Origin of the sequence: Pseudomonas neuropathica (assembly GCF_051174785.1) — a bacterium.
Taxonomy (GTDB): Bacteria; Pseudomonadota; Gammaproteobacteria; order Pseudomonadales; family Pseudomonadaceae; genus Aquipseudomonas; species Aquipseudomonas neuropathica_A.
This window is the reverse complement of the sequence record NZ_CP195111.1, coordinates 113,646-566,956: the sequence shown is the minus strand read 5'-3', so window position 1 is coordinate 566,956 and position 453,311 is coordinate 113,646. Positions and strand designations below refer to the sequence as shown.

Annotated in this window: 427 protein-coding genes, 2 tRNA genes and 7 pseudogenes (2 of these 436 cut by a window edge); 223 read left to right on the top strand and 213 right to left on the bottom strand. The window is 58.7% G+C overall.

Features of this window, described 5'->3' with window-relative positions; genetic code table 11:
• The 4 genes and pseudogenes from ACRRSD_RS02710 to ACRRSD_RS02695 all read right to left on the bottom strand — a co-directional run.
• On the bottom strand, window positions 1-528 hold the 5' portion of the coding sequence (locus ACRRSD_RS02710; RefSeq protein ID WP_435037004.1) for an acyltransferase family protein. It extends 474 nt beyond the left edge of the window; only the first 528 of its 1,002 coding nucleotides appear in the window; the start codon lies at window positions 526-528; its stop codon lies off the left edge, out of view.
• A 182-nt stretch (window positions 529-710) separates the two neighbouring features.
• Window positions 711-833: pseudogene (locus ACRRSD_RS02705) on the bottom strand (nucleotidyltransferase family protein); the annotation flags it as partial.
• Window positions 834-918: 85 nt separating this feature from the next.
• A complete protein-coding gene (locus ACRRSD_RS02700; protein ID WP_435037003.1) occupies window positions 919-2,133 on the bottom strand; it encodes an aldose 1-epimerase family protein in 1,215 nt (404 codons plus the stop codon).
• Window positions 2,134-2,303: 170 nt separating this feature from the next.
• Complete coding sequence (locus tag ACRRSD_RS02695) at window positions 2,304-2,576, bottom strand: DUF3630 family protein (protein WP_435037002.1); 273 nt, start codon at window positions 2,574-2,576, stop codon at window positions 2,304-2,306.
• Window positions 2,577-3,022: 446 nt separating this feature from the next.
• Here ACRRSD_RS02695 and ACRRSD_RS02690 point away from each other — a divergent pair, with 446 nt between their 5' ends.
• The 7 genes from ACRRSD_RS02690 to ACRRSD_RS02660 all read left to right on the top strand — a co-directional run bounded on the left by ACRRSD_RS02690 (window position 3,023) and on the right by ACRRSD_RS02660 (window position 9,590).
• Window positions 3,023-3,493 (top strand): hypothetical protein, encoded by a 471-nt coding sequence (locus ACRRSD_RS02690; RefSeq protein WP_435037001.1) that lies wholly within the window; start codon window positions 3,023-3,025, stop codon window positions 3,491-3,493.
• A 41-nt stretch (window positions 3,494-3,534) separates the two neighbouring features.
• Window positions 3,535-4,215: a hypothetical protein gene (locus ACRRSD_RS02685; RefSeq protein ID WP_435037000.1), complete on the top strand. Its 681-nt coding sequence runs from the start codon at window positions 3,535-3,537 to the stop codon at window positions 4,213-4,215.
• Between the two features lie 14 nt (window positions 4,216-4,229).
• Window positions 4,230-5,081: a hypothetical protein gene (locus ACRRSD_RS02680; RefSeq protein WP_435036999.1), complete on the top strand. Its 852-nt coding sequence runs from the start codon at window positions 4,230-4,232 to the stop codon at window positions 5,079-5,081.
• Complete coding sequence (locus tag ACRRSD_RS02675) at window positions 5,078-7,027, top strand: nitroreductase family protein (RefSeq protein WP_435036998.1); 1,950 nt, start codon at window positions 5,078-5,080, stop codon at window positions 7,025-7,027. Before ACRRSD_RS02680 ends, ACRRSD_RS02675 begins: the two co-directional genes overlap by 4 nt.
• Window positions 7,017-8,279: a hypothetical protein gene (locus ACRRSD_RS02670; protein WP_435036997.1), complete on the top strand. Its 1,263-nt coding sequence runs from the start codon at window positions 7,017-7,019 to the stop codon at window positions 8,277-8,279. The genes ACRRSD_RS02675 and ACRRSD_RS02670 overlap by 11 nt, the downstream gene beginning before the upstream one ends.
• A 10-nt stretch (window positions 8,280-8,289) precedes the next feature.
• Entirely contained in the window at window positions 8,290-8,802 is a 513-nt protein-coding gene (locus ACRRSD_RS02665; protein WP_435036996.1) for a GNAT family N-acetyltransferase, read from the top strand.
• 320 nt (window positions 8,803-9,122) lie between these two features.
• A complete protein-coding gene (locus ACRRSD_RS02660) occupies window positions 9,123-9,590 on the top strand; it encodes a hypothetical protein (RefSeq protein ID WP_435036995.1) in 468 nt (155 codons plus the stop codon).
• A gap of 97 nt (window positions 9,591-9,687) precedes the next feature.
• Here ACRRSD_RS02660 and ACRRSD_RS02655 read toward each other — a convergent pair whose 3' ends face one another.
• The 4 genes from ACRRSD_RS02655 to ACRRSD_RS02640 all read right to left on the bottom strand — a co-directional run bounded on the left by ACRRSD_RS02655 (window position 9,688) and on the right by ACRRSD_RS02640 (window position 12,672).
• Complete coding sequence (locus ACRRSD_RS02655; protein ID WP_435036994.1) at window positions 9,688-10,050, bottom strand: DUF6124 family protein; 363 nt, start codon at window positions 10,048-10,050, stop codon at window positions 9,688-9,690.
• 506 nt (window positions 10,051-10,556) lie between these two features.
• On the bottom strand, window positions 10,557-10,943 hold the full coding sequence (locus tag ACRRSD_RS02650) for a hypothetical protein (RefSeq protein WP_435038571.1): 387 nt from the start codon (window positions 10,941-10,943) through the stop codon (window positions 10,557-10,559).
• On the bottom strand, window positions 10,930-12,063 hold the full coding sequence (locus ACRRSD_RS02645; RefSeq protein ID WP_435036993.1) for a polymorphic toxin type 44 domain-containing protein: 1,134 nt from the start codon (window positions 12,061-12,063) through the stop codon (window positions 10,930-10,932). Before ACRRSD_RS02645 ends, ACRRSD_RS02650 begins: the two co-directional genes overlap by 14 nt.
• A gap of 246 nt (window positions 12,064-12,309) precedes the next feature.
• Entirely contained in the window at window positions 12,310-12,672 is a 363-nt protein-coding gene (locus ACRRSD_RS02640; RefSeq protein WP_435036992.1) for a DUF6124 family protein, read from the bottom strand.
• A gap of 481 nt (window positions 12,673-13,153) precedes the next feature.
• Between ACRRSD_RS02640 and ACRRSD_RS02635 the strand changes: the two genes are divergently transcribed.
• Window positions 13,154-14,161 (top strand): NAD(P)-dependent oxidoreductase, encoded by a 1,008-nt coding sequence (locus ACRRSD_RS02635; RefSeq protein ID WP_435036991.1) that lies wholly within the window; start codon window positions 13,154-13,156, stop codon window positions 14,159-14,161.
• A 79-nt stretch (window positions 14,162-14,240) separates the two neighbouring features.
• Here the strand turns inward: ACRRSD_RS02635 and ACRRSD_RS02630 are convergent, their stop codons facing one another.
• Both ACRRSD_RS02630 and ACRRSD_RS02625 read right to left on the bottom strand, forming a co-directional pair.
• Window positions 14,241-14,633 carry a GFA family protein gene (locus ACRRSD_RS02630; protein WP_435036990.1) on the bottom strand — a complete coding sequence of 131 codons (393 nt, stop codon included), beginning with the start codon at window positions 14,631-14,633 and terminating at the stop codon, window positions 14,241-14,243.
• A 2-nt stretch (window positions 14,634-14,635) separates the two neighbouring features.
• A complete protein-coding gene (locus ACRRSD_RS02625; RefSeq protein ID WP_435036989.1) occupies window positions 14,636-14,884 on the bottom strand; it encodes a DUF6555 family protein in 249 nt (82 codons plus the stop codon).
• Between the two features lie 162 nt (window positions 14,885-15,046).
• On the opposite strand from ACRRSD_RS02625, the gene ACRRSD_RS02620 reads away from it, so the two are divergent.
• Window positions 15,047-15,976 (top strand): ZIP family metal transporter, encoded by a 930-nt coding sequence (locus ACRRSD_RS02620; RefSeq protein WP_435036988.1) that lies wholly within the window; start codon window positions 15,047-15,049, stop codon window positions 15,974-15,976.
• A gap of 30 nt (window positions 15,977-16,006) precedes the next feature.
• On the opposite strand, the gene ACRRSD_RS02615 is transcribed toward ACRRSD_RS02620, so the two are convergent.
• Window positions 16,007-16,564: an ATP-dependent Clp protease proteolytic subunit gene (locus ACRRSD_RS02615; RefSeq protein WP_435036987.1), complete on the bottom strand. Its 558-nt coding sequence runs from the start codon at window positions 16,562-16,564 to the stop codon at window positions 16,007-16,009.
• A gap of 264 nt (window positions 16,565-16,828) precedes the next feature.
• Here ACRRSD_RS02615 and ACRRSD_RS02610 point away from each other — a divergent pair, with 264 nt between their 5' ends.
• The 3 genes from ACRRSD_RS02610 (at window position 16,829) to ACRRSD_RS02600 (ending at window position 17,953) form a co-directional block, all read left to right on the top strand.
• A complete protein-coding gene (locus ACRRSD_RS02610; protein ID WP_435036986.1) occupies window positions 16,829-17,254 on the top strand; it encodes a general stress protein in 426 nt (141 codons plus the stop codon).
• A 99-nt stretch (window positions 17,255-17,353) separates the two neighbouring features.
• Window positions 17,354-17,785: a DNA methylase gene (locus ACRRSD_RS02605; protein ID WP_435036985.1), complete on the top strand. Its 432-nt coding sequence runs from the start codon at window positions 17,354-17,356 to the stop codon at window positions 17,783-17,785.
• Window positions 17,786-17,803: 18 nt separating this feature from the next.
• Window positions 17,804-17,953, top strand: coding sequence for a hypothetical protein (locus ACRRSD_RS02600; RefSeq protein WP_435036984.1), 150 nt, complete (start codon window positions 17,804-17,806; stop codon window positions 17,951-17,953).
• Between the two features lie 78 nt (window positions 17,954-18,031).
• Here ACRRSD_RS02600 and ACRRSD_RS02595 read toward each other — a convergent pair whose 3' ends face one another.
• The 5 genes from ACRRSD_RS02595 to ACRRSD_RS02575 all read right to left on the bottom strand — a co-directional run bounded on the left by ACRRSD_RS02595 (window position 18,032) and on the right by ACRRSD_RS02575 (window position 22,891).
• Window positions 18,032-18,502, bottom strand: a complete 471-nt coding sequence (locus ACRRSD_RS02595; RefSeq protein WP_435036983.1) for a short chain dehydrogenase — start codon at window positions 18,500-18,502, stop codon at window positions 18,032-18,034.
• A 397-nt stretch (window positions 18,503-18,899) separates the two neighbouring features.
• The gene (locus ACRRSD_RS02590; protein WP_435036982.1) at window positions 18,900-19,829 is read right to left on the bottom strand and encodes an MBL fold metallo-hydrolase; all 930 of its coding nucleotides are present in this window, start codon (window positions 19,827-19,829) and stop codon (window positions 18,900-18,902) included.
• 53 nt (window positions 19,830-19,882) lie between these two features.
• Window positions 19,883-21,085, bottom strand: coding sequence for an NAD(P)/FAD-dependent oxidoreductase (locus ACRRSD_RS02585; RefSeq protein WP_435036981.1), 1,203 nt, complete (start codon window positions 21,083-21,085; stop codon window positions 19,883-19,885).
• A gap of 296 nt (window positions 21,086-21,381) precedes the next feature.
• Complete coding sequence (locus ACRRSD_RS02580; RefSeq protein ID WP_435036980.1) at window positions 21,382-21,753, bottom strand: response regulator transcription factor; 372 nt, start codon at window positions 21,751-21,753, stop codon at window positions 21,382-21,384.
• Window positions 21,754-21,874: 121 nt separating this feature from the next.
• A complete protein-coding gene (locus tag ACRRSD_RS02575) occupies window positions 21,875-22,891 on the bottom strand; it encodes a GlxA family transcriptional regulator (RefSeq protein ID WP_435036979.1) in 1,017 nt (338 codons plus the stop codon).
• Window positions 22,892-23,092: 201 nt separating this feature from the next.
• On the opposite strand from ACRRSD_RS02575, the gene ACRRSD_RS02570 reads away from it, so the two are divergent.
• From ACRRSD_RS02570 to ACRRSD_RS02545, 6 genes are all read left to right on the top strand, one after another.
• The gene (locus tag ACRRSD_RS02570) at window positions 23,093-23,764 is read left to right on the top strand and encodes a response regulator transcription factor (RefSeq protein WP_435036978.1); all 672 of its coding nucleotides are present in this window, start codon (window positions 23,093-23,095) and stop codon (window positions 23,762-23,764) included.
• Window positions 23,765-23,810: 46 nt separating this feature from the next.
• Window positions 23,811-29,282, top strand: a complete 5,472-nt coding sequence (locus ACRRSD_RS02565) for a trifunctional serine/threonine-protein kinase/ATP-binding protein/sensor histidine kinase (RefSeq protein WP_435036977.1) — start codon at window positions 23,811-23,813, stop codon at window positions 29,280-29,282.
• A 297-nt stretch (window positions 29,283-29,579) separates the two neighbouring features.
• On the top strand, window positions 29,580-30,980 hold the full coding sequence (gabP, locus tag ACRRSD_RS02560) for a GABA permease (RefSeq protein ID WP_435036976.1): 1,401 nt from the start codon (window positions 29,580-29,582) through the stop codon (window positions 30,978-30,980).
• A 90-nt stretch (window positions 30,981-31,070) separates the two neighbouring features.
• Window positions 31,071-32,171: a GlxA family transcriptional regulator gene (locus tag ACRRSD_RS02555; RefSeq protein ID WP_435036975.1), complete on the top strand. Its 1,101-nt coding sequence runs from the start codon at window positions 31,071-31,073 to the stop codon at window positions 32,169-32,171.
• A gap of 147 nt (window positions 32,172-32,318) precedes the next feature.
• Window positions 32,319-32,732: a PaaI family thioesterase gene (locus tag ACRRSD_RS02550; protein WP_435036974.1), complete on the top strand. Its 414-nt coding sequence runs from the start codon at window positions 32,319-32,321 to the stop codon at window positions 32,730-32,732.
• Window positions 32,733-32,894: 162 nt separating this feature from the next.
• Window positions 32,895-33,899 (top strand): glycosyltransferase family 2 protein, encoded by a 1,005-nt coding sequence (locus ACRRSD_RS02545; protein ID WP_435036973.1) that lies wholly within the window; start codon window positions 32,895-32,897, stop codon window positions 33,897-33,899.
• Between the two features lie 166 nt (window positions 33,900-34,065).
• Here the strand turns inward: ACRRSD_RS02545 and ACRRSD_RS02540 are convergent, their stop codons facing one another.
• Window positions 34,066-35,925 (bottom strand): ABC transporter ATP-binding protein, encoded by a 1,860-nt coding sequence (locus ACRRSD_RS02540; protein ID WP_435036972.1) that lies wholly within the window; start codon window positions 35,923-35,925, stop codon window positions 34,066-34,068.
• A 235-nt stretch (window positions 35,926-36,160) separates the two neighbouring features.
• Between ACRRSD_RS02540 and ACRRSD_RS02535 the strand changes: the two genes are divergently transcribed.
• Window positions 36,161-36,355, top strand: coding sequence for a hypothetical protein (locus tag ACRRSD_RS02535; protein ID WP_435036971.1), 195 nt, complete (start codon window positions 36,161-36,163; stop codon window positions 36,353-36,355).
• 314 nt (window positions 36,356-36,669) lie between these two features.
• Here the strand turns inward: ACRRSD_RS02535 and ACRRSD_RS02530 are convergent, their stop codons facing one another.
• Both ACRRSD_RS02530 and tspO read right to left on the bottom strand, forming a co-directional pair.
• On the bottom strand, window positions 36,670-37,647 hold the full coding sequence (locus ACRRSD_RS02530; protein ID WP_435036970.1) for an alpha/beta hydrolase: 978 nt from the start codon (window positions 37,645-37,647) through the stop codon (window positions 36,670-36,672).
• Window positions 37,647-38,087, bottom strand: a complete 441-nt coding sequence (tspO, locus tag ACRRSD_RS02525; RefSeq protein ID WP_414869412.1) for a tryptophan-rich sensory protein TspO — start codon at window positions 38,085-38,087, stop codon at window positions 37,647-37,649. The genes ACRRSD_RS02530 and tspO overlap by 1 nt, the downstream gene beginning before the upstream one ends.
• Before the next feature lie 142 nt (window positions 38,088-38,229).
• On the opposite strand from tspO, the gene ACRRSD_RS02520 reads away from it, so the two are divergent.
• A complete protein-coding gene (locus tag ACRRSD_RS02520; protein ID WP_435036969.1) occupies window positions 38,230-38,496 on the top strand; it encodes a hypothetical protein in 267 nt (88 codons plus the stop codon).
• Window positions 38,497-38,614: 118 nt separating this feature from the next.
• Here ACRRSD_RS02520 and ACRRSD_RS02515 read toward each other — a convergent pair whose 3' ends face one another.
• Window positions 38,615-39,064 (bottom strand): GNAT family N-acetyltransferase, encoded by a 450-nt coding sequence (locus tag ACRRSD_RS02515; RefSeq protein ID WP_435038570.1) that lies wholly within the window; start codon window positions 39,062-39,064, stop codon window positions 38,615-38,617.
• 160 nt (window positions 39,065-39,224) lie between these two features.
• On the opposite strand from ACRRSD_RS02515, the gene ACRRSD_RS02510 reads away from it, so the two are divergent.
• A complete protein-coding gene (locus tag ACRRSD_RS02510; RefSeq protein ID WP_435036968.1) occupies window positions 39,225-41,144 on the top strand; it encodes a tyrosine-protein phosphatase in 1,920 nt (639 codons plus the stop codon).
• A gap of 831 nt (window positions 41,145-41,975) precedes the next feature.
• Here ACRRSD_RS02510 and ACRRSD_RS02505 read toward each other — a convergent pair.
• Window positions 41,976-42,947 carry an AraC family transcriptional regulator gene (locus ACRRSD_RS02505; RefSeq protein ID WP_435036967.1) on the bottom strand — a complete coding sequence of 324 codons (972 nt, stop codon included), beginning with the start codon at window positions 42,945-42,947 and terminating at the stop codon, window positions 41,976-41,978.
• A gap of 265 nt (window positions 42,948-43,212) precedes the next feature.
• Between ACRRSD_RS02505 and ACRRSD_RS02500 the strand changes: the two genes are divergently transcribed.
• The 3 genes from ACRRSD_RS02500 to ACRRSD_RS02490 all read left to right on the top strand — a co-directional run bounded on the left by ACRRSD_RS02500 (window position 43,213) and on the right by ACRRSD_RS02490 (window position 48,227).
• Window positions 43,213-44,016 carry a 2OG-Fe(II) oxygenase gene (locus ACRRSD_RS02500; RefSeq protein WP_435036966.1) on the top strand — a complete coding sequence of 268 codons (804 nt, stop codon included), beginning with the start codon at window positions 43,213-43,215 and terminating at the stop codon, window positions 44,014-44,016.
• A gap of 265 nt (window positions 44,017-44,281) precedes the next feature.
• The gene (locus ACRRSD_RS02495; RefSeq protein ID WP_435036965.1) at window positions 44,282-46,387 is read left to right on the top strand and encodes an ATP-dependent nuclease; all 2,106 of its coding nucleotides are present in this window, start codon (window positions 44,282-44,284) and stop codon (window positions 46,385-46,387) included.
• Window position 46,388: 1 nt separating this feature from the next.
• The gene (locus ACRRSD_RS02490; RefSeq protein WP_435036964.1) at window positions 46,389-48,227 is read left to right on the top strand and encodes a UvrD-helicase domain-containing protein; all 1,839 of its coding nucleotides are present in this window, start codon (window positions 46,389-46,391) and stop codon (window positions 48,225-48,227) included.
• Between the two features lie 401 nt (window positions 48,228-48,628).
• On the opposite strand, the gene ACRRSD_RS02485 is transcribed toward ACRRSD_RS02490, so the two are convergent.
• From ACRRSD_RS02485 to ACRRSD_RS02470, 4 genes and pseudogenes are all read right to left on the bottom strand, one after another.
• Window positions 48,629-49,357, bottom strand: a complete 729-nt coding sequence (locus tag ACRRSD_RS02485) for an N-acetylmuramoyl-L-alanine amidase (RefSeq protein WP_435036963.1) — start codon at window positions 49,355-49,357, stop codon at window positions 48,629-48,631.
• Window positions 49,357-49,899, bottom strand: a complete 543-nt coding sequence (locus tag ACRRSD_RS02480; protein WP_435036962.1) for a PAAR domain-containing protein — start codon at window positions 49,897-49,899, stop codon at window positions 49,357-49,359. The genes ACRRSD_RS02485 and ACRRSD_RS02480 overlap by 1 nt, the downstream gene beginning before the upstream one ends.
• Window positions 49,900-50,101: 202 nt before the next feature.
• Window positions 50,102-50,464 carry a DUF6124 family protein gene (locus ACRRSD_RS02475; RefSeq protein ID WP_435036961.1) on the bottom strand — a complete coding sequence of 121 codons (363 nt, stop codon included), beginning with the start codon at window positions 50,462-50,464 and terminating at the stop codon, window positions 50,102-50,104.
• 407 nt (window positions 50,465-50,871) lie between these two features.
• Window positions 50,872-51,084 (bottom strand): annotated as a pseudogene (locus ACRRSD_RS02470) (acetoacetate decarboxylase (ADC)); the annotation flags it as partial.
• Window positions 51,085-51,331: 247 nt separating this feature from the next.
• Between ACRRSD_RS02470 and ACRRSD_RS02465 the strand changes: the two are divergent.
• The gene (locus tag ACRRSD_RS02465) at window positions 51,332-51,991 is read left to right on the top strand and encodes a hypothetical protein (protein WP_435036960.1); all 660 of its coding nucleotides are present in this window, start codon (window positions 51,332-51,334) and stop codon (window positions 51,989-51,991) included.
• Between the two features lie 91 nt (window positions 51,992-52,082).
• Entirely contained in the window at window positions 52,083-53,489 is a 1,407-nt protein-coding gene (locus ACRRSD_RS02460; protein WP_435036959.1) for a hypothetical protein, read from the top strand.
• 309 nt (window positions 53,490-53,798) lie between these two features.
• Here ACRRSD_RS02460 and ACRRSD_RS02455 read toward each other — a convergent pair whose 3' ends face one another.
• Window positions 53,799-54,359 carry a hypothetical protein gene (locus tag ACRRSD_RS02455; protein WP_435036958.1) on the bottom strand — a complete coding sequence of 187 codons (561 nt, stop codon included), beginning with the start codon at window positions 54,357-54,359 and terminating at the stop codon, window positions 53,799-53,801.
• Between the two features lie 190 nt (window positions 54,360-54,549).
• On the opposite strand from ACRRSD_RS02455, the gene ACRRSD_RS02450 reads away from it, so the two are divergent.
• Together ACRRSD_RS02450 and ACRRSD_RS02445 are read left to right on the top strand one after the other, a co-directional pair.
• On the top strand, window positions 54,550-54,915 hold the full coding sequence (locus tag ACRRSD_RS02450; protein WP_435036957.1) for a hypothetical protein: 366 nt from the start codon (window positions 54,550-54,552) through the stop codon (window positions 54,913-54,915).
• 63 nt (window positions 54,916-54,978) lie between these two features.
• Window positions 54,979-55,275, top strand: a complete 297-nt coding sequence (locus ACRRSD_RS02445; RefSeq protein ID WP_435036956.1) for a DUF7660 family protein — start codon at window positions 54,979-54,981, stop codon at window positions 55,273-55,275.
• Window positions 55,276-55,411: 136 nt separating this feature from the next.
• Here ACRRSD_RS02445 and ACRRSD_RS02440 read toward each other — a convergent pair whose 3' ends face one another.
• Window positions 55,412-56,026 (bottom strand): TetR/AcrR family transcriptional regulator, encoded by a 615-nt coding sequence (locus ACRRSD_RS02440; RefSeq protein WP_435036955.1) that lies wholly within the window; start codon window positions 56,024-56,026, stop codon window positions 55,412-55,414.
• A 131-nt stretch (window positions 56,027-56,157) separates the two neighbouring features.
• Here ACRRSD_RS02440 and ACRRSD_RS02435 point away from each other — a divergent pair, with 131 nt between their 5' ends.
• The 12 genes and pseudogenes from ACRRSD_RS02435 to msrA all read left to right on the top strand — a co-directional run bounded on the left by ACRRSD_RS02435 (window position 56,158) and on the right by msrA (window position 69,772).
• A complete protein-coding gene (locus tag ACRRSD_RS02435; protein ID WP_435036954.1) occupies window positions 56,158-57,375 on the top strand; it encodes an MFS transporter in 1,218 nt (405 codons plus the stop codon).
• A 321-nt stretch (window positions 57,376-57,696) separates the two neighbouring features.
• Window positions 57,697-58,212, top strand: coding sequence for an Hcp family type VI secretion system effector (locus ACRRSD_RS02430; protein ID WP_008084998.1), 516 nt, complete (start codon window positions 57,697-57,699; stop codon window positions 58,210-58,212).
• A gap of 126 nt (window positions 58,213-58,338) precedes the next feature.
• A complete protein-coding gene (locus ACRRSD_RS02425) occupies window positions 58,339-61,245 on the top strand; it encodes a type VI secretion system tip protein VgrG (protein ID WP_435036953.1) in 2,907 nt (968 codons plus the stop codon).
• A complete protein-coding gene (locus ACRRSD_RS02420) occupies window positions 61,242-65,981 on the top strand; it encodes an RHS repeat-associated core domain-containing protein (RefSeq protein WP_435036952.1) in 4,740 nt (1,579 codons plus the stop codon). Before ACRRSD_RS02425 ends, ACRRSD_RS02420 begins: the two co-directional genes overlap by 4 nt.
• 12 nt (window positions 65,982-65,993) lie before the next feature.
• On the top strand, window positions 65,994-66,422 hold the full coding sequence (locus tag ACRRSD_RS02415; protein ID WP_435036951.1) for an NTF2 fold immunity protein: 429 nt from the start codon (window positions 65,994-65,996) through the stop codon (window positions 66,420-66,422).
• 138 nt (window positions 66,423-66,560) lie between these two features.
• Window positions 66,561-67,067 (top strand): DUF4265 domain-containing protein, encoded by a 507-nt coding sequence (locus ACRRSD_RS02410; RefSeq protein ID WP_435036950.1) that lies wholly within the window; start codon window positions 66,561-66,563, stop codon window positions 67,065-67,067.
• A gap of 104 nt (window positions 67,068-67,171) precedes the next feature.
• Window positions 67,172-67,564: pseudogene (locus tag ACRRSD_RS02405) on the top strand (RHS repeat-associated core domain-containing protein); the annotation flags it as partial.
• A gap of 54 nt (window positions 67,565-67,618) precedes the next feature.
• Window positions 67,619-67,924 (top strand): polymorphic toxin type 8 domain-containing protein, encoded by a 306-nt coding sequence (locus ACRRSD_RS02400; RefSeq protein ID WP_435038569.1) that lies wholly within the window; start codon window positions 67,619-67,621, stop codon window positions 67,922-67,924.
• A gap of 10 nt (window positions 67,925-67,934) precedes the next feature.
• Window positions 67,935-68,363: an SMI1/KNR4 family protein gene (locus ACRRSD_RS02395; protein WP_435036949.1), complete on the top strand. Its 429-nt coding sequence runs from the start codon at window positions 67,935-67,937 to the stop codon at window positions 68,361-68,363.
• Window positions 68,364-68,397: 34 nt separating this feature from the next.
• On the top strand, window positions 68,398-68,661 hold the full coding sequence (locus tag ACRRSD_RS02390) for a PAAR domain-containing protein (protein ID WP_077572604.1): 264 nt from the start codon (window positions 68,398-68,400) through the stop codon (window positions 68,659-68,661).
• Window positions 68,662-68,714: 53 nt separating this feature from the next.
• Window positions 68,715-69,110: a hypothetical protein gene (locus ACRRSD_RS02385; RefSeq protein WP_435036948.1), complete on the top strand. Its 396-nt coding sequence runs from the start codon at window positions 68,715-68,717 to the stop codon at window positions 69,108-69,110.
• A gap of 155 nt (window positions 69,111-69,265) precedes the next feature.
• Complete coding sequence (gene msrA / locus ACRRSD_RS02380; protein ID WP_435036947.1) at window positions 69,266-69,772, top strand: peptide-methionine (S)-S-oxide reductase MsrA; 507 nt, start codon at window positions 69,266-69,268, stop codon at window positions 69,770-69,772.
• Window positions 69,773-69,877: 105 nt separating this feature from the next.
• Here msrA and ACRRSD_RS02375 read toward each other — a convergent pair whose 3' ends face one another.
• The 4 genes from ACRRSD_RS02375 to ACRRSD_RS02360 all read right to left on the bottom strand — a co-directional run bounded on the left by ACRRSD_RS02375 (window position 69,878) and on the right by ACRRSD_RS02360 (window position 74,475).
• Window positions 69,878-70,351 (bottom strand): hypothetical protein, encoded by a 474-nt coding sequence (locus ACRRSD_RS02375; protein ID WP_435036946.1) that lies wholly within the window; start codon window positions 70,349-70,351, stop codon window positions 69,878-69,880.
• Between the two features lie 111 nt (window positions 70,352-70,462).
• On the bottom strand, window positions 70,463-71,113 hold the full coding sequence (locus tag ACRRSD_RS02370) for a hypothetical protein (RefSeq protein ID WP_435036945.1): 651 nt from the start codon (window positions 71,111-71,113) through the stop codon (window positions 70,463-70,465).
• Between the two features lie 215 nt (window positions 71,114-71,328).
• The gene (gene sseB / locus ACRRSD_RS02365) at window positions 71,329-72,120 is read right to left on the bottom strand and encodes an enhanced serine sensitivity protein SseB (protein ID WP_435036944.1); all 792 of its coding nucleotides are present in this window, start codon (window positions 72,118-72,120) and stop codon (window positions 71,329-71,331) included.
• Window positions 72,121-72,348: 228 nt separating this feature from the next.
• Entirely contained in the window at window positions 72,349-74,475 is a 2,127-nt protein-coding gene (locus ACRRSD_RS02360; protein ID WP_435036943.1) for a TonB-dependent receptor family protein, read from the bottom strand.
• A 188-nt stretch (window positions 74,476-74,663) separates the two neighbouring features.
• On the opposite strand from ACRRSD_RS02360, the gene ppk2 reads away from it, so the two are divergent.
• Both ppk2 and ACRRSD_RS02350 read left to right on the top strand, forming a co-directional pair.
• Entirely contained in the window at window positions 74,664-75,479 is an 816-nt protein-coding gene (ppk2, locus tag ACRRSD_RS02355; protein ID WP_435036942.1) for a polyphosphate kinase 2, read from the top strand.
• 186 nt (window positions 75,480-75,665) lie between these two features.
• Complete coding sequence (locus tag ACRRSD_RS02350) at window positions 75,666-75,881, top strand: hypothetical protein (RefSeq protein WP_435036941.1); 216 nt, start codon at window positions 75,666-75,668, stop codon at window positions 75,879-75,881.
• A gap of 44 nt (window positions 75,882-75,925) precedes the next feature.
• Here the strand turns inward: ACRRSD_RS02350 and ACRRSD_RS02345 are convergent, their stop codons facing one another.
• Window positions 75,926-78,538 (bottom strand): bifunctional diguanylate cyclase/phosphodiesterase, encoded by a 2,613-nt coding sequence (locus ACRRSD_RS02345; protein ID WP_435036940.1) that lies wholly within the window; start codon window positions 78,536-78,538, stop codon window positions 75,926-75,928.
• Between the two features lie 221 nt (window positions 78,539-78,759).
• Here ACRRSD_RS02345 and ACRRSD_RS02340 point away from each other — a divergent pair, with 221 nt between their 5' ends.
• The 6 genes from ACRRSD_RS02340 to ACRRSD_RS02315 all read left to right on the top strand — a co-directional run bounded on the left by ACRRSD_RS02340 (window position 78,760) and on the right by ACRRSD_RS02315 (window position 90,438).
• The gene (locus ACRRSD_RS02340; protein ID WP_435036939.1) at window positions 78,760-80,964 is read left to right on the top strand and encodes an OsmC domain/YcaO domain-containing protein; all 2,205 of its coding nucleotides are present in this window, start codon (window positions 78,760-78,762) and stop codon (window positions 80,962-80,964) included.
• Window positions 80,965-81,417: 453 nt separating this feature from the next.
• The gene (locus ACRRSD_RS02335) at window positions 81,418-81,933 is read left to right on the top strand and encodes an Hcp family type VI secretion system effector (RefSeq protein WP_008084998.1); all 516 of its coding nucleotides are present in this window, start codon (window positions 81,418-81,420) and stop codon (window positions 81,931-81,933) included.
• A 127-nt stretch (window positions 81,934-82,060) separates the two neighbouring features.
• Window positions 82,061-84,985 carry a type VI secretion system tip protein VgrG gene (locus ACRRSD_RS02330; protein WP_435036938.1) on the top strand — a complete coding sequence of 975 codons (2,925 nt, stop codon included), beginning with the start codon at window positions 82,061-82,063 and terminating at the stop codon, window positions 84,983-84,985.
• Entirely contained in the window at window positions 84,982-89,709 is a 4,728-nt protein-coding gene (locus tag ACRRSD_RS02325) for an RHS repeat-associated core domain-containing protein (RefSeq protein ID WP_435036937.1), read from the top strand. Before ACRRSD_RS02330 ends, ACRRSD_RS02325 begins: the two co-directional genes overlap by 4 nt.
• 5 nt (window positions 89,710-89,714) lie before the next feature.
• Window positions 89,715-90,122 carry an Imm1 family immunity protein gene (locus tag ACRRSD_RS02320; protein WP_435036936.1) on the top strand — a complete coding sequence of 136 codons (408 nt, stop codon included), beginning with the start codon at window positions 89,715-89,717 and terminating at the stop codon, window positions 90,120-90,122.
• Window positions 90,123-90,174: 52 nt separating this feature from the next.
• Entirely contained in the window at window positions 90,175-90,438 is a 264-nt protein-coding gene (locus ACRRSD_RS02315) for a PAAR domain-containing protein (RefSeq protein ID WP_038369533.1), read from the top strand.
• 42 nt (window positions 90,439-90,480) lie between these two features.
• Here ACRRSD_RS02315 and ACRRSD_RS02310 read toward each other — a convergent pair whose 3' ends face one another.
• The 3 genes from ACRRSD_RS02310 to ACRRSD_RS02300 form a co-directional block, all read right to left on the bottom strand.
• Window positions 90,481-90,975: a PaaI family thioesterase gene (locus ACRRSD_RS02310; RefSeq protein ID WP_435036935.1), complete on the bottom strand. Its 495-nt coding sequence runs from the start codon at window positions 90,973-90,975 to the stop codon at window positions 90,481-90,483.
• An 8-nt stretch (window positions 90,976-90,983) separates the two neighbouring features.
• Window positions 90,984-92,141: a GGDEF domain-containing protein gene (locus ACRRSD_RS02305; protein ID WP_435036934.1), complete on the bottom strand. Its 1,158-nt coding sequence runs from the start codon at window positions 92,139-92,141 to the stop codon at window positions 90,984-90,986.
• 147 nt (window positions 92,142-92,288) lie between these two features.
• Window positions 92,289-92,537 (bottom strand): hypothetical protein, encoded by a 249-nt coding sequence (locus tag ACRRSD_RS02300; RefSeq protein WP_095111980.1) that lies wholly within the window; start codon window positions 92,535-92,537, stop codon window positions 92,289-92,291.
• A 171-nt stretch (window positions 92,538-92,708) separates the two neighbouring features.
• Between ACRRSD_RS02300 and ACRRSD_RS02295 the strand changes: the two genes are divergently transcribed.
• From ACRRSD_RS02295 to ACRRSD_RS02285, 3 genes are all read left to right on the top strand, one after another.
• On the top strand, window positions 92,709-93,353 hold the full coding sequence (locus ACRRSD_RS02295; protein ID WP_435036933.1) for an ATPase: 645 nt from the start codon (window positions 92,709-92,711) through the stop codon (window positions 93,351-93,353).
• 86 nt (window positions 93,354-93,439) lie between these two features.
• Window positions 93,440-93,781, top strand: a complete 342-nt coding sequence (locus ACRRSD_RS02290) for a hypothetical protein (protein WP_435036932.1) — start codon at window positions 93,440-93,442, stop codon at window positions 93,779-93,781.
• 1,112 nt (window positions 93,782-94,893) lie between these two features.
• Complete coding sequence (locus ACRRSD_RS02285; RefSeq protein ID WP_435036931.1) at window positions 94,894-95,535, top strand: LysE family translocator; 642 nt, start codon at window positions 94,894-94,896, stop codon at window positions 95,533-95,535.
• Here the strand turns inward: ACRRSD_RS02285 and ACRRSD_RS02280 are convergent.
• The 7 genes from ACRRSD_RS02280 to ACRRSD_RS02250 form a co-directional block, all read right to left on the bottom strand.
• On the bottom strand, window positions 95,532-96,725 hold the full coding sequence (locus tag ACRRSD_RS02280) for a GAF domain-containing sensor histidine kinase (RefSeq protein ID WP_435036930.1): 1,194 nt from the start codon (window positions 96,723-96,725) through the stop codon (window positions 95,532-95,534). The two genes, ACRRSD_RS02285 and ACRRSD_RS02280, sit on opposite strands and share 4 nt — an antisense overlap.
• 137 nt (window positions 96,726-96,862) lie before the next feature.
• Window positions 96,863-99,028 (bottom strand): TonB-dependent siderophore receptor, encoded by a 2,166-nt coding sequence (locus ACRRSD_RS02275; protein WP_435036929.1) that lies wholly within the window; start codon window positions 99,026-99,028, stop codon window positions 96,863-96,865.
• Window positions 99,029-99,312: 284 nt separating this feature from the next.
• Window positions 99,313-100,152: a glutathione-dependent disulfide-bond oxidoreductase gene (yghU, locus tag ACRRSD_RS02270; RefSeq protein WP_435036928.1), complete on the bottom strand. Its 840-nt coding sequence runs from the start codon at window positions 100,150-100,152 to the stop codon at window positions 99,313-99,315.
• A gap of 354 nt (window positions 100,153-100,506) precedes the next feature.
• A complete protein-coding gene (locus ACRRSD_RS02265; protein WP_435036927.1) occupies window positions 100,507-100,977 on the bottom strand; it encodes a hypothetical protein in 471 nt (156 codons plus the stop codon).
• On the bottom strand, window positions 100,946-101,356 hold the full coding sequence (locus ACRRSD_RS02260) for a GFA family protein (RefSeq protein ID WP_435036926.1): 411 nt from the start codon (window positions 101,354-101,356) through the stop codon (window positions 100,946-100,948). Before ACRRSD_RS02260 ends, ACRRSD_RS02265 begins: the two co-directional genes overlap by 32 nt.
• Before the next feature lie 2 nt (window positions 101,357-101,358).
• Window positions 101,359-102,435, bottom strand: a complete 1,077-nt coding sequence (locus ACRRSD_RS02255) for an alpha/beta hydrolase family protein (RefSeq protein ID WP_435036925.1) — start codon at window positions 102,433-102,435, stop codon at window positions 101,359-101,361.
• 88 nt (window positions 102,436-102,523) lie between these two features.
• Window positions 102,524-103,435 (bottom strand): LysR substrate-binding domain-containing protein, encoded by a 912-nt coding sequence (locus tag ACRRSD_RS02250; RefSeq protein WP_435036924.1) that lies wholly within the window; start codon window positions 103,433-103,435, stop codon window positions 102,524-102,526.
• Window positions 103,436-103,558: 123 nt separating this feature from the next.
• Here ACRRSD_RS02250 and ACRRSD_RS02245 point away from each other — a divergent pair, with 123 nt between their 5' ends.
• Complete coding sequence (locus tag ACRRSD_RS02245) at window positions 103,559-103,834, top strand: DUF2798 domain-containing protein (RefSeq protein WP_435036923.1); 276 nt, start codon at window positions 103,559-103,561, stop codon at window positions 103,832-103,834.
• Window positions 103,835-103,968: 134 nt separating this feature from the next.
• On the opposite strand, the gene ACRRSD_RS02240 is transcribed toward ACRRSD_RS02245, so the two are convergent.
• Window positions 103,969-104,739 carry an APH(3')-II family aminoglycoside O-phosphotransferase gene (locus tag ACRRSD_RS02240; protein ID WP_435036922.1) on the bottom strand — a complete coding sequence of 257 codons (771 nt, stop codon included), beginning with the start codon at window positions 104,737-104,739 and terminating at the stop codon, window positions 103,969-103,971.
• 185 nt (window positions 104,740-104,924) lie between these two features.
• On the opposite strand from ACRRSD_RS02240, the gene ACRRSD_RS02235 reads away from it, so the two are divergent.
• Both ACRRSD_RS02235 and ACRRSD_RS02230 read left to right on the top strand, forming a co-directional pair.
• Window positions 104,925-106,712, top strand: coding sequence for a thiamine pyrophosphate-requiring protein (locus ACRRSD_RS02235; RefSeq protein ID WP_435036921.1), 1,788 nt, complete (start codon window positions 104,925-104,927; stop codon window positions 106,710-106,712).
• Window positions 106,713-106,834: 122 nt separating this feature from the next.
• A complete protein-coding gene (locus ACRRSD_RS02230; protein WP_435036920.1) occupies window positions 106,835-107,605 on the top strand; it encodes a DUF72 domain-containing protein in 771 nt (256 codons plus the stop codon).
• Window positions 107,606-108,125: 520 nt separating this feature from the next.
• Here ACRRSD_RS02230 and ACRRSD_RS02225 read toward each other — a convergent pair.
• From ACRRSD_RS02225 to ACRRSD_RS02185, 9 genes are all read right to left on the bottom strand, one after another.
• A complete protein-coding gene (locus ACRRSD_RS02225) occupies window positions 108,126-108,341 on the bottom strand; it encodes a hypothetical protein (protein ID WP_150774739.1) in 216 nt (71 codons plus the stop codon).
• A 118-nt stretch (window positions 108,342-108,459) separates the two neighbouring features.
• Window positions 108,460-110,139, bottom strand: coding sequence for an MFS transporter (locus ACRRSD_RS02220; RefSeq protein WP_435036919.1), 1,680 nt, complete (start codon window positions 110,137-110,139; stop codon window positions 108,460-108,462).
• A 188-nt stretch (window positions 110,140-110,327) separates the two neighbouring features.
• Window positions 110,328-111,095, bottom strand: coding sequence for a phosphonate ABC transporter, permease protein PhnE (gene phnE / locus ACRRSD_RS02215; RefSeq protein WP_435036918.1), 768 nt, complete (start codon window positions 111,093-111,095; stop codon window positions 110,328-110,330).
• A complete protein-coding gene (locus ACRRSD_RS02210) occupies window positions 111,092-111,916 on the bottom strand; it encodes a PhnE/PtxC family ABC transporter permease (RefSeq protein WP_435036917.1) in 825 nt (274 codons plus the stop codon). The genes phnE and ACRRSD_RS02210 overlap by 4 nt, the downstream gene beginning before the upstream one ends.
• Window positions 111,910-112,707: a phosphonate ABC transporter ATP-binding protein gene (locus tag ACRRSD_RS02205; protein ID WP_435036916.1), complete on the bottom strand. Its 798-nt coding sequence runs from the start codon at window positions 112,705-112,707 to the stop codon at window positions 111,910-111,912. Before ACRRSD_RS02205 ends, ACRRSD_RS02210 begins: the two co-directional genes overlap by 7 nt.
• Window positions 112,704-113,567, bottom strand: coding sequence for a putative selenate ABC transporter substrate-binding protein (locus ACRRSD_RS02200; RefSeq protein WP_435036915.1), 864 nt, complete (start codon window positions 113,565-113,567; stop codon window positions 112,704-112,706). Before ACRRSD_RS02200 ends, ACRRSD_RS02205 begins: the two co-directional genes overlap by 4 nt.
• Window positions 113,568-113,773: 206 nt before the next feature.
• Window positions 113,774-114,346 carry an HD domain-containing protein gene (locus ACRRSD_RS02195; protein ID WP_435036914.1) on the bottom strand — a complete coding sequence of 191 codons (573 nt, stop codon included), beginning with the start codon at window positions 114,344-114,346 and terminating at the stop codon, window positions 113,774-113,776.
• 75 nt (window positions 114,347-114,421) lie between these two features.
• Window positions 114,422-114,979, bottom strand: coding sequence for a helix-turn-helix domain-containing protein (locus tag ACRRSD_RS02190; RefSeq protein ID WP_435036913.1), 558 nt, complete (start codon window positions 114,977-114,979; stop codon window positions 114,422-114,424).
• Window positions 114,980-115,051: 72 nt separating this feature from the next.
• Window positions 115,052-115,453, bottom strand: a complete 402-nt coding sequence (locus ACRRSD_RS02185; RefSeq protein WP_435036912.1) for a RidA family protein — start codon at window positions 115,451-115,453, stop codon at window positions 115,052-115,054.
• Between the two features lie 113 nt (window positions 115,454-115,566).
• Between ACRRSD_RS02185 and ACRRSD_RS02180 the strand changes: the two genes are divergently transcribed.
• The 4 genes from ACRRSD_RS02180 to ACRRSD_RS02165 all read left to right on the top strand — a co-directional run bounded on the left by ACRRSD_RS02180 (window position 115,567) and on the right by ACRRSD_RS02165 (window position 119,029).
• Window positions 115,567-116,511 carry a LysR substrate-binding domain-containing protein gene (locus ACRRSD_RS02180; protein ID WP_435036911.1) on the top strand — a complete coding sequence of 315 codons (945 nt, stop codon included), beginning with the start codon at window positions 115,567-115,569 and terminating at the stop codon, window positions 116,509-116,511.
• 45 nt (window positions 116,512-116,556) lie between these two features.
• Entirely contained in the window at window positions 116,557-117,582 is a 1,026-nt protein-coding gene (locus ACRRSD_RS02175; RefSeq protein ID WP_435036910.1) for a GlxA family transcriptional regulator, read from the top strand.
• 605 nt (window positions 117,583-118,187) lie between these two features.
• Complete coding sequence (locus ACRRSD_RS02170) at window positions 118,188-118,553, top strand: DUF6124 family protein (protein ID WP_137216857.1); 366 nt, start codon at window positions 118,188-118,190, stop codon at window positions 118,551-118,553.
• 119 nt (window positions 118,554-118,672) lie between these two features.
• Window positions 118,673-119,029 carry a DUF6124 family protein gene (locus ACRRSD_RS02165; RefSeq protein WP_435036909.1) on the top strand — a complete coding sequence of 119 codons (357 nt, stop codon included), beginning with the start codon at window positions 118,673-118,675 and terminating at the stop codon, window positions 119,027-119,029.
• A 192-nt stretch (window positions 119,030-119,221) separates the two neighbouring features.
• Here the strand turns inward: ACRRSD_RS02165 and ACRRSD_RS02160 are convergent, their stop codons facing one another.
• Entirely contained in the window at window positions 119,222-120,250 is a 1,029-nt protein-coding gene (locus ACRRSD_RS02160; RefSeq protein ID WP_435036908.1) for an alpha/beta fold hydrolase, read from the bottom strand.
• Between the two features lie 319 nt (window positions 120,251-120,569).
• Here ACRRSD_RS02160 and ACRRSD_RS02155 point away from each other — a divergent pair.
• Window positions 120,570-120,644 (top strand) — tRNA-Gln (locus ACRRSD_RS02155).
• 114 nt (window positions 120,645-120,758) lie between these two features.
• Here the strand turns inward: ACRRSD_RS02155 and ACRRSD_RS02150 are convergent.
• From ACRRSD_RS02150 to gstA, 3 genes are all read right to left on the bottom strand, one after another.
• On the bottom strand, window positions 120,759-122,747 hold the full coding sequence (locus tag ACRRSD_RS02150) for a peptidase U32 family protein (RefSeq protein ID WP_435036907.1): 1,989 nt from the start codon (window positions 122,745-122,747) through the stop codon (window positions 120,759-120,761).
• Window positions 122,748-122,960: 213 nt separating this feature from the next.
• Window positions 122,961-123,341, bottom strand: a complete 381-nt coding sequence (locus ACRRSD_RS02145) for a RidA family protein (protein WP_435036906.1) — start codon at window positions 123,339-123,341, stop codon at window positions 122,961-122,963.
• A gap of 86 nt (window positions 123,342-123,427) precedes the next feature.
• Window positions 123,428-124,039: a glutathione transferase GstA gene (gene gstA, locus ACRRSD_RS02140; protein WP_435036905.1), complete on the bottom strand. Its 612-nt coding sequence runs from the start codon at window positions 124,037-124,039 to the stop codon at window positions 123,428-123,430.
• Between the two features lie 107 nt (window positions 124,040-124,146).
• Here gstA and ACRRSD_RS02135 point away from each other — a divergent pair, with 107 nt between their 5' ends.
• On the top strand, window positions 124,147-125,022 hold the full coding sequence (locus ACRRSD_RS02135; RefSeq protein ID WP_435036904.1) for a transcriptional regulator GcvA: 876 nt from the start codon (window positions 124,147-124,149) through the stop codon (window positions 125,020-125,022).
• Between the two features lie 123 nt (window positions 125,023-125,145).
• A complete protein-coding gene (locus ACRRSD_RS02130; protein WP_435036903.1) occupies window positions 125,146-125,559 on the top strand; it encodes a cupin domain-containing protein in 414 nt (137 codons plus the stop codon).
• Window positions 125,560-125,567: 8 nt separating this feature from the next.
• Here ACRRSD_RS02130 and ACRRSD_RS02125 read toward each other — a convergent pair whose 3' ends face one another.
• Genes ACRRSD_RS02125 through ACRRSD_RS02095 form a run of 7 tightly spaced genes read right to left on the bottom strand, consistent with a single transcriptional unit; the run spans window position 125,568 to window position 131,891 of the window.
• Complete coding sequence (locus ACRRSD_RS02125; protein WP_435036902.1) at window positions 125,568-125,777, bottom strand: hypothetical protein; 210 nt, start codon at window positions 125,775-125,777, stop codon at window positions 125,568-125,570.
• Window positions 125,752-126,963, bottom strand: a complete 1,212-nt coding sequence (locus ACRRSD_RS02120; RefSeq protein WP_435036901.1) for an MFS transporter — start codon at window positions 126,961-126,963, stop codon at window positions 125,752-125,754. Before ACRRSD_RS02120 ends, ACRRSD_RS02125 begins: the two co-directional genes overlap by 26 nt.
• Before the next feature lie 48 nt (window positions 126,964-127,011).
• Window positions 127,012-127,398, bottom strand: coding sequence for an ectoine synthase (locus ACRRSD_RS02115; protein WP_034155877.1), 387 nt, complete (start codon window positions 127,396-127,398; stop codon window positions 127,012-127,014).
• Between the two features lie 35 nt (window positions 127,399-127,433).
• Window positions 127,434-128,594, bottom strand: coding sequence for a hypothetical protein (locus tag ACRRSD_RS02110; protein ID WP_435036900.1), 1,161 nt, complete (start codon window positions 128,592-128,594; stop codon window positions 127,434-127,436).
• Complete coding sequence (locus ACRRSD_RS02105; protein WP_435036899.1) at window positions 128,587-129,621, bottom strand: class I SAM-dependent methyltransferase; 1,035 nt, start codon at window positions 129,619-129,621, stop codon at window positions 128,587-128,589. The genes ACRRSD_RS02110 and ACRRSD_RS02105 overlap by 8 nt, the downstream gene beginning before the upstream one ends.
• 15 nt (window positions 129,622-129,636) lie before the next feature.
• Window positions 129,637-131,178 carry a class I adenylate-forming enzyme family protein gene (locus ACRRSD_RS02100; protein ID WP_435036898.1) on the bottom strand — a complete coding sequence of 514 codons (1,542 nt, stop codon included), beginning with the start codon at window positions 131,176-131,178 and terminating at the stop codon, window positions 129,637-129,639.
• Between the two features lie 32 nt (window positions 131,179-131,210).
• Window positions 131,211-131,891: a class I SAM-dependent methyltransferase gene (locus ACRRSD_RS02095; RefSeq protein WP_435036897.1), complete on the bottom strand. Its 681-nt coding sequence runs from the start codon at window positions 131,889-131,891 to the stop codon at window positions 131,211-131,213.
• Between the two features lie 510 nt (window positions 131,892-132,401).
• On the opposite strand from ACRRSD_RS02095, the gene ACRRSD_RS02090 reads away from it, so the two are divergent.
• On the top strand, window positions 132,402-132,782 hold the full coding sequence (locus ACRRSD_RS02090) for a hypothetical protein (RefSeq protein WP_435036896.1): 381 nt from the start codon (window positions 132,402-132,404) through the stop codon (window positions 132,780-132,782).
• Between the two features lie 335 nt (window positions 132,783-133,117).
• Here the strand turns inward: ACRRSD_RS02090 and ACRRSD_RS02085 are convergent, their stop codons facing one another.
• The 3 genes from ACRRSD_RS02085 to ACRRSD_RS02075 all read right to left on the bottom strand — a co-directional run bounded on the left by ACRRSD_RS02085 (window position 133,118) and on the right by ACRRSD_RS02075 (window position 135,514).
• Window positions 133,118-134,167, bottom strand: a complete 1,050-nt coding sequence (locus tag ACRRSD_RS02085) for a tyrosine-type recombinase/integrase (protein ID WP_435036895.1) — start codon at window positions 134,165-134,167, stop codon at window positions 133,118-133,120.
• 1 nt (window position 134,168) lies between these two features.
• Entirely contained in the window at window positions 134,169-134,411 is a 243-nt protein-coding gene (locus ACRRSD_RS02080; RefSeq protein WP_414892486.1) for a DUF4224 domain-containing protein, read from the bottom strand.
• A gap of 608 nt (window positions 134,412-135,019) precedes the next feature.
• Complete coding sequence (locus tag ACRRSD_RS02075; RefSeq protein ID WP_435036894.1) at window positions 135,020-135,514, bottom strand: hypothetical protein; 495 nt, start codon at window positions 135,512-135,514, stop codon at window positions 135,020-135,022.
• Between the two features lie 468 nt (window positions 135,515-135,982).
• Here ACRRSD_RS02075 and ACRRSD_RS02070 point away from each other — a divergent pair, with 468 nt between their 5' ends.
• On the top strand, window positions 135,983-136,228 hold the full coding sequence (locus ACRRSD_RS02070; protein WP_435036893.1) for a hypothetical protein: 246 nt from the start codon (window positions 135,983-135,985) through the stop codon (window positions 136,226-136,228).
• Between the two features lie 79 nt (window positions 136,229-136,307).
• Here the strand turns inward: ACRRSD_RS02070 and ACRRSD_RS02065 are convergent, their stop codons facing one another.
• A complete protein-coding gene (locus ACRRSD_RS02065; protein ID WP_435036892.1) occupies window positions 136,308-137,006 on the bottom strand; it encodes a hypothetical protein in 699 nt (232 codons plus the stop codon).
• Window positions 137,007-137,181: 175 nt separating this feature from the next.
• Window positions 137,182-138,912, bottom strand: a complete 1,731-nt coding sequence (locus ACRRSD_RS02060; RefSeq protein WP_435036891.1) for a DNA cytosine methyltransferase — start codon at window positions 138,910-138,912, stop codon at window positions 137,182-137,184.
• Between the two features lie 57 nt (window positions 138,913-138,969).
• Between ACRRSD_RS02060 and ACRRSD_RS02055 the strand changes: the two genes are divergently transcribed.
• From ACRRSD_RS02055 to ACRRSD_RS02045, 3 genes are all read left to right on the top strand, one after another.
• Entirely contained in the window at window positions 138,970-139,635 is a 666-nt protein-coding gene (locus ACRRSD_RS02055) for a hypothetical protein (protein WP_435036890.1), read from the top strand.
• A 90-nt stretch (window positions 139,636-139,725) separates the two neighbouring features.
• Window positions 139,726-140,229: a hypothetical protein gene (locus tag ACRRSD_RS02050; protein ID WP_435036889.1), complete on the top strand. Its 504-nt coding sequence runs from the start codon at window positions 139,726-139,728 to the stop codon at window positions 140,227-140,229.
• A gap of 305 nt (window positions 140,230-140,534) precedes the next feature.
• Window positions 140,535-141,182 (top strand): hypothetical protein, encoded by a 648-nt coding sequence (locus ACRRSD_RS02045; protein WP_435036888.1) that lies wholly within the window; start codon window positions 140,535-140,537, stop codon window positions 141,180-141,182.
• A gap of 59 nt (window positions 141,183-141,241) precedes the next feature.
• Here the strand turns inward: ACRRSD_RS02045 and ACRRSD_RS02040 are convergent, their stop codons facing one another.
• The gene (locus ACRRSD_RS02040; protein ID WP_435036887.1) at window positions 141,242-141,475 is read right to left on the bottom strand and encodes a hypothetical protein; all 234 of its coding nucleotides are present in this window, start codon (window positions 141,473-141,475) and stop codon (window positions 141,242-141,244) included.
• An 81-nt stretch (window positions 141,476-141,556) separates the two neighbouring features.
• Between ACRRSD_RS02040 and ACRRSD_RS02035 the strand changes: the two genes are divergently transcribed.
• A complete protein-coding gene (locus ACRRSD_RS02035) occupies window positions 141,557-141,745 on the top strand; it encodes a hypothetical protein (RefSeq protein WP_435036886.1) in 189 nt (62 codons plus the stop codon).
• A gap of 105 nt (window positions 141,746-141,850) precedes the next feature.
• Complete coding sequence (locus ACRRSD_RS02030; protein ID WP_435036885.1) at window positions 141,851-142,411, top strand: papain-like cysteine protease family protein; 561 nt, start codon at window positions 141,851-141,853, stop codon at window positions 142,409-142,411.
• 50 nt (window positions 142,412-142,461) lie between these two features.
• On the opposite strand, the gene ACRRSD_RS02025 is transcribed toward ACRRSD_RS02030, so the two are convergent.
• From ACRRSD_RS02025 to ACRRSD_RS01990, 8 genes are all read right to left on the bottom strand, one after another.
• A complete protein-coding gene (locus ACRRSD_RS02025; protein WP_435036884.1) occupies window positions 142,462-142,788 on the bottom strand; it encodes a hypothetical protein in 327 nt (108 codons plus the stop codon).
• Between the two features lie 75 nt (window positions 142,789-142,863).
• A complete protein-coding gene (locus tag ACRRSD_RS02020; RefSeq protein ID WP_435036883.1) occupies window positions 142,864-143,328 on the bottom strand; it encodes a hypothetical protein in 465 nt (154 codons plus the stop codon).
• Window positions 143,325-143,567, bottom strand: a complete 243-nt coding sequence (locus ACRRSD_RS02015; protein ID WP_435036882.1) for a hypothetical protein — start codon at window positions 143,565-143,567, stop codon at window positions 143,325-143,327. The genes ACRRSD_RS02020 and ACRRSD_RS02015 overlap by 4 nt, the downstream gene beginning before the upstream one ends.
• A 7-nt stretch (window positions 143,568-143,574) precedes the next feature.
• On the bottom strand, window positions 143,575-144,138 hold the full coding sequence (locus tag ACRRSD_RS02010; protein ID WP_435036881.1) for a siphovirus Gp157 family protein: 564 nt from the start codon (window positions 144,136-144,138) through the stop codon (window positions 143,575-143,577).
• Entirely contained in the window at window positions 144,135-144,872 is a 738-nt protein-coding gene (locus ACRRSD_RS02005; RefSeq protein ID WP_435036880.1) for a hypothetical protein, read from the bottom strand. The genes ACRRSD_RS02010 and ACRRSD_RS02005 overlap by 4 nt, the downstream gene beginning before the upstream one ends.
• 153 nt (window positions 144,873-145,025) lie before the next feature.
• Entirely contained in the window at window positions 145,026-145,229 is a 204-nt protein-coding gene (locus ACRRSD_RS02000) for a hypothetical protein (protein ID WP_339494626.1), read from the bottom strand.
• Window positions 145,226-145,417: a hypothetical protein gene (locus ACRRSD_RS01995; RefSeq protein ID WP_258717530.1), complete on the bottom strand. Its 192-nt coding sequence runs from the start codon at window positions 145,415-145,417 to the stop codon at window positions 145,226-145,228. The genes ACRRSD_RS02000 and ACRRSD_RS01995 overlap by 4 nt, the downstream gene beginning before the upstream one ends.
• The gene (locus ACRRSD_RS01990; RefSeq protein ID WP_435036879.1) at window positions 145,414-145,818 is read right to left on the bottom strand and encodes a hypothetical protein; all 405 of its coding nucleotides are present in this window, start codon (window positions 145,816-145,818) and stop codon (window positions 145,414-145,416) included. Before ACRRSD_RS01990 ends, ACRRSD_RS01995 begins: the two co-directional genes overlap by 4 nt.
• A gap of 181 nt (window positions 145,819-145,999) precedes the next feature.
• Here ACRRSD_RS01990 and ACRRSD_RS01985 point away from each other — a divergent pair, with 181 nt between their 5' ends.
• Complete coding sequence (locus ACRRSD_RS01985) at window positions 146,000-146,239, top strand: YceK/YidQ family lipoprotein (RefSeq protein WP_435036878.1); 240 nt, start codon at window positions 146,000-146,002, stop codon at window positions 146,237-146,239.
• Between the two features lie 183 nt (window positions 146,240-146,422).
• On the opposite strand, the gene ACRRSD_RS01980 is transcribed toward ACRRSD_RS01985, so the two are convergent.
• The 3 genes from ACRRSD_RS01980 to ACRRSD_RS01970 all read right to left on the bottom strand — a co-directional run bounded on the left by ACRRSD_RS01980 (window position 146,423) and on the right by ACRRSD_RS01970 (window position 148,936).
• Window positions 146,423-146,695, bottom strand: a complete 273-nt coding sequence (locus ACRRSD_RS01980) for a hypothetical protein (protein ID WP_150596909.1) — start codon at window positions 146,693-146,695, stop codon at window positions 146,423-146,425.
• Window positions 146,696-147,461: 766 nt separating this feature from the next.
• Entirely contained in the window at window positions 147,462-148,127 is a 666-nt protein-coding gene (locus tag ACRRSD_RS01975) for a hypothetical protein (protein WP_435036877.1), read from the bottom strand.
• 20 nt (window positions 148,128-148,147) lie between these two features.
• Entirely contained in the window at window positions 148,148-148,936 is a 789-nt protein-coding gene (locus tag ACRRSD_RS01970; RefSeq protein ID WP_435038568.1) for an XRE family transcriptional regulator, read from the bottom strand.
• Window positions 148,937-149,052: 116 nt separating this feature from the next.
• On the opposite strand from ACRRSD_RS01970, the gene ACRRSD_RS01965 reads away from it, so the two are divergent.
• The 12 genes from ACRRSD_RS01965 to ACRRSD_RS01910 all read left to right on the top strand — a co-directional run bounded on the left by ACRRSD_RS01965 (window position 149,053) and on the right by ACRRSD_RS01910 (window position 155,490).
• On the top strand, window positions 149,053-149,256 hold the full coding sequence (locus tag ACRRSD_RS01965; protein ID WP_025110113.1) for a Cro/CI family transcriptional regulator: 204 nt from the start codon (window positions 149,053-149,055) through the stop codon (window positions 149,254-149,256).
• An 81-nt stretch (window positions 149,257-149,337) separates the two neighbouring features.
• On the top strand, window positions 149,338-149,760 hold the full coding sequence (locus tag ACRRSD_RS01960; RefSeq protein WP_435036876.1) for a phage regulatory CII family protein: 423 nt from the start codon (window positions 149,338-149,340) through the stop codon (window positions 149,758-149,760).
• Between the two features lie 64 nt (window positions 149,761-149,824).
• Complete coding sequence (locus ACRRSD_RS01955; protein WP_435036875.1) at window positions 149,825-150,583, top strand: phage antirepressor KilAC domain-containing protein; 759 nt, start codon at window positions 149,825-149,827, stop codon at window positions 150,581-150,583.
• A 1-nt stretch (window position 150,584) separates the two neighbouring features.
• Window positions 150,585-151,556: a phage replication protein gene (locus tag ACRRSD_RS01950; protein ID WP_435036874.1), complete on the top strand. Its 972-nt coding sequence runs from the start codon at window positions 150,585-150,587 to the stop codon at window positions 151,554-151,556.
• Complete coding sequence (locus ACRRSD_RS01945) at window positions 151,543-152,340, top strand: hypothetical protein (protein ID WP_435036873.1); 798 nt, start codon at window positions 151,543-151,545, stop codon at window positions 152,338-152,340. Before ACRRSD_RS01950 ends, ACRRSD_RS01945 begins: the two co-directional genes overlap by 14 nt.
• The gene (locus ACRRSD_RS01940; protein WP_095118658.1) at window positions 152,337-152,564 is read left to right on the top strand and encodes a hypothetical protein; all 228 of its coding nucleotides are present in this window, start codon (window positions 152,337-152,339) and stop codon (window positions 152,562-152,564) included. Before ACRRSD_RS01945 ends, ACRRSD_RS01940 begins: the two co-directional genes overlap by 4 nt.
• Window positions 152,557-153,027 (top strand): hypothetical protein, encoded by a 471-nt coding sequence (locus ACRRSD_RS01935; RefSeq protein WP_435036872.1) that lies wholly within the window; start codon window positions 152,557-152,559, stop codon window positions 153,025-153,027. The genes ACRRSD_RS01940 and ACRRSD_RS01935 overlap by 8 nt, the downstream gene beginning before the upstream one ends.
• Complete coding sequence (locus ACRRSD_RS01930; protein WP_435036871.1) at window positions 153,024-153,605, top strand: recombination protein NinG; 582 nt, start codon at window positions 153,024-153,026, stop codon at window positions 153,603-153,605. Before ACRRSD_RS01935 ends, ACRRSD_RS01930 begins: the two co-directional genes overlap by 4 nt.
• Window positions 153,602-154,183: a hypothetical protein gene (locus ACRRSD_RS01925; protein ID WP_435036870.1), complete on the top strand. Its 582-nt coding sequence runs from the start codon at window positions 153,602-153,604 to the stop codon at window positions 154,181-154,183. The genes ACRRSD_RS01930 and ACRRSD_RS01925 overlap by 4 nt, the downstream gene beginning before the upstream one ends.
• Window positions 154,184-154,469: 286 nt before the next feature.
• Entirely contained in the window at window positions 154,470-154,652 is a 183-nt protein-coding gene (locus ACRRSD_RS01920; RefSeq protein WP_192560928.1) for a Com family DNA-binding transcriptional regulator, read from the top strand.
• A gap of 10 nt (window positions 154,653-154,662) precedes the next feature.
• Complete coding sequence (locus tag ACRRSD_RS01915) at window positions 154,663-154,983, top strand: hypothetical protein (RefSeq protein WP_435036869.1); 321 nt, start codon at window positions 154,663-154,665, stop codon at window positions 154,981-154,983.
• 189 nt (window positions 154,984-155,172) lie between these two features.
• Window positions 155,173-155,490 carry an FxLYD domain-containing protein gene (locus ACRRSD_RS01910; protein WP_435036868.1) on the top strand — a complete coding sequence of 106 codons (318 nt, stop codon included), beginning with the start codon at window positions 155,173-155,175 and terminating at the stop codon, window positions 155,488-155,490.
• 278 nt (window positions 155,491-155,768) lie between these two features.
• Here ACRRSD_RS01910 and ACRRSD_RS01905 read toward each other — a convergent pair whose 3' ends face one another.
• Window positions 155,769-156,086 (bottom strand): hypothetical protein, encoded by a 318-nt coding sequence (locus ACRRSD_RS01905; protein WP_435036867.1) that lies wholly within the window; start codon window positions 156,084-156,086, stop codon window positions 155,769-155,771.
• A 168-nt stretch (window positions 156,087-156,254) separates the two neighbouring features.
• On the opposite strand from ACRRSD_RS01905, the gene ACRRSD_RS01900 reads away from it, so the two are divergent.
• The 4 genes from ACRRSD_RS01900 to ACRRSD_RS01885 are packed head-to-tail and all read left to right on the top strand — an operon-like array spanning window position 156,255 to window position 157,429.
• Window positions 156,255-156,593, top strand: coding sequence for an MFS transporter (locus ACRRSD_RS01900; protein WP_435036866.1), 339 nt, complete (start codon window positions 156,255-156,257; stop codon window positions 156,591-156,593).
• Window positions 156,590-156,937 carry a hypothetical protein gene (locus tag ACRRSD_RS01895; RefSeq protein WP_435036865.1) on the top strand — a complete coding sequence of 116 codons (348 nt, stop codon included), beginning with the start codon at window positions 156,590-156,592 and terminating at the stop codon, window positions 156,935-156,937. The genes ACRRSD_RS01900 and ACRRSD_RS01895 overlap by 4 nt, the downstream gene beginning before the upstream one ends.
• Window positions 156,938-156,989: 52 nt before the next feature.
• A complete protein-coding gene (locus tag ACRRSD_RS01890) occupies window positions 156,990-157,178 on the top strand; it encodes a hypothetical protein (protein WP_435036864.1) in 189 nt (62 codons plus the stop codon).
• A complete protein-coding gene (locus tag ACRRSD_RS01885; protein WP_060839666.1) occupies window positions 157,175-157,429 on the top strand; it encodes a hypothetical protein in 255 nt (84 codons plus the stop codon). The genes ACRRSD_RS01890 and ACRRSD_RS01885 overlap by 4 nt, the downstream gene beginning before the upstream one ends.
• Window positions 157,430-157,462: 33 nt before the next feature.
• On the opposite strand, the gene ACRRSD_RS01880 is transcribed toward ACRRSD_RS01885, so the two are convergent.
• Window positions 157,463-157,822, bottom strand: a complete 360-nt coding sequence (locus ACRRSD_RS01880) for a hypothetical protein (RefSeq protein ID WP_339474381.1) — start codon at window positions 157,820-157,822, stop codon at window positions 157,463-157,465.
• A gap of 120 nt (window positions 157,823-157,942) precedes the next feature.
• On the opposite strand from ACRRSD_RS01880, the gene ACRRSD_RS01875 reads away from it, so the two are divergent.
• Genes ACRRSD_RS01875 through ACRRSD_RS01855 form a run of 5 tightly spaced genes read left to right on the top strand, consistent with a single transcriptional unit; the run spans window position 157,943 to window position 162,826 of the window.
• The gene (locus ACRRSD_RS01875) at window positions 157,943-158,566 is read left to right on the top strand and encodes a putative metallopeptidase (RefSeq protein WP_435036863.1); all 624 of its coding nucleotides are present in this window, start codon (window positions 157,943-157,945) and stop codon (window positions 158,564-158,566) included.
• Between the two features lie 32 nt (window positions 158,567-158,598).
• A complete protein-coding gene (locus ACRRSD_RS01870) occupies window positions 158,599-159,060 on the top strand; it encodes a DUF2280 domain-containing protein (protein ID WP_099756386.1) in 462 nt (153 codons plus the stop codon).
• Window positions 159,047-160,348, top strand: coding sequence for a terminase large subunit domain-containing protein (locus tag ACRRSD_RS01865; protein WP_435036862.1), 1,302 nt, complete (start codon window positions 159,047-159,049; stop codon window positions 160,346-160,348). The genes ACRRSD_RS01870 and ACRRSD_RS01865 overlap by 14 nt, the downstream gene beginning before the upstream one ends.
• On the top strand, window positions 160,345-161,763 hold the full coding sequence (locus ACRRSD_RS01860; RefSeq protein ID WP_435036861.1) for a DUF4055 domain-containing protein: 1,419 nt from the start codon (window positions 160,345-160,347) through the stop codon (window positions 161,761-161,763). The genes ACRRSD_RS01865 and ACRRSD_RS01860 overlap by 4 nt, the downstream gene beginning before the upstream one ends.
• A complete protein-coding gene (locus ACRRSD_RS01855; RefSeq protein WP_435036860.1) occupies window positions 161,738-162,826 on the top strand; it encodes a minor capsid protein in 1,089 nt (362 codons plus the stop codon). The genes ACRRSD_RS01860 and ACRRSD_RS01855 overlap by 26 nt, the downstream gene beginning before the upstream one ends.
• Window positions 162,827-162,840: 14 nt before the next feature.
• On the opposite strand, the gene ACRRSD_RS01850 is transcribed toward ACRRSD_RS01855, so the two are convergent.
• Window positions 162,841-163,416 carry a hypothetical protein gene (locus ACRRSD_RS01850; RefSeq protein ID WP_122607084.1) on the bottom strand — a complete coding sequence of 192 codons (576 nt, stop codon included), beginning with the start codon at window positions 163,414-163,416 and terminating at the stop codon, window positions 162,841-162,843.
• Window positions 163,417-163,572: 156 nt separating this feature from the next.
• Here ACRRSD_RS01850 and ACRRSD_RS01845 point away from each other — a divergent pair, with 156 nt between their 5' ends.
• The 4 genes from ACRRSD_RS01845 to ACRRSD_RS01830 are packed head-to-tail and all read left to right on the top strand — an operon-like array spanning window position 163,573 to window position 166,473.
• On the top strand, window positions 163,573-164,301 hold the full coding sequence (locus ACRRSD_RS01845; protein WP_435036859.1) for a hypothetical protein: 729 nt from the start codon (window positions 163,573-163,575) through the stop codon (window positions 164,299-164,301).
• A gap of 12 nt (window positions 164,302-164,313) precedes the next feature.
• The gene (locus tag ACRRSD_RS01840) at window positions 164,314-165,276 is read left to right on the top strand and encodes a major capsid protein (protein WP_008076958.1); all 963 of its coding nucleotides are present in this window, start codon (window positions 164,314-164,316) and stop codon (window positions 165,274-165,276) included.
• Between the two features lie 45 nt (window positions 165,277-165,321).
• On the top strand, window positions 165,322-165,912 hold the full coding sequence (locus ACRRSD_RS01835; RefSeq protein ID WP_150729351.1) for a hypothetical protein: 591 nt from the start codon (window positions 165,322-165,324) through the stop codon (window positions 165,910-165,912).
• Between the two features lie 57 nt (window positions 165,913-165,969).
• Window positions 165,970-166,473, top strand: a complete 504-nt coding sequence (locus ACRRSD_RS01830; protein WP_435036858.1) for a DnaT-like ssDNA-binding protein — start codon at window positions 165,970-165,972, stop codon at window positions 166,471-166,473.
• A 2-nt stretch (window positions 166,474-166,475) separates the two neighbouring features.
• Here the strand turns inward: ACRRSD_RS01830 and ACRRSD_RS01825 are convergent, their stop codons facing one another.
• Window positions 166,476-166,781 carry a hypothetical protein gene (locus ACRRSD_RS01825; protein WP_435036857.1) on the bottom strand — a complete coding sequence of 102 codons (306 nt, stop codon included), beginning with the start codon at window positions 166,779-166,781 and terminating at the stop codon, window positions 166,476-166,478.
• A 23-nt stretch (window positions 166,782-166,804) separates the two neighbouring features.
• Here ACRRSD_RS01825 and ACRRSD_RS01820 point away from each other — a divergent pair, with 23 nt between their 5' ends.
• Genes ACRRSD_RS01820 through ACRRSD_RS01775 form a run of 10 tightly spaced genes read left to right on the top strand, consistent with a single transcriptional unit; the run spans window position 166,805 to window position 174,553 of the window.
• A complete protein-coding gene (locus tag ACRRSD_RS01820; RefSeq protein WP_435036856.1) occupies window positions 166,805-167,173 on the top strand; it encodes a hypothetical protein in 369 nt (122 codons plus the stop codon).
• On the top strand, window positions 167,170-167,766 hold the full coding sequence (locus ACRRSD_RS01815; protein WP_435036855.1) for a hypothetical protein: 597 nt from the start codon (window positions 167,170-167,172) through the stop codon (window positions 167,764-167,766). The genes ACRRSD_RS01820 and ACRRSD_RS01815 overlap by 4 nt, the downstream gene beginning before the upstream one ends.
• Entirely contained in the window at window positions 167,763-168,191 is a 429-nt protein-coding gene (locus tag ACRRSD_RS01810; protein ID WP_435036854.1) for a phage tail terminator-like protein, read from the top strand. The genes ACRRSD_RS01815 and ACRRSD_RS01810 overlap by 4 nt, the downstream gene beginning before the upstream one ends.
• A 39-nt stretch (window positions 168,192-168,230) precedes the next feature.
• Window positions 168,231-168,890 carry a phage tail protein gene (locus ACRRSD_RS01805; protein ID WP_435036853.1) on the top strand — a complete coding sequence of 220 codons (660 nt, stop codon included), beginning with the start codon at window positions 168,231-168,233 and terminating at the stop codon, window positions 168,888-168,890.
• Between the two features lie 9 nt (window positions 168,891-168,899).
• A complete protein-coding gene (locus tag ACRRSD_RS01800) occupies window positions 168,900-169,280 on the top strand; it encodes a phage tail assembly chaperone (RefSeq protein WP_064116694.1) in 381 nt (126 codons plus the stop codon).
• A gap of 53 nt (window positions 169,281-169,333) precedes the next feature.
• Entirely contained in the window at window positions 169,334-169,603 is a 270-nt protein-coding gene (locus ACRRSD_RS01795; protein ID WP_180699024.1) for a DUF1799 domain-containing protein, read from the top strand.
• Between the two features lie 27 nt (window positions 169,604-169,630).
• Window positions 169,631-172,681, top strand: coding sequence for a phage tail tape measure protein (locus ACRRSD_RS01790; protein ID WP_435036852.1), 3,051 nt, complete (start codon window positions 169,631-169,633; stop codon window positions 172,679-172,681).
• Window positions 172,681-173,019: a phage tail protein gene (locus tag ACRRSD_RS01785; protein ID WP_435036851.1), complete on the top strand. Its 339-nt coding sequence runs from the start codon at window positions 172,681-172,683 to the stop codon at window positions 173,017-173,019. Before ACRRSD_RS01790 ends, ACRRSD_RS01785 begins: the two co-directional genes overlap by 1 nt.
• Window positions 173,020-173,028: 9 nt before the next feature.
• Window positions 173,029-173,778: a phage minor tail protein L gene (locus ACRRSD_RS01780; protein WP_435036850.1), complete on the top strand. Its 750-nt coding sequence runs from the start codon at window positions 173,029-173,031 to the stop codon at window positions 173,776-173,778.
• Between the two features lies 1 nt (window position 173,779).
• Window positions 173,780-174,553, top strand: coding sequence for a C40 family peptidase (locus ACRRSD_RS01775; protein WP_435036849.1), 774 nt, complete (start codon window positions 173,780-173,782; stop codon window positions 174,551-174,553).
• On the opposite strand, the gene ACRRSD_RS01770 is transcribed toward ACRRSD_RS01775, so the two are convergent.
• The 3 genes from ACRRSD_RS01770 to ACRRSD_RS01760 all read right to left on the bottom strand — a co-directional run bounded on the left by ACRRSD_RS01770 (window position 174,529) and on the right by ACRRSD_RS01760 (window position 177,261).
• The gene (locus tag ACRRSD_RS01770) at window positions 174,529-175,128 is read right to left on the bottom strand and encodes a hypothetical protein (RefSeq protein WP_435036848.1); all 600 of its coding nucleotides are present in this window, start codon (window positions 175,126-175,128) and stop codon (window positions 174,529-174,531) included. The genes ACRRSD_RS01775 and ACRRSD_RS01770 overlap by 25 nt on opposite strands.
• Window positions 175,129-175,232: 104 nt before the next feature.
• Window positions 175,233-175,937, bottom strand: a complete 705-nt coding sequence (locus ACRRSD_RS01765; protein WP_435036847.1) for an endonuclease NucS domain-containing protein — start codon at window positions 175,935-175,937, stop codon at window positions 175,233-175,235.
• Window positions 175,938-176,784: 847 nt separating this feature from the next.
• A complete protein-coding gene (locus tag ACRRSD_RS01760) occupies window positions 176,785-177,261 on the bottom strand; it encodes a hypothetical protein (RefSeq protein WP_435036846.1) in 477 nt (158 codons plus the stop codon).
• Between the two features lie 112 nt (window positions 177,262-177,373).
• On the opposite strand from ACRRSD_RS01760, the gene ACRRSD_RS01755 reads away from it, so the two are divergent.
• From ACRRSD_RS01755 to ACRRSD_RS01730, 6 genes are read left to right on the top strand one after another with little or no spacing between them, the layout of a single operon-like run.
• Entirely contained in the window at window positions 177,374-177,796 is a 423-nt protein-coding gene (locus tag ACRRSD_RS01755; RefSeq protein WP_435036845.1) for a hypothetical protein, read from the top strand.
• Window positions 177,797-177,849: 53 nt separating this feature from the next.
• Window positions 177,850-178,452, top strand: a complete 603-nt coding sequence (locus ACRRSD_RS01750) for a tail assembly protein (protein WP_435036844.1) — start codon at window positions 177,850-177,852, stop codon at window positions 178,450-178,452.
• Window positions 178,453-178,510: 58 nt separating this feature from the next.
• Window positions 178,511-182,077, top strand: coding sequence for a host specificity protein J (locus ACRRSD_RS01745; RefSeq protein WP_435036843.1), 3,567 nt, complete (start codon window positions 178,511-178,513; stop codon window positions 182,075-182,077).
• Window positions 182,078-182,085: 8 nt separating this feature from the next.
• Window positions 182,086-182,394, top strand: a complete 309-nt coding sequence (locus ACRRSD_RS01740; RefSeq protein WP_099759439.1) for a hypothetical protein — start codon at window positions 182,086-182,088, stop codon at window positions 182,392-182,394.
• The gene (locus ACRRSD_RS01735) at window positions 182,394-183,074 is read left to right on the top strand and encodes a hypothetical protein (protein ID WP_258717576.1); all 681 of its coding nucleotides are present in this window, start codon (window positions 182,394-182,396) and stop codon (window positions 183,072-183,074) included. The genes ACRRSD_RS01740 and ACRRSD_RS01735 overlap by 1 nt, the downstream gene beginning before the upstream one ends.
• 21 nt (window positions 183,075-183,095) lie before the next feature.
• Complete coding sequence (locus tag ACRRSD_RS01730; RefSeq protein ID WP_435036842.1) at window positions 183,096-184,319, top strand: tail fiber domain-containing protein; 1,224 nt, start codon at window positions 183,096-183,098, stop codon at window positions 184,317-184,319.
• A gap of 53 nt (window positions 184,320-184,372) precedes the next feature.
• On the opposite strand, the gene ACRRSD_RS01725 is transcribed toward ACRRSD_RS01730, so the two are convergent.
• On the bottom strand, window positions 184,373-185,365 hold the full coding sequence (locus tag ACRRSD_RS01725; protein WP_435036841.1) for an acyltransferase family protein: 993 nt from the start codon (window positions 185,363-185,365) through the stop codon (window positions 184,373-184,375).
• A 107-nt stretch (window positions 185,366-185,472) separates the two neighbouring features.
• Here ACRRSD_RS01725 and ACRRSD_RS01720 point away from each other — a divergent pair, with 107 nt between their 5' ends.
• The 3 genes from ACRRSD_RS01720 (at window position 185,473) to ACRRSD_RS01710 (ending at window position 186,813) form a co-directional block, all read left to right on the top strand.
• Window positions 185,473-185,895: a cell wall hydrolase gene (locus ACRRSD_RS01720; protein WP_435036840.1), complete on the top strand. Its 423-nt coding sequence runs from the start codon at window positions 185,473-185,475 to the stop codon at window positions 185,893-185,895.
• Window positions 185,895-186,401: a lysis protein gene (locus ACRRSD_RS01715; protein ID WP_435036839.1), complete on the top strand. Its 507-nt coding sequence runs from the start codon at window positions 185,895-185,897 to the stop codon at window positions 186,399-186,401. The genes ACRRSD_RS01720 and ACRRSD_RS01715 overlap by 1 nt, the downstream gene beginning before the upstream one ends.
• 181 nt (window positions 186,402-186,582) lie before the next feature.
• Complete coding sequence (locus ACRRSD_RS01710) at window positions 186,583-186,813, top strand: hypothetical protein (protein ID WP_435038567.1); 231 nt, start codon at window positions 186,583-186,585, stop codon at window positions 186,811-186,813.
• Here the strand turns inward: ACRRSD_RS01710 and ACRRSD_RS01705 are convergent, their stop codons facing one another.
• From ACRRSD_RS01705 to ACRRSD_RS01685, 5 genes are all read right to left on the bottom strand, one after another.
• Window positions 186,814-187,494: an SOS response-associated peptidase family protein gene (locus tag ACRRSD_RS01705; protein WP_435036838.1), complete on the bottom strand. Its 681-nt coding sequence runs from the start codon at window positions 187,492-187,494 to the stop codon at window positions 186,814-186,816.
• 23 nt (window positions 187,495-187,517) lie between these two features.
• Window positions 187,518-188,243 carry a hypothetical protein gene (locus ACRRSD_RS01700; protein ID WP_435036837.1) on the bottom strand — a complete coding sequence of 242 codons (726 nt, stop codon included), beginning with the start codon at window positions 188,241-188,243 and terminating at the stop codon, window positions 187,518-187,520.
• A gap of 89 nt (window positions 188,244-188,332) precedes the next feature.
• Window positions 188,333-188,779, bottom strand: coding sequence for a hypothetical protein (locus ACRRSD_RS01695; RefSeq protein WP_435036836.1), 447 nt, complete (start codon window positions 188,777-188,779; stop codon window positions 188,333-188,335).
• 37 nt (window positions 188,780-188,816) lie between these two features.
• A complete protein-coding gene (locus ACRRSD_RS01690) occupies window positions 188,817-189,026 on the bottom strand; it encodes a hypothetical protein (protein ID WP_435036835.1) in 210 nt (69 codons plus the stop codon).
• 211 nt (window positions 189,027-189,237) lie between these two features.
• Window positions 189,238-189,325: transfer RNA gene (locus tag ACRRSD_RS01685), tRNA-Ser, on the bottom strand.
• 122 nt (window positions 189,326-189,447) lie between these two features.
• Between ACRRSD_RS01685 and ACRRSD_RS01680 the strand changes: the two genes are divergently transcribed.
• Window positions 189,448-190,119 carry a Bax inhibitor-1/YccA family protein gene (locus ACRRSD_RS01680; RefSeq protein WP_007915443.1) on the top strand — a complete coding sequence of 224 codons (672 nt, stop codon included), beginning with the start codon at window positions 189,448-189,450 and terminating at the stop codon, window positions 190,117-190,119.
• Between the two features lie 87 nt (window positions 190,120-190,206).
• On the opposite strand, the gene ACRRSD_RS01675 is transcribed toward ACRRSD_RS01680, so the two are convergent.
• Complete coding sequence (locus ACRRSD_RS01675; RefSeq protein ID WP_435036834.1) at window positions 190,207-190,524, bottom strand: YceK/YidQ family lipoprotein; 318 nt, start codon at window positions 190,522-190,524, stop codon at window positions 190,207-190,209.
• 57 nt (window positions 190,525-190,581) lie between these two features.
• On the bottom strand, window positions 190,582-191,019 hold the full coding sequence (locus tag ACRRSD_RS01670) for an Lrp/AsnC family transcriptional regulator (RefSeq protein WP_038368669.1): 438 nt from the start codon (window positions 191,017-191,019) through the stop codon (window positions 190,582-190,584).
• Window positions 191,020-191,169: 150 nt separating this feature from the next.
• Between ACRRSD_RS01670 and ACRRSD_RS01665 the strand changes: the two genes are divergently transcribed.
• Entirely contained in the window at window positions 191,170-192,063 is an 894-nt protein-coding gene (locus tag ACRRSD_RS01665; RefSeq protein WP_435036833.1) for a DMT family transporter, read from the top strand.
• A gap of 3 nt (window positions 192,064-192,066) precedes the next feature.
• On the opposite strand, the gene ACRRSD_RS01660 is transcribed toward ACRRSD_RS01665, so the two are convergent.
• The 4 genes from ACRRSD_RS01660 to ACRRSD_RS01645 form a co-directional block, all read right to left on the bottom strand.
• A complete protein-coding gene (locus ACRRSD_RS01660; RefSeq protein WP_435036832.1) occupies window positions 192,067-193,107 on the bottom strand; it encodes an FUSC family protein in 1,041 nt (346 codons plus the stop codon).
• 61 nt (window positions 193,108-193,168) lie between these two features.
• Entirely contained in the window at window positions 193,169-194,128 is a 960-nt protein-coding gene (locus ACRRSD_RS01655; protein WP_435036831.1) for an HlyD family secretion protein, read from the bottom strand.
• A gap of 5 nt (window positions 194,129-194,133) precedes the next feature.
• Window positions 194,134-194,484 carry a DUF3302 domain-containing protein gene (locus tag ACRRSD_RS01650; protein WP_435036830.1) on the bottom strand — a complete coding sequence of 117 codons (351 nt, stop codon included), beginning with the start codon at window positions 194,482-194,484 and terminating at the stop codon, window positions 194,134-194,136.
• Window positions 194,485-194,613: 129 nt separating this feature from the next.
• Window positions 194,614-196,239 carry an NADP-dependent glyceraldehyde-3-phosphate dehydrogenase gene (locus tag ACRRSD_RS01645; protein ID WP_435036829.1) on the bottom strand — a complete coding sequence of 542 codons (1,626 nt, stop codon included), beginning with the start codon at window positions 196,237-196,239 and terminating at the stop codon, window positions 194,614-194,616.
• Between the two features lie 364 nt (window positions 196,240-196,603).
• Here ACRRSD_RS01645 and ACRRSD_RS01640 point away from each other — a divergent pair, with 364 nt between their 5' ends.
• The 3 genes from ACRRSD_RS01640 to ACRRSD_RS01630 all read left to right on the top strand — a co-directional run bounded on the left by ACRRSD_RS01640 (window position 196,604) and on the right by ACRRSD_RS01630 (window position 199,648).
• Complete coding sequence (locus ACRRSD_RS01640) at window positions 196,604-196,960, top strand: c-type cytochrome (protein ID WP_435036828.1); 357 nt, start codon at window positions 196,604-196,606, stop codon at window positions 196,958-196,960.
• Window positions 196,961-197,036: 76 nt separating this feature from the next.
• Window positions 197,037-198,365: a D-arabinono-1,4-lactone oxidase gene (locus ACRRSD_RS01635; protein WP_435038566.1), complete on the top strand. Its 1,329-nt coding sequence runs from the start codon at window positions 197,037-197,039 to the stop codon at window positions 198,363-198,365.
• Between the two features lie 74 nt (window positions 198,366-198,439).
• Window positions 198,440-199,648: a DSD1 family PLP-dependent enzyme gene (locus ACRRSD_RS01630; RefSeq protein ID WP_435038565.1), complete on the top strand. Its 1,209-nt coding sequence runs from the start codon at window positions 198,440-198,442 to the stop codon at window positions 199,646-199,648.
• Window positions 199,649-199,720: 72 nt separating this feature from the next.
• Here the strand turns inward: ACRRSD_RS01630 and ACRRSD_RS01625 are convergent, their stop codons facing one another.
• Window positions 199,721-200,803, bottom strand: coding sequence for a pentapeptide repeat-containing protein (locus ACRRSD_RS01625; protein ID WP_435036827.1), 1,083 nt, complete (start codon window positions 200,801-200,803; stop codon window positions 199,721-199,723).
• Between the two features lie 416 nt (window positions 200,804-201,219).
• On the opposite strand from ACRRSD_RS01625, the gene ACRRSD_RS01620 reads away from it, so the two are divergent.
• The 10 genes from ACRRSD_RS01620 (at window position 201,220) to ACRRSD_RS01575 (ending at window position 211,420) form a co-directional block, all read left to right on the top strand.
• Entirely contained in the window at window positions 201,220-201,831 is a 612-nt protein-coding gene (locus ACRRSD_RS01620) for a transposase (RefSeq protein ID WP_435036826.1), read from the top strand.
• Window positions 201,832-201,890: 59 nt separating this feature from the next.
• Entirely contained in the window at window positions 201,891-203,489 is a 1,599-nt protein-coding gene (locus ACRRSD_RS01615; RefSeq protein WP_435036825.1) for a ShlB/FhaC/HecB family hemolysin secretion/activation protein, read from the top strand.
• A 14-nt stretch (window positions 203,490-203,503) separates the two neighbouring features.
• A complete protein-coding gene (locus ACRRSD_RS01610) occupies window positions 203,504-205,303 on the top strand; it encodes a DUF2341 domain-containing protein (protein ID WP_435036824.1) in 1,800 nt (599 codons plus the stop codon).
• Between the two features lie 11 nt (window positions 205,304-205,314).
• Window positions 205,315-205,740 (top strand): ExbD/TolR family protein, encoded by a 426-nt coding sequence (locus ACRRSD_RS01605; protein WP_007915482.1) that lies wholly within the window; start codon window positions 205,315-205,317, stop codon window positions 205,738-205,740.
• 3 nt (window positions 205,741-205,743) lie between these two features.
• On the top strand, window positions 205,744-206,448 hold the full coding sequence (locus ACRRSD_RS01600; RefSeq protein WP_435036823.1) for an energy transducer TonB family protein: 705 nt from the start codon (window positions 205,744-205,746) through the stop codon (window positions 206,446-206,448).
• A 39-nt stretch (window positions 206,449-206,487) separates the two neighbouring features.
• A complete protein-coding gene (locus ACRRSD_RS01595; protein ID WP_435036822.1) occupies window positions 206,488-208,185 on the top strand; it encodes a putative porin in 1,698 nt (565 codons plus the stop codon).
• Between the two features lie 17 nt (window positions 208,186-208,202).
• Entirely contained in the window at window positions 208,203-208,832 is a 630-nt protein-coding gene (locus ACRRSD_RS01590; RefSeq protein WP_212621929.1) for a DNA repair protein, read from the top strand.
• Between the two features lie 30 nt (window positions 208,833-208,862).
• A complete protein-coding gene (locus tag ACRRSD_RS01585; protein WP_435036821.1) occupies window positions 208,863-209,333 on the top strand; it encodes a YbjN domain-containing protein in 471 nt (156 codons plus the stop codon).
• Window positions 209,330-210,277 (top strand): peptidylprolyl isomerase, encoded by a 948-nt coding sequence (locus ACRRSD_RS01580; protein WP_435036820.1) that lies wholly within the window; start codon window positions 209,330-209,332, stop codon window positions 210,275-210,277. Before ACRRSD_RS01585 ends, ACRRSD_RS01580 begins: the two co-directional genes overlap by 4 nt.
• Window positions 210,278-210,439: 162 nt before the next feature.
• A complete protein-coding gene (locus ACRRSD_RS01575; protein ID WP_435036819.1) occupies window positions 210,440-211,420 on the top strand; it encodes a LysR family transcriptional regulator in 981 nt (326 codons plus the stop codon).
• Between the two features lie 106 nt (window positions 211,421-211,526).
• Here the strand turns inward: ACRRSD_RS01575 and ACRRSD_RS01570 are convergent, their stop codons facing one another.
• Window positions 211,527-211,793, bottom strand: a complete 267-nt coding sequence (locus tag ACRRSD_RS01570; RefSeq protein ID WP_038363058.1) for a hypothetical protein — start codon at window positions 211,791-211,793, stop codon at window positions 211,527-211,529.
• A complete protein-coding gene (locus tag ACRRSD_RS01565; RefSeq protein WP_242207970.1) occupies window positions 211,790-212,065 on the bottom strand; it encodes a DUF3077 domain-containing protein in 276 nt (91 codons plus the stop codon). Before ACRRSD_RS01565 ends, ACRRSD_RS01570 begins: the two co-directional genes overlap by 4 nt.
• Before the next feature lie 525 nt (window positions 212,066-212,590).
• On the opposite strand from ACRRSD_RS01565, the pseudogene ACRRSD_RS01560 reads away from it, so the two are divergent.
• Window positions 212,591-212,773 (top strand): annotated as a pseudogene (locus ACRRSD_RS01560) (LysR family transcriptional regulator); the annotation flags it as partial.
• Window positions 212,774-212,881: 108 nt separating this feature from the next.
• On the opposite strand, the gene ACRRSD_RS01555 reads toward ACRRSD_RS01560, so the two are convergent.
• A complete protein-coding gene (locus ACRRSD_RS01555; RefSeq protein ID WP_435036818.1) occupies window positions 212,882-214,915 on the bottom strand; it encodes an Ig-like domain-containing protein in 2,034 nt (677 codons plus the stop codon).
• 309 nt (window positions 214,916-215,224) lie between these two features.
• Between ACRRSD_RS01555 and ACRRSD_RS01550 the strand changes: the two genes are divergently transcribed.
• Window positions 215,225-215,743, top strand: coding sequence for a GNAT family N-acetyltransferase (locus ACRRSD_RS01550; RefSeq protein WP_435036817.1), 519 nt, complete (start codon window positions 215,225-215,227; stop codon window positions 215,741-215,743).
• Between the two features lies 1 nt (window position 215,744).
• Here ACRRSD_RS01550 and ACRRSD_RS01545 read toward each other — a convergent pair whose 3' ends face one another.
• On the bottom strand, window positions 215,745-216,437 hold the full coding sequence (locus ACRRSD_RS01545; RefSeq protein ID WP_435036816.1) for an aspartate/glutamate racemase family protein: 693 nt from the start codon (window positions 216,435-216,437) through the stop codon (window positions 215,745-215,747).
• Between the two features lie 212 nt (window positions 216,438-216,649).
• Between ACRRSD_RS01545 and ACRRSD_RS01540 the strand changes: the two genes are divergently transcribed.
• Window positions 216,650-217,141, top strand: a complete 492-nt coding sequence (locus ACRRSD_RS01540) for a hypothetical protein (protein ID WP_435036815.1) — start codon at window positions 216,650-216,652, stop codon at window positions 217,139-217,141.
• 303 nt (window positions 217,142-217,444) lie between these two features.
• On the opposite strand, the gene ACRRSD_RS01535 is transcribed toward ACRRSD_RS01540, so the two are convergent.
• Both ACRRSD_RS01535 and ccoN read right to left on the bottom strand, forming a co-directional pair.
• Window positions 217,445-217,663 carry a hypothetical protein gene (locus ACRRSD_RS01535; protein WP_016983187.1) on the bottom strand — a complete coding sequence of 73 codons (219 nt, stop codon included), beginning with the start codon at window positions 217,661-217,663 and terminating at the stop codon, window positions 217,445-217,447.
• Window positions 217,664-217,681: 18 nt separating this feature from the next.
• Entirely contained in the window at window positions 217,682-219,109 is a 1,428-nt protein-coding gene (gene ccoN, locus ACRRSD_RS01530; RefSeq protein ID WP_435036814.1) for a cytochrome-c oxidase, cbb3-type subunit I, read from the bottom strand.
• A 341-nt stretch (window positions 219,110-219,450) separates the two neighbouring features.
• Here ccoN and ACRRSD_RS01525 point away from each other — a divergent pair, with 341 nt between their 5' ends.
• The 4 genes from ACRRSD_RS01525 to ACRRSD_RS01510 all read left to right on the top strand — a co-directional run bounded on the left by ACRRSD_RS01525 (window position 219,451) and on the right by ACRRSD_RS01510 (window position 224,012).
• A complete protein-coding gene (locus tag ACRRSD_RS01525) occupies window positions 219,451-221,124 on the top strand; it encodes a nitrite/sulfite reductase (protein ID WP_435036813.1) in 1,674 nt (557 codons plus the stop codon).
• Window positions 221,121-221,600 carry a DUF934 domain-containing protein gene (locus ACRRSD_RS01520; protein ID WP_435036812.1) on the top strand — a complete coding sequence of 160 codons (480 nt, stop codon included), beginning with the start codon at window positions 221,121-221,123 and terminating at the stop codon, window positions 221,598-221,600. The genes ACRRSD_RS01525 and ACRRSD_RS01520 overlap by 4 nt, the downstream gene beginning before the upstream one ends.
• Before the next feature lie 234 nt (window positions 221,601-221,834).
• Entirely contained in the window at window positions 221,835-222,809 is a 975-nt protein-coding gene (locus ACRRSD_RS01515) for a hypothetical protein (RefSeq protein ID WP_435036811.1), read from the top strand.
• A 528-nt stretch (window positions 222,810-223,337) separates the two neighbouring features.
• The gene (locus tag ACRRSD_RS01510) at window positions 223,338-224,012 is read left to right on the top strand and encodes a DUF3313 domain-containing protein (RefSeq protein WP_435036810.1); all 675 of its coding nucleotides are present in this window, start codon (window positions 223,338-223,340) and stop codon (window positions 224,010-224,012) included.
• A gap of 48 nt (window positions 224,013-224,060) precedes the next feature.
• On the opposite strand, the gene ACRRSD_RS01505 is transcribed toward ACRRSD_RS01510, so the two are convergent.
• Entirely contained in the window at window positions 224,061-225,056 is a 996-nt protein-coding gene (locus ACRRSD_RS01505) for a DUF3829 domain-containing protein (RefSeq protein ID WP_435036809.1), read from the bottom strand.
• Window positions 225,053-226,681: a J domain-containing protein gene (locus ACRRSD_RS01500; RefSeq protein ID WP_435036808.1), complete on the bottom strand. Its 1,629-nt coding sequence runs from the start codon at window positions 226,679-226,681 to the stop codon at window positions 225,053-225,055. The genes ACRRSD_RS01505 and ACRRSD_RS01500 overlap by 4 nt, the downstream gene beginning before the upstream one ends.
• Window positions 226,682-227,321: 640 nt before the next feature.
• Between ACRRSD_RS01500 and ACRRSD_RS01495 the strand changes: the two genes are divergently transcribed.
• Together ACRRSD_RS01495 and ACRRSD_RS01490 are read left to right on the top strand one after the other, a co-directional pair.
• A complete protein-coding gene (locus tag ACRRSD_RS01495) occupies window positions 227,322-227,690 on the top strand; it encodes a DUF6124 family protein (RefSeq protein WP_435036807.1) in 369 nt (122 codons plus the stop codon).
• Between the two features lie 182 nt (window positions 227,691-227,872).
• The gene (locus ACRRSD_RS01490) at window positions 227,873-228,304 is read left to right on the top strand and encodes a hypothetical protein (RefSeq protein WP_435036806.1); all 432 of its coding nucleotides are present in this window, start codon (window positions 227,873-227,875) and stop codon (window positions 228,302-228,304) included.
• A 103-nt stretch (window positions 228,305-228,407) separates the two neighbouring features.
• Here ACRRSD_RS01490 and ACRRSD_RS01485 read toward each other — a convergent pair whose 3' ends face one another.
• On the bottom strand, window positions 228,408-228,833 hold the full coding sequence (locus tag ACRRSD_RS01485; RefSeq protein WP_435036805.1) for a YciI family protein: 426 nt from the start codon (window positions 228,831-228,833) through the stop codon (window positions 228,408-228,410).
• A gap of 335 nt (window positions 228,834-229,168) precedes the next feature.
• On the opposite strand from ACRRSD_RS01485, the gene tpx reads away from it, so the two are divergent.
• From tpx to ACRRSD_RS01450, 7 genes are all read left to right on the top strand, one after another.
• The gene (gene tpx / locus ACRRSD_RS01480; RefSeq protein WP_008086450.1) at window positions 229,169-229,669 is read left to right on the top strand and encodes a thiol peroxidase; all 501 of its coding nucleotides are present in this window, start codon (window positions 229,169-229,171) and stop codon (window positions 229,667-229,669) included.
• A 186-nt stretch (window positions 229,670-229,855) separates the two neighbouring features.
• Complete coding sequence (locus ACRRSD_RS01475) at window positions 229,856-231,163, top strand: MdtA/MuxA family multidrug efflux RND transporter periplasmic adaptor subunit (RefSeq protein WP_122661331.1); 1,308 nt, start codon at window positions 229,856-229,858, stop codon at window positions 231,161-231,163.
• Entirely contained in the window at window positions 231,160-234,261 is a 3,102-nt protein-coding gene (locus ACRRSD_RS01470; protein ID WP_435036804.1) for an MdtB/MuxB family multidrug efflux RND transporter permease subunit, read from the top strand. Before ACRRSD_RS01475 ends, ACRRSD_RS01470 begins: the two co-directional genes overlap by 4 nt.
• A gap of 145 nt (window positions 234,262-234,406) precedes the next feature.
• Window positions 234,407-237,514, top strand: coding sequence for an efflux RND transporter permease subunit (locus tag ACRRSD_RS01465; RefSeq protein WP_435036803.1), 3,108 nt, complete (start codon window positions 234,407-234,409; stop codon window positions 237,512-237,514).
• The gene (locus ACRRSD_RS01460; protein WP_435036802.1) at window positions 237,511-238,980 is read left to right on the top strand and encodes an efflux transporter outer membrane subunit; all 1,470 of its coding nucleotides are present in this window, start codon (window positions 237,511-237,513) and stop codon (window positions 238,978-238,980) included. Before ACRRSD_RS01465 ends, ACRRSD_RS01460 begins: the two co-directional genes overlap by 4 nt.
• Before the next feature lie 294 nt (window positions 238,981-239,274).
• Window positions 239,275-241,356 (top strand): putative bifunctional diguanylate cyclase/phosphodiesterase, encoded by a 2,082-nt coding sequence (locus tag ACRRSD_RS01455; protein ID WP_435036801.1) that lies wholly within the window; start codon window positions 239,275-239,277, stop codon window positions 241,354-241,356.
• A gap of 182 nt (window positions 241,357-241,538) precedes the next feature.
• A complete protein-coding gene (locus ACRRSD_RS01450; protein WP_003224509.1) occupies window positions 241,539-242,285 on the top strand; it encodes an SDR family oxidoreductase in 747 nt (248 codons plus the stop codon).
• Between the two features lie 130 nt (window positions 242,286-242,415).
• Here the strand turns inward: ACRRSD_RS01450 and mapR are convergent, their stop codons facing one another.
• The 3 genes from mapR to ACRRSD_RS01435 form a co-directional block, all read right to left on the bottom strand.
• On the bottom strand, window positions 242,416-243,825 hold the full coding sequence (gene mapR / locus ACRRSD_RS01445; protein WP_007919188.1) for a GntR family transcriptional regulator MpaR: 1,410 nt from the start codon (window positions 243,823-243,825) through the stop codon (window positions 242,416-242,418).
• A 276-nt stretch (window positions 243,826-244,101) separates the two neighbouring features.
• On the bottom strand, window positions 244,102-245,532 hold the full coding sequence (ccoG, locus tag ACRRSD_RS01440) for a cytochrome c oxidase accessory protein CcoG (protein ID WP_435036800.1): 1,431 nt from the start codon (window positions 245,530-245,532) through the stop codon (window positions 244,102-244,104).
• A 195-nt stretch (window positions 245,533-245,727) separates the two neighbouring features.
• On the bottom strand, window positions 245,728-245,976 hold the full coding sequence (locus ACRRSD_RS01435) for a DUF3203 family protein (RefSeq protein ID WP_435036799.1): 249 nt from the start codon (window positions 245,974-245,976) through the stop codon (window positions 245,728-245,730).
• Between the two features lie 123 nt (window positions 245,977-246,099).
• Between ACRRSD_RS01435 and ACRRSD_RS01430 the strand changes: the two genes are divergently transcribed.
• Window positions 246,100-246,612 carry an MgtC/SapB family protein gene (locus ACRRSD_RS01430; protein WP_077572699.1) on the top strand — a complete coding sequence of 171 codons (513 nt, stop codon included), beginning with the start codon at window positions 246,100-246,102 and terminating at the stop codon, window positions 246,610-246,612.
• A 125-nt stretch (window positions 246,613-246,737) separates the two neighbouring features.
• Here the strand turns inward: ACRRSD_RS01430 and ACRRSD_RS01425 are convergent, their stop codons facing one another.
• Complete coding sequence (locus ACRRSD_RS01425) at window positions 246,738-246,896, bottom strand: hypothetical protein (RefSeq protein ID WP_186630428.1); 159 nt, start codon at window positions 246,894-246,896, stop codon at window positions 246,738-246,740.
• 217 nt (window positions 246,897-247,113) lie between these two features.
• Here ACRRSD_RS01425 and ACRRSD_RS01420 point away from each other — a divergent pair, with 217 nt between their 5' ends.
• The 3 genes from ACRRSD_RS01420 (at window position 247,114) to glgB (ending at window position 254,854) form a co-directional block, all read left to right on the top strand.
• Window positions 247,114-249,108 carry an alpha-1,4-glucan--maltose-1-phosphate maltosyltransferase gene (locus ACRRSD_RS01420; protein WP_435036798.1) on the top strand — a complete coding sequence of 665 codons (1,995 nt, stop codon included), beginning with the start codon at window positions 247,114-247,116 and terminating at the stop codon, window positions 249,106-249,108.
• A gap of 170 nt (window positions 249,109-249,278) precedes the next feature.
• Window positions 249,279-252,620 (top strand): maltose alpha-D-glucosyltransferase, encoded by a 3,342-nt coding sequence (gene treS / locus ACRRSD_RS01415; RefSeq protein WP_435036797.1) that lies wholly within the window; start codon window positions 249,279-249,281, stop codon window positions 252,618-252,620.
• A 2-nt stretch (window positions 252,621-252,622) separates the two neighbouring features.
• Entirely contained in the window at window positions 252,623-254,854 is a 2,232-nt protein-coding gene (glgB, locus tag ACRRSD_RS01410) for a 1,4-alpha-glucan branching protein GlgB (protein WP_435036796.1), read from the top strand.
• 128 nt (window positions 254,855-254,982) lie between these two features.
• Here glgB and ACRRSD_RS01405 read toward each other — a convergent pair whose 3' ends face one another.
• The 19 genes and pseudogenes from ACRRSD_RS01405 to ACRRSD_RS01315 form a co-directional block, all read right to left on the bottom strand.
• On the bottom strand, window positions 254,983-256,050 hold the full coding sequence (locus ACRRSD_RS01405) for an autotransporter domain-containing protein (protein ID WP_435036795.1): 1,068 nt from the start codon (window positions 256,048-256,050) through the stop codon (window positions 254,983-254,985).
• A gap of 390 nt (window positions 256,051-256,440) precedes the next feature.
• Window positions 256,441-257,223: an endonuclease/exonuclease/phosphatase family protein gene (locus ACRRSD_RS01400; protein WP_038368981.1), complete on the bottom strand. Its 783-nt coding sequence runs from the start codon at window positions 257,221-257,223 to the stop codon at window positions 256,441-256,443.
• A 194-nt stretch (window positions 257,224-257,417) separates the two neighbouring features.
• Window positions 257,418-258,176 (bottom strand): PIG-L deacetylase family protein, encoded by a 759-nt coding sequence (locus tag ACRRSD_RS01395; RefSeq protein WP_435036794.1) that lies wholly within the window; start codon window positions 258,174-258,176, stop codon window positions 257,418-257,420.
• 156 nt (window positions 258,177-258,332) lie between these two features.
• The gene (locus ACRRSD_RS01390; protein WP_435036793.1) at window positions 258,333-259,019 is read right to left on the bottom strand and encodes a glycosyltransferase; all 687 of its coding nucleotides are present in this window, start codon (window positions 259,017-259,019) and stop codon (window positions 258,333-258,335) included.
• The gene (locus ACRRSD_RS01385; RefSeq protein ID WP_435036792.1) at window positions 259,016-259,615 is read right to left on the bottom strand and encodes an SAM-dependent methyltransferase; all 600 of its coding nucleotides are present in this window, start codon (window positions 259,613-259,615) and stop codon (window positions 259,016-259,018) included. The genes ACRRSD_RS01390 and ACRRSD_RS01385 overlap by 4 nt, the downstream gene beginning before the upstream one ends.
• A complete protein-coding gene (locus ACRRSD_RS01380; RefSeq protein ID WP_435036791.1) occupies window positions 259,612-260,370 on the bottom strand; it encodes a PIG-L deacetylase family protein in 759 nt (252 codons plus the stop codon). The genes ACRRSD_RS01385 and ACRRSD_RS01380 overlap by 4 nt, the downstream gene beginning before the upstream one ends.
• Window positions 260,367-261,365 (bottom strand): acyl-CoA dehydrogenase, encoded by a 999-nt coding sequence (locus ACRRSD_RS01375; RefSeq protein ID WP_435036790.1) that lies wholly within the window; start codon window positions 261,363-261,365, stop codon window positions 260,367-260,369. The genes ACRRSD_RS01380 and ACRRSD_RS01375 overlap by 4 nt, the downstream gene beginning before the upstream one ends.
• Before the next feature lies 1 nt (window position 261,366).
• Window positions 261,367-263,526, bottom strand: a complete 2,160-nt coding sequence (glgX, locus tag ACRRSD_RS01370) for a glycogen debranching protein GlgX (protein ID WP_435036789.1) — start codon at window positions 263,524-263,526, stop codon at window positions 261,367-261,369.
• Window positions 263,527-263,751: 225 nt separating this feature from the next.
• The gene (locus ACRRSD_RS01365) at window positions 263,752-264,066 is read right to left on the bottom strand and encodes a DUF2934 domain-containing protein (protein WP_435036788.1); all 315 of its coding nucleotides are present in this window, start codon (window positions 264,064-264,066) and stop codon (window positions 263,752-263,754) included.
• A gap of 21 nt (window positions 264,067-264,087) precedes the next feature.
• Window positions 264,088-266,862: a malto-oligosyltrehalose synthase gene (locus tag ACRRSD_RS01360; protein WP_435036787.1), complete on the bottom strand. Its 2,775-nt coding sequence runs from the start codon at window positions 266,860-266,862 to the stop codon at window positions 264,088-264,090.
• Entirely contained in the window at window positions 266,859-268,937 is a 2,079-nt protein-coding gene (malQ, locus tag ACRRSD_RS01355) for a 4-alpha-glucanotransferase (protein ID WP_435036786.1), read from the bottom strand. The genes ACRRSD_RS01360 and malQ overlap by 4 nt, the downstream gene beginning before the upstream one ends.
• Complete coding sequence (gene treZ / locus ACRRSD_RS01350) at window positions 268,934-270,736, bottom strand: malto-oligosyltrehalose trehalohydrolase (RefSeq protein WP_435036785.1); 1,803 nt, start codon at window positions 270,734-270,736, stop codon at window positions 268,934-268,936. Before treZ ends, malQ begins: the two co-directional genes overlap by 4 nt.
• Window positions 270,737-270,754: 18 nt before the next feature.
• The gene (gene glgA / locus ACRRSD_RS01345) at window positions 270,755-272,341 is read right to left on the bottom strand and encodes a glycogen synthase GlgA (protein ID WP_435036784.1); all 1,587 of its coding nucleotides are present in this window, start codon (window positions 272,339-272,341) and stop codon (window positions 270,755-270,757) included.
• 620 nt (window positions 272,342-272,961) lie between these two features.
• Entirely contained in the window at window positions 272,962-273,915 is a 954-nt protein-coding gene (locus ACRRSD_RS01340) for a D-2-hydroxyacid dehydrogenase family protein (protein WP_435036783.1), read from the bottom strand.
• Window positions 273,916-273,928: 13 nt separating this feature from the next.
• Complete coding sequence (locus tag ACRRSD_RS01335) at window positions 273,929-274,978, bottom strand: alpha/beta fold hydrolase (protein WP_435036782.1); 1,050 nt, start codon at window positions 274,976-274,978, stop codon at window positions 273,929-273,931.
• An 87-nt stretch (window positions 274,979-275,065) separates the two neighbouring features.
• Window positions 275,066-275,500 (bottom strand): YqaA family protein, encoded by a 435-nt coding sequence (locus ACRRSD_RS01330; protein ID WP_435038564.1) that lies wholly within the window; start codon window positions 275,498-275,500, stop codon window positions 275,066-275,068.
• Window positions 275,500-275,946 (bottom strand): DUF411 domain-containing protein, encoded by a 447-nt coding sequence (locus tag ACRRSD_RS01325; RefSeq protein ID WP_435036781.1) that lies wholly within the window; start codon window positions 275,944-275,946, stop codon window positions 275,500-275,502. The genes ACRRSD_RS01330 and ACRRSD_RS01325 overlap by 1 nt, the downstream gene beginning before the upstream one ends.
• Window positions 275,947-276,178: 232 nt before the next feature.
• Window positions 276,179-276,706 (bottom strand): annotated as a pseudogene (locus tag ACRRSD_RS01320) (methyl-accepting chemotaxis protein); the annotation flags it as partial.
• A gap of 333 nt (window positions 276,707-277,039) precedes the next feature.
• Window positions 277,040-278,170 (bottom strand): annotated as a pseudogene (locus tag ACRRSD_RS01315) (HAMP domain-containing protein); the annotation flags it as partial.
• Window positions 278,171-278,549: 379 nt separating this feature from the next.
• Here ACRRSD_RS01315 and ACRRSD_RS01310 point away from each other — a divergent pair.
• Window positions 278,550-279,077, top strand: coding sequence for a hypothetical protein (locus ACRRSD_RS01310; protein ID WP_435036780.1), 528 nt, complete (start codon window positions 278,550-278,552; stop codon window positions 279,075-279,077).
• 48 nt (window positions 279,078-279,125) lie between these two features.
• Here ACRRSD_RS01310 and ACRRSD_RS01305 read toward each other — a convergent pair whose 3' ends face one another.
• The 6 genes from ACRRSD_RS01305 to ACRRSD_RS01280 form a co-directional block, all read right to left on the bottom strand.
• The gene (locus ACRRSD_RS01305) at window positions 279,126-280,064 is read right to left on the bottom strand and encodes a GNAT family N-acetyltransferase (RefSeq protein WP_435036779.1); all 939 of its coding nucleotides are present in this window, start codon (window positions 280,062-280,064) and stop codon (window positions 279,126-279,128) included.
• Window positions 280,052-281,353 (bottom strand): phenylacetate--CoA ligase family protein, encoded by a 1,302-nt coding sequence (locus ACRRSD_RS01300; protein ID WP_435036778.1) that lies wholly within the window; start codon window positions 281,351-281,353, stop codon window positions 280,052-280,054. Before ACRRSD_RS01300 ends, ACRRSD_RS01305 begins: the two co-directional genes overlap by 13 nt.
• A 42-nt stretch (window positions 281,354-281,395) precedes the next feature.
• The gene (locus ACRRSD_RS01295) at window positions 281,396-283,792 is read right to left on the bottom strand and encodes an aldehyde dehydrogenase family protein (protein WP_435036777.1); all 2,397 of its coding nucleotides are present in this window, start codon (window positions 283,790-283,792) and stop codon (window positions 281,396-281,398) included.
• Window position 283,793: 1 nt separating this feature from the next.
• The gene (locus ACRRSD_RS01290) at window positions 283,794-284,924 is read right to left on the bottom strand and encodes an acyl-protein synthase (RefSeq protein WP_435036776.1); all 1,131 of its coding nucleotides are present in this window, start codon (window positions 284,922-284,924) and stop codon (window positions 283,794-283,796) included.
• Window positions 284,925-284,938: 14 nt separating this feature from the next.
• Window positions 284,939-286,183: an MFS transporter gene (locus ACRRSD_RS01285; protein ID WP_435036775.1), complete on the bottom strand. Its 1,245-nt coding sequence runs from the start codon at window positions 286,181-286,183 to the stop codon at window positions 284,939-284,941.
• A gap of 275 nt (window positions 286,184-286,458) precedes the next feature.
• Window positions 286,459-286,599 carry a hypothetical protein gene (locus tag ACRRSD_RS01280; RefSeq protein ID WP_008077622.1) on the bottom strand — a complete coding sequence of 47 codons (141 nt, stop codon included), beginning with the start codon at window positions 286,597-286,599 and terminating at the stop codon, window positions 286,459-286,461.
• Window positions 286,600-286,757: 158 nt separating this feature from the next.
• Between ACRRSD_RS01280 and ACRRSD_RS01275 the strand changes: the two genes are divergently transcribed.
• Window positions 286,758-286,946 (top strand): hypothetical protein, encoded by a 189-nt coding sequence (locus tag ACRRSD_RS01275; RefSeq protein ID WP_038363103.1) that lies wholly within the window; start codon window positions 286,758-286,760, stop codon window positions 286,944-286,946.
• A gap of 18 nt (window positions 286,947-286,964) precedes the next feature.
• Here the strand turns inward: ACRRSD_RS01275 and ACRRSD_RS01270 are convergent, their stop codons facing one another.
• Window positions 286,965-287,342 carry a fe2+ zn2+ uptake regulation protein gene (locus ACRRSD_RS01270; RefSeq protein WP_077572726.1) on the bottom strand — a complete coding sequence of 126 codons (378 nt, stop codon included), beginning with the start codon at window positions 287,340-287,342 and terminating at the stop codon, window positions 286,965-286,967.
• A 1,462-nt stretch (window positions 287,343-288,804) separates the two neighbouring features.
• Here ACRRSD_RS01270 and pvdQ point away from each other — a divergent pair.
• Window positions 288,805-291,150, top strand: a complete 2,346-nt coding sequence (gene pvdQ / locus ACRRSD_RS01265) for a bifunctional acylase PvdQ (protein WP_435036774.1) — start codon at window positions 288,805-288,807, stop codon at window positions 291,148-291,150.
• Between the two features lie 56 nt (window positions 291,151-291,206).
• On the opposite strand, the gene ACRRSD_RS01260 is transcribed toward pvdQ, so the two are convergent.
• Entirely contained in the window at window positions 291,207-292,211 is a 1,005-nt protein-coding gene (locus tag ACRRSD_RS01260; RefSeq protein WP_435036773.1) for a FecR family protein, read from the bottom strand.
• A gap of 152 nt (window positions 292,212-292,363) precedes the next feature.
• Between ACRRSD_RS01260 and ACRRSD_RS01255 the strand changes: the two genes are divergently transcribed.
• Window positions 292,364-292,633 (top strand): PepSY domain-containing protein, encoded by a 270-nt coding sequence (locus tag ACRRSD_RS01255; protein WP_435036772.1) that lies wholly within the window; start codon window positions 292,364-292,366, stop codon window positions 292,631-292,633.
• 63 nt (window positions 292,634-292,696) lie between these two features.
• On the opposite strand, the gene ACRRSD_RS01250 is transcribed toward ACRRSD_RS01255, so the two are convergent.
• Window positions 292,697-297,562, bottom strand: a complete 4,866-nt coding sequence (locus ACRRSD_RS01250) for a dermonecrotic toxin domain-containing protein (RefSeq protein ID WP_435036771.1) — start codon at window positions 297,560-297,562, stop codon at window positions 292,697-292,699.
• 232 nt (window positions 297,563-297,794) lie between these two features.
• On the opposite strand from ACRRSD_RS01250, the gene ACRRSD_RS01245 reads away from it, so the two are divergent.
• Window positions 297,795-298,835 carry an Ldh family oxidoreductase gene (locus ACRRSD_RS01245; RefSeq protein WP_435036770.1) on the top strand — a complete coding sequence of 347 codons (1,041 nt, stop codon included), beginning with the start codon at window positions 297,795-297,797 and terminating at the stop codon, window positions 298,833-298,835.
• Between the two features lie 231 nt (window positions 298,836-299,066).
• On the opposite strand, the gene ACRRSD_RS01240 is transcribed toward ACRRSD_RS01245, so the two are convergent.
• Window positions 299,067-299,384 (bottom strand): DUF883 family protein, encoded by a 318-nt coding sequence (locus ACRRSD_RS01240; RefSeq protein ID WP_038363085.1) that lies wholly within the window; start codon window positions 299,382-299,384, stop codon window positions 299,067-299,069.
• A 154-nt stretch (window positions 299,385-299,538) separates the two neighbouring features.
• Between ACRRSD_RS01240 and ACRRSD_RS01235 the strand changes: the two genes are divergently transcribed.
• Complete coding sequence (locus ACRRSD_RS01235; RefSeq protein ID WP_007917411.1) at window positions 299,539-299,793, top strand: hypothetical protein; 255 nt, start codon at window positions 299,539-299,541, stop codon at window positions 299,791-299,793.
• 4 nt (window positions 299,794-299,797) lie between these two features.
• Here the strand turns inward: ACRRSD_RS01235 and ACRRSD_RS01230 are convergent, their stop codons facing one another.
• The gene (locus tag ACRRSD_RS01230) at window positions 299,798-300,706 is read right to left on the bottom strand and encodes a LysR family transcriptional regulator (RefSeq protein ID WP_435036769.1); all 909 of its coding nucleotides are present in this window, start codon (window positions 300,704-300,706) and stop codon (window positions 299,798-299,800) included.
• An 84-nt stretch (window positions 300,707-300,790) separates the two neighbouring features.
• Between ACRRSD_RS01230 and ACRRSD_RS01225 the strand changes: the two genes are divergently transcribed.
• Entirely contained in the window at window positions 300,791-301,714 is a 924-nt protein-coding gene (locus tag ACRRSD_RS01225) for a carbon-nitrogen hydrolase family protein (protein WP_435036768.1), read from the top strand.
• A gap of 117 nt (window positions 301,715-301,831) precedes the next feature.
• Here ACRRSD_RS01225 and ACRRSD_RS01220 read toward each other — a convergent pair whose 3' ends face one another.
• From ACRRSD_RS01220 to ACRRSD_RS01205, 4 genes are all read right to left on the bottom strand, one after another.
• A complete protein-coding gene (locus ACRRSD_RS01220; protein ID WP_435036767.1) occupies window positions 301,832-302,392 on the bottom strand; it encodes a GNAT family N-acetyltransferase in 561 nt (186 codons plus the stop codon).
• A 53-nt stretch (window positions 302,393-302,445) separates the two neighbouring features.
• Window positions 302,446-302,919, bottom strand: a complete 474-nt coding sequence (locus ACRRSD_RS01215) for an LEA type 2 family protein (RefSeq protein ID WP_435036766.1) — start codon at window positions 302,917-302,919, stop codon at window positions 302,446-302,448.
• Window positions 302,920-302,984: 65 nt separating this feature from the next.
• Window positions 302,985-304,451 (bottom strand): nucleobase:cation symporter-2 family protein, encoded by a 1,467-nt coding sequence (locus ACRRSD_RS01210; RefSeq protein ID WP_122609503.1) that lies wholly within the window; start codon window positions 304,449-304,451, stop codon window positions 302,985-302,987.
• A gap of 336 nt (window positions 304,452-304,787) precedes the next feature.
• Window positions 304,788-305,840, bottom strand: coding sequence for an aldo/keto reductase (locus ACRRSD_RS01205; protein WP_435036765.1), 1,053 nt, complete (start codon window positions 305,838-305,840; stop codon window positions 304,788-304,790).
• Between the two features lie 192 nt (window positions 305,841-306,032).
• Between ACRRSD_RS01205 and zapE the strand changes: the two genes are divergently transcribed.
• The 3 genes from zapE to ACRRSD_RS01190 all read left to right on the top strand — a co-directional run bounded on the left by zapE (window position 306,033) and on the right by ACRRSD_RS01190 (window position 308,436).
• Entirely contained in the window at window positions 306,033-307,148 is a 1,116-nt protein-coding gene (zapE, locus tag ACRRSD_RS01200) for a cell division protein ZapE (protein ID WP_435036764.1), read from the top strand.
• 17 nt (window positions 307,149-307,165) lie between these two features.
• Window positions 307,166-307,747, top strand: a complete 582-nt coding sequence (locus ACRRSD_RS01195; protein ID WP_435036763.1) for a DinB family protein — start codon at window positions 307,166-307,168, stop codon at window positions 307,745-307,747.
• Window positions 307,748-307,938: 191 nt separating this feature from the next.
• Window positions 307,939-308,436, top strand: coding sequence for a GNAT family N-acetyltransferase (locus ACRRSD_RS01190; RefSeq protein WP_435038563.1), 498 nt, complete (start codon window positions 307,939-307,941; stop codon window positions 308,434-308,436).
• Window positions 308,437-308,774: 338 nt separating this feature from the next.
• Here the strand turns inward: ACRRSD_RS01190 and ACRRSD_RS01185 are convergent, their stop codons facing one another.
• The 4 genes from ACRRSD_RS01185 to ACRRSD_RS01170 all read right to left on the bottom strand — a co-directional run bounded on the left by ACRRSD_RS01185 (window position 308,775) and on the right by ACRRSD_RS01170 (window position 313,671).
• Entirely contained in the window at window positions 308,775-308,984 is a 210-nt protein-coding gene (locus tag ACRRSD_RS01185) for a hypothetical protein (RefSeq protein ID WP_016983771.1), read from the bottom strand.
• A gap of 185 nt (window positions 308,985-309,169) precedes the next feature.
• The gene (locus tag ACRRSD_RS01180) at window positions 309,170-311,398 is read right to left on the bottom strand and encodes a TonB-dependent siderophore receptor (protein ID WP_435036762.1); all 2,229 of its coding nucleotides are present in this window, start codon (window positions 311,396-311,398) and stop codon (window positions 309,170-309,172) included.
• Between the two features lie 145 nt (window positions 311,399-311,543).
• Window positions 311,544-313,292, bottom strand: coding sequence for a phosphoethanolamine transferase CptA (locus tag ACRRSD_RS01175; protein WP_435036761.1), 1,749 nt, complete (start codon window positions 313,290-313,292; stop codon window positions 311,544-311,546).
• A gap of 196 nt (window positions 313,293-313,488) precedes the next feature.
• On the bottom strand, window positions 313,489-313,671 hold the full coding sequence (locus ACRRSD_RS01170) for a DUF6026 family protein (RefSeq protein ID WP_016983768.1): 183 nt from the start codon (window positions 313,669-313,671) through the stop codon (window positions 313,489-313,491).
• Window positions 313,672-313,943: 272 nt separating this feature from the next.
• Here ACRRSD_RS01170 and gnd point away from each other — a divergent pair, with 272 nt between their 5' ends.
• From gnd to ACRRSD_RS01155, 3 genes are read left to right on the top strand one after another with little or no spacing between them, the layout of a single operon-like run.
• Complete coding sequence (gnd, locus tag ACRRSD_RS01165) at window positions 313,944-314,924, top strand: phosphogluconate dehydrogenase (NAD(+)-dependent, decarboxylating) (protein ID WP_007914838.1); 981 nt, start codon at window positions 313,944-313,946, stop codon at window positions 314,922-314,924.
• Window positions 314,921-316,444, top strand: coding sequence for a glucose-6-phosphate dehydrogenase (gene zwf, locus ACRRSD_RS01160; protein ID WP_435036760.1), 1,524 nt, complete (start codon window positions 314,921-314,923; stop codon window positions 316,442-316,444). Before gnd ends, zwf begins: the two co-directional genes overlap by 4 nt.
• Window positions 316,441-317,262, top strand: a complete 822-nt coding sequence (locus ACRRSD_RS01155) for an HAD family hydrolase (RefSeq protein WP_435036759.1) — start codon at window positions 316,441-316,443, stop codon at window positions 317,260-317,262. The genes zwf and ACRRSD_RS01155 overlap by 4 nt, the downstream gene beginning before the upstream one ends.
• A gap of 122 nt (window positions 317,263-317,384) precedes the next feature.
• Here ACRRSD_RS01155 and nhaB read toward each other — a convergent pair whose 3' ends face one another.
• The 3 genes from nhaB to ACRRSD_RS01140 form a co-directional block, all read right to left on the bottom strand.
• On the bottom strand, window positions 317,385-318,887 hold the full coding sequence (nhaB, locus tag ACRRSD_RS01150; protein ID WP_435036758.1) for a sodium/proton antiporter NhaB: 1,503 nt from the start codon (window positions 318,885-318,887) through the stop codon (window positions 317,385-317,387).
• 74 nt (window positions 318,888-318,961) lie between these two features.
• On the bottom strand, window positions 318,962-320,263 hold the full coding sequence (locus ACRRSD_RS01145) for a hypothetical protein (protein WP_435036757.1): 1,302 nt from the start codon (window positions 320,261-320,263) through the stop codon (window positions 318,962-318,964).
• Between the two features lie 279 nt (window positions 320,264-320,542).
• A complete protein-coding gene (locus ACRRSD_RS01140; protein ID WP_435036756.1) occupies window positions 320,543-320,809 on the bottom strand; it encodes a hypothetical protein in 267 nt (88 codons plus the stop codon).
• A gap of 355 nt (window positions 320,810-321,164) precedes the next feature.
• Here ACRRSD_RS01140 and ACRRSD_RS01135 point away from each other — a divergent pair, with 355 nt between their 5' ends.
• A complete protein-coding gene (locus ACRRSD_RS01135) occupies window positions 321,165-322,490 on the top strand; it encodes a sigma-54 dependent transcriptional regulator (RefSeq protein ID WP_016983762.1) in 1,326 nt (441 codons plus the stop codon).
• A 64-nt stretch (window positions 322,491-322,554) separates the two neighbouring features.
• On the opposite strand, the gene ACRRSD_RS01130 is transcribed toward ACRRSD_RS01135, so the two are convergent.
• The 9 genes from ACRRSD_RS01130 to ACRRSD_RS01090 form a co-directional block, all read right to left on the bottom strand.
• Window positions 322,555-323,859, bottom strand: coding sequence for a hypothetical protein (locus ACRRSD_RS01130; protein ID WP_435036755.1), 1,305 nt, complete (start codon window positions 323,857-323,859; stop codon window positions 322,555-322,557).
• A gap of 45 nt (window positions 323,860-323,904) precedes the next feature.
• The gene (locus ACRRSD_RS01125) at window positions 323,905-324,651 is read right to left on the bottom strand and encodes a hypothetical protein (RefSeq protein WP_435036754.1); all 747 of its coding nucleotides are present in this window, start codon (window positions 324,649-324,651) and stop codon (window positions 323,905-323,907) included.
• Window positions 324,652-324,695: 44 nt separating this feature from the next.
• Entirely contained in the window at window positions 324,696-325,376 is a 681-nt protein-coding gene (locus ACRRSD_RS01120) for a C39 family peptidase (RefSeq protein ID WP_122598135.1), read from the bottom strand.
• Between the two features lie 63 nt (window positions 325,377-325,439).
• Window positions 325,440-326,441: a heme utilization protein gene (locus ACRRSD_RS01115; RefSeq protein WP_435036753.1), complete on the bottom strand. Its 1,002-nt coding sequence runs from the start codon at window positions 326,439-326,441 to the stop codon at window positions 325,440-325,442.
• Window positions 326,442-326,514: 73 nt separating this feature from the next.
• The gene (locus tag ACRRSD_RS01110) at window positions 326,515-327,090 is read right to left on the bottom strand and encodes an adhesin (RefSeq protein ID WP_435036752.1); all 576 of its coding nucleotides are present in this window, start codon (window positions 327,088-327,090) and stop codon (window positions 326,515-326,517) included.
• Window position 327,091: 1 nt separating this feature from the next.
• The gene (locus ACRRSD_RS01105) at window positions 327,092-327,544 is read right to left on the bottom strand and encodes a hypothetical protein (protein ID WP_435036751.1); all 453 of its coding nucleotides are present in this window, start codon (window positions 327,542-327,544) and stop codon (window positions 327,092-327,094) included.
• 356 nt (window positions 327,545-327,900) lie between these two features.
• Window positions 327,901-328,425 (bottom strand): AAA family ATPase, encoded by a 525-nt coding sequence (locus ACRRSD_RS01100; RefSeq protein ID WP_435036750.1) that lies wholly within the window; start codon window positions 328,423-328,425, stop codon window positions 327,901-327,903.
• Entirely contained in the window at window positions 328,422-328,985 is a 564-nt protein-coding gene (gene pnuC, locus ACRRSD_RS01095) for a nicotinamide riboside transporter PnuC (RefSeq protein WP_435036749.1), read from the bottom strand. The genes ACRRSD_RS01100 and pnuC overlap by 4 nt, the downstream gene beginning before the upstream one ends.
• A gap of 269 nt (window positions 328,986-329,254) precedes the next feature.
• Window positions 329,255-330,889 (bottom strand): methyl-accepting chemotaxis protein, encoded by a 1,635-nt coding sequence (locus ACRRSD_RS01090; protein WP_435036748.1) that lies wholly within the window; start codon window positions 330,887-330,889, stop codon window positions 329,255-329,257.
• A gap of 305 nt (window positions 330,890-331,194) precedes the next feature.
• Here ACRRSD_RS01090 and ACRRSD_RS01085 point away from each other — a divergent pair, with 305 nt between their 5' ends.
• On the top strand, window positions 331,195-332,025 hold the full coding sequence (locus ACRRSD_RS01085) for an undecaprenyl-diphosphate phosphatase (protein WP_042705049.1): 831 nt from the start codon (window positions 331,195-331,197) through the stop codon (window positions 332,023-332,025).
• Complete coding sequence (locus ACRRSD_RS01080) at window positions 332,022-332,453, top strand: DUF1294 domain-containing protein (protein WP_435036747.1); 432 nt, start codon at window positions 332,022-332,024, stop codon at window positions 332,451-332,453. The genes ACRRSD_RS01085 and ACRRSD_RS01080 overlap by 4 nt, the downstream gene beginning before the upstream one ends.
• Before the next feature lie 118 nt (window positions 332,454-332,571).
• Here ACRRSD_RS01080 and ACRRSD_RS01075 read toward each other — a convergent pair whose 3' ends face one another.
• On the bottom strand, window positions 332,572-332,931 hold the full coding sequence (locus ACRRSD_RS01075) for an MmcQ/YjbR family DNA-binding protein (protein ID WP_435036746.1): 360 nt from the start codon (window positions 332,929-332,931) through the stop codon (window positions 332,572-332,574).
• A complete protein-coding gene (locus ACRRSD_RS01070; protein ID WP_150692585.1) occupies window positions 332,928-333,836 on the bottom strand; it encodes a LysR substrate-binding domain-containing protein in 909 nt (302 codons plus the stop codon). Before ACRRSD_RS01070 ends, ACRRSD_RS01075 begins: the two co-directional genes overlap by 4 nt.
• A gap of 127 nt (window positions 333,837-333,963) precedes the next feature.
• Between ACRRSD_RS01070 and ACRRSD_RS01065 the strand changes: the two genes are divergently transcribed.
• Window positions 333,964-334,575 (top strand): FMN-dependent NADH-azoreductase, encoded by a 612-nt coding sequence (locus ACRRSD_RS01065; protein WP_435036745.1) that lies wholly within the window; start codon window positions 333,964-333,966, stop codon window positions 334,573-334,575.
• Window positions 334,576-334,803: 228 nt separating this feature from the next.
• Complete coding sequence (locus ACRRSD_RS01060; protein WP_435036744.1) at window positions 334,804-335,841, top strand: alpha/beta hydrolase family protein; 1,038 nt, start codon at window positions 334,804-334,806, stop codon at window positions 335,839-335,841.
• Between the two features lie 125 nt (window positions 335,842-335,966).
• Here ACRRSD_RS01060 and ACRRSD_RS01055 read toward each other — a convergent pair whose 3' ends face one another.
• Together ACRRSD_RS01055 and ACRRSD_RS01050 are read right to left on the bottom strand one after the other, a co-directional pair.
• On the bottom strand, window positions 335,967-337,154 hold the full coding sequence (locus ACRRSD_RS01055; RefSeq protein WP_435036743.1) for an MFS transporter: 1,188 nt from the start codon (window positions 337,152-337,154) through the stop codon (window positions 335,967-335,969).
• Between the two features lie 261 nt (window positions 337,155-337,415).
• Complete coding sequence (locus tag ACRRSD_RS01050; RefSeq protein WP_435036742.1) at window positions 337,416-339,002, bottom strand: ABC-F family ATPase; 1,587 nt, start codon at window positions 339,000-339,002, stop codon at window positions 337,416-337,418.
• Window positions 339,003-339,380: 378 nt separating this feature from the next.
• On the opposite strand from ACRRSD_RS01050, the gene lpxO reads away from it, so the two are divergent.
• A complete protein-coding gene (gene lpxO, locus ACRRSD_RS01045; RefSeq protein WP_122598150.1) occupies window positions 339,381-340,280 on the top strand; it encodes a lipid A hydroxylase LpxO in 900 nt (299 codons plus the stop codon).
• A 162-nt stretch (window positions 340,281-340,442) separates the two neighbouring features.
• On the opposite strand, the gene ACRRSD_RS01040 is transcribed toward lpxO, so the two are convergent.
• The gene (locus ACRRSD_RS01040; protein WP_435036741.1) at window positions 340,443-341,309 is read right to left on the bottom strand and encodes a Ku protein; all 867 of its coding nucleotides are present in this window, start codon (window positions 341,307-341,309) and stop codon (window positions 340,443-340,445) included.
• 189 nt (window positions 341,310-341,498) lie between these two features.
• Here ACRRSD_RS01040 and ACRRSD_RS01035 point away from each other — a divergent pair, with 189 nt between their 5' ends.
• Both ACRRSD_RS01035 and ACRRSD_RS01030 read left to right on the top strand, forming a co-directional pair.
• Window positions 341,499-341,819, top strand: coding sequence for a hypothetical protein (locus tag ACRRSD_RS01035; RefSeq protein ID WP_435036740.1), 321 nt, complete (start codon window positions 341,499-341,501; stop codon window positions 341,817-341,819).
• 52 nt (window positions 341,820-341,871) lie between these two features.
• Entirely contained in the window at window positions 341,872-343,026 is a 1,155-nt protein-coding gene (locus ACRRSD_RS01030; RefSeq protein ID WP_435036739.1) for a PQQ-dependent sugar dehydrogenase, read from the top strand.
• Window positions 343,027-343,134: 108 nt separating this feature from the next.
• Here the strand turns inward: ACRRSD_RS01030 and ACRRSD_RS01025 are convergent, their stop codons facing one another.
• A complete protein-coding gene (locus tag ACRRSD_RS01025; protein ID WP_435036738.1) occupies window positions 343,135-344,235 on the bottom strand; it encodes a peptidase C39 family protein in 1,101 nt (366 codons plus the stop codon).
• Window positions 344,236-344,327: 92 nt separating this feature from the next.
• On the opposite strand from ACRRSD_RS01025, the gene ACRRSD_RS01020 reads away from it, so the two are divergent.
• The 4 genes from ACRRSD_RS01020 to nudC all read left to right on the top strand — a co-directional run bounded on the left by ACRRSD_RS01020 (window position 344,328) and on the right by nudC (window position 348,702).
• Window positions 344,328-345,902, top strand: a complete 1,575-nt coding sequence (locus ACRRSD_RS01020; protein WP_435036737.1) for a RimK family protein — start codon at window positions 344,328-344,330, stop codon at window positions 345,900-345,902.
• Between the two features lie 7 nt (window positions 345,903-345,909).
• Window positions 345,910-346,833: a magnesium transporter CorA family protein gene (locus ACRRSD_RS01015; RefSeq protein WP_123449992.1), complete on the top strand. Its 924-nt coding sequence runs from the start codon at window positions 345,910-345,912 to the stop codon at window positions 346,831-346,833.
• A 219-nt stretch (window positions 346,834-347,052) separates the two neighbouring features.
• Window positions 347,053-347,865 carry a crotonase/enoyl-CoA hydratase family protein gene (locus ACRRSD_RS01010; RefSeq protein ID WP_435036736.1) on the top strand — a complete coding sequence of 271 codons (813 nt, stop codon included), beginning with the start codon at window positions 347,053-347,055 and terminating at the stop codon, window positions 347,863-347,865.
• 6 nt (window positions 347,866-347,871) lie between these two features.
• The gene (nudC, locus tag ACRRSD_RS01005; protein ID WP_108224693.1) at window positions 347,872-348,702 is read left to right on the top strand and encodes an NAD(+) diphosphatase; all 831 of its coding nucleotides are present in this window, start codon (window positions 347,872-347,874) and stop codon (window positions 348,700-348,702) included.
• Here the strand turns inward: nudC and ACRRSD_RS01000 are convergent.
• The gene (locus ACRRSD_RS01000; RefSeq protein WP_007914752.1) at window positions 348,670-349,449 is read right to left on the bottom strand and encodes a TSUP family transporter; all 780 of its coding nucleotides are present in this window, start codon (window positions 349,447-349,449) and stop codon (window positions 348,670-348,672) included. The genes nudC and ACRRSD_RS01000 overlap by 33 nt on opposite strands.
• 359 nt (window positions 349,450-349,808) lie before the next feature.
• Here ACRRSD_RS01000 and sfnG point away from each other — a divergent pair, with 359 nt between their 5' ends.
• Window positions 349,809-350,891 carry a dimethylsulfone monooxygenase SfnG gene (gene sfnG, locus ACRRSD_RS00995; protein WP_435036735.1) on the top strand — a complete coding sequence of 361 codons (1,083 nt, stop codon included), beginning with the start codon at window positions 349,809-349,811 and terminating at the stop codon, window positions 350,889-350,891.
• Between the two features lie 122 nt (window positions 350,892-351,013).
• Here the strand turns inward: sfnG and ACRRSD_RS00990 are convergent, their stop codons facing one another.
• Together ACRRSD_RS00990 and ACRRSD_RS00985 are read right to left on the bottom strand one after the other, a co-directional pair.
• A complete protein-coding gene (locus tag ACRRSD_RS00990; protein ID WP_038361256.1) occupies window positions 351,014-351,493 on the bottom strand; it encodes a DUF1348 family protein in 480 nt (159 codons plus the stop codon).
• A 55-nt stretch (window positions 351,494-351,548) separates the two neighbouring features.
• Window positions 351,549-352,112 carry a TetR/AcrR family transcriptional regulator gene (locus ACRRSD_RS00985; RefSeq protein ID WP_150792674.1) on the bottom strand — a complete coding sequence of 188 codons (564 nt, stop codon included), beginning with the start codon at window positions 352,110-352,112 and terminating at the stop codon, window positions 351,549-351,551.
• Window positions 352,113-352,328: 216 nt separating this feature from the next.
• Between ACRRSD_RS00985 and pssA the strand changes: the two genes are divergently transcribed.
• Window positions 352,329-353,672 (top strand): CDP-diacylglycerol--serine O-phosphatidyltransferase, encoded by a 1,344-nt coding sequence (gene pssA / locus ACRRSD_RS00980; protein WP_435036734.1) that lies wholly within the window; start codon window positions 352,329-352,331, stop codon window positions 353,670-353,672.
• Between the two features lie 167 nt (window positions 353,673-353,839).
• Here the strand turns inward: pssA and efeO (ACRRSD_RS00975) are convergent, their stop codons facing one another.
• From efeO (ACRRSD_RS00975) to efeU, 4 genes are read right to left on the bottom strand one after another with little or no spacing between them, the layout of a single operon-like run.
• Complete coding sequence (gene efeO / locus ACRRSD_RS00975; RefSeq protein WP_435036733.1) at window positions 353,840-354,664, bottom strand: iron uptake system protein EfeO; 825 nt, start codon at window positions 354,662-354,664, stop codon at window positions 353,840-353,842.
• Window positions 354,665-354,691: 27 nt separating this feature from the next.
• Window positions 354,692-355,990 (bottom strand): iron uptake transporter deferrochelatase/peroxidase subunit, encoded by a 1,299-nt coding sequence (gene efeB, locus ACRRSD_RS00970; protein WP_435036732.1) that lies wholly within the window; start codon window positions 355,988-355,990, stop codon window positions 354,692-354,694.
• Between the two features lie 18 nt (window positions 355,991-356,008).
• Window positions 356,009-357,208 (bottom strand): iron uptake system protein EfeO, encoded by a 1,200-nt coding sequence (efeO, locus tag ACRRSD_RS00965; RefSeq protein WP_435036731.1) that lies wholly within the window; start codon window positions 357,206-357,208, stop codon window positions 356,009-356,011.
• A gap of 8 nt (window positions 357,209-357,216) precedes the next feature.
• Complete coding sequence (gene efeU, locus ACRRSD_RS00960; RefSeq protein ID WP_435036730.1) at window positions 357,217-358,062, bottom strand: iron uptake transporter permease EfeU; 846 nt, start codon at window positions 358,060-358,062, stop codon at window positions 357,217-357,219.
• A 300-nt stretch (window positions 358,063-358,362) separates the two neighbouring features.
• On the opposite strand from efeU, the gene ACRRSD_RS00955 reads away from it, so the two are divergent.
• The 6 genes from ACRRSD_RS00955 (at window position 358,363) to ACRRSD_RS00930 (ending at window position 365,312) form a co-directional block, all read left to right on the top strand.
• Window positions 358,363-359,379, top strand: a complete 1,017-nt coding sequence (locus ACRRSD_RS00955; protein WP_435036729.1) for an AraC family transcriptional regulator — start codon at window positions 358,363-358,365, stop codon at window positions 359,377-359,379.
• 226 nt (window positions 359,380-359,605) lie between these two features.
• Window positions 359,606-361,270 carry an AMP-binding protein gene (locus tag ACRRSD_RS00950; protein ID WP_435036728.1) on the top strand — a complete coding sequence of 555 codons (1,665 nt, stop codon included), beginning with the start codon at window positions 359,606-359,608 and terminating at the stop codon, window positions 361,268-361,270.
• Window positions 361,271-361,286: 16 nt separating this feature from the next.
• Complete coding sequence (locus ACRRSD_RS00945; protein ID WP_007918867.1) at window positions 361,287-362,048, top strand: SDR family NAD(P)-dependent oxidoreductase; 762 nt, start codon at window positions 361,287-361,289, stop codon at window positions 362,046-362,048.
• A gap of 12 nt (window positions 362,049-362,060) precedes the next feature.
• Window positions 362,061-363,254, top strand: coding sequence for an acetyl-CoA C-acyltransferase (locus ACRRSD_RS00940; protein WP_435036727.1), 1,194 nt, complete (start codon window positions 362,061-362,063; stop codon window positions 363,252-363,254).
• A gap of 141 nt (window positions 363,255-363,395) precedes the next feature.
• On the top strand, window positions 363,396-364,523 hold the full coding sequence (locus tag ACRRSD_RS00935) for an acyl-CoA dehydrogenase (RefSeq protein WP_435036726.1): 1,128 nt from the start codon (window positions 363,396-363,398) through the stop codon (window positions 364,521-364,523).
• A gap of 15 nt (window positions 364,524-364,538) precedes the next feature.
• Complete coding sequence (locus tag ACRRSD_RS00930) at window positions 364,539-365,312, top strand: enoyl-CoA hydratase (RefSeq protein WP_401041941.1); 774 nt, start codon at window positions 364,539-364,541, stop codon at window positions 365,310-365,312.
• Window positions 365,313-365,666: 354 nt separating this feature from the next.
• Here ACRRSD_RS00930 and ACRRSD_RS00925 read toward each other — a convergent pair whose 3' ends face one another.
• From ACRRSD_RS00925 to arnB, 13 genes are all read right to left on the bottom strand, one after another.
• Window positions 365,667-366,818, bottom strand: a complete 1,152-nt coding sequence (locus ACRRSD_RS00925; protein ID WP_435036725.1) for an acyl-CoA dehydrogenase family protein — start codon at window positions 366,816-366,818, stop codon at window positions 365,667-365,669.
• A gap of 3 nt (window positions 366,819-366,821) precedes the next feature.
• A complete protein-coding gene (locus ACRRSD_RS00920) occupies window positions 366,822-367,928 on the bottom strand; it encodes an enoyl-CoA hydratase/isomerase family protein (RefSeq protein ID WP_435036724.1) in 1,107 nt (368 codons plus the stop codon).
• A 250-nt stretch (window positions 367,929-368,178) separates the two neighbouring features.
• Window positions 368,179-368,865, bottom strand: coding sequence for an HPP family protein (locus ACRRSD_RS00915; RefSeq protein WP_435036723.1), 687 nt, complete (start codon window positions 368,863-368,865; stop codon window positions 368,179-368,181).
• A gap of 157 nt (window positions 368,866-369,022) precedes the next feature.
• Complete coding sequence (locus tag ACRRSD_RS00910; protein ID WP_435036722.1) at window positions 369,023-370,201, bottom strand: MFS transporter; 1,179 nt, start codon at window positions 370,199-370,201, stop codon at window positions 369,023-369,025.
• A gap of 199 nt (window positions 370,202-370,400) precedes the next feature.
• Window positions 370,401-370,913 (bottom strand): GNAT family N-acetyltransferase, encoded by a 513-nt coding sequence (locus tag ACRRSD_RS00905; RefSeq protein ID WP_435036721.1) that lies wholly within the window; start codon window positions 370,911-370,913, stop codon window positions 370,401-370,403.
• 114 nt (window positions 370,914-371,027) lie between these two features.
• Window positions 371,028-372,407, bottom strand: coding sequence for a UDP-glucose dehydrogenase family protein (locus ACRRSD_RS00900; RefSeq protein WP_435036720.1), 1,380 nt, complete (start codon window positions 372,405-372,407; stop codon window positions 371,028-371,030).
• Window positions 372,404-372,808, bottom strand: coding sequence for a 4-amino-4-deoxy-L-arabinose-phosphoundecaprenol flippase subunit ArnF (gene arnF / locus ACRRSD_RS00895; protein ID WP_435036719.1), 405 nt, complete (start codon window positions 372,806-372,808; stop codon window positions 372,404-372,406). Before arnF ends, ACRRSD_RS00900 begins: the two co-directional genes overlap by 4 nt.
• Window positions 372,805-373,149, bottom strand: a complete 345-nt coding sequence (arnE, locus tag ACRRSD_RS00890) for a 4-amino-4-deoxy-L-arabinose-phosphoundecaprenol flippase subunit ArnE (RefSeq protein ID WP_435036718.1) — start codon at window positions 373,147-373,149, stop codon at window positions 372,805-372,807. The genes arnF and arnE overlap by 4 nt, the downstream gene beginning before the upstream one ends.
• Window positions 373,146-374,798 carry a lipid IV(A) 4-amino-4-deoxy-L-arabinosyltransferase gene (gene arnT, locus ACRRSD_RS00885; protein ID WP_435036717.1) on the bottom strand — a complete coding sequence of 551 codons (1,653 nt, stop codon included), beginning with the start codon at window positions 374,796-374,798 and terminating at the stop codon, window positions 373,146-373,148. The genes arnE and arnT overlap by 4 nt, the downstream gene beginning before the upstream one ends.
• A complete protein-coding gene (gene arnD, locus ACRRSD_RS00880) occupies window positions 374,795-375,679 on the bottom strand; it encodes a 4-deoxy-4-formamido-L-arabinose-phosphoundecaprenol deformylase (protein WP_435036716.1) in 885 nt (294 codons plus the stop codon). Before arnD ends, arnT begins: the two co-directional genes overlap by 4 nt.
• Window positions 375,679-377,670 carry a bifunctional UDP-4-amino-4-deoxy-L-arabinose formyltransferase/UDP-glucuronic acid oxidase ArnA gene (arnA, locus tag ACRRSD_RS00875; RefSeq protein ID WP_435036715.1) on the bottom strand — a complete coding sequence of 664 codons (1,992 nt, stop codon included), beginning with the start codon at window positions 377,668-377,670 and terminating at the stop codon, window positions 375,679-375,681. Before arnA ends, arnD begins: the two co-directional genes overlap by 1 nt.
• Window positions 377,667-378,683, bottom strand: a complete 1,017-nt coding sequence (gene arnC, locus ACRRSD_RS00870; RefSeq protein WP_435036714.1) for an undecaprenyl-phosphate 4-deoxy-4-formamido-L-arabinose transferase — start codon at window positions 378,681-378,683, stop codon at window positions 377,667-377,669. The genes arnA and arnC overlap by 4 nt, the downstream gene beginning before the upstream one ends.
• Complete coding sequence (gene arnB / locus ACRRSD_RS00865; RefSeq protein WP_435036713.1) at window positions 378,680-379,828, bottom strand: UDP-4-amino-4-deoxy-L-arabinose aminotransferase; 1,149 nt, start codon at window positions 379,826-379,828, stop codon at window positions 378,680-378,682. Before arnB ends, arnC begins: the two co-directional genes overlap by 4 nt.
• Before the next feature lie 447 nt (window positions 379,829-380,275).
• On the opposite strand from arnB, the gene ACRRSD_RS00860 reads away from it, so the two are divergent.
• Complete coding sequence (locus ACRRSD_RS00860; protein ID WP_238704415.1) at window positions 380,276-381,121, top strand: site-specific integrase; 846 nt, start codon at window positions 380,276-380,278, stop codon at window positions 381,119-381,121.
• Window positions 381,122-381,127: 6 nt separating this feature from the next.
• On the opposite strand, the gene ACRRSD_RS00855 is transcribed toward ACRRSD_RS00860, so the two are convergent.
• The 5 genes from ACRRSD_RS00855 to ACRRSD_RS00835 all read right to left on the bottom strand — a co-directional run bounded on the left by ACRRSD_RS00855 (window position 381,128) and on the right by ACRRSD_RS00835 (window position 387,489).
• Window positions 381,128-381,682 carry a PqiC family protein gene (locus ACRRSD_RS00855; RefSeq protein WP_435036712.1) on the bottom strand — a complete coding sequence of 185 codons (555 nt, stop codon included), beginning with the start codon at window positions 381,680-381,682 and terminating at the stop codon, window positions 381,128-381,130.
• A 16-nt stretch (window positions 381,683-381,698) separates the two neighbouring features.
• Window positions 381,699-383,354 (bottom strand): intermembrane transport protein PqiB, encoded by a 1,656-nt coding sequence (locus ACRRSD_RS00850; protein WP_435036711.1) that lies wholly within the window; start codon window positions 383,352-383,354, stop codon window positions 381,699-381,701.
• 231 nt (window positions 383,355-383,585) lie between these two features.
• Window positions 383,586-384,887 (bottom strand): NAD(P)/FAD-dependent oxidoreductase, encoded by a 1,302-nt coding sequence (locus ACRRSD_RS00845; RefSeq protein ID WP_435036710.1) that lies wholly within the window; start codon window positions 384,885-384,887, stop codon window positions 383,586-383,588.
• On the bottom strand, window positions 384,884-385,972 hold the full coding sequence (locus tag ACRRSD_RS00840) for a polyamine ABC transporter substrate-binding protein (protein WP_435036709.1): 1,089 nt from the start codon (window positions 385,970-385,972) through the stop codon (window positions 384,884-384,886). Before ACRRSD_RS00840 ends, ACRRSD_RS00845 begins: the two co-directional genes overlap by 4 nt.
• A 158-nt stretch (window positions 385,973-386,130) precedes the next feature.
• Entirely contained in the window at window positions 386,131-387,489 is a 1,359-nt protein-coding gene (locus tag ACRRSD_RS00835) for a glutamine synthetase family protein (protein ID WP_435036708.1), read from the bottom strand.
• Between the two features lie 162 nt (window positions 387,490-387,651).
• On the opposite strand from ACRRSD_RS00835, the gene ACRRSD_RS00830 reads away from it, so the two are divergent.
• The 4 genes from ACRRSD_RS00830 (at window position 387,652) to ACRRSD_RS00815 (ending at window position 392,568) form a co-directional block, all read left to right on the top strand.
• Window positions 387,652-388,551, top strand: a complete 900-nt coding sequence (locus ACRRSD_RS00830; protein WP_435036707.1) for a helix-turn-helix domain-containing protein — start codon at window positions 387,652-387,654, stop codon at window positions 388,549-388,551.
• A gap of 90 nt (window positions 388,552-388,641) precedes the next feature.
• Entirely contained in the window at window positions 388,642-389,151 is a 510-nt protein-coding gene (locus tag ACRRSD_RS00825; protein WP_435036706.1) for a sigma-70 family RNA polymerase sigma factor, read from the top strand.
• The gene (locus ACRRSD_RS00820) at window positions 389,148-390,098 is read left to right on the top strand and encodes a FecR domain-containing protein (RefSeq protein ID WP_435036705.1); all 951 of its coding nucleotides are present in this window, start codon (window positions 389,148-389,150) and stop codon (window positions 390,096-390,098) included. Before ACRRSD_RS00825 ends, ACRRSD_RS00820 begins: the two co-directional genes overlap by 4 nt.
• A gap of 67 nt (window positions 390,099-390,165) precedes the next feature.
• Complete coding sequence (locus ACRRSD_RS00815; protein WP_435036704.1) at window positions 390,166-392,568, top strand: TonB-dependent receptor; 2,403 nt, start codon at window positions 390,166-390,168, stop codon at window positions 392,566-392,568.
• Between the two features lie 55 nt (window positions 392,569-392,623).
• Here ACRRSD_RS00815 and ACRRSD_RS00810 read toward each other — a convergent pair whose 3' ends face one another.
• The 6 genes from ACRRSD_RS00810 to ACRRSD_RS00785 all read right to left on the bottom strand — a co-directional run bounded on the left by ACRRSD_RS00810 (window position 392,624) and on the right by ACRRSD_RS00785 (window position 399,461).
• Entirely contained in the window at window positions 392,624-393,616 is a 993-nt protein-coding gene (locus ACRRSD_RS00810) for a LacI family DNA-binding transcriptional regulator (protein ID WP_435036703.1), read from the bottom strand.
• Between the two features lie 75 nt (window positions 393,617-393,691).
• The gene (locus ACRRSD_RS00805; RefSeq protein WP_435036702.1) at window positions 393,692-395,194 is read right to left on the bottom strand and encodes a glycoside hydrolase family 32 protein; all 1,503 of its coding nucleotides are present in this window, start codon (window positions 395,192-395,194) and stop codon (window positions 393,692-393,694) included.
• A complete protein-coding gene (locus tag ACRRSD_RS00800; RefSeq protein ID WP_435036701.1) occupies window positions 395,191-396,336 on the bottom strand; it encodes an ABC transporter ATP-binding protein in 1,146 nt (381 codons plus the stop codon). The genes ACRRSD_RS00805 and ACRRSD_RS00800 overlap by 4 nt, the downstream gene beginning before the upstream one ends.
• Before the next feature lie 27 nt (window positions 396,337-396,363).
• On the bottom strand, window positions 396,364-397,206 hold the full coding sequence (locus ACRRSD_RS00795) for a carbohydrate ABC transporter permease (RefSeq protein WP_095118847.1): 843 nt from the start codon (window positions 397,204-397,206) through the stop codon (window positions 396,364-396,366).
• Window positions 397,203-398,165 carry a carbohydrate ABC transporter permease gene (locus ACRRSD_RS00790; protein ID WP_435036700.1) on the bottom strand — a complete coding sequence of 321 codons (963 nt, stop codon included), beginning with the start codon at window positions 398,163-398,165 and terminating at the stop codon, window positions 397,203-397,205. The genes ACRRSD_RS00795 and ACRRSD_RS00790 overlap by 4 nt, the downstream gene beginning before the upstream one ends.
• 21 nt (window positions 398,166-398,186) lie before the next feature.
• On the bottom strand, window positions 398,187-399,461 hold the full coding sequence (locus tag ACRRSD_RS00785; RefSeq protein WP_435036699.1) for an ABC transporter substrate-binding protein: 1,275 nt from the start codon (window positions 399,459-399,461) through the stop codon (window positions 398,187-398,189).
• Between the two features lie 166 nt (window positions 399,462-399,627).
• On the opposite strand from ACRRSD_RS00785, the gene ACRRSD_RS00780 reads away from it, so the two are divergent.
• Window positions 399,628-401,193 carry a carbohydrate porin gene (locus ACRRSD_RS00780; protein ID WP_435036698.1) on the top strand — a complete coding sequence of 522 codons (1,566 nt, stop codon included), beginning with the start codon at window positions 399,628-399,630 and terminating at the stop codon, window positions 401,191-401,193.
• A 93-nt stretch (window positions 401,194-401,286) separates the two neighbouring features.
• Window positions 401,287-402,060 (top strand): hydroxypyruvate isomerase family protein, encoded by a 774-nt coding sequence (locus ACRRSD_RS00775; RefSeq protein WP_435036697.1) that lies wholly within the window; start codon window positions 401,287-401,289, stop codon window positions 402,058-402,060.
• Between the two features lie 113 nt (window positions 402,061-402,173).
• Here the strand turns inward: ACRRSD_RS00775 and ACRRSD_RS00770 are convergent, their stop codons facing one another.
• Both ACRRSD_RS00770 and ACRRSD_RS00765 read right to left on the bottom strand, forming a co-directional pair.
• On the bottom strand, window positions 402,174-403,331 hold the full coding sequence (locus ACRRSD_RS00770; protein WP_435036696.1) for an alpha/beta hydrolase family protein: 1,158 nt from the start codon (window positions 403,329-403,331) through the stop codon (window positions 402,174-402,176).
• 59 nt (window positions 403,332-403,390) lie between these two features.
• Window positions 403,391-404,353, bottom strand: coding sequence for a LysR family transcriptional regulator (locus tag ACRRSD_RS00765; protein ID WP_405123749.1), 963 nt, complete (start codon window positions 404,351-404,353; stop codon window positions 403,391-403,393).
• 257 nt (window positions 404,354-404,610) lie between these two features.
• Here ACRRSD_RS00765 and ACRRSD_RS00760 point away from each other — a divergent pair, with 257 nt between their 5' ends.
• The 13 genes from ACRRSD_RS00760 to ACRRSD_RS00700 all read left to right on the top strand — a co-directional run bounded on the left by ACRRSD_RS00760 (window position 404,611) and on the right by ACRRSD_RS00700 (window position 419,142).
• Window positions 404,611-405,552, top strand: a complete 942-nt coding sequence (locus ACRRSD_RS00760) for a VOC family protein (protein WP_435036695.1) — start codon at window positions 404,611-404,613, stop codon at window positions 405,550-405,552.
• A gap of 14 nt (window positions 405,553-405,566) precedes the next feature.
• On the top strand, window positions 405,567-405,929 hold the full coding sequence (locus ACRRSD_RS00755; RefSeq protein ID WP_435036694.1) for a Rieske (2Fe-2S) protein: 363 nt from the start codon (window positions 405,567-405,569) through the stop codon (window positions 405,927-405,929).
• A gap of 134 nt (window positions 405,930-406,063) precedes the next feature.
• The gene (locus ACRRSD_RS00750) at window positions 406,064-407,200 is read left to right on the top strand and encodes an FAD-dependent oxidoreductase (protein WP_435036693.1); all 1,137 of its coding nucleotides are present in this window, start codon (window positions 406,064-406,066) and stop codon (window positions 407,198-407,200) included.
• A 57-nt stretch (window positions 407,201-407,257) separates the two neighbouring features.
• Entirely contained in the window at window positions 407,258-408,955 is a 1,698-nt protein-coding gene (locus tag ACRRSD_RS00745; RefSeq protein WP_435036692.1) for a DUF1302 domain-containing protein, read from the top strand.
• Window positions 408,956-408,967: 12 nt separating this feature from the next.
• A complete protein-coding gene (locus ACRRSD_RS00740; protein ID WP_435036691.1) occupies window positions 408,968-410,356 on the top strand; it encodes a DUF1329 domain-containing protein in 1,389 nt (462 codons plus the stop codon).
• A 59-nt stretch (window positions 410,357-410,415) separates the two neighbouring features.
• The gene (locus tag ACRRSD_RS00735; protein ID WP_435036690.1) at window positions 410,416-411,519 is read left to right on the top strand and encodes a WD40/YVTN/BNR-like repeat-containing protein; all 1,104 of its coding nucleotides are present in this window, start codon (window positions 410,416-410,418) and stop codon (window positions 411,517-411,519) included.
• A 4-nt stretch (window positions 411,520-411,523) separates the two neighbouring features.
• On the top strand, window positions 411,524-413,998 hold the full coding sequence (locus ACRRSD_RS00730) for an efflux RND transporter permease subunit (protein ID WP_435036689.1): 2,475 nt from the start codon (window positions 411,524-411,526) through the stop codon (window positions 413,996-413,998).
• Window positions 413,988-415,235: an MFS transporter gene (locus ACRRSD_RS00725; RefSeq protein ID WP_435036688.1), complete on the top strand. Its 1,248-nt coding sequence runs from the start codon at window positions 413,988-413,990 to the stop codon at window positions 415,233-415,235. The genes ACRRSD_RS00730 and ACRRSD_RS00725 overlap by 11 nt, the downstream gene beginning before the upstream one ends.
• Before the next feature lie 13 nt (window positions 415,236-415,248).
• Window positions 415,249-415,830, top strand: coding sequence for a cupin domain-containing protein (locus ACRRSD_RS00720; protein ID WP_435036687.1), 582 nt, complete (start codon window positions 415,249-415,251; stop codon window positions 415,828-415,830).
• Complete coding sequence (locus ACRRSD_RS00715; RefSeq protein WP_435036686.1) at window positions 415,827-416,810, top strand: fumarylacetoacetate hydrolase family protein; 984 nt, start codon at window positions 415,827-415,829, stop codon at window positions 416,808-416,810. Before ACRRSD_RS00720 ends, ACRRSD_RS00715 begins: the two co-directional genes overlap by 4 nt.
• A gap of 9 nt (window positions 416,811-416,819) precedes the next feature.
• Window positions 416,820-417,821: an NAD-dependent epimerase/dehydratase family protein gene (locus tag ACRRSD_RS00710; RefSeq protein ID WP_435036685.1), complete on the top strand. Its 1,002-nt coding sequence runs from the start codon at window positions 416,820-416,822 to the stop codon at window positions 417,819-417,821.
• Window positions 417,799-418,593 (top strand): cyclase family protein, encoded by a 795-nt coding sequence (locus ACRRSD_RS00705; RefSeq protein WP_435036684.1) that lies wholly within the window; start codon window positions 417,799-417,801, stop codon window positions 418,591-418,593. The genes ACRRSD_RS00710 and ACRRSD_RS00705 overlap by 23 nt, the downstream gene beginning before the upstream one ends.
• A gap of 171 nt (window positions 418,594-418,764) precedes the next feature.
• On the top strand, window positions 418,765-419,142 hold the full coding sequence (locus tag ACRRSD_RS00700) for a hypothetical protein (RefSeq protein ID WP_435036683.1): 378 nt from the start codon (window positions 418,765-418,767) through the stop codon (window positions 419,140-419,142).
• 57 nt (window positions 419,143-419,199) lie between these two features.
• On the opposite strand, the gene ACRRSD_RS00695 is transcribed toward ACRRSD_RS00700, so the two are convergent.
• Window positions 419,200-420,273, bottom strand: coding sequence for a Rieske 2Fe-2S domain-containing protein (locus tag ACRRSD_RS00695; protein WP_435036682.1), 1,074 nt, complete (start codon window positions 420,271-420,273; stop codon window positions 419,200-419,202).
• 36 nt (window positions 420,274-420,309) lie between these two features.
• Entirely contained in the window at window positions 420,310-421,263 is a 954-nt protein-coding gene (locus ACRRSD_RS00690) for a PDR/VanB family oxidoreductase (RefSeq protein WP_435036681.1), read from the bottom strand.
• A gap of 285 nt (window positions 421,264-421,548) precedes the next feature.
• Here ACRRSD_RS00690 and ACRRSD_RS00685 point away from each other — a divergent pair, with 285 nt between their 5' ends.
• Window positions 421,549-422,019 (top strand): MarR family winged helix-turn-helix transcriptional regulator, encoded by a 471-nt coding sequence (locus ACRRSD_RS00685; RefSeq protein WP_435036680.1) that lies wholly within the window; start codon window positions 421,549-421,551, stop codon window positions 422,017-422,019.
• Between the two features lie 152 nt (window positions 422,020-422,171).
• The gene (locus ACRRSD_RS00680; RefSeq protein ID WP_435036679.1) at window positions 422,172-422,912 is read left to right on the top strand and encodes an NAD-dependent epimerase/dehydratase family protein; all 741 of its coding nucleotides are present in this window, start codon (window positions 422,172-422,174) and stop codon (window positions 422,910-422,912) included.
• Between the two features lie 53 nt (window positions 422,913-422,965).
• Here the strand turns inward: ACRRSD_RS00680 and ACRRSD_RS00675 are convergent, their stop codons facing one another.
• Entirely contained in the window at window positions 422,966-423,358 is a 393-nt protein-coding gene (locus ACRRSD_RS00675; RefSeq protein ID WP_150751392.1) for a MerR family transcriptional regulator, read from the bottom strand.
• A 73-nt stretch (window positions 423,359-423,431) separates the two neighbouring features.
• On the opposite strand from ACRRSD_RS00675, the gene ACRRSD_RS00670 reads away from it, so the two are divergent.
• Window positions 423,432-424,511, top strand: a complete 1,080-nt coding sequence (locus ACRRSD_RS00670) for an SDR family oxidoreductase (protein ID WP_435036678.1) — start codon at window positions 423,432-423,434, stop codon at window positions 424,509-424,511.
• A gap of 128 nt (window positions 424,512-424,639) precedes the next feature.
• The gene (locus ACRRSD_RS00665; protein ID WP_435036677.1) at window positions 424,640-425,539 is read left to right on the top strand and encodes a DMT family transporter; all 900 of its coding nucleotides are present in this window, start codon (window positions 424,640-424,642) and stop codon (window positions 425,537-425,539) included.
• Between the two features lie 147 nt (window positions 425,540-425,686).
• Here the strand turns inward: ACRRSD_RS00665 and ACRRSD_RS00660 are convergent, their stop codons facing one another.
• Window positions 425,687-426,079 (bottom strand): tautomerase family protein, encoded by a 393-nt coding sequence (locus ACRRSD_RS00660; RefSeq protein WP_435036676.1) that lies wholly within the window; start codon window positions 426,077-426,079, stop codon window positions 425,687-425,689.
• Window positions 426,080-426,187: 108 nt separating this feature from the next.
• On the opposite strand from ACRRSD_RS00660, the gene ACRRSD_RS00655 reads away from it, so the two are divergent.
• From ACRRSD_RS00655 to ACRRSD_RS00640, 4 genes are all read left to right on the top strand, one after another.
• Complete coding sequence (locus ACRRSD_RS00655) at window positions 426,188-427,075, top strand: LysR family transcriptional regulator (protein WP_435036675.1); 888 nt, start codon at window positions 426,188-426,190, stop codon at window positions 427,073-427,075.
• 98 nt (window positions 427,076-427,173) lie between these two features.
• On the top strand, window positions 427,174-428,190 hold the full coding sequence (locus tag ACRRSD_RS00650; protein ID WP_435036674.1) for an alpha/beta hydrolase: 1,017 nt from the start codon (window positions 427,174-427,176) through the stop codon (window positions 428,188-428,190).
• A gap of 52 nt (window positions 428,191-428,242) precedes the next feature.
• Entirely contained in the window at window positions 428,243-428,959 is a 717-nt protein-coding gene (locus ACRRSD_RS00645) for an SDR family oxidoreductase (protein ID WP_435036673.1), read from the top strand.
• A 170-nt stretch (window positions 428,960-429,129) separates the two neighbouring features.
• On the top strand, window positions 429,130-430,041 hold the full coding sequence (locus ACRRSD_RS00640; RefSeq protein WP_435036672.1) for a LysR family transcriptional regulator: 912 nt from the start codon (window positions 429,130-429,132) through the stop codon (window positions 430,039-430,041).
• Window positions 430,042-430,047: 6 nt separating this feature from the next.
• On the opposite strand, the gene ACRRSD_RS00635 is transcribed toward ACRRSD_RS00640, so the two are convergent.
• A complete protein-coding gene (locus ACRRSD_RS00635) occupies window positions 430,048-430,539 on the bottom strand; it encodes a (R)-mandelonitrile lyase (protein ID WP_435036671.1) in 492 nt (163 codons plus the stop codon).
• Between the two features lie 393 nt (window positions 430,540-430,932).
• On the opposite strand from ACRRSD_RS00635, the gene ACRRSD_RS00630 reads away from it, so the two are divergent.
• The 4 genes from ACRRSD_RS00630 to ACRRSD_RS00615 all read left to right on the top strand — a co-directional run bounded on the left by ACRRSD_RS00630 (window position 430,933) and on the right by ACRRSD_RS00615 (window position 434,938).
• A complete protein-coding gene (locus tag ACRRSD_RS00630; RefSeq protein WP_435036670.1) occupies window positions 430,933-433,311 on the top strand; it encodes a membrane-bound PQQ-dependent dehydrogenase, glucose/quinate/shikimate family in 2,379 nt (792 codons plus the stop codon).
• A 12-nt stretch (window positions 433,312-433,323) separates the two neighbouring features.
• The gene (locus ACRRSD_RS00625) at window positions 433,324-433,713 is read left to right on the top strand and encodes a putative quinol monooxygenase (protein WP_435036669.1); all 390 of its coding nucleotides are present in this window, start codon (window positions 433,324-433,326) and stop codon (window positions 433,711-433,713) included.
• A gap of 61 nt (window positions 433,714-433,774) precedes the next feature.
• Window positions 433,775-434,164: a DUF1330 domain-containing protein gene (locus ACRRSD_RS00620; protein WP_435036668.1), complete on the top strand. Its 390-nt coding sequence runs from the start codon at window positions 433,775-433,777 to the stop codon at window positions 434,162-434,164.
• A 264-nt stretch (window positions 434,165-434,428) separates the two neighbouring features.
• A complete protein-coding gene (locus tag ACRRSD_RS00615; protein ID WP_435036667.1) occupies window positions 434,429-434,938 on the top strand; it encodes a cupin domain-containing protein in 510 nt (169 codons plus the stop codon).
• A gap of 174 nt (window positions 434,939-435,112) precedes the next feature.
• On the opposite strand, the pseudogene ACRRSD_RS00610 reads toward ACRRSD_RS00615, so the two are convergent.
• Together ACRRSD_RS00610 and ACRRSD_RS00605 are read right to left on the bottom strand one after the other, a co-directional pair.
• A pseudogene (locus ACRRSD_RS00610) lies at window positions 435,113-435,220 on the bottom strand (thymidylate kinase); the annotation flags it as partial.
• The gene (locus ACRRSD_RS00605; RefSeq protein ID WP_435036666.1) at window positions 435,216-436,403 is read right to left on the bottom strand and encodes a XylR family transcriptional regulator; all 1,188 of its coding nucleotides are present in this window, start codon (window positions 436,401-436,403) and stop codon (window positions 435,216-435,218) included. The pseudogene ACRRSD_RS00610 and the gene ACRRSD_RS00605, both read right to left, overlap by 5 nt.
• 175 nt (window positions 436,404-436,578) lie before the next feature.
• On the opposite strand from ACRRSD_RS00605, the gene xylA reads away from it, so the two are divergent.
• From xylA to ACRRSD_RS00585, 4 genes are all read left to right on the top strand, one after another.
• On the top strand, window positions 436,579-437,895 hold the full coding sequence (gene xylA / locus ACRRSD_RS00600) for a xylose isomerase (RefSeq protein ID WP_435036665.1): 1,317 nt from the start codon (window positions 436,579-436,581) through the stop codon (window positions 437,893-437,895).
• 149 nt (window positions 437,896-438,044) lie between these two features.
• The gene (gene xylF / locus ACRRSD_RS00595; RefSeq protein ID WP_435036664.1) at window positions 438,045-439,046 is read left to right on the top strand and encodes a D-xylose ABC transporter substrate-binding protein; all 1,002 of its coding nucleotides are present in this window, start codon (window positions 438,045-438,047) and stop codon (window positions 439,044-439,046) included.
• 154 nt (window positions 439,047-439,200) lie between these two features.
• The gene (xylG, locus tag ACRRSD_RS00590) at window positions 439,201-440,757 is read left to right on the top strand and encodes a D-xylose ABC transporter ATP-binding protein (RefSeq protein ID WP_435036663.1); all 1,557 of its coding nucleotides are present in this window, start codon (window positions 439,201-439,203) and stop codon (window positions 440,755-440,757) included.
• Complete coding sequence (locus ACRRSD_RS00585) at window positions 440,758-441,894, top strand: sugar ABC transporter permease (RefSeq protein ID WP_016986081.1); 1,137 nt, start codon at window positions 440,758-440,760, stop codon at window positions 441,892-441,894.
• Window positions 441,895-441,904: 10 nt separating this feature from the next.
• On the opposite strand, the gene ACRRSD_RS00580 is transcribed toward ACRRSD_RS00585, so the two are convergent.
• Together ACRRSD_RS00580 and ACRRSD_RS00575 are read right to left on the bottom strand one after the other, a co-directional pair.
• The gene (locus ACRRSD_RS00580; RefSeq protein ID WP_435036662.1) at window positions 441,905-442,828 is read right to left on the bottom strand and encodes a LysR family transcriptional regulator; all 924 of its coding nucleotides are present in this window, start codon (window positions 442,826-442,828) and stop codon (window positions 441,905-441,907) included.
• Window positions 442,829-442,922: 94 nt separating this feature from the next.
• Window positions 442,923-444,122, bottom strand: coding sequence for an MFS transporter (locus ACRRSD_RS00575; RefSeq protein ID WP_064390038.1), 1,200 nt, complete (start codon window positions 444,120-444,122; stop codon window positions 442,923-442,925).
• Between the two features lie 337 nt (window positions 444,123-444,459).
• Here ACRRSD_RS00575 and ACRRSD_RS00570 point away from each other — a divergent pair, with 337 nt between their 5' ends.
• From ACRRSD_RS00570 to ACRRSD_RS00550, 5 genes are all read left to right on the top strand, one after another.
• The gene (locus ACRRSD_RS00570) at window positions 444,460-445,698 is read left to right on the top strand and encodes a c-type cytochrome (RefSeq protein WP_435036661.1); all 1,239 of its coding nucleotides are present in this window, start codon (window positions 444,460-444,462) and stop codon (window positions 445,696-445,698) included.
• Entirely contained in the window at window positions 445,695-446,168 is a 474-nt protein-coding gene (locus ACRRSD_RS00565; RefSeq protein WP_435036660.1) for a (2Fe-2S)-binding protein, read from the top strand. The genes ACRRSD_RS00570 and ACRRSD_RS00565 overlap by 4 nt, the downstream gene beginning before the upstream one ends.
• On the top strand, window positions 446,165-448,399 hold the full coding sequence (locus ACRRSD_RS00560) for a molybdopterin cofactor-binding domain-containing protein (protein ID WP_435036659.1): 2,235 nt from the start codon (window positions 446,165-446,167) through the stop codon (window positions 448,397-448,399). Before ACRRSD_RS00565 ends, ACRRSD_RS00560 begins: the two co-directional genes overlap by 4 nt.
• A 170-nt stretch (window positions 448,400-448,569) precedes the next feature.
• On the top strand, window positions 448,570-449,682 hold the full coding sequence (locus tag ACRRSD_RS00555; protein ID WP_435036658.1) for an alkene reductase: 1,113 nt from the start codon (window positions 448,570-448,572) through the stop codon (window positions 449,680-449,682).
• A gap of 256 nt (window positions 449,683-449,938) precedes the next feature.
• A complete protein-coding gene (locus ACRRSD_RS00550; protein WP_435036657.1) occupies window positions 449,939-450,898 on the top strand; it encodes an EamA family transporter in 960 nt (319 codons plus the stop codon).
• 90 nt (window positions 450,899-450,988) lie between these two features.
• Here the strand turns inward: ACRRSD_RS00550 and ACRRSD_RS00545 are convergent, their stop codons facing one another.
• On the bottom strand, window positions 450,989-451,906 hold the full coding sequence (locus ACRRSD_RS00545; RefSeq protein WP_435036656.1) for a LysR family transcriptional regulator: 918 nt from the start codon (window positions 451,904-451,906) through the stop codon (window positions 450,989-450,991).
• A 154-nt stretch (window positions 451,907-452,060) separates the two neighbouring features.
• On the opposite strand from ACRRSD_RS00545, the gene ACRRSD_RS00540 reads away from it, so the two are divergent.
• Complete coding sequence (locus ACRRSD_RS00540) at window positions 452,061-453,071, top strand: zinc-dependent alcohol dehydrogenase family protein (protein ID WP_435036655.1); 1,011 nt, start codon at window positions 452,061-452,063, stop codon at window positions 453,069-453,071.
• Between the two features lie 87 nt (window positions 453,072-453,158).
• Here the strand turns inward: ACRRSD_RS00540 and ACRRSD_RS00535 are convergent, their stop codons facing one another.
• On the bottom strand, window positions 453,159-453,311 hold the final stretch of the coding sequence (locus ACRRSD_RS00535) for a ferritin-like domain-containing protein (protein ID WP_435036654.1). The gene runs 348 nt beyond the window's last position; 153 of the gene's 501 nt are visible here — the last part of the coding sequence; the start codon falls outside the window, past its right edge; the stop codon is at window positions 453,159-453,161.

Here is a 453,311-nt window from a genome sequence, read left to right as displayed (position 1 = left end):
CAACAGACGGTAGCCGTAGTAATCGGTGTTGATCAATCCGAGGCAGGCGGGGATGAAAACCGCAACGGACAAGACGAATGCCACGCCCCGTAGTCTGTAGATGATCAGGAACGGGATTACCAGGTAGAAGCACATTTCCAGTCCGAGCGACCACGCCGGAGGCACAATCCACGTTCCGGTCGCGCCAAACATATAGAAACCGAGGGGCACGATGGCCAGGCTCGCGGCGATGTTGCTGACGGTCAGTTCGGCCCATTGTGGTGTGCCGGGCAACAGCAAATAGATCACCACACAAGAGACGACAAAGTAGAACAGGAATTGCGGATAAAGGCGCAACGCGCGGTCGAGGTAGAACCGGCCGACTTTCTCGGGCGCCTTGTAGTTGCGTTCGATCAGTGAGGTCATCACGAAACCACTGATGAGCAGGAAGGAAATCACAGCAACCACGCCAGGGTTGAAGCCCATGAACGTCTTGCCCATATGCGAAACGGCGACCAGCACGGCCAACAGCAGACGATAGGCTCCCACGTGTATCCCCAAACGACCTTGTAGTTATGGCGGATAAATTACGATGCTTCGTGGGCGGATAACAGGTTTTTCTCTGTGCTCGGGTTTAAAGGATTTCAGCGATGGATCAGGTCTGGAAACGAGGCTAGTCGCCATGGACCTTATAGTTGCGTGACGAATGTCAGCTCAGGCCAAGTCTCACGCCACGCTTGGTCGAGCAGCGCCGAAGGCTCGCGTTGATGCAGGTGATCCCATACCAGGCTGCGCACGAAGCCGGCGGCAATCCAGCATTCAGGCAGGTTCAGATTGCGAGCCAGCAAGGGCATTGGCCATGGCCTGCTTTTTTCGGCCAAGAGCCGACAGTCGCTGTCGTATCGAGTAGTCCATCGGCTACCAATGCCCTGGCCGGTGTCAGCCCTTGGTCAGATCAACCAGCGGCGTCTGACGAACCTCAGTCTCGCGCCCACCCTGAATCTCGCTCACCTGCTTCAAGGCTTTATCCACTGCCGGCTTATCCGCCAACAAGCTGTAGCTGATGCGGAACTGCTTGTGTTCCTTCGGCCCGATTGTCGGCACCAGGTTCAGTGGCCGCTGATAACGGCGGTTGTAGGAAAAACTTGTCCCCGGCTCCAGCCCCGTGACATATCCCTGGCCTTGGGTATCGGTGTTCTTCCACAGGGAAAACACCGGCAGTGTCTGCGTATTGAAGCCAACCGAAACGCCCAGGCTGCCAGCCTTGTTATGCAACACGGTCAACGTATCGCCCTTGGCATCGGCATACGGCACCACGTTGTAAACCGTTTCGTCGTAGTCCTTGGTCGGTGCGCGGTAGGTTTGCCATTCGGGCAGATCGCCCTTGGCCTTGTCGTTGAACGGCGACACTTGCTTCACCGGCGCGGCGAAACGAGCGCCCTGTTCCAGGAACGGGGTGCTGAAGTTACTGTGATACAGCGCTTGGTATTCCTTCGCATAGTCGCCGTTGTTGGTCAGGGTGTCGTTGAGGGCGAACACTACGCTGCCGGCTTCGGTGACCAGTTCCGTCGCGACGGAGAAGTCGACCTTCTTGAACGCCTGCTCTTTCAGTTCGCCGCGCAGGGTGATGGCGTACGGTGGTGTTTCATCGATGTGCAGGGTGACTTTGTTTGCAGGAATGTTGGCGGCTCGACCGTGCAGGGTTAGCAATTCGCCGTTGTCGACGCCGGGGTGGCCGACCCATTCGTACCCGCAGCGGGTGACCAGCTCATTGAAACCTTCCAGCCAGCCCAGACCACCGCGGCCATTGAGTTCGATGAAGGACGGATTGACCACTTCCTTTACCGGCGAATCCCAGCCCATGCGCACATTGCCGACCGAGGCCTGCAAGACATTCATTCCCCGTGTCGGCACTACCGAGAGTTTCATCGTACCGTTATCGATGTCGACAATGCTGACGCCTTCCTGCCGACCGCCATGCAAGGTGCGCAGGCTAACGCTGAAGGGTTTATCGGTTTTTATGCCGAGTTGCTGGCTGGTGATCTGCCAGTTCTGGGCGGCTTTGTCGGTGTCGAGCAGAACGTAATCCCAAGCCATGGCGTGGGACGCAGCGGACAGTGCGCTGAGGGCAACAACGAGTTTGAGCGGGGTCATGGCAGCAGCCTTTCTTGGAGTTGTGCGCTTTTTATAAACGTGATGAAACGTTTCAGCAAGCTTAAATGGCGACGCTATACTGGTGTATGCCAAGGAGGATTCTGGATAACCTGGAAAATCGAGTAGACACTTGGCGCAAATTCGCCGCTAGCTTTTACAGCGCCTGGCAGTTACCGCCACCGGGCTGTTCGCGCACTGTTAGCAGATAGTGGCCGCTCAGGGACGTCCGCTTTCGGCCAGAAGCTGACGGGAATGACCACTGAAATGCCTGAATAGTGTTCAAGGTGTAGGGTAAGCGTGTGTTCATCCACCAACAGATCCCAATAGCGCTGGTCCAGGCCATCGAGCCTCTCTTTCCAGCAACCGCCCAGCCCTTGCTCAATAACCCCGGCCACGTCCTCGAAAAGCTTCCAGTCGGCTTCTTCTGAAACTTCAATCCTCACTATGCGTCACCTCACCACCAACATTCCTCCGATTCTGGTGGCTCCTGCGAATGGCCGCAATGGGTCGACACCTAAGGGAGGAGGATAACGAACGTCGTTTTTTGCTGCGGTGAGTTTCTTGTTGGTGCAACGGCTTCGTGCGGGAATGAGGCATTGCCGGTCCAGTACCCCACCTTACAGTGCAACAAGTTTCAGGAACGCGCCTGAGTTGTACCACCCGCTGTCGCACTGTTCATCCTATTGCAATGCTGAGCTTGTACTGAATAGTTACTTGTCGGATGCGCGGATATTCCCGATATTTGTGCGAGTAATGCCTGAAGTTATTGGTTATAACGAAAATACAGGCTGGCAGCTGAAAATGATTTAAGTCGCACCGTTGACAGTCATGAATAAACTAAGTGATATTTCAAATGCTTTCAAACCCAGGAAATGGAGACAACGGAAAAATGTCATTCAATTATCAGGAAGTCCCTAGCGTACTTATTCAGGATCCGCTGGCTGGGCATGCGTACGTCATCAGCAGCGATGAGCTCAAAGAGTTTGAACTTACACCGGCCAGCCTGAAAAGCATCAATGACGGAGTTGTAACGTTTGTCGTTCCTGATGACGAGTTCATCGAAACGACGCCAGCGTTCAACGCCAGCGGCAGTAAAACTCCTAGCGTTATTATTCAGGTGCTTTCTGTAAACAAGTCCTTTCTGCTCAGCTATGAGCAACTTCAGTTATTCCGGGTGCAGCAGCCAAACGATTACGGTGGTTACGGTATTTCCTTCGTCATTCCTTCCGGCAACGAATTCCTCGAAGACCTTTCACCTGTCCAGCAGGCGATGTTGCAAAGCGGAGAGGTCTGCGACGCGGGTACGTCCAGTCGCAAGATCTGCTCGCTGCCGGCACAGAACGAGCAGCACGCTCAATAGTCAATCGGGCCCGGCGCGTTGTGCCCGGGCCATTCAGCAGAATGGATGCTCGCAGCAATGGAACGGTTTTCCCTTTCAAAAAAAAACTTGCCCTCGATCCGTCAGATGATATTCGCTATTTAGTCATTGATGATTTTCTTGAAAATGAAACCTGTAATGCCCTGCACGTAGAGCTTTTGGCAAATCAGATGTGGCGTCAGAAAAATCCGTTATCAAAACACCTGCACAACGCTCGTCCTAAAAGCGCCCTGATTGTCTCTGTGGTTAACGCAATAACTGCGCAAGTAAGGCAGGATGCACTTGAGGATATAGATCTTATAGATTATTGGGCGTTGTTATATTCGCTCAATACCGATGGCAATGTACACGCCGATTTTGGCCAGCTCACACTGACGTATTGGTTGACGCCGGAACATTACAATCTTGATCCGGCAACGGGTGGGCTTTTGTTATATGACGTGCGGCGCGACCCTGGACAGGGTGCCAATATATATTTGGCGGCGGGAAAGGAATCCGAAGACTATGTTAATAAAAGTACGCGAAGGAAAGTGGTTATACCCTATCGATACAATCGGGCTGTGCTGTTTGATTCCAGCCACTATCATAAAACCCATTCGCCGAACTTCGATAACTCTCGCCCTGAGGGTATGAGAATGAATTTGACGTTGGCCTATGCCAGCGCCGCACATGTTGAACAACAGTTCAAACTCATCGAAAGCTGATCCGGGCGATCCTCATGCAAGGCATTACTTATAAGCTTTTCAACGAACATTATCGACTGCTCACCGACAGCGCCGAAATGTACGCCTTTCTTCTCGATGTGCTGGAAAAGCACGTTGTTGTCGACGCTCGGGTCAGGCCGAAGTACGACATTCATATTCCATGGCTGAGCCCCGAGAGAAGGCGTTATCTGACGCGCACGGCTCCCTCGTCGGATCATGCCTTGACGGAGGTTTCCATTCGCGAAGGGGCGACATCGTTCTCGGCATGGTCCAGTACCGCGCCGCCGCTCGTTCCATTCAACCTGGACGTGATAGACGGTCGTTACTTCGCTTTCCATGCGGCGGCTGTCGAAGTTCCCCGTTACGGCGCAATCATCCTGCTTGGCAACAAGGGAGCAGGTAAAAGCACCAACTCGCTGGCCTTGTGCAAGGAGCAGGGCTGGTCATTGCTCACCGATGAAACCTGTGTGATTGACGCTCATGACCTGAGTATTCACGCCTTGCTGCGCCAACCGCATGGTTATGAAGTCGATGAACAGCGCGTCGCGCGCAAAAGCGTACTGCGCTATGCCGACAACCCGTGGCTGGTCACGGCCAGCGTGGCGACCCCGCGGCTGGCTTTCGAACTCGTGCACATTCAGGGGTTGTCGATACCGCACGTTCAGCCGATCAGCGACCTGAAGATTGCGACTCAGATATTGCTCAGGCATCAGTTGCAATTCGGCAGTTCGCCCGGTGCTGCCTTGTCGTGCACGAAAGCATTGGCGGCCAACGTGCAATTGAGTCAGGTACATCACGGTGGTTATGAAAGCTTTGCACTGACCCGTGAAACCATTTTGAGCAGCGTTAACAGGATGTTCGCATGACTGCGCTTTTTACTAATCCCTCGCTTTACATACTGCAGACCAAATTGGTTTCCCCGAACAGCCAGGGCAATAGCCGCTGGACGGTCATCAACCCGGATACCACTGCACTTTACGGGGCCGTCGGCAAAGATGTTTACCCCAGACTGCTGCAGATTCTGAAGCGTGCAGGCACGCGGTCCGACGTGGATCTGGCGGATGTTGCAAGCCTGGTGGAGAAGGGGCTGCTTATCGAAGACCAAGACCGCCGGATACGCGCTGAGGGCCGAAGGTTTCTCGATCACTACCATGAGTTTGTCCATGACTACCGCTTCCATAACTACGCTTCGGTGGAACGCTTCAGAAAAGATCGAGAACAAATGGCCGAATATGGCAAGATCCAGACGCCGCCATCGGTCTATACGCAACGCGACCAGCGTTCTGAAGCCTTCTTGCTTGCACCGCCTCGAATGGACCTCGATGAGGTAGAGGACGAGCTGCAACTAGTCAGCAATATTCTATCGGGTACGTTTCTCGCTGTAGGGCAAATCGAGGGCGGAGATTTCGGGCCGTGGCTCCGCAAGGCCAGCCCCTCGGGCGGCGCACGCCATCCGACCGAGGCGTGGGTGATGGTGTACGGCAAGCGTGACATCGCGGACGGCATCTATTATTTCGACGCACCCTCCAATAAGTTGTTTTGGAAAGGCCCTTACCGATCGGCTGACGATAGCGAGCAGTTAGCGCTCATCATTACCGCTCACGTAGAGCGACCAATGTGGCGCTACCGTGAAAGCAGAAGTTTTCGCGCCGTACTTCTGGATGCCGGGCACTGCATAGAAACGCTCAACCAACTGAGCGGAGCGTTTGGCTGGACGCTGAAGGGGCGTGATATCCCGCAAGCCGTTCTGCAGAGCCTGGACCTTCAGGATATCGCGCTGTGCGCCCTGGACATCTGTCGAGGGACCGGCGAAGAATCGGCTGTCGGGATCGATCAACCGACGCCTTGCACCCCTCAAAAGGTGCCGCGCGTAGAGCGAGATACCGAATACCGGACCAATCCTTTTCTGTGGGGCTCGTTCACGGGGGAGGAACTGACCGGCACGATTGCCTACCCGCAGAGCACTAGCCTCACGCTGAGCGACGATATGCTGCGCATACTGAGTTATGCCCAGGTATCCCGACGCGGTGATCGTCCCTCGACGCCGGGAGCTATCAGCGCCAATCTTGGCGTTCCAGAGGCGTTGGTCCGAGTCCTTATCGAGTCGGGACTGCTGCTCGAGCAGGAGCGCGTCAAGGCGCTCTATGCCGAGGGCGCTCACTGGATCGCTCACGGTTGGTATCAAAACCTCTTGCTATACCTGGAATACCGATCGACCAAGATCCACGCATCACGCCAGCAAAACCTTACGCTTCTTGCGCCACCCAGACCTGAACACCCTGCCATTCTCTGGCGTGCGCTTTCGCGCCATCGAAAAACCACCCGGTCCTTTACCAATGACACACTTTCGGCAGAGCACTTGAGCCAAGTACTGGCACCTTGTCTGGAACTGCTGCAGAGCCACGCCTCGCTGGAGCTGTTTCATTTGAAAAGGCATGCCAACGGTCATTTCGAGAGAGAAAAGTGGAATAAGGCATCAGCGAGTTTCGTTACCCAGGCATCGGTTGCCGCCGCCGCGCTGGAAAGTGCGGTCATCGGTCAAAGCCCGATCATTCAGGCATCGAACGTGCTTTGGCTTTCCATCTCGGTACGGGATCTGACAGCGGAAGGTTATTTCAACGCCCTGATGGTACTGGGTATCGCCGCGCAGAAACTTTGCATCCAGTGTGCATTGCTGGGGTTGGGTATATTCGTGACCCCTGCATCAAACGATGGCGAGGCCGCGACGATCAGCCATTTTGACTCGCTGCATAACATCAATTACTTCGCAGCCATCGGGCATGGGGCAGGAGCTGTCAAACGTGAAGACTGAAAATGGATCTTTGGCCTACAGCGATCAGCGGCGTCTGCTGAGAAACATCAACCACTCGACACTTGTGCAGTTCGCGACGCTGGCGATGTCGCTGCTCTTCGGCGCCTACATGATCAGGCGCGTCGGTGCCGACTATTTTGGACACATCACGTCGGCCAATGCGGTCATTTCCATCTGCATCATCTTTACCACTTTCGGCTGGCCGGTCCTGCTGACCAAAATCTTCGCCAACGGGCATCGAGCAACAGCGTTGCGGGCACTGCGAAAATCCGTCGGCGATGCATGTGTCATCACAGTCCTGACCGGGGCGGTGCTTTACGTGCTGATTCTGCTCGGCGTTCTGAAAGAGCCGGCGTACCCCTTTGCCTTTTTGCCCTTGCTGATCTTTCTGCGATCGCTGGCAGCCTTGGCAAAGGCGGTGCTTGATGGGCTCGGCAAGGTCGTCGTCGAGCAATATGCACTGGGAATCGTTCTGCCTCTGCTGACCATCCTGTGTTTCATATTCGCCGGCACACTGGACAGCGTTGACAGTCTGTTCGTCATTTACAGTCTGTCAGCGCTGATCGGCCTGGCCGTGCTGGCGGGCATCGCCACTACGGCTGCCGGCCCGGGGCTCGACGCTAGCCAGGCACCACCTGCGGAAAAGCGCTCACACAACTGGTGGCTGATGTCCGCAGGCTTGTCGAACGTCGTGCTGCTGAACACCGACATTATCATCATGGGCCACTACGTCGCAGAAGGGGTGATCGCCGTCTACGGGATCATTAGTGTGGTCGTGGCAGTGATGACCATGGCAATCTCGGCCGGAAACGCAATCTACGCTCCAGTCATCGTCAAGCACTATCAGAACAATGACTATAGGGCTGCGCGCATTATCTTCCGCAGCGTGCAGAAACGGGTATTGATCTGGTCACTGCCGTTCTTCCTGATCGTGTCTCTGTTCCCGGGCGAAATTATCGGCGCCCTGACTGGAAACGCGACCGCCCCGGATCTCGCCGGATGCCTGATTATTCTCGCCGTCGCTCAACTGGTGAATGCAGCGACTGGCCCCGTGGCCACTTCGCTTTACATGAAGGGCGAGATTGCGTTCTTCGCCAGCAGCATGATGATCGCAGTCGTGTTGAATATCGCCGGTAACCTGTGGCTGGTCCCAGAGTTTGGCGTGCTGGGGGCAGCCGTTTCCACTGCCGTCGTCATCGCTCTGGCTAACGTCGCCCAGTACCTCAGGGCCCGTCAGTTGCACATCGTCTAGGAGACACGAAATGAGCATCCGCCGTGCCACCCCCGAGGACGCAGTTCAGATCGCCCGGATTCACTGGGCGTCATGGCAGAGTACCTACCGCAACATCATTCCCGAGGCCTATCTTGCGCGGATCACGGTCGAGTCGCGGCTGGCTCACTGGGAACGCCAGATCGCCAGCGCAGAACTGGACATACAGGTCTGGACCAATGATGCAGGGGACGTCTCGGGCTGGATCGCGACCGGTCCCGATCGCGAGAATCCGGGCGACCCGAACATCGCCGAAATACATGCGCTCTACATCGCCCCGCAACACACGGGTAAAGGAATCGGGCGTCGGTTACTCAGCCATACAATGGCGCAGCAGAAGAACGCCGGACGATCGCGGATCGTGCTCTGGGTCTTGGAAAGAAACGAATCGGCCGTGATTTTTTATCGCCAATCCGGCTTTGGCAAAGACCCCGTCAAGACTCAGCTCATCGAGCGCGGCGGGGCTGCACTGATTGAGTTGAAACTGCAGAGAGTCATTGCCTGAAGCATTGTTGGGGCTGTTCGGATAGCGCGCTGCGGTTGCCGCAGAGACGCAACGGCGCAATCCATCTGAACACTGACTTTCCGAATACCTGACACGACGATCAGACCTTTTTGCGCAAGCATCCCGCATTGAGTACGTGCGCCGAATAAATCGTGTGGGCAACTGCATCGATGCTCAACTTGATCAACTTTTGGATGGCGCCCATCTGGACGGCAGACGTTCGGGAGCGGCCGCTTATGCCCCCTTGCGGCAACGGAACGAAGACCTCGCCGTCAGCTAATCTATTTCAGCAATAACGACGTTGAACGCGAGGCAAGGGAATGAAAATGGGGTTTAGGGATGATCTAAGCTGTTCGATGGTTTTGATTATTTTCGTTCTCGGTTACGCATCCACTGGTGGCAACACGCTTTACTTAGGCTTTTGGTATCTCATCGGAGTGCCAGTGGTAATGTTGCTTCCAGGCTTGATTTTACGTTCTCGGGCCCTGTTTCTAACTGGAACAACAGCTGCAGCGGTTGTCACTCTTCTGGTCTACATGGCGATCGTATCCAGCTCGGGTCGTGATGGCGGTCTAGTTGGGTTGGGTCATTTATTTTCTGTCCCGGGGATGGTCATCGGTACAAGTGTTTCGGCTTGGTTGTTGAGGTTCCGTGTAAATGCGAGGTTGCCATGGATTGTCGCGGGCTTTGCGTTTCTGGGAGCCGGCTTCGGTTTCATGATTGCCCAGGTTATCGTGTGCACCACCGCTATGTACTGCGGCGCACTATCGATGGGTGTCTGGAATTAACTGAACAAGTGTCCACTTCTGGCCGTTACCAGACGCATCAGGTGTTCTTAATCCCTCTGTGACGGATACCTGACGACCGCCACAAAGGGATCACCCCTCAATCCACCGGCACAACATTATCCAGCGCTTGATTCACCGCCAATTCCCCCAGCATCACCACTTGCGCAATGCCCTGAAGGGTCTTGCGCGCCGGGCCTTCCACCGTTCCGATCACATTGCCCAGCATCACCGCAGCAGAGCCCAGCGATTCACTGGCGTTGACCAGTAATTCCTCTGTCGCGGTTTTCGGGTTGGCCTGAAACATGCTACTGGGTCGGTACGGCGTGGCCATTATCTGGTCGGCCGGTTTGAGGTAGTGATCGAGGGCGCGCTCTGCGGCTTCGTGGAATTTCTTTGAGTCGGGTGATTCATACGGGGATACCGGATCTGTTTCCGGCGGGTTTGGCGTGATCTTGAACATATCTTCTTTTTCCTGTTGGGTGGCCGCCGCACCGAGCTACTAAACAGGGGGTGGCAGCTGTACGCAGGTTAGTAGACCGGGGAAAAGAAGAAAGCCGGCGCGCCCGAGGGCGCCCTACGCACAGCCGCCATTGAGTGCAGGTACGCAAATACCTTGTGATGGACGCTTGTGCACTTTCATTTACCACGGGCTACTAAACCCGATCACTGGGAATCAGTGACGCGAACCAAGTTACCGGTGGCCCTTGAGGCGCACAAGCCGGCGGATTCTGGCGCAGTCGTAGGCAATGGCGCAAGACGTTGTAGCCTCAAGCAGGTAACGCGACGTGTCTTTTAAACAATGGCGGAAAACGCCTAAACACGCCTCATCGACACGCCGTTCAAAATGCCGCTCGTCAGTTGTCCTGCAGCAAAGAACAGCGGGTTTGATCTCTTGAACATGGGTAAGGATTTGAGGCAGACCACGTCTAGATGAGTGGTCTGGTCCCACTGATCTCTCGACCCTTTCTATTCTGGAAATGGCCCACAGGTTTCAATCGCGCTGTCATCAGTTCGGCTATCGATGGCACCATCCTTTCCGATGTACACATCAGTGTTCGGCCATTTGGGCTTGACCCGGATGCAGTGCGATTTTCCGCCGTTGTTCCAGTCGAACTCCATAAAAAACTGGCTGTTCGGGAAAATATGGCCTGCACCCCCAGTGACTTCCCCCGGGTAGATCTCGCCCTTTGAGATGTCGTGTTGAACATTCAAAATGTAACCGAGGCGCCCCTGTCCCTTGTCAGAGAAGTGGAAGCTTACTTGAGGTGTGGCGACATACCAAAAGACGATGGGGGCGAGTAACAACGCCACCACCCAGCGCCAGACATGCCGTTTCGTTTTATTTGCAGACATGGTCACGTGTGCCATCCCCCCAGCTTGAACGTGGCAGTGCTAAAACTTCGTTCATGACCATCTTTGCGGTAATCCCTCCGTTGGGGTGTTGTGTGTAGAGTTTGACGCCAATGCTGATCGAGACTCGGTCGCCTATGTCGTCCCAAGCCCGCATGCCTCCGATATCTGCTGAGCGGTGAGGTCCTTTTCGTTCGCTCCACTTCTGAATTTTTCGAAGGGAGTCTGATGCCACCTGCTCAAGCCCGGCGCCGTCCAGAAGCATCTCTTCAGAAAGACCTCCGAAGCGCCCCACGTAGCCATAGTGGATGTTCGACCAGATGTCATAGAAGTAATCGACCTGACCTTGCTTCTGCCAAGGTCCACCGAACCGTTGCCCAATTGTCACTTTGTGATCCCAAGGCCGATTTTGACCGACCCGCTCAGCCCAAAGGGCCATTGCGGCGACGGTGTTACCAAGTGCCATCGCTTGGAAATTAGGGGGGGCAAGGCGTGCATACAAAGGTAGCTTTTGAAATTCTGCGTTTTCGGCTGCTGCGTCGAAGCTCAACAGCTTTTTCATTTTGAGCACGGAGGGATGGGTGATGTTTCGGTTCATTTCCCCGGCGATATAACTGGCTACCTGTTCCATCATGTCAGGGTCTTTGCACGTGACGGCAGCTTTCGGTTCAGGTTTTGCCACTGGCTTTTTCGGGGCGGGTTTGGGTGTTACCAGCGCGTTTGCGGCTACTGCTTTCTCTTTCAACTTCGGATCAGCGAGCAGCGTGGCCATTTTCTCATCATCCACAGAGCCATCCGGACGAAATGCTCCGAGTGCCATGAAGTTAATGATCGTGGCACCACCCGAGTCACCCATGACAAAACCACCACCAACATCACCTGATCCGGAAATGATCGTTCCGCCGTGGCTGGTTGGACTCCCCAAGTGGGCCATGGGCCGCCCGTTCACTTGAATAGATGGGAACCCTGTAGTGATTACGGCTCCACAGCCACAGGTGTCGCCAACGCGAGCAGAGCCCATAGAGTTAATGTTTACGTCGCCACTGGCGGAAGCAATCGGTGTAGTGGCGTGACCGGGCAATGGGCAGACATGCTTGTCACCCAATCGAGCGGAGGGGGTCATACGGCATCCTTGTCGTGCAATGAAAATGTCAAAGCGTGAGGCTGAAAAGTGTTTTTCACGCTTTGGGAGATTACCGCACTGGCTGAGGCGAGTCTTTAGGAAGGATCTGAGTTTGTGTTTTTGACCAACTGGTTTTATCGGAAAGGTACCTGCCAGAAGTCGCAGTTCTTGGCCGATAGCAGGCGCGTTAAAATATTTGTCCCCTTTGTGGCGGCAACCTGACCACCGCCACAAAGGGATCACCCCTCAATCCACCGGCACAACATTATCCAGCGCTTGATTCACCGCCAATTCCCCCAACATCACCACTTGCGCAATGCCCAGCGCAGTTTTGCGGTGGCCTGGGTCAAGGATAGCGGCGAAGTTGCAGAGCATTTCGGTGGCTGAGCTGAGGGACTCGCTGGCGTTAACGAGCAGGGACTCGCTGTCGTAGTCGGCGTTTGCCAGAAACATGGGGGCGTGTTTCTGGTCGCTGCCCATGATGCGTTGGGCTGGCGTGAGGTAGTAATCGAGGGCGCGTTCGGCTGCGTCGTTGAGTGTTCGCGAGTCTGGGAATTTGTAGGGTGAGACTGGATCGTTTTCTGGGGGATTCGGCGTTGGAAACTCCATATGGGACTTAAGGAGCCATCACCTTCGCTACCAAACGAAAGGTGGTGGCCATACGAAGGTTGGTAGACCGGCCCATATGGAAAATCCGGCGCGCCCGAGGGCGCCCTGCGCATGGCCACCATAAGACAAATGCTGAAAAAGCATCTGCGCACAGTGACGTTATGCGTCATATGAGAGCGGGCTACCAAACCCCATCACTGTTTTTCAGTGACCCGGAAACGATAAAACCTGCATCCCAGACGCACAAGCCGGCGGATTCTGGCGTAGTCGTAGGCAACGGCGCAAGGTGTTGTAGCCTTAAGCAGGTAACGCGACGTGTCTTTTAAACAACCGCGAAAAACTCCTAAACATACCTAATCAACACGCCGTTCAAAATGACGCTCGTCGGCCCGTCTTACATCCCAGGCAATGGTCTGGAACCCTCACGCCAAGGCGCGCACCAACACTAAGTTGCAACCCAAAAAGACGAGGAGGGATACCGATGTCAGTTCATCCGATTCTGTTTCTAGGCGGTTCCGGCGCCATTGGCCACCGTTCTGCTGAAGCGTTGCGTGCCGCCCATCCCGAGGTCCCTTTGCTGATCGGCGGCCGCGACCTGGCCAAGGCGCAACAAGCCGCCGAGGAAATGGGCGGGGCGCAGGGCGTGGTCATTGATTCTGCTGCCGATGACCTGGGGCTGGGCGATCGCCCGGTCAGTGCCGTTGCGGTTTTCTATATGGATCATTCCCTTGCCGGCCTGCGTTTCGCGCAGCAGCGCAAGGTGCCGCACCTGAGCATTTCTTCCGGCGTGTTCGAGATCGCGCCGCAGATCGCCAGTTTCATCCATCGCCCTGATGCCGCGCCGATCGTGTTGGGTTACGAATGGATGGTGGGCGCGACAACGGTGGCGACGCTGCATCTTGCCGAGGCCTTTGCCCGGGTGCGCGACATCCGCATCGATGCGTTGGTCGACGAGCAGGATGGCGGCGGGCCGACAGTGGCCAAGGATTTCGAACACCTGAACAAGATGCTGCCCGCCGCCCTGACTCGGCGCGATGGCAATTACGTCTGGCGTGAGGGCGAGGATTTGAATGTCAGCTTCCGCGCGGTGGACGGTACAAAGATGCAGGCGACCGGTTTCTCGTCCATCGATGTCACTGGGCTGGCGGCCGCCACCGATGCGCCGAATGTGCAGTTCAATCTCGCCAGTGGGATCAGTTCTTCGCGGCGCGCGGGTCGGCCGATGTCGACCGAAATTCTTATCGAAATGCTTGGCGAAGATCGCAACGGGCGACAGTTGCACACCCGGCATGCCCTCGTGCATTCGGCGGGCGCCGCAGCGCTCACGGGATTGAGTATCGCGATGCTGCTGGAGCGATTGCTCGGGCTCGATGGTCGAGCGCCGACGCCGGCAGGTCTTTACTTCCCTTATCAGTTGCTCGAGGCCGGTGCGTATCTGGAGCGTCTGAGCAAGGAGGGCGGTGAGTTGCTTGAGCTGAAAGTGCAATAAGGCAGGTTTCTTTCGCTAATGCCGGTTTTGCTCATTGAACCGCTGGCGAGCCTTGATCTACTCGCCAGCGGACATTGCTTCACGGCGACTGCCAAGGCCCGCCATCCGCCACAGGCACCTCGCCCAGATCATACGGGTTGACCCCTTCAAGGCAGCCAACATTGAAGCCGAACTCTTGCGGGTTGGTGCTGCGTCGGTGATGGGTGTAGATGCCGCAGTTGCCGCAGAAAAAATGCTCGGCCACTTGCTGGCCAAAGCTGTACTGCAACAAGGCGGATTTCCCTCGGATAACCTTCAGGTCAGCCGCCGGCACCGCCGCAACGATCGCGCCCCGGCGTTTGCAGAAGGAGCAGTCGCAGCGGTGCGGCGTGGGCAGGCCATCGGGCAGGTGGATTTCGAGGATCACGGCGCCGCAATGGCAACTCGCGCGATGGTCACGGCGGATCTGCGTGTTACCGATCTGTTTGAGCATGACTAAGCCTCCATCCAGTCCACCGTTGCCGTCTCACGCCATTTCACCTCGGTGATGCCGAACCGCTCGGCCTGGGGTTTGGAGATGACTTTCAACGGTGGTTTGCCGGGCTTGGGAATCGGCGCAATACCGGCATCGCAGCTCGCCCAATGCCATGCGTCAGCGTTGCGCATGCTTTTTGCGCGGATGACGAATGATTTTGGCTGGCCGTGAAGTTTGTATTCGATGACGAAGATGTCGACGTTACTCATGCGTTCCTCCTTACGCTCATACGCAAATGAGTTTTGCCGACGAAAAAAATTCAAAGGATTTTCACAGTGGGTTTCAGGCCTCGCGCAGTTGTTTTGTTTTGAACACTCAGAGCGCTCGTGAGCCTAACGATCAACCGCTCGCCGAGTCGATAAGAGGCCCTTATGTCACTACCTTCAACGTCAATGACCGCACCCTTGCGTGCCTGGCTTGTGCAAATGACTCGTTCCGGTTGGGGCGCTCGGGTGTTCTGGCTGGTTTTGGTGTGCGTGACGGCATTGCTGATGGTGAGCGGCTATGGCGCTTTCGTCGGCGACAACAGGGACAACCTGCGCCTGGCGTTGCTCGGCGGTTTGTCTGGTTTTGCCGCGACAGCGGTGGGGGCGCTGGCGGCCATTGTGCTGCGCAACATTGCGGCGCGCACGCAAGACATCATGCTCGGTTTTGCCGCCGGGATGATGCTGGCTGCCAGTTCGTTTTCGCTGATCCTGCCCGGTATCGAAGCGGCGCGGGCGCTGAGTGGCAGCAGCGTGCTGGCGGCCGGCATCGTGGTGCTGGGCCTGGCGCTAGGCGTGGCATTGATGATCGGCCTTGATCGTTTCGTTCCGCATGAACATGAGAAGAGCGGCCGGCGGGGGCCCGAAGCCAAACGCATCAATCGGGTATGGCTGTTCGTGCTGGCGATAACCCTGCATAACCTGCCGGAAGGAATGGCCATCGGGGTCAGCTTTGCGACAGGCGATATGCAGGTCGGCATACCGCTGACCACGGCGATTGCCATCCAGGACATACCCGAAGGGCTGGCCGTTGCGTTGGCGTTGCGAGTAACCGGTATTTCGGCAATGCGCGCGGCACTGATTGCCGTTGGCTCCGGTTTGATGGAGCCGTTTGGTGCGCTGGTCGGCCTGGGGATTTCCAGCGCTTTTGCGTTGGGTTATCCCATTGCCCTGGGCCTTGCTGCCGGCGCGATGATCTTTGTGGTGTCCCACGAGGTCATTCCCGAAACACATCGCAACGGCCATGAAACGCCCGCCACCCTGGGCCTGATGCTGGGGTTCGGGGTCATGATGTTTCTCGACACTGCGTTGGGATAGAGCTGCCTTGGCGCCGGTCAGCTGGCAGACTCAACTGCCTCTGACCTTCCAGTGCTTTACGTCATCGGCAAACATCATTTGCTTCATCTCGTGGGCAATTCCATAGGCGATCGATTCGTGCGCAGCGATGACTTTTTCCTCTGCCGACAGGCAGTGAAAAATATCCAGTTGAGTAGGCGCCGCCGCGGTTTCCAGCGCATAGATCTGCACATAACGGGCGAGGTCGTTATCGAGGCTCGACAGGTACTCTCGCAAGCGCTGATGGTCGACCGATTTCTGGCTGAAGTACCAGTTCATCGGATGAATCAGAAATCTGGAATGGGGCGAGGTGATACGCCTGCCTGCAGCGAGAAACATGATGATGCCCATCGACTCGATGTTACCGGCATTGATCGCGCACAGTGGCACCGGCAACGACTTGAGAAAGGTATACAGCGTAAAGCCGAAATTGGTGCTGCCGCCGCTGGTCGAGAGATTCAACAGCAGTGACGTGGCGCCTTCATCGATCGCTTCCAGGCAGCAATCCCTGAAGCGTTCAGTGGTGGCCTGATCAATCTGGCAGTGAAAATGGATGATGTGTTCGGTCATCGACTGACCTCGCCTGTCCCGGTGCCCGCTAGCCTTGAGGTGAGATTTAGAGTCTAGGCAAGGATCCTGCTTTCTTAAAGAAATGGCTGAAACGCACTGGCTGGCCGGGTTTTGCCGTCAGTCGTCTGTGCGCATTTTATTTGGAACCTATAGTCCGGTTCCGCTCGTCGCGAGCCAGGGCACTTTGTTCAAACTTTCCAGGTCTGTCCGCCCTCCGAATTAAACGAGCCAATGCTCGTGCAAACCATGTAGAGGTGAACAGAAATGGCCAATACAGGAAATAAGAATCCCGGCAACTTCAGTAATGACCGGGAAAAGGCATCTGACGCCGGCAAGAAGGGCGGAGAAGCCTCTGGCGGCAATTTTGCCAATGATCCACAACGTGCTGCCGAGGCCGGCCAGAAAGGCGGACAGGCTTCAGGTGGGCAACAGTCGCAAGGTTCCGATCGGATGTCCGGAGGTGGACAAGCCAACCGAGGCGGTGAATTCGCTGACGATGACGAACAGGGTGCAAGCACTGGACAAAAGGGCGGCCAGGCTTCTGGCGGACGTCAGTCGAATGGTGCCAGTCAGTCGATGGGCGGGCAGGGAAGCGGCAAGGGTGGCAACTTTGCCGATGATCGGGAGAAAGCCTCCGAAGCCGGTCGCAAAGGTGGCGAGCATAGCGGCGGTGGGCAGCGTAAATCTTGATGCTCATCGGTCTCAACAAGCCCCGATGTTTGTTCGGGGCTTGTTTTGCCCGACGAATAGCCCAGACCAACGCCAACGACTCAGCCGGGGAGAGGCGCGGTGAACAAGACGATCAGCGCAACGGACCTCAACATCCGTCTTGAGCGCAATGATGACGGTGCACTGTTCAAATGGTTGCTGGCCAGTTTCCTGATGGGCAAGCGCATCCAGGCCGAGATCGCTGCGCAAGCCTATCGGGTGATCGTCGACACCCACGGCCGCGATACGCCTCGCAAGCTCGCTCATTGCACCCACCGTGAATTGGTCACGATGCTCGGGCAAGCGCATTACGTGCGTTATGACGAGACCACCGCCGAGCGTCTGCGGGCGCTGGCACGCAAACTTAATGACGATTACGCCGGTAAGGTCAGCCATATGGTCGAGGCCAGCACCGATCGCCGAGCCTTCGAGCAACGTCTGGCGGAGTTTGACGGCATCGGTCCGAAAACCGTGGAAATCTTCATGCGCGATGCCGGTGCTGTGCTTTTTTGAAAGCAAAAGGAGAACGTCATGAAAACGCTATGCGCCTGTCTGGGGCTGTGCTCGATGTTGCTGTTGCAGGGCTGTTTTGAAAGCTCTCACGATGCCCCCAACAAGGACGGTGACAAGAGCAAAGCCTCGTTGCAGATGCAGCAAGGCAAAACGGACGAAAACAAATAGTTCGTGATTGTTTACCTTGTTCTGTCGCTAATCGCGGGCAGTGAGCCTGGTACGGTCACTGCCGCGCGTCGTGCAAGATTACCTGGCTCGACCGCGAGCACGATTGAGCGCCAACAGGCAAACCCCCACCAGCAATGCTGCACCTGCGACCAGTAGCGCAGAAGGCTGTATCGGCTGGCCCATTTTTTTACGGCGCAGGGGTTTCGCCGTGGATGGGGTGAGAGTGGTCACATAGTCCAGCGGTGCGGATGGCGTATCCATTTCTGCCTGGTAGGGCAACTCTTCGATGCTCAGACGCAGACCATCGCCCAGCTCCAGGGTCAGTCCGACGATGGTCCCGACGATTCTGTGTGGATAAACCGGATCGCCATTGGGATCGAGTTGGTCATACACGAACTTTTGCCCTTCGAGCCAGCCGACGGCCGTTTGCAATTCGGGGCCCAGGTAATATTTGCCGTCGAGAAAAAATCCTGGAAATTGCGGCGCGCGCTCAACGCTTTCAATGCGATAACGCTCACCCGCTTTCATACCGGTTTCAGGGGCAATCATGGTCAATCCCTCCGTTGTAGGTTCAGCGGTAGAGAACAAGGATCGAGCGTCGTTCCATGTAAAAGAGGAAAGGTAGCTGTTGTCTGAATCATCAGCCCGGATCACTCAGGAGAGCAAACGCACACTGAGCGAATCAGGCCCTTTACCGTCAATTGCCGAATCTTTTCTCGCAATACTTCGCGCTCGCCTGTCGCACCACGATTCGATTTGGCCGATCCAGTGATTGTTTACGCAAAAACCACCAGCCGACGCGACAGCTGGCCGTAGACAAAATATCTTCGCTGCCATCCGGCTAATGCGATGGGCCACGATTCACCGCAATAATCCCGGATTGTCTATGGCCCAGACGCAACTTCGCCCGGCAAAGGCCGGGCGAAGGTGTCCAGAGCAATCGCGATCAGTAATCCCAGATCGCCGGAATCCAGCGAAACGCCTCGCCATTGACGGCAACGCGGCCGACCGACGGGAAGGGCAGGTGCGTGGCGACAAACAGTTCGCCACTGGCGGCGGCCTCCTGCAGCAGTCGCACGCGCACGCGCACTGCTTCATCGGGATCGTGCTCGAAGCCGTTGTGCCAGTCCGGGTGGTCGAAGGCCACCGGGAACAGGGCGTCGCCGGCGAAAGTCAGGCGTTCGGTGCCGGAGGTGACGTAGACCACGCAGTGGCCCGGAGTATGGCCGCCGGTGAGTCTGGCGACCACGCCGGGCGCGACTTCGAGCTCATCTTCGAAGATGCGCAGCTTGTTTTGGTACTGCTGAATAAACGCATTGGCGGTGGAGCGCAGCACGTCCGGCACGGGGGCAGGCATGTCGGTGCAGGTGAAGTCCGGCGAGGTCCAGAAGTCGACTTCGGTGGCGGTGACGTGGATGCGTACGTCGTCGCGCAGACGGTCTTTCACCGAGTCGACGAGCAGGCCGCCGATGTGGTCCATGTGCATGTGGGTGATGACGATATCGGTGACGTCGGCGAGGTCGATCCCGGCGGCCGCGAGGCGCTTGGGAAACTGCCCGGCACGGGGGAAACCGGGGAACTGGCCGCCGAGGCCGGCGTCGACGAGGATGACCTGCTCGGCGCTGCGCACCACCAGCACATTGAGTGCCCAGTCGAACGCGTCCGGGCCCAGGTACATCTCTTTGAACCACGCAGCGCGGTCGGCGGGATCGGCGTTGGTCGACATGGTCTGGGTCGGCAGCGGCAGGACGCCGTCGCTGATCACCATCACGTCGATGTCACCGAGGCGCAGCGCATAGCGCGACGGCACCAGCTCTTCGGTCGGGGTTTGCAGGGTGGCGCTGTTGGCGGTGAAGGAATCCAGATGCATGGTCATGGTGTTCTCCTTTTTATCAGGCAAGACATTGGTTCTTGGGCGCGCGGGGCAGATCAGGCCACCGGAATCGCCGGGTCGGCAGCGGCCAGAGCGGCGCTACGCTCGGCGACCGGCGGGTAGATCCACACGCTGTTGATTTGCGTCTTCAGTTCCTTGGCTTCGTCTTTCACCAGTTTCAGCTGGCGATCCCAGCCCTCGGTGTACACCGCGCCCCAGTTACCCAGGTCCAGGCAGGTCACGTACTTCGGCTGACGGTAGGTGGTCGGCGGTACGCCAAGCAGATCGGCAATGGCGTTGTTGCCGGCATGACGACCGAGGCTGATCGCGTGCTGGCAGGACATCACCGAGAAATTGCCAACGTCGTCGGTGGCGGCGCGGGCGACATCACCGGCGGCGAATACGTGCTCGAGACCTTGCACTTTGAGGTTGCCATCGACGTGCAGACGTCCCTGACCATCGCGCTCGGCATTGAGCTGTTCGGTCAGCGGGCTGGCGCGGAAACCGACGGTCCAGATCACCGTGTTGCTCTCGATGTGGCGGCCGTCGGCAAGGGTGACGCCGTTGGCATCCACGGCGGCGACCGTGGCGTCGACGATCCACTCGATGCCCAGTTCTTCTGACGCTTCGATGATGGACGGGCGGATGCCGTCGCCCATGGTCGCGGCGATGTCTTTGCTACGGTCAACGATGATCACCCGGACGTCTTGCTCCTCGCCGAGAATGGCGCGCAGACGGCTGGGCATTTCGGTCGCGGTTTCGATTCCGGTGAAGCCACCCCCGGCGATGACCACGGTGTTGCGGGCTTTGCTGGCCGGCTGACTCGCCAGCGAGATCAGGTGGCGTTCCAGGCGTGCCGAGGATTCGATCTGGTCGACATCGAACGCATGTTCTTTAAGACCGGGTACCGGCGGACGCGCCAGTTGACTGCCGCTGGCCAGCACCAGGCGATCGTAAGTCAGCTCGCCGGGACGACCGGCCTCATCGCGATAACCGACACGCCGCGCCTGGCCGTCGATGCTGTCGGCGGTGCCTTTGACGAAGCGCACACCCACGGCAGCGAACAGCGTATCGAGCGGCGCGTACATGTTGTGAACTTCGGGTTCGTAGAAACGCGGACGGATGCGCAGTTCGGCTTGCGGGGCGAGCAGTGTGATCTCCACATCGTGGCGGTCATGCATATCCAGCAAACGCGCGGCGCTCAACGTGCTCCATAGCCCGCCGAACCCCGCACCGATCACCAATAATTGCTGTTTCATAATGTGCTCCCTGACGCTGATGGATGGATATATCCGAGTCGATTTCGACTCTGGCGAGACGATCACTGGCCGCTGCAAAACTGCTTGCCGAACTGTCTGGCGCTTAATCGTCCGCTGTCGAAAGCAATGCTATGGCGTGGGAGGCGCGGGCGCAGTTGTCCATCGGTGTGTGCGGATTACGCATGGGTCGAAGGGAGGTATACGAAGGTATCGGGCCGGTACGCCGAACTGTAGGAGTTGCCGAAGGCTGCGATCTTTTAAAAGCAAGATCAAAAGATCGCAGCCTTCGGCAGCTCCTACAGAGGAAGTGTCCGGTTCAGGGCAATGTCGATTTGGCTGAGGAGGATGTCGGGCGCGAAGGGTTTGGGCAGGCAAGCGATAACACCGGGCGCGCGGGTGTGGAATTCATCGGGATGGGCGGTGACGAAAATCAGTGGAATGCGCCAGCCTTGCGCGCGCAAGGCTTCATGCAGTTGCGGGCCGCTGATGCCGGGCATCTGGATGTCGGAGATCAGGCAATGCGTCTGCGCCGGACCGTCTGAATCAAGGAACGCCTGCGCGCCCGGATAGCTGAGCACCCGATAACTATTGGCGCGCAACAAGCTCTCCAGCGCACTGCGAATGCCCTCGTCGTCGTCAACCACGGCAATGACAACCTTATGCTGCATAGGACTCCCTGGCCGGATGGGCATGCATGGCGACTCCTGTCGTTCTTGCACCATACGCCGTCGGCAGCGGCGCAAAACTATACCTAGGTATAGCTTGCCGAGACCCATTGATAGTCGGCGATCAGCCTTCGCGGCTGAAGCGGCTGCGATAGTCACGCGGTGAAATCGACAGGTGACGCTGGAAGCAGGCGCGCAGTCGCTCTTCATTACCGAAACCGCAGAGGCGCGCGACCTTGTCGATGTTGTGCGCCGAGTTCTCCAGCAAACGTTTGGCCGCTTCGAGGCGGAACAGCTCGATGGCTTTGGACGGCGTGCGGCCGGTGCTCTGTTTGTAGACACGGGTGAAATTGCGCAGGCTCATTTTGGCCTGTTCGGCAAGACGCTCCACGGTCAGCTTCGGATCGTTGAGGTGATCGATCAGCCACAGGTGCAACGGCTCGAACTGCGGGCTGTCCTGCACCTGCGATTGCAGCAGCGTGCTGTATTGCGCCTGTCCACCGGGACGCTTGAGGTACACCACCAGCTCGCGGGCAACCTGCAACGCCACCTCGCGGCCGTAATCGGCCTCGACCAGCGCCAGAGCCAGATCGATACCGGCCGTGACACCTGCGGATGTCCAGACTGCGCCCTGCTGGATGAAGATCGCATCGGCATCCACTTCGATCGCCGGAAAGCGCTCGCGCAACGTGTCGCACATGGCCCAATGCGTCGCCGCACGGCAGCCGTCGAGCAAACCGGCCTGGGCCAGCAGGAAAGCGCCGCTGCACACCGACACCACGCGCCGGGCGCTCGGGGCTTGGTGATGGAGCCAATCGGTGAGCCGGACATGCTCGCCGAGCGTCTGGCAGATGTCCGGTGCACCGGGCACGACGAGGGTGTCCAGTGCGGTGATGTCCAGTTCACGCAGCGCGCGGGTATCCACGGCCAAACCTTCAACGCTGTTGACCAAGCCGCCTTCAAGGCTGGCGGTGTGTAGTTGATAGCCGGGTTGGCCACGCTCGGCCAGGGCTTTGCTCGCTGCCCAGAACACCGTTTGCGCGCCACTGAGGTCGAGCAGGCTCATTCGCGGGTAAGCGAGGAACACCACGTCACGTGATTTTGAGGGAAAAGTGCGAGGGGCGGCGGATACGCTGGACATCGAAATCGTGCCTGTTCAAACGGCTGCAGAGGGGCGGTAGTGGCATGGCCGATTTTCAGGGTTTTCTGTCCTGTCGGCAATGCACACCGACTGCTAGCCTGCTGCGCGACCGTTTGGCCGGCATCTGGCTGCGTTGGCCATCATGGACTAGATTTATTCACCTGCACATCGCACGCGTTGCGATCTCGCCGAGGACACACGATGACTCTGTGGTCGCATTCCAGCCCCAGCGCAACCCCGCCCGTGTTGAGAGAGCCGGTGGTTTATGTGGTCGACGACGACGCCTCCATGCGTCAAGCCCTCGACGGTTTGCTGCGTTCGATCGGGCTGCAGGTGCAGACGTTCGAAACCTCTCAGGACTTCCTCGCTTCAGCCAAACGTGACGTGCCCGGTTGCCTGGTGCTCGATGTGCGCCTGCGCGGTGAAAGCGGCCTGACCTTTCAGGAGCAGATGGAAAAAACCGGCCTGCGCATTCCCGTAGTGTTCATGACCGGTCACGGCGATATCGCCATGACCGTCAAAGCGATGAAGGCCGGGGCGGTGGATTTTCTGGCCAAGCCTTTTCGTGATCAGGACATGCTCGACGCGGTGGCCAGTGCCTTGGCTCGCGACAGTGCGCGACTGCTCGCCGAACAGTCCGGCGCGGCCCTGCGCCTGGCTTACGAAACGCTTACCGTGCGTGAGCGCGAGGTGCTCGGGTTTGTCATCGGCGGGCTGATGAACAAGCAGATCGCCGCGCAACTCAACCTCAGCGAAGTGACGGTGAAAGTCCATCGCGCCCAGGTCATGCGGAAACTGGCGGCACGTTCGGTCGCCGATCTGGTGCGTACCGCCGAAGCGCTGGGCATCGAGCCTGCGCGGCGGCCCCGTTGAGCTGATATTCAGCGCGTGGCAAAACCCTTTGACGGTATCGACACACATGGCCAGCAAAAAGCAGATTTTGTGGGACGACGGCGAGCGGGTGTTCACCCGCGAACGCGGTAAAGTCGAGGGCAGTCCCGGCGTGCTGATGGTACGCCCGACACTTGATCAACCGTTGCCCGCAACCCTCGACCGACTGGCTCACGAATACAGCCTCAAGAACGATCTCGGCCATCAATGGGCGTTGCAACCGCAAGCCCTTGAGCGTGCCGGCGGGACAACGCGTCTGCTGTTCGACGATCCCGGCGGCGAGCCGCTGTCACGCTTGCTGGTCGCGCCGCTGGACACTGAAACCTGCCTGTTGCACGCCATCAACATTGCCCTGGCGCTCGGCCGTTTGCACCAAGGCGGGCTGGTGCACAAGGATCTCAAACCGCAACACATCCTCGTCAATTGCCACGATGGCCAGGCCCGCCTCACGGGTTTCGGTCTGGCCTCGTGTCTGCCGCGCGAACGTCAGGCACCCACGCCTCCGGAAACTATCGCCGGCACTCTGGCCTACATGGCGCCCGAACAAACCGGGCGGATGAACCGCTCGATCGATTCGCGCAGCGATTTGTATTCCTTCGGCGTGACGCTGTATCAGATGCTCACCGGCTCACTGCCGTTCAGTGCCAGCGATCCGATGGAGTGGGTGCATTGCCACATCGCGCGGCTGCCGATGCCGGCGTGCGAACGGGTGGCCACGGTGCCGGTGATGCTCTCGCGCGTGGTCATGAAACTGTTGGCCAAGACGGCCGAAGAGCGCTACCAAACGGCCGCTGGTGTCGAACATGACCTTCGCCGCTGTCTCGACGATTGGCAGCGAACGCGGCAGATTAACGTGTTCACGTTGAACGAGCAGGGCGCGATCGATCGCTTGCTGATCCCGGAGAAACTCTACGGTCGTGAGCGCGAAGTGCAAACGCTGATCGACGCCTTCGCCCAGGTAGTACAGACCCCTTCGCCGAAGCTAGTGCTGGTGTCCGGTTACTCCGGCATTGGCAAGTCTTCAGTGGTCAATGAGCTGCACAAAGTGCTGGTGCCGTCGCGGGGATTGTTCGCCGCCGGCAAGTTCGATCAGTACAAGCGCGACATTCCCTACGCAACGCTGGTCCAGGCGTTTCAGGGCCTGGTGCGCACGCTGCTGGGCAAGCGCCGTGAGGTGCTCGCTGACTGGCGCGCGGCGCTGTTGCAGGCACTGTCGCCAAACGCACGGTTGATGACCGAGCTGATCCCGGAACTCAAGTTGATCATTGGTGAGCCGCCACCAGTGCCGGAGCTGGAACCGCAACAGGCGCAGCAGCGCTTCATGCGGGTGTTGCAGGGGTTCATCGGCGTGTTTGCCCGGCCCGAGCACCCGTTGGCGCTGTTCCTTGATGACCTGCAATGGCTGGATGCGGCGACCCTCGATCTGCTGGAAGATCTGCTGACCCGCGCCGAGCTTGGGCATCTGTTGCTGGTGGGGGCGTACCGCAACAATGAGGTTGATGGCGACCACCCGCTCAGCTGCAAACTCAAAGCCATTCGCGATGCCGGCGTACACATCGACGAAATCCGCCTGGCCTCGCTCGCCAGCGTGCACATCGAACAACTGATCGCCGAAACCCTGCGCTGCCCACCCGCGAGCATCGTGGCGCTGGCGCGACTAGTGCTGGACAAGACCGGTGGCAATCCATTTTTCGTCATCCAGTTTCTGCACGCTCTGGCCGAGGAAGAGCTGCTGGTTTACGAGCATCAGTCCAGCCGCTGGCGCTGGGATCTGCAATTGATCAACGCCAAAGGCTACACCGACAACGTCGTCGATCTGATGGTCGGCAAACTGGCGCGCCTGCCGCTGGACACGCGTCAGGCCCTGCAACAACTGGCCTGTCTGGGCAACGTCGCGCGGATCGATACCCTGGCCACCGTGCTCGACCTGTCGACGGCGCGCGTGCATGCGGCGCTGTGGCCGGCGGTGCGCCAGGAAGTGGTGGAGTTGCACGAAGGCGCTTGTGCGTTTGCCCACGACCGCATTCATGAAGCGGCCTATTCGCTGATCGCCGAAGGCTTGCGTGCGCAGACTCACCTGCGCATCGGGCGTTTGCTCGCGCTGCAAACGTCGGTGGAAGGGCGCGAAGACGCGATCTTTGAAATCGTCGGCCAGCTCAATCGCGGCGCCAGCCTGATCAGCGCCCGTGCCGAACGTGAACAACTGGCCGAGTTCAACCTGCTCGCCGGCCAGCGCGCCAAGGCTTCGACCGCTTACACTTCAGCGCTGAGCTACTTGGGCGCGGGTGCTGCGCTGTTGGCCGAACACGGCGATGACAGTCGCCATGAACTGGGCTTTGCCTTGGAGCTGAACCGCGCCGAGTGCGAATTCCTTACCGGGCAACTGGCACTGGCCAACACGCGTCTGAGCACACTGGCCGAGCGCGCCATGAACACGGTAGAACGGGCGGCGGTCACGTGTTTGCAGATGGACGTTTACCTGCTGCTTGATCGCAGTGACCGCGCGGTGGGTGTGTGCCTGACGTATTTGCGTCAGGTCGGCATCGACTGGCCGGCGCACCCGAGCGATCAGCAAGTGCGCCAGGAGTACGAGCAGATCTGGACGCAACTGGGTGAGCGCAGCATCGAACAGTTGATCGACCTGCCACTGATGCAGGATCGCGCTTCGCTGGCCACGCTGGATGCGTTGAGCAAACTCTTCGCCCCAGCGTTGCAGTCCGATGCGAACCTCGCCTGCCTGACCATTTGCAAGGCTGTCAGCTTGAGTCTGCAACATGGCAACTGCGACGCCTCTTGCATGCTCTACGCCAACGTTGTGCGCGTCGCCGGCCGACGTTTCGGCGACTATGCCGCCGGTTACCGCTTTGGCCGTCTGGGCTGCGATCTGGTCGACCGCCGTGGCCTGACGCGATACGAAGCGCGTACCTACCTGTGCTTCTCGATTTTTGTGGTGCGCTGGATGCGCCCGGTGCGCGAGTGCCGCGAATGGCTGCGGCGTGCGCTCAGCGCCGGCAACCGCCTCGGCGATTTGCCCTATGCGGCGTATGCCGGCAACAGCCTGATTTCCGACTTGCTGTTTATTGGCGAACCGCTGGCGGAAGTGCAGGTTCAGGCCGAGGCGGGGCTGGCCTATGCGCAGAGGATCCGCTTCGGTCTGGTGGTGAGCTTCATGAGTTGCCAACGGGCGCTGATCCGTATGTTGCGCGGGCAGACGCCGGTCTTCGGCAGTTTCAACGATGAACAATTCGATGAGGCTAGCTTCGAGGCGAATCTTGCCGCCCCGGATCTGGCGTTGGCTCGCGGCAAGTATTGGGTGCGCAAGTTGCAGGCGCGCTATATGGCGGGGGATTACCCGGCGGCCGCTGACTGCGCGGCTCAGGCCAAGGAATTGTTGTGGGTGATTTCGTCGTTTTTCGAGGAGGCCGAATATCACTTCTACGCGGCGTTAACCCTGGCCGCTCGCGCCGAGGTGGATGCTGATCAGTTGCAACGTCTGAATGAACACCATGAGCAACTGCAAATCTGGGCGCAACAGTGTGCGGAAACCTTTGCCAGTCAGACGGCGCTGGTCGCTGCCGAAATCGCTCGGGTCGCCGGGCAATTGATCGAAGCCGAGTCGCTGTACGAGCAGGCGATTCAACTGGCCCAGGACAACGGCTTCGTGCACGTCGAAGCCTTGGCCAACGAACTCGCCGCGCGGTTCTACAGTGCCCGCGGTCTCGGCAAAATCGCCCGCATGTACCTGCAAGATGCGCGTTACGGATACCTGCGCTGGGGCGCCGAGGGCAAGGTGCGGCAACTGGAACGACATCACCGTTATCTGCGCAATGAAGAGCCAGCACCTGGCCCGACCGCGACCATCGCCACCCCGGTCGAGCAACTGGATCTGGCCACTGTGCTCAAGGTTTCCCAAGCGGTCTCAGGCGAAATCGTCCTCGATCGACTGATTGAAATGATCATGCGCACCGCCGTCGAACAGGCCGGCGCCGAGCACGGCCTGCTGATTCTGACGCAAGGTGAGGCGGCCTGTATCGCCGCACGAAGCAGTGTCGACGACGACTGCACGTTGTTGTGCAATGAGCCAGTGAGTGCGGCGGTGCTGGCCGAATCGGTGCTCTACCAGAGCCTGCGCACGGGCGAAAATCTGTGCCTGGACGATGCCGTCGCCGATCCGGCATTTGCCGCTGACCCGTACATTCACCAGCGCGGTAGCCGCTCGATCCTCTGTCTGCCGTTGATGAATCAGGCGCGGGTGGCCGGGGCGTTGTACCTGGAAAATAACCTGTCTGCCGGTGTGTTCAGCCCGGCGCGCATCGCCGTGCTGCGGCTGGTGGCTTCGCAGGCGGCGATCTCGCTGGATAACGCGAGGCTGTATCGCGACGTCGCCGAGCGCGAGGCGAAGATTCGGCGGCTGGTCGATGCCAACATCATCGGCATCATCGTCTGGAGCATCGAAGGTGAAATCATCGAGGCCAATGACGCCTTTCTGCGTATGGTCGGTTACGAGCGCGACGATCTGCTGTCGGGCAGCGTGCACTGGCGCGACATGACACCGCCGCCACTGCGCACGCAAAGCGAAACGGCGCTGGCGACTGCGATTCGCACCGGGCGCGCTCAGCCGTTCGAAAAGGAATACATCCGCAAAGACGGCAGTCGTCTGCCGGTGATTGTCGGTCTGGCCGCGTTCGAGGCCAGTCAGCAACAGGGCGTGGCGTTCGTCCTCGACCTGAGCGAACGCAAGCAGGCCGAGGAACAAGTGCGCGAGGGTGAGCGCCGCTATCGCCAAGTGCAGACGGAACTGGCCCACGCCAACCGTGTGGCGACCATGGGCCAGTTGGCGGCGTCCATCGCCCACGAAGTCAATCAGCCCATCGCGGCTACCGTGACCAATGCCAACGCGGCGTTGCGCTGGCTCGGCGCGCAACCGCCGAACACCAATGAAGTCGAACAGGGCCTCAGACGCATCATCAACGATGGCAACCGCGCGGCCGACGTGCTCGGACGCATCCGCGCGCTGATCCGCAAGGCGCCACCGCAACGTCACGCGGTGGACCTCAATGCGCTGGTGAACGAGATGGTCGGGTTCACGCGCGGTGAAGCAGCCCGCTATGGGGCGGTGGTCAACACCCGACTCGTCAACGACTTGCCCGCCGTACTGGCCGACCGTGTCGAGCTGCAGCAGGTTCTACTCAATCTGATCATCAACGGTCTCGAGGCCATGGCGGTAATGGCGGAGGGCGAGCGTCGGCTATCAATCACCAGTGAATCGGTCGATGAAGACGTGCAGATTGTGGTCAGCGACTCCGGGCCGGGATTTGCCTGCGAGCACGCCGAAGAAGTCTTTACCGCGTTTTACACCACCAAAGCCACCGGGCTGGGCATGGGGCTGTCGATCTGCCGCACGATCATTGAAGCCCATGGCGGGCGTTTGTGGGCGGAGGCAAACACGCCGCGTGGGGCGCGGGTGATGTTTACGTTGCCTGGGTGTGCGGGAAGGTGAGGGCGAGATGGGGAATCCGTCGTCAGATACTTTGTGACTTATCGGTGTTAATTGCGACCTATTGGTTTCGGTATGTCGATATCAGACACAACCATGGCGCAATCAGGCTACTGAGTCGCCAGACAAGCCGGGTAAGGTGACGCGTCTTCACATCAAAATAATCCCATTCAGATCATGGGGTTGATAAGAACTGCGGCGGTTGAACGGACTTCTTTCGGGAGGTTCAGCAGGCAACGATCGTGCTCGTTTGCTCAGTCAACTTGCTTAAATGTCGTTCAGCAGAGAATAAAAAAACCAATGATCAGCCCGAACTCCATGGATTCGAGTAGCCAATTGGCGCAGGGCTTCAAGCCTCGTCACGTCACCATGCTATCCATCGCCGGGATTATCGGCGCCGGATTGTTCGTCGGCTCGGGGCATGCCATTGCGGCGGCGGGGCCGGCGGTTCTTCTGGCCTATCTGTTCTCCGGTTTGCTGGTGGTGCTGGTCATGCGCATGCTCGGTGAGATGGCGGTGGCCAATCCGGACACCGGCTCGTTCTCGACCTACGCCGACCAGGCCATCGGGCGCTGGGCTGGCTTCACCATCGGTTGGCTGTACTGGTGGTTCTGGGTTCTGGTGATTCCTATCGAAGCGCTGGCCGCCGGGCATGTGTTGAACCAATGGTTTCCTCAGGTTGATGCCTGGCTGTTCGCGTTGGGCTCGATCATTGCGCTGGTGGTGACCAACCTGTTCAGCGTGTCCAAATACGGTGAGTTCGAATTCTGGTTCGCCATGGCCAAGGTCGTGGCGATCATCGGTTTTATCGGTGTCGGGTTTGCCGTGCTGATGGGCTGGATTCCCGACAGGGAAGTCAGCGGGTTGAGCGGGTTGATGGCCGACCACGGCGGATTTGCGCCCAACGGTTTGTCGGCGGTTGTCGGCGCTTTCATCACCATCATGTTCAGCTTCATCGGTACCGAAGCAGTGACCATTGCTGCGGCTGAATCGAACGATCCGTCGCGAAATATCGCCAAAGCCACGCGCTCGGTGATCTGGCGCATTGGCGTGTTTTACCTGCTGTCGATCTTCGTCGTGATCTCCGTGGTGCCGTGGAATGATCCGTTGCTGGCTTCGGTCGGGTCTTATCAGCGGGCCCTGGAAATCATGAACATTCCCCACGCCAAGTTCATGGTCGACGTCGTCGTGCTGATCGCCGTGGCCAGTTGCATGAACTCCTCGATCTACATTGCCTCGCGGATGCTGTACTCGCTGGGCCGGCGTGGCGATGCGCCGAAAATGCTGAAGGCGACCTCCTCGGAAGGTGTGCCGCGCGCCGCGGTCATCGCCAGCACCGTAATCGGTGCGTCAATCACCGTATGGAGCTATTTCATGCCTGCCGGGTTGTTTCAGTTCCTGCTGGCCAGCTCCGGGGCGATTGCCTTGCTGGTGTATCTGGCGATTGCGGTGTCGCAGCTGCGTATGCGGCGGATATTGCAACAACGCAACGTCGAGCTGACCTTTCGCATGTGGCTGTTTCCCTGGCTGACATGGCTGGTGATCGTGTTCATCTGCGCAGCGCTGGCGGTGATGATGATCACCCCGCAACACCGCACCGAAGTCACCACAACCATCGGCCTGGCGCTGGCGATTTCCTTTATCGGCCTGGTGACGTCGCGTCATCCTGCGCCGGCGGCGAGGGTCTCGTCGGCGGGGTAGGCGTTGCGCCGAACCTGATAATCCCCTCGCGAAAAGCGCCGGGGGGAATGACAGACGCCTGTGCCGCACACCGATGCTTACGAGGACATGATGTCATCGACCCCTACCGTGGCCGACGCTACCACTCAATCCGTTGGTTTCCTGTTGTTGGACAAATTCACGCTTATTTCCTTGGCGTCCGCCGTGGAACCATTGCGCATGGCCAATCAACTGACGGGACGAACGCTGTATCGCTGGCAGACATTCAGCCCCGGTGGGGTACCGGTCTGGGCCAGCGACGGTGTGCCGATCACGCCGGATGGATCGTGGAGCAATCCCGCTGTGGCGGACACGGTCATTGTGTGCGGCGGTGTCGGTATCCAGAGCGTGATTACCCGCGAGCACACGACCTGGCTGCAAGCTCTGGCGCGTCAATCGAAGCGCTTGGGCGGGATCTGCACCGGCAGTTGGGCGCTCGCCAAGGCCGGACTGCTCGACGGCTATGAGTGCAGCGTACATTGGGAATTTCTGGCGGCGATGCAGGAAGCTTTCCCGCGTGTCAGCGTCAGTACCAGTCTGTTTACCCTCGACCGAAACCGTTTCACCAGCTCCGGCGGCACCGCGCCGCTGGACATGATGCTGCATCTGATTGCCCGCGATCATGGCCGTGAGTTAACCGCCGCCATTTCCGAGATGTTTGTCTATGAGCGCATCCGCAACGAGCAGGACCATCAGCGTGTGCCGCTCAAGCATGTAGTCGGTACGCATCAGCCCAAGCTGCAAGAAGTGGTGGCGTTGATGGAGGCCAATCTCGAAGAGCCGATCGACCTGGATAATCTGGCCGAATACGTCGACCTGTCACGGCGGCAGCTGGAGCGACTGTTTCAGAAGTACCTGCAATGCACGCCGTCGCGCTACTACTTGAGGTTGCGGCTGATTCGAGCACGCCAACTGCTCAAGCAAACCAACTTGTCGATTGTTGAGCTAGCGTATGTCTGCGGTTTCGTCTCCACGCCGCATTTCTCCAAATGCTATCGCGAGCACTTTGGCGTGCCACCGAGTGACGAGCGATCAGGTTCTGAGACGAGCCGTAAACCGGTAACGCAGCCGTCAACGATCAAACCGCTGACAACGCTGGACCAGGCTCGCAACGAATCGACGTTTGCCAGTGTTCGGATGATGGAGGGGGCGGATCTTGCGTCAACGGGCTGACCGATGGGACGGCTGCTTCGACGGGTTATCACTGCAGATTCCGCATCCGTATAGTGCTTCCCCCGTTACATGATTCCCCATAAACCTTCCAGCTGAATCGAAGTATTCAGGTCAATCGCCGGTGAGTCGCCGGCACACGGAGGGATCATGGACGTCAACGCAATTCCCGAGGGATTCACCCCATTCAACCGCAGCAGTCCGTTACTGGATTTGCTGGGACCGATCTACGCGCGTGGCAGTGGGCTGCAATTGGAACTGGGCTTATTGACTGACTCACGCCATGCCAATGGCCGGGGCACCTTGCATGGCGGTGTATTGGCAACATTGGCCGATGTCGGTATGGGTTACGCCATGGCCTTTTCCAGCGACCCTCCGCTGCCATTGATCACGGCCAGCATGACCCTGGATTATCTCGGCGCCGTACACATGAACGAGTGGCTGGAAGTGCGACTGGAGTACTCAAAAAAAGGACGTCAACTGGCGTTTGCCGCGGTTAGTTTGCAAGTGGGTGAGCGTACGGTTGCGCGGGCCAGTGCGGTGTTTGCGGTGCCAATGAGTTGACAGGTGCGTTGCGCAGCGAGGATGAGAGCGCATCTTGATGCCTGCAGGCCTTGACCACAGCGGTAGGAGCGGCGCTGCCCAAGTGTAATCCATGTATCACCATGCTATGATTTGCGAGTTATTGTCCTGCTTTTATTTTATTGGTTTTAAAGAGCATATTTAATGTTGGATTTAAAGGTCTCCGTTATTGTTGCTGCATATAATGTAGAAAATTATATAGTCGAGACGATGGAGTCGCTCCTGGGGCAAACTGTTCAACCATCGGAAATCGTGATTATTAACGATGGATCGACAGATGGAACGCTAGAGTTAATTAATTCCAAGTATGGCGATGACAGCAGGATAAGAATCATCACCCAGGAAAATATGGGCGTCGGCGGGGCCCGCGTGACGGGATTCAATGCCGCTACAGGGGATTACTTGTTTTTTTGCGACCCGGATGATGTGGTCAGTCTCGATCTTTTTGCAGGCTTCAATAAAGCAGTAAATGAAAACAGTGATTTAGAACTTTATTATTTCTCGAAACGTTCTTTTGTTGATTCGAATGGCGAGCGTAATTACTTGAGACGCGACACCGCACCTTCCCGCGAGGGTTGGTTCACTAAGGGCGTGGATCTGTTCGAAGATCTGATGCTCAGTAATAAATACAAGGCCACGACGTGGCAGTACATTTTCAAAAAAACCGTGACCGAACGCTTCGACGTGACCTTCAAGGGGCGTGCGCACGAGGATCAGTTGTTCAGCATGAACATCTATCTTCATAGCAAGCTCTGCTACGCAACGCAGGCCGACCGATATTTTCAAAGGGTGCGTCAAGGGTCGCTGACCAATAGCGTCAAGGACGAGCACCATGTCCTGACAAGCTACGACGCTTACCGGGACACCCTGGCAGCGCTCAAGCCTCATCTTCATCTCTTTAACCGCAAGCGTCAGGTAGCAACGGCTTATATGAGGCGAGGTGTCACCTGGACGATCAAGGGATGCATTCGAAACCGTGTGAGGTTGCCACACCGGTTTTTCAAGCTGACACGCAAAGATTCCCGCGAGTGTGGCGTGGGGTGCGAGGGCGGCCTGCTATTGGCTCTGCCGGAATGGCATTTTTTCGCGAAGAAAGTCAGCTTCGAGTTGAAGAGCCGTTTGCGCCGGGGCCGCCCCGGCGCTGTCTGACTGCGGGCTTGTTCGTGAACGCCTACCGATGAGTTTTGCTGCGCGACCGCAAGGTAGCGCCTGTCGACTAAAGTGCAAGGCGCGCTGGCGAGTTTGTATCGACCACGACTGACCGGATCTGGCCGAAAGCAGTCGCTCATCAGCGGCTGCTTCCAATCCCGTCCCCTCAAGCCTGATCCATCGCCGCCGCCACGCCCTGATCTTCCCCGAGAAACCCGCCACTCTGATGCTGCCAGAGCCGCGCATAAATCCCGTTTCTGCTGAGCAATTCAGCGTGCGTCCCTTGCTCGATAATCCGCCCCTCATCCATGACGATCAGTCGATCCATGGCGGCAATCGTCGACAGCCGATGGGCGATGGCGATGACGGTTTTGCCCTGCATCATTTCATCGAGGCTTTCCTGAATGGCCACTTCGACTTCGGAGTCGAGGGCACTGGTGGCTTCGTCGAGCAGCAGGATCGGCGCGTTCTTCAGCATCACGCGGGCGATGGCGATGCGTTGACGCTGACCGCCGGACAGCTTGATGCCGCGCTCACCGACCAGTGTGTCGTAGCCGCTGTGGCCTTGCTTGTCGCTGAGCTGGCTGATGAAACCGTCGGCCTGGGCATTGGCGGCGGCGCGGCGGATATCTTCGTCGGTGGCGTCCGGGCGGCCGTAGGCGATGTTGTCGCGAATCGAGCGGTGCAGCAGCGACGTGTCCTGCGTGACCATGCCGATCGCGCTGCGCAGACTGTCTTGACTGACCTTCGCGATGTTCTGGCCGTCGATGCGAATCTCACCACTGTCGACATCGTAAAAGCGCAGCAGCAGGTTGATCAGCGTCGATTTGCCCGCACCGGAGCGGCCAACCAGACCGATTTTTTCGCCGGCGCGGATGTTCAGGCTCAGGTTGTCGAGGACCTGGCGTTCGCCGTTGTAGTTGAAGTTCACCTTGTCGAACGTCACCGCGCCGCCCGCCGGCACCAGCACGCTGGCGTTCGGTGCATCCTGAACCTTGGGGCCACGGGTGAGGGTGGCCATGCCGTCCTGCACGGTGCCGATGTTTTCGAACAGCGAGGTCATTTGCCACATGATCCAGTGCGACATGCCGTTGATGCGCAACGCCATGGCGGTAATCGCCGCCACCGCGCCGGTGCCGACCTGGCCCAGATGCCACAGCCACAGGGCATAGCCGCCGGCGCCGATAATCAGCCCGACCACCAGTGCCTGATTGACGATTTCGAACTGGCTGACCAGCCGCATCTGGCGGAAACCGGTGAGCTTGAAATCCTCCATCGCCGCGCGGGCGAAGTGCGCTTCGCGCTTGGAGTGCGAGAACAGTTTTACCGTGGTGATGTTGGTGTAGGCATCGGCAATGCGCCCGGTCATCGACGAGCGCGCATCGGCCTGTTCCTGACCGACTTGCCCCAGGCGCGGCACAAAATAAACCATCGCCAGCCCGAACAACGCGACCCAGATAATGAACGGCAGCATCAGTTTCAGGGCAAAGCCGCCGGCCAACGCGATGATCGCAATGAAGTAAACGCCGATGCCCGGCGCGATTTCGATGAGTGTGAACAACACTTCGCGCACGGCCAAAGCGGTCTGCATGACTTTGGTCGTGACCCGCCCGGAAAACTCATCGGAAAAGAACGAAAGGCTTTGCCGCAGCATCAGTCGGTGGAAGTCCCAGCGCAGCCGCAACGGCAAATTGATCGCCAGCACCTGATGCTGAACCATGGTGCGCAGCGCCACCAGGCCAATGCTGATGAACAACACGATGCCGATGCCCCACAGCACGCGACTTTCCTGCGCGTTGACACCACCACCGGCCTGCCACGTCGAGAGCAGATCCACGACCTGGCCGAGAAAGGAAAACAGCCAGGCTTCATAGATCGACACACCTGCGCTGAGCAGCGCCAACGCGAGGATATAACCGCGTGCGCCACGGGTGCAGGCCCACAGGAACCGCATCAGGCCGACGGGCGGGGGTGGTGCTTCGTCGGGCGGGAAGGGGTCGAGTCGTTGTTCAAACACGCGAAGCATTGTGGTCTCCGAAATGATCAGGGTCTGGGGATTCTGCCATTGAATGACGGCGTTGAGGGGTTGCACGTCAACGGCTTGTCCCCGTCAAGTGTCATTGCCCGGGATCACTGCAGTGCAGAACCCCACGGATTCCGGGCGCATGCCGATCAGCTAAGCTGTTTGCTCAGATGACTTGAGCAGCGAACGATGCAGCGAACAAATCCGGTTTCATGTTGGGAGTCGATGGACAAGGGAAATGTTTAATTTCTTTTTGACGTTTCTGTTCGTGCTGATCCCCACGGCGTCCCTTTCGCTCGACAGCTACCTGCGCTATCGAGTCGCCAAAAACCGACCGGTGAGTAAAGCGTGGAGGGGGTGCAATCACCTCCTTTCAATTTTGCTGCTGATGCAGTTGCTGGGCTTGGCGCTGTATTTCTTTTACATCGCCTGAATCAGGCACGTTTCGATAGAGGAGGCGATATGGTGAGTTTCGCTTGCGCACTGTTGGTGCTAGGCCTGGGGCTGATTGTGTATGTGTCCGATATGTTCGGCTATTCAAAGTCTGTAAAGGCAGAGCGGTCTCGGCTGATGTCCGCTGAGGAACTCACAAAGGAGCAGAGAGATAAGCTCCGGTATTACCAATGGGCAGGCGCAGCGAGAGTTGGCGGTTGGGTTGCGATAGCCGTGGGCCTTTTGCTGTTGATGCTCCGGTAGCGCAGAACAGTGTGGGACAACGTTTCAGCTGCTGGTCGGGACTGCCGGTTTTCAACCTCGTGGCGTGCCAGCCGCCAAGCGCGCCGAAATCCACTTGCGACTGTACGCCAGCACACCCTCGGCGATGGCCGTGGGAAAGTGAATAAAACCGTGGGGCGACGAGGGCAGCAGGTACATCTCGACCGGTGCCGATTGCGCCCAGCGCCTGGCGATGTCGAGCGTGTCGTCGCGCAGCGGATCGAGTTCGCCGGCAAACAGCAGCGCTGGCGGGAAGCCGCTGAAGTCGCCGTACAGCGGAGAGAGCGGTGGCTGACGGCGCTGTTCGTCGGTCAGCTCCGGCGTGAGCAAGCGCAACGCCTCGACCATGCCGGGGCCGTCCAGCACCAGCGTGTCTGCTGGCGCGTTGCGCACGCTTGGCGTTCCGGTCAGGTCGTAGACGCCGTAATACAGCAATGCGCCGCTGATTCTTTGCAGCAGATCGGGCCATTGTTTCAGCGCCAGCAAGGTCGCCGCCGCCAGATGACCGCCCGCCGACTCACCGACCACCACGACGGGCAGGTCGGCGAACTCAGCCTTTTGTAACAACCAACGAGTGGCGTTGAGGCAATCCTCCAACAGGCCTTCGATGGGCGTGGACACGGCCAGTCGATAGTCCACCGAGACCACGGTTACTTGGCAGCTTTCGACGATGGCCGCGTTGAAGTTATCGTCCATCTGCGCATTGCCGATCACCCAGCCGCCACCGTGAAAATCCAGCACCACGCCTTTCGCCGGGCCTTTGGGGCGGATGATTCGCACTGGCACGTTATCAATCAGCTTGCGCTCAGCCGTCAGGCCAAACTTGCGCAACACGCCGGAGCCGCCGATCTGGCTGACGCGCAACAGCGCCTGAATCAAGCGTGGTGTCAAGCGATTGCGGATTTTGAAGCGCGGCAGCCAGGCAAGTTTTTTGTTGAAGGCGCGTACTTGCGCCAACTCGCGCTCGCCCTGCGGCCACGGTGTTGCACCACCCCAATTGGCATTGCTCATCAGCGGTTCTTGATCAGGATGGAAAAATTCAACGCCGCCGCCACGCACAGCCACGCCAGATAAGGAAACAGGATCAAACCCGTAATCAGGTCCAGTTGTATCGCCAGCACCACCATCGCCGCGACCACCAGCCACAACACGGTGAGAATCACCATCGCCGCCAACACCTGATGCGCGCCGAAGAACACCGGCGTCCACAGCGTGTTCAGCGCAATCTGCGCCGCCCACAACGCCAGCACGGTCTGGCTGCCGGGCATCAGGCTCAAGCGATAACCGGCCCAGGCCAACAACAGGTAGATAATCGTCCAGGCCACCGGGAACGCCCAATTGGGCGGGGTGAACCCGGGTTTGTTCAGCCCTTCGTACCACGGCCCCGGTTTGAACATCACGCCGGTGGTTGCCGCTGCTGCGCAGGCCAGAAGAAAAATGAAGAAGGTCATTGCCAGTCCTTGGCTGAAATCAGCCGGTAAGGGGTTTAAGAAAAGGACGCCCCGGCGAGCGAAAAGTTTGCCATGAATTCCAGATTGGTCTGAGGGCGATTCAATTTGAACTAAAAACTGACCATCGCGTCAGGATAGTCAGTTGCCTTTTCCCACTGACGCGGATGACATCATGTACACCTATCACATCGAATATCGATTCAACGGCGAGCCTCGTACTTTTCCGCTTGAGCTCAAGGAGCAGCAGTTGGCCGCCCACGAAGCCGCGATGCATCTGCTGGAGTTACATCTGGGCGATGCGGAAAACGGCCTGCTCATGCCAACCGCCGATTCGACCCCCGAGCAGATTCTTGAACATGCCGAGCGAGTCGGGATAACGGACATCAAGGTAGTCAGCCAACCCAACTGACACCGGTCATTGTGGGAGCGAGCCTGCTCGCGAACGCGCCGTGTCATCCTGCATATCGGTTGGCAGACACACCGCTATCGCGAGCAGGCTCACTCCTACAGAGGTTCTGCCGCTGCGGTCACAACAGCTTTTGCATGATGATCGTGCGCTCGGTGCCGTGATACTCATCCCGAACCCTATCGAAGCCAAGCGACTGATAAAAACCTTCAGCCGTGATCGAAGAGGGCACGTGCAGCTTTTTAAAACCCTGGCTGACGGCAACAGACTGAAGCTTTTCCATCAGTTGCTTACCCAGCCCTTTGCCCTGCCACGCAGGCTCGACAAACACGCTGCGCACAACGTCATGATCAAGACTGGCGGTTGCCACGACGCGTTGATTGAAGGTCGCCACATAAACCTGACGGCTGACCATCAATGCCAGAATCGCCTGCGGAGAAAAGTTGCGTTGCACCTGCTCAATGATTTGCGCCGAATAGTCGCGTCCATTGGACTCACGCAAGGTGTTCACGATGAGTTCACTGATCACCGCCGCATCGTCGCGGGTTGCCGTTCTAATCTGAAAGTCCATTTTCGTTAATCCCTGAGACATTACCTTCTGGCGGATGGACAGATCACGCACGCCACGGCCCGATCGCGCAGCCATTTCCATTCAAACCGAAACTGTCATATTCAGTATCACTTGCCTACCCATAGTGACCAGCCCAACGCTTAAACAATGAGGCTGCACTGTGTTTCAACGTCTTCTGTGTTCGCTGTCCGTACTGAGCCTGTCCATCGCCGCCGCCCATGCTGCCGAGCCCATGCTGCTCGACACGCCGCGCCTGCAGGGCATGGACAATTTCCGTGATGTCGCCGGCACCACCACCGCGTACTCCACCGCTCACGACGGCACCATGCGCGCTGGCGTGTTCTACCGCGCCAACGCGGTAACTCCAACGGCCTCTGACCTGGCGACCCTCAACAGCCTCGGCATCAAAGCCGTCTACGACCTGCGCACACCCAGCGAAATCGCCGCCACTCCCGACACGCTGCTGAGCGGCGCCACCTACCAGAACATCGACATCATCGGCAGTACCACCTCCGGCGCGAACATCACCAATATCTCCTTCAAAAGCGCCGCCGAGGCCATCGCCATGATGGAACAGACCAACCGCGCCTTCGTCAGCGACGCCGGCATGCGTGGCCAGTTCGGCGTGCTGTTCAATGAACTGGCCAGTGTCGATGCCGCGCAACTGTTCCACTGCACCGCCGGCAAGGATCGCACCGGCTGGACCGCCGCCGTGTTGCAGAGCATTGCCGGTGTCGACAACGCGACCATCATGGCCAACTACCTGGCCACCAATGACTACACTGCCGCCCGCGTCGCCGCCACGCTGAAAGCCCTGCCGCCAAGCATGGCCGCCATCTACGAGCCGCTGCTCGGTGTGCAGGCCAGCTACCTTCAGGCCGGCCTCGATGAAGTCACCGCGCAATACGGCAGCATGGACAACTACCTCAAACAAGGCCTCGGCCTGTCGCAAGAAACCATTTACGTTCTGCGCGGCAAACTCGTCGAATACAACAGCCTGCCGGGTCAGGCCGGGCTGATCGGCAACGCCGCCGCTGGCGCCGATTTGCTTCGCCAATTGCAGAACACCAATCTGTCCGGCACCTACAGCGCCTACAACTACTACCTGCAATCGGCCATCGACGCCGGCACCCTCGGCGGTGTCGAATCTCAGGTCGGCGGCCAGGTCCACGCCGACGCCGCCAGCTACCTGCTACGACAGAACGCGATGATCGAACAAGCCGCCGCACCGTTCGCCAGCGGCAGCGACCTCAAAGTCGGCCAATACCGCCTCTGGTCCACTGCGCTCGCTGGCTACCTCGGCACCGACGGCTCGGCCCACGCCGAGAGCAGCAACGAACACAGCCAAGGCCTGATGGTCGGCATCACCCAGCGCTTCAGCGAACAACTCAGCGCACGCGGCGGTTTCGGCTACAGCAAAGGCACGGTCGGCGGCGCAGGTGGCGAAGCCGACACCGACTTCACCTTCCTCAACGTCGGCGCCCGCTACGGCTTCACCAGCCTCGAACAAGGCATGTTCCTCGACGCCAACGCCAGCGCCGGCTACATCGACTACGACAGCAAACGCGACCTCGGCGGCGGCCTCGGCACGGCGAAGGGCGACACCCACGGCAACCTCAGCGGTGCCACGCTTGCGTTGGGCTACCGCGCTCCAGTCAACGGCATGACGTTCGAACCGAGCCTCGGTTTCCGAGTCAGCCACCTCGACCTCAACAGCTTCAAAGAGAGGGGCAGCGAACTGGCGCTCGACGTCCACGACAACAGCGCCACCCGCCGCAGCGCCGTCGCCAACCTCAACGTAGGTTTTGCCCCGGTGGCGATGGGCGCGTGGCAACTGGTGCCCGGCGTACAAGTCGGTTACGAACGCACACTCGGCGACAACCAGGTCGACAGCCAAAGCCACCTGCTGGGCCTCGATATCGAACAACGTGCGGCTTTTGATAATCGCGATCAATTCAGCGGCGGCGTTAACGTCATGGCCAGCCTCGGCGCCCTGAGTCTTGGCGCAGAAATCGGCGCTAATGGCGGCGGCGACAGCCACGGCTTCAACGGCGGCCTCAAGGCCAGTTACGCGTTCTAAAACAAGTGGTGGTCAAGGACGACCCCAATCCAACAAACACCATAGATCCCTGTGGGAGCTGGCTTGCCAGCGATTTGGCCAGCACAGCCAACCTCTTCATTGCCTGACCCACCGCCATCGCTGGCAAGCCAGCTCCCACAGGTTTTGTGGGATGCCATCAATTCCAAAGACACCCCATAAACCAATGTGGGAGCGAGCCTGCTCGCGAAAGCGCCAGATCAGCCAACACCAACATCGCCTGACCCACCGCATTCGCGAGCAAGCCCGCTCCCACAAATTTGATTCCATCCAATAGCAGCCAATCAAAAGCCCCTCTCCCGAAGGAAGAGGGGACTGACCGCGTGGATTGGAAGAGTTACACCGACGTGGCATACCGAGTCGAGCTCAAATTTTGAAAAGTCCACCAATCGGCTCCCTCTCCCTCGGGAGAGGGCTGGGCGGGCGGCGTTCCGATGAGGGGCAGCCCCACCACAAAACCTGCGAGTGTCCCTTGCGCTGGTATATGAAGTTGTGGGAGAGGGGACTGACCGAGGCGTCTTGCGTCATGCATCGACCTGAAAGATCGAGGCGATTATGGATTCAAAGCAAGACTCTCAGGTCGGTGTAGATCTTCAATATCCCCGGCTCGGTTCCCTCTCCTTGGGGAGAGGGCTAGGGTGAGGGGAAAGCAGTTACCGCAAAATCACCTGGTCAACTCGGTCAAACGCCTCCGCGCCCACTCCTCGATCAACCGCGCCGGCGTGCCATCCCCACGCTTAGCGACCCATCGGCGCGGTGCGACGTTTAGCTAAATCTTCTCACCACAAGTTACCTTGCAAACCTGTTACCCAATTATTCCCGAGCCCGAAACTCCGCCGGACTCACCCCATAAGCCCCCTGAAAATACCGACAAAACCGCCCCACATTACTAAACCCGAACCGCAACGCCACCTCCGTCACCGACCCCGAACCCCGCCGTTTCAAAACCTCATAAGCCCGCTCCAGCCGCACCTGCCGCTGATACGCCACAATCGACATCCCGACAAACCGCCGAAACCCCTCCTGCAACGCGCGCTGACTGACATGACTCAACCGCGCCAGATCCACACCACTGACCAACTGCTCCGGATGCTCCTGAATAAACTCCACCGCCAACTTCACATGTCGCGGCGCAACCATCGCCGTAGGCCGCCGCAATGCCTCGGAATAGTTATGCGGCCACGCCTCCAACACCGCATCAATCAACATCTCGCGCAACCGCGACGGCATCAACGTCCCGCTGTTGATCAACGCATCAAACTCAGTCCCCGTCGCCAGATCGATCAACGCCTTGATCCCCTGAAACGCTGCCGAATTCAGATCCACGCTGGGTTGAAAAACAATCTTCTGCAGAATCGGTTTATCCAGCAGCGTCGACAGCCGCTCGGTGAGCTGATGCCGATTGATCGACATCCCGTGATGCGCGTGATCATCACAGAAACGCATCGAACGGATGTCAGCCTTATCGATCGCCAGCCCAACATGGGAAGCACCAATGGATTCGGTAGCGTGGTTGAACACGATCTTGCCGGCAGTGGGGATGACGAAGGTGATCTCGTCCTGTGGGTCGGGAAAGGCAACGGTGAAATCGCCGTGGTAATGCATCCGCCGAAAACTCACGCCCTCATGCCGCCCGTAAACGCCGCCAATAATGATGTTCGACGGCAGCGGCGGATTGTCCGCATAACGATTGCCAAACAATCGGGAAAACAGTGCACCGAAGTCGTCCGAACGGAGATTGTCGGAGCGCAGGATGATTTGCTGGCGAACGGGAGTCGGAAACACCTTGGCGGCACCTTCGGTTGGGGGCTCTAGGACAGGGGTGAAGGGTAGGGCGCCGAGGAGGTTAGCAGAGGAAATATGACCGGTTTGTGACAGCCGGAAACATGCCGTAACACCGCCGCGCCACGTTTAAGCAAAGGACACTCGGCAGCCAATCGCCGACATGGCAACCTGCTAGCCACTCTACTCAGCAAGCAAACACAGGCACCGCGCCAAGCCCCAGCCCCTGTTTGCCCAGCCCTGAAAGCCCAAAATCATCGGAGCGGCAATGCAAGCCAACACGCAAACACTCCCCATCACCCTGACCCCAGAACTCGACTTCGACCAAACCGCCGCCAGCGCTTTCGGCGAATCGCTGACCAGCGAATACACCCAAGCCACACCATTCCCGCACATCGTCATCGACAACTTCCTGCAAGCAGACGTCATCGCCAGCATCCGCGAACACTTCCCGGTCGAACCGACCAACAACGAACAAATCTACGAGCGCGGCTACAAAGGCCAACTCAAACGCCAGATCAGCCCCAACGCCTGCAGCCCGTACCTGAAGAACGTATTCAACATTTTCAACTCCGCACCCATGCTGCAATTCCTCGAAAAACTCACCGGCATTCCAGGGCTGATTCCTGATCCTTATTTCGCGGGTGGCGGATTACACGAAACCAGAACCGGGGGCTTCCTCGGCGTGCACTCGGATTTTCGGTTGAACAAAAAGCTAAACGTTGAGCGGCGCCTGAACGTGATCATCTACCTGACCGAGGACTGGCAGGAGGCGTACGGCGGCAACCTGGAGCTTTGGGATGTGGGGATGAAGAAGTGCCTGAAGAAGGTGCTACCGGTTTATAACCGGTGTGTGATTTTCAATACGGATAAGGACAGTAACCATGGGCATCCGGAGCCGTTGACTACGCCGGAGCACATCACTCGGCGGTCGATTGCGCTTTATTACTACACGGCGAGTGGGGTGGGCGGGGAGCCGGGGCAGAGGAATAAAACGCACTATAAGCCTCGGCCGAAGGATCGGTGGAGTTTGAGGTATTACGCCAATAAATTGTTTAAAAAGAAGGACTGAGGGGCGGCGGCCCGCTCAGGGAGGCAACCTTTTTTTTGCGCAATGGTCGGGGAGTAAACTATGTTCAAATTGCTTTCCACCAAGAAATACCGTTCCAAAGTAACGGCTCTCGCACTACTGAAACCCTCGTGGAGCGCAGCAAGATGCAATCCAAATATATGAATTAAAAAAGGTCTTAGAAGCCAATTGATAGGCTAAGATTTCTGACGGAGTGAGACCACTAGGATTCTGAATGCTTTCTTAATGTGTCAGGGAGGAGGATTTTATGAGAGTAAGCGGTGTTGCAATTCGAAATTTCCGGCGATTGGAAAATGTTCAGATTGACATTGAAGATAGGGAATCCATTTTTGTTGGCCCCAACAACAGTGGCAAAACTTCTGCCACCGCAATTTTCCGCTGTTTTCTTGGTGGACGCGATTTCAAGATTCACGATTTCTCGGTGGCACGAATGGCGGATTTCGACTCCTTTGCTAGCACTGGAGATGCAAAACTTCTCCCTAAAATTAGTCTTGATCTTTGGTTTACCATCGACCCAGAAAGTATCGCATTCGGTAGAGTGTTCACGCTGCTGCCGAAACTTTCGGACTTTACGCGCGTAGGCATTCGCCTGTCGTATGAGGTCTCTGAAGCAAAGAAGTTACTCGAGCATTACGACGCCGCCTATCCATTAGAAGACGATGGAACGCGCCCCAAGGCGCTGTCGCAATATCTGGCGCTGGACGGAAATCTTGGCCGACATTTTGCGATTTGCTATTCGTCACTCGACGAGAAGCTTCAAGACGAAATGCCACCTGAGATTTTGACGAGTCACCTTGATCCAGACGAAGGCAAGCGTCTTCTTAAACATCTAATACGGGTAGAATTTGTAGACGCGCAGCGCAACATTAATGATGACGACAGTAGCCGCAGTAACCGGCTCTCGTCGGCATTCGCGGCTTTCTACCGAAAGAATCTTGAGCAGGCTGGTCATGCCGCCGACGCTCATAGCGTGATCGATGAGAACAACAAACAACTGACCGATCATTATGCAAGGGAATTTGCCCCGCTGATCAACCTCATCAAGCACCTTGGCGTTCCATCGATTAACGATCGGGAATTACAGATTATTTCCTCGCTTAGTCCTGAAACTGCTCTGCGCGGGAATACCGAGTTGCTTTACATTGATCCCAGCCGTAAGCATGAACTGCCTGAGCTCTATAACGGGCTTGGCTTCAAAAATCTAATTTATATGGCTATTCAGGCCCGGCATTTCCATTCTCAGTGGGTGATGACCGCCGAAAACAGGCCTTTGTGCCTGATGATCTTTATTGAGGAGCCCGAGGTTCACCTTCACGCACAGGTGCAACAGACGTTCATCTCCAATATTTGGGAGGTAATCAACCAATCCGCTGAGGCGGCTGGCGAACCTAATCTAGTACCGCAACTTGTAGTAACTACACATTCCTCCCATATTATGGAAGCGGTGGATTTCGAGAAAGTTCGATATTTCCAACGATGCCATACCGATGGTGAGACAGCCGCTACGGGTATTCGTAACGCATCAATGGTTCGAAGTCTTCGGGCATTCCAGCCGGAAGTTGAGACGATTGATGGTAAGTTGGTTTCACCGTCGGAATCACTGGCCTTTCTCAAACGCTATCTACGGCTAACACACTGCGACCTATTTTTCGCTGATGCTGCAATCCTTGTTGAGGGTGCCGTTGAGAAGCTGCTAATGCCGTCCATGATTGAACGCGCCGCTCGGCGATTGCGGACTGTGTATCTGACAATTTTGGAGGTGGGAGGGGCCTATGCCCACCGCTTTGAGGGGCTGCTCAGCTTCCTTCATATTCCCTACCTTGTTATCACTGACCTCGACTCCGTTGTACCGACCGGATACCCCAGCGCCTGTCGTGCGGATGTGGTCGGTGCAAGAACCTCCAACGCGTCTCTAAAAAAACTTTGCGGACAGACAACCGTCGCCGATCTGATCGCATTGACTTCCGCAGAGAAGCAGCACGGTGACAAAGATCGTTGCATTGCCTTCCAGACGGATATTCTGGTCGCGGATGGCGCGGCCAACGAGACATTGCGCCCACGAACTTTGGAAGAAGCAATCGTCTATGAAAATTTCGGTCTGCTTCGGGCCGGCGCGTTGTCTATCGGTATCACTCTCCCGGCGCTTCTCAACGACGCTTACCAGGCGGTTTACGACCGAGTTCGATCGGATAATTTTAAAAAGACCGACTTTGCCATGGACATTTTGGCATGCACCGAGGAATGGATTGTTCCTAGATACATTGCCGAGGGATTGAGTTGGCTTGAGTTGCGCCTAACTCCCCCGCTAGCTGCGGTGCAGGAGATAGAAGTCGCTGTCGTGGTGGAGATATAACATGGGGGCGTGGGTAGAAAGTGAAGCGGATATTCTTGTCCGTAAATGCATAGATGGCCGTCGCAGCTTCGCGATGATAGCCGGCGCGGGGGCAGGTAAGACCAGTTCGTTGGGCGATGCTCTTAACCGGGTGCGGGATAATGAGGGCAGTGCCCTTAGGAAGAACGGTCAGCGCATTGCCTGTATTACCTTTACTAAGCGTGCGGTTGAAGTAATCAAGACAAAGTTGGGGTTTGACGAGCTATACCTAGTTTCAACTCTTCATGGATTTCTTTGGAGCCAGATTGGCCGCTTCCATGAGGATATTCGGCAAGCGCTGTGCGAAAGTCGAATTCCGATTCTTATAGAAAAGGCCAAGGGCGATGATAATGGAGGTAAGAGTAAAAAGGCACTAAAAGCCCGTGCAAAAATAGATCGACTGACAGAACAGCTTGTCCTTCTCGAATCAGTCAAACGCTTTGACTATGCCGACACGAACTTCAGTGATTACGGAAAAGGACAGATAGGCCACGACGACGTTATAGAGATTGCAACGTACTTGCTTGCAAATAGTGCAACTCTTCGGCGGATTATCGGCCTGCGCTTTCCATATATCTTCGTCGATGAAGCGCAAGACACATTTGAGGGCATCGTCTCAGGACTCAATCTCGTGTGCGCAGGCGCTGAACTTCCTGTGGTCGGTTATTTCGGTGACCCCTGGCAGCAGATTTATGACCGGAGTGCTGGTGATTTTGCGCCGCCTGTCAACGGGGAGATCATCAAGAAAGCTGAGAATTTTCGCAGTTCCAAGAGTGTTATCCGGCTTCTAAATGCCTATCGTGGAGATATCGAGCAGTATGCCGCAGGCGAAAATTCGACATGTGAAGGTAGCGTCGAATTCCTGCTGATCAAAGCAGAAGATCCAACGGAGCCGCGTAGACGCTACTCAGAGGAGCAGATTGAACGGGCGCTGGCGCGTATGGATACTGCAGTTGAAGACTGGGGGTGGGAAGGGCGCAACGATGTCATGAAGCTATTCCTCGCACGTCAAATGATCGCGCGGCGGCTTGGTTTTGCTGACCTCAATCGTCTCTTCACTGGCGATTATGCGTCGTCTCGCGCACAAGACGCCTTTGAAGAAGGTGCGCATTTCCTGCTCCAGCCATTTCTTTCGACGATTTGTCCACTGATTACCGCTCATAATCAAGGTGATGAACGAAAAATTATCGATTTGCTTCGTCGCGGTAGCCCGGCTTTCGCGATCGATGGATTAAATGCGCAAAAATCACTGAAACTGATGATTGAAACTTCTAAGGCTCTTGTTCGTGAGTTGCAGCTTTTGTGGGATACCGAGACGATCGGAGCGATCCTTCGTTTTTGTGCTGAAAAGCAGATCATTCAGTCATCCGAAAGACTTAGTGAACATCTTGATCGTGCCCCTAGGGCTGAGCCGTTTGATGAGGATCTTCATAGCCTCGACAAAGGAGATTGGCTTGCAGACACTCTGTTCAAAATGACTCCTGTAACGGTCTCCTGTTATGCCGATTATCTTAACAACAATACCGCCTACAGCACCCAGCATGGCGTAAAGGGCGAGGAGTATCCAAAAGTTTTGGTCGTCTACGATGATGTCGAGGCCGCATGGAACCAATACAGCTTTGGTAAGACTCTAACGCCGCTAACTGCCGGCGAACCTTCTGATCGGCAACGTTCCGTAACTCAGAAACTCGCGTATGTCTCGTTCTCCCGTGCGATGGAGGATCTGCGTGTCGTACTGTTCACCGCTGATCCGGAGGGAGCACGAAAAGAACTCATAGCCAATAAGCTACTAGAGCCTGATCAAATCCGAATAGTTAACTAAGAGTTGTTCCTGTCTTTTTATTTAGGGATTAGCAATTGAGCAAAAGCGGGGAGAGACCACCATCAATCTGAAGTGGCTTCTCCCCAGATAATCCCTTCATCATCAACTTTTTGAGTGCTACCTCTTCGCGCACATTTCAATATCGTCTTGGGTCGTAACCTCTGAATCGATACCCAACCTGTATTTACAATAGTCGATTATGTCCTGTCTCTGCTCGCTCGTTAGTTTTTCTATGCGTCGATGATTGCCATCATTGGCGTGAATGTTAAAAAACTGCACTCGAAACGTTGGATGCTTTTTAATGAAAAATATTCTATTAACCTCGGCATCAGAAACTTCGTTGTAGAAGCCAATATTCAGAATGAGTAGCAGCGACGTTAAAGTAGCGAGTACGAAATATTTCATTCCGCACCTGGCTTCGGTGGCGGTAATAGTCCGGTCTTGGTACGGATGTTTCTGACAAGCTCCATACCAATATTGCCGGGGCAGATTTTCCCTTCGCTCACTTGGCCAGGGTACTCACGATGGCCACCAAAATTCTTAATGACAAAAACCCCCTTTAAAACGTCGATCAAACGCAGCAACGAATCAATTTGTGTCGCAGGAATGACGTTTGTTGTGCTGACCCCGAAGTACTCCAGTGTTTCCCTACCTTTCGCTACTATGTCTCCGCCTTCCTCTGCGGTGGTCAAGTTCTCCAGGAGCACAATACCTATTACGCCTGTATTGAAGAGGTGAACGTTTGATCCTAAAAATCTAATGTCCCGCCCTTCAAGAACCGTTCCGTCACAAGCAATCGCGTAGTGATAGCCAATGTCATCAAATCCGTTGCCCATGTGATGAGATTGAACACCCTTCATTTGCTTGACGCCGCCCGGGGTGCATTCGTATGAGCGGCCTGCGTGATGCAGAGCAATCATTGAATAATCCCAATCCATCTCCATGTCAGGCTTGGCTTTGGCTGCTCCCCAGCTTGAGCGTTCAGTAAAGGTGCCTCCCGATGAGCGGATGTTTTTAATTATGGCTTCCCGTGTCGCCGCTCGATCATCCACTTTCACGGGGATGGGGCACATGAACTCACCGGGCTTTATTTTTTGAGCAGTTGCTTTCGTTGAAAAATTTTCGGCCATTACTGCCCCTCCGATAGTTCGTCAAGCGTTCTTGCTGGCGCACTGAACTTGATATGCAGTGAGATTTTTGAGTCTTTCGATGGGGCTTTTATATGAGCTACGCCACTCGCGTCCGTCATGCCCGTAATCGTCACTCCGTCGACGGTGGCAACATAATCCCTAAGTGCCAACGGCTCGCCCGTTTCGCTGTTAAGGACGCTGAATGATTGACCGAAGGTATTTGGCAGGACTAATGGCAGTGGTGGTGTAAATGGAGCGGGCGTGTGGGAGTTGCCGATTATGATTGTGCCGGAACCGCCGATGACATTGTTGCCGTGGGCGCCGGTGCTACCCAAGGTTGCGGCAGGCAAGCCATTGATGAGAACCGTAGAGGCGACGTCGCCGACAATTGCGCTTCCGCATGCGCTTTTGTCTGTTTGTCGTGCGGCGGCTAAGCCGTCGAAGAAAACATCTGGAGATCCAGAGGCTATTGGATTGACCCCATGCCCAGGCAGAGGGCAGGAAGTAGGATCGGTAATACGAGCTGCAGGTTTTCCCGACATATTAAACATCCTTGTAGAAATTACGTCAGTCGAAGTTTGGCATAAAAGACTGGGCACGGACCATACGGAATGAAGGGGCGAGCTAGCAGGACGAGGTAAAGGAGGTATGAAAACTCGCTAGAAAGCAGGAGCGTCCCCCTTTGGTTTTTTCGGCTGATCCCTCCATGGCGACAGATCAACCGCCGCAATGGAGGGGACTTCGTTACTCCGTCGGCACTACGTTATCCAACGCCCGATTCACTGCCAACTCCCCAAGCATCACCACCTGTGCAATGCCTTGCAGCGTCTTGCGTGCCGGTCCGTGCACCAGCCCGATCACATCCCCAAGCATCACCGAGGCCGAGCCGAGTGATTCACTGGCATTCACCAGCAATTCCTCAGTCTTGGTTTTCGGGTTGGCGATAAACATCGTGTTGGTTTGGTACGGGGTGAGCATGATGTCCGGGGCAGGACCGAGGTAATGGGAGAGGGCGCGGTCGACGGCAGCGTTGAATTTCTTGGCGTCTGGGGATTCGCCGCCCGCGATCGGATCAATTTCTGGCGGATTTGGCGTAATTTTGAACATAGATGAAACTCCTGGGAAACGATTAAGGAGCCATCACACTTCGCTACCAAACGAGGGGTGGCGGCCATGCACAGGTTGGTAGACCGGCCCAGGAGCCCGGCGCGTCCGAGGACGCCCTACGCATGGCCACCATAAAGCGGAGATCAAAAAAGCGATCTCTGCGAAAGGTGCGCAATGCGCCTGGGAAAGTCGGGCTACCAAACCCGATCACTGCTATTCAGTGACCGATCCACAATAGAACCCGCATCCAAGGCGCACAAGCCGGCGGATTCTGGCGTAGTCGTAGGCAACGGCGCAAGGCGTTGTAGCCTCTTGGAAGTATTTAGGAACGCTTTTAAACAGGTCGTTTGAAATGCCAGAAGTCCGAGGCCTGACAACCGTAAAAACGCTTCAACTCCTCCACAAAATCAACGCATTCCCACCAATGTCACCATAGGCTTCAGTGCATACAGTGCGCTCTGAAACACCAGCACGTATTCATACTTCATCATTTTTCCGAGCCCCAACGCCCTCAGTTCATTCGACAAGATGCCATCGCCCAATGTGAGCGTCACCGCGTCTGCATTTCTGCTGAAGGCGTGGCGGGTTTGCCGGAACATCGCGTATCCATAAGCGTATTGATGATTTTGACCGGAACGTGATCAGGCAGTTTTTCAGGTGCGAGCTAATATCAAAGTGCAATTATTGAGAGCGCCACGACCGCCGCTAGTGGAACCCACTGAGATAGCGAGTCCGGGCTAATTCTGATGTGCATCATGGAGGACAGCGCATGAGCCTGTTACTCGGTCCCGTCCAGCATGCTGCCGACCTGATTCAGCTAGTTACCGCAAACAAGTAGCGCAGGTTTCCACCATCGAGGTTCTCTGAATGGTCACTCTATTGACGAGTCTTCGCTTCGCCTGCCAAGTCATGCTGATGGTGCTGGTGCCAATCACATTGGTCCTGGCAGCTGATGTGACGCCCGAGGAAAGGACATTCCTGCCCGTAGCGCTAAAGGACTGGATTGTCATCGGCAGTACCGTCGTGAGCATATTCATCGCCTTTTGGGGTGTGAAGAACGGTCTTCAATCCGCTAGAAAAGCCATTGACGAAAAACAGAACGAGCACCGTCAAAAGCAACTGGCTGCGGCGCGCGACATGATAAAGGAGATATTCAGCGACCCGCTGGCGCGCTCGGCAATGCGAATGATGGACTGGTCAGGCCGAAACTTTACCTACGAGAACCAGTGTTTGACGGTGCATTGGAGAGATTTGAAACCGGCGCTTGTTGTGCACCAGCAGGGTATGGGATTTGACAAACAGCAGGAGTTCATCCGCGACTGTTTCGAGTCCTTCTTTGACCACATGCTCGTGCTTGAGCACTTCATCGAGCAACGCTATTTGAACGAGGCCGATATAGCAGTCCCTCTCGAGTATTACGCGGGACAGGTCATGAATTTCCCTCAAACCTACGATGGATTCCTGCTCGCGTATGGCTATGGTGAAGCCCGTGACTTGTTGCAGCGTCTGGCACTGCGCCGTAAGTAACACATGCTTGTTAAATGAACGGAAGAAACCGCTCGATCGGTGTTGGAGCGCAAAGTCCGCAGACATCAACAGAAGGACAGAGGGATCAATCATGGGCATCGTCCGCGTGGCAGCAGTCATGCTGGTTTTATTGTTTATTTCGGGCTGCACCTTTCATCAACAATGGAGAGACGAAAAGCAGGTCTGTGTAATAGATCAATCGGAGGAAGGGAGCGACCAGTGCGAACGGGCGCAACTGCAGAAACGGCAAGGTCCCGGGGAATATACGATCGGATACGTCGAGTTCAACGATCAAGGAGAACTGTTCAGTAGGCAGCAGATGAATGACGTGCTGGGCGCCTTGCAAGAGAAGGCCGGTAGGGGAGATGTGCTCACAATTGTCTTCGCACATGGATGGAATCACCGGGCAAAAGAAGGCGATGGAAACATCAATACATTCAGGAAAGTATTGGAAAACGTATCGCTCACCGAGGCCAAAGACGCCAATGAAAAACAGAGGCCGCGCAGGGAGGTGTTTGGCGTTTACCTTGGCTGGAGAGGGCTGTCTCTAAGGGTTCCGGTGCTGGAGTTTCTGACGTTTTGGGACCGCAAGAATACTGCCGCCAAAGTGGGGGCAGGGGATGTGACCGAACTGCTCAGCCGTATCGAATTGGTGAAGCGCACGCGTGATGCGATCAACGCTCAGGATGCAACGGAGTCAGTCATCGCCTCGTGCAAAGACCGCCCATGTATTGACGAGCTTGATAAGGCAAAAGCAGCCAAAAGTGATACTCGACTAGTAGTCATTGGCCACAGCTTCGGTGGTTTGGTGGTGCAGTCGGCAATAGACCGAGTCCTTATTGATAGAGCGATCAGGACGGGCGGAGCCGGCGCGGGCTATCAGGGCACTATAGAAGGCTTCGGAAATCTGGTGATTCTGATCAACCCGGCATTTGAGGCTCAACGGTTCAACTCCATGTTCAAACTGCAAGACGAGCGCAAGACTTACTTTGACGACCAGCTGCCCGTCGAGTTGGTCCTGACGTCGCGTCGTGACTACGCAACGAAATTCGCATTTCCAGTCGGTAGGGCATTTTCCAGCGCCTTTGAGAAGAAGGGCTGGGCTTCGAAGAATCTGCAAACCATCGGGCATTACGAGTCCTTCGTAACACATACTCTAAATACGCCTGCGCCGGAGTTGCTGAAGTCTCCTCAATATGCGGATTGCTTTAATGACCCTGCAACAATCGCTCATTCTTGGTATTCGGGAGATCGCAAAGGTAACAGACATATTTTTGGTGGGCTTATTCTGGAAAGGGATAAGTTGTCCGAACGTTCACCCTTTCTCAACGTCAGCGTGTCGGGAGATCTGATTACAGGTCATAACGACGTGGACGAAGATTTGATTATCAAGTTCGCTTCAAGAATGATCAGTTTGTCTTCAATCACCGAGCGTCAGAAGAAATCAGCTGCGGAAAAAGTCGTCAATCTGAAGTCTTGCGATCTGGCGTTGCAGTGAAACCAGACGGTCGGCATGCGTGTGATAAATGCTGCTCCTGAAGACATGGAAAAACGTATGAAAAGGGGCGTTCGCTGAACGCCCCTTTATTCGCGCGAGTTCCCTGTGCGCAACTCATTGGAATCAGGCCACACGCCTACATAACAATACATACACCCAATCCTCCGAAAGGAACCCCAAGCCATGACCACTCAAGCCGAAACCGCCATCCTCGCCGGCTGCTGCTTCTGGGACATGTACAAAAAGAACGGGGATAGATTCATGTTCCAAGAATGCCGCTGTCCCCAATTTCGTTTGCATGTGGCATCGTCAGGTCCCCAGCGAAATCAGCGTGTCAATCACATTAATCGGCACATAAATCAACGTAACCACCGCATACGCTTTACGCGACCGTGCCACAAACGCGCCAATCGGCAACACAATCATGATCACGTCCAGTAATCCCCAAAGCGCCACCGGCGATGCCTCAAACAACGTGACATTAACGATCAGCCCCAAGCACAGATACGTGGACAGCGACAGCAATGCATAGCGTCCATCCTGTTCGAAATACACGCGCAACCCGTGCTGCTCATCCTCACTGCGGCTCGGCAGCAGCAATGCCGCCGTGACGAACAGCGACAGTGCCAGCATCACCAGCAGTAGAAATTCGAGAAACGAGAAGGTCTGTTTCACCGCCGACAGTGCGTTGACGGCCCACCAGAATTGCAGCTGCATGGTAAACAGCATCACCGCCCAGACCAGCGCCACCCAATCTGGCTTAGCCACTCGGCGGATGCGGAATACCGTTAATGCGCCGAGCAGCAGGCGGGTGACGGAGAGTCCGAGGATCATTGAGAGGACGGTGGCGACGATTGGGAAGTTGCTCATCTTGCCTCTCGTGAACTCGGTTTTGGCTGTCAGGGTGTTTTGGGCAGACTAGGTGGGGCGGGTAAGACCGTCAAACGTGGCTGTGCAGTTGGGTTGGCAGAAAACGCCTGTAGAGCCTTGCTGCGCGGAGCTAATGGATTAGGATGCCCGCAGGCTGGAATGGATCTTCTCGACTTAGGATGTGTGGTTTATGGAATCTGCTTTTTCGCAAGTCACCGAGCGTTTGCACAACCGCCGGTTTTCCGTGGCGAACAATGCTCAGGGGTTGTCCGATGCACGCACGGTGTTTCACTACTTCGTCGAAGGCGCGGCGGTTTGGGGAACTTATGCGGGGGGGCATATTCGCCTGGGCAACCAGGTCGGGCGGGTGACCGGGCCTGACAGTATCGAGCTGCTTTATCAGTGCATCACCAACGATGGCGAGATTCGCGCGGGTTGGTCGCGGGGCGTGGTGGGGGTTGATGAAGCGGGGCGGACGACGTTGCGGTTTGTGTGGGGGTGGTTGTCGGGGGCCGAGGGTGGCGGGGAGTCGAGTTATGTTGAGGTGGTCGCTTAGCGATGGGGCATCTTGTGATTATCGCGTGCTGTTCGGCACTAACCTTTCAACGCAAGGATGGCTATGTCTGTAGATCTTGATGAGTTGCTGGAACGTGTCAACGATGAGCAATCTTTCATCGATTTCGTTGCGGCGCTGGGTTCTGATTTCTCCCGTGAGCGGGCACTGGAGAAGGCGACACCATCGTCTGCTTATCAGGCGGGTGCGTTAGGCTGGGAAAATGGATCGGTCGATACGTTTCTTGATGCTGCGGCTGCTTGGGCGATGGCTACTTCGAGGAATGCTCAGGCGGATGCTGCCGTTTCTAATGTCTGGCAACGGTGCGCGGAGATTTTGTTGGCTGGGAAGTTTTACGAGTGAGGCTCGCAGATCATCCGCTTTAGGCCTGCATTTTTTTGATAAGAAAACGCCCAAGGGTTTGGCGTGTCCTGGATGGTTAGGACGGCGTACTGCCTTGGGCGAGATGGGAGCAGATTAAGTGGGGGCAATGTAGACGTCAACTCTTCGCCATCACATCCCAAGTCCGCATCACCTGCGTAATCGCCGCATCAATACTCTCAATCGGCGTGTCATCCCGAGCAAGGATGGAAATCCCCTGCAGGAAACTGTCGAACACCGTCGCCATGGCGGCTGCGTTCGTGTCGTTTAATAAAAGTCCCTCACTCACACCACGCTCGACACACGCCACAATCCCCGCGCGGGTTCGGGCACGGGAGTGGGTGAGGGCTTGAGCGACGTGGGCGTTTTCCGGACTCGGTGCGCTCATGACGCCGAGGGTAACCATGCAGCCTTTGGGGTGGCTGTCGTCGCATTGCATGCGTGCCGACTGGCGGAGTGCGGTTTCGATGGCTTGGCGTGGCGGCAGGTTTTCGTCCCACAGGCATTCGGTGACTTGGGCGAAGGTCGTCAGGTAACGCTGCACGCATTCGTCGAACAAGTCTTCTTTGGAGCCGAACGCGGCGTAGAAGCTCGGTGCGGAAATGCCGCCGCCCAGTTCGGCCTTCAACAGTGAAAGGGATGTCGAGTCGTAGCCGTGTTGCCAGAACAATTGCATGGCCTGGTCGACGGCGTCGTCGCGATCGAATGCGCGGGGGCGGCCGGTTCTGGCCATAGCTGAAACTCCTCTGAAAGTGATTTGGATACTAGTCGATACATAAGTCGTTGACAACGTGCGACGGATACCGCCAGTATTTTATATCGATCGGTACGCAAGTCTGAATTTCCAAACTCAAGGAGTTTCCCGTGACACCCTCAATGACTCTATCGGCAGCGCCCAAACGCCTGCCCATCGGCGCGCTGTTGGCGCTGGCCATGACCGGTTTTATCTGCATCGTCACCGAAACCCTGCCCGCCGGGCTGTTGCCGCTGATCAGCGACGGCTTGGCGATTTCACCTTCGATGGCCGGGCAGATGGTCACCGCTTACGCGCTGGGCTCGGTGCTGGCGGTGATCCCGATGACCATCGCCACGCGCGGCTGGCGTCGGCGCAATGTGTTGTTGCTGACCATCGTGGGTTTTCTGCTGTTCAACTCGATCACGGCGCTGTCGTCGCACTATGGCGTGACGCTGGTGGCGCGTTTCTTTGCGGGGGTGGCGGCAGGGTTGGCGTGGAGTCTGTTGGCTGGTTATGCGCGGCGGATGGTCGAGCCGGATCAACAGGGTAAGGCGTTGGCACTGGCGATGGTTGGTACGCCGATTGCCCTGTCACTGGGCGTGCCGCTCGGCACTTGGCTGGGTGGCCTCGTCGGGTGGCGCACGACGTTCGGCATAATGTCCGGGCTGACTTTGATTTTGATTGTATGGGTGCTGGTGAAGGTCCCCGACTATCCACCACAGCCTGCGCATCAGCGCCTGTCACTGCGCGATGTGCTGACGACACCGGGCGTCCGACCTGTACTGGCGGTGGTGATCAGCTGGATGCTGGCGCACAACATTCTTTACACCTACATCGCACCGTTTGTTGCGCCGGCGGGGCTGGCGGATCGCGTGGATCTGGTGTTGTTGGTGTTTGGTCTCGCGGCGTTGGCAGGGATCTGGCTGACGGCCAAATTGGTTGAGCCGCTGTTGCGCAAGACTGTGCTGGTGAGCCTGGCGACGTTTGCATTGGTCTGCGTGGTGTTTGGCTTTTTCGGGCGTGTGCCGCTGGTGATATACCTCGGCGTGGCGGTGTGGGGATTGAGTTTTGGCGGCGCGGCGACCTTGTTGCAGACGGCGTTGGCGGATGCCGCCGGTGACGGCGCGGACGTGGCGTTGTCGTTGAATGTGGTGGCGTGGAATAGCGCGATTGCCGGCAGCGGCGTGGTCGGCGGGGTGCTGCTGGATCGATGGGGGGTTGCCTCTTTCCCATGGGCGATGGTGGTGTTGGTGGCGGTCGGGTTTGTGATTGCCTGGAGTGCTCGGGCGCATGGGTTCAGAGCGGGACCGCGTGGGGCGGGAGCGGCGGCCGTGGTTGGGCACTGAAGGTTTTTCAACGCAGCTCATTTTTTGAAGTGCGCAAGAAGTTGCGCAGTAACTTTCTTTTTTTCTCGGGTGAATGCTCTGTAGCCCTTTAACTACGTGGCCTCCAGCCAAGTGCGCAACTTCTTGCACACCACTGCGCAAGAAGTTGCGCACTTTTCTATGTTTTGTTCGGCTTAAACATCAGAGCAATTGAAACGGCGCGTTTAAATCATTGAACGCTAATGGCTTTGTGATAGCTGGCATGGAGTTTGATTGCTCAACGCCACCCGGACAGGCAATGGTGCCTCTCGGGCACGTCATTTTGAGCAAGGAGAGCATCCCATGGCAACACCAGCGTACATGTCCGTTACTGGCGAAAAACAAGGCCTGATCACTGCCGGCGCCTTCACCGCCGACTCCGTTGGCAACACCTTTCAGGAAGGCCACGAAGACCAGGTCATGGTGCAGGCTTTCACCCACGACGTGATCATTCCGCGTGACCCGCAATCCGGTCAGCCAACCGGTCAGCGCGTGCACAAGCCAGTAGTGATCACCAAGGTCTACGACAAGGCTTCGCCGCTGCTGCAAGCGGCGCTGACTTCCGGCGAGCGCATGAGCGAAATCGTTATCCAGTGGTACCGCACTTCGGCGCAAGGCACCCAAGAGCACTACTACACCACCAAACTGGAAGACGCGATCATCGTCGCCATCAACAACAAAATGCACAACTGCCAGGATCCAGGCAACGCGCACTTCACCCACCTGGAAGAAGTGCAGTTCACCTACCGCAAAATCACCTGGACCCACGAAGTTTCCGGTACTTCGGGTTCCGATGACTGGCGTGCTCCAGTCGTTTAATCGCGGCTGATAGTGATACCGACTCGACCAGTCTGACTGGTCGAGTTCACTGTTCGATCAAGGAATTCTTCGCCTCAGGCTCTTGCACCCTGAGGCGCGTCGCAGCACTGCGCGAGGGACAAGGGAATGTTCTCACCGGCCAATCAGCCTCATTTCAATTTGACCGTCGATGGTATCGACAGCGATTTTCAGGTGCTGTCGTTTACCGGTCGTGAGGCCCTCAACACGCCGTTCGAATTCGAGCTGGAACTGGTCAGCGAAAAGGCCTCGGTCAACCTCGAAAGCGTGCTGCACAAACTGGCGTTTCTTCAGCTGTCGCCGAGCGGCACTGGCATTCACGGGCTGGTCTACAGCATTGCCCAAGGCGAGGCGGGCAAACGCCTGACGCGTTACAAGATCTCCCTGCGCCCGCAGCTGTCGTACCTCGCGCATCGGGTCAACCAGCGCATCTTCCAGCAGATGACCGTGCAACAGATCATCAGCCAGGTCCTGGAAGAACACGGCATCCTTGCCAGCGATTACCACTTCCAGCTCAGCGCGATTTATCCCGAGCGCATTTACTGCGTGCAGTACGACGAGTCGGACCTCGATTTCATCCAGCGCCTGTGCGAGGAGGAGGGGATTCACTACCACTTCCAGCACACGTCCAGCGGCCACAAACTGACCTTCGGCGATGACCAGACGGTGTTCCCGAAACTCGCGCCAGTGGCCTATCAGCAGGATTCCGGACTGGTCGCCGACAAACCGGTGGTCAAGCGTTTTGGTTTGCGTCTGGCCACCCGCACCAGCCGCACCACGCGCCGTGATTATGACTTCGTCAAACCGAAGATCGAGCTGGAAAGCGATGCCAAAAGCAGCGCCCAGCCAGACCTCGAAGACTACGATTACCCGGGCCGTTTCGTTGATCGCGAGCGTGGCAAACACTTGGCCAATCGCGCGCTGGAACGTCATCGCAGCGACTATCGTCTGGCCGAGGGCAACAGCGATCAGCCGATTCTGGTCAGCGGGCATTTCCTCGCCCTGACCGAACACGCCAATCCGACGTGGAACGATCTTTGGCTGCTCACTGAAATCTTCCACGAAGGTAAACAGCCTCAGGTGCTCGAAGAGTCGGTGACCAGCGATACCACCGACAATAAAGACGATTTCCACCAGGGCTACCGCAACCGCTTCAGCGCCATCCCGTGGGACGTGCCGTACCGCCCGCCGCTCGATCACCCGAAACCAAAAGTACTCGGCACACAAAGCGCGGTGGTCTGCGGCCCTGAAGGTGAAGAGATCTACTGCGACCAGTACGGCCGGGTGAAGGTGCAGTTCTTCTGGGACCGCGAAGGCAAGCACGACGACATGACCAGTTGCTGGATGCGCGTCGCGTCGAGCTGGGCAGCCGAGACCTTTGGCTCGATCAACATTCCGCGGGTCGGCATGGAGGTGTTGATCACCTTCCTCGAAGGCGATCCCGATCAGCCGCTGATCACCGGTTGCCTGTACCACGGCGCGAACCTGCCGCCGTACAAACTGCCGGATTTCAAGACCCTGGCCACGGTCAAGAGCAAGGAATACAAGGGCAGCCGCGCCAACGAACTGCGCATCGACGACACCACCAGCGAGATCAGCATCGCGCTGCGCAGCGACCACGGCGCGAGTGCGATCAACCTCGGTTATCTGACGCATCCACGCCCGAGCGGTGGCCAGCCGCGTGGTGAAGGTTTCGAGTTAAGAACTGATCGCCACGGTGCGGTGCGTGCGGCTGCCGGTCTGTTGATCACCACCGAGCCGCGCCCGAACGAATCCAAGCACCACAAGGACTTGCCGGAAACCGCCGAGCGCCTCGCCACTGCCAGCGATCAGCAGGACGGATTCGCCGTGCAAGCCAAAGAGCTGCAAGCCCAGGAAGCCGGCGATCAGGACGACGTCGCCAAAGCGCTGCACGCCCAGCATCAAGGCGTGCTCGGCTCGGGTCCGGCGAACCTCACCGCCAACGAATTCCCCGAGTTCACCGAGCCGCATCTGGTCCTCGCCAGCCCGGCCGGCATCGCTCTGACCACACCACGCTCCAGCCACATCGCCACTGGCGAACACTTGGCATTGAGCAGCACCGGCCACACCAGTCTCTCCATCGGCAAACGCCTGCTGGCCAGCGCCAGTCGTGGCATGCGCCTTTTCGTGCAAAGCATGGGCTGGCGGCTGGTCGCGGCGTCCGGCGACATCGACGTGCGCGCGCTGAAGGACAGCATCAACCTGCTGGCCAAACTCAATATCACCGCCAACGCCGACCGCATCACCATCACCGCGAAAACCGAACTGGTGATTCAGGGCGGCGGCAGCGCCACCACCTACAACGCCGGCGGCATCACCCACGCCACCAGCGGCCCGTACACCGCGCACGCGGCGAACTTCGCCTACACCGGGGCGAAATCTTTGGCCGGGGTATTCCCGGAACCGCCGAAACCGGGCAAGGGCAATCTGGAACTGTTCAATCAGTACGCCGGGCGTCAGGGCATCAAGGAAGGCGATTACGAAGTCATCGATGCGCTGGGCAAAAGCATCAAGGGCAAGCTCGACGGCAAGGGTTTCGCCAGCGTCGCCGGTGCTGCACCGGGGCCGGCACGTGTGCTGTTCGGCAAGGATCCGGCGGACACCTGGAGCGATGGCAGTTACATCGGCAAGCCGGAATGGCCGTTGAATCCACCGGGGGCCGAGGATGTGCCGAGCCAAGTGCAGGCGATGGTCGCACAGGTGTTACCGAGCAAGAGTTGGGACATGTTGGAGAAGGGCAAGGACATGGCGCAAACAGGGATGAGTGCGATGCAGACGGCGCAAGGTGCGATGCAAACAGCGCAGCAAGTGAAGGGTGTGGTGCAGGGCGGGGTAGCCGGGTTGCCGAAACTGGCGAGTGCGGCCATGCCGAGTGCGTCGGGGATTCTTGGGGCGGCGAGCAAGGCGGGCAAGTTGCCGAACCTGCCCGCACCGAGTCTGCCGAAACCTTCCTTGAAAACCCCGGGCCTGTTGGCGGGTGAGATGCTGTCATGACCATTGAAATCGTAAAACGTGAGCCTCAGGTTGCTATCGTTCCACTCAATGCCATCGACATCCAGGACGTTGCCAGCAGCGCAGCAACCTTCGATGCCTGGCTGCAATCAGCCACGGATGGCGTGGTCACGCTTGATCGCATCAAGAACTACGCCGGCTTCTTGCCGGTGGTGGGCAACATCATGGCGCTGGTCGATGCGCTGGGTGACATCGTCACCTTGTCCAACGCCAAGCAGCGCGACTTGCTCGCGTGGGCCAGCCTGGGCATCAACCTGATCGGCGTATTGCCGTTGCCGCCGGCAATGGCCGCTGCGCGCATGACCCTGCGCCCGACGCTGTTTCTGGTACGCCAGGAGATGAAGGCCAGCAGCAAATTGTTGCTCAGCACCTCCGTGATCGAGGTGCTGGTCGGGCACCTGAACGCTTCTATTGTCGGCACGCTGGATGATTTTGTTGAACAGGCCAAAGGCAAATTGCCCGGCATCCTGGCGGACGCTGGCAAGCTCGGCGAAGACGTCATCAACGAGATTGCCAAAGGCATCGAAGCGGTGGCTTTCGGCAATCTGGATGCCAAAGGTGATCTGAATGCGGCCAGCGCACAGGCAAGCGCTGCAGTCGATCAATTCAAGAATGATCCGCTGGCCTCATTCAGCAATGTGTTCGGGGCTGCCGCGAGTGCTTATAAAGCGGCTGGCAAGGGCCTGGCCAACAGCGTGGCACAAAATCTGGTGCCCGATGACTTCAAAAAAACCGTCTCCGACGAAACCAAAAAACTGCGCGCAATGGGCCCGGAGCTGCGCACTCAGTTGAGCAAGCTCGATGATGAATCGGTGCAGAACTCCATCGGCTGGTTGCTGTTTATCCTCTCCAGTGCCGTGACACTGTGGCGCAAGCGCAATGCTCATGGCCAGAGCACCGCAGTCCATCCAGACAAGACCGGTCAGGCAAAGCACACGGCGTCCGATGGTCAATTGGGATCCAGTGGTCAACAGGCTCCTGCGAAAGGCGCGCCCGAGCCGAAGAAAAACGGCGCCTGCACGGGCACATGCAACAGCATCAGTTTTGCCTTGGGTTCTGAAAGACTCAGTCATACTGATTTCAGCTTGCCGGGGCCTTTCCCTGTCGAGTGGACGCGCATATACAACTCACGCCTCGACGCCTACGATCACAGCGAACTCGGCGCTCGCTGGATTTCTGAGTTCACCACACGCTTTGACTGCGTTGACGATGGCCTGATGTTCTATGGCGCCGATGGCCGCGATCACAGCTATCCGTTGCCTAAGGTCGGCCTGTTCCACTACGACGCCATCGAAAACATCACACTGGTCCGCAACAGCGAAGATCAACTGTTGCTGTGCCGTGGTTTCGAACGCAAGGAAACCTACGTCCGCCGTGGCCAGCGTTTTGTGCTGACTAATATCTCGCTGCGTAACGGCGCCGGGATCATGCTGCATTACGAGCACCGTCATGGCGAACACTCGCTGCTCTCCGACCTGATCACCTATCAGGAAAACGACTTCACCAAAGTCCATTTGCACCTCGGCACGATGATCGACGAGCACGGCCGGTTTATCGGCCTCTGGCAGATCGTTGACGGCGAACCGCTGCGCCAGCTCTGCGCCTATCAGTACGACGCCTATGGCGACCTGATTCAGGCGCAGGACGAGAACGGTGCAGTCTGGTCGTATCAGTTCCAGCATCACCTGATCACCCGCTACACCGACCGCACCGGGCGCGGCATGAACCTGCAATGGGACGGTTCAAGCGCCAAGGCCAAAGCCGTGCGCGAATGGGCCGATGACGGCAGCTTCGACACGCATCTGGAGTGGGACGAAAACATTCGCCTGACGTACGTCACCGATGCTCTAGGCAATGAGACCTGGCACTACTACGACATCCTTGGCTACACCTATCGCATCCGCTACGCGGACGAGCGTTCGGAATGGTTCTTCCGCGACAAGGCGAAGAACATCGTGCGCCGCGTCAATGCTGACGGCAGCACCGATCGCTACAGCTACGATGAGCGCAGCAACCTGCTCGAACACATCCGCGCCGACCATACCGTGATGCATTACGCCTACGACGATCAGGACCTGCTGATCAAGATCAGCGATGCCGAGGGCGGTCAGTGGCAGCGCGCCTATGACGACCAAGGCAATCTGGTCGAAGCGCTCGATCCGCTGGGCAACAAAACCGAATACGCCTACAACAAATCCGGCCTGCCCACCACGATCAAGGACGCCAACGGCAACGAAAAAACCCTCGATTACAACGATGCTGGGCAACTGGTCGAGTACGTCGATTGCTCGGGCAAAACCAGCGCCTGGGAATACAACGAACTGGGGCAGATGACCTGCTTCACCGACGCAGCCGGCAACGCCACCGAATACGAATACAAGGCCGGCCAATTGGTGTTGATCAAGCACCCGGACAAGACCGAAGAGCGCTTTGAGCGAGACGCCGAAGGTCGGCTGTTGGCGCATGTCGACGCTCTCGATCGCTGCACCACGTGGAGCTACAGCGCTGCCGGTTTGATCGCCGAACGCGTCGATGCCGCAGAGCAAACCCTGCGCTACCGCTGGGACCGTCTCGGACGGTTAACGGTGCTGGAAAACGAAAACGAACAACGCGCGCACTTTCACTACGACCCGGTCGGACGCCTGCTCGAAGAGCGCGGTTTCGATGGACGCAGCACGCGTTATCAGTACGACCCGCTCACTGGACGCCTCGCGCAATCGATCAATGGCCAACGCGTCATCTCGTTGAGCTTCGACCCGATGGGCCGTTTGACCGAGCGTCGCGCCACCTTGGGCGAGCAGTCGCAAAGCGAAACTTTCGCCTATGACGGCAACGGCAACCTGGTGCTGGCCGACAACGCCGACAGCCGCCTGCAATGGTTCCACGACCCGGCCGGTAATCTGCTGCGCGAACACCAACATTATCTCGGCCTGGAAAAACCCACCGTCGCGATCTGGCAGCACGAGTACGACGTGCTCAACCAACGAGTCGCCACCGTGCGCCCCGACGGCCACCGCGTCAGTTGGCTGACGTACGGCAGCGGTCACCTGCTAGGCCTGCGCCTGGACGAGCACGAACTGATCGGCTACGAACGCGACGACCTGCACCGCGAAGTCGCCCGCCATCAAGGCAATCACCTGCTGCAAACCCAAAGCTGGGACCCGGCCGGCCGTTTGCAGGAACAACTGCTGGGACGCAGCGACGACAAATCCACACTGCTCAAACGCGAATACAGCTACGACGCCGCCGGCCAACTGACCGACATCAACGACAGCCGTCGTGGCCCGCTCGCCTATCGTTACGATCCCGTCGGCCGACTGCTCAGCGCTACCACACGTCAAGGCGTGGAAACCTTCGCCTTCGACCCGGCCGGCAACCTGCTCGACGACAAGGCGACAGAGATTCGCCGCCCACTGGACCTGACCCCACCGCGCAGCAAACTGGTCGACAACCTGCTGCGCGAATACGCCGGCACGCACTACGACTACGACGAACGCGGCAACCAGATCCAGCGCTGGCACAACGGCCAACGCAGCGACCTGCAGTGGGATTTGTTTGATCGACTGGTGCATTTCGAAGACCCGCGCCTCAGTGTGGATTTCGCCTACGACGCACTGGGACGACGCCTGCACAAAAACTCGCGTGCGCACTACAAGCAGCGGCCTGAAGCAGGCTCTCTCTGGAACAGAAACGAACACGCGCGCAAACAGCGCGAGCTGGGCTGCGGCTTCACCTTGTACGGCTGGGACGGCGACAACCTCGCCTGGGAAAGCAGCCCGGCACAAAGCGATGGCGAGCCCGGCCGCACGGTGCACTACGTCTTCGAACCGGGGACTTTTGTCCCTGTTGCACAGGCTGTACGGCACGCGCCGATCGATCTGATTGGGCTGCCGGATTACAGCGGTGAATACAGCCTGGACGAGGACCCGTTGTGGAATCACAAGGCCACAGCATTACCGTTTGACGCGTTGGCCTGGTATCAGTGCGATCACCTCGGCACCCCGCAAGAGCTGACTGATTCACAAGGCAACATGGCGTGGACCGCGCAGTACAAGGCGTGGGGGCAGGTGACGGAACAGCGTTCGGAATGGGCGCGGCAGCATGGGGTGGTGAACCCGATCAGATTCCAAGGGCAGTATCACGATCATGAGACAGGGCTGCATTACAACCGGTATCGGTACTATGATCCGGGGGTTGGTCGGTTCATAAGCAAAGATCCGATAAGTTATACCGGAGGCATTAACCTTTATGCCTATGCAGCGAATCCGGTTGAGTGGGTGGATCCATTGGGCCTTTGGGGCTCAAACCCGATAACAAAATATCGTCACAATGAGAACGGATCGCTGAAGAGCGTAACCGCGAAAATTCGACCGGAAGATTTGGGAACTGGGACAAATACCAACACCAGTTCACGGGGGTTTGCGCGTAACTTGGGCTGTAATACGGACGACGCTGGCCATGCCATCGGAAATCGACTGGGTGGAAGCGGTGGTAAGGGGAACATTTTTCCTCAAGCCCCTAGTGTTAACCGTGGTGAGTTCCGTGACTTTGAGGGAGATATTGCCGAAGCTGTTAAAGGCGGTAGTAACGTAATAGTACGTGTCACCCCTCAGTACGATGAAGGTGCCACTCGACCTCATTCTGTTCTGTACCAGGCGAGAGTTGACGGGAATACTGAAAGTCGGCTATTCCACAACCCTTGTTCGTGCGATTGTTGATAGGAGTGTTTTATGTCACCTAGTGAGCGATTACAAAATTTTCTTTCGCAGATGCATGAGTGGGAGGTGGGATTTCATGCCGAGAAGCGATGCGACGCATATAAGACGGATTCGGTGTATCGGACTAAGGCGAATGAAGCAGCAAAATCAAGGTTGGAAGCGATATTCTCTGAAAATCTGAGTGTGAAAGCTTCAATTGCCCTTGGATCAGCAAGGCTCGATACATTAGGTACTGGACAGCCTCCGGAGTATGAACAGACCATTTTGACTGATACCGAAGAACAGCTAGATAAGGAAACGAATATTCAGGCAGTCAGAAAAAAAGGGCTGAAACAACGTTATCGATACACCGTGATCGTAGAGCGTGATGAACCAAAAATTGATGGGGTTAGCGTTTGGCGCGCTAGCAGTGAGAAATGGGAGCGTCGTCATGCGATTTAGCCCTAAACCGGTCTCTGAAGAAAATCACCTGTGCACGAGTTGATGAAAACTGCTCTGGGACAGACCACGTTTCTGAAGGTTTTTTAAACGTGGTTTGCCTAATAAAGTCTAGTCGGCTTATCACCCTGAGTGTATAGAATGAAAGGTACCTTTCACAAGATTGTCTTTGAGTTGACGCCTGACGAGGATGATTATCCTCCTGTATCTGCTGAGTCGATCTGGGGCATCTATGCCGGTGATGGCACCTATACCTTAGACAATACTCCCTATTACGTTTATGGCGTGAGTAAGGGAGATTCCGTGCAGGTAAAGTCCAGTGGCGATGAGATGATAGCTGTGCGTGTCGCAAAACAGGGCGGCCATTCGACTGTCAGAGTTTTTGCCAGTGATACTGAAGAGAAAAGTAAAATAATCGCTCATCTTCATCAGTTAGGTGCCTCGTGCTCAGTTAGTCAGGAAATGTCGCTGTTTACAGTGGATATTCCCTCAGATTGTGATTTTTTCGCAATCGACAGATATTTGTCTGATATTGCTGATGGGGAAAATATTGCATATGAGGATGCTTGTCTGCAGCACTCAGATATCGAGTCATTTCGTCTAGGGGAGTGCCTGTCATTGGCTTCTTTACCACTACTAGCTCATTGATTGAGTAAGCCCTAAGGGGGGCATGGAGACAGGCCGTGATCTGGAGTTTATTAATCGTAGTCTGTTCCTATTAATACGCTGGAGCACCTGGCTACAGTGGTTAATTCAGTCTGGACGATGATCCGTTATGGCACCAGAAGGTTGCCATCCAGCCTGTCGATGTATTGAGTTGGTATCAATGCGACCAACTCGGAACGCCGCGGGAGTTGATGGATGCGCAGGGAGATATCGCCTGGAGCGCCGACTACAAAGCCTGGGGCTCGGTTCAAGAACAACGCTCTCCGGTGGCACGGCAACAGGGCGTGACCAATCCGATTCGGTTTCAGGGGCAGTACCATGACCACGAAACCGGACTTCATTACAATCGACACCGCTATTACGATCCTGATACCGGTCGTTTCATCGGGCAAGACCCGATCAGTTATGCCGGTGGATTGAATCTTTACACTTATGCACCCAATCCTACCGGTTGGATCGATCCGCTTGGGCTGGCTAAAACGTGCTGCTGTGGTGAGCCCTATGTGAACCCGGATGCACGCTGGCGCCAAGTGATGGAAGATCCGAATACACCGTCGTCAATGCGCGGCTGGATCAAAAATCAGGCAAGCCGTGTGGATGCTGGCAAGCAAGCCAATATCAAGGCACCGCCGGGTTATGAGCTGGCACACCGTCCACGGTTCGAGAATGATTCAGGGTATGACTATTCTCATGCTGATCCGATGCTTGCCGCTGATCACCGGGGAATTCAACACCGCTATTGGCGGAAACGAGGCGGATGCTGGACTGCACAAATGCCCAAGTCCGGCTACCCGGGAACGGGTAAGTTAAGTCTGCCTAAACGAGGGGCGCTGCCGTAACGGAGAATTTATGTCTAAGACACGTGTAATCGGTACATCGACAGACGCTATTCAAGCGGCAGAAAAGGAACTCGGCCGAACACTGCCAAAATCCTTTTCGGATTGGCTTTTGGCAAATAACGGAAAGTCCTTGGGGGCGTTAACGATATTTCCTGTGCTTGACGCTCGTGACCCACGGAAGACGTGGGAGTCGATCGTTCACCACTTTAAAAAAGACTGGCAGGAGTGGTTGGAGAATTTTTCCGATACCTCCACCGATTTCTCGGCACTTCTACCGTTCGCCGAATTTGGCACAGGGGACTATTACTGCTTCAACTATGCGGTAAAAGGGCAAACCGGAGAGCCTGTCGTTGTGATGTGGTCCCATGAAACGGGTGAGATTGATCAAGTGGCGGAAAGTTTTGCAGCGTTTCTTGCGATGCCGGGACGGCCGGGCTGATTGATTCCGGACCACAAGTCGAAGGAGTGACAACATGAAAGACGCCATTCGCTTGGGCGACTCCACCACCCACGGTGGCAAGGTGCTCGAAGCCTTCTCTCAGACCGACCTCAACGGCAAGCCGATTGCCGGTGTCGGTCACAAGGTCAGTTGCCCATTGTGCAAAGGCATATTCCCGATCGCCGAGGGCAGCAGCACCTACACCGTCGACGGCACGCCAATCGCCCTCGACGGCATGAAAACCGCCTGCGGCGCTGCGTTGATTGCGAGTGGTCCGAAAGGTGCCGTGATCAGCTAGGCACTCAATCATTCTGGATTCAATCAACTGCTGTAAACCTTAAAGGACTAAACATGAAATACACCGCTTTGATCCTCGCCATGACCGCAGCCTTGGGCACCGCCAGTTTCGCCCATGCGGAGGAGATGGATCCTGCAGCGCTGAAAAATGCCTACGACATGGGGCGCAACTCGGTTGGTTTGATCAACCACTGCGTCGACAAGGGATTCTTGAAAGCTGACAGTACTGAGAACGCCAAGAAGATGAGCGACTTTATTAAGGGCATGCCTGGACCAGTGGACAAAAGTGACGGCGACAAAATCGAAGCTCAGGGACGCAAGGGTGAGATGTTTATGAACGGTGAATACCAAAAGCTCGAGGGTAACCTGCCGCCGACGCTCAGTCTCAAGCAGTGGTGCGAACAGGCGGATCAAGGCATGCGTAATGGTTTGAAGCAAGTAGGTTTGTAAGTGAGTCCGACCTTGTGGCCAAGCTTGAAAAACGCTCGCTGATTGCGAGCGTTTTTTATTCCGCTGCAGGTGCTTGATGTAGTACCCCTTGGAATCCGCCAACCCGCCCTCATAATCATCGCTATACCCAACACCCCGAAGAGGAACGACACGCCATGACCACTCAAACGGAAACCGCCATTCTCGCCGGCGGCTGCTTCTGGGGCATGCAGGATCTGCTGCGGCGCTATCCCGGCGTGTTGCAGACTCGCGTCGGTTACACCGGCGGCGACGTGCCGAACGCTACTTATCGCAACCATGGCGACCACGCCGAGGCCATCGAAATCACCTTCGATCCGGCGGTGATCAGCTATCGACAGATCCTTGAATTCTTCTTCCAGATCCACGACCCGAGCACGCCCAACCGTCAGGGCAATGACCTCGGTCGCAGCTATCGTTCGGCGATTTACTACCTCAGCGACGAACAGCGCGATGTCGCTGAAGACACGGCTGCCGATGTTGATGCTTCAAAACTATGGCCGGGTCGCGTGGTGACCGAGATCGAACCGGCGGGGCCGTTCTGGGAAGCGGAGCCGGAGCATCAGGATTACCTCGAGCGTATTCCGAATGGCTACACCTGCCATTTCATTCGGCCGAACTGGAAGCTGCCGAAGCGCGGGTGAGGGGCACGCGCCGTTCTTTCAGCGACACTTCAGTGGTTTTAAGGCTGAATGAGTTTCCGACTTCGCGGGCAAGCCCGCGAAGAGGCGAGCGCTCATGGCGCCTTTTTAACCCTGCGCTTGATCCTTCAAATCATCCAGAGCATCGATGATCGCCTCATCGCTGTCGGCCATTGCATCTCGCATATCTTTAGCGAGGGTGCTCTGGACGGCCATGAATTTTTCGGCCAGATCGCGGCCCTTTTCCGAACTCAGGATGATCGTCATCGCCTGCTCGGGATGTTGGTTGGCGCGAGTCAGCAGGTCAAGCTCCTCGTTGTTGAAGTGATTGGCATAGATTTCTACGACCATGCCCTTCAGGTCGTCAGGATCGATGTTCTCTCGCACAACGTTGCGAATTTGCTCGTGTTCGAGCATCGGGTAGCGGGAGGCATAACCGCTGGACGCGGTCTCGACCATGCTGGCGTATTGTTTGGTCATGCCACTGGACTCGACGAACGCCTGCGCCTTGTCCTGGTTACCCCCACAACCTGCCAGTGCCGCTGCGACCAATACAGCAAGCATAATTTTTTTCATGCTCATGAGCATTTTTCCTTGAATGATCTGTAAGTGCGGAGAGCGCCACAAGTGTCCCTGTCTCTCACTCCAAACAGTGTTTAGGGGTAATGTGGAAGTGATCGAACAGTGTCGGCATTAATGCCGACTGACCTGCTTGAGCCAGTTCCAGAAGGGGTCGTTCGATTCGCTCACATCCATGCACTCTGTACCGCGGACCAGTTCCGCTGCGCGCGCCGGTACGCTCAGCCCGAGCGTTCGCTCGACGTGGCTTCGCAACAGAAGAGGCGGAGGAGGGTAATCGTCTTCGGCGTATTCTTTTTCGCGTACTTCATTCGGAGTCAGTTGAAACTGCTCCGGCCAGCAGAGCTCGTCGTAACCGATAGCCAACAGCCTCAACAAGTCTTCAGTCGTGTCGGTCAGGACGCAAAGCATCGTTGACCCGGACCCTGATCCCAGATGGACGAATCGCTGTTGCCCGCTGTTGTCCAGCCACAGCCCGGCCCACGAGCCATCCCCACCGGTTCTGAGGAATAGGGTCAGGCGCTGGTTTACGTCAGGATCATCGCTGTTAGTCCAGCGGGCGGTGTCGGCAGGTACTGGCAGGTAAAAAGCGGTTGTCGCCACATCGCTGTGTGCAGGGTCCGGATGCAGCGTCATGTAGCGCGTGCCATCGCGGTGACTGCGCACGCAGCCATGTTCTTCCAACAACTCAAGCGCTTGGCGAAGGCGTGCGGGCATTGGATTGCCAGCAGGGAAAGCGGCCGCCATTTCATCGGTGAAGTTCATTCATTTCCTGACTCGGTGGGCATTGGAGAGAGTGGCGTTGCGGTTCAAACGTCATCTTTTTTTCAAATCATCGACTTTTTGAAATCACACGACTCATGGATAGATTCGAGTCGCGAAAGTCCGCACAACTCATGAGCCGATCGAAAGGTCCAAGCTGTCCGGACTCGTAACCTCGACGGTCTCGTCCAGAACTCAAGGTCCCGGTGCATGTTCAATCACGCGTTACCAAACCCCAGAAAAGAACGCAGTTTATTACCCCACTTGCGCTCATAGAAGGGCGTGGTTTCCCTGAGAAAGTAATCACTCAGGCCAGCTTCACCTTGGGACACCCGGCACAAATCAACCGGCTCGCCCTGCGGCGCGGTATCCCCGGCAACGTTTCCCGCCTCACGCATAACACGGTCAATATCGCCGTCCGCCTCGATACCCACGATCAAGTGTGGTTTTTCATCGACCGAGGTGTCATGCATCAATGCCAGAAACGCGCGCTTCACATTGGAATGTTTGGCTAGCAATTGCGCGAGCGAATGGACCATTTGGGATGGGTATTCGGTGGGCTGGCCGAGCAACACGTTGGTTTCTTTCTCGACCGTGCGTTGCGTGGCGGTCTGGCCAACGGCATCGGCGAGCAAATTGTGCACCTCTTGCGGGAAAAACTCTTTGCCGTACGGCGACTTCGGATTCAGACAGAGCAGGGCACCCAGTGTGATTTCGAATAACGATCGGGCGGGTATTTCGAGGTAGGACTGCTCGCTGTCGATGGACTGTTGCAGTGTTTGCAGTGACGAAAAAAACGGGATGACCGGTGTGCCGTCCGGTTTTTGCCAATGGGCGATGCTGATGTTGCTGCCGGCTTGGAGATTGACGTGGCCGTCTGTCTCTCCGGCGGTGCCGAGAATGTAAACGTTCGAATTCAACAGGGTGTTGAAAAACTCGGGACGATGTGCCGGTTCGTCGGCGGCCAGTTTGAGGCTTTTTTCCAGCAGGTTTTCTGGTTGGGTATCCATGGTGTTCATCCGTGACTCGGTCTAAAACAGAGCAAAGCGTCGATCAGTTACATCGACGCTGGTTCGACTGACGCCTTCGCGGGCAAGCCCGCTCCCACAGGTTTCCGGATCGCTCACAAGGTCGCGGTAAAGCGCAGCTCATTGTGAGAGCTGGCTTGCCAGCGATTGCGGTGGGTCAGTCAACTTCCTTGGCACAGCCTATCCGCCATCGCCAGCAGGAGGAAGGCTTCAGAGCAAACTCCACGAAACCCCGACATAAACCCCCATCCCTTCACCCGGCGTAGACCGCGCGGCATCCAGTCCTTTGTCGTCATACCCCGGCGTCACCGTGGCGGCGTAGTGCTTGTTGGTCAAATTACGCATATCCACCCAACCCTGCCAGTCACCTTTCGGCGCGTTGTAACCCAGCGTCGCGCCGAACAGTGCGTAAGGATCGGCGTAGTAACTGTTGGCGTAATCCACCGCAACTTTGGACACCAGTTGCGTATTCACCGCCGCAAAGAAGCCCTGCGGCCAGTCGTAGCGCAATTCGCCCTGGTAGTAATGCATCGGCAACCCCGGCAAGCGGTTGCCACCAAAACGATCATCATCGCGATAGTGGAAGTCGCTGAAGGTATACGCCTGACGCAAGCTCAACTGACGGCCATCGGCGGCCGACCAGAGTTTGCTGTTGAGGCTTGCCTCGATGCCTTGGTGCACGGTCGGGCTGGCGTTGAGCTCATACGGTGTGACAGCGTTGGGATCCGGCAACACCGACAACAATTCATGCCGTACTTGCGCGTAGTACCACGCCAGGCTCCATTCGCCGACGGCGCTGTCACCCCGGCCGCCCAGTTCCAGTGTGGTTGCGGTCTGGTTCTGCAGTTTGATCGGGTCTTTTTGCGTGCCGGTCGCAGCGCCGTTGCCCGCCGGGAAACGCACGTTGGAGCTGTAAATCAACGACCACGGATGCGGCGCTTCAACCGAGCGGCTGAGGTTGCCGAACACTTGCAGGTCCGGGGTGATCTGGTAGCGCAGGCCGAGACGCGGCGCGTAGTCCCAGTCGCTCATGCTGGTTTTGCCGCCGCTTTGCGGGTAGGTGACATCACTTTCGCGTCGGGTGTAGATGGCGGCGAGGCCGGTGGTCAGCCACAGGTCGTCGGCGATTTCCAGGTCGTTGCCCAAGTGCAGCACGGTGTCCGAACCCTGATACGTGAAGTTGCGCATGCGCGTGCCTGACGCATAGCTGGCGGTGTTGCCGGTGGGGATGCGCACGAACTCGCTGGCGCCGTCGTTGGGCAGGTGTTTGGTCACGCGCAGGCCGACGTTGCTGCGGCTTTCCATGCCGAAAATCGTGTCGCGGCGTTTGTAGTCAAACGTGCCGCTGACGTCGGTGTAGGCGACCTTCAAGCGGTTCGGGCCTTCGCGCAGGTCCATCGGATAGTCGTGATAAACGAAGCCGGTCTGGATGCTCGAATCGTCATCGATGTAATAAGTGGTCTTGTTGCCGATGAAGGTGCTGCCCGGCTGTTTGCGGCTGTCATCGCGCGCCACGTAGGACGGATTGGCCGCGCGAGGCGAGTGTTCGATGGAGTGCTTGGTCACACGCCCGGCGAGGTCGTTGTCGGTTTCGCGGTAGCGAATGTAGAAGCGCGTTTCCAGATTCGGGTTGAAGCGATAGCCGAAATTGGCGATCACGCCTTTGCTCTCGCTGGCGGTGTGATCCTGATAGCCGTCGGCGTTGGAATCGGTCAGCGACACGTAGTAGTCGAAATCGCCGAGCACTTGCCCGGAACTGACCTGGCGCTGCTGATAGCCGTGGCTGCCGGTGGCGTAGCGCACTTGCAGTTTCGGCGCGTTGTAGCCGGTGTGACTGACGTAATCGATGGCGCCGCCCAGCGCCAGCGAACCGCGATCAAAACCGTTGGCGCCGCGCAGTACTTCAACGTGATCGACCCACAGCGGCTCGAGCAATTCATACGGCGTGCCACCCGGGCCGGTCAGCGGCAGGCCGTCGAGCATCGTGTACAACCCCGACGCATGGGCGCCCGGCGCACGGTTGATGCCCGAGCCACGGACCGAGATTTTCACGCCTTCGTTGCCCGCCGACTGCGCATAAACCCCGGGCTGATACGCCAGCACATCCTGATTGCTCGCCACGCGGCCCTGCAACGGCTGACGGATGTCGACCACGTTGGTACCGCCGGGCACCTGATCGAGGCGGGCCTTGGCGTCCTCAACAGAGACATCACTGCCGTTGCGATCCTCGGCCGAAATCAGCACTTGCCCCAGTTCCAGACCTTGAGTCTCGGCCATTGCCGGGCAAGCAAGGGCCAAGCCGAGCAGGGCGGTGGGCAGGGATTTGGACGCGGGCATCGAGAAAACTCCAGGCAGACAAGGGCAGGGCAATGAACAGTGCGACGCCATAAAGAACGAAGGAAACACATGGCAATTTGGCTTTTTGCCCGGCCATGGCAATCAGCACGGCATGAACTAACCTCACGTGTCTGGGTTTTCCCGTCAATCAACATTATGTTGCCGCATTCATTGGAGAGGGCTTGGTCATGGCAAAAGACAAAAAGAAGGTCGCCAAGGCGCCCGAACGTCCGAAGCTGAAAAACAAGGATTACCTCGAGCAGTTGCGCAAGCTGCACGTCGAGCTGGTCAAGTTGCAGGAGTGGGTGATTGCCAAAGGCGTCAAGGTCTGCATCGTTTTCGAAGGCCGCGATGGCGCTGGCAAGGGCGGCACGATCAAGGCGCTGACCGAACGCGTCAGCCCGCGTGTCTTCCGCGTAGTGGCGTTGCCGGCACCGACCGATCGCGAGAAAAGCCAGATGCATGTGCAGCGTTATTTGCCTCATCTACCGGCGGCGGGCGAAGTGGTGATCTTCGATCGCAGTTGGTACAACCGCGCCGGTGTTGAACGGGTGATGGGCTTTTGCACCGACGAACAGGCAGACAAATTCCTCAAATCGATTCCCTGGGTTGAAAACGCGATCGTCGAGTCCGGGGTAATCCTGCTCAAGTACTGGCTGGAAGTCAGCCCCGAAGAGCAGACCCGCCGGCTTGAAGCGCGCATCAATGACGGTCGCAAGACCTGGAAACTGACACCCATGGACCTTAAGTCCTACAGCCGCTGGTACGACTACTCACGGGCGCGGGATGAAATGTTCAAACATTCCGACACCGAACACGCGCCGTGGCTGGTGGCCGACTCCAACGACAAGCGCCGTGCGCGGCTGAATATCATCTCCGATGTGCTCAACCGCATTCCGTATAAGGAGGTGACGCGCGAAAACATCGAGCTGCCCAAACGGCAGAAACCCGGCAAGTACCGCGATCCGGATTATCCGTATAAACGCGTAGCGGAAAAGTTCTGAACAGTTGCACCAGACACAATGGGGGGCCGGCCAGCACAAATCCCTGCAGGTGTCGGTGATTATCCAATATTGCGGATCCCCTTTAGTCCAGAGCCTTTAGAAGTCAGCAGTCCATCCGTCGACTGCGCTGAACCACCGCGATCTCGTTTCTTTCTATCAAGGGAGTCCTTCACGAGGTCATTCCCGATGTTCGATCAGCGCAAACAACAAAAACTGGCGGCATGGCGAAAACTGGCGACGCAATCGCAGATGCGTCTGGACCCGGAGCAGCAGTACGACGAACTGCTCAAGGCAGCCGATGAAATGGAGGAGGAGGGGCTGATCACCAGCGCCGAGTGGCGGCAGCTGGTGCGGGATGCGGGCAATGTGTTTACCAATGACTCAGGTTCAACACACGGTTGAAGGTGCCGCGAACGGCTATTGCGGTTGCTCCGCCGCTTAGCCGTTCAAGTCACACGACCCTTTTTCGACTTCAGCTGTGCACCTCTGGAATCGTGCAGCAACCGCGCAAACGCTGCTTTGTCGATCGGCCGACTCATGAAGTAACCCTGCACCTCATTGCATTGATCGACCCCGAGAATGTCCAGCTGCTCTTCGGTCTCGACGCCTTCGGCGGTCACGGTCAGGCCCATGGCCTTGCCCAGGCCGATGATCGCCTGTACCACCGCGCGATCATTGGTGCCGCTGCTGATCGAGGCGATGAAGCGCTTGTCGATCTTGATCCCGTCGAACGGATAAGCACGCAAGTAACCGAGCGACGAGTAACCGGTGCCGAAGTCGTCCATGTTAAGGCGTACACCCAATTCCTTGAGGGCGTTCATGGTGGTCAGCGCGCCGTCGGTGTCGTTGAGCATCACGTTTTCGGTGATCTCCAGTTCCAGGCGACTGGCCGGCAGACGGGTTTGCACCAGCACTTCACGAACATCCTCGACTACATCGCTGAGGGCAAACTGCGCGGGCGACAGATTGACCGAGAGCAGAATGTCCTCCGGCCAGCCCAGCGCGGTTTCACAGGCTTCGCGCAGCACCCAGCGACCGAGCGGGACGATCAGGTCAGTCTGCTCCGCCAATGGAATGAACAAGTCAGGCCCCAGCAAGCCCTTGGTCGGGTGTTGCCAGCGCACCAGCGCTTCGACCGAAACGATGTGCTTGCCATCGACCTTGTAGCGCGGCTGATAGTGCAGGACGAACTCGTTGTGCTTGAGCGCATGACGCAGGTCGTCTTCCATCTGTCGGCGCGTCTGGATCTGGTCGCTCATGTGCGCTTCGAAATAGCACCAGGTGTTCTTGCCCTCGGACTTGGCCTGATACAGCGCGATGTCGGCATAGCGGATCAGATCGCTGGCGACGAAACCGTGGCGACGGCTGAGCGCTATGCCGAGACTGGCACCGATGTGCAGCGGATGCTGTTCGTAAAGAATCGGTTGATGCAGGCTGCCGATCAACCGCGTGCAGAATTTATCGATTTCGTTGTGACTGTCCATGCCATTGAGCACCACGACGAATTCATCACCACCGAGGCGGGCGACGATGTCGTGTTCGCGGGTGCATTCACGCAGACGGGCGGCGACTTCCTGCAGCACCGCGTCGCCGGCCGGGTGGCCGAGGGAATCGTTGATCGGTTTGAAATTGTCCAGATCAATCATCAACAGCGACAGCGGTGGCGCGTGTTCCTTCAGCAGCAGTACTTCATCCAGGTAACGGGCCAGTTTGTTGCGGTTGGGCAGGCCGGTCAGAGCGTCGTGCATCGACAGGTGCTGGATCTGCGCATGGGCGGCGACCTCGTCGGTGATGTCGCTGGCGGTGCCGCGATAACCGACGACGCTGTCCTTGGCGAAAATCGGGCGCGCGGAGAGCCGGCAGTGACGCGGCTGCCCGGAGTGGTCGCGGTAAGTGCAGCGCAAATCGCCGGCGCTGTTTTCGTCGCTGAGTTTGCGCAGCCACAGCTCCAGCGGAGTGGTGTCGCACGTCAGTAACTCACCGATGTTCTGGCCCAGCCACAGGGCTTGCGGGTAGCCGGTGACTTCGCTGAAACGGGCCGACAGGTAGGTTAGCGACAGTTGCCCGTCAACTTCCCAAATCCAGTCCGACGCGGCCTCGGCGACCGCGCGAAAGCGTTCCTCGCTGGCTTCAAGCGCATGGTTGGCCGCTTCGAGTGCCAGATTCGAGGCCTGCATCGCGTCAATGCTGTTGTCGACGTATTGCGACGAGCGTAGCGCGTGGCGGAAAAAGTAAGCCGTGAGCAACATCAACACCAGGAACGTCGCGCCGAGCGGCGGCACCAACGACCATAACAGTTGCTGGCCGGGGCGCTGCAGGTCGGCGACCAGGCTGTAGCCGGTGCTGTCGAGTGGCACGCGGGGCTGACCTGTTTCGATGGTGGCATCCGGCGCCAGGGTCAGGTTTGTCAGGCCATAGCCGCTGCCGATCTTGCGCAGTTTGGTCGGGGTCAGCTTGTCGACAAACACCAGCACCGAGGTGTTTTTCAGCTCGTCGAGTGGACGTTCATCATTGGGAATGATTGCGGCAGCGGTGACCAGTGCCGGCCAGCCTTCGAACAGCGAATAGCTGCTGACCGGTTTGGTCAGGTCGGGCTGAGCCAGTACCTGCTCGACCAGCGCCGAGGCGGACGCTTGCAGCACTGTGGACACGTTGGTGTCGACCATTTGCCCGCGAATGACCGCGTATTTGCTGCGGTTGCGATCCAGCACGAACACGCCGTCATAACCGTCGCTGGTGAACAGGGTCTTGCCCATGTTCTGCTCGGTGTAGGCCCAGTTGATATCGACCGGCCCGCTCAAGGCTTCATAGGCTGTGGTCCAGTAGGCGTAACTGGTGATGTAGTTTTTTGACGTGGTGATGCGGTTTTCCACGGCTCGCGCGGAATAGAACTGGTTCTGCTCAAGATCCTTGGCATCGAGGGAATTGGCGATACCAAGCAGGGTGCTGATCGCGGCGACAACCCCCGCGACAAACAGCGCACCGATGGCAATCGCCAAACGGCGGGTCACAGCGCGTTGCGGAGTAGGAATTGGCGGCGCAGCGAGATTAACGGCCATGTGCTCGTCCTTGATCCGGTGTCTTCTGAATCTAGAACAATGGGGCGGCCACAATGTTCAGATTGTTGTTATATGGCATTGCCTGGATTTGTTGAAAGTGTAGCGAATCTGGCGGAATTTCCAGCATGGCCGGCCAGCGGCGAATCCCGAAAGGGCAAGACTTCCCGCGCAAAAACCGGATAATGGCCGCCATTCGTTTAGCCGTATTCTGGTAATCCCGCATGGAAATCAAGGTCAACTTTCTCGACAACCTTCGACTTGAAGCCAAGTTCGACGACTTCACGGTGATCGCCGATCAGCCCATCCGCTACAAAGGTGATGGCTCGGCACCGGGGCCGTTCGACTACTTTCTGGCGTCGTCAGCGTTGTGCGCGGCGTACTTTGTGAAGCTGTACTGCGACACGCGCAACATCCCCACGGAAAACATTCGCCTGTCGCAAAACAACATCGTCGACCCGGAAAACCGCTACAACCAGATCTTCAAGATCCAGGTGGAATTGCCGGCGGACATCTCCGAGAAAGATCGTTTGGGCATCTTGCGTTCCATCGACCGTTGCACGGTGAAGAAAGTCGTGCAGACCGGCCCTGAATTCATCATCGAAGAAGTCGAGAACCTCGATGCCGATGCCCAAGCGCTGTTGATGCCGGTGGCCGGTTCGGACGCAGGTACTTTCATCGCCGGCAAGGACCTGCCGCTGGAACAGACCATCGCCAATATGTCGGGCATCCTCGCCGACCTCGGGATGAAGATCGAAATCGCATCATGGCGCAACATCGTGCCCAACGTCTGGTCGCTGCACATTCGCGATGCGCACTCGCCAATGTGTTTCACCAACGGCAAGGGCGCGACCAAAGAAGGCGCACTGGCGTCGGCGCTGGGCGAGTTCATCGAGCGCCTGAACTGCAACTTCTTCTACAACGACCAGTTCTGGGGCGAAGAAATCGCCAATGCCGAGTTCGTGCATTACCCGGACGAGAAGTGGTTCAAGCCTGGGCCCAAAGACGAGCTGCCGAGCGAAATTCTCGACGAATACACCCTGAAGATTTACAACCGTGACGGCGAGTTGCGCGGCTCGAACCTGTTCGACACCAACTCCGGCAACACCCAGCGCGGCATCTGCTCGCTGCCGTTCGTGCGCCAGTCGGACAACGAAGTGGTGTACTTCCCGTCCAACCTGATCGAAAACCTCTACCTCAGTAACGGCATGAGCGCCGGCAACACCCTCGCCGAAGCGCAGGTGCAGTGCCTGTCGGAAATCTTCGAGCGCGCGGTCAAACGCGAGATCCTCGAAGGCGAAATGGCCCTGCCGGACGTGCCGCAAGAAGTGTTGGAGAAGTACCCGAGCATCCTCGCTGGCATCAAAGGCCTGGAAGAGCAGGGCTTCCCGGTGCTGGTCAAGGATGCGTCGCTGGGCGGTGAATTTCCGGTGATGTGCGTGACCCTGATGAACCCGCGCACCGGCGGCGTGTTCGCCTCGTTCGGTGCTCACCCGAGCCTGGAAGTGGCACTGGAACGCAGCCTCACCGAACTGTTGCAGGGCCGCAGTTTCGAAGGCCTCAATGACTTGCCGCAACCAACGTTCTCCGGTCAGGCCGTCACTGAACCGAACAACTTTGTTGAGCACTTCATCGATTCCAGCGGTGTGGTGTCGTGGCGTTTCTTCAGCGCTAAGGCAGATTTCGAATTCGTCGAGTGGGACTTCTCAGGCGCTGGCGAAAACTCCAACGCCGAAGAAGCTGCGACGCTGTTCGGCATCCTCGAAGACATGGGCAAAGAAGTCTACATGGCGGTCTATGAGCACATCGGTGCCAAGGCCTGCCGCATTCTGGTGCCGGACTACTCAGAGATCTATCCGGTCGAAGACCTGATCTGGGACAACACCAACAAAGCCCTGCAATTCCGCGCCGACATCCTCAACCTGCACAACCTCAGCAAAGTCGGCCTGCGTAACCTCGCCCAAGGTCTGGAAAACAGCGAGCAGGACGATTACACCGAGATCACCACGCTGATCGGCGTCGAGTTCGACGACAACACGCCGTGGGGCAAGCTGACCATTCTGGAACTGCGCCTGCTGATCTGCCTCGCCCTGCAGAAGTACGAGCAGGCCAAGGATCTGGTCGAAGCTTTCCTGCAATACAACGACAACACCGTTGAGCGCGGTTTGTTCTATCAAGCGGTCAACGTGGTGCTGGAGATGGAACTCGATGAAGACCTCGAGCTGGAAGACTACGAAGCCAACTTCCGCCGGATGTTCGGTGACGAGCGTATGGATGCAGCGATTGGCTCGGTCAACGGCAGCGTGCGCTTCTATGGCCTGACGCCGACGAGCATGAAGCTGGAAGGGCTGGATCGGCATTTGCGCTTGATCGAGAGCTATAAAAAGCTGCACACGGCGCGGGCGAATGTGACGGCTTCCTCACACTGATTACATTATTTCCGCTGACCAGAAAAGCCAGGCAGTTGCCTGGCTTTTCTTTACGCGCGATGTTTTGCGTATTCTGCAAAAACGCGTTGATACGACCTCAACGGGAGTAAGGCTATCTGGAGGTTTTTCGTCGAATGACGATAAAAACGCTTTTTGGCAACTGCGCAAGAAGTTGCGCAGTTGTTTCCAGAAAACATCCCTGAAAACCGCTACAGGCCACGCCGTTCAAGGCGTGCAGCCAAGTGCGCAACTTCTTGCGCAGTACTGCGCAAGAAGTTGCGCACTTACGACGACTCTTCCTGGCTGCAATAGCTACTTCTGTTGAAGTTGTTTACACAAGTTGTTGATGAACAATGGCAATGTAATGACTGGCATGAAAGTTGATATCTCCAGACTCGCACCGACAGGCAATGGTGCCTGTCGCTTGTGTCTTTTGAGCAAGGAGAGCATTCCATGGCAACCCCCGCGTATATGTCCGTCACTGGCGAAAAACAAGGTCTGATCACTGCCGGCGCATTCACCGCCGACTCCGTTGGCAACACCTTTCAAGAAGGCCACGAAGACCAGGTCATGGTGCAGGCTTTCACCCACGACGTGATCATCCCGCGTGACCCGCAATCCGGTCAGCCAACCGGTCAGCGCGTGCACAAGCCAGTAGTGATCACCAAGGTCTACGACAAGGCTTCGCCGCTGCTGCAAGCGGCGCTGACTTCCGGCGAGCGCATGAGTGAAATCGTTATCCAGTGGTACCGCACTTCGGCGCAAGGCACCCAGGAGCACTACTACACCACCAAACTGGAAGACGCGATCATCGTCGCCATCAACAACAAAATGCACAACTGCCAGGATCCAGGCAACGCGCATTTCACCCACCTGGAAGAAGTGCAGTTCACCTACCGCAAAATCACCTGGACCCACGAAGTTTCCGGTACTTCGGGTTCCGATGACTGGCGTGCTCCAGTCGTTTAATTACGGCTGATGGTTGTACCGCCTCGACCGGTTATGCCGGTCGAGGCATCTTCATTACTTAAAGAATTTACGTTGCCAGCTCCTTTAAGCGCTGGCGACCGTCGCAGCACTGCGCGAGGAACAAGGGATGTTCTCACCGGCCAACCAGCCTCATTTCAATTTGACCGTCGATGGTATCGACAGCGATTTTCAGGTGCTGTCGTTTACCGGTCGTGAGGCCCTCAACACGCCGTTCGAATTCGAGCTGGAACTGGTCAGCGAAAAGGCCTCGATCAACCTCGAAAGCGTGCTGCACAAACTGGCGTTTCTTCAGCTGTCGCCGAGCGGAACCGGCATTCACGGGCTGGTCTACAGCATTGCCCAAGGCGAGGCGGGCAAACGCCTGACGCGTTACAAGATCTCCCTGCGCCCGCAACTGGCGTACCTCGCGCACCGGGTCAATCAGCGCATCTTCCAGCAGATGACCGTGCAGCAGATCATTAGTCAAGTGCTGGAAGAACACGGCATCCTTGCCAGCGATTACCACTTCCAGCTCAGCGCGATTTACCCTGAGCGCATCTACTGCGTGCAGTACGACGAGTCGGACCTCGATTTCATCCAGCGCTTGTGTGAAGAAGAGGGGATTCACTACCACTTCCAGCACACGTCCAGCGGCCACAAGCTGACATTCGGCGATGACCAGACGGTATTCCCGAAACTGGCGCCAGTGGCCTATCAGCAGGACTCGGGACTGGTCGCCGACAAACCGGTGGTCAAGCGTTTTGGTTTGCGTCTGGCCACCCGCACCAGCCGCACCACGCGGCGCGATTACGACTTCGTCAAACCGAAGATCGAGCTGGAAAGCGACGCCAAGAGTTCGGCTCAGCCGGACCTTGAAGACTACGATTACCCGGGCCGTTTCGTTGATCGCGAGCGTGGCAAACACTTGGCCAATCGCGCGCTGGAACGTCATCGCAGCGACTATCGTCTGGCCGAGGGCAACAGCGATCAGCCGATTCTGGTCAGCGGGCATTTCCTCGCCCTGACCGAACACGCCAATCCGACGTGGAACGATCTTTGGCTGCTCACTGAAATCTTCCACGAAGGTAAACAGCCTCAGGTGCTCGAAGAGTCGGTGACCAGCGATACCACCGACAATAAAGACGATTTCCACCAGGGCTACCGCAACCGCTTCAGCGCCATCCCGTGGGACGTGCCGTACCGTCCGCCGCTCGATCACCCGAAACCGAAAGTCCTCGGCACGCAAAGTGCGGTGGTCTGCGGCCCTGAAGGCGAAGAGATCTACTGCGACCAATACGGCCGGGTGAAGGTGCAGTTCTTCTGGGACCGCGAAGGCAAGCACGACGACATGACCAGTTGCTGGATGCGCGTCGCATCGAGCTGGGCGGCCGAGACCTTTGGTTCGATCAATATTCCACGGGTCGGCATGGAGGTGTTGATCACCTTTCTGGAGGGCGATCCTGATCAGCCGCTGATCACCGGTTGCCTGTACCACGGCGCCAATCTGCCGCCGTACAAGCTGCCGGATTTCAAGACGCTGGCCACGGTCAAGAGCAAGGAATACAAGGGCAGCCGCGCCAACGAACTGCGCATCGACGACACCACCAGCGAGATCAGCATCGCGCTGCGCAGCGACCACGGTGCGAGTGCGATCAACCTCGGTTACCTGACCCATCCGCGCCCTAGCGGTGGCCAGCCGCGCGGTGAAGGTTTCGAACTGAGAACCGATCGCCACGGTGCGGTGCGTGCCGCCGCCGGTTTGCTGATCACCACTGAGCCGCGTCCGAACGAATCCAAACACCACAAGGATCTGCCGGAAACCGCTGAACGCCTCGCCACCGCCAGCGATCAGCAAGACGGTTTCGCGGTGCAAGCCAAAGAGTTGCAAGCCCAAGAGGCGGGCGATCAGGACGACGTCGCCAAAGCGCTGCACGCCCAGCATCAAGGCGTGCTCGGCTCGGGTCCCGCCAACCTTACCGCCAACGAATTCCCGGAATTCACCGAGCCGCATCTGGTCCTCGCCAGCCCGGCCGGCATCGCCCTGACCACGCCGCGCTCCAGCCACATCGCCACCGGCGAACACCTGGCGCTGAGCAGCACCGGCCACACCAGTCTGTCGATCGGCAAACGCCTGCTCGCCAGTGCCAGTCGCGGCATGCGCCTGTTCGTGCAGAGCATGGGCTGGCGGCTGGTCGCAGCGTCCGGCGACATCGACGTGCGTGCGCTGAAGGACAGCATCAACCTGCTGGCCAAACTCAACATCACCGCCAACGCCGACCGCATCACCATCACCGCAAAAACCGAACTGGTGATCCAGGGCGGCGGCAGCGCCACCACCTACAACGCCGGCGGCATCACCCACGCCACCAGCGGCCCGTACACCGCGCACGCGGCGAACTTCGCCTACACCGGCGCGAAAAGTCTCGCCGGGGTATTCCCGGAACCGCCGAAACCGGGCAAGGGCAATCTGGAATTGTTCAACCAGTACGCCGGGCGCCAAGGCATCAAAGAGGGCGATTACGAAGTCATCGATGCCCTGGGCAAAAGCATCAAGGGCAAGCTCGACGGCAAGGGTTTCGCCAGCGTCGCCGGTGCTGCACCGGGGCCGGCGCGTGTGTTGTTCGGCAAGGATCCGGCGGACACCTGGAGCGATGGCAGTTACATCGGCAAACCTGAGTGGCCGTTGAATCCACCGGGGCCTGAAGAAGTGCCGAGCCAGGTGCAGGCGATGGTCGCGCAGGTCTTGCCGAGCAAGAGTTGGGACATGCTGGAGAAGGGCAAGGACATGGCGCAAACAGGGATGAGTGCGATGCAGACCGCGCAAGGCGCGATGCAAACAGCGCAGCAAGTGAAAGGCGTGGTGCAGGGCGGTGCAGCCGGGTTGCCGAAATTGGCGAGTGCGGCGTTGCCGAGTGCGTCGAGCATCCTCGGCGCCGCGAGCAAGAACGGCAAGTTGCCGAGTTTGCCTGCCGTTTCGTTGCCCAAAAACGCGATTCAAACGCCCGGCCTGAGTCCGGCCTCAAGCTTGCTGCCAGATGAGTTCATGTCATGACTACTCCGACTCCTGCGCCCGATAAAAAACGTGAACCCCAGGTTGCTGTCGTTCCGCTCAATACCATCGATATTCAAGACGTCGGTCGCGGCGCCGCCAAATTCGATGCCTGGCTGCAGTCGATCAGTGGCGGGGTTGTCACGCTCGACCGGGTGAAGAACGTTGCCGGCGCCTTGCCGGTGGTGGGTAACATCATGGCGCTGGTCGACGCCCTTGGCGACATCGTGACCCTGGCCAAAAGCAAGCAGCGCCAAGTGCTGGACTGGGTCAGCCTGGGGATCAACCTGATTGGCGTACTGCCGGCTCCTCCAACCATGGCATCGGCACGCATGACGCTGCGTCCGACATTGGGCCTGGTGCGCCAGGAACTGCGTAACAGCGCGAAGATGCTTCTGGGTGATTCGCTGATCGAAGTGTTGATCGGGCATTTGAACGCGACCATTGTCGGCACGATCGATGACTTCGTAAAACAGGCGCAGCCCAAACTCGCTGGCATTCTCGACGACGCTGGCAAACTGGGCCAGAGCGCGGTGAACGAGATTGCCAAGGGGCTGGAAACCGTCGTCAATGGCAAACTCGATGCCAAGGGCGACCTCAACGCTGCGGGTTCAAAGATCACGGCGGCGCGCAGCCAGTTACTGCATGACCCCAAAGCGGCCATCGGCAACATCTTCGGTGCAGCGTTCAGTGCCTACAAGGCCGCCGGCAAAGGCGTGGCCAACAGCGCAGCGAAAAACCTGCTGCCGGAAAAAGCCAAGGCATTGGTGCTCAGCAATACGTCCATGCTGCGGACTTTGGGCGTAGAGCTGCGAACACAATTGAAGAAGCTCAGCGATCCGGGTGTTCAACACTCCATCGGCTGGCTGTTGCAGATGCTCGGTGGCGCTGTGGTCACCTGGCGTAAGCGCAAGGCGCATGGTCAGAGTACGAACGTCAAACCCGGCACCACCACCCAGGCCAAGCGCAAGGCCGGGGAAGGTCAGCTTGAGATGCAGTCCAAGCAAGCCGGGGCGAAAGCCGACCCTAATTGCAGAAAAAACGTGGTGTGCCCGATTACCGCGCACAGCATCAGTTTCTCGATGGGCTCGGAGACTTTCCGTCACACTGATTTCAGCCTGCCGGGCCCGTTCCCGATCAACTGGACGCGCACGTATTACTCGCGCCTGGAGGCCTATGACAAAGGGGTCATGGGCGCTCGCTGGATTACCGAATTCACCACCCGTTTCGATCGCGTCGATGACGGCCTGGTGTTTCACGCGGCGGATGGACGTAGCCACAATTACCCACTGCCCAAAGTCGGTGAGGCTCATTACGACCCGGTTGAAAGCCTGACGCTGGTGCGGGTCGACGAAAACCGGCTGGTGCTGTGCAGCGGTGTCGAGCGCAAGGAAACCTACGTGCGCCGTGGTCAGCGTTACGTGCTGAGCGGTATCGTCCTGCGCAGCGGTGCCGGGGTCATGCTTCACTACGAACACCGTCATGACGACGAGGCGGTGTTGTCGGATCTGATTACCTACGAAGGCGATATCAGCAATGTCCACTTGCAGCTCGGCACCCTGCTCGACGCGCAAGGGCACCTGATCGGTCTCTGGGAAATTCGCGACGGTGCACCCAAGCGTCAATTGTGTGCCTATCGCTACGACGCCAGCGGTGATCTGATCCAGGCTCAGGATGAAAACGGCGCGGCCTGGAATTATCAATACCAGCACCATCTGGTCACGCGTTACACCGATCGCACCGGGCGCGGGATGAACCTGCAATGGCAAGGTCAGGGCGCCGATGCCAAAGCCGTCCGCGAATGGGCGGATGACGGCAGTTTCGATACCCGGCTGGAGTGGGACGAAAACATCCGTCTGACGTATGTCACCGATGCCCATGGCAACGAGACCTGGCACTACTACGACATCCTTGGCTACACCTATCGCATTCGGCACCCGGATGAACGCTCGGAATGGCTGTTTCGCGATGAGGCGAAAAACGTCGTGCGCCATGTGCACACCGACGGCAGCATCGACCGCTTCAGCTATGACGAACGGGGCAATGTGCTTGAGCATATTCGTGCCGACGACACCGTCGTGCATTTTGCGTATGACGATCAAGATCAGTTGATCAAGATCAGCGACGCCGAAGGCGGGCTCTGGCTGCGCGACTATGATGCTCACGGCAATCTGGAGAAAGCCATTGACCCATTGGGCAACCAGACCGAATACGCCTACACCTCGGCAGGCCTGCTCAAAGCGATCAAGGACGCCAACGGCGCCGAGAAGAAACTTGAATACAACGATGCCGGTCAACTGACGAAATATACCGACTGCTCCGGCAAGGCCAGTACCTGGGAGTACAACAGTCTTGGGCAGTTGATTTGCTTCACCGACGCGGCCGGGCAAAGCACCGAGTACCAATACCGTGCCGGCCAGCGTGTGCTGATCAGGCATCCGGATAAAACCGAAGAACGTTTCACTTACGATGCTGAAGGTCGTTTGCTGGCCCATGTCGACGGGCTGGACCGCTGCACCTCCTGGCGTTACACGGCTGCGGGGCTGGTGGCCGAGCGAGTGGATGCCACGGAGCAGACGTTGCGCTATCGCTGGGACCGACTGGGGCGGCTGACCGCCCTGGAAAACGAGAACCAGCAGCGGGTGCAGTTCGAGTACGATCCGGTGGGGCGCTTGCTCCATGAAACCGGCTTCGATGGGCGCAGCAAACACTATCGTTATGACACCGAGACCGGGCGATTAGCCTCCATTCGCGACGGCGAGCGTCTCACCGAATTCCAGTTCGACCCGATGAACCGGATGATCAGCCGTTTGGCGACGCTGGGCAGCGAGTCGCAAGCGGAAACCTTCGCCTACGATGGTAACGGCAACCTGGTGCTGGCCAGTAACGATCAGAGCCGCTTGCAGTGGTTCCATGACCCGGCTGGCAACCTGCTGCGCGAACATCAGCATTTTCTGGGGTTGGAAAAACCCGCGGTCGCGATCTGGCGACATGAATACGATGCGCTCAATCAGCGAGTGGCCACGCTGCGTCCGGACGGTCATCGGGTCAGTTGGCTGACTTACGGCAGCGGTCATCTGTTGGGCATGCGCCTCGATGAACATGACCTTATCGGTTTCGAGCGCGACGACCTGCATCGTGAAGTTGCGCGGCATCAGGGCAATCATCTGTTGCAAACCCAGCAGTGGGACCCCGCCGGACGTTTGCAGGAACAACTGCTGGGACGCGCCGACGATAAGCGCACTGTGCTCAAACGCGAGTATCAGTACGATGCGGCAGGTCAGTTGCGCGGTATTGACGACACCCGCCGAGGGACGTTGGCTTATCAATACGATCCGGTCGGTCGTCTGCTTCAGGCGAGCAGTCGCCTGGGTGTGGAAACCTTTGCCTTCGACCCGGCTGGCAATCTGCTCGACGATACGGCCCGGCAAACCCGACGCCCGCTGGATCAGGATCCGACCCGCAGCAAGCTTCTGGATAACCTGCTGCGCGAGTACGCCGGCACTCATTATGAGTATGACGAGCGGGGCAACCTGATCCAGCGCTGGCATAACGGCAGTTACAGCCGGCTGCGCTGGGATCTGTTCGACCGTCTGGTGCATTTTGACGACGCCCGTCTGGAGGTCGATTACGCCTACGATGCGCTGGGCCGCAGGGTTTACAAACACTCCCGTGCGCACTTTAAACAGCACCCTGAAGCCGGCTCTCAATGGAACCATCACGAATATGCACGCAAGCAGCGCGAGTCGGGTTGCGGCTTCACGTTGTATGGTTGGGACGGCGACGCTCTAGCCTGGGAGAGTAGCCTGGCACAGGTGGATGGTGACTATGGTCGTACCGTGCATTACGTGTACGAGCCTGGCACCTTTGTGCCTGTCGCTCAGGCGCTGCGGCATCAGGCAATCAAACTGTCGGAGCAGCCCGACTACAGCGACGAATATCGGCTGGACGATGATCCGTTGTGGAGTTACGCACCCAAGGCCCAACCGATCGATGAGTTGAGCTGGTATCAGTGCGATCACTTGGGCACGCCACAGGAACTGACTGACCAGCGCGGTGAAATCGTCTGGAGTGCGCAATACAAGGCGTGGGGCCAGGTTCAGGAACAGCGTTCAGATCGGGCCAGGCAACAAGGGCTGACGAATCCACTGCGTTTTCAGGGGCAGTACCATGACCATGAGACGGGCCTGCATTACAACCGCTACAGGTACTACGATCCGCAGGTCGGTCGTTTCATCAGCAAAGACCCGATCAGCTATGCCGGTGGCTTGAATCTTTATGCCTATGCACCAAACCCGACGGGCTGGATCGATCCGCTGGGCCTGGAAACCTGTGATCCACGGCAGCGACTGGCAGACCGCAGGAAAGCCTTGGGTCTACCCGTCGCAGGTTCTGCCAATGACACATCGACATTGTCTTTATTGAGGGTCAATGGTCAGAGTTTCGAGGGTATAAACTCAGGTGACCAGAATCCCAAGACGGCGATTACCCTCGACCGGGTAAATGCGCAAACCAAAACCCACGCGGAGGCTGAAGCGGTGCAACATGCCGTGAATGCGGGCATGGCAGGTAAAGCCGAAAGTGCCGAAATGTGGGTCGACCGCGATCCGTGCAAGGCTTGCGGGTTGCCGGGCGCAGGGGGCATTCGTTCACTGGCTCGAAATCTGGGATGTAATATTACCGTGCATTCACCCAGTGGCAGCCGAACTTACACACCAACGAAGTAGTGATCATGAAGCTGGAAAAAATCATAGAAGACGAAGCAAACGGCGCGGCTTTCAAAGAGCGAGAGCACTTGAGTCCCGACCGCGCAAAGGTACTCGCAACTCTGGATCGACTGGATGGAAAGGCGTTCAGTTCGACACTGTTTTTGCTCGATGACGAAAACTACATGAGCGTGGGCGGGGGGAACGACCATCGCTATGTTGTGTTTATCGCGGTAAACGTCGACGAGAAGCTTTACACACTGACCATTCCTGATGCATCAAGCGATGAGACGGTTGATGTCGTCGTCGGTGGGCAGTCCGGGAGTTACCCGAAAAACCAGGTTGTCGACAAAGAAAGTGCCCGGAAAGCGTTGCTGTATTTTTGCGAACACGGCACAGCGGACCCGGGATTGGCGTGGGAGATTGAAGACTGAGAGGGCGAAGGTCAGACCTTCGGGCCTGATTGAACGGCAAAGGAGTGATGCTGTGAAAGACGCGATTCGCTTGGGTGACTCCACCACACATGGTGGCACGGTCCTTGAGGCATTCTCTCGAACCGATCTCAATGGCAAGCCCATTGCCGGTGTCGGACACAAGGTAAGCTGCCCTCTGTGCAAAGGGGTTTTCCCCATCGCTGAGGGCAGTAGCACTTACACCGTTGATGGCACGCCTGTGGCGTTGGACGGCATGAAAACCGCTTGTGGCGCCGCCCTGATTGCCAGCGGCCCCAAAGGGGCTGTGGTCAGTTGAACAGTCGCCAGGGCCTGCCGGTAACGGTTCGACAAGCCAGGTTTATCGCCCGTGTGCCGCGTCGGCCAATTGCCCGGTATCGACCCGCACAAACACCGAATCGCCCACCGCCGTCAGCACTTCCCCGGCAAACACCTCGCAGATCACCCGGGTCTTGCGCCCGACGTCACCCTCGACTTTCGCGCGCAGCGTCAGCGTCACGCCCATCGGTGTCGGCTTGATGAATTTGATGCCGAGGTTGCCGGTGACGCAGTCGATGCGCGGCAGGCTGTCGGGCTCGCGGTTTTCTGCGCGGTAGTGGTACGCCATCGCCGTCCAGTTGGAGTGGCAGTCGACCAGCATTGCGATCAGGCCGCCGTAGACCAGATCCGGCCAGCCGCAGTATTTGGCCTCCGGCAGATGCTCGGCGATAACGTGCACACCGTCTTCATGCCAGTGGCTTTTGACGTGCAGGCCGTGCGGGTTGCGGCCGCCGCAGCCGTAGCAGATGCCTTCGGGGGCGGCGCGGTCTTGCAGGGGCGTATCGAGGCTGGACATGGTTTTTATTATCCTGGTGTGGTGAGTCCGGTCAGGCGCAGTCGATTGCGACCGCCGCGTTTCGATTCGTAGAGTGCCGCATCGCCTTGTTCAATCAGTGCCGTCAGGTTGGCGGGCGGGTAGTCGAACAGGCTGGCGCCGATGCTCAGGGTCACGGCGGCGGTGGTGGGGAATGTCTGTGAGGTGGTGCTCAGAAACTGCTCGCGCAGTGTGTTGCCCAGTTCCATGACGCGCTCACTCGATGCGCTGCTGAGCAGGATGACAAACTCGTCGCCGCCCAGGCGCGCCGTCAGTGCATTGCGCGGCAGGACCGAGCGGATCATTTCGCTCAAGGCGATGAGCAAGCGGTCACCGGCGGTGTGGCCGTACTGGTCGTTGACCAGTTTGAAGTTGTCGATGTCGATCAGCAGCAAGGCGCCGGGATGCTCGGGCGATACGTGTTCGAGCAGGCGCGGCGCACGCTTTTCCAGGGCGCGGCGGTTGTACAGGGCGGTCAGCGGATCACGCTCGGCGAGGCGGGCGATCTGTTTTTCCCGGCGGTAACGTTCGGTGCCGGTCATCGACAGGGCGATCAACATGATCGCCATCGCGCCTTCGACCAGGGAAATCTGAATGATCTCGCCACGAAACGCCGCCAGATCGATCAGCGTGCCGGGGATCACCACGGTCAAGGCTTTGGCCACATAGAAGATCCCGTGACCGAGCAAAACGTAACGCAACTGCACCGCGCCCACGCTCAGCGACTTGCCGTGGGGGCGCAGCAGTGAGCTGGCCTTGAGCGTTGCCAGCGCCACCAGCAGAGAATTGGCGGCGAGCATGACTTTCGACCACAGCGGCCCGTCCGGCAACAACAGCATGACCAGCCAGGTGGCGAAGATCAGATACCAGGCCGGCGACAGCCGTATCTGGGTAAAGCGTGCCACGCCAAGCAGGAACAGGAAGTGTGCGGTCACCAGCAAGCCGTTGGCGAACCAGATGCCGATCAGCAGAAAACCGCTGCTGCGCAGCAGAGCCAGGGTGGAACCGACGGTAATGGTGGCGAAACCGGCGCTCCAGAACAGTAGCGAAGGCTCACGAATGCTGCGCCATTCGATCGCCAGATACAGCGCGGCGGCGGCTGCGAGGGCGATGGAAATGGTCAACATCGTAGGTGGGTCGAGCGGCATTTCTGGATGAGCCTGTCTGATTGGCGGTTAGACCGGCGATTGTAAGCGTTCGGGCGGTTTTTTCGCAGAGGTCGTGTTGCCGCGCAGACCACTGGCAGCGGGGAGGGCGCGGTTGCTGGCCGCCGCCCTGATCATCGCGCCGATCGGTCATTGCTCGGGCGTGAGCCAGGTGTCGACGACCCGACGGTCCAGCTCTTCCCAGTAGGCCATGCCCAGCACGCGGGTGGTGTTGAGCCCGCGCAGGTAGCCGCGCAGCTGGTTGGCGGTGTCGGTGATGATCTGCGGGTCGGTCGCGTCTTTGTTCAGCAATACGCTTTCGTACTGAACCAGATACTCGGCCACGCGCTCGCGGAAATCGGGCAAAACGGCGTCTCGGATCAGGTCAAACGTTCTCAAGGCGAACTCCTCATTTCATGTTTTTCTCGTTGTGATTGAGTGTGTATCAGTCTGCACGTCGCGCAACTATTGCTAGAAGTAATAGTGACCATCACGAAACGCAAGTTCTGCTTTGTCGGCAATCGGCGGAAAATTGCCTCCATCGAACACGCCGCTCAAGGAATCTGCGCGATGAAGACAATGACCCGACTGGCTTTGGTCGCCCTGCTGGCAGGCGGCGCACTGTTCACAGCACCGACTTATGCAGCCGACACCGGGTCGTGTCACTTCCAGACCCTCACCGGCAGCAGTGCGACGTTGCAGCATTCGCAAACCGTCGGCGTGTTGCTCAGCGAGAACACCCTCGACAACCTGCAATACCTTGAGCGTTACCACGACATGGCGGTCAACGGCGCGAAAGATGCGCTCGACTCGCGAATTCGTGAAGCCTTTGTCAGCAGTTCCGATCCGGAACTGGCCATCGACTGGCTGGTGAGTTCATTGCAGCAGCAGTTCTTGTCGGTGACCGTTTACGACAACCTCGATGCCTTGGTGCAGGCGCATCCGGACGTGGTGGTGAAACTCGACACGTTCAATCGGCTGCTGACCCAACGTAACAGCCTGGTCGAAGCGCGGTTCACCGCACGTTTCTACGACGCCGACCTGCAATACATCGGCAAGGCAGAAGGCGCGGTTGAGAAACAGTTGCCTTCGGTGTGGGTGCATAACCAGGCGCCGCCGGCCATTGCTGCACAAATCGACAAGCAGCGTGACTTGCAACTCAACGCCTTGAAGCAATTCGATGTGTCGCTCAAGGCGCTGGTGGCGTCGAGCTGAACACTCAAAACATAAATGGCGACGGCGGCTCCGTGAGGCTGAACCGTTGCCGGTTGAACCGAACCTTTATTTTCAGGATTTTACCGATGCGTGTTTTATTCGTGCCTGCCATGGCTGTCGCTTCTTTGTTGCTCGCCGGTTGCGCTTCGGCGCCGAACAATCCGAGCCTTACTTTGCAGACCAGCAAGACGCCTGCGCAGTACGCCGATTGTGTGGTGCCGAAGTTGCAGGGCAGTGCGTTGAACCCGACTGTTTCGCAGACTCAGCGTAGTTATCGGATTGTGGTGCCGAGCAAGGTTTCGGCTGACAACGTGCTTGAGGCGTACAAGGCGGGTAATGGCGGCAAGGTGTTTATCTACGAGCGGCATTTGTTGGCTTCGAACCTTTTGCCTTCGAGTTTTGAGCGGGCTGCGCAGGATTGCATCTGATTTGGCTTTTGTACGTATTTGACTGAGCTCCTTTGGTTGGCCGCAACCAACCAATTTTTTGCCTCGCGCCTTCATGTGGTTGCGGGGCTTTTTTTTGTTTGGGCTTGGCGGCCTTTGGGCCGACCATGCTTGGGGTGTTCTTTGTGAATATCCGTTGCTGTGGTGATGGCTTATTACGGTTTCGCCCTTACAGCGACTCACTTTTTTTCAGACGCCAAAAAAAGTAAGCAAAAAACGCTTGCTCCTGCGTGCGGCCCGCTCGCTGGGGCTCGGGGTTCCTTCGCTGCGGGATCGATCCGGGCGCAGCGCCTACGGTTTGCTTCGCTGCACCTCCTCTCGCTGTGTTTGGCTGCGCCAAACGGTCGCTGCGCTCCCACGCCCGGATCAATCCCTCCACTCAGCCTTCCGACGTCGCCCGTGGATCAAGATCAAGAGCTGCAGCCGAGCTAACGCTCATCCTGTTGAGTGGTGAGAAGCGGGGCGGGGGGGCGGTTTTTTATTTGTTTTTTTTTGAGTACGGCTCGGTATTTCACGTCGGCGTAACTCTGGTAGTCACCTCGGTCAGTCCCCTCTCCCTTTGGGAGAGGGCTAGGGTGAGGGGCTTTTGATTCGTTTCAGAATTTGAGCCCGGCTCGGTATTTCACGTCGGCGTAACTCTGGTAGTCACCACGCTCAGTCCCCTCTCCCTTTGGGAGAGGGCTAGGGTGAGGGGCTTTTGATCTGTTTGAGAATTTGAGTTCGACTCGGTATTTCACGTCGGCGTAACTCTGGTAGTCACCACGCTCAGTTCCCTCTCCCTCTGGGAGAGGGCTAGGGTGAGGGGCTTTTGATTCGTTTCAGAATTTGAGCCCGGCTCGGTATTTCACGTCGGCGTAACTCTGGTAGTCACCACGCTCAGTTCCCTCTCCCTCCGGGAGAGGGCTAGGGTGAGGGGCTTTTGATTCGTTTCAGAATTTGAGCCCGGCTCGGTATTTCACGTCGGCGTAACTCTGGTAGTCACCACGCTCAGTTCCCTCTCCCTCCGGGAGAGGGCTAGGGTGAGGGGCTTTTGATCTGGGCTATGCAGCCGGTTGCTGTAACATGTGGCGTCTTCACTCTGGCGAGCAATGAAAATGGATTCTCACTCGATACTGACGTTCACTCTGGTCGCGGCAATTGCCATCGCCAGCCCGGGGCCGGCGACTTTGATGGCGATCAATAACAGCCTCGCTCATGGGCAGCGCAGCACGATCTGGTCGTCGTTGGGTAACGCCAGTGGTTTGTTCTGTCTGTCGGCGGCGGCGATGTTGGGGTTGGGGGCGTTGTTGGCCAGTTCGGAACTGCTGTTCAATGCGGTGAAGATCATCGGGGCCGGGTATCTGTTCTACCTCGGCGTCAAGCAGCTGTTCAAAAAAGGGCCGATGCTCCCGGAGGGTATCGAGGGGGAGGCGAGCAAGGTTCGGCCGACTCGAGGCAAGCTGTACAAGTCGGCGTTTCTGACGGCGGTGACCAACCCCAAGGCGACGATGTTTTTTACCGCGTTGTTTCCGCAGTTCATTGATCAGGGCGCCGCGCTGTTGCCGCAGTTTTTGATCCTGACCTCGATCTTCATGGCGTTGTCGGTGTCGTCACTGAGCGTTTATGCCGCGCTGGCCTCGCGGGCCAAGGGCGTGTTGACCCGTCCGGCGTTGTCCCGTTGGGTCAGCCGGGTGGTAGGGTCTACGTTTATCGGGTTTGGCGCGGCGATTCTGACGATGCGTCGGCAGGCGGCTTAAACCCATTTGAACCGGGCCGGGAATCTCGCCACGAAGCAGGTTCCCGACTCGGCGCTTGAGGTCACGCTCAACGTGCCGTTGTGTGCCATCGCTATCTGCGAGGCGATGTAGAGCCCCAGTCCCAAGCCCTCGCAACGTTGCCCGGCTTCGGCGCGGGAGAAGGGTTCGAACAGCAAGGGCATCAGTTGCGCTGAAATCGGCGTGCCCTGGTTGGTCAGGGAAATCACGATCTCGTCGTTTTCTGCACAGGCTTTGAGGACGATCGGTGTTCTGTTCAAGCCGTGGGTAACCGCATTCCCCAGCAGATTGGAAAGCAACTGGCTGATGCGCAACGCATCGCAATAGACGCCTGCCGGCACGTCCAGCTCATCGATGAAAATCGCTTGCGGGTGCGAGGCTTTAACCTCAGCGAGCGTCAATTGCAGGGTCTGCTGCAAGTCATCCACCAGCTTGCGCTGCACCGGAATTCCGCCGCCCAGTCGTCCTCGGGCAAAGTCGAGGATGTTTTCGATCAACACGCCCATGCGCACCGAGCTGTTGCGAATTGCCGCAATCAGGTTGAGCGAACGTTTGTCTTCGGTTCTGCTTTCCAGCAAGTCGGCGCTCATGCGCACTGCGCTCAGTGGTGTGCGCAAATCATGGCCGAGTACGGCGATGAATTGCTCGCGCAGGCGTCCGAGTTCATTGGCGTTGTTCAGCTCGATCTGGGTCGCTTCCAGATGGCGTTGCGTGTCCAGGTTCATCGCGATCAATTGAGCGAACAGGGTCAGTGTTTTGATAATGGCCGGTTCATCGATATTGGCCGGGACCGAGTCGATGGCGCACAGCGTGCCGAAGAAGTCGCCGTTGGCTTTGACGATGGGAATGGAAATGTAGCTTTCCAGCCCATAGGTTTTCGGCGTGTGGTGAAGCGAGAAGACCGGGTGGGCGCTGGCATGACCGAATATCACCGGCTGCTGGTGCTGGCGGATCTCGTGGCAGATGGTTGATTCGAGCACCAGTTCGCCACCGGGTTTTAGCCCGAAATCAATCGAGTCATCGACAGCGCACGCCACCCAGTTTCGCTCGGTGACCCTTGCCACCGCGGCGAACCGCATGCCAGTGAGGTGTTTGACCATGCTCAGGATGACCGGCACCGAGTCAATACTGCGGATGGCTTCGATGTCGGGTGCAAAGTCCGGGTTGGTCATGGGGGCGATGCTTTGTGATGAGTTCGCTCAGAGCCTATATCGTATTGCCGGTCATGACCAATGCGGTGGGCAGAAAATACAAGGGCGCCGCGGATTTCCCGGGCGCCCTTGTTTTGTTACGCAAGATCGTCAGCGACTCAGAACTTGTATTTGGCGGTCAGCATGTAACTACGCGGGTTGCCATAGTTGTCGGTGGAGCCCCAGGTGACATCGGAGCCGATGGCGGAGTAGTAGACACGGTCGAAGATATTGTTCGCGTTGACTTGCAGATCCAGGTGTTCGTTGACTTCGTACCCGGCCATCAGGTCGGTGACCGCATAACCGCCCTGTTCGAGGCGGTAGCTTCCGTTATTGGCCAGGGTGATGTCGTTGTACATGCGGCTCTGCCAGTAGACGTTGCCGCCCACGCGCAGATTCTGCAGCGGCCCCTGGAAGCGGTACACGGTGGACACCTTGAACAGATGCTCGGGTGTGTCGGTATCGAAACGCTGATTGTTGTTCGCCGGGTTTTCGTCCTTGATGTAGTGCGCGCGGGTGTAGGTGTAGCCGGCGCCGACCTGCCAGTTTTCGGTCAGCGCGCCTTGCAGTTCCATGTCCACGCCTTGGCTGCGCACTTTGCCTGATGTGTTGTAGCAGGTCATGACCGGGCAGCCGAACTGGTTGTCGGCGAGGGTGGCGCGGCCGGTCTGGTCCATCTGGAACACCGCCAGGCTGGCGTTGAGGGCGCCGTTGAAGTACTCGCCCTTGATGCCCACTTCGTAGTTTTCACCGACGATCGGCTCGAGCACTTTGCCGCCGAGGTCTTTCTGGGTCTGCGGGGTGAAGATGTCGGTGTAGCTGGCGTACACCGAGTGATGGTCGTCCAGTTTGTAGATCAGGCCGGCGTAACGGGTGAGGTTGCGGGTGACCTTGTAGTCGCCGTCGGCCGTGCGGTCATCGTAGTCGTACCAGTCGAGGCGGCCGCCGAGGATCAGCGTCAGCGGATCGGCCAGGCTCAGGCGGGTGGTCAGGTACACGGCGTCCTGGGTGGTGACGCTGCGGGTTTTGCCATCACGGACGAAGTCGGGCTTTGGCGCGCCGATCGGCCAGGCGGTGGTGTACGGGTCGTACTCCCTGGTCGTCGCGTCATACACACGGTTGCTCGCGCCGACGACCAGTTCATGGGTGCGACCGAACGCTTCGAACGGGCCGCTGGCAAAACCGTCGAATGCGCGCTGCTTGTCGGTGTGATGGGATTGATAGGCTGTGGTTTCCAGCGGGCCGGCGTAGCGCGACAGGTAAGTCCCGGAGAACTCGCCGTCGAGGGTCGATGATGAGCCGGCGACGTGCAGTTTCCAGTCGTTGTCGAAGCGATGCTCGACTTCACCGAACACGGTGTCGATTTGCAGCTTGCGGTTTTCCCAATCGGTGCCCGGGTAAGTGGAGCGGGGCAGATCCAGGTGGTGGCCGTTGGTGCCGAGCGGCAAACCGCCCCAGAAATAGTTGGTCTGTTCGTTCTGCCGCGAGAAGCCAAGGGTTGCGGTGGTGCTGTCGCTCAGATCGGCTTCACCGATGGCGTAGAACAGGCCATGGTCGTTCTCTTCCTTGTCGCGAAAGCTGTCAGCGCCTTGGTAGGAACTCACCACTCGGCCGCGCAAGGTGCCACTGTCGTTCAGCGGGCTGGAGGCGTCGATTTCGCCACGGTAGTCGTCCCAGCTGCCGGCCGCGCCGGTGAGGGTCACGCGTTGATCGGCGGTCGGCCGTTTGCGCACCATGTTGATCGCCGCCGACGGGTTGCCGGCACCGGTGACCAGCCCGGTTGCACCGCGGACGATTTCGACACGGTCGAACATCGCCAGGTTTGGTTGCACCGCCATGGAGTAAGGCGAGTACGCGCTGGGCAGGCCGTCGTACATGATGTTGTCGATGTCGAAACCGCGCGCCTTGTACGTCTGCCGTCCCGGACCGCTGGTCTGGCTGAGAAACAGTCCCGGCGTGCCCTTCACCACATCGTTGATGCTGGTCATGTTCTGGTCGTCCATGCGCTGGCGAGTGATCACCGTCACCGCTTGGGGCGTTTCGCGCATGGTCAAAGGCAGCTTGGTTGCCGTGCTCATCGGGCCAGTGGTGTAGGACTGCGTGTCTTCGGTGGTGCTGCTCATCTGGGTGGCGCCGATTTCGGTGGCGTCCAGTTCCAGCGTGCCCGCTGGCGCAGCGGGTGGTGCTTGATCTGCCAGCGCAGGTGCGATGCTGGCCATGCAGATGGCGAGCGCCAGCAGGTTAGGTGAGAGGTTTGCGCGGCGGTAATTGGTGTGAAACGACATCTAACTGATTCCCCCAAAGTACGAAAACGAATCTGATGCAGGCGTATGTAATAATTGTTCTCATTAGTGTCTCAGATCGCATTCGTGGAGAAAAGGCGTACGAGTCAGTTAGTTAACGAATTTTTCACAAGCGTCCGGAGGCTCTGCCTCGGGGGATCCGCAGGGACATGTGGGTTTTCGGGGGCGTGCGAGAGATGAATCAGGGCGCAACGGCCGGACACAAAAATCTGCGCCGGCGCTGCTGATGGGGCACGCTCAGCGGATGAGCGTGATTGAAAGGGTGGTCAGTTCAGATCCTCGGCCTGGTGCCGCTCGGGCACCTGAGTCGCCTCATCGCCCCACGTTCGATTGACGCGTTGCCCGCGAATGACGGCCGGCCGTTTGGCAATCTCCTCTGCCCAGCGCTGCACGTGCGTGTATTCGTGGGCCGCGAGAAACTCGGCGGCGGAGTAGACATTGTTGCGTACCAGTTGCCCATACCACGGCCAGACCGCGATGTCGGCGATGGTGTAGCTGTCACCCGCCAGGTAAGTGCTTTCGGCCAAACGCCGATCAAGCACATCCAGTTGCCGCTTGGCTTCCATGGTGAAGCGGTTGATCGGATACTCCATCTTCTCCGGCGCGTAGGCATAGAAATGGCCGAAGCCGCCGCCCAGATAAGGCGCCGCGCCCATCTGCCAGAACAGCCAGTTCAAGGTTTCGGTACGGCCGGCCGGGTCTTTCGGCAGAAAGGCGCCGAATTTTTCCGCCAGATAGAGCAGGATCGAGCCCGATTCAAACACACGGATCGGCGGTTCGACGCTGCGATCCAGCAGCGCCGGGATTTTCGAGTTCGGGTTGATCTCGACAAACCCGCTGGAGAACTGATCGCCCTCGCCAATGCGGATCAGCCACGCATCGTACTCGGCAGCGCTGTGCCCCAGCGCCAACAACTCTTCCAGCAGAATCGTCACTTTGACGCCGTTGGGCGTGGCCAGTGAATACAGCTGTAACGGGTGCTTGCCCACCGGCAGGGTCTTGTCATGGGTTGGCCCGGCAATCGGTCGATTGATGCTGGCGAACTGGCCGCCAGACGGGGCTTGGTTTTTCCAGACCTGGGGCGGAACGTACGGCGCTTTGCTCATGTAAGGGGCCTCATCGTTGGCGAGTGGAAAAATACCTGCTGAGAATAGACAGGACACCACAGAACCGGCTTCGTATTCCAGAGCGCGATGGATTCCTGTGTTCCGATTGCCCGTTGCCCGGATTGGGCATCGCTATGGCGTCCTTTTTGATGGTGCAGAACGAGCTCGAATCCGGGCAGTTGATCGCACCGTTTGGCTTTATTCAGGACGGATCGACCCACTGCCTGCTATCACCACGGCCGTTTGAGAACTGTGCCAATAGCACAGCTTTCAGGACATGGCTGAGCGAAGCGATGAGCGCTTGCTCACGTCAGCTCAACGGTGATTTGCTATGCGATTGAGCGGCCGCGTCATTCATTTCGCGCGCATATAACGTACCCATTCGCTGGCTTTTCTGAAACCATGAAAACCCAGGATCGAGACGGCGATGACCGCGATCATCGGCCCGGTCACACCCAGTCCTGTGGTCATCTGGACGTAGGCAGCGAGGGACAGTGCAAGCACCGCATAGCCGGCGAGGTACTTCCTGTAAGCGATCAAGAGCATTGGCACCATCAGCACGACAAACAGATGAGTGGCGGTGGTGATCAGGATTTCTGCGACCAATTGAACTGGCACGCTGCCCATGGCTGCCTGAGCCATGGTTATTTCGGCGTCATACAGAAACACCTGCAACGCAATGACAGTTAACGCGGCCATTACCAGCGCAGGGAAAGCCGCTTTTTTTGAGAGTTTCATCTGATCTCGGGTTTGCAAAGGGTGAAGCAGCGTCTGGCGAATGAATCTTTCAGGCTCAGCGCTGCGGCCATTGATCCTTGATTTCAAACCACGGTGCTTTCGACGTCACTTCGACGTGTTGCTGTTTTTCCGTGGTGAACGTCGTGTCCAGCGTGCCCAGGGCTACCGAAATCCAGTCGCGGTACTCACCCTGATTGTTTGCCCAGAACAGCGACGAGCCGCAGTTCAGGCAAAACTGGCGTTGTACCGATTGCGAAGACTGATAGGCCTTGAGCTGTTCGCCGCCCTCCAGCAGTTCCAGGTTCTGGCGCAGCACGCTGCCATAACTGGCAAACGCCGCGCCGTGGCTTTTGCGGCATTGGCTGCAATGGCAGTGCGAAAGTGCTTTGGGCCGTGAGCGGATCTGGTATTTCACCGCTCCGCACAGGCAACTGCCCCGGAAGGTTTGAGGGGAGGGCGTCAGCATTGTTATTGCGGTTCCTTGTAAGTGACGGTTTGTTTCTGACTGTCAGGTGACTGCGCGAGGAAATCGGTGATAAGGGAAACCACTTGCTGCTGGATCTGCGCGCGTGGCCGGCCGCCCTCGCCATCGGTGCAGATGATGCTGTCGCCCGGTACATCCTCGTCGAGCATGGCCACGGCGCCAGGTTTGCAGATTGCCATGAAACTGAAGTGACTGGCGTCGCTGATCTCGACGAAACGCGATGAGGTTTTCGGCAGGCGTTTGGCCAAATCGACAGATTCCAGCTGAGCGGGCAGCTCTTTCGACGGTACACCGGCAGCGATCACCAGGATCGGCACGGGGTAGTTTGCCAGGCTGGCATCGGTCATCCCGCGCGACAGACCCAGGTCCAGTGAAACCACGGCAGTGACGCGCTTGTCACGCCAGTCGGCGGCCAGTCGGGCTTTCGATTGCGCAGTGCTTGCCGTGTTCATCTGTTGGTACGCCGTGCAACTGGCCAGTTGCGGATGGATTTTGCAGTCTTCGGCAAAACGCTCGGGGTCGAAGCGCGCGCCGCCGGCTTCGAGCACGGTCCAGCCGCCGAGTGAATGGCCGACAATGGCAATTCGATCCTTGGCCACCGCGCCGAATTTTTCCGGTTGCGCCGTCACAGCATCAATGGCCCGGCTGAGGTCGACCGGACGTTGCCACAGTTGTGCCGCCGCTTGTGGGCTGCGATCGCGGCTGGTGGTGCCGGGATGGTTGACTGCCGCGACGATGTAACCCTGATGCGCCAGCGCACTGGCCAGCCAGGTCTGGTTGATCCAGCTTCCGCCATTGCCGTGGGACAGCACCACCAATGGATGCTCGCCCTTGGCGGCCGGGGCGTCGAGCACCGCCGGTGCGCCAACGAAGACCGGGTTGTCGCCGAACATCTGCGGTGTCTTGGCCGTGGTCGAACCGGGGTACCAGACGACCATTTCCAGCGGGCGCTCGTTGCGCGGATCCGCCAGCGTGGCGTACTGGAAACCAACGGGTTGGGCGTCAGCGATTGCGTGGCAGCTCAAGCCGATCAGAAGCAGCGCGCCGAGAGACTTTTTCATTGTTGTTATCTTCCGTGATGGACCGTTTTGGCGAGGTGGACTTTGACTGATTTCGCGCGGTTCAGCGAGCCTCTTTGGGCCCCGCGTCTTAAACATTTTCCATCGGCCAGCGCGTGGCCAGATGCGCGCCCAGATAATCCAGAAAGGCTTTGACCTTGGGCGTCATCGCCGCGCGTTCCTGGACGCAGGCGTAGATGTCCATTGGCTGGACGACGCTGTGTTCAAACAGCGGCACCAATTGCCCGCTCGCCAGATACGGCGCCGCCACAAACTCCGCCAGTCGCGTGACCCCGGCCCCGCGGACTGCCATTTGCGCCAGGGCATCGATGTCATCACTGATGGCGGTGGCATTGACAGGCGCGTCGAAACGCTGGCCGTCGCGCATGAAAGTCCAGCGCAGAAAACGTCCGTCCAAGGGATAACGAAACGCGAGGCAGGCATGGTTTTGCAAATCGTCCGGCGATTGCGGGCGCCCGGCGCGCTGAAGATAGGCCGGCGCGGCGCACATGATGAAGGGCAGTGAAACGATCTTGCGCGCGACGATGCCGTCCTCCAGTTGCGGCTTGATTCGCAGGCTCAGGTCGATGCCGTCCTGGATATGGTTGATCTTGCCGTTGGTGGTCGAGAGTTCAATCAGCAGGCGCGGGTGCTGTGCGCCAAAACTGGCGATCAGTGGCGCCAGCACATGGCGGCCGAACGCTGAGGTGGAGGCAATGCTCAGCCGGCCTTGCAGCTCGGTTTCATCGTTGTTGATCGAGCTTTGCGCGGCCTCCAGATCGGCGGCGATGCGCCGGACCTTCTCGTAGTACACCGCGCCGTTTTCAGTCAGCGCCATGCTGCGCGTGGTGCGTTGCAGCAGACGTACGCCGAGGTGCGCTTCCAGCCGATTGATCGTCTGGCTCACCGCCGCCGCGCTGACGCCCAGCGTCTTCGCGGCGCCGACGATGGAGCCGGACTCGACCACTTTGATAAAACTGGCAATCGCCGCTAACAGATTCATCCATGGCCCGCTGAGGTTTGATTCGTAAGTTCTGCTTTATAAAGTACCTGCGGTTGAGCGTCTAGTTGCTCGGGGGCGGCTTTGCTAACGTGCGGTCTCCCTGTCAATGGATGGAAAAGCCATATGAATCAAAGAACAAACGCCGAAGCCATGATCATCGGGCGCCGCAAGCTGTCGCCGCGTGCCACGCCGTATGTGTTTGCGTTGTACATGGCAACGATCATGGCCTTTCTGATGTCGCTGGTGATCACGGCCGCCAACTCGGGAATTGATAACGACTACCTGAGTAATGCCTTGCACGCCTACAAGCTGGCGATGCCGATCGCGTTCCTGTGCATCCTCGTCGTGCGGCCGATCGTGATCAAACTGGTGGCGTGGACGGTGCATCCGCATCGTTGAAAGCCTCCACGTCAGTAGTGACTGTTCTGACGTCTTCGCGAGCACGCTCGCTTCCACATTTGGAACGCATTTCCCTGTGGGAGCGAGCCTGCTCGCGAATGGCCTCACCGCAAACTGGCAGGTCTGTGGATGCCTCAGAAAAACTCGTCAAGCAACTGATAAAAGGCGATCCGCTGTAGATCCGGCTTCACGCCATACACCTCGAAAAACAACGCCAGCCACTGCTCGCCAAGGTTGTTCGTGATGCTGTGGGCGGCCAACGCCAGATCCTGATAACGGTCAGCGACGCCCAGCCGTCCGCAGTCGACAAACCCGCTGAAGCGGCCATCGTCAGCGAGCAGATTGGGCAGGCACGCGTCGCCGTGGGTCACCACCAGATCCTCGTGCGTCGGGCGTGCGGCGAGCATCTGCTGGAACACTGCTTCGGCAGATTGGCCAAGGCGCGAATCGTCGAAGTCTTGTTCGTCGATCAACCCGGCGAGCAGGTGTTCGCGGGCCCTTTTGATCTTCTGCTCCAGGCAGTGATCGAACGGGCAGCTATCGATCGCGACCGTGTGCAATGTGTGCAAGGCCTCTGCGGCGAGCGTGACGATCTGCTGAGGTGAGAGATCCGCGCTGCTGGCCAGATCCCGCCCCGGCACGGCGGTCATCAACAGCCAATTGTGTTCCGCTTCCGTGGCGGTGTCGAGCACACGCGGCGCCGGCAAATTCTGAGTCGCCATCCAGCGTAACCGCAGCACTTCACCGGGTAACTCGCCCCAGGTCATCACCTGCTCGGTTTTAACGAATTGCGGCGCCGCCCCTGCAGGCGTGATCCGCCAGACATCAGCGCGGGATTCACCAATGGTCTGCTGTTCGCTGGCTGCACCGGCAAACTGGCTGCGCCATGCTGCTGGGAAATCCATGTCTTTGCTCCTTGCGATTATCGATGCGCGCATTGTGCCGTCCTGACGGTTTTATCCGCAAACAACAACCGGCTCAGGGAAATCCATCGAAACTTCGCCGACAAGCTCACTGTCCAGACCCTTACACCTCCCGGCGGATGTTGTGTCGGGGCAGCTCCATGCAGCGGAGAAAGACGAGGATCGAGATGACGATGACAGTGGGAGATTTTCTGGTTGAGCGGCTCAGCGAATGGGGCGTTACGCGGATTTTTGGCTATCCGGGTGATGGCATCAACGGCGTATTCGGCGCGCTCAGCCGGGCCAAGGGAAAAATCGAATTCGTCCAGGCGCGGCATGAAGAAATGGCTGCGTTCATGGCCTCGGCGCATGCCAAGTTCACCGGTGAGTTGGGTGTGTGCATCGCCACTTCCGGCCCCGGCGCTTCGCACCTGATCACCGGCCTCTACGATGCGCGCATGGATCACATGCCGGTGTTGGCCATCGTCGGTCAACAGGCGCGCACGGCGCTCGGCAGTCACTATCAGCAAGAACTCGATCTGGTGTCGATGTTCAAGGATGTCGCCGGGGCGTTTGTGCAGCAGGCTTCGGCGCCTTCACAGGTGCGGCATCTGCTTGACCGTGCAGTACGCACCGCAGTCGGTGAGCGCCGGGTGACCGCGCTCATTCTGCCCAACGATTTGCAGGAGCTGAAATACGAAGCGCCGGCGCGCGAGCATGGCACCGCCCATTCCGGTGTCGGTTACACGAAACCGAAAGTAGTGCCGTACGACGCTGATCTGCAGCGCGCGGCCGACGTTTTGAACGCCGGAGAAAAGGTTGCGATCCTGGTCGGCGCCGGGGCCTTGCAGGCGACTGATCAAGTCATCGCGGTGGCGGAAAAACTCGGCGCCGGCGTTGCCAAGGCGCTGCTGGGCAAAGCCGCGCTACCCGACGATCTGCCTTGGGTCACCGGCAGCATTGGCTTGCTGGGCACTGAACCCAGTTACAAATTGATGAGCGAATGCGACACGTTGCTGATGATAGGTTCGGGCTTTCCCTACGCGGAGTTTTTGCCCAAGGAAGGTCAGGCCCGTGGCGTGCAGATCGATTTGCAGCCCGACATGCTCAGCCTGCGCTATCCGATGGAGGTCAATCTGCTCGGCGACTCGACAGAAACCCTTGCCGCGTTATTGCCGCTGCTCGAACAGAAAACCTCAAACAAATGGCGCAAGAAAATCGAAGGCTGGCGCGGAAGCTGGGAAAAAACCCTGGAAAGACGTGCGATGGCCAAAGCCGACCCGGTCAACCCGCAAAGGGTGGTGTATGAGCTGTCGCCGCGCCTGCCCGATGCGGCCATCATCACCAGCGACTCCGGCTCCTGCGCCAACTGGTTTGCCCGCGATCTGAAGATCCGCCGTGGCATGCAGTGCTCATTGTCCGGTGGCCTGGCGTCCATGGGTGCGGCAGTGCCTTACGCCATTGCCGCCAAATTCGCTTACCCCGAGCGTGCGGTCATTGCGCTGGTGGGCGATGGTGCGATGCAGATGAACAACATGGCCGAACTGATTACCGTCGCCAAATACTGGCGGCAATGGGCAAGTCCGAAATGGATTTGCGCGGTGTTCAACAACGAGGATCTCAATCAGGTCACTTGGGAACAGCGGGTGATGGACGGCGATCCGAAGTTTGAAGCTTCGCAGAGTATTCCGGACGTGCCTTATCACTTGTTTGCCATTTCCATTGGCCTGAAAGGCATTTTTGTCGATCGCGAAGAAGACGTCGCCGCTGCCTGGGAAAAGGCACTGGCCTCGGAGGTGCCGGTGGTGATCGAGTTCAAGACCGACCCGAACGTGCCGCCCTTGCCACCGCACATCAAACTTGAACAGGCGAAGAAATTCGCCACGACGTTGCTCAAGGGCGATCCGGATGAGGCCGGGGTGATCGTGCAGACCGCTAAACAGGTACTCGGCGCCGTGTTGCCCGGCAAAAAATAACCGGTTAATCGACAGACAACTGTAGGAGCTGCCGGAGGCTGCGATCTTTTGATCTTGATCTTTAAAAACAAAATCAAAAGATCGCAGCCTTCGGCAGCTCCTACAGGTCAGGAGGTGGACTTTTGATTTATGTGGGCTGTGCAGGCTGGAGTCTGGGGCGCGAGCATTGGCCGGCATTTCCGGTGGAAGGTTCGCATTTACAGCGCTACGCCGCGCGCCTCAACGGCGTGGAAATCAACAGCTCGTTCTACCGCCCGCATCGTCGGCAAACCTATGAACGCTGGTCAGATGGCGTACCGGAGGCGTTTCGCTTTTCGGTGAAAATGCCCAAACACATCACCCATGAATTACGCCTGGCGGGTTGCGAGGCGGCGCTGGATAAACTCCTGGCTGAGTGCGGTGGGTTGGGCGAGCGCCTCGGCTGCTTGCTTGTGCAATTGCCGCCATCACTGGTGTTCGACGCCACCATCGCCGAAGCCTTTTTCACGACACTGCGTCAGCGGTTTTCCGGCCCTGTGGTGCTCGAGCCACGGCATGAATCATGGGTCACTGCTGAGCCGATGTTGATGACTTTTCAGATCGCCCAAGCGGCCGTCGATCCCTCGCGCATCAGCAGTGATGCGGCGCCCAGGGGCTGGGCGGGAACCCGGTATTGGCGACTGCACGGTTCACCGCGCATTTACCACAGCGCCTACGATTCAACTTATCTGCTAGACCTCGCACAAGCTCTGCAATCAGCGGCCGCAGCAGGTGCAGCGACCTGGTGCATATTCGACAACACCGCCAGCGGCGCAGCGCTGGGCAACGCCTTGACGCTGGCCGCACTGACGGCCGATTGGGAGCAGATATGTGCGGCCGTGAAACTCAACCCGGCGAAGAAGCCCTCACCCTAGCCCTCTCCCAGAGGGAGAGGGGACTGACCGCGTTGCTCGCGCAAGCTACGCCGACTTGAAATACCGAGTTGAACGCAAGATTTTAAGAGCACACAGATCGGCTCCCTTTCCCCCTCGCTCTTGGGGGAGAGGGGACTGACCGAGGTGTTTGTGCAAGTAACACCGACTTGAAATACCGAGTTGAACGCAAGATTTGAAGAGCACACAAATCGGCTCCCTTTCCTCCTCGCTCTTGGGGGAGAGGGGACTGATCGAGCTGTTCATGCAAATGACACCGACTTGAAATACCGAGTTGAACGCAAGATTTGAAGAGCACACAAATCGGCTCCCTTTCCTCCTCGCCCTTGGGGGAGAGGGGACCGATCGAGCTGTTCATGCAAATGACACCGACTTGAAATACCGAGTTGAACGCAAGATTTGAAGAGCACACAAATCGGCTCCCTTTCCCCCTCGCCCCTTGGGGGAGAGGGCTGGGGTGAGGGGGAGATTCAGCAGACTGTTGCGATCGCCTGCAAAAACACTAATTACCGTCGGCCACTTTGCGTTCGATCTCATCGATCTTGCGCTGCAGCGTCTCGGCGTCTTGCTCCTTCACTCTTGTGGACGAGGGCGTGATGACTTCATCCACAGCTTCGGTGTCATCGTCCCGGTCTTCAAGATCGCGCTCGACTACGTTCACCGGTTTGCCGGACGTATCGGTGGGCGGGGCGTTCGGGGTTTTATCGTCGCTGTTCATGTTGGTGACCTCCAGTGGTGTAGACATTGGAGGCGGGCAGTGCGGCAGGCGTTCGATATTTTTGCCAGGCTGTGCCGAATGGCGCCCTCCCGCGATGGAGAGGGCGCGCTGATGGTTTTCAGTCCTTGAGAATGTCGCGATCCTTGGTTTCCGGCAGGAAGAACGTGCCCAGCACCGCCGTCATCACCGCTATCACGATCGGATACCACAAGCCGTAGTAGATATCCCCGGTCGCGGCAACCATGGCGAAAGCCACCGTCGGCAGGAAGCCACCGAACCAGCCGTTGCCGATGTGATACGGCAGCGACATCGAGGTGTAGCGGATGCGGGTCGGGAACAGCTCGACCAGCCACGCCGCGATCGGGCCGTAGACCATGGTCACGTAGATCACCAGCACGGTCAGCAGGAGCAACACCATCGGGTAGTTGGTTTTCGCCGGATCGGCTTTCTCCGGATAACCGGCTTCTTTGAGTGCAGTGCCGAGGGTCGCGGTGAACGCATCGTTGCGGGCCTTGAAGTCGGCGGCCGTCAGGGCGCTGCCTTCGAAACTCTCGACGACTTTGTCACCGATGCGCACTTGCGCGACGGTGCCGGGTTCGGCGATCACGTTCTCATACGGGATCGCCCGTTTCGCCAGCAGGGTTTTAGCCAGGTCGCAGGAGCTGGTGAATTTGGCCTTGCCCACCGGATCGAACTGGAAGGAGCACTGGTCGGGGTTGGCGATCACTTTGACCGGGTTCTTCTCCTGAGCGATGAACACATCGGGGTTACCGTACTGGGTCAGCGCGTGGAAGATCGGGAAGTAGGTCAGCGCCGCCAGAATACAGCCGGCCATGATGATCGGCTTGCGCCCGATGCGGTCGGAAAGACTGCCGAAAATCACGAAGAACGGCGTGCCGATCAGCAACGAGCCGGCAATCAGCAGGTTGGCGGTCTGCGGGTCGATCTTCAGCGTCTGCAGCAGGAAAAACAGCGCATAGAACTGCCCGGTGTACCAGACCACCGCTTGCCCGGCCGTACCGCCGAGCAATGACATGATCACCACTTTGAGGTTGTCCCAGCGCGCAAAGGATTCGGTCAGCGGCGCTTTCGACGCCTTGCCTTCGGCCTTCATTTTCTGGAACACCGGCGACTCGCTCAGTTGCAGGCGGATGTACACCGAGACGATCAACAGCAGGATCGACAGCAGAAACGGAATCCGCCAGCCCCACGCTTCGAAGGCTTCGGTGCCCAGCGCCGTGCGGCAGGCGAGGATCACCAGCAGCGACAGAAACAGGCCGAGGGTCGCGGTGGTTTGAATCCACGACGTGAAGAAGCCGCGTTTGTTGCGCGGTGCGTGCTCGGCCACGTAGGTCGCGGCGCCGCCATACTCGCCACCCAGCGCCAGACCTTGCAGCAGGCGCAGAGTAATCAGGATGACCGGGGCAGCGACACCGATGGTCGCGTAGCCGGGCAAAATACCGACAATCGCTGTCGACACACCCATGATGACGATGGTGATGAGGAACGTGTGCTTGCGCCCGATCATGTCGCCGAGCCGGCCGAACACAATCGCCCCGAACGGCCGCACCGCGAAGCCGGCGGCAAAGGCGAGCAGGGCAAAGATGAACGCGGTGGTTTCGTTGACACCGGCGAAGAAGTGCTTGGCAATGATCGCCGCCAGTGAGCCGTAGAGGTAAAAGTCGTACCACTCGAAAACCGTGCCCAAGGACGAAGCGAAGATGACCTTGCGCTCCTCCTTGGTGATGCCGCCGCTGCGCGGTGGACTGCCGGTGGATGCTGTGTCGATTGTGGCCATGGGTGTTCTCCGTCGTGCTTATTGTTGTAGGCCGGAGTCCCCCGTTACCGCTTATCGCACTCTGGCCTTGTGGCGTATGCCGCAACTGCTCTCGCGTGAAACTTGCACAGTCTGACCGCCTCGCATTGCTGCAGGGTTTCCTGAAGCATAATCAGCTTTTGCCAGATATCCAGCCGTCGGCCTGCCTACTAGGCCTTCACCCAGCGCTGCCGACTCCACGCACTCAGCCAGTCGACCACAAACACCAGCACCAGCATTGCCAGAATCACCGTACTGGCCTGGGCTTCCTGAAACAGGCTGAGGCTCACATAGAGCATCTGCCCCAGCCCGCCGGCACCGACAAAACCCAGCACGCTGGCCATGCGGATGTTGTTTTCCCAGCGATACAAAATGTACGCCAGCAGTTGCGGGGCGAGATTCGGCAAAGTGCCGTAGCAGAGGGCCAGGATCGGATTGCCGCCCTGCAAGCGAATGGCTTCGGCCGGTTGTGGCGGGGTGTTTTCCAGTGCTTCGGCGAACAAACGACCGAGCACGCCGGTGGTGTGCAGGGCGAGGGCGAGGGTGCCAGCGTTCGGGCCGAGGCCGGCGGCGAGCACCATCAGTGCGGCCCAGACCAGTTCCGGAATCGCCCGCAAGGCGTTGAGCAGCAAGCGCGAGGCACTTTGCAGCGGCCAGCCGCAACGCCCGGCGGCGGGTAGGGCGAGAACGATGCCGAACACCGCGGCGAGCAGGGTGCCGAGGGCCGACATGGCCAACGTTTCCAGCGAACCATGGAAGATTGCCTTGAGGTAATCGGCGCTCAGATCCGGGCTGAGAAAGCGCTGCACATACGCGCCCATCTGCTTGAGACTGGTGGCGCTGCCCAGTTCACCGAGATCCAGTCCCAGATAAGCGAAGGACGCGATGACCGCCAACGCGATGCCGGCGATCAGCAGCAGATTGATCAGGCGATTCATGTCAGCCTCCAACGCAGCAAACGGCTGAGTTGGTCGGCGGCCAATACCAGCACCAGGAAACACAGCAGGATACTGGCGACCTCACCGCCGGCGAACATGCGGATCGACAGGTCGATCTGCTGCCCCAAACCGCCGGCGCCGACAAAACCCATCACCACCGAGGCGCGGATCGCGCATTCCCAGCGATAAACCGTGTAGGAGAGCAGTTCCCCGGCGACATTGGGCAACGTGCCGTAAGCAAACGCCGCCAGTCGGCCACTGCCGGCCTGCAACAGCACGTGCGCCGGGCGCTGATCAGTGGACTCGAAAATCTCCGCGTAGACCTTGCCGAGCATGCCGCTGTAGGTGATGGCGATGGCCAGCACACCGGCGGCTGGGCCCAGCCCGACGGCGCGTACAAACAACAGCGCCCAGACGATTTCCGGCACGCTGCGCAAAAAAATCAGCAAGCCGCGTACCGGCCAGCGCAGCAAACGCCCCAATCGACTGGGCACACCACCGCGCGAAGCGGCGGACAGCGACAGCGCGCGACTGGCGATCAGGCCCGCCGGTATTGCCAGCAACAACGCCAAAGCCATACCGGCGGTGGCGATGGCCAAGGTTTGCAGGGTGGCTTTGAGCAGTAACTGGAGAAACCCTTCGTCGTGCGCCGGCGGCCAGAACTGCGCAACAAAACGGCCCATTTCATTCTGGCTGTCGGGGAGCAACACGCCCAGATCCAGCTCGCTGAGCTGAATGCCCGGCCACAGCAAGGCAATCGCCAACAGTGTCAGCAGCAGCCGTGGCCACGCCGCGGGATCCCGTGAATCGGCTTTCAGCATCGTGGAATCTGCACAGTCAAAGGCGCAACCGTAGCGACTGGCGATTGCAGTTTTTCGTTGGCGTACAGCGCATCGAGCATCTCGTGGCTGACTTGATCAGAAGGGCTGTCGAACAGAATCTGCCCGTCGCGCAGACCGATGATCCGAGGGAAATGCGACAACGCCAGATCCACCGCATGCAGGCTCGCCACCAGCGTGACGTTGTGCTCGCGGGCATGCCGCGAGAGGATCGACAGGGTATGCCCGGCCATGACCGGGTCCATGGCCGACACCGGCTCGTCGGCCAAGAGGATTTCCGGCGCCTGATACAACACGCGGGCAATGCCGACACGCTGCAACTGGCCGCCGGACAATTGCTGGCAATGGGCGAACAGTTTTTCGCCCAGATCCAGTCGCGCCAGCGCTGCACGTGCACCGGCTACATCCAGTGGATGCAACAGGTTCAGAAGACTTTTGCCCAGACTCCATTGGCCGAGTTTGCCGGCAAGTACCGCTGTGATCACACGCTGACGTGGCGGCAACGGCGGTGCCTGATGCACCAGACCAATGCGCGCGCGCAGACGCTGACGCTGGCGGGCGGACAAGTGCCAGGCACGCTCGCCGAGCACTTCGATCTCGCCGCTGCTGGGACGCAATGCGGTGGCCAGCAGGTTGAGCAAACTCGATTTACCGGCCCCGGACGGGCCAATGATGGCGACCTGTTCGCCAACGCCAATCTGCACGTCGACACCGCGCAGGGCGTCGACTCCATTAGCGTGGCGCAAGCTGCCCTGTTTGAGGCTCAGGATCATTTCAGCAGTTCGGCAGCGCGGGCGGCTTCCTCGATGCCCTTGTAGTTCTCAGGCTTGGTGTCGATAAAGCGGCTGGCCGCTTGCAGATCAAGAATCTTTTTCTGCTCCGGGTTGGCCGGGTCCAGATCGAGGAAGGCTTTCTTGATCTTCGCCGCCAGCGCCGGGTCGAGGGTGCCGCGCACGGTCCAGTTGTAATCGAAGTAGGTCGGGGTGGTGGCGAAGACTTTGACCTTGTTGGTGTCGACCTTGCCGGCATCCACCAGTTTCTGCCAGACGCTGGCGTTCAGGACACCAGCGTCGACCTTGCCGGCCTGCACCCAGGCCACGGTGGCATCGTGGGCGCCGGAGTAGGCGACGCGGCTGAAATAAGCTTCAGGTTTGATGTTGTCGTTCTTCAGCATGAAATAACGCGGCATCAGGCTGCCGGAGGTGGACGACACCGAACCGAAAGCGAATGTCTTGCCCTTCAGATCCGCCAGGCTTTTCACGTTCGGGTCAGCGGTGATGAATTTGCTGGTGAACTGCGCATCCTGCTCGCGCTGAACCAGCGGAATGACTGGCGTGGTTGCATCAGTCTTCAAACGCGCCTGCACAAAGGTAAAACCGCCGAGCCAGGCCATGTCGAGGCGATCAGTCGCGAGGGCTTCAACCACCGCTGGATAGTCGGCCACCGGTACGAACTGCACTTTCATGCCCAGTTGCTGTTCCAGATAAGTACCCAGTGGTTCGAATTTGCGCAGCAGTTCGGTCGGGGCTTCGTCGGGAATCGCGCTGACGCGCAAAACGTCGGCGGCTTGCACCACCAAAGTAGAAAAGGACAGGGCCAGGCCGGCGGTCAGTGCCAGGGTTCGTTTGAGCATGGAATTCTCCGTTTCGTGAGCATCAAAAGGGCTGAAGTGGCGACGTGAGGCGCAAACTCAGGGTAGACGAAACGGCGAGGTTATACGCACTCGAGGCGTCAAAGACCAGCATCAACAGATGTGAATTTTGTAAGCCGGACAACCCTTGAAGGCGAGCGTTGATCACATTGTTCGCCTGGGCGCGAGCGATGCCGGACGCGACGAGTTCACTTCGCTTGCTGGATTCTTGCCTGAGTGTCCTGATCGATGAGGCCGCGCAGTGCGGCGAAAATCGGTGCGGCACTGGTGTGCTGCTTGCCGTAGGTCAGATTGAAGCGGTAGTCGAAATCCGCCGGGTTCTGGCCCTGAGTGTGTTGCAACAGGGTTTCCAGCTTGTCCAGTGCCTTGACCGCTTTGGCTTCGGCAGACCGGGCATGTTCGTAGTCGTCCCACAACGCAAGAATCTCGTTGCTCAGGGCATCATCGAGTGTGCGGGTCAGCAACAACAGATCGTTGCGCTCCTGCTCGCTCTTGTGCGGAAAAGCTGTCTGATCGACCGCCGGGATATCACCATTGAGCGCTTCGCCCAAGTCGTGAATCACGCACATTTTCAGTACTTTCAGCAGATCGAGCCCGACCAGTTCATCGGCGAATACCATCGCCATCAGGCACAGGCGCCAGCTGTGTTCGGCGGTGCTTTCGTTGCGGCCATTTGAGGTGTGTGCGCTTCTGAGGACGTCCTTGAGCCGTTCTGCGTCGCGGAGGAATTCAAGGCGTGCGCTGATTTTTTCGAGGTCCATAAACTTGCCCGGTGGTGGAACCGAGGAGCAAGCCTAGAGCCGTGGCGACAAAGCGTCCACGCATAAAATATGCGTTCAGAGCGTCTCGACCAGCCGCGCGGCAGTGCCGTCGGACAATGAAATACGCGTCCAGCGGCACAGACTCTGGCGGATCGGCACAAGGTCGGAGTCGTTATTGCCGGTGACAAACTCCAGCGCCGGTGGCGCCTGCAGTTCGCGCCAGCCGAGGGAGTCGAGCGCCCGTTCGTTGCGGGCAATTTCCGGCGTCACGAAACGCCACAGCGATTGCCCGAGCCATTCGCTCAGCGGACTGGCGAACTGCGCGGCACGGGCCGGGGAACAGGCCAGCAAGCGGTGGGTGAGGTCGCAGACCAGGTGCACCGGTCGCGTGCTCTCGCGCACAAGTCGGGCGAGGGCTTGGTCGGCAGCCGTGTCCAGGCGGGCGGCCAGCAGATGCTCAAGCTGTTGATGTGCCGCCGGCTCCATCGCCTGCACGCCGCTTTCCCAACGGGAAATGGTCGATTGGGTGACGTTGAACATCTCGGCGGCATGGCTTTGCTTGACGCGATGCAACAGGCGCCAACGACGCAGGGCGATGCCGGGCAGGGCCGGTTTGAGCAATGACTCAGGCATGACGGATGCCGCAAAGACTGAAGGGCCGACAGTCTGAAGACAGTCGGCCCACGCTGCAAATCGACCTGACGATCAGGCCGCTTCGGGCAGTCTGGCGATCACCTTGATCTCGAAATCAAAGCCATACAGCCACGTCACACCAATCGCGGTGGCGGTCGGGTGCGGCGCCTCGCCCCAGAACTCCGTCAGCACCAGATTCCAGATCGTTTCGAACTTCGCCTGCGGATCAACGATGAACACGGTGACGTCGACCACGTCGTCGAACGTGCACCCGGCTTCATTGAGGATCGCATTCAAATTGCTGAAAGCCTGACGCACCTGGTTTTTCAGGTCTGGCTCTGGCGTACCGTCCTCGGTGCTGCCGACTTGCCCCGAGACAAACAGAAAACCGTTGGAACGCACCGCCGGCGAGTAACGATGGCGCTCGTAAAGTGCGCGGCGGGCAGGCGGGAAAACAACATCGCGCTGGGTCATGGGTGTCTCCATCAGTGAGTTGATGAAGTCACTTTAGGTATTTGCAGCCGGGCGATAAACGCGCAAGCTTGGCGTTCACTGTTTGTGAATCGCAAACAATCAGAGGCTCAATCGTGGACCGATTTGACGCAATGCAGGCGTTCGCCCGGGTGGTCGAGGCCGGGAGCTTCACCAAAGCCGCCGAAACCCTGCACATGAGCAAGACCACCGTCACCCAACTCGTGCAACAACTGGAGGCGCGCCTGCGGGTCAAGCTGCTCAACCGCACCACGCGCAAGGTCAACGTCACCGCCGACGGCGCGGTTTATTACGAACGGGTGATCAAGCTGTTGGCCGACATGGACGATGCGGAAACCAGCCTGCCCGGCGCCGCTTCAATGCCACGCGGGCGTTTGCGCATTGACGTACCGAGCCCGTTCGCGCGGCTGATTCTGGTGCCGGCATTGCCGCAGTTTCATGCGCGTTACCCGGACATCCAGATCGACATGGGCGTCAGCGATCGCATCGTCGACATCATCGATGAGAACGTTGATTGCGTGGTGCGCGGTGGTGAGTTGCTCGACCAGTCGTTGATGGCACGCAAGATCGCTGATCTGCCATTAGGCGTGTTTGCCGCGCCTGCCTATCTGGAGCGCGAAGGTACGCCTGCCCATCCGCGCGAACTGGAAAACTCTCGACATCGCGTGGTCGCCTTCCTCTGGGCGCGCACTGGCAAACCGGTGCCCTACGCCTTGCACAACGATGTCGAGCAGTTGCACATCAAGGGCCGCCATGTGCTCGCGGTCGATGACGGCAATGCCTACCTCGCGGCAGGTTTAGCGGGCATGGGCGTACTGTGGTTACCCAAGTACATGTCGAAAAGCCACGAAAAGTCTGGAGAATTGGTGCCACTGTTCGAAGGCTGGCAGCTCGACCCGATGCCGCTCTATATTGCGTATCCGCCGAACCGCCATGTCAGCCTGAAGCTGCGGGTGTTCATCGACTGGATTGTCGAGGTAATGGCGCAGCATGACCCGGTGATCGATCGGCCGCGATTGCGAGCAACGACAGGTGATTGACTCTGACGCCATTCGAGCCAACTATCGCCGCATAACAACATACCGATGGACCATAACTTGATCGAACGACGCCAATTCAGCGGAGGCATGAAGGGGAAAAACCTCCGCTATCTGAATGAGCAAAGCGCGGATGACCCGCGCATGACCCGCACCGGTTTTCTGCTGCTCGAACACTTTTCATTGCCGGCCTTTACCCAAGCGCTGGATACGGTTGTCACCACCAATCTGTTGCGCCCGGGGTTGTTTTCGTCGCGCACGTTTGGCCTTGGCGATGGCGAGGTCATCAGTGATCTGGGCCTAGTCATCCGGCCTGATGCACGTCTTGATGCTGCCGCGCTTCAGCAACTGGATTTGCTGGTGGTTTGTGGCGGGTATCGCACCGAACTGCGCGCGAGTGATGAGTTTATTCATTTGCTGAGGGCCGCAGCGGAGCGGGGCATCAGTCTCGCCGGGTTGTGGAACGGTTCGTGGTTTCTCGGCCGCGCCGGGCTGCTCGATGGCTACCGTTGCGCGATCCACCCGGAGCATCGCCCGGCGCTGACTGAAATTGCCAAAACTACCCATGTCAGCAGCGAACCCTATGTGATTGATCGTGATCGCCTCACCGCATCGAGTCCGTCCGGGGCTTTCCATATGGCGCTGGACTGGATCAAGGGCTTGCACGGCAAAGCCTTGGTCGAGGGTATCGAAGACATTCTGGCGTTCGAGGAATCGCGCTACCGGCGAATCAAACCGGATGAAAACCTCTGCGTCAGTGCGCCGCTACGGGAGGTGGTGAAACTGATGGATGCCAATCTGGAGGAACCGCTGGAGCTGGAGCAACTGGCGGTGTATGCCGGCCGATCCCGTCGTCAGCTGGAGCGCTTGTTCAAGGAACAATTGGGCACCACCCCGCAGCGTTATTACCTGGAACTGCGCATCACCGAAGCAAGGCGTTTGCTGCAACACACCGAGCTGTCACAAGTGGAAGTGCTCGTAGCGTGCGGCTTCGTTTCCCCAAGCCATTTCAGCAAATGCTACAGCTCATATTTCGGCTACAGACCCTCCAAAGAGAAACGACTGGTCAAATAACCCAAGCCGTTACCCACCTGAATTCACCTCGATATCCCACGTCGGCGTACCTCCCCCAAACACCCCGGTCAGTCCCCTCTCCCTCAGGGAGAGGGCTAGGGTGAGGGAATTTGCAGGCGGCACTAACCGCTTCCTCACCAAATTCACCGCGATATCCCACGTCGGCGTACCTCGCCCAAACACCCCGGTCAGTTCCCTCTCCCTCAGGGAGAGGGCTAGGGTGAGGGGCTCTTAAACACCATCACCCACACACGTTTAACTTACACGCACTGTTACGCCATAACGGCTACAACACCTTGCGCCGTTGCCTACGCGTACGCCAGAATCCGCCGGCTTACGCGCCTTGAGGCGGGCTGTATCGTTTCCCTGTCACTGCAAAACAGTGATCGGGTTTGGTAGCCCGTTTCTTGACAGCCCGTATTGCATCACCTTATGCGGTCTCTTTTTTGGGACTCGGTTTTATATGGTGGCCATGCGTGGGGCCCTTTCGGGGGCGCCGGGGTTTACTCTGTCTTGACCGGTCTACCAACCCACGTGTGGCCGCCACCCTTCGTTTGGTAGCGAAAGTGACGGCTCTTCAATACTTTCAAGACAAAGAGTCCTTCATGTTCAAAATTACGCCAAACCCGCCAGAAACCGATCCCATCCCCTACGACGCCGCACTCGAACCTCGAAACATCAAAGAGGCCACCGAACGCGCGATCAATTTCTACCTCAATCCTTCCGCGCAGAAGACTTCAATACCCACCCGCAAGACCGGCAAGATTTACCTAATCGACCCGACGGTGGATAACGAAACCTTGCTCGTCGAAGCCACTGAAACCTTGTCCTCTGCCAGTGACATGGCCCGCGATCTCGCCGATTCGATTGACCCTTCACAGCGCAAAAAGATGCTGATCCTGCAACAGGTGATCATGCTCAGTGAGCTGGTGGTCGGCCGAGTTCTGGATAACCAGCGCTTGCCGCACTAGTCGCGATGCAGATAGGTGAGGGGGTGTGCCCCCTCATTTGCACGGAAGCGTCCGCAATCGCGGCGCTTCACGCCTTCTATCAAAGAACCCGAAGCGGTTCTTGTCTGGAGTTTCAGCTGATGTCTCAGCCACCCGAACCACCGGTCACAGACCTGGTGTCCCCGTACGCATCGCCCAATTCAAGAAAACTTCACGAAGCGGCAGAACGTGCGCTTGACCATTACCTGTTGCCTGCCGCAATCATGGCCACACCCTACACGCCCAATGCTCTGTTCATGGCCAACCCGCAAGCCGACACCGAGGCGTTACTCACCAACGCTTGCGGATCGTTGGCGTCCGCGTCGGTCATGCTCGGTAATTTTGCCGGAATGCTGGAAGGGCCAAATCGCCATACCCTGCTGGGCATTGCGCAAGTGGTCATGTTGGGGGAGTTGGCGGTGAACAAGGCGTTGGATCTGGTTGCGCCAACCGAGTGATCGCGCCGGTGTCTGGTCGGGCGTGATCGCGAGCAGGCTCACTCCTACATTTGAAATGCGTTCCCCCTGTAGGAGTGAGCCTGCTCGCGATGACGCCCGTTCAGGCAAAGCATCTGCAAACCGTGACCATCCCTTAATCCCATCCTCAAATAATCAAGCAGTCAGCCTTCGCGGCTGACTGCTTTTTAGTTTCTACAGGTGATCCGCATCAATTACAGCCTTGGCAAACGCCTGCGGATCTTCCTGCGGCAAGTTGTGGCCAATCCCGCCATTGATCAAGCGGAACTGATACTTGCCGGTGAAACGCTTGGCGTAATCCTCCGGCGCCGGGTGCGGTGCACCGTTGGCGTCGCCTTCAAGGGTAATGGTCGGCACGCTGATCGACGGTGCGGTGGCGAGCTTCTGCTCCAGCGCGGCGTACTTCGCTTCACCCTGCACCAGGCCCAGACGCCAGCGGTAGTTGAACACGGTGATATCGACATGATCCGGGTTCTCCAGCGCCTTGGCGCTGCGGTCGAACGTGGCGTCATCGAACTTCCATTGCGGCGAAGCCAGTTGCCAGATCAGTTTGGCGAAATCATGGGTGTTCTTTTCGTAACCTGCGCGGCCACGGTCAGTCGCAAAGTAGAACTGATACCACCACTGCAATTCCGCCTTGGGCGGCAACGGGTTCTGCCCGGCGGCCTGATTGCCGATCAGATAGCCACTGACCGAAACCAAAGCTTTCACCCGTTCTGGCCATAACGCCGAAACGATGTCCGCCGAACGCGCGCCCCAGTCATAGCCACCGAGCACGGCTTGCTTGATCTTAAGCGCGTCCATGAAGTCGATGACATCGCTGGCCAGCGCCGCCGGTTGACCATTGCGCAGGGTGTCTTTGGAGAGGAACTGCGTATCGCCATAACCCCGCGCATAGGGCATCAACACCCGATAACCCTTGGCCGCGAGCAACGGCGCGACTTCATCGTAACTGTGGATGTCGTAGGGCCAGCCGTGCAGCAGGATCACCGCCGGGCCGTCGGCGGGGCCGGTTTCGGCGTAGGCAACGTCGAGCACGCCAGCCTTCACATGCTTGAGCGGGCCGAAAGGCGAGGGCGCGGAATAACTGACGGCGGAAGGTTCAGCGGTTTGCGCCTGAGCGTTGCCAAAAGCGCCGAACAACGACAAAGCCAGAATCGACAAACCGAACGCGGTTTTGCGGGTGTGCAGTGCCATCTTCATTGTGACGTCTCCTTTGCGAGCTTTTGGCCAAGGGTTCTGAATGAACACCTGAAACCTTGAGTGCATTTGAGCGCGGAGACGTATCTGGCCTGTGTCGAAGAACGGCTTTGTTGAAAGTCGATGTGTCGCGATGGGGTTCGTACACAGTGAGATACACGGCGGCGAAACCGACTCAGCATGGGCCTGATTCAGGCCAAAATAATAAGTCGCTGTTTTAAAACAAAAAATATTTCACTTCGCGCTTCCCAAAGCCAAAAAACCTTGGTAAATTGCGCCCCGTTCTCACAGCGAACCTAACGAAGTAGCTGGACAGAGCAGTAGGGGCGTCGCCAAGCGGTAAGGCAGCAGGTTTTGATCCTGCCATGCGTTGGTTCGAATCCAGCCGCCCCTGCCATATTCGAAAAAAACGCCAACTTCGCAAGAAGTTGGCGTTTTTTTATGCCTGCGATTTGGCCCGATAAAGCAGGGCAGGCGTGCGCGGCGCCGGAGCACCGCGCACGCCGTCCACTCAGTGCGGTGCGCGCGGGATGGTTTTCATCAGGTCTTCAGGGCTGATGTGGCCGACCACGCTGCCCGGCTGCGGCAGGTTGAGAATGTGGCCTTTCATCTTGCCGATGATGTGCATCTCGCACGGCTTGCAATCGAACTTCAGCGTCAGCACTTCATCGCCATGAATCAACTGCATCGGTGCAACCTTGGTGCGCACGCCGGTCACGCCTTTCGCCTGCTTCGGGCACAGGTTGAAGGAGAAACGCAGGCAGTGCTTGGTAATCATCACCGGCACTTCGCCTGGCTCTTCGTGCGCTTCATACGCCGCGTCGATCAGCTTCACACCGTGACGGTGGTAGAAGTCGCGCGCCTTCTGGTTGTAGACGTTGGCGAGGAACGTCAGGTGCGAATCCGGGTACACCGGCGGCGGACTGGTTTCAGCCTTGCGGCTACCACGCGGATGCGCGGCGACACGGGCGGCGGTCAGGGCTTCGATCACTTCACGACGCAGGGATTTGAGCTGCGAGTTAGGGATGAAGAACGCCTGTGGCGCATCGAGTTTGATGTCGGTGGCGTGGTACTGCGTGGTGCCGAGCTGGCCGAGCAGGTCGCGTAACTGTTCCAGCGCTTGCTCCGGCTTGTTGGCCACGCCGAACGGGCCGGCGAGGGTGACGCTGGCGCTGATGCCTTCTTCGCTGGTGGCGGTCACTTCCAGCTGCTCTTCACGCAGGCGTGCGACCCAGCTCAGGGCCACGCGACGCTCCGAAGAGGTCTTCTGCAGCGCCTGTTGCCAGTTGTGATCGAGGTTGCGATTGAGCGGGTGATTCGGGCGCAGCTTGTACAGGCCTTCCGGCATTTCGTTCGGCTCGACGCGATAGCGGTAGCGCTTCTCGCCGTCTTCTTCGAACTCGCCTTTGGCTTCGGCGATATTGGCGCGGAAACCGACTACTTCGCGCTTGACCAGCACGTTGAGGCCATCACCGTTGGACAGCGGCTCGTGGGTCACGACCTGCATGTCACGCTTGGCGACTTTTTCGACGATACCCACCGGCAGACCGGTGAAGGTCGGCGAGTCGAAAGCACCGATGTCGATCTTGCGATCGGTGACGAAGTAATCGGTGCTGCCACGGTGGAAAGTCTTTTCCGGGTCCGGCAGGAAGAAGTGCGCGGTGCGGCCGCTGGAGGCGCGGGCCAGGTCCGGGCGGTCTTCGAGCACGTCGTCGAGGCGCTGGCGATAATAGGCGGTGATGTTCTTCACATAGCCCATGTCCTTGTAGCGACCTTCGATCTTGAACGAGCGCACACCGGCTTCAACCAGGGCGCGGATGTTGGCGCTCTGGTTGTTGTCTTTCATCGACAGCAGGTGTTTTTCATAGGCGATCACGCCACCCTTTTCATCTTTGAGGGTGTACGGCAAGCGGCACGCCTGGGAGCAATCGCCACGATTGGCACTGCGACCGGTCTGCGCGTGAGAGATGTTGCACTGGCCGGAGAAGGCCACGCACAACGCACCATGGATGAAGAACTCGATGGCGGCGTCGGTTTCGTCGGCGATCGCACGGATTTCCTGCAGGTTCAGCTCACGGGCCAATACCAGTTGCGAGAAACCGGCCTGATCGAGGAACTTCGCTCGCTCCAGCGTCCGGATGTCGGTCTGCGTCGAGGCGTGCAATTCGATCGGCGGAATGTCCAGCTCCATCACGCCCAGATCCTGAACGATCAGCGCGTCGACACCGGCGTCGTACAACTGATGGATCAGCTTGCGCGCTGGCTCCAGTTCGTTGTCGTGCAGGATGGTGTTGATGGTGGTGAAAATTCGCGCGTGGTACTTGCGGGCAAATTCCACCAGTTCGGCGATTTCGCCAACTTCGTTACAGGCGTTGTGGCGTGCGCCGAAGCTCGGGCCACCGATGTACACGGCGTCGGCGCCGTGCAGGATCGCCTCACGGGCGATGGCCACATCGCGGGCAGGGCTGAGCAATTCCAGATGATGCTTGGGCAAGGACATAGTTTTTTTAGTCAGGCTGTCACGGTTAGGCGCGCATTCTACCCGTGAAACACGCGTCCGGCACGCCCGTGCTGCCCGATGGCAACTGAGACTGCACAACCCCCCTGTGGGAGCGAGCCCGCTCGCGAAGGGGCCATCACATTCAGCATCAATGGTGACTGAACGGACGCTTTCGCGAGCAGGCTCGCTCCCACAGGGTTTGGTGGTGCGAAGTCAGGCCTTGGCCGCCATCGCCGTGACTTCCACGCGCATCCCTTCAACCGCCAGCGACGCCACACCCACTGCCGCACGCACCGGCCACGGCTTGGCGAAGAAGCGCTGGTAAACCTCGTTGAATGCCGCGCGATCGGCCATGTCGGTCAGGTAAATGGTCAGGTGCATCACCCGATCCATCGAGCTGCCGGCACGCTCCAGCGCAACTTTCAGCGCTTGCAGGGTGCATTGGCTTTGCGCGGTGATATCGCCCAGTTCCAGGCTGCCGTCGGCACGGGTCGGAATCTGCGTGGACATCATGATCCCGTTGAACGTGGTGACGTCCGAGGAAATCGAGTCGACGTCCGGATCCGGAGTGAAGGTGATGTCTTGGTTAGCCATGCTGATCCTTTGATTGAGCGAGTGAAGATGGCCGCAGTTTACAGATCCAGCGTCGACATGGCCCGTTTCATGGCGACAGAGGTCGGTCAGACAGGCTGCGTCGCCGCCTCCGCCGCGAGGGCTGCAAGAACGCTGGGGCGGGCGCCGATGCGCTGCATGTAGCTAGCAAGTGCCGGCCAGTCTTGTATGTCGATGGCAAAGGTCGGCAGCCACATCAGTACGGTGAACAGGTAAGCATCGGCGACACCGAATGGGTTCATCAGGTAGTCCCGGGCCGACAGTTGCCCATTGAGGTAATCCAGGCGCTTGAACAGCCTGTGGCGGAAAATCGTTTTGACCGATTCCGGAATCTGCGCATTGAAGAGCGGTGCACTGCCACCGTGAATTTCCGTGCTGATGAAGTTCAGATGTTCCTGCAGACGCGTGCGCTCCCACGAACCCTGGGGTGGCGCCAGCGTGTTGCCGGGCACCTGATCAATCAGGAACTGCAGGATCGCCGGCCCTTCCGTCAGTACTTCGCCGTTGTCCAGAACCAGCGCGGCAACGTATCCCTTCGGGTTGATCTCACGAAAGTCATGGCCATCGGCGGTACGTTTGCTCTGGTTATTGACGCGAACCAGGTCGAACGGCAAACCCAGTTCCCGCAGCACAATGTGCGGGGAAAGCGAGCAGGTCATGGGGGAAAAATACAGTTTCATGGCTTTTCCTTGCTGAGAGAAGGCGCCAGATTCCATTGCCCAAGCGGCTTTCGCAAAGGTCATTTGCGGTGTTAGCGTATGACAAAATCTCATGAGTCTTGACCATCATGCCCGTCCGGCTTCCCTCGCTTAACGGATTGCGTGCCTTTGAGGCAGTCGCCCGGCACATGAGCTTCACCAAGGCTGCCGAGGAACTCAACGTCACTCAGACCGCTGTCAGTCACCAGATTCGCCGACTCGAAGCGGAGCTGGGCGTGCCGCTGTTTCTGCGGCTCAACGAGGGTTTGGCACTGAGTGAAGACGGCCAGGCTTACTTGCCCGGTGTGCGTGCGACTGAACAGTTGCTCGAGTCTCGCGATAACAGCGTGCTGACCATCAGTACCTTGGTCTCCGTTGCATCGAAGTGGTTGTTACCGCGGTTGCCGTCCTTTCAGCAGGCGTTTCCCACTATCGATGTGCGGATCAGCGCCTCCACCGAGCTGGTCGATTTTCGCAAAGGCACTATCGATGCGGCCATTCGCTACGGGCGCGGTGACTGGAAAGGTTTGCGTGGCGATTTTTTGATGTCCGATGAGATTTTTCCGGTTTGCAGTCCGGCATTGGCGAAGACCTTGCGCACGCCCGCCGACCTGGCCAGTCACACATTGCTGCAAGTCAGTGGCGCAACGGCCGGTGACTGGAGCGCCTGGCTGCGTGCTGCCGGACAACCCGCGCAATTGGCAGAAGGCCCGCGCCTGACTTTTGACCTGGCGATGATGGCGGTACAAGCCGCCGTTGACGGGCAGGGTGTGTGCATTGGCCGATCGACCTATGTCGAAGACGATCTGCAGGCCGGCCGTCTGGTGGTGCCGTTCGATCTGCGCTTGAAAGATGAGCAGGGCTTCTACCTGGTAACGCCCCATGAAACGGCGCAATCGAAGAAGATCGTGGCGTTCAGGACATGGCTGTTGGCACTGCCACCCGGCCAAGACACCTTTGTATAAGCGTGTATCAAGATGCCGCGCAGACACACGCGAACAATAAACCCGGGGTTTACGACACATCAGCCATACACGCAGCTCTCAAAGTAGCGGTCACACCACCACTGCGTTTGAGAGGGCAACATCATGCATCGTCCATTGTTACTGGCCAGCGCTGCGCTATTCGCTTCCATCATCGGCATCGCCCACGCGGCTGAAGCACCGGCCAAGAGCTGGCAACAAGGCTTGAGTCGCACGGATCTGGTTCGTCAGGATCTTGGTGCTGCCGAGCGCGAAGTGATTCAGGCGCGCGTCGATTTCGAACCGGGCGTGACCTCGCCCCGGCATGCGCATCCCGGCGTCGAAGTTGCCTACGTGATCAGTGGCACCTTCGAATATCAACTGGAAGGCCGGGCGCCCGTGACATTGAAAGCCGGGGAGTCGTTGTTCATCCCTGAGGGTGTGGCGCATGTCGCCAAAAATGTGGGTGCGGAGAAGGGGTCGGAGCTGGCGACTTACATCGTGAAGAAGGGTGAGCCGGTGCTGATTCTCAAGCCATAGTGCGCAGGTCAGTGAAGAGTCGCCGCTCGGCGACTCTCGCCAATCCTGATTCTGTCCAGCGCCCGGTTCAACGCGTCGAGCGCATCGAGCAGCGCTTTGGCCTCGGCTTCTCGACCTTCACCCCAGAGGCGCTCGGCCATTCTGTTCAAGGCCTGGATCGAGCGCTCGATGTCTGCGGCGTTGGCGTTCTTTTCAGGGGCCGGTGGTTTCTTCGGCATTCAGGGTTCCTCTGCTGACGGCAAACCACCATACCGCTGCGGCGCCCAGCAGCATAGTCAGCGCGGCCAGAATCAGGATCACGCCTTGCGTACCCACGCTCGTGGCCAGCAGCGCCACCAGCAAACCCGCCAACGGTTGCGACAGGTTGTTGAGCAACGTGATCACACCCACGGTCTTGCCGAAATCCTTGGCCGGAATCACCCGCTGGCGGATGCTGCGCATGTAGATGTTGAACATCTTGTCGAAGCCGACGATCAGCAGGAAACCCACCACGTAGCCGGTCAGGTTCGGACTCAGGGCACTGATAAGGGCGCCGGCAGCGATCATCGAGTAAGCGACCCCGCCCAATAACCGCTGCGGGATTTCAACCCGGGCGAGGAAGAACAGAATCACGATGGTGGTAACCGCGCCGGCCGCCTGCAGTCCCGCATACGAATCTTTGCCGGCACTGTACTCGCCGATCACCATCGCCGCCGATGTCGCCAGGGTGACGCCGACGATCAGGTTGACGCCGACGGCCAGCAGGATGATTTTTTTCAGCTCCGCCAACTCGCTTATATGCTTGAAAGCGATACGCAAGGGTTGCAGCCAGATGTCCTGATGCTGCTCGAACACTTCCAGCGTGATACGGCTGAAGCGTTGCCAGACCAGCATGCTCAGGTCCGCCAGCAGGAACAGACCGGCGACCCACAGCACCACCCAATGCCAGGCCCAGACTTCCAGCAGCAACGCAGCCACCAGTGGCCCGAGCACCAGCCCGGTCTGATCGGCGATCTGCGAATAGGACAAGGTCTTGGTATAGCTGTAGTGCTGGAAAATGTGTGGCATCAATACCTCGCGGGCCATGATGCCTTGAGTGGTCAGCACGCCGCACAACGCCGACAACACCACGACCCAGGCGATGCCACCGAAGAGTGCGAACATGCCCACCGCCACCAGACACAGCAGCGCGCGGTAGACCTGACTGATGTGCAGGATGCGGATGGGCGAAAACTTGTCGCACAAGGCGCCGCACAACGGGAAAGCCAGAAAGCGCGGCAGCGATTCGACGAAAAACGCCAAACCGGCCCAGGACGCACTGTTGGTGGTCTGGAACACCACCAACGGCACGATGAACAGCAGGATCTGATCCGCCAGCCGCGACAGAAACAACGAGGTGAAAAATGCCAGGTAGTCCTTGCGCAAAATAAGCTCCTTTTTTGTCGACGGTCTGGCCGCGTGGCCAGCCGTGCTTCAGTACGCCGATCCCTGGCTGTCGTTGAGATTATGCCGCTCGTCTCCGCGCAGCGGCGGGTTGAATACGCTGACCAGGATCAGGTCCTGCTCCTTGCCGCCGCGCAGGTAATGACGGTCATGCTGGTCGAGTACATACACGTCGCCGGGCCGAATCGGGAACACATTGCCCTGCATGTCTTCGACTTCGCCTTCTCCGGCAATGCAATAGCATGCCTCCAGGTGATTGCGATAGTGCAGCAGCGATTCGGTACCGGCACGCACGACGGTGTGACACAACGTAAAACCCATGGCGTCGCGCTCGGTCAGCAGGCGATGGCTGGTGCCCGCACCCCATTCGACGAAGTACGGTGTTTGTTCAACGTCGGATTTGTTGCGAATGAACATATGAACCTCTCTGCAAAAGTGCTGGTTGGATAATCTCAGAGCGGTCTCAGGACCGCCTCGCCGTAGGACTGCATCGCGTCGTGCCAGACCAGGTCGCGGTGTGCGGCCATGGCCTGGACATCACGCCAGTGACGCTGGAGCGGGTTGGCTGCCACCAGCGAAGAGGCGCCGAGTCGCTCCACCAGGCGATGGACCACATGCACGCATTGCTGTGCCAGATAGGCGCGGTCACGCTTGAGCTGGAGCAACTGCCGAGCGTCGAGCGCGCGCGCTTGCACGCCGGCGTCGTGCAGCCGCGAAATCAGCGATTCATACAGCAGCCCTGCGCTGTACAACTGCGCAGCCGAATGAGCAATCTGTTCGATGATCCTGGGCTCGCTGTTCAGTGGCGAACCGGCCAGCGACCGCAGATACTCCGCATAGGCTCCCTCAGCACAGCCCAGCAGCGGGCCGATGATTGAGGTGGTGAGATAGGGCACCAGCGGCATCCGGTCGATGTAGTCGGTGCCGGTCATGGCAGGCGACTCGGCAAACACTTCCTGCAGCGCGAAAACGTGTTCGTGGGGGACCAACACGTTCCGGGTCAATACATCGTGGGAGCCGGTCGCGGCCATGCCGCAGCTGTCCCAGCTGTCGAGTCTGTGAACCTCCTGCGCGGCCATCAGCACGAGGAAGCGTGGCGTACGCGCTGCGTCAGGATGGTTGGGGCAGGGCGCATTGAGCATCAGCCACGTGGCGTCTTCAATACCGGAGCTGAAGCGCCAGCGCCCATTCACGCGCATGCCCGCGGCTTCCAGGGATAGCTGGCTGTCGGCGCTGCTGGAGGCTGAAGCGAACAGTTGCCGGGAACCCTCTGCGTACAGCCGGTCCTGACAGGCAGGTGGCAGGCGTCGGGCGATGCAACCGTGACCGCCCACCAGCGCCATCATCCAGCCGGTGGAGGCGCACGCCCTGGCCGCGATGCGTGCACTTTCCACAAGGGTCGGCCAGTGTCCGCTGCGGGTGACCGGGGCGCGGGGTGACAGCAGATCCAGCCAGCCGCCAGCAAACAGCTCGTTAAAGGTACTGTCGCTCAAACGACGGTTTTTTTCTGCGGCACTGGCCCGGTCCCGCCAATCCGCAATGTGCTGCAAAGCGCGCTCGCAGTAGCCGGGCAGGGCGGCAGGATGGCAGAGCTGTTCCAAGGCGTCAGACATTGGCGGGTTCCTTGACACCTTGAGGCACGGGTGACAACGCGCCCAGTCGCGAGCCCTCGAAACAGAATTCTGCGGGTTGCACCACGGGCCCCAGAAACCCAAGAAAGCGCTCAAGCTGTGCAGGATCATCCGAGGTAACGAACTCGCAGAAATTACTGCTGTTCCAGAGCAGGTGAACGTGCTTGAAGCGAGCCGACAGGGCGCTTGTCAGCTCTTCCAGTGTGACTTGCCCGTTTTGCATTTGCTCAAGCATTTGCTGGCGTTTCCAGTTGATTTCTTCTTCGCTGAAGTAGCGGGTCTTGAACACTTCGTCCTTGACGCGCTCGCGTCGCAAGTATTCCTGGGGTTCGGGGTGATTGAGCTTCTCAAGGAAAAACACCAGTCCTCCCGGCTTGAGGAACTGCTGGAGATGCGCGATCTGGCGCTCGCGGTCGCGGCTATAGAACTGGAACGCGGCCATTTCATAGATGTAATCGAAGCCTTGCTCGAAGCCCCGGTATTCGTCGCTTTGCAAAACGGCGGGGGTGACCTTGAACACCGATTGCGGAAAAAAGCGTGACAGAGCCCGGTTGGCGTGCCGGTCGAAGGCGATCTGATTGGCCTGGTTGGGTGATGAAGTAAAGCTGCGTATCAGGCCTTCTGAATGCCCGGCCAAGGCGCGGCCGTTGCTGCCGTCGAAGGCATCCACCTCAAACAGACTGAACGTCTGGCCGGGCTCTCGAACACTGGCCTGAGACAGCCGGGTCAAAGCCACGCCGACTCTGGACAATTCTTCCAGTATGTAGGGCACGCTTGCCAGAAAGTGGGAAAACAACGGGCCTGCTCCCTCGATCAGTCGATCGTGGTAATCGAGCATCTGCGGGTCGGCGATCTGCGACCGCAGGTGGCTGTGCAACGACTGCAGGGGCACCTGACTGGCACCAGTGGCGAGGCTGTGGAAATGCCCGGCCAGTTTCAGCATCGCGCTTTGTTGCAGGTCGTGGTCCAGGCTGGCGTCATCCTGTAGCGGTTGCTGGCAACTATTCATGGGTAGCTCCTGCTGTCAGATCAGTCCTTGGGTGGTGAACTTGCCCGAGTCGGTTTTCGGCAAGGCGTCGAGAAATACGCAGTGAGCCGGCACCATGTGCCAGTCCAGACGCGTCTTGCAGTAATCGAGCAGGGCCTGTTCGCTGGTCTGCTCATGGCGTGGCGCAAGGACGATGCAGGCCTTGGGCACATGACCGGCCGATTCGTCGGCGACCGGCACCACCAGCACTTCGGCGACCGCCGGATGCGAGGCTAGGAATTGCTCGATTTCCCGCGGATTGACGTTCCAGATGTTGCGCGCGAAGACATCGTCCTTGCGGGCGACGTAATACAGATAACCCTCGGCGTCGCGTTTGAACAAATCCCCGGTGCGGTACAGCCGCGAATGACCGAAGGTCTCGTAGATGAACGCCTTGGCATTGGCCTCGGGCATGTCCCAGTACTCCAGCATCAGGTAATCACTGGTCACCAGCAGTTCACCGACCTGGTCGGGCTGGTCGATGGCCCGGCCCTGTTCGTCCACCAGATAAACGCTCACGCCGGGCAGGGGTTTGCCCACCGAGGTCGGGCGCTGGTCAATCTCCTCGGGCGGCAGGTAACTGACGCGTTTACATTCGGTGAGCCCGTAATTGGAGAAGATTCGCACCTGAGGCAACGCCTGGCGGATTTGCCGGATATGCCGGGTGTGCAGGGCCTGGCCGCTGCTCGAGATGTAGCGCAGGCTGGGGATCCGTGCCTGCCAGTGCGGGTCGGTATTGGCCAGCAGGAAAAACACCGGGGGGAACACATGCATGGCGGTTACCGCTTCGCGCTCGACCACCGCCAGCACATCGTCGGCACTGCTGGCGGGCCGGCTTTCGATGACACTGGTAGCACCGGCGAACAACGGCATCATCACGTTATAGACACCATAGTCGGACGCCAGCGTCGAGTAGCTGAGGACGCGGTCGTCGGGGGTATTCTGCAGGTAAGCGGTGACTCGGCTGGAGGCCGCCACCATGATCCTGTGATTGACCAGCACGCCCTTGGGATTGAACGTCGAGCCTGAGGTGTAAAAAATCGAAGTGCTGCGCTCGGGGTCGGCAGCCAGTGTTGGCGCGGCACGCGTGTTATGTTTGCGGTTCGTGGCGATGGCTTCGGCCAGGAGGCGAATACGCGGTGAGACCCTTGGCCCGGCGACGGTGAGCAGGATCAGATCCAGGCCGGCCGCTTCCATCAGTTCTGGCAGGTCGTCTGTACAGTCGGTAATGAGCACCCGTGCGCCCGACTGTTTGAGTTGGTGGATCAGCTTGGCGCGGCTCAGGGTGTGATGAGTGGCGGCGGTGATGGCCCCGGCCTGGAGCACACCCAGGTAGGCGGCGATCAGGTCAACGCTGATGGGGGCGTAAAAACCTACGCGATGACCCGGTTCGACGCCCAGCGTTGGCAGCAGGGCAGCGAGGTCATCCGCTCGCTGTTGCAGTTGCTGATAAGTTGTCGCCACCCCATCCAGGACAATCGCCGGTTTTGTCGGGTATAAGCTCGCGTTGTTCGCGATAACCTGATGAAAAAGTTGCATCGCTCAATATCCTTTCAAGCACAACCTGAGGATTACTTGCGTTTTCTTGCGCACACCGAAACATACGTGCCTTGCCAGGTGTAAGGGTCAATTGGCAAGTTATCCGAGTTGCTCAATGGCCAACTTTGTTTGTCGAAGAAATGATTGAACGCAAAGATCTCGAAATCGCTCAGCCAGCGATCAAAGAAGCCTTCGCTTTGCAGAATGGATAATCCGGCTTCCTTGTCCCAGATAAACGGTTCGCCCGTTGCCTGGAAATAACGCGTCAAGTCGGACAATAGGTCTAGGAATATAAAGCCACCCGGTTTGACTGCACCGATTATTTTCGGCATTACCTGTTGAAGTTCGACCGGAGTGAAAAAGTGCAGGACTTCGGAACACACCAGTACGTCATAAGCAGCGGCGGCCGGGAGGTAATCGAGAATGTCGGCCTGCTCGAACTTCAACTCGCGCAACCAGTGATTGTGCTTGCGACTCTGCACCGTGCTGTCGACCATGTCGACGCCGCTCACGCTGTAGCCCTTGCGGGCCAGGGCGGTAAGGTTGCGCCCGTCGCCGCAGCCCAGTTCCAGAGCCTGGCCGGGACCCGCGGGCAGGTCATCCAGGAACTGTTTCAATTCACCGCGCAACTCACCGAAGAGGGCGCCGTTATCGCTGGCGCTGTATTCCCTGTCATACCATTCTTTCAGGACGGAACTGTTGACTACTCTCATAGTTATTCTCTGCCATCGATATACGTGAGCACACGGGAATTCGCGCAGTTGAAAATGTGCGGTCGATTGCGGTCAGGAATGTCTTGGGAGAAATGAAAAGGTAGAGAGAGGAAGAAGAGAGTGCAGGCGAGGGTCAGACATAATGAAACTCCTTTTCATTTTTTATTTTTACGAGTTATCCATGGCTGTCGAGACTTCGAATGACTCGATAGCGGAGGGATACTTCCATCGCGCGGTTTACCCTGTCAAGGCGAAACAGGGCGAGGGATGTATGTTTTTTGTCACGGTGTAGTTACATTGTTCAGGTGAAAAGGAATTTGTTGTAGTTGTGGAGGTTGAGAAGTATCAGGGCTGAATTTTGCTCGTGGATTTTTTTTCGATTGTACGCCAGCCTGAGTAATCACTGATTCTGACGGGGGAGGAGGAATATCTGCAGGTACTAATGTTGGGGCCACATCGGTCGATACTTGGAGTCTCGACGGTTAATTATTATGTGAAATCAGGGCAAATATGGAGCAGGAAAGCCGTGCGCTGAGGATTCTCAAGCGTTTTCGTTACTTGATCCTGGCTGTCATGGCCATCGCCTCCCTGGTCAGCGTTTTTTGGCGCTTTACAGGCGGGTGGAGTCAGTTTTGGACATGTGTAGGGGCGCAGGCATGGTTCACCCAAGCCGTGTTTGCGTACCTTCGCGGTGGCTGGGTCGCAATCGGGCCCGGTGGACTGCCGAAGGATGCCGATCCGGTCGGCAGGGCACTATTGGCAGCGCTGGCGCTGGGGCTTTACCTGTTGATGTTTGGCTACGAAGAGCATAAGCCCGACTCTATCTATGAAAGGCGCGCCTCGGACTGGAGCATGCCTACTCGGGAGGAGATGCGGCGTTCGGCGCAGTGATAGCCGGTTCTGAGAAGAAAACTCGTGTGGTGCTCCGTGGGATCTTCTGTTCGTCCATCAAGCTCAGGGATCACCTTGAGCAGGGCAGAAACTTTCGCGAATCCCGGAAACGACAAAGCCCTGAATAATCAGGGCTTTGTCGTACATAAGATGGCGGAGGCGATGGGATTCGAACTCATGGACCTGTTACAGTCGACGGTTTTCAAGACCGCTATGGAAAGCCGCAGAATACGCGGCGTCAGACGTTTTTTCGTTCCAATACTTTTGTTTTGCAGCACCTCTACAGACCGCATTCTACAAGGGGCGTGTTTCGAGTTATGGAACGCATTTTTTGCCTATTTTGAGGGTTTGGCGATCGCGCCGACACGGCGATAAACCCGCTCAGTAATGTCGCCTTTTGTGTGCCCGAGCAACAGGCTGGCGTCACCCACATCGCTGATTTCCGACGCCGCTTTCGGCCGAATATCCCGGAACTGGAATTCTCCGATTCGCTTAGCCAGCAGCTCGTCTCCCTGCTCAAGAGCTTCCAGTTTTGCCTTCTCTCGCGCCGCGTCCCATCGTTTCCTCAGCATCGTCGCAGTCATCCGTTTACCGCTCCGGTTGACAATCAGGTAGCTCGAAACGTGGGCAGCGTTTCGCTCTGTGATCGCCGCGATCAGAATGCCCAGGCTGTTCGCTTCTCCGGCGGTCGTCATTTGAATGCGCAGCTTCTTGTGCGTCTTGTTCTGCTGAACAGTCAGATATCCGCCTTCAACATCATCCTTCCGCATAACCAGCACATCTGCCGGCCTTTGCCCGGTCAGATAGGCCAGGTCCATCGCTTCCTTCAGCTCCTGAGCTGCCTTCTTGTAAACCGCCTCCCAAACCACATCATTCGCGTAATAGTCCCTCGGCGTCTCCTTGTTCTTGCGCACGCCTTGGCAGGGGTTTTCCTTCGTCGTCAGTCCCCATTCCCGCGCAATATTGAATACGTGGGAGAGAGTCGCGATTTCACGGTTCGCCCTGACTTTTGCCGACCGCGCATCCCGGTAACCGGCAATCGTTGCTGGAGTGATTGAGTCGATCGGGGCGCTGTCGAACATCGTCCGCAGTTGTTTGATCTCCGCCAAATTGTCCTTTTGCGTGCGTGGTGCTTTCTTTGGCACCACATCACGAATGTACCGATCGAAAATTCCCTTCATAGTGCGCAGGTCAAGGGGTTTTTCCTTGGCTTCGAGTTCGGCCCACTTCAGCCGAGCTTTATCGAGATCCTTGCCCAGAGGAATATCGTTGCCGAGCAGGTCGCGGTAGTAATACGCGGTCCATGTACTGCCGTTTTTGCGTTTCCGTGAGCGCTTGTACATCCGAGGGGGAAGGTGTTGGTGCTCGGTCTTGCGGGGGCGCATATCAGTTCACTCGCGAATAATCAGGTGTCCATACCGGTGCGGCCGGCGGCGGGTTCGGATCGGCAATGGTGGGGCTGATCATGCCCAGCTTCATGCGGGCATACATCCGACCAACCAGCGGGCGCTTGCCGCGGCTTTCGACGAACACCCACTGGCGATCAATAAGCCAGCGGCGCTGGTATGCCCTTGCCTTGTAGCCGGTGAGTTCCGCCAGTTCCTCGTCGGAGAGAATTTCATTTTCCATTGTGATGCTCCATGCCGCGCGTAGCGGCAGAAGGTGGTGAATTCATGTTCGGAGATTGCACCCGACAGGAGGTCGAGGTGGTGGGTTGACACTTTTTTCAAACTGTAATAACTGTTTCCGTCTCCATCGATTTCATCGAATTCAAATAAAAAGGAGGCGAGCATGATGATGCGTAGAGGGTCCAAATATTGGCTGTGGGCCGACTGCGAGCTGCACTGCCGATCACACGACGAAGTGCTCCCCAACGGCATGCTCATTGATGTTCAAGCGAGGGTTTCCAGGAGGGGGCGGACCCAGCTGTTCATCGGCGTCTACGATAAAGGCGGGAGACTCATGTTCGAGGAGGCTCACGATGACTTACCTAATGACACAATGACGACGGCGCTAGCTTGGGGCGTTGATCGAGCTCGCTCAGCGGCATCGGGTAGCATGGTTTCGAACGTCCCCACTAGCGGAGGTTATTCTATGGGCCCCCAAGCGCCCCGGACTTCTGCCGCCTGAAGTGTTCACTTAGGAGCCAGCTCCAAGCAGACCAATAACGCGGGGGGCTTCTGCTCATCGCCACGGCCCCTTGTAGATGAGGTAGGCCATGTAGAGCGGGGCGAGGATCATGGTGTCACTGCTAAGGCTTCAGGAATATCATCGAACTTGTAAGTCTTGATGACGCGCTCTTCCACTCCAGCGACCTTGATGAATTTGGCCTCTTCAACCCAAGGGTAGGCGTCTGGCTCGCTGTGCTTGCCGCCGCCGCTCATCGTACAAAAGGCGAGTGCACGGCCATCGGGCAGGATGAAGGCCTTCACATCGACCTCGTAGTTGCGCTCCCAACTGTAGTGGCACCAAGAAGGGATACCGCGAACGTCTTCAGCCTCATAACGCACCTCATTAATGGCATCGTCATGCTCGTTTTCGTCGAACAAGGTGTCGAGTAGTTCGCCCGGCGCGGCGGATAGAAAAGCATTGTCGATGTTGCTGTCCTGCCCATCATCGTCGGTGAGCGTGTAGGCATAGCCGAACTCAAGCCCCTTGCGCATGACGAGCAGCTTCGCCAGCTGGCTTGCAGTGAGCGTGCTCAGTGAGTGGTGGATGTTTGCATCGAGCATAGGAATTCCTTGCCGCTATAGCGGCTGACTTTGAAGGGGGAGGGATGGCAGATTGCCTCGATAGAGCCATTTGCCAAAGCGGGTTAAAACTAGATCTACTAATTAGCGACCAGGAATCGGTCATGTCACACAGTTTGGATGCGCCAATAACACACGAGTACCGCGGGCATAAGTTGGTCGTGAAGTTCGATTGGGAAAAGCCCAACGATGATTCGCCCGCGGCAGCACACGTCCTTGAAGAGGGCGGCATCCCAGGCCTCGCTGACACTGTTGCTGAACTGCCAGGGCCATGGCCTGACTATCAAAGCGCGCTTGCTGAGGCAATGGCAGTTGCTGAGCGTTGGATAGATAGCCAGCTACCCTGAGCGTTTTGGTTGAGTATTCAAAGCTCCAGCGGCATGTCACACTCGAAGGACAGGAACAACGGCTCGTCGTCCCGCGCCAGTCCTACATCGCACGTGTGTCCAAATGCTTACCGACAATGATTTCCGGTTTAAAGCCCATCAACACCTGCTTGATCTCGATGCAACCACCAATCAACTTATGATGCTGGTCGTGGCTGACGAGGTTACCGGTGCTCTCTGGCAAGAAGCCGTGCTACGTCAGAAATTAGCTTACGAAGCATGGAACTCTATCCTAATAGGTGTTCAGACAGACCCGATGCCAGCGCTCGATGGTCGTCCGAGTGAAGGCAATACTCCTACAGCCGAGTAGGCGGCATTTTTTGGCTTAAATTCGGTTTATGCCGGATGTTTTTTCGAGGCGTTTTTTCGATGAGCAGCCCGGTGAAGGCCTAAACTGGCTTGTCGTTAGCTGGCGGGCGCGTTGCGTTCCACTTTTCGAAAGCCTCCTGAGTCGTGGCCGCTTCGATCTTCTCGTCGCACGTGTAGCAGTGCGCAACGCCGCTGGCAGCGCCGACATCGCGGTGACCCTGCTTGCACGGGTTCATATGCCAGTCATAATCCTTGGTAGCTTCTGGCTCTGGATATTCAGGGCGAGCAGGCGGATAGGCCGGAGCTGTCATGGCCTGGTCAATGGCAGCGCGCAGGTTCTCGTTGTAGTTCTCGCCGATTACGCGCTCGAACGGCTTATCCATCCAATGGCCGACAACCTCGATGTTGATGCCGCTGTCACCGGCATCACCGTTGGGACTGCTGTCGTATCGGACATCCCAGCAATTGGCTTCGATGGCATCCAAACGGGCCTTGTCTTGCTCCAGCTCATCAATCCGCTGATCCGCTGCGTTCAGGCGCTTCTGCAGGGCGTCACGCTCGGCGGTGAGTCGCACAACATCACCCTCAGGTGTCGCCAGTTTGGTGTCGCGTTGGTATTCATCAAAACGCCGCTGCGCTTCATCGTCGCCACTCAAGCATCCGCAACGATATGGGTGTGCCGCGTAATCGATATGGCACAGGCGGTCAGGATATGGCTTTGGCTCGGCGTCGATCGCCAATGTCGGCAGCGGCTCGGCCGGTTTGTTTTCTGTGGGCATGGGGCGTCCTATGCCGGGGCATGCCCGGGCGGTGGAGGGTGGTCGGCGGGAAATTCAATTGGGCCGCTATAGCAGAGGAAAACCTTTGCCTAAAGACCAGTTGAGGATTATTGAATGAAAGATCTAACAAGGGCGATTGAGCTGATCACCGCAATTTTGTGTTTTATCGAGGCGCTTAAACATACGGGCTGGGTGTGATCTGCTTAAGAATGCGCCTACCGATCCAGCGCACGCACGGAACGGCCTTGCTGTTTCCGATCGCCTTGTAGCGTGGACCGTCCGGACATTCGCTGGCAGGCTTGCCGCGCCACGGGATCAGCGTGTAGTCGTCGACCATACCTTGGAGGCGTTCGCACTCTCGAGGGATCAGGCGGCGAACTGAGGCGCCGACCTGTGCCGACGGCATTCCTTGGCCGGGTTTTCCACCGCCGCAACCCAGCGCCCCAGTGATACCTCCGTCGCCGTCCTCATAACGAATTTCCGATCGAGAGTTCTCGGCGAAAGCTGCAACCATGACCGCGTGCTGACTGCCTTGATCAAGCGTATACATCGGATCAGATGCTTCGCCGATACCGATTCCGTTCTGTGATTTACCCCGAGTTGCGTTTTGAATTGGGGAAACAACGACGTTTGGCCCCAGGGCTGAGTTCGTGTTGTCCAACTGCTTTCCGTAGTTGCTGGTGACGGTCTGGGCCACTTCGCGGCAATAGAGCACGTTCTCCTGTCCACTGTTCCGGCCGAGAGTGTGAGCCTGATCATTCAACACGCCGGGGTCTTGCGTGCCGTGAACAACCAGCAATCCGGACTCTGCATCCTGCTGGGTTGCGCTGCCGGCCGCCTTGCCGTTGGAATTGAGAGTGCCAGCCACGATGAACGCCTCGGAGTCGGCTCGGTGGCTACTTTGAGCTTGAGCCCGAAGCGCTGGCGCGGTGATCGGGATGTCGTCGAGCGAGTATCCTCCGGACTTGCGTCCGCCGCCGGCCAATGTCGGCGCGACGAAAAACGTCTCGCTTTCCATGTCGAGCCGGGTGTCCTTCGCGGTGAGCGTGGCCGATCGTTCGACGGATCCGCCGAGGCTGTGGCCGCCGAACGCCGGTACTCCGCAGAACACACCAACCGCTGGCCCTTCGTCGCCCTCGCAGTTCGGGCAGCCGTACTGCCCTAGTGACTCGTCGAAGGTGTATCCACACCCGCACTGGAGCGCAGGGCCGAAAGGAGCTGATCCGGTAACGTCTTGCCCCTCGCCTCGGCGCGGCGCAGTATCCCGGCGCACGCCTTCTCGCTCAAAAAGTACCTCGGTGGGATCGAATCCGTCTCGAGCACTTGCGACAACGAACACACGGCGGCGTCGTTGGGCCAGGCCGAAATATTGGGCGTCCAGGATCCGCCACGCGATTGTTCTTTTGGGTCCATACACACAACCAGCGTCCGGCCATTTCTTCCCTGAAGGCTGCAGTTCGCAGTCTTCCCCAGCAAGCGCGCCAAGAAAGCATCCGAAGGCGTTCCCTTTGTCGCTGAGGACGCCGGGGACGTTTTCCCAGACGATAACGCAGGGCGGCTTTCGCTGGCCTGCTCGAACATAGTCAACTGCATCTGCGAGCTCCACGTATTTGATGGTGAGGGCGCCGCGCGGGTCGGTGAGGCCTTCGCGCATCCCGGCCACGCTGAAGGCTTGGCACGGTGTTCCGCCGACGAGGACGTCCGGCGCGGCGATCTTGCCGGCCAGCACCTGGGCGCCGAGTTTGGTCATGTCGCCGAGGTTCGGCGTGTTCGGGTAATGGTGGGCGAGTACTGCGCTGGGGAAAGCTTCGATCTCGGCGAACCAAGTTGCCCGCATGCCGAGCGGCTTCCAAGCTAGCGTTGCCGCCTCGATGCCGGAGCAGACCGAGCCGTAAGTAATGGGCATGACAGTTCCTCGTGAGTATGATGTCGCCCTGATAGCGCGCGACTAAAGGAATTGGTGATGAAATACGAAACTTCAGTTGTCTATTTAGAGCAAATACCCAAAGTTGCTATTGACTCCGGATTTGACTGGGCTACTTTTTTTAGCTTTATGGCTACTATTGCTGTCTTTTCTTTGGGGACATGGTTAACGATACGGACGTCAAATAAAAATGCGATTCAGCAGGAAGAGATTTTTAAAGGAACCATCGATGCTCAAGAAAAATCGCTCGAATTAGCACACAAAAATCAAGAAAAAATAGCACGATCAAATGCAGTTAAAGTTAGTAGGCAAGCGTGGATTGACCAGCTTCGCGAATCATGCGCCGAATATTTGTCGTTGCTCTTAACAATGAATGGGCATATTCGTGAGCAGGAAGCACAACTAGATTTTGGTAAAAAACTTACCGAGAAAAATCAGGTGGAGATTGGCACTGAACTGGTAATCGTGTGGGTCCGAACTCGTAATGATCTAAGAACAAAAATTTTTGAGCTTAAATATAAGATCGAGCTTCTTGCGAATCCCAAAGAAGAACTTTTTAAGGAGTTATTGATGCTGGTCAATAAAGGTGTCTACTTCTGTGAAGGTACGGAGTCGAAGGGTGTTGTTGAGTTGTGTGAACAATTGAAGAACGTGACACAAGAAATTTTAAAAATCGAGTGGGATAAAACTAAGAATATGCTCTGATTAATTCGGAGGGTCTCGTCGGCTGGCGTGATTCGTAGAAGTGGCTCATTAAGAGCCATGGCATTACGCCAGATATAACTAGGAGCAATGATGCAAGCGCCAACGGATAATCTGTACAAATTTCTTGCTATTGCAGGGATGCTATGTTTTGTTTTTTTCTTTTTTGACTTAAATAAGCGGTCAGATGAGCTAGAGTTGAAGATTGATAACTTGACCATGCAACAGGCTGAATTTTTAGCTACTTTAGAAAATCTTTCAGAGTCAGCGGACCAAATTACAAAGGAAATAAATGAATTGATGGCGGGAAAGCCAACTTTAGAAGAGTTGGAGAGTGCGCAGGGGCGGTTGGTTTCCTTTCGTGAGAAAATCGAAGTTAAATTTGCAGATTTGAAGGTTGTAAATGCAAAGATTAATGTAGGTATTGATTTGCTCAAGGACTATTTTGAGAAGCTGAAAAAATTGTCGAGATTTTACGGGTATTTGCAATTATTCTCTTTGACTGTCTCGCTCGTGGGTTCGTTCTTATGGTATTACCGAACTCAGCGATATCTTGATCTGAAGGATAAACAGTCTGCAAATCCATCCGCCCCATAAGGCCAGCTAAAAATCGCAAGCGACGACGCCGCCAAGTTGTTAGATGTCCGGGGATACGATCGAGGCTTCTGCATCAGGACGCCGGCGGCACCGCCGAATGACTCGACGTAGCAGGTGTGCGGCGGAAAGTGTTGCAGCACCCACGACGCAAGCCGGAACTTCGCACCGTGGTAGCGGATGACCAGTGCGATTATGGTCATAGATTTTTTCCAGTCAGGCGCCGCCTTCCGTGATCGGTGGTGGCAATTTGGTTTGGGTTGGGGTATTGCAGGTGACCGGCATGGAGTCGTCTACGGGAGTTGATTGTGGGGAAGAAAGCAGAGTTGTGGGGGATGTCGGGCACTATCCTTTATTTCGTGATAATCGCAACGACGGTCGCTTTTAAGTTTGATAGCTTTACTAACCTTGAGCTAAACGAATTAGGAGACTTTCTTGCAGGTGTATTCGGGCCAGTCGCTTTCCTTTGGTTGGTTTTAGGGTACTTGCAACAAGGTCGCGAGTTAAAATTGAGTACCGATGCGTTGAATCTACAAACTATGGAGTTGAGAAACTCTGTGGAGCAACAGGCCGAAATGGCGAGGATTCAAAATGTTACGTTAGAAAATCAACATAGGCTTTTGCAGCCTCTTTTTGAAGTTAGGTATAAGGAAAGATATCACTATCAAGGCGAGTTTTTTGATAGTTTCGAAATAGAGAATAGTGGCGGATATTGTGATTGTGTAAATGTGTCTCTAGCTGGAAGAGGTGGCAGTAAGTTTCAGTTGGATCTTGAACCTTTAAACAAGGGGACGGTGCGCATTTTTTCTTTTGATGCCATTGAGGGGCAGCATGAAATTCAGGTTCGTTATCGAGCTCTAAATGACTTTGAAGGTCTTCGTATATTTGATTTGCAAAAATGGTATGGAGATGATGAGGGGGAAGAGGGCTTTTCAGCCAGACAACGACCACAATAAATCTAGGTTTTAGAGTTCCTGAGATTATTTATTTTATAGGCTGCGGATTGCATGGCGGATTAGACGCCAATTGGTTCGATAATCTCATCTCTCGGAAACTTACTTATTTCATTCAAACTTTGATTGCGGAATTCCCGCGCCACCTTTTCGCTAATCACGATTTCGTGGCGCACCTTCAATGCTTCCAGCTTCTGCCCCGTTCCAAGCCGGCACCGGTGCCGCAGTTCCTTCTCGTCGAACTCGATACGCTTCAGCGCTGCCTTCGCCGATCTCTCTTGTCCAGTCTTGTCCATGGCCTACCTCTTCAATTCCGCTGGCCGGCAAGTCGCCAACTGGTGTATCTATCCTTAAGCTCACACTGGCAGGAGGCCGACATGAGGTTGCAGAGCGATGTAGATGCGCTAGCGGCTATCGAAGAGGACGCTAAAGCGATGTTGAAACGGATAGGGCTGCCGGACGATGGTCAGAAGCTTGAAGTTGTCGTCTTCCTTCGCCAAATCATCGACCTCGCCACCTACATGGGATCAACTGACCGTCTGATTGAGGCGCCGAGCTTCGTGTGAAAAGCTCTTGCGGCAATTTCCGCGAAGATACGACAACGCCACTGGTAGCAATTTGCCTACAGCGAGCTACGCTCCGGGAGACGATAACAAACAAGGAGTTTTCAGATGAGGCAGGTAGCTGCGTTATTACTGCTCGGAGTGATGTGCTTCTCAAGCTTCGCGTCCGCTGATCAGACTGAATTACCGATACCAAATATTCTACAAGAGACGCCTGTGTGGTGCTGGGCCGCCGTGTCTGAACAGATAGTATTAAGTATGCGAGGAAGAGCGGCTACCCCACGTCAATGCGCGATGGTCGCCGCCGCTAAAAATGCTAGCCCGGCATTCTGCTGCCAGAATCCGATGAGTTGTGCTGTTACTGGTGATTTGAGCGACATTCAGAATTTGATCCAATATTTTGGAGGGTCACCCTCTAAAATTCTTCCACCTACTGATCCGTTCACACTTTACGGTACCCTTGCATCCGGCCATCCCGTGATTATGCAGCTAAAGATGGACCAGGCAGGAATGGCTCACGTTGTGGTAATAAGAGGAATGGCGATAGTGCCTTCCGCATGGGGGCCTAGGGCATTTCTTTTTATCAACGATCCTTTGCAGCTATATACGGAACCTATCCCATTTGAAGACATTATTCCGATGTGGAAATCGGCCATTGTCGTGAACTAGTGAGCAGGCTTCTACGTTTTCGCACGCTGTAACGCCCATACGTAGAATCCTCAATTTGGCTCGATGCTTTCATCCCCTGGATTTCGCTTCAGCTCTGCCAAGCTTTCATTACGAAACATCCGCGCCACGTTTTCGCTTATCTGTACTTTGTGGCGCGGGCTTTCCATCGCTTGAAACGAAAGGGTTGGCCCGAGCGCATGAGCGTTCAGAATTAGGTTCTGAATCGCCTCGCTCAGTTCTTCAATGTCGTTCCAAGCCATCAATTCCTCAAGCTTCTGCCGGGTGCCGAGCCTGACCCGGTGCCGCAGCTCCTTCTCGTCGTACTCGATCCGCTTCTCGGCGGCCTTCGCAGATCGCTCTTTTCCAGCCTTTGCCATGTACTACCTCTTCAATTCCGCTGGCCGGCAAGTCCAGCCAGGTCTGTCGTTTGCGTTGTTGGGTGCGAAAACGTCTCACGCTGCAATCTTCACCTGATGCCAGGCGCCGGCGGCGTAGAACAGCTTCGCGGCTTGGGCTTCATCCATCGAAACCTCGTCCGGAATGGCAATCCAGCCCGATGCCACCAGATGGGCCGGGTTCGCGCTGTTGCGCAGGTCCAGGTAGTAATGCTCGATCGCATCGGTCAGGCGCTCGACCTTGTAGATGCCCTCGGGCGAGATCTCCACCGACTTGATGTACTCGGCGCCGCGCTCGTCTCGACACATGGCGGCGATGTAGATCGTCCAGCGGTAGGAGAAATCAAAGATCGCGTTGGCGATCGCCAAACTGCGGATCTGCCGGCAGCTCTTCCAGTTCGCCATGATCTGGCTGCCGCTGGGGTCGATGTTTACCACCGCGACGTGGTTGGTGCGCAGCAGCGCCCGGCAGCTGCGTTCGGCCCGGGCGAAACCGTTATTAGGTTTGCGTTTCGACTTCATAGCGAGTCCGCCATTGTGCGCAGCGCCTTGCGGTCGGCTGCCGATATCGGCTTCGGCCGCCGCTTGAGGACCGTTTCAGGGTCTACCCAGTCCCGCCGCGTAGGCCTGGGCTTTATCCGGGTCGCCGGCAGCTCTTTGAAGGTGCTGCCGGGCCGCGCCCAGAAGTCGGCCATCGCAGCGGTGATTTCATCCGACTCATTTTGCTTTGCTCGAACTGCGTTGAGGTTGAGACTGATCATGCTGGCCTCACTTGATCCGGATCGAGCTTTCGCCGCGCTCAAGGTGAGCCCAGACCGGTTCCGGTAGCAGTTCATGTTCCGCGTCTTCGCCGGCTTCGATGCGCTTGCGCACCGCGTCGTTGTGATCACGGATTTCCTTGAGCTTCGCCGCAATCGACTTTTTGTCAGGGGCGAACACTGTCTTCGTTTCGATGAAGTCATCCGGAATTTCATCTTCCTTGTCGACGATCACCTTTTCAGGCGCCAAGGCCAGCGTGATTGTGAACAGCGGTCGCTTGATTGACTTGATCGCCGCGGCTTCCATGTTCCGGCGCAGGTAATCACTGATCTGGGAAACGCTGTTTTTCTTCACTCGCTTCAGTTCGTTCAGACGCTCGACCTCTTTGTCGATGGCGTCGATATCGCTCTCGATGTTCCGACGCAGCATGACGATGTTGTCGGCCTTCACCTCGAACTCACCTTGGATCTCGTCCATCGCGTGCTGCAGGGCCTCTTTCAGGCCCTCATCGTCGGTATCCGCCATTTCCTGAAGTTCGGTAAGCTTGCCAGTCAGTGCGTAGAGCTGGGTCATGCTGCGTTCTCCCGTTCAGATGCTTCTTTGATTCGTTTCCACTCCAACGAGACTCGCTCAACGCCCTTGGTGTCTTTGCGGATGGTCAGTTTGCGCACGGCGACGTCGTGGATTTTCTTCAGCTCCTGAGCCGACTGGGCGCCGCCCATCGTGTCGATGACCGACTTGATGTAATCCAGCCGCTCCTGCTTCTGGCGATCTTCCTCTGCTACACGATCTTCGGCTTTGTTCAACGCCACCTCATCCCGAACCGTCTCGACATACGCGGCGTCATCGAACAACCCCATGTGGATGTCTGCGGCGAATCCGAGCGGCTGGAGGCATTTACCGATGGCATCTGTGAGCGACTTCTTTGCCGCCTCCCAGTCGGTGATTATCTTGCCTTGCTGCAGGAGGACGAACGGTGTGTGGCCGTAGTGCGTCACCGTGCATTTCTGTCCGCCCTCGCCCTGGTACCAAAGCTCAATTCTCACGGTGTGGACTTTCGCGTTGATCAGTGGCGCGGTCGGCCATTCCTTGGTCGGTGCTTGCAGCGGGCCGCCTTCGTCGAATCGTTCTTCAAGGATGGTCCAGCCCCAACCTTCACCGCATGGGCCGAACACTTCGGTGGCTTTGCGCATCAGGTAGGTCGGCTTGATGGCCGTACCCTTGAAGCCGCCCATTCCGGTGAAATTCTTTGTGGCACTCGGATCGGTCGTGTTGACCTGATCCCAGATCCGCGTATTCGTGGACATGAGTAATCCTTGCCGCGCGGTGCGCAGCGATTGAAAGGTGTGTGCTATTGAGGGGTTGGCGCGGAGAGGGCGCCGTACAACATGAAAGCGGTGCAAGCTGCGAGCGCGAAGAATGAGCTACGCCAGAAGACAATCCGGCGGGCGTGCTGTCGATCATTCATCGCACGGGCCATATTTCTGCACTCGATAGCGAAGCACCTGAAGAACACGACCGCCGTAAGCCGGCTCTGCGTATTGCTCAACTGGCGCGCCGAAGAATCCGCGCCGCTCTGCCAGGCTGTATGCCTCGCGAAGGTTGTGAGCGCTGATGTCCTCAAGTTGTTCGTCGATGAGCGATTTAACCGGCGCCGTACTCATGCTTCCTCCTTGCGCCGCTGACAGGTGTCACGCAGGCGTTTGCAGTAGTGGTTGAACTCGTCGGTGGTGATAGCGCCGTCGGTGAAGAGGCGGGTGATCAGCCCCTGCACCAGCAGGCTGATGTCTTCTTCGCCGGCCGGCGCCGACACACCATCAAGGGCTTGGTCGATCAGGATGTGCGGGCTCAAAAGCCGCACTCCCGCTCTACGCGATCGCTTTCGCGCTTGGCATCTCGGTACTCGTTGGCATGCACCGCAACCAGGTCTCCGGCCAGCCTTCGAACAACCAGCGGATCGCCTCCGACTGCCTCAACGGCCCACTTGTGCAGTACACCGCCACCCCCGCGACAGATCAGTTCGATCAGGATCTTCTCGATGTACCGATCAGGATCAGGGTTTGCGGCCATGTGATCCGCCAGCGCCTCCGGTAAGTGGTCGGCGTTGACCAAAACCTTGCTTCGGCCTACCGGATTCGGTGCTTCGACGTGGCGCCGATAAAGCAGATCGTCGACCGAATCGGTCAGCCATTCCTGACCGGCCTCCGTGTCGAGAAAGTCATCTTCCGGGATGGGCTTGCGTAGAGCTGACATGGTCGTCTCCAGAGTGGCGGGGTGTTGATCCAACAAAACTCGGATGCACTCCTCCGCTCCGCTCCGCTGGTTGCCGTTGGGCGCGGAGGGGAGTGCATTCGGGTGCTGCCGGGGGGAGGGTGACTAACTCTGCGCGCTAGCGTCTATCCAACTCCGCACAAAGAAGTAATAAGGACGTTACGTGGTTCGAAAAGCGATTTTACTGGTGCTGGTTGCCAGCCTGAGTGGGTGTATGGCAACCGCCATGCGCATGGATTATGACAAGCACCGGTGCCCCTACATTGGCGTGCGATTCGACTGGTGGTTGGTGGGTACCTCCAAAGGAAAGCTGATTCCCTTTTTGCTGATCGACGCGCCGTTCTCTCTGGTGGTCGATACCGTCTTTTTCCCATTCGAATATCAATACAGCTGCAACCTTTGAGCTGTCGGGTGCGCATCGGGGTGTGATCTGGCCGGGGCTCAACCGGTATTCGGCGGAAGGGGTCGCCCTGTAGGCGACCGGTTGGCACATCCGCTGCCCGAGACTTAGCCTCAGATCACACCCCGATGCGCTCTCATAGAGAGGATCGGGCAGTTAACGACAGGCTGTCGTGGCGCTGGTTGTTCAGTCGTCTTCGCCTTGGGCGAGCATCTTCTCGATGTCAGCGGCGCCAGGCTTCTTCCAGTTCTTGATCTGCCCGGTTTCCAGATCGATGTTCAGGATCAAGTAGTCGCCGTAGTGCTGGCCGGGGAAGAAGTCCGGCACGTAGCCTTCATAGCTGCCGACTTCCTCGCCCTGAGCATCTTTCAGACCTGCGGCGAATCCATCGCGGACCTTGATGTAGAGGTGCAGTTCAGTCACGTCGACCTGCACCGTTTTCTGCGTGTTGATTTGCATGCTGCTGCCTCCGGTTGTTTTCCCAATGCACCCGTCACCAGGTGCATCAGTGAAAAATTCCGTGTTTCTCCGCACCCGCTTACCAGGTCATTCACTCAGTTCGGTCAACACCTCGTCCGCCGTCGCAGTGGGCTGCGCGTTGGCAGGCTTTCGGGCCTGTCGGATCGCCGGTCGCCGGTAGAGGCAAGTGCGGTTTTGTTCATCGGTTTACTGACCTCCCACCGATGGAGCCGGGAGTGACCTAACCGGACTGGCCGGGTAGTCGTTCATGGCGCTGGTTGTTAAAGAGCGGCGCAGCTTTCGCTGCTGGGCCGGTGTTGTCTGGCTTGCGAATAAAAGTAGCAGTGCTGCTATTTAAAGTAAATAGCGCTGCTAATAAAAAATTTAACGGGCGTAAAAAAACCCGCGCAAAGGCAGGCTTTTTGGGATTTGCTTTTAGTCGACGATTGGCGGGGCCCACTCACGGAATCCCGATGAATAGCCCGCAAAGGAGCCTCTTATTCCGGACCTTCTTCGTACAGCCCGGAAGCTACCAAACCATCCTTTAAGCGCAGCGCTAGGCCGGCTCGGTATCCGCACGGCAGTCCTTGCCTTGCGGTTAAGTTCTTGATGGTTTTGGTACGGAGGGGGGCAGGGGGGGTAATGGTCTTTGACAACTAAAAAGTTGCTGGCTATTTCTTTGAGCAAAACCATGGGCAGCCCTGTCAGGGCACGTCCTTAAAAGGAAAAAATTAAATACTTTAGTTGGGTTGTGTTGGTAGTAACTCTAGAGTTTTTCAAATACGGAAACGGTGTATTTGCCACTAGCCCAGTCGATTGCATCCAGCGATAAAGAATAATTTTTTCCAGAGTGGACAAAGCCCCACGAAGTTCCTGGCGCGGCGTCCTTATCCTCTATTGGCTTAACCTGGTCTGGCAGGTTAACTATAACTCTAGCGGTGCGCTCTATTGATACGGACTGGACGCCAATCATAGCCTGCGTTCTCAAATCCCTGTAAGTGGTGCCAGCATCGCGGGATTCAGTATGTGAGTACGCAACTGCTTTTTGCGGCTGATCCAATGGCGTGTCAGGGGGGGGCGTGTTCGGAGTAGGATGCTCGGTGGATAGCCTTTCGTTTAGTCGGGTGATCTCTTTCTCATAGTATGGTATTGAGTTTTTAGTTCCTTCAAGCCAAGTCGTTAATTTTGAGTTGTCTTTTTCCAAGAACTCTAATCTGGCGGATAGAACAGATGCTCTTGCGGTTACTTCTTTCGTTTCAGCTTCTGCTCTACTGACTTTGGCTTCGTAAAATTTCACTTTGTTTTCGTCAAATACAAAGAAAAAGCAACCCCAAGTGAAACCGGCAACCAATGCTGTGTACACAAGAACCGATTTAGTTTGATTCTCTTCAAACCACTTCGCTGTTTTTTCCACGATCTTCAAATCGCCCATTCTTTATCGCTCGGTAAATATTAACGTGAATACATCGCCCACCAGAACACATGGCCCAAGATCGAAATCTGCTGCTCCTGGATCTGCTGGAACGTGTAGTCCTCATCAGGATGCTCGTCACGATTGAAGCTGCGCAGGCGAATCCCGATCGGGATACGGTAGACCTGCTTCACGCGGAGCTGGCCATTGTGGTTGATGGCGTACATCTCTCCGTCGACGATATCGCTCAGGGAGTTTTTCCCGACGTTCACGCCTACAGTCGCGCCATCGCGCAGCACGGGCACCATGCTGTTGCCACCGACCTTCACGCACTTGGCGTTGCTGAACTGAACGCCGTTGTGACGAAGATCTTTCTTGTTGAAGCGAAGGCGTGACTTAGCGCTTTCCTCAATTGCAAACCTGCCGGATCCAGCCGCCAGCTCGACTTCATGAAGGAAGGGAACGTAGACCTCATCGTCATCGAGCGGGGTTTCGTCGTCCCAAGTCTCGATGCTTCCTAATTTCACGCTTGGCTGTATGCGGTCCTGCTGCACGCTGGCAACAGTGGATAACAGTCGAGAGCTGACCTCGCTTGCATCGAAGTTGAGCGCCTTTGCGAGCTTCAGCAGCGCTTCAACATTTAGTGGCACCTTCCCGGTTGCGTATTGGCTGAATGCGCTTTGCCCGGACCATCCGCATGCTTCGGCAACGTCCGCCTGCGTCAGGCTGCGCCCGGCCGCTTTAGCAGCTGATTTCCGCTGTTCGTAGATAGCTTTGAGCCTGGCGCTCTCGGCAACTTCTTCGGGGGTGAGGGGGCGACGTATTTTCATACGAATAAGAGTATTAGCAGAGCTGATATCCAAGCAAACAGCGCTGCTAGTATTTTGTTGCTGATAAAAAGCAGCGCTGCTACTATCCATGGCAGATATCAAGCCGTGGAAATTCCATGAAAAAGATCCCTTTGAGCAAATACCTAGAAGAGCACGGCACTCAAGCCGCGCTTGCTGCTGCTCTCGGCGTGAACCAGAGCGCGATCTCGCAAATGGTTCGAGCCGGCAGAAGCATCGAAATCACCCTTTATGACGACGGCCGTATTGAGGCGAATGAGATTCGTCCGATCCCGGCGCGCCCAAAGCGCACAGCAGCCTGAGGCAGTCATTGCTTACTGCCAGAACAAATGATCGCCCACGCACTGGCAGGGCGCCACGGAAACAAATTTGAGGTTTTACGAATGGAAGATTTTCTACGGGCCTGCCAGAGCGCTGTCCTGGACAACGAAGCCAAGACCCTTGCTGCAAAGATGGGCGTTCCTCACGTTGGCCTGCTTCAGCGCGCCAATCCGGACAACGACGCACACCACCTGACCGTAGAGCATTTGTTCGGGATTCTGTTGCACACCGGCGACATGCGCCCTCTGGCTGCACTGGCGAGTGAATTTGGTTTCGACCTCGTTGCGAAAGCTGCGCCGGAGCCGCAAGCGTTGACCAAATCACTGATCAACGTCGGCAAAGAGGTCGCCGATCTGACCATCGCGGTGCACCAGGCGCTGGATGACAACCACGTCAGTTCTTTCGAGAAAAACTTGATCTGCCAGGAGATCAACCACGTTCGGCAGAGCCTAGACGTGATGGATGCCTCGGTGAAGGCCGCCTGAATTCCGGGCACAAAAAAGCCGACGGAGAAGGTCGGCTGATTCGCAAAACTAGAGAGGCCCGATTATGCAGAGCCAACCCAATTCAAGCAATATCCCCCAAAGTGTCGCGACACGTTTTTCGAATTCTGAAAACGTGTCGCGTACCGTTTCAACGATCACGCTGCGCGACATGATCAATGAAGCACGCCAGCAGGCTGGAGAGCCAAAGGTTCGCAATGATCATTTCCTTTCCCGGGTCGAGGATGAGCTGGGCGATGATCTGGAGGGGGTGCAAAAATATTTCACCCCCCTGCACGGCAATCAGGTCGCCACTTATGGCCTGACCCTGGACCAATGCATGCTGGTGGGGATGCGCGAGTCGAAAGCCGTTCGCCGATCTGTCCTGAAAAAGCTCAAAGAGCTGGAAGGGCCGCGGGTGCTCGCCACACTGCCTGACTTTTCCAATCCCGCCGCTGCCGCCCGCGCTTGGGCCGAACAGTTCGAACTTCAGCAGGCAGCCAATCAGGCGCTGATTGAGGCAGCGCCAAAGATCGCCTTCGTCGAGCGTTATGTCGAGTCGACAGGCCTTAAGGGCTTCCGGCAGGTAGCAAAGCTGCTCAAGGCCAACGAGTCGCGATTCCGAGAGTTCCTGCTCGACAAAAAAATCATGTACCGCATGGGCGGCGAATGGCAGGCCTACCAGCCTCACATCGACGCCGGCCGCTTCGAAGTAAAAGCCGGCACCAGCGACAGCGGCCACGCCTACAACCAATCCAAATTCACTCCCAAGGGCGTCAACTGGATTGCCGGCCTTTGGGCTCAGTACAAGCTGGCCGAGGCCTGATATGCAATTCACCGTCACGATCAATCAGGTGAAGGCGTTGGAGTGGGGGCTGAATTCTCAGCAAGCCCTGCTGTTCGCGTTCGTCTACGGCTGCCCGAGCTGGACCAAGCCAATCAAGACTGATGACGGGATCTTCTTCGCGCTGAGCAAGGCCAAGATCATCGAGGAGCTGCCGCTGCTCACTGACAAGCCAGACACTGCTTATCGCATGCTGAAGGCCCTGGAAGAGGCGGGGTTGATTGAGCTTTCCAGCACTTCGAACATCACGCTGTTCCGCCTGACCGAGAAGGCGATTGAGTGGAACCAGAAACTGGATGGGTCGGAAAAATATCCGACCCCACCAAAGAACGAAGGTCGGAAAAAAATCCGATCTACCTCGGAAAAAAATCCGAGCAAGGTCGGAGAAAAATCCGAGCAAGGGTCGGAAAAATCTCCGACAAATCAGGATACCAATCATCAGGGTACCAATCAGGATACCAGTCAGGACTTGCAAGGCAGCCCGGACAAGCCGGTCCGCAATCTGGTTCTGGTGGTTGATCGCACCGATGCGCCACGGGTTGAGATTCCCGCTGACATGCCGGGCCCCAAAGACCAGTCCTGCAAAACCTTCAAGGTCTGGGCGAACTACGCCATGGCCTACCGCAAGCGCTACAGCACCTGGCCGGTGTGGAACGCCAAGGTCGGTGGTCAGCTTGGACAACTGGTCGACCGCCTCGGCGCCGATGTCGCCCACCACGTCGCGGCTCACTTCCTGAAAACCAGCGATGCCGCCATTCTGCGCAAGTGCCACAGCCTCAACGAGCTATTGGCCAACGCCGAGAGCTACCACACCCAGTGGGTGACGGGGCAGCGCATCAACGGGACAACTGCCCGCCAGATGGAGCGTACCGAAGCGAACGTTTCCGCTGCCGAGCAGGCCGCGCAAATGGTCTTGGCCAAGCGCCAAGCGGGAGAGCGCAATGAGTACCTTTGAAATGAACGATCAGCAAGTTGCCGGGCTCGCTGCAGCGATCTGCGCCACCGCCGAGGCCATGGGTCAGGAAATGAACCCAGGCACTGCGGCGATGATGGCCGAAGACCTTTGCGCGTACTCGGTGCCCGCCGTGAAAGCCGCGCTGAAGGCATGCCGCTTCGAGGTGAAGGGCAAGCTGGCGATGGCCGACATTCTCCAGCGAGTGCAGTCCGCTGACGGCCGACCGGGCAAGGACGAAGCTTGGGCAATCGCCATGACTACGAACGATGAGTTCGAAACCGTGGTGCTTACCGATGAAATCCAGCTCGCGCTGGCAGCCGCGAAACCTGTCCTCGACGCCGGCGACAAGGTCGGTGCGCGCATGGCGTTCAACAGCGCTTACGAGCGTTTGGTGAGTCAGGCTCGTGAGGACAACAAAAACGTCAATTGGCACGTGTCGGTCGGATTCGACGCCAACCGCCGCACACAGGCGATCACCAAAGCCGTGCAGATGCAGCGGATCCCACATGAGCGCGGGCAGTTGTACCTGGCCGACTTGAGTGTCGGGCCGGTTACTGAAGACGGCAGGGCCGTCGTTGCGCTGCTCACCGGTGAGGTTGCGCGACCTTCGCCAAAACTGCGCGAGAGGCTCGCCGCGGTGAAGGATTCGATGCTCGCCATGCGCCAAGCATCGGCCGAGGAAAAAACAGAACTGCGAATTCTGGCAGCCAATGAGCTGGCGGATCGCCGGGCGCTGCTTATTAAGCAGGCCGAACAATTGGAAGCAAGGAGCGCTGCTCAATGACCATCGACAAACAAAAACTCCAGAAGTTGCTGTGGGCCGAAGCTGCGTCCTACCGTGCCGACTGCGCAGACTGGAAGCGCAACACCGAGGCGCTGCAGGAATTCCTCGGCGAGAAGACGGTGGAGGAGGTGGCGCTCGAGCTGCTGGCCGAGAACGAACGACTGACACAGCAGCTCGGCGAGTTGATCAACGGATTGCCGAACAAGGTGGCCACCCATGGCTGACAAAATATCCGTGAACTGTCAGGCGAAACTCTCCGAGGCCATCACGAAGCTTAGCGCCATGTACCGCGACAAAAAGTTCGTAGTGGTCTCGCTTCGCCCCGGCAAAGACCGGACGCTCGATCAGAACCGGCTGTGGTTTGCGATGTACAAGCGGATTGCCGAGATGACCCAGATCGGCGACGAGGCAGATGCCCGCCGGTACTGCAAGTTGCATATCGGCGTGCAGATCCTGTTGAACGAGGATGCCGGGTTTCAGACGGAGTGGTACCGAGTCATGCGCCACCTTCCGTACGAGACGAAGTTGGCCATGATGGGAGGCTGCAAGCTGTTTGGCCCGGACGGTTTCCCGGTCACCAGTTTGTTCAATCGCGCCCAGGGCATTGCCTACACCGACCGGATCGTCGCGCGCTTCGCACAGCAGGGCGTGTACTTCGATGATCTGCTGAGCCAGGAGGCTGCATGACGATCGCAAGGAAGCAGCCAAAGCCCAAGAAATGCCGCGTCGCTACCTGCAGGGCCTCATTCGTTCCATCGCGGATGGGGCAGGCGGTTTGCAGCCCGGCATGCGCATTGATCGATGCTCCAAAGAATCAGGACAAAGCCCGCAAGGCCATCGCCCAGCGCGACCGCCGCGAGATCAAGGTGCGCAAGGAGAAGCTGAAGAGCAGGGCGGATCACCTGCGCGAAGCCCAGGCCGCGTTCAACGAGTGGATCCGCCTGCGTGATGCCGATCGCCCTTGCGTGAGCTGCGGTCGGCACCACGAAGGCCAATATCACGCGGGGCACTACCGCTCTGTGGGGGCGAACCCGGAGCTACGATTCGAACCGCTGAACGTTTGGAAGCAGTGCGCGCCGTGCAACACGCATCTGTCCGGCAACCTGGTGAATTACCGGATTTCGCTCCTGCAGCTGATAGGGGCGGAACAAGTCGAGTGGCTTGAAGGGCCTCATGAACCCTGCAAGCACACCGTCGAAGAAATCAAAAATATCAAGGCCGAATATAGGGCGAAAACAAGGGAACTGAAGAGGACGGCAGCATGAAAATCCATTCCGCGCGCCAAGCTTGGCACGACTGCAACTACAATCCGGCCCCGGGCCAAACTTCTGATGCTGCTGAATTGGGTGTGGTGGTGCAGAGCACTGAGCGAGGCCCGACAGCGAATCCCGCGATGCACGCAACGCTAGCCGGTCATATTCAGTCGGCTATCGCACGGCTTCACTTTCAACTTCGGGCTTTCGGCAATGCCATGTATGCGGCTCAGCCGACAGATGATGATCGGGAGGAGGCCGAAGCTGCGGTTTTCAATCTTGCATGTTCGCGAGCAGCACGCATGACCGCCAGCAAGCGGGAGCGGGCCGAGTACGTTGCCAAGGGCGTGTTTCGTCGTTACCGCTACATGCACCAAGGCGGACAATCGGCCAACGCAGATCCGCTCATAAAGCCCGAGTTGTTCCGAACCTGGATGAAAGGGGAGTACGAAGTCGAGCTGCCGTCCGCAGCCTGGGGCCGTGATTGGGAGCCATTCGTGCAGCTTTGCTTCGATGCCTGTTACGACATCGACGCTCGGGCATTGAGTCCAATCGGCGGAGTGATTTACAAGATGAAAGAGGCCGCTTGACTTCCCGCACGGCTGAGGGCATCATTTCCCCATAGTTAGTATTTTGCCTACGGCAAGTTACTTAGGAGCCGGCCAGTGAGCCGGTTTTTTTATGTCCGCCAGAAAGCGGAAAGCCCCGACATCTTCGGGGCTTTTTTATGCGCGGAAAAAAGAGAGGGCGACTCCAGAGGGTGCGCTAACACCCAAAAGAGACGCCAGGTCGCAGATAGAGCCTGCAAGCCAGCCAAGGCCCTCACTGCTCGCGCGAGCGGGGCGGAGCCTAGCAGAAAATCAAACGGACTTGCAGATGTTGAAAGAATGCAGATGTGGAAAATGCAACAGACTTCTCGCCCGCGTGGGTGAGTTTACCGAGCTCCAGATCAAATGTTCCCGATGCGGGACGTTGAATCATGAGAAGGCCACGAGCCTCGAGCGATCGCCTTTGAGCGACATGAAAGCGGAATCCTCCGCAACAAATCATTCGACTTAAAGGTGAAAAAATGGAAGTCCAACCAATTGGCGCTAAGCATTTCTCCAGCAGCTCCACCGGTGTGGTTCAGATTGTGAAGCCCGCTGATAACGTTTCCGGAGTTGTTATTCGGACTGGGGTAATGTCGAGCGGTGGCTATTCTATTCTGTCGGCAGGCACTGCTAGCCCTAGCGACGCATTTGATTTCTCGAAGCCGATCCTCTTGATGGCAGGTGCTGCAGTAACGAGCCAGCTGCAATATCCGATCTCTCTTCCTGCTGGTCGAGGGCTCTGGATGGCAACCTCGGGTAACGCAGGTACCGTCTTTGTGACCTACGATCTGCTGCCATAAGGCGCGAGGAGCTGCCCTAGTAGCTCTATTTGCTTGCTCTGTGCCTGTTACAGGCTCTGGCCCCGGAATTTGCCGGGGCTTTTTCGTTCTCGGCAAATGAGTCAGCACGTCGACACTCTGTCGCCAGTATCTTGATATCATCGAAAATCTTGGGCAAAAGTGGGATCCAATTCACAATGAGCCTGACCAATGCGCAAGATTTTTGCTGTCGCTGCAATTCTTTTTTCCGCTTTCGCAGTAGCTGAGGATCGGGTTTCTGTTTCCGGCCTCCAGGTTTCTCAAGCTAGCGCGGGGTATTCCGTAGTTGAAGGGATCGCCCACAACAACACTAACGCGACGCTGGCGAATGTCTTCGTTAAATTTAAGCTTTATGACGAAGGTGGAACGGTAGTCGGGAACACAATTGCCCACGGGGCAGATATCGGCCCAGGTGAGAACTGGAAGTTCTCGGCGCCTGCAACGGTGCCGTTTGCTAACGCGAAATTGAGCAGTATTCAGGCTCAGTAATTCGTTTTTGCAGAAGCCCCGTCTTGAACGGGGCTTTTTTATGCACTGAATTTACCTGTGGCCAGGACAGCCCTCGGGAAGGCCTGGACGTCGATAGCCGGATAGTGCGACATACGGAATCAACGCCGGCAGCCCGCGCACCCTGACCTCAAACTTGCTTTCGGGGTGGCGCGAGACTGGATCAGCGAGATCGATGCATTGGGGCGTCGACGTTGAGAAGGTCTTTGGCGGACAGCTCGGAAAGACGAGCGCATTATTCTGCGAGACAAGCTCGCTTCTTAATCCCCGATGTAAATTGGTTGCCTGGCTAGAGCCAGGCCTTTTTCTGTCAGTACGGCATTGGTTACAGGTATGGAGCCATCTTGCTCTCCACCAGAGACGTAACCCTCTCTGTTCAACCATTGAAAGGTAGCTGCAAAGTAAAGCTCGTCTTCAGTTTGCTCTGATCCAACCCACTCGCCACTTAAGTATGTTCCGGTCGATTTCTCAATACCGAGTGATTCTGGGCCTACACGAGAGTAAAGCGGGAACTGAGCCTTGAGATAGCTCAAGATTTTGTGTGCCATCTCTTCAAATTTTTCGATGTTTTTAGTCATGCGAATCTCCATTTAATGCTGCCAGCTACCGTGGCCGTGTGATTTCTCCAAAGGCTCGTTGCGAGCCATGAGCAAGATAGCGCAAATCTGGTAACCCCCATATTGCACTGGGGGTGCAGTCTAAAAATTCTCAGATCCTTTTTACATGCCTACTACGGAGTCGAGCGCATGGAGTTATTGCAGCGCCTGCTCGACAAGATCGACAGGTTTGAATTGCTGATCGCAGGACTGGTCGGCGCTGTCGTCGCGAGCTGGTGGCACAAAGATGATCTGGCCGACTGGCGTGGTTGGATGATCTTTCTGGTCACTGGCATTGCCTGCTCTCTGTACCTAACGAGCATGGTAAGCACCTATCTGGGTGTAACCGAGCCGAAGATCGTCGCGGGCATTGGCTTCCTGCTCGGAACCTTCGGCGGATCGCTGCTCGCGGCCATCAACCGAGCCATAAAAGCCGCTGATCTGTGGGCGCTCATTCGCCAGCGGTTCGGGGGAGGCAATCCACCATGAATCTTGAGCTGATCAACTCCATCGCCTGCGGCTTGATTGCCTTATGGGCGACCTGGTGTGTTCTGAGCGGTCGAGTGCGGGACGGCGTCATCGGCAAGCTGATTTATTCGGCGATCGCCATTAGCGGTTTTGTTGTGATGAGCCGGGAGCAGAACATCTTCATGATGGGGCCGACCGCCGCCGGGATCACGCTGCACGTCTCGCTGGCCCTGGCTGGTATGCGCCACATCTTCATGGTCATCTGGTGGCAGCGGGTAAAAGGCTGGCTGTGTCGGACGCTGAACTGTGAGCATTGCATGCGGTGTGAAAAGGCGCCGGGCGGGATCGAGCGTAGATCCAAGTAGGTCGCGACACGTTTCGCGAATCAGCAAATTGTGTCGCGACACCGAGGTGAAAATGACCGCAGAAATTCACGATATCGCCGACAAGCGCCCGCACCTTACGGTAACGTCTGATGACGGTGTCCATGTGCTGCCCTGTGAACTTGTGCGTTCAGTGATCGCCGGCGACAAGGCATCAGCCGTCCTGACAGAACCGGTTCTGCGCCGGATCATCGAAGAGTGGTTCCAGAAGGTGACCGCATGACTGCAAAGCTCGTTGAGTTTAAGCGTGAGGGCTGGCGCGATGCCGCCAAGACCCTGCGCAAGATTGCAGATGACCTCGATGCCGGTGTGCACCCGGAATGCACGGTAGGCGCGCTCACCCTCATGGGGCCGAAAGGCGAGGTGACGGTTTTTGGTCTTGGGCCAAAGTGCGACGACCTGCAGTGCTTGGGGGCGATGCGCCTAGGTGAGCAGAAGCTGATTGATGTGCTGCTCGATGGCGGGGAAGGGTAGGTGTGCCGCAGGTGAGTGCGGCACGGGTAATGGTTAGTCTTCCTCAACCGGATCCTCAGCTTCCGCAAGAGCCTCTTCTTCCAACGATTCGAAGTCCAATTCAGAGCCGTCGACAAGCCGCTTCAACATATCCCCCATCAGGCGTTTTGCCGTGACCGCTTTAGCGCCTTCCAGGCTTTTTGCCGATACAAGGGCGTAACCGCCAGTGTCCAACTCGATCAGATACAAGCCAAAGTCAGCAAGAGCATCAGAAACGGAAACGACGAAAGCGGATTTCAAGCGAAAACGGTACGACAGAAGCTTCAAGGTTTTTTGGCTAATCCGGACGCGGCTGAGCTCTGACCGCTTGAAAAGTACTGACAAAAGTATTGCGGTTTGAATTGGTGTGCGCATGAGCCTCTCCAGGTGGTGCCCTTCAGATTCGCCGTTCGAATCCGATATCAGGATCATAATCCTAAATTAGGATCTTTTGAAGCGTTATTTATGTGCTGCTCTCTGATGAGGGAATGACCCATGGGGAGGCCATACCCTCCAGCGTCACTGCTTGATCTGTCCGACCTATCAGGCTTCGGCATTCGCCTGATCCCTGCGCCCGAGGTGTGGGAATGGCTTCAGGTCGAGATCCTTGCCGACACCGGCAGCATCCACAATGAAGACCATGCCCATCTGGTCGATGCGGACGTTAGAGTCATGTGGGCGTCTGCTGCCTTCACGAAGAAGGGCCGCACGGTGTTAGGCCAGGCCGAGCAGGTCGCGTTCCGCGCCGGTGGCTGGCAGAAGGCCCGAATGGAACAGCAGATGCTGGATTGGTTCGGCGACGTGCCGGCCTACATCATTACGCTGGCTGCCGACTACTGCGCCCAGTGTTCCGACGCAGACTTCTGCGCTCTGGTTGAGCACGAGCTGTATCACATCGCCCAGGCGACGGATAAGTACGGTCAGCCGGCCTTCACCCAAGAAGGACTGCCCAAGCTTGAGATGCGCGGACACGACGTTGAAGAGTTCGTCGGTGTGGTGCGTCGCTATGGTGCAAGCCCGGCAGTTCAAGAGCTGGTGGATGCTGCAAAAAATCCTGCTGAGGTGGGGAAAATGAACATATCGAGGGCCTGCGGAACCTGTCTGCTCAAGTCGGCCTGATCCTTGACAGGACCTTGACGGAATAAACCCATATGGCAGCCCTGAAAGATGAGGTGAAGCGCTTCATTGTGCAGGCGTTGGCCTGCTTTGATACGCCGACTCAGGTAGTGCAGGCGGTCAAGGAAACATTTGGCGTTGAGGTATCTCGCCAGCAGTGCGAGCAGTACGACCCAACGAAGCATGCCGGCCGTGACCTTGGCGTGAAGTGGAAAGCGGTGTTTGAAGATACCCGCAAGCGCTTCCGCGAGGAGACAGCCGAAATCCCGATCGCGAACCGAGCGTTCCGCCTTCGTGCGATGAACCGGTTTGTGGAGAAGGCCGAAACGATGAAGAACATCGGCCTGGCCATGCAGATCCTCGAGCAGGCCGCCAAGGAAGTCGGCGACGTCTACGTCAATCGCAACCGGAAGGACGAGCCAGACGATGAGCCGGCAATCCCGACGCGCATCCAGGTCGACGTAGTGGATGCGAGGAAGCCGAATGCCGAGCCTTAATGTTCCGCAGTCGCAATTCCTTCTGTTGCCCCACAAGTTTCGCGCCTTTGTTGCTGGATTCGGCTCCGGAAAGACCTGGGTCGGATGCTCAGCACTGAGCAAGCATTTCATGGAGTGGCCCGGCGTCAACGCTGGTTACTTCGCACCGACTTACCCGCAAATCCGAGACATCTTCTATCCCACGATGGAGGAGGTTGCATACGACTGGGGGCTGAAGACCAAGATCAACCAGGCGAACCATGAGGTTCACATTTACAGCGGCCGGCAGTATCGCGGCACTGTGATTTGCCGGTCGATGGAGAAGCCGCAGACCATCGTCGGCTTCAAGATCGGTCACGCATTGGTCGATGAGCTGGACGTGCTGACGTCGATCAAGGCGCAGCAGGCATGGCGCAAGATCATTGCCCGGATGCGTTACAACCTGCCCGGGCTGAAAAACGGCGTGGACGTAACCACGACGCCGGAGGGCTTCAAGTTCGTCTTCCTCCAGTTCGTGAAGCAGTTGCGCGACAAGCCAGTGCTGAAGGAGATGTACGGCCTGATCCAGGCCAGCACCTTCGACAACGAGTTGAACCTGCCTGACGACTACATCGCCTCGCTGATGGAGTCGTACCCCGAGCAGTTGATCCGCGCGTACCTAAATGGCCAGTTCGTCAACCTGACGTCGGGATCGATCTACCACGCCTACGACCGCAAGCTGAACCAGTGCTTCGATACGGTACAGCCTGGTGAGCCGCTGTTTATCGGCATGGACTTCAACGTCGGCAAGATGGCGGCGATCACTCACGTCAAACGAGATCAGGGTCTACCGCGCGCCGTGGATGAGCTGATGGATGGCTACGACACACCGGACATGATCCGTCGGATCAAAGAGCGGTACTGGGAACACACCGGCAACGACTACAAGAAGACCTGCGAGATCCGGATCTACCCGGACGCCTCCGGCGATTCGCGCAAGTCGGTCAATGCCAGCCTCACCGATATCGCCATGCTCAAGCAGGCTGGCTTCACAGTCATCGCGCCGGCGGCCAACCCGCCGGTGAAGGATCGGATCAACGCCATGAACGCCATGTTCTGCAATGCGCAGGGCGAGCGGCGTTACCTGGTTAATCCGTTTACATGTCCGACCTATGCCGATGGCCTGGAACAGCAGATCTGGGCGCCCAATGGCGAGCCAGATAAGAGCCAAGGAAACGACCACGCCAACGACGGCGGTGGTTACTTCATTCACCGCGAGTACCCGATCATCAAACCGGTTACCGCTATCAAAATGGGATACGCCCGATGAGCAACGACGTCTCCTTCAAGCGGGCGGACTACATCGAAGTGCTGGACCGCTGGGCGACTGTGCGCGATGTTTGCGCCGGTCAGCACAGGGTTGTTGATCGACTGCCTTACATAAACGCTCACGACAAATCTCAAGAGAACGTAGATCGAAACAAGGCCTATCGCGAACGGGCGGTGTTCAAGAACGCTACCGGTCACACGCGCAATGGGCTACTCGGCTTGGCCTTCCATAAAGACCCGACGCTGTCGGTCGCCAAGAAGCTGGAGTACCTGCAGGACAATGCCAATGGGTCAGGTGTAAGCATCTACCAGCATTCGCAGGGCACGCTCGAAAAGGTGCTTGAGGCTGGGCGCCACGGTTTGTACGTTGACTATCACCAAGACGCCGGAACCGGTGGCCACTCCGTGATCCTGTCGTACTGCGCCGAAGACATCATCAACTGGCGCACGGGCATGGTGAACGGTCACAGCGTGTTGACCCTTCTGGTGCTGCGCGAGTCGCCGGAGATCGAAGATGGCTTCGGTTTCAAAGTGGTAGAGCAATATCGGGAATTGGCGCTCGAGGATGATGGCTTTGTCTGCCGCGTTTGGCGCCGATCCGGGCCGAAAGGTGGCGGGCCGCTGGCCGTTGTTCAGGAATTCAAACCCACCGGCGCCGCCGGCCGCTTGAAGGAGATCCCCTTCACCTTCGTCGGTGCGCAGAACAACGATCCGAGTATCGACGAATCACCGCTCTACGATATCGCCATGATCAACTTGGGCCACTATCGGAACAGCGCCGACTATGAGGACAGCGTCTTCTGGTGCGGCCAGGCACAGCCATGGATTTCTGGCTTGGACGAACAGTGGCGAGATTGGATGGAGAAGAACGGGGTCTACGTCGGTTCGCGGGCACCGATGATGCTGCCGGCCGGAGGTCAGTTCGGATACGCCCAGCCATTGCCGAACACGCTGGTGAAGGAGGCCATGGCTGACAAGAACCAGATGATGATCGAACTCGGCGCCCGGATGGTCGTGGCTTCTCTCTCGTCCAAGACGGCGACCGAAGCACGCGGCGATCAGTCCGCCTCAACGTCAGTGCTCGCCGGCTGCGTGGCCAACGTCAGCGAGGCCTATACCCGGGCGATCATGTGGTGCTGCACCTACATGGGCGTCGACGACGCGAAGGTCGCTTACCAGATCAACCAGGAATTCGTGGAACTGACGGCTGATCCGCAAATGATCACCGCACTGGTCGGCCTCTGGCAGAACGGAGGATTCGCCAAAGCTGATCTTCGGGCATACCTGCGTAAGTTGGGTCTGATCGCACCTGAGCGTACAGACCAGCAAATCGACGGTGAGCTGGCGGAGCAGGGTGACGGCTTGGGTCTGGATGACGAGGACAAAGTAGATGGCGGCAAACCAAGCAATCCTTGACGCCACGATTCGGCACGCGGTCTTCCTTGAGAAGCTGAAGGCAGGGGAGGTCGGCAAGTTCGCCCCCTTCCTGAAGGAGATCGACCGCTCTATTCGCGACAGGCTCACTCAATCGGATCTGACCGAGTACAACGTGAAGCGGCTGGAGGAGCTGCTGAAAGAGGTCGACAGTCTGCTACTGGGCATCTTCGACCGCTACAGCGCGCAACTGAACCTGGACCTGATCGATATCGCCAACTATGAGGCCGAGTTTGAGGCGTCTAGCCTGGCCCGGTCGGCGCCGGTTGGTGTCTCGTTGGATGTGGTCGCGCCAACGGCAGCGGCTATCCGCACGGCGGTGCTGACCAATCCTCTCAGTGTGCGCGGCACCGGCGGCGGTAAGCTGCTGAAGTCGTTCATCAAGGGGTGGACCAGTGCCGAGCGCGAGCGCGTCACCGGCACGATCCGGCAGGGCTTCTTCGAAGGACAGACGAACTTCCAGATCATCCGCAACATCCGCGGTACGAAGTCGGCCGGCTACAAGAACGGCATTCTCGCCACCACCAACCGCAATGCCAGCACGGTGGTGCACACAGCGATTCAGCATGTGTCGTCACAGGCGCGAATGGAGGTGGCCAAGGCCAACACGGACCTCGTGTCCGAGGTTGAGATGGTAGCCACGCTGGACAGCAAGACCAGCCAGCAGTGTCGATCGATGGATAAGCGACGGTTTCCGGTCGACTCAGGCCCGCGGCCACCGTTTCACCCGAATTGCCGAACCACGTTTGTCTTGCTGACAAAGCTCAGCGACATGTTCGCCAAAGGGGCTACTCGGGCTTCGGCAGGCGCAGATGGAGCAGGGCAGGTCAGTGCGAGCCTCGACTATTACCATTGGCTTCAACAGCAGCCGGCGTCGTTTCAGGACGTGGCAATCGGCCCTGTGCGTGCGAAGTTGTTCCGCGAGGGTGGGTTGTCCGTCGAACGGTTTGCAGAGTTACAGCTTGATCGCAACTTCGCGCCGCTGACTTTGGTGCAGATGAAAGGTTTGGAGCCATTGGCCTTTGAACGGGCAGGCATTTCATAGCCTGCCCGCATGGCTCATTGAGGTCTTAAACTGACAATCTTAAATGGATTGCCGAAAGGATCTTTTCCTTGAAGTACGATTTGTCGCTGATCTTGGGACAAGATCTCGTACTCATCCGAACTACCTGGAACATACTGCTTATTCATGTCCGGGAGCGAATAACCGGTCAGCTTTTCCAAAAGAGGGATCGGCATCTCTTGCCCGCCGCTTTGAAAGGTGGTTGGTTCCGAGTGTAAGCCTGTCAACGTAAAAGTTAGGAAATGATTGTCAGCCGTCCATGTACCAGACCCCTTTGTAATCACAGCAGCAGAAAATGGCTTGTCGGATTCGCCACCCGAGAATTTGAGGGTGCCATTCACATTGTATCGCCCGTTTCGGAAGTACTCAGTGACACCATTGAACGCAACAGTTCCGCCTGGAACTGGATGTTGATAGTTGCTTTCCCAACGCCCGAGGAAGCCCGGGTTGTGCTCTGGACCTGACTCATGAACCGCTGCGTAGATTGTCGCGATGCCGGCGACGAGAGTGATGAGTCCTCCGACTCTGACATAACCCTTACGAGTGAATTGCTTGATCGTTTCTAGCTTCATTTTCTCTGTACTACTCCATTAGTAATTTGGCGGTTTACGCAATTCTACCCAGATCGACACCTCTCAGTAGAGCCATTCACTATTTTTCAGCCTCGCATTCGCGGGGCTTTTTTATGCCTGCAAAGCGGGCAACACATACCCAAGGGGTGCATCAACGTGGCAGAAGAAAACGAAATCGACTTGGACAACCCGGCAATCAAGGCCGCTATCGCGACTGCCGTTGAGACCTCTGTTTCTGGTCTGAAAACCAAAAACTCCGAGCTGCTGGGCAAGCTAAAGGAAACCACAGGCAAGCTGACCCAGTTCGAAACGCAATTTGAGGGCATCGACATTGACGCCGTAAAAGGCTTGCTCAGTCGTGCCGGCCAAGACGAAGAAACCAAGCTGCTGACTGAGGGTAAGGTCGACGAGGTCTTCAACCGCCGCACCGAACGCCTGCGTGGCGACTACGACAAGCAGTTGAAGACAGTCACAGCGCGCGCCGAGAGGGCCGAAGCTTTCGCCGCCAAGTTCCAAGGCAAAGTCCTGGGCGATTCGGTTCGCGGTGCAGCGCTTAAAGCCGGCGCACTCCCGGAAGCAACCGACGACATCATCCTGCGCGCCAAAGGCGTGTTCACGCTGAACGAAGAGGGTGAAGCGGTCGCCGTTGATGAGTCCGGCGAGGTCATTCTCGGCAAAGACGGCAAGACCCCTCTTACCCCGCTCGAATGGGCGGAATCTCTGCGCGAAAGCGCACCTCATCTATGGCCAAGGGCCTCAGGTACACAAGCCCCGGGCGGGGGTGGCGGCCAGGCTGCATTTAAGCGCTCCGAAATGACTGCCGAGCAAAAGCGTGACTACCAGCGCAAGCACGGCCAAACCGCATACCTGCAATTGCCCAAGTAAGGGGAGCAACCCATGGCAACGACTGTTAACAGCGACCTGATCATCTACAACGATGAGGCGCAAACCGCATACCTGGAGCGAGTCCAGGACAACCTCGACGTTTTCAACGCATCGTCCAATGGTGCGATCGTGCTCGACAACGAGCTGATCGAAGGCGACTTCCGCAAGCGCTCGTTTTACAAGATCGGCGGCTCGCTGGAGCACCGCGACGTTAACTCCACCGGCAAGGTGACCGCGAAGAAGATCGGCGCGGGTGAAGCCGTTGGCGTCAAAGCACCGTGGAAGTACGGCCCGTACCAGACCACCGAAGAAGCGTTCAAACGCCGCGGCCGACCGGTCGACGAGTTCTCGCAGATCATCGGCGCCGACGTTGCCGACGCTACTCTGGAAGGTTTCATCCAGTACGCCACTGCTGCACTACGCGCCTCGATCAGCTCCAACGCTGACATGGTGGTTTCGGCCAACATTGAAACCGACGGCAAGAAGACACTGACCCGCGGCATGCGCAAGTTCGGTGACAAGTTCGGCCGCATCGCGCTGTGGGTCATGCACTCCAGTGCTTACTTCGACATTGTCGACGAAGCGATCGCAAACAAGGTCTACGAAGAGGCGGGCGTCGTCATCTACGGCGGCTTGCCAGGCACTCTCGGCAAGCCGGTGCTGGTGACCGACACCGCGCCGGCTGATGTGATCTTCGGCCTGCTTCCAAATGCCGTGGTGATCACTGAGTCTCAGGCGCCCGGTTTCCGTTCGTACGCGGTGAACGACGAAGAGAACCTCGGCATCGGATACCGCGCTGAAGGCACCGTCAACATCGATGTTCTCGGCTACAGCTGGAAGGAAACCGCTGGCGGTGCAAACCCAACGCTTGCCGCCGTGGGTTCGGCTGCGAACTGGGTCAAGCACTCCAACAGCAATAAGGTGACTGCTGGTGTGCTGATCACCCTGACCACCACGCCACCAGCCGGCGGCTGATACTGGACCTGACAGCGGCCAGCGATGGCCGCTACGGAGGCTTTTATGGAACTGGTTTACTCCACTCAGAACTCGGACTTCGATCCGGAAAAGCGTTACCGCAATCCAGCGCACTTTGATCGGCCTGAAGCGGGTGTGACCCATGCGTTCGTGATTGGCGACTGGCCCAAGGTGGTCGATGCCTATGAGGCGTTGGGCGTCGAAGTTTCGGTGACGGAGCCTTTGATTAGCCAAACGGTTGACTCGGATGGTTCCGACGCCATTGCCAGACTGGAGCAGGACAACGACACCCTCCGCGCTGAGCGTGACGGCATCCTTCGACTGATCGAAGCCGCCGAGGGGCAATCGGAGCTGGAACATCCGGGCGCGGGCGAACTGTCGATCCGCCTGTTCGGTGCGCTGAAAGCCATTCATGAGGGTTTCGAAACCCTCACGGGCGAACGTGACAACTTGGCGGGTGAGGTTGAATCGCTCCGCGCTGAAGTTGCACGCCTCAAGGCAGCAGCGGAACCGGTCGACAATGCCGAGAAGATCGCTGGTCTCAAAGCGAAGCTCGACGCCGCCAATGTGCCATATCGGGCGAACGCTTCGGTAGAATCGCTTGAAAAGGCAGTTGCTGATCTGCAGCAGGCGTAATAATCCGGGTGCCCGTCAACGCGGCGCCCGATCCAGAACACAACAGCGAGCTGATTCATGACTCTCATCATCGAGGACGGTACCTGCAAGCCTGACGCCGAGAGCTACGCATCCGCCGAAGACTTGGCCATGTACGCCGTGAAGTTTGGCGTGACTATCCCGGCAGAGGTGCCAGCACAGGAAGCGCTGCTGCGTCGAGCCGCGCTGGCAATGGATGGCATGACATGGAAAGGGCGAAAGTCCAACAGTGAGCAGGCGCTGTCCTGGCCGCGCCGAGGCGTCGAGCTGGATTACGAGATCAAGCCCGACAACTACCTGCCGGCGCGAATCCAGTACGGCCAAATGGCGCTGGCCGCCGAGATCCACACCGACGACGTCGACCCGATCGAGAAGCGCAAAGGCGCTGTAACGCTTGAGCGTGTCGAAGGCGCGGTGACTCGCGAGTATGCGACGATCCCAAACACCAGCGGCCGACTTTTGCCGGCGGCGCCGGATCGGCCGAGCGCTACGCAGTTTGCTGACTATCTGCAGAAACGCGGGCTGTTTTCGGTGCGGGCTTGATCCTACAACCCCATTTCAAGCTCCAAAATTTTCCCTTTGAAAACATCGAGTAGCGATTTATCAGTGCTCGCTTTGATGTCCTCGGCGATAACAGTGATTGGGGCTGGTAAAAAGATGCCAGTTTCGGGTACGTATTTATCCTGAATTTCTTCGGTCAGACGCTCGGCCCGAGTGTCGACCAGCACCCGCTTAATGCGCTCTCGAAGCGACTTTCTGTATGGATACTCCGCAACTCGACCTAAATTCTGTGCGCTATCAAGCTTGGAAATCGCTTCCAGTAGATAGTCGGCTTTCTGTTGGTTGTTCACTCATTTTTCTCCGGTGATGTCAGATGACCTTTTACGACGAAATGGCCGTGATGGCTCTGGATATGATCGCAGAGTTCGGCCAGCCCGTGACCATCAGCAAGACTGAGGCAGGCGAGTATGACCCGGAGACGGGCGGGGAGTCGCCGGGCGCCACAATCGAGCAGACCGCCCAAGGCATCCTGCTCGACTTCACGGGTCAGGAGTTCCAGAACAACAGCCTCATCAAGCAGGGCGACAAGAAGCTCAAGATCGCCGCGCAGGGGCTGGAATGGGTGCCGGATCTGCTGAACAAGGTGATCATTCAGGGGCGCACCTGGTCAATTGTGCCGCCGTTGAAAGAGGTGAATCCCGCCGGGACGCCGATCCTTTATGAACTCCAGGTGAGGGCATGAGCCGCGCAGGCGCTGGTCAGTCCGGCAGCTTCGCTTTGAGCCTTGCCGAGTTTGCCACCCAGACCAGCGAAGCCATCGACGCCAGTGTGCGCGAGATCATCATCGAGGTCGGCAGCAGCCTGATCCGCATGTCTCCAGTGGGCAACCCGGAGATCTGGGCGCAGAACGCTGTCGCAGCCCAGTACAACAAGGCCGTCGACGACCACAACAGCGCGCTGCGCAGCGATCCGACCAACCTCACCAAGGGCGGCAGGCTCAAGAAAGGCCGCAAGCTCAACGACGGCATGGATATCAAGGCGCCCGAAGGCTACGTCGGCGGCAGGTTCCGCGCGAACTGGCACATTTCCCTCGGCGTGGTCGAGAGCGTCACGTTCGACGAGGTTGACCCGAGCGGCGCCGAGACTACCGCCGCGCTGGTTGCCGCGATGAGCGATTTCACTGCCGGACAGATGGCTTACATCATCAACAACTTGCCCTATGCGATTCCTCTGGAGTTCGGCCATTCCACTCAGGCCCCCGGCGGCATGGTTCGGGTAACCGTGGCTCGCTTCCAGCAGATCGTGCAGGAGGCCATCAGGAACAATCAGGTATGAGTCACGCACGCGCCCGTCAGGCCATCGAAACGAAGCTGGCCGCATGGTCGGCTGCGCGCCCAATACGAGTGGCCTACTCGAATCAGCCATTTACTCCGAATCCATCTGAAACCTATCTGCGGGCCTTTCAGCTTCCAGCCAGCACCACCTGCCGTTACCTCGGCGGGGACGCGTACGAGTACACCGGCGTCTATCAGATCAGCATCGTCTGTCCGTCTGCCCAGGCCATGGCCACCGCAGAGACGCTTGTTGAAGAGCTGACACGACTCTTTCGCGTAGACACGCCACTGACCCGAAACGGGTTCGATGGCCTCATCACTGAGCCAGTAGATCAGGGGCCAACTATCACTGAGTCCGCGACCTATACGGTCCCGGCCAGCTTCACCTACGCAGGTGTCGCAGACCAATCGCCCGCAGGGGCATAACCTACCGCCGTCAGGCGGGCACTTAAGAGGAAACACACCATGGCCGCACGCTTCCCGCTGCCGAACGGCGCTGTGCTGGAGATCGCCAGCGTTATGGGATCCGCCGTCGCTTTTACTGCTTTGACCAATGCGAAACCGCCGGTCGCCGCCTCTGTAGGGCACGACATTGAAAACGGCGACGTTTTGCTGATCAACTCTGGCTGGGCGCTGATCAACGATCGCGCAGTAAAAGCGTCCGGCGTTACTGCCGATGCCTTTGCGCTGGCCGGTCTCAATACCACCAACACTGACAAATTCACTGTCGGCGCAGGTTCTGGCTCCGTGATCCCGGTATCTGGATGGACGCAAATCTCGAAAGTCACTTCTTTCACATCCTCCGGCGGCGAGCAGCAATACCAAACTGTCGGCTACCTGGAAGATGACGACGACAAGCAGTTTCCAACCAACCGCAACCCGACCACGATCACCATCGTGGTGGAAGATCAGCCGACCGCGCAATACGTCGAGACTGTCGAAGGCTTCGACGACACCAAAGAGCTGGCCGTCGTGCGCATGAAGTTGCGCAATGGCGATCAGATCCTCTATCCGGGTTATGTGAGTATCACTCCTGATCCGACGATGGAGCGAAACAACGTTATGACTCGAACTATCAGCATCGGGCTTTCGGCTCGTTCGCTTCGTTACTTGGCCGGCGCATAAGGACTCCCCATGGCAAAGATCAGGATCGCCCAGAACCCTACGTTCAGGGCACTTGTGCACATCCCTGTCGTTGGGTGTGAGCCTGAGGCAATCGAGTTCACCTTCAAGTATCGCGATCGGCCGGCACTCGCCGCGCTGTTCGACGAATGGAACCTGAAGGCGAAGGAAATGCGCGAGGGATTCGGGGAGGGCACCACATTATCGGATGTCGTTGCTGCCGAAACCGAGTATCAGGTGCAGCAGATCAAGGATCTGGTAGCGGGCTGGGGCTTCGATGACAAGTTCGACGACAAGAGCATCCTCGCCCTTGTGAAGTCATGCCAGGGTACTGCCGAAGCGGTAGTGAATGCCTATCAGAGCGCATTCAATCAGGCCCGCTTGGGAAACTGAGGGCGGCCGCCGCGGCGTTGTACGAAAGCGGACCATCTGCTGAGCAGTTGGCAATCCTCGGGCTGACGGCTGCTGATTTGTCTGGTGACGATGTAGAGGTCTGGCCATGCAACTGGCCGGCCTTTCTCTTGTTCAACCGAATGTCCACGCAGTGGCGGGTCGGCACCGGTGGCCCGATCGGTCTCGATTACAACTGCATTCGCGATGTCGCCGGCTTCCTCGAAATCAAGAAAAAGAAACTCGCTGAAATCTTTCCTGACCTGCAGGTGCTGGAAGGCGAAGCCCTGCGCGTCATGGCGGAGGAAAGGGAAAACAGCCCGTAACCACGGGCACTTATTCAAGGTGAGTCGATGAACATTGCAGAACTCGGCGTCAAGATCGACTCGGCCGATGCGATCGAGGCCAAAACGAGCCTGGATGAGATGGCGAAGGCTGGCGGCCGGGCCGAGCAGTCCGCCGTTTCGCTGATGAACGAAATGCAGGCATTGGAGAAGTCGCTTTCTACCAGCGCAAAAACCACACAGGACCTTGCCAAACAGCGCGATGCATTGGCGAAGCTGACCAAGACCGGCGCCTATGGTGAGGCTGAGGCCGCGAAGATCTCTGCGCAGCTCGACAAGCAACAGGTAGCGCTGGCCAAGTCGACGATGGATGAGCAGAAGGCACTGAACAGCCTGTTGGGCGCCATTGACCCGGCCCGCGCCGCGCTGGCGAAGCTGGATACTCAGGTCGAGCAACTGGGCAAACATCTGGATGCCGGCCGGATCAGCCAGGACGAGTACAACACCGCCCTGAGCAAGATCGATAAGGACTATGACAAACTCAACAGAACCACCACCGGTTTCGACAAACTGCGACTTGGCACGCGCCAGGCACAGGAAAACGTCGTGCAACTTGGGAATGCGCTGTCTTCGGGAGACTGGGGTAGCGGCGTTCGCGCAGTCGCACAACTGGGCGCTGGTGCAGGTGAGGGTGCGGCGGGTCTGCTGGCCATTCTCGGCCCGCTGGCGCTGGCCACCGCCGCGGTGGGTGGGCTGGCATACGCTTTCTACAAGGGCAGTGAGGAGCAGGACAGCTACAACAAATCGCTAATCCTCACCGGCAATTACGCCGGTGTGAGTGCTGGACAGCTCGGCGATATGGCGCGTCAGGTGAGCGCGACTGTCGGCACCACTGGCCAAGCAGCAGCCGTGCTCGCTCTGCTGGCCGACAACGGAAAGATCGCCGGCGAGAGCTTCACCGGAATCACTCAAGCCGCTGTTTCGATGCAGGAAGCAACCGGCAAGGCCGTAAGCGAGACAGTGGCGGAGTTCGCCAAGCTCGCCGACGACCCGGTCAAAGCGTCTGCCGCGCTGAATGAGCAGTACCACTACCTCACGGCTTCGGTTTACTCGCAGATCACTGCTCTTGAGAAGCAGGGCGACCATGCCGGCGCTGTGAAGCTGGCTACCGAGTCGTTCGCTGATGCAATCAACGAGCGCACACCGCGAATCCTCGAGAATTTGAGTTTCTGGGAGAAGGGCTACAACGCCGTTGCTCGGGCTGCTGATGGATTGAAGAATATCGGGCGCAGTGATATCGGCGCCGATATCGAGCAAGCCCAGCGCGACTTGGCGAGCGCTCATGCAGGCAATGTCGGCCTGTTCCAGAATAAACAGGAGATGATTGATCTCTACCAGAATCGTCTCAACATGCTGGAGGATCAGAAAGCAGCAGAAGCCGATATCGCTAAGTGGCAGGGCGAGCAGGCGAAAGCTCAGGGCGATGCCGTCTCCTCAATGGCGAAGGTAGACGCACTCACCAAGTCAGCCTGGACGAATGAGCAAAAACGTACCGACGCGATCAAGGAATATAAGCGGCAGCTCGAAGACATCCGTAAGGTCGCACCCAATGACCCGCGGCTGAATCAGGCGGCAATCGACAAGAACCTTGCGAACATCAACGACCAGTTCAAGGATTCGAAAGCGGCTGGTTCACAGGTCGATCTGACCAGTTTCAACAACGCCAAGAACAACCTTGCAGCCATCAGCGAAGAGTACAAAAACGCCCAGAAAGAACTGGACGCCGCGCAGAAGGCCGGACTCGTCTCTCAAGCCGACTATGCCCTGAAGCGCGAAGCGCTGATCGGTAACGAGCGCGACGAGGTGACCGCAGCCTACGAGGCTGAGATCGCAGCGCTGGAATCTGCCAAGGCGAAAAAAACCACCTCTGCTGCGCAAAGCATCCAGCTCGACCAGAAGATCGCCGACGCTCGCGCGGGGATGGTCAAAGCGCAGAAGGACGCGGACAGCCAGCTCGAGGTACTGGCCACGAATGAAACCGGCCGCATTGCCCGGCAAGAGCGGGCGATCACGACCTACGTTCAGGCGTTGGCTCAGCAGCAGCGCGCACTGGAGCTGGCAGGGCAGCGCGCAGTGCTTGGCGTCGGACAGGGCGATCGACAGAACGCGCTCAATAATGAGCTGAACAGCCAACAGGATCGGTTCGCTCAGCAGTCGCTGGAACTGGCAAGCCAGAAGTCAGATTCGTCGCGAAACATGTCGGAGGAGGAGTTCGCCCGGAAGTCGCAGGCTCTCGCCGATGCGAACAAAGCTGCCACCGATCAGATCCGGCAGAACTACGCCGATGTCGAGAAAGCTCAAGGGGACTGGACCAAGGGCGCAACGTCGGCTTGGGCCAATTACCTAGACTCGGCGAGCAATATTGCCGGCCAGACAAAGACCCTGTTCGGCAACGCTTTCAGCTCGATGGAAGACGCAGTCGTCAACTTCGCCATGACAGGGAAGCTGTCGTTTGCTGACTTCACCAAGTCGATTTTGGCGGACATGGCGCGGATTGCGACTCGGCAGGCCAGCTCGGCGCTGCTGAGCAGCCTCGTGGGTGCCGCCACCAGTTACTTCACTGGCGGCGGTGGCGGTAATGGGCTGGCGGCTGGATCAGCGGGCGCGACGTCGTCGAATCTCGGCGCATCCTCGACAGGTTACTCCAACACCTACTTCCCGCAGGCCCTCGGCGGTGCATGGTCGTCGGGTGTGCAGATGTTCGCCAACGGCGGAGCCTTCACCAACAACATCGTCAGCACTCCGACTGCCTTCGGGATGGCCGGCGGTGGGGCGGGCGTCATGGGTGAGGCGGGTCCGGAGGCGATCATGCCGTTGACCCGGACTTCCAGCGGCAAGCTGGGTGTTCTCGCGGCTGGCGGTGGTTCCGGGACTGCAATCAGCATCAGCGCGCCGGTCACGGTGGTAACCGAAGATCGCAGCTCTGAAGGCATGCAGATCGACCAACAAGCGCTTTCCAAAAACCTACAGTCGCAAATGCAGGCCGTGGCCGAGAAAGCCGTTGCTGACTCTTGGCGCGCGGGCGGTACCAGCTTCCGAAACGCAAATGGGAGGGCCTGATGGCCATCGAGAAATTCACCTGGCCAACCCAACGCGGGGAAACACCCGATATCAATTATCGGGTGCGCACCTCGAAGTTCGGCAACGGCTACGCGCAGAACGTCGGCGACGGACCGAACAACAAAGAGGACTCCTATCCGATCACCTATACCGGCCAGAAGGCCAAGGTGCAGCAGATCATGGCGTTCCTCGACCGGCACGCCGGGGCAAAGGCGTTTCTCTGGACAACGCCGCTCGGCGAACTCGGACTGTTCACCTGCAAAAATCCCGCTCCCACACCAATGGGCGGTGAGGTCTTCAAACTCACCGCCACGTTCGAGCGGGCATTCCAACCATAAGGGGCAACCATGCCGCTGATCAGTGACATCCAGGTGCTTGAGCCTGGCAGCGAAGTGCTGCTCTTTGAATTGGACGGCACGGACTATGGTGCGGACGTGCTGCGCTTCCACGGGCACTCAATCCCGCATACGCCAGCCGAACTGATCGCTGCTGGCGCCGATGCCGACCAACTACCGGCGAAGGCGATCTACTGGCAGGGCAATGAGTACAGTGCCTGGCCGATGCAGATCGATGGGATCGAGGCGAACGGCGACGGTACTGCGGTTCGGCCGACACTGTCGGTGGGCAACGTAAACGGGCGCATCACGGCGCTATGTCTGGCGTTCGAGGATCTGCTCGAGTTCAAGCTGACGATGCGCCACACGCTGGGCAGCTACCTCGATGCCGCCAACTTCCAGGCCGGCAACCCGACGGCAGATCCAACACAAGAGACGATCGAGGTCTGGTACATCGACCAGAAGACGAACGAGGACGGGGAAAACGTCAGTTGGGAGCTTGCCAGCCCGGGCGACGTCGGTAACGAGTCAATCGGCCGGCAGGCCACGACCCTTTGCCACTGGTGCCTCACCGGCGGCTATCGAGGGCCGAACTGCGGGTACACCGGGCCATACGTCACTAAAGACGGCGTCATCACCGACAACCAAGAACTGGACCAATGTGACGCCACGCTGGGCAAGGGCTGCATCCCGCGCTTCGGCGAAGGAAACACGCTGCCGTTTGGAGGTTTCCCGGCCGTTTCCCTGATCGCAAGGAGCTGACATGCGAAAGCACATCTTGAATGCGATCCAGGCGCACGCGGCGGCCGAGTACCCGAAAGAGTGCTGCGGGCTGCTGCTGGCGATCGGGCGCAAGCAACAATACTTTCCTTGCGTCAACGTCTCGACCGAGCCGAACGAAGAATTCCGTATTGATCCTGAGCAGTACGCATCGGCCGAAGACGAAGGCGAAGTAATCGGCGTGATTCATTCACATCCGGATGCGACCAGCAGGCCCTCACCGCGCGATCTTGCGATGTGCGAAGCGACGGCGATGCCTTGGCACATCCTGAGCTGGCCGGAAGGAGACCTGCGCACCATCGTTCCCACCGGTGAAGTGCCGCTGTTGAAACGGCCGTTCGTGCACGGTGCCTGGGACTGTTGGCAGGTCTGCGCCGATTGGTACAAGCGCGAGTGGGGGCTGGAGTTCGAAGCATTCAAGCGCGCCGATGGCTGGTGGGAGAGCAAGGACAACACCAGTCTGTACGAAGCCAACTACGAAGCCGCCGGCTTCTACCGCGTCGACCAGCCGCAGCGCGGCGACATGATCGTAATGGAAGTCGGGCGCACGGTTTACCCGAACCACGCTGGGATATTCCTCGGCACTGATCCGGAGTTGCCCGGCGAGGACGCGGCGACGTTCGGCCCCGGACCGTTCCTGCTTCACCACCTGTACGGACGGCCGTCCGAGGTCATTGTCTTCGGCGGGCCTTGGCTCGACCGCACGCGCTTGGTATTGCGTCATCGCGCCGCTCAAGTGAGTTCGCCAAGTGCGTAAATTGAGTACCCGCTGCTGGTTAAATGATTGACCTGAACTGATCCACCGATGTAGACCCGGTTTGCCGATTTTCGGCTCTCCTGAAGCGCCTGTGCACGCATGATTTCGACGGCGCAATCTGGGAACGAATTGAGGTCAATGCCAGCAGCGTCGACGAGCTGCGGTTTCATTCCCAGCCCATAAGCTAACCACTCGGACTTGAAGTTCGATCCCGACCGGTAACCATAGCCATGAATTTTTCCAGTCTTGCCGGAAAACCCGAAGTGGATAATCGTTGCTGTCTGCTCATGCATAGCGGGGAACTGAGCATTCAGTTCGCGCCAGAGGGATTGAAGCGACTCGGGAGCATGAAGATTGACCGCATCTACATCGAGGGCAAAACCTTGTTCATTCACCAAGCCGATCCAACGGTTGAAGAGAGCAGCCGAACCTGTCCCGGCAACAATCATCTTGAGATGAGGAATAGCCAAGGCTTTGCTCGAATACCCGGGAGCGTGCCCGTCGGGATAATGTAAAAGCGTGTCTGTTGCGACGATTGCTTCTTTCGCGTCCGTATAAAATAGCAATGACGACATGTTGCCTCCTTGCAGCTGGATTTGGATCAGAAGCTACTATCAGCTCGACGTGACTGGGGATTCGTACAAGCGGAAAAAAGCCCGGGCGGGCCGGCTTTTGTGCATTACTCTTCGATAGAGATCGCGTTAAACGCGAACTGCACTCGGTATTGCACGAGAGAGAGATCTGGAATCGCCTCGGTGGCATACCGAACGGCCTCGGGAAACTCGCTCGCGATTAGTATTCCACGAGGTCTCTCACCATCTTGCCGAGCATACCAACCAAGGTAGCGGGCGATCTGACCCACTGCAGAGTCTTTTGCTTGGCCAACCTTCAGTTCAATGACGACGCGGCGTCCCGTTGCGTCCTCTGCAAGGATGTCAACCCTGCCTACCTCGATGTTGACCTGACGATTGACGAAACGAAGACCCTTCTCGATCGAGTCGAGGTTACGCACCAGATGGGTTTCGACGTCCCGTTCCAAGGTGATTGACGTCTCGACGAGCTCTTCGATGTTGGCTTCGTCCTCGACCTCGTATTCATCTGTCTGGCCATCCAGTGATGGGCCCCAGGTATTCACCCCATGAACTTGGGGGTCGTACCGATAGAAGCGCCCATCCTCGTCACGGTAGAGGAAACGATCAGCCCACTTGTGGTGAATATAGGCCTTGGGATTGTTGACTGTGCAGGCATAGAGGTGAGCTGAGAGTGTCCCTGGGGTCCATTGGCTTGTGTAGTTGGTGTCGATGTGATCTTTGATCTGCTTCCTTGTTAAACCGCCCGTTGCTTGTTCAACGAAGCTGCGAAGGGCTCCTGCCATTGTGGTCATGCAATGCTCCTAGGTCTTCCATCCGCGCCGAAATTGGCGCAATCCCAGTCCTTGGGCTTGCAGGCAAAGGACTGTGGAATCCGTTGCGTGAGGGCAAGAGGCTACTATCGGAGATCGGCGGGGCGTTACTGGGGATTCGTACAGGCGGAAAAATGCCCGGTTGGCCGGGCACGTAGAGAAGAATTTAGCGCGAGTTCAATCCTTCTCGATCTTGGCGGACGATCTTTCCCTACGCCTCCGAAGCCAGCTAAAGACCGCGTGCACCGGGTGCAGAAAGGCCGTAAGTACGCCTACGAGCATGATGGCAAAGATGATGATCAGCGGGAGGCTTTCGTGCGAGAACATGGTGGGTTACTCCTGTAGTCACTATGTCGGAACCCGCAGCCTAGACGCATCGTGCGATGTTTTCGATGAACGTATATTCATGCTCCTGCGATTGAAGTGTGGTACGGCGCTGAAGAAAGATTTTCGAATTGTGCAGGGCTCGCCGAGATAAAACCGGTGATATCTTGCATCCTTTCCCACAGGAGTGACCGGTGATGCGCGTCCTTTCAGCTCAGCGAGAGGCATCGATCTCAGCTTGGTCATTTGCTTGGGCAAACATCTCGAGAAGCATCTGGTCATGCGCTTTCTGAGTAACCGAGTAAACCATGCATCGGTCTAGCAGGATTGTTTTCATGCTGCGAGCTGAGGCCAAGTGCCTGGGCTCGACGGAAATTGTCGCCGTCCTGCCGCTCCGTGTATCGGTCGCTTCCAAGTTGTACCGGCCAATTAAGCCGTCGTCCCGTTTGGTTCGGCCTAGGCATTTGAGGGTTAGATTCTGTTCCGACACGCGGGTCTCCGTTGACTATAATTTGTTCAGGAGATCGGCAAACGCCCAAAGCATCGTGCCTACTGATGCTACGAAGAACGCATGCTTCTTAATTTTTTTGGATAGGATGCGTTGGATCACATCATTCGCGAGGGCTAAGCGACGCTTGTGCTCTTTTTCTGATATTTCGATGATGTGCTGTTCGCGTGTTTTAGGATTTATACCATACAGATGAGGCTTTCTTTTTACCTGCATCAGCACTACTTCGACTGTGACACCTTGGGCAAGGCTCATTATTTTCTTGACGTATTTATCAAGAATACCCGTGACTTCAGAAATCATTGCCAAGAAAACGAGAAACGCGCCAAACCTCGCTAACCACATCCAATCTCGTGTCCAGAAGCTAATTCCTATTCCAAATGCAAGTACCATAGTGACGAACAGATATGCTGCCGCTAAATAGCGCTTTGGAATGTTGAATCCCTTGCTCATCACTTCATCAATGTCTCTCATGTATTTCTGCGGACCTCGCGGCTCTAGTTTTGTCGTGTAAGCCTAGCCAACCGGCTGCTTCGTTATTTCCATTCTGATGATATCTTTCCAATTTTCCACAGGAGTGACCTGCATGAAATTGATCGTAGGAGCGCTGGCGGTAGCGCTGTTGGCTGGGTGTGCATCGTCAGCTATTCCGGTTAGCCAGGCTGATCCAGTGCCGCGTGATGAGCTGTACGCGTTTCAGACCAAGCCAGCCGGCGAAAGCGGCAAGGTAACGGTTGTCCGGGACTCGGGAATGGTTGGATCTGGTTGTGACATCGTCGTGTATGTCGATGGCCGGAAGGCCGCGAAAATCGGCACTGGTCAACGCGCCTCCTTTTACCTGCCGCCGGGGAATCCAAGTATAGGAGCAGGTCTCGCTGGCTCCGGGCTGTGCGGCGGGGCAGCCATTCGTACGATTTCTGCCAATGTGCAAAGTGGCAAAGAAAGCCTCTACCGACTCAGTGGAGACATGAGCGGCTTCTTTCTCGGACCGTATGTCGATTATCAGTAAATCAATTCGCAATCAGCCGCCTTCGGGCGGTTTTTTTATGTCTGGAGAAAGTCATGCAATCGAGCGTTGCGCACTATCAGCCGATGACTACGATCAAGCTGTCTGGATCTCTTGCGGCCAAGTTTGGCAGAGTTCATCGTCGTGTATTGGATTCTGGCCAGACTTGGGAAGCCTTCCGAGCATTGAAGGCGACGCTTGAGGGGTTCAAGGAGGAGATTCAGCGCCTTGATCGGCTGGGCATGCGATTTGCCGTGTTTCGCAATCGAAAGAACGTTGGCGAAGCGGAATTTGGCTTGGGTGGCGCAACCGACATTCGTATCGTGCCGGTCATCCATGGAAGCAAGAAGGCTGGGTTGATTCAAACCATTGTCGGTGCTGTTCTGATCGTTGCCGGTACGTTTCTTTCGACCACGCCATTTGGTGCGCCGCTGATTGGCGCGGGTATCGGCCTTGTCGCCGGCGGCGTGATCCAGATGCTCAGCCCTCAAGCCTCAGGCCTGAAGCAAAGCGCATCCCCCGAAAACTCCCCGTCCTACGCCTTCGGCAGCGCCAAGAACACCACGGCCAGCGGTAACCCTGTGCCTATCTGCATCGGCGATCGCCGGTGGGGCGGGATGATCATATCGGCCTCGATCCTGGCTGAAGACAAAGTGTAATCAGGCCAGCAGCACAGCAACCGCCCGTGAGGCGGTTTTTTTATGCCTGGAGGAAAGCATGGGCGCAGCAGCACAGATCGATATCCACGGCGAGAAGGGCGGCAGCAGTAAGCCGAAGTCGCCGACCGAAGCCAGCGACAGCCTGCGCTCGACCAACTTAGCCAAGCTGCTGATCGCCGTGGGCGAGGGTGAGTTCGACAGCGTCCCGACCGATTACGACATCTACCTGGACAACACGCCGATCCGCGATGCCAGCGGCAACTACAACTTCCCGAACGTGAAGTGGGACTGGCGCCCGGGCTCGGTGGATCAGACCTACATCCCGGGCATTCCATCTGTTGAGAACGAGACGTCGCTGAACATCGAGCTGCGCAGCGATTCGCCGTGGGTGCGCTCGATCACCAATACCCAGCTTTCCGCCGTGCGCATGCGGTTGGCCTGGCCGGCGCTCCAGCGCTCCGATGACCAGGGCAATGTCGGCGGTTACCGCATCGAGTACGCAATTGACGTGGCCACCGACGGCGGCGCCTATCAGCAGGTGCTGGTAGACGCTGTCGACGGCAAGACCACCACGCGCTACGAGCGCTCGCGCCGCATTGATCTACCGGATGCAACAACTGGCTGGCAGATCCGCGTGCGCCGCCTGACGCCGAACCAGAACACCAACAAGATCGCCGACACCATGCTGGTGGCCGGTTACACCGAAGTGATCGACGCCAAACTTCGTTATCCGAACACCGCGCTGCTCTACATCGAATTCGACGCCGAGCAGTTCACCAACATCCCGGCCGTCACCGTGAAGTGCAAGGCGCGCCGCTGGATGGTGCCGAGCAACTACGACCCGATCCTGCGTACCTACACCGGGACGTGGGACGGCTCGATGAAATCGGCCTGGACCAATAACCCGGCGTGGATCACCTACGGTATCTGCACCGAAGACCGGTTCGGCCTGGGCAAGCGCATCAAGCCGTTCATGGTCGACAAGTGGGAGCTGTACCGGATCGCCCAATACTGCGACCAGTTGGTGCCGAACGGACTGGGCGGGCAGGAACCGCGCTTCCTCTGCGACATGAACCTGCAGGGCAAGGCTGACGCCTGGTCGCTGCTGCGCGATATCTCGGCCATTTACCGTGGCATGACGTACTGGGCGCAGGGCCAGCTGGTGATGCAGGCGGACATGCCGCGCGCGCAGGACTTCGACTACGTGTTCACGCGGTCCAACGTCATCGACGGCAAGTTCTCTTACGGCAGCGCCTCGGCGAAGACACGTTACACCCGGGCGCTGGTCAGCTACGACAACCCGGCGAACAACTACGACACCGATGTCATTCCGTTTGCCGATCTGGATCTGCAGCGCCGCTATGGCGATCGCCCGACTGAGCTGAGCGCAATTGGCTGCACCCGTGCTTCCGAGGCCCAGCGCCGTGGCAAGTGGGCAATCCTCAGCAACAACCAAGACCGCACTGTCTCGTTCAAGACCGGCATGGAAGGCGTGATTCCGTTGCCGGGCCACATCATCCCGGTGGCTGACTCGTTGCTGGCGGGTCGTGAAGTCGGCGGCCGTATCTCGGCGGTGGCAGGGCGGGTTATCACGCTCGATCGCGACACCCAGGCCAAGGCTGGCGATCGGTTGATCATCAACCTGCCGGGCGGCCGCGCCGAAGGTCGGACCGTACAGAGCGTCAACGGCCGAGCCGTCACCGTCACGGTTGCATACAGCGAGCCACCGGTGGCGCAGTTGCAATGGGCGCTCGACGCCGACGATCTGGCCATTCCGCTGTACCGAGTGCTGCGCACCAAGCGCACCACCGAGGGCGATTACGAAATCAGCGCGCTCCAGTTCGAGCCGAGCAAATTCGCTTTCATCGACACCGGCGCACGCCTGGAAGAACGCCCGATCAGCGTAATACCGATCACCGTCGTTCCGGCGCCGGCGAGCGTTACGCTGTCGTCGACTTCATCGGTTGTTCAGGGTCTGGCCGTGGCCACCATGACGATCACCTGGCCGGCCGTGGATGGCGCGGTCGGCTATGACGTTGAATGGCGCAAGGACAGCGGCAACTGGATAAAGCTGCAGCGCACCGGTATGACCAACGTGGACGTGGTCGGTATCTATGCCGGTGCCTACGTGGCCCGGGTGCGCGCGGTGAGTGCTTTCGACATCACGTCACCGTGGCGCAACTCGATCCTGACTAACCTCAGCGGCAAGCAAGGGTTGCCGCCGGCGCTGGCTTACCTGACCGCTACACCGCTGTTGTTCGGCATCTATCTCAAGTGGGGCTTCCCTGCTGGCGCCGAGGACAGCCAGCGCACGGAGATCTGGTACGGGCCGACGACTGACCTGGAAGCCGCAACCAAGCTGACAGACCTGGCCTATCCGCAAAGTGATTTCTCCATGCTCGGCCTGCGCGCCGGCGTGACCTTCTACTTCTGGGGGCGAATCGTCGACAAGATCGGCAATATCGGGCCGTGGTATCCGATCGGGCTTGGCGTGCAGGGACAATCCAGTTCCGATGCTGCCGCCATTCTTGAAATGATCGCCGGGCAGATCGGCCGCACAGAGCTGGGGGAGGACATCCTCGACGAGATCGACAAAATCCCAGGCTTGCAGGATCAGATCGATGCGCTTGACGGATTGAAGGGGTACGACCCCGAAGCCACCTATGAAGAGTACGACTTGGTGGTGCAGGGCAAGCGGATCTACCAGGCCACCGGCCCTGTCCCGCTCAACATGCCGCCGCCGAACCCGCTGTACTGGCTCGACGTTGGGCAGACGGTGGAAACGGCAAATGGCCTTGCTCAGCAGGTAGCAACGCATACAGTCGAGATCGACGAACTCGACGGCGTCGTTACTGCGCAAGCGACGGCCTTCGAAGCCCTTCGCGCCTCTTCCCGAGATGATGACGGCGCTGGCGATCTCGCTGACGCGATCAAGAGCCACACCAGCACCGCTGCGATCGCTTCCGAATCGAAGGTTCGCGCCTCCGAGAACGAGGCAATGGCAAGGCGCATAACCACCTTCGACGCGAAAATCGGGGAGAACGCGGCGAACATCACCGAGCTGGAAGAGGTGGTGGCCACGAACGAATCGGCGACCGCGACGAAGATCGATCAGTTGAATGTTTCCGTAGGGGAAAACTCGACTGCCATTCAGCAGACTTCCGCAGCCTATGCGGACACGGCTGGGAAGCTGAGCACCATGTGGTCGGTGAAGATGCAGGTCACGGCGAATGGGCAGTACGTCGCGGCAGGTATCGGCCTGGGTATCGAAAACACCGGCGCCGGCTTGCAAAGCCAGTTCCTTGTGAGCGCCGACCGCTTCGCGATCGTCAATACCATCGCTGGCGGCGCAATCGCTGTGCCGTTCGCGGTGCAGGGCGGGCAGGTGTTCATGAACTCAGCGTTCATTCAGGACGCTTCGATCGGAAACGCCAAGATCGGCTTCTTCATCCAGTCTGATAACTATATCGCCGGCGTCCAAGGATGGCGCATCGACAAGGCTGGCAACTTCGAGTTGAACAGCCCACTAGGTGGCGGCGCTCGTCAAGTCATCAACAACAACGGCGGCAAGGTGTTCGACGAGAACGGCGTGAAGCGCTACCAGTGGGGGAATCTGAACGCATGAGTTACGGCATAAGGATATGGGGCGCCGATGGGGCGCTCCAGTTGGACGAGAACTCTTTCACCATTCGAGTTGCCTTGTCGACGCTTGTCACTTTCCCGGTTGGCCCGAAAAGCAGTCAGGACTTTTCCGTCCCCGGGGTCGGCCCTGGAAATGGAACCGCTATCGTGATTCCCAATGGCACGTATGACAGCAATCAGATGCAGTTCGAGACTGAAATGCTCGATGGTGTGGCGCGAGTTTATAACCACACGCGAACCTACGCTGCGAGCAACGTTTCGTCCGGAACGATGCGCTTGATCGTAATGAGGTGGAGCTGATGAGTTACGGAGTTCAGTTCACCAATAACAACAACGTTGTGACTTTGGATTCGGAGTTTTCAAGGTTGATGGTGATCGCGTCAGGGCGTTATGCGCCCACGCAGGAAGCGGGCCTCGGTTCGGTGACCACGTTTGCGCGACCAGTCACTTCCCAAGAGCCCCCTCTGGTATTCGTTCGCCCCGACACTTTCAACGGCGTAGCAGGGCTTTGCCGGATGAGGCTGCTCGGCTCGGCGGGAAACTGGACTGGCTTTTATGTCAGAGCGTACGACGTTAACGCTGCCGGACTGAACGGGCGCTATTTTGTAGCTGCGTTCGGTGCTCAGCCAGTGGCGCAGTACGGAATGAGGTTGTGGGATGGCGGCGGAAATCTGCTGTTTGACTCTGGTACGCCTAACGCAACATTCACCCGAGCATTTCAGAACTGGAACTACGTCCGCTACGACACCAGCCAGCAGGGGCTGACACGCATTTTCTATAGCGTCCCGTTCAACTTTCCAGAGAACGAATTCATGCTGTTGAACACTTTCGGCATGCCAATGACTTCGGGGAGTGGTATTCCGCGCGAGCTTTACTGCTGGTGGGATTTCCCCAACAGCACGCTCTACGCCATCACCGTTGCCGCATCGAACCCTTTCGCTTTCTTCCTGCCGGCAGTGTTCGCCAAACAAGCCGCATAACTCATTTATAGGATGCAAACCATGCCCTGGTACAAGACGGGAACGGTCTCTGCCACCCAAAATTCCAATGCGGTGATCGGTACAGGCACTGCTTTCATTGCCAACAGCCGGGTCGGTGATGGTTTTCGCGGCCCGGACGGTCGCTGGTACGAGGTGACCAACATTGCCAGTAACACTGCTCTGTCGATCTCGCCGAACTACGAAGGCCCAACTGTCGCCGGCGGTTTCTACTCGATCATGCCGGTGCAGGGATATCAGAAAGACCTGTCCGACAAAGTCCGAGAAATTCTCAACGAATACGGCGAAACACTGGCGGCGCTCGGCACCACCGGCAATTACGACATATTGCCCGTTGCCAAGGGGGGCACTGGGTCGGTAACGCTAGATTCAGATGTTGTGCCTGAAGGTGCGACGAATAAATATTTCACCGGATCCAGAGTGTTGCAATCGGTGCTGACCGGCTTGAGCACAGCAAGCTCAGCTGTAATTGCTGCGACCGACACCGTTCTGGCTGCAATGGGAAAGCTCCAGGCCCAGATCACTGCTCGTGCACTGAAGGGCTCGAATGCCGACATCACCGAGCTAAATGGCCTGACTAAAGCAATCACCTTGGCGCAGGGCGGAACCGGAGCGACCACAGCTACAGCAGCGCTCAGCGCCTTGGGCGGTATGCCACTTAATGGTTCAACATCGTCAAACCCCGATTTTGCAACGGCAAGAGTTGGTGGCAATCGGGCGAGTATCGCGGCTCAAGGAATGTATCTACTTTGGAATACCGGCGTGGGCGGCCTTTCTGGCGACGCGGCATTTGTATGTAATCAGGGTGGTGGTAGCGGCGGTTTCAGTTGGCGTTCTATCAATAGCAGCAACACAGCGACCGGCCCGACAATGACATACACCTATGCTGGCAATCTGAATGTCCCCGGCACAGTAAGCCAGGGGTCCGACCGCCGACTGAAGACGAACGACATTGAAATCGTCGATGGTCTTGAGCGAGTGCTACAGATCCGACCAGTTGAGTTCGACCGTCGCGACTTTCTAGATTCAACTGACTATCCGCACCACGAAGTGGGAGTAATCGCCCAGGAGCTCTTCGAGATCACACCACTTCTGGTTACTCCGGCGAATCCTGAGTCGGCGCAGGACATTTGGCGAGTAAATTACACCGGCCTGATTCCCTACTTAGTTTCTGCTATCAAAACCCTTAAGGCTGAAATCGAGGAGTTGAAGTCGGCTGCAAAATAAAAATCACGGCTGTAAATAATTTGGAGACCTGTTTAAGTTTTCATGGTCACGCCTTAAAGAGATACTGGTCTTTCCATCTTTTTTGGTGCAGGGCTTCGTTTTAGCATTTTTGAGACCCAATCGTTTTTTTCTGACAGATATGCCAGGCCCAAATAAATTGGAATCTGAATTGCAAATGAAGCCAGCCAGCCGTATGTGTCAAGCGCGTAGTAGTTGCCAAGCTTGAGAACCCAATAGTTTAGGCCGAATAGAATAATTGTGTTTTTACCGAAAACGGAGAGCAGGCCTAGATTTTGAATGATCACGGAAAGCGACAGGATCATTATTGAGCCAGATAAACTGGTCAAAAGAAAGAAATACAGGTCTCCATAAATCCCGGCTGACATGTCTATTCTGTCAGGTGCGTATTTCACGCTAACAACTAGAATTAATGCTGAGATTGAAAATATTGCTGTGTGGATCGGCTTGCTTGCGGACGGAGAATAAATTGTTGATTTAGATAACAGCGTGCCAATGTGATAGAAAAAGACCGCCACAAAAGCTGTGTGAATGTTCCACGGGTAATATCCGTTAGCAAACTTCGAAATGGATAGTCCTACCAGCAGTAGACCCACCACGCATAGAGCTTTGATTTCGTGGCTTAGCTTTCCCAATAAAGAATAAATTGCCTCTGTGCAAAATAGACATGTTAGAAACCAAATGGGTGTGCAAAAAAATGTCCACGATGATTTCGGTATGGAATAAATTGTACCCAAAGTCTGGTTGAGGAATTGGTGCGGGCTGGTGGTTGTCCCGAATAGGATAGATGGAATTGCGCAGAAAAAACCAATAATAAAGTATGGGATTATAAGTCTGTGAAACCCGATTTCTACGGCATCCTTGAATGTTCTTTCTTTATAAAAAAATCCTGAGATTAAGAAGAACATTGGCATGTGGAATGCGTAAATATATTTGACTAGCTCGCTGTTTTGATATGCGGCTGTATGTCCAATCAATACCAGCCATATTCCAAGGCCTTTGGCCACGTCGAGAGATTTGTTTCTCAAGTGTACTTCCCTAAAAGTAAGATTTTTGCAACGCAGCGCTTTATGTTTCAACGGATTCTACTAAATACCCGCAATTTGGCGGGCATTTTTTTGCCTGGAGAAAAGTCATGCCTGTAACCGAGAAAGACCGCGATATCCTGGCACGCACGCTGTGGGGTGAGGCTCGCGGCGAAGGAACAGCCGGACAGATCGCTGTGGCGTGGACGATCCGCAACCGTGTATTCGATGGCAAGGATAAGTCGTGGTGGGGCGAAGGGTATGCCGGCGTCTGCCAGAAGCCCTACCAGTTCAGCTGCTGGAACAAGACTGACCCGAACTATCAGTTCCTGATCGGCGTGAAGCAGATTCCGTTCCGTGAGCTGGCGCAATGCCGGATCGCTGCTGATCAAGTAATCGACGGTAAGGTGCCGGATCCCACTGGCGGCGCCACGCATTACTACGCCATCAGCATCAAGGCACCGGCCTGGGCGGCGAAAGCAAAGCAGACGCTCAAGCTGGGCGGCCACGTCTTCTTCAAGGATGTGCCGTGATGGTCGTGCCGTGGCGGCTACTCGGCGCGCTGGCGCTTGTGCTTGCCGGGTTCAGTAGCGCTTGGCAGTTTCAGGACTGGCGCTACGGGAAACAATTGGCCGAGCAGTCCAAGCTGCATACCGAAACCCTCAATCGACTGACACAGGCCGCAGCCACCGCGCAGAAGGCCGAGCAGGATAAACGTCTGGCGCTGGAGCAACGGCTCTTGGCCAGTGAACAAACCCACTATCGAGCTATGAGCGATGCCCAACGTGACCAAGATCGCCTGCGCGATCGCCTTGCCACTGCTGATGTCCGGCTGTCAGTCCTCATCGACGCAGCCGACGTTGCCAATGGCCGCAACGTGTCAGCCACCGCCGGCTCCGGCGGCGTGGATCATGCAGCCGTACGTGCCAGACTTGACGCGGCGCATGCTCAACGAATTATCGCCATCACCGACACCGGCGACCGGGGACTGATCGCGCTGCAGGCTTGCCAGGCGTATGTGAAGAATCTGCAGCAGTGATGGCGCCGCGCTATTCTTGCGAGGTCGCAAGCCGTGAACCATCATTTAGATTCGGACGGGATGAATGGTGAACATGGACAAGCAACTGGCGGGCTACTCAATTTTGATGACGATTATTTGGGTTTCAGTCGTTCTTTCCGTCATGTATTGGATGTCGTAGTGAAGGTAATAGGTGGCTGAATTGGAAGGCGTGGTGCTGAGCGAGAAGATGCAGAGAGAAGCGGATCGGCTGCTGGCGCAGATTGTCCGGGCAGATTCGATGATTATCGCTGTGAAGGCGGGAGCGCGGGCCGATGGCTTCGTGCTTGGACTGGAAACCGGCGGCGCTTTGCGCACCGGTGATGCTGAACGGCTGTACATCATTTTTGAAGCAGCGCTGGTGGAGCGCCTGAAGACTCTGGCACGGAGCTGATCATCCGACCGGTTTGATCAGGTCCGGGCCTTGGTTGCGGACATTCCCCACCGCCCGGTCAACCTTGAACCACTCGAAAACCTCTGTCGGCTCACCCTGGTGCAGCACCATCTGTTCGGCGCGCTCTTTCGGCGTGGCCTGATCCAGCCATTCACGTGCAAGTTCAGGCGCTAGCGCTACCGGCCGCCGATCATGGATGTCGACCATCCCGCCGGCGCTATCTGCGGTGATAATCACGAAGCCGTCGTGTTCGCTGGGATCATGCTCGTTATTCGGGTATTGGCCGATTGCGGCGCATAGAATGGGTGAGCCATCCCGGTGCCGGATCAGGTAGGGCTGCTTTTTCGGGCCACCTTCGTCAACCCACTCGAACCAGTTGTTGATCGCGATGATCGCACGGTGCGGCCAAATCGCACGGAAGAACGGCCCGTGGGCAACTTTCTCTACGCGGGCGTTGATTGGTGCCGCACGGTCGTTGGCCCAGTGCGGGCGCCACCCCCACCGCACCATATCGGCGTGGAGGAACTCACCCTCTTGGTGAAACAGCGCCAGCTGAGACGTAGGCGCCGCGTTATAGCGCTCCAGTGGTTGTTCGTTGACAGTGCTGATCAAGGCGTTCGGCATGCTGAGCGCCTCCACGAAGTCATGAATGCCACTGTACTGGGTAAGTCGTCCGCACATTGCCAGTTCCTCGCATCGATCTTTCACCGTAGACCCGTTGGCACCGACTTCGTCACAAAACCTTTTCCTGCGCAGGTCGGACAATCCTCACGGGCATCAAAGCGATCGAGGCAGGCGGGGCACATGCAGAAGGCTGCCGACTCAATGTGCGGCCGCACCTTTTCAAAGGTGCGCAGATCCCGTTCTTCATGCGCGACTTGCGCTGCATCTATAAGCGCCCGGTAAACATCAGCATCGGAAATTGGGCGGTGCGTCACGCCGGCGATCATCCGTTCGGTCTCTACCAACTGATATCGGCGACCATTCATTTCCAGCACCAGGCCTGAAATCTGTCCAATCTTCGGAGAAAGACCCAGAGTCAACCGAACACCACCCGCATCAGAGTAGACCTTGCCGTCGTAGGCGAAGGAAGCGCCGCGTGGTTCATCACTTTCGAAGTTGAAGATTGACCGGCTGATCGTGCCCAGCAGGTCACCGTTGTCGGTCTGAACGACATCATAGGTAGAGGCGCCGCGGTAGTGCCCGGGCGAGTTCTGCAGCTCCTCGACGGCGTGCCAGTACGCGGCGTCTGCCATTTCGTTCATGTCGAACTGCTCAAGCTGGTCGATCAGTCCCTCCTCGCGGAGCGTGGCTGTCATCTCATGAAGAGTTGCCCGGTGGCCTTCCGGGTTTTGCAGGCGGAAGTCCTGATCGTCGAGAGTCGTTCGCCATCGCTGGAGCCGTAGGGTTTTCGCTTGATCAAAATTCATGCTGCTAGATTCGCTGTACAGGTGCTGTATATATGTACAGTAATTGAGGTGGCGCTAGCAGGCGAGGGGGAGGCGACGAGCTGCCTCAGTTATGAATTGGGCGCAGCCCGGTCAGCAGTGAACCTATGGAGATTGTCTGTTTCGTCAAGATCAAAGTATTTCATTAGCGTGTAATAGTTTGTTATTGCTCGGTTCAAAATATCAAAAGCCTCGGTTTTTGGATCGAAATGCACATCGTCGTCGCCTTCCTTATCTATGTGCTTGGTTCGGTTCCTTGCGTGGTTCATGAGACCTATGATGTCTTTGGGCTTTGTTTCTCCTTCTTCATCTAAAGACTGTGAAATTTTTACCGCTGCGGCATGCAGGCTATTGAATGAAGATTCATGACCCTCGCGCTCAACGTAGACCCCCATAATTTCCTCGGCCGCCCCCGCCAGATGTAGGGCCGCAAAATAAGAGTCCTCCTGGTAATACATGCTTAAGGATCGATCCAGCAGTTGGACCGCTACGGAAAGCTTTGGCGTAGGTTTTTTCATTCTTAGCCTCTAGGGCTACCCCCTTTTGGCAGACGAGTTATTCCGGCGTCATCAACACGGCCAAGGTCATCTTGATGAATTCCTCGTTCTTGTCGATTGCCCAAAGGGCGCCCCGGACGTTGTCGGCGACATCGGCCGACCCGCGCTGCTCCACCCAATTCGATAATTCCATGATGGCGGCCTCCAGGGCGAGTTGATTTTCGTTGATCTTGAAGAGCAGGGAAGGGAGTAGGTCTGAGTTCGGCATTCTGGTTTCCTTGGCAGCCAAAGAACCAGCGTAGCACCGTGTTACATGAAGAGTGTTTTAACGATGGCAGGACGCCGGAGAGGGGCAAAACTCGGTCGAGTTATGGAACGCGTCCACAAAAGTTATGGAACGCATTCGGCTAGGCGGAAATTTTTCAGGACGCCAGAAACGACAAAGCCCTGAATAATCAGGGCTTTGTCGGTACCAAATATGGCGGAGGCGATGGGATTCGAACTCATGGACCTGTTACAGTCGACGGTTTTCAAGACCGTTGCCTTAAACCACTCGGCCACACCTCCGTTGCGTTGCGGGCGCCATAATACCTGAATGAAACACACTGTCAAACTCTCTGCATGGCTTGTTACAGAGCGTCTGTTATGATCTTTGCGACTGAACGTTTCAAACCAACAGGAGTGTCGCCATGCGCGAACAGGATTACGCAGTTAATAACAGCGTGCAGGCTGAGCAGCTAGAGGTTAGCCGCGTCCTGCGCAACACTTACGGCCTACTGGCTCTGACCCTCGCATTCAGCGGCGTCATGGCTTTTGTCGCTCAGCAGATGCGTGTTGGCTACCCGAACATTTTCGTGGTGCTGATCGGTTTCTACGGGCTGTTCTTCCTCACCAACAAACTCCGTGATTCCGCGTGGGGCCTGGTGTCCGCTTTTGCGCTGACCGGTTTCATGGGTTTCCTGCTCGGCCCGATCCTCAACCGTTACCTGGGCATGCAGGGCGGCGCTGAAGTGGTCAGCTCGGCGTTCGCGATGACCGCGCTGGTGTTCGGTGGTCTGTCGGCCTACGTGCTGATCACCCGCAAGGACATGAGCTTCCTCGGTGGTTTCATCACCGCTGGCTTCTTCGTGTTGCTGGGGGCAACGCTGGCGAGCTTCTTCTTCCAGGTCAGCGGCCTGCAACTGGCGATCAGCGCAGGTTTCGTGCTGTTCTCGTCCGTGTGCATCCTGTTCCAGACCAGCGCCATCATTCACGGCGGCGAGCGTAACTACATCATGGCGACCATCAGCCTGTATGTATCGATCTACAACCTGTTCATCAGCTTGTTGCAGATCTTCGGCATCATGAGCCGCGACGACTGATCGTTGAAATGACGTAAACAAAAAACCCGCTCAGGCGGGTTTTTTGTTGTCTGTGAGAAGGGAGGGCGGACGTGGACAAGCCGTCGATCAATTGATGATGATGCTGCCGTCAGCCTGTTGCTTGTAGAGGGTGTAGGGCAGCAGTAACGTATCCAGCACCCCGGAAGCCACGGCATCGATCGCCCAGCCGGGCAGGGCTGCGTTGTACTTGTTACCTTCGTCTATCGGTGCATGCAGACTGCAGAAGTCATACATCACGCCGCTGTAGATCCGTGGCACCGCCCCGCAATAAGACTTGTTGGATCTTAAATCGTCCACGGCGACCTGGTCATTACGCATCACCGTCTGCACGGTCCCGCATCCACTGAGCATTAACGCCATCAGCATCATTGCCTTAACTTTCATACCGCCAATCCTTCGCCGGAAAAACCTCAATCTAAGCCAAACGTGCAGGAAAAGCACTTACGCCATCGGTGGCAAGCGGCGCTTGACCGGGGTCTTCTTGACGATTGCCGTGTTGGTTTCAGCCAGCGTATTGAGACGGTCGAGCAGGGTGTCCAGCTGTTCCATCGAGCGCACGTGCAGGCGAGCGATAAAGCAGTCCTCGCCGGTGACCTTGTCGCACTCGGTGAATTCGGGAATCGACATGATCTGTCTCTCGACCTCTTGCAACTGCCCCGGCAGCGGGCGCACCCGCACGATCGCCTGCAACTGGTAACCAAAGCATTTCGGGTCGATCTCCACGGTGTAGCCCTTGAGCACGCCGCGTTCTTCCAGCCGGCGCAAACGCTCGGCCACGCTTGGAGAAGACAATCCGCTGATCTGCGCCAAGGCTTTAAGTGACCGCCGCGAATCCTCCATGAGTGCACTGATCAGAATCTGGTCGATATCGTCGGTCATGAGGCAACTCCCGTATTAGGCGATTTAAAGTAATCACCCGCGATAAAAAAGGCAGATCAGCAGTTTAGCCTGTCTTTTGCGCTGGAGTGATGCCGTGTCGGCTTGACATACTTTTGCTACGTTTTCGCCAACATGCTCAGGAGATTGATGATGGACAAAACACTGCGTCGCGGCTCATTTGAAATGACCGCTGCCATGCTGATATCCGGGACGATCGGCTGGTTCGTGCTGGTGTCCGGGCAGCCGGTGCTGGACGTAGTGTTCTGGCGCTGCGTATTCGGTGCCGGCACCTTGCTGCTGATTTGCGCGGCATTCGGCTTTCTGCGCCCGGGCATTCTGACCCGCACTACATTCCTGCTTGCCGTGGTCAGCGGGATGGCGATTGTCGGTAACTGGGTGCTGTTGTTTGCCTCGTACTCCCGCGCCTCGATTGCCATTGGCACAGCGGTGTACAACGTGCAACCGTTCATGCTGGTCGGGTTGGCAGCGCTGTTTCTTGGCGAGAAAATTACCCTGCAAAAGCTGTTCTGGCTGGCGATTTCCTTCATTGGCATGCTGGCCATTGTCAGTGCCCATGGCACTCAGGGTGAAAGCGGCAACGATTATCTGATGGGCATTGCGTTGGCGTTGGGTGCGGCGTTTCTCTATGCCATTGCGGCGCTGATCATCAAGCGCCTGACCGGCACGCCACCGCATCTGATTGCGCTGATTCAGGTCTGCACCGGGGTGTTGTTGCTGGCGCCGTTCGCGCATTTCAGCGCATTGCCGCAAGCCCCGAGTGCCTGGGCCAGTCTGGTGACGCTGGGCATCGTCCACACCGGTCTGATGTATGTGCTGCTGTACGGCGCCATCCAGAAGTTGCCGACCGCATTGACCGGTGCGCTGTCGTTCATCTATCCGATCGCCGCGATTTTCGTCGACTGGTTCGCGTTCGGCCATCGCCTGGAAACCCTGCAATGGGTCGGCGTGGCGGCGATCCTGCTGGCTGCCGCCGGGATGCAACAGGGCTGGGGCCTGAAGACCCGGCGACTCGCCGCGCAGTAGCGCTCAGATATTCCAGCGCGGTGCGGTTTTCGCCAGGCGCTGGCGCATCTCGGCAATGTTCGCCGCCAGTTGCCGGGTCAACAATCGATAACCGTCCAGCGCGCTGTAAACCGGGGCGTCGAGGTTTGCTTCTGGCAACTCCAGCGGCCTGTCCAAGCGTTGCGAGGCGCCGGTTTTCAGCGCTCGGGCCATGCCGATCAGTTGCACGCGAATCTGCCGGTGCTCGGTTTTCAGCGCGGATTGCAAATGCGCCATGGCCTCGGGGTCGTTGGCATCCGGACGGGTGTTGCCAAGGATCTCCAGCGTGCTGATGCACATGCGCAAGTTGCGCTGGATCGCATCGAGTTCGGTCATGGAAATCTTCACTTCCTTGGACACCGACGGCATCAGCGAACGCAACTGCACCATCACCGCGCCGAGTCGGCCCATCAATTTCAAATGCTCATCGGCACTGACTGGCTGACCGCTGATGATCCGCCCGTACACGGTGGCGCAATCGCGCAGGGCATCGGCGAGGTTGTAGCGCCACGAATACACCGCGTACAGCGGCAGGGCGAATGAGAAGGCCAGTGCCAGGGCGATGCCGATCAGAATGTCGACGCCGCGCCACAAACCATCGGTGATCGGATTGTCGCCATGCCCGGCAACGATGAACACGGTGATCGCCGAGAGCAGGGCGGTGTACCCACCCTTGCCGATGGCGTGATAAGAGAAGAAACCGCAGACCACCGCCATCGCAAAATACGTCAGCCACGGCATGCCGAGCCACGCCTGCTGTGCAACCAACAACAAACCGACGCCGGCACCGATCAAGGTGCCGGTGGCGCGTTCGGCGGCTTTTTTGCCGATGTTGCCGTGGTGCTGCAAACCACCGATCACCACCAGCATGGTCACCGATGCCCATTCACCGTGGGGCAGGTTGATGCCGGTGGTCAGCAGGATCGTTGCCAGCAAGCCGAGGGCCACCCGCACCGCATGGATCAGCCGCGCGTGTCGGTAGCGTCGATAAGGATCAAGCAACGGACGCAGGACACGGCGCAGCAAGGGCGGAAGTCGATGGGTGCTGTAAGTACTCAGTGCGGGCCTCTCGTGATTGGGCTTCAAGTCAATGGAATGGGAAAATGTAATTCATCCATGCTGCCATACGCAGGAGGATTTTGCGCATCGTGCCAATGTGGTGGAAGTGCTGACTGTACAACGCGGCCTGCCCGTAAGCACCGCCCGGCATCAGCTTGCTGTACTGGGCGAACTCGGGATCAGTGATTTCGATGATCACCGGCACACGCCCGGCCGGCGGCGAACCGGTATAGCCGATCAGTGTGCCGGACGGTTGTACCTGACCTTCGGCAATCACCCCGATAACGTTTTTCACCCGGCCGGCGAACACCTTGCCGGGAATGCCATCGAACGCGACTTCCGCCTCGTCACCGACGGTCAGGCGCAGCAGGCTGTTCTGGCGCATCCACGCAGCAAAATATTGGCCTTCCTCGGGAATGAACACCATCGACGGGCGCAATGGCAACTTGCTCGCCATCATCCCCGGCCGCAGCGAAACATGGGTGACAAAGCCTTTGCTCGGCGCGCGAACGGTGGTGTTGTCCAGTTCGAATTGGGCGTTATCCAGTTGCGCCTGCAGATCATCGGTGCGGGCGATGGCGGCATCCAGTTCACGCTGGGTGCCGAAGTTGCGCCGGATCAATTCGGTGATCCGGTAGCGATCACCCTTGGCGGCGATCAGTTGCGCCTTCAGCGACTTCACCCGGTTCTGAAACGGCGTAGGGTCGATGCGAAACAGCACGTCGCCTTTTTCCAGCGGCTCGTTGCCCTTCACCGGCACGTCGATCACTTGGCCGCTGATGATAGGAATGACCGGCACAGAAACGAAGTAAGTGCGCGCCACCTCGGAGTAGGGATGGTTGTAGTTCATGGTGAAAATCAAGGCACCGATCATCAGGATGCCGCCCAGTACGGCGGTGGGCACCGTCCATTTGTTCAGCGGGATGCGAAAGATTTTGAACAGTGCGACGCAGAACGCGGCGTAAGTCAGGATGAGCAGCAGATCCATGGCGCTCAGCCCTCCTGGTTTTGGGGGGCAGTGGCATTCAGCGCTTCGAGTCGCTCGAGGCGTCCTTGCAGTTCGACCACCTGTTGCTCCAGGCGAACGACATGGTTTTGCACGGATTTGCCATCACCAAACCCCCAGCCGCGATCTTCTCGATAGGCCATCGCCCAGATCCACAGGAACGGCCAGAGCGCATGTAGCGTGAACAGACTGACCCAGCCCGTGGCATGGATTGCATCCTGATGCGGATGGTTACGATGGACAGCAATTTCGTACGGAATGTCATGCAGCACGATGATCCCGTAAAACAGCACGAGCCCGGCAAACACCAATACGCCTAACGCGAAGTAATCGAGCATGATCAAGCTCCCGGCATCCAGCACAGTGCTGGCATCAGTGTAGACACTGATTTGCCGGGCGCTTGGCGACTTTGGATCAGAACCGCATGCGGTCGCCTTCTTGCTTGTTCATGATGCGGGTGACAGTGATCAGAAGATGTAATCGGTGGTCAGGAAGCTCGAATCACGCCCGCGAATGATCTCGCTGATCAGGTCCTTGTTGCTGTCCTGGAACTTGGTCGCCACCAGCGTACGGATCGAGAACACCCGTAACGCATCGTGCACCGAGAGCGTACCTTCGGCGGAATTCTTGCGGCCGTTGAACGGGTAAGTGTCCGGGCCGCGCTGGCATTGTGCGTTGAGGTTGATCCGCCCGACCTGGTTGGCAAAGGTGTCGACCAGACGGCCGACGGCTACCGGGTTGGTGCCGAAAATGCTCAGTTGCTGACCGAAATCCGACTCCAGCACGTAGTCGATCACGGTATCGAGATGACGGTACGGCACGATCGGTACAACCGGGCCGAATTGCTCTTCCTGGTAGACGCGCATCTGCGGATTCACCGGGTACAGCACCGCCGGGTAGAAGAACGACTCGCGGGATTCGCCGCCATTGGGGTTGACCACTTGCGCACCCTTGCTCTGCGCATCCGCCACTAAACCATGCAGATAATCGACCTTACCCGACTCCGGCAGCGGCGTCAGCGACACGCCGCTGTCCCACGGCATGCCCGGTTTCAGCGTGGCCAGTTTGGCGTTGAATTTTTCGATGAAGCTGTCGACGACATCTTCATGCACAAAGAGGATTTTCAGCGCGGTGCAGCGCTGACCGTTGAACGACAGTGAACCGGTGACTGCTTCACTGACAGCATTGTCGAGATCAACTTCCGGCAAGACGATGCCGGGGTTTTTTGCGTCCAGCCCCAGCGCCGCGCGCAAACGGTGAGGTTTTGGGTGGAGTTTCTTCAGGTCGCTGGCGGCTTTGTTGGTGCCGATGAAGGCGAAAATATCGATCTTGCCGCTGGCCATCAGGGCGCTGACGGTTTCACGGCCACTGCCGTAGATGACGTTGATCACGCCGGTGGGGAAGCTGTCGCGGAACGCTTCCAGCAAAGGTCGGATCAGCAGCACGCCGAGCTTGGCCGGTTTGAACACCACGGTGTTGCCCATGATCAGCGCCGGGATCAGCGTGGTGAAGGTCTCGTTCAGCGGATAGTTGTAAGGCCCCATGCACAGTGCAACGCCGAGCGGTACGCGGCGGATCTGCCCGAGGGTGTCCTGTTCCAGCTCGAAACGGCTGGAGCGGCGGTCGAGTTCCTTGAGCGCATTGATAGTGTCGACGATGTAGTCGCAGGTGCGGTCGAACTCTTTTTCCGAGTCCTTGAGGTTCTTGCCGATTTCCCACATCAGCAGCTTCACCACCGCGTCGCGCTGCTGGCGCATGCGGCCGAGGAAAGCCTCGACGTGCTGGATGCGTTCGGCCACACGCATGGTCGGCCACAGGCCCTGGCCACGGTCGTAGGCGCGCACGGCGGCGTCGAGGGCAGTGAGCGCGGTCTCGGCATCGAGCAGTGGCGTGCTGCCGAGAATGACTTGTTCGTCGCCGTTGTCGCCTTTCAGATAGACCGGGCTGCGCACGGTGGCGAGCGGGCCGTCCCAACGGCGCAGCTGGCCGTCGACCAGATATTCGCGTTGCTCGACCTGAGCGTCGAGGCGGTATTTTTCCGGGATGTCGCTGACAGAAGGGAACAGATTGCCAAGGATGTTTGCTGTGGTCATGTCGCTACCCCGTGTTGATGTCCATATGCAGATCAAAAAGCCTTCACAGGTTATACGCCTGAATGCGCCGGAATTTAAACCCGCAAATGTCACCGGAATGTCACGCAAAGGCGCAAAACAGAGCTTCAAGGAAAGCACGAAACCGCTGGCCTGATCGTTCCCACGCTCCGCGTGGGATGCCTTAAGGGACGCTCCGCGTTCCAAGCGGACGCAGAGCGTCCGGGTCTGCATTCCCACGCAGAGCGTGGGAACGATCATCGGGGGAGAGGGCTGGCCCCGTTTGGCCCCCTCAATGTCCCGCAATGCCCTCAACCCGTTGCAGCCGCTGCCTTAATGTGTGAGCACAACAATAAGCGAGGCTGTCATGCGGGTAATCCGATTCTCTCTACTGCTGGCCTTGGTCATGGCGCTGTCTGGCTGCGGCGAAGACCCCAAACCCCCGGCCAACACCACCAACAACGCCATGCCCAAGGACCCGGCACTGGCGCAGATCTACGCCAACAGCTGCCAGCTCTGCCACGCCAACCCCGCCGCCAACGCACCGCTCACCGGTGATCGCAAAGCCTGGGAACCGCGTATTCAGCAGGGCGCTGACACGCTGCTCGACCACGCCATCAACGGCTACAACGGCATGCCGCCGATGGGCCAGTGCGTCGAGTGCTCGGAAGAACAATTCCTGCAACTGATCGGCTTCATGGCCGACCAGCCCCTCCCACAATAAGGTGCCCGGCATGACGATGGATCTGACACGGCGTCAGTTGTTGCAACGGGCAAGTATTGTCGGTGCGTTCAGTGCGCTGGCGAGTCACCCGGCATTGGGCCAATTGCTGCGCGCGCCACGCCTGATTCCGTGGCGCAACTGGTCGGGCGGGCAGAGTTGCCTGCCGGCGGCGCGATTGGCGCCGAAGAATCTCGATGAACTGGTGACGGTTATCCAGCAGGCGCAAGGCAAGATCCGCCCGGTCGGCTCGGCGCACTCGTTCAGCGCCTTGGTGCCCACCGACGGTACGCTGTTGTCGCTGAGCTACTTCAACGGTCTGCTCGATCACGACGCGAAAACCTTGCAAGCCGAATTCGCCGCCGGCACACCGATGTCACGCATGGGCGTACCGCTAAAAGACATCGGCCAAGCCCTGCAGAACATGGCCGATATCGATTACCAGACCCTCGCCGGAGCCATTGCGACGTCGACCCACGGCACCGGCAAAAACTTCCAGTCCTGCTCGGCGCATGTCTGCGGCCTGCAACTGGTGACGGCCAATGGCGAAGTGTTGGACTGCGACAGCCAACGCCATCCGGAAGTATTCAACGCCGCACGCGTCTCCCTCGGTGCGCTCGGCGTCGCCACGAAAATTCGCCTGCAAAACCGCCCGGCATACCGCTTGCGCGAACGCCAATGGATCGCCAAGACCGAAGAGTTGCTCGAGGACCTCGAAAAGAACACAAGTGAAAACCAACACTGGGAAATGCTCGTCGTCACGCATTCCGACTACGCCTTGTCCATCGCCCTCAACGAGACCGATGACCTGGCCACGCCGCCGATCAGCCCGGAAGAAGAGGGCGGCAACGAGTTCGTCACCCTGATCGAGAAGATCGACAAGTACGGCAGTGACTTCCCCGACCTGCGCCGCACGCTGCTCAACAGCCTGCGTCATCTGGCCAGTTTCGATGATCGCGTCGGCGACTCGTTCGACATCTACGCCAACGTGCGCACCGTGCGGTTCAACGAAATGGAATATTCAGTGCCGGCGGAATACGGCCCGGCGTGCCTGCGTGAAATCCTCAAGCTGATTCAGGACAAGGATCTGCGTACCTGGTTTCCCATCGAGTACCGTTACGTCAAGGCTGACGACATTCCGTTGAGCATGTTCGAAGGGCGCGACAGCTGTTCGATCTCGGTGCATCAGCATTATCAGATGGATCATCACAATTTCTTTGCGGCGGTGGAGCCGATCTTCTGGAAGTACAACGGTCGGCCGCACTGGGGCAAGTTGCACACGCTCAACGCGAAGAACCTGCAACCGCTGTATCCGCGCTGGCGCGAGTTTATCGACGTGCGTCAGGCGCTGGATCCCAGCGGGCGGTTTCTCAATGCGCATTTGTCTTTGATTCTGGGGGTGAGCTGATGGCGGTCAATCGACGCAATTTTCTGCTTGGCACGTTGGGGCTGGGCGCATTGTTGGTGGGCGTCGGCGCGTGGTTGCGGCCGGGAGACCACGGCGCGCCGTACAGCGATTATTTCCGTGCACTGAACAAAGAATTGAAGGACAACGGGCCAATGCGCCCGGTGCTGTTGATCGATCTCGATCGCCTCGATCACAACATCGATGTGGTGATGCAGTCGGTCAAGCGCGGCGGCAAGCAATTGCGTTTGGTCGAGAAATCACTGCCTGCCCCGGGATTGTTGAGCTACATCGCCCAACGTGCCGGAACGCAGAAGCTGATGTCGTTCCATCAGCCGTTTCTCAATCACGATGCGCTGACGTTTCCACAGTCGGATATTTTGCTTGGCAAGCCATTACCGTTACGTTCGGCAGCGCTGTTCTACCAAACCCACAAAGGCCCGTTTGATCCCGCGAAGCAACTGCAATGGCTGCTCGACGGGCCGCAGCGTTTGCAGCAATACCTCGCGCTAGCTCAGGATTTAGGCACACGGATGCGCATCAACATCGAACTGGACGTCGGCCTGCATCGCGGCGGCGTCAGTGATGTGAATGTGTTGGGCCAAATGCTCACGCTGATCAGCGCCAACCCGCAGCATCTGGAATTTGCCGGCTTCATGGGTTACGACCCGTTCGTGGGCATGGGCGTGCCGGGGATTCTCGGCTCACCGGAGGAACTGTTCGCGAAGGTCATGGTGATTTATCAGCGCTGCGTCGATTTCACCCGGCAGCAGTTTCCCACGTTGTGGCATGACGGCTTGTGCCTGAACACTGCCGGAAGTCCGAGTTATCGCATTCATGAAAACGAGAAACTCAGCAGCGAGGTTTCGGTGGGCACGGCGATGCTAAAACCGACGCACTATGATTTGCCATCGCTGACCGAGCATGTGCCTGCGACTTATATCGCCACGCCCGTATTGAAAAGCACTGGCGCGGTGAATATCCCGGCGCTGGATGACAAGTCGAAGCTGTTTTCGTGGTGGGATCAGAACCAGCGCCAGACGTATTTCACCTACGGTGGCAACTGGATGGCCGAGTTCGAATCGCCGCCCGGATTACAAAGCAACAGTGTCTATGGCCGCAGTTCGAATCAGGAGATGGTTAATGGCTCCAGTGCCGTTGGCCTGACAGTCGAAGACCAGGTCTTCTTGCGCCCGACCCAGACCGAAGCCGTACTCCTGCAATTCGGTGATCTGCTGGCCGTGCGCAACGGCAAGATCGTCGACACCTGGCCGGTGTATACCTAACTTTGAGCAACTCAGACTCCGTCGGCCCTCACGGAGCAAAAGCTCGCGAGGGCGCCCGTTGTCACGCAACTGCTACGCATCTTTAATAGTGGCTATCATAAAATTTGGCTTGCTTTCATGAGGGGATAGTTCTTGCGAAGGGCCATCAGAGTAAAAAAACTCAGAGAGCATGGTGATGAGCGAACCAAGTAGTAGATAACCAAAAAGAACTTGAAAGATTACTAAAATCTGTGCAACCCAGCTATCTCCAGCATGCATGTCTCCAAAGCCAAGCGTCGTCATTGTGACGATGGAAAAGTAAATGCTTTTAATAAGGTCGTGGTGTTTTAGTCCGGTTATTATCTGTGGGAAAACTAAGTAAATCAGCGCGAAAAAAAGCGTCAAGGTTGCGAACGATGTCAAGACTCTAATGGGCGAATGTCCGTAGTTCGAGAGACTCCAGAAAAATTTAGTAATTGTTCGAAGCGGAAGTTTTTTATTTTTGTACCAGTCGTTCCAGTTGTGCCTCCGGTTGCAGTATCGCAGCGTTTGTCTGAGCCCTTGGCTGAAGTTGGCAGATTCGAAGCTAACGGTTCGAAAGTCGGTTTTGTTGGATACCTGATAATTTTCAAAGTAAGTTCCACTATTGAGCTTTGCCTCCCGAAAATCTGTACCACATAAATTGCTCCTGCCTGGAATAAGGAGGAAAGCGCCGTTGAAGCGAGCCCCAGTAAGGTCTGCTCTGTAAAAGCTAGCTTCATACAAATCTGATGCGTTAATGTGAGCATCCTTAAAAGAGGCATAGTTAAGGATTGCTTGGTTAAAATTTGTCATTGTTATTTCTGCTTCGGTGAAACGTGCTCTTGTCAAGTCGGCATTGCTGAATGAAGAGAGCTCAATTGATGCTTGTTCGAAAGTGGCCTCAAATAGTTTTGCACCGGAAAAATCTGCGCCCTGAATTGAGGAGTTGTTAAAATTTGCATCATGCAAATCCATCAGTTCACCTCCCGGTGTGTGGAAGCTAGCCCCTTTAAGATTCCACCCGGAAAAATCGCCCCCGCGCAATCTAATGATTGTAGTAGTTGTTTTTACAAATTTGTTCCATTGCTCAAAATTTTCGGATTCTGAGCATTTTTTAAGAAGTTCGTAGTGTTCTTGGTTAAGCTCTATGGCCATGATTCCATTCCTGGTGGGTAAGGTGTTTCTTTTCTATAATTCTGTGTTGATATGAGTGGCTGGTTGAAATCAAAAAAACAAAACTAAGTTTGAGCAGTGTGCTGAAAAGCGCGATTGTTATTGGCTTACCAGCACTCAACACAATTTTCCAAGCGGTACTCACTTTGGTGCCGGTAGCCACTTGAAGGGCTCAATGTTTTTTTGCTCGTTGCACCGTGGCGATCTCCGATACATCGCACAGTACCTTGCTCCTAAGCGGACGGACAACTTTATGAAGGGCACACGTCTTCCGTAATGAAGCTTTTATGACAAAAGTTCGGTAGCACATCGCCAGTCCGGTCATGCCTATGTAACGCGCTTGAGGGGCCCTACGGGGCGCTTTTCACAAGCCGAGGCGGGACGCCGGGAGTGAGGCAATGGGGACTATGGAACGCTACTCGAAAGTGGGCATGCAGGAACTCGATCAACGCCTGTCGAAGATCGTCGAAGCCGCGCGCAAAAAGCCGGTTTCGGTGTATCGCTACGGCGCGCCGTGGGTCTGGATCGTCTCGCAGGATGATTGGCAGGGCGCCTTGAAAGAGGTGTCGAGCTACATTCCGCCGGGCCATTCGCTGGTGTTGCTGCGCCCGCAGATCGACGACTTGCTCGATGCCCACCGCGACCTCCTGCACGACCTCAATGCCGAGCCGGGCATGCTGATCCCCGCGCAAACGGTGATGTACATCCTGCTCCTGCAACTGCTGTATTCAGTGCCCAGCGAGCAGCAGCTTTACGAACAACTCAATTACAACCTGCTGTTCCGCTGGTTCGTCGGCCTCGGTCTGAACCAGAAAGTCTGGAGCTTCAACGCCCTCAGTCGCGACATCGCCACGTTGCTCAACGAGCCTCGTGCGGTGCTGCTCATTCAAAAAATCATCGGCGAAGTGTTCTGCGGCGCGTTGCTGCAAATGCCCGAGTTCTCGCTGAACTTCGCGCTCTTGCACACGTGGCTGGGCAAACACGCCTGCGCCCCGCACGTCAGCAACTAACAGCGGCAACACACAAGGCGCCGAGGCGCCAACAGGTCATCGCGAATTCAGGGGGTAGTGTGGAACCGATTTTCAAGTCACGGCTGGCGCTGTGGGGCTGGCTGCTGGTGACGGCGGGCGTGCAGCCGGCATTGGCCGAGGAGGCCGCCAACAACGCGGCGGCGCAGCGTCTGGTCGACGTCAACGAATACTTCGTGCGCGGCAACACCGTGCTCGACGCGCGAGCGATTGAAGAAGCGGTGTACCCGTTCCTCGGCCCGCAAAAAGCCCTCAGTGACATCGAAGGTGCGCGCGACGCGTTGCAGAAGGCCTATCAGCAACGCGGCTATCAATCAGTGTTCGTCGAGCTGCCCGAGCAAGCCGTGGCCGACGGCATCGTCTACCTGCAAGTCAGTGAAACCAAGGTCGGCCGGGTGCGTGTGGTCGGCGCCAAACACTATTCGCCGCTGGACATCCGCGACAACGTCCCGGCGCTGAAGGAAGGCGAGGTGCCGGACTTCGCCAAGGTCCAGGGCGAACTCGCACAGCTCAACAAGACGCCGGGCCGGCAAGTGATGCCGCTGGTGCGCGAAGGTCAGCGCCCCGGCACCATGGACGTCGATTTGCAGGTCGAAGACCAGAACCCGTGGACCGCCAGTGTCGGTCTCAACAACGACTACAGCGCCGACACGGAAAAGCTGCGCACTGTCACCAGCCTCGGCTACAACAACCTCTGGCAACTCGGCCATAGCGTCAACCTGACGTTCTTCACTGCGCCGCAGGAAACCGATAACGCCAAGGTTTGGTCCGGCTCCTACACCGCGCCGCTGACCGATCGCTGGAGCGTGCAGTTCTCCGGTTACCAGTCCGACAGCAACGTCGCCACCATCGGCGGCAGCAACGTGCTCGGCAAGGGCCACAGCTACGGTGTGTCGGCGATCTACACGCTGCCCTCCAGCGGCAACTGGTCGAATTCGCTGTCGGCCGGCATCGACTTCAAGGACTTCGACGAACGCCTGACCCTGTCGGGCGAGAGCGACAAGGTCCCACTGCAATACGCGCCGTTCACCTTCGCTTACAACGGCTATCGCTACACCGAGAAGAGCCAGCTCGGCCTCGGCCTGAGCCTGGTCGCCGCCACTCGCAGCATTTTCGGCTACGGCAGCTCCGACGAAGATTTCGACTACAAACGCTACCGCGCCAAACCGAGTTTCGCCGTGCTCAAGGGCGACACCAATTACACCTGGACCTTCGACAGCGATTGGCAGAGCGCAAGCAAAGCAGCGTTCCAACTCGCGTCCGGGCCGCTGGTTTCCAACGAGCAATTCTCCGCCGGTGGCGCCACTTCAGTCCGCGGATATCTGGCTGCTGAACGTACCGGCGATGACGGCTTGCTGCTCAGCCAGGAAGTGCGCACGCCGTCACTGGCCAAGTACGCCGGCACGTGGATGCAGGACTGGCGCTTCTATGCCTTTGCCGAAGGCGCGCAACTGTATCTGCGCGACGAACTGCCGGATCAGGACGCCAATTACGCCCTGGCCAGCGTCGGCCTCGGCACCCGCGCCAGCCTGAGCAAATGGCTGTCCGGCAGCCTCGACTGGGGCTACCCGCTACTCGAAGGGCCGAACACCTCGAAACAGGAATCGCGCCTGCACTTCAACCTTCAAGCCACTTTCTGACAAGGAGCACGTTCATGCAGCGCCTCTTCCTTTCGTTGTTGATCTGCCTGGGCTTCGTGCTCCCGGCCACGGCTCAGGCCTGGTGGCAGGACGACTGGCACTACCGCAAACAGATTGCCGTCGACACGACGCCGCAGGGCGCGGCGATCAATCAGGCCCTCGGCCGCACCGCGTTACTGGTGCGCCTGCACACCGGCAATTTCACCTTCGATGGGGTGAAAGAAGACGGCTCTGACCTGCGCTTTGTCGCCGCCGATGACAAAACCGTGCTCAACCACCAGATCGAAAGTTTCGACGCGCTGATGGGCATGGCGCTGATCTGGGTCGATGTGCCGAATGTCGAGGGTGGTCAGCGCCAGGACATCTGGATGTATTACGGCAATCAAAAGGCCCCGGCGACCGGCAACGGCCAACTGACCTTCGATCCGAATTACACCGCGCTGTATCACTTCGACGGCGCCACCGGCACCCCGGCCAAAGACACCACCGCTTACGGCAACACCGCGCAAAGCGCGACCGGTGCGGCGATTGACGGTGTAGTAGGGCGCGCGTTGCAGTTCAGCGGCCAGCCGTTGTTGCTGCCGGCCAGTCCTTCGTTGCAACACAACGCTGGCAGTGCGTTCACCTTCAGTGCCTGGCTGCGTCTGGATCAGGCCAGTAGCGAGCAATTGATTCTCGCTCGTCGTGAAGGCGCGAACAGTCTGCTGGTCGGTGCCAACCAAGGTGTGCCGTTTGTAGAAATCGATGGCCAACGCGCTGTCGCCACGCAAGCGCTGAATCCGGGCCAGTGGCAGCACGTTGCGCTGACCGCTGAAGGTTCCAAAGTGACCCTGTTCATCAACGGTCGCGAAGCTGCCACGCTCGCCCAGGCGATGCCGGCCTTCAACTCGGTCATGGCCATCGGTGCCGATCTGCACGAAGGGCCGTTCCAGCCGTTCGTGGGCGCCATTGACGAGTTGCGCCTATCGAAAGTCGCCCGTGCCGCGCCGCTGTTGCTGGCCGACGCTACCTCGCAAGGTGCCGAATCAAAACTGGTCGCTTACGGTGTCGACGAAGAACAGTCCGGTTTCGGCTTCGGCAGTCTCGGCTTCCTGCTCAACGCGGTGCCAATCGACGCCTGGGTGATAATCGCCGTGCTGGTGCTGATGATGTTCCAGTCGTGGATCATCATGCTGCGCAAGAACCGCAGCCTCAGCCGCGTCAGCGCTGCCAACGAAGACTTCCGCGTGCAGTTCGCCAAGGTCGGCACGCGTCTGGAGATGTTCGCCGACGACGCGCAACTCGCCCAGCGCTTGCAGCATTCGTCGCTGTGGCGCCTGTATCTGGTGGCGGTTAAAGAGATCCGCACCCGCCGCGAGCAGGGCGCCGATACCTCGTCGGTTTCAGCGGCGACCATCGAAGCAATCCGCTGCTCCATGGACGGCGTGCGCACCCGCGAAAACCAGCAGCTCAGCTCGAAGCTCTCGACCCTGTCCAACGCCATCGCCGGCGGCCCGTACATCGGCCTGCTCGGCACGGTGCTGGGGATCATGGTGGTGTTCCTCGGCACAGCGATGGCCGGCGACGTCAACATCAACGCCATTGCTCCCGGTATGGCCGCCGCGTTGTTGGCCACGGCGATGGGTCTGTTCGTCGCGATCCCGGCGCTGTTTGGCTACAACCGCCTGATCACCCGCAACAAGGAAGTCAGCGCCGACATGCGCGTGTTCGTCGACGAGTTCATCACCCGTCTGGCGGAGATGCACGGCGAGAGCCAGTTCAGTGAGGCATCGCATCAGCGCGGCCATCACGCCAACCACTCCGTACCGGCCTGAGGAGCACTGACATGGCGTCCGTAAATGCCTCCCACGACGATGATGAAGATGCAGCGGTGGACAGCATCAACATCACCCCGCTGGTCGACGTGCTGATGGTGGTGCTGGTGATGTTCATCCTCACTGCCACCGCGCAGGTTTCCGGGATCCAGATCAACCTGCCTAAGGCCAGCGCCTCCGTGTCGCTGTCCGAGGCCAAGACCAAGGCGATTTCGGTCAACGACGGCGGGCAGGTGTTCCTCGACGCCTATCCGGTGACCCTGGCCGAGCTGGAAGAACGCCTGCGCATCGAGAAGGCGCAGAGCCCGGATTTCCCGGTGATCGTGCGCGGCGACGCGACGGTGCAGTACCAGAAAGTCATCGAAGTGCTGGATCTTCTGCGCCGGCTCGAACTGTCCCAGGTCGGTCTCGTCACCGGCAAACCGAGTCAGGGCTGAGTCATGACCGCACAACTACCGATCGAGCCGCTGCCGGTGAAAAACCCAGCGCTGCGTTATGCGAAGTGGGGCACCGGATTGCTCATCGGCGCGCTCGCCGCGTGGTTCCTGTGGCAGTGGGCCAACGACATGAGCGGCATCCGCCGCGAAGCGCCGAAGGTGCCGACGATCATTCCGTTGCCGCCACCGCCACCTCCGCCGCCGGAAAAACCGCCAGAACCAGAAACTCCGGTGGAAGAAAAGGTCGTCGAGCCAGAGCCAACGCCCGAGCCAGAAGAGGTCAAGCCCGAGGAAGAAGCGCCGCCATCCCCGGCGGACGATCTGGCCAACCCGATGCAAATGGACGGTGATGCGCAGTCCGGCAACGACGCTTTCAACATCGGCGCGGGCAAGGGCGGCGGCATGGCCGGTGCCGGTGGCGGGCGTTTGGGCACGGGGACGTACAGCCAATTCCTGGCGTTCACCTTCCAGCGCTTGCTGCGCGAGAACCCCGAGCTGCGCAACCTCGCGTTTTCGTTGCAGGCCGATGTCTGGCTGAGCAGCGTCGGCGAGATCACCCGCGTCGAGCTGATCAAGTCCAGCGGTAACCCCGAAATCGATACCCAGGTGTTGGCGGCACTGCGCGGTGCACCGGCCCTCAGCGAACGGCCACCGGCCTCCATCACATTGCCTGTGCGCCTGTCCCTGCAAGGGCGGCGTCCGGGTTAATTCATTTTTTTACGCTTTGCCAAAAGGAGTTGTGTGCAGATGATTTCCAATGTGAATCGATTGTCCCTGGCGGTCGGCATGGTCATTGCGACCCTGGTCGGCCAGGCCGCGGCAGCGCCTGCGCCCTCGGAGAACGCCACGATCAATCTGATCCGCTTGCTGGTCGAGCAGGGCATTCTGAAGCAGGACAAGGCTGACGCACTGATTGCTCAGGCGCAGAACGAAGCGGCGCAGGCCAAGCAGGCCGCAGCGTCTACCGCAGTCGCGGCCGGGCCGGTCGCTGCGCCGGGCGATGTCCGTGTGCAATACGTGCCAGCCGCCGTGCGCGACCAGATCCGTGATCAGGTCAAAGCCGAAGTCATGGCCACTGCCAAACAGGAAAACTGGGCCGCGCCCAACAGCTTCCCGGAATGGGCTGCGCGCATCAGTTTCGACGGCGACATTCGCCTGCGCAATGAATCGCGCTACTACTCGGACAGCAACAGCAACGAGATCGTCGACTTCGCCAAGCTCAACAACAACGGCCCGTACGACGTAAACCCCAACAGCAGCACCAGTCTGCCGCCGCTGCTCAACACCCGCGAAGACCGCACCAACCAGTTCCGCATCCGTGCGCGACTGGGCATGAAAGCGGAGATCTCGCCGCAGTGGACCGCCGGCATCCGCATCGGTACCGGTTCGGACAACAACCCGGTGTCGACCACGCAAAACCTCGGCGGCGGTTTCGCCAAAAAGGACATCTGGCTCGATCAGGGCTACCTGAACTGGAAGCCTACGGATGAACTGACACTGACTGGCGGTCGCTTTGCCAACCCGTTCATGTCCACCGACATGCTCTATTCCAACGACTTGAACTTCGACGGTGTAGCAGCGATTTTCGACCACAAACTCAATCGCGATTGGGGCGTGTTCGGCACCGTCGGCGCGTTCCCGGTGGATTACACCAACGACACCGCCAGCAGCAACGGCTTCGACAAGGAAGAGAGCGACAACAAGTGGCTGTACGGCGCGCAGATCGGCGCCAAATGGGCGATCAACAGCAACAACCGTTTGAAAGGTGCGCTGGCGTACTACCGCTTCGATGACATTCAAGGCCAGCGCTCCAGCCCTTGCGAACCGTGGGCCGGCGCGCCGGGCTGTGACGGCGACGGCAGCCGCGCGGCGTTCATGCAGAAGGGCAACAGCGTATTCCTGCTGCGCGACATCACGCCGAACCCGCTTAACCCGACCACCACGCCGCAGCCGCAATTCGTTGGCCTTGCTTCGGAATTCAATCTGCTTGATCTGAACATGGTCTGGGATGCCGACTTGCCAGAAGACTTCAAACTGCGCAGCCAGGGCAACTACATCCACAACCTCGCGTACGACGAAGGCGACATGCGCAAGCGTTCGGCCGGGCAGATCGTCAACAACCTCGACAGCAACGGCGACATCGAAAGCGGCGCCAACGCGTGGATGGTGCAGTTCACCCTCGGTAGCGCACTGGACCTGAAAAAGCAGGGCGACTGGAACATGTTCGCTGGCTACAAATACATCCAGCCCGACGCTTTGCCTGACGGTTTCAACGACTCGTCGTTCCACCTCGGCGGCACCAACGCCAAGGGTTATTTCATCGGCGGCAACTACGGTCTGGCGAAGAACGTTTACGCGACCGGTCGCTGGATGAGCACCGAAGCGGTGTACGGCGCACCGTTCGACATCGACGTCTTGCAGCTTGAGATCAACACGCGCTTCTAAGGCGCCGGGAGAGGGTTATGAAAACGCGATTTGTGTTGCTCGGGCTCGGGCTGTTGATCGCCACCGGGGCCAGTGCCGAAGGCATGGAAGAACGCTTGCGCACGCAATTGCGCAGCACCACACAGCAACTGCAGGCCCTGCAAAGTCAGCAAGCCCAGGCCAGCGCCGCGCAACTGGCGGCGCAGAACGAAGCGAAGGCTGCGCAGGCGCAAATCAAGCAATTGAGTGCCGAACTGGCCAAGGCCAAAGGCGTCGCTGAGCAACTGGCCGGGCAGCAACAGAGCCTGCACAGCCAGGCGCAGGCGCAAGTGGCGGCCAGCGCCGAACAGACCGGCAAGTTCAAAAAGGCCTATGACGAGTTGCTGGTCATGGCCCGTGCCAAAGAGGCAGAACGGTCTAAGCTTCAAGCGCAATTGGCTGAACGTGACACACAAGTGCAGCAATGTTCAGTCAAGAATCAGCAGATGTACGGCGTCGCCAAACAGATCCTCACTGCCTACGAAAACATCGACGTGGCCGAGGTGATGAAGATCCGCCAGCCCTTCGCGGGCAGCGCCCGGGTCAAGTTCGATGAACTGGCTCAGGGGTTTGGTGACGAGCTCTACAAGACTCAATTCGACGCGCCGCAAGCCGCGCTCTCGCACTGATTTAAAAGACTGATAAACAAGGAAGAAACAATGACTCAATTAATCAGCCACGTATCGCCAAAATCCCTGACCGAAGTCCTGCAAGCGGCCGGTTATCGCGTCAACGAAACCGAGCAGAACGGCATCGTCCAGTTGCTCAGCGCCAGCCAGGGCATCGGTTACGCCGTGCGTTTTGGTAATCCGGCGGTGGAGCAGGGCAGCTACGTCGATTTCACGTTCAGCTGTGCGCTGCGCGTGCAGGGTGAGTTGCCACAGGGTGTGGCCGAGCAGTGGAACGCCAGCCGTCGTTTTGCCCGGTTGTCGTTGCAGGGCGAGTTTCTGGTGATGGAAATGGACGTGGTGGTGGCGGCAGGTGTGAGCAACGAGCACCTGCGCGGCAACCTCGAATTGTGGGATCGCCTGCTGCAGGAGTTCATCGTTTATCTGCGTGATTTCACTCAGGCCGCACAAGCATCTACCGCGAAAGTCGCCGTGGCCGAGCAAGAGGAAGTCGCGCTGTGAAAAAGCCTGCCATGGTGATCAGCGCTGCGGCAGTGGCGCTGTTGGTGGTGGCCGTGGCGCTGGTGGTGCGGCCGGGCAGTGACCCGGTCGCCGCCCAGCAATCGTCGTCTGTGGCGGCGGTTGCTGCGGGGCCGGCGGTGGCGCGGTTGGGTAATCAGCAGGTTTCGCCCGAGGAATTGCAGGCATTGCTGGCGACAGTTCCACCGGAAACCCGCGAGCAATTGCGCGGTAATCGTGAAGCGCTGGAACGCTGGATTCGCACGCGTCTGGCGGAAAAAGCCGTGCTCGAACAGGCCGACGCTCAAGGTTGGGCGCAGCGCCCCGAGGTTGCGCGGCAGACCCGGGCGGCGACTGAACAGATTGTCTTCCGTGATTACTTGCGTTCGGTCAGCCAGGTGCCGGCGGATTATCCGAGTGCGGCTGAATTGCAGCAGGCTTATGACGCCGGCAAGGCGAGTTGGCAGACACCGGCGCTGTATCGGGTCAGTCAGATTTTCCTTGGGGTGAATGATCCGCAGAGTCTTGAATCGGTGCGCAAGCAGGCGCTCGAACTGAGCAAGAAAGCCCAAGCGACGCCGGCAGAATTTGCTGCTTTGGCGACTCAATATTCGCAGGATCGCGTCACCGCTGAACGCGGTGGCGATAGCGGTCTGCAACCGTTGCAGCAACTCGTCCCGGAAGTGCGTGGCGCCGTGGCGCGGCTCAAGGTCGGCGCGGTTTCCGATCCCGTTCAAAGCGCCGCCGGGTTCCACGTGATCAAACTCACCGAGCAACAACCAGCACGTCTGGCGACCCTCGACGAACTGCGTGATCAACTGACCCAGGCCTTGCGTGCGCAACGCCAGGAGCAGATTGCCCAGGCGTATCTGGACGGCATGCTCAATACCGCGACACTCAGCATCGACGGTGCCGAACTCAACAAAGTCCTAGAGGAAAAACACTGATTTCACCTCCACCACAACCCCTGTGGGAGCGAGCCTGCTCGCGAAAGCGTCTGCACATTCAACATGTTCGGTGACTGACGCACCGCTTTCGCGAGCAGGCTCGCTCCCACAGGGATCTATGGTGCACTTAAGACAAACACAAAGATCGACAGGGAGTCATCGATGTCATTCACCGAACCCGCAGGACGACAGGGCAACCCCGATTACCACTGGCCACATGACCACAGCGAACCGTGGCTCGCACATGCCGCGACCATCGACGGCGACGTCGCCCAATACTTCCTGGTCAGCGCCCGCTGCGGCTGCTTCATGCAAGCCGCGCGCAGCCTCAACGTGCGCTCGACCTTGCTGCGCAAGCAACTGGCACAGCTCGAACAAGAACTGCAACACACCCTGTTCAGCTTCCAGGGCAGCGCCCTGAGCCTGACCCGTGAAGGCCAGCAACTGCAGGCCAAACTCATAGCGCTGGCCAACGAACGCAAACTGCCGGTGATCGAGCAACCATTGATCCGCCTCGCTGTCGCCGAATCGATCCTCCACGACATCCTCGGCCGCGACCTCATCGCACTGCTGCGCCGCAACGCCAGCGTACGCCTGGAAATCATCGCGCTGGACAGCGAACTGTCCCTGCGCGCGGTCAGCGCCGACGTCGTCCTCTGGCTGGCCAACGGCGAAACCCCACACCCCGGCCCGACCTTCGCCACCAGCGCACCGCAAGCGCTGGCACGCCTTGACTATCTGCCGCACATCGCCAAACGCTACTCCCGCGTCACTGCGCGCCCGGACACCCCCGATGACCTCGCCGATTTCATGCTGGTGCAATGGCAACACGACCGCCAGATCGACAGCTTCCGGCCATGGAATGACCTGGTCGAACAGCGGTTGGCCGGCGTGGTGCAAATGCAGTCTTATGAATTGATGCTGGAGATGATTCGCTGCAGCGCGTGCATCGGGTTGTTGCCGGCGTATATGAGCCGGTTTGATCGAGGCCTGATCGCACTGCCCGGGTTATTCGAGGAACCCATGCAGTTGCAGGCGTGGCTGGCGGTCAACGCGGACTCACAAAATATCAGCGAAGTCCAAACCCTGACCGACCTCATCCACCACACCTTCAACGAACGCCACGAATGGTTCCAGCCCTGAATACAATTCCTGTGGGAGCGAGCCTGCTCGCGAAAGCAATCTGACATTCAACTTCTCTGTTGCCTGACACACCGCTTTCGCGAGCAAGGGAATCGTTATTCCCGGATCAGACGCGCAAACGAATCTGCCGCCCCAACACATCCATCACATCACAACCATCACGCAGCAACATCGCCGCCGCGTGCGCCAGTTGCTGCACGTCGGCGCCTTTGGCCGAGGAAATATCCAGACTGGCGAGGCTTTCCATCATTTGCGTTACTGCGAGAAAGCGGCTGGCGGCGCTGCTGTGCAACACGTCTAGCGGCGCTTCAGTGGAAACGAGGAGGACCGGAATGCTGTCCTCGTTGTGCGTCATCGAAATGTGCGAGCTCATACGTCACCCCGGGCCTGCGCGGCGTGCACACGAGCGATGGCGGCCAGCATCAGTGCGCGGGCATTGGCAAGCATTTGCTGACTGGCCCAGCGCATCGAGCTGCTGTGTTCCGGGCGAGCGACGCTAGGGGCTTGGTGGGCGAGGGTTTCGGCGCAGTTGAGGTAGACGGCCGCGTGTTCGAGGGCGTCGAGGAGGGATATGTCGGGTCGGACGTTGAAAGGGTGGTGAGCAACCTGGTCGCAGGGAGTCGAGGTTGTGGTTGTGTGCTTCATAAGTGAGGTATCTCTTTCAGAGCTAAAGAGAGCTGCCACTTGATCGCCGTCAAACGAATGGGTGGCAACTGTGTGCAGGTTGACGGACCGGTCCTCACAAACCCGGCGCATCCGAAGATGCCCCACACACAGTCACCATATGCAATGACCGGGCACAAAAGTGCACGAGCAGAGAAAGGCTATGCGCGTAGTGAGGAAGTCCAGGCCGTCAAACCCGATCACGAATGAGTCGTGACAGGCGCGAGGATAGGGAGTGAGGGCAGGTCAGTCAACCGCCGCATTCTTCCGGAGTTTGCCGGGCTTTCTTGTAGGAGAAAGGCTACTCGCGATGACGATTGATGAGCTTCCAATGATGCTGAATATCGCAGCGGCCACGGCGACAAAATCATGAGGCGTCACCAATTGATGTTCCACCAGCCAACGCTGTATTCAGTCTCTGGAATATTTGACCGCGTCGGCCTGACTAGGCGCCAGGTTTCTCCCAAAGCAAAAGATCGCAAAATGTAGTCTGGCCCCGTTTAGTCTCCGGCGTACATGAGCCGGTTTGATCGGGGATTGGTGGCGTTGCCCGGATTGTTCGAAGCGCCGATGCAATTGCAGGCATGGCTGGCGATCAACACCGAGTCACAGCACATGCCCGAAGTGCAAAACCTCACCGACCTCATCCACCATACTTTCACCGAGCGCCACGAGTGGTTCCAGCCTTGAGCACGATTCCCTGAGGCAGCGAGCTAATCAGCGATGACGCTCGCCTGGCCAGCCACCTCGCGACCTTTGGTGTGTCTGTCCGCGAACAACCTCATTTATGTTGCGAAGTCACGTGGGCACGAAGGCAATTGCTCTTGCCAGTTGTGGTTGTGATCCACTCGAGAACCAAAATGTACCGTCGGAATGCATTGCCATCCAGTTGCCATAGTACGCCCTAGGAGGAACGGCAGATTCCACGCAACATTTTCCTCTTGGACGATCGACGGGGGTTCCCTCGAAAACATCGCCATATACATTTGTAAAGTTGGCCGAAAGTGGTTCTAGGTAAGAGTTATCAGGCAACCTTATACCGCCCTGGCTGTACACCCATCGTTGAGCATCCAAATCCCCCTGCGGGTCGCCAGAATACGTTGCCGAGCCTCTGATCACTTGAAAAACGTTTCTCACATCCACAGCAAACGACACCGTTGAACCGGACTGATCGCTCACACGAATCGTTGTTGCCCCATTTCTAAGTCCAGCGACTTTTCCGTCCAAAGTAACTGAGGCCACTGCTGGGTTGTCCGATTGGTAAATATAGGGTGGCGTACCTCCGGTGGCCTGCCGTGTGTCGACATTGCCAGGGACTTCCTTGCTACCCCAACCATAATTTTGAAGGAGCTTCACTGCGTGCAAGAGCATCTGTGAATCATCAATAGTCAATGCAACTACGGCTTTGACAGTGTAGGTACGATCGGGAAACACCACCGCATCGGCTTCAATATTGCTCTTGTCCAGTGCCACTTTGTATTTGATGGTCAGCGTTGTGCCGTGCCCGAGTTGCTTGAGGTAACTGTTGGCCAGGGTTGCTGGCCAGAAACCCTGATTGATCCACGTCGAGTTGACCTGAGCCGGGAGGCCGTTCCACAGCGTCAGGTCGTGTGCCGAACCGTCAGCTTTTTTCCCCTCCAGGCGTAGCCAGCATTGTTGACCGGCTTCAATCAGAGTATGAAGCAACGTATGAATGGTCGCGTTTTTAGTCCCCAACGCCAGCACATCCACAAAGTTGTTGGCATCCGCCTCGACAATTTTCGGCGCGATTAATGCTGTTGCCGGCAGTGGCAGAATGTTCAACAGCAGAGGCGGTGATTCGGTTGTATTGCCGTCGCGTTCAATGAAATAAGTGACAGTGACCTGTTGTCCCAGGCTGTAAGCCAGAACCGAGCGCGGCACGGCAATTTCCAGCCCTGCGCTGACCAGTCGTGGCGGGCTGGTGTAGGAACCTGCGGCGACAGCGGTAGCGCCTGTCCATTTCACCCTCAGCGTGTCGTCCCGCAGTAACGAGCCTTGCGGCACAAGAACGCGCACCTCCGGAGTGGTCGGGCTGAACTGGTTACCGTTCATGCCTCGCACGGTGGGGGCCAGCAACGTCACGCGACCGAGGTGAATATCCAGGCGCTTTTCGCCCGACTTGACGACGTTGCCCAATTGGTCAAAAACCCTGAATTCCAGCACCGCACTCGGGTTGTCACCCGCCCGTTTAAAGGTGTCGGTAAACAGCGTCTGGTTGATTGCAGCCGGCGCGTCAGGCACATCGAAGCGAACGGTCGTATCGCCGATCATGCACGCGATGACGTCATATTTGCGTCGGTTGCTGTAATTGAAACCGAGCGTCACCCCCTGCGCAGCACGCTCCGGCCCGACGCCATCGCGCAGCACATCCGGCGGAATCACCAGCTCCAGTGACTCCGGCAAGCGCAGGTGATAAAGCACCAACAGATCTCGCGACGACTCAACATTGCCGCCTACACGGGTGACCTTGTAATGCAGGCGATTCACACCCTGATTCAGCCGGCCGTGCGCCAGGTACAAGCGCACGCGCAGTTGTTCTTCGCCTGGCGCAACGGTCTTGCCGGTCACGGGATTAGGGTCGTCGTTGACGTACAGGTCCACGCGATCATCCGCCGCCATGGTCCAGGAGAGGAGTTGCAGTTCCGTCCACGGATCGGCCAGACATTCCAGACCCTGGGTCTGGTCGTCATAAAGCGCCTGAGGAATCCCCCCGTGCGCAACGCCATCCGGTTTCACCGGTGTGATCCAGCCCTGAATGATCACCGGATACAAGACAAACAACTCGTTGAACGTCGAAGACTGGATATCCATGAGGCGCTCCTGGCGTGATAGACAATCTGCCCAATCGGACATGGCCCATCTCACATCAAGGCGAGGAAATGCGCACCTGTCAGATCTGACAGGTACGTGCGGGTTTCTGACGAGCGGTTGCTAAACGCGTCTCCGCTAGAGGCCTTTGTGGGAGCGAGCCTGCTCGCGAAAGCAATCTGACATTCAACATATCTGTTGCCTGACACACCGCTTTCGCGAGCAGGCTCGCTCCCACATTTTGATATTCGCCAGACAGAGGTTCACCGGTTTAGAGTGATCGGCCACTCATCGATCCAGGAAGGATCCGCCATGCCAGAGTACAACCCCGCCATCCACCTCGAACGCTTCAACGAATCCCACATCGAGGGCATCACTGCGCTCTACAACGACCCGGCCGTGGCGCGGCAGGTGTTGCAGATGCCGTTTCAGTCCGCCGAGGTCTGGCGCCAGCGCCTGCTGGCGGACAACGAACGGGCGGTGAAGCTGGTTGCGCTGCATCAGGGTGTGGTGATCGGCAATCTTGGGCTGGAGGCTCATTCACGGATGCGCCGGGCGCATGCCGGCAGTTTCGGTATGGGCGTTGCGGTGGCGTGGCAGGGCAAAGGCGTGGGTTCGAAGCTATTGGCGGCGGCGCTGGAGGTCGCCGATAACTGGATGAACTTGCACCGCGTCGAACTCACCGTGTATGCCGACAACGAAGCGGCCATCGGTCTCTACCGCAAATTCGGTTTCGAGGACGAAGGCCTGTTTCGCGATTACGCGGTGCGCGACGGGCAATGGGTCGACACCCTGAGCATGGCCCGTCTGCGCGGTCGCCCGAAAACCTGACTCAGTCGCCCAATGCGAATGCCACCGCCGACTGTGCATGCAGTTCGGTGGTGTCGAGCAGGGGCAGGGCGCTGTGTTCGGGTTTGACCAACATGCCGATTTCCGTGCAGCCGAGGATGATCGCCTGCGCGCCGCGCGCGGTGAGGGATTCGATCACCCGCTGGTAGATCTGCCGCGACTGATCGCTGATAACGCCGACGCAGAGTTCGTCGTAGATGATCCGGTGCACATCCTTGCGCTCTGTTTCGTCCGGCACTAACACGGTCAAACCCTTGGCAATCAGGCGTTGCTTGAGGAAATCCTGTTCCATGGTGAATGCGGTGCCGAGCAATCCGACCGTGCGTGCATCTATGTTCAGAGCCGCCTGTGCGGCCGGTTCGGCAATGTGCAGAAACGGAATGCTGATCGCCGCTTGAATCTGTTCGGCGACTTTGTGCATGGTGTTGGTACACAGCACGACGCATTCGGCGCCGCCGGCTTCGAGCCTGCGCGCGGCGTCCACCAGAATGGCGGCGGCATCGTCCCAGCGCCCGGCATGCTGGGCCTGCTCGACGGGGCCGAAGTCGACGCTGTGCATCAGTAACTGTGCCGAGCGCAACGGGCCGAGACGATCACGGACTTGCTGATTGATGAGTCGATAGTATTCGGCGCTGGATTCCCAGCTCATGCCGCCGATCAGGCCGATGGTGCGCATTGGATGTCCTCAGGCAAATGACAGTGTCGAGCGTTCAGGTCTGCCCGGAGTTTCCTTTTGTTCAGGGTCCGATGCCAGCAACAAGTGACTGTACTGCTGATCTTTCACGCTAGTGTGATGGTGCTTCATCGGACTTGGTGCAGGTTAAACGTACGCAGCGGCTGGTATCTGCCACTATCGGGTATTGCAGGTCCTTTCCGAGGTACACCGCTATGGACGACGTACAACAACTGGGCGAGATGCTTCGTCATTACGCCGAGAGCGAAGCGCACAAGAAGCAACTGTTCCAGACGCAATCGGCCGCTTGGGCCACGCGGATTACTGCGCTGTTCGGTGATATTCAGCAATGGCTGGAACCTGTGCAGGCACCGAATCTGCTGGAGGTGAGTCGCGAGGCCTATGTCGCGTTCGGGCCGAGCACGCCGGTGGAAACCTCGACCTTCAAGACTGAGAAACTGAGTATTGTGATTGCCGGCAAACCGGTGGATTTTGTGCCTGATGTAATGGGCAGTGGCGGGCAGATTTCGCTTGCGGTGATGGGGCTGACGGCGGCGCGGTATGGCAGCATTTCGCTGGTGGGATTGGCGGACGGCACGTGGCAGTGGCGCAAGACCAATGGTTTGAAGGATCCGGATACGTTTGTCTTCGACGCCAACTTCCTTGCCCAGCAGTTGCAGAGCCTGATTCCTCGGGACCGTAGTTAAGATCAAGAGCTTACCCCCTCACCCCAGCCCTCTCCCCCAGGGGGGCGAGGGGGAAAGGGAGCCGATTGGGGGATGGCCAAAACCTGAGTTCGACTGGAATATTTCAGGTCGACGTAACTCGAATAATCAACTCGGTCAGTTCCCCCTACCTCTGGGGGCGAGGGGCAAGGGGGCAGACCGAGTGCTGTTCAAAACCTGAGTTCGACTCGATATTTCAGGTCGGCGTAACTCGAACAAACCACTCGGTCAGTCCCCTCTCCCTCTGGGAGAGGGCTAGGGTGAGGGCAACCCACCTGACCCCCCTCACATATCGAGATTGACCCACCCAGGCTTCGCCACTTCAGGCGCCACCGCTTTCACAGTCTTGCCGGTGGCCAGCTCAACTCGCCGCGCCACCTCTGGATCATCGGCAAACGGCACCATGCTCGCCTCATCCAGACTGTCCGCCGTCTCCCGCCGCAAGCAGTACTCCACCGCCAGCCACAAAAACACCACGCCCAACACATCAAAGAAAATCTCCATCACGAGCGGCTCCCTGCCTCAGGCGATCTGCGCTTCACTGCGCGCCAGCGCGACGTCGGCAACCCGCACTGTGCGCCAGACGTTATAGGCCATCAGCAACATCCCGGTGAGGAAGAACACCCCGCCGGCAAAGCGCACGATGAACCCCGGGTGACTGGCCTGCAGCGCCTCGACGAACGAGTAAGTCAGCGTGCCGTCCTCGTTGATCGCCCGCCACATCAGGCCCTGGGTGATGCCGTTGACCCACATCGAGGCGATGTACAACACCGTGCCGATGGTCGCCAGCCAGAAGTGCAGGTTGATCAGCGGCGTGCTGTACATCTGCTCGCGACCAAACACTTTCGGCACCATGTGATAGGTCGCGCCGAAGGTGATCATTGCCACCCAGCCCAAGGCACCGGCGTGCACGTGGCCGATGGTCCAGTCGGTGTAGTGGGAGAGGGCGTTAACGGTTTTGATCGCCATCATCGGCCCTTCGAACGTCGACATGCCGTAGAACGCCAGCGACAGCACGAGGAAGCGCAAAATCGGGTCGGTGCGCAACTTATGCCAGGCACCGGACAAGGTCATCATGCCGTTGATCATGCCGCCCCAGCTCGGCGCGAGCAGGATCAGGGACATGGCCATGCCCAGCGACTGCGCCCAGTCCGGCAGCGCGGTGTAGTGCAAATGGTGCGGGCCGGCCCAGATGTACAAAGTGATCAGCGCCCAGAAATGCACGATCGACAAGCGATACGAATACACCGGCCGATTGACCTGTTTCGGCACAAAGTAATACATCATGCCGAGGAACCCGGTGGTCAGGAAGAAACCCACCGCGTTATGTCCGTACCACCACTGCACCATCGCATCAGTGGCGCCGGAGTACACTGGATACGACTTGAACCAGTCCACCGGAATCGACAAGTGATTGACCACGTGCAACATGGCGATCACCAGGATGAACGCACCAAAAAACCAGTTGCCGACGTAGATGTGTTTGGTTTTGCGCTGCACCACGGTGGTGAAAAACACGATGGCGTAGGCGACCCAGACGACAGCCATCCACACCGCGCCGGAGAATTCGATCTCGGCGTATTCCTTGGTGGTGGTGTAGCCCAGCGGCAGGGTGATCAGCATGATCACGATCACCGACTGCCAGCCCCAGAAGGTGAACGCGGCGAGTTTGTCTGAATACAGCCGCACCTGGCAGGTACGCTGCACCGCGTAGTAACTGGCGGCGAATTGCGCGCTGCCGGCGAAACCGAAAATCACCAGGCTGGTGTGCAGCGGTCGCAGCCGGCCGAAGGTAGTCCACGGCAGGTCAAGATTCATCTCTGGCCACACCAGTTGCGAGGCGATAAAAACCCCCATCGCCATGCCCACCACACCCCAGAAAATTGTGGCAATGACGAATTGGCGGACGACCTTGTAGTTATAAGCCTGTCCGATTGTTGCTGTGCTCATGGTCAGTTCATCCACGGTTGCAAAGTCTTGCCAGGCCACCCGGTCTGGCATGAGCTGCACTGTAGAAACCCCGCCAGAAACAAAACAGGCTCAGGAATCTTTCATTTGTGCGGATCAGATTGAAGTGCTGACTGCGGCGTTCTGCCGCGCCCTGATATGGTTTTTATCGCCTCAGGTGAATCTGTAACGTGCTGCGCTGCTTCGTCATAGTGCTCTGAAGAAAACTGTGGGAGCGAGCCTGCTCGCGAATGCGGTGTGTCAGCCAACAATGCAGTTGCCTGACACACCGCATTCGCGAGCAGGCTCGCTCCCACAGGAATAACTGATGAGGTGGCAGTGGCATGTATCAATACGATGATTACGACCGGGCGCTGGTGTTCGAGCGTGTCGCGCAGTTTCGCGATCAGGTCGAGCGCTTCATGGCCGGGGAATTGAGCGAAGAAGAATTTTTGCCGCTGCGTCTGCAAAACGGCCTGTACATGCAGAAGCACGCCTACATGCTCCGGGTGGCGATTCCCTATGGCACGTTGAGCGCCGAACAGATGCGCACGCTGGCCAGCATCGCCAGCGATTACGATCGCGGTTACGGCCACTTCACCACGCGGCAGAACATGCAGTTCAACTGGATCGAACTGGCTGAGGTGCCGGATATCCTCGAACGTCTGGCGCAGGTCAACATGCACGCGATCCAGACCTCCGGCAACTGCGTGCGCAACATCACCACCGAGGCGTTCGCCGGGGTCGCGGCGGACGAATTGATCGACCCGCGCCCGTTGGCCGAGATCCTGCGACAGTGGTCGACGATCAACCCGGAATTCCTCTTCCTGCCGCGCAAATTCAAGATCGCCATCTGCTCGGCGAAACAGGATCGTGCGGCGATCATGATGCACGACATCGGCCTGTACCTTTACTCCGGCCGCGACGGGCAGATGTTGCTGCGGGTCATCGTCGGCGGTGGTCTGGGGCGTACGCCGATTCTCGGTTTGCAGATCCGCGAAGGCTTGCCGTGGCAGCATTTGCTGTCCTATGTCGAAGCCGTTTTGCGCGTGTACAACCGTCATGGCCGACGCGACAACAAGTACAAGGCGCGGATCAAGATTCTGGTCAAGGCGCTGGGCATCGAGGCGTTTGCCAAGGAAGTCGAAGAGGAATGGCAACACCTCAAGGACGGTCCGGCGCAGTTGACCGAGGCCGAATACCAACGCGTCGCCAGTGCCTTCGTGCCGCCGGTTTATCACTCCCTGGCCGACACCGATCTGGACTTCGGCACGCGCCTGGCGGAAAGCCCAGCGTTTGCCCGTTGGGTCGCGCGCAACGTGCAGCCGCACAAAGTGCCGGGTTACACCAGTGTGGTGTTGTCGACCAAACCGGGCATGGCCTCACCGCCGGGAGATGTCACCGCTGTGCAGATGCTCGCAGTCGCTGACTGGTCGCAACGTTTCGGTTTCGGCGAGATTCGTATCGCTCATGAGCAGAACATCGTCTTGCCCGATGTACCGAAAACCGACCTCTACGCCCTGTGGCAAATGGCGTGCAAACACGATCTGGGCAGCGCCAACGTCGGCCTGCTCACCGACATCATTGCCTGCCCCGGTGGCGATTTCTGTGCCTTGGCCAACGCCAAGTCGATCCCGATCGCCCAGGCGATTCAGGCCCGCTTCGACAACCTCGATTACCTGCATGATCTGGGCGACATCAGCCTGAACATCTCCGGCTGCATGAACGCCTGCGGTCACCACCACATCGGCAATATCGGCATCCTCGGCGTCGATAAGAACGGCAGCGAGTGGTATCAGATCACCCTCGGCGGCGCCCAGGGCAAAAACAGCGCACTGGGCAAAGTCATCGGCCCATCGTTCAGCGCCGCCGAGGTGCCGCAGGTAATCGAGCGGATTATCGGCACGTTTGTGCGCTATCGCGAGCATGAGGAATTGTTCGTCGACACCGTGGCGCGAATCGGGATGGAGCCGTTCAAGGAGCGGGTCTATCCGAAAACGCTGGAGGCCACGGCATGAATAATCTGTTGCGGCTGGAGCAGGGTGTCGCGCGAATCGTAACGGACGATCCGTGGACGCTGGTGCGCGAGCCATCGACGTCAAGGCCTGCAGGTTTGCTGATGTTGCCGCTGGCGCACTGGCTGGAGTCGCCGTCGACTCATGCGGTGTGGCTCGGCCCGGACGATGAGGTCGAAAGCCTGGTGCCGTGGCTGGCCTCGTTGCCGCTGATCGCACTGGATTTTCCGAGCTTTCGCGATGGGCGTGCTTACAGTCAGGCGTATCTGCTACGTAGCCGGTTCGGTTGGGCAGGGGAGTTGCGCGCGATTGGCGAAGTATTGCGCGATCAGCTCAGCCATATGCGCCAGTGTGGTTTTGACAGTTTTGCGGTGCGTGAGGACAAATCGGCTGAGGATGCGCTGAAAGGATTGGCCGGCATGAGTGTGCTGTACGGGCGTTCGGTGATCGAGCCGCGTCCGCTTTTCCGTCGGCGTTGACGGTTGAAAAGATCGCAGCCTTCGGCAGCTCCTACATTTGATCCCGTGTAGGAGCTGCCGCAGGTTCGGGCCGCGTTCGGACGATCTTTTGATCTGGCTTTTGACACCGGGGAAACCCTTACAACCTTGGCCGATCGGGCATTTTCCCTTGGGTCGATGCTGGCCTTTTGGTAGAGTCGCCGTCGCCAGCGGGTTTTCGGCTGGACGATGGAACCGAAGAAGGGAGTCTGATCAGTGAGTCCGGGCAAAAAAATCCTCGGCCTCACAGCGTTGCTTTTAATGGTGACGCTGTGGGCCAGTTACTTTTACGTATTCAAGGAAAACCGCAGCGGCCAGCTCGGCGGTGCCGGCGAAAGCACCGCGTGGTGCGGCACGCCACCGTCCACCGAAGCGGCATTGCTGGGCAAGGACCAACTGACCTTGCGCGTCACAAACAACTTGCGCGGCGAGTTCATGCTCAGCGGCTCGCTGGTGGTTTCGGAGCGCACCTTCAACCGCTACGACCTCGCTCGCAACGAACTGCGCTTGCGTCTGGAGCCGTTGCAGTGGTCCTTCGGTGTCACGCCGATCTTCCTTGAGCAGGTCAAGTTGCAGTCGCTGAGCCGCAACCTGTCGGCCACCAATAAAAGTGCCTACGCCGAACTTGAACCACGGCCGATCGGCGTGCAGGGTCAAGTCACCGAATTCCCTTTCGACACCTACCGCTACGGCTATAAACCGGTGCTCTATTACCTCAAGGGCAGCGAGCGCATCGATCTGCGCTTCAAGAACATCACTACACTGATGGAGATGTCCAATACCTTCACACCGATCCAGAAATACAACCGCGTCGATTACATCAACGAGAAAACCTCGATGATCCGCGAAGAGGATTACAAGGCCTACGGGCCGCACGAATGCGCTTTCAGTGTCGAGCGAAAAGGGTCGTTCAAGGCTGTCGTGCTGTTGCTGCTGTTGGTGTTGTGCCTGCCGTTGCTGCTGGTGTTTTACCGTAATGAACCGGGGATCGACTTCCTCGCCACGCTGTTGGGCGCTGCGATCGTGCGGGTGTTGCTGATCGGGCCGGTGCAGGACTTCCAGCTGTACAACATCGACTTCCTGTTGGGCGCGGCGATTTTGCTGGTGGGCACGGTGTCGCTGATCAAGGCGATGCACATCAACAGTCGGCGCGAGATGGCGTTGCGCAGTGGTGAGACTTCTTCCTGGTAATGGAGTGAACCCTGAAAAGCCCCTCACCCTAACCCTCCCGAAACGTCGGGCCGCCCGGAGGGAGAGGGGACTGACCGAGGTGTCTGGCGAGCGACGCCGACGTGAAAGACCGAGTCGATGATGGATTCAAAGACAATCGCTCAAGTCGGCGGAACTCTTGAATATCCCCCAATCGGTCCCCTCTCCCTCTGGGCGGTCCGACGTTTCGGGAGGGCTAGGGTGAGGGAAGACAATTTCCAGCCGGTCACTTAGGCGCCGGATCGCCCATGTTCATCTTCTTCCACCCCTGCAACAGCACTTGCGGGCGTTCTAGCTCAGCTTGTTCCAGTGCAGCGGATTCTTGAAGTTCACCAATGGCCGAGTGCTCGATGCAGCGTTGCCGGATGCTCGACGTCTTTCAAATGACGCTTGTGATCCGCCGCGCAGCCTTGCGTGAATATTGTGCTGTGCAATCGCAATTACCGAGGTTTTAGCTATACCTGTAACTCCCCCGGGCAAAGTTTTTGGCCTTCTGACAGGAGTTACAGCATGAAGCTAGCAGTGATGATGGGCACTCTGTGCATTGCTACCGTCGCAATGGTGGGTTGTTCCAGTAAAACCGTCGACCCGAAAGAGTACTCAGGCTTCCTCAAAGACTACAGCCAGCTCAAGGAGGCCAAATCGCCGTCCGGTGCCGAGGTCATGCGCTGGATCGATCCGAAGGTCGATATCAAGGAATTCACCAGTGTGTACATCGAACCGACTCAGCTCTATCCGAAACCGCAACCGACCGCGAAGATCTCCCAGCAGACCCTCAATGGCATCACTTCCTACTACGATCAGGCACTCAAGCGTGAAATCGGCAAAGACCTGCCGTTGGCGACCGGTCCTGGCCCGGGCGTGATTGTGGTGCGTGCGGCGATCACCGCCGTGAGCAGCAAGACCGAAGGCCTGCACGCATATGAGGTGATTCCGATTGCCCTGGTGGCAGCAGCGGTCAGCACGGCCAGCGGTATTCGCGATCAGGAAACCACCCTGGCCACCGAAGCGGTGTTCCTCGATGGCGCGAATAACAAGGTCGTCGCGCAAGTGGTGCGCAAAGGCACCGGCAAGCCACTGGAAAATGATTCGCAGGCGATGACGGCGAATGACGTCAAACCGGTGATCGATGGCTGGGCCTCAGACCTGCGCCAGTCGTATCTGAAGCTCAAGGCAGCTAAATAAGCGCACCCGGCCGGAGGTCCGCGAGGATTCTCCGGCCGGTGCAACTCCTCAGAAATTGGCGCGTGCCTGACGGTTGTAGTGGCTCAGCAGGGCGTCATAACCACGGGTAACGGCGTAGTAGTCGTCGCTCAAACGCTGCGGTTCGGCGTGGTCCTGCCAGTCCTTGTGCAGGGTGTTCAGCGCGTCGAGATAGTGCTGCGCAGGCTCACGGATGTGGCGCCACAGCTCGCGCGCATCATCGTCTTTGTTACGGAAACCAGGCTCACGCGGACCGATAAAAGGCCCACCGCGATTCCATGCCTGTTGCAGATCGGCGCTGGTGTCGGCCACAGCTTGCGCGGTCAGGGTGCGGTGTTTCATCCCGTCTTCCAGCAATTCCAGTGTCTCCCGGGCCTGAATCATGTACGCCAGCAGCGACCAGTGGATCTCCTTGCCTACGCGTGCTTCAAGAAGCTTGAGCTGTGCGAGGCGCTGCGCGACGTCCAGTGGCAGCAGTTCTTCTCTCAAGGCAGTCGATGCGCTGATATAGGCATTGCTGGCGGTCTGAATTTGCGCAAGCAGCTGCGGTGTCTGGTTGAACGGGACGACAAAGAAGCTCGCACTTTTATCGAGTCGAGTCGGTGGTGAAATCACCGATGCCCACTTCAATGCTTGCGCGTAGTCACGGACTTTCTGCGACAGCGCTGGCTGGTAGGCCAGCAGCTCGAGCTTTTCGTTGATATCCCGCAGGCAGGTGTCCTCCTGGATGTCACGCACAGTGAACGCATCGCTGTTATCGAAATCCTGTGGCTCGGAAATATACTTTCCGTATGCATCACTGGTTGGCCGCTGATGTTCGTTTTTGTCGTAGGCGTTGCGCCAGTGCACATCGACGCGGTTGACGCAGGCGATGACGGGGCTCAACGCGTTGGCCTGCGCGGTCACGGGGGATTCGCGCTGATCAAGCCACAGATCGAGCTTCAGGAACGGCCGGGTCGCGCTCGACAGCCCCATCACCACCAGAACGACCACTACGCCGCTGACAAACATGAGTCTTGAGGTCATGGTCGTGCCTCCGCCGGATACCACTGTTCACGGGTGGCGGGCGCGCCACAGTCGAAAGAACTTGCCGGCAGCCGACTGCACAAACGCTCCGCCCACGGTTGCAGGCCCTGATTGCGATTGACCGTGCCTTGGCTGGCGGCCACTTTGAACACGCCCAACACCAGCACCAGGGCCACAACCCCGAGTAGCGACAGGCCGATTTTCACCGGCAGGTTGGTCTTTTCCCAGGACGTGTGTGGCTTGACCTGACGGCGACGGATCAAACCCACGCTGGCCAGTGTGGCGGCATAGACGACGCCAGCGATGGGGCCGAAAAACCAGCTGAGCCCGGCCACCATCAATGCGCAGGGAATCAGGTCACGCAGTATGCCGAACGGCGCAGCGTCCTTGGCGAACCCTGGCCACAACCGCGCGCTGAGGCGGTCGTCCAGCAGCCAATGGGTGTGCGCCAGTTCGTGAGTCAGCCAGTTGATGCCCGCAGCGATCACCCCAAACACGATCGTTGAGGTCATGACGATATTGATCAGCCCGGTGACGCGCAGCCCCAGCGGGATGAAATGGGTAAACGCACCGATCAGACAGGCCAGCACCACGCCTACGTATGTCGGCCATTCGCCGCGCTTCAGTTCCCAGTCGCGCCAGAAAAACGCGGTGCCACCGGGCAACTCTGCGCAGACCTTCGGATGATTGGCGTACAGCGCCGAACTCAAATGTCGGCAATGCTCCCAATCCTTCTCACGCAGGCGCCGGGCCAATGCGCGGCGCTGGCTGAACGGGCCGCTGCCGAGCAACAGGCGCGCGGCGCGGTGTTCGGCAGTGGCGGGCGGCTCTTGCGCGAGTTGACGCTGCTGCGCAATAAACAGCGGCGCCTCGTAGCGAGCGGTCAGCCGCTTCCATTCATCTGCGGGGCAACAGTTCGACGGGCCGCTATGCCAGCCCTGGCCCGCGCACACCTGTTCGAAAATACTTGAGGTCCAGTATTCGCTGTTCAGTAGCAATCGACTCAAAAACCGGTTGAACCACTGCCGGTGCACTTCTGCGTTGAGCCAGAGACATTGGGTGCTTTGCGTATAAGCCTGCATAAAGGCTTCGCAGTCTTCGCGTGCGAGGGCGTCATGCAGCGGCCGAGTAATGCGTTCCCGCTGCTGATCGAGCAAATGTTCGATGGATTCCTCGTCCAGTTCCAGGCGTTGCCAGGCACTGAACCAGTGATAGGTCTGCACTGCCCAATCGACCATCGGCGCCGATGTTTGCGGGTTCTCGATGCAGTGCTGCAGCAGGGTTTCTTCGAGGATATGCGCACAACCCTGTTCAACGGCGAGGGCATGGCGCTGTTGCAACTGCGCAAGGCTGGTGCCGTGCAGTGAGCGCGTCGCCTGCTGCAAGGCATCGACTTCGACCACGGTCAGGCCGGTCAAATCCCAGCTGTCGTCCGGCGCTTCGTTGTCTTCGTTGGCCTGCGCCCATTCCTTGTAATTCAAGGCTTGCTCATAGGCATCACGCAGGCGCTGAAAGCCCTCGGCGTCTTCGTCCGGGCGGGTCTGTTTGAGCAGGGCGGCGTATTGGCGTTTGATACTGCGCGTATCGGCGTCGGCGGTGAGGCCCAGCACGGTCCAGCAACTCATTGCGTGTACAACTCCATGAAAACCTGCGACGCGGTCCAGTGATGGCACTTTGATTTTGCGCACCCTACCTGTTTCGCGTCGAAAAGTCCTCAGCTGTTGCTTATTGGCCGACAAACCAGCGGCAGCATGGGTTGCTGCCGTTGCCGCGCATCACCCGCCAACTGACCCTGCAAGCGGACGGCGCACTGGCGACAGGAGCTGTCGAGTGACACGAGGTTGCGATCTTTTGATCGTGTTTGTTTATGCAAAATCAAAGATCGTCCGATCGCGGCCCGAGCATTTGGCAGCTACATATGCGTATTTCAATTCGGGATGTTTAAAGGTTGTTTCGATTTTGCGGAACGTTCCCACAAGGTTTTCAGGTTGTCCGTCGGACGTCGGGTCTCTAGCCTGTGTTCGTCGCTGCCAAATCAGCGACCGGGACTGGAAACCCCGGGGGAAAACTGAACGCAACAGCACCGTTCATGACGTATGCTTGCGCACCTTTTTTGGTGCGTACTTTGTTATGGCGGCTGTGCGTGGGGGACCTTCGGGTCGTCCGGGTTTCTCTATCCCCCGGGTTTCCAGCCTGCGTACAGCTGCCACCCATTCGACCGGAAGCCGAATGGACCAGCTTCACCGCTTGGATAGAGAAAACACTATGAAAAAACCAACACCCAATCCCCCAGAATCAGAAGCCGACAGCACATCCCCCTACGTCTCAGTCGACAGTAAAAAACTTCACGAAGCCGCCGACCGCGCCCTCGACTACTACCTCAATCCTGCCGCCCGCATCATGTCCAGCGCCAACGAGCCGGAACCCATGTACCTCGCCAATCCCAGGTACAACACCGAATCCCTGCTTGCCAACGCCAGCGAAACCCTCGGCTCGGCCAGCGAGATGCTGATCAACTTCGCCGCCTCGCTGGAAACTTCTCAGCGCAAGACCGCACTGGGGATCGCACAGGTCGTCATGCTGGGTGAACTCGCGGTAAATCAAGCCTTGGATCACGTCGAACTCAAGAACTGATCTCTCTTGACTGATCATTCCCACGCTCTGCGTGGGAATGCAGCCCTTGACGCTCTGCGTCAAATTCGCAAGCTGGAACGCGGAGCGTCACTTGAAAGACGATTGGGCATAACCGTGACAATTGCAGGAGCAAAGGGTTGATAAGGAAAATGCTTACAAACAGGTGGATTGGTCTATGGCTGGTGGCAGTTTTATCCGTCAATGCGATTTTTTTGGCTTTTCTGATTTTTGGTGATGTCGGGAAAGGGCACGACAGGAAAATGATCAAAACCAAAGAGCCGTTACTGATTGAAAGGCCAAATGGCGATGAGAACTACTATGTCCTGCCTTTAGGTACTACGTTGTATCGCGATAAGAGTTTTCCTGAAGGGCATGACCGTTATGTGGTGTATCTCAACCATAAAGGTGCAATTGCGCACGAAGAAGTACCCATGAAGCCTGAGTATGGCGGCTCATTTATCGATCCGCTCTGGCTGGCCAATGTTAATGAGGAAACCTTGAAAGAAATTTTCAAACGTTTTCCGCTTTCCAAAACAGATGTCGCCGCTGCGATCAAGGCCAATGAAATAACCAAGGATGATCTGGCAGACATCATCCGCTCAATGCCCGACTGACCGGTTCCATAGCTGTCGAGTGAAATGAGGCTGTGATCTTTTGCCAACGCTTTTCAAGATCAAAAGATCACAGCCTTCGGCAGCTTCTACATGTGATATCCGTTTAGCCGTTTTTCTTGGCCTGTTCGCGAACGCGTTCTTCCTGCGCACGTGCTTCAGGGGTGAATTCGGCGCCGAAGTCTTCGGCGGAGAATATCTGGCGGATTTCGATTTCAGACTCGCCGGGCATCGGATTAGGGCAGCGCTTGACCCATTCGATGGCTTCTTCTTTCGACTGCACTTCCCAGATCCAGTAACCCGCCACCAATTCTTTGGTCTCGATGAACGGCCCGTCGATCACCGTGCGCTGGTTGCCTGAAAAGCGCACGCGGGCGCCTTTGCTGCTCGGATGCAGGCCATCGCAATCGATCAGGATGCCGGCCTTGACCAGTTCTTCGTTGAAGTTGCCCATGGCGGTGATCAGTTCTTCACTGGGCATGATGCCGGCTTCCGAATCGGCGCTGGCTTTGACAAGGATCATGAAGCGCATGGCGGTGACTCCGTGGATTGTGGGGATTCACTACTTAGTCGAACGGGCCGGTGGTGAATCGACAGGGGCTCTAAATAAAAGACCAATAACACCGCAGAATCCAATGTGGGAGCGAGCCTGCTCGCGAAGGCGCTGGATCAGTCAGCATAAATGTTGAATGTGACGACCTCTTCGCGAGCAGGCTCGCTCCCACATTGGAATAGCGGTGGTTTTGTATACAATTTTTCGCGAACGCACCTAACAATTTCAGTCAGGGCATAGGTCGTCGGACAATTTCGTGGTTAACTTCGGCCTCTTGCATGCTTTCCAATCAAAACATCAGAAGGACTCAAGTCATGGCTCAAGTCACCCTTAAAGGCAATCCGGTTCAAGTCAACGGCCAGTTGCCACAAGCCGGTTCCAAGGCGCCAGCCTTTTCTCTGGTTGCCGGCAATCTGTCCGACGTCACCCTGAAAGACTTTGCCGGCAAGCGCAAAGTACTGAACATCTTCCCGAGCGTTGACACCCCGACCTGCGCCACTTCCGTGCGCAAGTTCAACGCTCAGGCCAACGAAGTGGCAAACACCGTAGTGCTGTGCATTTCGGCTGACCTGCCGTTCGCCCAAGCGCGCTTCTGCGGCGCCGAAGGTCTGGAAAACGTACAGAACCTGTCGACCCTGCGCGGTGCCGAGTTCATCGAAAACTACGGCGTGGCCATCGCTGACGGCCCGCTGAAAGGCCTGACCGCTCGCGCCGTTGTGGTTCTGGACGAAAACGACAACGTCCTGCACAGCGAACTGGTCAAGGAAATCGCTGAAGAGCCTAACTACGACGCCGCTCTGGCCGTATTGAAGTAAGCTCTGCCACAAAGCTTTTACAATTGTTAACGGCCTGGCCCTGTCCAGGCCGTTTTCATTTGTGTATCAGTGTTTTGCCTCACACCTTGAAACGTAAGGTGTAAGTAAATTGCCGGTAAAGCTGCTTTGCTAATTCCCCATCAGTGCTTATCGTTCAGCCTCCCGTAAAAGAAGCCCACGCGCCCAATGGTTAATCACTCCATGCAATCGTCTCCCCGTAACTCCCGTCGCTGGCTGATCAGCCTGCTTGTCCTGTTGGTGATCGCTGTCCTGTGCTGGAAATTCTGGCCTGCCGGTTCAGCCCACAAAGAGGGCGCTGACAAGGCTGCGGCCGGGCACACCGGGCGTTCGGGAATGATGCGGCCGGGCTTCGGTGGCGGCGCCGGGCCAATTCCGGTGCGCGTGGCGCCGGCGGTTACCGGTGACTTCCCGCTGTATTACAAAGCGCTGGGCACCGTGACCGCGCTCAACACCATCAATGTGCGCAGCCGGGTGGGCGGCGAACTGGTCAAGATCAATTTCGAAGAAGGGCAGATGGTCAAGGCTGGCGACCTGTTGGCCGAGATTGATCCACGTCCGTACCAGAACGCCTTGCTACAGGCCGAAGGCACCTTGCTGCAGAATCAGGCGCAACTGAAAAACGCTCAGGTCGACGTCGAGCGTTATCGCGGTCTGTACAAAGAGGACAGCATCGCCAAACAGACGCTGGACACCGCCGAAGCGCTGGTCGGCCAGTATCTGGGCACGGTCAAGACCAATCAGGCAGCGGTCAACGACGCCAAGCTCAATCTCGAATTCACCAAAATCCGCGCGCCGATTGCCGGGCGTGTCGGTCTGCGTCAGGTTGACGTCGGTAACCTCGTTACCGCCAACGACACCACGTTCCTCGCGGTGATCACCCAGACGCAACCGATCAGTGTGGCCTTCACGCTGCCGGAAAACAGCCTCGAAACCGTGCTCGCCCGGTATCGCAGTGGCGCCAAACTGCCGGCCGAAGCGTGGGATCGCGGCGACACCAAGCTGCAAGCCACCGGTGTTCTGCAAAGCCTCGACAACCAGATTGACGTCGCCACCGGCACCCTGAAGTTCAAGGCCCGCTACGAAAACCGCGATCAGGCGTTGTTCCCCAACCAGTTCGTCAACGTTCACTTGCTGGCTGACACACTGAAAGGCGTGGTGCTGGCACCGTCGGCGGCCATCCAGTTCGGCACCAACGGCACCTTCGTCTATGCGCTGGACGGCGACAAGAAGGTCACCATTCGCCAACTGAAGATCGGCGCCAGTGATGGCGAAAACACCGTGGTCACCGAAGGTCTGGCCGCTGGCGACCGCGTGGTCCTGGAAGGCACTGACCGCCTCAAGGAAGGCAGTGAAGTGGAAGTGGTCAACGACAGCAATCAAGTGCCAACCACTCCGACCGAACACCTGCAAGGCAAGTCCGCCGCCCAAACGCCAGACGCCGCCGTGACTGACAAGGCCAAGAAGGGCGCATGAACATTTCGCGGCTGTTCATCCTCCGACCGGTAGCCACCACCCTGAGCATGCTGGCCATTGTCCTGGCCGGTCTGATCGCTTACCGCCTGCTTCCGGTGTCGGCGCTGCCACAGGTTGACTACCCGACCATCCGCGTCATGACCCTGTATCCCGGCGCCAGCCCGGATGTGATGACCAGTGCCGTGACCGCGCCACTCGAACGCCAGTTCGGGCAGATGCCGGGCCTGACGCAAATGGCCTCGACCAGTTCCGGCGGCGCGTCGGTGCTGACGTTGCGTTTCAGCCTCGACATCAACATGGACGTCGCCGAACAGCAGGTGCAAGCCGCGATCAACGCCGCGACCAATCTGCTGCCGACCGATTTGCCGGCGCCGCCGGTGTACAACAAGGTCAACCCGGCGGATACCCCGGTATTGACCTTGGCCATCACCTCGAAAACCATGCTGCTGCCCAAGCTCAATGACCTGGTCGATACGCGCATGGCGCAGAAAATCGCCCAGATCAGCGGCGTCGGCATGGTCAGCATTGCCGGTGGTCAGCGTCAGGCCGTACGCATCAAGGTCAATCCCGAGGCCCTCGCGGCCAACAGCCTGAACCTGTCGGACGTGCGCACCTTGATCAGCGCCTCCAACGTCAACCAGCCGAAAGGCAACTTCGACGGCCCGACCCGGGTGTCGATGCTCGACGCCAACGACCAACTGACCTCGCCCGAGGACTACGCCAACCTGATTCTCGCCTACAAGAACGGTGCGCCGTTGCGGCTCAAGGACGTGGCGGAAATCGTCGATGGCGCCGAAAACGAACGCCTCGCTGCGTGGGCCAACCTGAATCAGGCCGTGTTGCTGAACATCCAGCGTCAGCCGGGTGCCAACGTGATCGAGGTGGTCGACCGCATCAAGGCGCTGCTGCCGAGCATCACCGATAACCTGCCGGCCGGTCTCGAAGTGACGGTGCTGACCGACCGCACGCAAACCATCCGTGCTTCGGTCACCGACGTACAACACGAATTGCTGATCGCCATCGCCCTGGTGGTGATGGTGACCTTCCTGTTCCTGCGCCGCGCCAGTGCCACGATCATTCCGTCGGTGGCCGTGCCGCTGTCGCTGATCGGCACCTTTGGTGTTATGTACCTGGCCGGCTTCTCGGTGAACAACCTGACCCTGATGGCGCTGACCATTGCCACCGGTTTCGTGGTCGACGACGCCATCGTCATGCTGGAAAACATTTCGCGCTTCATCGAAGAGGGCGACAGCCCGATGCAGGCCGCGCTCAAAGGCGCGAAGCAGATCGGCTTCACCCTGATCTCGCTGACGCTGTCGCTGATCGCAGTACTGATCCCGCTGCTGTTCATGGCCGACGTGGTCGGGCGCTTGTTCCGCGAATTCGCCATCACCCTGGCGGTGGCCATCCTGATTTCGCTGGTGGTCTCGCTGACCCTGACGCCGATGATGTGCGCGCGTCTGCTCAAGCGTGAGCCGGAAGAACATGAGCAAGGCCGTTTCTACCGCGCCAGTGGTGCGGTGATTGACTGGATGATCGCCGAGTACGGGCGGATGCTGCGCTGGGTGCTCAAGCACCAGCCACTGACCTTGCTCGTGGCTATCGGCACACTGGCGTTGACCGTGTTCCTCTATATGGTCGTGCCGAAGGGCTTCTTTCCAGTGCAGGACACCGGGGTGATTCAGGGGATTTCCGAGGCGCCGCAGTCGATTTCCTTCGCTGCCATGGGCGAGCGGCAACAGGCACTGGCGAAAATCATTCTTGAAGATCCGGCGGTGCAGAGCCTGTCGTCCTACATCGGTGTCGATGGTGATAACGCCACGCTCAACAGTGGCCGCTTGCTGATCAACCTCAAGCCCCATGGTGAGCGTGACCTGTCGGCCACTGAAGTGATCGCGCGCCTGCAACCACGACTGGACAAACTGGTCGGCATCCGCCTGTTCATGCAACCGGTGCAGGATTTGACCATCGAGGATCGCGTCAGTCGTACTCAGTACCAGTTCAGTATGTCTTCGCCAGACTCCGAACTGCTCAGCCAGTGGAGCGGCCGCCTGGTCGAAGCGCTGGCCCAGCGTCCGGAACTGACCGACGTTGCCAGTGACTTGCAGGACAAAGGCTTGCAGGTCTATCTGGTGATCGACCGCGATGCCGCGTCACGCCTTGGCGTTTCGGTGGCGAACATCACCGACGCGCTGTACGACGCCTTCGGTCAGCGGCAGATCTCGACCATTTACACCCAGGCCAGCCAGTACCGCGTGGTGCTGCAAGCCCAGGCCGGGGAGAAGATCGGCCCGCAGGCGCTGGATCAGATTCATGTGAAGACTACTGACGGCGCACAGGTACGCCTGTCGAGTCTGGCCCATGTCGAAGAGCGGCAGGCGCAACTGGCGATCACGCATATCGGCCAGTTCCCGGCGGTGATGATGTCGTTCAACCTGGCGCCCGGTGTGGCGCTGGGGCATGCGGTCGACATTATCGAACAGGTGCAGCAGGACATCGGCATGCCGGTCGGCGTGCAGACTCAGTTCCAGGGCGCGGCCGAAGCCTTCCAGGCCTCGTTGTCGAGCACCTTGCTGCTGATCCTGGCGGCGGTGGTAACCATGTACATCGTGCTGGGTGTGCTGTACGAGAGCTACATTCACCCGATCACCATTCTCTCGACCTTGCCGTCGGCAGCGGTCGGCGCTTTGCTGGCGCTGCTGCTCAGTGGCAATGATCTGGGCATGATCGCGATCATCGGCATCATCCTGCTGATCGGTATTGTGAAAAAGAACGCCATCATGATGATCGACTTCGCCCTCGATGCTGAACGCACGCAAGGCATGGCGCCGGAGCAGGCGATTTATCAGGCTGCGCTGCTGCGCTTCCGGCCCATTCTGATGACCACCCTGGCGGCGCTGTTTGGTGCGGTGCCGTTGATGCTTGCCACCGGTTCCGGGGCTGAATTGCGTCAGCCGTTGGGGCTGGTGATGGTCGGCGGTTTGCTGGTGAGTCAGGTGCTGACGCTGTTCACCACGCCGGTGATCTACCTGTATTTCGACCGCCTCGGCCGACGCTTTGGCAAGACCAATGCTGACACTGAAGAGGTGTCGGTATGACTTTGCATTCATCGCACATCCAAGGTGGGAGCGAGCCTGCTCGCGAAAGCGGCCTATCAGGCAACATCAATGTTGAATACAAGATTGCATTCGCGAGCAGGCTCGCTCCCACAGGGATCTGCGGTGAAGGCGGAGATCGTGTGCGATGAACCTCTCCGGTCCTTTCATCAAACGCCCGGTGGCGACGATGCTGCTGAGCCTGGCGATCATGCTGCTCGGCGGCGTCAGCTTCGGTCTGTTACCGGTTTCGCCACTGCCACAAATGGATTTCCCGGTGATCGTCGTGCAGGCGAGCCTGCCCGGCGCGAGTCCCGAGGTAATGGCCTCTACCGTGGCGACGCCGCTGGAACGCTCGTTCGGCGCGATCGCCGGCGTCAATACCATGAGCAGCCGTTCCAGTCAGGGCTCGACCCGGGTCATTCTGCAATTTGATCTCGACCGCGACATCAACGGTGCCGCGCGGGAAGTGCAGGCGGCGATCAACGCCTCGCGCAACCTGTTGCCGAGCGGTATGCGCAGCATGCCGACCTACAAGAAGGTCAACCCGTCGCAGGCGCCGATCATGGTGCTGTCGCTGACGTCCGACGTGCTGGAAAAAGGCCAGCTCTACGATCTGGCTTCAACCATTCTTTCCCAGAGCCTGTCGCAAGTGCAGGGTGTCGGTGAAGTGCAGATCGGCGGCAGTTCGCTGCCGGCGGTGCGTATCGAACTCGAACCGCAGGCGCTGAACCAGTACGGCGTGGCGCTTGACGATGTGCGCAAGACCATCGCCGATGCCAATGTGCGCCGGCCCAAGGGTTCGGTCGAGGACGGTCAGCGCTTGTGGCAGATCCAGGCCAATGATCAGCTGGAAAAAGCCAAGGATTACGAATCACTGATCATCCACTATGCCGATGGCGCCGCGTTGCGCCTCAAGGATGTGGCCAAGGTCAGCGACGGCGTCGAAGACCGCTACAACAGCGGCTTCTTCAACGATGACGCGGCCGTGCTGCTGGTGATCAACCGTCAGGCCGGCGCCAACATCATCGAGACGGTCAACGAGATCAAGGCGCAACTGCCGGCCCTGCAAGCAGTGTTGCCAGCCAGCGTGAAGCTGAATCTGGCCATGGATCGCTCGCCGGTGATCAAGGCAACGTTGCACGAAGCCGAGATGACCCTGCTGATTGCCGTGGCGCTGGTGATTCTGGTGGTGTTCCTGTTCCTCGGTAACTTCCGCGCCTCGCTGATTCCGACATTGGCCGTGCCGGTGTCGCTGGTCGGCACCTTTGCGGTGATGTACCTCTATGGTTTCTCGCTGAACAACCTGTCGCTGATGGCGCTGATTCTGGCCACCGGTCTGGTGGTGGACGATGCCATTGTGGTGCTGGAGAACATTTCCCGGCACATCGACGAGGGCGTCAAACCGATGCAGGCCGCGTATCTCGGGGCCAAGGAAGTCGGTTTCACCTTGCTGTCGATGAACGTTTCGCTGGTCGCAGTGTTCCTGTCGATTCTGTTTATGGGCGGCATCGTCGAGAGCCTGTTTCGTGAGTTTTCCATCACCTTGGCCGCAGCTATCGTCGTGTCGCTGGTGGTTTCGCTGACGCTGACACCGATGCTCTGCGCCCGTTGGCTCAAGCCGCACACACCGGGGCAGGAGAACCGCCTGCAACGCTGGAGCCGCCGCACCAACGACTGGATGGTCGACAAATACGCCAGCAGCCTCGACTGGGTGTTGCGCCACCGCCGTCTGACGCTGCTCAGCCTGCTGATCACCGTCGCGGTCAACGTTGCGCTGTATGTGGTGGTGCCGAAAACCTTTATGCCGCAGCAGGACACCGGCCAGTTGATCGGTTTCGTGCGCGGCGACGACGGCCTGTCGTTCAGCGTGATGCAACCGAAAATGGAGATTTTCCGCCGCGCCGTGCTCAAGGACGAAGCGGTGGAAAGTGTCGCCGGGTTCATCGGTGGCAGTAACGGTACCAATAACGCTTTTATGCTGGTGCGCCTGAAACCGATCAAAGAGCGCCAGCTCAATGCACAGAAAGTCATTGAGCGCCTGCGCAAGGAAATGCCCAAGGTCCCCGGTGCACAATTGATGCTAATGGCCGATCAGGATCTGCAATTCGGCGGCGGCCGCGAACAGACCACCTCGCAGTACAGCTACATTTTGCAAAGTGGTGATCTGGGCGAGTTGCGCAAGTGGTACCCGAAAGTGGTTGCCGCGTTAAGGGCCTTGCCGGAGCTGACGGCGATTGACGCTCGAGAGGGCGCGGGTGCCCAGCAGGTGACGCTGATTGTCGACCGCGACCAGGCCAAACGCCTTGGTGTCGACATGGACATGGTCACCGCAGTGCTGAACAACGCCTACAGCCAGCGGCAGATTTCGACGATCTACGACAGCCTTAACCAGTATCAGGTGGTGATGGAGGTCAATCCGAAATACGCCCAGGACCCGGTGACACTCAAGCAGGTTCAGGTGATCACCGCTGACGGTGCGCGGGTGCCGCTGTCGACATTCGCTCACTACGAAAACAGCCTGGAAGATGACCGCGTCAGCCACGAAGGTCAGTTCGCTTCCGAAAGCATCGCCTTCGACATGGCCGAAGGTGTGACGGTAGAGCAGGGCGGTGCCGCCATCGAGCGAGCGATTGCCAAGGTGGGCCTGCCGGAAGACGTCATCGCGAAAATGGCCGGTACAGCCGATGCTTTTGCTGCGACGCAGAAGAGTCAGCCGTTCATGATTCTCGGGGCGCTGTTGGCGGTGTATCTGGTGCTGGGCGTGCTGTATGAAAGCTACATTCATCCGCTGACGATTCTGTCGACCCTGCCGTCCGCCGGTGTTGGTGCGTTGCTGTCGATCTATGCGCTGGGCGGCGAGTTCAGCCTGATCTCGTTGCTCGGGCTGTTCCTCCTGATTGGTGTGGTGAAGAAAAACGCCATTCTGATGATCGACCTCGCGCTGCAACTGGAACGGCATCAAGGCCTGTCGCCGCTGGAATCGATCCGCAGTGCTTGCCTGCAACGCTTGCGGCCGATTCTGATGACCACGCTGGCGGCGATTCTCGGTGCCTTGCCGCTGCTGCTCAGCCGGGCCGAAGGCGCGGAAATGCGCCAGCCGTTGGGTTTGACCATTATCGGCGGGCTGATTTTCAGCCAGGTGCTGACGCTTTACACCACTCCGGTGGTTTACCTCTATCTCGATAAGCTGCGCCATCGTTTCAACAAATGGCGTGGCGTGCGTACTGACGCCGCTCTGGAAACTCCGCTATGACTGACCGTTCGTTTCTCAATCTGGCCTCTGCTCGGGGCTCGCGTTTGCTCAGCCTGTCGCTGTGCGTGGCGATGCTCAGTGCCTGTGCTGTCGGCCCGGATTACCAGCGCCCGCAAACCGCGGAAATCGCCCAGTACAAGGAGGCCGAGGGCTGGACCCAGGCCAACCCGAGTGATTCGCTGGCCCGTGGTGCCTGGTGGGAGTTGTACGGCGATCGGCAGCTCAACGGCTTGATCGAACGCCTGAACAATTCCAACCAGACCGTCGCGCAATCAGAAGCCCAGTTTCGTCAGGCCCAGGCGTTGGTGCGCAGTGCTCGCGGGGCGTTTTATCCCAGCGTTGACTTGAGCCTGGGTAAAACCCGCTCCAGCCAGGGCACCGGCAGCAGCAGTTCGAGTTTGAGCAGTTCTTCCAGCGGCATCCGCGACACCTACAACGCCGAGTTGGGCGTCAGTTGGGAGGCCGACGTGTGGGGCAAGTTGCGCCGTGGGCTTGAGGCTGACGAGGCCAGCGCCCAGGCAAGCTTTGCCGATTTGGCGGCGATGCGCTTGAGTCAGCAGTCGGAGCTGGTGCAGAACTACCTGCAACTGCGCGTGATCGACCAGCAGAAACGCCTGCTCGAAGCCACGGTCGCCGCCTACGAACGCTCGCTGAAAATGACCCAGAACCAGTACCGCGCCGGCGTCTCCGGGCGCGATGCGGTAGCGCAGGCGCAGACGCAGCTGAAAAGCACCCAGGCCGATCTGGTCGACCTGATCTGGCAGCGCGCGCAATTCGAAAATGCGATTGCCGTGCTGACCGGGCAAGCGCCGGCGGATTTCAACATTGCCGAAGTGCAGACCATTCCAAAGCTGCCGCAGGTGCCGTTGAGCCTGCCGTCGCAATTGCTCGAGCGACGTCCGGACATTGCTTCGGCGGAGCGTTCGGTGATTGCCGCCAACGCCAACATTGGCGTGGCCAAAGCCGCGTATTACCCGGATCTGAGCCTGAGTCTGAGCGGTGGGTACAGCAGCAGTACCTCGCAGAATCTGATCAGCCTGCCGAACCGCTTCTGGTCGGTGGGGCCGAAACTGGCGCTGCCGCTGTTCGACGGTGGCATTCGTTCGGCGGAAGTCGACCGCACCGAGGCGGTGTACGACCAGACCGTGGCCAAGTACCGCCAGACCGTGTTGGACGGTTTCCGCGAGGTGGAAAACTATCTGGTGCAGCTCAAGGTGTACGAGGACGAGGCGGCGGTTCGCCAGGAAGCCCTTGATGCCGCCCGCGACTCCTTGCGTCTGACGGAAAACCAGTACAAGGCTGGCCTGATCGCTTACATCGATGTTGTGGTGGTGCAAGCCACGGCGCTGAGCAACGAGCGCAGCGTGCTGAATATTCTGCAAAGTCGCTTGATCGCCAGTGTGCAACTGATTGCGGCGCTGGGCGGCGGTTGGGATGGGCAGCTGGATGTCAGTGACGCCCAATAGATCACGCCATGGCCGAAATCCTGTGGGAGCGAGCCTGCTCGCGAAGGCGTCAATGCAGTGACTGATTATTTTGAATCAGAGAGCCATTCGCGAGCAGGCTCGCTCCCACAATGATTGCGCAAGGTTCAGAAAGCCCCATTCCAGAGGCATCTCGGACGATCGAACAAGCGTTTCATCGGGTTGATGGCCAATTGCTCACTTTGACAGTGCGTTCTTCTGCGCAATCAGTACAATCGCCGCATTTGCCCGACCGAGAATGGACGCAATCCGCGTTGGGTGGCCACGAGAAATCCCATGCTCATCGGTAGTTATTCTTCCACCCTGGTTTTCATTTCGTTGTGCGTGGCGATTCTCGCTTCCTACACCGCGCTTGACCTCACTGGTCGCATTGCCACGGCCAAGGGCCGGGCGGTGCATTTCTGGACCGCCGGCGGAGCGTTTGCCATGGGTATCGGCGTCTGGTCGATGCACTTCATTGGCATGCTCGCCTTCAAACTGCCGATCGATCTGGGCTATGACGTCACCCTGACGGCGCTGTCGTTGCTGATCGCGGTGTTGTCCTGCGGATTTGCCTTGTGGCTGGTCAGCCAGCCGAAACTGCCGGTTCTGCAACTGGCGTTCGGCGCACTGATCATGGGAGCCGGAATCAGTGCCATGCATTACACCGGCATGGCGGCGATGCGCATGACCCCGGGGATCGACTACGACCCGACGCTGTTTGGTGCCTCATTGCTGATTGCCGTTGGCGCGTCGGCGGCGGCGCTGTGGATCGCCTTTCGTCTGCGTCAACATTCTCCTTATGTGCGGCTGATTCGTGGCGGCGCGGCGATCATCATGGGCATCGCCATTGTCGGCATGCATTACACCGGCATGGCCGCCGCGCAGTTCCCTGACGGCAGTTTCTGTGGCGCCACCGTCAATGGCTTGAAGGGCAACGGCCTCGACAGCCTGGTGTTGATCACCACGTTGGCGGTGCTGTCGATTGCCTTGCTCACATCGATTCTCGACGCCCGCCTCGAAGCGCGTACTGCTGATCTCGCGCACTCGTTGACCGTGGCCAACCGCGAACTCACGCAACTGGCCTTGCACGACACCCTGACCGGTCTGCCGAACCGCATGCTGCTGGACGACCGGATCAATCAGGCGATGAAAAAGGTCAACGAGCAGGGCGGCTGCTTTGCCTTGATGTTCATCGATCTGGACGGCTTCAAACCGGTCAATGATGCGTTCGGTCACCACATGGGCGATGAGTTGTTGCGCGAAGTCGGTGTGCGTCTGCGTGAAGACTTGCGCAGCCTCGACACACTGGCGCGGATCGGTGGCGATGAATTCGTCCTGCTGGTGCGCCTGAGCGAACCGAATGATGCATTGGGGCTGGCGGCGCGTCAGGTCGGCCTGATCGCGCAATCATTCCGCGTCGCCGAACATGACTTGCAGATCTCCGCCAGCGTCGGCATTGCTCTGTATCCAGGCAATGGTCAGAGCGCGCAGGAACTGCTGATGAATGCCGACGCGGCGATGTACCACGCCAAGGGCGGCGGCAAAAACGGTTACAGTTTCTTCGATGCATCGATGAACAACAATGCACGCAAACAGTTGCAGTTATTGCAGGACCTGCGTGCGGCACTGGAACACAGTCAGTTCAGCTTGCATTACCAGCCCAAATTCGACGCCGCCAACGGCCGTCCGGTCGGGGCCGAAGCGCTGCTGCGCTGGCAACACCCGGTCCACGGCATGCTGATGCCGGACAAGTTTATCGACCTGGCCGAAAAAACCGGCCTGATCATCCCGATTGGCGACTGGGTGCTCAATGAAGCCTGTCGGCAGATGCGCGAGTGGTTCGTGCTCGGTTACACCGATTGGCGTATCGCGGTGAATCTGTCGGCGTTGCAGTTCTGCCACACCGGGCTGGTGCGCAGCGTGGCCAAGGCCTTGGCCACTCACCACTTGCCGGCCAACAGCCTGACCCTGGAAATCACCGAAACCACGGCGATGAGCGATGCCGATGCAAGCATGACGGTGTTGCAGGAGTTGTCGGACATGGGCGTCGACCTGTCGATCGATGACTTCGGCACCGGTTATTCCAGCCTGATGTACCTCAAGCGCTTGCCGGCCAACGAGCTGAAGATCGACCGAGGTTTTGTTCGCGATCTGGAGCATGACAGTGACGATGCAGCTATTGTTTCGGCGATCGTTGCGCTGGGGCAGGCGCTCGGTTTGCGCATTGTCGCTGAAGGTGTCGAAACCGGGGTGCAGCAGCAGTTCTTGACGCAGTTGGGTTGTGATTCGCTGCAGGGTTATCTGCTGGGGCATCCGATGCCGGCGGAAAAATTCATGCAGGACATTGCGCGTGGCAAGCAGGTGGCGGCGGTCTGATCGACCGCGTTATCGTTCTTCGCGAGCAGGCTCGTTCCCACATTTGGAATGCATACCCCCTGTGGGAGCGAGCCTGCTCGCGAAGGCGTCCGGCCAGACAAAACAGAGCTCATGCAAAACCCGTCAATGGCGGTTATTCTTCACCCCGACTGTTACGTGTGCATTGGGGGAGAAAGGCCAGCATGGATAAAGTCATTGTGATCACCGGCGGCGGGCGCGGAATTGGCGCCGCTACGGCGCTGTTGGCTGCCGAGCAAGGCTATCGGATCTGCATCAACTATCAGTCGGATGAACAGGCCGCGCAAAGCGTGCTGGAGCAAGTCCGCGCATTGGGCGCACAAGCCATCGCCGTGCGCGCTGACGTCAGCATCGAAGACGAAGTGATCGCGCTGTTCCAGCGGGTCGACACTGAATTGGGCCGTGTTACTGCGCTGGTGAATAATGCCGGTACCGTCGGACACAAATCGCGGGTCGACGAAATGTCCGAATTCCGCATTCTGAAAATCATGAAAACCAATGTTCTGGCACCGATCCTCTGCGCCAAGCACGCGATCCTGCGCATGTCGCCCAAGCACGGCGGGCAGGGTGGAAGTATCGTCAACGTGTCGTCGGTGGCCGCGCGTCTCGGTTCGCCCAACGAATACGTCGATTACGCTGCCTCCAAAGGCGCACTCGATACCTTTACCATCGGTTTGTCCAAGGAAGTGGCAGGCGAAGGGATTCGGGTCAATGCGGTGCGGCCTGGTTACATCTACACCGATTTCCACGCCTTGAGTGGCGATCCGGACCGGGTCAGCAAGCTGGAGTCGGCGATTCCGATGGCCCGTGGCGGGCGGCCGGATGAAGTGGCGGAGGCGATTGTCTGGTTGTTGTCGGATAAAGCGTCGTATGCGACCGGGACGTTTGTTGATTTGGGTGGCGGGCGTTAAGTCCAGAGAGTTTCGCTGTCAGGTCGGCCCTCTTCGCGAGCAGGCTCGCTCCCACCCTGGATTTGTGCCGGACACAGAACCAATGTGGGAGCCTGCTCGCGAAGGCAATAGCCCAGACAACACAGGACTGTCAGAACGACCGCACAATCCGCCCCAATGTCTCCATGGCTTTTTCCGAGTCTTCAGTCCACGGACTGCCGTAATTCAACCGAATACAATTCCTGAACCGCTGCGTCGGCGAGAAAATCGGCCCCGGCGCGATGCTGATGCCTTGCGCCAACGCCATCTGAAACAACTTCAGCGAATCCATCTGCGGCGGTAATTCCAGCCACAGAAAGTAGCCTCCCGCCGGTTGGCTCACGCGTGTCTGTGCCGGAAAATAACGGGCAATCGCAGCGAGCATCGCGCTCTGCTGTTCTTCCAGTGCGTAACGCAGTTTGCGCAGATGCCGGTCGTAGCCGCCGTGTTGCAAATAATCGGCAATCGCCGCTTGCGCCGGCATCGAGGCGCACAGCGAGGTCATCAGTTTCAGTCGTTCGATTTTCTGCGCGTAGCGCCCGGCGGCGACCCAACCGATGCGGTAGCCGGGGGCCAGGCTTTTGGCGAACGAGCCGCAGTGCATCACCAGACCTTCGGTGTCGAAGGCCTTGGCCGGTTTCGGCGCCTGCTGACCGTAATAGAGTTCGGCGTAAACGTCGTCTTCAATCAGCGGCACCTGATGGCGGCGGAGCAGTTCGACCAGCTCCTGTTTCTTCGCCTCGGGCATGGTTGCGCCCATCGGGTTCTGGAAACTGGTCATGCACCAGCAGGCTTTGATCGGGTGGCGTTCAAGGGTTTGCGCGAGGACGCCGAGGTCGATGCCGTCGCGCGGGTGCACGGGGATTTCCACGGCTTTGAGTTTCAGTCGTTCCAGTACTTGCAGGCTGGCGTAGAACGCCGGGGCTTCGATGGCCACCAGGTCGCCGGGTTCGGTCACCGCTTGCAGGCACAGGTTCAACGCTTCGAGGGCGCCGTTGGTGATCAGCAGTTCTTCCATTGGCAGCATCAGGCCGCCGACCATGTAACGCAGGGCGATCTGCCGGCGCAGTTGCGGATTGCCCGGCGACATGTCGGTGACGACCATGCGCGGATCCATCTCCCGGGCGGCGCTGGCCAGCGAGCGCGACAGGCGCTGCAGCGGGAACAGGGTGGGGCTGGGGAATGCCGAGCCGAATGGTACGGTGCTCGGGTCCTTGATCGAATCGAGGACCGAGAACACCAGTTCGCTGACGTCGACTTCGGTGGAGTCGTTGACGTGGCTGCTGATCACCGGCTCCGAGAACGGACTCGGCGCGTGGGTGTTGACGAAGTAGCCGGAGCGCGGTCGGGCGCGGATCAGGCCACGGCGTTCAAGCAGGTAATAGGCCTGGAATACTGTGGACGGGCTGACTCCGTAGGTCTGGCTGGCGTAACGCACCGAAGGCACGCGCTGGCCGGGGCCGAGGACGCCGGAGCGGATCAGTTCAGCGATGTCGTCGGCGAATTTTTCGTAGCGTTTCATCGAGGAGCCTTGGTGCTGGTTGATGATGAGGTGTGTCAGGAGAACTGCCCCTCACCCTAGCCCTCTCCCAGAGGGAGAGGGGACTGATTGGGGGATGCTTGCTAAATACACCGACCTGAAAGTGTTTTGCTGAATCCATAATCGATTCGGCCTGAGAAGGTTTTGCGGAATCTATAATCGCCTCGGTCTGTCAGGTCGATGTATAGCGACAGACACCTCGGTCGGCCCCCTCTACCCCTGGGAGAGGGCTGGGGTGAGGGAGCGGATTCTAACGGCTCAACGATTCATCGGCGCAACAAACCTGCTCTTCGCCACGCTGTAAACCTCAGGCTCATCGCTGTCGGCAATCTTGAAACTCAAGGTCTGCGAGCTGCTGGCCGGGCGCTCCGTGGTCATCGCCACCGACACCGGCACATCGACAATTTCCCCCGGTGCCAGGCTCAGCTCAGTCTTGCCTTGCAACTGGAAGCCGTCGCCATCCACCAAGCTGAGGTTGTAGTCCTGACGTTGCTGGGTCTTGTTGATGACTTTAAGGCTATAGATGTTTTCGATCTGACCCTGACCGTTTTCACGAAACAAGCCGCGATCCTTGGTCACGTCCAGCGAGACCATCGGCCGCTCGACCAACGCCAGCGCCAATGCGCCGATCATCGCCACCAGCACCACGGTGTAGCCGATCAGACGCGGACGCAGCAGATGGGTCTTGCCTCCCTGCAATTCGCGCTCGGAACTGTAGCGGATCAAGCCGCGCGGGTAGTTCATTTTGTCCATGATCGAGTCGCAGGCGTCGATGCACGCGGCGCAACCGATGCATTCCATCTGCAAACCGTCGCGGATGTCGATGCCGGTCGGGCAGACCTGCACGCACAACTGACAGTCGATGCAATCGCCCAGGCCGGCTTCAACGGGTTTCACGTCGCGTTTACGCGGGCCACGGTTTTCGCCACGGGCGACGTCATAGGAAATCGCCAGGGTGTCCTTGTCGAACATAACACTCTGGAACCGCGCATACGGGCACATGTGCATGCACACCGCTTCACGCAGCCAGCCGGCGTTGATGTAAGTCGCGGCGGTGAAGAACAGCACCCAGAACAGGCTGACGCCGCCAATCTGTAACGTCAGCAGTTCTTCGGCCAGTGGCCGGATCGGCGTGAAGTAACCGACAAAGGTCAGGCCGGTCAGCACGCTGATCGCTAGCCACAAGGTGTGCTTGGCCGCGCGGCGTGCCAGTTTGTTCAGGCTCCACGGCGCGGCGTGCAGTTTGATCCGTTGGTTGCGCTCGCCTTCAGTGATCTTCTCGCACCACATGAAAATCCACGTCCACGAACTCTGCGGGCAGGTGTAGCCGCACCAGACCCGGCCGGCAAACACGGTGATGGCGAACAGGCCGAAAGCAGCGATGATCAGCAGCGCGGACAGCAGAATGAAATCCTGCGGCCAGAACGTCGCGCCGAAGATGTGAAATTTGCTTTCGGAAAGATCCCAGAGCACCGCCTGACGTCCGCCCCAGTTCAGCCACACGGTGCCGAAAAACAGCAGAAACAGAAAACCCGCGCCGCTCATGCGCAGGGTGCGGAACAGGCCAGTGAAACTGCGGGTGTGGATCTGATTGTCGCTGGATCTGGCCGTCGCCTTCATTGGGCGTGCGGGCACACTTTTAATGGTTGGCGTTGCTTCTACGGTTCGGACGGGGATTTGTTCGCTCATGGTTAGTCGCTCATCAGCCTCCATCAGGCCAGAGCACTATGAGCGTCGATCTGTTTGCATAACAGACTCAGGTATTTCAATAAAAAGCGGATCAGATGCGATTGTGCGCTGCGCCTGCGACAACTTGAAGCAACCCGCAGACAAAGGCGCAAACGCCTATCGTAGACATTTGCGCCAGGTGTTGACCAGGGTCAGTCAAATCACCGAATCACTCTCGTCGGCTTTCAGGTGTTTGCGTCCGTCCTTGGCGCCGGCGACGGTCAATGCGTCAGCCTCGGCTTCAGTGACATAAACGCGGCGGCCTTCTATTTCAACGAACGACATTGCCTTGTCGCTATCGGTCTTGACTTCCAGGGTGTCGCAAATGCGGATTTCCTCGCCATTCTCGACGGTGAAAAAACACACTTTTTGTTCGGGATTGGATTCATCGACTCGAAGGGGCATGGGGGCAGTCCTTTTTCAGGGGGGGTCTGAAAGGTTAGGGCGCACGCTGCGGCGATCGTTCTGCGCAACTGATTAATGGTCACTGCTGTCCATCCTTTATAGACCCTTGGAAAGGACTGCCGGATGAACGCGTGGTGGCATGAAGTGTGGGAAACCCTGCAAGCGGAATTCGCTGACGTCGGCGATGCCTCGCAACTGACGCGGATTACCGTGCGCCTGCTGATGGCGGCGATTCTGGGTGGCATTCTCGGGTTTGAACGCGAGCACAAAGGCAAGGCTGCCGGGGTGCGCACGCATATGTTGGTGGCGCTCGGCGCAGCGCTGTTTGTGCTGGTGCCGCAGACGTCGGGGGCAGAGTCGGATGCGATGAGCCGCGTGGTGCAAGGGGTGATCGCCGGGATCGGCTTTCTCGGTGCCGGCACTATCCTGAAAAACAAGGAAGGCGATGAAGGTCACGTCAAAGGCCTGACCACGGCTGCCGGGCTGTGGATGACGGCGGCCATTGGTGTCGCGGCCGGGCTGGGCAGGGAAGCGACGGCGCTGCTCAGTACCTTTCTGGCGCTGGGGATTTTCAGCGTGATGCCGCGGATCGTGAAGCTCTTCGAAAAAGAAGAGGAAAAGACCGATGACCACTGATCATTCCTGCGCCGGATGATCGTTCCCACGCTCTGCGTGGGAATGCCTCAATGGACGCTCCGCGTCCGCTTTGGGACGCGGAGCGTCCCAGGCTGCATTCCCACGCGGAGCGTGGGAACGATCAGTTAGACGATGACTGGCGGCATGGTCGTTGGCGGTTCTTCTTTCGGCGGTGGCGTGGTGCCGGGCGGTTCCTGCTCCGGAACCGGCGGCGGCTCGGTCTCGGGCAGCGTGGGTTTGTCGATATTCGGATCAGGCGTTTCGGCCGGGATCGGGATGTTCATCTGATGACCTCCGTGTGGCACATGGCGTGAGACGTGCTTAAGTGGATTGACCACCCTGCAGGCAATTCGATCCGCTTTTCTGACACGGCAATTTCATCTGAACTTTTCCCGGCGCCGGTCGCTCGGAACCTAAGTGAGTTCATTTCGGGGCAGGTGCTTCGTTGTGAACACTGATCCGGCACAAGAGCGTCCTTGGGGCGTTAAGGAGAGATGCTCAATGACTGCTGAAAGACCTTCTGAACTGAGCTACAACCCGCACATGCCGCTGTCGCAGGCGTTACTGCTGCCGCGCATTGCCATCGAAAACACCATGCCGACACTCGAGGGCGGGCAGTTCGCCGTGAAGTCGATTGCCGGCCGCGAGGTGGTGGTCACCAGCAAGGTGTTTGCCGACGGTCACGACAAACTCGCGGTGCGCATCCGCTGGCGCGAGGAAGGTGAGGAAACCTGGCAAAGCGAGGTCATGGCCGATCAGGGCAATAACGGCTGGCAAGGCCAGTTCCGCCCTGAACGACAGGGGCGCTTCCTCTATTGCATCGAAGCGTGGATCGATCAATTCGCCAGTTTCCAGTACGAACTGGAGAAGAAACACAACGCTGCCGTCCCGGTGTCGCTGGAGTTGCAGGAAGGTCGAACCATGGTGCAACAGGCCGCCGAACGCAGCGAAGGTCAGCTCAGCGAACAGCTCGCTGCGTTGCACCACGAATTGTCCGGATTGCTCGAAACCGAGCAGGTCGCGTTGTTTCTGCACTCGCGCAGTGCGCAGTTGATGGCTGAAGCCGATCATCGCGCCTACTTGAGCGTCAGTCCTGAGTTCCCGGTGGACGTCGAGCGTGAACTGGCGGAATTTGCCAGTTGGTACGAGCTGTTTCCGCGTTCGATCACCGACGATCCGCACCGGCACGGCACCTTCAATGACGTGCACGCGCGCTTGCCGATGATTCAGGACATGGGCTTCGACGTGCTGTACTTCACGCCGATCCACCCGATTGGCCGCGCGCATCGCAAAGGGCGCAACAATTCCCTCACCGCCGGCCCCGATGACCCGGGCAGCCCTTATGCCATCGGCAGTGAGGAGGGCGGCCACAAGGCCATTCACTCGCAACTCGGCACCCGCGAAGACTTCCGCCGACTGGTGGCCGCTGCCGCCGATCATGGGTTGGAAATCGCTCTCGATTTTGCCATCCAGTGTTCCCAGGATCACCCGTGGCTCAAGCAGCATCCGGGCTGGTTCAACTGGCGCCCGGACGGCACGATCAAATACGCGGAAAATCCGCCGAAGAAATATCAGGACATCGTCAACGTCGACTTCTATGCGCCGGACGCGATTCCGAGCCTGTGGGTCGAATTGCGCGATATCGTCATCGGCTGGGTCGAGGAGGGCGTGAAGATCTTCCGCGTCGACAATCCGCACACCAAACCGCTGCCGTTCTGGCAGTGGCTGATTGCCGATGTGCGCACGTTGTACCCGGAAGTGATCTTTCTCGCCGAGGCCTTCACCACGCCAGCCATGATGGCGCGGCTGGGCAAGGTCGGTTACACCCAGAGCTACACCTATTTCACCTGGCGTAATACCAAAGCCGAGCTGGCGACCTATTTCGCCGAATTGAACGAATCGCCGTGGCGCGAATGCTACCGGCCGAACTTCTTCGTCAATACGCCCGATATCAACCCGGCGTTCCTGCACGAATCCGGGCGCCCGGGGTTTTTGATCCGCGCCGCGCTGGCAACCATGGGTTCGGGACTGTGGGGGATGTATTCGGGGTTCGAACTGTGTGAGTCGGCGCCGGTACCGGGCAAAGAGGAATACCTCGACTCGGAGAAGTACGAGATCCGTGTCCGCGACTTCACAGCGCCGGGCAACATCATTGCCGAAATCGCCCAGCTCAACCGTATCCGCCGGCAGAACCCGGCGCTGCACACGCATTTGGGTCTGAAGGTCTACAACGCCTGGAACGACAACATTCTCTACTTTGGCAAGCGCAGCTTTGATGGCAGCAACTTCATTCTGGTGGCGGTCAGCCTAGATCCGCACAACGTGCAGGAGGCGAATTTCGAACTGCCGCTGTGGGAAATGGGCCTGCCCGACGATGCGACGACCCACGGCGAAGACTTGATGAACGGGCATCGCTGGGACTGGCATGGCAAATACCAGTTCATGCGCCTGGACCCGGCGTATCAGCCGTTCGGCATCTGGCGAATTACTGCCTGAACACAGATCCCCCTGTGGGAGCGAGCCTGCTCGCGAAAGCAATTTTGCAGGCGACATTTTTGCTGAATGTTAATCCGCATTCGCGAGCAGGCTCGCTCCCACAGGTTGCTCATTGAGTTGGAGTCAGGTGATCGACTCACGGCTTTTCTAGAATTGAACAGGAGTTTCACATGGCGAAGAAACCCAAGGCAGCCACCTTTATCAAAGACCCGCTCTGGTACAAGGACGCGGTGATCTATCAAGTTCACGTCAAATCGTTTTTCGACTCCAACAATGACGGGATCGGCGACTTTCCCGGCCTGATCGCCAAGCTCGATTACATCGCCGACCTCGGCGTCAACACCATCTGGCTACTGCCTTTCTACCCGTCACCACGCCGTGATGACGGCTACGACATCGCCGAATACCGCGGCGTGCATAGCGATTACGGGACCATGGCCGACGCCAAGCGCTTTATCGCCGAGGCGCACAAACGCGGCTTGCGGGTGATCACCGAGCTGGTCATCAACCACACCTCGGACCAGCACCCGTGGTTCCAGCGCGCACGCAAGGCCAAACCTGGTTCGGCGGCGCGAGACTTCTACGTGTGGTCGGATGACGATCAAAAGTACGATGGCACGCGGATCATTTTTCTCGACACGGAAAAATCCAACTGGACCTGGGACCCAGTCGCGGGCCAGTACTTCTGGCACCGTTTCTATTCGCACCAGCCCGATCTGAATTTCGACAACCCGCAAGTGATGAAAGCCGTGCTCTCGGTGATGCGCTACTGGCTGGACATGGGCATCGATGGTCTGCGTCTCGACGCGATCCCGTACCTGATCGAGCGCGACGGGACCAATAACGAAAACCTTCCCGAAACCCACGACGTCCTCAAGCAGATCCGCGCCGAGATCGACGCCAATTACCCCGACCGCATGCTGCTCGCCGAAGCCAACCAATGGCCGGAAGACACGCAGCTGTACTTCGGTGATACCGATGCTGCAGGCCTCAACGGCGATGAATGCCATATGGCGTTTCACTTCCCGTTGATGCCGCGCATGTACATGGCGCTGGCGCAGGAAGATCGCTTCCCGATCACCGATATTTTGCGCCAGACCCCGGAAATTCCTGCCAACTGCCAGTGGGCGATCTTCCTGCGCAACCACGATGAGCTGACGCTGGAAATGGTCACCGACAAAGAACGTGACTATCTGTGGAACTACTACGCCGCTGATCGTCGCGCGCGGATCAACCTCGGTATTCGTCGGCGTCTGGCGCCGTTGATGGAGCGCGATCGTCGCCGCATCGAATTGCTCAACAGCCTGCTGTTGTCGATGCCGGGCACGCCGACCCTGTATTACGGCGATGAAATCGGCATGGGCGACAACATCTACCTCGGCGACCGCGACGGTGTGCGTACGCCGATGCAATGGTCGATCGACCGCAACGGCGGCTTCTCCCGCGCCGATCCGGCGAGTCTGGTGCTGCCGCCGATCATGGATCCGCAGTACGGTTATCTGTCGGTCAACGTCGAAACCCAGTCCGGCGACCCCCATTCGCTGTTGAACTGGACCCGCCGTCTGCTCGCGGTGCGCAAACAGTCCAAGGCCTTTGGCCGTGGCACCTTGAAGATGCTCTCGCCGAACAACCGTCGCGTGCTGGCTTACACCCGCGAATTCACTGATGTCGACGGCAAACATGAAATCATCCTGTGCGTGGCCAACGTCTCGCGCAGTGCGCAAGCGGTGGAGCTGGACCTGTCGGCCTACGTCGGCATGGTGCCGGTGGAGATGCTCGGCGGTAACGCGTTCCCGCCGATTGGCCAGTTGAATTTCCTCCTGACCCTGGCGCCGTACGGTTTCTACTGGTTCGCGCTGGCGGCGGAAAACCAGATGCCGAGCTGGCACGTGGAACCGGCGCAGAGCCTGCCGGACTTCACCACGCTGGTGCTGAAAAAACGCATGGAAGAACTGCTCGAAGCGCCGTCGCGTACGACGCTGGAGCAAAGCATCCTGCCGAGCTGGCTGCAGAATCGCCGGTGGTTCGCCGGTAAGGATGCGGCCATCGACAAAGTGCATCTGGCCTACGGCGTGCGCTTCGGCGATGCGCAGCATCCGGTGCTGCTCAGCGAGATTGAAGTGACCAGTGGCGGACAGACCAGTCGCTATCAGCTGCCGTTCGGCTTTATTGCCGAAGATCAGGTTGGCCCGGCGTTGCCGCAGCAATTGGCCTTGTCCCGTGTACGCCGAGTGCGACAGGTCGGTCTGATCACCGATGCCTTCAGTCTTGAAGCGTTTATTCGTGCGGTGCTGCAAGGCATGCACAACAACACGGTATTGGAGTCGAGCGAGGGGGAAATCCGCTTCGCACCGACACCGCATCTGGAAAAACTCGGTCTGGGTGCCGAGTCGGAAGTGCGTTATCTGTCTGCCGAGCAATCGAACAGTTCGGTGGTGATCGGCAACAGCCTGGTGCTCAAGCTGATACGTAAAGTCGCTTCTGGCGTACACCCGGAACTGGAGATGAGCGCTTACCTGACCGAGGCCGGATTTGCCAATATCTCACCGCTGCTCGGCTCGGTGATTCGCCGCGATGCCAAGGGCGAGGACAATCTGCTGATGATCGCCCAAGGCTATCTGAGCAATCAGGGCGACGCCTGGGAATGGACGCAGAACAACCTCGAACGGGCGCTGCGCGATGAACTGGCCGATGCCATGTCCGAGCAGGAACAGCATTACAACGCCCTCGGCGAGTTGAGGGATTTTGCCGGCATGCTCGGTCAGCGTCTGGGTGAGATGCACAAGGTGCTCGCCGCGAAAACCGACAATCCCGACTTCGCCCCCCAGGTGTCGACGGCCAAGGATATGCAGGCGACGGGCAAGGATGTCGTCGCCCAGGTCGAGCACGCTTTTAAGCTGCTCAAGCAGCATCAGGGTGAACTCAGCGCAGCGGATCAGAAACTGGTGAAGAGGCTGGTCGACGAGAAGAAAACCATCCTCGCCCACGTGCAGGATCTGGCGAAAAAAGCCGTCGGTGGTTTGCGCATCCGCGTCCATGGCGATCTGCATTTGGGCCAGGTGCTGGTGATCAAGGGCGATGCCTATCTGATCGACTTCGAGGGTGAACCGGCGCGGCCATTGGCCGAGCGGCGTGGCAAACACAGTCCTTACAAGGATGTCAGCGGCGTGCTGCGCTCCTTCGATTACGCGGCAGCGATGACCATCAATGTGCACAACGTTGACCACAGCGCTGAGGCTGAAACCGCGCGGCGTCTGGTCGCCGAGCGTTATCTGCGTGAGGCCCGTGAGGCATTTGTTCAGGCATATCGCCGTGCGGCAGCTAGTCTTGATCATGCCTGGCAAGATCCTGAAGGTGCCGACGCCGCGCTTGCATTGTTCGGCCTGGAGAAGGCGGCCTATGAAGTGGCCTATGAAGCCGAAAATCGCCCCACGTGGCTGCCCGTGCCGTTGCACGGTTTGTATGGGTTATTGACGGGGCTTAAACCCTTTTCCGATCTTGGTGGAGAGTAGTCATGAGTTTCTCGAACAAGGAACAGGGTCAGGTCAAAGAAGCACTGCTGCCCTCGGCGAAAGATATCGATGCCTTGGTCCGCGCTGAACATCACGACCCTTTTTCCATTCTTGGCCCGCACGGCGATGGCGCTGGCGGGCAGTTCATTCGCGCTTATTTACCGGGTGCGTTGAGTGTCGTGGTGCTGGACAAGGACAGCGGCGAAGAACGCGGCCCACTGGAGCAGACTGAAACACCGGGGCTGTTTGTCGGCCATTTCGATCAGGCGCGGCCGTATCAGTTGCGCACGCGCTGGGCCGGCGGCGAGCAGGTTGCCGAGGATCCGTATAGCTTCGGCCAGTTGCTCGGTGAAATGGATTTGTATCTGTTCGCCGAAGGCAATCACCGTGACCTCAGCGCCTGCCTCGGTGCGCAGTTGAGAACCGTCGATGGTGTCGACGGCGTGCGCTTTGCGGTGTGGGCGCCGAATGCCCGGCGCGTGTCAGTGGTGGGGGATTTCAACGTCTGGGACGGCCGCCGCCATCCGATGCGTTTGCGTCATCCGTCCGGGGTCTGGGAATTGTTCATCCCGCGCTTGCAAGCGGGCGAGCTGTACAAATATGAAATTCTCGGCGCCCACGGGATTCTGCCGCTCAAGGCCGACCCGATGGCATTGGCGACCAGCCTGCCGCCGGACACCGCGTCGAAAGTCGCTGAGCCGCTGCAAATCGACTGGCAGGATCAGGACTGGATGAGCAGCCGTCGTGACCGCCAGAAACACTCGGCGCCGCTGTCAATCTATGAACTGCACGCCGGTTCCTGGCAATGCGAGCTGGATGATCTCGGCGAAGTGGCGCGTCAGTACACTTGGCCGGAATTGGCTGAGCGGCTGATTCCTTACGTCAAGGAGCTGGGCTTCACCCACATCGAACTGATGCCGATCATGGAGCACCCGTTCGGCGGTTCCTGGGGTTATCAGTTGCTCTCGCAATTTGCGCCGAGCGCGCGTTATGGCACGCCGGCGCAGTTTGCCGAATTCGTCGACGCCTGCCACCGGGCCGAGATCGGCGTGATTCTAGACTGGGTACCGGCGCATTTTCCGACCGATACCCACGGTCTTGCGCAGTTCGACGGCACTGCGCTGTACGAGTATGGCAACCCGCTGGAAGGCTTCCATCAGGATTGGGACACGCTGATTTACAACCTCGGGCGCACCGAGGTGCATGGCTACATGCTGGCCTCGGGGCTGCACTGGTTGAAGCATTTCCATGTCGATGGCTTGCGCGTCGATGCGGTGGCTTCAATGCTGTACCGCGACTATTCGCGCAAGGCCGGCGAATGGGTGCCGAACCGCCACGGTGGCCGCGAGAATCTGGAAGCCATCGACTTCCTCCGGCATTTGAACGACGTGGTCGAACTGGAAGCACCGGGCGCGCTGGTCATCGCTGAAGAATCCACCGCGTGGCCGGGTGTCAGCCAAAGCACGCAGCAGGGCGGTCTGGGTTTCGCCTACAAGTGGAACATGGGCTGGATGCACGATTCGCTGCATTACATTCAGCAGGATCCGGTATACCGCGCTCACCATCACAACGAGTTGAGTTTTGGCCTGGTCTACGCTTGGTCCGAGCGTTTCATCCTGCCGATCTCCCACGACGAAGTGGTGCACGGCAAGCATTCGCTGATCGACAAGATGCCGGGCGATCGCTGGCAGAAATTCGCCAACCTGCGCGCCTATTTGAGTTTCATGTGGACGCATCCGGGCAAAAAACTTTTGTTCATGGGCTGCGAGTTTGGCCAGTGGCGCGAGTGGAACCACGATCAACAGCTGGACTGGTATCTGCTGCAGTACTCCGAGCACAAAGGCGTGCAGAAACTGGTTGGCGATCTCAATCGGCTGTATCGCGAAGAGCCGGCGCTGCATGACCAGGACGACGCGCCACAGGGTTTTCAGTGGTTGATCGGCGATGATGCGATCAACAGCGTTTATGCCTGGTTGCGCTGGAGCAAGGAGGGTAAACCGGTGCTGGTGGTGGCCAACTTCACGCCGGTGCCACGTCAGGCTTATCGTGTTGGTGTGCCGTTTGCCGGGCGCTGGACTGAATTGCTCAACAGCGATGCCGACACCTATGCCGGTTCCAATTACGGCAATGGCGGCGGGGCGTTTACCGAGGAAGTGCCGAGCCATGGCCAGTCGTTGTCACTGGAACTGAACCTGCCGCCGTTGGCGGTGTTGATCCTCAAACCTGAGGGTTGATCCGAGACGGCAAAACCTGTGGGAGCGAGCTTGCTCGCGAAGGCGATATGTCAATCAACAATGATGTTGAACGTTACACCGCTTTCGCGAGCAAGCTCGCTCCCACAGGGACCTTCGGTGCCTGAAGATCACCAGCGCATCCGCACCCCAAGGCTGCCAATGATCCCGTTCAAATCATTGTCATCGACATCACTGCTGTAATCCGCACTCACGTACAGACTCACCGCCGGCGTCACCCGCGCCACCAGACCGAGGCCTAACTCGACGGTGGAGGACTTGCGGCTGCTGCTGATCTTGTCGACCTGATCCAGTGTCACGGTATTGCCGGTGTACACCGTGTGCCAGAGGTTGGTGCGCACATAGGGTTCGACCGGCAGACCATTCAGGTCGTAACTGCCTTTCAAGCGTGCGCCGACGCGGCCACTCCACGCCGTCAGATCGGAGGAAGAGGCATTGCCGGAACCGGCGTACGGCGTGTCGAGGGTGATGCGTTGATTGATCAACTGCGCCTGCGGTTCGACCACCCAGTTTTCACTCAGGCCAATCGGGAAGCCGCCCTCGACCGAGAAGGTCATCGCACTGCCTTCGGTGGCTTGCCGCGCGCCTTGGCCGTTGCGACTGAAGCCACTGACCCGGCCGCCACTGGCGGATAAATCCACGTGCCAGCCCTGGGCGCCGATCAGGCTGTAATAGGCGCCAAGGCTTTGGCCTTGCAGATTGAGGGTGTCACTGTTCGGGTCTGCCAGGGCGCGGCTGGTAAGCGGACCATTGCCATTGGCTTGAATCTGGTTGAGACCACCAATCAGGCCGATTTTCTGGGTATGGCTACCACTTTGCAGAGTCAACACGGCGGGGCCTTTGAAGTCACCACTGCCGGGCATCGCGTAGCCTGACGACAACACATCGGTTTGCGCCTGCCGGGCGCTTCTGCCGTACAGCTCATCCCAGGCCGACGGTGCGAGGTCTTCGGTCATCAAACGTGTGCCTTGCAGATCTGGCCGTGGGCTGAAGCGTTGCGGGCCGGGAGTGATGACGGTGGTGGGCAATGTCATCACGGGCACATCCGCGCGATACCAAGGGGTGGTTTCATCCGCTGCAGGACCGGCCTGCGCCTCCATGGATGAGCACAGCAAGATTGAACTCGACACTGTGCAGAAAGTGATTTTGATCTCGTGTGCGGTTATGGAAGTTTTCATGGAGGTCTACCTTGCAGGCGCATGCATTCTCTCTGTGTGGCGTCTCTCCTACCCCGAACGAGGGGCGACCGAATGGAGCGGGGCGAACCCTGGCCGCTCGATTTCGCGAGTGGCTGAAGGCTCGTCCCGGGTGGTGATTCCGGGGGTAGTAAGGTAGAGATAAGAAGAGTCGAGCGTAACCGTCAAGAAATTGAACGATGAGCGGTAGTGGCAAAACGGGCTTTGCAAGCGTTTGTTTTTCTGCACATAACTAAGTGGTTGTTTGTATGGAAAAACACAACGAAAGCCCCGAATCAGAGGCATTCAGTTACCGACAGATGGTCTGTCGGTAACGTTGAGCCGCCGAATGAGCTGCCCCCATTGCGCACGGCATTGCTGTCACTATTGCGGCTACAGGTGCACTTCGACCGCCAGTGGCAGATGATCCGACAGATGTGTCCACGGCTTGTTGCCGAGGATCCGTGGGTCATGACTGCTGGCATTGCGCAAATAGATACGGTCCAGCCGCAGCAACGGAAACCGCGCCGGATAGGTCTTGGCCGGGCGCCCGTGATGGCGCTCGAAGGCTTCGTGCAGGTAGTCACGGCGGGCGAGGGCGGCGTTGCCCTGAAGCTGCCAGTCGTTGAAGTCACCAGCGATGATCACCGGGGCGTCGTCGGGCAGGGATTCGAGGAGTTGGCAGAGCAACTGCAACTGCAATTGCCGATGGCTTTCGAGCAGACTCAAATGCACGCAGATCGCGTGGACCTCGGCGTGCCCCGGCACGTCGAGCACACAGTGCAGCAGGCCACGGCGTTCGGGTCCGGTGATCGACACATCAAGGTTGCGGTATTCCCGGATCGGGTATTTCGACAGCAGTGCATTGCCGTGATGGCCGTCGGGGTAGACGGCATTGCGCCCGTAGGCGAAATCGCTCCACATGCTGTCGGCGAGAAACTCGTATTGCGAGGTTTGCGGCCATTCGTTGTAGCGACTGGAATGCCTTTCGTGTTCACCCACCACTTCCTGCAGAAACACCAGATCGGCCGAAGTGCTGCGTACCGCTTCGCGCAGTTCCGGCAGGATGAAGCGCCGATTGAGCGCGGTGAAACCCTTGTGGGTGTTAACCGTCAGCACCCTGAGACGATGGATGACGGGCGCGTCGACAACATGACGCTTGGGATCGCTGGACACGTTCACTCCTCTGGATTGCGGGCCGCTTATTCATGCGACTGATGGGGAGGGGCGGCAGTTCCTTGCAAATCATGGTTGATGACAACCCAATTCCTGTGGGAGCGAGCCTGCTCGCGAAGGCGTCGGCAAATCCAGTACATCAGTTGGTAGAATCGCCGCTTTCGCGAGCAGGCCCGCTCCCACCCTGAACGGCGTCAGACAAACACGATTTCATAGGGCAGGCGCATTCTTTCGAGAATCACCGGTGGCAGCATCGGTGCAATGCCGATCGCCGGTTCGCCCTTGAGCTGGCTGGCATAGGCGTGAGTAGCGTGGCTTTTGCGCGCCACGGTCCAGGTGTCGAGGCGCAGTTTGCGCGCGCGGTCCCAGGGGATCGACGTGTGTTCGCGTTCGGGCCAGTGCCACGCCCAGACCGGTACATCGTGGAAGGTCGCGCCGGCCTGTTCAGCTGCTTGCGCACTGGCCCGGCCCACGGCTTCATGGTCGTCGTTGCCATCGCCGCGCCAGGTGCTGAACACCACGTCGCCGGGGCGCAGGTAGCGGCTGATGAATTCGGTCACTTGCGCTTGCTGTTCGCACAGGGCGTTGTCGGTAAAGCCGCCGCGCACCCATTTCAGACTGTGCATCGGTAGGCCGAGGCGGCGCAGGGCTTCGACGCTTTCCTGTGGGCGGAACACGCTCAGGCGCTTTTCCGACCATTGCCGTGAACCCGGATGGCTGGCGCTGCCGTCGGTGATCGAGAGCAATTGCAGGGGATGACCGAGGCTGGAAAGTAATTGCAGCAGGCCGCCGCAGGTGACCACTTCATCGCCCGGATGCGGCGCGATGACCACGGCGCGGGCGCCGGCGGGTACCAGGCTGAGGGTATTGATGACGGGAATGTTGTCCAGTTGCGGGGCGCTGTTCCAGATTTGCGCCGGCGAACTGTTGTCGCTGAGGGATAACGGTTTCATGGTGTGACGTCCTTGTGTTGTTTCGCCCTCAGCCGTATGCGTGGCAATGATTGCCAGTCGCCGCCGACCCGTGAAGGCTGGTTGAATGCCTTGCGACGCTCCGAACCCTGGATTGCCGCGCAGCAGAGTATTGCTCATGAAGCGAAGTTCGTCGCGTCACAGATCAATCTGATCCGCTTTTTTTTGCTCTATCTGTGCCAGATTTCGCAGATAGTCACCAAAGCCGCCGCGCGCACGGCTGTCGAACCGCGCGCTGGTGAGCACTTGCGGGCGATGGCTCCAGGCGATGTTCGCGCCGTCGAGTTCCAGCTCCCGCACCAATTGCACATCTTCGTCGCAGGCCAGCGGTTTAAAGCCTCCGGCCCAGCGATAGGCGTCGGCGCTGATGCCCAGATTGGCGCCGTGGATATGCCGATGGCCATCGCAGGCACGGTAATTCCGGTGGTAGCGGATTTGCGCCGCTGCATCGAACGACTCATGCCAGCGTTCGACAGTGACGGTACCGCATACCGCGTCGGCGCCCAACCCCAGCTGAGCGACCAGCCAGTCATCGGCTACGCGGCTGTCGGCGTCCGAGCAAGAGATCCAGCGTGCCCCGCGTTCCAGCAACAGCTGTGCGCCGGCCGCGCGAGCCTTGCCGACATTGCGCGCGTTGATGTGCAGGCTCAGTACCGGATAGCGGCTGACAATCTGCGCCGAGCGGTCGGTGCAACTGTCGAGCACCACCAGCACCTCGACCCGTTCACCGGCCAGCAAGCCGTGGCGACTGGCGCGCATGGCCGCGCTAAGGCAGTCGTCGAGCAAGTCTTCCTCGTTGTGCGCCGGGATCAGAATGCCGATCATCGCAAGCCCTCCAGTGCCGCCACCGAACGCGGTTCGCGGCTCCAGACTTCAAGAATGAAGTCCGCTTCCTGATGCAGGACCAGCCGTGGCAGATGTAATTGTTCGTGGATCAGGTCGTGAACCTGTCGTGCATTCAGCGGGCAACCGTCGATGGGCGGACGCCAGTGGCAGGCGAGGAACTGGCCGTCGGCAGTCAGGCAATCACTGGCTCGACGGATCACGTCTGTCAGATCTTCGCCATCGAGGTAGTAGCCGATCTCGCTAAATACAATCAGGTCGAATTTTTCCTCCGGCCAGTCGCCGGGAAGACGGTTTTGTCGCACTTCGGCGTGGTCGAACAGGCTCAGCCGCGTGCGCGCCAATGTCACCGCCGCACTGGCGGTGTCACAGCACAGCAAGCGATCGCAACGGCCGGCGAGTTCGGCACTCAACTCACCGTTGGCGCAGCCGGGTTCGAAGATCGCCCGATAGTGCGGACGCGGCAGGGCGGCGAGGGTGATCGCGCGTTTGCGCTGCTCGTACCAGCGCTGACGGAACGCCCACGGGTCGTCGTTACCGGCAAACAGGCCGTCGAAATAGCGATCGTCGACACTCATAGAAACACCACTTCGAAGGACTGCAGCAGGCGATCGAGCACGTAGGGCGCGAGCACCGGGCCGAGTCCGGCGTCAGGGTCGCCTTCCAGTTGACTGGCGAAGGCGTGCACCGCGTGGCGCTTGCGCGCGACTTGCGCCGGCGTCAGGAGAATCTTGCGCGCCCGTTGCCACGGCACGAAAGCGTCTTCCGGAGTCGCCCAGTGCCACGTCCACACCGGCAGCTCATGGCAGCTCGCACCGACCCGGTGCGCGGCTTCGGCACTGGCGCGGCCGACGGCCTCATGGTCGCAATGACCGTCCTCGCTCCACGTGGTGAAGAGCACGTCATCGGGGCGCAGATGGCGTTCGATAAACTCGATCAACTCGCTTTCCTGAGCCTCGACCTGAGTGTCGGTGAAGCCGCCGCGCAGCCATTTCACGCGATGCATCGGCAGACCGAGACGGCGCAGCGCTTCGGCAGATTCCTGCGGGCGTACTACGCTCAAGCGTTCCACCGGCCAACGACTGGAGCCGGGATGACTGGCGCTGCCGTCGGTGACCGAAATCAATTGCAAAGGCCGGCCGGCCTCGGCGAGCAATTGCAGCAAACCACCACAACCGAGCACTTCGTCGTCCGGGTGCGGCGCAACAATCACCGCCCGCGCGCCCGGTGGCACCAGGCTGAGGATGTCGATGCTCTCCAGCTCCGCCAGGTGTCGCGACGCCTGCCACTGATGCAGGCTCGTGCCCTGGCCGACAATCGGATTGGTTTTCATAGTGCCCATACCTCACTGGATTGCCCGGCGACCAATTGCCCGAGGGCGGCCAGATCCCGTTCGGCATGACTTTGACGCAGGAACACCGGCAGGTCGGCGCTAAGCCGGGCAAAGTGTCGATCCTTGCAAAACGGTCCGGCGCCGAGCGCGCGCCCGACCTCACGGATTACCTGTTCGGCTGACTGCTCGACTACTGCGCGGGCACGCCGGGCGAGCAATTCGGCGTTGTCCTCAGGATGGGCATCGATGTGCAAAGCGCTGAAACGCAACACATCGGCGGCGGCCTGCAAGGCGCTATCCACCGCGCCGAGATGGGCGAGGGCGTGCGGTTCCGGGCGTTGCCCACACTGCATACGCAGCGTCTCGGCGATTTGCCGCGCGGCGCCGTACCAGCACGCCGCTATGCCGATCCCGCCTTGCCAGAAACCTGGTCGTTGCAGATAGTCGCCGGGGTTGCCGATGGCCTGCGCTTCGGCGCCGTCGAACAGCACTTCCACGCTACCGGTGGCGGCCATGCCCACCGCTTGCCAACCCTGTTCGGTGACGGTGACGCCCGGTTGGTCGAGGGCGACGGCAACCAGCTGTTGCTGATCATCGGCATCCCACGCGGTGAGCAAGGCATGGCTAAGCACGGCGGCGCCGGAGCACCATGCCTTGCGCCCATGCAGCGCAACCATGTGCCCGACCGGGCTGACTTTGACCCGTGCCTGCGGCGGTTCCGCCGCCCACATGCCCCACGTACTGCCCGGTGTCGGCGAGCCACCCAGTTGCTCGATGATCGCCAGCGCATCGGTATGGCCTTCGAACAGTTTGCACAAACCCAGATCATGCCCGCCGACTTCGGCCAGACGCTGAAAACGTTCCAGCGTGTGGCCGCTGCCCGGCAACGGCAACCGATCCAGCCCGGCCTCGACCAGTGCCCGCAGGCAATCGCCGAGGGCTACGGTGTGCGGATAGTCCGCTGTGCGTCGGGATAGATAACTGTGCAGATCCATATCAGTCTTCTTCATCACGTTGCAGTTCGAACAGCAGCAACGAGCGACCGGTCACCGAGTATTCGTGGCCGAAATCGAAGCGCTCCTGGCCACGGATCGACGGCTGATTGGTGTCGATCATGCAAGTCCAGAAGCTGCCTTCCGGCACTTCCGGCAACGTGAAATTGACGATGTCGTGATGGGCGTTGACCACCAGCAGCAGCGTCGCATCCGCACCCTTACGGCGAATCCCGGTTTCCTGCGCGCGGCCATCAAGCAACATGCCCAGGCAACGGTTGTGCGCGTCGTGCCAATGCTCGGTGGTCATCTCGGTGGCGTCCGGCGCCAGCCAGGTGACGTCCTTGACGCCGATGTCCTCGTTGTACTCGCCAACCAGAAAACGCCCACGGCGCAGGATCGGATAGGCCAGACGCAACTTGATCAGGCGTTTGACGAATTTCAGCAGCGCCTTGCCGTCTTCGCTCAGGTCCCAGTTGACCCAACCGATGTCGCTGTCCTGGCAATAAGCGTTGTTGTTGCCGTCCTGGGTGCGGGCGAATTCATCGCCTGCGACGATCATCGGCGTGCCTTGGGCGAGCAGCAGGGTGGCGAAGAAGTTGCGCATCTGCCGATGGCGCAAGGCATTGATTTCCGGATCGTCAGTCGGGCCTTCGACACCGTGGTTCCACGACAGGTTGTTGTTGCTGCCGTCCTGATTGTTCTCGTCGTTGGCTTCGTTGTGTTTGTCGTTGTACGAGACCAGATCGTTGAGGGTAAAACCGTCGTGCGCGGTGATGAAGTTCACCGAGGAATAAGGACGCCGCCCGCGCTGGTTGAACATCTCGCCGGAAGCGGTCATGCGACTGGCGAAGTCGGCGACCTGACCGTCGTCACCTTTCCAGAACGCGCGCACGGTGTCGCGGAACTTGTCGTTCCACTCGACCCAGCCCGGCGGGAAGTTGCCGACCTGATAGCCGCCGGGGCCGCAGTCCCACGGCTCGGCAATCATCTTCACCTGACGCAGCACCGGATCCTGACGGCAGGCGACGAGGAAGCTGTGACGCTCGTCGAAACCGTCGTGGTAACGGCCGAGAATGGTCGCCAGGTCGAAGCGGAAACCGTCGACGTGCATCTCGCTGGCCCAGTAACGCAAAGAGTCAGTGACCATTTGCAGCACGCACGGGTGGCTCAGGTCGAGGGTGTTGCCGGTGCCGGAATCGTTGATGTAGTAGCGCTTATCGTCGGGCATCAAGCGGTAGTACGAGGCGTTGTCGATGCCGCGCATCGACAGGGTCGGGCCTTGCTCATTGCCCTCGGCGGTGTGGTTGTAGACCACGTCGAGAATCACTTCGAGGTTGGCTTCGTGCAGGTGCGCGACCATCTCCTTGAACTCGGCAATCTTGCCGCTGGCCAGATAGCGCGGGTCCGGGGCGAAGAAGGCGATGCTGTTGTAGCCCCAGTAATTGGTCATGCCTTTGTGCAGCAGATGCTGATCGTTGACGAAGGCGTGAATCGGCAACAGCTCGACGGTGGAAACGCCAAGCTTGCGAATGTGTTCGAGTACATCGTCGACCATCAGCCCGGCGAAAGTGCCGCGTACGTTCTCCGGCACAGAGGGGTGACGCATGCTGATGCCGCGCACGTGGGTTTCGTAAATGATGGTTTTGTCCCACGGCACGCTGACGCGGTGGTCATTGCCCCAGGTGTGCGCCGGGTCGATGACTTTGCACTTGGGCACGAACGGCGCGCTGTCGCGCTCATCGAAACTGAGGTCGGCGTCAGGGTGGCCGATGGTGTAGCCGAACAGCGCTTCCGACCATTTCAGTTCGCCGACCAACTGCTTGGCGTACGGGTCGATGAGCAATTTGTGGTGGTTGAAGCGGTGACCGTTGGCCGGGTCGTATGGGCCGTAGACGCGGTAGCCGTAAATCAGCCCCGGGTGCGCATCGGGCAGGTAGCCGTGGTAGATCTCGTCGGTGTATTCCGGCAATTCGATGCGTTCGAGTTCGACTTCGCCGGCATCGTCGAAGATGCACAGTTCGACCTTGGTGGCGTTGGCAGAAAACAGGGCAAAGTTCACCCCCAGACCATCCCAGGTCGCACCGAGCGGGAAGGGCAGGCCTTCACGGATTCTCGACGGCTCGGCGTGCGCGGTGGGCTCGGCATTCTTTGGACGGGTCATGTTTGCTCCTGCAAAAATCGGGGTAGTTCGGTTAACACTGCACCCCTGTGGGAGCGAGCCTGCTCGCGAAGGCGTCTGTACATCCGACATCGCTGCTGGCTGACCCGGCGCTTTCGCGAGCAGGCTCGCTCCCACAGGGGGTTGGTGTGTTTCTTGAGGACGAGCACGTCCTCGGTGGCGAGCGAACCCGCCACACATTCATTCAGTTCAATAATCCGGTTAGCGTCAGATCGCCGAAGGCTTCTTCGGCGCTCGCGGCTTTTTCTCGGCGGCTTTTTCGCCCGGGGGAATCACTTTCGCGGCGCTGGCCGGTTTGGCTTTGGCCGGGGGTTTAGGTTTGGCGGCTGGGGCCTTGGCCTCTGTAGCCTTGCCCGCGGCTTTGCTGCCGGCCGCTTTTGGCGGTTTCTTCGGCGCCAGCGCTTCAGCTTCGGCGAGCTTGCGCGCCATCTCCCAGTGGCGCGCCTCCTGACCATCAGGCTGACCTTCCGATTCCCAGATTTGATAGGCGAATTCGCGGATGCGTTTATCGTCGGTACTCATCGCAATGCTCCTGAACTGAACTCATACTTGTGTTAAGTGTTGGATAAAGAGATTGACCGGGACATCCCCCAGCGCGTCGCTGATATTCAGCTCCCTGTTTTTTGTGACTGCGCTGCTTGAAAAAAGTCCCTTCAGGTTTGTGTCAGAGGCGGCGAACGGTAGAACCACCCGCGTATCGCCCCAGCGCAGCGCATCGACCTGAGGTACAGCACCGTTTTCCAGCAAGTTTGCGCAACGGATCGGCACGATCACGATGGCCTGCTTGCCCTCGTGCTCACGGGCGAACGCGAGCACGTTGTGCGCCTGACTACCCAGTACCTCCAGGGCCTGGTAAGTGCCACGCCGGAACAGCTCGGCGTGCTCGACGCGCAGGTTCAGCACTTCAGCAATCAAGGCTTGCTTGATGCGCCCGTCACGCCAGTTCGCCAGCAACTCCACAGGTGGCAATGGCTCCTGCAAGGCTTGCCCGCGAGCGGCGTAATCCACCGGCCGGCGATTGTCCGGATCGACCAGGCTGAAGTCCCAGAACTCATTGCCTTGATACAGATCCGGCACCCCCGGCACGGTCATGCGCAGCAAGGTTTGCGCCAAGCCATTAAGGGCGCCGGCAGCGGCGATGCTGTTGACGGTCTTGCTTAGCGCGGCGCGCAGCAGCTCGCCTTCTTCACCGGTAAGGAGTTTTTCGGTGAACGCTTGCGCGGCGTTTTCATAGGCTTCGTTAGGCGCACTCCAACTGCTTTGCAGCTTGGCCTCACGCAGGGCTTTTTGTTGCCATTGCCAGATGCGTTTGGCGTAGTCGGCTGCACCTGCCTGATCATCATCACGCAGTTGCAGCGGCCAACTGCCGAGCAATGCTTGATAGAGGATCAGTTCATCGCCACTCGACGGCATCTGCTCGTCAACCCGAACGGGACGGGCGAGGGCGCGCCACAATTCGATCTGCTCGGCGTACCAGTGGCTACGCTCGCTGAGCACGGCCAGACGCGCGCGGGTGTCTTCGCCGCGTTTGTGATCGTGGGTCGCGGTGGCCAGCAAGTTGTCGGGGAATTCACTCAGCCGTTGCTGATTGACCGCATGAAAGTCGCTGACCGGGGCGCTGAACTGTTCGGTGTTGTAGCCGACGTCATTGCGCGACAGCAGCACCGCCGAGCGATACAGCGCCGTGTCTTCGACGGCTTTGGCTGCTGCCGGTGACGTCAGTTGCTGAAAGCGTACGCAGGCATGTTTGAGGATTTTCCGCGAACGGCCGCGCGGTTTGCGCCGCCATGGCGTGCCGCCGAGCCACGCAGCGACGCAGTCGAGCACCGGCCAGTCGCCTTCGCCAAGCGTTTGCCGCGCACCGTCCATGGCCTGCTGGAAGAATTTTTCGTCCTGCTCCGAGCGGCCCATGGCGCTGATATAAGTGCGATAGACCGGGAAGTGCACGATCAGCGCCTGCAATACCCGGCGAATCGCACCGAGGGTCAAGTCGCGAGTCATCAGGTCATCGCGGGCGACCTGCAGCAGGGCCTGGGCGACGCTTTCGCAATCACTGGCCAGCGAACCGTTGAGGATCTGCTGCCGCGCCAATTGTGCTTCTTCGATGAACGCGGCCGGGCGTTCGGTGCGCCGTTGCCAGAGGTCACCGAGCACGTACTCGCCGTCCGGGTCGTGTTGCAGCAATGACAGCTGATTCATGAATTCATAACCGGTGGTGCCGTCCACCGCCCAGTCGCGGTGCAGGGTTTCGCCGGCGCCGAGGATCTTCTCGACGTAGATCGGCAAGTGCCTGCCCGGCGCCAGCAGATCAACCCGACGCCGCAGCTTGCGGCAATAACCACGCGGGTCGGCGAGGCCGTCGATGTGGTCTATGCGCAGACCGTCGACCAGGCCTTCGGCGATCAACTGGAAGATTTTGCCGTGGGTGGCTTCGAACACTGCCGGACGTTCGACACGCAGGCCGCCGAGCTCGTTGATATCGAAAAAGCGCCGCCAGTTGATGTCGTCCGCCGCCGTACGCCAACTCGCCAGGCGATAGCTCTGACGCTCCAGCAATTGGTGCAGTTTATGGAAGCCATCTTGCGTCGTCGAATCGTAATGCTTCAGGTTGTTTTCGATGGCCTCAGCGATTGCCGGATCACTCGCCAGTTGGCGCAATTCTTCTTTCAGCGGAATCGCCAGTGAATGGGCGTCGGTCTGATAACTGAGGGTGCTGAAGCGATCGGCCAGCGGTTTCAGCGCTTCTGCGGATTTGAGCAGCTCACCGTAATCATTCGGGCAGATCGGGAAGTGATGGTCGTAATGCTCGACGTGGAAGCCGCCCGTCTGCGCATTGAAATGCAGTTTCAGCGTGCCTTCCTGCAAGGCCACACCGTAATCGCTGCCGAGAAACGGCAGCAGCAACTGGCCTTCCATCAACGGGTCCGGCGAATGCCACTGAATATCGAAAAACTCCCCGTAAGGGCTCAGTCGCCCCCATTCCAGCAGGTCGAGCCACCACGGGTTGTCGTTGCCGCCGACCGCCATGTGATTGGAGACGATATCGAGGATCAGTCCCATGCTGTGTTCGCGCAGAGTGCTGACCAAGCGCCGAAGCGCCGGCTCGCCACCAAGCTCCGGATTGACTTGGGTCGGGTCGACCACATCGTAACCATGCATCGAGCCGGCCCGTGCCGCGAGCAACGGCGAGGCGTAAATATGGCTGATGCCGAGCCGGGCGAAGTACGGCACCAGTGGCACAGCTTGTTCGAGGGTAAAGCCCTTATGAAATTGCAGGCGCAGTGTCGCGCGCAGTGGCTGGATAAGCGCTTGATTCATTGGTCACGCTCGGCAGCCTGAAGACGCGCGCAGGCAAGTAGCTCCAGACGTCGCGCCGCATCCGCGCCGTCGAGCAGTGTTTCACTGGTGCCGGGCAGGCGCCGCGACCAGTTCGGATGGGTGTCGATGGTGCCCGGCAGATTGGCCTGTTCATTGATGCCCAGCGCATCTTCCAGCGGCAGCAGCACCAACGGCGCGCGGGTGTGGCCGAGGAAGCGTACGGCGGCATCGACCACTTGATCGGCCTCGTGGGATTCTTCGCGAAAGTTTTGCGGGTCTTGGCTCAATGCGCTGCGCAAGCCTTCGCGTTCACGCTGACGATGATGCCGCCATTCGATTTCACCGTTGGCATCGACAAACCCCAGACGCGCGTTCCAGTCGATATCGCGGCCATGCCACCAGCCGTTGAGCGTCGGCAGATCGTGGGTGCTGGTGGTCGCCAGCGCGTTGTCCGGCCAGTCGAGAATCGGTTTGAAATGGGTATTGTCCTGCTCGAACAGCAGCACGCGCATGCCGAGCATCGAGCGGGCGATAAGCTTTTCACGCAGGCCGTCGGGCACGGTGCCGAGGTCTTCACCGAGGACAATCGCCTGGTGGCGATGGGATTCGAGGGTCAGCAGGCGCAGCAAGTCATCGACCGGGTAATACAGGTAAGCGCCATCGGCCGGCGCGGCGCCGTTGGGGATCACCCACAAGCGTTGCAGGCCCATGACATGGTCGATGCGCAAGCCGCCGGCGTGGGCGAAGTTAGCGCGAAGCATGTCGATGAAGGCGCGAAAGCCATTGCGGATCAGGCCTTCGGGAGAGAACGCGGAAATGCCCCAGCCTTGCCCGGAGCGATTGAGAATGTCCGGCGGCGCACCCACGGTCAGCGAGGCGAGCAGTTCATCCTGAAAACTCCAGGCCTGACTGCCAGCGCCATCGGCACCCACCGCCAGATCGGCGATCAGGCCAATGCCCATGCCGGCACTGCGTGCGGCGGTTTGCGCACGTTCCAGACAACGATGGATCAGCCACTGGCAAAAAGCGAAATAGCCGATGCGTTCGGCGTACTCCTCGGCAAACGCCTCGAGCGCTGCGCCACGCGGGTCGTGCCAGTGTTCCGGCCATTGCCGCCAGTCGAGGTTTTCGCCACGGGCGGCGCGCATTTCCTGAATCGCTTCGAATCGGCAGTGGTTTTCCAGCGCTTCGCCACCGGCATGGCGGAAACTGGCGAAATCCGGGTGCAGCGGATGCTCACCGGCGATGAAACCTTCGTACAAGGCGTGCAAGAGTTTCTGCTTGGCGTCGGCGGCGCTCGGCCAGTCGATCAGTGTCAGGTCTTCCAGTTGCGCGAACTGCTCGGCCAGGCCGGCCGCGTCGATCGCATCACGCAAGGCGCGCTCACCGAGAATCGCTCCGGGCGCTGCATAGAGTGGATTGAGAAACAACCGACTGGATGGCGAATAAGGGCTGTAGCGCCCGGTATCGGCGTTGAACATGGCGTGCAGCGGGCTGATCGCCACTGCATCGGCGCCGCGTTCACCGGCCACGCGGACCAGGTCTTCCAGCGCCTGAGTATCGCCGAAACCGCCGTCACCAGGGCGGCGCAGCGAATACAGCTGCGCACTCAGGCCCCACACGCGGGGGATCGGATTATCCACCGCATCGCCGACGCTGAAGCAACGCTCCGGGGCCACGGCCAAGGTGAAATATTGATCGCCGATGTGCACTTGTTGATAACCGACCGGGATCAGCCCCGGCAGTATCGCTTCGGAATCGAGTTTCAGGTTCAGCCGTGAACCGTCTTCAAGGTGAATTTCACACGGGGTTTCAGGCGCAAAGTAACGCCCCAGATCCACGCCGATACCGACATCGGCAGTCAGTAGTGGCGGCAAGTGGCGGTCTTGTTGAACAGCTTGCAGTTCCAGCAGGCTGGCGTCGATTTCCTGCGCGGTGCTGGCGGGGTGGCCGAGGCCGATCAGGACATTGCGCAGCACCGCCGGGGCGACTTTCTGCGGGCGGCCGTTGGCGTCGATCCAGTCGACGGCGAGGCCGGCTCGGCTGGCAAGAATTTCCAGTTGCGCATCGCTCATAGGCGCTCTCCATCCAGAGGTTGCAAAGGGGTTGCGGCCGTGAGGCTGACAAGCGCGCAATACGCGGGCAGTTCGCCCGATTCCGATAGATCGACGGTGGGTGGCTGTTGAAACAACCACACGGCCTCGGTCTGTGGAGGGTTGACCACTGGCGTATCGCTGAGGTTCAGGTCAATTCGCAGCTCACTGCCATTGCCCAGGCGCCAGCGTGCACTGACCGCGCCGTAACCGAGCATATGCGCACCCAGGGCTTGGGTGCCGGACAGGTGGGGAATGATGTATTGATGGCGAAATTGCAGCAGCTTCTGGTACAGCTCCAGGGTTTCCTGCTGTTTTGCGCTGCCATGGCCGACCAACCTTGGCTGTGAGGCGTGGAAGGTTTTTTCGTCATTCGGGTCGGGAATCTGCTCGCGCTTGTGCGGATCGGTGAAGGCGCTAAACGCGGCGAATTCATTGCGCCGGCCCTCGCGCACCAACTTGGCCAGTTCGCCGTGGTGACTGGTAAAAAACAGGAACGGCTGTTCGGCGGCGAATTCATCGCCCATGAACATCAGCGGAATCATCGGTGATAGCAGCAACAATACGGTCGCTGCCTGCACGGCGCGCGGATCGGCCAGATGATGCAGGCGTTCACCGAACGCGCGGTTGCCGATCTGGTCGTGGTTCTGCAGAAACAGCACAAACGCTGTGGAAGGCAGATGTTCGCTAGGCTCGCCGCGCGGCTCGCCGTGGCGGGTGATGTGTCCCTGGAAGACAAAACCCTGACTCAGGCAGCGCACCAATTGTTCGGTGGGTTGCGCGGAGTAGTCGGCGTAATAGGCGTCGGTTTCGCCGGTGAGCAGGACGTGCAGGGCGTTATGACCGTCGTCGTTCCACTGCGCGTCGTAGTCGTATTCCAGCAGGCTCGACTGGTTGAGTTCGTTTTCCACGGTCAGCCAGACATGCCGACTCGGGTCGATCTGCGCGCGGATGCGCTGGGCCATTTCCGTGAGGAAGTCCGGGTCTTCGATGGCATGCACTGCGTCGAGGCGCAGACCGTCGAAGCGGTATTCGAGCAACCACATCAAGGCATTTTCGATGAAAAATTCGCGCACTTCGTCGCGGCGAAAATCGATCGCTGCACCCCACGGCGTGTGTTTGTCCTCGCGAAAAAAGCCTTTGGCGTAACGATGCAGATAATTGCCGTCGGGGCCGAAGTGGTTGTAGACCACATCAAGAATGACGGCCAAGCCGTGGCCGTGGGCGCTGTCGATCAGGTGTTTGAGTTGTTCCGGCGTGCCGTAAGAGGCTTGCGGGGCGTAGGGCAAAACACCGTCGTAGCCCCAGTTGCGTTCGCCGGGAAACTGCGCCAGCGGCATCAGTTCGATGGCGGTGATGCCCAGGCCGGCGAGGCGCGCCAGATGTTGTTCGACTTCAGCGAATCCACCGAGCGCACCGACGTGCAACTCGTAGATCACCGCTTCGCTCCACGGCCGACCGTGCCAGGCACTGTGTCGCCATTGATAGCTCAGCGGATCGACCACCACGCTGTGGCGGTCGAGGTCGCCATCCTGCGCCCTGGAGGCCGGGTCGGGCACCTCCAGTTCGCCGTCGATGTTGTAGCGGTAACGCGTACCCGCCGGGCAACGGGCCTTGATCACAAACCAGCCATCGGCCTGAGGCAGCATCGGCAGCGACTGGCCGTTTTCAAGTTCGACACTGACGTAAAAAGCATCCGGTGCCCACAGCGCGAACTGGGTATGTTCGGCGTCCAGCATGATCGCGCCGTGGGGCCAGGTTTCAGTAGACCGTAACGGCATCGTGGTGAACCTCCCTGGTTATTTGTGGTGAGCTTTACCCAGCGCCTTGGCGACCAGTTGTTCGTAGAGTTCGGCGTACGGTTCAACCGCTTTGCACCAGTTGAACGGCGCAGCCATTGCGCGGCAACGCATGGCGTTGAGCAGTTCGGGGAAGGCGAATACCTTGAACGCGCGGCTCAGGGCTTCCTGATAGCTTTCAGCGGTGGATTCGTCGAAGAGGAAACCGGTGACGCCGTTTTCAATGGTGTCGGCCAGCCCGCCAGTGTTGCGCGCCACCGGCAGCGAGCCGAAACGCTGGGCGTACATCTGGCTCAAGCCGCAAGGCTCATAGCGCGACGGCATCAACAGGAAGTCGCTGCCGGCAAACATGCGGCGAGCGTCGGTTTCATTGAAGCCGATGCGCACGCCGATCTGCCCGGGGAAACGCAGCGCCAGTTCGCGCATGGCTTGTTCTTCTTCCGGTTCGCCGCGACCGATGATGGCGATCTGGCCGCCGTTCTGCACGATGTACTCGGACACCGCTATCGTCAGGTCCAGGCCTTTTTGATAGACCAGTCGCGAAACCACGGCGAACAGCGGGCCTTCGGAGTCATTCAATTCGAAGAGGTCGCGAACGTGCGCAGCGTTAATGGCTTTGCCTTCCCAATCACCGATGGCAAACGGCGCGAACAGGTGTGGATCGGTAGCAGCGTCCCAGCTCTCGTCGATGCCGTTGGGGATACCGCTGAGCAAGCCTTGCTGGGTCTTGGCGGCGAGAAAACCGTCGAGGCCGCAGCCGAAATCCGGGGTGGTGATTTCCTGCGCATAAGTCGCGCTGACCGTGGTGATATGGCTCGAATAGGCCATGCCGGCCTTGAGGAACGACATCTTGCCGTAGAACTCCATGCCTTCCTGCTGCAGGGCATGGGTGGGAATCCCCAGCTCAGGGCAGGAACCGAGGCTGGTCACGCCTTGATAGGCGAGGTTGTGAATGGTGAACAGGGTCGGCGTGCGCTGCCCGCGCCAGTGCATGTAGGCAGGGGCCAGACCGGCCGGCCAGTCATGGGCGTGCACCAGATCCGGGCACCAGTGAATTTGTGCAAGGTTGGCGGCGATATCGGCAGCAGCCAGACCCAAACGGGCGAAACGGATGTGATTGTCCGGCCAGTCGCGGCCGTTGTTGGCGCCGTAAGGCGAGCCCTCGCGCTCATAGAGTTCAGGGCAGATCAACACGTAGATGACCAGACCATCCGGCATGTCCATACGGCCGATCTTGCACGGTGGCAGCGCGGCATGGCCGCCAAGTTCGCCGATGATGTGGATCGGGTTTTCGCTGTGCATCACCTGTGGGTAACCGGGGATCAACACCCGCACATCGTGCAGATGAGCCATGGCCCGGGGCAGGGCGGCGGAGACGTCACCCAAGCCGCCGGTCTTGACCAGATCGGCGATTTCCGAGGTGACGAACAAGACTTTTTTCTTGTTGGGGTTCTGGCTCGCTACTGGAGTCAGCGTTTTGGTGCCGGGGACGTTGATCTGTCGGCTGCCGGGAACACTGACGGTGCTCGATTCACCAACCGCCTGCTGAGCACGCTCTCCCTGAATATCCAATGCCGCACTGATCATATGAATCTCCCGTCTCGTTGATCTGATTCTTGTCTTGAACAAGCGATGTCCATGGCCAGGTCCTGTGGCCGGGCGCAAACGCGCCACGCATCGGTGAGCAAACGCTACCCAACACGCGCAAGCAGAATGGGTGATCGGGCCGTTGCAAGGATTGCACCAGTCGCTTTGGCCCTGCCTTTCAGATGACCCGCCGCCGCGCGCAAAAGTTTCGACTTTTTTTCGGCAATGTGACTGGTCGGTTTTACCCCGCGAAAGTCAGTCTAGGCCAGATCCTAGAGCGGGGCGGCGCAAATGGGTAAATTGTTCGACAATCGGTTGGCGGTTCGCGCCAACCTTGCTTTTCAGGGGCAAACGCACCGACGAAGTGCAGGTTTTTCTGCCAGGGAGGGCCAAAACGGTGACTGGGCGGTCACGATTTTGTGCTAGCGAGAAGGGTGGTTGCACTGTTGTGGTGCGGACAGTTTGTTGATGAGGAGACAGTGAGTGCCCCTTCGCGAGCAGGCTCGCTCCCACAGGGGATCTTCAGTGGACGGAAAATCTGTTCCTGGTCCATATCCAATGTGGGAGCGAGCTTGCTCGCGAAGGCGAAGGTCGCTACACCAGCGCAATGATGGGAGTTTTCAGTTCAACAGGCGAACCGGCTCCCCAGCCGCCCATCCCTGAATATCCTCGATCATCTGCGAAAAGAACTGTTCATAGTTCTGCCGACTGACATAGCCCACATGCGGCGTCGCCAGCACATTGTCCAGTGTGCGAAACGGGTGCATCGCCGGCAATGGTTCCTCCTCGAACACATCCAGCGCTGCCCCGGCGATTTGCTGTTTCTGCAAGGCCTTGATCAACGCCGCTTCATCGACTATCGGCCCGCGCGCGGTGTTGACCAGCAGCGCAGTCGGCTTCATCCAGCCCAGCGCCTGCGCATCGACCAGTCCGCGACTGCGCTCGCTGAGCACCAGATGCACCGACAACACGTCTGCCTGCTCGAACAATTGCTGCTTGTTCACGTAGGTCACGCCAACCTGCTGCGCCCGTTCGGCGGTGAGGTTTTCGCTCCAGGCGATGACACGCATGCCGAATACCTGGCCGAACTGCGCAACGCGCTGGCCAATACTGCCCAGACCGAGAATGCCGAGGGTTTTGCCGTGCAGGTCGCCACCCAGCCCTTGCTGCCAATGACCGTCGCGCAGGGCATTGGCTTCCTTCACCAGATTGCGTGTCGCCGCCATGATCAGCGCCCAGGTCAGCTCTGGCGCCGCATGCTTGTAACTGTCAGTGCCGCAGACTTTGATGCCCAGTTTTGCCGCCGCTGGCATGTCCAGCGCCGCGTTGCGCATGCCGCCGGTGACCAGCAACTTGAGATTGGGCAAACGCTTGAGCAAGTCCTCATCGAAACGCGTGCGTTCGCGCATCACGCAGATCACCTGGTAGCGGCCCAGGCGCTCGGCCATTGTCGCGTTGTCGGCCGGGTAATCATGTTCGAACGTCACTTCACCGAGGCTATCGAGGACTGACCAGTCGACCACGTCGCGGGCCACGTCCTGCCAGTCATCGATCACTGCAATCTGCACCGTCATCAGCCTTACCTCATCAACGCACGGGATTGGATGTCTTCAGCCAGTCGAGCAGGGCCTTGTGGAACTGCGCCGGTTCTTCCATTTGTGGCGCGTGGCCCATGCCGGGAAATTCCACCAGCGTCGACTGCGGGATCAGCTTGGCCACTTGTTTGCCGAGCACCTCATAGTGGCCGATTTTCGCTTTCACCTCAGGCGGCGCGAGGTCCTTGCCGATGGCCGTGGTGTCGGAAGTGCCGATCAGCAGCAGGGTCGGCATCTTCAGGTCCTTGAACTCGTAGTACACCGGCTGGGTGAAAATCATGTCGTAGATCAGCGCCGAGTTCCACGCCACTTGCGTCTTGCCCGGGCCTTTGCTCAGGCCGGCGAGCATGTCTACCCAACGGTCGAATTCCGGTTTCCAGCGGCCGTCGTAATAGGTGGTGCGCTCATAGTCGCGAATGCCCTGGGCGCTGACTTTCAGCTCGCGCTGATACCACTGATCGACCGTGCGATAGGGGACGCCAAGGGCTTTCCAGTCTTCCAGACCTATCGGGTTGACCAATGCCAGTTGCTCGACTTGCTCGGGGAACAGCAAGGCATAACGGGTGGCGAGCATGCCGCCGGTGGAGTGGCCGAGCAGGGTGGCTTTTTGAATGCCCAACGCTTTGAGCAACTGCTGAGTGTTGGTCGCCAGTTGCTGGAAGCTGTATTGATAGTTATCGGGTTTGCTCGAGGTGCAGAAACCGATCTGATCCGGCGCAATCACCCGGTAACCGGATTCGCTCAAGGCCTTGATCGAACTGTCCCAGGTCGCCGCGCAAAAGTTTTTTCCGTGCATCAGCACCACGGTGCGGCCATTGGCCTTGCCGTGGGCGGCGACGTCCATGTAGCCCATCTGCAGGGATTTACCCTGAGATTGGAAAGCAAAGTGTTTAAGGGTGTAAGGGTATTCGAAACCTTGCAGCTCCGGGCCATAGGCCGGGCCTTCCGGCGCGGCTTCGCTTGGCGTTGCGGACTGTGCCGACAGGGGCAGGGCGGCGCAAAGAAACAGGCCGGGTAGCCAACGGGAAAACATGACAGACATAAGGTCAAACTCCGTTTGAAATCGGCCGATGCTGGAATGACTGGATTACGCCGACGTTAAACACAGGCAATGACCGCGCCTGATCGTTCAACCCAACCAGCCCAGCGTCAGCATGGCCAGCACCCCATAACGGGCACCTTTGGCCAGGGTGACGATCAATAAAAACCGCCCGAGCGGTTCACGCATGACGCCGGCAATCAGTGTCAGTGGATCGCCAATGATCGGCAACCAGCTCAGCAGCAACGACCAATGCCCGTAGCGCTCATAGTGTTTGCGCGCCCTGGCCATGTGCGCGGGGCTGACCGGAAACCAGCGTCGATCCTGAAAGCGCTCGATGCCACGGCCCAGCCACCAGTTGACCAGCGAACCGAGTACGTTGCCCAGCGTTGCCACGGCGAGCAGACCCCACAGCCAGTAACGCTCGCTGATGAGCAAGCCGACCAGCAATGCCTCGGACTGCAGCGGCAACAAGGTCGCTGCACCGAACGCGGCAAAGAACAGCCCGAAGTAAGCGGCGCCGATCAATGGGCCGGGTAATCCGCCACGACGACATCAGCGCCGTCCTTTTTCAGGCCGATCACTTGATAAGCATCGCCCATGCCGTCCATTTCCATGCCCGGCGAACCCATCGGCATACCCGGTGCGGCGACGCCGAGCAGATCATCGCGCTTGCTCAGGGCCAGCACTTGTTCCGCCGGCACGTGGCCTTCGACGAATTTACCGTTGATGATCGCGGTGTGGCACGACGCCAGACGCGGTGGCACGCCATGTTGCTGCTTGAAGCTGCTCATGTCGCTTTCGACGTGATCTTCGACTTTGAAACCGTTGGCTTCGAGGTGGCTGATCCATTTTTTGCAGCAACCGCAATTGGCGTCGCGGTGCACTTCGATGGGGATCAGATCAGCGGCCTGGGCCAGGGAGGAAATGAACAGGGCGCTCAGGGCGACCAGACGCAGGTGGGTTCGCATGACGGATTCTCGGCTCGGGTGACGATCAAAAAAGAACGCATTTTGACCGGTTTTTCCCGTCTGGCATCAACGCAATGTTTCCAGTTGTTGCAAAGCGCAGCACCAACCTGTGGGAGCGAACCTGCTCGCGAAGGCAGTGTGTCAGGCACTGGATGCAGTGACTGGCAGGACGCTTTCGCGAGCAGGCTCGCTCCCACTGGGGTTATCTGGTTGGCAGAAACCCCTGCATGAATCAGCGCACTTTGAAACGCCCCATGATCGCGCTCACCCGGCTGTTGGCTTCAAGCAACTGATGGGTATTGAGTTCGCTGGCTTTGCCACTCTGCACCAGCTCATCGACCATGTGGCGGATCTGCACCATGCTGCGGTTGATCTCTTCGGTCACGGCGCTTTGCTGCTCGGCGGCGGTGGCGATCTGGGTGCTGAGGCTGTTGATGTGGCTGACCGAGCCGGCCATTTCATCCAGACCCGAATTGACCCGTGCAGTGGCGTCGGCAGCCGACTGGCAACTGGCCTGGGTGTTTTCCATGGCGCTGACCGACGAGCTCACGCCTTGAGTCAGGCGCGTCAACATCTCGTTGATTTCCGAGGTGCTGGCCTGCGTGCGGGCGGCGAGGGCGCGAACTTCATCGGCGACCACGGCAAACCCTCGACCCTGTTCACCGGCGCGTGCCGCTTCGATGGCCGCGTTGAGCGCCAACAGATTGGTCTGGCCAGCGATCGCGCCGATCACCCCGAGAATCTCGGTGATGCGCTGAGCGTCCTGCTGCATGTTTTCGACTTTGTGGGTGGCGCTGGCCACTTCATCGATCAGCGCCACGACACTGTTGGTGGCTTCGCCCACCACCACGCGGGAACGGTCGGCGTTTTCGTTGGCGCGCTGGGTGAACGCTGCGGTTTCGGCGGCATTCTGCGCAACGCTTTCTGCCGTCGAACTCATCTCGGTGATTGCTGTGACGGTCTGATCGGTTTCCGAAGCATGACGCAGGAGGATCTGGCTGGTGTGCGTCGAGGTACGTTGCAGGTTGTCGAGGCTCGATGCCATGGCGCCGGTGGCCTGGGTGACTTCGCCGATCATGTTCTGCAGGTAGGCGATGAAGGTGTTGACCGAGTGGCCGATGGCACCGAGTTCATCTTCGGCACGGATGGTGATGCGGCGGGTCAGGTCGGCATCGCCGCTGGACAGCAAGTCGATATTGGCTTTCAACGCTTTCATGCGCTGCACCAACTGGCGAATCGCGTAGACCTGCAACAGCACCAGCAGGATCACCAGCGGGATCTGCAACAGGCTCAAGGTACTGAGGACGTCATCACGTTGGGCGGTGAGCATTTTTGTCGGCAGAGCAGTGGCGAGGAACCACGGCGTGCCTTCAATCGGCCGCATGAAGAAGGTGCTGGCTTCGCCGTTGTTATCGAACTCGATGCGCTGCGCCTGATCGCGATTCTGCAGCCCGGCTTTGACCTGGCTGGCGAAGGTCGATGTGGCGGCCAGTTCGCTGATGTTCTTCAGCACGATCTGGCCACTGATGCGCGAGCTGTTACTGATGATCTTGCCATCGGCTTCAACGATGAGCATTTCGGCGTTGAGGTCTTTTTCCTTGCGCGCTACCAGATCGTTGAAGAAGCCGAGGGTGACGTCAATGGTCGACACGCCCCAGGCATTACCGTTTTTCTGAATGGCCATGGCGCAGTTGGTGCGCGGCTCGGCGCTGGCGTCATCTTTGTATGCCGCCGCCCAGGCGCATTGGCCGCGTGGTGTGGCCATGCCGCCCTTGTGCCAGCTCTGGTCGTAATAATTGGGCGCCGCGTCGCTGTTCCAGAACGTGTTCACCGCCAGTTTGCCCGACGCATCGCGGTGCCAGAACGTACTGAATTTGTTGCGCCCGGCCTCCCGCTGCCCCGGCAGCGGCCAGATCCCTCCGCCGAACACTTTCAACTCGCCGTACTGATCAACCAGGCCTGGCAGCACCGTGTCGATGGCGGCGCTGTCGAGCAGCGGGATGGTCTGGGTGATGCTGCGCTGTTGCGCCTGCACTTTGTTCAACTCGCCCTGAATCTGCTCGGCCACTTCGGCGATGCGGTTGAGGACGACTTGTTCTTCGGTATGGCGCAGCTTGGGCGCGACCAGTTGGCTGATGCCGACCACAGTCAATACCGACAACAGCAGGATGAACAGAACCAGAAACAGCGTGTAGCGAGCCTGAATAGTGCGGAATGCGGGCATGGAGACCGGTCCTTGAGCAGCGTTTCTTATTAGGGGGCAGGAGTAAAACAGTGCGGGTATCCACAACGTATCGTCGTTACGCCGCGAAGCTTTAGGTACTTGCGTGCTGAAAAGGTTGAGTGCCGATGACTGGTCGGTATCGGCGTCGATACACAAGCGCTGGTCATCGCCTGCGACTGGCAGAAAAAGCCATTTTCATTTCATTGTGATGACAGCTCTGGATCAGTGATTGCGGGGCGTTGAGCTTTTGTATCGAGAATGTACAAGAATTGTAAAAAAGTGCAGAAAGAGGTTGGTGCCATCAGTTCCCCCGCCGATACTCGCGGCCATTAATGCCGTTCACACGGATATTTCAGGTCATTTCACAGGGAGTCTTTTCATGACGATCGGTATTGTCGGCGGCTGGCAGGCCAAGGCTGGACTACTGGTGCGCGACACCGGCGCAAAGAAACAAGTGTCCCAGAGCGTCAAGGTGCAGCAGATGTTGACGCTGGTCGGCAATGATCCCACCGCGCTGAATACTGCCGAAATGGACAAGCAGGGTTTGCGCAAGGCGATCAAGGGGTTCGATCCGGCTAACGTTTCAGTCAAACAATTGGGCAATCTCAGTGAGGTACTGCGTAGCCGCGGGCTGATCTCCGAGATCACTTCTTTTACATTGAAGAACGCGGGTGACAAGTTCGACCGTTTCGGCGTGACCAAAGATATCGATGCCAAATTCAACGCCCTGGAGTATTTCGCGACCCAGCTCGATGCGATCCAGAGCAATGGCCTCAATGGCAACGCCTACGGCAAGAACCTGATTCCCGAGTTCAAGAAAGCGATTTATGTCCTGCAGAACCTGAAGACCTACGGTGACGGCAACGTCGCCAAGCCTGTCGATCAGGGCGTCAAGTCCAAGGCCTGAGTTCGAGCGTTGTAGCCCGCTCAGCGTGTGAGCGGGCCCTTGTTTGATTCAAGTATGCGGCGCTGCCTCGCGGGCGTGCGCTGCGATCTGCTGTTGCGCCTGATCGTGCAGGCGCTGGATGTGCGGGCAACGCAACTCCAGGGCGCGACGGCGATAACCCCGATGAAACAATGCCAACCATCCTCCGCAACGATCATTCGGGGCGATCCCGGTGAAGATGAAGCCCATCGCCGACAGGCTGTCCACGGCGCTGGCAAAACCCGTTGCCAGCCTGAGCCTGATCGAGATCATCCAATGCCCGGGCAGTTGACGTAGCTGTTCAAGCAAACCGGCGTCGAGTTTTTTCAGTAGCACGTCATAGCGCCCGGAACATTGTTCGACATGCATGGGCGCCCCGACCCAAAGCGGTTGTTTTTCCTGTGTCCCGTAAACCCCGGACAAATGTTCCATGAAATCGCGACAGCTTTGCGGCCAGGGCAGTGCTGGCAGCGGGCGCCGGTAACCATCGATCGGGATGAAGCCAATGACGATGGACTCGGGCAGTGGTTCGCCGAACGGCGAGGGCACATAGTCGAGCAACAGTCCCGTGCTGCAAAAGCCGAGCCGGTCAGCCATGCGCTGGGTGTAGGCATGCTGCGTCACCTGTTTGATGCTCACACCGTGGCAACCCAGCGCTTGGGCATGGATCAATAGCCGCGTGCCTAACTGCGTGGCAATGTTCTGTCCGCGTGTCGACGGGTGCACCACGCTCAGTGCCAGTTCCGCCGTGTGCGATCCGCTGTTTCTGCACAACGTCGCGTGGCCGAGGATTTTTTTGCCGGATTCCGCTACCAATGAATGCCAGCTGCCATCGCCGTGGTTCTGGTTGATCATCAACGGCAAGTACACGTGCGGTTGCACGTAATGGTCACCGTAAATCTCCCGGAAGAGACGGCTGATGGCACCGGCGTCGGTACGGCGATAACTGCGCAGCGTCACGTTGTCCATGGGCATTGCTCCGGGCGCGAGGTGTCATAGCGGCGCAAGTCGACGACGCGTTGGTGTTTGCCGGAGCGCGGATGGCGAGCGAGTTCTTCGTGTGTGCAATGGGCAACCTGCAATTCAAGTCGCCGATCAAGGCTGAGTTGCGCGATCAGCGGGTAATGCTCGATCAAGTCACGCTGCACGGTTGAGTTGGCCTGTGCGGTGTCGGCCGTCAGCGCATCGGCTACCCACTGCAGACGCAAGATATCGACGTTCGCCGACTGACTGATGACCAGTTGCCAGTCTTCACTGCCAGTGGCACGCCGGACCATCCCGGCGATGTCTTCGATCATCAGCGTCAGGGTGCCCACGCGCACGCGCTGACTGCTTGCGCTGCGACCCATCAAGGCGAACTTGCGCGTGGGCGCCGTGGCAGGTTCTCGCCAACAGGCGAGGTCGCCCACGGGGTAACGGATCAACGGCATCAGCCGACGGGTGAGATTAGTCATCACCAACCGCCCGGTTCGGTCGCATTCTTCAATCACTTCGCCGGTGTGCTCATCAATGATTTCCAGCACGCTGTGATCGGGCAGCATGCGGTGCTCGCCCAAGGCGCAGTCGCGGCCCGTGATGCCGATGAGCCCCGCGTCGACACTGGCATAGCCTATGGATGCGATCCGCGCGTTGGGGAACACCCGGCGCAACATCTGCAATTGCCCGGCGAACAGGCTTTCCCCGCCATACAGCAGGGTCTCAACCTCGGCAAGGGTTTGCGCCTGGCGCTCCAGCTCACTGGCGAATGTCAGCAATTGCGCAGGCAGCCCGGCCAGTACGTTGATCCGGTGCTGACGGATAGCGTCAGCCAACACTCCGTTCGCCACATCCCCGGTGAACGGGAATTCGGTAACACCCGCTGTTTCGTGCGCCAGAGCATCGTGGATAAAGATGAAACTGGCATACAGATCGCCGACAAAGAACAGGTTGGCAACCCGGTCCCCGGGATTGAGTTGATTACCGAGATGGTGGCCAAAGTCCCGCACAAGTGCCTGCCATTCTTCGCGGGTAAATACCGAAAGTTTTCCGGCGCTGGTAGTTCCGCCGGTTTTGAACACCAATGCGCGTTCGACTGCAGAAGTCAGCACCGGCCATTCCTGGAAGTTCTGGCTGTTTGCCCAATAGTGTTGTGGGTCAGTCACCGGAAGTTCATCCAGTGCGGCGATTTGCGGTGCAACGTTATGCAAATGTCCGGCGTAATACTTTGAATGCTTTCTGGCAAAAGTGACCAATTGGTTGAGTTCAAGTGTTGTGTTCATGGAGTTCTCTTTAATTGTCATGTCCGTGGGGCAATAGCTGTTTTAACGGCGCGCATCGATGACGGATGGAATCTTTCCGCTGTGCTTGTTTCTGCTGAACTGTTGCGGTTGGCAGATTTGCGCTTCTACCGTGAGCAGTCTGCTGCGCAGCAGATTGGCCAGCGTCGAGTAACCTTGCAGGCGGTCGAGGATGTCGGCGGGGTTGCCCGGGCTGCGAATCAGCAGACGATCAAGGCCGTCAGGTGCTTGATCGAGGTGCAGCTGAAACGCGGTTTGCAGGTGCCGCGCGAGTTCGTTCAGGCAGATGAAATCGCTGCCGATACGCAGCAATCTGCCGTGCCGTTGCAGCAGCTCGAAGCGTGGCGAACTCAGCCCGCACGGGCAGTCACCTGGCAGCCAGCGACCGCTGTCGCCGACTTCATAACGCTGGACCTGCTGACCCTCGCGAGCTTTCGAGGTGAACAACAAACGGCCGACTTCATCACCGACGACCGGCACGTCCTGCTCCAGTGCGACGATTTCCAGATGCTGGATGTCTTCCATCAGGTGAAACACACCATCAGCGGTTGCTGCGCAGGCATGCCCGAACGGCCCCCCATCGACACTGCCGTACACCGCCGAGCGGATGCTGGCGACGCCGCAGCGCTGCAACAGCTCGCGGCACTGATCACTGATGTGTTCACCGCCGAGAAAGACTTTTTCAATGCCGCCGTAACGGCTCAGACGCAGCTGTTCGTTGAGGAACAATCGATGCAGGGTGCTGGGCATGCCGATCAGTACGGTGACGCGCTGCTCGATGATCACTTGAGCAATGTCGCTGTAGTCATCGTCGGCGGGTGCGCCCATGGGCAGGTGGGTTGCGCCCAACAGTTCCAGTACTTTGGCAAAACTGAAGAAACCACCGTACAAGCTGCCACTGAAGAACAGATTCATGACCTTGTCGCGACCCGGCTCGAGTCCTGCCGCAAACAGGCCATCGGCGGCGGCGCGCATCTGGCGTTGAAAGTCGCGGTAACTGAACCCCGCCAGCGCCGGTGTGCCGCTACTGCCGCCGGAGCGGAAAAACAGCTGCGCGGCCGCTGTCGTCGGCTGTGCGATAAACGCCGCTTTATCGGTGATCGGCAGACCCGACAGCGTCGGCACGCAAGACGCTTGGTCGAGGGTCATATGCGTAGACAACTGCGTTGGCGCGAGGCTGACCGAGACACGCCGGCTCAGGCGTTGCAGGGCGTAAACGCCGTCGTGGGGTTCGCCGTCGTAGCCGTCATGGATGGCGTTGACCGGCGTAATTCGGCTGACACCCGCGGCAATCAGCGTGCGCGACAGTTCAGCAATCTGCGGTTCGGCACACACCAGTGCACAACTCTGCAATACGTTGCGCCAGGGCAGTAGAGTCTGGACCAGGTTCTCGCGTGGCAGGGGCTTGAGCAACAGCGTGCGAAACAACGGCGAGGGCGCGAGCACTTGATCATGGCTCCAGACAACGCGCCAGCCCGGCGCGCTCCAGACTTGCGCTGTCACAGCGGAAAAGCTCTGACCCAGACGCGTCATCAACGTGTGGCTGGTGATCTCGCTGGCTTCCTGAACCGTCGGGGTCAGCGCCGGCCATTGCCCGGCACGGCGCTCGAACGCCGTGGCCAGTGCTGAGCCGATTTCGTGCAGCACGGCCGGTTCGTCGCTGTCGACCAATAACCACTGCGGGCTGGAACAGGCTTGTTGATCCAGTCGGCAAACCTCATCGACTATCGCCTCCAGCGTTTGCGGCGTGGCGGCGTCCGGCGTCAGGTAGGCAAAACTGACGCGGTGGCCCCAGTCGATCCAGCGACATCCAGGCGGCAACTGCTGGCGGATGGCTTGCAGTGCGGCTTCGCCCCCCCACGCCGATACGCCATTGGCCATTTGGCACAAGCGGCCGATTTGCGCAGTCGCCACCGGTAGCACCGCCACGTAATGGCGCAGTTGACCGCTGGGGTCGCTTTGCACCAATGCGTGCAGCAGGCGTGCGGTCAGGCCTTGGTCGCTGCGGCTGGGGCGCAACCAATTGAGGTTGCCGGCCAAGAGGCTTTCGATCATCGCGCAGCACGCCAGCAATGGCGCGTTGGCCGGTGTGATGTGGACCACCAGACCCAAGGGACTCCAACGCTCGAAACGCGATTGCCGACAATCGAAGCGGCGCAGGGAATCGGCGTGATCACCCAGTTCGCGTTCAAGTTTGTTTTGCAGAGCTTGAGGCTGACAGAAGTCGATCAAGGCCTGGCGTTGCTCGTTATCCAGCGGCAACTCGACGCTGTGCAGTTGCTGCGCAAGGTTTGCCGCAGCGGTCAGCACGGTGGCGTGCTGCAGCGGTGTGCTCAGGTGTTGCGCCAGGGTCTGATGCAGCAGCGTCAGTGCGGTGTCGAGATCGAGATCCGCGTGCAGCTCTCCGTTGATCAGGTACATATCAGTGCCTCCCCAATAATTCAGATGCCGCCATCGCGCAGCTTCTGCCGGCGGTAGTGCCCGCGCGGCCGTGCAGTTCGAACCAGTCACTGGCCAGGCCGCAGCCGCAACTCGAGCCGGGATGCAGCGTCGCCAGGTCGCTCATCACCACCGCGTGCGCCGGGCTGGATGAAATGTAGGGCGAGACGAAACTCAGCAAGCCTTGCTGGCCGTAGGGCTGGACGGAAAAGTCGCGCGGATTGCGCACGTAAGCCTTGGCATAAACCGGAACATGAAAATGATGCCGGGCACATTCGATGTAGGGCACCGCGTGCTCGACCGCACCATAGCCGTCTCGGCATCGCGGCATTGCGATGCCCAGTTGCCGGGCGATGCGCTCATACAGTTGTTGTTTGGGGATTTCCTCGCTGGCGCGGGTTTTCCAGCCACCACCGAAAAACACCAGCGAATCGGCCGGCAGTTGCAGCGCAGGCACGCCGGTGGCCTGCATCTGCTGTAGGGTCTGCCAGAGAAATGCCGGGAAACCGAAAATGCGCACCGGCAGGCCTTCTTCGGCAAACGATTGCAGGGCAGCGATGACGCCAAACACATCGAACTGATGGCCGTCGCCGTTGCAGCGCAAGGCGTAGACGACCCGATTGACCGGGGCAAAGCGGCAGAGGAACTGGTCGGTGTAGGACGTCCCCAGCGTGATCGCGCCTTGCGGCTCGTAGCTCAGCAGCAGGTAGTTGCACGGCGTATCCGGTGAATTCCAGCCGTAGTGGCTAAAGATCCTTTCGACCATGAACTGCGCGCTCGACAGGCTGCGTGGGTCGTAGCGCATGCGGCTTTTCTGGCCGCTGGTACCGGACGATGTCAGTTCCAGAGCGTTTTCTCCGGTCGGGCTGAGCAGCAGTTGCTGTTTGAAGAAGTTGGCCAGAATCGGCGGCAGTTGCGACCAGTCATCGAGACTGTCCAGATCCTGCTCGTTAAGGCCGTTGGCGTTTAACCAATGTTCATAGCCGGGGGTGTGCTGACAATGAAACCGACTGATCTCGGCCATGGCCTGATTGAACAGGCCGGCAGGCACGGAATCCGGGCAATAGGGGTGCGGCAACGCGCAGAGCGCATCGCTGGCGGGGAAGTGGTTCATTCAATATTCCTTTGTTAGGCAGAAGCGGAATCGGGACGATTGCGTTGCAAGATTCCCTGTATCAGAGGCAGGCTCATCAGGCCGCTGAAGGCGGCGTAGAGCGCAAAGAGTTCGAGGCGTGCGCCACCACCGATGGCGGCAATGAGCGAACCGCCGAGGCCCATCGTCGCAATCGAAATCATCCCGACCAGCGCCGAGACCAAGCCCTTGCTGTCATCGCTGGCAAACAGCGCCAGCCGATACAGCGCGGCGTTGCTCATGCCCAGTCCTACCGCATACAGCGCCAGACTCGCGACCACCGGGCCGAGACCGGCGCCCGACAGTGCGCAGCCGATCAGCGCCAGAAGTCCCAGGCAAAACGGCCAGAGCGCCAAGCGAATCAGCCGGGGTAAGGAGTGCGTGGTCAGCAAACGGTCGAGGATCAGATTGCCGACGATAACGGCAGAGAAAACCGGGATCTGCCACAAGGCATATTCCAGTGGCGGCAGCCCCAGCGACTGCATCAGCAGCAATGGCGCCAGGCCGATCCACGCGATCAACGGCAGGCTCATCAGCCCCAGCGCGAGACTTGCAGCGAGAAACCGGCCATTGCCAAACAGCACGCGGTAGCGCTGCCCGGTCTGGCGCCAGGAAAAACGCACTGCCGGTTGCAGGCGTCCATCGCGACGTACGACCCCGACGGTTTCCGGCATGCAGGCGAAAAGCCCCAGCCAGACCATCGATGCGGCAAGACCCAGGCCGAGAAACAGCTCACGCCAGGACAGCCATTGCAGGAGCAGGATGCCCAGCAGCGGCCCCACCAACGGTGACAGCAGGGCGATATTGCCGAGCAGTGCCATCAACCGCACCGCATCTGCTTCGCAGAACACTTCTTGAAGGGCGGGATAACTGACTGCCACAACAAAACCCAGACCCATGCCTTGCAGCAGTCGCAACAGATTGAAGGCTTCAATGCTGTGGCTGGCGAAGGCGCCCGCGCAGGCGACACCGAACAATGCACAACCGATCAACAATACCCGCTTTCGACCCCATTGATCGGACAGCGGTCCGATCAGCCATTGCAGGCAGACACCGCCCAGCAGATAAAGATTGAAGGCGTTGGGAACATGCCGCACATCCGCTTGAAGTTCTGTTGTAACAGTGAGCATGGCCGGCATGATCAAGTCGCTGGCCAAGTAAGTCAGAAGTTCAAAAGCGCTGATCGCCAAACAAAACCCGAGCACTTGAAGTGGCCCGATTGGTATGAGTGTTCTCTGCATAAACGTCCCTGTTGGTGAGTGGAAAGAAGTTCCAGAGACTAGTTGCAGAGGCTCGCGTGACCTACTTTTTTGCTGCGACATTAAATTTCAAATACTTGCAACTTGTTTAGTTGTTTGCACTTTGCGCATGGCACTCGTTACATCTGCGTGGCAGACGCTGGCGCCGAAAACAGAAAAGCCCGCTACAGGGCGGGCTTTGTTTGAAGTGGGTCGGGCTGGTGAGTTTCCCGCCTCGGCTAGTTCATTGGCAAGCGGGTGGGAGGAACAATCCTGTTCTATCGATGTTGGTAATACCCAGGGCCACCCTGGTAGTAACGATGGTGATCGCCATGCCAGCCGCCGTGGGGGAAGATGATGCAGCCACTCAGGGTCAGCAGGGCAAGAACGGGAATCAGCCAGGTGATTCGACGCAGCATTTTGAAAATTCCTCATGGTTACGCCGTCATGAAGCCAAAACTCTTCATCGGCTGTAACATGAGACCCCGATTGCAGCAGCACATCCCCATAGAAGGGTAAGTGCATGGCATGCAAACGGATACAAACCGGATACATTTCATCGTTTCAGGAAGCCGCAATGACCCACAAGCAACGCTTGATTTATTCGATTCTGATCGCCGTGTCGGTCCTGGCGATCATGCTCGGCCTGTCCTGGCTGCAAAACGCCGGCATGATTTCGGAGAAGACGTTCCAGTTCGTCGCCATCGGTGTGGCGGTGATCGTGGTGGTGATCAACGGCGTCATGCGCCGCAAGGTCAAGCCTTGACGGCGATTGCCGTACGCTTCAATCGTTATTGAGGACGGCCGCAGCCTGTGGATGCAGGCTGTAGCTCTTGTCTTCATTGAAGGTGATGACACCTTCGGCGCACAGGCGCTTGAGCACTTCACGCACACTGAGAAAGGACAGCGGAATATCCAGATCCAGCAATTGGCTGTGGACACCGCGCACGCCCAGACGCCGCTCGCTTTGTGCGGCGACCAGCAGGGCGTCGATGACTTTCAGACGAATCAGGCTGGTGCGCAGCCCGAAACTTTTCAGCAGCAACCGGATGCGTTCGTTACCGTGACGCTCGACGCGTTGCCCGAAATCGCTCGCGTGTGGGCTCATGGAAACTCCTTTGGGTGCCTGGCTACCGTCCGTTGGTAGTTGCGAGTTGTACATGCGATTACTCCTTTTCAGAGCCTGATCGGGAAAGGGTTTTTTTGCTCTCTCTAAACAAGACGTATCAGCACGACAAATCATGAAAGAAAAGATGTAGAAATTTTGTTGGGGGTTTGTCTTTTTCTTGTGATTTCGGGTTGAGGTTGGGGTGGGCTTGGCGGCCTTTGGGCCGACCAGGCTCTTGGGGTTTTGGGTGTATATCCGTTTTTTTTGGTGGTGCGGCTGGCGGTTTCGCTCTTACAGCGAGTCCCTTTGGCAAACGCCCCAAAGGAACCAAAGGTCTGGGCCCCGGCGTTCGGCCCTCGCCGTGGCTCGGGTTCCTTCGTTACGGGATCTATCCGGGGGCATCGCCTACGGTTTGCTTCGCTGCACCTCCTCTCGATGCATTTGGCTTCGCCAAACGGTCGCTGCGCTCCCACCCCCGGATAAATCCCTCCACTCAGCCTGCCGAAGGGGCCAGCACGGCAAGATCAAGAGCTGCAGCCGAGCTAACGCTCATCCTGTTGAGTGGTGGAAGAGCATGCGGGCGGCGGCTTTTGATTTGTTTTTTTGTTGAGTGCGGCTCGGTATTTCACGTCGGCGTAGCTCTACCAATCACCGCGGTCAGTTCCTTCTCCCTCCGGGAGAGGGTTAGGGTTAGGGGCTTTTGATTTGCTGTTGTATTTGAGTACGGCTCGGTATTTCACGTCGGCGTACATCAACCAATCACCTCGGTCAGTTCCCTCTCCCTCCGGGAGAGGGCCAGGGTGAGGGGCTTTTGATTTGTTTCAGATTTTGAGTACGGCTCGGTATTTCACGTCGGCGTACATCAACCAATCACCTCGGTCAGTTCCTTCTCCCTCCGGGAGAGGGTTAGGGTGAGGGGCTTTTGATTTGTTTCAGATTTTGAGTACGGCTCGGTATTTCACATCGGCGTACATCAACCAATCACCGCAGTCAGTCCCTTCTCCCTCCGGGAGAGGGCTAGGGTGAGGGGCTTTTGATTTGTTTCAGATTTGAGTGCGGCTCGGTATTTCACGTCAGCGTAGCTCTACCAATCACCGCGGTCAGTTCCTTCTCCCTCCGGGAGAGGGTTAGGGTGAGGGGCTTTTGATTTGTTTCAGATTTTGAGTGCGGCTCGGTATTTCACGTCAGCGTAGCTCTACCAATCACCGCGGTCAGTTCCTTCTCCCTCCGGGAGAGGGTTAGTGAGGGGCTTTTGATTTGTTTCAGATTTTGAGTACGGCTCGGTATTTCACGTCGGCGTAGCTCTACCAATCACCGCAGTCAGTTCCTTCTCCCTCTGGGAGAGGGCCAGGGTGAGGGGCTTTTGATTTCTGGTTTTTCGGGGTGTATGGGGGTAAATTTTTTTCTTTTGTTTCGTTCCTTCGACAGGCTCATTGCGCGTGGACGCGTGGGTGTTTCCAGGGTGGATCCGCGTCAGCGTCAGATCCGCTCTTTGGCATGTCGAACAGGAGCGAGCGTGATTATTTCCAGACAGTTAACCGGACTGACCTTGGCCGGCGTGGTTTTCGGGCTGAGCTGTTCAGCTCATGCGTTCAGCCCGGCCACTGATGTCAGCGCCGATATTCGCCGCACCGCTTTTGGGGTGCCGCACATTCGTGCACAGGACGAGCGCGGGCTCGGGTTTGGCATCGGCTACGCCTATGCGCAGGACAACTTGTGCCTGTTGGCCAACGAGATCGTGACGGTCAACGGCCAGCGTTCACGCTATTTCGGCCCGGATCAGTTCACCGTCGAACAACGCGAAAACCGTGTCAGCGACGTGTTTTTTACCTGGCTCAACACGCCCGAGGCGGTGAAGGCATTCTGGCAGGCGCAACCTGCCCAGGTGCGTGATCTGGTCGAAGGTTATGCCGCCGGCTACAACCGCTATCTGGCCGAGCGCCGCCCGCAAGGCTTGCCGCAACAGTGTCAGGGTGAGTGGGTGCGAGACATCGCACCAGAAGATCTGGTGAAGCTGACCCGTCGTTTGCTGGTCGAGGGTGGGGTCGGTCAGTTCGCCGAGGCTTTGGCCGGCGCCACACCGCCGCAAGCGACAGCCAGAATCGAACACGACGTGCAGGCCTATCAGTTAGCCGATGCCCGTCAGCAACGTTTTGCCCTTGATCGTGGCAGTAATGCCGTTGCCGTAGGCAGCGAGCGCTCGTTCAACGGGCGCGGGATGTTGCTGGCCAACCCGCATTTCCCTTGGGTCGGCGGTATGCGCTTCTATCAGATGCACCTGACCATCCCTGGCAAACTCGATGTGATGGGCGCCGCCTTGCCGGGTTTGCCGATGATCAACATCGGCTTCAATCAGCATCTGGCCTGGACGCACACGGTCGATTCATCGAAGCACTTCACCTTGTATCGTCTGCAACTCGATCCGAAGGATTCCACACGTTATCTGCTCGATGGCAAGTCATTGCCGCTGAACAAGCAGACCGTCACCGTGCAGGTGAAACAGGCCGACGGGCAGGTAGTGCCAGTCTCGCGTGATGTCTACAGCTCGCAGTTCGGCCCGATCGTGCAATGGCCGGGCAAGCTCGACTGGAACAATCAGTTCGCCTACAGCCTGCGCGACGCCAATATTGACAATGATCGGGTGCTGAATCAGTGGTACGCGATGAATCAGGCGTCCACCCTCGCGCAACTGCAGGATTCGGTCCACAAGATTCAGGGTATTCCGTGGGTCAACACCCTGGCCGTCGATGACAAAGGCCAGACGCTGTACATGAACCTCTCAGTGGTGCCGAACGTCAACGCCGAAAAACTGGCCAAGTGCAGCGACCCGCGTATCGGCACACAAATGATTGTGCTGGATGGCTCCAACAGCGCCTGTGCGTGGGACATTGACCCCGCAGCTGCGCAGAAGGGCATTTATGCCGCCAGCCAGTTGCCGCAACTGCTGCGCAAGGACTTCGTCCAGCATTCCAATGACTCGGCATGGCTGACCAACCCGGCGCAACCGTTGACCGGTTTCTCGCCGCTGATCAGTCAGGAAGGTCAACCGCTGGGCTTACGCTCGCGTTTCGCTCTGGATCGCTTGAGCACGCTGGGTAAAAAAGGTCCGTTGGCCGTGAAGGATCTGCAACAGATGGTGATGGACGATCAGGTGTATCTGGCGACTCAGGTTGTGCCGGATCTGCTGAAGTTCTGTGCCGCTGACCTTGGCGCTGATGCGCAGGCACTGAAGCCGGTTTGCGCCAGCCTCAAGGCCTGGGATGGTCGGGCCAATCTGGATTCGGGTCTGGGCCTGGTGCATTTCCAGAACATCATGCAGGCATTGCAGGCCTCGCCGGATGTCTGGCGCGTCGCGTTCGATCCCAAAGATGCTCAACACACTCCGCGTGGCCTGGCATTCGAGCAACCAGCGGTGGCCAAGGCGCTGCGTGAGGCCATGTTGGTGTCGGTCGAGTTGAGCACAAAAATGGGCCTGAAGCCGCAGACCCGCTGGGGTGATATCCAGGTCGTCAGCAGTGGCGGGCAACAAACGCCGATTCATGGTGGGCCTGGCACTTTGGGCATCTACAACGCCATCCAGAGCGTGCCGCGTGAAGATGGCAAACTCGAAGTGGTCAGCGGTACCAGCTACCTGCAGGTCGTGACCTTCGATGAAAAGGGTCCGCACGCGCAAGGGCTTCTGGCGTTTTCGCTGTCGAGCGATCCGGGGTCGAAGTATTCGCGGGATCAGACCGAAGCGTTCTCGAAGAAACAGTGGAGTGTGTTGCCGTTCACCGAACAGCAGATTCAGGCTGACCCGCAGTATCAGGTGCAGACTGTTCGCGAGACATTGGACAAGGCGGGGAAAGTTGCCGCGCAGTAAACCCGAGCGTTGCTTGTGTCGAGCCTGAAAACCGCATCCTGCAGGGGATGCGGTTTTCAGTTTTTTGGCGGCTGTTGCGGTATCGAGTTGATGACCGGGTTACCTTCCCTGTTACGGGACAGGTACACCGGCAGCACCTTGGGCAGGCTGTTGGCGAGATTATTCAGTTCTTTGATGTTGTAGATACCGCCGACGCGAATCGAGCCGGTCGTGTTGTCGGCCAACTCAAGCGGATTGCTCAGATACCGGTTGATCAGCGGCAGGGCTTCGCTCAGTGCCAGATTGTCCAGGACCAGCTTGCCGTGGCGCCAGGCCAGTGACGTATCGCCTGGGTAGGTCTGGCTGATCTGTGGCATGTAGTCGCCTTGCCTGTAACTCGCCTGCATTGACGGTCCGAGGCGCAAACCGTCGCCCGGCAATGAGCGATTGCTGGTGACCAGTACTGAACCTTCGATCAGGTTCACCCGCACTTGATCCTGGTACATCCAGACATTGAAACGTGTGCCCGTCACCCGAATATTGCCTTCGCCTGCGCGGACGACAAACGGATGGGCCATGTCGTGGCTGACCGTGAAGAACGCTTCACCTTTTTTCAGGGTAACGCGGCGTTCGTCCTTGTAATTGCTGAAGGTCAGATCGGTGTTCAGGTTCAGTTCGAGCTGGCTGCCATCACTCAACGTGACCTGTCGGACATTATCGGTGGCAGCGAAATGCTGGTAGCTGTTGGGCAGCCAGCCCAGATTCCAGCCGGTATAAGCCGCCAACGGCAGTGCGAGTGCACAGACACCTGCAGCGATAGCGAATGGGCGCCACAAGCGCGAAGAAGGTGGGCGCTGTGTCACGACAGAGGGCAATTCGGGGCGTGGCAGATGTTCGGCTACGTCCCAGATTTCCAGCATGGCTTCATACTCGAACGCATGCAGGGGATGAGCGTCGTGCCATTGCTTGAACGCGCGACGCTCTTCGTCCGTGCAGTCGGCGGCGTGCACACGCATGCACCAATGCGCGGCGGCATCGGTGATCGCATCGTATTCGGCTTCCGAGAGGGTGTCTTGGGTCATTGACTCGTCCTGATTTCGCACATTCTAACCTTGTCGGGAAGTTACCGAGAACATCCGTCATGGCATTTGCCCATCAAAGTGGAACTTATTTTTCGCTCAGGCACCCAAAAAGCAGGACGCCAATGACCAATATCCACAAATGGAGTGAAAAAATGATCAAAAAGACATTCGCAGCCCTGATTGCCACTGCCGGTTTGCTCAGTGCCGGCGCAGCATTGGCCGATCGGCCAGGCGCAGGTTGGGTGACCATCGAAAAAGCCATCGAGATCGTGAAAACCAAGGCCGGTTACGTCGAGGTCTATGAGATCGAGGCCAACAACGACGGCTACTGGAAAGGTGAGGGGCGCAAGGCTGATGGCGTTGTCTACGAGTTCCGCATCGACGGGGCGTCGGGCAATGTATTGCGGGATCAGAAGGATTAACCAGCCCGATTGCTGCTTGTAAGAATGCGCCGGCTTCTAGCCGGCGTATTTTTGTTCCGGTTGTCAAGGCAAGGCAGGTAACGATCCTGCCTGGCTAGAGATTGGCGCCGGCAAAGGTATTGGTGCCGGAAGAGGGTCCAGCTCCCGGCCCATTTCGCTGATGAGCAATGCGATCGAGTCAGCGTTGGCCAACATTACGTCTATACGTGCTTCATCAGAGACCAGACTGCGAAAGGCTCTACGTGCATCTGCAAGGTTTTTGGTTTTAGTCAGGGTGAGAATTTTCTTGTATTCATTGGCGCGCTCCGGCAACTGATCCAGATCCACCCACACCCCATTCTTGCTCTTCTCCGCGAACAGCCGTGAAAGTGGCGTAGAGCGGGACAAGGATTTACGTTGGCGATCAATGTCAGCTTTGAGAATTTTCCCGTTAGCGGTTGATGTGTCGATCAGATGGGGATATGGCCCCATCGCTTCTACGGAGACAAAGTCTTCGCTGTCGCAGACTAAATGCGAGAGTTCGTGGATCAGCGAGACAGCGCGAGCGTGAGAGTCAACATTGAACCTGGGAGGCAGAAAAGCGGTGTAGGCATCCAGCCCCGGATTAAAAAACAGTTCGGTAAAGTGGACTACTTTTCGCCTGTCTTCCTTGAAAACAAAAGCAACCGTATCGTCGCCATACCGCGCATTCAGACCCGCGAAAAAGCGTTCCGTATAAAGCAAGTCATCTTTGGGATCTGTCAACTCTCGGCAAAGGGGGATGATCACCTTTTCGAACTTCCTGAGCAGCATAGGGGTGACTTGCGACACTTCGAAAAAATGTCTGAGTGCCGTTTCCACTCGAGTGCCACCCAGATTGTCGCGATGGATGACGAAGTTGTGCAGGCAATTCAGCGCGTAGTCTCTTGCCCGACCGACAGCTTGCTGTATCACGAAGGCTCTGGCGGGATAGCGGCGGTTGATTTGTGCCATGCCTTTAGCCTGGATGTACATCAGTATTGAACGGCTGCGCTCGACGTCGGTTTGCACGCGGTCGCGTTGCTTTGACCGGCAACGACGAGCCGACTTTTCAGCGCCGGCAACCACAAGTCTTGAGTTCTTCTGTTCAAGCGCCGGCCCTTGGCCCCCGTCTTTTATATGCAAATACCAGGTTTTTTCAGACTGGAGCAGCGGATAGACCTTGCCGGCAATCGCCGCGTATTTTTGTGTCGTCGACGAATCTCCGTAAACAAGGTTATTGCTCTCAAGCTTGAGCTTCTCCAGCGCGGTGGTGGTTTCAAAGCGTTGGAGATCAATGCGAGAGGCGGTATCGGGCGGGACTTTTGCCCAGAGAGGGGCGACTTTTACTGTTGTGGTTCCTGCGGTTTCAGCAGCCGTCGATTCAGGAACCTGTACATCAGAGGCAAACTCAGCCGTTTGCTTTTCAACTTCTGTTTCCCAGGACAAGCGGCCCACACTGAACAGGGAAATGGCTCCCGAGATGAAGCTTTTCAGCGCGTTCGCCCAATGATGCTCTTGCAGATCTTCAGCGGACGCTTTGAAGTCGTTGTAGCTCTTCCAGAAAAAAACCAAAGAGGCGAGTTTCCCCGGCAACAGATGGGGAACCAGACGGACGCCGTGGCTGAAGAGAAACTTCGCCGCTTCCCAGTCGGCTTGGGCATTGATCTGCGGCTGGCAACTGAGCAGTTGCGGCAACAAACTGAGGGTGTCCTTGTGCAACCGTTCCAGCAGATTGCCGTTAATGGCAGTGCTTTGCAGTTTGATTTCACTGGGTTTGCCAATCGTTGTTTTCAGCAGATTCTTGAAGACACCCTGTTGCGCAGAGGGCAAGCGCCGGATGATCAAATCCTGAAAATGCCCGGGTGTATTCAAAGCATCGATCAACTGCGCTTCATTTTCGAACTCGCGAAAAACGTACTTGGAGTAAGGAGCGTAGAGCACCCGTGGTCCTGTTTTTCCCGCACCCGGTCCGATGACATAGAGTCCGAGGGCGTCGATGAAGTCAGCACCTCCGGTCTTGATCAAAGACAGCGGGCAAGCAATGGCGTGAGCGTCCTTTACCATGGCACGCGCTACTCCGTCAGGCATATCCAGAACCTGACAAATATAGTCGTATCCGCTTTCCGACAGCTGTTGTTGCAACTTCAGCGAGTGCGCGTGCTGCATCAACTGCCAGGGTAACTGACGTAAAAAACGCGCTTTGCTGGTGCGTGCCGAGTCACGGTCAGCTGACAGCGCTTCGCTCACTTTCTGCGTGTAGGTGGTGGTGATAGCGAGCGATTGCAGCAGTTGTTGTACCGCAGATTGATCGAGCTTTGCCGGCAAGGCAGTGGCTGTTTTCGAGGCAACCTTGAAACCGGTGCCCTGCACGATGTTGTAATGATGCAAAGCAAAGTCGAGCAGGTCGCAGGCGGGGCCGGCCAGTGTCAGATTCGGGGTGATCTGAATCTCCTGCGGTTTGAGTCCATTGTTGGGGAATCTGGCGTCGAGCAGTGTCTGCAGCGTCTCCTCGACATGGGTGGCTAACGCAGGGACGCCCTCGAGAAAATCCTTGCCATCGATGAAGCTGCGCCGCAGTTCATCCAGCAGGGCGAGTTGCGTACGTTGTTCGGTGACCGGGGCCATGCGTAGCCAGTCTGGGTACTCGAGCCGACGGACAATGGTCCGAGCGAGTTCAATGGCCCGGGGCAAGTTGGTATCGATAACGGTGTTTTTCATCTGGCTGAGGAAGTTTGCGAGTGTGGTCTCGTCCTTGATACAAGCGCGCAATACCTCACACTGGGCCAGGAAGTGTTCAATGGCCGATTGCATGCGATCGTTCAGCACATTGCCTTCAATCAGTTGGAAGGTGCTCAGGGTGTATTGCTGATCCAGTTGGCGTTGCTGCGGTGGCAGATTCTCCAGCAGCATCTGACTCAGGTTATTGTTGTCGAGCCGCCGTTGCAGCTGCTTTTGCGCAATGGCGATGTCGGCGAACGATTCCAGGCCGATGGCCGGTGTCCACAGGATGGCGCGTCCGGAGTGTTCGATGTCCAGGCCTCCGCGTTCGGTCAGTAGCACGCAGTGGGCAAGCGGCAGCACCTCACTCTGGCCCTCGCGGGTGAGGGTGAGCGACCATGCATCCGGCCGGAAGCCATTGAGCGACTGGCGATCCATGCGTGTTGCGTGTTTTGCCTCGAACACGGTTTCGACTATTTTTCGTTCGGCCGTCAGCCAGGAGCCGCTGAGGCTTCTCATCTGCGCCTCACCACGCACCCCATCCTCAAAAGCCTGCGCCAATTTCCACCGTATGCCTTCGAGAAAGGCGCGTTGTTCGGTGCTGCTCGCGGTTGGCTGATCTTTAAAGTGGCTGGTGAGATTCTCCAGTGTTCGTTCAAGCGTTGTCGCCAACTGCGCAGCCTTGTCGGCCTGCACGAGCGACGACGGTGGAGCACTGGAAAACAAGGGGCGAGTACTCCAACGCTCGTTGACGTCAAGCTTGAGCAAGCGCTCGTGAATCATTGAGCGAATATCCAGCGCCTTGTCGAAAAGCGCATGGATGTCAGTCGTGCGTTCGTTCTGGCGAAAGAGCTGCAAGGCGTATTCAACGTTCTGGCGTTGTTTGGTGAGGATTGCTTCAAACAGCGTCGTAATGATTTCGCCGCCGATGTTTTCACCGGCCACCTGTGCATTGGCGAATCCAAGGTAACGATTACGCTCCTCCAGATTCATGAGACCGTATAGCTCGTCTTCATGTCCGGCGGCATTGAGCTTGGCGGTCAGTGTCTGTTTCAGATCGGCGTAGTTGGTGAGGACCTGCAAGCCTTGAGTGGGGGTGTAGAGGTAGGCTTTGTCATAGTTGATCATCAGCGAGCCGGCCAACTCGACATAGGCGGTCCCGTCGCGCAAACACACGGTTTCGAAGTTGGGGCGCTGGAAAGCGACATTCGGTTCCCGGATCAGGCTGTGCAATGCATCGAACTCGGTGGCGGAAAGGATTTCCGTTTCGCGCTTGATCATCAAATCCGCACGCACCTGATCCTGCAGCGTCTGACTGAAGAATGTGCGTCTGGGTGATCCCTCGAATGAGGCGGCATTCCAATAGGCCTCAAGCTGTCGGAACAGCAGCATGGTCAGTTTCCCCGACGCCGACTTGATTGCTTCCGACCACGCGATCTGGTCAGCATCCCGGCTTGAGCGAGCGGGATGGGAAAATTCAGCTGTCTGCCCACGCGGCCAGGCTTGACGGCGGAAGTACAGCAACAAAGCTTCACTCAGCGACAGCGAATCGACCCATTGCCTGACATCCCCGGAGAGTGGGGCGGTGTCGGCGAAAAAACTGACCCGGGTGCGCGACTGCTGCAAATCGGCAAAGTGGGGTTCGAGCAGTTCATCGAGAATCTTTTCCAGCAGAGTCGTGAGCGATGGCAGGCGTTTGAGTTCATCCAGCAGGTCGCGCGCGCAGGCGTCCTGAGATTGGTTGATCGCGGCTTGTTGATCGTCAAACACGTCACCTGAGATCGTTTCACGGGTCACGGTGATACCGCGTTTCTCAACCAGCTCCTTGCGCAGCGACACGGTGAGAAAGGCAAACAGATCATCCTTTTCGTCAGCGCTGTCGAGGCGCGTTTGCAAGGCCTCGGTCAGCGCCTTGTGATCAGTGTATTTTTTCAGGCCATCGTAGGGGGTGTAGAGAAACACGCCCTTGTCATCCGGCCCGGCGCTGAGAATAAAACTGCCGGCCAGCGGCACAGCCAATTGTTTGTCGGCGTTAAGCAGAATGCGTTCGGCCAGCATGGGTGGGGTTTGTTCACTGCGCAGCGCATGGGTTGCCAGTTGCACATGGGCGAGCCAAGGGAAATCTTTGCTGTTCAGGCCGTGGGCTAGACGTAAGTCGTCATGCAGGCCTGGGGATTTGAGCATGTCGGGGAAGAGCAGGGGGCTAGGCATTATCGGAACTCTGAGCGGGGACGCCTTGGGCGAGGAGCTCAAGAATAGGTACGCAGTTCAGCGCACTGGCGGTACATAGTTACCGCACAGGCCGAGCTGAAGTGTGCAGGGCAGGGCGTCAGTCACTCCCGAATGTTCGAAGGGTTGACAGCCGACAGCTCCGCCATGGTTAATCGGTAGGCAAGTCGTCCGTACGCTGTTGTTCCCTCCAATAATCATTCTGGAGCTTCAGATGTCTGCGCCACACGATCATGTGTCTTCTGCTGTCTCGTCCTCGTTGTCTCTTGAAGCGCTGACGCAATTGCTTGAAACGATTTTTCTGCGCCACGGTACTTCCGCCGAAGTCGCGCAAGTGCTGGCCGCCAATTGCGCCGGGGCCGAACGCGATGGTGCCCACAGTCACGGCGTGTTCCGCATTCCCGGGTATGTCTCGACCCTTGAAAGCGGCTGGGTCAACGGCCACGCTGTGCCGCAAGTCGAAGATGTCGCATCGGGATTTGTCCGTGTCGATGCCGGCAATGGTTTCGCTCAACCGGCGCTGGCCGCTGCTCGGCCGTTGTTGGTGGAGAAGGCGCGTAGCGCCGGGATTGCCGTGTTGGCGATTCGCAACTCGCATCACTTTGCCGCGCTGTGGCCGGACGTCGAGCCGTTCGCCGATGAAGGTCTGGTGGCGCTGAGCGTGGTCAACAGCATGACCTGCGTAGTGCCCCACGGCGCCGACCGGCCGCTGTTCGGCACCAACCCGATTGCTTTTGCCGCACCACGGGCCGGCGCCGCGCCGATTGTCTTCGACCTGGCCACCAGCGCGATCGCCCATGGCGACGTGCAGATCGCCGCGCGCAAAGGCGAGCGGCTGCCGGCCGGGATGGGCGTAGACAGCCTCGGCCAGCCGACTCAAGACCCCAAGGCGATTCTTGAGGGTGGAGCACTGTTGCCATTCGGTGGTCATAAGGGTTCGGCGCTGTCGATGATGGTCGAGCTGTTGGCCGCAGCCCTGACGGGAGGCAACTTCTCCTTTGAATTCGATTGGTCCAATCATCCGGGGGCGAAAACGCCGTGGACCGGGCAGTTGCTGATTGTCATCGATCCGGGCAAGGCTGCCGGGCAGAGTTTTGCCGAGCGCAGTGGGGAATTGGTGCGGCAGATGCACGGTGTCGGGCTCAAGCGTCTGCCGGGGGATCGTCGGCATTGGCAGCGCAGTAAGTCGTTGGCTGAGGGCATTGTGCTGGACGCGCAGACGCTGGCGCAGTTGCGTGAGTTGGCGGGGGTGTGAGCAAAGAGCAAAGGCCCCTCATCGGAACGCCGCCCGCCTAACCCTCCCGAAACGTCGGACCGCCCGGAGGGAGAGGGGACTGACCGAGGTGAATGGGAGATGTGCGCCGACGTGAGCGATCGAGCTGAGCTCGGGTTTTGAAAGCCTGAAGCTGGTCACAAAGCCGCTGGAATCAAGCAGGCATAAAAAAGGCGAACCCAGCGGGTTCGCCTTTTTTTGTGGGCGTTTGACTCAGCGACGGCCGAGCAGCAAACCAACCACCAGACCGAAACCGGCGGAGATCGCCACGGTCTGCCACGGATGACCGCCGATGTAGCTTTCGGTGGCTTCGACTGCCGGTTGGGTGCGATCACGCACGCTCGACACCGAATCCAGTGCCTGTTGCAGTTTCAGGGCGATTTGTCCGCGCAGCGTTTCCGCTTCTTCGCCGACCAGTGAGGCGCTGCTTTTGAGCAGTTTGTCGGACTCTTCGATCAGAGCCTGAAGTTCGCTGAAGGCCTGATCCTTGATTTGGTCTTCGGCGGCTTGCACGGCGGATTTGCGGGCCATTGAGTGACTCCTTGCAGTTGAATGGACAGTGATCAATGGAGTGTGGCGCTTGCTGAAAAGTTGCACTGAATTTAGGTCAGAAAGAAAAACCTGCGCGGGAGATTTCCGTCGAGCGTGTAAGATGTCGCCATTTTACGCAGCAGGATAATTCCCCATGAGTTTCAATCTGGCCGACAAATCACTCGCAGAGCGCGCTGCGCTGGAAGACGAGAAATCCCGTCTGTTCGAACTCTGGCAGAACAATCTGGGCAAGGCCAAAGGCGAAGCCGCGCGTTTGTTCGGCGAGCGTGGCAAGCGCAAAGGCAAATGGGCCGAATGGGTCCGCGCCGAACTGGACGGCATGTCGCCGCCGGAGTTCGCCAACATGGTGCGCAGTGAAGTCAATCGCCTGATGGCCGCCAACAAGTAAAGTCTCAGGTAAACGTCGCGGCAATCGCCTCGCGCACTTTGACCACCACCGGATCGATCTGCGTGCTGGTGCGCCAGCCCAGTTCGATCGGATAACGCGGCAATTTCAGCGGGCAGGGCAGCAGCGCCAGACCGCTGAGTGCCGCGATACTCTCGGCGGCATGCGCCGGAATCGTCGCCACTGCCCGACTGCCCTTGAGCAGCCAGGGCAATGCGGCGAAATGCGTGGTCGAGGCGCACACTCGTCGATTCAGGCCCAGCGCCGCCAAACCCTCATCGGTAATTCCGATAAAACCGCCCGACGACACCAGAATGTGCTCGCGGGCGACGAACTCGTCGAGGTCGATCTGCCGCTGTCCGGGTGCAAGACTCGCCGGGTCGAGCAGACAGGCATAACCACCTTCGCCCAGCACCTGCCGACTGAGCAGGCGCTCGGCAAAGCCACCTGCCGTGATTGCCAGGTCGATGCTGCGCTCCATCAGGGCGCGGGCGACGATCTGGCTGTGGGTCTGACGGAAAATCAAGCGCAGCTTCGGCGCACTGTGGGCAATTTCCTCGATCAGGCGGCGACCGTAGGCAATCTCGAAGTCATCCGACAGCCCCACAATCACTGAGCGGCCGTCGTATTGATTGGCGGCGGGGTCGACCATTGCCAGACTTTGCCGACATTTGTTCAGTGCCTCGCTGACCACCGGTTTCAATTGATTGGCTTTGAGTGTCGGCGCCAGTCCGCGCCCCGTGCGCACGAACAATTGATCGCCGTAAACCTCGCGTAACCGGCGCAGCGCCGCACTGACGGCCGATTGCGTCACGCCCAGACGCAACGCCGCGCGGCTGGCGCTGGATTCTTCGTGCAGGGCTTCAAAGACTTTCAACAGGTTGAGGTCGACGGTGGCGATATTCATTTGGCTCATATCATTCAGCAGTGTTCAGGGCTTTATTCATGATCGCTCGGCACCGCAGAATCAGCAACATCCGAACCTGATGGAGTCACCTCGATGCCCAAGTCAATTGTTGCTGCGCTGCAAATCGGCGCCTTGCCCGAAGGCAAAGACGCCACCCTGGAACAGATTCTCAGCTGGGAGGGCGCAATCATCGAATCCGGAGCGGCGCTGGTGGTGATGCCGGAAGCGCTGCTGGGCGGTTATCCAAAAGGCGAAGGCTTTGGCACCCAATTGGGCTACCGCCTGCCCGAAGGGCGCGAGGCCTACGCCCGTTACTTCGCCAACGCGATTGATGTGCCGGGCGTCGAGACGCAAGCACTGGCCGGCCTGTCGGCGCGCACCGGGGCCAATCTGGTGATCGGCGTGATCGAGCGCGCTGGCAGCACCTTATATTGCACGGCGCTGTATTTCGATCCGCAGGCCGGACTCATCGCCAAACACCGCAAACTGATGCCGACCGGCACCGAACGGCTGATCTGGGGCAAGGGCGACGGCTCGACCTTGCCGGTGCTCGAGACGCAGGTCGGCAAGCTCGGCGCGGTGGTGTGCTGGGAAAACATGATGCCGCTGCTGCGCACGGCGATGTATGCCAAAGGCATTGAAGTCTGGTGCGCGCCGACCGTCGATGAGCGCGAAATGTGGCAAGTCAGCATGCGTCATATTGCCCATGAAGGCCGCTGCTTTGTGGTCAGTGCGTGTCAGGTGCAGGCTTCGCCGAATGAATTGGGCGTAGAAATCGCCAATTGGCCGGCGGACCGGCCATTGATTGCCGGTGGCAGCGTGATTGTCGGGCCGATGGGGGATGTACTGGCAGGACCGTTGCGCGGTGAGGCGGGGTTGCTCACTGCTGAAATTGACACCGATGAGTTGGTGCGGGCGCGCTATGACTACGATGTGGTTGGGCACTATGCGCGGCCGGATGTGTTTGAGCTGAGTGTGGATGAGCGGGCAAAACCGGGTGTGCGTTTCAACACATGACTCCAGTCCGATAGAGAACTTGTGGGAGCGAGCCTGCTCGCGAAAGCGGAGTGTCAGTCAACGCAAATATTGAGTGTGACGACGCATTCGCGAGCAGGCTCGCTCCCACAGGGGGGCTCACAAGGCCAGGTTTTTTTGGCGTTGCTGCCATTCTTCGCGGGTGATTTCCCAGAGCTCCCGTGGAAAACGCCCACCGACGAAATCGCCTTCATCGGTCCGGATCAAGCGCATCCCCACGCGCTCCGAAAGCTTGCGCGAGCCGATGTTCGGCGCGGCTTTCGGCACGCGCATCACTGGGCGCTGAAGAACGTTGAACCAGTAATCGGTCACCACCGCACTGGCCTCAGTCATCAACCCCTGACCTTGCCACGCCGGCGCCAGCCAGAAGCCGCGGTGTTTGTCCGTCTGATCCATCAGGCTGATCTTGCCGATCAATTGCTCCGGTGCCGATTTCAGGCGAATCGTCCAGGCCCATTCCTTGCCCGCCGCGACCGCCGGCAAGGCAATGTCGCGCAGATAGGCGAGGGCACCGCCCTCCGGATACGGCCATGGCACGGCCGCGTTCAGATAACGCACCACCTCCCAATGCGGAAATTCGCGTTGCACGGCTTCGGCATCGGCCAGTTGCAAGGGGCGCAGGATCAGTCGTTCGGTGTACAGCGTCGGTATGTCTTCCATAAACCTGCAGCCTCCATGAATGTCTTTAAGGAACGAAGCAGGCTAACGCATTTTTACCAGGTCGCGGCACTGGTTTTGGGCAAACTGAGCTTGCCGCTGTCGACGAAACGCATGGTGCCGAACAAGCCGCCGGCGAGTTTGCCGCGCAGGACGTAAGGCAGGTTGTCGAGGGTTTGCGTCTGGCTCAGACCGAGGGTCTGGCGCAGTACCGAGAAAGCCGAGATGCTGACGGGTACCGTGACGATGCTTTCGGAAAACCGTGGGATCGAGCCACTCTGATCGCTGACGCCGGAGGCCAGCGAATGGCCGTTGACCTCCAGATCCAGGGCGATTCCGTTGTAGTCGATGGCTGTTTCATTGGAATTCTGTACGCGTAACTTGATGGCGAAACGTACTTCCAGATCCTGGCTCGGCAATGGTTCGAGACCGACCACGTTGATGTTCACTGGATCACGGTTGGGGAACAGCGCGCAGGCGCTGAGGGACAGTAGCAGTAACGACAGAATGACGGCGTGCAAGCGGCGCATAAACAGTCTCTCAACAAAAAAGGGCTGAACCGTTATCGGCTCAGCCCTTTTTTTGAGGCCAGACGTTAGCGGTTCAACTGTGCGACAGCCGCCGCTGGAGCGGGTTCACCTTTGGCCGGCACATCCGGGTTTTCCATGACCTGAAGAATAGAAGCTTCCGGGTCGAAATCGTCTTCTTCCAGCTCGATGAATTCTTCCGGCAGGAAGATGTTCAGCACGATAGCGCACAAAGCGCCGACGGTGATCGGCGATTCGAAGATGTTACGCAGCGCTTGCGGCAGCTCGCGCAATACTTCCGGCACCGCCGCGATGCCCAGGCCCATGCCCAGCGAAATCGCCACGATCAGCATGTTGCGCCGATGCAGGCCGGCCTCGGCGAGGATCTTGATCCCGGCCACTGCCACAGTGCCGAACATCACCAGTTCGGCGCCGCCGAGTACCGGTTTCGGCATCAGTTGCAGCACCGCGCCGATCATCGGGAAGAGCCCCAGCAGCACCAGCAAACCGGCAATGAAGAAAGCCACATAACGGCTGGCCACGCCAGTCAGCTGAATAACGCCGTTGTTCTGCGCGAAGGTCACCATCGGCATGCTGTTGAACACCGCAGCCATGGCCGAATTGAGGCCGTCGGCGAGCAGGCCGGATTTGATCCGGCGGATGTACAGCGGGCCTTTGACCGGCTGCCGGGAAATCATCGAGTTGGCGGTCAGATCGCCCGCAGCTTCCAGTGGCGAGACAAGGAAAATCACCGCGACCGGCACGAACGCCACCCAGTCGAAGTTGAAACCGTACTTGAACGGCACCGGCACGCTGACCAGCGGCACCTCGGGCATCGAGGCGAAATCCACGGTGCCCATCAGCCACGCGACCACATAGCCCAAAGTCAGGCCGATAACGATCGCGCCCAGGCGCAGAAACGGCACGTCGACGCGGTTCAGCACCACGATGGTGCCGATCACCAACGCGGCGAGGAAGATGTGGCTGGCCGCACCCAGATCAGGCGCGCCGAAACCGCCGGCGATGTCGGTCATCGCCACTTTGATCAGCGACAGGCCCATCAGCGTGATGATCGTACCAGTGACCACCGGGGTGATCAGCATGCGCAGTTTGCCGATGAACTGGCTCAGCACCACTTCGATGAAGGCGGCGAAAAAGCACACGCCGAAGATCGTCGAGAGGATTTCATCGGTGCCGCCACCGCGCGCCTTGACCATGAAGCCGGCACTGAGAATCACGCTGATAAAGGAAAAACTGGTGCCTTGCAGGCACAACAATCCGGAACCCACCGGGCCAAAACGCTTGGCCTGGACGAACGTGCCGAGCCCGGACACGAACAAGGCCATGCTGATCAGGTAGGGGATTTCGCTTTGCAGACCGAGGGCGCCACCCATGATCAGGGTGGGAGTAATGATGCCGACGAAGCTGGCCAACACGTGTTGCAGCGCGGCAAATACGGTGGCAGTCAGGTGCGGGCGGTCGTTCAGGCCGTAAATCAGGTCGTTGTTGCGCGGGGCTTTTTCAGAGGCGGTCATGTTGTTTTGCGCGCCGCGAGGCGGGGCCGGGTCAGAAAATGGAGGCGCAGGATGCCGGAAGAGGGCGGCGAGGGCAACGAGCAATAACTGCCTGAAAGGTCAGGATTTATTGGTTGATATCGGTGAATGCCCGAGATTGCTGCAGTTCCCCCGCACCCGCACCCGATGCCAGGTCAGATAAAACGCGGCGTCAAAACTCGACTCCCCGCACCGGCTGCAGCAAGCCCTTGGCCTGCATCACTCCTGTGGGAGCGAGCTTGCTCGCGAAGGCGTCAGCTCAACCAACAACTTTATTGACTGACTCGCCGCTTTCGCGAGCAGGCTCTCACAGCCTGCTCAGGCCACCGGGATGATTGGCAGGTCCAGCGTTTGCGGGCCGGTAAAGCGCGGCGCGGCACTGGCAATCGTTTCGTGCGGCACGCCGGCCGGCACGACGCTGCTGTCTTCAAGCCGCGCCATGTGGTGTGCACTCAGTTGCACGTCGAGTGCGCCGAGGGTGGCGTCGAGTTGTTCGCGGGTGCGCGAGCCGAGGATCGGAATCAGTGCGGTAGTCGAGCGCCGGGCCTTCTCGCGAAGCCAAGCGATGGCGACATGCGTTGGGCTGGCGTTGATTTCTGCAGCCACGGCCAGCAACGTATCGAGCAGGGCGGTTTCGCGGGCGCTTTTTTCCGCATGCACCAACATGCCGAGTTTGCTGGCGCGGTTGTTGTCATCGCCACCGCGATACTTGCCAGTCAGGAAGCCACCGGCCAGTGGCGACCACAGCGTCGCCGCAAGTCCAAGCGCTTCAGCCATCGGCAGCAATTCGCGCTCGGCGCTGCGTTCGGCGAGGCTGTACTCGACCTGAATCGCTGCAATCGGCGCGAAGCCGCGCACTTCTGCGAGTACGTCGGCGCGGGAAATGCGCCATGCCGGGAAGTTCGACAGGCCGGCATAGTGAATCTTGCCGGCGCGCACCAGGTCATCGAAACCGCGCAGGATTTCTTCCATGGGCGTCACGCCATCGGTCACGTGGGCCCAGAACAGATCGATGTGATCGGTGTTCAGACGCTTGAGGCTTTCCTCAACCGCGCGAACCATGTTTTTACGGCTGTTGCCCGTGTGGGAAATGCCGTCGGCCGGGGTTGTGCCCATGCTGTATTTGGTGGCGATCACCAGCCGGTCACGTTCCGGCGCAATGAACTCGCTGAGCATCGTTTCCGATTGCCCGCCCTGATAGCCATTGGCGGTATCAATGAAATTGCCGCCGGCATCGAGAAACCCATCAAAGATACGTTTGGCTTCATCACGTTCGGCGCCGTGACCCCACCCGGTGCCAAAGTTGCCGGCGCCCAACGCCAGTTCCGATACGCGCAGGCCGGTCTTGCGGCCGAAAACCTTGTAATGCATGGCGACGCTCCAGATAGAAAAGTGGCAGGTAAAAAATTACGAGCAACATATTTCGCTCAATATGATGTTGGTAATATTCAGCGTCAAGTGCCTTGTTGCTCAACGGTCATTCGATCTGCGCGGCGTGACGTTGAACAGGTGGTTGCCGATGCTGATCTTTGTCGTAGTGGCAGTCGTGGCATACTGCCGCGCATGAATTTCGACTCTCCTCTCAGCGCCTGGCAACACGCCGTGCAACACAAGGGTTTCATCCAGGATGAAGCCCAGGAACACGCGGTCTGGGCGCTGCAAAAATGCCATGAAGCGCTGCACGCCGGGGCCCGTTCGGTCACCAGCGTTTATCTGTGGGGGCCGGTCGGGCGCGGCAAGACCTGGCTGATGGATCAGTTCTATCAGAGCCTGGGGGTGACGGCGCGACGCCAACACTTTCATCACTTCATGGGCTGGGTGCATCAGCGCTCGTTCCAGTTGACCGGGATTGCCGATCCGTTGCGCGCACTGGCCAAAGAGCTGGCGGCCGAGGTACGGGTGCTGTGCTTCGATGAACTGTTCGTCAACGACATCGGTGACGCGATCATTCTCGGGCGGTTGTTTCAGGTGATGTTCGACGAAGGCGTGGTGATCGTGTGCACGTCCAATCTGCCGCCGGATGAGCTGTACGCCGATGGCTTCAACCGCGACCGGTTTGTGCCGGCCATTGCCGCGATCAAAGCGCATATGCAGGTGGTGGCGGTGAACGGCGCCGAGGATCATCGACTGCATCCGGGGGCGGGCCTGCAACGCTACTTTGTGGCCACTTCTGCGGTCAGTGCGCTGGATGAAGTGTTTCAGGCACTGACCGCCGGGCAATCGGCCAGCAGCGAACCGGTGACGGTCGGGCACCGCCAGTTGAACGTGGTGCAGGCCAGTGAAACGGTGGTGTGGTGCCGTTACGCCGATCTCTGCGAGCAACCGTTCGCCGCCATGGATTTCATCGCGCTGTGCGACCGCTACACAGCTATTCTGTTGAGCGAGGTGCCGAATCTGAGCGCAGAGAAACGTGAAGGGCGCATCGCGCGCGGCACTGAAGATGGCGCACAACGTGTGGTGGCCGGTGACCGCGAGCTGCCGCAATTGTCGGTTCACGACGATGGCGTGCGGCGTTTCATCGCGCTGGTCGACGAGTGTTACGACCGCAAGGTACCGCTGTACATCGAGGCCCGGGTGCCGATGGACGCGCTGTACACCGAGGGTTATCTGGAATTCCCGTTCCGCCGCACCCTCAGTCGCTTGCAGGAGATGCAGCTGCAGCGCTTTGCCGAAGCTTGAATGAAGAGGGCGCCGATATGAGCCAAACGTTATCTCATCATTTGCTGACCATGGCTTATCAGAATGCCTGGGCCAACCATCGGCTGGCCAAGGCCTGGACGCAGTTGGGAGCGGCGGATCTGGCGGCGCCTCGGGTGAGTTTCTTTCCGAGCATTCGTCTGACCCTCAATCACATCCTCACCTGCGACTGGTTCTACGTCGATGCACTGGAACGCGAGCTGCGCGGGGCCGAGCCGCATCCGGACTGCTATGTGTTTTTCAATGCGGATGAGCCGTTTACCGAGGGCGCGCAGTTGCGTGAAGAGCAGGCTCACGTTGACCGGCGGCTGATTGCCTATTGCGAGCAACTGCGCGATGCCGATCTGCCCCGGATCGTCACTATCGCCCGTGATACGCCGCAGCACGACAGTCGTTTGCGCATGCTTTCGCACCTGTTTGAACACCAGATCCATCACCGGGGCCAGGTGCACGCGATGCTCAGCGATACTGCTGTGAAGCCGCCGCAACTGGATGAATTCTTTTGTGTTGGCGAAAGTGAGCTGCGCGCCGAGGATTTTGCCGAACTGGGCTGGACTGAAGAGTTGATCTGGGGGCACTGACGAAGCACATCAAAAGATCGCAGCCTTCGGCAGCTCCTACACCCGATTACCTGAGCTGCCGAAGGCTCGGGCCGCGATCGGACGATCTTTTGCATTTGCGGGTTGCCCGCTCGATCACCCCCGCGCTAAGGTCAGGCAGCCTTTCAGTGCGCACTTTGCGCGCCGGGGCTTTTGTGCGTTCGGGGATGGAAATGGATTCCGCAGAGATTCTTGTACTTCAGGCCAGCTACAGCAATCCAACGCACGCCGAGGCCATCGGTATCGTGCTCAATCATTACGCCGAAGACCCTATGGGTGGCGGTCATTCGCTTGACCCAGACCTGTTGCGTCGACTGCCCGAAGAACTGGCCCGGCGCTCGCATGCGTTCAGCGTGCTGGCCTTTGTCGGGGGCGAGCCGGCAGGGCTGGTGAATTGCTTTGAAGGGTTTTCCACGTTCGCCTGCAAACCGTTGGTCAATGTTCACGACGTGGCGGTGGTGGGCAAATTTCGCGGCCTCGGGCTGAGCCAGAAGATGCTGCAGAAAGTCGAGGAAATCTCTCGCCAGCGCGGTTGCTGCAAGATCACCCTCGAAGTGCTGGAAGGCAACGCTGTGGCGCAGGGTTCTTACCGCAAGTTCGGCTTCGCGCCGGGCATGTTTGACCCGGATCACGGGCGCATGCAGTTCTGGATCAAGAGTTTGCAGGCCTAGAAGCCCCTCACCCTAACCCTCCCGAAACGTCGGACCGCCCATAGGGAGAGGGGACTGACCGAGGTGTTTGGGCGAGATACGCCGACCTGAAACATCAAGCCGAACTCAGGTTTTGAAAAGCATGAAAATCGGCTCCCTTTCCCCCTCGCCCCTTTGGGGAGAGGGCTGGGGTGAGGGGTTGGATCTTGCTGACCCAATCCAATCTGCGAACTCGCGACAGCATAAGGTCGAACACCCCGCTCAATGCCCATAAAAAAGGCGCCCCAATCAGGGCGCCAAACTGTCTTCTCCCAGGCCAGAGCGGAGCCACGGGAGATCCATCGGTTGCTCGGTCATTCTCAGTCGCGATAGGACTCGGTCACTTGCGCGGTCTGGTCGGCGGGAACGCGAATTTCTTTCGCGTTGGCGTCGCTCTTCTGCTCGCTCTGGGCGTGCTGAACCGGGAAGTTGTCGTAGTAATAACGCATGCGCTCAGCGCCGCCTTCGGCGAAGACGCTGGCAGAACCCAGGGCAAACAGCCCGGCAAGGATTGCGGTAGTGATTTTCATGGTGCCTCCTACTGAACAAGTGGGAGCCGTTCGTCCATGAAGCAGATCTCGGAAGAGAGTCTGGGTGGCATGAATTAACACGGAGTTAACGCCCGTTCAGTGTAGGTTTTGCAAGGTGTTGCGGGGCGATATCAGACAGACGCGGCGCACATCAAGCACAGTTGCGCCGCGCCCGAGGGGCGGGGTCAGAGCTTCCAGTCGAGACTGACAGTGACGCTGCGCGGGTCACCCCAGTACACGCCGTTATAGAAGCCGACGTTGTCGTAATACTTCTTGTCGAACAGGTTGTTGACGTTCAGTGACGCCGACAGATGCCGGTCGAACTCGTAGCGCGACATCAGATTGACCACGGTATAGGCGCTCTGGGCAATTCGCGCTTCTTCGGTGTCGCCGCCAACCGGCCGGCTCGAGGTGCCATACACATCGCTTTGCCAGTTCACCGCGCCACCCACGGTCAGCGCCTGCCATTCACCCGGCAGACGGTAAGCCGTGGAGACACGCAACAGGTTCATCGGCTGATTGGTGTTGGTGCGCTCGCTTTCGCCGTTGACCGAGTGGGTGTAGGTGTAACCGGCGGTCATGTTCCAGCCCTGAAGGATTTCCCCGGACACTTCAGCTTCAAAGCCGTTGACCTTGTTGCCCTTTCCGCCGGATTTGTAAAACTGCTCACGGGTGACAGGGTCTGCCGGTACCGAGTTATCGAGTTCGGCGACGTTATCCTGCTTGCTCCAGAACAGCGCCGTGGACAGGTTCAGGCGTTCCTCGAGCAGGCTGCCCTTGATGCCCACTTCATAGTTTTTGCCGACCACCGGGTCGATGTATTTGCGATTCTTGTCGCGGTTGCCTTGGGGCTTGAAGATGTCGGTGTAACTCACGTACGCCGTGTATTCCGGGGTCAGGTCGTACAGCAGCCCGGCGTAAGGCGTCCAGACGTCGTTCTGTTTCTGGCTGGTGTAATCGACCTCGGTCAGTTGCCGATTGGCGTCGTAACTGTTGCTGGTACTGGACGCTTGCCAACTGCCGTATCGGCTGCCGAGCACGGCGTGCAGATCATCGGTCAGGCTCAAGCGCGTAGCGATGTACCCGGCTTTCTGCCGGGTATCGTCCTTGGAACCGGTGAGGTCAGTAACGGTGTCGCTGAATTTGGCGATGTCGCCCATGTATTTCCAGTCGCGGATGGTCCCGTAGTTCTTCGGGCGCGCACCGGCAATGGTGTACGGTGAATTCGAGCGGCGCACGGCCTCACCGTAGCCGAACATCATTTCGTGCTCACGGCCCAGCAGGGAGTAGGGGCCGGAGACATTGAAGTCATACGCCTGCATTTTCTGCGTGCCGATCATGTGCGAGGTGTAGGCGATCATGCCGCTGCGGTCAGCTGCGGGAAAACCGGCACCACCGTAATAGACCTTGCCGTCGGTATTGCTCTCGCGGTGGGTGTACGCCGCTTTCAGGCGCCAGCCGCCGGCCAGTTGCTGATCGAGGGTGGCAAACGCGGTCTTGTCTTGCAGCGGCCAGGAACTCCACGACGTCGCCATGTTGGTCGAGCGCCCGAGGCCGGCCTTGCTGCCATCGGCATTCCAGTAGGGCACGGTACCCCAGGACGAGCCTTGCACATGCTTGTTCTGATAGTCGTAACCGACCGCCAGCACGGTGGAATCGGTCAGATCCGCCTCAAGCACGCCATAACCGACCTCGCGTTGCAGCGCGTATTTGTCTTTGATCGACTGGTTGTCGCGATACGCCAACACCGTGCGCCCGCGCAAGCGCCCGTCGAACGCCAGCGGCCCGCCGACATCGACGTAGCTGTAGTAATTGTCGTAACTGCCGCCACTGACCCCGGCCAGCGCCTGCCACTGCGCGGTCGGACGCTTGCGCACCATGTTGATGGTCGCCGACGGATCACCCGCACCCGTGGTCAGCCCGGTCGCACCGCGCACCACCTCGATACGGTCGTAAATGATCGTGTCGGAGTCGGACTTCATGCGATCGAAGGTGTTGAGCATCCCGTCAATCTGGAAGTTGTTGATCGCATAACCACGCGACGAATAACTGACCCGATCCGAATCCAGATGCTGCACCACCACACCGGTGGTCTGGCGCATGGCCTCGGACAATGTACCGAGTTTGAAATCATCCATCTGCTGCCGCGTGATCACCGACACCGATTGCGGGGTTTCCTTGATCGACAGATTCAGTCGCGTCGCCGTGCTCATCGCGCCAGTGGTGTAGGACTCGGTATTTTCGGTGGTCGTGCCCAGGCCTTGCGCGCTGACATTGGTCGCTGCCAGCTCCAGCGCCGGATTGCCGGGCTGCGGCGGCTTTTCGGCTTCGGCTTCAGCCAGCAGATCGGCGCTGAACGCAGCACTGCACAGGCCGAGGGTGAGGGTCATGGAACGGGTAATGGGCGCGAACATCGCAGCCGACTCCTTGTCTTCGAGGGAAAAATTCCGTTTGTTCAAAGACGAAGGGTGGGGCCGGGATTTAGTATCAAACGAGAAATATTGTTATTTGAAGATGTGTCGAGAATGAAAAAGGGGCCGGTGTCGGCCCCTTCTGGTGTTACTGCTGCGCGACACCCGCCGGCGCGACGTCGGGTTTTTTCGGCTTCATCAAACTGAAGTCGATCAACGCGCGCTGCTCTGTCTGGTACGGGTCGCCGATCAGCAGTGGCCGCGCCTTGAAGCTGTCGCTGACCACGCTCTTGCTGCGGTCGAGTTCATCGAAACTCAAACCGGCGAGGTCGGCCCAGGTGTGGATCAAGTGCGAGCTGCTGTACGGACGATCGAGATCGCCGGCGAAGTTCCAGTCGTGGTTGGCTTTCCACTTCGGCGATGCCCAGGCCATGAACGGGATGGTGTACATCGGCGCGGTCGGTTTGTTTTCGTTGCGGCCCAGGGTCTTGTGGCCCACCGAGTCGAACACGTCTTCACCGTGGTCGGAGAGGTACAGCAGGAAGCCGTTCGGATCGGATTTGGCGTAATCCTTGATCAGGCTCGACACCACGAAGTCGTTGTACAACACGGCGTTGTCGTAGCTGTTGTAGGTCGGTACCTGGTCGTCACGCACGCCGGGTGGCACGCCGTTGCGGTCCTGAAACTTGTCGAACGTCGGCGGATAGCGGTACTGGTAGCTCATGTGCGTGCCGAGCAAATGCACAACGATCAGCTTGCGCGGTGCCGCGTCAGCCAAAGCCTTGTTGAACGGCTCGATCACGTCACCGTCGTATTGCGCGGCGTTCTGGTTGCGGTTGTTGTTCAGGTACACCTGCTCGTCGGCTTGTTCGGAGAACGTGGTGAGCATGGTGTTGCGCTTGGTCATGGTCTGCTGGTTGGTGATCCAGAAGGTCTTGTAGCCAGCCTGTTTCATCACGCTGACCAGTGACGGTGTCGACAGGTACAGATCCGGATGCTCTTCGTCGGCAAAGGTCAGGACCTGCTGCAGCGCCTCAATGGTGTAGGGACGAGGGGTGACGACGTTGTCGAACACCGCCAGTTGATCCTTGAGCTTGTCCAGTTCCGGCGTGGTGTTGCGCTGATAGCCGTAGAGGCTCATGCGCTGACGGTTGGTCGATTCGCCGATCACCAGCACCAGGGTCTTCGGTTGATCAGCCGTGGCGTCCTTGAGGTTTTTCAGCGGCGCGATCTTGCTCACGTTGTGCAGCATGCCCTGCATGTCGGCGAGGGTTTCCTGGTAACGGTGATAGGCCACGACCATCTGCCATGGCACCGCTGGCTCGATGCGGGTTTCGAATTTCTCGAAGCCTTGGGCGAAGGTGCCCATGCGCATCGTTTGTTTGACCAGCGGATAACCGATCACCGCAATCAGGATTGCCATCGCCGCGACGAATGCGCGGCCACGGGGCATGTACACCGGGCGCAGGCGTGTCCACAGGAAGTAAGCGAACGCGGTGTGAGCAAGGAACGCCGGTACCATCCACCAGGCAAAGTACTGGGTCATGTACTCGCCGGCTTCGGACACGTTCGACTCGAACATGATGAAGATGACGCTCTGCGAGAATTCCTGCTCATAGATGAAGAAGTAGCCAAGGCTGGCCATCGAGCAGGCCCACAGCACCACGCCGATGATGGCGGCGAGCAGTTTGGTGCGCTTGGGGAACAGCAGCATCGGCGCCAGCCAGATCGCGCTCATGACGAACGCCTGACGGAACCCGGTAAAGCCGGAGGTGCCGGTCAGCTGGATCAGCAGTTGGGTGATACCCGAGAAGTACCAGAAGAATACAAACAGCCAGAGAAAACCGGCCCAATCGAAACCTGTCGCAGTCGTTGTGCTGCGTTTGAACAATGCCATTCGGCGCTCCAGCTCACTCGTTACAACCACCGCCGGAACATCCATGAAACCGACGAACGGAGGCCGTACGCGCAGGCACGGCCAGAATGGGGGCGGAGTATTACGAAGAGAATGTGAAAAGTTTGTTAGTTGGCTAAAGCAGCCAAGGCTAAACGTGTCGGGAACAGCGGGTGCCGCTCCCGGGCGAGGCGGGGGATCAGGCGTGGGGATGACGCTGAACGACCGGCAAAGGTTGCGGTTGCGCACCCTGGGTCAAGAGGCGCAGCTGCGCCAGTTCCTGTTTCAATTGGTCGCGTTCGTCTTTCAACTGACGCAATTCATCGCGACGAATCGTCACGTACAGGGTTTGTGGCGGCATTGCTGTGTGTACTGTGCCCATTGCTCACCTCGCAAATGGCGTGCATCAACTGTAGGTCGTCCCGTCTTGCGGTACAGATCTACTATCGGCGCCGATTTTGATTTCTTTTGCCTGTGAATGGAACTTTTTTATTTTTCATGGTCGGTGTGTCTTCTGCATGATTCGGGGCGTTATCAGTCTGGATCGGGCACAATGCCCGGAAACTTCATCGCAACGCTCTGGACTAACCTCCATCAGTCGCGTTGGGCTATAACCCATGACACACATTTATTTGTAGTAAGGAGCATCAGCACATGCAACTCGGGATTATTGGACTGGGCCGCATGGGCGGCAATATTGCGCGACGTCTGATGCTCAACGGTCACACCACCGTTGTTTACGACCGCAATACCGCTTTCATCGATAACCTGGTCGCCGAGGGCTCCACCGGCGTCGCCGACTTGCCGGCACTGGTTGCCGGCCTGGCCAAACCGCGCGCGGTCTGGGTCATGCTGCCGGCCGGCGCACCCACCGAAGACACAATCAATACCCTGAGCACCCTGCTCGAAGCCGGCGATACCATCATCGACGGCGGCAACACCAACTATAAGGATGACATTCGCCGGGCCAAGACTCTGGCCGAAAAAGGCCTGCACTACATCGACGTCGGTACTTCCGGCGGCGTCTGGGGCCTGGAGCGCGGCTATTGCATGATGATCGGCGGTGATGCCGAAACCGTGCAGCGCCTCGACCCGCTGTTCGCCGCACTGGCGCCGGGCATGGGTGACATTCCGCGCACCAAGGATCGCAAGTCCGATGACCACCGCGCCGAACACGGCTACATTCACGCCGGTCCCGCCGGTGCCGGGCACTTCGTGAAGATGATTCACAACGGCATCGAGTACGGCATGATGGCCGCGTTCGCCGAGGGTTTCGACATCCTCAAGACCAAGTCCAGCGAGCGCCTGCCGGAAGATCAGCGTTTTGATCTGAACGTCGCCGACATCGCCGAAGTGTGGCGCCGTGGCAGCGTAGTGTCGTCGTGGTTGCTCGACCTGACCGCTGACGCGTTGGCCAGCGATCCGAAACTCGATGGCTTCTCCGGCTCGGTTGCCGACAGCGGCGAAGGTCAATGGACCATCGAGGCGGCCATGGAACAAGCGGTGCCGGTACCGGTGCTGTCGAACTCGCTGTTCTCGCGCTACCGCTCGCGCGGCCAGGGCACCTTTGGCGACAAGATTCTTTCGGCCCAGCGCTTCGGCTTCGGCGGCCACGTGGAGACACCGAAGAAATGACCCATACGATCCGCAGGAAATTCAAGGCAGAACCCGCTCCACCGACCACGCTGTTTCTGTTCGGTGCCCACGGCGACCTGGTCAAGCGCTTGCTGATGCCGGCGCTGTACAACCTCAGTCGCGACGGCTTGCTTGACGAAAATCTGCGGATCGTTGGCGTTGACCACAACGCCATTACCGATGAAGCCTTCGCGCAGAAGCTCGAAGACTTCATCCGTACCGAAGTGGCGGCGAAAGTCGGCAAGGGCGATCAGATGCTGGATCCGGCCTTGTGGGCCAAGCTCGCCAAAGGTATCAGCTACGTCCAGGGCGACTTTCTGGACGACAGCACCTATTCAGCCCTGGCGGCGAAAATAGCCGACAGTGGCACCGGCAATGCGGTGTTCTACCTGGCCACCGCGCCGCGTTTCTTCAGTGAAGTGGTGCGCCGACTGGGCAGCGCCGGTTTGCTTGAAGAAACCCCCGAAGCCTTCAGAAGGGTGGTGATCGAAAAGCCGTTCGGCTCCGATCTGCAAACCGCCGAAGCGTTGAACGCTTGTCTGCTCAAGGTGATGTCCGAGAAGCAGATCTATCGGATCGACCATTACCTGGGCAAGGAAACCGTGCAGAACATTCTGGTCAGCCGTTTCTCCAACAGCCTCTTCGAAGCGTTCTGGAACAATCACTACATCGACCACGTGCAGATTACCGCCGCCGAAACCGTCGGCGTCGAAACCCGTGGCAGTTTTTACGAACACACCGGCGCATTGCGCGATATGGTGCCCAATCACCTGTTCCAGTTGCTCGCCATGGTTGCCATGGAGCCGCCGGCGGCGTTCGGTGCCGACGCGGTTCGTGGCGAGAAGGCCAAGGTTGTTGGCGCGATTCGTCCGTGGACGACTGAAGAGGCGCGGGCCAACTCGGTTCGCGGCCAGTACAGCGCCGGCGAAGTCGATGGCAAGTCGCTGAACGGTTATCGTCAAGAGCCTAACGTTTCGCCTGACAGCAGCACCGAAACCTACGTCGCGCTGAAAGTGATGATCGACAACTGGCGTTGGGTCGGCGTGCCGTTCTACCTGCGCACCGGCAAGCGCATGAGCGTGCGCGACACCGAGATCGTGATCTGCTTCAAACCGGCGCCGTACGCGCAATTCCGTGACACCGAAGTCGATGAGTTGCAACCGACGTACCTGCGCATCCAGATCCAGCCCAACGAGGGCATGTGGTTCGACCTGCTGGCCAAACGGCCGGGGCCGGCGCTGAACATGGCCAACATCGAACTGGGTTTTGCCTACAAAGACTTTTTCGAGATGCAGCCGTCGACCGGGTACGAAACGCTGATCTACGACTGCCTGACCGGCGATCAGACGCTGTTCCAGCGTGCCGACAACATCGAGAACGGTTGGCGTGCGGTGCAACCGTTCCTCGACGCCTGGCAGCAGGACGCGAGCGTGCAGACCTATGCTGCCGGTGAAGATGGCCCGCAAGCCGCCGAAGATTTGCTCACTCGCGATGGTCGCGTCTGGCATGGCCTGGGATGAGTGATTTGCCGAAACAACCTGTCCGTTTTCTGCTCAGCGACATGGATGGTACGCTCCTGCTACCCGATCACACCCTGAGCCAGCGCACCATTGATGCGGTGCGTTCGCTGCGTGAGGCCGGCGTGTTGTTCAGCCTCGCCACCGGGCGGCCGCCGAAAGCCATGCTGCAGCAGATTGAAGCCCTGGGCGTTGATTTGCCGACAGCGGCGTTTAACGGTGGAACCATCGTCAATCCGGATGGCAGTTTGTTGGTCGCGCATTATCTGCCGGCCACCACCGCGCTGATTGCGCTGGCAACGTTCGCCGATCAACCGGATGTGGAAATCTGGGTGTTCAGCGGCGGCGACTGGCTGCTCAAGGATCCGCACGGGCCGATGGTGCCGCGCGAGCAGCATGGTCTGGGTTATCCGCCAGTCGTGGTGGAGAGTTTCGAGCCGTATCTGGAGCGCATCGACAAGATCGTCGCGACCAGTAACAACACTGAGCTGTTGATCGAACTGGAAGCGCGACTGTTGCCGAAGGTCAATGGCATGGCGCAAGTGTCACGCTCGCAACCGGTGTATCTCGACGTCACGGCGCTGGAGGCCAACAAAGGCACCGCGCTGGCGACTCTGGCCGAACATCTCGGTATCCCACTGCAGCAGACAGCGGCGATTGGCGATGGCGGCAACGACCCGGCGATGTTCCATTGCGCAGGCCTGTCGATTGCCATGGGGCAGGCGGAGGAGGCGGTGAAGCGTCAGGCTGACGTGGTCACCGCGCCGAACACCGAAGATGGCGTGGCGCAAGCGATCGAGAAATACATCCTCCCTCGCTGAACCAACGCAAAAAAATGTGGGAGCGAGCTTGCTCGCGAAAGCGGTGTGTCATTCAACGAATCTGTTGTCTGACACTGCCTCTTCGCGAGCAAGCTCGCTCCCACAGTTTTGTTCAGTGTTGGTCAGAGCCAGTAGCTCACGGCATACCAGCCCAACAGGCCCATCACGACGGTGTACGGCAACGCCATCCACACCATCCGCCCATACGACAAACGCACCAGCGGCGCGATCGCCGAGGTCAGCAGAAACAGGAACGCAGCCTGACCATTCGGCGTCGCTACACTTGGCAGGTTGGTGCCGGTGTTGATCGCAATCGCCAGTGTCTCGAAATGCTCGCGGCTCATGTGCCCGGCAAGGAACGCCTGTTTCACTTCGGTGATGTAGATCGTGGCGACAAACACGTTGTCACTGATCGCCGACAATAGGCCGTTGGCAATAAACAGCATGCCCGGTTGTTGCTCGACCGGCAGCGCCAGCACCCACTGGATCAACGGCGCGAACAGCTGTTGATCGTGAATCACCGCAACCACGGCAAAAAACACCACCAGCAACGCCGTGAATGGCATGGCGTCCTTGAACGCACTGCCCAAACGATGCTCGTCGGTGATCCCGGTAAACGCGGTGATCAACACAATCACCATCAAGCCGATCAGGCCGACTTCAGCGATGTGAAAGGCCAGGCAACCGATCAGAATCAATGCCGCCGCGCCTTGCACCAGCAGCGCAGCGCGTTGGCGAGCAGTACGTTCGGCGTTGTCTTCGGCGGCGTAGTTGGCCAGCACGGCGCGAACATTGTCCGGCAGCAGCGTGCCATAGCCGAACCAGCGCAGTTTCTCCAGCAGCATGCAGGTCACAAGACCGGCCGCCAGCACCGGCAGGGAAACCGGCGCGACTTTCTGGAAGAACTCGCCGAAGTGCCAGCCCATTTCGTGGCCGATCAACAGGTTCTGCGGCTCACCGACCAATGTGCAGACACCGCCCAATGCCGTGCCGACGGCGCCGTGCATCAACAGGCTGCGCAGGAAGGCGCGAAATTGTTCCAAGTCTTCGTGATGCAGTTTTGGCAGGTTCTGGTCGTCAGCGAACTCACTGTCCTGACGCGGATCGTTGCCGGACGCGACACGGTGATAGACAGAATAAAAGCCGACCGCCGCGCTGATGATTACCGCCGTCACCGTCAGGGCATCAAGAAACGCCGAGAGAAATGCCGAGAGAAAACAGAACATCAACGCCAGCGCCGCTTTTGAACGCACGCCCAATAGCAGGCGCGAGAACAGAAACAGCAGCAGGTCTTTCATGAAGTAGATGCCGGCCACCATGAACATCAGCAGCAGGATCACCGGGAAGTTGTGCACCAACTCATCGTAAAGTGCCTGCGGTGTGGTCATCTTCAATAGCAGCGCTTCGATCAACAACAAACCGCCGGGCATCAACGGATAGCACTTGAGCGCCATCGCCAGGGTGAAGATGAATTCGATCACCAGTAACCAGCCCGCCGCGACCGGGCCAACCGTGAACAGCACCAGCGCATTGAGGATCAGAAAACCGACGATGGTCGCCTTGTACCAGCGTGGCGATTGCCCAAGAAAATTGTGCGCGAACGCCTGGGCCATTGAACCGGACATCGGTTGCTCCTTGTTTTATTGAAGCGCGCAAGTTGCCGGATGCGTTGCGGAAGATCAAGTACGGTCCGTGTTTTTCAATGGTTCAGGTAACGCGCCACCATTGCACGATAGTTGCCATCCAATGAATAACCGCCAACGAGAATGGCGTCATCTGCTTGCACAGCCAGCGAATTGGCCGTGTCAAGGCTGCGCCCCAGACGTGTGCGCAACCAGCCTTTGCCATCGCCAAAACTGTGGTCCAGACCGCCCTCACTTAGGTAACGGGCGACGATAAAATCCGCCTCGATTCCGCCAATGGTTGCGCCGACCGCGATGATGCGGCCGTCCGCCATACGTTGCGCGGCGCTCCATTGGCAGCCGCTGGGGCCGATTTCCAGCAGTTGGGGCTGCCCGCCATGGTTGTGCAGATCCGGGCGACCGTTGGTGTGCACGCTGTAGACCATGCAACGGATCGGGTCGCGACTGCTGCCGAAACAGTGCAGCGCATCTGAAGATTCTATAACCCGACTGACTTGGGCGCTTTGGCCGTGTGCCTTGAACGCCATGAAGCCATCCACGGCAAAACGCTCATCGAGGCGGCCGTTGGGCAGGTAGCGCGCGAGCAACCCCTCCTGCGGAAAGTCGATTGAACCTGCCACCACAATCCGCCCATCTTTCTGCACCAGCACACTGCTGAGCCAGGTGTTGAGCAACAAGTGGCGGATCATCACAAAGCCGCGGCCGTTGAAGGTTTCGTCCAGACTGCCATCGGGCTTGAGGCGAATCAGCATGCCGGCATGGTCGGCGAGTTCGAAGTGGTGGTTGGCGATCAGCAGAATATGGCCGTCGTCCTGCACGACAAAGTCGCAGGCTTCGGCACCGGGTACGCCCGGTGGCAGCCATGAGTCACGGCTGCCCATGGACAGATCACCGGGCAGGCGCACCACCTGACGTCCATCGTCACCGAAGCTCGGATCCGGCTTGCCCTGTGCATCGTACAAGGCCAGCGCCGGCAGGGTGCGATGAGCGTTTTCATAATGCAGACCGGCGAGCAGGATGCGCCCATCGGGTAGCACCTGAACTTTGCCGGCGGTGGCTTCGAAGCCTGGAGCAAAGGTATCGATCACGCTGCCCTGATCACCGAAAGTCAGATCGGCCGAGCCATCGCCGAGCATCCGCGCCAGTCCGAAACGGCTGCCGGCGCTGATGCCGACTTTTGCTGCAACGAGAATCCGCCCCTGCGCATCAAGCGCGATATCTTCCGTCAGGCTGGACACGCTGCCAGCGAAATACACTTGGGCGACGCCGGTGGCGGCAAACGTTCTGTCGAGTTGACCGGCCCGATTCGACAACGTCGTCGGTAATGCCGGCAGCGCAAAAGTGTTCAGGGTGGACATGCACGCGTCTCCTTGCGAGTTGACCTTTACCGGAAACCGGAGGGGTAACTGCATGAGCGAAACATTCAATCCCTGAACCGGGAGAAGTACAACTGGAAGAACTAACAGATGGAGGGTCGCACTGTGCCAGAACAGTGTCTTTTTGAACCAATAGCAAGCCGGCCAAGCAGTTACGCACGACTAAGTTGCAAATAGTTGTACAAAAGTACGGAGTGTTAAAAAGATAACAACTAACAGAGGAGGGCGGATGACCTGAGCGTCATCCGCATCGTCCGGCTGTTAGTGCGGCATCGACCAGGATTGCAGGATGTAACCTTCTTCACTGAGTTCTGCGCGAGCCTGCTGCAGCAATTGCTCGAGTTGCGCCGGATCGGAGTAGGCGCTGCTTGGAATCTTTTGGCGACCAATGTGCGAATTGGTCCGATCGATCACGGTCAGGCTCAGTTCGCCATTGCCGTCTTGTGGTGCCCAGGCCACGCACTGGAAAGGTTTGAACGCGTGGTTGGCAATCAAAAGAGCTTCGTTGATACGGAGCGGGGCGGTCATGGGTTTTTCTCTCTGTCGTGCCCAATCAAGTGATGTGCCGTCGGTTGGGCTTACCGTTCGGCTGGTACTTGTACTGATGCACCGAACCCGCAGGCAGGTCACACAGGAAACAAAGAAATTTCAACTTTCTTTCATGGCGTTGCTTTACAGACAGCTTTTTGAAAGCTCCTTGAAAGGTTAGGGGCCGGAATTAGTCGATAGCTTACTAACAACTTCTGTTCTTATAACGAGTTTGCTTGTACGCCTATAAGCAATCGATACAAGGCCCTGTCAAAATCTTGCTAATGTTACAGTCGGGTCTGCCAAATGACTGTTTTTACAATCATTTCTAATAATTTGGCGCCAAGGAACAGTCATGAGCGAAGCGCCTGCGTTACGACGTTTATTGGTGGTCGATCCCTGCGACGACTGCCACCGCTTATTGCCCGGATTACGCGCCGTAGGTTGGGATGTTGATAGCTGTACCCTGGAAAATGCCGCCGATCGAAGTTGTGACGTCGGCTTGCTGCGATTACAACCGTTTCACCTCGAACGCCCCGAAGCCGTCAAGGAACTGATCAGCCGCAGCGGCACTGAATGGATCGCCGTACTCAACCAGGAAGTCCTGCGTCTGCAGAACGTTGGTGACTTCGTCTGTGAATGGTTTTTCGATTTCCACACTCTACCGTTCGACGTGTCGCGGGTGCAGGTCACCCTCGGCCGGGCATTCGGCATGGCGCGTTTGCGCGGGCAGGGCACGATACACGTCGATCAGCCGGAACATGAACTGCTCGGCGACAGCAAACCGATCCGTGAACTGCGCAAGTTACTCAGTAAACTGGCACCCACCGAATCGCCGGTGTTAATCCGCGGCGAAAGTGGTACCGGCAAAGAACTGGTTGCGCGCACGCTGCATCGGCAATCCCAGCGTCACAGCAAACCGTTTGTGGCGATCAATTGTGGGGCGATCCCCGAACATTTGATTCAATCCGAGTTGTTTGGCCACGAAAAGGGTGCATTCACCGGTGCGCATCAGCGCAAGGTCGGGCGCATTGAAGCGGCCAATGGCGGCACGCTGTTTCTCGATGAGATCGGGGATCTGCCGCTGGAGCTGCAAGCCAATCTGTTGCGCTTCCTGCAGGAAAAACACATTGAGCGCGTCGGCGGCAGTCAACCGATCCCGGTGGATGTGCGTGTGCTGGCGGCGACCCACGTCGACCTTGAGGCTGCCATCGAGAAGAAGCGTTTTCGCGAAGATCTGTATTACCGGCTCAACGTGCTGCAAGTGGTCACTGCACCTTTGCGTGAACGTCATGGCGACCTGTCAATGCTGGCCAACCACTTTTCCCACTTCTACAGCCATGAAACCGGCCGCCGCCCACGCAGCTTCAGCGAAGACGCGCTGATTGCCATGGGCAAGCATGACTGGCCGGGCAATGTCCGGGAACTGGCCAACCGTGTACGGCGCGGGCTGGTGCTGGCCGAGGGCCGGCAGATCGAGGCCCGTGATCTCGGGCTGATCAGCCAGCACTCGATCGCCACGCCCATGGGCACACTGGAAGACTACAAGACCCGCGCCGAACGCCAGGCGCTGTGCGATGTGTTGAACCGGCACAGCGATAATCTCAGTGTTGCGGCCAAAGTCCTTGGCGTGTCCCGGCCGACGTTTTACCGTTTGCTGCACAAGCACCAGATCCGCTAGGGCGGAAAACGGCAAAGGCCCGTTGCGAGACGATCGCAACGGGCCTTTGCCGTTTTCCGAACGGTTAGAAGTAGTACGGGAATTTCAGGCTGAAGGAAAAGTCCGGGGCATCATCCGTCATGCCGATGGACAGGTTGGGCACGATGGTCAGGTTGTCGGTGGCCGCAATGGTCATGCCGACGTTGAAGTAACCGGCGTTGGCGTCGCTGGACACCACCGATTCCCAATCCCCGCCATCCTGTTTCAGCTTGCTCTTGCGTTGCACCAGATCAGACACCGAGAACGACATACTCATCTTCTCGTTCAGCGCGAAGGCGATACCGGCGCCAATCTGGAAGCTGTCGCCAATGCGTACCTTGCCCGGGTTTTTCTGATTGACCGTCGAGCTGATGTCGTCAAACGACTCCTCCAGGTTGTGGGTGTAGGACAGGCTGCCGAACAGCACCGCCGGGTCGAAAGTCTTGACCAGCGAGATGCCCGGCGTGATCGACCAGACGCCGTTGCCGGTGGGCAGGGTGTCAGGTACAAACAGATTGGAGTTGGCATCGGTCTGACGCAGTTTGATCCCGAACGGATCCTTGCCGGTTGGCGCCTTGACCCGCAGTGTGACCACCGCGTCCGGCGTATTGACCGACTCGTCGAGGAACTTGTAAGCGATACCGAAGTTGACGTCGCCAATGGTTGGATCCTTGGTGACGGTTTCTTCTGTGGTGACTCCCGCCGCGCCCTCATTGCCGCCGCCCGACTGATAAGTCGACTCGCGATACACCACGGGCACGTTCAGGTCGAACTGCCAGCGATTATCGAAGTTGTAGCGGCCCGTCAGGTCGAGTGTCCAGGTGTCGGCCTTGATCCGGTCGAGGTTGATGTTGCCGAGGAAGATCGAGTCGAGCGCCAGGAATCCATTGAGAATCAGCTGACGGGTGTCATAGCGCGAGTAGGTGATGCCGGTTTCGACGCTGAACTTGCCGCCGCCGAAGAAGCCACTGGCCTCGTCGTACAGGTTGGAAACGCTCTGCGCCGGTTGCGAATCGTCCGCCAGCGATTGCCCGTAAGAAGCGCCACTGCCCCCGGCGGCGCCTCCTGATGCTGCTGCCGCACCGGTGCCGGTGGCGACGCGATTGCCTTTCATGTCCGATGGCGATTTGGCCAGACGTTTTGGTGGTGGGGCGGCGGGTTGTTCTTCAACCTGGCGGACTCGTTGTTCAAGAACCGCAAGGGCCTTTTGTTGTACTTCGTATCGTTGCTTCAGCTCCAGAAGTTCCTGTTTTAGGGCCTCTACATCTGCGTCCGGTGCTGCTTGCAGCATCGCCGCAGGGAGAAGAGTGCTCAAACACACTGCGACACGCAGTGATACTGATCGATACATGAATAAGCCGTCCCTTTAAGCCCAATGATCGAGACTCAGCGTAGTTCAATATCCAATAGTGCGTAGTGCTCTGAGTTGACTCAGGTTGCAATCCAGTGCGCCGGCGCTCATGCCGTTATTGTTCAAAACGACGTTGAGTTGAGTCATGTTATTGACCACGTTGGCACTGCCCAGCAGACGGGTGTTCTGCAGCAAGCCACCTTGGGCTACCTGTTGCAGGGCGGTGCCCTGATTGCCGGCGGCCTGAATGGCCATTTGTACACCGCCACCGGTAGCCGAAACGGCCACACTGCCAGCGGCATTGCTGCCGCCGATGGTCTGTCCGGCCATCAGCGCCTGCCCTTGAGTGGGTACCAGCGCGGGTGCCTGATTGGCTTCCGAAACGTTGATGGCTACATTGTTGTAGGCGGTATTGCTGTCACCAGCGGCACGCACGCTCTGCGTCACGCCCTGGCTGCTGTTGAGGCCGGCGCCACCGGTGATCGTGCCGGTACCCGCAGGAAGGGCGCTGCCGTTGCCGTGCTCCTTGATCGTTTGCACATAAAATTCGGGTCTAACCGTTGCTGCCTGAAGTTGCATCGAGGTGGCTGCCCCGATCAAATCTCCGCTGGCATTGCGCCAGGTACTGCTCATGACAATGCCGAAGCTGATGATCCGCCCCGGCATCACATAACGACCGCGCAGCTCGGCGAGCTCCTGGTCCTTGATTTCTATGGGTTTGAATCCTGCATTGGCATAGCCTGACGCACTCGCTGCCAGGCAGGCGGCGGCCAGCCAGTATGAGGTTTTCATCTGCTGCTCCCGGGACATCCAGTCCCATTTTCTATAATCGGCGATTAAAAGAAGTCGCTCTGAATGAACCCGAAATCCATCAATTCAGCATCTTTGACCGGGTTGAAACCGTCGAGCTTGTTCTTGGCCGTCAAGGGCACCGGAGGGCTGCGCAAGGCGTTGGCCTTGTCATATCCAGGACCGACGATGGCGAAGACTATGCCGTTCCAACCTTTGACAAAGTCATCATGTTTGTAGCGTTTATGGCCGAGAACCGGGTCTCCGATGTACACCCAATCCTTGTCCGAACGCTGCAACACGACGAAATGCTTGTAGCCGCGAATTTCCATCAGCACCACCACCGGAATGGTTACCGCTTCGAGCTTCTCCGGTGGGATCTTGTAACCCCTGGCGCGCATACCGATGCTTTCTATGTAGCGCTTCATGTCGAGCATGGAAAACCCTTGCGTACGAACAAGGTCCTGGTCAGCGTTGACCAGCATGCCTTTGATGATGTGCTCCTCATCGACGTCGAGCCAATAGGCCTGGCGTAATACCGTTGCCAGTGCAGCAGCGCCGCAGCTGAAGTCGGTTTTCTGTTCGACGATGTCGGCAAACTTGCGCTCACGAATGCTCTGCACGTTTTTGTAGACGAGCGTGCCACCCGGCAGGGCAGCCACGGGCATCTGGCCAGCCTGAGTCAGGCCACAGACGAAAAGCAGAGTGAGGAGGGCAGTCTTACGCATGATCGATACGCCTTTGCGGACTGAGGAAAAGCCCCGTTTCCGGGGCTTTCGTTTCGATCGCGATTACAGGCAGGCTCTGCAGCCAGCAGCGATGGACAGCGAGTTGCTTTGTTGGTTGCCCACACCAGACGAGACGTTGGCTCCGCCGTTGCCGGAGAAGTTGTTCATCGAGTTGGTCATGTTGGCATTGTTGACCACAGGAGCTTTCCAGCCATCTTTGGTCAGCACTTGCTGAGTGGTAACGCCAGCGAGGCCAAAGGTACCCACGGCTTCGAACTTGGCTTTCTGGTCATCGTTGCCGCCGTGGCCGCCGCCACGGTTACCCCAACCGCCATGGTTGTCGTCTTCGATGGTCGCAGTGCCTTTGGCTTTGAACGTGCCAGCAGCTGCATAAGTACCGGTGAGGGTATCGGTTTTGTAGGCCTGCACGCCTTTGTTTTCTACAACCAGGCCAGTGGAGGACTGGTTGGCAGAAGCAGCAGCCTGAGCTACGCGGCCACCGGATACGGCGATCGCCAGGTTGTTTTTCTGCTGGTTGAAGTTGCCGGCAGTGACGTTGATGCCGATGTTGCCGGAACCATTGTTGCCTGCGTTGTTGAGCGTAGCGTTGTTGAAGGTGGACGAGTTTTTCACATAGTTGTTGTTGTTGACTTGAGTTGCACTCGAGGCAGCAACAGCGTTACCGAAGATGAAGCTTTCGTCAGCTGTGGCCAGCGCAGCAGCGTTGTCCTGCTGGTTGCCGTCGCCGGCTGCAACGTTGGCGCCCATGTTGCCGTTGGAACCGTTGAGCGAATCACTGGCATTAGCGTTGTTCAGAGTGCCCTGGTTTTTCACCACGTTGCCGTCGCTTTCTTGTACGTCAAGCACAGCGGCACCGGCGCCTGCGGTGATTTGCAGCAGTTGTTCCAGGGTTGGGCCTTTAGGCTGGTTATTACCATGGCCGTTACCGTGCCCGTTGCCGTGGCCATTACCATGATCGTCATCACGACCGCCTGCCTGTGCTGCGATTGCCATTACTGCTGCAAGTGCGAAAACCAGTGGTTTGAGAGCCATTGTAGGTTTCATGGTGTTTCTCCATCGTGCTTATTAGTTGGTTAAGTGTTGGTACTTTCTAATTGCACTGCTTTTGTTGTTTGGGTCAGTCAGCGACCCGGATGCTCAGGGTGTTAGCCATTCGGTTCCCCACCCCGGCACTCTGGTTCACCTGAATTACCCCGCGGCTGCCGGTGAAGGCCTGATCACTTGTCGTGACCTGGCGACTGCCGGATGAGGTACCAGTTGCTCCTGAGCTCGGTAAAAGCGCCACGTTCTGTTGCGAAAGGGCACTGTCGTCAACGCTCTGCGGGGCAGCACTGATGCTGACGCGCGTGACGTTGGCCATCTGGTTGTTGGCCCCGGCGCCCTGGTTGACGCCCAGGATCCCGTTGCCATTGCTGAAAGAGGTGCCGCCGATGGTTGCGCTGGCGTCCATGGAGCGCGAGGCAGGTGTATCGATTTTTTGCATGACGCTGGTCGTGGCACGGGATTCGGTGCCGATCGCCACGGCCTTGACGTTGGTCTGTTGCATTTGATCGCCAGCCGCCTGGTTGACGTTGAAATTGCCGCGGTACTGAACCCCGGAATCCTGAATGTTGGCGTTGTTCACTGAAACGGGATCAGCGGCCATGACTGTGGTGCAACCGAGCAGGGCGAGCAGAAGGAGTGAACGATTCATCTCATTGGCCTCCGGCCATGCGGGTCAGGGGGGCAAGGCCGGAGCTCATGGCGCGGTTGATCGTGCCGGAAATCGCACCGCCGGAACCGCCGCCGTGTCCTGCGCTCATGCCGGGCATGCCGTTGGGATTGGTGACGGTATTGAGGCCTGGCAGATTGCTGCCGGCCTGGACATTGTTGACGGTGCGGAACGCGCTGCCGCTGGCGACACCGGCGAAGTCGCCGTCGCTCAATTCGGTGCTGTTCATGGTGGAGTTGATGCGTGCGGACGGGTTGGCGTTGACGGTGGTCGGGTAGGGGTCTTTGCCGCCATTGCGACCGATCGGAATAGGCTGAACATCGCGGTTGAGGACGATGACACCATTACCTTCTGCGTGGACGTTCAAACTGAGCAATGTGCTGGCTGCTGATCCGATCAGCAGAAGGCAGGTCAAACCTTTTTGGATATTCCCCACGGCTGCAATTCCTTCTTCAGTGGGCTGGCCCGAGTCAGCGTTGTGAAGGAGAGAGCGAAAGCTGTGCCGCTTTTTGAATGTTGTTTGCTTTCAGATACTTGCAAGAACCAGGTGCGCACCTGATACACACGCTGTTTCAGGACTGATACACGCATGGGCGGGCCGACCTGTCTGTTGGCTGAACAAAGCTCTGGAACGGGGGGTTGCGAGGATGTGTTTCAGCGGTGAAACAACTGCGATGACAAAACGGTGAACAGTGCTCAGACGGGCACTTTGCACCTCACACAGTGTTTCAGGAACGGACACTTTGCCCCAAAAACAGGGGGAATCGTTGGGGAAACTGACCCGTTGACCGGTCACTCGGCCAGCAGTTGCTCGACGGCGGCAAAGGCCTGTAGTTGGCGTTCGGCCCAATTGCCCTGAATGATCTGAAAATGCTGGTGATAGTTTTCAAGCCAGTTTCGCGTAGCCTCATAAAACGCCAGACGCTCGTGCAGATCCGGTTGGCAGCGCTGACCGTCATCGGTCCAGTCGACCTGCTCAGGCGAGAGTAAAAGATGCAGGTCGTAATGCCGCCCCAACAACTCCGATTCCAGCCAGTCCGGGCAGTCGCCGAACAGCGTTTGACTCCACAGAATATTGCTCAACAAGTGAGTGTCGAGAATCAGCAACGACGGCTGTTGCGCCCGCGCTTGATCTTCCCATTGCAACTGGCCCCGAGCGATTGCAGGGATGTCGGCCAGGCACGTATCGCGGGGATTGAGCTCGATGAAGCGGCGCACGTACTCATCCACGCGCAAGCCGCCGAAGCGCTGCTGCAGGCCCGCCGCCAGCCAGCTCTTGCCGGTGGATTCGGGGCCGGTCAGGACCACGACCTTCATGTGCGCAACGCCGGGTCGGCGCGCCATTCACGAAAGCCTTGAATCGCCAGCAGGGTAAACAGACCGTACAGCGCAGCGGTCAGGTATAGCCCTTTGTAGATGAACAAGCCGACAAAGATCACATCGAGCACGAACCACAGCGCCCAGCATTGCAGGCGTTTTTGCGCCATCCACAGTTGTGCCACCAGGCTGAAACCGGTGAGCGCGGCATCGAGCCACGGTTGCGCGGCATCGGTCCAATGGGCCATGGCCGCACCGAGCAGCAGGCTGCCGATTGCGCCAACGCCGAGGCCGATCAGGACAGAGCGTTGATCGAGGCGCGTGACCTCACGGCCGTCATGCATTGTCCCGGCACGGGTCCATTGCCACCAGCCATAAATTTGCAGCGCGGCGTAGATCACTTGCAGCAACATGTCCGAGTACAGCTTCACTTCAAAGAAGATCCAGCTATAGAGCAGCACCATGACCAGGCCGATCGGCCAGCACCACGGATTCTGTTTGACCGTCAGCCATACGGCGATTACACCGAGGGCGGCGGCAAACAGTTCAAGCCCGGACATGGAGGTTCCTTGGGGGAGTGAAAGAAGGGGGCGGATTGTACTGCATTGGGCCAAACCCCTCACCCTAACCCTCCCGAAACGTCGGACCGCCCAGAGGGAGAGGGGATTGATTGGGGGATGCTTTGAAGCTGCGCCGGCCTGAACGATCTTGGTTGAATCCATAATCGACTCGATTGTTCAGGTCCGTGTTGGACGCCAGACACCTCGGTCGGCCCCCTCTCCTTGGGGAGAGGGCTGGGGTGAGGGGGGGGGCACCAGAGTTACACGGGTCAGACGCGGAACTGGCGCAGCAGGCCGTTGAGTTGTTCACTCAATTGGCCGAGGCGCAGGCTGGCCGCACTCGACTGTTCGGCCGCGATCGCCGTGCTGTGCGAAAGGCCGGCGGCCTGCGTCACGTTCTGATTGATGTCCTCGACCACGTGCGCTTGCTGCAACGTAGCGCTGGCAATCGACGCATTCAGACCATTGAGGTTGCGCAACGCCTGGCCGATGGCATTCAGGCTCGCCCCGGCCAGCCCCGCTTGCTCGATGGTCAATTGCGACGCCTTGCTGCTGTCGCCGATCACCTTCACGGCGGCTTCGGAATGGTTCTGCAGACGCTCGATCATCGACTGGATTTCCGCCGTCGACTTCTGCGTCCGTTGCGCCAGCAAACGCACTTCATCCGCCACCACGGCGAAACCGCGTCCTTGTTCACCGGCGCGGGCCGCTTCAATGGCGGCGTTGAGCGCGAGCAGGTTGGTCTGCTCGGCAATCGAACGAATCACTTCCAGCACGCTGCCGATCTGGGTGCTTTCGGCCGCCAGGGTGCGAATCACTTCAACGGCTTGATCAATGGTGCCGGACAGTTTGTCGATCTGCTGCAAGCTGCCATCGATGTTGATCTGGCCCTGTTGCGCCTGCGCCTCGGCATCACGCATTTCGGCGGCGGCGTGTTCAGCGTTCTTCGCCACGTCCTGCACGCCATAGGTCACTTCGTTGATCGCCGTGGCCACCAGTTCCATCTGCTGCGATTGCTGCTGGCTGCGCTGCTGGGCCTGCGAGGCGTCGTTGCCCAGTTCGCTGGACGACTGGCCCAGCGCACTGGCCGACACCTGCAAGTCACCGATCACCCGACGCAGTTTGGCAGTAAAGGCATTGAAGTGATGCGCAAGCTCAGTGACTTCATCCTTGCCATGGGTATCGAGGCTGCGGGTCAGGTCGCTTTCGCCGCTGGCAATGTTGGCCATGGCGTTCACGGTTTCCTGCAGCGGACGCACAATGCTGCGCGCGATCAGGATCACCAGCAACGCCATGATCACGGCAATCGCCAAACCGATGACCGTAGCCTTGATGACTTGGCTCTTGAATTCCGCCTGCACATCGTCGACGTAAACCCCGGAGCCAAGCACCCAGCCCCACGGCTCGAACAGTTTGACGTAGGAAGTCTTGGCTACCGGCTCACTGGCGCCCGGTTTCGGCCAACGGTAGTCGACCATGCCGGCGCCTTTGGATCGGGCGATGGCAACCATTTCGTTGAACACCGCAAAACCGTCTGGATCGCGGATCGCCGAGAGGTTCTGGCCTTCGAGTTTCGGGTTGGTCGGGTGCATGACCATCACGGGTGTGAGGTCGTTGATCCAGAAATAATCGCTCTGGTCGTAACGCAAGCCGCGAATCGCAGTGAGGGCCTGTTTCTGCGCGACCTCTTTGCTGAGGGTGCCGGCGGTTTCGAGGTCGTGGTAATAGGTCAGCAGGCCGCTGGCGGTCTGCACCACGTGCTGGGTTTTCTGGGCTTTGGCATGGTAGAGATCGTCGTGGATCTGCTTGAGCATCAATACGCCCAAGGTCAGCAACATGACCACCGCCACAATCAAGATGAGCCACAAGCGTCGGCTGATCGACACACTGCGCAAGCTGTTCATAACGCTGTCACTCCGGATTCTTTTTCTTGTAATAAACGACCGCCAGCATCCAACCACGAATTTGTGAGCGGGCATACGCGACCCAAGTCGTATAACGCGGCAGCGCTATTAAGGCTTGTCTGTTAGGATTTCGGCCCCGCGCGTGAAAACCTGAATCCAAATTGATATTTCACGGAATTTTGACCGTTTCGTGTGGATCCTGTGCGCGCGGAATCGGTACAGCCATAACCAGCTACGCTGATCGCAGTGAACGCTAGAAAAATACTATCGGGGCATGCCGGCGCGCATCGCTCTTTGGGGGATTGATGGATCTTTGGACGGCCTTGCAGGCACTGATACTAGGAGTTGTAGAAGGGCTGACGGAGTTTTTGCCCATTTCCAGTACCGGACACCAGATCATTGTTGCCGACTTGCTCGAGTTCGGCGGCGAACGGGCCATGGCGTTCAATATCATCATCCAGCTCGGCGCGATCCTCGCGGTGGTCTGGGAGTTTCGACGCAAGATTTTCGATGTGGTCATCGGTTTGCCGACCCAGCCCAGCGCACGGCGTTTCACCGCCAACCTGCTGATCGCATTTCTGCCCGCCGTGGTGCTGGGCGTGATTTTTGCCGATCTGATCCACGAATACCTGTTCAACCCGATTACCGTCGCGGCCGCGTTGGTGGTGGGCGGCATCATCATGTTGTGGGCGGAAAAGCGTCAGCATGAAGTGCACGCCGAAACGGTCGATGAGATCACCTGGAAAGACGCCCTCAAGGTCGGCTTTGCGCAGTGTCTGGCCATGATCCCTGGGACCTCGCGTTCCGGCTCGACGATCATTGGCGGTTTGCTGTTCGGCCTGTCGCGCAAGACCGCTACCGAGTTCTCGTTCTTCCTTGCGATGCCGACCATGGTCGGTGCGGCGGTTTACTCGGGCTACAAGTACCGTGACCTGTTTGTCCCGGCGGATTTTCCGGTGTTCGCCATCGGATTTGTCACCGCATTCATCTTCGCGATGATTGCCGTGCGCGGTCTGCTCAAGTTCATCGCCAGCCACAGTTATGCGGCGTTCGCCTGGTACCGGATCGTGTTCGGTCTGCTGATTCTGGCGACCTGGCAGTTTGGCTGGGTTGACTGGGCGGCGGCCAGGCCATGAGTGATTCCCGCGCACGCCGCCCCGAAGGGCGACCTTCGGGCGGCAACAACATCCAGCATCTGAAGCTGAAACTGGTGGTTCTGCTGATCGTCTGCGCGTTGCCGCTGTTCGGCTCCGTATCGATGTGGCTGCACGGGATCTCGTTGGTGCCGTTGGCCGCGTACGGGATTGTCAGTGTGCTGGCGTTCTTCATGTACTGGGCCGACAAGCGCAAGGCGCGCACGGATGCCTGGCGCACGCCGGAGAACATCCTGCATGCCGTGGAACTGGCTGGCGGCTGGCCGGGCGCGTTGATCGCCCAGCAGGTATTCCGGCACAAGACGCGCAAAGTCTCGTTTCAGATTCTGTTCTGGGTGATTGTGCTGCTGCATCAGGTGTTCTGGATCGACCTGCTGTTTCTTGGCTCGAACCTGCTGGCGCTGTTCTGAATACACCGCAATTCCCTATGTGGGAGCTGCCGAAGGCTGCGATCTTTTGATCTTGCTTTTAAAAGATCAAAGTCAAAAGATCGCAGCCTTCGGCAGCTCCTACACAGGGGGATTGGATTTACAGCAATAAGCCGATTTGGGTCTTCTTCGGCAGTTTGCTCACCACCAGTTGATGCGAACGCTGCAACAACTCGCGCAACTCCTCGGCAGCCAACGGGTAGGGCGGGTGCATGATGATCCACTGCGCTCGCGCCAGATATGGCGCCGGATGAATACCCGGGCGGTCGCAATGGCCGAGAAACAGGTCCTTATCAACCTTGAATGCCAGTGAATCCCCGCGCAGTCCCTGCAAGGCAAACATCTTGTTGCCGGCAATCGAAAACACCCGCACGCCACCCCACTTGTAATCTTCCCGAGCGCCCGGCAATGCCAGGCAGAACGCCGCGACGTCGGCTTCGCTCATCTTTCCCTTGCTCATAACAACCGCTCCCCACAGGCATTGAACGATTCGACCAGATGATCGATCCATGCGCGCACCGCCGGCATCACCCCGCGTCGATGCGGGTACACCGCTTGCAGCCAGCCGCCAGGCAGCGACCACTCGGGCAGCATCTGCACCAGCGTGCCGTTTTCCAGCTCCGCCTCGCAATACATCATCGGCAACAGGGTAAAACCCTGACCGGCCAGGACACAGGCCTTGCGCACGACAAAGTCATCGATGCCCAGGCGGGCTTCCATGTTCAGTTCGAAGCTATGGCCCTGCTGGTCGAGCAAGCGCACATGCACCATGCGATCCGCCTCCAAAGCGCCAAGCACGGGCAGATTCTTCAGGTCTTGCGGGTGGTTGACCGTGTGGCCCTGCAAAAACGCCGGACTGGCCACCACGACCATTTGCGCCTGACGCAAACGCCGGGTGACCAGCAACGGATCCTCATCACCGTGTTCACGCACGCGCAGCGCGACATCAAAACCTTCGCCGACCAGATCGACGCGGCGATTGAGCAGGACGACTTCCAGTTGCACCTGAGGAAATTTGCCGAGGAAGTCGCTAATGACCCACGGCAGCATCTCATGCGCCAATCCGGTCGGGCATGACACCCGCAAACGTCCACGTGGCTCACTGGACATGCTGGCGACCGCTTCATCGGCCATTTCCGCTTCCAGCAACATTGCCTGACAGTGACGCAAATAACGTTCGCCAACCGCGGTGAGATTGAGTTGCCGGGTGGTGCGTTGCAGCAAACGCGCGCCAAGGCGTTCTTCCAGTTCGGCAATGCGCCGCGACAGCCGAGACTTGGGAATCCCCAGCAATCGCCCGGCCGCAGCAAAACCGCCGGCTTCGACGACTTTGGCGAAATAGTAGAGATCGTTGAGGTCTTGCATAGGGAAATCCAACTGTTCTATCAGTGGGACAAACTATCGCATTTCAGGCGGCTAATCATCCATTGGTTTCTTGCGTAGGATTGTTTCCATTCCGTCGCCACCGGCGATTCATTCCAGGAGATTCCACATGAAACTGCTGCATATCGATTCGAGCATTCTGGGCGACAACTCGGCTTCCCGTCAGTTGAGCAGCGAAGTCGTCAAAGCCTGGCAGGCCGCCGAGCCAAGCGCAGTCGTGACTTACCGCGATCTGGCCGCCGACGCCATCAGCCACTTCTCGTCGACCACCCTGGTCGCCGCCGGCACCACCGCTGAGCTGCGTAACGCCGCACAACAGCACGAAGCCGAACTGAGCGCTTCGACCCTGGCCGAGTTCATCGCTGCCGATGCCGTGGTGATCGCCGCACCGATGTACAACTTCACCGTGCCGACCCAACTCAAAGCGTGGATCGACCGCGTTGCCGTCGCCGGTCAAACCTTCCGTTACACTGAAGCCGGCCCTGAAGGCCTGTGCGGCGGCAAGAAAGTCGTGATCGTATCGACTTCCGGCGGCATTCATGCCGGTCAGGCCAGCGGCATCGCTCATGAAGAATATCTGAAGCTGGTACTCGGCTTCCTCGGCATCACCGACATCGAAATCGTCCGTGCCGAAGGCCTGGCGTATGGCGACGAAGTGCGCAACAACGCCATGACCGCTGCGCAAACGAAGATCAGCGAGCAATTGTTCGCCGCCGCGTAAGGCTTGCGTAAAGAACAGCTGATGTTCAGGTAACACTCAAAAAACTCTGTATTCTGGTTCCGCAAGGGGCGAATACGGAGTTTTTTGTTTCTGGCTGTTACATAATCTGGCCCGGGTTATGCAGTCAGACAATCAGCATCTGAGTGCAATGTCGTACCGAAACCCCGGTGGTTATGGCCCGCCATGCAACGGATCTTTCGATTGAGTAACAACAGGGTGGGGCATCCCATGATGCGTCTTTGTGCAGCGTTACTGATTTGCCTGCTTGGCAGCCTGAATTCAGTGCAGGCTGCGCCTGGGCGACACCCTGTGTGGAGCGTCGGCTACCACGAGATGACCTTCCTCGATCCGCTGGATCTGCAACCGATGCGCGCCATCGCGTTCTATCCGTCCAGCGACCGCGAACACATGAGCCTGCTCGAAGGCTATTCAGTCGAGGCCGGCGCAGACACCAAAGTCGCCATCGGCCGCTTTCCAATGCTGATGCTCTCCCATGGCAATACCGGCACGCCACTGGCGCTGCATGACCTCGCGACCTCACTGGCGCGCAAAGGCTTTGTCGTGGTGGCGGTGATTCACCCCGGCGACAACTCCAAAGACCACAGCCGATTGGGCACCTTGAGCAATCTCTACGGGCGGCCGATCCAGATTTCCGAAGCGATCACCGCGACACTTGGCGACCGCATGCTTGCGCCGTACGTCAACGCCGATCAGGTTGGGGTGATCGGTTATTCGGCGGGCGGCGAGACCGCGTTGATCCTGTCAGGGGCGCAACCGGATCTGGATCGCCTGCGTCGTTATTGCCAGGAGCGTCCGGATGATCGTGACGCGTGCAATACGCAGGGTGAATTGATCGTTGATCGCAATGATCTGCAACCGGTGGCGGATCCGCGCGTTCATGCGTTGTTGTTGATGGCGCCGCTGAGCCTGAAGTTTGGTCGTCATACTTTGGCCGATGTGCACGTACCGGTGCTGCTTTACAGCGGTGATGGCGACAAGCTGGTGGCCTTCGACAAGAACGCCGCTGCGCTGGCGCGCAAACTGCCGACAGCTCCAGACTTCAAATTACTCGCCGGGGCAGGGCACTTTGTCTTTATGGCGCCGTGCAATGAAGAGCAGATTCGCGCCATGCCGGCGTTGTGTACTGACGCGGATGGCGTTGATCGCGAAGATATCCATCGCAACCTAATCTCCGAGGCCGGGCGATTCTTCTCTCATGCGTTGGGCAGACCAACCCGGGCCGGGATGCAAACTGCGGATCAATAGGCAGCCACAGAACCACTGTGGGAGCGAGCTTGCTCGCGAAAGCGTAGTGTCAGTCAATACATGTGCTGACTGATTCACCGCCTTCGCGAGCAAGCTCGCTCCCACATTGGTTTTGCGTCGATGATTCAGGTCGTTGCCCGGCGCTGGAGCAGCAAAGTCAGCCCTAGCCCGATCACTGACAACAGCGCCGCACTGAAGAATATCCACGAATACCCCAGATTCAACGCCACCGCGCCCATCAATGGCCCGGCAATCGCCAGCGCCAGATCGAAGAACACCGCGTAGGCCCCCAGCCCCGAACCGCGACTGGAACTCGGAACTTGTTTGATCGCCTCGACACCCAGCGCCGGATACACCAGCGACAGACCAAACCCCGCCAGCCCCGCGCCGATCAAGGCGAAAGCGGTGGACGGTGCCAGCCACAGCAGCACCAGCCCCACGGTTTCGATGGTCATGCAGGCAATGGCCGACCTGAAGCCGCCGAAGCGACTGATCGCCGAGATAAACATCAGCCGTGACAGGATAAAGCACACGCCAAACACCGTCAGGCAATACGCCGCGCCGGTCCAGCCGCGATTAAGGTAATAAAGCGTGATGAAGGTGGTCAGCGTGCCGTAGCCGATCGAGGCCAGGGTCAGACTGGCGCCATACGGGGCGATTCGCCCGAACACCGCCCAGAACGGCAGGCGTTCGCCACGGATCACCGGCACCGACGGCTTGTTGCGAATCAGCAGCAGTGCACCCGCTGCCAGCACTGACAAGGCGATACCGAGGCTAGTGAAGCCGTATTCGGCGACCATCACCACCCCTAATGGCGCACCAATGGCAATCGCGCCATAGGAGGCGATGCCGTTCCAGCCGATGGATTTCGCCGTGTGCTCGACACCGACCTGGCCCATGCACCAGCTGATGGTGCCGACACCAATCAGCCCTTGTGCAATGCCCAGCAGCAAACGGCCGATAATAAGAATGATCAGGCTGGCCAGCGGGAAGTCCTGCAACAGCGTGGAGAGCAGCGTCAGTAAACCGCTGAGGACAATCCCCCACAAGCCATAAATGATCGCCCGTTTGGTCCCGAGCGTATCTGACATGCGTCCCGCCATCGGCCGGCTGAGCAGGGTGGCCAGATATTGCGAGCCAATCACCAGCCCGGCAATCACCGCGCTGAAACCCAGTTGTTCATGCACATAACCGGGCAACACCGCGATCGGCAGACCGATGCAGAGAAACGCGACAAAGGTATAGAACACGATGGAGACGATCTGCAGGGTGATCGCCATGGAGCTTTGCGGAGGCAGTTGCTGCGCAGACATGAGGACTCGTTCGCGGGCGGCGGTGGGAGAGCTCGCATCATGGCTTGGGCTTGCAATAAAAGAAAGCAGGCTAACTACTTTCACAAAAGATGGATGTCGCAGCTACTGGCGTCTTCGCGAGCAAGCTCGCTCCCACAGGGGAATGTATTTCAAATGTGGGAGCGAGCTTGCTCGCGAAGGTAGTCGCACCCGCAAATCCCTCACCCTGAAATGCAAAAAGCCCCGTCACATGGACAGGGCTTTTCAGTTTTCAGCTGCTTTTTAGAACACCACACCCTGACTACGCAGGTAGTCATCGTAAGTGCCGCTGAAGTCGGTCACGCCATTCGGGCTCAGCTCGATGATGCGCGTGGCCAGGGACGATACGAACTCACGGTCGTGGCTGACGAAAATCAGCGTGCCCGGGTAGTTTTCCAGCGCCAGGTTCAGCGCCTCGATCGATTCCATGTCCAGGTGGTTGGTCGGTTCGTCCATCACCAGCACGTTCGGCTTTTGCAGGATCAGCTTGCCGAACAGCATGCGACCTTGCTCACCACCGGAAATCACTTTTACCGACTTGAGGATCTCGTCGTTGGAGAACAGCATGCGGCCCAAAGTGCCGCGAATCATCTGCTCGCCCTGAGTCCACTGACCCATCCAGTCGAACAGGGTGACGTCGTCTTCGAAGTCGTGCGCGTGGTCCTGAGCGTAGTAGCCCAGTTCCGCAGCGTCGGTCCACTTGACGCTACCGGCATCCGGGGTCAATTCGTTGACCAGGGTGCGCAGCAGGGTGGTTTTACCGATACCGTTCGGGCCGATGATCGCCACGCGCTCGCCAGCTTCGACCTGGAAGCTGAAGTCTTTGAACAAAGGCTTGCCGTCGAAACCTTTGGCCATTTTTTCGACGATGACCGCCTGGCGATGCAGCTTCTTGTTCTGATCGAAGCGGATGAACGGGCTCACGCGGCTCGAAGGCTTGACCTCGGCCAGCTGGATCTTGTCGATCGCCTTGGCGCGGGAGGTGGCCTGCTTGGCTTTCGAGGCGTTGGCCGAGAAGCGGCTGACGAACGATTGCAGCTCGGAAATCTGCGCTTTCTTCTTGGCGTTGTCCGACAGCAGTTGCTCGCGGGACTGGGTCGCCACGGTCATGTACTCGTCGTAGTTGCCCGGGAACAGGCGCAGCTCGCCGTAATCCAGGTCAGCCATGTGCGTGCACACGCTGTTCAGGAAGTGACGGTCGTGGGAGATGATGATCATCAGGCTGTTACGCTGGGTCAGAACGTTTTCCAGCCAGCGAATGGTGTTGATGTCCAGGTGGTTGGTCGGCTCGTCGAGCAACAGCACTTCCGGATCGGAGAACAGCGCCTGCGCCAGCAATACGCGCAGTTTCCAGCCTGGCGAGACTTCGCTCATCGGGCCGAAGTGTTGCTCGATGCCGATACCCAGGCCCAGTAACAGTTCACCGGCACGGGATTCGGCGGTGTAGCCGTCCATTTCGGCGAATTCGGTTTCCAGCTCGGCCACGGCCATGCCGTCTTCTTCGCTCATTTCCGGCAGCGAGTAGATACGATCGCGCTCGGCCTTGACCTTCCACAGCTCTTCGTGACCCATGATTACGGTGTCGATCACGGTGAATTCTTCGTAGGCGAACTGGTCCTGGCGCAATTTACCCAGACGCACGTTCGGCTCGAGCATGACCTGACCGCCGGACGGATCGAGGTCGCCGCCGAGGATTTTCATGAAGGTCGACTTGCCGCAACCGTTGGCGCCGATCAGGCCGTAGCGGTTGCCCGCGCCGAATTTGACCGAAACGTTTTCGAAGAGCGGCTTGGCGCCGAACTGCATCGTGATGTTAGCTGTAGAGATCAAGAGTTATTCCTGCGAAGCATTCTGAGTAGCGAGGGTGCGGCTGGAGCGCTTGGCCCGAGTCAAAGTGCGCTGAAGCGGGGAAGTCCCGTCATCAACCAAGGGGGGCGCGTAAAGTTTGGCGGCGATTGTACTGGTCTGGCTCTTTAAACGATAGGGCGATGACGCCCCGATCGGCGATTGGCGCATACGCCGGACAGTTTTTCACAGATGAAGGTTCACTATCGGTTACAAACTGTGGCTAAAATGCCACCTTTCACCGAGCGTCCGGTAACGGCGCAGGCCAAGGACGTGCCATTTGTATTCAGACCACTGCATAAGACGCTGAGCCACAGGCCGCCAGGCGCGCAGTTTGTTCACTTCTGACGTGTGACGATTTCCGTGAAACTCATCATTGCTGCTATTTATGTCATTTCGATTGCATACGTTCACTTGCGTGGCCGTGTGCGTCACAAACTCGGTCGTCAATTGAGCGATCATTCGACGTTCCTCGCGCCGATCAACTGCTTTCTGTATCTGTTCTCGAAGAAGCCCAACAAGCCGTACCTCGACCCGAGCGAGTTTCCGGATCTGAGCCCGCTACAGGCGCACTGGGAAGAAATCCGCGAAGAAGGGCAGAACCTGCTGCGTGCCGGCGAAATCAAGCGCTCCAATCAATACGACGACGTCGGTTTCAACTCGTTCTTCAAAAGCGGCTGGAAGCGTTTCTACCTGAAGTGGTACGGCGAGAGCCATCCGTCGGCGATGAAGCTGTGCCCGCGCACGACTGAATTGGTGCAGAGCATCGGCTCGATCAAAGCGGCGATGTTTGCCGAACTGCCACCGGGCTCGAAACTCGTGCGTCACCGCGACCCGTATGCAGGCTCCTATCGCTATCACCTGGGCCTGGATACGCCGAACGATGCCGGTTGCTACATCAACGTCGACGGTGAGAACTATCACTGGCGTGACGGCGAAGCGGTGATGTTCGATGAAACCTTTATTCATTACGCCGAAAACACCACGGACAAGAACCGCATCATTCTGTTCTGCGACATCGAACGGCCGATGAAGTACCGCTGGGCCGCCGCGTTCAATGCCTGGTTCAGCCGTACGGTAATGTCGGCTGCCGGCGCGCCGAACGATGCTGGCGACCGTACTGGCGGGATCAACCGCTTGTTTACCCGGATCTACAAGATCCGCCTGCGTGGCAAAGAGCTGAAAAAACGCAATCGCAAGCGTTACTACATGGAAAAGTGGGCGATCTTCGGCGGTTTGCTGGCGATCTTCATTCTGATCTGATCAATGTAGTGAATTAACTTACGCCTTCGCGAGCAAGCTCGCTCCCACAATGGAATTGGGTGAATGCGAATTTCGCACTCGACTCAGAGCCCTGTGGGAGCGAGCTTGCTCGGAAGACTGTCTCAAATACAACCTGTCAGTTGCCTGACGATCTCTGGATTGTCATTCACCGGAGGCCTTCTTTGTCCTCTTGGCTGGCGCTGCTTTGGTAGCGGCTTTCGCCTTCGGCTTGGCTGCAGCTTTGCCACCCAGACTGCGTTTAAGCAGCTCGGTCAGGTCGATAACATCGGCCGTCTTGCGCTCTTCCTCACCACCCACCGATTCAACATCCTCGATCTTGCCTTCATGGGCCTTTTTCTCGACCAGGGCCATGATCTTGTCTTCAAATTCATCCTTGTAATCTTCGGGCTTCCAGTCTGCACTCATGTCCTGAACCAGCCGTTTGGCCATGTCCAGTTCACCCTTGGCCAACTGCGGTTTGGTCACTTCGCTGCCCAGTTCCAGCGTATCGAGGCTGCGCACTTCCTGCGGCCAGCGCAACTTCACCAGCACCAAAGCAGACTCCAGCGGCATCAGCGCTGCGAGGTATTGCCGTGTATGCAAAACCACGCGGGCGAGGGCAACCTTGTTGGTCTTGCTCAGGGTTTCGCGCAGCAATGCGTAGACCTTGCCGCCGCGCTTGTCTGGCGCCAGGTAGTAAGGGGTATCGATGTTTTGCAGGGGAATCTGTTCGGCGTCGACAAAGGAGAATATGTCGATGGTCTGCGTTGAAACCGGGTGCGCCGAGCGGATTTCCTCTTCGCTGAGCACCACGTAACGGCCCTTTTCATAGGCCACGCCTTTGACGATATGCTCCTTGGTGACTTCCTTGCCGGTGACCTTGTTGACCCGTTTGTAACCCACCGGATCCATGCTGCGGCTGTCGAGCCAATCGAAATCCACGCCCTGCGACGAGGTCGCCGAGACCAATGCGACAGGGATGTGCACCAGTCCGAAACTGATCGCGCCTTTCCAGATTGCCCGAGCCATGGTGAGTTCTCCGAGTGATGATCGGATGACCTGCAGCCCCGGCGGAAAGTTTCCCCGGAATGCGCGGGTTGGCAATGACTTGGTCAAGCCGTGTTACATGTTGTTTAAGGCTTGTGGGTTAACAAATGCGAACCCTCGGCGTAGCGTGGACTCGAAGGCTCTATTCCCGGCCCATCAAGAGGCAGCGTCATGAACCGAATTCTGCTTGGCATCATCGTCCTGACCCTCAGTGGCGGTCTGGTTCATGCCGACGTCTTGCTGGCACAAAGTCCGACCGGCAACAGCAACAATCCCTATAACAGCCCGATCCGCCGGGCCAACCCCAACAGCATGCAGGGCACTCAGCCCAGCGCTCCGCCCATTCGAGGGCCGAACACGGTACCGACACCGCGTCAGCCCACCGTCGAGAACCGTGGCATCGGCAATGGCCAGCCGATCCGCTCGGTGCCGAGCACGCCGCCCAAATTTATTCCCAATCCACCTTCGCGCAGCGGAGGCAGCAACCGTTGAGCGGCAGGACTGAGCTTCTGTCGACCCTTCAAGCGAACAAAAGGAATCGTGCATGTTGCGTAAAACCCTTCTAACCACACTGTGTGCCGGCGCGCTGATCAGCGTTCCGGCGTTTGCCGCCGCCCCCAAAGAGCTGCAAAGCGAACAGGGCACCCTCGAAGTCACGACGATAACGGCTGGCCTTGAACATCCGTGGGCGCTGGCGTTTTTGCCGGACCGCCAAGGCATGCTGGTGACCGAACGGCCCGGCAATCTGCGTGTAGTCGCTAGCGACGGCACACTGTCGACGCCGATCTCCGGCGTGCCGCAGGTCTGGGCCAAGGGGCAGGGCGGGTTGCTGGATGTCGTGCTGTCGCCGGACTTCAAACAGGATCGTCTGGTTTACCTGTCCTATGCCGAAGGTGGCGGTGCCGGCGACAAGGCCGGCACCGCCGTCGGGCGTGGGCGGGTCTCGGATGACTTGAAGACGCTGAAGGATTTCAAAGTGATCTTCCGTCAGGAACCGAAGCTTTCGGTCGGCAATCACTTCGGCTCACGGTTGGTGTTTGATCGCGACGGCTATTTGTTCATTACTTTGGGCGAGAACAACGACCGGCCGACGGCGCAGGATCTCGACAAGCTGCAAGGCAAGGTCGTGCGCATTTACCCGGACGGCAAGGTGCCGGATGACAATCCCTTTGTCGGCCAGTCCGGCGTACGGCCCGAGATCTGGGCCTACGGCTTGCGTAACCCGCAGGGCGCGGCACTCAATCCGTGGACCGGCACGCTGTGGGAAAACGAGCACGGCCCGCGCGGTGGCGATGAGGTGAACATCATCGAGCGCGGCAAGAACTACGGTTGGCCGCTGGCGACCCACGGCATCAATTATTCGATGCAGCCGATCCCGGAAGCCCAGGGTAAATCGGCGGAAGGCACCGTCGCACCGCACCATGTGTGGGAGAAGTCGCCGGGCGTCACCGGCATGGCGTTTTACGATGCCGATCGCTTTAAACCGTGGCAACACAATGCGTTTGTCGGTGCCTTGGTGACACAGGAACTGATTCGTTTGCAGTTCGATGGCGACAAGGTGGTACATGAGGAGCGTTTGCTCGGCGAACTGAATCAGCGGATTCGCGATGTGCGGCAAGGACCGGACGGTTATCTGTATGTGCTGACCGATGAAGAGAAAGGTTCACTGTACAAAATCGGCCTGAAACCGACACCTTGACGGGTAGGGCCCTGTAGGAGCTGCCGCAGGCTGCGATCTTTTGATCTTGATCTTCAACGTCAAAAGATCGCAGCCTCGTTGCACTCGACAGCTCCTACAGGTGGTGGCTTACGTTTCGCGGGAATACAGCACCACCGCCGCGCGCAATTTACCCCGGCCAAACCGGCACATTTTTTCGAATTCCCCATGGCTCACCGGCACATGCTGGCAATCCATGGGTTGCCGATGCTGGCTGTGGTCGACATCCGGGTCATGCAGGTAAACGAAATACTCGTCGCAGTCGGTTACGACCACCCAGTGCGGCGACTTGGAGCGCGTCAGTCGATAGCTGCTGATCAACACCAGCGGTTGCCCACCGGCATCGAGCAGTCGCGGCAAATCCAGTGACGAGCCGATCACACACTCGACATCCGTCTCCTGCAATTGCGCCGTGAACTCTTCGTGCACGAGGCGCATGACGTCTTTTTTATGCGCATCACGCACACCGTCGAGGAACAATGGCCCGGCCAGGCTCAGTTGCAAACCCACCCTGTAACCCCGACGCCACGCCGCCAACGCCAATCCCTGCGGACTGCATCCGCCGTGGCCGGAGGTCATGAACACCGTGGTCGCCTCACGCCAGAGCTGTAGTTCTTCGCGCCGCTCCAGCAAACGTTCAGATTGCAGTGCGCCCATGGCCATCAACAGGCACGCCGGGCCACAGGTGAAATCAGTGGTTTGCCGATAGTAGGGCACCTTGATGCTGCGCGAATCACGGTGCTGGAGAATACGTTTCTCCAGGCGGAGTGCGTCGGCGTGATCCTCGTAGTAATCGTGAATCAGCGCAAAACGCCGGTAGCCATTGCGCTCGTACAGTGCGATGGCCGCAGGGTTGTCGAGGCGCACCTCCAGACGCAGGTACGCACAGTCGTGTTCCAGCGCCAGCGCTTCAATGCGCTGCAGCAATTGTTTGCTCAGGCCCGTGCCGCGCGCCTCGACGGCCAGGGCAATGGAATAGAGCCGCGCAAGCGATGTGCCGCGATGAAACAACACCAGCGCGTAGCCCAGCAGTCGACCGTCGCATTCGGCCACCAGCAACTGCCCATGAGCGCGGGTGATCATCCACTGAAAGCTGCGACTGGTGAGCCGGTCCGTGGTGAAACATTGCATTTCCAGTGCCAGCAGCGCCGGCAAGTCTTCAACTACCGCCAAACGAAAAACAGCCTTCATATGACCACCGTAAAAGTTGCGTAACGAAGCGAGACTTTCAAAAAACTTCGTGCTTAATAGAAAAGGTCTTGTTCTCCAACGGATCAATCTCTATGTCAGCGGTACAGGGTCATTGGCGCGAAGTATCCGAGCAAAGTTTGCCGGCGGCAACTTATTTAAGTTCGGCGATTAAGGCATCCAGCCAAGTGTTGATTATTGTTGAGCGCAAGGAAGACTGGGCTTCCTATTTCCCCAGTGAGGACATCCTGACGGCGCAGGAATATCTCGAACGCAGCCGTGACAAAGAACCGGGCAAACGCGTACAGGTGATCAATCTGTGCCGCAGCTACAAGTATCTGGGCCACGGTTACTACTGTTCGCTGCTGGCTGAAGCACGGGGGCACAAGGTGATTCCGTCGGTGCGCACCATCAGCGAACTGACGAAGAAATCACTCTACGGCCTGTCGCTGGATGACCTCGATAAAACCCTCGAGAAAGCCCTCAGTCATCATCTCTACAGCGATACCGAAGGTTTTATCCTGACCCTGTATTTCGGTCGAACACATATTGAGCCGTTGCAGGATCTGGCCCGACAATTGTTTGAAGTATTTCCCTGTCCGATTCTGTTAGTTGAGTTTCGCCGAACTAACGGCTGGCACATTGAAGGTATAAAGTCCGGCGCCTTGCACAGGTTGCGCGATGATCAGGAAGATCAGTTTGCCAATGCGCTGGATGGTTTCAGTCGTAAAGTCTGGCGTGTGCCGCGCTCGCCGCAAGTGGCACGCTACGACCTGGCGATACTGCACGATCCACAAGAAGCTTTGCCGCCATCCAATGCCAAGGCACTGGCGAATTTCGTCCGGGTCGGCAAAGGCATGGGCATCGATGTCGAACTGATTGAGCGCAAGGATTACGCCCGCCTGGCCGAGTACGACGGCTTGCTGATCCGCGAAACCACCAGCGTCGACAATCACACTTACCGATTCGCCAAGAAGGCTGAGAGCGAAGGCCTGGTGGTGATGGATGACCCGACGTCGATTCTGCGCTGTACCAATAAGGTCTATCTGACCGATCTGCTCAACAGCCATCAACTGGGCATGCCCGCCACCGAGATTCTCTACAAGGAGCGACCCGAAGACTTCGAACGCGTGGGCGAGCGGCTTGGCTTTCCGCTGGTGCTGAAGATTCCCGACGGCTGTTTCTCGCGTGGGGTGATCAAGGTCGAAAGCCAGCAGGCCCTGCTCGAAGCCACCGCCGAACTGTTCGAACACTCGGTGTTGCTGCTCGCTCAGGAGTTTTTCTACACCGAATACGACTGGCGCATCGGCGTACTCAACCGCAAACCGATCTTCGCCTGCCAGTACTTCATGTCCAAGGGCCACTGGCAGATCTATAACCACAAGGCCAAAGGTCAGGACGTCAACGGCGAATGCCGAACGATGGCGATCCACGAGGCACCGCGGGCGGTGGTGGAACTGGCGGTGAAGACCGCCAACCTGATCGGCGATGGCCTCTACGGCGTCGATCTGAAGCAGGCCGGCGACAAAGTGGTGGTGATCGAAGTCAACGACAACCCCAACCTCGACGCCGGTATTGAAGACGCCTGGTTGCACGACGATCTGTACTCACTGGTGCTGGAAGAGTTCGTGCGCCGCCTGGAACTCAAGCGTCGCGGCCAGGCGTGGTGAGGCGCCGATGATCAACAGCTTCGCACTGAGCCACGGCGCCCTGCAGCGGGTCGAGCGACTGGACGCCGAGGTGATGCTGTTCAGCAACCCCGATGCCGCCGAGCGCGATTTGCTGCACAGTCATTTCAAAGTCGACGAGCATGCATTGGCGTCAGCGCTGGATCCGGATGAGGTTTCGCGCATCGAGTTTCATCCCGACCATTTGTTTCTGATCTGGAAACGCCCGGAAAACTACTCCGGGGGCGGCAGCCTGGCATTTGAAGTGTCGTCCTGCGGATTGCTGTTTGCGCCCGGACAACTGCTGGTAATCGCCACTGATGACACGCCGCTCCACGGCCTCGGCACCCGCCAGCCGTTGAACACGCCGCTGGATGTATTGCTCGATCTGCTGTTCAACAACATCCATCACTACCTCGGGCACTTGAAGGTGATCAAACTGGTCGCCCGAGAGTTGCAGCAGAAATTCAACGCCTCGATGCAGAACCAGCACTTGGTGCAGATGTTCAACCTCAGCGAAAGCCTGATCTATTACATTAACGCGCTGCACAGCAACGGCGCGGTCCTGACGCGCCTGCGCAATCATGCCGAGAAGCAGCATTTCGGCAGTGAAGCGCTCGGCCTGATCGACGACCTGATCATCGAAAACAACCAGTGCTACAAGCAGGCGGAAATCTACTCCACGGTGTTTTCCGGGCTGATCGATGCGCGCGGCAATCTGATGAACAACAGCATGAACAACCTGCTGCGCAAGCTGACCTTGATCAACGTGGTGTTTCTGCCGTTGAACCTGATTGCGAGCATTGGCGGGATGTCGGAGTTCAGCATGATGACGGCGGGGACGCCGTGGTGGATTTCCTATCCGGTGTTTCTGGCGGTGATGTTGTTGGGGGCGGGGGGGATGTTGTTTGGGTTGCGGCGTTTGGCCAGATGATTTGTAGTGACTGATCGGACGCTTTCGCGAGCAGGCTCGCTCCCACAGGGGAAAATGCATTTCAAATGTGGGAGCGACGGTGCGACGATTCGACCTGCTCGCGAAGGGGTCAGTACAGGCAAAGTAAAACTCAGGACAGTCCCGCATTTGGCCGAACCGCCACTGTGATGCCTTGTTATAGTTCGGGCCTCATTTTCAGCCCGGTAAAGGATCACTGCCATGACTCAATACTCCGCTTTCAGCGTCGAACTGGCCGACAACATCGCCCATGTGCAGATCAATCGCCCGGAAAAGATCAACTCGATGAACGCGGCGTTCTGGAGCGAGGTCGTCGAGATCTTCCAGTGGATCGACGACACCGACGAAGTGCGCGTGGTGGTGCTCAGCGGCAACGGTAAACATTTCTCCTCCGGCATCGACCTGATGATGCTCGCCGGCGTCGCCAATGAACTGGGCAAGGACGTTGGCCGCAACGCGCGCCTGCTGCGACGCAAGATCCTCACTCTGCAAGCCTCATTCAACGCCGTCGACAACTGCCGCAAACCGGTGCTGGCAGCGATTCAGGGATATTGTCTCGGTGGCGCAATCGATCTGATCGCCGCGTGCGACATGCGTTACGCCGCCGAAGACGCACAATTCTCGATCAAGGAAATCGATATCGGCATGGCTGCCGATGTTGGCACTTTGCAACGGTTGCCACGGATCATCGGTGACGGCATGCTGCGTGAACTGGCTTACACCGGTCGCACCTTCGGCGCCGAAGAAGCGCGCAGCATCGGCCTGGTCAATCGCGTCTACAACGACAAAAACGCGCTGCTTGAAGGCGTGTTGGACATCGCTCGCGAGATCGCTTCGAAATCGCCGATCGCGATCACCGGCACCAAGGAAATGATCAGCTACATGCGCGACCATCGCATCGACGACGGTCTCGAATACGTTGCCACCTGGAACGCCGCCATGCTGCAATCCACCGACTTGCGCGTGGCCATGGCCGCCCATATGAGCAAACAGAAACCCGAATTTCTGGACTGAGAAACCATGACATCTCGCTGGACCACTGCAGTACTGGACACCGATCAACCCGGCGGCTGGGCCGTGGCGCGCAGCCCGGAAGGCTTTTTGTTCGACGACAACGGCGCGCTGTTCCCACGGGAATGGCTCAAGCGTCAGGACTTGTCAGTTCTCGCCGAACACGGCATCGGCCATCTCGATGGCGAGCCGGTGTACTTGCTGGAACTGCGCAGTGCCAGCGAAGTGCCGGGTTGTAACTGGAAAGGCCTGCGGGCGTTCATGCTCGATGGCGATCACACCATCTACAAAGTGCTTGGGTATGCCGCACAGATTGGCACTTGGGCGCGCGAGCACCGTTTTTGCGGCAATTGCGGTCAGGCGATGACCCAAGTGCCGCGCGAGCGGGCGATGTACTGCCAGCCGTGCGATCTGCGCAGTTATCCGCGGATTTCGCCGAGCATGATCGTGCTGATCACCCGTGGTGACGAGATTCTGCTGGCGCGTTCACCGCGTTTCGTCACCGGGGTTTACAGCACGCTGGCCGGGTTCGCCGAGCCGGGCGAGTCGGCCGAGGATTGCCTGATTCGTGAAGTGCGCGAGGAAGTGCAGATCGAGGTGAAGAACATTCAGTATCTGGGCAGCCAGTGCTGGCCGTTCCCGCATTCGATGATGCTCGGCTTCCATGCCGAATACGCCGGTGGCGAGATTGTCTGTCAGGAAGACGAGATCGAAGACGCCCAGTGGTTCAACGTGCACGACCTGCCGCCGCTGCCGGCGTCCAAGTCGATTGCCCGTTACCTGATCGACGTCTATGTGGCGCGGCGCTTAGGCCACGCTGAACCAGTGCTGCCAGGCTAGGCGCACGGTCAAACCCAGCACCACGGTGATGAACACCGGGCGAATGAACTTGGCGCCGCCGCTGATCGCGGTGCGTGCGCCAAAGAACGCGCCGACCATCACCGACAGGCCCATGCTAAGGCCGATGATCCAGTCCACCTGCCCGGAAAACACAAACACCGACAGCGCCGCAATGTTGCTGACGAAGTTCATGCTGCGCGCCACGCCGCTGGCCTTGACCAGGTCGATCGGATAGAGCAGCAAGCTGCTTACTGTCCAGAATGCGCCAGTGCCGGGACCGGCCACACCGTCATAGAAACCGAGGCTGAAGCCTTGGGTCGATTGCCATTTCTTCTTGATCGGTGCGTCGCTGTCCAGTGGCGCTTTTGGCGTACCGCCGAACAACAGATACAAGCCGCAAGCGAACACGATCACCGGGAGCATCTTGTTCAGCCATTCCGCCGGCAGGTAATGGGCGACGACGGCGCCGGTCAGTGCGCCGACCAGTGTGCCGACGATGGCGTGTGTCCACTGTCGTGGATGAAACAGCTTGCGTTTGTAGAAGGTGAAACTGGCGGTGGCCGAGCCGAACGTCGAACTCAGTTTGTTGGTGCCTAGCACCAGATGCGGCGGCAGCCCAGCCGTCAGCAAGGCAGGCGTGGTCAACAGACCGCCACCGCCGGCGATGGCATCGATGAAGCCGGCAATGAAAGCGACAAGGGCCAGGATGGCGAGGGTGGTGAGGTCAACGCTGAGTTCGAAAGGCATGGAATCGGCTTATTCGGCAGGGCGCAGATTTGGCTGCGGGGAGGGCGGTCATGTTACTCATTTCCAAGTGTTGCGGCGACCCGTCTGACGCCTTCGCGAGCAAGCTCGCTCCCACAGTTTTTTGGGGTGTTCACAAAATCAATATTCACTACAAATCCCCTGTGGGAGCGAGCTTGCTCGCGAAGGCGGCTTTCCAGCCACTGCAAAATCTACTGTTGCCCACTCAACATCCAGCCAACAAATTCCCCCTCTACAAAACATCTACTCCACGCCAAACATCAATAAAACCAGGTATTCCAGGCCTGGCACGCTTGCTGCTCTACCTCTCCCATCTCCGCAAATGTCCCGAGGACACGCCAATGAGTCAGCAAGCCGTGAAATTTGCCTACTGGGTGCCGAACGTCAGTGGTGGGCTGGTGGTCAGCAAGATCGAGCAGCGCACCGACTGGGGCATCGACTACAACCGCAAACTGGCGCAGATCGCCGAAGCGGCCGGGTTCGAATACGCGCTGACGCAGATCCGCTTCACCGCCGGTTACGGTGCCGAGTTCCAGCACGAGTCGGTTGCGTTCAGCCACGCGCTACTCGCGGCCACCAGCAAACTCAAAGTGATCGCGGCGATCCTGCCCGGTCCTTGGCAACCAGCGCTGGCGGCCAAACAACTGGCGACGATCGATCAACTCACCAACGGCCGCATCGCGGTGAACATCGTCAGTGGCTGGTTCAAAGGAGAGTTCCAGGCCATCGGCGAGCATTGGCTGGAGCATGACGAGCGTTATCGTCGTTCCGAAGAGTTCATCCGCTCACTGCGCGGCGTGTGGAGTCAGGACAACTTCACCTTTCGCGGCGACTTCTACCGCTTTGACAATTACAGCCTGAAACCGAAACCACTCGGCCGTCCGGAGATTTTCCAGGGCGGCAGTTCCCGTGCGGCGCGAGACATGGCCGCGCGGGTCTCGGACTGGTATTTCACCAATGGCAACAGCGTCGAGGGGATCAAGGCGCAGGTTGACGACATTCGTACCAAAGCAGCGGCGAACAATCATTCGGTGAAGGTTGGTGTGAATGCCTTTGTCATCGCCCGTGATACCGAAGAAGAGGCGCGGGCGGTACTTGCGCAGATCATCGATCAGGCTGATCCGGAAGCGGTGAATGCCTTTGGTGATGCGGCGAAGCAGGCGGGCAGAGCGTCGCCGGAAGGTGAGGGCAACTGGGCGAAATCGACGTTTGAGGATCTGGTGCAGTACAACGATGGTTTCAAAACCAATCTGATTGGGACGCCGTTGCAGATTGCCGAGCGGATCGTGGCGTTGAAAGCGGTGGGTGTGGATCTGGTGCTGGCGGGGTTTCTGCACTTTCAGGAAGAGGTCGAATATTTCGGCCGGCGGGTGTTGCCGCTGGTGCGCGAGCTGGAGGCCGAAAAGACTGCCGCTGTTGCCTGAACTCTGAGGAGCCAATGTGGGAGCGAGCCTGCTCGCGAAAGCGTTGTGTCAGCAACAACTGCATTGACTGATACGACGCCTTCGCGAGCAGGCTCGCTCCCACAATTGAACTCACTGTGAAATCAGAGACCGAGGTCAGACAGGCTAGGATGATCATCCGGACGCCGGCCCAGTGGCCAGTGGAACTTGCGTTCGCTTTCCTTGATCGGCATGTCGTTGATGCACGCGTAGCGCTGGAACATCAGGCCTTGCTCATCGAACTCCCAGTTTTCGTTGCCGTAAGAACGGAACCAGTTACCCGAATCATCGTGCCATTCATAGGCGTAACGCACGGCAATGCGGGTATCCGAGTAAGCCCACAGCTCCTTGATCAAACGATAATCCAGCTCTTTCGCCCATTTACGGGTCAAAAACGCTTTGGCCTCTTCACGGTTGTTGGCGAATTCGGCGCGGTTACGCCACTTGGTGTCGAGGGTGTAAGCCAGCGATACCCGCTCCGGATCGCGTGAGTTCCAGCCGTCCTCGGCCAGACGAACTTTCTCGATCGCCGATTCACGGTTGAAGGGTGGTAATGGCGGACGTACCTGGGCTGCAGTAGACATGTTCAGTCTCCCGATCTAATTAATAATTGAACAACAAGTCCGGCTTATTAAGGCGTTACAGGTCCAATAACTTTCGCGCCATGCATTGCGCATTATCGGCGGCACTGTGATCACCCATCACAAGCGCTACGGTAATGGCACCGTCAATCAGGATCAGCAGCTGTCTGGCCAGCAGTTGCGGATCCTCGGCACCATGTTCGGTACACAGCTCGCACACGTAGTCGAGCAGCTTCTGTTTGTGTTCTTTCGCTACCAGCCGCACCGGGTCCTGTGGGTCGCCAGTTTCGCCGCTGGTGTTGATGAACGCGCAGCCGCGAAAGCCTTCGGAGGCAAACCAGCTCTTGAGCACGGTAAACAGGTTGAGCAGGCGATCGGCCGGGGTTTCGGCCTGATCGACAGCGCTTCTGTACCAGTGCATCCAGCGTACGTCACGGCGTTGCAGGGCGGCGACGGTCAGGGCGTCCTTGTCGGCAAAGTAACGGTAGATGCTTTTTCTGGAGACGCCGGCGGTTTTCACCAGAAGATCCATGCTAGTGGCAGCGATGCCACTTTTGTAGATCAACTTTTCGGTGACATCCAGAATGATGTCGCGTGTGTCGTTGCTAGTGATTTCGTTCATGGCTAGAACAGTAGAACGAATGTTCTCCTTGGTCAAGCAAGTATTTTTATTGCTGGTGAAATCGCTTTCGCGAGCAAGCTCGCTCCCACAGGGGAATGCATTTCAAATGTGGGAGCGAGCTTGCTCGCGAAAGGGGCATTACAGACACTGACAAGACCCGAAGGATGCGATGGTGTAAGCTCTCGGGTTCTTCGGATTCGACCCATTGCGAGCCCTATGCCGTTGCTTTTCAAACGCTCCTTGCTGCCCAAATTGCGCAGCTTCCCGCTGACCGCCGAGGCCGTGACCATTCTGTCCGGCGCCGCCGAGTTCCGCCGTTGCCTGCTGGAGAAAATCGCTGCCGCGACCCAGCGCATCTACATCGTTGCGCTGTATCTGCAGCAAGACGAAGCCGGTCAGGAAATTCTCGATGCGCTGCACGCCGCCAAGCTCAAGCGTCCCGAGCTGGAAATCGCCGTGGTCGTCGATTGGTTGCGCGCCCAGCGCGGGCTGATCGGCGCCGGCAAGCAGCCGGGCAACTCGGCGTGGTACCAGGAAATGACCCGCACGCACCGGAGCGAAGTGCCGGTGTACGGCGTGCCTGTACAGACCCGTGAACTGTTCGGCGTCCTGCACTTGAAAGGCTTTGTGATCGACGACTGCGTGGTCTACAGCGGTGCGAGCCTGAACAACGTTTACCTGCACAAGTTCGACAAGTACCGTTTCGACCGTTATCACGTGCTGCAAAGCCATGAACTGGCTGATTCGATGCATCATCTGGTCAAGCACGGCCTGATCGAATCGAAAGCCGTGCATCGCCTCGATTTGCCGAACCTGCCGACCACCCGCAGCCTGCGCAACGACATCGGTGATCTGCGCAGTCGTCTGAAATATGCGACCTACGACACCGCCACCGGCAGCACCGCTAGAGACGGTCTATCAGTTAGTCCGTTGCTCGGCGTCGGCAAGAACAACCCGTTGAACCGGGCGATCCTCGAACTGATCGCCAGCGCGCAAAAGCAGCTGACCATTTGCACGCCGTACTTCAACCTGCCGCTGGGCGTGATCCGCGAGATCAATCGCGCGTTGGCCCGTGGGGTGAAGATCGACATCGTCGTTGGCGACAAGACCGCCAACGACTTTTATATCCCGCCGAGCGAGCCGTTCAAGGTGATCGCGGCGCTACCGTATCTGTACGAGATCAGCCTGCGGCGCTTCGCCAAGCGCCATCAGCGCAACATCGACAGCGGTCAGTTAAACCTGCACCTGTGGCGTGATGGCGACAACACTTATCACCTCAAGGGCATGTGGGTCGATCAGCGCTATACGCTGCTCACCGGCAACAACCTCAATCCACGGGCGTTCCGCCTGGACCTGGAAAATGCGTTGTTGATCGATGATCCGAAAGGCGAATGGCTGGAGCCACGGGCGAAGGAGCTGGAAGAGATTTTCCGCCATACCACGCGGATCGACAGCTTTCAGAATCTGGAGACGTTGCCGGAGTATCCGGCAGGGGTGGCCAAGTTTCTCAAACGCGTGAGTCGGGTGCGGATTGAGCGGTTGCTCTACCGGATTTTGTAAACCTTCAGATTATTTTTTGCGGCTGAAAATGCCTTCGCGAGCAGGCTCGCTCCCACAGTTGGAATGCATTCCAGATGTGGGAGCAAGCTCCCTCCCACAGGGAAAAGCAGTTCAAAATGTGGGAGCGAGCCTGCTCGCGAAGGGGCCCGCTTAGACGCTAAATAAACTTAGTTCAGACCCAACTTGCCACGCAACGTGGACAGGTCTTCCGCCAGCGTATTCACCGGCCCGACCAGCGCCTTGCGGTCGTTATCCTTCACCTTGTCATAAGTCTCGAAACCCCCGTCCTTGGTCTTGTACTTGGCCAGAATCTTGTCGACCGTGGCAAAGTTCTTGTCGACCTTCGCTACAAACGCCTTGTCCTGCTTCTCGATCTGCGGACGGAACAGATCAACGATTTTCTTCGCGCCGTCGATGTTGCCCTGGAAGTCATACAGGTCGGTGTGACTGTAGCGGTCTTCTTCGCCGGAGATCTTGGTCGCGGCGACTTCTTCCAACAGCGCAGCAGCACCACCGACGACTTTTTCCGGCGGGAAGGTCAGGCCGGCGACGCGGGTTTGCAGGTCTTTGACGTCGCTGTTGAGCTTGTCTGCCAGCGCGTTCAGGCCTTGGGTGCTTTTCTCCGAGAACAGCGTGTATTCGATGCGGTGGAAACCGGTGAAGTCATCGGCCTTCACGCCTTTCTCGTGGTCGTCGACGCGGGAGTCGATGGACGCATCGAGGTCACTGAACAGCTCGGCAATCGGCTCGATCGACTCGTAGTAAACGCGGGTCGGTGCGTAGAGTTTTTGCGCGGTGGCCAGATCGCCTTTCTTCACCGCGTCGGTGAATAGCTGGGTGTGGCTGCCCAGTTCATCGAGTTTTTCGGTGACGTAAATCTTGTAGTCCGACACCGGCCCGACCAGATCCAGCGGTGCCGTCGCGGCGAATGCCGACAGCGGGGTGTTGAGCAAACCAAGGGTCAGCAATAGCGCGAGTGGCGTCTTTTTCATGGGGGCGGCTCCAGTTGGGATGTTGTTTCAGGCAGCAGTTTTCGGTTGTGTGGCGTTGAGCAACGAGCGACCGATGAAGTCCTTGTCGCCGGTGACACCCGGCAGGGTGAAGAAGTAGCCGCCGCCGACCGGTTTGAGGTATTCCTCCAGCGGCTCGCCGTTGAGGCGGGTCTGCACGGTGATGAAGCCTTTTTCCAGATCGGCCTGATAGCAGATGAACAACAGACCCATGTCGAGCTGGCCGTTCTTGTTCACGCCATTCGAATAGTTGAACGGCCGGCGCAGGATCAGGTTGGCCTGGCTTTCAGCCGTACGCGGATTAGCCAGGCGAATGTGCGCGTCGAGCTTGGTCAGCTTGCCGGCCGGATCTTTGCTGTAATCCGGAACTTCGCTTTCATGCTGCGCGCCCATTGGTGCGCCGGTGGTTTTGACCCTGCCGATGATGCTTTCCTGTTCCTGCAGCGGCGTGCGGTCCCAGCGCTCGACAAAGTTGCGGATGATTCGCACCGCTTGATAGCTGCCGTGAGCAGCCCAAGCGGGTTCGTCACTGCCCGGTTGCACCCACACCAGGCGATCCATGGCTTTGCTGTCGTTGGAATCGGGGTTGGCCGAGCCATCGCGGAAGCCGAGAAAATTGCGCGCCGATTGTGCTGGCACGCCGGGTTTCGCTGGAGCTTGCGGCGGCACACTGCCTTCCTGTTTCCAGCGCACCAGCAGCAGGTCGGGCAGGTTTTTGACGATGTCGCGCAGGGCGTGGATGTTGGTGTCGGCGGTGTTCGAACAGAACTGCAAACTCAGGTCGCCGTGGCAGCAATCGGCGTCCAGCGCGTCATTAGGAAAACCAACCATACGTTGCAGGCGTCTGGGTTTGGCGTCGGCCAGACCGAAGCGCTCGTCAAACAGCGATTCACCGACGGACACAGTGATGGTCAGGTTGTCCGGCGTGACGTTCGGGCCGAGGATGCCGGAATCCGGCGGCGGTAGTTTGGGATCGATCTGCGCGACGGGGCCGCCCGTCATCAGGAAGGCAATGCGCTCGTTGAGCGTGCGGAACAGCCGCTCCAGGTTTTCGCGATCACTGGCCAATACGTCGAACGACACCAGCATGCCCGACGCTGGGCGTGGGGTGACGATGCCGGTCTGGTGTATGCCGTGGAAATCGTGGCGGTCTTCGGTCTTGTCGCTTCTCGGTGCTTCGGTGACTTGTGCCGGCGCGGCAGCCATGGCCGGGCAGCTCAGGGCGGACCCGGCAAGGGCAACACCGGCGGCGCCCATGCCCATCAGGACACGGCGACGTTGCAGGTTGAGGTTTTCTGAATCTTTCATCGGGTATGGGTCTTCTGCTTACAGGCCGGAGAGGCCGAGGGCGGGATCGATGCCATCCAGTGCGTCGGCCAGAGCCTGAGCCTTGTCGGCGATCTGCTTGCGTTGAGCGCCGCTGACGGTGTCGTAGCTGGCGTAGCCGTCCTTGATCTTGTAGCTGTCGAGTTCGCTGGCGAAATCCGCCAGTGCCTTGTCGATTTTCGGCAACAGGTCGGCGGCAGATTTGCTCAGCATTGGCCGCAGCAGATCGACGACTTTGCGCGCGGTTTGCACGTTGGCGGCGAAACCGTTGAGGTCGCTGTGGCTGTAGCGTTCCTCTTCACCGCTGGCGGCGCGCACGTCAGCCAAGGTGTTGAGGTTGCGCACGATGACGTTGACCAGTTGCTCCGGCGGCAGCGACTGCGCGAGCAATTGCTGTTTGAGCGTGGTGACATCGCTGAGCAGGCGTTGGGCCACGGGCGCCAGTTGGTCCAGAGTGCGTTGCTGGAACAGCGCGTATTCGAGGCGGTGGAAACCGATGAAGGCAGGATCCTGCTCGCGTTTTTCGAAGTAATCGGCGCGGGCATTGATGCTGTTGTCCAGTTCGGCGAGGCGCTGCGCGGCCGGGGCCAGACGTTGATAAGCCGTGCGGGCCGGCAGGTACAGCGCCTGCGCCTGAGCCAAATCGCCGCTTTCGATCGCCTGATCAAGCGCGGTCACGGCTTTGATCAGCGCGCTGCCCTGACTGGCCAGATACACGCGGAATTCCGACAGCGGTCCGACGAAGGCAACCATCGACGGTTTGGCTTTGGCCGCTGCGTCAGACGCGGCAGTCGCCGTCACATGCAAGGTGCCGCGCGGGTTGCTCAGCAATCCGCAAGTGATCGCGTAGTCGCCGGGTTGCAGGTTGGCGTTAATCACTTGGCTCAGGCCGGGCGCAATGTTTTCCCGCTCCTCGACGACCAGCACGCCGTCGAGAATTTCCCATTCCACTGCACGGTCGGAGCGGTTAACGATGCGGAAACTGGCGCGGCCGGCCGGAACCGTCAGCGCGTTTGGCTCGCAACTGCCCGGATGAATGTTCACCACCACCTCATCGTGATTGTGCTGACGCTTGGCCGCAGCCATTTTCGAGGCGTAACAAAACAGACCGCCGGCGGCGATCATCACCACCACCGAACCGGCCACCGCCCAACGCAAGGCGCGGGGAGGGGAGGCCTGAGAAGTATTAGGCTTTGACATGAATGCCCTTATTGGCTGGAAACGGAAGACGATTGCGTGGAGGGCTTGGCCGGGGGAGCCGGGTAAAAGAACATCACCAGCGCCACCAGCAGATAGATCAGATAAGCCCCGAGGGTGCTGACGGTCGGCGCATCCTGATAACCGAACATGCCGGCCAGCACCGAGCCCAACGGGCCATCCATCGGCAGCGTCGCGCTGAAGTCGAAGAGCACGGTTTGCAGGTGATTCCACAGCCCGGCTTCGTGCAGGGCTTGCACCGAGTTGGCAAGAATCCCGGCGGCGACCACCAGAATGAACAGGCCTGTCCACTTGAAGAACGCCGAAAGATTAAGGCGCATGCTGCCGCTATAGATCAGGAAGCCGACGATGATCGCCAGAATCAGCCCGAGCAGGGCACCGATCGGCGCGCCCGGGCCTTCGCTTTGCTGGAACACCGCGAGCAGGAAGAAAACCGTTTCCAGGCCCTCACGGGCAACCGCGAAAAACACCATGGCGATCAGTGCGATCACCTGGTGTTTCGAGGACGTGAGCGCCTCATCCAGCGAGGCTTGCAGCGAATGCTTGATCGAGCGCGCAACCTTGCGCATCCAGAACACCATCGAACTGAGAATGGCCACGGCGACCAGGCCGACAATGCCTTCGAACAGCTCCTGCTGCTTTTGCGGGAATTCGGCACTGACCAGTTCCAGGCCACCGCCGACCAGCAGGGCGAGGGCGGCGGCGAGGAACACGCCGATCCACACGGCGGGCATCCACTGGCCACGGCCGGTTTGCTGAAGGTAACTGGCGATAATGCCAACGATCAGCGCGGCTTCAATGCCTTCGCGCAGCATGATCAGAAAGGGAACGAGCATTCGGCATCCAAGAGGTCATTTCTAGAGGTTACAAGTTGTAACATAATGAAAGTCATTCTCACATGACATTGATTGACATAAACCTGAACAGTTGCTGAACAGCCTGAATTTTTGCCCCAACACAGAACCCTGTGGGAGCGAGCTTGCTCGCGAAGGGGGCTGACCGGTCGACATCTCTGTGACTGAACCAACGCTTTCGCGAGCAAGTCGAATCGTCGCACCGTCGCTCCCACAAGGGATCGGAGTCGGGTTTGGGGTAAGATGCCAGTCAATTAAAAACAACAAGGTTCACCGCGCTCCATGTCGGAAAAAGACACCATCGCCGTTCAACTGGTGCGTGAAGCGCTGCTGCAAAGTTGTGCCCCGGGCGTGGCCACGGCAGAAGTCTTGAGCAAGGTCGGGATTGATCCGCTGCTGCTGCAAACCGAGCACGGCCGGGTGCCGGCGTCGCAATACGCCAGACTCTGGCGGCTGTTGGCCCGGCGCGGGGATGACGAGTTTTTCGGCATGGACCCGCGCAAGCTCAGGTCCGGCAGCCTTGAATTCTTGTGTCGCAGCGCGATGGCGCAACCGACGCTGGCAGCGGGGTTGAGCACAGGTTTGAGCTTTCTGTCACTGATGCTCGAACGCTTGCCGGCGCAACTGGTGCACCAGCAAAGTCTGGCGGAAATCGTCCTGCTGGAGGATGACCCCGAACCGCGCCGCGCCTTCACCTATTTCACTTATTGGATGATCGTCCACGGTGTGGCCTGCTGGCTGGCCGGGCGGCGGATTCCGATTCTGGCGATTGAACTGCGCTGCCCCGAGCCGAATTTCACCGATGACTACCGGGTAATGTTTTCGCAAAACCTGCGCTTCGACCGGCCTCGTACGCGAATGATCTTCTCGGCCGATTGCCTCGATCTGCCGATCAAGCGCAGCGCCGAAGAACTGCAACGGTTTCTCGCCCACGCCCCGGCCAACATCCTGGTCAAGTACCGCGACCCGGAAAGCCTCGCCAGTCGGATCAAACAGGATTTGCGGCAACTGCCAGCTGAGCAATGGCCGGAAACCGAGGCGCTGGCCCAGCAACTGTGTATGTCCGCTTCGACGCTGCGTCGGCGTCTGGCCGAGGAAGGGCAGACCTATCAGGGTCTCAAGGACAGCGTGCGCAAGGAACTGGCGATTGCCTGGCTGGCTGAGCCGTCGATCAGTTTTGTCGAGATTGCCAGTCGCTTGGGATTTGCCGATGCCAGTTCGTTCTACAAGGCGTTTCGCAAGTGGTCGGGGTCGAATCCGGGCCACTATCGCCAGCTGATCCTGAATGAGGTTGTCTGACCCGGCCTCTTCGCGAGCAGGCTCGCTCCCACAGGGGAATGCATTTCAAACTGTGGGAGCGAGCCTGCTCGCGAAAGCTTCCGCCCAGGCAACACACCTCTAAAGGCATGGCCAAACCAGTCAGCCACATTGATGGCTTTGACCATTGCCGCCGCCGCCCCACAGCGCGACTATCTCCCTGTTGTTTACGGTTCCCAGCCTAATAAAAAACAGAGGGATTCAGGCAATGCGCGATTACTTGTCTGCCACCGCACAGTTCAACTACCAGCACACCGTGGATGCCGCGCTCAGCGGTACGCTTGCGGCGCTCAACGCCTGCGTCGAATGCTGCGACCGCCATGCCTTGCCGGGGCGCATTGCGCTGTTCTGGGAAGGCCGCGATGGCGCCAGTGCGACGTACACCTTTAGCGATCTGCAGGACAAAGCCGCGCGCTTCGCCAATTTCCTCCTCGCCCAAGGCGTGCAGAAGGGCGACAAGGTCGCGGGGCTGCTGCCGCGTAACATTGAATTGCTCATCACCGTGTTCGCCACGTGGCGCATCGGCGCGGTGTATCAACCGCTGTTCACCGCCTTCGGCCCCAAGGCCCTCGAACATCGCCTGAACAGCTCCGGCGCCAAAGTCGTGGTCACCGACGCCGTAAACCGGCCGAAACTCGCTGAAGTCGCCGATTGCCCGACGCTCGTTACCGTCGGCGGCGCCAAAGGCCAGGGCATTGTCCGAGGTGATTTCAGCTTCTGGGCCGAACTGGCCAACTATGCCAACGTCTGCGAACCGGTCATGCTGACCGGCGAAGAGCCGTTTCTGTTGATGTTCACGTCCGGCACCACCGGCCCGTCGAAAGCGCTGTCGGTACCAATCAAAGCCATCGTCGCGTTCCAGAGTTACACCCGCGATGCCGTCGATCTGCGCCCGGAAGATGCGTTCTGGAACGTCGCCGATCCGGGCTGGGCCTACGGCATCTATTTCGGCGTCACCGGGCCGTTGTCGATGGGCCATCCGATCACTTTTTACGATGGCCCGTTCACCCTCGAAAGCACCTGCCGGGTGATCAACAAGTACGGCATCACTAACCTCACCGGTTCCCCAACCGCTTATCGCCTGTTGATCGCCGGTGGCGACGAATTTGCCAGGTCGATCAAAGGCAAGCTGCGCATCGTCAGCAGCGCCGGTGAGCCGCTGAACCCGGAAGTGATCCGCTGGTTCGCCGACAACCTCGACGTGGTCATCCACGACCATTACGGCCAGACCGAACTGGGCATGGTGCTGTGCAACCACCACGGCCTCGACCATCCGGTACACGTCGGTGCCGCCGGTTTCGCCTCGCCGGGCCACCGCATCGTCGTGCTCGACGACCAATACAACGAACTTGGCGTCGGCCAGCCGGGCATCCTCGCCATCGACCGACCGCAATCGCCGATGTGCTGGTTCGGCGGTTACGAAGGCGCGCCGACCAAGGCGTTCGTCGGCGATTACTACCTGAGCGGCGACACCGTGGAATGGAACCCGGACGGCAGCATCAGCTTCGTCGGCCGCAGTGACGATGTGATCACCACCTCCGGCTACCGCGTCGGCCCGTTCGATGTTGAAAGTGCATTGATTGAGCATCCGGCGGTGGTCGAAGCGGCGGTGGTCGGCAAACCGGATCCGGAGCGCACCGAGCTGGTCAAAGCCTTTGTGGTGCTGAGTGCGCAATACCGCGCCGCGCCTGAGTTGGCCGAAGAATTGCGCCAACACGTGCGCAAACGTCTGGCGGCGCATTCGTACCCGCGTGAAATCGAATTTGTCAGCGAATTGCCCAAGACCCCGAGTGGCAAATTGCAGCGCTTTATCTTGCGCAACCAGGAAATCGCCAAAGCTCAAGAGGCTGCGGCGCATAACGTTTCAGCTTGAATCAGGACGTACAGTCATGCAGATCGAAAACAAGGTTTTTATCGTTACCGGCGGCGCATCCGGTTTGGGTGCCGCCACCGCTGAATTGCTGGTGAGTGCCGGCGCGAAAGTGATGCTGGTGGACATGAACGCCGAAGCCGTGGCTGCTCAGGCGCAGCGTCTGGGCGCGCAAAGCGTGGTCGCCGACATCAGCAACGAAGCCGCCGCTGAAGCCGCTGTGCAGGCGACCGTGAAAGCCTTTGGCAGCCTCAACGGTCTGGTCAACTGCGCCGGTATCGTCCGTGGCGAGAAGATCCTCGGCAAGAACGGCCCGCACGCGCTGAGCAGTTTTGCCCAAGTGATCAACGTCAACCTGATCGGCAGCTTCAACATGCTGCGTCTGGCCGCTGCGGCCATCGCTGAATCCGAAGCCAACGCCGATGGCGAGCGCGGCGTGATCATCAATACCGCCTCGGTCGCGGCGTTCGACGGTCAGATTGGCCAAGCGGCGTACTCGGCCTCCAAAGGCGCGATCGCCAGCCTGACCCTGCCGGCCGCCCGTGAACTGGCGCGCTTCGGCATTCGCGTAATGACCATCGCCCCGGGCATTTTTGAAACGCCGATGATGGCCGGCATGACCCCGGAAGTCCGCGATTCGCTGGCCGCCGGCGTACCGTTCCCGCCACGTCTGGGCAAGCCTGCCGAGTACGCCGCGCTGGTTCGGCATATCATCGAAAACAGCATGCTCAACGGCGAGGTGATCCGTCTCGACGGCGCCTTGCGCATGGCCGCCAAGTAAGGAGGATTTGTCATGACTATTTCCAACGATCCGATTGTTATCGTCAGCGCCGTGCGCACGCCAATGGGCGGCTTTCAGGGCGAACTGAAAAGCCTCACCGCGCCGCAACTCGGTGCCGCTGCAATCAAGGCTGCGGTTGAACGCGCCGGTGTCGCCAGCGATGCAGTCGATGAAGTGTTGTTCGGTTGTGTACTGCCTGCGGGCCTCGGTCAGGCGCCTGCGCGTCAGGCGGCACTGGGTGCCGGGCTGGATAAATCGACCCGTTGCACCACCGTCAACAAGATGTGCGGCTCGGGCATGGAAACCACCATTCTCGCCCACGACATGCTGTTGGCGGGCAGTGCCGACGTGGTGATTGCCGGTGGCATGGAAAGCATGTCCAACTCGCCGTATCTGCTGGATCGTGCCCGCGCCGGTTACCGCATGGGCCATGGCCGCGTGCTCGATTCGATGTTCCTCGACGGCCTCGAAGACGCCTACGACAAGGGTCGCCTGATGGGCACTTTCGCCGAGGATTGCGCCGAGACCAATAGCTTTAGCCGTGAGGCGCAGGACGCTTTTGCCATCGCCTCGACTACCCGTGCGCAGCAGGCGATCAAGGACGGCAGCTTTAAGGCCGAAATCGTCCCGCTGACCGTGACCGTCGGCAAAGAGCAGGTGCTGATCAGCAACGACGAACAACCACCGAAAGCCAAACTGGACAAGATTGCTTCGCTGAAACCGGCGTTCCGCGAAGGCGGCACGGTGACGGCGGCGAACTCCAGTTCGATCTCTGACGGTGCAGCGGCGCTGGTGCTGATGCGTCAGTCGCAGGCACAGAAACTCGGGCTGAAACCGCTGGCGGTGATCCATGGCCACGCCGCGTTCGCCGACACTCCGGGTCTGTTTCCGGTGGCGCCGATTGGCGCGATCAAGAAGCTGATCAAGAAAACCGGTTGGTCGCTGGGTGATGTCGATCTGTTTGAGGTCAACGAGGCGTTTGCCGTGGTTGGCATGGCGGCGATGACCCATCTGGAAATCCCCCATGACAAGCTGAATGTGCATGGCGGTGCCTGCGCGCTGGGCCATCCGATCGGCGCGTCGGGTGCGCGGATTCTGGTGACGTTGTTGTCGGCGTTGCGCCAGAGAAAGCAGAAGCGCGGTATTGCAGCGATCTGCATCGGCGGCGGCGAAGCGACGGCCATGGCTGTGGAATGCGTCTATTGATCGCTATATAGCCCATGTGGGAGCGAGCCTGCTCGCGAAGACGGTGTATCAGTCAATACTTGCTTTGCTGGCACACCGCATTCGCGAGCAGGCTCGCTCCCACAGGGGTTTTGTGTGGTAACCCGGATTTAAGGATTCACCATGATTCCCAACGAAGACCAAACCCAGATCCGCGACATGGCCCGGCAGTTCGCCGAGGAACGCCTGAAACCGTTCGCCGCCGAGTGGGATCGCGAGCACCGCTTTCCCAAGGAAGCCATCGGCCAGATGGCTGAGCTGGGCTTCTTCGGCATGCTCGTGCCGGAGCAGTGGGGCGGTTGTGACACCGGTTACCTGGCGTACGCCATGGCCCTGGAAGAAATCGCCGCCGGCGACGGCGCCTGCTCGACGATCATGAGCGTGCACAACTCGGTCGGCTGCGTGCCGATCCTCAAGTTCGGCAACGATGATCAGCGCGAACGCTTTCTCAAACCGCTGGCCAGCGGCGAGATGCTTGGCGCGTTTGCATTGACCGAACCGCAGGCCGGTTCCGACGCCAGCAGCCTGAAAACCCGGGCACGGCTGGACGGCGATCATTACGTGCTGAACGGCTGCAAACAGTTCATCACCTCGGGGCAAAACGCCGGAATCGTGATTGTGTTTGCAGTGACCGATCCGAATGCCGGCAAGCGCGGCATCAGCGCGTTTATCGTGCCGACCGATTCACCGGGTTATAAAGTCGCTCGTGTCGAAGACAAACTGGGGCAACACGCTTCCGACACCTGTCAGATTCTCTTCGAAGACGTCAAAGTACCGGTGGCCAACCGCTTGGGCGAAGAGGGTGAGGGCTACAAGATCGCCCTGGCCAACCTTGAAGGTGGCCGCGTTGGCATCGCTTCGCAATCGGTGGGCATGGCCCGCGCCGCATTTGAAGCGGCGCGCGATTATGCCCGTGAACGTGACACCTTCGGCAAGCCGATCATCGAGCATCAAGCCGTGGCTTTCCGCTTGGCCGACATGGCCACACAGATCGCCGTCGCCCGGCAGATGGTGCATTACGCGGCGGCCCTGCGTGACAGCGGTCAACCGGCACTGGTCGAGGCGTCGATGGCCAAACTGTTCGCCTCGGAAATGGCCGAGAAGGTCTGTTCGATGGCGTTGCAAACCCTCGGTGGTTACGGTTACCTCAACGACTTCCCTCTGGAGCGCATCTACCGCGACGTGCGGGTCTGCCAGATCTACGAAGGCACCAGCGATATTCAGCGTATGGTCATTTCGCGCAATCTTTGACAAGGAATTTTATCCATGACTTACCAAACCATCCTGCTGGAAACCCACGGCCGCGTCGGCTTGATTACCCTCAACCGTCCGCAGGCGTTGAATGCTCTGAACGCACAACTGGTCAGCGAAGTGAACCAGGCCCTTGATGCACTGGAAGCGGATGCGAATATCGGTTGCATCGTCCTCACCGGTTCGAAAAAGGCCTTTGCCGCCGGTGCCGACATCAAGGAAATGGCCGAGCTCACCTACCCGCAGATCTACATGGACGATCTGTTCAGCGACAGTGACCGCGTGGCCAATCGGCGTAAGCCGATCATTGCAGCGGTCAACGGTTTTGCCTTGGGCGGCGGCTGTGAACTGGCGCTGATGTGCGACTTCATTCTGGCCGGTGACAACGCAAAATTCGGTCAACCGGAAATCAACCTCGGCGTGTTGCCGGGCATGGGCGGCACCCAGCGCCTGACGCGCGCGGTGGGCAAGGCGAAAGCCATGGAAATGTGCCTGAGTGGGCGCTTGATTGATGCAGTGGAAGCCGAGCGTTGCGGGATTGTCGCGCGGATCGTGCCGAGTGATGAGTTGTTGGATGAAGCGTTGAAAGTGGCGGCGGTGATTGCCAGCAAGTCGCTGCCGATTGCGATGATGATCAAGGAAAGCGTGAATCGTGCTTTTGAGGTGAACCTGACGGAAGGCGTGCGCTTCGAGCGCCGGGTGTTCCATGCGGCGTTTGCCACGCAGGATCAGAAAGAGGGGATGGCGGCGTTTATTGCCAAGCGTGAGGCTGAGTTCAAGGGCAAGTAACGCGCTGGCCTAACTGACGCCTTCGCGAGCAGGCTCGCTCCCACATGAGGTTTTCGGCGAGCACAACCTCTGTGTTCACTTGAGATCCCTGTGGGAGCGAGCCTGCTCGCGAAGCTTTTAAGATTTGATGTACATCAAAATCAAAGGCCCCTCACCCTAACCCTCCCGAAACGTCGGACCGCCCGGAGGGAGAGGGGACTGATTGGGGGATGCTTGAAAAGTACGCCGACCTGATTCTGCTTTAGCGAATCCATAATCGACCCGGTCTTTCAGGTCGATGTATGACGCCAGACACCTCGGTCGGCTCCCTCTCCCACTGGGAGAGGGCTGGGGTGAGGGAAAGGGGCCACACCATTACAACTGATAGTTCTTCAACTCCCGCGCAATCACCATCCGCTGAATCTCGCTCGAGCCTTCATAGATCTGGGTAATCCGCGCATCGCGGTAGTACTTCTCGACCGGATAATCCTCCAGATACCCATACCCGCCATGAATCTGAATTGCCGACGAGCAAACCTTCTCGGCCATTTCCGAGGCAAACAGCTTGGCCTGCGAGGCCTCTGACAAGCACGGCTTACCCGCCGTGCGCAGACGCGCCGCATGCAGGATCATCAGCCGCGCCGCGTTGATCTGCATGTGCATATCGGCCAACAGGTTGGCAATGCTTTGGTGTTCGTTGATCGGTTTGCCGAACTGCATACGATCACGCGAATACACCAGCGCCGCTTCAAACGCCGCACGGGCAATACCCAGAGCCTGAGCGGCGATGCCAATGCGTCCGCCCTCAAGGTTGGACAAGGCGATCGCCAGACCTTTGCCGCGCTCTCCCAACAGATTGGCCTCGGGAATGCTGCAGTTGTTCAGCGTCACCGCGCAGGTGTCGGAGGCGCGGATACCCATTTTGTGCTCAGTACGATCAACGATAAAACCGGCGGTATCGGTCGGCACCAGGAACGCCGAAATGCCTTTCTTGCCCAGGTCCGGATCCGTCACCGCAAACACGATCGCCAACTTCGCCCGTTTACCGTTGCTGACAAATTGCTTGGCGCCGTTGATCACCCATTGGCCGTCACGCAGTTCGGCGCGGGTGCGCAGGTTGTGCGCTTCGGAACCAGCCTGCGGTTCGGTCAGGCAGAAACAGCCGATGGTTTGCCCGCTGGCCAGATCCGCCAGCCAGGTCTGTTTCTGTGCTTCGCTGCCGTAGTTGAGCACCGGGCCGCAGCCGACCGAGTTGTGGATGCTCATGAACGCGCCTGTCGCGCCGTCACCGGCGGAAATCTCTTCCACGGCCAAGGCGTAGGCGACGTAATCGACGTAAGTGCCGCCCCATTCCTCAGGCACTACCATGCCCAGCAGACCTAATTCACCCATCTTCGCCACGAGGGCGTCGTCGATCCAGCCAGCCTTTTCCCAGGCTTGCGCGTGGGGCGCGATTTCGCCACGGGCAAAGTCCCGGGCCATGTCGCGGATCATCACTTGTTCTTCAGTCAGTTCGAGATCGTGCATGGCTCAGCTCCCGCTCTCAGGAAAACCGTGGAAGAAACTCGCGACATGCGCAGCATCCAGCGCAGCGAGGGTCGGCGGGTTCCAGCGAGGTGTCTTGTCTTTATCGATCAGCAGGGCGCGTACGCCTTCGATCAGGTCGCCGCGGGCGAACCACTGGCGATCCAGATGCAGCTCAAGGGCGAAGCAGTGCTCCAGACTAAGATGCCGGCCACGACGGAGCATTTCCAGCGTCACCGCCATGGCCAGCGGCGAGCGGGTTGCCAGCAGGTCAGCGGTAGTGGTCGCCCATTCGTGGCTGTCGGCCACCGTCACCGCGCGCAGTTGCTCGACCATGCTCGGCACATCCGGTAGCGCAAAAAAGTGATCGATGGCCGGGCGCAAAGCCTCAAGCGGCGCATCGGGCAAGGTTTGCACGGCGTGCTTGGCCAGCAGGTTTTGCAGAGCCTTGAGCGGTGTGTCCTGCCATTCCATCTGATCGAGTTTTTCGTCGAGCAGCGCCAGTTTGCTGCTGTCCAGGTACCAGTCGGCGAGGCCGCAATACAGCGCATCGGCGGCACGAATCTGCACGCCACTGACGCCCAGATAAATCCCCAGCTCACCGGGAATGCGCGGCAGGAAATAACTGCCACCGACATCCGGGAAATACCCGATGGCCACTTCCGGCATCGCCAGACGGCTCTTCTCGGTGACCACGCGCAGATCGGCGCCTTGCACCAGACCCATGCCGCCGCCGAGGACAAAACCGTCCATCAATGCGAGCACCGGTTTGCGGTAGTGATGAATCGTCAGGTCGAGGGCGTATTCCTCGACAAAGAAATCTTCGTGCAGCGTGTCGCCGCTTTTGAAACTGTCGTACAGCGAGCGAATGTCGCCACCGGCGCAGAAGGCCTTTTCACCGGCACCGCGCAGGACCACGGCGTGAACATTGGTGTCAGTTGCCCAGGCGTCTAGCTGCTGTTGCAGCAGGCGCACCATGTCGAGGGTAATGGCGTTGAGACCGGCGGGGCGATTGAGGATCAGGTGACCGATATGATTGCGAACCTCGGCCAGCACTTCGTTTTGCGTGGCATCCATGGACGGTGTCCGCGGGGATGAAGCCTGAGCTGTCATCAGTAACTCCCTGCTTTTATTGTCTTTATTCGAGAAACTCGCGCGCGAGCGTTACCGGATCGTAACAGTGCAAATTTGCCGTGTACAACGGGGATATTCGCAGGGGGAGTTTGCGTTTTTACCTTGGTCGAAAATGTACGCGCTCATGTAGGAACTGCCGAAGGCTCGGGCCGCGATCGGACGATCTTTTGATCTTGCCCTCAAACAACAAAATCAAAAGATCGCAGCCTGCGGCAGCTCCTACACGGAGTCAGCGGAAGGTTTGGGTAATGCTGCGGCGCTTGGCGTGCAGTTCGCTGGCGTGGATCAGTTGTTCGAGATCCTCGGGAGTGATGTCGATGAAGGCTTCCATGTCGGCCAACGCGAGTTTGAGGTCTGCGGCGGTGATGGCCTGACTGTCGACGGGCGCAACGATCGGCGCCGGTTCAGCCGGTCGTTTTGGATAACGAATGCGCGTCAGGTTGTTGTAGGCCAAGGCACTGAGCAGCATGCACGCCGCGCCGAGCATCACCGGCTCCATGGCTTTCCAGTCCATGGCGATGGTCGCCGGATCGGCCAGCACCAGCGTCAGTGCCAACGCTCCGGCCGGCGGATGCAGACAACGCAGCCAGCACATCAGAATCAGCGCCATGCCTGCCGCCAGACACGCGCTGCCGAGCGTCCGCCCGAGTACGTGGGCCACCAGCAGTGCGACGACACCGGCACACAAATAACCACCGAGAATCGACCACGGCTGGGCGAGGGCGCCGGAAGACACGGCGAACAGCAACACCGCCGAGGCACCCAATGGCCCGATCAAGTGATAGGCGACGTCATGGCCGAACACCTGCGCGCACAACCACACGGTGAAATATGTGCCCAGCGCCATGCCGATGGCGGCACGGCTCCATTCAGTGGGGCGGGTATTGATAGCGGCGGGCAACCAGCGAGCGAGCATGTGAATCCGATCCTTGCAGCAAATTCGAGGCAAAAAAAAGGACTTGTCCGGCATATCCGGAAAGCCCTCGAAGCGTTCCAACATTGGGGGAGGAACGCGCACAGTGTGCCGATCAATCTCGATGCTGACAAATTCATATTAATGCAGCTTTAGTGCATTATTTTTGAGTTGAAGCGGCTCGACGGCCGCTGACGAAGCACAAATAACCGCCCACAGCCGCCAGTGCGCTCAAGGCATAGAACATGCTCGGCGCCGGCGTGTGCATCAGCAGAAACCCGCACATCACCGGACTCGCCGCACCGCCCAGGGCCGCCAGGTTCTGCGCGCCGTAATAGCTGCCGCGCAATTCTTCGGGAGCCAGAGTGTCGACAAACAGGAAGTCTGCCGGATAGATGATCATCTCGCCCAAGGTGAAGATGAACATCGCCACGCACCAGCCAACCAGGCTGTCGGCAAGACTGAAGCCGATCAGACCGACGATGAACAACGCGGTGCCGCCTGCAATCCAGTGGCGCAGGTGCTCACGGGTGAGTAATCGGCCGACTTGATACTGCAACACAATCACCGTGATCGCGTTGCAGGCGAGCAGGGCGGCCATGGTGTCCAGCGTCTGTTGTTGGGTGTGGGTGACCAGCAGGTATTGCGACAGGTACAGGGTGAAACGCCCGTGTACCAGCGTGCTGAGCAGGCAACCCAAAGTAAACAGGATCATCGTGCGATCGTTTTTCAGGATGATCAGAGTCTTCAGAAAGCTTTGTGGCTGAGCCACGACTGAAACCGGATTCGCTTCGCGGGCGGCTCCGAGCAGCAGAAAAATGCTGCCGAGCGCAATCGCTCCCGCGACGATAAACGGCGCTGACGGCTGAACGCCGGCGATCACCACACCGATCATCGGGCCGACGGCGTAACCGATGTTGGTCAGCGTGTAGTTGAGGGAAAACGCCTTGACGCGTTGGCCCACCGTCAGGTTTTCACTGAGGATGGCTTTGGAGCAGATCAGGAACAGTGCCGACGCCGTTTCGCTGATGATCAGCACCAGCGTGACCAGATACAGATTCTGCGCGAAGGTCAGCAGGATCAGACCGATGCCGCTGGAGAGCATGGTCAGGATCAGCAACTGGCGCTTGTCCAGCCGATCGATGATGTAGCCGCCGTACAACGACAACAGCGTGGCGCTGAACACCGCGATGCCCAACAGCAGACCGACGTCTTGCGGGTTGAGGCCGAGCTTGTTGCTGAGGAACAGGGTCAGCAGCGGGCTGATCAGGGCGCGGCTGATAACGACGGTCAGCGAGCTGATCATCAACCGGCGGATGAGGCGCGAGTAGGTGGCCACGAAGGGTCAATGTCCTTATTTGAGAATGCCTGGCGGGCGTGGGTCATCCTCCCTGCGCATGCCTCATGGGTCAAGCGGCCACACCCACAACCTATGTGGGAGCGAGCTTGCTCGCGAAAGCAGTTTGTCAGTCGCCATCAATGCCACAGACCCACCGCATTCGCGAGCAAGCTCGCTCCCACAGGGGAACTGTGGTGCGTCAGGAAAGGGGCAGGGTCATGGCACAACGGCGGTCAGCAGGAAAGCCGTGGTTGATTTCGGTTTGCAGTGCTTCGCGTAAATGGTGATCAGTTTTTGAAGGAACCAGCTCGACAAACCCCATGCGCTGATAGAACGGCGCATTCCACGGCAGGTCACTAAACGTGGTCAATGTCACGGCGCTCAATTGCCGCTGGCGCGCGTTTTCAATCGCCGCCGAAACCAGCCGTCGACCGATGCCTTGCCCCTGAAAGGCCTGACTGACGGACAACTCCTCGATGTGCAGGTGCTGGTCGATTTCGACTGCGCGAAGAAAACCCGCCAGTTTGGTAGTTTCGGCGACCCATACATTCGCCTCCTCAATAGCCCGCACATGTTGCGCAACCTCCGCCACCTCGGCATCCGCCAGCCAGGCCAATTGCGGGTCAAGACGGAACAGCTCGGCAGCCGAGCGTTCGATGGCAGGGAGTGCCACCGCGTCAGCAGGCCTTGCGGGGCGAATGATAATGTTCATGCAGGAGCTGCCGCCGGTTACGATCTTTTGATCTGGATTGTAAAAAACAAGATCAAAAGATCGCAGCCTTCGGCAGCTCCTACAAGGGGGGCGGTGTACAGAGTGATGGCGTCATCAAGCCACGTCGGACGCGTTCGGCCACTGTTGCAGCGGGATCGGCAATTTGCGCGATTCGCCACGGCCCATCGGGAAGTACTGGAAGCCGTTGCGCGCCAGACGCTCGGCGTCGTACAGGTTGCGGCCGTCGAAGATCACCGGGGTGTTGAGGCGCTGTTTGATCAGGTCAAAGTCCGGGGCCTTGAACTGCTGCCATTCGGTGCAGATGATCAGCGCATCGGCGCCGGGCAACACCGATTCCGGCGTGCCCATCAGCATCAGTTTCGATTCGTCCGGGTAAAGGTTCTGGGTTTCCTGCATGGCTTCCGGGTCGAAGGCGCGCACGCTGGCACCGGCGGCCCACAATTCCTCCAGCAACACGCGGCTCGGCGCGTCGCGCATGTCATCGGTGTTCGGTTTGAACGCCAGACCCCACAGGGCAAAGGTCTTGCCACGCAGATCGCCGCGATAGAAGGCGTTGATGCGCTCGAACAGTTTGTGTTTCTGCCGTTGGTTGATCGCCTCGACCGCTTGCAGCAAGTCGCTGGAGCAATGTGCTTCTTCGGCGCTGTGGATCAACGCGCGCATGTCTTTCGGAAAGCACGAGCCGCCATATCCGCAGCCCGGGTAGATGAAGTGGTAACCGATGCGCGTATCGGCTCCGATGCCCTGGCGCACCGATTCGATGTCGGCGCCGAGGTGCTCGGCGAGTTCGGCGATCTGGTTGATGAAGCTGATCTTGGTCGCCAGCATGCAGTTGGCGGCGTACTTGGTCAGCTCGGCGCTGCGCAGGTCCATGAACATGATGCGGTCATGGTTGCGGTTGAACGGCGAGTACAGATCGCGCATCACGTCGCGTACCTCATCACCTTCGCAACCAATGACAATGCGGTCCGGACGGCGGCAATCGGCAACCGCTGAGCCTTCCTTGAGAAATTCAGGGTTGGAGACGATATCGAACTGCAGCAGTCGACCGACCTTGATCAAGGCTTTTTCAATATGCGTACGCAGGGTGTCGCCAGTACCCACCGGCACCGTGGATTTCTCGACGATGATCAATGGCTGCTCACGATGCCGGGCAATCGCGTCACCGACCGAAAGCACGTAACGCAGATCCGCCGAGCCGTCCTCACGCGACGGCGTACCCACCGCGATAAACGCGACCCGCGCGTGCTGCACCGCGAGCTTTTCATCGGTGGTGAATTGCAGGCGTTTCGAATCCAGCCCTTCGCGCACCAGGCTGGCCAGCCCCGGTTCGAAAATGCTCACGTGACCCTGGCGCAGCAGCTCGACTTTCTTCTGGTCGACGTCCATGCACACGACATCATGGCCGACCTCGGCCAACACAGCCGCTTGCACCAGACCGACGTAACCGCTGCCAAATACTGTGATTTTCATGGAGCACTCCTGAATTCGGGCGCAGGTGCCGGACGAGTGTTGATGGTGATGACCCCGAGCATGACCAGCGCCACGCCCAGCGATTTGGTGAAACTGAAGGATTCGTTGAACAGCGGCAGGCTGGCCGCCAGCAGGTACACCAGCGCATAGCTGATGCTCAGCAGCGAATAGGCGCGGCCCAGCGGCAGGTCGCGCAGAGCCGCGAGCCAGCAGAGCATCGACAGGGCGTAGGCAAAAATCGCCGCAACGACCACGGCCAATGCACGCAGGTCGAGGCTGTCTATGTGCAGCCATTGTTCCGGCACGGGCAGGCGGGTCATGCTCCAGCGCATGCCCAGTTGCGCAGCGCTGACGAGGAACACGCTGCCCAGTGCGAAGGTGATGCCGCGACGTTGATTCATGACTGCTGCCCCAGCAAAACCACGCCGCCGATCACCAGCGCCACGCCGAGCCAATGCTGGCGGTCGATGGGTTCACCGAAGACGAAGCGTGCGATCAGGGTGATCAGCACGAAATTGAGGCTGAGCATCGGGTAGGCGATGCCGACTTCCAGACGCTGCAACACCAGCAGCCAGACCAACAGACCCGAACCGAGGGCAAGCAGGGCCAGCCACAACCACGGCGAACGCAGTTTGTCGGCCCAGCCCGACTCGACGCCACGCCAGCTCTCCACAGCGTACTTCTGCGCAATCTGCCCGAGACAAGTCAGCAGACACGCAGCCAACAGCAGCAACAGGCTCATGACGCCTCCCTGGGCAGGATCATGATCACCAGATTGCCCTGCTCATAACGGACGCCGTCCTTTGGCAATCTGTCGATTTCGTCCAGTTCGTCCTGCCCCTTGACGCGCATCACCACGCCGACTGAACCGCTGCGGCGCGCCTCGCGCATCCACTGTTGCACGTGATCGGGATCGACCCGCTGTTGAATGCCGTCAGGATAGGCAAGGCCATATTTCAATTCGCCTATCGTGTTGTACAACGCCACTTGCGGCGTTTTCAGACGCCAGGCCAGCGCTGAAGCAGCGCCTAGGTCGTTGCTGAGCAGGTGTGTGGTTTGCGAAAGTTCGGTGACGTGATGCTTGATGAACTGATCCGGCATCTTGTTGGCGACCACCGATTTGGGCAGGGCCGCCGGGAGCACCGCGATCAGCAACAGGCTGCCGAACGCCGGCGCCGCCCAGCATTGCAGCGGCAGAAAGGCTTGCAGCAGGTTGGCGATGATCCAGCCGATCAGACCGATGAATACCAGCACCAGGCTGTGCAGTTCGTGGTCGTAGACCGGTTTGGTCAGTTGCAGATAGACCAGCGCGATCAGGGTGACGACGCCCAGCAACAGATTCAGCAAGCCATTGATGCTCAGCGCCCGACCGTGCTCAAGACGCAAGCGGTCGGCCAGCGCACGACCGAGCAGCAACGCTATCGGCAGCAGGCACGGCAGGATGTAGGTCGGCAATTTGCCGTTGCTCAGGCTGAAAAACAGCAGCGGCATCAGCAGCCACAGCAGCAGGAATACGACTTTGGGCTGAGCGCGGCTTTGCCAGGCTTGCCTGAACGCCGTCGGCAGCAATCCCGCCCACGGCAGGCTGAATGCGATCAGCAGCGGCAGATAAAACCACCACGGCGCATCGTGTTGCGCGTCGTCCCCGGCAAAACGGCGAATGTGCTCGTGCCAGAAGAAGAACCGCCAGTAGTCCGGCTCCTGCGCATGCACCGAGAGCACCCACGGCAGGCTGATCAGGATCGCCACGGCAATTGCCACCGGGCCAAACATCAGCAGTTCACGCCAGCGCTTTTGCCAGAGCATCCATGGCAGGGCGATCAACACCGGCAGCAGCCAGGCGAGAAAGCCTTTGGTCATGAAACCCATGCCACACGCCAGCCCCAATACCGCCCAGGCCGCCATGCGCTTGCCGCCGGTTTGAGTGTCGAGGGCAAACCACAGCGCCACCAGACTGAGGTTGACCCAGAAGGTGAATTGCGGATCGAGGTTGGCGTAACCGGCCTGACCGGCAACAATCGTGAAACTCATGTAGAGCAGGGCGCAGACGAAGCTTTTGCGCGGCTCGTTCCATAAGCACCGGGCGATCAGGTAACACAGCAGCACGCTCAGGCCGGTGCTCAGCGCCGACACAAAGCGCACCCCGAACAGGTTCTGCCCGAACAGTTGCTGACCCAGCGCGATCATCCAGTAACCGGCAATCGGCTTCTCGAAGTAGCGCAGGCTCATAAAGTGCGGCGAAACCCAGTTGCCGCTCAGCAGCATGTCCTGACTGATCTGCGCGTAACGGGTTTCGTCGGGAATCCACAAGCCGTGCGCGCCCAGCGGCAGCAGATAGGCCAGCAAGCAAATGACCAGTAACAGCAGTGGCAGCGTCCAGCGTTTAGTCATGCGCCTTGCACTCCCAGCCAGCCTTCACGGCCGTCGAGGGCGCCACGTTGTACGCGACCCACGGGCAAGGTGTTGAAAAACTCGGGCAACAAATCGCCCAGCGGCTTGAAGTCGATGTGGCGCTGGCGTGCCTCGGCCAGCAATTGACGAAAATCCTCAGCCATCAGAATCCCTTCCACTTCGGCGTGAATGGTGTAGACGTTGAGCTGTTGCGGGCGAAAGTGATCGAGGATGAAACTGTTGAAGTCCCGCGCCGCGACGATCGGGCCGACGATTTCGTCGAAGGTCGGCAGGTCCACGGGAATCTGTGGAGTACCCGGCGTACCGTCGGCCAGCAACGGGCGAAACAGGCGTTGCCCACGGCAATCGCTGTTGTAGCGAAAGCCGAAGGCTTGCTTGGCCTCGATCACGCGCTCGTCCGCACGCCAACCGGCAGCGGCCGAGCACTCCACTTTCGCGCCGAGAATGTCGCTCAAGGTGTCGACGCCCTGACGGATCTGCTCGATCAGTTGCGCATTGCTCCAGCGCCCGGCATTGGCCTGCCAGCCGTGGTGATCCCACGCATGCAGGCCAACCTCATGACCGGCATCGCGGGCCTGACGCATCAGGTGCCCGAGATCACGACCAATCGGTTTGCCCGGCCACGCGGTGCCGGCCAGCAGAATGTCCCAGCCGTACAGGCCGGCGGCGTTGGATCGGAGCATTTTCCAGAGGAACTGCGGGCGGATCAGGCGCCACAGATGCCGGCCCATGTTGTCGGGGCCGACACTGAAGAAGAACGTTGCCTTGATCTGCGCCTCGTCGAGCATTTCCAGCAAGCGCGGCACACCTTCACGGGTGCCGCGAAAGGTGTCGACGTCGATGCGTAGACCGGCCTGCATCAATGCTTGTCCGCGATTTCGAGCATCGCTTCACGCAAGAAGAAATCCAGCGTATTGCCGATGGTCTCGCGCATCTCCACGGTCGGCGTCCAGTCGAGCAGGCGTTTGGCGTTGGCGATGCTGGGTTTGCGATGTTCGACGTCCTGATAACCGGCGCCGTAGAACGCCTTGCTTTCCACGTCGCGGAAACCGGCGAACGGCGGGAAGTTGTCGCGCAACGGATGCGCTTCGAACTGACGCAGCAGCTCTTCGCCCAACTGACGGATGCTCGCTTCGTTGTCCGGGTTGCCGATGTTGATGATCTGGCCGTTGCAGACGTCGTTGTCGTTATCGATGATTCGCGCCAGGGCTTCGACACCGTCAGCGATGTCAGTGAAGCAACGCTTCTGCTCACCGCCGTCGAACAGGCGAATCGGCGTGCCTTCGACCAGATTGAGGATCAACTGGGTGATGGCGCGGGAGCTGCCAATACGGGCCGAGTCCAGACGATCAAGGCGCGGGCCCATCCAGTTGAACGGGCGGAACAGGGTGAAATTCAAGCCCTTGGCGCCGTACGCCCAGATCACCCGGTCCAGCAGTTGTTTGGACACCGAGTAGATCCAGCGCTGCTTGTTGATCGGCCCGACCACCAGGTTCGAGGTGTCTTCGTCGAAGTGCTTGTCCTGGCACATGCCATAGACTTCCGAAGTCGACGGGAAGATCACGCGCTTGTTGTACTTGACGCAGTAGCGCACCAGTTTCAGGTTTTCTTCGAAGTCGAGTTCGAACACACGCAGCGGGTTGCGGGTGTATTCGATCGGCGTGGCGATGGCCACCAGCGGCAGGACCACGTCGCATTTCTTGATGTGGTACTCGATCCACTCTGAGTGAATGCTGATATCACCTTCGACGTAGTGGAAGTGCGGATGGCTGCGCAGACGCTCGATGGCGTCGGAGCCGATGTCCAGACCATAGACTTCGTAGCGGTCATCGCGCAGCAGGCGCTCGGACAAGTGATTGCCGATAAAACCGTTGACGCCAAGGATCAGCACGCGAGTGCGACGCGGCGCACGGCCCGATTCAGCGCCGCGCAGCAGCGAGCCGTCGACCAGACCGAGTTCACTGGCCAGTTGCGGGCCGCTGAGGAACAGGCCGTTGTCATTGCGCTGGCCGGAGAGGATCACCAGCGAATCTTCGCCGCAGGCGATGCGCAACGGATCGACACTGATCACGCGGCCCGGCGACTGACCGTCGTTGCCTTTCACGACGTCAGCGCTCCAGACGATGAGTTTGTGCTCGCCGACGGCGCAGAAAGCGCCTGGGTAAGGTTGGGTCACGGCACGCACGAGGTTGAACAGTTGCTCGGCAGGCTGTGCCCAGAGCAGTTTGCCGTCCGCTGCTGTGCGACGACCGAATACAGTGGCTTTCGATTCATCCTGCGCGGTTTCGCTGATCTTGCCTTGCAGTATGGCCGGCAAGGTGTCGCGCAGCAGATCCGTCGCGGTGATGCGCAGCTTGCCGTGCAGGCTCAAAGCGGTGTCGCTGCGCTCGATGGCGACACGCTGCTGGGCAACGATGGCGCCGGCATCGGCACATTTGACCATGCGGTGCAGGGTGACGCCGGTTTCAGTCTCACCGTTGACCAGCACCCAATTGGCCGGCGCGCGGCCACGGTAGCTCGGCAGCAATGAACCGTGCAGGTTGAACGCGCCTTTTTTCGCGGTAGCCAGCAACGATTCGCTCAGCAGGTGGCGGTAGTAGAACGAGAACAGGTAGTCCGGATTCAGTTTGGCAATCCGCTCGATCCACAGTGGGTGATTGACGTCTTCCGGGGCGTGCACCGGGATGCCCTTGGCGGCGCACAGTTGCGCAACCGATCCGTAGAACGCGTTCTCTTTCGGATCATCGGCGTGAGTGAATACCGCGGCAATGTCATAGCCGCTGTCGAGCAGGGTTTGAATGCCGGCGCAGCCGATATCGTGATAAGCGAAGACAACCGTTTTTGCGCTCATGAGAGAACCTGATCATTGGAGGAGGAGAGACCGTCGACGGTGATAGCGCGCGGCGGCATGGCGGGTTGGCCGCGCACGACTTTTTCCACGAAGAAACGCGGGCGGGCGCGCACGTCGCTGTACATGCGCCCCAGGTATTCGCCGAGCAGGCCCATGCCGATGAACTGGCCACCGGTGAACACGAACAGCACCGCGAACAGTACGAACATGCCGTCACCGGCCCAGCCGGCACCGAACACCAGACGCAACACGATCAGTGCGGCGGCAAACAACACGCCGAGCCCGGCCATGGCGAAACCGACAATGCTCAAAAGGCGCAACGGCGTGGTGGTCATGCAGGTGATCAGGTCGAACATCAGGTTGATCAAACGCATCGGGCTGTACTTCGAATCGCCGTGCTCACGCTCGGCGTGGGCGACGACAATCTCAGTGGTGTGGCGGGCGAAGCTGTTGGCCAGAATCGGAATGAACGTGCTGCGTTCACGGCAGGCGAGCATTGCGTCGATGATCGTGCGACGGTAAGCGCGCAGCATGCAGCCGTAGTCGCTCATGGCGACGCCGGTGGAGCGTTGCACGGCGAGGTTGATCAGCTTCGACGGATAGCGGCGCAAGGCCGAATCCTGACGGTTGCCGCGCACGGTGCCGACGACGTCGTAACCCTTTTCGGCTTCGGCAACCAGGCGCGGAATTTCTTCCGGCGGGTTCTGCAGGTCGGCGTCGAGGGTGATCACCACATCGCCTTTGCATTGTTCGAAACCGGCCATGATTGCCGCGTGCTGGCCGTAGTTGCGGTTGAGGATGACCGCCACGAACGGGCTGTCTTCGCGGGTCGCGGCTTCCTCCAGAAGATGGGCGGAATCGTCACGGCTACCGTCGTCCACAAGGACGATTTCATAGTCGTGACGCAGCATCCGGCAGGCCGCTTCAGTGCGGCGCAGCAGTTGCGGCAGGCTGTCCTGTTCGTTGTAGACCGGGATAACGATCGACACACAGCGGATCGGATAGGGTTTCACGGGCGTTTGTCCATAAGGGTGGCGATGGCGCCGACCACGCGGTCAAGGTCCTGATCGCTCATGTCGGGGAACAACGGAATCGAGCACAGCCGCGCCGAGTTCCACTCGGTGTCGGGCAGGTAGAGGTCGGGATCACGCTGGCGGTACCAGGTGTGCAAGTGGGTGGCGATGAAATGGATGCCGGTGCCGATGCCCTGGTCCTGCAAGCCTTTCATAAAGGCTTCGCGGTCGATGCCGCAGCGCTCGCTGTCGATGCGCAGGATGAACAGGTGCCAGGCGTGGGTCTGCGCGTAGGCGGGCACGGCCAGTGGTTGCACCGGCAGGCCTTCGAGTTTTTGCCGGTAGGCGATGGCCAGTTCGGTGCGGCGCGCGTTGATCGCGTCCAGACGCTCCAGTTGCACTAATGCAATCGCGGCGTTGATGTCGGCGAGGTTGTATTTGAAGCCCGGCTCCATCACCTGGGCCTGCGGCTTGCGGCCACCGGTCAGGCGATCATAGGCGTCGACGCCCAGACCGTGGAATTTGAGCATGCGCACGCGGCTGGCCAAGGCTTCGTCGTCGGTGACGAACATCGCGCCTTCGGCACAGGTCATGTTCTTGATCGCGTGGAAGGAGAAAATCGCCGTGCCTTGCGCGCCAACGGGACGGCCCTTGTAGCGGGTGCCGGCAGCGTGAGCGGCGTCTTCGATCACTGCGATGCCGTGCTTGGCGGCCAGCGCGTACAGCGGATCGAGATCGAACGCGGCGCCGGCGTAATGCACCGGGATAATCGCTTTGGTGCGCGGGGTGATCGCGGCTTCGATGCGCGCGGCGTCAGTCATCAAGGTGTCGCGGTCAACATCGACAAACACCGGTTTGGCGCCGAGCAGTGAAATCATGTTGGCGGTCGAGACCCAGGTCTGCGAGGGCGTAATCACCTCATCACCGGGGCCGATGCCCAAGGCCAGTAACGTGATGTGCATACCACCGGTTGCCGAGGAAAGTGCCACTGCATGCTTGCAGCCGACATAGTCGGCAAACTGTTCTTCCAGTGCCTGGCTTTTAGGGCCGGTAGTAATCCAGCCCGAACGCAATACTTGTTCAACCGCGGCTATTTCTTCATCGCCGATACTCGGCCGGGAAAACGGCAGAAACGCTTGACTCATAAGAACCTCGGGGCGACAGCCATCCTTCAGCCGATTGTCTGAAAAACACGGGATTTCAAAGGGTTGAGTTACCGGTCGGGGAATACCTGATTGACTTTCCAGTCCGCGGCCGGCAGGGTTGCAGGCCTTTCGGGGCAACCTGTTGTAACTAAGGTTATGCGCGTTTTTGTCAAAGGAACATGAAAAAACGGTCGGCGATTCGTCTATCTGTAAGCCATACAGCCACCGTTCAGACTTCTTCCGTTTATCGGCTGTTTTAGTAGAAAAGTCATACGGAAGAGTCGCTCTTTATATAAGTTTGTTTGCATTATTAAGTTGTTTTGTTGAACTGTTTTCTATTCAAGGCCGTTTCGTTTGATTGACTTGTCGAGTACTGAATCCACCCCGTCCAACACTAATCCGCTGACGCTTTATCTGGCGCGACTGGCGCCCTCCAGCCAACTGACCATGCGCTATGTCTTGCAGGATGCTGCAGACCGCCTCGGTTTCGAAGACGTGGATATCGAAGAAATCCCCTGGCACGGGCTGCAACCGGAAGACGTCGTGGCGCTGGTCGCCGCGTTGCGCGCCGACGGCTATGCGCCGAATACCTCGTCGCTGTATGTGAATGCCGTGCGCGGCGTGATGAATGAAGCCTGGCGCATGAGCCTGATCAGTCAGGACCATTTGCTGAAGATGCGTTCGGTAAAGGGCATCGCCGGCACGCGCTTGTCGCAGGGGCGCAACTTGAAGCGCACCTTGATCCACGAATTGATGGAAGTCTGTGCCGCCGATCCACGCCCTCAGGGCCTGCGCGACGCGGCGGTGATTGCGTTGTTGTACGGCACCGGCATGCGTAAATCGGAGTCGGTGGACCTGGACTTGAATCAGGTCGACTTTACCGAACGCAGCCTGACCGTCACCGGCAAAGGCAATAAACAACTGATCAAGTACGCTCCGGCCTGGGCGTTCGCCAAACTCGATGCATGGCTGGAACTGCGCCGTTCACAACTCAAGGAAGGCGAGAGTGACGATGCCTTTCTGTTCAATCGCATCCGCCGTGGCAGCCACATCACCCGCGAGCGCATCACCAAACACGCGATCTATTACATCGCCCGCCAGCGTGGCACGCAGGTCGGGGTGAAGATCATGCCTCACGATTTCCGCCGTTCGTTTATCACCCGGGTGATCGAGGAACATGATCTGTCGATTGCGCAGAAACTGGCGCACCACAGCAACATCCAGACCACCGCCAACTACGATGTGCGTGATGACAACGAGCGGCGGCGTGCGGTGGATCGCTTCGATCTGTAGGCCTTGTCAGGACTGCGAAGGGCAGGTGCGCGCGTTGCCGGTTGCCGCCCGACTGATCTGCTCGGCCAGCCGTTTGACGTTGTGCTGCTGAGCGCCCACCAGATCATCGATGGTCGGGCCGGACGGGGTTTGCAGGGTCGAACGGCAGGTCAGCAAGCCATTGTCAGTGGCACCGACGGGACGCAAGCGCCATTTGGCGTCGATCAGGCCGTACTGACCAGGGATCGAGTCGAAGCGTTGCACTTCGATGCGCACCGAAACGTTGCCTTGGCCACTGGTATTGCTCAATTGATCGGCCAACGCACCGCGCAACTCATCCGCCAGTGTCGCCCCCCACCAATCGGTTTCCAGAATCGCCAGGCCGCTGTTGCCCTGGCGGATAACGATTTGCGCCCGGTCGACCTGCGGCGGCACGCTCAGCGCTTCAATCGGAATCTGCGCGCCGGTCCGGGTGTTGGCGATCTGCACCGGCGTCAGAGTGTGAAAACTGATCGGGTCGCTGCGACAGGCGCCCAGCAGCATGAACGCAGCGAGCACGGTGATTTTCAGCGGTACAGCCATGGTTCAGCTCCTGTGCTCAGTTGCGTGGCGGGCCTTTAAGGTCGATAGGTGCAGCGTTATCTGGGCGGCCACGAATCAGCGATTCCGGATGCCGGCCGAGGTAATCCGACAGCTCCCGCAGCGAACGCGACATGCGCCCGAGTTCGTCGAGGGTTTCCGTAAGTTTTTCGCGCTGCGGCGAATCTTCGGCCAGGGTCGAGCTGGCCGACTGCAAGGTCTTGCTGACGTCGGCGAGGGTGCTTTGCACGCCCGGCAAGGTCTTGGCGTTGAACTGAGCGAGGCCTTTGCGCAACTCGACCAGATTGCTGTCGAGGTTGCTGGCGATGCGATCGACCGGTAGCTTGTTGAGCTTGTCGACCACCGCTTCGAGTTTTTCCTGCAGCTGTTCGAGGCTGCCGGGCACGGTTGGAATCACCACCGGGCGCGCCGTGGGGTCAAAGGCAACTTTTTCGGCTTTCGGGAAGAAGTCCAGCGCCACGTACAGTTGCCCCGTCAGCAGGTTGCCACTGCGGGCCTGGGCGCGCAGGCCATTGTCGATGAAGGTGCCCATCAGACGAATACCGGCGGCCTCATCGTTGGGATCATGCTTGAACGCGGTGAGCATTTTTCCGTAAGCCATGCCCAAACGTTGCGGGTAAATGACGATGCCGACGTTAAGCGGGAAGCTGCGTTTTTTCGCGTCGAAATCCAGATTGATCGCCACCACCCGACCGATTTCCATGCCGAGGAATTCCACCGGTGCGCCGACCTTCAAGCCGCGCAGGGATTGGTCGAAACGCAGGCTCAGGTATTGCGCCTTGCCATTGGGCGGGGCGAGGGCGGTGGTCTGGTCGGCGAACAGTTCGAAGTCTTTGTCATCGGCGGCGGCGACGTCGTTGGGGCTGTAATCCGGGGCGCGAAAAGCGATGCCGCCCACCAGCATGGAGGACAGGGATTCGGTTTTCACCTGAAAACCGTTGGCGCCGACGCTGACGTCAATGCCACTGGCGTTCCAGAATCGGGTGTTTTCGGTGACGAACGCATCGTTGGGCGCGTGAATGAACACTTCGATGTTCACGCCTTTACCGTCAGGCGCCAGCTCGTAGGTGACGACCTGGCCGACAGGGATCTTGCGGTAATAAACCGGCGAACCGATGTCCAGCGAACCGAGATCCTGGGTGTGCAGCATGAAACGCTTGCCCGGTTCGCCGTAGGTGATCGGCGGCGGGTTTTCCAGGCCTTTGAAGTTTTTCGCTCGGGAGTTGGACTGGCCGATGTCGGCACCGATGTAGTCGCCGGAGAGCAGAGTGTCGATACCCGACACGCCTCCGGCACCGATTCGCGGGCGTACCACCCAGAACTGTGAGTCTTCACGGGTGAAGGTTTCGGCCTGTTTGGCCAGTTTGATCGTGGCGTTGACGCTTTTCTGGTCGTCGCTCAACTCGACATCGGTGACCTGGCCAATCACCACATTACGGTATTTGACTTCGGTCTTATTGGCCGTCAGACCACTGCCGGTCTTGAAGGTGACCACGATGGTCGGCCCCTCCTGCATGATGTTGTGCACCACCAGCGAAATACCCACCAGCACCGCCACGATCGGCACGATCCAGACGAGTGAGATGCCGAACCGGCGGGTTTTGACGGGGGCTTGGCCTGGCGCTCGCGGCTCGTCGATGGCTGACGACTTCATCCATGTCTCCTCGATTGAATGGGCACTGAGCGTCAGGAACGCAAAAGCACCTCATCAATATAGAAGTGCTTGGCGATAGAGCAAATGTGTATGGCTCGCATCGTTGGCAGTTTCCATGTAGGAGCTGTCGAGTGAAACGAGGCTGCGATCTTTTGATCTTGCTTTTTTAAGATCAAAAGATCGCAGCCTTCGGCAGCTCCTACAGAGGCATGGTGTCGGCGCGGGTTACGGTTATCCGAGCATTTCCCGCAGGCGATACCAGAACATGCCCAGTGCCAGCAGTGGCGAGCGCAAGGCCGGGCCACCGGGGAAGGTCATGTGCGGCACGCCGCTGAACACGTCCATACCTTGGCTGTGACCGGCATGAATCGCCTCGCCGAGCAGTTTCGCGCACCAGTGCGTGACGTTCAGGCCATGCCCGGAATAGCCCTGCGCATAGAACACGTTCGGGTGCTGTTTGAGCCGGCCGACCTGCGGGAAGCGGTTGGCGGTGATGCCGATCTTGCCGCCCCATTGGTAATCGATGCGCACGTCGGCCAGTTGCGGGAAGACCTTGAGCATCTTCGGCCGCATATAGGTCGCGATGTCCGAAGGATCGCGGCCGGAATAGTGGCAGGCACCGCCGAACAACAAGCGCCGGTCCGCCGAGAGCCGATAATAATCGAGGCCGACTTTCTGGTCGCACACCGCCAGATTGTGCGGGATCAGTTGCGTGGCACGTGCCTCGGACAACGGTTCGGTGGCGATGATATAACTGCCGGCCGGCAGCACCTTGCCACTGAGTTGTTGTTCGAGGTCGTCCAGATGCGCATTGCAGCCGAGCACCAGACTGCCAGCCCGCACCGTGCCGTTTGCACAACGCACCTGCACGGTCGGGCCGTGGATGATCTCCAGCACTTCACTTTGCTCGAAAATCTTCACGCCGAGCGACGCTGCCAATCGCGCTTCGCCTTGCACCAGATCCAGCGGGTGCAGGTGACCAGAACCCATGTCCACCAGCCCACCGGCATAAATGTCGGAGTTGACCACTTGCTGGCGGACCTGCTCCGGGCCGATCAGCCGGGTTTCGTGGGCGTAACCGAGTTCGGCGAGATCTACCAATTCATCCTTGAACGCAGCGAACTGCGCCGGGGTGTTGGCCAGATCGCAGAAGCCCCAGCGCAGATCACACTCGATGCCGTTGTCGCCGATGCGCTGACGCACCAGTTCCACCGAATCGATGCCGGCGCGCTGCAAATAGCGCACGCCTTCCTGACCGACGTATTTGGCGAACCCATCGACCTCATGGCCGATTCCGCGAATCAACTGGCCGCCATTGCGACCGCTAGCGCCCCAGCCAATCCGCCGCGCTTCGATCAAGACCACCGACAGCCCGCGCTGGGCCAGTTCGATGGCGGTGTTGACCCCGGTGAAACCGCCGCCGATCACGCAGACATCGGCCGTCAGGTCACCGTCCAGTACTGGATAAGATGTGGTCGCCCGCGCAGAAGCGGCGTAGTAGGAGCGGGCGTGTTCCTGGGTGTACTGATTCATTTGTTCGACTTCACTTTGCTCCAGGACCGGGTCATCAGACGCATGATCGCTTGGGGCGGGGTGGTAGAAATATAGAGTTTGTCGAGGACTGCTTGAGGGGGGTAAACCTCTGGATTGTTGACCAGCTCCTGATCCATGTACTGCTTGGCGGCCGGGTTCGGGTTGGCGTAACCGACCGAAGCGCTGACCTTGGCGATCACTTGTGGATCGAGCAGGTAATTGATGAAGGCGTGGGCTTCTTTGGTGTTGCTGGCGTCAGCCGGGATCGCCAACAAATCGAACCAGAGATTGGCGCCTTCCTTCGGAATGGCGTAGGCGATGTTCACGCCGTTCTTGGCTTCCTTGGCCCGGTTGGCAGCCTGGAACACGTCGCCGGAGTAACCGAAGGCTACGCAGATATCGCCATTGGCCAGATCCGACACGTATTTCGAGGAATGGAAATAGGTGATGTACGGGCGGATGCTCAGCAGTTTCGCTTCAGCCTTTTTATAGTCTTCGGGGTTTTCGCTGCGCGGGTCCAGGCCCATGTAATTGAGCACGGCAGGGAAGACTTCGTCGGCGGAGTCCATCATCGACACGCCGCACTGGCTGAGTTTTTTCAGGTTCTCAGGCTCGAACAGCACGGCCCAGGAGTCGATGTGGTCGACGCCCAGCACTTGCTTGACCTTGTCGACGTTGTAGCCGATGCCGTTGGTGCCCCACAGGTACGGCACCGAGTGCGCGTTGCCCGGATCATTTTTCTCCAGCAGTTCGAGCAGTTTCGGGTCGAGGTTTTTCCAGTTTGGCAGTTGTGAACGGTCGAGTTTGAGGAACGCGCCGGCCTTTACCTGACGCGCGAGGAAGTGGTTGGACGGCACGACCACGTCATAACCGGTGCGACCGGCGAGGAGCTTGCCTTCGAGGGTTTCGTTGGAGTCGAAAACGTCGTAGATCACCTTGATCCCGGTTTGGCTCTGGAAGTCGGCGAGGGTGGTTTCGCCGATGTAATCGGTCCAGTTGTAGACGCTGACTTGAGGTTGGGCTTGGGCTACGGCGCTGAACAGCACGCTCAGGGCGACCGGGAGTACGGATTTCAACAGACGCATTTCGACACCTCTTAAATTGTTAGATTTTTCAGGTGGTTCGCTAATCCCTTGTGGGAGCGAGCCTGCTCGCGAAAGCGGTGGGTCAGGCAACATAAATGGTGACTGTGCTCACGCCTTCGCGAGCAGGCTCGCTCCCACAGGGTCTGTGCAAATCTGAATTACACGCTCAGCATCAGGAACTCACGCTCCCACGAACTGATCACGCGCTTGAAGTTTTCATGCTCGGCACGCTTCACCGCGACGTAGCCACGGACGAACTTGTCGCCGAGGTATTGCGCCACGGCTTCGCATTCTTCCATCTGCGTCAGCGCTTCTTCGATGGTGATCGGCAGGCGCAGGTTACGGCGCTCGTAAGCGCGGCCCTGGACCGCAGCGCTAGGTGCGATGCCTTCGACCATGCCGATGTAACCGCAGAGCAAACTCGCGGCAATCGCCAGATACGGGTTGGCATCGGCGCCCGGCAGGCGGTTTTCCACGCGCATGGCTTCGGGGCTTGAGGTCGGCACGCGCAGGCCGACGGTGCGGTTTTCTTCGCCCCATTCGACGTTAACCGGCGCCGAGGTGTCCGGCAAAAAGCGGCGGAACGAGTTCACGTTGGGCGCGAACATCGGCAGCACTTTCGGGATGTATTTCTGCAAACCGCCGATGTAATGCAGGAACAGTTCGCTCATCTGCCCGTCGGCGTCGGCAAAGATCGGCTTGCCAGTGGCGATGTCCACCACGCTCTGGTGGATGTGCATGGCGCTGCCCGGCTCATCGCCGATCGGCTTGGCCATGAAGGTCGCGGCGACGTTGTGCTTGAGTGCGGCCTCACGCATGGTGCGTTTGAACACGGTGATCTGGTCGGCCAGATCGAGGGCGTCGCCGTGACGGAAGTTGATTTCCATCTGCGCCGGGCCGTCTTCGTGGATCAGCGTGTCGAGGTCCAGGCCTTGCAGTTCGCACCAGTCATAGACGTCTTCGAACAGCGGATCGAATTCGTTGGCGGCATCGATGGAGAACGACTGCCGGCCACTTTCCGCGCGGCCCGAACGGCCCAGTGGTGCTTTCAGCGGCAAGTCCGGGTCTTCGCAGCGCTGGGTCAGGTAGAACTCCATTTCCGGCGCAACGATCGGCTTCCAGCCTTTGTCGGTGTACAGCTGCAAAACTTTCTTCAGCACGTTGCGCGGCGACAGTTCGATCGGGTTACCGAACTTGTCGAAGGTGTCGTGGATGACGATAGCGGTCGGTTCAATCGCCCATGGAATCACGTAGACCGCGTCAGCCACGGGCTTGCAGACCATGTCGATGTCGGCAGGATCGAGCAGGTCGTAGTAGATGTCGTCGTCGACAAAATCCCCGGTTACCGTTTGCAGCAGCACACTTTCCGGCAGGCGCATGCCTCGCTCATGCAGGAACTTGTTGGTCGGTGCGATCTTGCCGCGGGCAATGCCGGTCAGGTCGCTGACCACACATTCGACTTCGGTAATCTTGTGATCTTTCAGCCACGTGAACAGCTGATCGAAAGGGGCATTCATAAAGACCTCGTTATTGGTTTTATAGACGCCGGGGAGGGCGGGTTTCATCTTCCGCCCCTTCCCCTGTGGCGCGTTGACGACTATCTTGGGCGAGCCTTGCAGTTCCATCTATCCACTTTAAGCAGCACCAAAGCGCACCAAAAGAGTGCGCAAGGTCACCCCATGACAACGTGCAATCCGCTCCAGGTTCAAGCGTTCAACACCGCCGATGTGGCCGAGCAAGTCCGCGCCACACCGGGCTGGGTCCAGCATTACCAACAGATGTCGCCGGGGCACTTCGCCGGGCAGATCCGCTATCTGGATCTACAGGGTGTCGAGGTCTATGAAGAGCAGATGAACACCCGGGTCGAACAGAATTTCAGCGCGCCATCGGGTGCCTTGGCGTTCTGTTTTGATCGCAGTGACAACGCGCTGTACCTGCTCAATGAAGAGAGTCGCAACATCTGGATCACCCCGGAGAACTACCAGGAAATCGCCGTAGTGTTCGGTCCGGAATTTGTCCGTCAGCACGGTCTGAATGTGGCGAAACTTGAAGGGTTGTTCATGACGCAACTCAATTGCGGGCAGAACGCCTTGTTCAGTAAATGGTTAAGCTCGACTCTCACGAAGTTGTCGCAAGCTGTTGATTCATTTGATAAAGATGCGCTGACTCAGCAGCTACTTGAAGACTGCCTGTTCATTCTCGACAACGCTCACACCAGCCTCGATCGCGGTGGCTTACAGCGGCGTACTGAAGAGCGAATGATCATGAAACGGGTAGGAGAGTGGGCAGCGGATTCGCCGGAAGATACCGTCAATCTGCTGGAGCTTTCGCACGTGGCGGGGGTGCCGTTGCGGCAATTGCAGCAGGCCTTCAAAGCCTACACCGGGATGACCCCGAGTCACTGGCTGCGCCTGCGCCGGTTGAACAGCGCTCACCGCGAATTGCTCAAGCGCCGCCCCACGGAAACTACGGTTGCCGAGGTGGCGATGCACTGGTCGTTCTGGCATTTGGGAAGGTTTTCCAGCAGTTACCGGGCGTTGTTCAAGGAGTTGCCGAGCGAGACCTTGAAGCGCTCATGAATGCCGTCGTGGATAAAAAGACTTTGTGTCGGCGCGCAAGTTAAATAGAATCACTCTCATTTGAAACTGACTTCGCGCAGGACTCTTGAGATGACTGAAGCAGCGACGCCATCGCCGCAGCACCTGCACGAACTGTATCGCGATCATCGCGGCTGGCTGGAAACCTGGCTGCGGCGCCGCATGGGCAACGCGTGGGATGCGGCGGATCTGAGTCAGGACACCTTTCTGCGCGTGCTGTGCAGCGCGCAACCGATTGCCGACATGCGCGAGCCGCGCGCTTATCTGCTGACCGTGGGCAAACGCCTGCTGAGCAATTTCTACACCCGCCGCAGCCTGGAAAAAGCCTACCTCGAAGCCCTGGCGCAATTGCCCGAAGAGTGCGTGCCGTCGCCCGAGCAGCGTTGGCTGCTGTTGGAAACCCTGCAAGCGCTGGATGAGCTGCTCGATGGTTTGCCGCGAGCGGTGCGTCGGGCCTTTCTCCTCAGTCAGCTCGAAGGCCTCGGTTACCGTGAAATCGCCGAACGTTTGCAGGTTTCGGAACGCAGTATAAAGCGTTATATGGCAATAGCTTACGAGCATTGCTTGATGTTGGATCTATGATGCGCGTCGCACCCAATACCGAAGCGCGTGAAGTGGCGCGTGCCGCCGCGCAATGGCTGGCATTGCTCGAATCCGGTGAGGCCAGTGACGCCGATCACGTGCGACTGAAGCACTGGCGCGACAGCGATAGCCGCCATGAAAACGCCTGGCAGAAGATTCAATTGCTGCGCCAGCGCTTTTCCAGTCTGCCAGCAGAATTGGCCATGGCCACACTCGATCGCCCGGATCTGGCGCGGCGTGCAGCTCTGAAAAGGGCGTTGGGGCTGGCGGCTTTGGTGCCTGCGGCGTGGTTGATCAGTCGCCAGTTGCCGCTCGACGTCTGGCGCGCGGATTTGCAGACTTCCACCGGCGAGCACACACGAACACGGCTGGCCGACGGCAGCACCTTGCAACTGAACACCGCCAGTGCAGTGAACGTAGATCTGGCCAGCCGTCAGTTGACGTTGGTGCGCGGCGAAATGGCGCTCAACGTTCCGGGTAGCACGACATTGACGGTCAACGCGCCGTACGGTCGGATCATTGTCAGCCGCAGCGAAGTCTGCGTGCGCCTCAACGAGCGTGACTGCACCGTGTCGGTGGTCAGCGGCTCGGTGCAATTGCAGCCGTTGCACGGGCCGGCGCTGCAGTTGAACGCCGGGCAACAGGTCAATCTGCAGGCCTCCGGCGCCGGACCGGTCGCGCTGTTCGACGCCAAAATGCCGGGCTGGCGTGACGGTGTGTTGATGGCGCAAAACCAGCCGTTGGGGGATTTCCTGCGCGAGTTGAGCCGTTATCGCTCGGGTCTTTTGCGCTGGGAACCGGCAGTTGAAAGTCTGCGTGTCACCGGCAGTTTCCGTCTCGACGACACCGATAAAGTGCTGGCCCTGCTGGCGGCGAGCCTGCCGTTGGAGGTGCATTCGCGCACGCGTTTCTGGGTAACGCTGACGCCGCGAAAAAATATCGTCTGAAGCCTGTCCCTTTTTTTCGCCTCACCGGTCATTGCAGGTAAGTGAACAAAATCGAGAGCTTCTTCCAATGCCCGCAGTATTCCCAAGTCGTTTGCGTCCGTTGTTGCAGTTGAGCCTCCTGCTGAGCCTGAGTGCCAGCCCTGTGTTGATTCAATCCAGTTGGGCCGAAGACGCCGCTCGGCGCAGTTACCAGGTGCCGGCCGGCAGCCTGAGTGCAGCGTTGACGCGGTTTGCCGGGTTGGCCGGGGTCAATCTGTCGGTCGATCCGGCACTGGTGAGTGGCCGCAACAGCAACGGCTTGTCCGGCGAGTTCGCTGTGGAGGAGGGGTTCGCTCGCTTGTTGCTGGGTTCCGGTCTGCAACTGCAACCGCTGGGCGAGCAAGCCTACACATTGATTCCAGCCGCCGAGGGCAGCAGCCTGCAACTGGCGCCGACGTCGATTCTCGGTGCTACTGGTTCCAGCGATGCCGATGTGTTTGCCGGCGGCCAAGTCGCGCGGCGTGGCTCGCAGGGCTTGTTGGGGTCGAAAGACTTCATGGAAACCCCGTTCAGCATGACCACCTACACCAGCGAAGCCGTGAAAAACCAGCAGGCACGCACGCTGGGCGATCTGATCGCCAGCGACCCTTCGGTGCGTGCAACCAACCCGGCCGGTGGCCGCTACGAGCAGTTCACCATCCGTGGTTTCAGCCTGTTCAACAGCGACGTGGCGTACAACGGGCTCTATGGCGTGCTGCCGACGTACACCATTGACATGGAAATGGCTGATCGCGTCGATATTCTCAAAGGCCCGAGCCAGCTCATTAACGGTATTTCGCCGAGAGGCAGTGTGGGCGGGGGGATCAACGTGGTGCCCAAGCGCGCTACCGATCAGCCGATCACTTCACTGACGGCCAATTACGCGTCGAATAATCAGGTCGGTGGCGCGGTGGATGTCGGCCGCCGTTTCGGTGAAGACAACCAGTTCGGCTTGCGTTTCAACGGCGTGAAGCAATCCGGTGACACGGAATGGGACCACCAGAGCGTCGATCGCGACATGGCGGTGCTCGGTCTGGATTTTCGCGGTGAGCGGCTACGGCTTTCGACCGATATCGGTCACACCGAGCGCGATACCGACGCACCGCAAGAACGCGTTCAAGTCGGCGCCAACGCCAAGGTTCCGAACGCCAACGATGTCCGCGATAACTACGCGCAACCGTGGAGCCAGGCGCGGACCAAAGACACCTTCGGTACAGTCAACGCTGAGTTTGATGTCAGTGATTCGGTGATGGTCTACGGCGGTGTTGGTGCGCGGAAAAGCAATCACGACTTCCTTCGGCATGCGGTTTCCGTGACCAACGACGCCGGTGATTTCAGCGTGCAACCGCGCGACTTCACCCGCGACGAAAACGTGCGCACGGCCACCGCCGGCGTGCGCAACTGGTTCCACACCGGGCCGGTGAGCCATGAGGTCAACCTCGCTGCCAGCTACTTCTACATGGATTTCGAGAACGGCGGCGCGCGTTATGCGGCCGGCCGCAGCAACCTGTATGACCCGGTGGAAACCGCCAAACCCGGCACACCGACGCGCTATGACGCCAAGGTCTACACGGAGAACCGCTTCAGCGGCGTGGCGTTGTCCGACACGCTGGGCTTTTTTGATGATCGATTGCTGCTGACCCTCGGTGCGCGCTGGCAGCGGGTGAAAGTTGATGACTGGAGCGATGACGTCAAAGGTGACACGGCCTACGACGAGGAAAAGGTCTCGCCATCGGGCGGCATTCTGTTCAAGGCGACGGACAAGCTGTCGCTGTACGCCAACTACATGGAAGGCCTGAGTCAGGGCAAGATCGCGCCGTCGACATCGGTGAACGAGGACGAAATCTTCCCGCCGTTCATCAGCCGTCAGGTTGAAGTCGGTGCCAAATACGACGCCGGCGCCTACGCGTTGACCGCTGCGGTGTTTCGCATCAAGCAACCGGCGTACGAAACCAACGCCACCACGCGAGTCTTCGGGCCCAATGGCAAGCGCGAGAACAATGGCGTGGAGCTGAGCGTGTTCGGCGAACCGCTCAAAGGTTTCCGTTTGCTCGGCGGCGTGATGTACATCGACAGCGAGCTGACTCACACCACCAACGGCACCTTCGACGGCAATCGCGCGCCGGCGACGCCGAAATACAACGTCAATCTCGGCGCAGAGTGGGACGTGCCGACCGTGCAGGGGCTGACGCTGACAACGCGGGGCATCTATTCGAGTTCGCAGTATCTGGATCAGTCGAACGACAAGGAAATCGACGCTTGGGAGCGCTTCGACATAGGCACGCGGTACGCCTTCAAGGTCGATGAGAAAACCATCACCCTGCGCGCCAATGTCGAGAACGTTCTGGATAAACGCTACTGGAGTTCGGCAGGCGCTTCGGATGACAGTGAGCCGGGTTTGACGTTGTCGACACCGAGAACCTATCTACTTTCAGCGACAGTGGACTTCTGATTTCACTCGGCAAATCCAAAGCAATCGGGAGCGCTATCAGCGAACGACAGCACTCTCAGAGTGATGTCCTGACCACCAATGGACAGTCAACTCGCTGAGTTCCCGATAGCTCAAGGGTCTCGATCAGATGCCGTGCAGCCTGGCGCCCAATCTCGTAGTACGGCAGTTGCACCGTGGTCAGCGGCGGGATGAACAACTCGGCAATGCCGATCATGTTGTCGTAGCCGAGGACGGCGACATCGTCGGGAATTTTCAGGCCTCGTCCCAACAACAGCTGATAGGCACAGAAGGCAATGCGGTCGTTGCCACAGATCAGAATATCGAATCGGGGACGACCATCAATGACATGCCGGTCGAGAATAGCGGCTGTTTCACTGTAGGCATCATGATCGGAAAGGTCGTATTGCAGGAGCGTGTCAGGCGCCAGTCCGAATGCCTGACAGGCACGCTGCAGGCCTTTTTGACGCAGCCCCCATGCCAGACTCTGTTTCGGCAGATTGATACACAGAGGACGTTTGTAGCCTAGGCTCAACGCGTGGTGTACGGCGCGATACTGGCCCATTTCGTCGTCGGGTACATAGCTGACGAGGCGGCTGTCATCTGCCAGGCAATTGGCGAGCACCAGAGGTTTGCTCTTCAAGCGCTCGGGAATGCTGACCTGGCGAAACCCCATGGCGCTGAAGATCAAGCCGTCCGGACGGTGCGACAGCATCAGGTCGATGTTCTGGTCGGTGGGCGGGTTGCTTAGCAGGTTGAGGATAAAGACATTCCAGCCGGCTTGCTGCGCGGTCTGTTCAATGGACAGCAGCAGCTCGACCGCGAAGGGCGTGGTCGCGGTGTCCAGCGCGAACACGCCGATGGTGCGCGACTGCAGGTTGTCACCGCGCATCTTGCGCGCTGACAGGCTGGGTACGAATTGCAGTTCATCAATGGCACGACGCACCCTTAGAAGGGTTTCGGGGCTCAGTTTTTCCGGAGAATTGAGCGCTCGAGACACCGTCATCAGGGACACGCCGGCCAGTTGTGCAACGTCTTTCACTGAAGTCATGCGAAGTGCGGCCGGTCAGGTTGACGCAGAATCATGACACAGGGCCCGGGCTTCTCGCGACCCGAATGACGCCGCTCATGACCATCCAGAACCGAGCGGCCATGCCTTGGCAATCGAGACGCGGCCGCCACTCCCGCTTGCCACCAGCTTCACGCCCAAACTGTCGGAGCGCGGATAGAGGCGACTGCTGAGGCTGAAGCGGCCGTTTTCGTCGAACACCTCAATGGATGAGCGATCGAGGAACACGCGCAGCTCAAGACGCTCTAGCGTCGGGTCTATCGAGACGCTTCGCTGGCCGGTGACTTGCGCACCCGAGCGGCTGCGATCAAGCACAAGGCGCTGCAGTGACGCATCGTAATAGAGCAGGGTTTCTTCACGACCATCGTCGCTGCAACGGAGGGCGACTCCCAGGTGGCCGTCAGTGCAGCCGAGCAAATCGAGATGCACATGGATTTCCAGCATGTCGCCGTTTACCTCCGGCACCCAGCGGGTTCCCGACGCTTCCCACCACGGCGCCCCCGGCAATTGCGTCATTCGTAGCGCGCTGAGCTCCCGTGCCGGATACACGCAAAGGCGCTCGGCGCACAGCTCAAGTTCGCGTGGCAGTCCGAGCATGCCGCACCAGTGATGGGCCTGGCTCGGCATCGGGCTTTCCCACATGTCCAGCCACGCCCAGACGAGGCGCCGCCCATCGGCGGCCAACAGCGTTTGCGCCGCATAGAAATCGTGGCCGTTATCCAGCTCGATAAAAGGCCCGCCCGTGAAGTGCCACTGGTTGTCGAGCTGGCCCACTCGATAACCGGTCTGGTACTTGTTGAGCCGGTCATAACCGTCGGCTTGCATGCCTTGCGGAGAGTACAGCAGCACATCGCGTCCATTCAGTCGAAACAGGTCCGGGCATTCCCACATATAGCCATCGCCCTCGCTGCCGGCGGACACATAGTCGAGGAATTCCCAGACGTGCAGATCATTGGAGCGGTACAGCGGCAGTAGCGGTCTGTCGCCCAGACGTGCGCCTGCAATCAGGTACCAATAGCCATCCGCCTGCCAGACCTTGGGATCACGGAAGTGCATGATGGCGTCTTGCGGCGCGCTGTCGATCACCGCGCCGTGTTTGACGAAGTGGATGCCGTCGTTGCTGGTGGCCAGGCACTGGACCTGTTTGATCAAGCGCTCGTCACCCACTTCCCCCAGCCAGGTGTGCCCGGTGTAGATCAGCGCCAGGGTATCGCCACAGACCACGGCGCTACCGGAAAAACAGCCGTCGCGGTCGCAGTCATCGCCGGGTGCCAGCGCAATGGGCAGGTGCTGCCAATGCACCAGATCGGCACTCTTGGCGTGGCCCCAATACATCGGCCCCCATTTCGCGTCGAAGGGGTGATGCTGATAGAAAACGTGGTACTCGCCACGGAAGTACACGACGCCGTTCGGGTCGTTCATCCAGCCGGCCGGCGGGGCAATATGATAACCGGGTCGATAATCCTCGATGACGCGAGACTGGCTGTCAGCCAGGGCGCGTTGCGCAAGGTCAAGGGTCGAAGACATGGGATCGCTCTGGGTATTCAAAGACAAGGTCATAGCGCGTGTGCTCGGATTGAGCGCCGAGAGAGGTCATCCGCCACGGATTCAATGGCGTGCGGATGGCGCTTCAATGCCGTGCCGTCGGCGTCGAACAGGTGGATTTTGTCGATGTCCAGTTGCAGTTCGACCCGATCGCCTGTCTGCCATCCGGCGTTGACTTCACAACGACAGATCAGTGGCTCGTCCTGCCCGGTATCGAGGTGCACATAGGTTTCGCTGCCGAGGTATTCGACCCCGGTCACGACGACGCCAGCCGCTCCCGGCGCCGCTTTGAGCGACAGGTGTTCCGGACGAACGCCCAGGCTCAGCGAGGCGTCTGCCGCCAGGTTCGAGCTGTCGAAGGGCAGGGTGGTCATCCCCAAAACGGCAGCATCAACCAGGCTGGTTTCGCCTGGCGCCTGCAGGCGTGCCGGCAGAAAATTCATTTTCGGCGAACCGAGAAAACCGGCGACAAAGCGGCTGGCCGGGCGCTCATAGAGTTCGCGTGGTGAGCCGACCTGCTCTATATGGCCGCCATTGAGCACGACAATTTTGTCGGCCAGGGTCATCGCTTCCACCTGGTCGTGAGTGACGTAGATCATGGTCGAGCCCAATCGGGCATGCAGTCGGGCGACTTCGTTGCGCATCTGCACCCGCAACGAGGCATCCAGGTTGGACAGCGGCTCATCGAACAACAGAATGTCCGGCTCCCGCGCCATGGCCCGGCCCATGGCCACACGCTGACGCTGCCCGCCCGACAGTTCTTTTGGTTTGCGTTGCAACAGTTTGTCCAATTGCAGGATTTGCGCGGTTTTCAGTACGCGCTCGCGCAGGCTGCTCTTTTCCGTTCTGGCCAGTTTGAGACCAAAACTGATGTTGTCGTAGACGCTCATATGTGGGTACAGCGCATAGGACTGAAACACCATGCCGACGCCACGCTCGCGCGGTTCGAGGTCGTTGACCCGGCGCCTGTCGATCAGCAGATCGCCGGCACAGATCGAGTCCAGTCCGGCGATCAGGCGCAGCAGCGTCGACTTTCCGCAACCCGAAGGGCCGACGAACACCACGAATTCACCTGCCGCAATCTCCAGGCTGATGTCGCGAAGAATCCGCACGCCGCCCAATTGTTTGTTCACGTTGTCCAGTTTCAATTTGATCACGATGCTGTTCCTTGTCTTTGTTGGGCATCAACCCTTTAACGCGCCGGCAGTGAGACCGGAAACGATTCGGCGCTGGAAGATCAGCACCAGAATCACCAGTGGGACGGTGACCAGCACCGAGGCGGCCATCAACAGCCCCCAAGGCAACTCATGGGGGCTGCCGCCGGAAATCAAGGCGATGGCAACCGGCACCGTGCGTTGGCTGTCGGTGAGGGTGAACGTCAGGGCAAACAGGAACTCGTTCCACGCGGCGATGAATGCCAGCAAGCCCGTGGTGACGAGGGCTGGCCAGAGCAGCGGCAACAGCACACGGGTCAGCGTCACCCACGGTGACGCTCCATCCATGATTGCCGCTTCCTCCAGTTCATGGGGCAGTTGTCCCATGAAAGTGGTCAGCACCCAGACGGTGAAGGGCAGGGTGAAAATCGTGTAGCTGAGGATCAACGCCCACGACGTGTTGTACAGACCCAAGGCGCGGATCACTTCGAACAGTCCCGACAGCACCGCGACCTGAGGAAACATCGACACGCCAAGGACCATCATCAACACCGTGCCACGCCCACGGAATTTCACCCGGCCCAAGGCATAGGCAGCGGTCAGGCTGAGGAACAGCGCCAGCGTCACCACGCACAGCGCAACCACCAGCGAATTACCGATCGCTCGCAGGAATGAAGCCTGGTGGAGGATCGCCGCGTAATTGGAGAAGTCGGGATTTTCGATCCAGTAGCTCACCTCGAACAACGCGCTGGAGGGCTTCAGCGAGGTCACGATGGCGTAGTAGAAAGGGAAAACCGCATACAGCAGCAACACCCCGATCAGGCACCAGAACCCCAGGCGCAACAGCGCTTTTTTCAGCAGGCGCGGGCTCATGCGCGGACCTCCAGTTGACGGCGTCCGAGGTAGAGATAAAGCATGGCGATCACCGCGACCACCAGAAACAAAAGCGTCGACGCCGCGCTGCCGTAGCCGACGTCCTGGAATTCCACCAGGTGCTGGCGGGCATACACCGACATACTCATGGTGCTCGACGAGTTCGAGGTCAGCACATAAATGACGTCGAATACCCGCAGGGAATCGAGGATGCGGAAGATCGCCGCCACCAGCAGTGCAGGCATCAACAGTGGCAGCGTGACACGCCAGAACACGTTCAGCGGGTGAATGCCATCGACCCTGGCCGCTTCGTAGCAATCGCTCGGCAACATCTGCAAGGCCGCCAGCATCAGCAGGGTGACGAAGGGTACGGTTTTCCAGACGTCAACGATGATCACCGCCCACATCGACAGGTCCGCATCTGCCGTCCACGCCAACGGGGCGTCAATCAGGCCGAGGCTGAGCATCAGGTGATTGATGATGCCGAACTGGTCGTTAAGCATCCATGACCAGATCTTCGCCGAGACAATCGTCGGAATCGCCCACGGAATCAGAATCAACGCCCGCACCAGCGAACGGCCGGTGAATTTGATGTTCAGCAGCAACGCCACCAACAGCCCCAGGACGACTTCCAGTCCCACCGAGACCACCGTGAAATACAACGTGTTGCGCACCGCATTCCACCACTGTGGATCGACGAGGATGCCCGACCAGCCGGAACCGCTGAACAGCAGATAATTGCTCAGGCCAATGAAGGTAGCGCCACCGGTGTCCGCCAGGCTGGCGTCGGTCAGGCTGAACCAGAATGTGCGCAGCAGCGGCCATGCAGCCACCAGGGCCAGGCAGACCAGCATTGGCGTCAGAAACAGCCAGGCAGCGCGCACCCGGCGACGTTGTACAGGCGTTTCCCTCGCGAGCAGCAGCTCGTCAAACGGAGCATGGGTCGTAGAGACAGACATGGTGATTTCCTTCCTTGTGGCTTACCAGTTCCGGCGTTTGATGCGCGTGAGTTCGCTTTCCAGTTCGGCCAGTGCCTGATCGACGGGCAACTCGCCGGCCAGCACGCCATGCACCCGATCGAAGAAGGCATTGGAGACCCGTGGATAGCGATCGGCGGTGATGGCGGCGGGGCGCATGACCCCAGCGTTGAGAATGCTGTGCAGCTGAGCGTAATAAGGCATGGCCGCGAGCAATTCGGGATCTTGATACAGCGACTCGATCACCGGGTTATAGCCGCCTTTCAGCGCTCGACGTTTTTGCTCTTGGGCATTGCTCAGGTAGCTCACCAGCTCAGCGGCAAGTTTGGGATGCGCGCTGTAACGCGAGACCGCCAGGCCCCAGCCACCGAGGGTGGAGGCATGCTCGCCGGTCTCGCCGCCGCGGGGCAGGGGAGCGACGCCGACCTGGTCTTTTACGGCGCTGTCCTGGCTTTGCACCAGGGCCCAGACATAAGGCCAGTTACGCATGAACAGCGCATTGCCCGACTGGAATACGCCACGTCCTTCTTCCTCGGTGTAATTGAGCACGCCGCGCGGGGAAATGTCGCCGACCCAGCTTTTCGCCAGCGTTAACGCCGCTCTTGAGGCCTGACTGTTGACCACGATGTCGCCGCGTTGATTGATCAGTCCGCCTTGCGGCTGGCTGCTGATCCACTCCAGCGCATTACACGTCAGCCCCTCGTAGGCACGTCCCTGAAAGATATAACCCCAGAGATTGGCGTTGCCAGCGCTGCGCTCAGCCTGTTGCACGTCCCTGGCGGTAGTGGTCATTTCCTCCCACGTCTGAGGAACCTGTTTGTTGTATTTCTCAAGCAAGTCTTTGCGGTAATACAGCAGCCCCGAGTCGGTGAACCACGGCATCGTCACCAGCCGCCCGTTGACCGTGGCGTTATCGACCTGGGCCTGGAAGTAGCCTTGGGTCGCGTTGGCGGGCAGCACCTCACGCAGATCCATCAGGTGTTTGGCCAGCATCCCCGGCCACACCATATCGATTTGAATGATGTCGATGTCGGTGGACTGCGCACTGAGGATCTGCTGGTAGAACGACAACCTCTCGGTTGCCGAGTTAGGCGTGGAGACCACCTCGACGTCGTTGCCGGTCTGTTTCGACCATGTCTCGACGGCCTCCTTGCACAGCTGCAACTCCGCTCCCACCGCACCGCACGAGATCGTCAGATCGGTTGCGCTCGAGACGGATGGAAGTGCGGCAAACAGGGTGATCAATGCAACTGGCAGGAGCGATTTCAGGTGTTTCATCGAGCGTCCTTTATTTTTGTTTTTAGAAAAGTTAACGTTAACATCGCTAAATGTAGCAGCGTATTTGCGATGAGGCACCCTTTTTTTCGTCGATTGCGACAACTCGCAACTCACGCAAAAAAGGCAATCGCGGCAACCAAAAATAAAAACAAAACAGGGAATCAACATGCAGAAAGGATCAAGCTGGCTACTGGTCGGCGTGCTCGGCACATCGGCAGCGGCTTCTCAGGCGGCGACGCTGGAAGAGCGCATGGCCGCACTGGAAGCCCGTGCCAGCGCAGCGGAAAAGCGTGCAGCCACGGCCGAACAGCAGACCCAGACACTTGCCCGGGAATTGCAGCAGATCAAATTCGCGACACCGCCCTCACAGTCCGTCGCGTCTAACGCAACGGCCATTTCGGCGCCAGCTCTGGATATCCGACTGGCAAAACTCGAAGCCCGTCAGCAAAGCCTGGAGAAGGAGGGCAGTACCGGGAACCTCACCGATGGATTCAGCTTCAACGGCTATGCGCGCTCCGGGTTGCTGGTCGACGAGGGGCTGGGTGGCGGGCGTGGCGGCCCTTACACAACGCCGGCCGGCTCGGTGGGCGGGGCAGTCGGGCGACTCGGTAACGAGGACGACACCTACATGCGTATCGATTTGTCGAAAGAGCTCTATGCGCAAAACGGCACCCGTTCCAAATTCACCGTCTCCATCGCCGACGGTGTGGAAAGCTCCAATGACTGGACGGCCGACGAAAGCAACCTCAACGTACGCCAGGTGTTCGCCACGCTCGACCATGTCGCTGCGTTCAAAGGCAATTCAGTCTTCGAAAACGCTACGCTGTGGGCGGGCAAGCGCTTCGATAGAGATAATTTCGATATCCACTGGCTGGACTCGGACGTCGTTTACCTGGCCGGCACCGGCGGTGGAATTTACGATGTGCAGATGAACAAGGATTGGCGCTCCAATTACTCGTTGATTGGGCGTAGCTACGGGGATTTCAGTCAAGGCGGAATTAATGCCGATGTGGAAAGCTACATCCTGACCTCCAACCAGTTCTTCGAGGATGGCCAGTGGCAGTGGATGTACAACGCCATCGGTGCCAAGAAAAACGATTTCGGCACCCACACCAACAAGGCCGGTTTGACGCCTGCGGATTCCGGTTTGCACAGCATGCTGGCCAATCACCAGAAAAGCTTTTTCGGCAGGGAAGGCTTCTTCAAAACGGCGCTGCTCTATGGGCAAGGTCTGGGGGCCGAGGTCAAGAACGTTGGCTCGGACGGTGAGTTGATCGACGACGCCCGCGCGCTGCGTCTGGCGCTTTACGGTGAGACCCCGCTGACCTCTGACTGGCGCATCGGGCCTAGTTTGCTGGCCGAACAGAGCAAGGATCGATACGTCAAAGGTGACGACTACCGCTGGCTGACCCTGAACGTGCGCTTGGCCAACAAAATCAACAGCAACTTCGAAATGGCCTACGAAATGAGCTGGCAAACCATGAACCTCGACCCCAAAGGCTATCTACAACGCAATGCGGTCGATGGTAACTTCTGGAAATTCACGGTCGCCCCGACATTCAAACTTGACGTCGGCGATCTACTCACGCGTCCGGAGTTGCGAGTGTTCGCCAGCTACATGAACTGGTCTTCGGATCTGGACAGGTTCAGCACTGCAGACTCCTTTGGCATGTCCGACTTCCAGGCGGGAGGGGTATGGCAATACGGTATTCAGATGGAAACCTGGTTTTAATCGTTGAACGCACTTGCGATAGTGCAGTGCTGGAGCGGCGAAGGATGCTCCAGGCTACCGATGTCGTTTCTTCCCAGGATGGATGATTACCCAATGCTCAAGTTCAATGCTCATCTCGGTTTCCAATTCAATGAATTGCCTTTTCTGCAGCGCATCGAAGCCGCCGCAGCCGCCGGTTTCCGGGCAGTGGAGTTCCCGTCGCCGTACGAATTCGACGCCAGTCTGCTTGCCGACCATCTAGCCCAATACAGTTTGCCGTTAATTCAGTTCGCCGCCCCGGCTGGCGTGACCAAAGGCATCGCCGCGTTACAGGGCAGGGGCGAGGAATTTCGTGACGGATTGCTCCAGGCCGCCCGCTACGCAAAGACCTTGGCGTGTGCGGATGTCCACATCATGTCGGGCGTTACCACGCAGAATGACGCTGAGCGAACCTACGCGGGCAACCTGGAATATGCGGTCAAGTACTTGGAAGACCAGGGGCTGCGGCCGCTTATCGAAGTGATCAGCGCGGAGGCGATGCCGGGCTATTACATGTCTGACTTCAGCAAGGCACAACAGATTCTGGAAACCTTCCCGAGTGTTGGGCTGATTCTTGATCTTTACCATGCGCAGCTTTTGACCGGAAACGCATCTGATGTGCTGGCGCAGTTTTATGACAGAACCGTGCATGTGCAAATTGCCGATTGCCCGGGTCGTCACGAGCCGGGAACGGGGAGCCTCGACTTTGCAGCCTTGTTCGCGGCGCTGGAGCAGCGCGGCTACGCGGGATGGATCGGGTGTGAGTACCGTCCTTCTGTATCTACCGTTGCGAGTCTTGACTGGTTCAAGCAACTGAGTGGTCGCAGGGCTTTTGCTTACCTGCTATAGCGCGCATTGGCGCTTGGTATCCTCGTTAGCGATACCTCCCAACATCCGTTAATGCAAAACGCCGGACAATCGAAAGATTGTCCGGCGTTTTTTATGGCGTGTTTTTCAGTGGATCAAGCGGTGCGACCGCCGAGGGTTTCAGCAACCCAGTCAGCAATGTATTGCCCGGCATTGATGCTGTTGTCGAAGCTCGAATGCTGCACGCCACCTTCACGTTCGGTGAAGATTTTCAGTTCACATTTTGAACTGTTGACCAGTTGTTCGTAGGTGCGATGCGCCCACTTCAATGGAATCTGCGAATCCTGCTCACCGTGGGTGACGAGGAAGGGCACCTTGATCCGGTCGAGCACGCCATCGAGGTGGACGTCTTCGGCGATGGTCATGAACTCTTCGACGTCCTTGGCGCCCCACACCCAGCAGACATGCGCCCAGTAGTGCGGTACCGGGAAGCTGCCTTCCTTTTCCAGTCGACGCTTTTGCACATCACGCCAGTCATGGTTGGCGCCCCAGACTACGCCGCAGGCGAAGCGCGGTTCGAATGCAACTGCACGCGGGCAGTAATAACCGCCCAACGAGACACCTTCGAGGCCGATACGTTTGGCGTCAACATCGCTTCGGGTTTCCAGCCAGTCCACCACGCGACTGGCCCAGTGTTCACTGTCGAATCGTGCGGTCAGGCCATGCAGGCGCAGCGCTTCGCCGGTGCCGGGCTGGTCGATGATCAGCGAAGAGATGCCGCGTTTCGCCAGCCAGGCTGGCAGGCCAACGCGGTATTTCATTTCCTTGGTCGAGTCCAGACCGTTGACCTGCACCAGTATCGGCGCCGGACCCTCGACGCCTTCGGCGCGTACGAGCAAGCCGGAAAGATGTTTGCCCTCGTAAGGGATTTCCACCCGTTCACAGTTTTCCCGCGACAGTTCGATGCCGCGCTTGAAGGTCTGCAGAAAACGCTGATACAGCTCGGTACGGCCTGGCGCACCATGGGCTTGCAGACGCTCGCAGGTCAAATAGTAAGTGGCGGCGCGGTTGTATTTTTCGCCAGCCGAGAGCATCCGGCCATTGCCTTCGTCTTCTTCGGCCAGACCGCAGAGCTTGTCAGCCATTTTCGCCCAGGTTTCGCGAAAGGCGCGGGTGCCGGCAGCGTCCGGCTGTTTCGCAGCCTCTTGCAGCGGGGCGCACATCTCTTCGATTTCACCCATGCGCGCGCCCATTTCAATGGCCAGGTCGACAGAGAGATTCCAAACGTAGTTGGTCGGGAAATAGCGAAACATGATTATTGTTGTCCTTGTGGTTGCCTTGGCATTCCCAAGGCACGTTAAGGATCACCCGACTAATTGGCCAATCGTGACGGCGGATACGAGGTATCGCGAGATACGATGGGCACGTGTTGTAGATGCTGGATGGATTCGCTGATGCGTTCGCGCAGCCAGCGGTGCATCGGGTCGCCGTCAACGCTGCGATGCCACAACATGTACTCGCGCATGACCGGAATCTTCACCGGCGGCGGCAGAATGCGCAGCGGCAGATAGTGCGCGTAGAGGTTCGCCAGGCGCTGGTGCATCGTGGCGATGCGCTGCGTGCCGACAATCAGTTGCGGCAAGGTATTGAAGTCGCTGGTGATCACTTCAATGCGCCGATTGAAGCCGTATTGATTCATGAACCATTCTTCGATGCTCATGTGCCGGGTACGGCCAAATCCCACCGAGACATGGCCCATCTCCATGTATTGCTCAAGGGTCAGGGTGTCGCCGACTTGCGTATTGCCTTGCCAGACCACGCACACGTGTTCTTCTTCGAACAGCAGGCGTGAAGGGTGACCTTCAATGATGTAGCGCTCGGGAACAATCATCAGATCGACCTCGCCACGCACCAGCAACTCGCCGGAATTGTCGCTGGGGCCCAGCATTTCGAAAGTGATGTTGGGCGCTTCCTGATGAATGTTCTGGATCACTTGGGCGAACAGCACGCTGATCAGATAGTCCGAGGTCACCAAGCGAAAATGACGCTTGCTGGTGGCCGGGTCGAACACCGGTTTGGCGGTGATTGATGACTGGATCGTCAGCAGGACTTCACGCACCGGTCTGGCCAGTTCCGTGGCATAGGGCGTGGGCTGCATCTTGCGTCCCACCTGCACCAGCAACTCATCCTCAAAGTAGGTGCGCAAACGCGCGAGCACACCGCTGGTGGCGGATTGGGTCATGTGCAGGCGTTCGGCAGCGCGGGTGATGTTCTGCTCTTCGAGCAATACATCGAGCGCGACCAGCAGGTTCAGATCCAGATGGTTGAAACGCATGGGCAGGTCCGTTTTTGTATTTATTTTCGCAATACATTCGAACGAATCCATCGACACGTCAACCTTCGTCGCAGGTATCGCGTTTGCCGATAGGTCGCATCCCGACTCGCGATTAGTCAGCTGTCAGCCCTTGCGCCAATCTTCGCCGCAGTCGGCCCTGCTGCCGACACCACCACCGGTTTCCAGTCAGGCCCGGCGCGCTGCAAGGCGCCCATGGCGACAGTCACCGGATCATAATTTCAATGGAGTGGTAAGCCATGAACATCATTGGCCTTGATGCCCTGATTTTTGGCGTCGATGACATTCAAGCCTGCACCGATTGCCTGCGCGACTACGGCCTTGCGCCGGTCGGCGTTGACAGCAACGGCGGGCGTTTCGAAGCGCTGGATGGCACCGCGGTGATTATCCGTCGAGCCGACGATCCTGATTTGCCGGCGGCGATCGGTCCGGCGCCGTCGATTCGCGAGACGGTCTACGGGGTCGGCGCGATCAGCGATCTGGATGCCATCGAAGATGAACTGACCCGTGATCGTAGCGTCCGTCGTGATCAGCACGGCGTGCTGCACAGCGTTGACGACATGGGTTTCGCCATCGCTTTTCAGGTCAGCGTACGCAAGCCTTACAGCGCGCCGGATGACCTGACCAACGCCGCCGGCCATGCGCCACAGCGGCCGCTTAACCAGCCGGGCATTACCCTCGATATGGGCGCTGTTCCGCGCACGTTGTCGCACGTGGTGTATTTCGTACCCGATGCAGCGAAAGCAGAAGCGTTCTACGCCGAGCGTCTGGGTTTTCGCACCACCGACACCTTCATTGGCGCCGGGCCGTTCATGCGCCCGGCCGGTTCTGACGATCACCATTGCCTGTTCATGATCCAGACCCCACCGCACATGAAGGGCTGCGAACACTTCACCTTCCACATGGGCAGTGGCACCGAAGTACTGCTGGCCGGGACGCGTTTCGAGCAAAAAGGCTGGACCAGTTTCTGGGGCCCGGGCCGTCACCTGTTTGGCTCCAACTGGTTCTGGTACTTCAACAGTCCGCTGGGCTGCCACATTGAATACGACGCCGACATGGACAAGCACGATGACGCCTGGGAGGCCCGTCGCGCACCGTTGTCGGCGGATAACTCGCAGCTGTTCCTGTTCAGCGCAAAAGAAAAATGGGCCCCGGGCGGACCACCGCCAAAACTCGGTTGAGGCCGGCGCTGATCATGAGCGCTATTGCGCAGCCATTGTGTCGACTGGACGAACTGGAGGAGGGCCGGGCGCGCGGATTCGATCCGTTGGCGCAGGGACGCGACAGCGTGTTTGCCCTGCGTCACGACAATCAGGTGCGGGTCTATCGCAACCGTTGTCCGCATCTGGACGTGCGTCTGGAGTATCGCAAGGACCGTTTCCTGTCCGCCGATGGCCAGTTGATCGTCTGCTACGCCCACGGTGCGCAATTTCTGCCGGCGACGGGCGAGTGCATCTACGGCCCGTGCCTGGGCCAGAGGCTGGAGGCGCTGCCGTTCTGCGAGAAGGATGGCTGGCTGCTGTTACGAATGCCTGAAGAGTTGCCGCAGCCGGGATAAATCGAGGTATCGCGTACGGCGATACATCGCATCCTTACTCGCGATTAGTCAAATCCCTGCTTTGCCGGGAAGCTTCATCCAACGATGCCGTGCCCGACGCAGCATCGATCACAAGAATAAAAAGAGAGAACACCATGAGTGCAGTGAACAACGTTCTGATCGTGGGCGGTGGTATCGGCGGCTTGTGTGCGGCCATCGCCTTGCGGCGTAAAGATATCGAGGTCGACCTGATCGAGCTCAAGTCCGAATGGACAGTCTATGGCGTCGGGATTATTCAACAGAGCAACGTCGTCCGTGAAATGGCCAAGCTGGGCGTTCTCGACGGTTATCTTGATGCCGCTTATGCCTTCGAAGACGTCGCTATCTACGGCCCCGGCGGACAGCAACTGGCGCGCATTCCGGGTCAGCGTCTGGCCGGCCCGCAGTATCCCGCCAACGTCGGCATTTCCCGCCTGGCGCTGCATAAAGTTCTCAGCGAAACCGCTCTGCAACTCGGCGCCAACGTGCGTTTGGGCCTGAGTGTGGAAGCGCTGGACGACAACGGCACAGAGGTCGACGTGTTGTTCACCGACGGCAGTCGCGGCCGCTACGACCTGGTGGTCGGCGCCGATGGTCTGTTTTCGAAAGTGCGAAGCCTGGTCTTCGGCGATACCTACACCCCGCGTTTCACCGGTCAATCGGTGTGGCGCTATAACTTTCCCCGCGCGCCACAAATCGATCATCTGGCCAACTATCAAAGCGCTGACGGCAACGCCGGGCTGGTGCCGCTGGCGGGCAACTTGATGTACCTGTTTCTGACGTCCCACGAACCGTCCAATCCGTGGATGGATCCTGCCGATCTGGCTGCGCAGATGCGCCAGCGCCTGCAAGGTTTTACCGGGCTGATCGGCGAGCTGCGCGAGCAAATCACCGACAACAGCCAGGTCGTCTACAAGCCGATGGAAGTGGTGTTCGTCGATGAACCGTGGCATCGCGGCCGCGTCCTGCTGATCGGCGATGCGGCCCACGCGACCACGCCGCACCTCGGTCAAGGCGCCGGCATGGCCATCGAAGACGCGATTGTGCTCAGCGAAGAACTCACTCGCGAGCAGTCCGCCTCCAGCAGCGCCGAGCAGCAACTGCAGCGCTTCATGGCGCGGCGCTTCGAGCGTTGCAAATACATCAGCGAAAGCTCGGTGCTGGCCGGTGACAAGGAGATGCAGCACGACCGCGCCTTTGATCGCATTGGCCTGGTCAAGCAAATGCTCACGCGCACTGCCGAGCCGATTTAAGCCCCACCTGCGACGCATCCACAGCAGTTACCACTATAAAAACAAGAGGTTAACGCGATGGTTAGTTCTACGACTGCGGCGCTCGCGCGTCGCCCGGTCTGCTCGTCTGCACCCTTTGGTTTGAGCGTTGCTGCGCTGCTGGTGCTGTGCAGCCAGGCCGCTCAGGCTTTCGACATCGATACTGGCAACCCGGATTTCAAGTTGCGCTGGGACAACACGGTCAAGTACAGCGCTGCCTGGCGCACGCAGAACCCGAGCAGCAAGTTGACCGAAGGTCAGGTGGCGCTCAATCAGGACGATGGTGATCGTGCCTTCACAAAAGGCCTGATCTCCAATCGCACCGACATCCTCTCGGAGCTGGATCTGTCATTTAAGGACTTCGGCGCACGTTTGAGCGGCGCAGCGTGGTACGACAGCGAGTACCAGGGCAACAACGACAATAACGATCCGTCCCGCGCCAACGCACGTTCCGTGGGCTACGACGAGTTCACCGATGACACCCGTCATCTGCATGGTGGCGACGGTGAAATCCTCGACGCGTTCGTCTACTGGAACGGTGAACTGGCCGACCGTGCAACGTCAGTGCGCGCCGGCCGTCATGGTCTGATCTGGGGTGAGAGCCTGTTCTTCGGCGCCAACGGCATTGCCGGTGGCATGGCCCCGGTTGACGTGGTCAAGGCGCAGTCGGTGCCTAATACGCAGTTCAAGGAAATCACCCGTCCGGTCAATCAACTGTCTGGCACCTTCCAACTGACTGACGACGTATCGCTTGGTGCCTACTACCAACTCGAGTGGGAAGAAACCCGACTGCCCGCCGCCGGCAGCTATTTCTCCACCAGCGACACCATTGGCGAAGGCAATGAGCGCTTGATCGTCGGTGCGCCGTTTCCGGCATTCCTCGGCGGCAACCCGGCCAGTCCCGCCGCGTTTTTCCACGGTAATGACAAGGAAGCGCGCAGTTCGGGGCAGGGCGGTCTGCAACTGAAATACAGCGCTGAGACCGTCGAGTACGGCCTCTACGCCATCCAGTATCACGACAAGACGCCCAAGCTGTATCTGAAACCGTCGACGGCGGCGCCGAACTTCAGCACCGGCCAGATCGGCGAGTACTACTGGGTTTACCCCGAAGATATTCGCGCGCTGGGCGCGAGTTTTTCCACCACCGTGGACGAGTACAGCTTCGCCGGTGAAGCGTCGATGCGCTGGAACATGCCGCTGGTCTCGAACGGTCAGACCGTACTGCCCGGCGTCATTGCCGACAACGATGATGACGCGCTCTACGCCGTGGGTCGCACCGCTCACGTCAACTTGAACGTGTTGGCATCGTTTGGCCCCAACTTCATCGCCCGCGAGTCCGGACTGGTTGGCGAAGTGGCGTGGAACCGCCTGCTCAGCGTCACCAAAAATCGCGCCGCGCTGGACCCGAACGCCACCGATGATGGCCTCGGTTTCAAAGTCGTCTACACGCCGACGTACCGCCAGTTCTTCTCCGGCATCGATATCAGCATTCCGGTCGGCGTCAGTTATTTCCCGCTGGGCAAATCAGCGGTGGTCAGCTCGTTCGGCCCGGACAACGGCGGCGACATCAACATCGGCATCACCGCCACTTACCTCGATCGCGTCACGGCCGGCCTGACCTACACGCATTACTACGGCGCCGAGGACACCAACCTCAACGGCCTCAGCCAGTTCAATTACAAGCAATCGCTGAAGGATCGGGATTACCTCGCCTTCTCCGTCAAGACCACGTTTTAAGAGGACTTGCGCATGACTTCTCACCACCACAATCGCTTCCCACGGCTGAAGGCCCTGTGCTTTGCCTTGCTCGGAACGCTGACCGTCCTGAGTCACGTTGCAACTGCGGCCACCGCAGAAGAGGCCGCCAAACTGTCGAGCAGTCTCACGCCAATGGGTGCCGAGCGCGCAGGCAATGCCGACGGCAGCATTCCGGCCTGGCAGGGCGGTTACACCAAGGTCGACCCGGCGTACAAACCGGGCGGCAAACGTAGCGATCCGTTTGCGGCTGACAAGCCGCTGTTCAGCATCACCTCGAAGAACCTGGCGCAATACGCCGGCAAGCTCAGCGATGGCACCAAGGAGATGTTCAAGCGATTTCCTGACACCTACCGCATCGACGTCTATCCGACCCGTCGCTCGGCCGCTGCGCCGCAATGGGTATATGACAACACTTTGAAAAACGCGACCCGCGCCAAGCTGGTCGACAGCAGCGCCGGACCGGTGCCCGAAGGTGCGTTTGGCGGTATTCCATTCCCGATTCCGCATAACGGCGCCGAAGCCATGTGGAACCACATCCTCAACTGGCGCGGCACGTCACTGGCCATGCACTTTCGCCATTACCTGATGACTGCAGACGGCAAACAGGTGATGACCACTGACGGCCAGGCGATCCAGGACATGCCGTATTACTACCAGGACGGCACGCCGGAAAGTTTCGCCGGTGATTACTGGCTGTTCCGCCTGCTTAACGTCGGCCCGCCGTTGCGTGCCGGTGAGCAAATCATGGGGCGCACCAATATCAACGGCGACAAGTCCCAGGCTCACGTTTATCTGACCGGCCAGCGCCGCGTGCGCAAGTTGCCGAATGCCTGCTGTGACACACCGACGCCGGCAACCGCCGGGGTGATGTCGTTCGACGAGTTGAGCGTGTTCCAGGGGCGCATCGATCGCTTTGACTGGAAACTGGTCGGCAAGCAGGAAATGTATATCCCCTACAACACCAACAAAGTCCTGACCGCCGGCAAACCGGAAGACCTGTTTCTGGCCCATCACATGAATCCCGATTACGTGCGCTGGGAATTGCATCGCGTGTGGGTGGTGGACGCCGAACTCGCGCCGGGCAAGCGTCACCAACTGCCGAAGGGCCGTTACTACCTCGACGAAGACACCTGGCAAGCGATGCTCGGCGATCGCTGGGACGCCAACGGCCAACTCGCCAAAACCTTGTGGTCGCTACCGGCCGTGCTGCCGGATCTGCCAGCGCAAGCGCAGCTGTCTTCGGGTTTCTACGACCTGACCTCCGGCGCCTGGTTTATCCAGAACGTCTACACCGGTCTGCCTGAGCAATACGGCGTGGTCGATCGCTACAAGGCATCTGAATTCTCGCCAGCGGCAATGGCGGGTGCCGGGGTTCGTTGAATCGGGCCGGATCGCGACAGGTGTGGCGATCCGGTTTCACAGGTGGTTTCGAGGTCGGTATGAACAGAATCTGTCAGGTGCTCGGGCGGTTGTTAGCGCTGCTGGCGCTGCCTTGCGTATTACCCGTGAGCCAGGCTCAGGCTGCTGTTGTCGGTGATGTATTGCACACCCCGGCAATGCGCGCGCCGCAGGCCCGGCAAGCCGTCTTGCTTGATCTGGCGCGGGCAGGTGCGCGGTTGGTGGCGGTCGGCGAACGCGGCATCGTCTTGCTCTCCGATGACAACGGCATCAGTTGGCGGCAGGCGCAGGTGCCGGTGTCCGTCAGCCTTACGGCGGTGCAATTTGTCGATGCCAACACTGGCTGGGCGGTCGGCCATGCCGGTGCGGTGCTAGTCACCCACGACGGTGGCGAAAACTGGGTTTTGCAACTGGATGGCAATCGCGCGGCGCAACTGGAGTTGCACGCCGCACGCGAGCAATTGCCGATAGCCACTGACCCCGATACAGCGGCGGCACGTGTGCAAACCGCCGAACGGATGGTCAGCGAAGGCGCGGACAAACCGTTTCTCAGCCTCAAGTTCACCGATGCGCGTCACGGCCTGATCGTCGGCGCCTACGGCCTCGCGTTTGCTACTGAGGACGGCGGCGTGAGCTGGCACTCGCTGATGGGCCAGATCGACAATCCGATGGGCGCGCATCTGTATGCCATCGCGCAACAAGGCGAGCGTTGGTTCATCGCTGGCGAGCAAGGTTATGTGGCGCGTTCCGAGGACGGCGGACGATCCTTCGTCGCGCTCGACAGCCCGTACAGCGGCAGCTTTTTCGCCCTGCAAGTACGCGATGACGGCACGCTGCTGGCGGCAGGCCTGAAAGGCAACGCGTTCATTTCCAGCGACGGCGGCAACAGCTTCGTGCCCGCGGCCGTACCGATGCCCGTGTCCTTCAGTGAAGCGATCCGCACCGCTGACGGCCAGCTGTTGTTGGTCAATCAGGCGGGCGCAATGTTTCGCACCACGGGCGACGCAACAGCCCTGCAGCCTTTCGGCAAACCGCTGGGCAAACCGATTTCCAGTGTCGTGCAGGCCGCCGATGGCAGCCTGGTGCTGGCCGGTTTCACCGGGGTGACGCGCTTGACGTCGCCCACTGCTACAGCTTCGGAGTGAGGTTATGAAACCATTCGACAACGCCACGGCCAGCCTGGCGAGTTTCGACCCGCGCTCCGGCTCGGTCGTGGAACGCACTTTGTTCAATCACCGGTTGTGGGTGTTGCTGGTGTGCCTGGTGACCACGCTTTTCTTGGGCTATCAGGCCACGCGTGTCGAGCTGAACGCCAGTTTCGAAAAGATGATTCCCACGCAACAACCCTACATCGCCAACTATCTGCAACATCAAAAGCAGCTCAGTGGTCTGGGCAATTCCTTGCGCATCGTTGTCGCCAATCGCCAAGGCGATATCTACGACGCTGAGTATCTGAAAACCTTGCAGGCCTTGAGCGACAAGCTTTACCTGCTGCCCGGCGTCGACCGTGCCTACATGAAGTCGCTGTGGACGCCCGCAACCCTTTGGGTCGCAGTGACTGAAGACGGCCTGGATGGCGGCCCGGTGATTCCGGACGATTACGCAGGCACCCCGGCCAGTCTCGAGGCCTTGCGCCGCAACGTGCAGCGCTCCAACGAGCTCGGCCAACTGGTAGCGTTCGATCAAGCCTCAAGCATCATTTACGTGCCGTTACTGGCGACGACTGCCGACGGCCAGGCGCTGAATTACTCGGTGCTGTCGGAGCAACTGGAAGCGTTGCGCAGCGAGTACCAGAGCGACAGGATCGACATTCACATCACCGGTTTCGCGAAAAAGGTCGGCGACCTGATTGCCGGGCTCAAGCAGATCCTGTTGTTCTTCGCCGTCGCGATCCTGATCACCACCGCCGTGTTGTTCTGGTACACACGCTGCCTGCGCAGCACGTTGCTCGTGGTGTTCTGTTCGCTGGTGGCGGTGGTCTGGCAACTGGGTCTGTTGCCGTTGCTCGACTATCAACTGGATCCGTACTCGGTGCTGGTGCCGTTTCTGGTGTTCGCCATCGGCATGAGCCACGGCGCGCAGAAAATGAACGGCATCATGCAGGACATCGGTCGCGGCATGCACCGGGTCGTTGCCGCGCGCTTCACCTTCCGCCGACTGTTTCTGGCCGGGCTCACGGCATTGCTCTGCGACGCAGTGGGTTTTGCCGTGCTGATGCTGATCAAGATCCAGGTGATTCAGGATCTGGCCGTGATCGCCAGTATCGGTGTGGCGGTGCTGATTTTCACCAACCTGATTCTGCTGCCGGTGTTGCTGTCCTATGTCGGCGTAACGCCACGAGCGGCGCAATTGAGCCTGAAGAGCGAGCAAAACGATCAGGCCGGCGCGCGGCGTCATGGCTTCTGGCGCTTTCTCGATCTGTTTACCCGACGTCGCTGGGCCAGCCTGTGCATTGCCATCAGCCTGGCGTTGGCGGCATTGGGCTTTGTGGTCAGCCTGCAATTGAAGATCGGTGATCTGGATGCCGGTGCACCGGAGCTGCGGGCCGACTCGCGCTACAACCAGGACGATGCGTTTCTGACCCGGCATTACGGCGCCAGCAGTGATTTGTTCGCAGTGATGGTCAAGACCCCGGCCGGACAGTGTGCGCGTTACGACATCCTCGCCAAAGTCGATGCGCTGGACTGGCAACTGCGTGCGCTGCCGGGGGTGGATTCGACCAACTCGCTGGCCTTGCTCAACCGGCGCATGCTGGTTGGCCTCAGCGAAGGCAGCGCCAAGTGGTACGAGCTGCAGAACAATCAGGCGATGCTCAACATGATCACCGCCAGTGCGCCACGCGGCTTGTACAACGAGGATTGCAGCCTGTTGACGCTGTACGCTTACCTCACCGACCACAAGGCTGAAACCCTGACGCGACTGGTCGAGCACGTCGAGCAATTCGCCGCCGCCAATAACGACCAGGATGTGCAGTTCCTGCTGGCAGCGGGCAATGCCGGCATCGAAGCGGCGACCAATATCGTGGTCAAGCAGGCCAATCGCGAGATGCTGTTCTGGGTCTACGGCGCGGTGATCGTGCTGTGCCTGATCACCTTCCGCTCGTGGCGCGCCACGCTGTGCGCGGTGATTCCGCTGATGGTCACCTCGATCCTATGTGAAGCGTTGATGGTCTGGCTGAACATCGGCGTAAAGGTCGCGACGTTACCGGTGATCGCGTTGGGTGTCGGCATTGGTGTCGACTATGCGTTGTACGTGATGAGCATCCTGCTCGGCCATCTGCGCCAGGGCGCGAGCCTGTCCGAGGCTTATTACCGCGCTCTGGTGTCCACCGGCAAAGTGGTGATGCTCACCGGCATCACGCTCGCCATTGGCGTGGCCACGTGGATCTTCTCGCCGATCAAATTCCAGGCCGACATGGGCGTGCTGCTGGCGTTCATGTTCGTCTGGAACATGGTCGGCGCGCTGCTGCTGTTGCCAGCGCTGGCGTACTTCCTGCTGCCTGCACGGCGCACGAACACCGACGCAGAAACGCCGGCGGAGGCCATCGATTTGAGCCTGCCATCGCGAGCCGTGGCGGTAGATATTCATCAAGCGCGTCATCGGGAGACCTGTCATGGCCGTTGAGTCTTCATTGGAAAACAGCGGCCGCAGCGCCGGTTTAGCGCAATCGTTGCTGTTGCTGCTTGGCAGCTGTCTGCCTGTGCTTGGCGCGGTATTGCTCGCGCCGGTATTACCGCGCATGCAGGCATATTTTGCCGAGGTCGCAGGCAGCATGGTGCTGGTGCCGATCGTGCTGACGTTGCCGGCATTGATGATTGCATTACTGGCACCGTTTGCCGGGGTCATCGCTGATCGGCTCGGGCGCAAACCGCTGTTGTTGGCGAGCATGGCCCTGTACACCCTCTGCGGTGTGCTTCCACTTTGGCTGGATTCGCTGCCGGCCATTGTCGCCAGCCGCGCCGGGATCGGTCTGGCAGAGGCGGGGATCATGACCTGCTGCACCACGCTGATGGGCGACTACTACAGCGGCGCACGCCGTGAACGCCTGTTTGCACTGCAAATGGTCGCAACGTCGCTCTCTGCTGCGGTGTTTATCGCGCTGGGTGGTTTTCTCGGACAGGACGACTGGCGCACACCGTTTGCGTTGTACGCAGTCGGGCTGATCTTCCTGCCGCTGATGGCGTGGAAACTCTGGGAGCCGCAACCCCGCGTGCAACCGGCGACAACGCTGCCGGTGCCGGCCCCGCGCGCATTTCCATGGCGGGCACTCACGCCCATGTATGCATTGTCGCTGCTCGCGGGCCTGAGCCTGTTCATCGTGCCGGTGCAGGCCGGCTACTTGCTCAACTTGTTGCACGTGGATGCGCCGCAGCAGATCGGCATGACCATGGGCGCCAATCAACTCGGTGTGCTCATCGGAGCCTTGAGTTTTCGCTTGTTGAGCGGTCTGCGCAGCCAGCATCTGTTGCTGATTGCCTATGGCCTGGCCGGTATTGGCGGCTTGTTGATGGCCGCCGCCGGCAGTCACGCGCAAGTGGTGGTGGCTGTTCTGGTCAATGGTCTGGGCATCGGCCTGATGTTGCCGACATTGATCACCTGGATCATGGCGCAAGTCGGCTTTGCTCAGCGGGGGCGAGCGGCGGGGTGCTTCACCGCAGCGATTTTTGCCGGCGAGTTCATCAGCCCGCTGGTGGTGCTCGCCATCACCGCCGGGGCTTCCACGGCGTTGCCGCAAGCGTTGACCATGATCGGTTGGCTGCAACTGGTCGTGGCGCTGTTTTGTCTGTCCGTGCCGAGGCTCGGTGGTCTATTGATCCGCACGAATGTTGGCGGGCACGACTCCATCAGCAACGGCCATTGAACGAGGATTTTCCATGCAAGCGCTTCCCCCATTCAAACGCGTGGTCACCGGGCATGATGCCCACGGCCGAGCCGTCGTCGCCAGTCACGGAGCAACTGCCAACGTCTTCGCACTGCAAGCGGTGCCAGGCACGGTGTTTCATGAAATATGGAACAGCAGCGGCAGTCCGGTCCTGCTCGACAATGCCGATGATCCAACCCGCAAACCCTTACAACTGAGCCCCGGCCCGCTGGGCAGTGTGATTCGTGTCGTCGACATTCCGCCAGACAGCGTGCAGAACCAGGTCAGCGCTGCCGATGCAGCGGCGGCATTCGCCGAGATTGGCCAGGCGCATGCCGGCACCGGCCAAGCGAACTCGCGGCACAAACTGATGCACCGCACCGAAACCCTCGATTACGGCATCGTCACCGAAGGCGAAGTCTGGCTGGTGCTCGACGATGAAGAGGTCCACCTCAAACGCGGCGATGTGGTGGTTCAGCGCGGCACCAATCACGCGTGGAGCAACCGTACCGAGGCCATGGCGCGCATGGTGTTTATCCTGCTGGACGGGCGCTTTGCCGCTCAATTGCAAGACTGCCCGGGAGAAAAAGCATGAAGCTCGCAACCTTGAAAAACGGCAGCCGTGACGGCCAATTGGTGGTGGTTTCGCGCGACATGTCCCGGGCTATTGACGCACGTTCGGTAGCGCCGACCTTGCAGCAAGCCATCGAAAACTGGGCTGACGCCGAGCCGCGTTTGCAGGCCATGGCGCGTGAACTTGAAAACGGCGATTGCCGCGAGGCCTTTGCCTTCGACCCCACGCAGGCGATGGCACCGTTGCCGCGTGCTTACCAATGGTGCGATGGCTCGGCGTTTCTCAGTCACGGTGCACTGATGCAGAAGGCGTTCAACCTCGACCCGATCGAAGGCGCTGACCGTACGCCGTTGATGTACCAGGGCGCCGGTGATGACTTTATCGGCGCACACGATGACATCGAACTGCCGAGCGAAAGCCAGGGCATCGATTTCGAAGGCGAATTTGTCGTGCTGGTCGATGATGTGCCGATGGGCTGTTCGGCCGAGAGCGCGTTGCAGCACATCAAACTGATCCTGCAGATCAACGATGTCAGCCTGCGGGCACTGGCTCCGCGTGAAATGCGCACCGGTTTTGGATTTCTGCAAGCAAAACCGTCCTCCAGTTTTGCCCCGTTGGCGATTACCCCGGATGAACTCGGCGAAGCCTGGCGCGATGGTCGCGTCAATTTGCCCCTGCAAGTGCAGTGGAACGGTGAGTGGTTCGGCCAGCCGCACGGCGCGCAAATGAACTTTCATTTTGGCCAGCTGATCGCCCACGCGGCCCTGACCCGTCGCCTGCGTGCCGGCACCCTGATCGGGTCCGGCACGGTGTCGAACGCCGAGCGCAACGTCGGCTCGGCGTGCATCGCCGAACGTCGGGCCATCGAGATGATCGAGCAGGGCGCGCCGGTGACAGGCTTCATGCGTTTCGGCGATCGCGTGCGCATGGACGTCACCGGCAGCGATGGTCAGTCACTGTTTGGTGCGATCGATCAACGCGTCGTCAAGGCCAACGGCTAAGGAACGCCCATGCGTGTACTGATTACCGGAGCCAATGGCTTTATCGGTCGCGAACTGCTGCGTTGTCTGCTCGCGCGCGGCAGTTTGCGCGGCCAAGTCATTCGTTCGTTGCTGGTACTGGACACCGACGTCCAAGGCCTGCCAGACGATCCCCGCCTGCGTCGGCACAGCGGCAGCGTGACGGATGCGGCGTTGATGCGCCGTGTCCTCGCCGATGGCATCGATGTGGTGTTTCACTTGGTCAGCGTCCCCGGCGGAGCGGCGGAGGCGCATTACGAATCGGGTTATCAGGTCAACCTGCTGGCCAGCCTCGAACTGCTCGATCAACTGCGCAACAAGGCGCGTCCACCGGTTCTGGTGTATGCCAGCAGCGTTGCGGTGTATGGCGCTGATCTGCCGGCGAAGATGAACGAGCAGGCTGAACTGCACCCGCAATTGTCGTACGGCACACACAAGATGATGGTCGAGCGTGCGCTGATCGATCTGGGGCGACGCGGTGAAGTCGATGGACGCGCGGTGCGCCTGCCGGGGATTGTCGCGCGCCCGCGTGAACCCAACGGTTTGCGCTCGGCCTTCATGAGCGACTTGATGCGTGCTTTTGCCGAGGGCGCAGACTATTGCTGCCCGGTGTCGCCGCAAGCGACGGCGTGGTGGATGTCGGCGCGCTGTTGCGTGAACAACCTGATCCACGCCGCCGAGCTGGATGACGCCGCCGCGCAACAGCGGGTCTGGCAACTGCCGGTGCTGCAGCTGTCCATCGCCCAGGTCATCGATGCACTGGCGGCAACTTACGGCGAGCAACGCCGTGGGCTGATCAGTTTCGACGCTGACCTTGATCTCGAAACCCTGTTCGGGCGCATGCCGCCCTTGAAAACTCCGCAGGCCCGCGCTGCCGGTTTCTGCCATGACGGCAACGTCGCCACGCTTATTCGCAACGCCCTCAATCCAGCCCCTTATCGGCCTCTGCCGTTGAACGGAGATACGCCTCATGTCACAGCCCATCCAGCGTAAACGTCGTCTGGTCGACCTTTCGGTGACCCTCGATAACAACCCGTACACAGACCCGACACCGCTGTTGCCGAAAATCGATTACATGGACCACCAACAAGGCTGGCCGGAAATGGCCGCGATGTTCCCGGGGTTGCAGCTTGAACAGATGCCCGGCAATGAATCGTGGGCCGCCGAGCGTTTGCAGATCACCACCCACAGCGGCACCCACATGGACGCGCCGTGGCATTACGCCTCGACCACCGATGGCGGCGAGCCGGCGTTTGGCATTGATGAGTTGCCGCTGGACTGGTGCTTGCAGCCGGGGGTCAAACTGGACTTTCGCCATTTGCCTGACGGTCACGTGGTCACGGCAGAAGAGGTCGAAGCGGAACTGGTGCGTATCTCGTATGTGCTGCAACCACTGGATATCGTGCTGATCAACACACGCGCCGGCGCGCTGTTCGGTCAGCCGGGGTATCTCGACGCCGGCATTGGCATGGGGCGCGAAGCGACGATGTATCTGCTGGAACGCGGTGTGCGCGTGGTTGGCACGGATGCCTGGAGCTGGGATGCGCCGTTCAAATACACCCGTGAGCGTTTTGCCGCCAGCGGCGATGCCTCGATCATCTGGGAAGGGCACAAGGCCGGGCGCGATATCGGCTACGGGCAAATGGAAAAACTGGCCAACCTCGAATCCCTGCCAGCGATCGGCTTCACGGTGTCGTGTTTTCCTTACAAGATCCGCCATGCGTCAGCAGGTTTTGTGCGTGCGGTGGCTATTTTCGAAGAGTGAGTTCCGGACACTCCTTCAACAACAATAAGAGAAAACCGATGGCTCTATTGCGATTACCGCTGACGGCACTTTTTTGCGCCCTGACAATGGGCGGCGGCGTGGCCATGGCGGCCAGATCGACTATGGATTGCGCTGGGCGGAAGTCAGTGCCGCGCAAGGGGCGTGGCACGGGTGGATGATCTGGCACCGACGTTCCTTGATTTGGCGGGCATCGCGTTGCCGAGCGAAGCGGACAAACACCCGATCACCGGCCGATCCATCCTGCCCACGCTCGAAGGCAAGGGCAGCCCTCACGACGCTGAAAGTCTGGCCGGTGAGTTGTTCGGCAATGCTTATTATCGCGAGGGCAATCTCAAATTGTTGGGCATGCGCCCGCAAACGGGGTTCGGCGACCATGCGCAGCCGCCGCAGTGGCAGCTGTTTGATGTTGCGCAGGATCGGGGTGAAACCCATGACCTGGCGGCTGCTCAGCCGCAGACGGTCGAACGGCTCAAAGCCGCGTGGCTCAAGTATGCCGAGCGGGTCGGCGTAGCATTTCCGCCGCGCTAGCACGGCAGAGGCTTAACACAGTGGACGGCGTTTGCCGCCGCCACTGTGTTGCGCCCATCAACTTGTCGGATTGCGCAGTCGCTCGATGATTCTGCGGGCACGATTGGCTCCGACGTCGACATGAATATCGATCATCGGACGTGTACCGAACCGGCACATGTTCTGGTACTGCGCCTCGATCACCACTTTGTCTTCGTCGAACGTCAATCGCGTCTGATGCAGAACTTTGGCTGTGACGGCTTCGGGATCATGTTCAGGGTTGGTGGCCATGGTCCAGAAGTAGTGGCTTGAAGTGTCTGTTTCCGGCGTTACGCCGTGAAAGCCGCGCATATGAAACCCACCTCGATCCGGGTTGTTCAAATCGTCCGTGCCCGCGTCTATCGCGCCGGTCCAGATGCGCAGGTGATTGAAGTGAAATTCGATCTCCTGCCAGCGGTCGATGTTGCCTTTGAACGGGTAGGCCGCAGTGTAGGTCGGCGGCGGAACGGAATCGGGCATGTGGCGAACCACGCGAACCATTGAGTCATCACCATCGACGTTCATCTTCGCGTTCATATGAATGCTGGCGTTGCCGCCAATGGTGTGCAAATGGACGTAGCCCAGGTGACTGAGGTCCATGAGGTTGTCGTGGATGAGTTGATAGGGCGCGTCGTAGTGGTAGACATCACCGTCGAACAGGTATTTACCGCTGCTGTGCACGTCGTAGACCGGAGGCGCGAATGTCGGCTCTGGATGCTCTGCGCTGCCAAACCAGATCCAGATGATCTGATCCTGCTCCCGGACAGGGTAGGCAGAGACTTTGGCTTTGCTCGGGATCTTGTCCTGGCCTGGAATTTCAATGCATTTACCGCCTTCATTGAATAGCAGGCCGTGGTAACCGCAGCGCAAACCGCGTGCTTCCACTGTGCCGCCGGACAGCGGCAGTGCGCGATGGCAGCAGCGGTCTTCCAGCGCGGCGACCTGGTTATCTGCCGTGCGAAAAAGCACCACCGGTTTATTCAGCAACGTGCGGCCAAGGGGTTGGTCTTTCAGTTCCCTGCTCAGGGCCGCGACGTACCATTGATCGAGCGGGAAACTTGGCGCATTGGCCGGGGCAATTTCGTGTGCAAGAGGTTGGGCAGCGGTCGTCATGATGTTCTCCGGCGAGCGTTCGATGCTCGGTTCAGGTCAAAGGTCCAATACCAGTCGGGGCGATTTGGCACGTGAGCAGCACGGCGTGAAACGGTCATTGGCAGCGTGTTCGGCGGCGGTCATGAACTGGTCACGGTGATCGCCAATGCCTTCGAGCAAACCCGTGACACAGGTGCCGCAGACGCCTTGCTCGCACGATGATTCGATGGCAATCCCGGCCTCATCGAGCACTTCGAAAACAGTGCGATCGGCGGGGATGTAAAAAATCTGCCCTGTGCTCGCCAGCTGAACTTCGAAGGGCAAATCAGCGCTTTCATCGACAGGTGCGGCGGCGAAGAACTCTCTGTGCACACGATCTTCGGGCCAGCCAGCGGTCTGCGCGGTGTCGAGGATGAAATTCATGAAACCGGCGGGGCCGCACACGTAAAGGTGAGTCGTGGTATCTGGCGCGGCGAGGAGGGCGGTTGCATCGAGTTTCTGTGCGGGCGATCCGCTGTCGTCATGCAAGTGCACGTGGCTGGCGAACGGCGCTTGTCGCAGGTATTGGATAAACGCGGCACGCTCGCTGGATCGAAAGCAGTAATGCAGCTCGAAATCCGCGCCTTGATAATGAAGCTCATGAGCCATTGCCAGCATCGGCGTAATGCCAATACCGCCGCCAAACAGCAGGTGACGCTTGGCTGAGACCGCGAGTGGAAAGAGGTTGCGGGGTTCGCTGATGCTGAGTGTCTGGCCTTGGCTGATGGTTTCGTGCATCGCAGTGGAACCGCCGCGTGAGGCGGGATCCTTCAGCACACTGATTACGTAGCGATGACGTTCTTTTGAGTCATTGCACAGCGAGTATTGCCGGGTGAGGCCGTCGGCAATGTTGATGTCGATATGGGCACCGGCATTGAACGGTGGTAACGGCCGCCCGTCTGCTGCGCACAGTTCAAAACTGCAAATACCCTCGGCCTCGACGACCTTGCGGGTGACGCTGACTTGAAGCATGACTTCTCCCTCCACATTGAAGTGGCTGCTGAAAAACGAAAGGGGGGCTTGCGGGTGACGAATCAGCCAGGCAAGAAGAAGTAGAAAGGGTGGCTAATCATGGGCGCCAAGGAAGGGCGCAGTTGGGGAGCGTTCATAAGCAAGACCTGTTAATTATTTTTTTGAGGTTGTGCTACGGCGTATCATGCGGCGCATCGTCCGCAATGCTTGGCTGAGTGAATCCTCAGATAAATTAGTTGCGGTGTCAACCAAATTGCAAGATCTTCGATCTACGGTGTTTTCTCGATGCCTACCGATACACAACTGAACCTGTCGCGTTATGTACCTGGCCTGGTGACGTTCCTGGCGAACAAACTCGCCACCGGGGCTTCCCAGTGCTACCGCAAACACTTCGGAATCGGCGTGGTTGAATGGCGGATGCTGTCGATGCTGGCGGTTGAATCCGACATCACCGCCAATCGAATCTGCCAGGCCATCGGTCTCGACAAGAGCGCTGTCAGTCGTTCATTGCAGACACTGGAAGCAGCGGGGCGGATCACCAGTCAGCTGGATCCCAAGGATGCGCGGCGTTACACCGTGCGATTGACGGCCAGCGGCAAAGATCTGCATGACCGCGTGCTCAAAGTCGCACTTGAGCGTGAGTCGCGTCTGCTCAGCGGACTGACCCCGGCCGAGGTCGACACGTTGATTGACTTGCTTGGGCGCCTGCATCTGCAAGTGCCTAATGTGAACAGTTACGACCCGAGTGAGGAGTAAGTCGCGGCAGACTGCAGCGTGAAATTGGCGTTGAGGGCTGCTGCCCGACGCGAGTTGGCGGGCTGCTGATATTGGGTGCATTGCAACAGAGGTTGTAGACCGTTCAAAAGGCTGGGAGGCTAGCGTGACATTTACCATAAGGACATGCCGAAATGGGCTCAGGAAAAATCCTCGTCACAGGTGCGGCAGGAAAGATCGGCACTGCTTTCTGGCAAGAGCGCGATGATCAATCCGATTTGCGTTTGGCCGATCTAGACGTAACAGCACTTCCGGACTCGGCACAGCGTTTCACTCTCAATGTCACGGATCAAGCCAGTTGCCTTCGAGCTTGCGAAGGTATCCATACTGTCATCCATCTAGCTGCTGACCCAAATCCAGACGCCGATTTCATGGCCTCACTGCTTCCAGTGAACATAGTGGGCACTTACAACATGCTGTTCGCCGCAAAGGCACAAGGCTGCAAGCGCTTCATATTTGCGAGCAGTGCCCAAGTGATTGAAGGATATCCAACGGATGTTCAGATACAGGAATGCATGGCACCTAAACCAGGCAATCTCTACGGCGTCAGCAAGGCGTTTGGAGAAGCTTTGGCTTCGATGTATGCAAACGATGGACAGATGACAACCATCGCAGTCCGTATTGCCAACGTAGCCAAATTTCAACAAGGGCAGACCCACAGTCCCAGAGACGTCGCGGCCTTCATCAGTTTTAGAGATGTTGTCGCGCTACTTAATAATTGCGTTGAAGCCGAGCTAAAGGGTTTTCACGTTATCCATGGGGTCTCAGATAACCGCTATAAGCGCCTCTCTATTGAACAGAGCAGAAAAGTTGTCGGATATGCGCCCATTGATGATGGGTTCGAGATTCTGGAAGGAGGCGCTCAATCTGAGTGAACGCAAATGTCCTCTGAGAAGGTCACCGTGATGCGCCGGGAAAACGTGCTGGTTTAATGATTGGAAGCGTTGCTCTGTTGCTGAAGCTCAAGTTGCCTGGCGGCACTGGCTTCCAGAGTGGCGCGCTCTTCATCCAGATACCGATAAACACCTTGGAGGTTGGCGATTTTCTGTTTGATGTCGGCCATCTTCTTTTCAATCAGCTTCGCGCCTTCAGCACAATCGATCAGCTTGTTGCGCTGCGCATCCAGAATCTCGCCGATTTCCCCCAGAGAAAACCCCATGCTTTGCGCGCGCTGGATAAAGTCCAGATCCTGCAGAGTTTGCTCATTGTAAACGCGATAGTTGTTGGTTTGCCGTAGGGGGGAGATCAGGCCGATTTGCTCGTAGTAGCGCAACGTATGACGGCTGGCGCCGCTGCGCGCTTCGAGTTCGCCGATTTTCATGGAAACACCGCTTGACTGTAGAGTTGGGTCGATAGTTTACGCTTGATTTCTCACCTTCAACAAGGAACAGGAAATGAGCGTGGAGTGCTTTGTCACAGGCGGGACGGGTTTCGTCGGTCAACATTTAGTGGCGAACCTGAGTGCAAAAGGTCACACCGTTCGGGTGTTGATGCGTCGCCCGGAGCGACTGGCTGCCTTGTGCGAGCAAGTCGATCATTTGGGCGGGTGCGCAAACCGGGTATTCGCCGTAGCTGGCGATCTGGAACAAGACGACCTCGGGCTGAGCGTTGCTGACCGGGAAGTGCTGAGGCGCGCCAGCGTCATGTTTCACTTGGGCGCGCACTTCGCATGGGGGCTTTCAGTGGAGCACTCTCGTGCGGTGAACGTCGAAGGGGCAAAGCGCGTGGCGCTGTTGGCGGCTGAGCAAAAAAGCCGTTTAGTGATGATCGGCGGCTACATGCTGAAAAATCATGAACATCTACAACGCATCGGCGTTGACCCTCGTTATCCGCAACGGACGAATTGGTCTGCCGTCTACCGGCGTGTCGGTGGTTACGAGGGAAGCAAACTGGAGGCGCATTTTGCGACCCTGGAGGCCATGTCAGCCAAGGGCGGGGAGATTACCGTTGTCCACCCTGCGACGGTCTGTGGCCACAGCCGCACGGGGCATATCCTTGACGGTCAGCCGCTGGTGGAGCTGATACGCAACCTTGTGCAGGGCAAGTTGACTGCAGTGCCCGGCACCGCCAGGCACTGGCTGCCACTGGTGACCGTGGATTACCTGGCTGAACTGGTGGCAGTTTGTGCGTTTGATCCTGCCATGGCGGGTCAGGAACTGCTGGCGCTTGATGACCAGACGCCAAACCTGCGAGAGCTCCTGGCACAGGCTGCACAACCGTTGGGATTAAAGTCTCCCAAGCATCACATTTCACTTCGATTACTGAAGCTGCTACTGAGTATTCCTCCCATCGCGCGGTTCTTGAATACAAACCCCGAAGCTTTGGACTTTATCCAGACCACTCGTTTTAATACGGCGGCGGATGAGCAATTTGCCAACAGGCACGGAATAGCCAAACCGGATATACGTCAGTCTCTGCAGCACACTGCCATGTTCGTCAACTCGCATTGCATAGCCAAGGGCCAGGCCCTCTGACCTTTGGCGACACGAAGGCGAATAGCACTCTATCGGGATTAGTCGGCTGCTCGTGTGCTCAAACTTTGCGCCGTCGATACAGGGCGGCTTTCAATCGAACGACCATTCAGAGACAGGGATCGTCATCCATGCAATCGACTTTCAGGAAAGGCGTCATATTTGCACTCTCCGCTGCGGCACTGAACGCAACGATCGGTGTACTCAGCAAAATACTCATGAGTAATGGTTTCACCTCTACCAGTGTTGCTGTCATCAAGACCGTACTGGGTTGCGTGCTTCTCTCGATCCTGTTGTTTTTCCTCAAGCGCCCGGCGGCGTCGACCAAATGGACGCAGGCGGCTGTCTGCGCGTTTCTTGGCATCTTTGTGCTGTTCCATTTCGAAACGTCCGCCTATCGACACTACGCTGCGGCAGGTGTGGTGGTGGTGCTGATGGCCAGCGCGTCAATTTCCTCGATCATTCTGGGGCGCATTTTTCTCAAGGACGCGATCACCGCGAACGCTACTGTTGGCGCGGCTCTGGCTATCGCCGGAATCTCGGTGATCTTCGGCGGCGACCTGCAGCAGGGCTTTACATTGCAAGGTGCTGCGCTCGCCGCCGTGGCCGGTTCCGGCTATGGCGCCTTTTCGGTGGCCATGAAGCGTATGGGGGTGTCGGGGGGACTGCACTTCACCCGGCAATTGCTGTTCTTTGGCAGCCTGTACTTGCTGATGCCGGCTGCCGCCGATGGTTTTGTAATAGGCGAGTTGTCGCCGATGGCGATCGCCGCGCTGCTGGCGTTGGCCACGCTGCCGACAATCCTGGGCTTCTTCTGCACGACCAAGGCCATCGAGTATCTCAAGCCATCCCAAGTACAAGCGCTGGAATTGACCGAGCCACTGTTTGCCGCGCTGCTGGCGTTTGTGGCGCTCAATGAAGTACCGCGCGAAAGCCTCTATGCGGGAGCGGTGCTGATCATAGTCGGCCTGTGTTTCTCCAATGAACTCATACGCTTGGGCAGCAAAGCTTCCGTCCCTTCGACCGAGTGAGTTATTTCGGATCCTTATACGTGCGGCCCAATAAGAGCCGACGCTCATGACGACCGCTTCCGATCCATAGCGGTCATCCCACTGAAGTCGCCACGCTGGTTCGATACCTATGTGAAGTCTAACAACACCAACGCGGCGGACGGACTCTCAAGGGTGGTGGAGCTTGTACTCCTGGCTCAAACCGCCATAGCCGTAGGCGCTGGCGCGGCAGTCGATCACATGTATGTTTGAGTGCGGGTGTACATTTCCTATTTCTTTGGCCAGCAACTCGAAAGCCTCATGTTGATAGCGCGCTTTCTGGGCCTTGGTATTGCTTTCATCCGTGATGGTGATCTCCAGACGGAACGAGTTGCGTCCTTGTTCGGCCAGTGAAAGGTTATTGATGAACCAAAGTTCATGAGGCAGGAACTGCACCATCACCAGTGTCTGTTCCGGTCGCTTTTCCAGCACTTCACAGGTCAAGGCGGTGAGTTTGGGGACGATGCTATGGACCAGTTCAAGGTTCGGATCGCCAGAAATCTTGAGTGTAATACCGGGCATGTTGAACTCCTTCTCGGGCAATGAATGTCAGCGAAGAGTAAGAAGTTGCGTTGATGCTGAAAAGCCGGAAGATATGCATTCATCTATCGGAAAAACGGCAGGATCAACATGCGCCCCTTTGACCTGGATCTCTTGCGTTCCTTCACCGTTGCCATGGCTTCCGGTAGTCTTTCGGAGGCCGCGCCGCACCTGTGCCGGTCACAATCAGCGTTGAGCGAACAATTACGCAAGCTGGAAGCATTCGCCGGTGTAACGCTGCTGGAGCGGGGCAAAAAGGGTGTCCGGCCTACTCCGGCGGGGGAGCGATTGATGGTGCATGCACGAGAACTGTTGGCCATGAGTGATCGCGCGCTTGAAGACGTACGCGGAGTGACGTTTGCCGGCGAATTGAGATTGGCGATCACCGACTACTTCTTGCCCGTTTCGATTGCTGAGTTGTTGAAGCAACTGCGCCTGAGATATCCACGCCTTCGACTGCATGTGTCGGTGCGAAAGAGTATGCAGATAGAAAGCGGTGCAGATGCAGGTGACTTCGATATCGGCCTTTCAATGCGCATACTTGATGGCCGCAGCCTTCCCGAGGGCATCCCGGTACGTCGGGAAGCATTGCATTGGGTATCAGCCATGGGGTCTGAGCCGAGGAACGAAGAAGATGGCGCGTTGCCGCTATTGGTGCTACCGCAGGGATGCAGTCTCCAACGTTTTACCCGAGAGACGCTGGGCGCACATAAGGTGCCTTATGTGATTGCCCATTCCGCGTCCGGAGTAGCAGGGCTGCAATCAGCACTGATGGCGGGTCTGGGCGTCGCTTGCCTGAATGCCTCGGCTGTGCCGGTGGGCGCAGAGATTTGCCGGCCAGCCTTCCCGTTACCGGCTTTGCCCGACGTTGAGTTCAGCCTGTTGCCTGCGCGTACTGGCGAGTCTGATCTGGTCGGTGCTGTCCGGGAAATGCTTGCCAGCAAATTTGGGGGGATGAGTGACAAATCCCTGAAGTGAAAACGCCGGTTTTGGACGCAATGGGGGCACAGTGAAGAGGCTGCTTTTGGCCGATTGCTCCCCTTACCGCCAAGCAAAAATCAAGCAGGGGAGTTCTCATGTTCACACTCACGCTGACCTCACGCATTTTCAGTACCCCGCGCCATACGACGCATTATTTGGAGTCCGGGCCAGACGACGGGCCGCTGATGATGTTCCTGCATGGTTGGCCGGAGATTAGCCTGGTCTGGCGCGCGCAGATGGAAGCGTTCGCTGCAAAAGGCTGGCACTGCGTTGCACCGGATATGCGCGGCTACGGCCGTTCTGCCGCGCCAGAATCCACCGATGAATATACGATGGAAAAAATCGTGGCGGACATGGCCGAACTTCATGACCATCTCGACGGCAAGCCCGCTGTCTGGGTTGGCCATGATTGGGGCAGTGTAGTGGCCGGTGAATTGGTGGCTCATGAACCACAGCGCAGTCGTGGCGTGGTGCTGATCTCCGTGCCGTATTTCCCCGACACGAACGCTTTGTCGACGCTGATTCCACTGGTTGACCGGGCGATCTACCCAGCCAATCAGTATCCTGATGGTCAATGGGACTATTACCGCTACTACAACACGCACTTCGCATCCGCCGTCGCTGATCTGGACGCGGACAAAGCGGCATCGCTGGCTTCGATTTATCGACGCGGAGACCCGGCGAGTATTGGCAAGGTCGCCTCGAATGCCGAAGTGACACGCAAAGGAGGGCGGTTCGGCGTCAGTCATCGTGCGCCGCCTACGCAGCCTGATCTGCGGCTCTGGCCAGTGACGGACTTCTCCGTACTGGTGCAGGCATTCGAGGAGCGAGGCTTCCGCTCTCCCTGCGCATGGTATCTAAACGATGACGCCAACATCGCCTACGCTCGTCGCGCGCCGGATGGCGGCAGGTTGTCATTGCCTGTGCTGTTTGTGAACGGCGACTACGATCAGATGAACAACATCAACGGCAATCGATTGGGCGACCCGATGCGGTCGGCTTGTGCAGACCTCACCATAACGAGCCTGCCAGGCGCGCACTGGCTGCCGGTGGAGTGCAAGTCAGAACTCGTTGTTGCCATTGATAACTGGCTTCAAAGCAAAAAGCTTTGATGCCTGTGCAGTGTTATCAATAGGTCTGGCGTCGGATGATAAGAGGGTAACCATGAACAACAGCCGAACTGCACTGGTCACAGGTGCAACCAAAGGCATCGGTTTTGCACTCAGTACTCAGTTGAATCAGGCAGGCTGGGATGTGGTCGGCATTGCCAGACATCCGGTTGATGATTTTCCCGGGAAGCTGCTGCTCTGTGATTTAAGCGATGCTCAGCAAACGAGGGAAATGCTTGAGAAACTCCTGGAGCAGACCTCTATTGATGCCGTCGTCAATAACGCAGGCGTCGCGTCCCCGCAAAGCCTGGAAACGCTTGAACTCGAAACACTCCAAAACGTTTTTGACCTGAATGTCAGAGCCTCGGTACAAATCACCCAGGCTTGCCTGCCATCTCTCAAGCGATCGTCTGCGGGACGCATCGTGAATGTCTGCAGCCGTGCCATTTTTGGAGCCCGGGACAGAACCGCTTACGCGGCGGCAAAAAGTGCATTGGTGGGGGTCACGCGTACATGGGCACTTGAGTTGGCGCCCATTGGCATTACGGTCAATGCCGTCGCACCGGGCCCTTTAGACACCGAGCTTTTCCGAAAAAACCGCCCCGTGGGTAGTGAAGGTGAGCGTCAGATCCTGTCCACGATTCCGATGCAAAGACTGGGCACGCCATCAGAAGTGGCCTCGCTGATTACCTTCCTGCTGAGCGAGGGAGCATCCTTCGTTACCGGCCAGGTGATCAGCGTCGATGGGGGAGGGAGTCTCGGTGGCAAATAGCGATACGAAGCCGATTTCCGGCCTTCGTTCCCGATCAGGGAATTCAACTGATGAGTCTGATGCGACAGTTTAATGAGGGAAATTCATCAAAATACGCTTACGTGATCCGTAGAATCATCTGACGTGGTCGCTCGTCCGGCTTCCATCCCGATTTCAAGTTGTGAGGCCTCATGAATGTAAGCCGCGCCAACCTCGCAGATTTTGTCTACTTTCTCGCCATTGCCCGCCATCAAAGCTTCAATCGCGCAGGCAAAGAGGTGGGCATCAGCGCCTCCGCCTTGAGCCACGCGATCAAGGGGCTGGAAAGCAGAATCGGCGTCCGTCTACTCAATCGCACCACTCGCAGCGTCACCCTCACTGCAGCGGGTGAGGAACTGCACAAGCTGATCAGTGAACCCATGCTTGAAATGGGGCAGGCCATGGAGGTTCTCAATCGTTTCCGCGATGAGCCTACGGGTCGTATCCGCTTGAACTTGCTCAGCGATGCCGCGGATCTTCTGCTCGGCCCGGTATTGCCCGTCTTCAACGACCGCTACCCGGAGATCCAGATTGACCTGACAGTGACCAACCTGATCGTCGATGTTATCGGCGGTGGTCATGACGCAGGTATACGCTACGGCGGCACTGTGCCGGAGGACATGATCGCGCAACGTTTGTCTCCGGACATACGCTGGGTCGTCGCCGGCGCTCCGCAATACCTGAAGCGCTTTGGTGTTCCAGAGCATCCGCAGGATTTGCTCAAGCATCGTTGTTTACGCATTCGCTTGGGCAACGGCTGTATGTACGACTGGGAATTCGAGAAGGGCGAGGAAGCCGTTTCGATTGCGGTGCCTGGGTTGATCACCATCGATGAAACCCGTGTCGGCCTGTCTTTGGCTCGCCAGGGAGCCGGTTTGATGTATGCCCCAGAGCCGGCCATGGCGCCGCTTATCGCGAGTGGGTACGTCACAACAGTGCTTGATGATTGGGCCAGCATCGCACCTGGTTTTCACATGTATTACTCAAGTCACCGACAGTTACCGATGGGCCTGCGTCTGTTGATCGACCTCATCCGCGAGCTGCAGCCCCTTGATGAGCCATGAGCGGCCTCACCGCGATGCCTCATATTGCGCTTCGCTGACCGGCTCCATCCATACGACATTCTTGCCATCCGCGGCCTCCTGGATCGCGATATGGGTCATCCCCGTGGTCGCGGTCGCCCCGTGCCAGTGTTTGACGCCGGGTGGAGTCCAGATCACATCGCCTGCCTTTATTACAGTTTTTTCACCGCCCACCTGCTGAATCCAACCCACGCCCGCGGTGACGACAAGCGCCTGGCCTTTAGGATGTGTATGCCAAGCAGACCGAGCCCCCGGCTGGAAGGTCACCGCACCTGCAGAAACAGTAGAGGGTTCCGGCGCGGCGAAAAGAGGATCGATCCTTGCGTTGCCGACGAAATTAGCTGGAGCCCCCATCAGTGAGGCTTGCTCACCATTCCTGACGATGCTCATGGCTTGATCCTTAGGGAGATCCGCTGCATGCGCAGAGACGTCGGACAGAATCGCGGCCGTCAGCATCGAGGCGGTGACGAGTGTTCTCATGAGGCAAGCTCCTGCTGGATATGCAATAGAGCTGACAAACTATTCCAAGACCCACCTGAACACTACACGGCAAAACCGACATGAAGCGATGAATATCTCTCATTAGTCCGGCTGTGTGCCTGCTCCTACTGACTAGAGCCCTCTAGCGCAATCGCTATCTGGATTGCTGAGCATCACTCATCAGAACATCCCGGATTTGCCCCATATTCATGTTCTTCCTCCTTCATTAGCGTGGGTGGCCCGTGCGCACACACCCCATCAAGCATGGTGTGATTGGGTTGACCAAAAGTGCGGCATTGGAATATGCAGCTGGGAATCAATGCTTGAACCACTGGCAGCGCGGCCTTTGCGATCCATGCCTGACGTCCACCCGTCCATCAAAGGAAGAGCTACATGTCAGAATCGAATCCATCCAAAGCAAGAATGATGACGGTGATTGCATTGGGCATCATCATCCTGCTGGCTGGGTTATTCATGTTCGCGGGCGGCAGTTATCTCATGACCTTGGGCGGCTCCTGGTACTTCGCGCTTGCGGGCCTTGGCATGACGCTCGGTGGCCTGCAACTGGTTCGCCGTCGAGCTTCGGGGGCCGTCGTTTTCCTTTTGGTTTTCCTTGCTTCCGTCGTCTGGTCTGTATGGGACGTTGGCTTCGCGTTCTGGCCGCTGTTTTCCCGTCTGATGGCGCTGGCAGTGTTAGCGCTGTTGGTATTGCTGGCAATGCCGTGGCTGCGCAATGGCGACAACTCTTTGATCAGCAAAATCGCTTACGCAGGCGCCGCCGTGGTGGCCGTGGCCTTAGGCGCTACGTTTTATGCAGCCCTGCAACCGCAACCCATCCAGACTGCAGAAGGAACTTCAGCCCCTGTTGCTGGCAAGGCCGTGGGCCTCGTCGAACCTGCTGCGGATTGGCGTTATTTCGGGCGCACCCCGTCAGGTACGCGTCACGCTGTGCTGGACCAGATCAACCCGCGCAACGTATCCGATTTGAAAGTGGCCTGGACGTACCGCACCGGAGAGATTCCGCAGGGCAGGGAAGGGCACGTTGTCACACCGCTTCACGTTAACGGTGTGCTTTATGGCTGTACGCAGTCGAGCCAGTTATTCGCTCTGGACGCTGATTCGGGAAAAGAGATCTGGCGCCACAACCCGAATGTACAGCCTAACAACGTGTATCCGCGCTGCCGAGGAGTGGGTTATCACGCTGCAACGGCTGAGGTTTCAACCGCTGACGTTCAGATACCCGTACCAGCCTGCTCGCGCCGGATCATTTCAACGACTGTCGACGCTCGCATTGTTGCTGTCGACGCGCAAACGGGAAAATCCTGCGACGATTTCGGTGATCACGGCAGCGTTAGTTTGCGCAGCGGTATGGGCAGCGCTGATCAGGACCTCTATTTTCCGACAGCAGCTCCGACAGTCGTGCGCAATCTAGTGGTGGTCGGGGGGCTGGTGTGGGATAACCAGAAAACGGGTGAACCCTCGGGTGTCGTTCGCGCCTTTGACGTCCACACAGGAACACTCGTTTGGGCGTGGGATTTGGGCAATCCGGCCATCACGGGTGAACCGCCTGAAGGCCAGAGCTATACCGCGGGAACGCCCAACGTCTGGTCGACCCCGGCTTTCGACGATGAACTGGGTCTGATCTATCTTCCAACCGGTAACGCCACGCCCGACTTTTGGGGCGGCCACAGGACTGCGGCGGATGATCGTTACTCGTCATCAATCGTAGCGCTGGATATCGCCACTGGCCGTGAGCGTTGGCACTTCCAGACAGTGCATCATGACCTTTGGGATTACGACGTGCCGTCGCAACCAGCGCTGTATGACGTGCCGGACGGTCAGGGTGGAACGCTACCGGCGCTGATTCAAACTACCAAGCGCGGCCAGATCTTCATGCTGGATCGACGTAGCGGCACGCCGATCGCTCAAGTCGAAGAGCGCCAGGTTCCGCAAGGAGGCGTTGCAGATGATCGGCTGTCGCCCACACAACCGTATTCGGTTGGAATGCCGGCCCTGGGTACAGAACCATTAAGCGAAAAACGGATGTGGGGGCTGACACCGCTAGATCAACTGATCTGCAGAATCGACTTCCGCAAGGCACGATACGAAGGTGAGTTCACGCCACCCAGTGAACGCCTGACCCTGCAGTATCCGAGCTGGCTGGGCGGTATGAATTGGGGTTCCGTTTCCGTTGCCGAGAACCTGGGTTACATGATCGTCAATGACACCAGGGTTGCCACCTGGAGCCGGATGATTCCCCGAAAAGCCTATGATGACGCAGGCACAACAGGTGGCGGCCATGAGGGCAACGCTCCCCAAGCGGGTACACCATGGGGTATCGAGATGGGACGGTTTCTGTCTCCCTTGGGAATCCCTTGCCAAGAGCCTCCATACGGCACGATCAGCGCGATTGATTTGACGACGCGCAAGGTCGCCTGGTCTATACCGTTGGGGACGACCGAGCAAACGGGTCCACTCGGAATCGCCACTCACCTGTCTATGCCAATCGGCATGCCGACTCGCGGCGGGCCGATTACCACGTCCAGTGGGTTGGTGTTCATCGCCGCCGCGCAGGACTTTTACATCCGCGCTTTTGATGTTCGTAGCGGCAAAGAGCTGTGGAAGGGGCGGTTGCCGGTCGGGGCCGAGGCAACACCGATGACGTACGTTTCGCCAAAAAGTGGCCGACAATATTTAGTCGTAAGCGCTGGCGGTAATTCAGCCACGACGCAGAAGGGTGACTACGTGGTGGCGTATGCGCTGCCGCAGTGAAGGAGGGGAAACATGATGGGTAAACGTTTATTAGGAGTGGTGGCATTGGCTGGATTACTGGCAGGACAAGCCCTGGCCGCCGGGGAAAATGGCTTGGTGGTGCGCATCGCGCAACTCGAAATCGATCCTGCACAGGTTGCGGCCTATCAAGCCGCAGTCAAAGAAGAAATCTCAGAGTCGACTCGAACAGAGCCGGGCGTCATATCAATCTACGCCGTCGCCGAAGTCGACCGCCCAAACTGGTTCCATTTCTTCGAAATCTACGCCAGCGACTCGGCATACCGAAGCCATATCGAATCGCCGCACTTCAAAAAGTACGCTGCCACAACCCAGTCGATGATTGTGTCGAAGCGCTTGATTGAAACCGCGCCAATCGAACTTAGCCCCCGACCTGCGCCGTAGCCGGCCAGTTCGAAAGAGATTTGCGCGCTGGGAAGACTGATTTTTTAAATGGAGGAAAGTGATGAAAAATTTGATGGCGATTGCGATGGCAGGACTGGCGTATTTTGCGGCGGGCAGTTCTCAGGTGATGGCATCCGACGCCCATGCGGCAGCAGCACCGGCCTACTATGTCGCCGAGTTTGAAGTAACTGATCCCGAGGGGATGAAGCCTTACAGTGCACAGGTTGAATCAACCTTCAAACCCTATGGCGGACATTTCATCGTGCGTGGCGGAAAGACCATTTCGCTTGAAGGCGAAGCGCCAAAGCGGCGCCGTGTTGTCATCGAGTTCGCCAGCGTCGAAAAAGCCCAGGCTTGGTACAACTCAGTGGAATACACGGAACTGAGGAAAGTCCGCCAGCGTTCAGCCAGGACGGATGTCTACCTGATCGAGGGAGTACCGGCGCGATAGTCACCGAGTTGCCTTGGTCCGGCAGTAATTGAAAAAAGGTGCCCACGAAGAAGCCGATCGGGGGGAGGTTTTGCGTAGAGGATAGGGCGACTCCGTCATGATTGCCTGGCGATACCACCGGCGTAGCGAATTTCAAAAGCAGCGGTGCGAGCGTGGCCCTATATTTACTAGAAAGCTTGCGGCTCACGTTTAACTACACTAAATGGCCGTTTAGTCGAGTTAGCGTAAAATGGCATCATATTCGACGCAGAAGAGACCATTATCATGCGTGAAGCGAAAGCTGGAGACATTATTAAAACGTTGGATCTGCAGCCTCACCTCGAAGGTGGCTACTTCCGCAGAACCTATCAGGCCGATCATCGCGATCTACTCGAAACCCCCAGCGGCCCACGGTATCTGATGACCTCGATTTACTATCTGCTGGATCAGCAATCACCGGTGGGCCAGTTTCATTTCAATCGATCCGACATCCTGCATTATTTCCACCTGGGCGACGCCATTGAGTACAGCCTGATTGATGCTGATGGCTCGTTGCAGACATTGGTAATGGGCACCGACATTCTGGCAGGACAGCTTTTGCAGTTACACGTCCCAGGTGGAATATGGAAAGCTTCACGGTTGCTCGACGGCGAAAACGGATTTGGGCTGATCAGCGAAGCCGTTTCGCCAGGATTTGATTTTGCCGACATGGAAATGGGTGATCGGCAGAAACTCACGCAGCAATTCCCACAGCATCGAACGCTGATCGAAAAGCTGACGCGTGATGAGGGTTGAGCGCCGTCGAATTCAAGGAAAAGCTGTGGATCGGATTCAGGGCAATTCTGCAGGTTGAAATCCACTGTGCAACCGGTCTGATCTCGTAACATCGTGTTACGTGTAATGTATATTATGTTAAATCATGTATTACGCTATGCGCCCTTGCGACAACACCTGTCTCCATTTCGACAATCACCCCGGCACCTTATAGATCTCATCAACCACTTGCCTCTTCGCATCTTCAATCGTTCCCTCGTTACAACATAAAACCCAGTCGTAATCCGCAACCGCTTGCTCAAACACCAGCGCGTCGCTGCCCCTGCAGATACTCCCGCGGTGTACAGCCAAACTCCCGCCGAAACACCGTGTGCAGATACTGCGCAGATTTAAACCCGCAACTGCGCGCAACGTCGGCAATCACCGAGTCAGTATTTTTCAATCCGCTGGTGGCCGCTGCCAGTTTGAAACGCAGGATCTCGTCATGCACGCTGCAGCCTCGCTCGGCGCGGAAATGCGCTTCAAGTGACGAACGCGAAACACCAACATAAGCCGCCACCTGCGCCGTTTTAATGCCTTGGCAAGCATATTGGCGGATGAACAACAGCGCCTGCATGACATAGGGATTACCCAATGGCTGGTGCAAACTCGACACCTGCACGTTCACAGCATCCGGCGGGATCAGGATCTGCGTGCCGGTCGACGGCATGCCGTGAAGCATCTGATGGAGTAACTGCGCGGCGGTTCGGCCCATGGTTTCCGTGCCCTGAATAACCGAGCTCAGCGGCACTCGAGTCAGGCTGCGGGTCAGCGGATCATTGTCGATGCCAATCAGCGCCACCTGCTCCGGCACGGCAATCCCGGCGGTCAAGCAGGCTTGCAGCAACTGGCGCGCGCGGGCGTCGCTGACGGCGATGATGCCGATGGGCTTGGGCAGGCTTTGCAGCCAGGCAATCAGTTGTTCGACGGCACTGTCCCAGAGCGGTGCGCTGGTGCCCATGCCGCGATAGATTTCGCCGTGCAAGCCGTCGCGTTTCATCAGTTTGCGAAAGGCTTTTTCGCGCTCCTGAGCCCAGCGGTTGGCCTGCGCTTCCGGCAGGCTGAAGCAGGCAAAACGCTGCAGTCCCGCCTCGATCAAGTGCGTATAAGCCAACGTCATCAGCGCGTTGTTATCGGTGGCGACGTAGGGAATCGCTTTCGGATAGGCGCGTTTATCCTCGTACGAGCCCCCTACTGCTACCACCGGCATCTGGATATCGGCCAACGCCTCGCCAATCAGCGGGTCGTCGAAGTCGGCGATGATCCCGTCGCCCTGCCAACGCTCGATGCCTTTCAAGCGACAGAGAAAGTCCTCTTCGAGAAACAGATCCCACGAGGCACGGGTGCTGCTCAGGTAGTTGCCGATGCCGCTGATGATGCCACGGTCATAGATCTTGCTGCCGTTGAACAACAGGGCGATGCGGTGAACAGGCGGTACGGTTTTCATTGTTTTTATGCTTGTTCCGGGCCTCTTGTCATAGAGGCGATTGGCAAAGACTAGGCGCCTGGCCGAAGAAGCTCAATACGCAAAATCGCACCCCGTGTTGATGTTTTTCATAATCAACGGGCATAGGGCCGTTGCTAGTATCGAGACACCGCCAAGAACAACAAGGACAAGGTCCATGCAGTATTTCCCCGATGTCGATGCGATTCGCTACGAAGGCCCGAACAGCGATTCTCCCCTCTCCTTTCGTCATTACGACGCCGACAAACTCATCCTCGGCAAACCCATGCGCGAACACCTGCGCATGGCCGCCTGTTACTGGCACACGTTCGTCTGGCCGGGTTCCGATGTATTCGGCGCGGGGACGTTCAAGCGCCCATGGCAACACGCTGGCGACCCGATGGAAATGGCCATCGGCAAGGCAGCAGCAGCCTTCGAACTCTTCTCCAAGCTGGGTATCGACTATTACTGTTTCCATGACACCGATGTCGCCCCGGAAGGCCAGTCTTTAAGGGAGTACCGCAACCACTTCGCGCAAATGGTCGATCACCTGGAGCGACACCAAGAAGAAAGCGGCATCAAGCTGCTGTGGGGCACCGCCAATTGCTTCAGCAATCCACGTTTCGCAGCGGGTGCCGCGAGCAACCCCGATCCCGAAGTGTTCGCCTGCGCCGCTGCCCAGGTGTTCAGCGCCATGAACGCGACCCAGCGCCTGAAAGGTGCCAACTACGTGTTGTGGGGCGGTCGCGAAGGCTACGAAACCCTGCTCAACACGGACTTGAAACGCGAGCGCGAACAACTGGGCCGCTTCATGCGCATGGTGGTCGAGCACAAGCACAAGATCGGTTTTACCGGCGACCTGCTGATCGAGCCCAAACCGCAGGAGCCGACCAAGCACCAATACGATTACGACAGCGCCACCGTGTTCGGCTTTCTTCAGCAGTTCGGGCTGGAGCACGAAATCAAGGTCAACATCGAGGCCAACCACGCGACGCTGGCCGGGCATAGCTTCCATCATGAAATTGCGACGGCCGTCTCCCTGGGGATTTTCGGCAGCATCGACGCCAACCGCGGCGACCCGCAAAACGGCTGGGACACCGATCAATTTCCCAACAGCGTCGAAGAAATGACCCTGGCCACCTATGAAATTCTCAAGGCCGGCGGCTTCAAGAACGGCGGTTTCAACTTCGACTCCAAGGTTCGCCGGCAAAGCCTTGATCAGATCGATCTGTTCCATGGCCACGTCGGTGCCATGGACGTTCTCGCGCTGTCTCTGGAGCGGGCAGCGGCCATGGTGCAGAACGACGAGCTGCAACGGCTCAAGGATCAACGCTACGCCGGCTGGCAGCAGCCGTTCGGGCAAGCGGTGATGGCCGGCGACTTCAACCTTGAATCACTGGCTGAGCACGCCTTCACCAACGAGTTGAACCCGCAAGCCGTCAGCGGCCGCCAGGAAATGCTTGAGAACATCGTCAACCGGTTTATCTATCGCTGATCACACAGGGAGTCTGCGGGCGCATCCACGCGGTGACATTTCTACGACAAATCTGTGCCTGCGGCGTCTGCGGATTCTCTACAGTTTTACCAGCCCGATACTCATCGTCAGGCCGTGTCTTTCCAACAACAATAAAAGGACGCCCCACTATGAAGAACGTAAAACGCACGCTATTGGCCACTGCTCTGACCTTGCTGTCGCTGCCGGTGCTGGCTGACGCAGCCCACCCGAAAATCGGTTTCTCCATTGATGATCTGCGCCTGGAGCGCTGGTCGCGTGACCGTGACTACTTCGTTGCGGCGGCAGAAAAAATGGACGCCAAGGTCTTCGTGCAGTCGGCGGATGCCAACGAGCAGAAGCAGATTTCCCAGATCGAAAACCTGATTTCCCGGGGTGTCGATGTCATCGTCATCGTGCCGTTCAACGCCACGGTGCTGACCAACGCGGTGGCCGAAGCGAAGAAAGCCGGGATCAAGGTCGTGTCCTATGATCGACTGATTCTTAACGCCGATGTCGACGCCTACATTTCCTTCGATAACGAAAAAGTCGGCGAGATGCAGGCCAGCGGCGTGCTGAAAGCGGCGCCCAAGGGTAATTACTTTTTGCTCGGTGGTGCGCCCACCGACAACAACGCCAAGATCCTGCGTGAAGGCCAGATGAAGGTGCTGCAACCGGCCATCGACAAGGGCGATATCAAGATCGTCGGCCAGCAGTGGGTCAAGGAATGGAACCCGACCGAAGCGCTGAGCATTGTTGAAAACGCCTTGACCCGTAACGACAACAAAATCGACGGCATCGTCGCCTCCAACGACGCCACGGCGGGCGGCGCCATTCAGGCACTGGCGGCGCAGCAACTGGCCGGCAAAGTGCCGATTTCCGGGCAGGATGCTGACCTTGCCGCAGTCAAGCGAGTGATCGCCGGCACGCAAACCATGACCGTGTACAAACCGCTGAAACTCATAGCCACCGAAGCCGCCAAGCTCTCGGTGCAACTGGCGCGCAATGAAAAACCCGCCTTCAGCTCGCAGTACGACAACGGCAGCAAAAAGGTCGACACCATCCTGCTCACGCCAACCCCGCTGACCAAGGACAACATCGACCTGCTCGAACAGGACGGCTTCTACACCAAGGCGCAAATTGCCGGGAAGTGATCTCCGGTAATGCGAAAACCCTTGGGGGAGCGAGCCTGCTCGCGAATGCGGTGTGTCAGTCAACGAAGCATTGTCTGAACTGACGCTTTCGCGAGCAGGCTCGCTCCCACACAGGTTCAGTGGTGTGTGAGTCTTTGATATACGAGCCCTGTCCATGTCCGACTATCTGCTGCAAATGAACGGTATCGTCAAAACCTTCGGCGGTGTCAAAGCGCTCAACGGCATCGACATCAAGGTCAGACCCGGCGAGTGCGTTGGCCTGTGCGGCGAGAATGGCGCCGGCAAATCCACGCTGATGAAAATCCTTTCGGCGGTTTACCCCCACGGCACCTGGGACGGTGAAATCCTCTGGGACGGGCAACCGCTCAGGGCGCAATCGATCAGCGAAACGGAAGCCGCCGGTATCGTCATCATTCACCAGGAACTGACACTGGTGCCTGACCTGTCGGTGGCCGAAAACATTTTCATGGGCCATGAACTGACGCTGCCAGGCGGACGCATGAATTACCCGGCGATGATCCACCGCGCCGAAGCCCTGATGCGTGAATTGAAAGTCCCCGACATGAACGTATCGCTGCCGGTGTCGCAGTACGGCGGCGGTTATCAGCAACTGGTGGAGATCGCCAAGGCACTGAACAAACAGGCCCGCCTGCTGATCCTCGACGAGCCTTCCTCAGCCTTGAGCCGTTCGGAAATCGAGGTGTTGCTGGACATCATCCGCGACCTCAAAGCCAAGGGCGTGGCCTGCGTCTACATCTCGCACAAGCTCGATGAAGTGGCCGCCGTGTGCGACACCATTTCGGTGATCCGCGATGGCAAACACATCGCCACCACCGCCATGGCTGATATGGACATCCCACAGATCATCACCCAGATGGTCGGGCGGGAAATGAGCAACCTCTACCCCGCCGAGCCGCACGACATCGGCGAAGTGATTTTCGAGGCCCGGCACATCACCTGCTACGACGTCGACAACCCCAAGCGCAAACGGGTCGACGATATTTCCTTCGTCCTCAAGCGCGGCGAAATCCTCGGCATCGCCGGGCTGGTCGGCGCTGGCCGCACCGAACTGGTGACCGCACTCTACGGCGCTTATCCCGGTCGCCACGAGGGCGAAGTCTGGCTGGACGGGCAAGCCATCGACACCCGCACGCCGCTCAAGTCCATCCGCGCCGGCCTGTGCCTGGTGCCGGAGGACCGCAAACGCCAAGGCATCATTCCCGATCTGGGCGTCGGCCAGAACATCACCCTCGCTGTACTGGACAACTACTCGAAGCTGACCCGCATCGATGCCGAAGCCGAACTGGGCAGCATCGATCGGGAAATCTCGCGCCTGCACCTCAAGACCGCCAGCCCGTTCCTGCCGATCACCAGTCTGTCGGGTGGCAATCAACAAAAAGCCGTACTGGCGAAGATGCTGCTGGCCAAACCCCGGGTGCTGATTCTCGATGAGCCGACCCGAGGCGTGGACGTCGGCGCCAAATACGAAATCTACAAGTTGATGGGCGCACTGGCCGCCGCCGGCGTGTCGATCATCATGGTCTCGTCGGAGCTGGCCGAAGTGCTCGGCGTTTCCGACCGCGTGCTGGTGATCGGCGAAGGTCAGTTACGCGGCGACTTCGTCAACCATGAATTGACGCAGGAACAAGTGCTCGCCGCCGCCCTCAGCCAGCCTGGCAGCCATAACAATAATGATCGGAAATCCGCGTAAATGAATCAGGTCAAACAACTGTTCACTCGCTACAAAATGCTCGCGCTGGTGTTTGCCGTGGTGCTGATCTGGCTGTTCTTCAGCTGGCAGACCGAGGGCGGTTTTCTGACCCCGCGCAACCTGTCCAATCTGCTGCGGCAGATGTCGATTACCGGCATTCTCGCCTGCGGCATGGTGCTGGTGATCATCAGTGGCGAGATCGATTTGTCGGTCGGTTCATTGCTCGGCCTGCTCGGTGGCCTCGCGGCGATTCTCGATGTGGTCTATCACATTCCTCTGTTGGCGAACCTGAGTCTGGTCGCCCTCTGCGGGCTGATGATCGGCCTCGCCAACGGCTACATGACGGCTTATCTGCGCATTCCCTCGTTCATTGTTGGTCTGGGCGGCATGCTGGCTTTTCGCGGGATTTTGCTGGGGATTACCGGCGGCACGACCATCGCGCCGGTGTCGCCGGAGCTGGTTTACATTGGCCAGGGTTACTTGCCCCATGCGATTGGCACCGGCCTGGGCATTCTGTTGTTTGCGCTGACTGTGTTCCTGACCTGGAAACAACGGCGCAATCGCGCTCTTCACGGCCTCGCGGCGCATTCGTTAGTGCGTGACGTCATCCGCGTGTTGGTGATCGGCGCCGTACTCGCCGGCTTCGTACAGACGCTGAACAGCTACGACGGCATTCCGGTGCCGGTCTTGTTGCTGCTGGTTTTGCTCGGCGTGTTCAGCTACGTGACCAGTCAAACTGTGTTCGGCCGGCGCGTGTATGCCGTGGGCAGCAACATGGAAGCGACACGCCTGTCCGGGATCAATGTGCAGGCGGTTAAGCTGTGGATCTTCGGGATCATGGGCGTGATGTGCGCCCTCGCCGGCGTGGTCAACACCGCGCGCCTGGCCGCCGGTTCGCCTTCGGCCGGGAGCATGGGCGAACTCGACGCCATCGCCGCCTGCTTTATCGGCGGCACCTCGATGCGCGGCGGCTCCGGTACGGTGTACGGCGCCCTCCTCGGCGCGCTGGTTATCACCAGTCTGGACAACGGCATGTCGATGCTCGATGTCGATAGCTACTGGCAGATGATCGTCAAGGGCAGCATTCTGGTGTTGGCGGTTTGGGTTGATGTCAGTACGCGGACCGGACGCCGTTGAGCCGCAGGCATCAAGCTGCGGGAGTGGTCGCGGGGGCCGGGCTGAGAATTTCCATCAGGAAATCGATAAACACATTGATCCGGCTGGACCCTCGGTGATTGGGTAAATACAACGCGTTGATGCAGGTGCTGGCACTGCCGGGATTGACCTCGTAATGCTCAAGCAAACGGGTCAGCCGGCCGGCTGCGACGTCGTCGCGCACCAGCCAGTCAGCCAGCAGCGTCACCCCGCCGCCACCGATGGCAGCTTCGCGCAGGATATCGGCATTGTTGCTTTGCAGGCGCCCGTGGACATTGAGCTGGATGGGCGCATCTTCATTCTGAAAGGTCCAGTGCTGGTGGGTGCCGCCGTAATCGAAACGCAGGCATTGGTGCTCCAGCAAATCCCGTGGATGACTGAGCGCCGCGCTACGCGCCAGATACGCCGGACTGGCCACCACCCAGCGTTCGAACTGCCCCACGCGTTTACTGACGATGTCTTCACTGACCACCGACGATCCCAGCCGCACGGAAACATCGATCTGCTCGCTGAGCAGGTCGCTGACCTGATCGCTCAGCGACAGACTGATCTCCAGACCCGGATGCCGCTCGAGCAAGCGGCTCAGGTGCGGCGCGATCAGCCGTCGGCCGAACTCCACCGGCACGCTGATGCGCAGACGGCCCTGGGCTTCGGCGCCACGATCGGCGACGACAGCATCGGCTTCGTCGATCGCGTCGAGAATCGCCACGGCTTTTTCGAAATAGGTCTGGCCGGCAACGGTCACACTGGTATTGCGCGTGGTGCGATTGAGCAAACTCGCGCCCAACTCGTGTTCCAGTCCGGCCACTTGCCGTGTCACTGACGACGTGGATATCCCGAGTTTGCGCGCTGCCGAGGAATAGCCCCCGCAGCGCACGGTTTCCACAAACATCTTCAGTGCCAGCAACTTGTCCATAAGCGGGGTCCGGTCGATAGGGAACGCGGATGATTGTGCATCACTGTTCCCCCGACGTCTTGTACCGCCGTGCTTGCCCGCACTTTCCGGATGTTCAGACATCGGCCTTGCGGCTCAGGAACAACCCGAGCGCGAGCGCTGGCAGCAGCGCCACCGCGACGGCGGACAGGTTCCAGCCGAAGTGCTCGTACAGCGGACTGGCGACCAGTGAGCCCACGGCGCCGCCGACGAAAATACTGGTCATGTACACGGCGTTCAGGCGCGCGCGGCTGTGGGGATCGAGGGCGTACACCTCACGCTGGCCGAGCACCATGTTCAATTGCACGGCGAAATCCAGCAGCACCGCGCACACCACCAGCCAGACATAGCCGCTGCCCGGGAGCGCGGCGATCAATAGCGAAACCGGCGCCAGCAACAACGCGACCAGCGTGCCGCGACGACCATGCCCGGCATCGGCCAGACGCCCGGCAATCGGCGCCGCAATGGCACCTACCGCACCCACCAGCGCGAAGATCGCCACGTGGGCCTGAGTGAAGCCGTGGTGACGCATCAGTTCAATTGGCGCGAGGGTCCAGAACAAGCTGAAACTGGCAAACAGCAAACCCTGATACAGCGAGCGCTGACGCAACAGTGGATAGCGCCGGGCCAAGGCAAACACCGAGCCGATCAGCGCGGCATACGTGGCTTTATGCGTCGGCAGCCGACGCGGCAGTGCCACGGCGGTAATCAGCGCGATGACCGCCATCAGGGCCGACGCGCTGTAAAACACCCCGCGCCAGCCGAACACTTCAACCAACAGGCTCGACAGTGGCCGTGACAACAGAATGCCCAGCAGCAGACCGCTCATGATATTGCCGACAACGCGGCCACGGCTGGCCTCGGGCGCCAGGTGTGCCGCCAGCGGCACGAGGATCTGCACGGCCACCGAGGTCAGACCGATCAGCAAAGACAACACCAGGAACATCGACGGTGAATGGGTCAGTCCGGCGCACAATAGCGTGACGCTCGCCGCAAGGGTGAATCCGACCACCAGCCGGCGGTTTTCCATCAGATCGGCCAGCGGTACCAACAGCAACAGGCCCAGCGCGTAACCAAACTGCGTCAGCGAAACGATCAGGCTGGCATTAGCGCTGGACAGGCCGATCTGCGGTGCAATCAGCTCGACGATCGGCTGCGCGTAATAAAGATTGGCCACGACCGCGCCACAGCAAAATGCCAGGAACGCGACCATCAGGCCGGAAAGTGAAGTTGGCTGTTCGGCATTCGCCGCAACGGCAGGATTGCCCGTGAGCATGATGACACCTCGTTGAGTTCAGGAAAGTGCTGCCAAGGCTACGGCCCTGTGGCGATGCGCAGAATCCACGCGGCGGGCAATGCACTGATGCGTCCTGCGCAACGGCGCAGGCGTTGCTTCTCGCGCAACGCGCTGTTGCGTGCGCCGCTGATTCTCTCGCGCAGACGGTTTCTCTACGCTTTGGCCCCTGGTGCCGTCGTCCCCATCGGCGCCCTTCCCCGGCTGTTACAAGGAGCGTTGTCATGACCCGTATCCGATCCGTTCTGCCATTGCCTACCGCGTTTTTCTCCGTCCCATGAACAGCTCATTTCTGAAGTCCAGAACGCTATGGATCAGCGTGGCCGTCGTCGCCGTGCTCGGCCTGATCGGCGCCGTTTGGTTGATGTGGCGCCCGGCAATTACACCGATCGAGCGCCCGACGATGTTCGATACTGCGCAGTTGCAACGCGGGGCGCGGGTGGTCGAGGCTGGCGATTGTGCGGTCTGCCATACCCGCCCCGGCGGTGAATATCTGGCCGGCGGGCTGCCGCTGGTAACGCCGTTCGGCACGCTGTACAGCACCAACATCACCCCGGACGTAGAGACCGGTATCGGCCAATGGTCACTGCCAGCCTTCGAGCGGGCGATGCGTCAGGGCATTGCTCGCGATGGTCACTTTCTTTATCCGGCGTTCCCCTACGTGCACTACCGGGGCATGAGCGCAGCAGATATCGCCGACGCCTACGCCTACTTGATGAGCGGCCCCGCCGTGCACGCGCCGGCCGCGCAGAACCAGATGAATTTTCCGATGAACATTCGTCCGTTGGTGGCGTTCTGGAACTTGCTCTTTCTACACGGTGAGCCATTGACGCCGCTGGCACAGCGCAGCGAGGCGTGGAATCGCGGACGCTATCTGGTCGACGGCCCGGGCCACTGCGCTGGCTGCCATTCGCCGCTGAACCTGATCGGCGCGGAAAAATCCTCGGAGTATTTGCAGGGCGGCAGCGTCGATGGCTGGCAAGCGCCCGCGCTGGTCGGTATGGGCCAGCGCGGCAACCCGTGGAGTCGTGAGCAACTGGTGAGCTATCTGCGCGCCGAAATCGTTGATGGCCACGGCACACCCGCCGGCCCTATGCGTCCGGTCAGCTTGAGCCTGGCGCGCTTGCCCGCCAGTGAAGCCGAAGCGATTGCCGAGTATTTGCTCAGTCTGGAAAACCCGCCTTCGGTGACAGAAACGACGCAGAAGACGCCTGCCAGTGAAGCGGCAGACCACTCGACCGGCGCCCTGCTCTTCAGCAGCGCCTGCGCCGGTTGCCATGGCCCGGCGGCGCCGATGCGCAGCATCGATGGTCGCCCGGCGTTGCAAAACACCTCGGCGCTGCAAGCGGCCAGTTCGCGCAATTTCCTCAAAACCGTGCTTGAGGGCTTGCCCGCCACAGCCGGATCGCCCGGCCCGCTGATGCCTGCGTTCGCCGCCAACCTGGACAACGCGCAACTCGGCGCACTGGCCGCGTATCTGCGTCAGCAAGCCAGCCCCGATCAGCCGTGGGCCGACCTCTCTTCCACTATTGAAGCGTTACGTCAGGAGACGAAATGAGCCAGATCACCCTCAACGTCAACGGAGCCGCGCAACCGCTTGAGCTGGAGCCGGACATGCCGCTGCTGTATGCGCTGCGCAATCACTTGAACCTCAACGGCGCCAAATACGGCTGCGGTCTCGGTCAATGCGGCGCCTGCACGGTGATCGTCGATGATCGACCGGTGTTCGCCTGCCTGACGCCCTGCGCCGGTCTCGAAGGCAAAAAAATCCGCACTGTGGAAAGCCTCGGCAGCGCGGAAAAACCTGGCCCTCTGCAAGCGGCGTTCATCGAGAAACAGGCCGCGCAATGCGGTTACTGCATTGCCGGCATGCTGATGCGCGCGCAGGCGTTGCTTGAGCGTAATCGCCACCCGGATGAGGCAACCATTCGCGAGCACATGGCCGGCAACCTGTGCCGCTGCGGTACGCACTTGCGGATCATCGAGGCGATCAAACAGGTGGCCGGGCATAACGGGAGCCTGACATGAGTGAGTCGAATGAACTGAATCCGAGCCGACGCGCGTTCCTGCGCGGTGGTGCGTTGCTGATGGCGTTCACCCTGCTGCCGGTGGCGCGGCGTGTGTTAGCGGATACGGAAGTCGATACGCTCGGCACCGTGGTCCTCGCGCCTGACCTGCCCGGAAGCCTGCGCACCAACCCGTTTCTCGACGCCTGGATCCGCATCGGCGCCGACGGCATTACCGTCTACACCGGCAAGGTCGAATTGGGCACCGGAGTGAAAACCGCGCTGCTGCAAATCGCCGCCGAGCGTTTGCAGGTGCCGGCCACCTCAATCAACTTGCTCACCGCCGACACCGCGCTGACACCCAACGAAGGCTACACCGCCGGCAGCCACAGCATTTTCGACAGCGGTACCGCGTTGTATAACGCCGCCGCGCAGGTGCGCGAAATGCTCGTCGAGGCCGCCGCGCGCCGTTGGCAGGTTGATGCAGCGCTGCTCAGCACTCGCAACGCTGTGATCGAGGGCCCGGCCGCTCAGCGGATGAGTTACGCCGAGGCGGTCAAGCATGTCGATGTGCACCAATACGCCAAGGCTCAGTCACCAGCGATGGCCGCCACTGATTTCAAACTGATCGGCCATTCGTTGCCGCGCCTCGACATCCCGGCGAAGGTCAGCGGTGGTGCAGCATTCGTCCAGGACATGCGCCTGCCGGGCATGCTGCATGCGCGGGTGATCCGCCCGCCCCGTCCGGGCTGCGCGCTGCAAGCATTCGATGCGGCGTCCATCGAGGCGTTGGTTGGCGTGGTCAAGGTGATCCGCGACGGCAACTATCTGGCGGTGGTCGCCGGTGATGAGTGGCAAGCGATCAAAGCCATGCGCGGTGCCAGCGTAGTCGCGCAATGGAGCGGCGGCGAGGCGATTCCCGAAGCAGACGAGATTCATGGCCTGCTCAAACGCCTGCCCTCACGACGCTATCCGATCAGCAACAGTGGCACGCCGAGCGGCGCGGCCGACACGCGTTTTCAGGCGCGGGTCACCAAGCAGTATTTGATGCATGGCTCGATCGGTCCGTCCTGCGCAGTGGCCTGGTTCAAGGACGGCGTTCTCACCGTATGGACCCACACCCAAGGCGTTTACCCGCTGCGCGCTGGCATTGCCGAAATGCTCGGTCTGCCACCTGAGCGGGTGCGCTGTATTCATACCGAAGGCTCAGGGTGCTACGGGCATAACGGTGCCGATGATGTCGCCGCCGATGCGGCGTTGATTGCCCTGCGCGTGCCCGGTACGCCGGTGCGCGTGCAATGGATGCGCGAACAGGAAAATCTTTGGGAGCCGTACAGCTCGGCGATGGTCACCGAAGTCGACGCCGGCCTCAGCCAGGGCCGCCTGCAGGACTGGGCCTACGAACTCTGGACCACACCGCACAACGAACGCATCGTCAACGCCGGGCGTCTGCTGCCGGCACGCTTGCTCGCGCGGCCCTTCACCTCAGCGCCCTCCGTGCCGATCGCCCAGCCCGAAGGCGATGGTGATCGCAACGCTGTGCCGCTGTACCAGTTGAACTCGACGCGCATCAACATGACCTTCGTCACCGAAATGCCCTTTCGCACCTCGGCCATGCGTTCACTGGGGGCGCACATCAACATCTTCGCCATTGAGGCGAGCATCGACGAACTGGCGATCAGGGCCGGCATCGACGCGGTCGCGTTGCGTCTGGCCCATCTCAGCGACCCGCGTGCCCGCGCGGTGGTAGAACGTGTGCGTGATGAGATCGGTTGGCCGCAAAAAAGCAACGAGCCCGGCGCCGGCATCGGTTTCGCCTTTGCCCGCTACAAAAACATCATGGGTTACTGCGCCATCGCGGTGAAGCTGCAAGTGCATCCGCAGACCGGCGAGATCCGCATCGATCACGTGGTGACGGCGGTGGACGTTGGCCAGATCGTCAGCCCCGACGGCCTGCGCAATCAGGTCGAGGGCGGCATCGTGCAGTCCGCGAGCTGGACCCTGTATGAAAAAGTCGCCTACGACGCCGGGGGCATTCGCAGCTACGACTGGAGCGGCTATCCGATTCTGCGTTTCACGCAACTGCCGAAAAAAGTCGATGTGCATTTGCTCGACCAGCCGGGAGAACCTTTCCTCGGTGCCGCTGAAATCGTTCAAGGGCCAATGGCCGCCGCCCTTGGCAACGCCGTCGCCAACGCTACCGGCCGGCGCTGGCTGAACCTGCCGCTGACGCGCTCAAACCCACCCGCCTGAGCCACACCCGTGTTCATCGCTGATAAGCACGGGCGCCGTTGCGTTGTGCGCAAAACAGCGTAGCGCCGGTCACCGATTATCAGCCCCGCTGAGCGCAGTTAAGTTAGCGGCACTGGTTCGCGGCCCCGCTGCCGCGCTTGAATTTCCTTTATTGAAATCTGGAGCTACCCATGACCCGTCGTCTGTTTCAACCCCTTGCACTCGGTCCTTACACCCTCGCCCATCGCGTGGCGATGGCGCCGTTGACGCGCTCACGCGCCGGCCAACCGGGCGACGTGCCGACGCCGATGAACGCCGAATACTACCGCCAACGGGCCAGTGCCGCGCTGATCATCACCGAGGCCACACAAATCTCCCGGCAGGCTCAGGGTTACGCCTGGACGCCGGGCATCTACAGCCCCGAGCAGGTCCGGGCGTGGCGTGACGTCAGCGCGGCAGTGCACGAGGCTGGTGGCCTGATCTTCATGCAGTTGTGGCACGTCGGTCGGGTGTCCCACCCCAGTTTCCAACCCGATGCCGGCCTGCCGGTTGCGCCCAGCGCGCTGCCGGTGCCGGGCAAGACGTTTATCGTCGACGAAAACGGTAACGGTGTCTGGGGTGATGTGCCGGTGCCACGCGCGCTGGAAACCGCGGAAATCGCCGGCATCGTCGAGGACTATCGGGTGGCCGCGCGCAACGCATTGCAGGCGGGCATGGACGGTGTGGAAATCCATGCCGGCAACGGTTACCTGCTCGATCAGTTTCTTAACAGCAACAGCAACCAGCGTGACGATGCCTATGGCGGCAGCGTGGAGAATCGCGCGCGGTTTCTGCTGGAAGTGGTTGCGGCCGTGGCTGAAGAAGTCGGCGCCGAACGGGTCGGCGTACGCCTGACGCCGATGGGGCGCTTCATGGGCATGGGCGATGACACCCCGGAGGCCACCTTCGGCCACCTCGTCGAAGCGCTCAACCAATGGAATCTGGCCTACCTGCATCTGGTCGAGCCAGCGATGGTCGGCACCGTCAAAGATGAGAACTTCGACCCGCGCTGGGACGCGATCATTGCCCAGTTGCGCAAAACCTGGAACGGCGTGCTGATTCTGGCGGGCGGCTACGATGCGCAATCTGCCGAACAAGCGCTGATTGCCGATCGTGCCGACATCATCGCGTTTGGCCGGCCGTTCCTGGCCAACCCGGACTTGCCGCGTCGACTGCACGATGGCCTGACACTCAACGTGCCAGACCCAGGCAGCTTTTTCGGCGGGGATCAGCGTGGCTACATCGATTATCCATTTCATGCCTGAGCAGAAGCAGACCACCCGTATCTCATGAATGTGTAAGTCCATGGAAGCAGGGGCCGATGCGCCCCTGCCCAATCAAGTCATACGATCTCTGCGCTTAATCAAATAAGTAAAAATCCACCATAACGCCGAACTTATGCGTAGCTGTGCGTTTTCAGGTCTATTGCCCGATGTCGCCGAATGCGATAAAACGGCCTAGTTGTACGACAACCAAATAAAAACCAAGTCGTTCGAACGGCTAACAATCCTGAGATCTGCCATGCCTCGCCCTACCGCTACGCAAACCGTACCGCCGCCCTACCCCCGTTATCTGGCTGTGATCATTCTGTTGTGCATGGGCTGCGCGTTTGCCGGCAATCATGTAGCGGCGCGCGTCGCCTTTGATGATGGTGCGGGAGTGCTGCTGGCGATTTTGATGCGTTCCGGCGGGACCTTGCTGGTGCTCGCCTTCCTGGTGCTGTGGCAAAGACAAAGCCCGCGCTTGCCGGCGGGTGCCTGGCGCTGGCAACTGTTGCTGGGGTTGCTGATCACTGCGCAGAGTCTGTGCCTTTACTCTGCTGTCGCACGGGTGCCGGTGGCGCTGGCCCTGCTGGTGGCGAACGTATTCCCTATTCTGCTGGCATTGCTCACCTGGGCGCTGGGTGGCCCGCGACCGAGCGCCCGCACCGCGACCTTGATGGGGTTGATTCTGTTGGGCCTGGTGTTTGTGCTGGATGTCCCCGGGCGGCTTTCAACCACGACAGACGTCAGTGCGCAATGGCTGACCGGCGTCGCGCTCGCGTTCTGCGCCGCCAGCGTGTTCGCCTGCGCGCTATGGATCACCGACCACAAGTTGTCTCAGGTACGTGGCTCGGTGCGCAGTCTGCTGACCATTTTCATCGTGTTCAGCAGCGTCAATCTGGCAGGGTTGACGGGTGCCCTTCCCGGCGGATTGAACCTGCCCGCGACCTCGACCGGATGGCTTGCCCTCGCCACGCTGGTGGTGCTGTACGGCACGGGTTTTATCGTCCTGTTCATGTCGGTACCTCGGCTGGACATGCCGCGCAATGCGCCGGTCATGAACATCGAGCCATTGGCAACGCTGCTGATGGGCTGGATTGTGCTGGACCAAATGCTCAGCCACGGACAGATTCTCGGTGGGGTGATCGTGGTCACCGGCATCGTTTTGCTGACGTACCGTAAATCGGTGGTCAAGGCTGAGGTTGAAGCCGAGGTGTGACGGGTGTCTCGCCGGCGGTTTTTCCCAGGCGCGCTTGTGCGGCGCTGGCGACAGGCAGGACAAGGCCAGAAACGAACAGCCCTGCTGGCGTCACCTTCCCGCCAGCCAGCGCCCATAGAGCTTTGGAAACTGTTCGCCGATCCACTCAACGAACGCTTCAACCTGCGGGGCCAAGTGCGAACGACTGGGATACAACACTGATACGGGGCGTGGATGCGGGCGATAGGCCTGCAGGACTTCAACCAGAGATCCGTTGGCCAGAAACCGATCCAGGGCGATACCGGGTGCCTGAAGAATGCCAAAACCGGCAACACCGCATTCGACATAAGCGTTGGACTCGTTGACGGTGATCCCTTGGCGACAGATGTGTGATTGCTCGCGGCCGCCCTCCACGAATTGCCAGGCCAGAGGACGCTGGTTCTGCCCCGACAAGAAGGTCACCCCACGGTGTTTGCCGAGATCTTCCAGGGTTTCAGGCTCACCGTACTCTTCCAGGTATCGCGGCGCCGCACAGGTGACCATGGTGGCCAAACCAATACGCCGGGCGATGAGACTTGAACTGGGTAACTCGCCGATGCGCAACGCGCAGTCCACGCCCTCGGCGACCAGATCGACCGTTCTGTCTGTCACCCCCAGAGCCAGTTCGATTGAGGGATAGCGCGTGGAAAATGCTCGTAAGCTTTCGATCAGCCCAGGCTGCGAAAAAGCGGTGGGTATATCGACGCGTAATCGACCCCGCAAGATTGAATCCGGCGTCGAGAACATCGCCGTGACATCGGAAATCTCGCCGAGAATGGTTTTGACCCGCGCATAGAATTGCTCGCCCTCCGAAGTCAGTCTCACTGTCCGGGTGGTGCGCTGAAACAGGCGCACGCCAATCGAGGTTTCGAGTTCCTGAATGGCGCGGGTCACCTGCGGCCGGCCGATCTGCAGCGCGTCGGCTACCCGGGTAAAACTGCTGAGCTCGGCCAATCGGGCAAACACCTGCAAGGACTGAAGCAGCTCCATAACGTCCTCTGACGATTATTTGTTGCCGCCACCCTATCAGGTATTCGCTCGATTGTTGCTTTGAGAATTAACAATCCTGTGCTGTGCCAAGCATTTATCCAGGCGCTCTGCCCAGGAACAATGTCTTCGAACCTACCCACTGGAGACAACTTCCATGAAAGCCTGGCTTCTGCATGATTTCGGCCTCGACAACCTTGCACTCAGCGACACCCCTACGCCTGAACCCAAGGCCGGCGAGCTACTGGTCAGGATCGGCGCGGTTTCGCTCAACTTCCGCGACAAGGCCATCGTCGATGGTTTTTATGAACCCCATCTGGTGCCCAAGCCGTTGATTCCGGTCAGCGACGCGGCAGGCACGGTCATCGCTGTGGGTGAAGGTGTCAGCCGATTCAAGGTGGGCGACCGCGTCAACTCGCACCTGTACTCACGCTGGATTGACGGTGAGCCGGGGCCGGACGAACCTGCCTACTGCTTCGGTATGCCGCTGCCGGGTGGCTTGGCCGAATACATGATCATTCACGAGCAAAGTGCAGTTCGTGCGCCGGACAACATGTCCGACGAAGAGGCCTCGACCCTGCCGATCGCCGCGCTGACGGCGTGGTACTCGCTAGTGGATTACGGCCAGATCCAGCCGGGCCAGACCGTTTTGGTGCAAGGCACCGGCGGCGTATCGATCTTCGCTGTGCAATTGGCAACAGCCCTTGGCGCCAAGGTGATTGTGACGTCCAGCAGCGAGACCAATCTTGAGCGAGTGAAACAGCTTGGCGCAGTGGCCGGCGTTAACTATCGGACCTTCCCGCGCTGGGAAGAGGAAGTGTTGAAGCTCACCGACGGCAAAGGCGTTGACCTGCTGCTGGATGTCGCAGGGGGTGAAGGGCTGAACCAGTCCATCCTGGCCACCAAGGCTGCCGGGAAAATCGCACAAATCGGCTTTCTGACCGGGCAAACGACCACGTTGAGCCTGATGCCGCTGATCTTCCGCCAGACCACAATCCGCGGTATCGCCGTGGCTCCCCGTTCATCGTTTGATCGCATGAACGCATTCCTCGACAAGCACGCAATACGCCCGGTGATCGATCAAACTTATGCATTCGAAGACGCGCACAAGGCCTTCGAGCATCTGGCTCGTGGCGCTTTTGGCAAAGTAGTTATCAAGGTTGCGTAACTGACGGTCAGTAAGCAACGTGCCATAAATCTCGGTGACGGTGTTCGCCGCCACCGAGTTCAGGATCGCTGGAACGCAGCCTGATGATTATTTCTTTTCCAGGGTCGCGGCCTGGTTACCGCCTTGCTCGGCGATCTTGCTCAGCTTCTCGTCCGCGCCCTTTTCTTCAGCGAGCGTGGCGGCCAACAGCGCGGCGGCGTCGTCCAGTTTGAGGTGCTTGGCCATCGCAATCAGGGTGCC

Bases quoted from the DNA above. Each gene is read 5' to 3' on its own strand.
- ACRRSD_RS01915 (WP_435036869.1), top strand. From the start codon at position 154,663: ATGGAAGTCCAACCAATTGGCGCTAAGCATTTCTCCAGCAGCTCCACC.
- ACRRSD_RS01385 (WP_435036792.1), bottom strand. From the start codon at position 259,615: ATGAGTGTCGACGATCGCTATTTCGACGGCCTGTTTGCCGGTAACGAC.
- ACRRSD_RS00580 (WP_435036662.1), bottom strand. From the start codon at position 442,828: ATGGACAAGTTGCTGGCACTGAAGATGTTTGTGGAAACCGTGCGCTGC.
- ACRRSD_RS00665 (WP_435036677.1), top strand. From the start codon at position 424,640: ATGCAATCGACTTTCAGGAAAGGCGTCATATTTGCACTCTCCGCTGCG.
- ACRRSD_RS00915 (WP_435036723.1), bottom strand. From the start codon at position 368,865: ATGCTCGCTCGCTGGTTGCCCGCCGCTATCAATACCCGCCCCACTGAA.
- ACRRSD_RS02025 (WP_435036884.1), bottom strand. From the start codon at position 142,788: ATGGCAAAGGCTGGAAAAGAGCGATCTGCGAAGGCCGCCGAGAAGCGG.
- ACRRSD_RS02610 (WP_435036986.1), top strand. From the start codon at position 16,829: ATGGCCAATACAGGAAATAAGAATCCCGGCAACTTCAGTAATGACCGG.
- ACRRSD_RS00545 (WP_435036656.1), bottom strand. From the start codon at position 451,906: ATGGAGCTGCTTCAGTCCTTGCAGGTGTTTGCCCGATTGGCCGAGCTC.
- sseB (WP_435036944.1), bottom strand. From the start codon at position 72,120: ATGGATACCCAACCAGAAAACCTGCTGGAAAAAAGCCTCAAACTGGCC.
- ACRRSD_RS02640 (WP_435036992.1), bottom strand. From the start codon at position 12,672: ATGGAGTTTCCAACGCCGAATCCCCCAGAAAACGATCCAGTCTCACCC.
- ACRRSD_RS01810 (WP_435036854.1), top strand. From the start codon at position 167,763: ATGAGTCACGCACGCGCCCGTCAGGCCATCGAAACGAAGCTGGCCGCA.
- ACRRSD_RS00675 (WP_150751392.1), bottom strand. From the start codon at position 423,358: ATGAAAATCGGCGAACTCGAAGCGCGCAGCGGCGCCAGCCGTCATACG.
- xylA (WP_435036665.1), top strand. From the start codon at position 436,579: ATGCAGTATTTCCCCGATGTCGATGCGATTCGCTACGAAGGCCCGAAC.
- ACRRSD_RS02420 (WP_435036952.1), top strand. From the start codon at position 61,242: ATGACCATTGAAATCGTAAAACGTGAGCCTCAGGTTGCTATCGTTCCA.
- ACRRSD_RS01085 (WP_042705049.1), top strand. From the start codon at position 331,195: ATGGATCTTTGGACGGCCTTGCAGGCACTGATACTAGGAGTTGTAGAA.
- ACRRSD_RS02205 (WP_435036916.1), bottom strand. From the start codon at position 112,707: ATGATCCTGAGCCTCAAACAGGGCAGCTTGCGCCACGCTAATGGAGTC.
- ACRRSD_RS01020 (WP_435036737.1), top strand. From the start codon at position 344,328: ATGTCAGCGGTACAGGGTCATTGGCGCGAAGTATCCGAGCAAAGTTTG.
- ACRRSD_RS01070 (WP_150692585.1), bottom strand. From the start codon at position 333,836: ATGCAAGACCTCAACGATCTCTACTATTTCGCCAAAGTCGTCGAAGCC.
- ACRRSD_RS00615 (WP_435036667.1), top strand. From the start codon at position 434,429: ATGCGTGAAGCGAAAGCTGGAGACATTATTAAAACGTTGGATCTGCAG.
- ACRRSD_RS02455 (WP_435036958.1), bottom strand. From the start codon at position 54,359: ATGAGCAACTTCCCAATCGTCGCCACCGTCCTCTCAATGATCCTCGGA.
- ACRRSD_RS00725 (WP_435036688.1), top strand. From the start codon at position 413,988: ATGGCCGTTGAGTCTTCATTGGAAAACAGCGGCCGCAGCGCCGGTTTA.
- ACRRSD_RS02170 (WP_137216857.1), top strand. From the start codon at position 118,188: ATGTTCAAAATTACGCCAAACCCGCCAGAAACCGATCCCATCCCCTAC.
- ACRRSD_RS00690 (WP_435036681.1), bottom strand. From the start codon at position 421,263: ATGCTTCAAGTCAGCGTCACCCGCAAGGTCGTCGAGGCCGAGGGTATT.
- ACRRSD_RS00955 (WP_435036729.1), top strand. From the start codon at position 358,363: ATGTCGGAAAAAGACACCATCGCCGTTCAACTGGTGCGTGAAGCGCTG.
- ACRRSD_RS01715 (WP_435036839.1), top strand. From the start codon at position 185,895: ATGGTCGTGCCGTGGCGGCTACTCGGCGCGCTGGCGCTTGTGCTTGCC.
- ACRRSD_RS01670 (WP_038368669.1), bottom strand. From the start codon at position 191,019: ATGACCGACGATATCGACCAGATTCTGATCAGTGCACTCATGGAGGAT.
- ACRRSD_RS02340 (WP_435036939.1), top strand. From the start codon at position 78,760: ATGGAAATCAAGGTCAACTTTCTCGACAACCTTCGACTTGAAGCCAAG.
- treS (WP_435036797.1), top strand. From the start codon at position 249,279: ATGGCGAAGAAACCCAAGGCAGCCACCTTTATCAAAGACCCGCTCTGG.
- ACRRSD_RS00740 (WP_435036691.1), top strand. From the start codon at position 408,968: ATGACTTCTCACCACCACAATCGCTTCCCACGGCTGAAGGCCCTGTGC.
- ppk2 (WP_435036942.1), top strand. From the start codon at position 74,664: ATGGCAAAAGACAAAAAGAAGGTCGCCAAGGCGCCCGAACGTCCGAAG.
- ACRRSD_RS01535 (WP_016983187.1), bottom strand. From the start codon at position 217,663: ATGGAGATTTTCTTTGATGTGTTGGGCGTGGTGTTTTTGTGGCTGGCG.
- ACRRSD_RS02450 (WP_435036957.1), top strand. From the start codon at position 54,550: ATGGAATCTGCTTTTTCGCAAGTCACCGAGCGTTTGCACAACCGCCGG.
- ACRRSD_RS01080 (WP_435036747.1), top strand. From the start codon at position 332,022: ATGAGTGATTCCCGCGCACGCCGCCCCGAAGGGCGACCTTCGGGCGGC.
- ACRRSD_RS02175 (WP_435036910.1), top strand. From the start codon at position 116,557: ATGGACCATAACTTGATCGAACGACGCCAATTCAGCGGAGGCATGAAG.
- ACRRSD_RS00855 (WP_435036712.1), bottom strand. From the start codon at position 381,682: ATGGCTGTACCGCTGAAAATCACCGTGCTCGCTGCGTTCATGCTGCTG.
- ACRRSD_RS00780 (WP_435036698.1), top strand. From the start codon at position 399,628: ATGCAGAAAGGATCAAGCTGGCTACTGGTCGGCGTGCTCGGCACATCG.
- ACRRSD_RS01610 (WP_435036824.1), top strand. From the start codon at position 203,504: ATGCAGCGCCTCTTCCTTTCGTTGTTGATCTGCCTGGGCTTCGTGCTC.
- ACRRSD_RS02665 (WP_435036996.1), top strand. From the start codon at position 8,290: ATGAGCATCCGCCGTGCCACCCCCGAGGACGCAGTTCAGATCGCCCGG.
- gnd (WP_007914838.1), top strand. From the start codon at position 313,944: ATGCAACTCGGGATTATTGGACTGGGCCGCATGGGCGGCAATATTGCG.
- ACRRSD_RS01870 (WP_099756386.1), top strand. From the start codon at position 158,599: ATGGCAGCCCTGAAAGATGAGGTGAAGCGCTTCATTGTGCAGGCGTTG.
- ACRRSD_RS01745 (WP_435036843.1), top strand. From the start codon at position 178,511: ATGGGCGCAGCAGCACAGATCGATATCCACGGCGAGAAGGGCGGCAGC.
- ccoG (WP_435036800.1), bottom strand. From the start codon at position 245,532: ATGAGCGAACAAATCCCCGTCCGAACCGTAGAAGCAACGCCAACCATT.
- ACRRSD_RS01700 (WP_435036837.1), bottom strand. From the start codon at position 188,243: ATGAATTTTGATCAAGCGAAAACCCTACGGCTCCAGCGATGGCGAACG.
- ACRRSD_RS01855 (WP_435036860.1), top strand. From the start codon at position 161,738: ATGGCGGCAAACCAAGCAATCCTTGACGCCACGATTCGGCACGCGGTC.
- ACRRSD_RS02125 (WP_435036902.1), bottom strand. From the start codon at position 125,777: ATGCCGAAGAAACCACCGGCCCCTGAAAAGAACGCCAACGCCGCAGAC.
- ACRRSD_RS01460 (WP_435036802.1), top strand. From the start codon at position 237,511: ATGACTGACCGTTCGTTTCTCAATCTGGCCTCTGCTCGGGGCTCGCGT.
- ACRRSD_RS01065 (WP_435036745.1), top strand. From the start codon at position 333,964: ATGAAACTGCTGCATATCGATTCGAGCATTCTGGGCGACAACTCGGCT.
- ACRRSD_RS01120 (WP_122598135.1), bottom strand. From the start codon at position 325,376: ATGCGTAAGACTGCCCTCCTCACTCTGCTTTTCGTCTGTGGCCTGACT.
- ACRRSD_RS01420 (WP_435036798.1), top strand. From the start codon at position 247,114: ATGACTGCTGAAAGACCTTCTGAACTGAGCTACAACCCGCACATGCCG.
- ACRRSD_RS01090 (WP_435036748.1), bottom strand. From the start codon at position 330,889: ATGAACAGCTTGCGCAGTGTGTCGATCAGCCGACGCTTGTGGCTCATC.
- arnD (WP_435036716.1), bottom strand. From the start codon at position 375,679: ATGCAGGCCGGTCTACGCATCGACGTCGACACCTTTCGCGGCACCCGT.
- ACRRSD_RS02255 (WP_435036925.1), bottom strand. From the start codon at position 102,435: ATGAAAAAGTCTCTCGGCGCGCTGCTTCTGATCGGCTTGAGCTGCCAC.
- ACRRSD_RS01800 (WP_064116694.1), top strand. From the start codon at position 168,900: ATGGCAAAGATCAGGATCGCCCAGAACCCTACGTTCAGGGCACTTGTG.
- ACRRSD_RS01525 (WP_435036813.1), top strand. From the start codon at position 219,451: ATGTATCAATACGATGATTACGACCGGGCGCTGGTGTTCGAGCGTGTC.
- ACRRSD_RS00860 (WP_238704415.1), top strand. From the start codon at position 380,276: ATGCGCTATGTCTTGCAGGATGCTGCAGACCGCCTCGGTTTCGAAGAC.
- ACRRSD_RS02445 (WP_435036956.1), top strand. From the start codon at position 54,979: ATGTCTGTAGATCTTGATGAGTTGCTGGAACGTGTCAACGATGAGCAA.
- ACRRSD_RS02075 (WP_435036894.1), bottom strand. From the start codon at position 135,514: ATGCTCGATGCAAACATCCACCACTCACTGAGCACGCTCACTGCAAGC.
- ACRRSD_RS01280 (WP_008077622.1), bottom strand. From the start codon at position 286,599: ATGCTGCGTCGAATCACCTGGCTGATTCCCGTTCTTGCCCTGCTGACC.
- ACRRSD_RS02570 (WP_435036978.1), top strand. From the start codon at position 23,093: ATGACTCTGTGGTCGCATTCCAGCCCCAGCGCAACCCCGCCCGTGTTG.
- ACRRSD_RS01375 (WP_435036790.1), bottom strand. From the start codon at position 261,365: ATGGATCTGCACAGTTATCTATCCCGACGCACAGCGGACTATCCGCAC.
- ACRRSD_RS01865 (WP_435036862.1), top strand. From the start codon at position 159,047: ATGCCGAGCCTTAATGTTCCGCAGTCGCAATTCCTTCTGTTGCCCCAC.
- ACRRSD_RS00560 (WP_435036659.1), top strand. From the start codon at position 446,165: ATGAGTGAGTCGAATGAACTGAATCCGAGCCGACGCGCGTTCCTGCGC.
- ACRRSD_RS01225 (WP_435036768.1), top strand. From the start codon at position 300,791: ATGCCCAAGTCAATTGTTGCTGCGCTGCAAATCGGCGCCTTGCCCGAA.
- ACRRSD_RS02245 (WP_435036923.1), top strand. From the start codon at position 103,559: ATGAATCAAAGAACAAACGCCGAAGCCATGATCATCGGGCGCCGCAAG.
- ACRRSD_RS01235 (WP_007917411.1), top strand. From the start codon at position 299,539: ATGAGTTTCAATCTGGCCGACAAATCACTCGCAGAGCGCGCTGCGCTG.
- ACRRSD_RS01180 (WP_435036762.1), bottom strand. From the start codon at position 311,398: ATGTTCGCGCCCATTACCCGTTCCATGACCCTCACCCTCGGCCTGTGC.
- ACRRSD_RS02625 (WP_435036989.1), bottom strand. From the start codon at position 14,884: ATGAGTAACGTCGACATCTTCGTCATCGAATACAAACTTCACGGCCAG.
- pssA (WP_435036734.1), top strand. From the start codon at position 352,329: ATGCCGTTGCTTTTCAAACGCTCCTTGCTGCCCAAATTGCGCAGCTTC.
- ACRRSD_RS02575 (WP_435036979.1), bottom strand. From the start codon at position 22,891: ATGTCCAGCGTATCCGCCGCCCCTCGCACTTTTCCCTCAAAATCACGT.
- ACRRSD_RS01215 (WP_435036766.1), bottom strand. From the start codon at position 302,919: ATGCGCCGCTTGCACGCCGTCATTCTGTCGTTACTGCTACTGTCCCTC.
- ACRRSD_RS01275 (WP_038363103.1), top strand. From the start codon at position 286,758: ATGACCCACAAGCAACGCTTGATTTATTCGATTCTGATCGCCGTGTCG.
- ACRRSD_RS02320 (WP_435036936.1), top strand. From the start codon at position 89,715: ATGAAGCTGGAAAAAATCATAGAAGACGAAGCAAACGGCGCGGCTTTC.
- ACRRSD_RS02020 (WP_435036883.1), bottom strand. From the start codon at position 143,328: ATGAAGTCGAAACGCAAACCTAATAACGGTTTCGCCCGGGCCGAACGC.
- ACRRSD_RS02550 (WP_435036974.1), top strand. From the start codon at position 32,319: ATGGACGTCAACGCAATTCCCGAGGGATTCACCCCATTCAACCGCAGC.
- ACRRSD_RS02485 (WP_435036963.1), bottom strand. From the start codon at position 49,357: ATGGCCGAAAATTTTTCAACGAAAGCAACTGCTCAAAAAATAAAGCCC.
- tpx (WP_008086450.1), top strand. From the start codon at position 229,169: ATGGCTCAAGTCACCCTTAAAGGCAATCCGGTTCAAGTCAACGGCCAG.
- ACRRSD_RS01465 (WP_435036803.1), top strand. From the start codon at position 234,407: ATGAACCTCTCCGGTCCTTTCATCAAACGCCCGGTGGCGACGATGCTG.
- ACRRSD_RS02090 (WP_435036896.1), top strand. From the start codon at position 132,402: ATGGAGCAGGAAAGCCGTGCGCTGAGGATTCTCAAGCGTTTTCGTTAC.
- glgX (WP_435036789.1), bottom strand. From the start codon at position 263,526: ATGACCCGTCCAAAGAATGCCGAGCCCACCGCGCACGCCGAGCCGTCG.
- ACRRSD_RS00630 (WP_435036670.1), top strand. From the start codon at position 430,933: ATGTCAGAATCGAATCCATCCAAAGCAAGAATGATGACGGTGATTGCA.
- ACRRSD_RS00990 (WP_038361256.1), bottom strand. From the start codon at position 351,493: ATGTCTACTGCAGCCCAGGTACGTCCGCCATTACCACCCTTCAACCGT.
- ACRRSD_RS01060 (WP_435036744.1), top strand. From the start codon at position 334,804: ATGATGCGTCTTTGTGCAGCGTTACTGATTTGCCTGCTTGGCAGCCTG.
- ACRRSD_RS01620 (WP_435036826.1), top strand. From the start codon at position 201,220: ATGGGGACTATGGAACGCTACTCGAAAGTGGGCATGCAGGAACTCGAT.
- ACRRSD_RS02110 (WP_435036900.1), bottom strand. From the start codon at position 128,594: ATGTCTGACGCCTTGGAACAGCTCTGCCATCCTGCCGCCCTGCCCGGC.
- ACRRSD_RS01600 (WP_435036823.1), top strand. From the start codon at position 205,744: ATGACCGCACAACTACCGATCGAGCCGCTGCCGGTGAAAAACCCAGCG.
- ACRRSD_RS02060 (WP_435036891.1), bottom strand. From the start codon at position 138,912: ATGCCCATTACTTACGGCTCGGTCTGCTCCGGCATCGAGGCGGCAACG.
- ACRRSD_RS01940 (WP_095118658.1), top strand. From the start codon at position 152,337: ATGACCATCGACAAACAAAAACTCCAGAAGTTGCTGTGGGCCGAAGCT.
- ACRRSD_RS00605 (WP_435036666.1), bottom strand. From the start codon at position 436,403: ATGAAAACCGTACCGCCTGTTCACCGCATCGCCCTGTTGTTCAACGGC.
- ACRRSD_RS01030 (WP_435036739.1), top strand. From the start codon at position 341,872: ATGTTGCGTAAAACCCTTCTAACCACACTGTGTGCCGGCGCGCTGATC.
- efeO (WP_435036731.1), bottom strand. From the start codon at position 357,208: ATGTCAAAGCCTAATACTTCTCAGGCCTCCCCTCCCCGCGCCTTGCGT.
- ACRRSD_RS01145 (WP_435036757.1), bottom strand. From the start codon at position 320,263: ATGTCCACCCTGAACACTTTTGCGCTGCCGGCATTACCGACGACGTTG.
- ACRRSD_RS01455 (WP_435036801.1), top strand. From the start codon at position 239,275: ATGCTCATCGGTAGTTATTCTTCCACCCTGGTTTTCATTTCGTTGTGC.
- ACRRSD_RS02295 (WP_435036933.1), top strand. From the start codon at position 92,709: ATGAAGACAATGACCCGACTGGCTTTGGTCGCCCTGCTGGCAGGCGGC.
- ACRRSD_RS01655 (WP_435036831.1), bottom strand. From the start codon at position 194,128: ATGGATCTGCTGCTCATCCTGACTTACGCCGCGTTCTGCGTCGCACTG.
- ACRRSD_RS00655 (WP_435036675.1), top strand. From the start codon at position 426,188: ATGCGCCCCTTTGACCTGGATCTCTTGCGTTCCTTCACCGTTGCCATG.
- ACRRSD_RS02595 (WP_435036983.1), bottom strand. From the start codon at position 18,502: ATGATTGCCCCTGAAACCGGTATGAAAGCGGGTGAGCGTTATCGCATT.
- ACRRSD_RS01210 (WP_122609503.1), bottom strand. From the start codon at position 304,451: ATGACCGCCTCTGAAAAAGCCCCGCGCAACAACGACCTGATTTACGGC.
- ACRRSD_RS02370 (WP_435036945.1), bottom strand. From the start codon at position 71,113: ATGAACTTCACCGATGAAATGGCGGCCGCTTTCCCTGCTGGCAATCCA.
- ACRRSD_RS02145 (WP_435036906.1), bottom strand. From the start codon at position 123,341: ATGGCTAACCAAGACATCACCTTCACTCCGGATCCGGACGTCGACTCG.
- ACRRSD_RS01690 (WP_435036835.1), bottom strand. From the start codon at position 189,026: ATGCCGAACTCAGACCTACTCCCTTCCCTGCTCTTCAAGATCAACGAA.
- sfnG (WP_435036735.1), top strand. From the start codon at position 349,809: ATGAGTCAGCAAGCCGTGAAATTTGCCTACTGGGTGCCGAACGTCAGT.
- ACRRSD_RS01175 (WP_435036761.1), bottom strand. From the start codon at position 313,292: ATGGCATTGTTCAAACGCAGCACAACGACTGCGACAGGTTTCGATTGG.
- ACRRSD_RS01340 (WP_435036783.1), bottom strand. From the start codon at position 273,915: ATGACGGTGCAGATTGCAGTGATCGATGACTGGCAGGACGTGGCCCGC.
- ACRRSD_RS02030 (WP_435036885.1), top strand. From the start codon at position 141,851: ATGAGGCAGGTAGCTGCGTTATTACTGCTCGGAGTGATGTGCTTCTCA.
- ACRRSD_RS02190 (WP_435036913.1), bottom strand. From the start codon at position 114,979: ATGCCTGAGTCATTGCTCAAACCGGCCCTGCCCGGCATCGCCCTGCGT.
- ACRRSD_RS01850 (WP_122607084.1), bottom strand. From the start codon at position 163,416: ATGAAGCTAGAAACGATCAAGCAATTCACTCGTAAGGGTTATGTCAGA.
- ACRRSD_RS00575 (WP_064390038.1), bottom strand. From the start codon at position 444,122: ATGCTCACGGGCAATCCTGCCGTTGCGGCGAATGCCGAACAGCCAACT.
- ACRRSD_RS00850 (WP_435036711.1), bottom strand. From the start codon at position 383,354: ATGAAGTCGTCAGCCATCGACGAGCCGCGAGCGCCAGGCCAAGCCCCC.
- ACRRSD_RS00565 (WP_435036660.1), top strand. From the start codon at position 445,695: ATGAGCCAGATCACCCTCAACGTCAACGGAGCCGCGCAACCGCTTGAG.
- ACRRSD_RS01770 (WP_435036848.1), bottom strand. From the start codon at position 175,128: ATGTCGTCATTGCTATTTTATACGGACGCGAAAGAAGCAATCGTCGCA.
- yghU (WP_435036928.1), bottom strand. From the start codon at position 100,152: ATGAGCAAAGCGCCGTACGTTCCGCCCCAGGTCTGGAAAAACCAAGCC.
- ACRRSD_RS00765 (WP_405123749.1), bottom strand. From the start codon at position 404,353: ATGCGTTTCAACCATCTGGATCTGAACCTGCTGGTCGCGCTCGATGTA.
- mapR (WP_007919188.1), bottom strand. From the start codon at position 243,825: ATGAAACGCTACGAAAAATTCGCCGACGACATCGCTGAACTGATCCGC.
- ACRRSD_RS02135 (WP_435036904.1), top strand. From the start codon at position 124,147: ATGCCCGTCCGGCTTCCCTCGCTTAACGGATTGCGTGCCTTTGAGGCA.
- ACRRSD_RS01380 (WP_435036791.1), bottom strand. From the start codon at position 260,370: ATGAAAACCAATCCGATTGTCGGCCAGGGCACGAGCCTGCATCAGTGG.
- ACRRSD_RS02555 (WP_435036975.1), top strand. From the start codon at position 31,071: ATGTCATCGACCCCTACCGTGGCCGACGCTACCACTCAATCCGTTGGT.
- ACRRSD_RS01805 (WP_435036853.1), top strand. From the start codon at position 168,231: ATGGCCGCACGCTTCCCGCTGCCGAACGGCGCTGTGCTGGAGATCGCC.
- ACRRSD_RS00930 (WP_401041941.1), top strand. From the start codon at position 364,539: ATGACTTACCAAACCATCCTGCTGGAAACCCACGGCCGCGTCGGCTTG.
- ACRRSD_RS02050 (WP_435036889.1), top strand. From the start codon at position 139,726: ATGCAAGCGCCAACGGATAATCTGTACAAATTTCTTGCTATTGCAGGG.
- ACRRSD_RS01505 (WP_435036809.1), bottom strand. From the start codon at position 225,056: ATGACCTCAAGACTCATGTTTGTCAGCGGCGTAGTGGTCGTTCTGGTG.
- ACRRSD_RS01520 (WP_435036812.1), top strand. From the start codon at position 221,121: ATGAATAATCTGTTGCGGCTGGAGCAGGGTGTCGCGCGAATCGTAACG.
- ACRRSD_RS01790 (WP_435036852.1), top strand. From the start codon at position 169,631: ATGAACATTGCAGAACTCGGCGTCAAGATCGACTCGGCCGATGCGATC.
- ACRRSD_RS02385 (WP_435036948.1), top strand. From the start codon at position 68,715: ATGAAATACACCGCTTTGATCCTCGCCATGACCGCAGCCTTGGGCACC.
- ACRRSD_RS01115 (WP_435036753.1), bottom strand. From the start codon at position 326,441: ATGAAACCTACAATGGCTCTCAAACCACTGGTTTTCGCACTTGCAGCA.
- ACRRSD_RS00925 (WP_435036725.1), bottom strand. From the start codon at position 366,818: ATGCACGATCTCGAACTGACTGAAGAACAAGTGATGATCCGCGACATG.
- arnF (WP_435036719.1), bottom strand. From the start codon at position 372,808: ATGAATCAACGTCGCGGCATCACCTTCGCACTGGGCAGCGTGTTCCTC.
- ACRRSD_RS02325 (WP_435036937.1), top strand. From the start codon at position 84,982: ATGACTACTCCGACTCCTGCGCCCGATAAAAAACGTGAACCCCAGGTT.
- ACRRSD_RS02115 (WP_034155877.1), bottom strand. From the start codon at position 127,398: ATGTTCATTCGCAACAAATCCGACGTTGAACAAACACCGTACTTCGTC.
- ACRRSD_RS01500 (WP_435036808.1), bottom strand. From the start codon at position 226,681: ATGAGTTGCTGGACCGTGCTGGGCCTCACCGCCGACGCCGATACGCGC.
- ACRRSD_RS01185 (WP_016983771.1), bottom strand. From the start codon at position 308,984: ATGAAAATCACTACCGCAATCCTTGCCGGGCTGTTTGCCCTGGGTTCT.
- gstA (WP_435036905.1), bottom strand. From the start codon at position 124,039: ATGAAACTGTATTTTTCCCCCATGACCTGCTCGCTTTCCCCGCACATT.
- ACRRSD_RS02675 (WP_435036998.1), top strand. From the start codon at position 5,078: ATGACTGCGCTTTTTACTAATCCCTCGCTTTACATACTGCAGACCAAA.
- ACRRSD_RS01860 (WP_435036861.1), top strand. From the start codon at position 160,345: ATGAGCAACGACGTCTCCTTCAAGCGGGCGGACTACATCGAAGTGCTG.
- ACRRSD_RS01875 (WP_435036863.1), top strand. From the start codon at position 157,943: ATGGGGAGGCCATACCCTCCAGCGTCACTGCTTGATCTGTCCGACCTA.
- ACRRSD_RS01625 (WP_435036827.1), bottom strand. From the start codon at position 200,803: ATGGCCATAGAGCTTAACCAAGAACACTACGAACTTCTTAAAAAATGC.
- ACRRSD_RS01910 (WP_435036868.1), top strand. From the start codon at position 155,173: ATGCGCAAGATTTTTGCTGTCGCTGCAATTCTTTTTTCCGCTTTCGCA.
- ACRRSD_RS02545 (WP_435036973.1), top strand. From the start codon at position 32,895: ATGTTGGATTTAAAGGTCTCCGTTATTGTTGCTGCATATAATGTAGAA.
- ACRRSD_RS02565 (WP_435036977.1), top strand. From the start codon at position 23,811: ATGGCCAGCAAAAAGCAGATTTTGTGGGACGACGGCGAGCGGGTGTTC.
- efeO (WP_435036733.1), bottom strand. From the start codon at position 354,664: ATGAAAAAGACGCCACTCGCGCTATTGCTGACCCTTGGTTTGCTCAAC.
- ACRRSD_RS01585 (WP_435036821.1), top strand. From the start codon at position 208,863: ATGACTCAATTAATCAGCCACGTATCGCCAAAATCCCTGACCGAAGTC.
- ACRRSD_RS00625 (WP_435036669.1), top strand. From the start codon at position 433,324: ATGATGGGTAAACGTTTATTAGGAGTGGTGGCATTGGCTGGATTACTG.
- ACRRSD_RS01575 (WP_435036819.1), top strand. From the start codon at position 210,440: ATGTCATTCACCGAACCCGCAGGACGACAGGGCAACCCCGATTACCAC.
- ACRRSD_RS00640 (WP_435036672.1), top strand. From the start codon at position 429,130: ATGAATGTAAGCCGCGCCAACCTCGCAGATTTTGTCTACTTTCTCGCC.
- ACRRSD_RS01755 (WP_435036845.1), top strand. From the start codon at position 177,374: ATGAAATTGATCGTAGGAGCGCTGGCGGTAGCGCTGTTGGCTGGGTGT.
- nudC (WP_108224693.1), top strand. From the start codon at position 347,872: ATGACATCTCGCTGGACCACTGCAGTACTGGACACCGATCAACCCGGC.
- ACRRSD_RS02415 (WP_435036951.1), top strand. From the start codon at position 65,994: ATGTCACCTAGTGAGCGATTACAAAATTTTCTTTCGCAGATGCATGAG.
- ACRRSD_RS01905 (WP_435036867.1), bottom strand. From the start codon at position 156,086: ATGACTAAAAACATCGAAAAATTTGAAGAGATGGCACACAAAATCTTG.
- ACRRSD_RS01000 (WP_007914752.1), bottom strand. From the start codon at position 349,449: ATGCCTTTCGAACTCAGCGTTGACCTCACCACCCTCGCCATCCTGGCC.
- ACRRSD_RS01055 (WP_435036743.1), bottom strand. From the start codon at position 337,154: ATGTCTGCGCAGCAACTGCCTCCGCAAAGCTCCATGGCGATCACCCTG.
- xylF (WP_435036664.1), top strand. From the start codon at position 438,045: ATGAAGAACGTAAAACGCACGCTATTGGCCACTGCTCTGACCTTGCTG.
- ACRRSD_RS00685 (WP_435036680.1), top strand. From the start codon at position 421,549: ATGCCTACCGATACACAACTGAACCTGTCGCGTTATGTACCTGGCCTG.
- ACRRSD_RS02165 (WP_435036909.1), top strand. From the start codon at position 118,673: ATGTCTCAGCCACCCGAACCACCGGTCACAGACCTGGTGTCCCCGTAC.
- nhaB (WP_435036758.1), bottom strand. From the start codon at position 318,887: ATGTCCGGTTCAATGGCCCAGGCGTTCGCGCACAATTTTCTTGGGCAA.
- ACRRSD_RS02085 (WP_435036895.1), bottom strand. From the start codon at position 134,167: ATGCGCCCCCGCAAGACCGAGCACCAACACCTTCCCCCTCGGATGTAC.
- ACRRSD_RS02080 (WP_414892486.1), bottom strand. From the start codon at position 134,411: ATGGAAAATGAAATTCTCTCCGACGAGGAACTGGCGGAACTCACCGGC.
- ACRRSD_RS01405 (WP_435036795.1), bottom strand. From the start codon at position 256,050: ATGAAAACTTCCATAACCGCACACGAGATCAAAATCACTTTCTGCACA.
- ACRRSD_RS00755 (WP_435036694.1), top strand. From the start codon at position 405,567: ATGAGCGCTATTGCGCAGCCATTGTGTCGACTGGACGAACTGGAGGAG.
- ACRRSD_RS02220 (WP_435036919.1), bottom strand. From the start codon at position 110,139: ATGGCCACAATCGACACAGCATCCACCGGCAGTCCACCGCGCAGCGGC.
- ACRRSD_RS02585 (WP_435036981.1), bottom strand. From the start codon at position 21,085: ATGAAACAGCAATTATTGGTGATCGGTGCGGGGTTCGGCGGGCTATGG.
- ACRRSD_RS01680 (WP_007915443.1), top strand. From the start codon at position 189,448: ATGCGCGAACAGGATTACGCAGTTAATAACAGCGTGCAGGCTGAGCAG.
- ACRRSD_RS01650 (WP_435036830.1), bottom strand. From the start codon at position 194,484: ATGCTCGATTACTTCGCGTTAGGCGTATTGGTGTTTGCCGGGCTCGTG.
- ACRRSD_RS00710 (WP_435036685.1), top strand. From the start codon at position 416,820: ATGCGTGTACTGATTACCGGAGCCAATGGCTTTATCGGTCGCGAACTG.
- ACRRSD_RS01495 (WP_435036807.1), top strand. From the start codon at position 227,322: ATGAAAAAACCAACACCCAATCCCCCAGAATCAGAAGCCGACAGCACA.
- ACRRSD_RS01550 (WP_435036817.1), top strand. From the start codon at position 215,225: ATGCCAGAGTACAACCCCGCCATCCACCTCGAACGCTTCAACGAATCC.
- ACRRSD_RS01360 (WP_435036787.1), bottom strand. From the start codon at position 266,862: ATGAATCAAGCGCTTATCCAGCCACTGCGCGCGACACTGCGCCTGCAA.
- ACRRSD_RS00650 (WP_435036674.1), top strand. From the start codon at position 427,174: ATGTTCACACTCACGCTGACCTCACGCATTTTCAGTACCCCGCGCCAT.
- ACRRSD_RS01485 (WP_435036805.1), bottom strand. From the start codon at position 228,833: ATGCGCTTCATGATCCTTGTCAAAGCCAGCGCCGATTCGGAAGCCGGC.
- ACRRSD_RS00790 (WP_435036700.1), bottom strand. From the start codon at position 398,165: ATGTCTGTCTCTACGACCCATGCTCCGTTTGACGAGCTGCTGCTCGCG.
- ACRRSD_RS02425 (WP_435036953.1), top strand. From the start codon at position 58,339: ATGTTCTCACCGGCCAATCAGCCTCATTTCAATTTGACCGTCGATGGT.
- ACRRSD_RS02460 (WP_435036959.1), top strand. From the start codon at position 52,083: ATGGGCATCGTCCGCGTGGCAGCAGTCATGCTGGTTTTATTGTTTATT.
- ACRRSD_RS01310 (WP_435036780.1), top strand. From the start codon at position 278,550: ATGACGATCGGTATTGTCGGCGGCTGGCAGGCCAAGGCTGGACTACTG.
- ACRRSD_RS01025 (WP_435036738.1), bottom strand. From the start codon at position 344,235: ATGAAGGCTGTTTTTCGTTTGGCGGTAGTTGAAGACTTGCCGGCGCTG.
- phnE (WP_435036918.1), bottom strand. From the start codon at position 111,095: ATGAATCGCCTGATCAATCTGCTGCTGATCGCCGGCATCGCGTTGGCG.
- ACRRSD_RS02590 (WP_435036982.1), bottom strand. From the start codon at position 19,829: ATGACCATGCATCTGGATTCCTTCACCGCCAACAGCGCCACCCTGCAA.
- ACRRSD_RS02240 (WP_435036922.1), bottom strand. From the start codon at position 104,739: ATGGATTTCCCAGCAGCATGGCGCAGCCAGTTTGCCGGTGCAGCCAGC.
- ACRRSD_RS01545 (WP_435036816.1), bottom strand. From the start codon at position 216,437: ATGCGCACCATCGGCCTGATCGGCGGCATGAGCTGGGAATCCAGCGCC.
- ACRRSD_RS00635 (WP_435036671.1), bottom strand. From the start codon at position 430,539: ATGAGAACACTCGTCACCGCCTCGATGCTGACGGCCGCGATTCTGTCC.
- ACRRSD_RS02225 (WP_150774739.1), bottom strand. From the start codon at position 108,341: ATGAACAGCGACGATAAAACCCCGAACGCCCCGCCCACCGATACGTCC.
- ACRRSD_RS01820 (WP_435036856.1), top strand. From the start codon at position 166,805: ATGACCTTTTACGACGAAATGGCCGTGATGGCTCTGGATATGATCGCA.
- ACRRSD_RS02305 (WP_435036934.1), bottom strand. From the start codon at position 92,141: ATGCCGCTCGACCCACCTACGATGTTGACCATTTCCATCGCCCTCGCA.
- ACRRSD_RS02235 (WP_435036921.1), top strand. From the start codon at position 104,925: ATGACGATGACAGTGGGAGATTTTCTGGTTGAGCGGCTCAGCGAATGG.
- ACRRSD_RS02260 (WP_435036926.1), bottom strand. From the start codon at position 101,356: ATGCTGACGCCCTCCCCTCAAACCTTCCGGGGCAGTTGCCTGTGCGGA.
- ACRRSD_RS02535 (WP_435036971.1), top strand. From the start codon at position 36,161: ATGTTTAATTTCTTTTTGACGTTTCTGTTCGTGCTGATCCCCACGGCG.
- ACRRSD_RS00845 (WP_435036710.1), bottom strand. From the start codon at position 384,887: ATGAATCAGTACACCCAGGAACACGCCCGCTCCTACTACGCCGCTTCT.
- ACRRSD_RS02070 (WP_435036893.1), top strand. From the start codon at position 135,983: ATGCTTACCGACAATGATTTCCGGTTTAAAGCCCATCAACACCTGCTT.
- ACRRSD_RS01365 (WP_435036788.1), bottom strand. From the start codon at position 264,066: ATGAGTACCGACGATAAACGCATCCGCGAATTCGCCTATCAAATCTGG.
- ACRRSD_RS00785 (WP_435036699.1), bottom strand. From the start codon at position 399,461: ATGAAACACCTGAAATCGCTCCTGCCAGTTGCATTGATCACCCTGTTT.
- ACRRSD_RS01130 (WP_435036755.1), bottom strand. From the start codon at position 323,859: ATGTATCGATCAGTATCACTGCGTGTCGCAGTGTGTTTGAGCACTCTT.
- ACRRSD_RS01900 (WP_435036866.1), top strand. From the start codon at position 156,255: ATGGAGTTATTGCAGCGCCTGCTCGACAAGATCGACAGGTTTGAATTG.
- ACRRSD_RS01595 (WP_435036822.1), top strand. From the start codon at position 206,488: ATGATTTCCAATGTGAATCGATTGTCCCTGGCGGTCGGCATGGTCATT.
- ACRRSD_RS01510 (WP_435036810.1), top strand. From the start codon at position 223,338: ATGAAGCTAGCAGTGATGATGGGCACTCTGTGCATTGCTACCGTCGCA.
- ACRRSD_RS00660 (WP_435036676.1), bottom strand. From the start codon at position 426,079: ATGCCCGGTATTACACTCAAGATTTCTGGCGATCCGAACCTTGAACTG.
- ACRRSD_RS02185 (WP_435036912.1), bottom strand. From the start codon at position 115,453: ATGACCCAGCGCGATGTTGTTTTCCCGCCTGCCCGCCGCGCACTTTAC.
- ACRRSD_RS01830 (WP_435036858.1), top strand. From the start codon at position 165,970: ATGACTCTCATCATCGAGGACGGTACCTGCAAGCCTGACGCCGAGAGC.
- ACRRSD_RS01765 (WP_435036847.1), bottom strand. From the start codon at position 175,937: ATGACCACAATGGCAGGAGCCCTTCGCAGCTTCGTTGAACAAGCAACG.
- ACRRSD_RS00720 (WP_435036687.1), top strand. From the start codon at position 415,249: ATGCAAGCGCTTCCCCCATTCAAACGCGTGGTCACCGGGCATGATGCC.
- ACRRSD_RS02195 (WP_435036914.1), bottom strand. From the start codon at position 114,346: ATGGACCTCGAAAAAATCAGCGCACGCCTTGAATTCCTCCGCGACGCA.
- ACRRSD_RS02515 (WP_435038570.1), bottom strand. From the start codon at position 39,064: ATGGACTTTCAGATTAGAACGGCAACCCGCGACGATGCGGCGGTGATC.
- ACRRSD_RS02330 (WP_435036938.1), top strand. From the start codon at position 82,061: ATGTTCTCACCGGCCAACCAGCCTCATTTCAATTTGACCGTCGATGGT.
- ACRRSD_RS02615 (WP_435036987.1), bottom strand. From the start codon at position 16,564: ATGACCGAACACATCATCCATTTTCACTGCCAGATTGATCAGGCCACC.
- ACRRSD_RS02290 (WP_435036932.1), top strand. From the start codon at position 93,440: ATGCGTGTTTTATTCGTGCCTGCCATGGCTGTCGCTTCTTTGTTGCTC.
- ACRRSD_RS02465 (WP_435036960.1), top strand. From the start codon at position 51,332: ATGGTCACTCTATTGACGAGTCTTCGCTTCGCCTGCCAAGTCATGCTG.
- ACRRSD_RS00750 (WP_435036693.1), top strand. From the start codon at position 406,064: ATGAGTGCAGTGAACAACGTTCTGATCGTGGGCGGTGGTATCGGCGGC.
- ACRRSD_RS01205 (WP_435036765.1), bottom strand. From the start codon at position 305,840: ATGCATTACAAGGTTTTCGGCCGCAAGACCGGCCTGCGCGTATCGGAA.
- ACRRSD_RS00805 (WP_435036702.1), bottom strand. From the start codon at position 395,194: ATGACCTTGTCTTTGAATACCCAGAGCGATCCCATGTCTTCGACCCTT.
- ACRRSD_RS01100 (WP_435036750.1), bottom strand. From the start codon at position 328,425: ATGAAGGTCGTGGTCCTGACCGGCCCCGAATCCACCGGCAAGAGCTGG.
- ACRRSD_RS01110 (WP_435036752.1), bottom strand. From the start codon at position 327,090: ATGAATCGTTCACTCCTTCTGCTCGCCCTGCTCGGTTGCACCACAGTC.
- ACRRSD_RS00705 (WP_435036684.1), top strand. From the start codon at position 417,799: ATGTCACAGCCCATCCAGCGTAAACGTCGTCTGGTCGACCTTTCGGTG.
- ACRRSD_RS00900 (WP_435036720.1), bottom strand. From the start codon at position 372,407: ATGAAAATCACAGTATTTGGCAGCGGTTACGTCGGTCTGGTGCAAGCG.
- ACRRSD_RS02430 (WP_008084998.1), top strand. From the start codon at position 57,697: ATGGCAACACCAGCGTACATGTCCGTTACTGGCGAAAAACAAGGCCTG.
- ccoN (WP_435036814.1), bottom strand. From the start codon at position 219,109: ATGAGCACAGCAACAATCGGACAGGCTTATAACTACAAGGTCGTCCGC.
- ACRRSD_RS00935 (WP_435036726.1), top strand. From the start codon at position 363,396: ATGATTCCCAACGAAGACCAAACCCAGATCCGCGACATGGCCCGGCAG.
- ACRRSD_RS01260 (WP_435036773.1), bottom strand. From the start codon at position 292,211: ATGACCCAAGACACCCTCTCGGAAGCCGAATACGATGCGATCACCGAT.
- ACRRSD_RS02010 (WP_435036881.1), bottom strand. From the start codon at position 144,138: ATGACCCAGCTCTACGCACTGACTGGCAAGCTTACCGAACTTCAGGAA.
- ACRRSD_RS01835 (WP_150729351.1), top strand. From the start codon at position 165,322: ATGGAACTGGTTTACTCCACTCAGAACTCGGACTTCGATCCGGAAAAG.
- ACRRSD_RS01240 (WP_038363085.1), bottom strand. From the start codon at position 299,384: ATGGCCCGCAAATCCGCCGTGCAAGCCGCCGAAGACCAAATCAAGGAT.
- ACRRSD_RS01220 (WP_435036767.1), bottom strand. From the start codon at position 302,392: ATGGAAGACATACCGACGCTGTACACCGAACGACTGATCCTGCGCCCC.
- ACRRSD_RS02280 (WP_435036930.1), bottom strand. From the start codon at position 96,725: ATGACCAACCCGGACTTTGCACCCGACATCGAAGCCATCCGCAGTATT.
- ACRRSD_RS01010 (WP_435036736.1), top strand. From the start codon at position 347,053: ATGACTCAATACTCCGCTTTCAGCGTCGAACTGGCCGACAACATCGCC.
- ACRRSD_RS02655 (WP_435036994.1), bottom strand. From the start codon at position 10,050: ATGTTCAAGATCACGCCAAACCCGCCGGAAACAGATCCGGTATCCCCG.
- ACRRSD_RS02345 (WP_435036940.1), bottom strand. From the start codon at position 78,538: ATGGCCGTTAATCTCGCTGCGCCGCCAATTCCTACTCCGCAACGCGCT.
- ACRRSD_RS01890 (WP_435036864.1), top strand. From the start codon at position 156,990: ATGACCGCAGAAATTCACGATATCGCCGACAAGCGCCCGCACCTTACG.
- ACRRSD_RS01570 (WP_038363058.1), bottom strand. From the start codon at position 211,793: ATGAGCTCGCACATTTCGATGACGCACAACGAGGACAGCATTCCGGTC.
- zwf (WP_435036760.1), top strand. From the start codon at position 314,921: ATGACCCATACGATCCGCAGGAAATTCAAGGCAGAACCCGCTCCACCG.
- ACRRSD_RS01230 (WP_435036769.1), bottom strand. From the start codon at position 300,706: ATGAGCCAAATGAATATCGCCACCGTCGACCTCAACCTGTTGAAAGTC.
- ACRRSD_RS01285 (WP_435036775.1), bottom strand. From the start codon at position 286,183: ATGCAGAGAACACTCATACCAATCGGGCCACTTCAAGTGCTCGGGTTT.
- ACRRSD_RS02620 (WP_435036988.1), top strand. From the start codon at position 15,047: ATGTCACTACCTTCAACGTCAATGACCGCACCCTTGCGTGCCTGGCTT.
- ACRRSD_RS00840 (WP_435036709.1), bottom strand. From the start codon at position 385,972: ATGCGTCTGTTGAAATCCGTACTCCCGGTCGCCCTGAGCGTGCTGTTC.
- ACRRSD_RS00950 (WP_435036728.1), top strand. From the start codon at position 359,606: ATGCGCGATTACTTGTCTGCCACCGCACAGTTCAACTACCAGCACACC.
- ACRRSD_RS02210 (WP_435036917.1), bottom strand. From the start codon at position 111,916: ATGCTGAAAGCCGATTCACGGGATCCCGCGGCGTGGCCACGGCTGCTG.
- ACRRSD_RS00815 (WP_435036704.1), top strand. From the start codon at position 390,166: ATGCCCGCAGTATTCCCAAGTCGTTTGCGTCCGTTGTTGCAGTTGAGC.
- ACRRSD_RS00745 (WP_435036692.1), top strand. From the start codon at position 407,258: ATGGTTAGTTCTACGACTGCGGCGCTCGCGCGTCGCCCGGTCTGCTCG.
- ACRRSD_RS00550 (WP_435036657.1), top strand. From the start codon at position 449,939: ATGCCTCGCCCTACCGCTACGCAAACCGTACCGCCGCCCTACCCCCGT.
- ACRRSD_RS01895 (WP_435036865.1), top strand. From the start codon at position 156,590: ATGAATCTTGAGCTGATCAACTCCATCGCCTGCGGCTTGATTGCCTTA.
- ACRRSD_RS01760 (WP_435036846.1), bottom strand. From the start codon at position 177,261: ATGAGAGACATTGATGAAGTGATGAGCAAGGGATTCAACATTCCAAAG.
- ACRRSD_RS01270 (WP_077572726.1), bottom strand. From the start codon at position 287,342: ATGTACAACTCGCAACTACCAACGGACGGTAGCCAGGCACCCAAAGGA.
- ACRRSD_RS01960 (WP_435036876.1), top strand. From the start codon at position 149,338: ATGGAAGATTTTCTACGGGCCTGCCAGAGCGCTGTCCTGGACAACGAA.
- ACRRSD_RS01435 (WP_435036799.1), bottom strand. From the start codon at position 245,976: ATGCCCCTTCGAGTCGATGAATCCAATCCCGAACAAAAAGTGTGTTTT.
- ACRRSD_RS01155 (WP_435036759.1), top strand. From the start codon at position 316,441: ATGAGTGATTTGCCGAAACAACCTGTCCGTTTTCTGCTCAGCGACATG.
- ACRRSD_RS01925 (WP_435036870.1), top strand. From the start codon at position 153,602: ATGAAAATCCATTCCGCGCGCCAAGCTTGGCACGACTGCAACTACAAT.
- ACRRSD_RS01540 (WP_435036815.1), top strand. From the start codon at position 216,650: ATGGACGACGTACAACAACTGGGCGAGATGCTTCGTCATTACGCCGAG.
- ACRRSD_RS02580 (WP_435036980.1), bottom strand. From the start codon at position 21,753: ATGCAGCATAAGGTTGTCATTGCCGTGGTTGACGACGACGAGGGCATT.
- ACRRSD_RS01840 (WP_008076958.1), top strand. From the start codon at position 164,314: ATGGCAACGACTGTTAACAGCGACCTGATCATCTACAACGATGAGGCG.
- ACRRSD_RS01675 (WP_435036834.1), bottom strand. From the start codon at position 190,524: ATGAAAGTTAAGGCAATGATGCTGATGGCGTTAATGCTCAGTGGATGC.
- ACRRSD_RS00670 (WP_435036678.1), top strand. From the start codon at position 423,432: ATGAGCGTGGAGTGCTTTGTCACAGGCGGGACGGGTTTCGTCGGTCAA.
- ACRRSD_RS01430 (WP_077572699.1), top strand. From the start codon at position 246,100: ATGAACGCGTGGTGGCATGAAGTGTGGGAAACCCTGCAAGCGGAATTC.
- ACRRSD_RS01980 (WP_150596909.1), bottom strand. From the start codon at position 146,695: ATGCAAATCAACACGCAGAAAACGGTGCAGGTCGACGTGACTGAACTG.
- arnE (WP_435036718.1), bottom strand. From the start codon at position 373,149: ATGAGCCTGTTGCTGCTGTTGGCTGCGTGTCTGCTGACTTGTCTCGGG.
- ACRRSD_RS02250 (WP_435036924.1), bottom strand. From the start codon at position 103,435: ATGAATCTGTTAGCGGCGATTGCCAGTTTTATCAAAGTGGTCGAGTCC.
- ACRRSD_RS00820 (WP_435036705.1), top strand. From the start codon at position 389,148: ATGATGCGCGTCGCACCCAATACCGAAGCGCGTGAAGTGGCGCGTGCC.
- ACRRSD_RS00555 (WP_435036658.1), top strand. From the start codon at position 448,570: ATGACCCGTCGTCTGTTTCAACCCCTTGCACTCGGTCCTTACACCCTC.
- ACRRSD_RS01395 (WP_435036794.1), bottom strand. From the start codon at position 258,176: ATGAAACCGTTATCCCTCAGCGACAACAGTTCGCCGGCGCAAATCTGG.
- ACRRSD_RS01665 (WP_435036833.1), top strand. From the start codon at position 191,170: ATGGACAAAACACTGCGTCGCGGCTCATTTGAAATGACCGCTGCCATG.
- ACRRSD_RS01565 (WP_242207970.1), bottom strand. From the start codon at position 212,065: ATGAAGCACACAACCACAACCTCGACTCCCTGCGACCAGGTTGCTCAC.
- ACRRSD_RS00730 (WP_435036689.1), top strand. From the start codon at position 411,524: ATGAAACCATTCGACAACGCCACGGCCAGCCTGGCGAGTTTCGACCCG.
- ACRRSD_RS01170 (WP_016983768.1), bottom strand. From the start codon at position 313,671: ATGGGCACAGTACACACAGCAATGCCGCCACAAACCCTGTACGTGACG.
- ACRRSD_RS02040 (WP_435036887.1), bottom strand. From the start codon at position 141,475: ATGGACAAGACTGGACAAGAGAGATCGGCGAAGGCAGCGCTGAAGCGT.
- ACRRSD_RS01975 (WP_435036877.1), bottom strand. From the start codon at position 148,127: ATGGGCGATTTGAAGATCGTGGAAAAAACAGCGAAGTGGTTTGAAGAG.
- ACRRSD_RS02540 (WP_435036972.1), bottom strand. From the start codon at position 35,925: ATGCTTCGCGTGTTTGAACAACGACTCGACCCCTTCCCGCCCGACGAA.
- ACRRSD_RS01040 (WP_435036741.1), bottom strand. From the start codon at position 341,309: ATGGCTCGGGCAATCTGGAAAGGCGCGATCAGTTTCGGACTGGTGCAC.
- ACRRSD_RS02660 (WP_435036995.1), top strand. From the start codon at position 9,123: ATGAAAATGGGGTTTAGGGATGATCTAAGCTGTTCGATGGTTTTGATT.
- ACRRSD_RS00770 (WP_435036696.1), bottom strand. From the start codon at position 403,331: ATGTTTCGCTATTTCCCGACCAACTACGTTTGGAATCTCTCTGTCGAC.
- ACRRSD_RS01195 (WP_435036763.1), top strand. From the start codon at position 307,166: ATGAGCCAAACGTTATCTCATCATTTGCTGACCATGGCTTATCAGAAT.
- ACRRSD_RS02000 (WP_339494626.1), bottom strand. From the start codon at position 145,229: ATGAGTACGGCGCCGGTTAAATCGCTCATCGACGAACAACTTGAGGAC.
- ACRRSD_RS01750 (WP_435036844.1), top strand. From the start codon at position 177,850: ATGCAATCGAGCGTTGCGCACTATCAGCCGATGACTACGATCAAGCTG.
- ACRRSD_RS01775 (WP_435036849.1), top strand. From the start codon at position 173,780: ATGCGAAAGCACATCTTGAATGCGATCCAGGCGCACGCGGCGGCCGAG.
- ACRRSD_RS02400 (WP_435038569.1), top strand. From the start codon at position 67,619: ATGGAAGATCCGAATACACCGTCGTCAATGCGCGGCTGGATCAAAAAT.
- ACRRSD_RS01885 (WP_060839666.1), top strand. From the start codon at position 157,175: ATGACTGCAAAGCTCGTTGAGTTTAAGCGTGAGGGCTGGCGCGATGCC.
- ACRRSD_RS01015 (WP_123449992.1), top strand. From the start codon at position 345,910: ATGATCAACAGCTTCGCACTGAGCCACGGCGCCCTGCAGCGGGTCGAG.
- ACRRSD_RS00830 (WP_435036707.1), top strand. From the start codon at position 387,652: ATGACAACGTGCAATCCGCTCCAGGTTCAAGCGTTCAACACCGCCGAT.
- ACRRSD_RS02495 (WP_435036965.1), top strand. From the start codon at position 44,282: ATGAGAGTAAGCGGTGTTGCAATTCGAAATTTCCGGCGATTGGAAAAT.
- pnuC (WP_435036749.1), bottom strand. From the start codon at position 328,985: ATGTCCGGGCTTGAACTGTTTGCCGCCGCCCTCGGTGTAATCGCCGTA.
- ACRRSD_RS01390 (WP_435036793.1), bottom strand. From the start codon at position 259,019: ATGATCGGCATTCTGATCCCGGCGCACAACGAGGAAGACTTGCTCGAC.
- malQ (WP_435036786.1), bottom strand. From the start codon at position 268,937: ATGAGCGATGCGCAACTGGAAATTCTTGCCAGCCGAGCCGGCCTCGCC.
- ACRRSD_RS01035 (WP_435036740.1), top strand. From the start codon at position 341,499: ATGAACCGAATTCTGCTTGGCATCATCGTCCTGACCCTCAGTGGCGGT.
- ACRRSD_RS01555 (WP_435036818.1), bottom strand. From the start codon at position 214,915: ATGGATATCCAGTCTTCGACGTTCAACGAGTTGTTTGTCTTGTATCCG.
- ACRRSD_RS01245 (WP_435036770.1), top strand. From the start codon at position 297,795: ATGTCTGCGCCACACGATCATGTGTCTTCTGCTGTCTCGTCCTCGTTG.
- ACRRSD_RS02335 (WP_008084998.1), top strand. From the start codon at position 81,418: ATGGCAACCCCCGCGTATATGTCCGTCACTGGCGAAAAACAAGGTCTG.
- ACRRSD_RS01425 (WP_186630428.1), bottom strand. From the start codon at position 246,896: ATGAACATCCCGATCCCGGCCGAAACGCCTGATCCGAATATCGACAAA.
- ACRRSD_RS00760 (WP_435036695.1), top strand. From the start codon at position 404,611: ATGAACATCATTGGCCTTGATGCCCTGATTTTTGGCGTCGATGACATT.
- ACRRSD_RS01300 (WP_435036778.1), bottom strand. From the start codon at position 281,353: ATGAACACAACACTTGAACTCAACCAATTGGTCACTTTTGCCAGAAAG.
- ACRRSD_RS02200 (WP_435036915.1), bottom strand. From the start codon at position 113,567: ATGCTCAAACGAACCCTGGCACTGACCGCCGGCCTGGCCCTGTCCTTT.
- xylG (WP_435036663.1), top strand. From the start codon at position 439,201: ATGTCCGACTATCTGCTGCAAATGAACGGTATCGTCAAAACCTTCGGC.
- arnT (WP_435036717.1), bottom strand. From the start codon at position 374,798: ATGACTAAACGCTGGACGCTGCCACTGCTGTTACTGGTCATTTGCTTG.
- ACRRSD_RS02500 (WP_435036966.1), top strand. From the start codon at position 43,213: ATGCAAGCCAACACGCAAACACTCCCCATCACCCTGACCCCAGAACTC.
- efeU (WP_435036730.1), bottom strand. From the start codon at position 358,062: ATGCTCGTTCCCTTTCTGATCATGCTGCGCGAAGGCATTGAAGCCGCG.
- ACRRSD_RS01125 (WP_435036754.1), bottom strand. From the start codon at position 324,651: ATGAAAACCTCATACTGGCTGGCCGCCGCCTGCCTGGCAGCGAGTGCG.
- ACRRSD_RS00940 (WP_435036727.1), top strand. From the start codon at position 362,061: ATGACTATTTCCAACGATCCGATTGTTATCGTCAGCGCCGTGCGCACG.
- gabP (WP_435036976.1), top strand. From the start codon at position 29,580: ATGATCAGCCCGAACTCCATGGATTCGAGTAGCCAATTGGCGCAGGGC.
- ACRRSD_RS01955 (WP_435036875.1), top strand. From the start codon at position 149,825: ATGCAGAGCCAACCCAATTCAAGCAATATCCCCCAAAGTGTCGCGACA.
- ACRRSD_RS00695 (WP_435036682.1), bottom strand. From the start codon at position 420,273: ATGACGACCGCTGCCCAACCTCTTGCACACGAAATTGCCCCGGCCAAT.
- ACRRSD_RS02275 (WP_435036929.1), bottom strand. From the start codon at position 99,028: ATGTCGTTTCACACCAATTACCGCCGCGCAAACCTCTCACCTAACCTG.
- ACRRSD_RS02015 (WP_435036882.1), bottom strand. From the start codon at position 143,567: ATGATCAGTCTCAACCTCAACGCAGTTCGAGCAAAGCAAAATGAGTCG.
- ACRRSD_RS00680 (WP_435036679.1), top strand. From the start codon at position 422,172: ATGGGCTCAGGAAAAATCCTCGTCACAGGTGCGGCAGGAAAGATCGGC.
- ACRRSD_RS01785 (WP_435036851.1), top strand. From the start codon at position 172,681: ATGGCCATCGAGAAATTCACCTGGCCAACCCAACGCGGGGAAACACCC.
- ACRRSD_RS02635 (WP_435036991.1), top strand. From the start codon at position 13,154: ATGTCAGTTCATCCGATTCTGTTTCTAGGCGGTTCCGGCGCCATTGGC.
- ACRRSD_RS01335 (WP_435036782.1), bottom strand. From the start codon at position 274,978: ATGTCTGTCATGTTTTCCCGTTGGCTACCCGGCCTGTTTCTTTGCGCC.
- ACRRSD_RS00645 (WP_435036673.1), top strand. From the start codon at position 428,243: ATGAACAACAGCCGAACTGCACTGGTCACAGGTGCAACCAAAGGCATC.
- ACRRSD_RS00920 (WP_435036724.1), bottom strand. From the start codon at position 367,928: ATGACAGCTCAGGCTTCATCCCCGCGGACACCGTCCATGGATGCCACG.
- ACRRSD_RS02360 (WP_435036943.1), bottom strand. From the start codon at position 74,475: ATGCCCGCGTCCAAATCCCTGCCCACCGCCCTGCTCGGCTTGGCCCTT.
- ACRRSD_RS02350 (WP_435036941.1), top strand. From the start codon at position 75,666: ATGTTCGATCAGCGCAAACAACAAAAACTGGCGGCATGGCGAAAACTG.
- ACRRSD_RS01880 (WP_339474381.1), bottom strand. From the start codon at position 157,822: ATGCGCACACCAATTCAAACCGCAATACTTTTGTCAGTACTTTTCAAG.
- ACRRSD_RS02480 (WP_435036962.1), bottom strand. From the start codon at position 49,899: ATGTCGGGAAAACCTGCAGCTCGTATTACCGATCCTACTTCCTGCCCT.
- ACRRSD_RS02035 (WP_435036886.1), top strand. From the start codon at position 141,557: ATGAGGTTGCAGAGCGATGTAGATGCGCTAGCGGCTATCGAAGAGGAC.
- ACRRSD_RS01930 (WP_435036871.1), top strand. From the start codon at position 153,024: ATGACGATCGCAAGGAAGCAGCCAAAGCCCAAGAAATGCCGCGTCGCT.
- ACRRSD_RS02375 (WP_435036946.1), bottom strand. From the start codon at position 70,351: ATGAGCATGAAAAAAATTATGCTTGCTGTATTGGTCGCAGCGGCACTG.
- ACRRSD_RS01290 (WP_435036776.1), bottom strand. From the start codon at position 284,924: ATGAACCACTTCCCCGCCAGCGATGCGCTCTGCGCGTTGCCGCACCCC.
- ACRRSD_RS01990 (WP_435036879.1), bottom strand. From the start codon at position 145,818: ATGTCAGCTCTACGCAAGCCCATCCCGGAAGATGACTTTCTCGACACG.
- ACRRSD_RS02160 (WP_435036908.1), bottom strand. From the start codon at position 120,250: ATGAAGATGGCACTGCACACCCGCAAAACCGCGTTCGGTTTGTCGATT.
- ACRRSD_RS01705 (WP_435036838.1), bottom strand. From the start codon at position 187,494: ATGTGCGGACGACTTACCCAGTACAGTGGCATTCATGACTTCGTGGAG.
- ACRRSD_RS01695 (WP_435036836.1), bottom strand. From the start codon at position 188,779: ATGAAAAAACCTACGCCAAAGCTTTCCGTAGCGGTCCAACTGCTGGAT.
- ACRRSD_RS00735 (WP_435036690.1), top strand. From the start codon at position 410,416: ATGAACAGAATCTGTCAGGTGCTCGGGCGGTTGTTAGCGCTGCTGGCG.
- ACRRSD_RS02440 (WP_435036955.1), bottom strand. From the start codon at position 56,026: ATGGCCAGAACCGGCCGCCCCCGCGCATTCGATCGCGACGACGCCGTC.
- ACRRSD_RS01780 (WP_435036850.1), top strand. From the start codon at position 173,029: ATGCCGCTGATCAGTGACATCCAGGTGCTTGAGCCTGGCAGCGAAGTG.
- ACRRSD_RS00795 (WP_095118847.1), bottom strand. From the start codon at position 397,206: ATGAGCCCGCGCCTGCTGAAAAAAGCGCTGTTGCGCCTGGGGTTCTGG.
- ACRRSD_RS02650 (WP_435038571.1), bottom strand. From the start codon at position 10,943: ATGTCTGCAAATAAAACGAAACGGCATGTCTGGCGCTGGGTGGTGGCG.
- ACRRSD_RS01295 (WP_435036777.1), bottom strand. From the start codon at position 283,792: ATGTACCTGATCAACGGAGAGCTGCACGCGGATCTCGATCTCGACACC.
- ACRRSD_RS00715 (WP_435036686.1), top strand. From the start codon at position 415,827: ATGAAGCTCGCAACCTTGAAAAACGGCAGCCGTGACGGCCAATTGGTG.
- ACRRSD_RS01140 (WP_435036756.1), bottom strand. From the start codon at position 320,809: ATGACCGCCCCGCTCCGTATCAACGAAGCTCTTTTGATTGCCAACCAC.
- treZ (WP_435036785.1), bottom strand. From the start codon at position 270,736: ATGCCGTTACGGTCTACTGAAACCTGGCCCCACGGCGCGATCATGCTG.
- ACRRSD_RS00825 (WP_435036706.1), top strand. From the start codon at position 388,642: ATGACTGAAGCAGCGACGCCATCGCCGCAGCACCTGCACGAACTGTAT.
- ACRRSD_RS02410 (WP_435036950.1), top strand. From the start codon at position 66,561: ATGAAAGGTACCTTTCACAAGATTGTCTTTGAGTTGACGCCTGACGAG.
- ACRRSD_RS00585 (WP_016986081.1), top strand. From the start codon at position 440,758: ATGAATCAGGTCAAACAACTGTTCACTCGCTACAAAATGCTCGCGCTG.
- ACRRSD_RS01250 (WP_435036771.1), bottom strand. From the start codon at position 297,562: ATGCCTAGCCCCCTGCTCTTCCCCGACATGCTCAAATCCCCAGGCCTG.
- ACRRSD_RS02530 (WP_435036970.1), bottom strand. From the start codon at position 37,647: ATGAGCAATGCCAATTGGGGTGGTGCAACACCGTGGCCGCAGGGCGAG.
- ACRRSD_RS01735 (WP_258717576.1), top strand. From the start codon at position 182,394: ATGAGTTACGGAGTTCAGTTCACCAATAACAACAACGTTGTGACTTTG.
- ACRRSD_RS02390 (WP_077572604.1), top strand. From the start codon at position 68,398: ATGAAAGACGCCATTCGCTTGGGCGACTCCACCACCCACGGTGGCAAG.
- tspO (WP_414869412.1), bottom strand. From the start codon at position 38,087: ATGACCTTCTTCATTTTTCTTCTGGCCTGCGCAGCAGCGGCAACCACC.
- ACRRSD_RS01970 (WP_435038568.1), bottom strand. From the start codon at position 148,936: ATGAAAATACGTCGCCCCCTCACCCCCGAAGAAGTTGCCGAGAGCGCC.
- ACRRSD_RS01590 (WP_212621929.1), top strand. From the start codon at position 208,203: ATGAAAACGCGATTTGTGTTGCTCGGGCTCGGGCTGTTGATCGCCACC.
- ACRRSD_RS02105 (WP_435036899.1), bottom strand. From the start codon at position 129,621: ATGAATAGTTGCCAGCAACCGCTACAGGATGACGCCAGCCTGGACCAC.
- ACRRSD_RS02645 (WP_435036993.1), bottom strand. From the start codon at position 12,063: ATGACCCCCTCCGCTCGATTGGGTGACAAGCATGTCTGCCCATTGCCC.
- msrA (WP_435036947.1), top strand. From the start codon at position 69,266: ATGACCACTCAAACGGAAACCGCCATTCTCGCCGGCGGCTGCTTCTGG.
- ACRRSD_RS01325 (WP_435036781.1), bottom strand. From the start codon at position 275,946: ATGCGAACCCACCTGCGTCTGGTCGCCCTGAGCGCCCTGTTCATTTCC.
- ACRRSD_RS00835 (WP_435036708.1), bottom strand. From the start codon at position 387,489: ATGAATGCCCCTTTCGATCAGCTGTTCACGTGGCTGAAAGATCACAAG.
- ACRRSD_RS01135 (WP_016983762.1), top strand. From the start codon at position 321,165: ATGAGCGAAGCGCCTGCGTTACGACGTTTATTGGTGGTCGATCCCTGC.
- ACRRSD_RS02095 (WP_435036897.1), bottom strand. From the start codon at position 131,891: ATGAGAGTAGTCAACAGTTCCGTCCTGAAAGAATGGTATGACAGGGAA.
- ACRRSD_RS01645 (WP_435036829.1), bottom strand. From the start codon at position 196,239: ATGACCACAGCAAACATCCTTGGCAATCTGTTCCCTTCTGTCAGCGAC.
- zapE (WP_435036764.1), top strand. From the start codon at position 306,033: ATGAATTTCGACTCTCCTCTCAGCGCCTGGCAACACGCCGTGCAACAC.
- ACRRSD_RS01935 (WP_435036872.1), top strand. From the start codon at position 152,557: ATGGCTGACAAAATATCCGTGAACTGTCAGGCGAAACTCTCCGAGGCC.
- ACRRSD_RS01450 (WP_003224509.1), top strand. From the start codon at position 241,539: ATGGATAAAGTCATTGTGATCACCGGCGGCGGGCGCGGAATTGGCGCC.
- ACRRSD_RS01965 (WP_025110113.1), top strand. From the start codon at position 149,053: ATGAAAAAGATCCCTTTGAGCAAATACCTAGAAGAGCACGGCACTCAA.
- ACRRSD_RS02700 (WP_435037003.1), bottom strand. From the start codon at position 2,133: ATGACCCCGCTCAAACTCGTTGTTGCCCTCAGCGCACTGTCCGCTGCG.
- ACRRSD_RS01950 (WP_435036874.1), top strand. From the start codon at position 150,585: ATGCAATTCACCGTCACGATCAATCAGGTGAAGGCGTTGGAGTGGGGG.
- ACRRSD_RS01475 (WP_122661331.1), top strand. From the start codon at position 229,856: ATGGTTAATCACTCCATGCAATCGTCTCCCCGTAACTCCCGTCGCTGG.
- ACRRSD_RS01920 (WP_192560928.1), top strand. From the start codon at position 154,470: ATGTTGAAAGAATGCAGATGTGGAAAATGCAACAGACTTCTCGCCCGC.
- ACRRSD_RS00945 (WP_007918867.1), top strand. From the start codon at position 361,287: ATGCAGATCGAAAACAAGGTTTTTATCGTTACCGGCGGCGCATCCGGT.
- glgA (WP_435036784.1), bottom strand. From the start codon at position 272,341: ATGATCAGTGCGGCATTGGATATTCAGGGAGAGCGTGCTCAGCAGGCG.
- ACRRSD_RS01640 (WP_435036828.1), top strand. From the start codon at position 196,604: ATGCGGGTAATCCGATTCTCTCTACTGCTGGCCTTGGTCATGGCGCTG.
- ACRRSD_RS02005 (WP_435036880.1), bottom strand. From the start codon at position 144,872: ATGTCCACGAATACGCGGATCTGGGATCAGGTCAACACGACCGATCCG.
- ACRRSD_RS01605 (WP_007915482.1), top strand. From the start codon at position 205,315: ATGGCGTCCGTAAATGCCTCCCACGACGATGATGAAGATGCAGCGGTG.
- ACRRSD_RS01815 (WP_435036855.1), top strand. From the start codon at position 167,170: ATGAGCCGCGCAGGCGCTGGTCAGTCCGGCAGCTTCGCTTTGAGCCTT.
- ACRRSD_RS01720 (WP_435036840.1), top strand. From the start codon at position 185,473: ATGCCTGTAACCGAGAAAGACCGCGATATCCTGGCACGCACGCTGTGG.
- ACRRSD_RS01945 (WP_435036873.1), top strand. From the start codon at position 151,543: ATGAGTACCTTTGAAATGAACGATCAGCAAGTTGCCGGGCTCGCTGCA.
- ACRRSD_RS00810 (WP_435036703.1), bottom strand. From the start codon at position 393,616: ATGACTTCAGTGAAAGACGTTGCACAACTGGCCGGCGTGTCCCTGATG.
- ACRRSD_RS02150 (WP_435036907.1), bottom strand. From the start codon at position 122,747: ATGTCCTTGCCCAAGCATCATCTGGAATTGCTCAGCCCTGCCCGCGAT.
- ACRRSD_RS02130 (WP_435036903.1), top strand. From the start codon at position 125,146: ATGCATCGTCCATTGTTACTGGCCAGCGCTGCGCTATTCGCTTCCATC.
- ACRRSD_RS02600 (WP_435036984.1), top strand. From the start codon at position 17,804: ATGAAAACGCTATGCGCCTGTCTGGGGCTGTGCTCGATGTTGCTGTTG.
- ACRRSD_RS00905 (WP_435036721.1), bottom strand. From the start codon at position 370,913: ATGAACATTATCATTCGCCCCGCAAGGCCTGCTGACGCGGTGGCACTC.
- ACRRSD_RS00985 (WP_150792674.1), bottom strand. From the start codon at position 352,112: ATGAACGAAATCACTAGCAACGACACACGCGACATCATTCTGGATGTC.
- ACRRSD_RS01255 (WP_435036772.1), top strand. From the start codon at position 292,364: ATGATCAAAAAGACATTCGCAGCCCTGATTGCCACTGCCGGTTTGCTC.
- ACRRSD_RS01190 (WP_435038563.1), top strand. From the start codon at position 307,939: ATGGATTCCGCAGAGATTCTTGTACTTCAGGCCAGCTACAGCAATCCA.
- glgB (WP_435036796.1), top strand. From the start codon at position 252,623: ATGAGTTTCTCGAACAAGGAACAGGGTCAGGTCAAAGAAGCACTGCTG.
- ACRRSD_RS02065 (WP_435036892.1), bottom strand. From the start codon at position 137,006: ATGCCCACAGAAAACAAACCGGCCGAGCCGCTGCCGACATTGGCGATC.
- ACRRSD_RS02490 (WP_435036964.1), top strand. From the start codon at position 46,389: ATGGGGGCGTGGGTAGAAAGTGAAGCGGATATTCTTGTCCGTAAATGC.
- ACRRSD_RS00775 (WP_435036697.1), top strand. From the start codon at position 401,287: ATGCTCAAGTTCAATGCTCATCTCGGTTTCCAATTCAATGAATTGCCT.
- ACRRSD_RS02310 (WP_435036935.1), bottom strand. From the start codon at position 90,975: ATGTCCAGCCTCGATACGCCCCTGCAAGACCGCGCCGCCCCCGAAGGC.
- efeB (WP_435036732.1), bottom strand. From the start codon at position 355,990: ATGAAAGATTCAGAAAACCTCAACCTGCAACGTCGCCGTGTCCTGATG.
- ACRRSD_RS00620 (WP_435036668.1), top strand. From the start codon at position 433,775: ATGAAAAATTTGATGGCGATTGCGATGGCAGGACTGGCGTATTTTGCG.
- ACRRSD_RS01470 (WP_435036804.1), top strand. From the start codon at position 231,160: ATGAACATTTCGCGGCTGTTCATCCTCCGACCGGTAGCCACCACCCTG.
- ACRRSD_RS02685 (WP_435037000.1), top strand. From the start codon at position 3,535: ATGGATGCTCGCAGCAATGGAACGGTTTTCCCTTTCAAAAAAAAACTT.
- ACRRSD_RS02690 (WP_435037001.1), top strand. From the start codon at position 3,023: ATGTCATTCAATTATCAGGAAGTCCCTAGCGTACTTATTCAGGATCCG.
- ACRRSD_RS01305 (WP_435036779.1), bottom strand. From the start codon at position 280,064: ATGGACAACGTGACGCTGCGCAGTTATCGCCGTACCGACGCCGGTGCC.
- ACRRSD_RS00540 (WP_435036655.1), top strand. From the start codon at position 452,061: ATGAAAGCCTGGCTTCTGCATGATTTCGGCCTCGACAACCTTGCACTC.
- ACRRSD_RS02395 (WP_435036949.1), top strand. From the start codon at position 67,935: ATGTCTAAGACACGTGTAATCGGTACATCGACAGACGCTATTCAAGCG.
- ACRRSD_RS02285 (WP_435036931.1), top strand. From the start codon at position 94,894: ATGGATTCTCACTCGATACTGACGTTCACTCTGGTCGCGGCAATTGCC.
- ACRRSD_RS01730 (WP_435036842.1), top strand. From the start codon at position 183,096: ATGCCCTGGTACAAGACGGGAACGGTCTCTGCCACCCAAAATTCCAAT.
- ACRRSD_RS02475 (WP_435036961.1), bottom strand. From the start codon at position 50,464: ATGTTCAAAATTACGCCAAATCCGCCAGAAATTGATCCGATCGCGGGC.
- arnA (WP_435036715.1), bottom strand. From the start codon at position 377,670: ATGAGCGCAAAAACGGTTGTCTTCGCTTATCACGATATCGGCTGCGCC.
- ACRRSD_RS02630 (WP_435036990.1), bottom strand. From the start codon at position 14,633: ATGCTCAAACAGATCGGTAACACGCAGATCCGCCGTGACCATCGCGCG.
- arnB (WP_435036713.1), bottom strand. From the start codon at position 379,828: ATGAGTCAAGCGTTTCTGCCGTTTTCCCGGCCGAGTATCGGCGATGAA.
- ACRRSD_RS02100 (WP_435036898.1), bottom strand. From the start codon at position 131,178: ATGCAACTTTTTCATCAGGTTATCGCGAACAACGCGAGCTTATACCCG.
- ACRRSD_RS02680 (WP_435036999.1), top strand. From the start codon at position 4,230: ATGCAAGGCATTACTTATAAGCTTTTCAACGAACATTATCGACTGCTC.
- ACRRSD_RS02055 (WP_435036890.1), top strand. From the start codon at position 138,970: ATGAAATACGAAACTTCAGTTGTCTATTTAGAGCAAATACCCAAAGTT.
- ACRRSD_RS01075 (WP_435036746.1), bottom strand. From the start codon at position 332,931: ATGAGCAAGGGAAAGATGAGCGAAGCCGACGTCGCGGCGTTCTGCCTG.